332 protein-coding genes, 1 tRNA gene and 1 riboswitch are annotated in these 358,697 nt (G+C 61.4%); of the genes, 161 read left to right on the top strand and 172 right to left on the bottom strand.

The genetic code is table 11. The annotated features are described in order from the left end of the window. Positions 1-332: 332 nt before the first annotated feature. Positions 333-1,532, bottom strand: coding sequence for a tyrosine--tRNA ligase (tyrS, locus tag P3C29_RS04685; protein ID WP_275963987.1), 1,200 nt, complete (start codon positions 1,530-1,532; stop codon positions 333-335). A 211-nt stretch (positions 1,533-1,743) separates the two neighbouring features. Between tyrS and P3C29_RS04680 the strand changes: the two genes are divergently transcribed. After that, positions 1,744-3,156 (top strand): peptidoglycan DD-metalloendopeptidase family protein, encoded by a 1,413-nt coding sequence (locus P3C29_RS04680; RefSeq protein ID WP_010167202.1) that lies wholly within the window; start codon positions 1,744-1,746, stop codon positions 3,154-3,156. Between the two features lie 3 nt (positions 3,157-3,159). After that, on the top strand, positions 3,160-4,251 hold the full coding sequence (locus tag P3C29_RS04675; RefSeq protein WP_275963986.1) for an anhydro-N-acetylmuramic acid kinase: 1,092 nt from the start codon (positions 3,160-3,162) through the stop codon (positions 4,249-4,251). Between the two features lie 66 nt (positions 4,252-4,317). Here the strand turns inward: P3C29_RS04675 and erpA are convergent, their stop codons facing one another. Continuing rightward, the gene (erpA, locus tag P3C29_RS04670; RefSeq protein ID WP_275963985.1) at positions 4,318-4,668 is read right to left on the bottom strand and encodes an iron-sulfur cluster insertion protein ErpA; all 351 of its coding nucleotides are present in this window, start codon (positions 4,666-4,668) and stop codon (positions 4,318-4,320) included. 162 nt (positions 4,669-4,830) lie between these two features. Next, entirely contained in the window at positions 4,831-5,865 is a 1,035-nt protein-coding gene (gene argC / locus P3C29_RS04665) for an N-acetyl-gamma-glutamyl-phosphate reductase (protein ID WP_010167211.1), read from the bottom strand. 136 nt (positions 5,866-6,001) lie between these two features. On the opposite strand from argC, the gene hemJ reads away from it, so the two are divergent. The 6 genes from hemJ to coq7 all read left to right on the top strand — a co-directional run bounded on the left by hemJ (position 6,002) and on the right by coq7 (position 10,516). Beyond that, a complete protein-coding gene (hemJ, locus tag P3C29_RS04660) occupies positions 6,002-6,430 on the top strand; it encodes a protoporphyrinogen oxidase HemJ (protein WP_248749508.1) in 429 nt (142 codons plus the stop codon). 24 nt (positions 6,431-6,454) lie between these two features. Next, on the top strand, positions 6,455-7,423 hold the full coding sequence (locus P3C29_RS04655; RefSeq protein WP_275963984.1) for a nitronate monooxygenase family protein: 969 nt from the start codon (positions 6,455-6,457) through the stop codon (positions 7,421-7,423). A gap of 63 nt (positions 7,424-7,486) precedes the next feature. Further along, positions 7,487-8,452 carry a DUF805 domain-containing protein gene (locus P3C29_RS04650; RefSeq protein WP_201125496.1) on the top strand — a complete coding sequence of 322 codons (966 nt, stop codon included), beginning with the start codon at positions 7,487-7,489 and terminating at the stop codon, positions 8,450-8,452. Between the two features lie 62 nt (positions 8,453-8,514). Then, a complete protein-coding gene (locus tag P3C29_RS04645; protein ID WP_010167219.1) occupies positions 8,515-9,303 on the top strand; it encodes an SDR family oxidoreductase in 789 nt (262 codons plus the stop codon). Positions 9,304-9,349: 46 nt separating this feature from the next. Then, on the top strand, positions 9,350-9,688 hold the full coding sequence (locus tag P3C29_RS04640; protein WP_010167221.1) for a histidine triad nucleotide-binding protein: 339 nt from the start codon (positions 9,350-9,352) through the stop codon (positions 9,686-9,688). Between the two features lie 180 nt (positions 9,689-9,868). After that, on the top strand, positions 9,869-10,516 hold the full coding sequence (coq7, locus tag P3C29_RS04635) for a 2-polyprenyl-3-methyl-6-methoxy-1,4-benzoquinone monooxygenase (protein ID WP_010167223.1): 648 nt from the start codon (positions 9,869-9,871) through the stop codon (positions 10,514-10,516). 69 nt (positions 10,517-10,585) lie between these two features. On the opposite strand, the gene P3C29_RS04630 is transcribed toward coq7, so the two are convergent. Beyond that, complete coding sequence (locus P3C29_RS04630; RefSeq protein WP_003194686.1) at positions 10,586-11,008, bottom strand: OsmC family protein; 423 nt, start codon at positions 11,006-11,008, stop codon at positions 10,586-10,588. A gap of 250 nt (positions 11,009-11,258) precedes the next feature. Between P3C29_RS04630 and crp the strand changes: the two genes are divergently transcribed. Further along, a complete protein-coding gene (gene crp / locus P3C29_RS04625) occupies positions 11,259-11,903 on the top strand; it encodes a cAMP-activated global transcriptional regulator CRP (protein WP_010167230.1) in 645 nt (214 codons plus the stop codon). Here the strand turns inward: crp and P3C29_RS04620 are convergent. The 4 genes from P3C29_RS04620 to P3C29_RS04605 are packed head-to-tail and all read right to left on the bottom strand — an operon-like array spanning position 11,900 to position 15,083. Beyond that, positions 11,900-12,595, bottom strand: a complete 696-nt coding sequence (locus P3C29_RS04620; protein ID WP_275963983.1) for a lipoate--protein ligase family protein — start codon at positions 12,593-12,595, stop codon at positions 11,900-11,902. The two genes, crp and P3C29_RS04620, sit on opposite strands and share 4 nt — an antisense overlap. A gap of 2 nt (positions 12,596-12,597) precedes the next feature. Next, positions 12,598-13,434, bottom strand: a complete 837-nt coding sequence (gene trpC, locus P3C29_RS04615; protein ID WP_010167234.1) for an indole-3-glycerol phosphate synthase TrpC — start codon at positions 13,432-13,434, stop codon at positions 12,598-12,600. After that, positions 13,431-14,480, bottom strand: a complete 1,050-nt coding sequence (gene trpD, locus P3C29_RS04610) for an anthranilate phosphoribosyltransferase (protein WP_201125499.1) — start codon at positions 14,478-14,480, stop codon at positions 13,431-13,433. Before trpD ends, trpC begins: the two co-directional genes overlap by 4 nt. Positions 14,481-14,489: 9 nt before the next feature. Then, complete coding sequence (locus P3C29_RS04605; RefSeq protein WP_010167237.1) at positions 14,490-15,083, bottom strand: aminodeoxychorismate/anthranilate synthase component II; 594 nt, start codon at positions 15,081-15,083, stop codon at positions 14,490-14,492. 411 nt (positions 15,084-15,494) lie between these two features. Here P3C29_RS04605 and estP point away from each other — a divergent pair, with 411 nt between their 5' ends. After that, complete coding sequence (gene estP, locus P3C29_RS04600) at positions 15,495-17,417, top strand: esterase EstP (protein WP_275963982.1); 1,923 nt, start codon at positions 15,495-15,497, stop codon at positions 17,415-17,417. 138 nt (positions 17,418-17,555) lie between these two features. Here estP and trpE read toward each other — a convergent pair whose 3' ends face one another. The 10 genes from trpE to P3C29_RS04550 form a co-directional block, all read right to left on the bottom strand. Further along, entirely contained in the window at positions 17,556-19,037 is a 1,482-nt protein-coding gene (gene trpE, locus P3C29_RS04595; protein WP_275963981.1) for an anthranilate synthase component I, read from the bottom strand. A gap of 68 nt (positions 19,038-19,105) precedes the next feature. Then, entirely contained in the window at positions 19,106-19,924 is an 819-nt protein-coding gene (locus P3C29_RS04590) for a phosphoglycolate phosphatase (protein WP_010167246.1), read from the bottom strand. Further along, on the bottom strand, positions 19,921-20,595 hold the full coding sequence (gene rpe / locus P3C29_RS04585) for a ribulose-phosphate 3-epimerase (RefSeq protein ID WP_201125501.1): 675 nt from the start codon (positions 20,593-20,595) through the stop codon (positions 19,921-19,923). Before rpe ends, P3C29_RS04590 begins: the two co-directional genes overlap by 4 nt. Before the next feature lie 84 nt (positions 20,596-20,679). Continuing rightward, positions 20,680-21,828, bottom strand: a complete 1,149-nt coding sequence (locus tag P3C29_RS04580) for an iron-containing alcohol dehydrogenase (RefSeq protein WP_275963980.1) — start codon at positions 21,826-21,828, stop codon at positions 20,680-20,682. Positions 21,829-21,909: 81 nt separating this feature from the next. After that, on the bottom strand, positions 21,910-22,737 hold the full coding sequence (locus P3C29_RS04575; RefSeq protein WP_275963979.1) for an ABC transporter permease: 828 nt from the start codon (positions 22,735-22,737) through the stop codon (positions 21,910-21,912). A 13-nt stretch (positions 22,738-22,750) separates the two neighbouring features. After that, positions 22,751-23,983, bottom strand: coding sequence for an ABC transporter permease (locus tag P3C29_RS04570; protein ID WP_010167250.1), 1,233 nt, complete (start codon positions 23,981-23,983; stop codon positions 22,751-22,753). 212 nt (positions 23,984-24,195) lie between these two features. Beyond that, positions 24,196-25,236 (bottom strand): ABC transporter substrate-binding protein, encoded by a 1,041-nt coding sequence (locus tag P3C29_RS04565; RefSeq protein WP_010167251.1) that lies wholly within the window; start codon positions 25,234-25,236, stop codon positions 24,196-24,198. Between the two features lie 43 nt (positions 25,237-25,279). After that, positions 25,280-26,392 (bottom strand): ABC transporter ATP-binding protein, encoded by a 1,113-nt coding sequence (locus P3C29_RS04560; protein WP_010167252.1) that lies wholly within the window; start codon positions 26,390-26,392, stop codon positions 25,280-25,282. 213 nt (positions 26,393-26,605) lie between these two features. Next, positions 26,606-27,235 carry a response regulator transcription factor gene (locus tag P3C29_RS04555; protein ID WP_003210977.1) on the bottom strand — a complete coding sequence of 210 codons (630 nt, stop codon included), beginning with the start codon at positions 27,233-27,235 and terminating at the stop codon, positions 26,606-26,608. Between the two features lie 25 nt (positions 27,236-27,260). Next, a complete protein-coding gene (locus P3C29_RS04550; protein ID WP_275963978.1) occupies positions 27,261-29,648 on the bottom strand; it encodes a sensor histidine kinase in 2,388 nt (795 codons plus the stop codon). A gap of 77 nt (positions 29,649-29,725) precedes the next feature. Here P3C29_RS04550 and P3C29_RS04545 point away from each other — a divergent pair, with 77 nt between their 5' ends. Continuing rightward, positions 29,726-30,700: an alpha/beta hydrolase family protein gene (locus P3C29_RS04545; protein WP_275963977.1), complete on the top strand. Its 975-nt coding sequence runs from the start codon at positions 29,726-29,728 to the stop codon at positions 30,698-30,700. 118 nt (positions 30,701-30,818) lie between these two features. Here P3C29_RS04545 and P3C29_RS04540 read toward each other — a convergent pair whose 3' ends face one another. The 3 genes from P3C29_RS04540 to P3C29_RS04530 are packed head-to-tail and all read right to left on the bottom strand — an operon-like array spanning position 30,819 to position 33,278. After that, entirely contained in the window at positions 30,819-31,586 is a 768-nt protein-coding gene (locus tag P3C29_RS04540) for a TerB family tellurite resistance protein (protein ID WP_010167264.1), read from the bottom strand. Between the two features lies 1 nt (position 31,587). After that, positions 31,588-32,262 (bottom strand): N-acetylmuramate alpha-1-phosphate uridylyltransferase MurU, encoded by a 675-nt coding sequence (murU, locus tag P3C29_RS04535; protein ID WP_010167266.1) that lies wholly within the window; start codon positions 32,260-32,262, stop codon positions 31,588-31,590. Further along, complete coding sequence (locus tag P3C29_RS04530; RefSeq protein ID WP_275963976.1) at positions 32,259-33,278, bottom strand: phosphotransferase; 1,020 nt, start codon at positions 33,276-33,278, stop codon at positions 32,259-32,261. Before P3C29_RS04530 ends, murU begins: the two co-directional genes overlap by 4 nt. Positions 33,279-33,408: 130 nt before the next feature. On the opposite strand from P3C29_RS04530, the gene P3C29_RS04525 reads away from it, so the two are divergent. From P3C29_RS04525 to P3C29_RS04475, 11 genes are all read left to right on the top strand, one after another. After that, a complete protein-coding gene (locus P3C29_RS04525; protein WP_275963975.1) occupies positions 33,409-36,222 on the top strand; it encodes an LPS-assembly protein LptD in 2,814 nt (937 codons plus the stop codon). Continuing rightward, complete coding sequence (locus P3C29_RS04520) at positions 36,197-37,540, top strand: peptidylprolyl isomerase (protein ID WP_010167272.1); 1,344 nt, start codon at positions 36,197-36,199, stop codon at positions 37,538-37,540. Before P3C29_RS04525 ends, P3C29_RS04520 begins: the two co-directional genes overlap by 26 nt. Next, positions 37,537-38,526 (top strand): 4-hydroxythreonine-4-phosphate dehydrogenase PdxA, encoded by a 990-nt coding sequence (pdxA, locus tag P3C29_RS04515; RefSeq protein ID WP_275963974.1) that lies wholly within the window; start codon positions 37,537-37,539, stop codon positions 38,524-38,526. The genes P3C29_RS04520 and pdxA overlap by 4 nt, the downstream gene beginning before the upstream one ends. Next, positions 38,523-39,335 (top strand): 16S rRNA (adenine(1518)-N(6)/adenine(1519)-N(6))-dimethyltransferase RsmA, encoded by an 813-nt coding sequence (gene rsmA, locus P3C29_RS04510; RefSeq protein ID WP_275963973.1) that lies wholly within the window; start codon positions 38,523-38,525, stop codon positions 39,333-39,335. The genes pdxA and rsmA overlap by 4 nt, the downstream gene beginning before the upstream one ends. A 107-nt stretch (positions 39,336-39,442) precedes the next feature. Then, positions 39,443-39,823, top strand: coding sequence for a Co2+/Mg2+ efflux protein ApaG (gene apaG, locus P3C29_RS04505; RefSeq protein ID WP_003210996.1), 381 nt, complete (start codon positions 39,443-39,445; stop codon positions 39,821-39,823). Continuing rightward, positions 39,823-40,674 (top strand): symmetrical bis(5'-nucleosyl)-tetraphosphatase, encoded by an 852-nt coding sequence (locus P3C29_RS04500; RefSeq protein WP_201125510.1) that lies wholly within the window; start codon positions 39,823-39,825, stop codon positions 40,672-40,674. Before apaG ends, P3C29_RS04500 begins: the two co-directional genes overlap by 1 nt. 34 nt (positions 40,675-40,708) lie before the next feature. Continuing rightward, positions 40,709-41,038 carry a thiosulfate sulfurtransferase GlpE gene (gene glpE, locus P3C29_RS04495; protein ID WP_010167278.1) on the top strand — a complete coding sequence of 110 codons (330 nt, stop codon included), beginning with the start codon at positions 40,709-40,711 and terminating at the stop codon, positions 41,036-41,038. Between the two features lie 285 nt (positions 41,039-41,323). Next, the gene (locus P3C29_RS04490) at positions 41,324-43,246 is read left to right on the top strand and encodes a PrkA family serine protein kinase (protein WP_003210999.1); all 1,923 of its coding nucleotides are present in this window, start codon (positions 41,324-41,326) and stop codon (positions 43,244-43,246) included. Positions 43,247-43,372: 126 nt separating this feature from the next. Then, a complete protein-coding gene (locus P3C29_RS04485; RefSeq protein WP_003211000.1) occupies positions 43,373-44,644 on the top strand; it encodes a YeaH/YhbH family protein in 1,272 nt (423 codons plus the stop codon). Next, positions 44,641-46,203: a SpoVR family protein gene (locus P3C29_RS04480; RefSeq protein ID WP_010167279.1), complete on the top strand. Its 1,563-nt coding sequence runs from the start codon at positions 44,641-44,643 to the stop codon at positions 46,201-46,203. Before P3C29_RS04485 ends, P3C29_RS04480 begins: the two co-directional genes overlap by 4 nt. 63 nt (positions 46,204-46,266) lie before the next feature. Beyond that, positions 46,267-47,502 (top strand): multifunctional CCA addition/repair protein, encoded by a 1,236-nt coding sequence (locus tag P3C29_RS04475; RefSeq protein WP_275963972.1) that lies wholly within the window; start codon positions 46,267-46,269, stop codon positions 47,500-47,502. On the opposite strand, the gene folK is transcribed toward P3C29_RS04475, so the two are convergent. Continuing rightward, positions 47,472-47,990: a 2-amino-4-hydroxy-6-hydroxymethyldihydropteridine diphosphokinase gene (gene folK, locus P3C29_RS04470; RefSeq protein WP_275963971.1), complete on the bottom strand. Its 519-nt coding sequence runs from the start codon at positions 47,988-47,990 to the stop codon at positions 47,472-47,474. The genes P3C29_RS04475 and folK overlap by 31 nt on opposite strands. Beyond that, positions 47,981-48,334 carry a dihydroneopterin aldolase gene (folB, locus tag P3C29_RS04465; protein ID WP_003211007.1) on the bottom strand — a complete coding sequence of 118 codons (354 nt, stop codon included), beginning with the start codon at positions 48,332-48,334 and terminating at the stop codon, positions 47,981-47,983. Before folB ends, folK begins: the two co-directional genes overlap by 10 nt. Before the next feature lie 74 nt (positions 48,335-48,408). Between folB and plsY the strand changes: the two genes are divergently transcribed. Continuing rightward, a complete protein-coding gene (gene plsY, locus P3C29_RS04460) occupies positions 48,409-48,978 on the top strand; it encodes a glycerol-3-phosphate 1-O-acyltransferase PlsY (RefSeq protein ID WP_010167285.1) in 570 nt (189 codons plus the stop codon). 32 nt (positions 48,979-49,010) lie between these two features. Here plsY and tsaD read toward each other — a convergent pair whose 3' ends face one another. After that, on the bottom strand, positions 49,011-50,036 hold the full coding sequence (tsaD, locus tag P3C29_RS04455) for a tRNA (adenosine(37)-N6)-threonylcarbamoyltransferase complex transferase subunit TsaD (RefSeq protein WP_275963970.1): 1,026 nt from the start codon (positions 50,034-50,036) through the stop codon (positions 49,011-49,013). A 203-nt stretch (positions 50,037-50,239) separates the two neighbouring features. Between tsaD and rpsU the strand changes: the two genes are divergently transcribed. From rpsU to P3C29_RS04425, 6 genes are all read left to right on the top strand, one after another. Continuing rightward, a complete protein-coding gene (rpsU, locus tag P3C29_RS04450) occupies positions 50,240-50,455 on the top strand; it encodes a 30S ribosomal protein S21 (protein WP_002551877.1) in 216 nt (71 codons plus the stop codon). 445 nt (positions 50,456-50,900) lie between these two features. Further along, complete coding sequence (dnaG, locus tag P3C29_RS04445) at positions 50,901-52,862, top strand: DNA primase (protein WP_010167378.1); 1,962 nt, start codon at positions 50,901-50,903, stop codon at positions 52,860-52,862. 67 nt (positions 52,863-52,929) lie between these two features. After that, on the top strand, positions 52,930-54,780 hold the full coding sequence (rpoD, locus tag P3C29_RS04440) for an RNA polymerase sigma factor RpoD (protein WP_010167380.1): 1,851 nt from the start codon (positions 52,930-52,932) through the stop codon (positions 54,778-54,780). A 121-nt stretch (positions 54,781-54,901) separates the two neighbouring features. Further along, on the top strand, positions 54,902-58,645 hold the full coding sequence (locus P3C29_RS04435) for an EAL domain-containing protein (protein ID WP_275963969.1): 3,744 nt from the start codon (positions 54,902-54,904) through the stop codon (positions 58,643-58,645). Positions 58,646-58,660: 15 nt separating this feature from the next. Further along, positions 58,661-58,737, top strand: a tRNA-Ile gene (locus P3C29_RS04430). Positions 58,738-58,882: 145 nt separating this feature from the next. Next, complete coding sequence (locus P3C29_RS04425) at positions 58,883-59,395, top strand: hypothetical protein (RefSeq protein ID WP_275963968.1); 513 nt, start codon at positions 58,883-58,885, stop codon at positions 59,393-59,395. Between the two features lie 9 nt (positions 59,396-59,404). On the opposite strand, the gene P3C29_RS04420 is transcribed toward P3C29_RS04425, so the two are convergent. Both P3C29_RS04420 and P3C29_RS04415 read right to left on the bottom strand, forming a co-directional pair. After that, positions 59,405-60,655 (bottom strand): amidase, encoded by a 1,251-nt coding sequence (locus tag P3C29_RS04420; protein ID WP_275963967.1) that lies wholly within the window; start codon positions 60,653-60,655, stop codon positions 59,405-59,407. A 10-nt stretch (positions 60,656-60,665) separates the two neighbouring features. Continuing rightward, on the bottom strand, positions 60,666-61,091 hold the full coding sequence (locus tag P3C29_RS04415) for a VOC family protein (RefSeq protein ID WP_010167388.1): 426 nt from the start codon (positions 61,089-61,091) through the stop codon (positions 60,666-60,668). A gap of 113 nt (positions 61,092-61,204) precedes the next feature. Between P3C29_RS04415 and P3C29_RS04410 the strand changes: the two genes are divergently transcribed. Beyond that, positions 61,205-62,071, top strand: coding sequence for a LysR family transcriptional regulator (locus P3C29_RS04410; RefSeq protein WP_169386987.1), 867 nt, complete (start codon positions 61,205-61,207; stop codon positions 62,069-62,071). Positions 62,072-62,113: 42 nt separating this feature from the next. Here P3C29_RS04410 and P3C29_RS04405 read toward each other — a convergent pair whose 3' ends face one another. Beyond that, on the bottom strand, positions 62,114-64,474 hold the full coding sequence (locus tag P3C29_RS04405; protein WP_275963966.1) for a glucose/quinate/shikimate family membrane-bound PQQ-dependent dehydrogenase: 2,361 nt from the start codon (positions 64,472-64,474) through the stop codon (positions 62,114-62,116). Between the two features lie 193 nt (positions 64,475-64,667). Here P3C29_RS04405 and P3C29_RS04400 point away from each other — a divergent pair, with 193 nt between their 5' ends. The 10 genes from P3C29_RS04400 (at position 64,668) to pqqE (ending at position 74,587) form a co-directional block, all read left to right on the top strand. Continuing rightward, complete coding sequence (locus P3C29_RS04400; RefSeq protein ID WP_201125521.1) at positions 64,668-65,579, top strand: sugar ABC transporter substrate-binding protein; 912 nt, start codon at positions 64,668-64,670, stop codon at positions 65,577-65,579. A gap of 56 nt (positions 65,580-65,635) precedes the next feature. After that, positions 65,636-66,118: an Lrp/AsnC family transcriptional regulator gene (locus P3C29_RS04395; protein WP_050543199.1), complete on the top strand. Its 483-nt coding sequence runs from the start codon at positions 65,636-65,638 to the stop codon at positions 66,116-66,118. Positions 66,119-66,285: 167 nt separating this feature from the next. Continuing rightward, a complete protein-coding gene (locus P3C29_RS04390; RefSeq protein ID WP_201126243.1) occupies positions 66,286-67,968 on the top strand; it encodes an NAD(P)/FAD-dependent oxidoreductase in 1,683 nt (560 codons plus the stop codon). 10 nt (positions 67,969-67,978) lie between these two features. Continuing rightward, entirely contained in the window at positions 67,979-68,773 is a 795-nt protein-coding gene (locus P3C29_RS04385) for a carbon-nitrogen hydrolase family protein (RefSeq protein WP_275963965.1), read from the top strand. Between the two features lie 50 nt (positions 68,774-68,823). Further along, the gene (pqqF, locus tag P3C29_RS04380; RefSeq protein ID WP_275963964.1) at positions 68,824-71,187 is read left to right on the top strand and encodes a pyrroloquinoline quinone biosynthesis protein PqqF; all 2,364 of its coding nucleotides are present in this window, start codon (positions 68,824-68,826) and stop codon (positions 71,185-71,187) included. 168 nt (positions 71,188-71,355) lie between these two features. Beyond that, positions 71,356-71,430, top strand: coding sequence for a pyrroloquinoline quinone precursor peptide PqqA (gene pqqA, locus P3C29_RS04375; protein WP_003194766.1), 75 nt, complete (start codon positions 71,356-71,358; stop codon positions 71,428-71,430). A gap of 77 nt (positions 71,431-71,507) precedes the next feature. Next, a complete protein-coding gene (gene pqqB / locus P3C29_RS04370) occupies positions 71,508-72,419 on the top strand; it encodes a pyrroloquinoline quinone biosynthesis protein PqqB (protein ID WP_010167410.1) in 912 nt (303 codons plus the stop codon). Positions 72,420-72,430: 11 nt separating this feature from the next. Continuing rightward, on the top strand, positions 72,431-73,183 hold the full coding sequence (pqqC, locus tag P3C29_RS04365; protein WP_003211042.1) for a pyrroloquinoline-quinone synthase PqqC: 753 nt from the start codon (positions 72,431-72,433) through the stop codon (positions 73,181-73,183). Continuing rightward, a complete protein-coding gene (gene pqqD / locus P3C29_RS04360) occupies positions 73,180-73,455 on the top strand; it encodes a pyrroloquinoline quinone biosynthesis peptide chaperone PqqD (RefSeq protein ID WP_177043234.1) in 276 nt (91 codons plus the stop codon). Before pqqC ends, pqqD begins: the two co-directional genes overlap by 4 nt. Continuing rightward, the gene (pqqE, locus tag P3C29_RS04355) at positions 73,448-74,587 is read left to right on the top strand and encodes a pyrroloquinoline quinone biosynthesis protein PqqE (RefSeq protein ID WP_275963994.1); all 1,140 of its coding nucleotides are present in this window, start codon (positions 73,448-73,450) and stop codon (positions 74,585-74,587) included. Before pqqD ends, pqqE begins: the two co-directional genes overlap by 8 nt. A gap of 6 nt (positions 74,588-74,593) precedes the next feature. On the opposite strand, the gene P3C29_RS04350 is transcribed toward pqqE, so the two are convergent. The 4 genes from P3C29_RS04350 to P3C29_RS04335 all read right to left on the bottom strand — a co-directional run bounded on the left by P3C29_RS04350 (position 74,594) and on the right by P3C29_RS04335 (position 77,036). Beyond that, positions 74,594-74,752 (bottom strand): YqaE/Pmp3 family membrane protein, encoded by a 159-nt coding sequence (locus tag P3C29_RS04350; RefSeq protein WP_003211049.1) that lies wholly within the window; start codon positions 74,750-74,752, stop codon positions 74,594-74,596. Between the two features lie 96 nt (positions 74,753-74,848). Continuing rightward, a complete protein-coding gene (locus P3C29_RS04345) occupies positions 74,849-75,169 on the bottom strand; it encodes a DNA-binding transcriptional regulator (protein ID WP_063026725.1) in 321 nt (106 codons plus the stop codon). Then, the gene (locus tag P3C29_RS04340; protein WP_201125525.1) at positions 75,153-75,518 is read right to left on the bottom strand and encodes a type II toxin-antitoxin system RelE/ParE family toxin; all 366 of its coding nucleotides are present in this window, start codon (positions 75,516-75,518) and stop codon (positions 75,153-75,155) included. Before P3C29_RS04340 ends, P3C29_RS04345 begins: the two co-directional genes overlap by 17 nt. A 237-nt stretch (positions 75,519-75,755) precedes the next feature. Then, entirely contained in the window at positions 75,756-77,036 is a 1,281-nt protein-coding gene (locus tag P3C29_RS04335) for an aminotransferase class III-fold pyridoxal phosphate-dependent enzyme (protein ID WP_275963963.1), read from the bottom strand. Between the two features lie 209 nt (positions 77,037-77,245). Between P3C29_RS04335 and P3C29_RS04330 the strand changes: the two genes are divergently transcribed. After that, positions 77,246-78,136: a LysR family transcriptional regulator gene (locus P3C29_RS04330; RefSeq protein ID WP_275963962.1), complete on the top strand. Its 891-nt coding sequence runs from the start codon at positions 77,246-77,248 to the stop codon at positions 78,134-78,136. Positions 78,137-78,362: 226 nt separating this feature from the next. Here the strand turns inward: P3C29_RS04330 and P3C29_RS04325 are convergent, their stop codons facing one another. The 10 genes from P3C29_RS04325 to bioB form a co-directional block, all read right to left on the bottom strand. Further along, positions 78,363-80,141 (bottom strand): acyl-CoA dehydrogenase C-terminal domain-containing protein, encoded by a 1,779-nt coding sequence (locus tag P3C29_RS04325; RefSeq protein WP_169386983.1) that lies wholly within the window; start codon positions 80,139-80,141, stop codon positions 78,363-78,365. Between the two features lie 122 nt (positions 80,142-80,263). Next, complete coding sequence (locus P3C29_RS04320) at positions 80,264-82,048, bottom strand: acyl-CoA dehydrogenase C-terminal domain-containing protein (protein ID WP_275963961.1); 1,785 nt, start codon at positions 82,046-82,048, stop codon at positions 80,264-80,266. A gap of 90 nt (positions 82,049-82,138) precedes the next feature. Further along, positions 82,139-83,428, bottom strand: a complete 1,290-nt coding sequence (locus tag P3C29_RS04315; RefSeq protein ID WP_275963960.1) for a GGDEF domain-containing protein — start codon at positions 83,426-83,428, stop codon at positions 82,139-82,141. A gap of 206 nt (positions 83,429-83,634) precedes the next feature. Next, on the bottom strand, positions 83,635-85,440 hold the full coding sequence (locus tag P3C29_RS04310) for a phenylacyl-CoA dehydrogenase (RefSeq protein ID WP_008434376.1): 1,806 nt from the start codon (positions 85,438-85,440) through the stop codon (positions 83,635-83,637). 337 nt (positions 85,441-85,777) lie between these two features. Next, complete coding sequence (locus tag P3C29_RS04305; RefSeq protein ID WP_010167428.1) at positions 85,778-86,059, bottom strand: hypothetical protein; 282 nt, start codon at positions 86,057-86,059, stop codon at positions 85,778-85,780. A gap of 107 nt (positions 86,060-86,166) precedes the next feature. Further along, positions 86,167-86,847 carry a dethiobiotin synthase gene (gene bioD, locus P3C29_RS04300; protein WP_010167429.1) on the bottom strand — a complete coding sequence of 227 codons (681 nt, stop codon included), beginning with the start codon at positions 86,845-86,847 and terminating at the stop codon, positions 86,167-86,169. Then, complete coding sequence (gene bioC / locus P3C29_RS04295) at positions 86,844-87,656, bottom strand: malonyl-ACP O-methyltransferase BioC (RefSeq protein WP_275963959.1); 813 nt, start codon at positions 87,654-87,656, stop codon at positions 86,844-86,846. Before bioC ends, bioD begins: the two co-directional genes overlap by 4 nt. After that, positions 87,649-88,380, bottom strand: a complete 732-nt coding sequence (locus P3C29_RS04290; RefSeq protein ID WP_003211068.1) for an alpha/beta fold hydrolase — start codon at positions 88,378-88,380, stop codon at positions 87,649-87,651. Before P3C29_RS04290 ends, bioC begins: the two co-directional genes overlap by 8 nt. Further along, positions 88,373-89,551: an 8-amino-7-oxononanoate synthase gene (gene bioF / locus P3C29_RS04285; protein ID WP_275963958.1), complete on the bottom strand. Its 1,179-nt coding sequence runs from the start codon at positions 89,549-89,551 to the stop codon at positions 88,373-88,375. Before bioF ends, P3C29_RS04290 begins: the two co-directional genes overlap by 8 nt. Positions 89,552-89,705: 154 nt before the next feature. Beyond that, a complete protein-coding gene (bioB, locus tag P3C29_RS04280) occupies positions 89,706-90,761 on the bottom strand; it encodes a biotin synthase BioB (protein ID WP_010167432.1) in 1,056 nt (351 codons plus the stop codon). A 90-nt stretch (positions 90,762-90,851) separates the two neighbouring features. Between bioB and P3C29_RS04275 the strand changes: the two genes are divergently transcribed. From P3C29_RS04275 to rarD, 5 genes are all read left to right on the top strand, one after another. After that, the gene (locus P3C29_RS04275) at positions 90,852-91,589 is read left to right on the top strand and encodes a ComF family protein (RefSeq protein WP_275963957.1); all 738 of its coding nucleotides are present in this window, start codon (positions 90,852-90,854) and stop codon (positions 91,587-91,589) included. Between the two features lie 57 nt (positions 91,590-91,646). Further along, a complete protein-coding gene (locus P3C29_RS04270) occupies positions 91,647-92,411 on the top strand; it encodes a TOBE domain-containing protein (protein ID WP_275963956.1) in 765 nt (254 codons plus the stop codon). A gap of 71 nt (positions 92,412-92,482) precedes the next feature. Further along, a complete protein-coding gene (locus tag P3C29_RS04265; RefSeq protein ID WP_275963955.1) occupies positions 92,483-94,381 on the top strand; it encodes a PhoX family phosphatase in 1,899 nt (632 codons plus the stop codon). 162 nt (positions 94,382-94,543) lie between these two features. Further along, positions 94,544-95,518: a serine/threonine protein kinase gene (locus tag P3C29_RS04260; RefSeq protein ID WP_177043214.1), complete on the top strand. Its 975-nt coding sequence runs from the start codon at positions 94,544-94,546 to the stop codon at positions 95,516-95,518. Between the two features lie 107 nt (positions 95,519-95,625). Continuing rightward, the gene (gene rarD / locus P3C29_RS04255; protein ID WP_275963954.1) at positions 95,626-96,510 is read left to right on the top strand and encodes an EamA family transporter RarD; all 885 of its coding nucleotides are present in this window, start codon (positions 95,626-95,628) and stop codon (positions 96,508-96,510) included. 222 nt (positions 96,511-96,732) lie between these two features. Here rarD and P3C29_RS04250 read toward each other — a convergent pair whose 3' ends face one another. Then, the gene (locus tag P3C29_RS04250) at positions 96,733-97,251 is read right to left on the bottom strand and encodes an ACT domain-containing protein (protein WP_010167442.1); all 519 of its coding nucleotides are present in this window, start codon (positions 97,249-97,251) and stop codon (positions 96,733-96,735) included. 420 nt (positions 97,252-97,671) lie between these two features. On the opposite strand from P3C29_RS04250, the gene P3C29_RS04245 reads away from it, so the two are divergent. Beyond that, positions 97,672-99,849 carry a malate synthase G gene (locus P3C29_RS04245; protein WP_010167444.1) on the top strand — a complete coding sequence of 726 codons (2,178 nt, stop codon included), beginning with the start codon at positions 97,672-97,674 and terminating at the stop codon, positions 99,847-99,849. A 63-nt stretch (positions 99,850-99,912) separates the two neighbouring features. On the opposite strand, the gene P3C29_RS04240 is transcribed toward P3C29_RS04245, so the two are convergent. Continuing rightward, entirely contained in the window at positions 99,913-100,359 is a 447-nt protein-coding gene (locus P3C29_RS04240; protein ID WP_169386975.1) for a response regulator, read from the bottom strand. 246 nt (positions 100,360-100,605) lie between these two features. Between P3C29_RS04240 and P3C29_RS04235 the strand changes: the two genes are divergently transcribed. From P3C29_RS04235 to P3C29_RS04200, 8 genes are all read left to right on the top strand, one after another. Then, entirely contained in the window at positions 100,606-102,528 is a 1,923-nt protein-coding gene (locus P3C29_RS04235; RefSeq protein ID WP_275963953.1) for a putative nucleotidyltransferase substrate binding domain-containing protein, read from the top strand. Beyond that, positions 102,525-103,232, top strand: a complete 708-nt coding sequence (locus tag P3C29_RS04230) for a 3'-5' exonuclease (RefSeq protein ID WP_201125537.1) — start codon at positions 102,525-102,527, stop codon at positions 103,230-103,232. Before P3C29_RS04235 ends, P3C29_RS04230 begins: the two co-directional genes overlap by 4 nt. Before the next feature lie 102 nt (positions 103,233-103,334). Next, positions 103,335-103,853: an RNA polymerase sigma factor gene (locus P3C29_RS04225; RefSeq protein WP_010167452.1), complete on the top strand. Its 519-nt coding sequence runs from the start codon at positions 103,335-103,337 to the stop codon at positions 103,851-103,853. Next, complete coding sequence (locus P3C29_RS04220) at positions 103,850-104,827, top strand: FecR family protein (RefSeq protein ID WP_201125538.1); 978 nt, start codon at positions 103,850-103,852, stop codon at positions 104,825-104,827. Before P3C29_RS04225 ends, P3C29_RS04220 begins: the two co-directional genes overlap by 4 nt. Positions 104,828-104,913: 86 nt before the next feature. Continuing rightward, positions 104,914-107,322: a TonB-dependent siderophore receptor gene (locus P3C29_RS04215; protein WP_201125539.1), complete on the top strand. Its 2,409-nt coding sequence runs from the start codon at positions 104,914-104,916 to the stop codon at positions 107,320-107,322. Between the two features lie 62 nt (positions 107,323-107,384). Beyond that, complete coding sequence (locus tag P3C29_RS04210; RefSeq protein ID WP_201125540.1) at positions 107,385-108,488, top strand: PepSY-associated TM helix domain-containing protein; 1,104 nt, start codon at positions 107,385-107,387, stop codon at positions 108,486-108,488. Beyond that, on the top strand, positions 108,485-108,661 hold the full coding sequence (locus P3C29_RS04205; RefSeq protein ID WP_010167463.1) for a hypothetical protein: 177 nt from the start codon (positions 108,485-108,487) through the stop codon (positions 108,659-108,661). Before P3C29_RS04210 ends, P3C29_RS04205 begins: the two co-directional genes overlap by 4 nt. A 35-nt stretch (positions 108,662-108,696) precedes the next feature. Then, entirely contained in the window at positions 108,697-109,326 is a 630-nt protein-coding gene (locus P3C29_RS04200) for a glutathione S-transferase (RefSeq protein ID WP_010167465.1), read from the top strand. A 205-nt stretch (positions 109,327-109,531) separates the two neighbouring features. Here P3C29_RS04200 and creD read toward each other — a convergent pair whose 3' ends face one another. From creD to P3C29_RS04180, 4 genes are read right to left on the bottom strand one after another with little or no spacing between them, the layout of a single operon-like run. Beyond that, complete coding sequence (creD, locus tag P3C29_RS04195; RefSeq protein WP_275963952.1) at positions 109,532-110,863, bottom strand: cell envelope integrity protein CreD; 1,332 nt, start codon at positions 110,861-110,863, stop codon at positions 109,532-109,534. Between the two features lie 52 nt (positions 110,864-110,915). Further along, complete coding sequence (gene creC / locus P3C29_RS04190; RefSeq protein ID WP_010167471.1) at positions 110,916-112,355, bottom strand: two-component system sensor histidine kinase CreC; 1,440 nt, start codon at positions 112,353-112,355, stop codon at positions 110,916-110,918. Then, positions 112,355-113,023, bottom strand: coding sequence for a two-component system response regulator CreB (gene creB, locus P3C29_RS04185; RefSeq protein ID WP_010167473.1), 669 nt, complete (start codon positions 113,021-113,023; stop codon positions 112,355-112,357). The genes creC and creB overlap by 1 nt, the downstream gene beginning before the upstream one ends. A gap of 9 nt (positions 113,024-113,032) precedes the next feature. Beyond that, positions 113,033-113,533 (bottom strand): ATP-dependent zinc protease, encoded by a 501-nt coding sequence (locus tag P3C29_RS04180; RefSeq protein WP_003209205.1) that lies wholly within the window; start codon positions 113,531-113,533, stop codon positions 113,033-113,035. Positions 113,534-113,706: 173 nt separating this feature from the next. Here P3C29_RS04180 and P3C29_RS04175 point away from each other — a divergent pair, with 173 nt between their 5' ends. Then, on the top strand, positions 113,707-114,594 hold the full coding sequence (locus P3C29_RS04175; protein ID WP_275963951.1) for an acyltransferase: 888 nt from the start codon (positions 113,707-113,709) through the stop codon (positions 114,592-114,594). Here the strand turns inward: P3C29_RS04175 and P3C29_RS04170 are convergent. Further along, positions 114,591-115,160: a DUF2780 domain-containing protein gene (locus P3C29_RS04170; RefSeq protein ID WP_010167480.1), complete on the bottom strand. Its 570-nt coding sequence runs from the start codon at positions 115,158-115,160 to the stop codon at positions 114,591-114,593. The genes P3C29_RS04175 and P3C29_RS04170 overlap by 4 nt on opposite strands. Before the next feature lie 144 nt (positions 115,161-115,304). On the opposite strand from P3C29_RS04170, the gene P3C29_RS04165 reads away from it, so the two are divergent. Further along, a complete protein-coding gene (locus tag P3C29_RS04165) occupies positions 115,305-115,949 on the top strand; it encodes a sigma-70 family RNA polymerase sigma factor (RefSeq protein ID WP_201125545.1) in 645 nt (214 codons plus the stop codon). Then, positions 115,946-116,623: an anti-sigma factor gene (locus P3C29_RS04160; protein ID WP_275963950.1), complete on the top strand. Its 678-nt coding sequence runs from the start codon at positions 115,946-115,948 to the stop codon at positions 116,621-116,623. The genes P3C29_RS04165 and P3C29_RS04160 overlap by 4 nt, the downstream gene beginning before the upstream one ends. A 50-nt stretch (positions 116,624-116,673) precedes the next feature. Here the strand turns inward: P3C29_RS04160 and fdhA are convergent, their stop codons facing one another. The 8 genes from fdhA to P3C29_RS04120 form a co-directional block, all read right to left on the bottom strand. Then, positions 116,674-117,873 carry a formaldehyde dehydrogenase, glutathione-independent gene (fdhA, locus tag P3C29_RS04155; RefSeq protein ID WP_010167488.1) on the bottom strand — a complete coding sequence of 400 codons (1,200 nt, stop codon included), beginning with the start codon at positions 117,871-117,873 and terminating at the stop codon, positions 116,674-116,676. Between the two features lie 185 nt (positions 117,874-118,058). After that, positions 118,059-118,916: a formyltetrahydrofolate deformylase gene (gene purU, locus P3C29_RS04150; protein ID WP_003209192.1), complete on the bottom strand. Its 858-nt coding sequence runs from the start codon at positions 118,914-118,916 to the stop codon at positions 118,059-118,061. Positions 118,917-119,038: 122 nt separating this feature from the next. Then, on the bottom strand, positions 119,039-119,671 hold the full coding sequence (gene soxG / locus P3C29_RS04145) for a sarcosine oxidase subunit gamma family protein (RefSeq protein ID WP_275963949.1): 633 nt from the start codon (positions 119,669-119,671) through the stop codon (positions 119,039-119,041). 140 nt (positions 119,672-119,811) lie between these two features. Continuing rightward, positions 119,812-122,829, bottom strand: coding sequence for a sarcosine oxidase subunit alpha (locus P3C29_RS04140; protein ID WP_275963948.1), 3,018 nt, complete (start codon positions 122,827-122,829; stop codon positions 119,812-119,814). Further along, positions 122,826-123,128 carry a sarcosine oxidase subunit delta gene (locus P3C29_RS04135; protein WP_010167494.1) on the bottom strand — a complete coding sequence of 101 codons (303 nt, stop codon included), beginning with the start codon at positions 123,126-123,128 and terminating at the stop codon, positions 122,826-122,828. The genes P3C29_RS04140 and P3C29_RS04135 overlap by 4 nt, the downstream gene beginning before the upstream one ends. 15 nt (positions 123,129-123,143) lie before the next feature. Beyond that, on the bottom strand, positions 123,144-124,394 hold the full coding sequence (locus P3C29_RS04130; RefSeq protein WP_003209185.1) for a sarcosine oxidase subunit beta: 1,251 nt from the start codon (positions 124,392-124,394) through the stop codon (positions 123,144-123,146). Between the two features lie 22 nt (positions 124,395-124,416). After that, positions 124,417-125,670, bottom strand: coding sequence for a serine hydroxymethyltransferase (locus P3C29_RS04125; RefSeq protein WP_010167495.1), 1,254 nt, complete (start codon positions 125,668-125,670; stop codon positions 124,417-124,419). 256 nt (positions 125,671-125,926) lie between these two features. Next, positions 125,927-126,655, bottom strand: coding sequence for a TraX family protein (locus P3C29_RS04120; RefSeq protein WP_275963947.1), 729 nt, complete (start codon positions 126,653-126,655; stop codon positions 125,927-125,929). A gap of 90 nt (positions 126,656-126,745) precedes the next feature. Between P3C29_RS04120 and P3C29_RS04115 the strand changes: the two genes are divergently transcribed. Continuing rightward, a complete protein-coding gene (locus P3C29_RS04115) occupies positions 126,746-127,786 on the top strand; it encodes a low specificity L-threonine aldolase (protein WP_010167499.1) in 1,041 nt (346 codons plus the stop codon). Between the two features lie 194 nt (positions 127,787-127,980). After that, entirely contained in the window at positions 127,981-128,181 is a 201-nt protein-coding gene (locus P3C29_RS04110) for a hypothetical protein (protein ID WP_201125551.1), read from the top strand. 47 nt (positions 128,182-128,228) lie between these two features. Here the strand turns inward: P3C29_RS04110 and gbcB are convergent, their stop codons facing one another. Next, entirely contained in the window at positions 128,229-129,329 is a 1,101-nt protein-coding gene (gbcB, locus tag P3C29_RS04105; protein WP_010167504.1) for a glycine-betaine demethylase subunit GbcB, read from the bottom strand. 283 nt (positions 129,330-129,612) lie between these two features. Here gbcB and gbcA point away from each other — a divergent pair, with 283 nt between their 5' ends. Then, complete coding sequence (gene gbcA, locus P3C29_RS04100; RefSeq protein ID WP_003216945.1) at positions 129,613-130,908, top strand: glycine-betaine demethylase subunit GbcA; 1,296 nt, start codon at positions 129,613-129,615, stop codon at positions 130,906-130,908. 767 nt (positions 130,909-131,675) lie between these two features. Here the strand turns inward: gbcA and P3C29_RS04095 are convergent. The 6 genes from P3C29_RS04095 to P3C29_RS04070 form a co-directional block, all read right to left on the bottom strand. Continuing rightward, positions 131,676-132,446: an electron transfer flavoprotein subunit beta gene (locus P3C29_RS04095; protein WP_275963946.1), complete on the bottom strand. Its 771-nt coding sequence runs from the start codon at positions 132,444-132,446 to the stop codon at positions 131,676-131,678. 10 nt (positions 132,447-132,456) lie between these two features. Continuing rightward, positions 132,457-133,677 (bottom strand): electron transfer flavoprotein subunit alpha/FixB family protein, encoded by a 1,221-nt coding sequence (locus tag P3C29_RS04090; RefSeq protein WP_275963945.1) that lies wholly within the window; start codon positions 133,675-133,677, stop codon positions 132,457-132,459. Beyond that, positions 133,674-135,617 carry a dimethylglycine demethylation protein DgcB gene (dgcB, locus tag P3C29_RS04085; RefSeq protein ID WP_275963944.1) on the bottom strand — a complete coding sequence of 648 codons (1,944 nt, stop codon included), beginning with the start codon at positions 135,615-135,617 and terminating at the stop codon, positions 133,674-133,676. The genes P3C29_RS04090 and dgcB overlap by 4 nt, the downstream gene beginning before the upstream one ends. 158 nt (positions 135,618-135,775) lie before the next feature. Further along, the gene (gene dgcA / locus P3C29_RS04080) at positions 135,776-137,836 is read right to left on the bottom strand and encodes a dimethylglycine demethylation protein DgcA (RefSeq protein WP_275963943.1); all 2,061 of its coding nucleotides are present in this window, start codon (positions 137,834-137,836) and stop codon (positions 135,776-135,778) included. A 15-nt stretch (positions 137,837-137,851) separates the two neighbouring features. Further along, a complete protein-coding gene (locus P3C29_RS04075) occupies positions 137,852-138,382 on the bottom strand; it encodes a DUF5943 domain-containing protein (protein WP_201125557.1) in 531 nt (176 codons plus the stop codon). A gap of 79 nt (positions 138,383-138,461) precedes the next feature. Next, on the bottom strand, positions 138,462-139,439 hold the full coding sequence (locus P3C29_RS04070; RefSeq protein WP_005792153.1) for a dipeptidase: 978 nt from the start codon (positions 139,437-139,439) through the stop codon (positions 138,462-138,464). Positions 139,440-139,658: 219 nt separating this feature from the next. Here P3C29_RS04070 and P3C29_RS04065 point away from each other — a divergent pair, with 219 nt between their 5' ends. Then, positions 139,659-140,060, top strand: coding sequence for a lysozyme inhibitor LprI family protein (locus P3C29_RS04065; RefSeq protein WP_010167522.1), 402 nt, complete (start codon positions 139,659-139,661; stop codon positions 140,058-140,060). A gap of 3 nt (positions 140,061-140,063) precedes the next feature. Here P3C29_RS04065 and P3C29_RS04060 read toward each other — a convergent pair whose 3' ends face one another. Both P3C29_RS04060 and P3C29_RS04055 read right to left on the bottom strand, forming a co-directional pair. Next, a complete protein-coding gene (locus P3C29_RS04060; protein ID WP_275963942.1) occupies positions 140,064-141,302 on the bottom strand; it encodes a type II toxin-antitoxin system HipA family toxin in 1,239 nt (412 codons plus the stop codon). Then, on the bottom strand, positions 141,299-141,595 hold the full coding sequence (locus P3C29_RS04055) for a helix-turn-helix transcriptional regulator (protein WP_201125559.1): 297 nt from the start codon (positions 141,593-141,595) through the stop codon (positions 141,299-141,301). The genes P3C29_RS04060 and P3C29_RS04055 overlap by 4 nt, the downstream gene beginning before the upstream one ends. A gap of 239 nt (positions 141,596-141,834) precedes the next feature. Here P3C29_RS04055 and P3C29_RS04050 point away from each other — a divergent pair, with 239 nt between their 5' ends. Further along, on the top strand, positions 141,835-142,992 hold the full coding sequence (locus P3C29_RS04050) for an MFS transporter (RefSeq protein ID WP_275963941.1): 1,158 nt from the start codon (positions 141,835-141,837) through the stop codon (positions 142,990-142,992). Between the two features lie 38 nt (positions 142,993-143,030). Further along, a complete protein-coding gene (locus tag P3C29_RS04045; protein WP_275963940.1) occupies positions 143,031-143,447 on the top strand; it encodes a DUF3010 family protein in 417 nt (138 codons plus the stop codon). Between the two features lie 137 nt (positions 143,448-143,584). Here the strand turns inward: P3C29_RS04045 and P3C29_RS04040 are convergent, their stop codons facing one another. Further along, positions 143,585-144,529, bottom strand: a complete 945-nt coding sequence (locus tag P3C29_RS04040; protein ID WP_169386959.1) for a GlxA family transcriptional regulator — start codon at positions 144,527-144,529, stop codon at positions 143,585-143,587. Between the two features lie 193 nt (positions 144,530-144,722). On the opposite strand from P3C29_RS04040, the gene P3C29_RS04035 reads away from it, so the two are divergent. The 6 genes from P3C29_RS04035 (at position 144,723) to P3C29_RS04010 (ending at position 150,125) form a co-directional block, all read left to right on the top strand. After that, positions 144,723-145,667 carry a choline ABC transporter substrate-binding protein gene (locus P3C29_RS04035; protein ID WP_010167531.1) on the top strand — a complete coding sequence of 315 codons (945 nt, stop codon included), beginning with the start codon at positions 144,723-144,725 and terminating at the stop codon, positions 145,665-145,667. Positions 145,668-145,741: 74 nt separating this feature from the next. Further along, the gene (locus P3C29_RS04030) at positions 145,742-146,629 is read left to right on the top strand and encodes a 3-keto-5-aminohexanoate cleavage protein (RefSeq protein ID WP_275963939.1); all 888 of its coding nucleotides are present in this window, start codon (positions 145,742-145,744) and stop codon (positions 146,627-146,629) included. A gap of 142 nt (positions 146,630-146,771) precedes the next feature. Further along, entirely contained in the window at positions 146,772-147,737 is a 966-nt protein-coding gene (locus tag P3C29_RS04025; RefSeq protein ID WP_017476440.1) for an L-carnitine dehydrogenase, read from the top strand. Positions 147,738-147,855: 118 nt separating this feature from the next. Continuing rightward, positions 147,856-148,332, top strand: a complete 477-nt coding sequence (locus tag P3C29_RS04020; protein ID WP_201125564.1) for a thioesterase family protein — start codon at positions 147,856-147,858, stop codon at positions 148,330-148,332. Positions 148,333-148,341: 9 nt separating this feature from the next. After that, entirely contained in the window at positions 148,342-149,502 is a 1,161-nt protein-coding gene (locus tag P3C29_RS04015) for a gamma-butyrobetaine dioxygenase (protein ID WP_275963938.1), read from the top strand. Positions 149,503-149,861: 359 nt separating this feature from the next. Then, positions 149,862-150,125 carry a hypothetical protein gene (locus P3C29_RS04010; RefSeq protein ID WP_003216918.1) on the top strand — a complete coding sequence of 88 codons (264 nt, stop codon included), beginning with the start codon at positions 149,862-149,864 and terminating at the stop codon, positions 150,123-150,125. Between the two features lie 105 nt (positions 150,126-150,230). Here the strand turns inward: P3C29_RS04010 and P3C29_RS04005 are convergent, their stop codons facing one another. Beyond that, the gene (locus P3C29_RS04005) at positions 150,231-151,334 is read right to left on the bottom strand and encodes a GlxA family transcriptional regulator (RefSeq protein WP_003216915.1); all 1,104 of its coding nucleotides are present in this window, start codon (positions 151,332-151,334) and stop codon (positions 150,231-150,233) included. Between the two features lie 546 nt (positions 151,335-151,880). Then, a complete protein-coding gene (locus P3C29_RS04000) occupies positions 151,881-153,257 on the bottom strand; it encodes an L-serine ammonia-lyase (RefSeq protein WP_010167542.1) in 1,377 nt (458 codons plus the stop codon). A 437-nt stretch (positions 153,258-153,694) separates the two neighbouring features. Here P3C29_RS04000 and P3C29_RS03995 point away from each other — a divergent pair, with 437 nt between their 5' ends. The 3 genes from P3C29_RS03995 (at position 153,695) to choV (ending at position 156,731) form a co-directional block, all read left to right on the top strand. Beyond that, complete coding sequence (locus P3C29_RS03995; RefSeq protein WP_017476446.1) at positions 153,695-154,642, top strand: choline ABC transporter substrate-binding protein; 948 nt, start codon at positions 153,695-153,697, stop codon at positions 154,640-154,642. Positions 154,643-154,710: 68 nt separating this feature from the next. After that, the gene (gene choW, locus P3C29_RS03990; RefSeq protein WP_010167546.1) at positions 154,711-155,556 is read left to right on the top strand and encodes a choline ABC transporter permease subunit; all 846 of its coding nucleotides are present in this window, start codon (positions 154,711-154,713) and stop codon (positions 155,554-155,556) included. Beyond that, complete coding sequence (gene choV / locus P3C29_RS03985) at positions 155,553-156,731, top strand: choline ABC transporter ATP-binding protein (protein ID WP_010167547.1); 1,179 nt, start codon at positions 155,553-155,555, stop codon at positions 156,729-156,731. Before choW ends, choV begins: the two co-directional genes overlap by 4 nt. A gap of 156 nt (positions 156,732-156,887) precedes the next feature. Here choV and P3C29_RS03980 read toward each other — a convergent pair whose 3' ends face one another. Continuing rightward, positions 156,888-158,822 (bottom strand): BCCT family transporter, encoded by a 1,935-nt coding sequence (locus P3C29_RS03980; protein WP_238535520.1) that lies wholly within the window; start codon positions 158,820-158,822, stop codon positions 156,888-156,890. Between the two features lie 376 nt (positions 158,823-159,198). Between P3C29_RS03980 and betI the strand changes: the two genes are divergently transcribed. The 9 genes from betI to P3C29_RS03935 all read left to right on the top strand — a co-directional run bounded on the left by betI (position 159,199) and on the right by P3C29_RS03935 (position 171,744). Next, positions 159,199-159,792: a transcriptional regulator BetI gene (betI, locus tag P3C29_RS03975; protein ID WP_010167549.1), complete on the top strand. Its 594-nt coding sequence runs from the start codon at positions 159,199-159,201 to the stop codon at positions 159,790-159,792. A gap of 109 nt (positions 159,793-159,901) precedes the next feature. Continuing rightward, on the top strand, positions 159,902-161,374 hold the full coding sequence (betB, locus tag P3C29_RS03970) for a betaine-aldehyde dehydrogenase (protein WP_169386954.1): 1,473 nt from the start codon (positions 159,902-159,904) through the stop codon (positions 161,372-161,374). Positions 161,375-161,570: 196 nt separating this feature from the next. Then, a complete protein-coding gene (betA, locus tag P3C29_RS03965; protein WP_010167551.1) occupies positions 161,571-163,274 on the top strand; it encodes a choline dehydrogenase in 1,704 nt (567 codons plus the stop codon). A 215-nt stretch (positions 163,275-163,489) separates the two neighbouring features. Further along, complete coding sequence (locus tag P3C29_RS03960; RefSeq protein WP_275963937.1) at positions 163,490-164,932, top strand: TldD/PmbA family protein; 1,443 nt, start codon at positions 163,490-163,492, stop codon at positions 164,930-164,932. Then, entirely contained in the window at positions 164,932-166,248 is a 1,317-nt protein-coding gene (locus P3C29_RS03955; protein ID WP_275963936.1) for a TldD/PmbA family protein, read from the top strand. The genes P3C29_RS03960 and P3C29_RS03955 overlap by 1 nt, the downstream gene beginning before the upstream one ends. A 329-nt stretch (positions 166,249-166,577) precedes the next feature. Next, positions 166,578-167,468, top strand: coding sequence for an alpha/beta hydrolase (locus tag P3C29_RS03950; RefSeq protein WP_201125570.1), 891 nt, complete (start codon positions 166,578-166,580; stop codon positions 167,466-167,468). A 38-nt stretch (positions 167,469-167,506) separates the two neighbouring features. Next, positions 167,507-168,934: a multidrug transporter subunit MdtD gene (gene mdtD, locus P3C29_RS03945; protein WP_003216894.1), complete on the top strand. Its 1,428-nt coding sequence runs from the start codon at positions 167,507-167,509 to the stop codon at positions 168,932-168,934. 130 nt (positions 168,935-169,064) lie between these two features. Then, positions 169,065-170,402: an ATP-dependent RNA helicase DbpA gene (dbpA, locus tag P3C29_RS03940; RefSeq protein WP_236260841.1), complete on the top strand. Its 1,338-nt coding sequence runs from the start codon at positions 169,065-169,067 to the stop codon at positions 170,400-170,402. 163 nt (positions 170,403-170,565) lie between these two features. Beyond that, entirely contained in the window at positions 170,566-171,744 is a 1,179-nt protein-coding gene (locus tag P3C29_RS03935; protein ID WP_169386950.1) for an NAD(P)/FAD-dependent oxidoreductase, read from the top strand. A gap of 17 nt (positions 171,745-171,761) precedes the next feature. On the opposite strand, the gene P3C29_RS03930 is transcribed toward P3C29_RS03935, so the two are convergent. Beyond that, positions 171,762-171,902, bottom strand: coding sequence for a hypothetical protein (locus tag P3C29_RS03930; RefSeq protein WP_158000312.1), 141 nt, complete (start codon positions 171,900-171,902; stop codon positions 171,762-171,764). On the opposite strand from P3C29_RS03930, the gene yccS reads away from it, so the two are divergent. Beyond that, positions 171,901-174,084, top strand: coding sequence for a YccS family putative transporter (yccS, locus tag P3C29_RS03925; protein WP_275963935.1), 2,184 nt, complete (start codon positions 171,901-171,903; stop codon positions 174,082-174,084). The two genes, P3C29_RS03930 and yccS, sit on opposite strands and share 2 nt — an antisense overlap. Before the next feature lie 88 nt (positions 174,085-174,172). On the opposite strand, the gene P3C29_RS03920 is transcribed toward yccS, so the two are convergent. Continuing rightward, complete coding sequence (locus tag P3C29_RS03920; RefSeq protein ID WP_010167563.1) at positions 174,173-174,910, bottom strand: transporter substrate-binding domain-containing protein; 738 nt, start codon at positions 174,908-174,910, stop codon at positions 174,173-174,175. Between the two features lie 221 nt (positions 174,911-175,131). Here P3C29_RS03920 and P3C29_RS03915 point away from each other — a divergent pair, with 221 nt between their 5' ends. Further along, positions 175,132-175,584: a GNAT family N-acetyltransferase gene (locus tag P3C29_RS03915; RefSeq protein ID WP_010167565.1), complete on the top strand. Its 453-nt coding sequence runs from the start codon at positions 175,132-175,134 to the stop codon at positions 175,582-175,584. A 131-nt stretch (positions 175,585-175,715) separates the two neighbouring features. Here the strand turns inward: P3C29_RS03915 and P3C29_RS03910 are convergent, their stop codons facing one another. Genes P3C29_RS03910 through P3C29_RS03900 form a run of 3 tightly spaced genes read right to left on the bottom strand, consistent with a single transcriptional unit; the run spans position 175,716 to position 178,687 of the window. Next, on the bottom strand, positions 175,716-176,012 hold the full coding sequence (locus P3C29_RS03910; RefSeq protein ID WP_010167567.1) for a winged helix-turn-helix domain-containing protein: 297 nt from the start codon (positions 176,010-176,012) through the stop codon (positions 175,716-175,718). 19 nt (positions 176,013-176,031) lie between these two features. Next, a complete protein-coding gene (locus P3C29_RS03905; protein ID WP_010167569.1) occupies positions 176,032-176,532 on the bottom strand; it encodes a M48 family metallopeptidase in 501 nt (166 codons plus the stop codon). A gap of 43 nt (positions 176,533-176,575) precedes the next feature. Then, complete coding sequence (locus P3C29_RS03900) at positions 176,576-178,687, bottom strand: EAL domain-containing protein (RefSeq protein ID WP_275963934.1); 2,112 nt, start codon at positions 178,685-178,687, stop codon at positions 176,576-176,578. Between the two features lie 308 nt (positions 178,688-178,995). Here P3C29_RS03900 and P3C29_RS03895 point away from each other — a divergent pair, with 308 nt between their 5' ends. Then, positions 178,996-179,661 (top strand): polysaccharide lyase family 7 protein, encoded by a 666-nt coding sequence (locus tag P3C29_RS03895; protein ID WP_010167573.1) that lies wholly within the window; start codon positions 178,996-178,998, stop codon positions 179,659-179,661. Positions 179,662-179,802: 141 nt separating this feature from the next. After that, a complete protein-coding gene (gene alr / locus P3C29_RS03890; protein WP_275963933.1) occupies positions 179,803-181,032 on the top strand; it encodes an alanine racemase in 1,230 nt (409 codons plus the stop codon). A 56-nt stretch (positions 181,033-181,088) separates the two neighbouring features. Here the strand turns inward: alr and fba are convergent, their stop codons facing one another. From fba to tkt, 6 genes are all read right to left on the bottom strand, one after another. Further along, entirely contained in the window at positions 181,089-182,153 is a 1,065-nt protein-coding gene (gene fba, locus P3C29_RS03885) for a class II fructose-bisphosphate aldolase (protein ID WP_003177554.1), read from the bottom strand. Between the two features lie 197 nt (positions 182,154-182,350). Beyond that, positions 182,351-182,686, bottom strand: a complete 336-nt coding sequence (locus P3C29_RS03880) for an MliC family protein (protein WP_010167585.1) — start codon at positions 182,684-182,686, stop codon at positions 182,351-182,353. Between the two features lie 60 nt (positions 182,687-182,746). After that, positions 182,747-182,974 (bottom strand): hypothetical protein, encoded by a 228-nt coding sequence (locus P3C29_RS03875; RefSeq protein WP_201125575.1) that lies wholly within the window; start codon positions 182,972-182,974, stop codon positions 182,747-182,749. 29 nt (positions 182,975-183,003) lie between these two features. Next, positions 183,004-184,167: a phosphoglycerate kinase gene (locus tag P3C29_RS03870; RefSeq protein ID WP_102605030.1), complete on the bottom strand. Its 1,164-nt coding sequence runs from the start codon at positions 184,165-184,167 to the stop codon at positions 183,004-183,006. Between the two features lie 19 nt (positions 184,168-184,186). After that, positions 184,187-185,236 carry an erythrose-4-phosphate dehydrogenase gene (epd, locus tag P3C29_RS03865; protein WP_201125576.1) on the bottom strand — a complete coding sequence of 350 codons (1,050 nt, stop codon included), beginning with the start codon at positions 185,234-185,236 and terminating at the stop codon, positions 184,187-184,189. Between the two features lie 137 nt (positions 185,237-185,373). Beyond that, positions 185,374-187,371 (bottom strand): transketolase, encoded by a 1,998-nt coding sequence (tkt, locus tag P3C29_RS03860; protein WP_169386946.1) that lies wholly within the window; start codon positions 187,369-187,371, stop codon positions 185,374-185,376. Between the two features lie 248 nt (positions 187,372-187,619). Between tkt and P3C29_RS03855 the strand changes: the two genes are divergently transcribed. The 5 genes from P3C29_RS03855 to P3C29_RS03835 all read left to right on the top strand — a co-directional run bounded on the left by P3C29_RS03855 (position 187,620) and on the right by P3C29_RS03835 (position 192,651). Further along, on the top strand, positions 187,620-188,615 hold the full coding sequence (locus tag P3C29_RS03855) for a metalloregulator ArsR/SmtB family transcription factor (RefSeq protein ID WP_201125577.1): 996 nt from the start codon (positions 187,620-187,622) through the stop codon (positions 188,613-188,615). 19 nt (positions 188,616-188,634) lie between these two features. After that, complete coding sequence (gene metK, locus P3C29_RS03850; protein ID WP_201125578.1) at positions 188,635-189,825, top strand: methionine adenosyltransferase; 1,191 nt, start codon at positions 188,635-188,637, stop codon at positions 189,823-189,825. Between the two features lie 223 nt (positions 189,826-190,048). Beyond that, a complete protein-coding gene (locus tag P3C29_RS03845) occupies positions 190,049-190,390 on the top strand; it encodes a DUF1090 family protein (RefSeq protein WP_201125579.1) in 342 nt (113 codons plus the stop codon). A gap of 110 nt (positions 190,391-190,500) precedes the next feature. Then, a complete protein-coding gene (gene ligB, locus P3C29_RS03840) occupies positions 190,501-192,174 on the top strand; it encodes an NAD-dependent DNA ligase LigB (protein WP_275963993.1) in 1,674 nt (557 codons plus the stop codon). 81 nt (positions 192,175-192,255) lie between these two features. Then, positions 192,256-192,651 (top strand): DUF1090 domain-containing protein, encoded by a 396-nt coding sequence (locus P3C29_RS03835; protein WP_169386944.1) that lies wholly within the window; start codon positions 192,256-192,258, stop codon positions 192,649-192,651. Positions 192,652-192,657: 6 nt separating this feature from the next. Here the strand turns inward: P3C29_RS03835 and P3C29_RS03830 are convergent, their stop codons facing one another. Then, complete coding sequence (locus tag P3C29_RS03830) at positions 192,658-193,107, bottom strand: cytochrome c (RefSeq protein ID WP_010167598.1); 450 nt, start codon at positions 193,105-193,107, stop codon at positions 192,658-192,660. Between the two features lie 128 nt (positions 193,108-193,235). Here P3C29_RS03830 and P3C29_RS03825 point away from each other — a divergent pair, with 128 nt between their 5' ends. Then, positions 193,236-194,408, top strand: coding sequence for a murein transglycosylase A (locus P3C29_RS03825; RefSeq protein ID WP_275963932.1), 1,173 nt, complete (start codon positions 193,236-193,238; stop codon positions 194,406-194,408). Positions 194,409-194,549: 141 nt separating this feature from the next. Here the strand turns inward: P3C29_RS03825 and P3C29_RS03820 are convergent, their stop codons facing one another. Next, entirely contained in the window at positions 194,550-194,936 is a 387-nt protein-coding gene (locus P3C29_RS03820) for an MAPEG family protein (protein ID WP_201125581.1), read from the bottom strand. Between the two features lie 31 nt (positions 194,937-194,967). Next, on the bottom strand, positions 194,968-195,801 hold the full coding sequence (locus P3C29_RS03815) for an EamA family transporter (protein ID WP_010167604.1): 834 nt from the start codon (positions 195,799-195,801) through the stop codon (positions 194,968-194,970). 199 nt (positions 195,802-196,000) lie between these two features. Here P3C29_RS03815 and P3C29_RS03810 point away from each other — a divergent pair, with 199 nt between their 5' ends. Together P3C29_RS03810 and P3C29_RS03805 are read left to right on the top strand one after the other, a co-directional pair. After that, complete coding sequence (locus P3C29_RS03810; protein ID WP_275963931.1) at positions 196,001-197,170, top strand: MFS transporter; 1,170 nt, start codon at positions 196,001-196,003, stop codon at positions 197,168-197,170. Between the two features lie 157 nt (positions 197,171-197,327). Then, the gene (locus P3C29_RS03805) at positions 197,328-198,593 is read left to right on the top strand and encodes a sodium:proton antiporter (protein ID WP_010167608.1); all 1,266 of its coding nucleotides are present in this window, start codon (positions 197,328-197,330) and stop codon (positions 198,591-198,593) included. Here the strand turns inward: P3C29_RS03805 and P3C29_RS03800 are convergent. The 3 genes from P3C29_RS03800 to P3C29_RS03790 all read right to left on the bottom strand — a co-directional run bounded on the left by P3C29_RS03800 (position 198,587) and on the right by P3C29_RS03790 (position 201,979). After that, positions 198,587-199,474, bottom strand: coding sequence for a formate/nitrite transporter family protein (locus P3C29_RS03800; protein WP_201125583.1), 888 nt, complete (start codon positions 199,472-199,474; stop codon positions 198,587-198,589). The genes P3C29_RS03805 and P3C29_RS03800 overlap by 7 nt on opposite strands. Positions 199,475-199,541: 67 nt before the next feature. After that, on the bottom strand, positions 199,542-201,476 hold the full coding sequence (locus P3C29_RS03795) for a patatin-like phospholipase family protein (protein WP_275963930.1): 1,935 nt from the start codon (positions 201,474-201,476) through the stop codon (positions 199,542-199,544). Between the two features lie 98 nt (positions 201,477-201,574). Continuing rightward, on the bottom strand, positions 201,575-201,979 hold the full coding sequence (locus P3C29_RS03790; RefSeq protein WP_201125584.1) for a hotdog domain-containing protein: 405 nt from the start codon (positions 201,977-201,979) through the stop codon (positions 201,575-201,577). Between the two features lie 198 nt (positions 201,980-202,177). Continuing rightward, positions 202,178-202,283, top strand: a riboswitch (S-adenosyl-L-homocysteine riboswitch). A 21-nt stretch (positions 202,284-202,304) separates the two neighbouring features. Between P3C29_RS03790 and ahcY the strand changes: the two genes are divergently transcribed. From ahcY to P3C29_RS03765, 5 genes are all read left to right on the top strand, one after another. Next, complete coding sequence (gene ahcY / locus P3C29_RS03785) at positions 202,305-203,714, top strand: adenosylhomocysteinase (protein ID WP_010167616.1); 1,410 nt, start codon at positions 202,305-202,307, stop codon at positions 203,712-203,714. A gap of 72 nt (positions 203,715-203,786) precedes the next feature. Next, entirely contained in the window at positions 203,787-204,632 is an 846-nt protein-coding gene (gene metF / locus P3C29_RS03780) for a methylenetetrahydrofolate reductase [NAD(P)H] (RefSeq protein WP_201125585.1), read from the top strand. A gap of 75 nt (positions 204,633-204,707) precedes the next feature. Beyond that, positions 204,708-205,790: a hypothetical protein gene (locus P3C29_RS03775; RefSeq protein WP_275963929.1), complete on the top strand. Its 1,083-nt coding sequence runs from the start codon at positions 204,708-204,710 to the stop codon at positions 205,788-205,790. Between the two features lie 70 nt (positions 205,791-205,860). Beyond that, positions 205,861-206,664: a transporter substrate-binding domain-containing protein gene (locus tag P3C29_RS03770; protein ID WP_169386940.1), complete on the top strand. Its 804-nt coding sequence runs from the start codon at positions 205,861-205,863 to the stop codon at positions 206,662-206,664. A gap of 222 nt (positions 206,665-206,886) precedes the next feature. Then, the gene (locus P3C29_RS03765; protein WP_010167623.1) at positions 206,887-208,770 is read left to right on the top strand and encodes a DEAD/DEAH box helicase; all 1,884 of its coding nucleotides are present in this window, start codon (positions 206,887-206,889) and stop codon (positions 208,768-208,770) included. A 68-nt stretch (positions 208,771-208,838) separates the two neighbouring features. Here P3C29_RS03765 and P3C29_RS03760 read toward each other — a convergent pair whose 3' ends face one another. Both P3C29_RS03760 and P3C29_RS03755 read right to left on the bottom strand, forming a co-directional pair. Then, positions 208,839-209,435, bottom strand: a complete 597-nt coding sequence (locus P3C29_RS03760; protein WP_010167625.1) for a YceI family protein — start codon at positions 209,433-209,435, stop codon at positions 208,839-208,841. Positions 209,436-209,467: 32 nt separating this feature from the next. Beyond that, entirely contained in the window at positions 209,468-210,019 is a 552-nt protein-coding gene (locus P3C29_RS03755; protein WP_010167627.1) for a cytochrome b, read from the bottom strand. 280 nt (positions 210,020-210,299) lie between these two features. Between P3C29_RS03755 and P3C29_RS03750 the strand changes: the two genes are divergently transcribed. Both P3C29_RS03750 and P3C29_RS03745 read left to right on the top strand, forming a co-directional pair. Beyond that, complete coding sequence (locus P3C29_RS03750; protein WP_201125589.1) at positions 210,300-211,706, top strand: adenosylmethionine--8-amino-7-oxononanoate transaminase; 1,407 nt, start codon at positions 210,300-210,302, stop codon at positions 211,704-211,706. A 91-nt stretch (positions 211,707-211,797) separates the two neighbouring features. Then, the gene (locus P3C29_RS03745; protein ID WP_169386937.1) at positions 211,798-212,517 is read left to right on the top strand and encodes a 16S rRNA (uracil(1498)-N(3))-methyltransferase; all 720 of its coding nucleotides are present in this window, start codon (positions 211,798-211,800) and stop codon (positions 212,515-212,517) included. 18 nt (positions 212,518-212,535) lie between these two features. On the opposite strand, the gene P3C29_RS03740 is transcribed toward P3C29_RS03745, so the two are convergent. From P3C29_RS03740 to P3C29_RS03730, 3 genes are read right to left on the bottom strand one after another with little or no spacing between them, the layout of a single operon-like run. Next, entirely contained in the window at positions 212,536-213,432 is an 897-nt protein-coding gene (locus P3C29_RS03740) for a transporter substrate-binding domain-containing protein (protein ID WP_201125590.1), read from the bottom strand. A 29-nt stretch (positions 213,433-213,461) separates the two neighbouring features. Then, positions 213,462-213,815 carry a RidA family protein gene (locus P3C29_RS03735; RefSeq protein WP_201125591.1) on the bottom strand — a complete coding sequence of 118 codons (354 nt, stop codon included), beginning with the start codon at positions 213,813-213,815 and terminating at the stop codon, positions 213,462-213,464. A 10-nt stretch (positions 213,816-213,825) separates the two neighbouring features. Further along, positions 213,826-215,067 (bottom strand): D-amino acid dehydrogenase, encoded by a 1,242-nt coding sequence (locus P3C29_RS03730; protein WP_275963928.1) that lies wholly within the window; start codon positions 215,065-215,067, stop codon positions 213,826-213,828. Between the two features lie 108 nt (positions 215,068-215,175). Between P3C29_RS03730 and P3C29_RS03725 the strand changes: the two genes are divergently transcribed. Further along, positions 215,176-216,078 carry a LysR substrate-binding domain-containing protein gene (locus tag P3C29_RS03725; RefSeq protein WP_275963927.1) on the top strand — a complete coding sequence of 301 codons (903 nt, stop codon included), beginning with the start codon at positions 215,176-215,178 and terminating at the stop codon, positions 216,076-216,078. Here the strand turns inward: P3C29_RS03725 and P3C29_RS03720 are convergent. Next, positions 216,073-216,690, bottom strand: coding sequence for a hemolysin III family protein (locus P3C29_RS03720; protein ID WP_275963926.1), 618 nt, complete (start codon positions 216,688-216,690; stop codon positions 216,073-216,075). The two genes, P3C29_RS03725 and P3C29_RS03720, sit on opposite strands and share 6 nt — an antisense overlap. A 163-nt stretch (positions 216,691-216,853) precedes the next feature. Between P3C29_RS03720 and P3C29_RS03715 the strand changes: the two genes are divergently transcribed. From P3C29_RS03715 to P3C29_RS03705, 3 genes are read left to right on the top strand one after another with little or no spacing between them, the layout of a single operon-like run. Beyond that, on the top strand, positions 216,854-217,420 hold the full coding sequence (locus tag P3C29_RS03715) for a chromate transporter (RefSeq protein WP_003216826.1): 567 nt from the start codon (positions 216,854-216,856) through the stop codon (positions 217,418-217,420). Further along, positions 217,420-217,962: a chromate transporter gene (locus tag P3C29_RS03710; protein ID WP_169386932.1), complete on the top strand. Its 543-nt coding sequence runs from the start codon at positions 217,420-217,422 to the stop codon at positions 217,960-217,962. The genes P3C29_RS03715 and P3C29_RS03710 overlap by 1 nt, the downstream gene beginning before the upstream one ends. Positions 217,963-217,999: 37 nt before the next feature. Further along, positions 218,000-218,914, top strand: coding sequence for a LysR substrate-binding domain-containing protein (locus P3C29_RS03705; protein WP_275963925.1), 915 nt, complete (start codon positions 218,000-218,002; stop codon positions 218,912-218,914). Positions 218,915-219,098: 184 nt separating this feature from the next. Here the strand turns inward: P3C29_RS03705 and madM are convergent, their stop codons facing one another. The 10 genes from madM to P3C29_RS03655 all read right to left on the bottom strand — a co-directional run bounded on the left by madM (position 219,099) and on the right by P3C29_RS03655 (position 226,900). Further along, positions 219,099-219,863 carry a malonate transporter subunit MadM gene (gene madM / locus P3C29_RS03700; RefSeq protein ID WP_003216820.1) on the bottom strand — a complete coding sequence of 255 codons (765 nt, stop codon included), beginning with the start codon at positions 219,861-219,863 and terminating at the stop codon, positions 219,099-219,101. A 1-nt stretch (position 219,864) separates the two neighbouring features. Further along, positions 219,865-220,278, bottom strand: a complete 414-nt coding sequence (gene madL / locus P3C29_RS03695) for a malonate transporter subunit MadL (RefSeq protein WP_003216818.1) — start codon at positions 220,276-220,278, stop codon at positions 219,865-219,867. A 67-nt stretch (positions 220,279-220,345) separates the two neighbouring features. Further along, positions 220,346-221,251: a malonate decarboxylase subunit epsilon gene (gene mdcH, locus P3C29_RS03690; protein WP_201125594.1), complete on the bottom strand. Its 906-nt coding sequence runs from the start codon at positions 221,249-221,251 to the stop codon at positions 220,346-220,348. Further along, a complete protein-coding gene (locus tag P3C29_RS03685; protein WP_201125595.1) occupies positions 221,248-221,844 on the bottom strand; it encodes a malonate decarboxylase holo-ACP synthase in 597 nt (198 codons plus the stop codon). The genes mdcH and P3C29_RS03685 overlap by 4 nt, the downstream gene beginning before the upstream one ends. Continuing rightward, positions 221,838-222,614, bottom strand: coding sequence for a biotin-independent malonate decarboxylase subunit gamma (gene mdcE, locus P3C29_RS03680; protein WP_201125596.1), 777 nt, complete (start codon positions 222,612-222,614; stop codon positions 221,838-221,840). Before mdcE ends, P3C29_RS03685 begins: the two co-directional genes overlap by 7 nt. Further along, positions 222,611-223,453 carry a biotin-independent malonate decarboxylase subunit beta gene (locus P3C29_RS03675; protein WP_201125597.1) on the bottom strand — a complete coding sequence of 281 codons (843 nt, stop codon included), beginning with the start codon at positions 223,451-223,453 and terminating at the stop codon, positions 222,611-222,613. Before P3C29_RS03675 ends, mdcE begins: the two co-directional genes overlap by 4 nt. After that, a complete protein-coding gene (locus P3C29_RS03670; protein WP_201125598.1) occupies positions 223,446-223,745 on the bottom strand; it encodes a malonate decarboxylase subunit delta in 300 nt (99 codons plus the stop codon). Before P3C29_RS03670 ends, P3C29_RS03675 begins: the two co-directional genes overlap by 8 nt. Further along, a complete protein-coding gene (locus P3C29_RS03665) occupies positions 223,745-224,593 on the bottom strand; it encodes a triphosphoribosyl-dephospho-CoA synthase (RefSeq protein ID WP_201125599.1) in 849 nt (282 codons plus the stop codon). The genes P3C29_RS03670 and P3C29_RS03665 overlap by 1 nt, the downstream gene beginning before the upstream one ends. Next, positions 224,594-226,264, bottom strand: a complete 1,671-nt coding sequence (mdcA, locus tag P3C29_RS03660) for a malonate decarboxylase subunit alpha (RefSeq protein ID WP_201125600.1) — start codon at positions 226,262-226,264, stop codon at positions 224,594-224,596. It abuts the gene before it with no gap. Between the two features lie 312 nt (positions 226,265-226,576). Then, positions 226,577-226,900, bottom strand: a complete 324-nt coding sequence (locus P3C29_RS03655) for a DUF6124 family protein (protein ID WP_275963924.1) — start codon at positions 226,898-226,900, stop codon at positions 226,577-226,579. A 674-nt stretch (positions 226,901-227,574) separates the two neighbouring features. On the opposite strand from P3C29_RS03655, the gene P3C29_RS03650 reads away from it, so the two are divergent. Together P3C29_RS03650 and P3C29_RS03645 are read left to right on the top strand one after the other, a co-directional pair. Beyond that, positions 227,575-228,039: a mobile mystery protein A gene (locus P3C29_RS03650; RefSeq protein ID WP_177086924.1), complete on the top strand. Its 465-nt coding sequence runs from the start codon at positions 227,575-227,577 to the stop codon at positions 228,037-228,039. Continuing rightward, positions 228,030-228,617 carry a mobile mystery protein B gene (locus P3C29_RS03645; RefSeq protein WP_275963923.1) on the top strand — a complete coding sequence of 196 codons (588 nt, stop codon included), beginning with the start codon at positions 228,030-228,032 and terminating at the stop codon, positions 228,615-228,617. Before P3C29_RS03650 ends, P3C29_RS03645 begins: the two co-directional genes overlap by 10 nt. Before the next feature lie 31 nt (positions 228,618-228,648). On the opposite strand, the gene P3C29_RS03640 is transcribed toward P3C29_RS03645, so the two are convergent. The 6 genes from P3C29_RS03640 to pilG form a co-directional block, all read right to left on the bottom strand. Further along, the gene (locus P3C29_RS03640) at positions 228,649-229,104 is read right to left on the bottom strand and encodes a chemotaxis protein CheW (RefSeq protein ID WP_088425480.1); all 456 of its coding nucleotides are present in this window, start codon (positions 229,102-229,104) and stop codon (positions 228,649-228,651) included. After that, a complete protein-coding gene (locus P3C29_RS03635) occupies positions 229,097-234,937 on the bottom strand; it encodes an Hpt domain-containing protein (RefSeq protein WP_275963922.1) in 5,841 nt (1,946 codons plus the stop codon). Before P3C29_RS03635 ends, P3C29_RS03640 begins: the two co-directional genes overlap by 8 nt. Before the next feature lie 219 nt (positions 234,938-235,156). Continuing rightward, entirely contained in the window at positions 235,157-237,208 is a 2,052-nt protein-coding gene (locus P3C29_RS03630; RefSeq protein ID WP_275963921.1) for a methyl-accepting chemotaxis protein, read from the bottom strand. Continuing rightward, a complete protein-coding gene (locus tag P3C29_RS03625; protein ID WP_010167666.1) occupies positions 237,205-237,729 on the bottom strand; it encodes a chemotaxis protein CheW in 525 nt (174 codons plus the stop codon). The genes P3C29_RS03630 and P3C29_RS03625 overlap by 4 nt, the downstream gene beginning before the upstream one ends. Before the next feature lie 12 nt (positions 237,730-237,741). After that, the gene (gene pilH, locus P3C29_RS03620; RefSeq protein ID WP_010167668.1) at positions 237,742-238,107 is read right to left on the bottom strand and encodes a twitching motility response regulator PilH; all 366 of its coding nucleotides are present in this window, start codon (positions 238,105-238,107) and stop codon (positions 237,742-237,744) included. Positions 238,108-238,154: 47 nt separating this feature from the next. Next, positions 238,155-238,562 (bottom strand): twitching motility response regulator PilG, encoded by a 408-nt coding sequence (pilG, locus tag P3C29_RS03615; RefSeq protein ID WP_003213736.1) that lies wholly within the window; start codon positions 238,560-238,562, stop codon positions 238,155-238,157. 239 nt (positions 238,563-238,801) lie between these two features. On the opposite strand from pilG, the gene gshB reads away from it, so the two are divergent. From gshB to P3C29_RS03580, 7 genes are all read left to right on the top strand, one after another. Further along, entirely contained in the window at positions 238,802-239,755 is a 954-nt protein-coding gene (gene gshB, locus P3C29_RS03610) for a glutathione synthase (RefSeq protein ID WP_010167673.1), read from the top strand. 77 nt (positions 239,756-239,832) lie between these two features. After that, positions 239,833-240,732 carry an energy transducer TonB gene (locus P3C29_RS03605; RefSeq protein WP_010167674.1) on the top strand — a complete coding sequence of 300 codons (900 nt, stop codon included), beginning with the start codon at positions 239,833-239,835 and terminating at the stop codon, positions 240,730-240,732. Between the two features lie 67 nt (positions 240,733-240,799). Further along, positions 240,800-241,369, top strand: coding sequence for a YqgE/AlgH family protein (locus P3C29_RS03600; protein WP_010167675.1), 570 nt, complete (start codon positions 240,800-240,802; stop codon positions 241,367-241,369). Then, complete coding sequence (gene ruvX / locus P3C29_RS03595) at positions 241,369-241,806, top strand: Holliday junction resolvase RuvX (protein WP_003213744.1); 438 nt, start codon at positions 241,369-241,371, stop codon at positions 241,804-241,806. Before P3C29_RS03600 ends, ruvX begins: the two co-directional genes overlap by 1 nt. 72 nt (positions 241,807-241,878) lie before the next feature. Continuing rightward, positions 241,879-242,385, top strand: a complete 507-nt coding sequence (gene pyrR / locus P3C29_RS03590; protein ID WP_275963920.1) for a bifunctional pyr operon transcriptional regulator/uracil phosphoribosyltransferase PyrR — start codon at positions 241,879-241,881, stop codon at positions 242,383-242,385. A gap of 24 nt (positions 242,386-242,409) precedes the next feature. After that, positions 242,410-243,414: an aspartate carbamoyltransferase catalytic subunit gene (locus tag P3C29_RS03585; RefSeq protein WP_010167680.1), complete on the top strand. Its 1,005-nt coding sequence runs from the start codon at positions 242,410-242,412 to the stop codon at positions 243,412-243,414. Continuing rightward, positions 243,411-244,682: a dihydroorotase gene (locus P3C29_RS03580; protein ID WP_201125607.1), complete on the top strand. Its 1,272-nt coding sequence runs from the start codon at positions 243,411-243,413 to the stop codon at positions 244,680-244,682. Before P3C29_RS03585 ends, P3C29_RS03580 begins: the two co-directional genes overlap by 4 nt. Positions 244,683-244,825: 143 nt before the next feature. On the opposite strand, the gene P3C29_RS03575 is transcribed toward P3C29_RS03580, so the two are convergent. Further along, positions 244,826-245,254, bottom strand: coding sequence for a TM2 domain-containing protein (locus tag P3C29_RS03575; protein ID WP_010167684.1), 429 nt, complete (start codon positions 245,252-245,254; stop codon positions 244,826-244,828). 250 nt (positions 245,255-245,504) lie between these two features. Here P3C29_RS03575 and P3C29_RS03570 point away from each other — a divergent pair, with 250 nt between their 5' ends. Next, positions 245,505-246,140, top strand: coding sequence for a C40 family peptidase (locus tag P3C29_RS03570; RefSeq protein ID WP_032881810.1), 636 nt, complete (start codon positions 245,505-245,507; stop codon positions 246,138-246,140). 173 nt (positions 246,141-246,313) lie between these two features. Here P3C29_RS03570 and P3C29_RS03565 read toward each other — a convergent pair whose 3' ends face one another. Next, positions 246,314-247,348, bottom strand: a complete 1,035-nt coding sequence (locus P3C29_RS03565) for a type IV pilus twitching motility protein PilT (RefSeq protein WP_275963919.1) — start codon at positions 247,346-247,348, stop codon at positions 246,314-246,316. Positions 247,349-247,405: 57 nt separating this feature from the next. On the opposite strand from P3C29_RS03565, the gene P3C29_RS03560 reads away from it, so the two are divergent. The 9 genes from P3C29_RS03560 (at position 247,406) to P3C29_RS03520 (ending at position 254,064) form a co-directional block, all read left to right on the top strand. After that, positions 247,406-248,092, top strand: coding sequence for a YggS family pyridoxal phosphate-dependent enzyme (locus P3C29_RS03560; RefSeq protein ID WP_010167690.1), 687 nt, complete (start codon positions 247,406-247,408; stop codon positions 248,090-248,092). A gap of 33 nt (positions 248,093-248,125) precedes the next feature. After that, positions 248,126-248,944 (top strand): pyrroline-5-carboxylate reductase, encoded by an 819-nt coding sequence (gene proC, locus P3C29_RS03555; protein WP_010167692.1) that lies wholly within the window; start codon positions 248,126-248,128, stop codon positions 248,942-248,944. Between the two features lie 24 nt (positions 248,945-248,968). Further along, a complete protein-coding gene (locus tag P3C29_RS03550; protein ID WP_003213764.1) occupies positions 248,969-249,556 on the top strand; it encodes a YggT family protein in 588 nt (195 codons plus the stop codon). A 128-nt stretch (positions 249,557-249,684) separates the two neighbouring features. After that, entirely contained in the window at positions 249,685-250,827 is a 1,143-nt protein-coding gene (locus tag P3C29_RS03545; protein ID WP_201125610.1) for a homoserine O-acetyltransferase, read from the top strand. 25 nt (positions 250,828-250,852) lie between these two features. Next, complete coding sequence (gene metW / locus P3C29_RS03540) at positions 250,853-251,473, top strand: methionine biosynthesis protein MetW (RefSeq protein WP_010167698.1); 621 nt, start codon at positions 250,853-250,855, stop codon at positions 251,471-251,473. Between the two features lie 21 nt (positions 251,474-251,494). Beyond that, positions 251,495-251,929 carry a DUF4426 domain-containing protein gene (locus P3C29_RS03535; RefSeq protein WP_010167700.1) on the top strand — a complete coding sequence of 145 codons (435 nt, stop codon included), beginning with the start codon at positions 251,495-251,497 and terminating at the stop codon, positions 251,927-251,929. Next, positions 251,926-252,522: an RdgB/HAM1 family non-canonical purine NTP pyrophosphatase gene (gene rdgB / locus P3C29_RS03530; protein ID WP_275963918.1), complete on the top strand. Its 597-nt coding sequence runs from the start codon at positions 251,926-251,928 to the stop codon at positions 252,520-252,522. Before P3C29_RS03535 ends, rdgB begins: the two co-directional genes overlap by 4 nt. Then, a complete protein-coding gene (hemW, locus tag P3C29_RS03525; protein WP_275963917.1) occupies positions 252,519-253,721 on the top strand; it encodes a radical SAM family heme chaperone HemW in 1,203 nt (400 codons plus the stop codon). The genes rdgB and hemW overlap by 4 nt, the downstream gene beginning before the upstream one ends. 19 nt (positions 253,722-253,740) lie before the next feature. Continuing rightward, a complete protein-coding gene (locus tag P3C29_RS03520) occupies positions 253,741-254,064 on the top strand; it encodes a DUF3392 domain-containing protein (RefSeq protein ID WP_003213776.1) in 324 nt (107 codons plus the stop codon). A 138-nt stretch (positions 254,065-254,202) separates the two neighbouring features. Here the strand turns inward: P3C29_RS03520 and trmB are convergent, their stop codons facing one another. The 4 genes from trmB to P3C29_RS03500 form a co-directional block, all read right to left on the bottom strand. Beyond that, positions 254,203-254,928, bottom strand: a complete 726-nt coding sequence (gene trmB, locus P3C29_RS03515) for a tRNA (guanosine(46)-N7)-methyltransferase TrmB (protein ID WP_275963916.1) — start codon at positions 254,926-254,928, stop codon at positions 254,203-254,205. Positions 254,929-254,937: 9 nt separating this feature from the next. Continuing rightward, positions 254,938-255,732 carry a thiazole synthase gene (locus P3C29_RS03510; protein WP_010167708.1) on the bottom strand — a complete coding sequence of 265 codons (795 nt, stop codon included), beginning with the start codon at positions 255,730-255,732 and terminating at the stop codon, positions 254,938-254,940. Between the two features lie 65 nt (positions 255,733-255,797). Then, positions 255,798-255,998, bottom strand: coding sequence for a sulfur carrier protein ThiS (gene thiS, locus P3C29_RS03505; RefSeq protein WP_010167710.1), 201 nt, complete (start codon positions 255,996-255,998; stop codon positions 255,798-255,800). Between the two features lie 71 nt (positions 255,999-256,069). Continuing rightward, the gene (locus tag P3C29_RS03500; RefSeq protein ID WP_169386915.1) at positions 256,070-256,447 is read right to left on the bottom strand and encodes a DUF423 domain-containing protein; all 378 of its coding nucleotides are present in this window, start codon (positions 256,445-256,447) and stop codon (positions 256,070-256,072) included. Positions 256,448-256,521: 74 nt separating this feature from the next. On the opposite strand from P3C29_RS03500, the gene mtgA reads away from it, so the two are divergent. Next, entirely contained in the window at positions 256,522-257,244 is a 723-nt protein-coding gene (gene mtgA / locus P3C29_RS03495) for a monofunctional biosynthetic peptidoglycan transglycosylase (RefSeq protein WP_201125612.1), read from the top strand. A 195-nt stretch (positions 257,245-257,439) separates the two neighbouring features. On the opposite strand, the gene rpoH is transcribed toward mtgA, so the two are convergent. The 4 genes from rpoH to ftsY form a co-directional block, all read right to left on the bottom strand. Continuing rightward, the gene (gene rpoH, locus P3C29_RS03490) at positions 257,440-258,294 is read right to left on the bottom strand and encodes an RNA polymerase sigma factor RpoH (protein WP_003176698.1); all 855 of its coding nucleotides are present in this window, start codon (positions 258,292-258,294) and stop codon (positions 257,440-257,442) included. A 129-nt stretch (positions 258,295-258,423) separates the two neighbouring features. After that, positions 258,424-259,446 carry a permease-like cell division protein FtsX gene (gene ftsX, locus P3C29_RS03485; protein WP_275963915.1) on the bottom strand — a complete coding sequence of 341 codons (1,023 nt, stop codon included), beginning with the start codon at positions 259,444-259,446 and terminating at the stop codon, positions 258,424-258,426. Beyond that, positions 259,443-260,114, bottom strand: a complete 672-nt coding sequence (gene ftsE, locus P3C29_RS03480; protein WP_003213784.1) for a cell division ATP-binding protein FtsE — start codon at positions 260,112-260,114, stop codon at positions 259,443-259,445. The genes ftsX and ftsE overlap by 4 nt, the downstream gene beginning before the upstream one ends. Beyond that, the gene (gene ftsY / locus P3C29_RS03475; RefSeq protein WP_275963914.1) at positions 260,111-261,550 is read right to left on the bottom strand and encodes a signal recognition particle-docking protein FtsY; all 1,440 of its coding nucleotides are present in this window, start codon (positions 261,548-261,550) and stop codon (positions 260,111-260,113) included. Before ftsY ends, ftsE begins: the two co-directional genes overlap by 4 nt. 232 nt (positions 261,551-261,782) lie before the next feature. Between ftsY and P3C29_RS03470 the strand changes: the two genes are divergently transcribed. From P3C29_RS03470 to P3C29_RS03455, 4 genes are all read left to right on the top strand, one after another. Then, on the top strand, positions 261,783-263,138 hold the full coding sequence (locus P3C29_RS03470) for a pitrilysin family protein (protein ID WP_010167723.1): 1,356 nt from the start codon (positions 261,783-261,785) through the stop codon (positions 263,136-263,138). Next, the gene (locus P3C29_RS03465) at positions 263,131-264,621 is read left to right on the top strand and encodes a pitrilysin family protein (protein WP_275963913.1); all 1,491 of its coding nucleotides are present in this window, start codon (positions 263,131-263,133) and stop codon (positions 264,619-264,621) included. Before P3C29_RS03470 ends, P3C29_RS03465 begins: the two co-directional genes overlap by 8 nt. Next, complete coding sequence (gene rsmD / locus P3C29_RS03460; protein WP_201125615.1) at positions 264,621-265,238, top strand: 16S rRNA (guanine(966)-N(2))-methyltransferase RsmD; 618 nt, start codon at positions 264,621-264,623, stop codon at positions 265,236-265,238. Before P3C29_RS03465 ends, rsmD begins: the two co-directional genes overlap by 1 nt. A gap of 284 nt (positions 265,239-265,522) precedes the next feature. Next, entirely contained in the window at positions 265,523-266,518 is a 996-nt protein-coding gene (locus P3C29_RS03455) for a hydrolase (RefSeq protein ID WP_010167728.1), read from the top strand. A gap of 121 nt (positions 266,519-266,639) precedes the next feature. Here the strand turns inward: P3C29_RS03455 and P3C29_RS03450 are convergent, their stop codons facing one another. Both P3C29_RS03450 and P3C29_RS03445 read right to left on the bottom strand, forming a co-directional pair. Next, positions 266,640-267,494, bottom strand: a complete 855-nt coding sequence (locus tag P3C29_RS03450) for a sulfurtransferase (RefSeq protein WP_169386907.1) — start codon at positions 267,492-267,494, stop codon at positions 266,640-266,642. A 39-nt stretch (positions 267,495-267,533) separates the two neighbouring features. Then, positions 267,534-268,205 (bottom strand): TetR/AcrR family transcriptional regulator, encoded by a 672-nt coding sequence (locus P3C29_RS03445; protein ID WP_010167733.1) that lies wholly within the window; start codon positions 268,203-268,205, stop codon positions 267,534-267,536. A 147-nt stretch (positions 268,206-268,352) separates the two neighbouring features. Between P3C29_RS03445 and P3C29_RS03440 the strand changes: the two genes are divergently transcribed. The 5 genes from P3C29_RS03440 (at position 268,353) to P3C29_RS03420 (ending at position 273,110) form a co-directional block, all read left to right on the top strand. Then, entirely contained in the window at positions 268,353-269,780 is a 1,428-nt protein-coding gene (locus tag P3C29_RS03440; RefSeq protein ID WP_275963912.1) for a coniferyl aldehyde dehydrogenase, read from the top strand. Positions 269,781-269,808: 28 nt separating this feature from the next. Beyond that, complete coding sequence (locus tag P3C29_RS03435; RefSeq protein WP_010167737.1) at positions 269,809-270,354, top strand: hypothetical protein; 546 nt, start codon at positions 269,809-269,811, stop codon at positions 270,352-270,354. A 33-nt stretch (positions 270,355-270,387) separates the two neighbouring features. Beyond that, positions 270,388-271,983, top strand: coding sequence for a GMC family oxidoreductase (locus P3C29_RS03430; RefSeq protein ID WP_275963911.1), 1,596 nt, complete (start codon positions 270,388-270,390; stop codon positions 271,981-271,983). Between the two features lie 114 nt (positions 271,984-272,097). Beyond that, the gene (gene coaD / locus P3C29_RS03425; protein ID WP_003176711.1) at positions 272,098-272,577 is read left to right on the top strand and encodes a pantetheine-phosphate adenylyltransferase; all 480 of its coding nucleotides are present in this window, start codon (positions 272,098-272,100) and stop codon (positions 272,575-272,577) included. A gap of 281 nt (positions 272,578-272,858) precedes the next feature. After that, positions 272,859-273,110 carry a YfhL family 4Fe-4S dicluster ferredoxin gene (locus tag P3C29_RS03420; protein ID WP_003213796.1) on the top strand — a complete coding sequence of 84 codons (252 nt, stop codon included), beginning with the start codon at positions 272,859-272,861 and terminating at the stop codon, positions 273,108-273,110. Here the strand turns inward: P3C29_RS03420 and mutM are convergent. Together mutM and P3C29_RS03410 are read right to left on the bottom strand one after the other, a co-directional pair. Next, on the bottom strand, positions 273,107-273,919 hold the full coding sequence (gene mutM / locus P3C29_RS03415) for a bifunctional DNA-formamidopyrimidine glycosylase/DNA-(apurinic or apyrimidinic site) lyase (protein WP_010167752.1): 813 nt from the start codon (positions 273,917-273,919) through the stop codon (positions 273,107-273,109). The genes P3C29_RS03420 and mutM overlap by 4 nt on opposite strands. Positions 273,920-273,940: 21 nt before the next feature. Next, complete coding sequence (locus tag P3C29_RS03410; protein ID WP_201126246.1) at positions 273,941-274,753, bottom strand: HDOD domain-containing protein; 813 nt, start codon at positions 274,751-274,753, stop codon at positions 273,941-273,943. 188 nt (positions 274,754-274,941) lie between these two features. Between P3C29_RS03410 and P3C29_RS03405 the strand changes: the two genes are divergently transcribed. From P3C29_RS03405 to ilvD, 3 genes are all read left to right on the top strand, one after another. Beyond that, positions 274,942-276,138, top strand: coding sequence for a class I SAM-dependent rRNA methyltransferase (locus tag P3C29_RS03405; RefSeq protein ID WP_003213799.1), 1,197 nt, complete (start codon positions 274,942-274,944; stop codon positions 276,136-276,138). A gap of 199 nt (positions 276,139-276,337) precedes the next feature. Then, positions 276,338-277,531 (top strand): MFS transporter, encoded by a 1,194-nt coding sequence (locus tag P3C29_RS03400; protein WP_275963910.1) that lies wholly within the window; start codon positions 276,338-276,340, stop codon positions 277,529-277,531. A gap of 260 nt (positions 277,532-277,791) precedes the next feature. Further along, positions 277,792-279,633 carry a dihydroxy-acid dehydratase gene (gene ilvD / locus P3C29_RS03395; RefSeq protein WP_010167756.1) on the top strand — a complete coding sequence of 614 codons (1,842 nt, stop codon included), beginning with the start codon at positions 277,792-277,794 and terminating at the stop codon, positions 279,631-279,633. A 55-nt stretch (positions 279,634-279,688) separates the two neighbouring features. On the opposite strand, the gene P3C29_RS03390 is transcribed toward ilvD, so the two are convergent. From P3C29_RS03390 to P3C29_RS03375, 4 genes are all read right to left on the bottom strand, one after another. After that, positions 279,689-282,136 carry a TonB-dependent receptor gene (locus tag P3C29_RS03390; protein ID WP_275963909.1) on the bottom strand — a complete coding sequence of 816 codons (2,448 nt, stop codon included), beginning with the start codon at positions 282,134-282,136 and terminating at the stop codon, positions 279,689-279,691. 132 nt (positions 282,137-282,268) lie between these two features. Next, positions 282,269-283,216 carry a FecR family protein gene (locus tag P3C29_RS03385; RefSeq protein WP_275963908.1) on the bottom strand — a complete coding sequence of 316 codons (948 nt, stop codon included), beginning with the start codon at positions 283,214-283,216 and terminating at the stop codon, positions 282,269-282,271. Continuing rightward, complete coding sequence (locus tag P3C29_RS03380; RefSeq protein ID WP_010167759.1) at positions 283,213-283,746, bottom strand: RNA polymerase sigma factor; 534 nt, start codon at positions 283,744-283,746, stop codon at positions 283,213-283,215. The genes P3C29_RS03385 and P3C29_RS03380 overlap by 4 nt, the downstream gene beginning before the upstream one ends. Positions 283,747-283,957: 211 nt before the next feature. After that, complete coding sequence (locus P3C29_RS03375) at positions 283,958-285,016, bottom strand: phosphorylcholine phosphatase (RefSeq protein WP_010167760.1); 1,059 nt, start codon at positions 285,014-285,016, stop codon at positions 283,958-283,960. 241 nt (positions 285,017-285,257) lie between these two features. On the opposite strand from P3C29_RS03375, the gene P3C29_RS03370 reads away from it, so the two are divergent. Beyond that, complete coding sequence (locus tag P3C29_RS03370; protein WP_010167761.1) at positions 285,258-286,649, top strand: L-cystine transporter; 1,392 nt, start codon at positions 285,258-285,260, stop codon at positions 286,647-286,649. Positions 286,650-286,744: 95 nt separating this feature from the next. On the opposite strand, the gene P3C29_RS03365 is transcribed toward P3C29_RS03370, so the two are convergent. Beyond that, positions 286,745-287,257, bottom strand: coding sequence for a dihydrofolate reductase (locus P3C29_RS03365; RefSeq protein ID WP_010167763.1), 513 nt, complete (start codon positions 287,255-287,257; stop codon positions 286,745-286,747). A gap of 90 nt (positions 287,258-287,347) precedes the next feature. Between P3C29_RS03365 and P3C29_RS03360 the strand changes: the two genes are divergently transcribed. Further along, complete coding sequence (locus tag P3C29_RS03360; protein WP_275963906.1) at positions 287,348-288,727, top strand: DUF2868 domain-containing protein; 1,380 nt, start codon at positions 287,348-287,350, stop codon at positions 288,725-288,727. Next, the gene (locus P3C29_RS03355; RefSeq protein ID WP_275963905.1) at positions 288,720-290,093 is read left to right on the top strand and encodes a DUF3482 domain-containing protein; all 1,374 of its coding nucleotides are present in this window, start codon (positions 288,720-288,722) and stop codon (positions 290,091-290,093) included. Before P3C29_RS03360 ends, P3C29_RS03355 begins: the two co-directional genes overlap by 8 nt. Here the strand turns inward: P3C29_RS03355 and P3C29_RS03350 are convergent. The 7 genes from P3C29_RS03350 to P3C29_RS03320 all read right to left on the bottom strand — a co-directional run bounded on the left by P3C29_RS03350 (position 290,090) and on the right by P3C29_RS03320 (position 299,122). Then, positions 290,090-290,644, bottom strand: a complete 555-nt coding sequence (locus tag P3C29_RS03350; RefSeq protein WP_275963904.1) for a phosphonate degradation HD-domain oxygenase — start codon at positions 290,642-290,644, stop codon at positions 290,090-290,092. The genes P3C29_RS03355 and P3C29_RS03350 overlap by 4 nt on opposite strands. Then, the gene (locus tag P3C29_RS03345; protein WP_275963903.1) at positions 290,644-291,768 is read right to left on the bottom strand and encodes a TIGR03364 family FAD-dependent oxidoreductase; all 1,125 of its coding nucleotides are present in this window, start codon (positions 291,766-291,768) and stop codon (positions 290,644-290,646) included. The genes P3C29_RS03350 and P3C29_RS03345 overlap by 1 nt, the downstream gene beginning before the upstream one ends. A gap of 128 nt (positions 291,769-291,896) precedes the next feature. Continuing rightward, positions 291,897-292,922 (bottom strand): putative 2-aminoethylphosphonate ABC transporter substrate-binding protein, encoded by a 1,026-nt coding sequence (locus P3C29_RS03340; protein WP_010167772.1) that lies wholly within the window; start codon positions 292,920-292,922, stop codon positions 291,897-291,899. A 23-nt stretch (positions 292,923-292,945) separates the two neighbouring features. Beyond that, complete coding sequence (locus P3C29_RS03335; protein WP_201125626.1) at positions 292,946-294,670, bottom strand: putative 2-aminoethylphosphonate ABC transporter permease subunit; 1,725 nt, start codon at positions 294,668-294,670, stop codon at positions 292,946-292,948. A 1-nt stretch (position 294,671) separates the two neighbouring features. Continuing rightward, positions 294,672-295,736: a putative 2-aminoethylphosphonate ABC transporter ATP-binding protein gene (locus tag P3C29_RS03330; RefSeq protein ID WP_010167776.1), complete on the bottom strand. Its 1,065-nt coding sequence runs from the start codon at positions 295,734-295,736 to the stop codon at positions 294,672-294,674. Between the two features lie 229 nt (positions 295,737-295,965). Continuing rightward, complete coding sequence (locus P3C29_RS03325) at positions 295,966-296,829, bottom strand: LysR family transcriptional regulator (protein WP_010167778.1); 864 nt, start codon at positions 296,827-296,829, stop codon at positions 295,966-295,968. A gap of 16 nt (positions 296,830-296,845) precedes the next feature. Continuing rightward, positions 296,846-299,122: a heavy metal translocating P-type ATPase gene (locus P3C29_RS03320; protein ID WP_201125627.1), complete on the bottom strand. Its 2,277-nt coding sequence runs from the start codon at positions 299,120-299,122 to the stop codon at positions 296,846-296,848. An 85-nt stretch (positions 299,123-299,207) separates the two neighbouring features. On the opposite strand from P3C29_RS03320, the gene cadR reads away from it, so the two are divergent. Continuing rightward, on the top strand, positions 299,208-299,657 hold the full coding sequence (gene cadR / locus P3C29_RS03315; protein WP_201125628.1) for a Cd(II)/Pb(II)-responsive transcriptional regulator: 450 nt from the start codon (positions 299,208-299,210) through the stop codon (positions 299,655-299,657). 110 nt (positions 299,658-299,767) lie between these two features. Here the strand turns inward: cadR and P3C29_RS03310 are convergent, their stop codons facing one another. The 3 genes from P3C29_RS03310 to P3C29_RS03300 form a co-directional block, all read right to left on the bottom strand. Further along, entirely contained in the window at positions 299,768-300,601 is an 834-nt protein-coding gene (locus P3C29_RS03310; RefSeq protein ID WP_010167783.1) for a thymidylate synthase, read from the bottom strand. A 51-nt stretch (positions 300,602-300,652) separates the two neighbouring features. Beyond that, positions 300,653-301,465, bottom strand: a complete 813-nt coding sequence (lgt, locus tag P3C29_RS03305; protein WP_010167785.1) for a prolipoprotein diacylglyceryl transferase — start codon at positions 301,463-301,465, stop codon at positions 300,653-300,655. A 66-nt stretch (positions 301,466-301,531) separates the two neighbouring features. Continuing rightward, positions 301,532-302,314 (bottom strand): sulfite exporter TauE/SafE family protein, encoded by a 783-nt coding sequence (locus tag P3C29_RS03300; protein WP_010167787.1) that lies wholly within the window; start codon positions 302,312-302,314, stop codon positions 301,532-301,534. An 89-nt stretch (positions 302,315-302,403) separates the two neighbouring features. Between P3C29_RS03300 and P3C29_RS03295 the strand changes: the two genes are divergently transcribed. Further along, entirely contained in the window at positions 302,404-303,150 is a 747-nt protein-coding gene (locus tag P3C29_RS03295; protein ID WP_201125629.1) for an NRDE family protein, read from the top strand. Positions 303,151-303,249: 99 nt separating this feature from the next. Here the strand turns inward: P3C29_RS03295 and ptsP are convergent, their stop codons facing one another. Together ptsP and P3C29_RS03285 are read right to left on the bottom strand one after the other, a co-directional pair. Then, positions 303,250-305,529 (bottom strand): phosphoenolpyruvate--protein phosphotransferase, encoded by a 2,280-nt coding sequence (gene ptsP / locus P3C29_RS03290; protein WP_010167790.1) that lies wholly within the window; start codon positions 305,527-305,529, stop codon positions 303,250-303,252. 22 nt (positions 305,530-305,551) lie between these two features. Next, positions 305,552-306,031 carry an RNA pyrophosphohydrolase gene (locus tag P3C29_RS03285; protein ID WP_003176750.1) on the bottom strand — a complete coding sequence of 160 codons (480 nt, stop codon included), beginning with the start codon at positions 306,029-306,031 and terminating at the stop codon, positions 305,552-305,554. 143 nt (positions 306,032-306,174) lie between these two features. On the opposite strand from P3C29_RS03285, the gene P3C29_RS03280 reads away from it, so the two are divergent. Further along, positions 306,175-306,831 (top strand): HAD family hydrolase, encoded by a 657-nt coding sequence (locus P3C29_RS03280; protein WP_169386893.1) that lies wholly within the window; start codon positions 306,175-306,177, stop codon positions 306,829-306,831. 84 nt (positions 306,832-306,915) lie between these two features. On the opposite strand, the gene P3C29_RS03275 is transcribed toward P3C29_RS03280, so the two are convergent. Further along, complete coding sequence (locus P3C29_RS03275) at positions 306,916-307,329, bottom strand: DUF2269 family protein (protein WP_275963902.1); 414 nt, start codon at positions 307,327-307,329, stop codon at positions 306,916-306,918. Between the two features lie 40 nt (positions 307,330-307,369). Continuing rightward, entirely contained in the window at positions 307,370-308,884 is a 1,515-nt protein-coding gene (gene ilvA, locus P3C29_RS03270; RefSeq protein ID WP_201125630.1) for a threonine ammonia-lyase, biosynthetic, read from the bottom strand. A 136-nt stretch (positions 308,885-309,020) separates the two neighbouring features. Between ilvA and rpiA the strand changes: the two genes are divergently transcribed. Further along, positions 309,021-309,692 carry a ribose-5-phosphate isomerase RpiA gene (gene rpiA / locus P3C29_RS03265; protein WP_201125631.1) on the top strand — a complete coding sequence of 224 codons (672 nt, stop codon included), beginning with the start codon at positions 309,021-309,023 and terminating at the stop codon, positions 309,690-309,692. On the opposite strand, the gene P3C29_RS03260 is transcribed toward rpiA, so the two are convergent. The 4 genes from P3C29_RS03260 to P3C29_RS03245 all read right to left on the bottom strand — a co-directional run bounded on the left by P3C29_RS03260 (position 309,682) and on the right by P3C29_RS03245 (position 313,967). After that, on the bottom strand, positions 309,682-310,599 hold the full coding sequence (locus tag P3C29_RS03260; protein WP_201125632.1) for an SdiA-regulated domain-containing protein: 918 nt from the start codon (positions 310,597-310,599) through the stop codon (positions 309,682-309,684). The two genes, rpiA and P3C29_RS03260, sit on opposite strands and share 11 nt — an antisense overlap. Before the next feature lie 118 nt (positions 310,600-310,717). Beyond that, a complete protein-coding gene (locus P3C29_RS03255) occupies positions 310,718-311,647 on the bottom strand; it encodes an SdiA-regulated domain-containing protein (protein ID WP_010167804.1) in 930 nt (309 codons plus the stop codon). A 237-nt stretch (positions 311,648-311,884) separates the two neighbouring features. Then, complete coding sequence (locus tag P3C29_RS03250) at positions 311,885-312,550, bottom strand: fumarylacetoacetate hydrolase family protein (protein ID WP_177086781.1); 666 nt, start codon at positions 312,548-312,550, stop codon at positions 311,885-311,887. A 22-nt stretch (positions 312,551-312,572) separates the two neighbouring features. Next, positions 312,573-313,967, bottom strand: a complete 1,395-nt coding sequence (locus tag P3C29_RS03245; RefSeq protein ID WP_010167808.1) for an FAD-binding oxidoreductase — start codon at positions 313,965-313,967, stop codon at positions 312,573-312,575. A 205-nt stretch (positions 313,968-314,172) separates the two neighbouring features. Between P3C29_RS03245 and serA the strand changes: the two genes are divergently transcribed. Then, positions 314,173-315,402, top strand: coding sequence for a phosphoglycerate dehydrogenase (gene serA / locus P3C29_RS03240; protein WP_010167810.1), 1,230 nt, complete (start codon positions 314,173-314,175; stop codon positions 315,400-315,402). Between the two features lie 61 nt (positions 315,403-315,463). Here serA and P3C29_RS03235 read toward each other — a convergent pair whose 3' ends face one another. Then, on the bottom strand, positions 315,464-315,904 hold the full coding sequence (locus tag P3C29_RS03235) for a DUF4399 domain-containing protein (RefSeq protein WP_017139512.1): 441 nt from the start codon (positions 315,902-315,904) through the stop codon (positions 315,464-315,466). Positions 315,905-316,038: 134 nt separating this feature from the next. Between P3C29_RS03235 and P3C29_RS03230 the strand changes: the two genes are divergently transcribed. Then, on the top strand, positions 316,039-316,818 hold the full coding sequence (locus P3C29_RS03230) for a transporter substrate-binding domain-containing protein (protein ID WP_010167812.1): 780 nt from the start codon (positions 316,039-316,041) through the stop codon (positions 316,816-316,818). Positions 316,819-316,846: 28 nt separating this feature from the next. Here P3C29_RS03230 and P3C29_RS03225 read toward each other — a convergent pair whose 3' ends face one another. Further along, positions 316,847-317,341, bottom strand: a complete 495-nt coding sequence (locus P3C29_RS03225; RefSeq protein WP_275963992.1) for a DUF523 domain-containing protein — start codon at positions 317,339-317,341, stop codon at positions 316,847-316,849. Between the two features lie 2 nt (positions 317,342-317,343). Beyond that, on the bottom strand, positions 317,344-317,976 hold the full coding sequence (locus tag P3C29_RS03220) for a 2OG-Fe(II) oxygenase (RefSeq protein WP_010167814.1): 633 nt from the start codon (positions 317,974-317,976) through the stop codon (positions 317,344-317,346). A gap of 131 nt (positions 317,977-318,107) precedes the next feature. On the opposite strand from P3C29_RS03220, the gene P3C29_RS03215 reads away from it, so the two are divergent. Further along, positions 318,108-318,860: a DUF2059 domain-containing protein gene (locus P3C29_RS03215; RefSeq protein WP_275963901.1), complete on the top strand. Its 753-nt coding sequence runs from the start codon at positions 318,108-318,110 to the stop codon at positions 318,858-318,860. A 42-nt stretch (positions 318,861-318,902) separates the two neighbouring features. Here P3C29_RS03215 and P3C29_RS03210 read toward each other — a convergent pair whose 3' ends face one another. Next, on the bottom strand, positions 318,903-319,844 hold the full coding sequence (locus P3C29_RS03210; protein WP_275963900.1) for an alpha/beta hydrolase: 942 nt from the start codon (positions 319,842-319,844) through the stop codon (positions 318,903-318,905). Between the two features lie 111 nt (positions 319,845-319,955). Between P3C29_RS03210 and P3C29_RS03205 the strand changes: the two genes are divergently transcribed. The 4 genes from P3C29_RS03205 (at position 319,956) to P3C29_RS03190 (ending at position 322,642) form a co-directional block, all read left to right on the top strand. After that, the gene (locus P3C29_RS03205) at positions 319,956-320,540 is read left to right on the top strand and encodes a DUF6436 domain-containing protein (RefSeq protein WP_010167817.1); all 585 of its coding nucleotides are present in this window, start codon (positions 319,956-319,958) and stop codon (positions 320,538-320,540) included. A gap of 109 nt (positions 320,541-320,649) precedes the next feature. Beyond that, positions 320,650-321,006 (top strand): EamA family transporter, encoded by a 357-nt coding sequence (locus P3C29_RS03200; RefSeq protein WP_275963899.1) that lies wholly within the window; start codon positions 320,650-320,652, stop codon positions 321,004-321,006. Next, on the top strand, positions 321,006-321,419 hold the full coding sequence (locus P3C29_RS03195; RefSeq protein ID WP_008438917.1) for an EamA family transporter: 414 nt from the start codon (positions 321,006-321,008) through the stop codon (positions 321,417-321,419). Before P3C29_RS03200 ends, P3C29_RS03195 begins: the two co-directional genes overlap by 1 nt. Further along, entirely contained in the window at positions 321,416-322,642 is a 1,227-nt protein-coding gene (locus P3C29_RS03190) for a DegT/DnrJ/EryC1/StrS family aminotransferase (protein WP_275963898.1), read from the top strand. The genes P3C29_RS03195 and P3C29_RS03190 overlap by 4 nt, the downstream gene beginning before the upstream one ends. Here the strand turns inward: P3C29_RS03190 and P3C29_RS03185 are convergent. Then, on the bottom strand, positions 322,632-323,513 hold the full coding sequence (locus P3C29_RS03185) for an arginase family protein (protein WP_201125638.1): 882 nt from the start codon (positions 323,511-323,513) through the stop codon (positions 322,632-322,634). The genes P3C29_RS03190 and P3C29_RS03185 overlap by 11 nt on opposite strands. After that, positions 323,510-324,595 carry a GNAT family N-acetyltransferase gene (locus tag P3C29_RS03180; protein ID WP_275963897.1) on the bottom strand — a complete coding sequence of 362 codons (1,086 nt, stop codon included), beginning with the start codon at positions 324,593-324,595 and terminating at the stop codon, positions 323,510-323,512. Before P3C29_RS03180 ends, P3C29_RS03185 begins: the two co-directional genes overlap by 4 nt. 226 nt (positions 324,596-324,821) lie before the next feature. Here P3C29_RS03180 and P3C29_RS03175 point away from each other — a divergent pair, with 226 nt between their 5' ends. Beyond that, positions 324,822-327,176, top strand: a complete 2,355-nt coding sequence (locus P3C29_RS03175; protein ID WP_275963896.1) for a penicillin acylase family protein — start codon at positions 324,822-324,824, stop codon at positions 327,174-327,176. Between the two features lie 128 nt (positions 327,177-327,304). On the opposite strand, the gene P3C29_RS03170 is transcribed toward P3C29_RS03175, so the two are convergent. After that, positions 327,305-328,207: an AraC family transcriptional regulator gene (locus P3C29_RS03170; protein ID WP_275963895.1), complete on the bottom strand. Its 903-nt coding sequence runs from the start codon at positions 328,205-328,207 to the stop codon at positions 327,305-327,307. A gap of 99 nt (positions 328,208-328,306) precedes the next feature. On the opposite strand from P3C29_RS03170, the gene P3C29_RS03165 reads away from it, so the two are divergent. Further along, complete coding sequence (locus tag P3C29_RS03165) at positions 328,307-328,660, top strand: carboxymuconolactone decarboxylase family protein (protein WP_010167834.1); 354 nt, start codon at positions 328,307-328,309, stop codon at positions 328,658-328,660. Here P3C29_RS03165 and P3C29_RS03160 read toward each other — a convergent pair. Then, entirely contained in the window at positions 328,638-329,603 is a 966-nt protein-coding gene (locus P3C29_RS03160) for a GlxA family transcriptional regulator (RefSeq protein ID WP_010167836.1), read from the bottom strand. The two genes, P3C29_RS03165 and P3C29_RS03160, sit on opposite strands and share 23 nt — an antisense overlap. 265 nt (positions 329,604-329,868) lie before the next feature. On the opposite strand from P3C29_RS03160, the gene P3C29_RS03155 reads away from it, so the two are divergent. Beyond that, positions 329,869-330,510 carry an HD domain-containing protein gene (locus P3C29_RS03155; RefSeq protein ID WP_010167840.1) on the top strand — a complete coding sequence of 214 codons (642 nt, stop codon included), beginning with the start codon at positions 329,869-329,871 and terminating at the stop codon, positions 330,508-330,510. 142 nt (positions 330,511-330,652) lie between these two features. Here the strand turns inward: P3C29_RS03155 and P3C29_RS03150 are convergent, their stop codons facing one another. From P3C29_RS03150 to P3C29_RS03115, 8 genes are all read right to left on the bottom strand, one after another. Next, the gene (locus P3C29_RS03150) at positions 330,653-331,540 is read right to left on the bottom strand and encodes an ABC transporter permease subunit (protein WP_010167842.1); all 888 of its coding nucleotides are present in this window, start codon (positions 331,538-331,540) and stop codon (positions 330,653-330,655) included. After that, entirely contained in the window at positions 331,537-332,457 is a 921-nt protein-coding gene (locus P3C29_RS03145) for an ABC transporter permease subunit (protein ID WP_003213882.1), read from the bottom strand. The genes P3C29_RS03150 and P3C29_RS03145 overlap by 4 nt, the downstream gene beginning before the upstream one ends. After that, positions 332,454-333,596, bottom strand: a complete 1,143-nt coding sequence (gene potA, locus P3C29_RS03140; protein WP_010167845.1) for a polyamine ABC transporter ATP-binding protein — start codon at positions 333,594-333,596, stop codon at positions 332,454-332,456. Before potA ends, P3C29_RS03145 begins: the two co-directional genes overlap by 4 nt. A gap of 68 nt (positions 333,597-333,664) precedes the next feature. Beyond that, complete coding sequence (locus tag P3C29_RS03135) at positions 333,665-334,759, bottom strand: polyamine ABC transporter substrate-binding protein (protein ID WP_201125641.1); 1,095 nt, start codon at positions 334,757-334,759, stop codon at positions 333,665-333,667. Between the two features lie 163 nt (positions 334,760-334,922). After that, a complete protein-coding gene (locus P3C29_RS03130) occupies positions 334,923-336,017 on the bottom strand; it encodes a polyamine ABC transporter substrate-binding protein (RefSeq protein WP_010167848.1) in 1,095 nt (364 codons plus the stop codon). Between the two features lie 207 nt (positions 336,018-336,224). Further along, positions 336,225-337,589 (bottom strand): aspartate aminotransferase family protein, encoded by a 1,365-nt coding sequence (locus tag P3C29_RS03125; RefSeq protein ID WP_010167849.1) that lies wholly within the window; start codon positions 337,587-337,589, stop codon positions 336,225-336,227. Positions 337,590-337,647: 58 nt separating this feature from the next. Next, positions 337,648-339,006 (bottom strand): glutamine synthetase family protein, encoded by a 1,359-nt coding sequence (locus tag P3C29_RS03120; RefSeq protein ID WP_010167850.1) that lies wholly within the window; start codon positions 339,004-339,006, stop codon positions 337,648-337,650. A gap of 39 nt (positions 339,007-339,045) precedes the next feature. Further along, on the bottom strand, positions 339,046-339,825 hold the full coding sequence (locus P3C29_RS03115) for a gamma-glutamyl-gamma-aminobutyrate hydrolase family protein (protein WP_275963894.1): 780 nt from the start codon (positions 339,823-339,825) through the stop codon (positions 339,046-339,048). Positions 339,826-340,103: 278 nt separating this feature from the next. Here P3C29_RS03115 and P3C29_RS03110 point away from each other — a divergent pair, with 278 nt between their 5' ends. Together P3C29_RS03110 and P3C29_RS03105 are read left to right on the top strand one after the other, a co-directional pair. Next, positions 340,104-341,480 carry a glutamine synthetase family protein gene (locus P3C29_RS03110; protein WP_003213894.1) on the top strand — a complete coding sequence of 459 codons (1,377 nt, stop codon included), beginning with the start codon at positions 340,104-340,106 and terminating at the stop codon, positions 341,478-341,480. Positions 341,481-341,728: 248 nt separating this feature from the next. Further along, positions 341,729-342,367 carry a TetR/AcrR family transcriptional regulator gene (locus tag P3C29_RS03105; protein ID WP_275963893.1) on the top strand — a complete coding sequence of 213 codons (639 nt, stop codon included), beginning with the start codon at positions 341,729-341,731 and terminating at the stop codon, positions 342,365-342,367. Positions 342,368-342,484: 117 nt separating this feature from the next. On the opposite strand, the gene P3C29_RS03100 is transcribed toward P3C29_RS03105, so the two are convergent. The 10 genes from P3C29_RS03100 to argE form a co-directional block, all read right to left on the bottom strand. After that, positions 342,485-342,700 carry a TOBE domain-containing protein gene (locus P3C29_RS03100; protein WP_003213899.1) on the bottom strand — a complete coding sequence of 72 codons (216 nt, stop codon included), beginning with the start codon at positions 342,698-342,700 and terminating at the stop codon, positions 342,485-342,487. Positions 342,701-342,729: 29 nt separating this feature from the next. Next, a complete protein-coding gene (gene ssuB, locus P3C29_RS03095) occupies positions 342,730-343,536 on the bottom strand; it encodes an aliphatic sulfonates ABC transporter ATP-binding protein (RefSeq protein WP_010167853.1) in 807 nt (268 codons plus the stop codon). After that, entirely contained in the window at positions 343,533-344,321 is a 789-nt protein-coding gene (gene ssuC, locus P3C29_RS03090; protein WP_275963892.1) for an aliphatic sulfonate ABC transporter permease SsuC, read from the bottom strand. Before ssuC ends, ssuB begins: the two co-directional genes overlap by 4 nt. Positions 344,322-344,330: 9 nt before the next feature. After that, on the bottom strand, positions 344,331-345,479 hold the full coding sequence (gene ssuD / locus P3C29_RS03085; protein WP_010167857.1) for an FMNH2-dependent alkanesulfonate monooxygenase: 1,149 nt from the start codon (positions 345,477-345,479) through the stop codon (positions 344,331-344,333). Positions 345,480-345,504: 25 nt separating this feature from the next. Next, positions 345,505-346,473 (bottom strand): sulfonate ABC transporter substrate-binding protein, encoded by a 969-nt coding sequence (locus tag P3C29_RS03080; RefSeq protein ID WP_010167860.1) that lies wholly within the window; start codon positions 346,471-346,473, stop codon positions 345,505-345,507. A gap of 107 nt (positions 346,474-346,580) precedes the next feature. Further along, the gene (gene ssuE, locus P3C29_RS03075) at positions 346,581-347,174 is read right to left on the bottom strand and encodes an NADPH-dependent FMN reductase (protein ID WP_003213909.1); all 594 of its coding nucleotides are present in this window, start codon (positions 347,172-347,174) and stop codon (positions 346,581-346,583) included. 317 nt (positions 347,175-347,491) lie between these two features. Then, positions 347,492-348,130 (bottom strand): peroxiredoxin, encoded by a 639-nt coding sequence (locus P3C29_RS03070; protein WP_010167863.1) that lies wholly within the window; start codon positions 348,128-348,130, stop codon positions 347,492-347,494. A gap of 279 nt (positions 348,131-348,409) precedes the next feature. Beyond that, positions 348,410-349,759 (bottom strand): OprD family porin, encoded by a 1,350-nt coding sequence (locus P3C29_RS03065; RefSeq protein WP_201125644.1) that lies wholly within the window; start codon positions 349,757-349,759, stop codon positions 348,410-348,412. Between the two features lie 594 nt (positions 349,760-350,353). Further along, complete coding sequence (gene argA, locus P3C29_RS03060; protein WP_010167865.1) at positions 350,354-351,652, bottom strand: amino-acid N-acetyltransferase; 1,299 nt, start codon at positions 351,650-351,652, stop codon at positions 350,354-350,356. Positions 351,653-351,787: 135 nt separating this feature from the next. Beyond that, positions 351,788-352,936, bottom strand: coding sequence for an acetylornithine deacetylase (gene argE / locus P3C29_RS03055; RefSeq protein WP_275963891.1), 1,149 nt, complete (start codon positions 352,934-352,936; stop codon positions 351,788-351,790). A 158-nt stretch (positions 352,937-353,094) separates the two neighbouring features. Here argE and P3C29_RS03050 point away from each other — a divergent pair, with 158 nt between their 5' ends. Beyond that, positions 353,095-354,462, top strand: a complete 1,368-nt coding sequence (locus P3C29_RS03050; protein WP_201125647.1) for a CYTH domain-containing protein — start codon at positions 353,095-353,097, stop codon at positions 354,460-354,462. Between the two features lie 35 nt (positions 354,463-354,497). Here P3C29_RS03050 and P3C29_RS03045 read toward each other — a convergent pair whose 3' ends face one another. Next, positions 354,498-354,980 carry an Lrp/AsnC family transcriptional regulator gene (locus tag P3C29_RS03045; protein ID WP_275963890.1) on the bottom strand — a complete coding sequence of 161 codons (483 nt, stop codon included), beginning with the start codon at positions 354,978-354,980 and terminating at the stop codon, positions 354,498-354,500. 115 nt (positions 354,981-355,095) lie between these two features. Between P3C29_RS03045 and P3C29_RS03040 the strand changes: the two genes are divergently transcribed. From P3C29_RS03040 to P3C29_RS03025, 4 genes are all read left to right on the top strand, one after another. Beyond that, positions 355,096-355,434, top strand: a complete 339-nt coding sequence (locus P3C29_RS03040) for a hypothetical protein (RefSeq protein WP_201125648.1) — start codon at positions 355,096-355,098, stop codon at positions 355,432-355,434. Between the two features lie 84 nt (positions 355,435-355,518). Further along, a complete protein-coding gene (locus P3C29_RS03035; RefSeq protein ID WP_275963889.1) occupies positions 355,519-357,222 on the top strand; it encodes a GspE/PulE family protein in 1,704 nt (567 codons plus the stop codon). 59 nt (positions 357,223-357,281) lie between these two features. After that, positions 357,282-358,202: an SPFH domain-containing protein gene (locus P3C29_RS03030; RefSeq protein WP_003213925.1), complete on the top strand. Its 921-nt coding sequence runs from the start codon at positions 357,282-357,284 to the stop codon at positions 358,200-358,202. A gap of 10 nt (positions 358,203-358,212) precedes the next feature. After that, positions 358,213-358,659 carry an NfeD family protein gene (locus P3C29_RS03025; RefSeq protein WP_275963888.1) on the top strand — a complete coding sequence of 149 codons (447 nt, stop codon included), beginning with the start codon at positions 358,213-358,215 and terminating at the stop codon, positions 358,657-358,659. Positions 358,660-358,697: the final 38 nt, after the last annotated feature.

The following is a 358,697-nucleotide window of genomic DNA, read 5'->3' as shown; positions in this document are numbered from 1 at the left end:
GTCAAGTGATTATTTTCAGAAGTTTTCAAAGTTTCCTTTGTAACTTCAACCACTTGCGCTTCCGATCTCTCGTTAGCGGGAGGCGAATTCTACAGCGTTACACGCTGCTGTCAACACCTCTTTTTCTCCGCTTTCGACCGAGAAGATCGAACCGTTAATAGAGCCAAACTACACCGCTCTATCAACTCCTTCCAGGCTTCGATGATCTGAAGCAGCTCGCTGCCGAAACCTACATAACTCTTTGTTTACCAAGGAGTTTTCCGTTTCGACTGCGCCGGAAGTGGGGCGAATTATAGACAGATATAAATCGCCGTCAACAGTTAATTTCAGGTTTATTCGGATTTAAGCGTAATACGCGCAAATGCCTTCTTGCCGGCCTGACAAACATGGGTCGCGCCCAGTTCGTATATAAAGGTGCGATCGACAACCTCACCATCTATACGCACACCACCGGAACCCAGAAGGTCGCGCGCCACTGCCGAGTTCTTCACCAGGCCCGCCTTATTAAGGACGGCCGCAATCGGCATTGCCTCGGCAGCAGTCAATTCAACCTCCGGCAGATCATCCGGCAGCTCGCCATCCTTCATGCGGTTACCCGCAGCGCGGTGAGCACTGGCAGCAGCCTCTTCACCATGGAAGCGCGCAACGATCTCTTCTGCCAGCTTGATCTTGACGTCACGCGGGTTCGCACCTGCTTCTACATCGGCACGCAAGGCATCGATCTCGTCCATCGAGCGGAAGCTCAACAGCTCGAAGTAACGCCACATCAACGCATCCGGAATCGAAACCAGCTTGCCGTACATCACACCCGGCGCTTCCTGGATACCTACATAGTTACCCAAGGACTTGGACATCTTCTTGACGCCATCCAACCCCTCCAGCAACGGCATGGTCAGAATGCATTGAGCCTCTTGCCCATACGCACGCTGCAGCTCACGCCCCATCAGCAGGTTGAACTTCTGATCAGTACCGCCCAGTTCGACATCGGCACGCAACGCCACCGAGTCATACCCCTGAACCAGCGGGTAGAGGAACTCATGGATTGCGATAGGCTGATTGGTGGAGTAGCGCTTGTCGAAGTCATCGCGCTCGAGCATGCGGGCAACGGTGTACTGGGACGTCAGACGAATGAAGTCCGCCGGCCCCATCTGGTCCATCCAGGTGGAGTTGAACGCCACCTCGGTCTTGGCCGGATCAAGAATCTTGAAGACCTGGGTCTTGTAGGTCTCGGCATTATCGAGAACCTGCTCACGGGTCAACGGCGGACGCGTAGCGCTCTTGCCGCTCGGATCGCCGATCATTCCGGTGAAGTCCCCTATAAGGAAGATCACCTGGTGCCCCAGTTCCTGGAACTGACGCAGCTTATTAATAAGCACCGTATGCCCAAGGTGCAGATCCGGCGCCGTCGGATCAAAGCCAGCCTTAATACGCAGGGGTTGGCCACGCTTGAGCTTTTCGATCAGCTCGGCTTCGACCAACAGTTCTTCCGCACCACGTTTGATCAGCGCTAGCTGCTCTTCAACCGACTTCATAACAGACCCGCAAGGCTCAGATTCAAAAGGGAACCAACCATACAAGATCAGGGACTAATTACAAGTTTTGCCCTGCGCACGGACACCGTTCAGCAAGCCTAGCGTTCGCAAGCTTGCACCACAGATGATTTGGTTATATTTTATACAGTTATTTCATCTTCATCATGTCATTCATCTTTTCCAATTCATCTTTTCAAAGTCAAAATTACTTATGACCACAGAACCGTCTAAAGCGCCGCCGCTTTACCCGAAGACCCACCTGCTCGCCGCAAGTGGGATCGCCGCCCTTCTGAGCCTGGCACTCCTGGTATTCCCTTCCAGCGATGTAGAAGCCAAACGAACGACACTGAGCCTTGACCTTGAAAGTCCGGTTGAGCAACTGACACAAGATCAAGACGCTTCCGACGCACTACAAGCCACAAATGGCGCAGCAGAATCGCCGTTTGCCCAGATCGAAAACAGCGCCGAAGACACTAAAGAGACTGCACAGGCCGAGCCTGCAGTAGAAGCACCCAAGAACCCGCTACACCGTGAAGTGATTGTTGCCAAAGGCGACACCCTTTCGACCCTGTTCGAAAAGGTCGGCCTTCCTGCCGCGACCGTTAACGATGTGCTGGCCAGCGACAAGCAGGCCAGGCAGTTCACCCAACTCAAGCACGGCCAGAAGCTTGAATTCGAATTCACCCCCGACGGCCAGCTGAACAACCTGCACAGCAACGTCAGCGACCTGGAAAGCATCACGCTGACCAAAGGCGCCAAAGGCTTTGCGTTCAATCGCATCACCACCAAGCCGGTCATGCGCTCTGCCTATGTACACGGCGTGATCAACAGTTCGCTGTCGCAATCCGCCGCCCGCGCCGGCCTGTCCCACAGCATGACCATGGACATGGCCAGCGTGTTTGGCTATGACATCGACTTCGCCCAGGACATTCGCCAGGGTGACGAATTCGACGTGATCTACGAACAGAAGGTCGCCAACGGCAAGGTCGTCGGCACCGGCAACATCCTTTCTGCGCGGTTCACCAACCGCGGCAAGACCTACACCGCCGTGCGCTACACCAACAAACAAGGCAACAGCAGCTACTACACCGCCGACGGCAACAGCATGCGCAAGGCTTTCATCCGTACTCCGGTTGACTTCGCCCGTATTAGCTCGCGTTTCTCGATGGGTCGCAAGCATCCAATTCTGAACAAAATTCGCGCTCACAAAGGCGTCGACTACGCCGCCCCGCGTGGCACGCCGATCAAGGCCGCCGGTGACGGCAAGGTATTGCTGGCCGGTCGCCGTGGCGGCTATGGCAACACGGTGATCATCCAGCACGGCAACACCTACCGTACGCTGTATGGCCACATGCAAGGCTTCGCCAAAGGCGTGCAGACGGGCAGCAACGTCAAGCAAGGCCAGGTGATCGGCTACATCGGCACCACCGGCCTGTCCACCGGCCCGCACTTGCACTATGAGTTCCAGGTCAACGGCGTGCACGTCGACCCGCTGGGTCAGAAGCTGCCGATGGCTGATCCCATCGCCAAGGCCGAGCGCGCTCGCTTCCTGCAGCAGAGCCAGCCACTGATGGCCCGCATGGATCAGGAGCGCTCTACCCTCCTGGCCTCGGCGAAACGCTAAGCCATGTCGCTCTATATAGGTGTGATGTCCGGGACCAGCCTTGATGGCCTGGACATTGCGCTGATCGAGCAGGCCCCGGCGATCAAGCTGATCGCCACCCACTACATCCCTATGCCTGAATCCCTGCGTTCCGAGCTGCTTGGCCTGTGCGCCAGCGGCCCGGACGAGATTGCCCGCTCGGCGATCGCCCAGCACCACTGGGTGACACTCGCCGCCCAGGGCATTCACGCCCTGCTGGACCAGCAGAAGCTCAAGCCCCAGGACATTCGCGCGATTGGCAGCCACGGGCAGACCATTCGCCACGAACCTGCACGGGGTTTTACCGTACAGATAGGCAACCCGGCGCTGCTCACCGAGCTGACGGGAATCACCGTCGTCAGTGACTTCCGCAGCCGCGATGTCGCTGCCGGTGGCCAAGGCGCCCCGCTGGTGCCCGCCTTTCATGAGGCATTGTTTGGCGAGCGTTCCGGCAACCGCGCCGTGCTGAATGTCGGCGGCTTCAGCAACCTCAGTCTGATCGAGACCGCCAAACCGGTCGCCGGCTTCGACTGCGGCCCGGGCAATGTCCTGCTCGATGCCTGGATTCACCAGCAACGCGGCGAGAACTTTGATCGCGACGGCCAGTGGGCTGCCACAGGAAAGGTTGAACCGCAGCTACTCAAGGCGTTGCTCAGCGACCCATTCTTCGTGACCAAAGGGCCAAAAAGCACTGGGCGCGAAGTCTTCAACCTGGGATGGCTGGAACATCACTTGGGCCGGTTACCGTCATTCGCAGCTCAGGACGTGCAAGCCACATTGCTTGAGCTGACCGCCCAGACGATCGTCGAGTCCCTGCAAACCGCACAACCTCAAACCGAGACCCTGCTGGTTTGCGGCGGCGGCGCCCACAACACGACCTTGATGAACCGCCTGAGCACCTTACTGCCCGCCACTCAAGTGAGCAGCACCGCCACCTACGGCGTAGACCCCGATTGGGTCGAAGCCATGGCCTTCGCCTGGCTGGCCCATTGCTGCCTGGAAAGCATCGCCGCCAACCGCCCCAGCGTCACCGGCGCCCGTGGCCTTCGCGTACTCGGCGCCATCTACCCCGCCTGAACTCCACACAGCAAAACGCCGCTTGACCCTATCCAGGCCAAGCGGCGTTTTTACTTCCGCTGTCGATCAGATCGAGAACGAAGACCCGCAACCACAGGTAGTGGCGGCATTCGGGTTCTTGATCACGAAACGCGAACCTTCCAGACCTTCCTGATAGTCCACCTCGGCTCCTGCCAGGTACTGGAAGCTCATCGGATCGACGACCAGGCTTACGCCCTCGCGCTCAACGATGGTGTCGTCATCGGCCACGTCTTCATCGAAGGTGAAGCCGTACTGAAACCCTGAACAACCGCCGCCCGTAACAAATACGCGCAGCTTCAAGCGATCATTACCCTCTTCATCGACCAGGCTCTTCACCTTGTGCGCAGCACCGTGGGTGAATTGCAAAGCCGTGGGGGTGAAGGATTCAACGCTCATGCTGATAATCTCCCGGCGTAGCGCCGCCATATGCGTGATGGCGGGCATTATCCGCTTCTCCTAGAAAAGCGGTCAACTATTGTTACGGTATATCAATCTGCGCAGCGGCCATTAAAAACACGAAAGGCCCGATCAACGGGCCTTTGCGCAACAGCAGAAAAGTTACGGCAGCATGCCCGCGTGGGACAGGCCCAGCTTCTCATCCAGGCCAAACAGGATGTTCATGTTTTGCACAGCCTGGCCAGACGCGCCCTTGACCAGGTTATCGATCACCGACAACACCACCACCAGATCACCATCCTGCGGACGATGCACCGCGATACGGCACACGTTGGCACCGCGCACGCTGCGGGTTTCCGGGTGGCTGCCCGCCGGCATCACATCGACGAACGGTTCGTTGGCATACCGTTTTTCAAACAGCGCCTGCAGATCCACAGAACGATCGACGACAGTCGCATACAGGGTGGAGTGGATCCCGCGAATCATCGGCGTCAGGTGCGGCACAAACGTCAGGCCAACCTCTTTGCCGGCTGCGCGACGCAGCCCCTGGCGAATTTCCGGCAAGTGACGGTGGCCTTTGACCGCATAGGCTTTCATGCTTTCCGACGTCTCGGAGTAAAGCGAACCGACTGCAGCGCCACGACCAGCGCCGCTGACGCCCGACTTGCAGTCAGCAATCAGCCGCGATGCATCCGCCAACCCGGCCTCCAGCAAGGGCAGGAATCCCAACTGCGTGGCGGTCGGATAGCAACCCGGTACGGCGATCAGGCGCGCTTGCCTGATCTGCTCGCGATTGACTTCCGGCAGGCCATACACCGCCTCTTCCAGCAGCTCCGGCGCGCCGTGTGGCTGGCCGTACCATTTGGCCCACTCATCGGCGTCCTGCAGGCGGAAGTCTGCCGACAAGTCGATCACCTTGGTGCCAGCGGCCAGCAACTCGCCCGCCAGGGCATGGGCAACACCGTGAGGGGTGGCAAAGAACACCACATCACACGCACCCAGCGTCGCGATATCCGGAACGCTGAACGCCAGGCCGTCGTAATGGCCTCGCAGGTTCGGATACATGTCGGCCACCGCCAGGCCGGCCTCGGATCGGGAAGTGATCACCACCACCTCAGCTTGCGGATGCTGAGCCAACAGACGCAGCAATTCGACACCGGTGTAACCCGTGCCGCCGACGATACCGACCTTGACCATAAACCTGCCCTCAACGAACCCACTGGAAAGCCGTCGATAATAGGGTCCGTATCGTCCTGCGACAACCGTCAACGTGACGTGTAGACGCTTGAGCCACTACTATCTTCAGCTACCGTGAACCTGGGAATAACTAAAAATGCTTTATCTATGGGTCAAAGCCTTTCATATCGTCAGCATCGTCTGCTGGTTTGCCGGGCTGTTCTACCTTCCGCGCCTGTTCGTCTATCACGCCCAAAGCGAGGACACCGTCAGCAAGGAACGCTTCAGCGTCATGGAGCGCAAGCTGTACCGCGGCATCATGGGGCCGGCGATGATTGCCACCCTGATCTTCGGTGGCTGGCTGATCTACCTCAACCCCGCCATCTTTCAATCCGGCGCATGGATCCACGCCAAGTTGACCCTGGTGGTGTTGCTCATCGGCTACCACCACATGTGCGGCGCGCAGGTAAAACGTTTTGCCCGTGGCGAAAACACCCGCAGCCATGTCTTTTATCGCTGGTTCAATGAAGTGCCGGTTCTGATATTGCTGGCTATCGTAATTTTGGTCGTGGTCAAACCGTTCTAATTCCTATTACTCGGGGTACTTCCAATGTCGCTGCCCGCTTCGCTCGAACAAAACCTGCGCCTGCCCGTGGTGGCTGCGCCGATGTTTCTGATTTCCAACCCGCAACTGGTCCTGGCTTGCTGCCGTAACGGGATCGTCGGCAGCTTCCCGGCGCTCAACCAGCGGGAAAGCAGCGGCTTCAAGGCGTGGCTGGAAGAGATCGAAGCGGGCCTGGCGCTGCTGGACAAACCGGCGCCCTATGCGGTCAACCTGATCGTGCACAACAGCAACCCGCGTGTGGAAGCTGACCTGGCGATCTGCGTCGAGCACAAAGTGCCGATCGTCATCACCAGCCTGGGCGCGGTGAAAGAATTGGTGGACGCCGTACACAGCTACGGCGGCCTGGTATTCCACGACGTCACCACCCGGCGCCATGCCGAGAAAGCCGCTGAAGCCGGCGTGGATGGCTTGATCGCCGTGGCAGCGGGCGCCGGTGGCCATGCCGGCACCTGGAGCCCGTTCTCGCTGATTGCAGAAATCCGTCAGTTCTTCGACAAGACCCTGCTGCTCGCGGGCTGCCTCAACCACGGCCACGAGATCCTGGCCGCGCAACTGCTCGGCGCCGACCTGGCCTATTTCGGCACCCGTTTTATCGGCACCACCGAAAGCCATGCCCCGGATGCGTATAAAGAGATGCTGCTCACATCGCGCGCCGCCGACATCGTGCACACTCCAGCCGTCTCCGGCGTTCCCGCAAGCTTCATGCGCCAGAGCCTGGAAAACGCCGGTTTCGACCTCGCTGCGCTGCAAAGCAAAGGCGAAGTCAATTTCGGCTCCAAGCTCAAGCCACTCAACGACGAAGCCAAAGCCTGGAAGACCGTGTGGTCTGCCGGCCAGGGCGTCGGTGAAATTGATGATTTGCCCAGCGTCGATGAACTCGTGGCCCGCCTGGATGCCGAATACCGCAAGGCGCTCGAGCATGCGGCCCAATTGCCTAAACGCTGGCCACGCTGATCCGCGATGTAAAGCCTGCTGATCGAAGCAGGCCTCTCCCATTCAAGTGACAAGGATGCCCGCATGAGCGACAACCGTTTCAAGATTGTGTTTGATGGCGCATTGCTCCCGGGTGTCGAAAGCACCACCGCCAAGCTTAACCTCGCCGAGCTGTTCAAAAGCGAGGTGGAAGCCATCGAAAAGCTCTTCACCGGCCGCCCGGTCGCCCTGAAACGCGACCTTTCCCGCGCCGATGCCGAGACCTACCTGCAAGCGCTGAAAAACGCCGGGGTCGATGCGCGCATTGAAGAAGAGCAACCCGTCGCCTTCAGCCTTGCCGAAACCCACGAAACGGACTCCGCCAGCGCCACTGATTACACCCGCCCGGCCGCTTCGCCTTACGCCCCTCCCCGGGCCGCCGTCGGCGAGAACCTGCCGGAGTTTTCCACCCTTAAAGTATTCACCGTCAACGGACGTATCGGGCGCCTGCGCTTCCTGGCATGGACGCTGGTGTTAAGCGTGGTGATGCTGCTCGTCTCGGGCGCGTTCTTTACTGTCGGGCTGGGGATCGCGGCGGTGTCCCCGACGATTGCCATGGTCATTGGCTTCCTGGCCGGGATCGCCCTCCTCGTGGCCGCGGTATGGGTCAGCGTGCAGATCACGGTGCAGCGCCTGCATGACCTGGGCTGGTCGGGCTGGCTGTGGTTCCTGCACCTGGTGCCCTTCGTAGGCAGCATCTTCCCGATTCTGCTGATGGTTCTCCCGGGCAATACAGGCGCCAACCAGTACGGCGCACCACCGCCGCGCAACTCTACCGCGGTAAAAATCCTGTCCGCCCTGTGGCTGGCATTCATTCCGCTGGTGTTTGCCGGCGCAGTGTTAGTGGGCATGAGCGGCTACCTGGATCAACTGGAAAGCGACGTAGGCGGCAGCTACGAAAGCAGCTCCATCAATTCCGATGACGACAGCGACCAGGCCACCACCGTCGATGAAGTCGATGTGCAAAGTGCTGACGACACAGCCGAACCTGTAGACTCTACGCAACAGTGAAAAACGCCCGACGCCTGTGACGCCTCTGTCACAGGCCCGGTAGCGTTGCGATGGAGAAACGCATGACCCGTTACGCTCTGATCACCGGTGCCTCCAGCGGTATCGGCCTGGCCTTGGCCGAAGCACTGGCACGTCGCGGCCGCAGCTTGATTCTGGTGGCCCGCCAGCGTGATCAGTTGGAAAGCATTGCAATCGAATTGACTCAGCGCTTTGGCGTCGAGGTGCTGTTCCGCGCCTGCGACCTGGGCGAGCCCTTGCGGCTGTCCGGGTTCCTGCTGGAACTTGAGGAAGGCGAACGGCAGATCGACCTGCTGGTCAACTGCGCCGGCATCGGTACCAGCGGCCCGTTCCTGGCGCAGGACTGGATGACCGAGCAGGACCTGATGGAGGTCAACATCCTGGCCCTGACCCGCATGTGCCACGCCCTCGGCAATGCCATGGCCCTGCACGGCGGCGGGCAGATTCTCAACGTCGCGTCGGTTGCCGCTTTCCAGCCGGGGCCGTGGATGAGTACCTACTACGCCAGCAAGGCCTACGTGCTGCACTTTTCCGAAGGCTTGCGCGAGGAACTGAAGACCTGCGGGATCAAGGTCTCGGTACTCTGCCCCGGCCCGACCCGCACCGCGTTCTTCGGCACCGCACAAATGGACACCGCCAAGCTGGACCGCAGCCAACAGCTGATGAGTCCCGAGGAAGTCGCGCTCTACACCGTGCGCGCCCTGGCCAAGAACAAAGCCATCATCATCCCTGGCCGGCGTAATCGCTGGCTGGCGTTCAGCCCGCGGCTGAGCCCGCGCTGGCTGACGCGCAAGATCGCCGGCGCCATCAACAAGGCCTATTGCCCGCGCTGATCGCCTGCGTACACTCATCCTGCACTTTCACAATGGAGAAACAGCTGTGGATACTCTGTTCACCAAGATCATCAACAGAGAAATACCCGCGCGGATCATCTACGAAGATGACCAGGTCCTGGCCTTCCACGACATCGCACCAATGGCACCCGTGCATTTCCTGGTGATCCCGAAAAAGCCGATCCGCACCCTCAACGACCTCACCGAGGAAGACAAGGCGCTGGCCGGGCATATTCTGTTCACCGCCCAACGCCTGGCCGTTGAACAAGGCTGCGAAAAGGGCTTCCGCGTGGTGATGAACTGCAACGAAGACGGCGGGCAGACCGTTTATCACATCCATATGCATGTACTGGGTCAGCGCCAGATGAACTGGCCGCCGGGCTGAGCACTACCTGTGGCGAGGGAGCTTGCTCCCGCTGGGCCGCATAGCGCCCCCATAAAACCGGGAGCGCTGCGCACTCCAGCGGGAGCAAGCTCCCTCGCCACACAAGCAATTTGACCCAGCGCAAACGCTTCCCCCTCTCTTGCGGTAAACTGGCCGCCGAGATTCTTCCCGGAGGTCAGCATGACTACCCAACGTCACTACTCGCCGATTGATCGCCTGTTGCTGCAAGCCGATACGGCCATGCGCACGCTGCTGCCCTTCAGCGGCCAGCCGCACCGCCCATCGCCCGCCATCGTGCAGCCAGAAGCGCAGATGAGCGAGACCGAGACCCGCCACGTCGCCGGCCTGATGCGTATCAACCATACCGGCGAAGTCTGTGCCCAGGCGCTGTACCAGGGCCAGGCCCTGACCGCCAAGCTGCCGCAAGTGCGCGCCGCGATGGAGCATGCTGCTGAAGAAGAAATCGATCACCTGGCCTGGTGCGAACAACGTATTCGCCAGTTGAACAGCCACCCGAGCGTGCTGAACCCGCTATTCTACGGTTTATCGTTTGGCATTGGCGCAGTGGCCGGGCTGATCAGCGACAAAGTCAGCCTGGGTTTTGTGGCCGCCACCGAGCATCAGGTGTGCAAACACCTCAATGAGCACCTTGAGCAACTGCCGGCCGAGGACGAAAAATCCCGGGCGATTCTTGAGCAGATGCGCATTGATGAAGAACATCACGCCGAAAGCGCGCTGGACGCGGGCGGTTTCCGCTTCCCGGCACCGGTGAAATTTGGCATGAGCCTGCTGGCCAAGGTCATGACAAAGAGCACTTACCGCATCTGAGCCAGGTCCTACAAAAAACAAGAAAGGGCGCTTTTAAGCGCCCTTTCTTTTTGCCTGCCGATTGAAGAATCAGCCCAACTCAATGATCTCGTAGTCATGAGTGATGACAACGCCGGCAGCGCCCAGCATGATCGAGGCCGAGCAGTACTTCTCTGCCGACAGCTCAATGGCGCGCTTGACCTGGGCTTCTTTCAACGCCCGGCCCTTGACCACGAAGTGCATGTGGATCTTGGTAAACACCTTGGGGTCTTCGGTCGCACGCTCGGCTTCCAGGAACGCTTCGCAGCTTTCCACCGCCTGGCGGGACTTCTTCAGGATGCTGACCACGTCGAAATTGCTGCAACCGCCTACACCGAGCAGGAGCATTTCCATCGGGCGTACGCCCAGGTTGCGGCCACCGGCCTCCGGCGGGCCATCCATGACCACCACGTGGCCACTGCCCGACTCACCGAGGAACATGGCTTCGCCCGCCCATTGGATGCGTGCCTTCATCGCCCAGACTCCACTGCTAAAAAAGGGTCGCCAGCTTAGCACAGGGCTTTGGGCCGGCAGCGTTTCCCATGAAAGCGATCAACAGCAGCGTTTGCTGGGTAAATTCCCTAATGGAGTCAGAATGTGTCTGTTAAGCTGGCGCCAAATCAATGGCGCATTGCCATCCACCGGATGATGTAGCTTAACCGTTGATCGCGCTGGACAAAAAAACAAGCTCAACAACACCGTGCAGTCTTTTCGGGATACAACCATGGTTGCTATTACTCCCACACCCAAAATCAAGAACCTCGACAAACTGCTGATGCATTGTCAGCGCCGGCGTCATCCGGCCAAGCACAACATCATCTGCGCGGGCGAGCGCTCGGAATCCCTGTTCTTCATTATCAAAGGCTCGGTCACCATCCTGATCGAGGATGACGATGGTCGCGAAATGATCATCGCCTACCTCAATACCGGTGATTTCTTCGGTGAACTCGGGCTTTTCGAACAAGCCGGCAAGGAACAGCAGCGCAGCGCATGGGTGCGGGCCAAGGTCGAATGCGAAGTCGCCGAGATCAGCTACGCAAAATTTCGCGAACTGGCCCAGCAGGATCCCGACATTCTGTACGCCCTGAGCGGCCAGATCGCCCAGCGCCTGCGAGACACCACGCGTAAAGTCGGCGACCTGGCGTTCTTCGACGTCACCGGCCGAGTTGCCCGCTGCCTGCTGGAACTGTGCAAGCAACCAGACGCCATGACCCATCCCGACGGCATGCAGATCAAGATCACCCGCCAGGAGATTGGCCGTATCGTGGGTTGCTCAAGGGAAATGGTAGGCCGTGTGCTCAAGGACCTGGAGGAACGCAACCTGGTCCATGTCAAAGGCAAGACCATGGTGGTGTACGGCACTCGTTAATCCGGCAGGAAGCTCGCGAGCATCTGGCGGTATAACGTGTCGAGCCGGGCGATCGCGTCTGGCGCAGCAAAGGCCTCGTGCAGGGCGATGTGGCTTTCGGCACGCACCCGTTGTTCCAGGCCGCAGGCTTGATTGAAGCGATTGACCGCCGCGATCAACTCGACGCGATCGTCATCCAGCAGCAATGCACCATGCACCAACCCCACCGGACGCCCGCCACTCTGGCGCCAGCGCTGGGCAGTACCGACCATTTTGCGGCCATCGAGGTTGACGTTGTAGCGACCGTCGCAAAACGCACCGTCGATCTCACCCACCGACGCATTGCCGCCCAGTTCGATAAGCAGGTCGCAAATCGGCTGGCACAAACGCTGGTAGCCGGTTTCGATGCGGCCCTGGTCACCTTCACTGCGCGGCGGCGCGTAGACCAGCGCGATATTGACCGTGGCGGCCGATTGCGGGACGGGCTCACCGCCCGTTTCCCGCAACAGCACTGGCCAACCGGCGTCAGCCGAGACCTGACTGGCGGTTTCGAATGCCGGAAGCCGGCTCAGACGACGAGGCATCACCAGCGCTTGGTCACTCGGCTGCCAGAACAGCAGGCCGAAGGGTTGCTCACCCGCGCAGACGGCGGCGAGCAAATCCTGCTCGGCCTTAAGGCCTGCCTCCACCGTCATCGCCACCGGCTGGGTCATCATCAATCCAGGGTCGAGCCACTGACGGCAACGCCACGCTCCGGGAAGAACAGGCGCTGCAATTCAGCCCCCGGGTTCTCGGCACGCATGAAGGTTTCGCCCACCAGGAACGAGTACACGCCGCTGATCTCCATCAGTTCAACATCGGCGCGATTGACGATGCCGCTTTCGGTAATCACCAGCCGGTCACGCGGAATACGCGGCAACAGGTCGAGGGTGTTTTCCAGGCTGACTTCAAAGGTGTGCAGGTTGCGGTTGTTGACGCCCACCAACGGTGTGTCGAGGGTTTTCAGTGCGCGCTCCAGCTCATCACCGTCGTGCACTTCCACCAGTACATCGAGGCCGACGCTTTTCGCTACGGCAGCCAGTTCGGCCATCTTCACGTCGTCCAGTGCGGAGACGATCAGCAGCACGCAATCGGCGCCCAGCGCACGGGCTTCGACGATCTGGTACGGGTCGACCATGAAGTCCTTGCGGATCACCGGCAGCGAGCACGCGGCACGCGCTTGCTGCAGGTACAGGTCGGAACCCTGGAAGTAGTCGATATCGGTCAACACCGAGAGGCATGTCGCGCCGCCCTTCTCATAGCTCTTGGCAATGTCTTCAGGGACGAAGATCTCGCGAATCACGCCCTTGCTCGGCGAAGCCTTTTTGATTTCAGCGATGACGGCCGGCTGCTTGTCCTTGGCCTGCTTGATCAGCGCATTGGCAAACCCGCGCGGAGCATCGGCGCTTTTAGCTAGGCCTTCCAGCTCGGCCAGGCTGACCCGGGCACGGCGCTCGGCGACTTCTTCTGCCTTGCGGGCCAGGATTTTTTCCAGAACGGTCGGAACACTCATCCTTCATTCTCCACTTTGAACACCGCAGTAAACGCACCCAGTTCTTCGAGCTTTTCGCGCGCCAGCCCGGTGTGCAATGCATCATGAGCGAGGGCAACACCCTCTTTGAGACTGTAGGCGTGATCCGCGGCATACAGTGCCGCACCGGCATTGAGCACGATCATTTCTGCGGCTTTCTGGCCGTTTTCGGTCTTGCGACGCCCCAGGGCATCGCGAATCAATTCAAGGGAGGCCGCCGGGCTTTCCACCGCCAGGCCGTGCAGGCTCTGGCTTCTCATGCCGAGGTCTTCAGGTTCGACCCAATACTCGGTGACTTCATCGTTCTTCAGCTCCGCCACGAAGGTCGGTGCTGCCAGGCTGAACTCGTCCAGGCCGTCTTTGGAATGCACCACCAGCACATGCTTGCTGCCCAGGCGTTGCAACACTTCGGCCAATGGCCGGCACAACGCCTGGCTGAACACGCCCACCACCTGATGTTTCACGCCGGCCGGATTCGTAAGCGGGCCAAGCATGTTGAACAGGGTGCGCAAGCCCAACTCTTTGCGCGGGCCGGCGGCGTGTTTCATCGCGCCATGATGGGACTGGGCAAACATGAAGCCGATGCCGACGTTATCAATGCAGCGCGCCACTTGTACCGGGGTCAGGTTCAGGTAGATACCTGCCGCTTCCAGCAAGTCGGCACTGCCGCTTTTGCCCGAGACCGCACGGTTACCGTGTTTGGCCACGGTGCAGCCGGCAGCCGCCACCACAAAGGAAGAAGCCGTCGACACGTTGAAGATATTCGCGCCGTCGCCGCCGGTGCCGACCACGTCGACCACGCCGTCGAGGGTCTTGAGTTCGACCTTGTCCGCCAACTCACGCATCACCGACACGGCGCCGACGATTTCGTCGATGCTTTCGCTCTTCATGCGCATGGCCATCATGAACGCGCCAATCTGTGCGTCGGTGCATTGACCGGTCATGATCTCGCGCATCACATCGCTCATTTCAGCGGTGCTCAGGTCCAGGTGGCCGACGATACGGCTCAGGGCAGTCTTGATATCCATAAAAAGTCCTTAGCGCGTGCCGCCGCTCTGCTTGAGAAAGTTAGCGAACAGCTCGAAGCCCTGCTCGGTCAGAATCGATTCCGGGTGAAATTGCACCCCTTCAACGTTCAATGTCTTGTGACGCAGGCCCATGATTTCGTCGACGGAGCCGTCTTCCAGCTGGGTCCAGGCCGTCAGCTCAAGGCACTCGGGCAGGGTTTCACGCTTGACCACCAACGAGTGGTAACGGGTCACCGTCACCGGCAGGTTCAAGCCGTGGAATACGCCCTGGTCCTTGTGGAACACCGGGCTGGTCTTGCCGTGCATCACCTGGCGGGCGCGAACCACGTCGCCGCCGAACGCCTGGCCAATGGACTGGTGGCCCAGGCACACGCCCAGGATCGGCAGCTTGCCGGCGAAATACTGGATGGCTTCGAGGGAGATGCCGGCTTCGGTCGGCGTGCACGGGCCCGGGGAAACGACGATGCGTTCCGGGTTCAACGCGGCGATTTGCGCCACGGTCAGTTCGTCGTTGCGCACCACCTTGACCTCGGCGCCGAGCTCGCCCAGGTACTGCACAACGTTGTAGGTAAAGGAGTCGTAGTTATCAATCATCAGCAACATGTGGGCTAAAACCTCTTGAATTCACTGACTTCTAATGACGGCCTTCCAAGGGAGTGACCCGCTGCCAGACGCACGTTCCGGTTGCCGGGGTTGGCCGGCAAGGGGCGTCGAACAGAGGGTGAAGAAGGCAAATCGGTACAGGTCCGGCGTGGCCGGTAGAGAAAAGTTAGGCGCGCCAACGCCAACGGGCGTGTGCCTTGACTACTCGCATCAAGAGTTTGCTGATGATCAACACGGGGAGGGTCTCATTCATACGTCCAAGCACAGTAACGTAGCCTCGCCAGCGGTGCAATATGGAGCCGCAAATACGGGGAAAACTGCCCGACCGATAATTGGCGTCAATTTTTCAGAACCCTTGCGAGGTCGCTACAGTCATAGTACAGACAAAAAAATAAAAGCATGGACGGACTCATGACCAAAAAGCCCTACTTCGCCCCACTCGTCGGCTGCCTGTTAACCTTGGCCTGCTCCCAGGCGTTTGCCGCACCGTCACCCTACTCGACCATGATCGTGTTCGGCGACAGCCTGGCTGATGCCGGGACATTCGCCGACCCTGGCGCCCCCGGATCAACTTATCGCTTCACCAACCGCACCGGCCCGCAATACTTCGACGGCAGCGGCGAAAGCACTTCGCTGATTTCCTCGACGTTATTGGGCGGCAAGCTGGGGATTGCCCCGGGCGACCTGAATGCTTCCACCTCCCCGGAACGCGCTGCGCAGGGTCAGACAGACGGCAATAACTGGGCGGTCGGCGGCTACACTACTCAGCAGATCTACGATGCCATCACCGGTAACTCCACCGTCACCGATAGCGACACCGGGCAAGTGTTGCGTACACGCCCCGGATACCTGGCATCAACGGGTGGCCGAGCCGACCCCAACGCGTTGTACTTTCTCTCCGGCGGCGGTAATGACTTCCTCGACGGCCTGGTCCTCAGCCCCGATCAGGCTTCGGCCGCAGCCGGGCGCCTGGCCAACAGCGCCCAGGCCCTGCAACAGGCAGGCGCCCGCTACGTGATGGTGTGGATGCTGCCGGACCTGGGCCTGACACCTGCGGTCAATGGCACGCCGCTTCAAGGCACCGTCAGCGCCTTGGCCGGGGTCTTCAACCAGACCCTGGTGCAGCGCCTGTCGCAGATCGATGCGCAAATTATCCCGCTGAACATTCCGTTGCTGCTCAAGGAAACCTTTGCCGACCCCGGGCGCTTTGGCTTTGCTACCGACCAGAACCTCAACCAGACCTGCTTCAGCGGCACCACCTGCAGGAATCCGGTGTACGGCGTGGGCGGCACCAACCCGGACCCGACCAAGCTGATTTACAACGACACCGTCCACCCCACCGAAGCCGGCCAGGTATTGATCGCCGACTACGCCTATTCGTTGCTCGCCGCCCCCTGGGAAATCACCCTGCTGCCGGAAATGGCCCAAGGCACCTTGCGCGCCCATCAGGATGAACTGCGCAACCAATGGCAAGCCGACTCCGGCAACTGGCAGGCGGTGGGCCAATGGCGCGCGATTGTCGCCGCCGGCGGCCAGCACCTGGACTTCGATGATCAAAACAGCTCGGCCAGCGGGGACGGCAGCGGCTACAACCTGAACATCGGCGGCAGCTACCGGCTCAATGACGAGTGGCGCGTGGGTGTGGCAGCAGGCTTCTATCGCCAGAGCCTTGAAGCCGGCGCCAGCGATTCGGACTACAAGCTCAACAGTTATATGGGCACCGCGTTCGCCCAGTACCAGGAAGATCATTGGTGGGCCGACGCCGCGTTGACCGGTGGCAAGCTGGACTTCGACAACCTCAAGCGCAAGTTCGCCCTGGGCGTCAGCGAAGGCACCGAGAAAGGCGACACTGACGGCTGGCTATGGGCCTTGAGCGCACGGCTGGGCTACGACATCGCCGAACCGAACAGCGAATGGCACTTCTCGCCGTTCATCAGCGCCGACTATTCGCGGGTCGAGGTGAAGGGTTATTCAGAGAAAGACGTGCGGTCTACGGCGCTGACCTTTGATGACCAACAGCGTGACTCCAAGCGTTTGGGGATCGGCCTGCAAGCCAACTACCGCGTCACTCCGCAAACCCTGGTGTTCGGCGAAGTGGCCCACGAGCACGAGTTTGAAAACGATACGCAGCGGGTAGGCATGTCACTCAACAGCGTGCCGGGGATTGATTTCAAACTGGACGGTTACACGCCACGCAGCAATTCGGATCGCTTGAACCTGGGGATTAGCCACAAGGTGACCAAGGACCTGGCGTTGAATGCGGCCTATAACGTGAGGAAGGATGACAACTTTACCCAGCAAGGGGTGAGTGTCGGGGTGAGCCTGGATTTCTGAGGCGATCTTAAATCCCTCACAAAACAACTGTGGGAGCTGGCTTGCGTGAGATGACGGTAGATCAGTCAACTAATCTGTCGACTGTCACACCGCCATCGCGGGCAAGCCCGGCTCCCACATTTGGATCGAGATCAGCGGTTAGCCCTGCGGCGTTTGCTCGGCCAGCGCCACCGCCCGGAACATCGCCCGGCGCTTGTTCAGCGTTTCTTCCCATTCCAGGGCCGGCACCGAGTCGGCCACAATCCCGCCGCCCGCCTGCACGTGCAGCTCGCCGTCCTTGATCACCGCCGTACGGATCGCGATCGCGGTGTCCATATTGCCGTTCCAGGCGAAATACCCCACCGCCCCGCCATACACGCCACGCTTGACCGGCTCCAGTTCGTCGATGATTTCCATCGCGCGAATCTTCGGTGCGCCCGACAAGGTGCCCGCCGGCAGGATCGCCCGCAGTGCATCCATCGCGGTCAACCCGGCCTTCAGCTCGCCGGTGACGTTGGACACGATGTGCATCACGTTGGAGTAACGCTCGATCACCATCTTCTCGGTGAGCTTCACCGAACCGATTTCCGAGACACGCCCGGTGTCGTTGCGGCCCAGGTCGATCAGCATCAAGTGCTCGGCGATTTCCTTGTCGTCGCTCAACAGGTCCTGTTCCAGCGCCAGGTCAGCCTCTTCGGTCGCACCGCGAGGGCGCGTGCCGGCAATCGGGCGCACGGTGATCAGGTTGTCTTCGACCCGCACCAGCACTTCCGGCGAACTGCCCACTACGTGGAAGTCGCCAAAGTTGAAGAAGTACATGTACGGCGTCGGGTTGAAGCAACGCAGCGCCCGGTACAAATCAATCGGCGCAGCCTTGAAGTCGATGGACATGCGTTGCGACGGCACCACCTGCATGCAGTCACCGGCAAGGATGTATTCCTTGATGGTATCGACCGCACGCTCGTAGTCATCCTGTGTAAAGCTGGAGCGGAACACCGGGTCCGCCGCCGGCGGACGGCTGAGGTCCAGGCCACGGCGCGGGGTGATCGGCTGGCGCAGCTTCTCCAGCAGCGCTTCGAGGCTGGCCTGGCCTTGCTCGAAGGCATCGGCCTGGGACGGATCCGCCAACACAATCGCGTGCATCTTGCCGGCAAGGTTGTCGAACACCACCACCGCGTCGGAGACCATCAACAGAATGTCCGGCACGCCCAACGGATCGGGGTTCGGGCATTTGCCCAGGCGTTTTTCCACGTAGCGCACGCAGTCGTAGCCGAAGTAACCCACCAGGCCGCCGTTGAAACGCGGCAGGCCGGCGATGGTCGGCACGTTGTAGTGCGCCTTGAAATCTTCGACGAAGGCCAGCGGGTCTTCCACGTCGTGGCTTTCGATCTCGACGCCATCCAGGGTGATGCTCACATGGTGATCATGTACACGCAGCACCGTGCGGCACGGCAGGCCGATGATCGAATAACGGCCCCATTTCTCGCCGCCCTGCACCGACTCCAGCAGATAGGAGTTGGGCTCATCGGCCAGCTTCAGGTAGATCGACAGCGGGGTGTCGAAGTCGGCCAGGGTTTCGCAGGCCATGGGGATACGGTTGTAGCCGGCAGCGGCCAAACGCAGGAATTCTTCGCGGATCATGAGGTGCCTCGTGGCGTGAGGGTCTAACGGTCAGGTGTGCAAACGTGCCGCAGCGCGGCCAGGATCAGTCAGGCGCGCCAACGCCAGCGGGCCAGGGCCTTGATGACTTTCATCCAGAGTTTGCGAGTGACCACCACGATGGGATTTCCAGAAGGGGATGGAACAGCGTCGGGCAACGTTATCTCAGCGCCCGCTCCCAAGCAACCGGGGATTAACAGGCGCAGGTCATCAATCACCAGCGCCGGGGATTCTTCGGCGATCGGCCGGCCATGGTTGTAGCCATAACTCAAGGCCACGCACTTGACCCCCGCCGCCTTCGCCGCCAGCACATCGCTGCGCGAATCGCCGACAAACAGCGATTGGGAGGCCGGGATATTGGCCATTTTCATCACGAAGAACAGCGCCGCCGGGTCCGGCTTCTTCTGCGGCAAGGTATCGCCACCGATAATCCAGCGGAAATACCGGCCGATCTTCATCTGGTCCAGCAGCGGTGCAACAAAGCGCTCCGGCTTGTTGGTGATCAGGGCCATTTCCACACCCTGTTTGTGCAGCCACTTCAGGGTGTCGCGCACGCCGGGATAGACCACGGTCAGCTCGTGGCCGTTTTCATACGCCACGTTGAACAGCTCAAGGGCATGCTCGGCCTCCACCTCATCGACACCCTCGGCGTCGATGTTGTTGGCCAGGGCCCGGCGTACCAGCATCTGCACGCCGTTGCCAACCCACTCGCGCACCGACTCGACACCCGCCGGCTTGCGACCGAGCTTGAGCAGCATGGCGTCCACCGCAGCCGCCAGATCCGGCACGGAATCGATCAACGTACCGTCCAGATCGAACATCACCAGCCGTGGCAGTTTGCCGGGGAATAGCTGCTCAAAGCCGCTCATGGACGCGCCAGCGCCAGTTCTGCACGCATCTTGGCGATCACTTCCTGATAGTCCGGCGCGTTGAAGATCGCCGAGCCGGCCACAAAGGTGTCGGCGCCAGCGGCGGCGATTTCGCGGATGTTGTTGACGTTGACGCCACCGTCGATCTCCAGGCGGATATCCCGGCCCGACGCATCGATCAGCGCCCGCGCTTCACGCAGCTTGTTGAGGGTACCGGGGATGAACTTCTGCCCGCCAAAGCCCGGGTTGACGCTCATCAACAGGACCATGTCGACCTTGTCCATCACGTACTCAAGCACGTTCAGCGGGGTGGCCGGGTTGAACACCAGGCCGGCCTTGCAACCGCCCTCGCGGATCAACTGCAGGGTGCGGTCCACGTGCAGCGTGGCTTCCGGGTGGAAGGTGATGTAGGTCGCGCCGGCTTCGATGAAGTCGCCAATGATGCGGTCCACCGGGCTCACCATCAAATGGGCGTCGATAGGCGCAGTCACGCCGTATTTACGCAGGGCGGCGCAGACCATCGGACCAATGGTCAGGTTCGGCACATAGTGGTTGTCCATGACATCGAAGTGAACGAAGTCGGCACCGGCGGCCAACACGTTGTCCACTTCCTCGCCCAGGCGGGCGAAGTCGGCGGAGAGAATCGATGGAGCAATGACGAAGGGCTGCATGACGCACCTTTTTTGAGCTAAATCACGATGGCGCGCATTGTATACCTCATGCTTTGCCGCGCGCACCGTGACCTCGCTCAATGGTTAGAACGCTGCCCGGTAGATTTTCTCGATATCCGCCGCGCTCAGCTTGCGCGGATTGTTGCGCATCAACCGCTCAATCCCCGCCGCTTCTACCGCCATGGCAGGGATCGCGTCCTCGGGCACACCGAAGCTGCGCAGGCCTGACGGGATCTCGACTGCGGCACACAGTCGCGTCATCGCATCGACCGCCCGGTCGGCGGCATCCACCGCACTCAGCCCCGTGACATTCACGCCCATGGCCTGGGCAATCTCCTGCATGCGCTCCACGCACGCCAGCTTGTTCCAGTGCATCACGTAGGGCAGCAGCAAGGCATTGCTCACGCCGTGGGCGATATTGAAGCGTCCGCCCAGCGGATACGCCAACGCATGCACCGCGCCCACGCCAGCATTGCCGAACGCCATGCCGGCCATCAGGCTGGCGGTGGCCATGTCGTCACGGGCCTGCAGGTTGGCGGGGTTGGCGTAGGCCTTGGGCAGCGCCTTGGCGATCAGCTTGATCGCGCCGATGGCCAGTGCGTCGGTAATCGGCGAAGCATTCAGCGACAGGTAGGACTCAACGGCATGCACCAGCGCGTCCACACCACTGGCAGCCGTGACACTGCGGGGGCAGGTCAGGGTCATTTGCGGGCTGATCAGGGCCACGTCCGGCAGCAGGTAATCGCTGACGATGCCTTTTTTCAGCTGCGCGACCTTGTCCGACAGAATCGCCACATTGGTCACCTCCGAACCGGTGCCGGCGGTGGTGGGAATCGCGATCAGCGGCGGACCTTTGCGCGGCACCTGGTCCACGCCGAACAGGTCGGCCAGGGCTCCGTGGTAACCGGCATAGGCCGCGACGCTCTTGGCGATGTCGATAGCACTGCCGCCGCCGACGCCGATCAGCCCGTCATGCCCGCCTTCGCGGTAGACACGCATGCAGTCCTCGACGATGGCGATTTCCGGGTCGGGCAGCACGCGGTCGAAAATTTCATAGGTCCGTTCGCCCAGGTGTTCCAGCGCCAGCCCCACGGTGCCGGACTTGACCAGCGCCGCGTCGGTGACAATCAGCGGGTTGTCGACATCCAGCCGCGTCAGCTCGGCGGCCAGTTGCTCGATGGCACCTGGGCCGGTGAGCAGTTTGTGGGCGATCTTGAATGAGGAAGTACTCATGTGCGCGGCCTCTTATCAGTTATGGGCTGGCACAAGAGTAGCTTCAGATTGCAGGTTGTCAGCCATTCAGCAGCTGAATGGTTAGCCAACCTGGGCGGTGCGCAGTTTCTCGCTGCGCCCGCGCAGCCATTCCAGGGTCAGCAACAGCACCACCGAGAAGGCGATCAGCAAGGTCGCCGCCGCCGCGATGGTCGGGCTGAGGTTTTCGCGGATACCGCTGAACATCTGCCGGGGCAACGTCGCCTGCTCGGGCCCGGCGAGGAACAGCGTCACCACCACCTCATCGAACGAGGTGGCAAAGGCAAACAGCGCACCGGAGATCACCCCCGGTGCAATCAGCGGCAAGGTCACCCGGCGAAACGCCGTCAGCGGGGACGCGCCCAAGCTGGCCGCCGCCCGCACCAGGTTATGGTTGAAGCCCTGCAAGGTTGCCGACACAGTGATGATCACAAACGGCACGCCCAACACCGCGTGCACCACGATCAGCGAGAAGAAGCTGTTGCCCAGGCCCAGCGGCGCGAAGAACAGGTAACTGGCCACGCCGATAATCACCACCGGCACCACCATCGGCGAAATCACCAGGGCCATGACCAGCGCCTTGCCGGGAAAATTCCCGCGCGTCAGGCCAATCGCCGCCAGCGTGCCGAACACCATCGCCAGCACCGTCGCCGCCGGGGCGACGATGATGCTGTTCTTCAGGGCGCGCATCCACTCCGCCGAACCGAAGAAGTCCTGGTACCAGTGCAACGAGAAACCTTGCAGCGGGTACACCAGGAAACTTCCACTGTTGAACGACAGGGGAATGATCACCAGCACCGGCAAGATCAGGAACAACAGGATCAGGCCGCAGAGAATCCGCAAGCTGTAGAACCAGACCCGTTCCACGGGCGACATATAAGGGCTCAGCATCGCAACGGTCTCCTCAGCTCAGGCGCAGGCGGCTGGCGCCTACCAGCCAGTTGTAGATCAGGTACAGCACCACGGTAGCCAGCAGCAGCAAGCCGCCCAGGGCCGTGGCCATGCCCCAGTTGATGCTGGTGTTGGTGTAGAAGGCCACGAAGTAGCTGACCATCTGGTCGTTCGGGCTGCCCAGCAAGGCCGGGGTGATGTAGTAGCCGATCGCCAAGATGAACACCAACAGGCAGCCGGCGCCGACGCCCGCGTAGGTCTGCGGGAAGTACACGCGCCAGAAGCTGGCGAACGGGTGGCAGCCCAGGGAAATCGCCGCGCGCATATAGGTGGGCGAGATGCCTTTCATCACGCTGTAGATCGGCAGAATCATGAACGGCAGCAGGATGTGCACCATGGAGATGTAGACCCCCAGCCGGTTGAACACCAGCTCCACCGGTTTGTCGATCAGCCCCATGCCCATCAGCGCACTGTTGATCAAGCCGCCGGACTGCAGCAACACAATCCAGGCCGCCACCCGCACCAGCACCGACGTCCAGAACGGCAACAGCACCAGGATCATCAGCAGGTTGCTTTGCCGCGCCGGCAGGTTGGCCAGCAGGTAAGCCAGCGGGTAGGCCAGCAGCAGGCAGCACACGGTGATGACCAGGCCCATCCAGAAGGTACGGGCGAAGATGTCGAGGTAGATCGCCTGGTCCGGCGTGGCCGGGGCGATTTCGCCGAGGTCGTCGATGCGATGATCGACGGCGGCCAGCAAGTAATAAGGCGTGAGGCTGCTGGTGTTGCGCCGGATCGCCTGCCAGTACGCCGGGTCGCCCCAGCGTTCGTCGAGGTTTTCCAGCGCTTCTTTATAGGAGGCAGGCGCTTCGGTAAACGGCAGCGCCCGCGCGGTTTTCGTCAGCAGGCTGCGATAGCCCGCCAGTTCCATGTTCAAGCGCTTGGAAAGGTCGCCCAGGGTCGAGTTTTTCCGGGCTTCGCCCAGGTCTTCGCTGATGGCCTGGTACACCGGCTCGCCGGGCAGGCCACGACCGTCCCAGGCCGTCACCGCCACCACCGTGCGCGGCAGGCCGCCCACCACTTCCGGGTTGCCGACGCTTTTGTACAGCAGCGCCACAATCGGCACCAGGAACACCAGCAGCAAAAACACCACCAGCGGCGCGATCAAGGCCTGGGCCTTCCAGCGGTTGAGCCGCTCGGCACGCGCCAGGCGCTGTTTCAGGGTGGGGCTGGGAATGGCGATGGCCATGGCGAACTCCGGATCGTAAAAAAGAATGCAGACCTGTGAGGGCCCACACCTGTGGCGAGGGGGCTTGTCCCCCGTTGGGCTGCGCAGCAGCCCCAGTAAAGCCACCGCGGTTTTTCAGGCTGACCGCGGTGGCTGGTTTCAGGGCCGCTTCGCAGCCCAACGGGGGACAAGCCCCCTCGCCACAAAAAGCCCATTCACCCTGGGTGTGGTGGTTACTTGGCCGCCCACGCGTTAAAGCGCTGCTCCAGTTGCTCACCGTTATCCGCCCAGAAGCTCACGTCGATCTGCACCTGGTTGGCGATGTTTTCCGGGGTGGTCGGCATGTCCTTCAGGATGTCTTTCGCCAACAACGGTACCGCCTGGGTGTTGGCCGGGCCGTAGGCGATGTTTTCCGAGTAGGTCTTCTGCTGCTGCGGCTGCACCGAGAAGGCGATGAATTTTTTCGCCGCGTCGGCACGGTCTTTCGCCAGGCCTTTTGGAATCGCCCAGGCGTCGAAGTCGTAGATCCCGCCGTTCCACACCACTTTCAGGTTGCTTTCCTTCTGCACGGCAGCGATCCGGCCGTTGTAGGCAGAACTCATCACGACGTCGCCAGAAGCGAGGTATTGCGGCGGTTGGGCGCCCGCTTCCCACCACTGGATGTACGGCTTGAGCTCATCGAGTTTCTTGAACGCACGGTCCTGGCCATCTTTGCCGGCCAGCACTTTGTACACATCCTTCGGTGCCACGCCGTCAGCCATCAAGGCGAATTCCAGGGTGTATTTGGCGCCCTTGCGCAGGCCGCGTTTGCCCGGGAATTTCTTGGTGTCCCAGAAATCTGCCCAACCGCCTGGCGGTGCTTTCAGTTTGTCGGCGTTGTAGGCCAGCACGGTGGACCACACAAAGAAGCCCACGCCGCACGGCTGGATCGCGCCCTTCACATAGTCGCCCGGGTTGCCGAACAGTTTCGGGTCCAGGGGTTCGAACATGTCTTCGTCACAGCCACGGGAGAGCTCCGGCGACTCGACTTCCACCAGGTCCCAGGACACGCTCTTGGTGTCGACCATGGCCTTGACCTTGGCCATTTCACCGTTGTACTCGCCGGCGACGATCTTGCCGTTGCCCGCGCTTTCCCACGGGGCGTAGAAGGCCTTGACCTGCGCCGCCTTGTTCGCGCCACCGAAGGACACGACCGTCAAATCAGGGCCTGCCATGGCCTGTGTCGCGCCCATCAAGCTCAACGCCAGGGCCGAATATTTCAGGGATCTCAACATTGTTGTTCTCTCCACGTGCGAGGTTGGTGAAGCAAGGGGGCGATCAATTCGCCTCTAGAAGTGGGTCGAGTGCGCGAACGTGCTCGACTTGCCAGCCAATCGGTACCACGTCGCCGACCGCCAGGGCTGTGTCCAGCTCGGCGATCGGTTGTTTCACAAAAAAATCGGACTTGCCGCAGACTTCCAGGCGCACCCGCACGTGGTCGCCCAGGTAGATAAATTCGGCCACCCGCCCGGAGAAGCGGTTGACGCAGCTCTCGCTGGAGCCATTCAGGCTGACGCGCTCCGGGCGTACCGACAGGGTCACCGGGCCGCCGACCTGGCCGACGTTGACCGCCAGTGCCTCGACCTTCTCGCCGCGCGCCAGCTCGACCACGCAGCGGTCGCCGGTGTGGCTGTGCAGGCGGCCATTGAGGCGGTTGTTCTCACCGATGAAGTTGGCGACGAAGGTGTTTTTCGGTTCTTCGTACAGGGTGCGCGGCGCGGCAATTTGCTGGATCTCGCCCTGGTGAAATACCGCCACCCGGTCGGACATGGTCAGCGCTTCGCCCTGGTCGTGGGTCACGTACACCACCGTCACGCCGAGGCGTTGATGCAGGTGCTTGATCTCCATCTGCATGTGTTCGCGCAGTTGCTTGTCGAGAGCACCGAGGGGTTCGTCCATCAGCACCAGCTGAGGTTCAAATACCAACGCACGGGCCAGGGCCACACGCTGTTGCTGGCCGCCGGAGAGTTGCGCCGGGTAGCGCTGGGCGAAGGCATCGAGCTGCACCATGCTCAGCACGCGCTTGACCCGCTCGCTGATGTCGGTCTTGCTCAGGCCGCGCACCGAGAGCGGAAACGCCAGGTTCTCGGCGACGGTCATGTGCGGGAACAACGCATAGTTCTGGAACACCATGCCGATGTCGCGTTTGTGGGGCGGCACGTTGTTGATGGAGCGGCCGGCCAGCTGGATCTCGCCGGCGGTAGGGGTTTCAAAACCGGCGAGCATCATCAGGCTGGTGGTCTTGCCCGACCCGGACGGCCCGAGCAGGGTCAGGAACTCGCCCTTGCGAATCTCCAGGTTGAGGTCTTTGACGATCAGGTTCTCGCCGTCGTAGCTCTTTTGCACGCCACGAAAGCTGACCAGCACATCATTTGAATCCACCTCGCTCATACCCGCACCTTTTGTTTTGGACTGCCATGGAACAAGCGTAGTCCTACCGCAAGGCCCCGCAAATCGGGGGCCCGGAGAGAATGGCATCAGCAATATGGAAGGTTTGGGGTAGGGATTGCCCTACACGGATGGCGGGGATGGGACAGTGCGACAGCCACAGGTCGCAGGAATGGGTCTGTTGTGCACGCGAGGTGGTCGCAAACAGGTATGCGCCTATAAAAGCTTATGCTCCATGGCGTACTTCACCAGTTCCGCCAGGGAGGTGATGTTGAGCTTTTGCATCAGGCGCGCCTTGTGGGTGCTGATGGTCTTGCTGCTCAACGCCAACTGCTGGGCGATGTCGTTGACGTTGGCGCCCTGGGCCAGGCGCTCGAATACCGAGAACTCGCGCTCCGACAGCAGCGAGTGCAAGGGCCGGGAGTCGGTGAGGCCGACTTCGAAGACCATGCGGTCTGCCAGGTCCGGGTCGATGTACCGCCCACCCGCCGCGACCTTGCGGATTGCCGTCAACAGCAGCGCCGGGTCGCTGTCCTTGGTGGCATAACCGGCAGCGCCGACCTTCAGCGCGCGGGCGGCCATTTGCGCCTCGTCGTGCATCGACAGCACCAGGATCGCCGGTGGATTGTTCAGCGCACGAATCCGCGGGATGGCTTCCAGGCCGTTGACGCCCGGCATCGAGATGTCCAGCAACACCACCTCGCAGGGTACATGGCGCAGGGTTTCCAGCAACTGCTCGCCATTGCTCGCCTCGCCCACCACCAGCAGGTCCTTGGCCAGGCCGATCAGTTGCTTGATGCCTTCGCGAACGATGGTGTGGTCTTCAGCTACCAGTACACGGATCACAGTGGATGTCCTCTTCTTTTGGTTATCAATCCAGCGGCACCGTCACGCTCAGGGTGGTGCCCTCGCCCACTTCGCTGTCCAGGCTCAGGTGCCCGCCCATGATCAGCACCCGCTCGCGCATGCCCACCAGGCCAAACGATACCGGGCGCCCGGGCGCCTGCACAAAACCTGCGCCATCGTCGCTGATGGTCAGCCGCAGGTGTGCGCCCTCCACCACCAGTGTCAGTTCGACAGTATGCGCCTGGGCATGGCGCATCACATTGGTCAGCGCCTCCTGCAGGATGCGGAACAGGCCGATGGCCTTGGCGTCGCTCAGCACCGGCAGGTTGTCCGGCACCTGCACCAGGCAGGGAATCTGGGTGCGGGCCTCGAAACGCCGGGCCTGCCACTCGATCGCCGAGGCGATCCCGGCATCCAGGATCGGCGGGCGCAAAGCAGTCGCCACATCGCGCACCAGCTGGAACAGCTGGGCAATCAGGCGCTTCATGCTGTTCAGGCGCTCGTGCAGGCCGGGGTCCAGTTGCGCGTAGCTCAGCTCACACATCGAGGTTTCCAGCTTGAGCACGGTGAGCATCTGCCCCAGCTCATCGTGCACTTCCCGGGCGATGCGGGCCTTTTCTTCCTCGCGCACGGTTTCCAGGTGGGCAGACAATTCCCGCAGTTGCGCGCGGGAGGCATCCAGCTCCAGTTCGATGCGCTTGCTCTCGCTGATGTCCCAGACAATCCCGTCCCACACCACGGCGCCGTCTTCCAGGCGACGGGTCACGGCCTTGATGTCGGCCCAGCGCTGCTCGCCCAGGCGGGTCAGGATGCGGCCCTGCCAGGCCCAGTTGCTCTCGGTCTCGATGGCCTGGTCCTGGGTGCGGTGATAACTGGCGCGATCGTCGGGATGCACCAGGCTGCGAATGCCCATGGCCGGGTGGCTGAGCACCTCGGGGGCGTAACCCACCAGGCCCTCGCTGCCCTGGCTGATATAGGCGAACTCGATCGCTTCACTGCGCGGCAAGCGCTCCAGGCGAAACACCAGCCCCGGCACGTTGGCGGCGATCCCTTGCAGGCGCGCTTCACTTTCCTGCAAGGCCGCGAGGGCCCGGCGGCGCTCGGTGACGTCGTTGAGGTAGACCACCAAATACTCGCCTTCGGCAAAGCGCAGGAAACTCAGGGACACATCCGCTGGCAGCACACTGCCATCGGCGCGCAGGCAATTGGTCGCAAAACTCTGCGGCCCCTCTTCACTGGCCCGGGCGCGCTTCCACAAGTTGAGCCAGCGGTCCATGGTCAGCGTCGGGTCGAACTCGATCAGCGGCCGCTCGATCAACGCGCCGGGGGCGTAGCCGAGCATGGTTTCTGCCGCCAGGTTGGCGTAGCGCACATGGCTGTCCCAATTGACCCACAGGATGCCGACGGTACTTTGGTCGATGGAGAACTGCGTCAGGCGCAAGGCTTCCGCACCGGCGGCGCGGGCGGCGCTTTCTTCCCGGGCGGCCAGCAAGTTGTGTTCCAGCCCGCGTTGCTGGCGGCGCTGCCAGAACACCACGGCCAGGCTGGCCAGTAACAAGAGCCCCAACAACAGGGTGAGGTTTTGCCAGAAGCCGGGGGACTCGGTCACCCGCGGGTATTTGGGTTGCAGCCAGCGCGTGTGCAGTTGGTCGAGGTCTCTGGCGGGAATCGCACGCAAGGCGCTTTGCATGATGTCGGCCAGTTCCGGCCAGTCGCGTCGCGTTGCCACTCGCAGCAACTGCGGCAGGCCGATGTCGCCCACCACGGCGAGGCCGGCGAACTCGGTTTCGCCAGACAAACGGCTCAATTGCGCCTCGTCCACCACCGCGTACCGTGCTTGCTGGCTCACCAGCAGTTGCAGGGCCTGGCGCTCCATGGGCACGCCTTGCAGGTTGAGGCTCGGGTAGGTGCTGCGCAGGTAATCCGCCACCGCGCTGGGCATGCGCACGGCGACGCGGGATTGGTCGTCGAGTTTCTCCAGGTCAACCGCCGTGCCGCCATCGCGAACCCCGACGATGTGCTGAGGCACACGCATGTACGGGTCGGAGAACAACCACAGGCGCAGACCCGCCGGGGTTTGCAGCAGGCCGGGGGCGAGGTCGACCTCGCCGTCACGCACCGCCGCCTCCAGTTGCTCCTGATTAGGGAAGTTGCGCCAGGTCAGCTCGATATTCAGCGCCTTGGCCAGCCATTGCATCAACTCAACGTTGGCCCCGGACAGCCGCTGCAAACGCCGATCGTATTGGGCATAAGGCGCCTGCAACACCAGGCCGACCCGCAGGTCCGGGTGCTGGCCCAGCCATTCACGCTGACTGGCATCCAGCTGCGCCTGGTGAGTGGCAGGCGCAGGCACCGCGCCCGCAATCAAGGGAAAGCATAAACAGCCGATAACCAGCAGGTAGCGAAAACCCATGATCCACGTCTCATCTCACTGACAAACACTGACCAACCCATTAGGCTGCCGGAATCACTTCTGGCCGGAAATCAACGATGCCACTTCTCCACCGCTCGGCACTGCCAGCATTGTGCCTGTCGCTGCTGTTTACCAGCGCCTTTTGTGTCGAGGCCGCCGACACTCCCGCTCCCGCCCCGGAAAAACCGGTGGCGCGCCAGCCTTTGCCGGAACGCAGCCAGGAAGAAGCCAACGCCCTGGAGCGACAAATCCCGCAACAGGAGCAGCAACAGTTGCAGGCGGGCAGCGACTCCTTCCTCGCCCTGTGGAAGCCGGCCAACAGTGGCGAGCCTGAAGGCGTGGTGATTATCGTCCCGGGCAACGGCGAAAGTGCTGACTGGCCTCAAGCAATCGGGCCATTGCGCCAGAAACTGCCGGACGCCGCCTGGGGCACCCTGAGCTTGTCACTGCCGGACCTGACCCTCGACACGCTGCCGCCACGGGTCATCGAATCGCCCAAAGCGGCGGTGGACACCAGCAGCAAAGACGCGAGCACCGTTGCCAAACCCGTTGAGCAAGCCGCCAGCGCTGAAGCCGAAGGCACCGACCCGGCCGTGGTTCCCGGCAGCGATGAACAAGACAAGACCGACGCCTCGCGAATCTTCGCGCGTATTGATGCCGCCCTCGCCTTCGCCCAGACCCAGAACGCCCGCAGCATTGTGCTGCTCGGCCACGGCACCGGCGCCTGGTGGGCAGCGCGTTACCTGAGCGAAAAACAACCGGCGCAGGTGCAGAAATTCGTCATGGTCGCCGCACAGACGCCAGTGGGCCGTGAACCGGACCTGCAACAACTGGCACCCAAACTGAAGCTGGCGACGGCGGACCTGTTCTATCAGGGCAGCGAGCAGGCGCGCAAAACCGCCCTGGAACGCTCCCAGGCCAGCAAGCGCTTGAAGAATGACAACTACAAGCAGGTGTCCCTGAAGGCCTTCCCCGATAACAGCGCGGCCGGACAAGAACAACTGTACCGGCGGGTACGCGGGTGGTTGAGCCCACAAGCCAGCGGGAGTTGAGCGCAGTTTTTGAAACAGATGAAGACCAACTGTGGGAGCTGGCTTGCCTGCGATGGCATCACCTCGGCGCATCAGTGAGACCGAGTTGCCCGCATCGCAGGCAAGCCAGCTCCCACCTTTAGCGAAAGTCCCGCCGTTCGCGAATCAGCGCATAGGCGTTATGCAACTCCCGGGTACGTTCGGTCGCCTCGCGCACTTGGGCCGGGCTGGCGCCACTGCCGGCAATCTTGTCCGGGTGATGCCGGCTGAGCAGGCGCCGGTACGCGCGCTTGATCACTGACGGCTCGGTGGTGGCGGTCACCCCCAGAATCCGCAGCGCTTCCTGATACGCCCCGCCGCGATTGGCCAGCGGCTTGCGCTCGGGCTCGTAGTCAGCCGCCAGTGCCTGGATCTGCTGGACCGTCCACCCCAACCATTTGCCCCATTGTTCAATCAACTCGCGCTCGGCAGTACTGGCCTTGCCGTCGGCCCAGGCCATGCGCCAGCAGGCGCGCAGCACACCTTCCGCCGCATGGGGCTGAGCCTTGAGCACACCCAAATAGCTGCGCACCCGGTCCGAGCCCGACTTGCCACGATTGAACGCGGCAATGGCGCGGCGCTGGGCCGGCTCGGCCATGTCCAGCGAGCGCATTTCCTGGCGCGCCTGCTGGATATGCCCGTCCACCACCCGGCCATTGCTCTTGGCCAGGCGGCCAAGCAACACGAACAGCAATTCATCGTTACGCAGCGCCGGCCGACCGCCGAGGCGCTCGCGCAATTGCGCCCAGCTTTGCAGCTCCAGGCGCCGGTCCAGCGCCTGGCCCAGCAGTGCGCCCAACATGGCCCCCGGAATGCTGGCGATGGCAAAGCCCGCCCCGGCTCCAATCAGAGTCCCTGGCCACAACATCCTAGTGCCCCGCTGTCAGCAGGGTTTCAACTTGCGCCAGGCGCTCCAGCGTCCCGACATCGATCCAGCGTCCACTCATGTGCTCCCCCGTCACCAACCCTTTGGCCATGGCGTCACGCAGCAGCGGCGCCAGCTTGAAGGCACCCGCACTGCAACCCGCGAACAACTTCGGGTCGAGCACGGAAATGCCACTGAAGGTCAGGTTATCGGCACCGGGGGCGGCATCATGAAGCGCACCGTCCTTTATGTAGAAGTCACCGCCGGACGGGTGATGCGCCGGGTTGTCGACCATCACCAGGTGGGCCAGGCCGTTCAATGGACGGTCAAGGCTGGCGAAGTCATAGTCGGTCCAGATATCGCCATTGACCACCAGGAACGGTTCGTCCCCCAGCAGCGGCAAGGCTTTGAAAATCCCGCCACCGGTTTCCAGGGGTTCGCCTTCGGCCGAGTACTGGATGCGTACGCCGTACTGGGAACCGTCACCCAGGTAGCCTTCAATCTGCTGGCCGAGCCAGGCATGGTTGATGACGATATCGGTAAAGCCCGCTTTCGCCAGCGCCTCAAGGTGATACTCGATCAGGCGCTTGCCGCCGGCCTGGATCAGCGGCTTGGGCGTGTGCAAGGTCAGCGGACGCATCCGCTCACCTTTGCCGGCGGCCAGGATCATGGCCTTCATAAGACCGCCTCGACGCGCAGGCTCGCCAGCAACTCACCCAGTTCGCCCAGTTCTGGCCGGTCCGCCAGCACCGCCTCTATATAAGCAAAGAAGCGCGGCACGTCCGCCAGGTAGCGTGGCTTGCCGTCGCGATGGCAGATGCGCGCGAAGATCCCGATCACCTTCAGGTGACGCTGCACGCCCATCAGGTCGCTGGCCCGCAGGAATTCCTCGAAGTCCGCCTGCACCGGGATGCCCAACGCGCCGGCACGTTGCCAGTACCCGCGCTGCCATTCCCGCACGCGGGCCTGGGGCCAACTGAGGAATGCGTCCTTGAACAGGCAGGTGATGTCGTAGGTCACCGGGCCGTAGACCGCATCCTGGAAATCCAGCACGCCGGGGTTTGGCTCGCTGATCATCAGGTTGCGCGGCATATAGTCGCGATGCACCAGCACCTTGGGTTGGGCCAGGGCGCTGTCGATCAGGTGGTCGCTCACGCGCTGCCACAGCGCAAGTTGCCGGGCGTCAAACTCAATGCCCAGCTCACGGCGAACGTACCACTCCGGAAACAATTCCAGCTCGCGACGTAACAGCGCAACGTCATAGCTGGGCAACGGGGCCTCCATCGGCAATTGCTGGAAAGCCAGCAACGCGTCGATGGCATCGGCGAACAATTGATCGGCATTTTCAGCCTCAATCACGTCTAAATAAGTTTTTTTCCCCAGGTCGTTCAGCAAAAGGAAGCCGCGAAGCAGATCTTGCGCATAAATTTTCGGAACATTTATTCCCGATTGTTCGAGCAAATGAGCGATATCGACGAAAGGTTTGCAGTTTTCCTGGGGGGGTGGAGCGTCCATTACGACGAAACTGCGACCGCCTCCGTCCCATCGGAAGTAACGCCTGAAACTCGCGTCACTGCTGGCCGCAGTCAACGTGGCCGGGGGTACGACACCCCAACCCTGAGCGGTAAAAAGGCGAGGCAATTGCTCATCAAGCCAGACTTGCAGCTGTTGCAAACGTAGATCTTGGTCGGGCATTACAAGGGTCTCCGACGGCGCTAGCCGTCAAGCGGGTCATGCTTTATTATCACGCATCTTTTTCAGACCATCGAGAGGCGTGCGGCCCACACCGCGGGCAGATGGCACGCAGGAAGCCCGGACTAATAAGATGGCATTGAAATCCCCCGCGTTTCGTAGAAAATTTCCGTTGCTGGTAACCGGCAGTCTGCTGGCCATGCAACCTTTCGCCACCTCATTCGTGGTCGCCGCGGAACAGTATGACTGCTCAGTCTCTGCTTCGGGTGCCTGGGATTGCGCGCCGAAGACGGCCGCAGCCCCGCTGCCACCACGCCCGGTGCATGACGGCAGTGCCGTCAGCTCCGCCAGCGGCACGCCGCAAGGCGAGTCTGCCGGTGGTGCCGAGGCCGTGCCGCAGACCGCACTGGTCACCGAAGCCAAGGGCCGGGGCCTGCGTTCGCGCAGCGCCGACTACAGCCACCTGGACTGGGTCCCTCGCGAGAAGCTCACCGCGGCGCAACTGGCCGAAACCGGCCCGTATTGCTCCGGCGCGTACATCGAGCCGATTCGTCCTGGCATGAACGACAAGACGAACAAGAGCGACGCGCCGACCTTCATCGGTGCCAAGGCCTCTCGTTACGAGCAGGAACAGCAGATTGCCTCCCTGGCCGGTGACGTCGTCATGCGCCAGGGCAGCATGCAGGTCGAGGCCGACGAGGCCAACCTGTACCAGGCCGAGAACCGTGGCGAGCTGAACGGCAACGTCCGTCTGCGCGACAACGGCGCCCTGCTGGTGGGCGACCACGCTGAAGTCCAACTGGACACCGGCGCCGCCAAGGTCGACAACGCCGAATACGTGATGCACAAATCGCGCATCCGCGGCAACGCGCTGTACGCCAAGCGTGCCGAGAACGCGATCATCCGTCTCAAGGACGGTACGTACACCACCTGTGAGCCGAACAGCAACGCCTGGCAGCTCAAGGGCAACAACATCACGCTCAACCCGGCCACCGGTTTCGGTACCGCGACCAACGTGACGTTGCGCGTGAAGGACATCCCGATCCTTTACACCCCGTACATCTATTTCCCGATCGACAACCGTCGCCAATCCGGCTTCCTGCCGCCGAGCTTCAGCACCGGCGGCGAGACTGGTTTCACGTTGGTTACGCCGTACTACTTCAACCTGGCGCCGAACTACGACGCCACGTTGTACCCGCAATACATGACCAAGCGCGGCCTGTTGATGGAAGGCGAGTTCCGCTACCTCACCAAGTCCAGCGAAGGCCAGTTCGGCGGTGGGTACCTGAACGACGACAACGACGAGCGTAAAGGCCAGACCGACTACGAAAAAACCCGCTACATGCTCAACTGGCAGCACAAGGGTGGGCTGGATTCCCGCGTACTGACCCAGGTCGACTACACCACAATCAGCGATCCGTACTACTTCCAGGACTTGAAGTCCTATCAGGAAGGGATCAAGACCCAGGACTTCGTGAACCAGCAAGGTTCCGTGACTTATCGTGGTGATGACTTTCAGGCAAGGTTGAACCTGCAAGCCTATCAGTTGGCCACGATCTCCCAGATCACGCCTTATAACCGCTTGCCGCAGATCACCTTCAACGGCACGCTGCCGTACCATCCGGGCGGAGTAAACTTCACTTACGAGACCGAAGCCGTGCGCTTTGATCGGGACTTGGAGAACGGAAACTTCACCGATGAGAACGGGCTGGTATCGCCTCGACTCGACACTTACGTGACTGGCCTGACCCGTGCAAACGGTACTCGCTTGAACGTAGCGCCAGCCGTCGACTACCCGATGAACTGGACCTACGGCTTTGTTACGCCGAAGTTGAAGTACGTCTATACCAAGTACGACCTTGATCTGGACAGCACCGGCAAAAATCAGATTGTCGCGCAACAAGCTGCCGCTATTGCTGCCGGGACTCAATATGCCGGTGGCACCTTCAAAAGCTCGCAAGACCGTGCAATTCCGGTTGCCAGCGTAGACAGCGGCCTGTACTTCGACCGCAATACCAACTGGTTCGGCAAGGACTACCGCCAGACCCTGGAACCTCGTGCCTACTACCTGTATGTACCGAACAAGGACCAGAGCGATATCCCGGTATTCGACACCAGCGAGTACTCGTTCAGCTACGCGTCGCTGTTCCGTGACAACCGCTTCAGCGGCTCCGACCGGATCGGTGACGAGAACAAGCTCTCCCTCGGCGTGACCAGCCGCTGGATTGAAGAAAACGGCTTCGAACGTCAACGCGTCAGCGTTGGCCAAGCTGTGTACTTCAAGAATCGCGAAGTTCAACTGCCTGGCATCCTGGCCGCTGACCGTGCGGACGCACAGTCGGATGTATCGCCAATCGCCCTGGACTACGAGTTCCGCTTCAACCGTGACTGGCGCGCCACTGCCGACTACAACTGGGACACCGAAAACCACAGCCCACGCTCCGGCAGTGCGATGTTCCACTACCAGCCGGAAGACAACCCGAACAAGGTTATCAACGTTGGCTATCGCTATCGCAACGACCAGGTCGTGTACAACCAGCTGACCGGCAAATGGCAGTTCGGTGGCGACTACGGCACCGAAGGTCAACCGAACTTCGTGAAGGATTACTACAAAATCCAGCAACACGATTTCTCGATGATGTGGCCGATCGTTCCCCAGTGGAACCTGATCACCCGCTGGCAGTATGACTATGCCCGCAACCGTACCCTGGAAGCCTTCGGTGGTTTCGAGTACGACAACTGCTGCTGGAAACTGCGCGTCATCAACCGTTACTGGGTTTCCAACGACGAATACAGCCAGATCGCCCCGCTGAACGAAAAGGGTGACCACGGGCTCTTCTTCCAAGTTGTCCTTAAAGGACTCGGCGGCCTGACCGGCGCCAAGGTAGAGAGCTTCCTCGACAAAGGCATTGAAGGTTATCGTGAACGTGAAGACCAAGCTTTCTGATTGTCTGCGCCCGCTGATGCTGGGCGCGCTGTTCCTGGGTACTGCCGCCGCTCACGCGGCGGTTCAACCGCTGGACAAGGTAGTGGCCATCGTCGATAACGACGTGATCATGCAGAGCCAACTGGACCAACGGGTCAAGGAAGTTCAGCAAACCATCGCCAAGCGTGGCGGCGGCGTCCCCCCTACCAGCGTGCTGGACCAACAGGTGCTTGAGCGCCTGATCGTTGAAAACCTGCAACTGCAGATCGGCGATCGTTCCGGTATCCGTATCAGCGACGAAGAATTGAACCAGGCTGTCGGCACCATCGCCCAGCGCAACAACATGAGTGTTGATCAATTCCGCGCCGCCCTGGCTCATGACGGCCTGTCCTATGAGGACGCCCGTGACCAGATTCGTCGCGAAATGATCATCAGCCGTGTGCGTCAGCGCCGTGTGGCCGAGCGGGTTCAGGTGTCCGAGCAGGAAGTGAAGAACTTCCTGGCCTCTGACCTCGGCAAAATGCAGCTTTCCGAAGAACTGCACCTGGCCAATATCCTGATTCCTACGCCAGACAGCGCGAATGCCGAACAGCTCAATGCTGCAGCGGCGAAAACCCAGGCTATCTATGACCGTCTCAAGCAAGGTGCTGACTTTGCCCAGATGGCCATTGCCCAGTCCGGCAGCGATAACGCCCTCGAAGGCGGTGACATGGGCTGGCGTAAAGCCGCGCAACTGCCACCACCGTTCGACCGTGAGCTGAGCGCCATGGAAGTCGGTGGCATCACCCAGCCGGCACGCACGCCGGGCGGCTTCATCATTCTCAAGTTGCTCGGCAAGCGCGGCGGCGAAGAAGCCCAGATGAAGGACGAAGTTCACGTTCGTCACATCCTGGTCAAGCCAAGCGAGATCCGTACCGAAGCACAAACCAAGGAACTGGCGCAGAAGCTATATGACCGCATCGAAGCGGGCGAAGACTTCGGCGAACTGGCCAAGAGCTACTCCGAAGACCCGGGTTCGGCGCTTAACGGCGGCGATTTGAACTGGATCGATCCGAAGGCACTGGTTCCAGAGTTCCAGGACGTCATGGCCAAGACTCCGCAAGGCGTATTGTCCAAGCCGTTCAAGACCCAATACGGCTGGCATGTGCTGGAAGTCCTTGGCCGTCGCGCCACTGACAACACCGCTCAGGCCCGCGAGCAACAAGCCCTGACCGTACTGCGTAACCGCAAGTACGATGAAGAGCTGCAGACCTGGTTGCGTCAGATCCGTGACGAAGCCTACGTAGAGAACAAGCTTCCTGGTGCCGACCAAACAGGCACCGACCAGGCAGCCCAGTGAAACCCAAGCGTTTCGCATTGACACCCGGCGAGCCGGCCGGCATTGGTCCTGACCTGTGCCTGCTGCTCGCCTCGCACCCCCAGCCACACCCCCTGATTGCCATTACCAGCCGCGACCTGCTCCTTGAGCGGGCCGCGCAGCTGGGTGTGGTTGTCGATCTGCTGCCGGTAGGCCCGGGCAACTGGCCTGATCTGCCGGCGCCAGCCAACAGCCTGTACGTGTGGGATACCCCGCTGCCAGCCAAGGTCGTCGCCGGGCAACTGGACAAGGCCAATGCTGCCTTTGTCCTGGAAACCCTGACACGGGCCGGCCAAGGCTGCATCGACGGGGATTTCGCCGGGATGATCACCGCCCCCGTGCACAAGGGCGTGATCAACGAATCGGGCATCGCCTTTTCCGGCCATACCGAATTCCTCGCAGAACTGACCCATACCGCCCAAGTCGTAATGATGTTGGCAACGGGCGACCTGCGGGTGGCCCTGGTGACCACCCACCTGCCCCTGCGCGAGATTGCCGACGCCATTACCCCCGAGCGCCTGGAGCGTGTCACACGCATCCTGCACGCCGACCTGCAGCAGAAATTCGGCATCGCCCAGCCACGCATCCTGGTCTGCGGGCTCAACCCCCACGCCGGTGAAGGTGGCCACCTGGGCCATGAAGAAATCGACATCATCGAACCAACCCTGGAGCGTCTGCGCCTTGAGGGCATGGACCTGCGCGGCCCATTGCCTGCCGACACTCTGTTTACCCCCAAATATCTGGAGCACTGCGACGCAGTGCTGGCGATGTACCATGACCAGGGGCTGCCCGTGCTGAAGTACAAAGGCTTCGGCGCTGCGGTCAACGTGACACTGGGCCTGCCGATCATCCGCACCTCCGTCGACCATGGCACCGCCCTGGACCTCGCGGGCAGCGGCAAGATCGATACCGGCAGCCTGCACGTAGCCCTGGAAACCGCCTATCAGATGGCCGAGACCCGTATATGACCGAGCATTACCAACACCGGGCGCGCAAGCGCTTCGGGCAAAACTTCCTGCACGACGCTGGCGTGATTGATCGCATCCTGCGCTCCATTCATGCCAAGCCCGAAGACCGCCTGCTGGAAATCGGCCCGGGCCAGGGCGCCCTTACCCAGGGCCTGCTGAAGAGCGGCGGCCAGCTGGACGTGGTTGAGCTGGACAAGGACCTGATCCCGATCCTCAACCAGCAGTTCGCCGGCATGCCCAACTTCAACCTGCACCAGGGCGATGCGCTGAAGTTCGACTTCAACAGCCTCAACGCCGAGCCCAACAGCCTGCGTGTGGTCGGCAACCTGCCGTACAACATCTCCACCCCGCTGATTTTTCACCTGCTGAACAACGCCGGCATCATCCGCGACATGCACTTCATGCTGCAAAAGGAAGTGGTCGAGCGTCTGGCTGCGGGCCCTGGCGGTGGTGACTGGGGTCGTCTGTCGATCATGGTTCAGTACCATTGCCGGGTTGAGCATCTATTCAACGTTGGGCCTGGCGCATTCAACCCGCCGCCGAAGGTCGACTCCGCCATCGTGCGCCTGGTGCCTCACGCGGTGTTGCCGCACCCGGCCAAAGATCACAAATTGCTGGAGCGCGTGGTGCGCGAAGCGTTCAACCAACGCCGCAAGACCCTGCGCAATACGCTCAAGGCCTTGCTCAGCAACGCCGAAATCGAAGCCGCCGGCGTCGACGGCAGCCTGCGCCCCGAGCAACTGGACCTGGCCGCCTTCGTGCGCCTGGCTGATCAGCTCGCCATTCAGCCAGCGCCAGCGGCTGAATAAAGCAGAGTCGGGCACGGCCAGACAGCATGTCTGGCCTAGTGCCCATCAGTTGGCCTAGACTGACCGGCATCCGCTGTTCCCCCGCTTTTGCTTTTAAGGCCTCTTGCATGTCCGATCCTCGTTATCAGATCGACGTCAGCGTCGTCACCCGCTTTCTGGCGGAACAATCGCAACCCGAGCAGAACCGTTTTGCGTTCGCCTACACCATTACGGTGCAAAACAACGGTGAACTGCCCGCCAAGCTGCTGTCGCGCCACTGGGTCATCACCGACGGTGACGGCCAGGTCGAGGAAGTACGCGGCGCCGGCGTGGTCGGCCAACAACCGCTGATCGCCCCCGGCAAGAGCCATACCTACAGCAGTGGCACCGTCATGACCTCCCGCGTCGGCAATATGCAAGGCAGCTACCAGATGCTCGCCGACGACGGTAAACACTTCGACGCCATCATCGCCCCGTTCCGCCTGGCAGTGCCGGGAGCCCTGCACTGATGGCGACGTACGCTGTCGGCGACTTGCAAGGCTGTCTGGAACCGCTCAAATGCCTGCTCGACCGTGTGGCCTTCGACCCGGCCAGGGATCGCCTGTGGCTCGTGGGCGACCTGGTCAACCGTGGCCCGCAATCCCTGGAGACCCTGCGCTTCCTTTATGGCATGCGCGATTCCCTGGTGTGCGTGCTGGGCAACCATGACCTGCACCTGCTGGCGGCCGGCAATAACATCGAGCGCCTGAAAAAGGGCGACACCCTGCGGGAAATCCTCGAGGCGCCGGACCGCGCCGAGTTGCTTGACTGGTTACGCCGGCAAAAAATCATGCACTACGACGAAAGCCGCGACATGGCACTGGTGCATGCCGGCATTCCGCCACAGTGGACGCTGAAGAAAGCCCTGAAGTGCGCAGGCGAAGTCGAAGCTGCCCTGGCCGACGACAACCTGTACACGGCTTATCTGGACGGCATGTACGGCAACGATCCCGTGAAGTGGGATAACGAACTCACCGGCGTCGCCCGCCTGCGGGTGATCACCAACTACTTCACCCGCATGCGCTTCTGCACCGCCGAAGGCAAGCTGGACCTCAAGAGCAAGGAAGGCGCCGACACCGCCCTGCCCGGCTACAAGCCCTGGTTCGCTCACAAGGAGCGCAAGACCCGTGACACGAAGATCATCTTCGGCCACTGGGCTGCCCTGGAAGGCAAATGTGATGAACCGGGCGTGTTCGCCCTCGACACCGGTTGCGTGTGGGGCGGCGCCATGACCCTGATGAACATCGACACCGGCGAGCGTTCCAGCTGCCAGTGCGACGCCCCGATCCCCGAACAACTGCAGGCCACGGCAAAGCGCTGAACCGCGCTTTCATACAGGCCAAAAGGAGCCCGCCATGACTGAATTCAAACGTATCCCGCCCGAACAAGCCCAGGCCCTGCGCGAGCAAGGCGCCGTGGTGGTCGACATCCGCGACCAGCCGACCTACATCGCCGGCCACATCACTGGCGCCCAACACCTGGACAACCACAACATCGCCGACTTCATCCGGGCCGCCGACCTCGACGCGCCGGTGATTGTGGCGTGCTACCACGGCAACTCCAGCCAAAGCGCGGCGGCCTATCTGGTCAGCCAGGGCTTCTCCGACGTCTACAGCCTGGACGGTGGCTTTGAGCTATGGCGTGCGACCTATCCTGCAGAAATTGCCGCAGGCGACGCGCAATAATTTTTTTCAAACCCCTCTATCCCGCGTGACGCTTGGCCTAGCGCCGTTTCTGACGAACGGCGCGGCCAAACTAATTTCGTATCGCGCCTTGACCTCCCTGATTCCGAACTATCCTTAAGCGCAGGCCATCCAAAACAGGGGAGAGCCGGTACACCGGCGTGCGGGTCATCGGTAGCGTTTCAGGGTGTTCTGGGGGGAAAACGGCCATTGGTGTCCACCAATGACTGCCAGCATCGACTGATTGATCCGGCGTCGGCTCCACGTATCGAGCGAGGTGACGACGTCATGAGTATTTTTAGCCACTTCCAACAACGCTTCGAGTCCACCCGCCAGGAAGAGCTCTCGCTTCAAGAGTATCTCGAACTGTGCAAAAAGGACCGCAGCGCCTACGCGTCTGCCGCTGAACGCCTGCTACTGGCGATCGGCGAGCCGGAGCTGGTAGACACCGCAGCCAATTCGCGCCTGTCGCGAATTTTCTCGAACAAGGTGATCCGCCGCTACCCGGCCTTTGAAGACTTCCACGGCATGGAAGAATGCATTGACCAGATCGTCTCGTATTTCCGCCATGCCGCCCAAGGCCTGGAAGAGAAGAAACAGATCCTCTACCTGCTCGGTCCCGTCGGCGGCGGCAAGTCGTCGCTGGCAGAGAAACTCAAACAACTGATCGAGAAGGTGCCGTTCTACGCCATCAAGGGCTCGCCGGTGTTCGAGTCGCCCCTGGGGCTGTTCAACGCCACGGAAGATGGTGCGATCCTCGAAGAAGACTTCGGCATTCCGCGACGCTACCTCAACACCATCATGTCGCCCTGGGCGACCAAGCGCCTGGCCGAGTTTGGCGGCGACATCAGCCAATTCCGGGTGGTGAAGCTCTATCCATCGATCCTCAACCAGATTGCCGTGGCCAAGACCGAACCGGGTGACGAAAACAACCAGGACATCTCGGCGCTGGTGGGTAAGGTCGATATCCGCAAACTGGAAGAATTCCCGCAGAACGATGCCGACGCGTACAGCTACTCGGGCGCACTGTGCCGGGCCAACCAGGGCCTGATGGAATTCGTGGAGATGTTCAAGGCCCCTATCAAGGTGCTGCACCCACTGCTCACCGCCACCCAGGAAGGTAACTACAACAGCACCGAGGGCCTGGGGGCGATTCCGTTTACCGGGATCCTGCTGGCCCACTCCAACGAATCGGAATGGCACACCTTCCGCAACAACAAGAACAACGAAGCCTTCATCGACCGGATCTACATCGTCAAGGTGCCGTACTGCCTGCGGGTCAGCGATGAAATCAAGATTTACGACAAACTGCTGTTCAACAGCTCCCTGGCCAAGGCCCATTGCGCGCCTGACACCCTGAAGATGCTTGCCCAGTTCACCGTACTGTCGCGCCTCAAGGAGCCGGAAAACTCCAACATCTACTCGAAGATGCGGGTGTATGACGGTGAAAACCTCAAGGACACCGATCCGAAGGCCAAGTCGATCCAGGAATACCGCGACACCGCAGGTGTGGATGAAGGCATGAACGGCCTGTCGACCCGCTTTGCGTTCAAGATCCTGTCCAAGGTCTTCAACTTCGACCCGCATGAAATCGCCGCCAACCCGGTGCACCTGCTCTACGTGCTGGAACAGCAGATCGAACAGGAACAGTTCCAGGCCGAAACCCGCGAGCGCTACCTGCGCTTCCTCAAGGAATACCTGGCTCCGCGCTACATCGAGTTCATCGGCAAGGAAATCCAGACCGCGTACCTGGAGTCCTACAGCGAATACGGCCAGAACATCTTCGACCGCTACGTGCTGTACGCAGACTTCTGGATCCAGGACCAGGAATACCGCGACCCGGAAACCGGCGAAATCCTCAACCGCGTGGCCCTCAACGAGGAACTGGAAAAGATCGAAAAACCCGCCGGCATCAGCAATCCGAAGGATTTCCGCAACGAAATCGTCAACTTCGTGCTGCGCGCCCGGGCCAACAACAACGGCAAGAACCCTACCTGGCTCAGCTACGAGAAGCTGCGGGTAGTCATCGAGAAGAAAATGTTCTCCAACACCGAGGATCTGCTGCCGGTCATCAGCTTCAACGCCAAGGCCAGCAAGGAGGACCAGCAAAAACACAACGACTTCGTCACTCGAATGGTCGAGCGTGGCTACACCGACAAACAGGTACGACTGCTCTCCGAGTGGTACTTGCGAGTCCGGAAATCGCAGTAAGGCAGCGACAAGCGTGAAAGGCCAGGCTCCCGGTTTGCCGGACAGCCTGGCAATCGACCGCTTGTCTTTAAGCTTCCAGCTTGCCGCTTGAAGCTTGTAACTTGAAGCTGCCCGGAGGGCTCCCACATGAGCTATGTGATCGACCGACGTCTCAATGGCAAGAACAAGAGCACGGTAAACCGCCAGCGTTTCCTGCGGCGTTACCGTGACCACATCAAAAAGGCCGTCGAAGAGGCCGTCAGCCGCCGCTCCATCACCGACATGGAGCATGGCGAACAGATCAGCATTCCCGGACGTGACATCGATGAACCGGTGCTGCACCACGGCCGGGGCGGCAAACAGACTGTCGTGCACCCCGGCAACAAGGAATTCACCAGCGGCGAACATATCCAGCGCCCCCAAGGCGGTGCGGGCGGCAAAGGCCCGGGCAAGGCCGGTAACTCTGGCGAAGGCATGGATGAATTCGTGTTCCAGATCACCCAGGAAGAGTTCCTGGAGTTCATGTTCGAAGACCTGGAACTGCCCAACCTGGTCAAACGTAATCTGACCGGTACCGACACCTTCAAAACCGTACGTGCCGGCATCAGCAACGAAGGCAACCCGTCACGGATCAACATCATCCGCACCCTGCGCTCGGCCCATGCGCGACGTATCGCCCTGTCTGGCAGCAGCCGGGCGAAACTGCGGGATGCCAAAGCCGAACTGGAACGCCTGAAACGAGAAGAACCGGACAACTTCGGCGATATTCAGGAAATCGAGGCCGAAATCGCCAAACTCAGCGCACGGATTCACCGCGTGCCGTTTCTCGACACCTTCGACCTGAAGTACAACCTGCTGGTCAAGCAACCCAACCCAAGCTCCAAGGCCGTGATGTTCTGCCTGATGGACGTGTCCGGCTCCATGACCCAGGCGACCAAAGACATCGCCAAGCGCTTCTTCATCCTGCTGTACCTGTTCCTCAAGCGTAACTACGACAAGATCGACGTGGTGTTCATCCGCCATCACACCAGCGCCCGGGAAGTCGACGAAGAGGAGTTCTTCTACTCGCGGGAAACCGGCGGCACCATCGTTTCCAGCGCCTTGAAGCTGATGCAGGAGATCATGGCCGAGCGTTACCCGGCCAACGAGTGGAACATCTACGCCGCCCAGGCTTCCGACGGGGACAACTGGAACGACGACTCGCCGATCTGCCGCGACATCCTGATCAACCAGATCATGCCATTCGTGCAGTACTACACCTACGTCGAAATCACCCCGCGCGAGCATCAGGCGCTGTGGTTCGAATACGAGCGCATCAGCGAAGCCTTCGCTGACACCTTCGCCCAGCAACAATTGGTCTCGGCCGGCGATATCTATCCGGTCTTCCGTGAACTCTTCCAGCGCAGGTTAGTGACATGACCGCCAAAGAGCATAAGCGCCAACCCATATCCACGGGGTCCGAATGGACCTTCGAACTGATCCAGGCCTATGACCGGGAAATCAGCCGCATCGCGGCGGGTTACGCCCTGGATACTTACCCCAACCAGATCGAAGTGATCACCGCCGAACAGATGATGGACGCCTATGCGTCCGTGGGCATGCCCTTGGGCTATCACCACTGGTCCTACGGCAAACACTTCCTCAGCACTGAAAAGTCCTACACCCGCGGCCAGATGGGCCTGGCCTACGAAATCGTCATCAACTCCGACCCATGCATCGCCTACCTGATGGAAGAAAACACCATCTGCATGCAAGCGCTGGTGGTAGCCCACGCGTGCTATGGGCATAACAGCTTTTTCAAGGGCAACTACCTGTTTCGCACCTGGACCGATGCCAGCTCGATCATCGATTACCTGGTGTTCGCCAAGCAGTACATCATGCAGTGCGAGGAGCGCCACGGCATCGATGCGGTGGAAGACCTGCTGGATTCCTGCCACGCCCTGATGAACTACGGCGTCGACCGCTACAAGCGCCCTTACCCGATCTCCGCCGAAGAAGAACGCTTGCGCCAGAAGGACCGGGAAGAGCACCTGCAAAAGCAGATCAACGACCTGTGGCGCACCATTCCCAAACGCGCCGGCAAGAACAGCGACAAGGACAATGCGCGCTTCCCCGCCGAACCGCAGGAAAACATCCTGTATTTCCTCGAAAAACATGCCCCGTTGCTGGAGCCCTGGCAGCGGGAAATCGTGCGGATCGTGCGCAAGATTGCCCAGTACTTCTATCCACAGCGCCAGACCCAGGTGATGAACGAGGGCTGGGCCACGTTCTGGCACTACACCCTGATGAACGACCTGTACGACGAAGGCCTGGTCACCGACGGCTTCATGATGGAGTTCCTGACCTCCCACACCAGCGTGGTGTTCCAGCCGGGCTTCGACAGCCCTTACTACAGCGGCATCAACCCGTATGCCCTGGGTTTTGCCATGTACCGGGACATCCGGCGCATGTGCGAACACCCCACCGAAGAAGACCGCCGCTGGTTCCCCGACATCGCCGGCAGCGATTGGCTGTCCACCATCAAATTCGCCATGAGCAGCTTCAAGGATGAGAGCTTCATCCTGCAGTACCTGTCTCCCCAGGTGATTCGTGACCTCAAGTTGTTCAGCATCATGGATGACGACCTCAAGGACGATCTGCTGGTACCGGCGATCCATGACGAACCGGGTTACCGCACCATCCGCGAAACCCTGGCGGCGCAGTACAACCTGGGCAACCGCGAACCCAACGTGCAGATCTACAGCATCGACGTACGCGGCGATCGCTCGCTGACCCTGCGCCACCAGCAGCACGACCGCAAACCGCTGGGAGAGTCAACTGAGGAGGTCCTCAAGCACCTGCACCGGTTGTGGGGGTTCGATATCCACCTCGAAACGCTGCAAGGCGATCAGGTGATGAAAACCCACCATGTTCCGCCCCGCAACGACCACAGCGATAACGACTACGGGCGCCTCGACCTGGCCGTTGTGCATCTGTAAAACCGCAAAGCCTCCATTGGCGCGCCACAGGCGTTATCCTGTGCCGCTAATGGAGGCTTTTTCATGCAAATCTACAAAGTCGGTGGTGCGGTACGTGATCGCCTGCTGGGCATCCCCGTTACCGATGTCGACCGCGTCGTAGTCGGTGCTACCACTGAAGAAATGCTCGCCTTGGGCTACAAGCCCGTGGGCGCTGACTTCCCCGTATTCCTTGACCCGAAAAACGGCGACGAGTACGCCCTCGCCCGTACGGAGCGCAAGAGCGGCCGGGGTTATGGCGGGTTTGTGTTTCACGCCAGCCCCGAAGTCACCCTGGAAGAAGACCTGATCCGCCGCGACCTGACCATCAACGCCATGGCCGAGGATGACAACGGCAACCTCACCGATCCGTATCACGGCCAGGAAGATCTGGAAGCACGCATTCTGCGCCACGTTTCTCCCGCATTTGCCGAAGATCCGCTCCGTGTCCTGCGCGTTGCCCGCTTTGCTGCGCGTTACGCCAGCCTCGGCTTTGCCGTCGCACCAGAAACCCTGGAGCTGATGCGCGAACTCAGCGACTCCGGCGAACTGGAAGCCCTCACGCCCGAACGCAGCTGGAAGGAGATTTCCCGCGCACTGATGGAAAATCAGCCGCAGGTGTTTATCCAGGTACTGCGCGATTGCGGCGCCCTGAAAACCCTGCTGCCGGAAATCGACGCCCTGTTTGGCGTACCGCAGCCCGAAGCTCATCACCCCGAGATTGATACCGGCGTGCACACCCTGAGCGTGCTGGAACAGGCTGCCCTCCATGCCCAACCGCTGACCGTGCGCTGGGCCTGCCTGTTGCACGATCTGGGCAAGGGCATCACGCCTGTGGATAAGTTGCCGCAGCACATTGCCCATGAGCATCACGGCTTGAAGCTGATCAAGGCGGTGAACGAGCGCTTCAAGGTGCCAAGGGATTGCCAGGAACTGGCGCTGCTGGTGGGCGAATATCACACCCATGGCCATCGCGCGCTGGAGCTGAGGCCCTCGACGTTGCTGGAGCTGCTGCAAAGCTTTGACGTTTACCGTCGGCCACAGCGTTTTGAAGAGTTTGTGGTGGCGTGCGAGATGGACGCCCGGGGCCGCAAAGGCCTGGAGCAGAGAAGTTATCCACAGGCGGATTATTTACGTGGCGCGGCGCTGGCGGCCAGAGGTGTGGCGGTCGCGCCGCTACTGGAACAAGGCTTCAAAGGCCCCGAGCTGGGTGAAGCGCTGAAACGCGAACGTCTCAAGGCGTTGAAAGCCTATAAGAGCGCATCCGGCGTCAACGACTGATCCCGCCACTCGAACGCGACCGGCGCCAATACCTGATCGATCTGTGCACCCTGCCAAAGCGCGGCAAATGACTTGCCCGCCTCAGGATGCACACGCTCCGGCGCCATCAACGACAGCGGCCACAGCACAAACGCGTTCTTCAGGATTTCGGCCCGGGGCAGAATCAGGCCATCGAAGTTACCCACCAGCTCGCCGTACAGCAACACGTCGATGTCCAGGGGCAAACCCTTGCGGTCCGGGGCGTAGCGGCCATTGTCGGCCTCGATGAACTTCAGTCGACGGTCCAGCTCCATCAACGGCAGGTCGGTAAAGGCCGACACCACCAGATTGAAGAATGGCCCGCTCTTGATGCCCACCGGCTGACTTTCAAACACCGGCGAGCAACGAATATCCGTCAGGAAGCCCGCCAGCGCGTCGAGGCCTGCGCACAAGTGCGCCTCACGCTCGATATTGCTGCCAAGGCCAAGGTAAACCTGAGTTAGCGACATCCGCGCTCGATCTCCACGCCCACGCCCTTGGCAGCCGGAACGGCGCCGGGCTTGGTCAGTTTGAGGTGCAGCCAGGGAATCTGGAATTCACTCATCAATACTTCGGCCAGGCGCTCGGCGAAGGTTTCCACCAGCTGGAATTGTGCCTGCTCGGCAAACGCCTGGATGCGGGCGGACACGCTGGCGTAATCCAGGGCCAGGGTCAGGTCGTCACCGGCAGCCGCCGGGCGGTTATCCCAGGCGAAGCTCAGGTCCAGACGCAGGCATTGCCGGATACCGCGCTCCCAGTCGTAGGCCCCGATCACGGTGTCGACTTCCAGGCCTTCGATAAACACTCTGTCCAAGCACTCTTCTCCGCTGCACGACAAGGGCGCGATGCCCCGTTAGAATCAGGGCGTCCTCGCCCGGAATAGTTAGCATGTTTTGGTTACTGGCGACTCTCGCCTACCTGCTCGGCTCGCTGTCCTTCGCCATTTTGCTCAGCCGCCTTACGGGAAATCCCGACCCGCGAATGAGTGGCTCAGGCAATGCCGGCGCCACCAACATGTTGCGCCTGGCCGGCAAGAAACTCGCCGTACTGACGTTGTTCGGCGACGTCTGCAAGGGCCTGTTGCCGGTGCTGATCGCCGACCTGGCCGGGCTTTCGCTGCAACAGCAAGCCTGGATTGGCGTCTGCGCCGTACTCGGCCACCTGTTCCCACTGTACTTCCGCTTTCGCGGCGGCAAGGGCGTCGCGACAGCGGCCGGCATGCTGCTGGGGATCTACCCACCGGCAGCGCTGCTGGCCATCCTGGCCTGGCTGCTGACGTTCTACCTGACCCGCACCAGCTCGCTGGCCGCACTGATCGCCACGCCCCTCACCCTGCCATTGCTGGCCTGGCAGGCGCCGGCGGCGCTGGTGCCGATGAGCGTGCTTACGCTGCTGATCGTCTGGCGCCACCGGGGCAATTTACGCGACCTGTTTGCCGGGCGCGAACGGCATTTTTAAATACGCCCGCCGAACCTGGCTCACGTTGCCGATTACAACGGCGGCAGTTGCTCCATCGGCCAGCGCGCCTGCACGCTGATAGCCAGGCTCTCATGCTGGCCGGCCTGCAAACGCTGGCAACCGGCATAGGCGATCATCGCGCCGTTATCGGTGCAGAATTCGGGACGGGCATAAAACACATCGCCCTTCATGTCGCCGAGCATTTTCTCCAGTGAGCTGCGCAATGCCTTGTTGGCGCTGACGCCGCCGGCGATCACCAGGCGCTTCATACCCGCCTGCTTCAAGGCCCGCTTGCACTTGATGGTCAAAGTCTCCACCACAGCCTGCTGGAACGCCAGAGAGATGTCGCAACGGGCTTGCTCATTGTCGTCTCCGGCGCTGACGCTCTGCTGCCAGGTGTTCAGGGCAGAGGTTTTCAGGCCGCTGAAGCTGAACATCAGGCCCGGGCGATCACACATCGGACGCGGGAAGGTGTAGCGCCCCGGGATGCCTTTTTCCGCCAGCCGCGCGATTTCCGGGCCGCCTGGATAATTGAGGCCCATCATCTTCGCGGTCTTGTCGAATGCTTCACCGGCGGCATCGTCCAGGCTTTCGCCCAAAAGCGTGTACTGGCCGATTCCGTCCACCTGAACCAGCTGCGTATGGCCACCCGAGACCAACAAAGCGACGAACGGGAACTGCGGCGGGTTTTCTTCGAGCATCGGCGCCAATAAATGGCCTTCCATGTGGTGCACGCCGAGCGCCGGAATACCCCAGGCAAAGGCCAGCGCCTGGGCGCAAGAGGCCCCAACCAGCAGGGCTCCGACCAATCCGGGGCCTGCGGTATAAGCAATGGCGTCGATCTCGGTCGGCACGCAGCCCGCCTCGTCCAACACCTGGCGAATCAAAGGCAGCATGCGTTTGACATGGTCACGGCTGGCCAGCTCCGGCACCACGCCACCATAGGCACGATGCAGGTCGATCTGACTGAACAGTGCGTCGGCCAAAAGCCCGCGTTCACTGTCGTAAAGTGCGACACCGGTTTCGTCGCAAGAGGTTTCTAATCCCAGAACTAGCATGGGTTTGCGCCTTGTAGAGGCTGAATTCGAAGGCGCGCATAATAGTCGTCGCTCCCCCTCCCGACTAGCGGTTTTCGATCAGAGGCTTTGCATTCCGGGCAATGAGGGGTTAACATCCGCAACCCTTAAAAACCGACGACCTCAGCCGCGAATTTTTTGCGACGAGAACGTTGATTCCCGGTAATGAAAGAAGGTAGCTCTGGATGCCAGCCGTCAAAGTAAAAGAGAACGAACCCTTCGACGTAGCTCTGCGTCGTTTCAAGCGCTCCTGCGAAAAAGCCGGTGTTCTGGCTGAAGTTCGTAGCCGCGAATTTTATGAGAAGCCAACTTCTGAGCGTAAGCGTAAAGCAGCAGCCGCTGTTAAGCGTCACGCCAAGAAAGTTCAGCGCGAGCAGCGCCGCGCCGTTCGTCTGTACTAATACACAGACGTTCGTAGCAAGCTTCTGCCAAGCCCGGCCCTCAGCCGGGCTGTTGGCATTTGCGGATATCGCTTGATGCTTCACCGTTGACGCCGCACATGCGACTGAAACGAACTGCTTCACACGTCAGGACTGGCTCTTTTGCCAGCGGTGCACGTCTCTTCTGACGAGCCTAACAAGGCTACTGACGAGCACACTTATTTTTTAACAGGCGATCAACAGGTCGGCTGCGCCCACCGTTGAGCTTCCGAGGCCCCCACATGGCCAAGACCGGACTCCCGGGCAACATTTCTACGCCGGGCACTGATCGGAACTAACGTCAGTGAATGTTCGGCAGATACACTTCCTGACAGACCAAGCAGACGACAGTTGATCGAGCCGCACACCCTGCGTGCCTTGAGCACGTTGCGGGCCCTCTTTTACACGCAGTGATGACGAGAACGCCATGGCCGGGCTAATTCCCCAGAGCTTTATTGACGACCTTCTGAACCGCACCGACATCGTCGATGTTGTCAGCTCGCGCCTGCAAATGAAAAAGGCCGGCAAGAACTACACCGCCTGCTGCCCGTTCCACAAGGAAAAGACGCCGTCGTTCAGCGTCAGCCCCGACAAGCAGTTCTACTACTGCTTCGGCTGCGGCGCCGGCGGCAACGCCCTCGGCTTCATCATGGACCACGACAACCTGGACTTTCCCCAGGCCGTCGAGGAACTGGCGAAAGCCGCCGGCATGGAAATCCCCCGCGAAGAAAGTGGCCGCCCGCACAAACCGCGACAACCCACCGATTCGCCGCTGTACCCGCTGCTCACCGCCGCCGCCGACTTTTACCGCCAGGCGCTGAAAAGCCACCCGCAGCGCAAAGCCGCCGTCGATTACCTCAAGGGCCGCGGCCTGACCGGTGAAATCGCCCGCGACTTCGGCCTCGGCTTCGCCCCGCCCGGCTGGGACAATCTGTACAAGCACCTGAGCAGCGACACCCTGCAGCAAAAGGCCATGATCGACGCCGGCCTGCTGGTGGAAAACGCCGAGACCGGCAAGCGTTATGACCGTTTCCGCGACCGGGTGATGTTCCCGATCCGTGACAGTCGCGGTCGTATCATCGCGTTCGGCGGCCGAGTGCTGGGGGACGACAAGCCCAAATACCTGAACTCACCGGAAACCCCGGTGTTTCACAAAGGCCAGGAACTCTATGGCCTGTTTGAAGCGCGCAAGAACAACCGCAACCTCGACGAAATCATCGTGGTTGAAGGCTATATGGACGTGATTGCCCTGGCCCAGCAAGGCTTGCGCAACGCCGTGGCGACCCTTGGCACCGCGACCAGCGAAGAGCACTTGAAGCGCCTGTTTCGCGTAGTACCCAACGTATTATTCTGCTTCGACGGCGACCAGGCCGGCCGCAACGCAGCATGGCGTGCCCTTGAATCGACGCTGTCGAGCCTGCAGGACGGACGGCGCGCGCGCTTCCTGTTCCTGCCCGAAGGCGAAGACCCGGACACCCTGGTCCGCTCCGAAGGCACCGACGCGTTCCGCGCGCGCATCAACCAACATGCACAACCGCTGGCCGATTACTTTTTCCAGCAACTGACTGAAGAGTCCGACCCGCGCTCCCTCGAAGGCAAGGCCCACATGGTCACCCTCGCGGCACCGCTGATCGACAAGGTTCCGGGGGCCAACCTGCGGACCCTGATGCGTCAGCGCCTACTGGAAATTACCGGTTTGAGTGGCGAGGCCGTCAGCCAGCTGGTGCACAGCGCACCGCAAGAGGCGCCGCCGGCCTACGACCCGGGCATGGATTACGACGCCATGCCGGACTATTCCGACTTCCACCAACCGCAGGAGGCCTACACGCCCCAGCAGGAGTGGACACCGAAGAAACCCGGCGCCGGCGGCAAGAAATGGGACAAGAAACCCTGGGACAAAAACGGTAAACGTGGCGGTGACCGTGACGAACCGCGCGGCCCGCGCGTCCCAGCAGCAGTAGAGCCACCCACCATGGCGGCCCTGCGTACGTTATTGCACCACCCGCAGCTGGCACAAAAAGTCGAAGACGCGGGGCACTTTGCGGCCGAAGACCACACCAATACACAACTGTTGGTGGCCCTGCTCGAAGCCGTACAGAAGAATCCTAAGCTAAACTCATTCCAGCTGATTGCACGCTGGCACGGCACTGAACAGGGCCGCTTGCTGAAGGCATTGGCAGAAAAGGAATGGCTGATTGATGGCGATAACCTTGAACAACAGTTTTTCGACACCATTACTAGCTTGGTAGCTCGTCAACGCGAGCGAAACCTGGAACAACTTCTTCGAAAAGCGCGTCAGAGTGAATTGACCGCCGAAGAGAAAAATCAACTGCGCGACCTTTTAAGTCGCAATGTTTCCGCATCAAACCCGACCTCAGCTGGCGTGTGAGGTCATAGCTCGGGTATAATCCTCGGCTTGTTTTTTGCCCGCCAAGACCTTCAGTGGATAGGGTGTTATGTCCGGAAAAGCGCAACAGCAGTCTCGTATCAAAGAGTTGATCACCCTTGGTCGTGAGCAGAAGTATCTGACTTACGCAGAGGTCAACGACCACCTGCCTGAGGATATTTCAGATCCAGAGCAGGTGGAAGACATCATCCGCATGATTAATGACATGGGGATCCCCGTACACGAGAGTGCTCCGGATGCGGACGCCCTTATGTTGGCCGACGCCGATACCGACGAGGCAGCCGCTGAAGAAGCAGCCGCCGCGTTGGCAGCGGTCGAGACCGACATCGGTCGCACGACTGACCCTGTGCGCATGTATATGCGCGAAATGGGTACGGTAGAGCTGCTGACACGTGAAGGCGAAATCGAAATCGCCAAACGTATCGAAGAGGGCATCCGTGAAGTGATGGGCGCAATCGCGCACTTCCCAGGCACGGTTGACCACATTCTCTCCGAGTACACTCGCGTCACCACCGAAGGTGGCCGCCTGTCCGACGTCCTGAGCGGTTATATCGACCCGGACGACGGCATTGCGCCACCTGCGGCTGAAGTTCCGCCACCGATCGATGCCAAGGCTGCGAAAGCAGACGACGATACCGATGATGACGAAGCTGAAGCCAGCACCGATGACGAAGAAGAAGTCGAAAGCGGTCCGGATCCGATCATCGCAGCCCAGCGTTTCGGCGCGGTCTCCGATCAGATGGAACTGGCTCGCAAGGCCCTGAAGAAGCACGGTCGCGGCAGCAAGCAGGCAACTGCTGAACTGCTGGCCCTGGCGGAACTCTTCATGCCGATCAAACTGGTACCGAAGCAATTCGAAGGCCTGGTTGAGCGGGTTCGTAGCGCCCTTGAGCGTCTGCGTGCACAAGAGCGTGCGATCATGCAGCTCTGTGTCCGTGATGCGCGCATGCCGCGTGCCGATTTCCTGCGCCAGTTCCCGGGCAACGAAGTCGACGAAAGCTGGACCGACGCACTGGCCAAAGGCAAAAGCAAATACGCTGAAGCCATTGGTCGCTTCCAGGCCGACATCGTTCGTTGCCAGCAGAAGCTGACTGCATTGCAGACCGAAACCGGTCTGACGATTGCCGAGATCAAGGACATCAACCGTCGCATGTCGATCGGTGAGGCCAAGGCCCGCCGCGCGAAGAAAGAGATGGTTGAAGCGAACTTGCGTCTGGTGATCTCCATCGCCAAGAAGTACACCAACCGTGGCCTGCAATTCCTCGATCTGATCCAGGAAGGCAACATCGGCTTGATGAAGGCTGTGGACAAGTTCGAATACCGTCGCGGCTACAAGTTCTCGACTTATGCCACCTGGTGGATCCGTCAGGCGATCACTCGCTCGATCGCCGACCAGGCCCGCACCATCCGTATTCCGGTGCACATGATCGAGACGATCAACAAGCTCAACCGTATTTCCCGGCAGATGTTGCAGGAAATGGGTCGCGAACCGACCCCGGAAGAGCTGGGCGAACGCATGGAAATGCCTGAGGATAAAATCCGCAAGGTATTGAAGATCGCTAAAGAGCCGATCTCCATGGAAACCCCGATCGGTGATGACGAAGACTCCCATCTGGGTGACTTCATCGAAGACTCGACCATGCAGTCGCCAATCGATGTGGCTACCGTTGAGAGCCTGAAAGAAGCGACTCGCGACGTACTGTCCGGCCTCACTGCCCGTGAAGCCAAGGTACTGCGCATGCGCTTCGGCATCGACATGAATACCGACCACACCCTTGAGGAGGTTGGTAAGCAGTTCGACGTTACCCGTGAACGGATTCGTCAGATCGAAGCCAAGGCGCTGCGCAAGCTGCGCCACCCGACGAGAAGCGAGCATTTGCGCTCCTTCCTCGACGAGTGATCACAAAAACCCCGGCCCAGGCCGGGGTTTTTGCTTTCTACAGTTTAAATTCTCCCCGCCTCACCTCCCCCGCAATGCCCGTCTACACTCGAAACATTCCCCGTGCCATAACGAGACCGTTATGCCCAGATTGCCGACCGTGTTACTGCTGTCGCTGCTGACCTGGACCGCAACGGCTGGCGCGTTGACTCTCACTGATGAAGAGCGTGTCTGGTTGGCGGACCACCAAGAGTTGCGCCTGGGCGTCGATGCGTCTTGGCCACCCTTTGAATACCGCGATGAAGACGGTCGTTACCAGGGCCTGGCCGCTGATTACGTGCGACTGATGCAGGATCGCCTTGGGGTCCGGCTGAAGCTGATTGAGCCGGTGAACTGGAGCGCGGTGCTGGAGCAGGCCCGCAACAACCAACTCGACCTGCTTCCGGGCATCATGTCCACGCCGGAACGCCAGGGCTTCCTGTCGTTTACCCGGCCTTATCTCGACTTCCCCATTGTCATCCTCGCCCATGAAGGCGGCCCGCAACCGCGCAACCTCAAGGACCTGTATGGGCTGAAGGTGGCCGTGGTGGAGAACTACGCCCCCCACGAACTGCTGCGCACTCACCACCCCGACCTCAACCTGGTCGCCATGCCCAACGTCAGCTCAACGCTGCAGGCCCTCGCCACCGACAAGGTCGATGCGGTAGTCGGCGATTTGGCGTCCAGCGTATGGAGCCTGCGCCAGCTCAAGCTGGAAGGCTTGTACGTCAGTGGCGAAACGCCCTACCGATATCAATTGGCCATGGGCGTACCCAAGGACGACAAGATGCTGGTAGGCATCCTCGATAAAGTCCTGGCCGACATCAGCCCGGCCGAGACCGAGGCTATCCAGCAACGCTGGGTCGGCAATGTCATCGACCACCGCACACTCTGGACCGACGTGCTGCTCTACGGGCTGCCCGCAGTGCTGTTACTGAGCACTGTGCTGGCCGTGGTTATCCGGATCAACCGCCGGCTCAGCTCGGAGATTTCCCGCCGGGTCGCCCTCGAACAGGAATTGCGCAGCAGCGAATACCATTATCGTGGCCTGGTGGAGAGCCTTTCCGCGATCGCCTGGGAAGCCAGCATCAGCGATTTCACCTACAGCTACGTGTCGCCCCACGCCGAGGAACTGCTGGGTTATCCTCGGGCCCATTGGCTGATCCCGGGCTTCTGGCGCAACATCATTCACCCCGCCGACCTGACCCGCACAGAATCCTATTGCTACGCAGAAACCCGAGCCAACCGCGACCACAGTGTCGACTACCGGGTGATCACCGCCGATGGCCGCTGCCTGTGGGTGCGGGATATCGTCAGCCTGATCGAACACGGCCACGAGCCGGTACTGCGCGGCCTGATGATCGACATCAGCGAAGCCAAGCGCACCGAGGAGGCGTTGCAGCTTTCGGAGCAGAAATTTGCCTCGGTATTCCAGCAATGCCCGGACATCCTGGTGATCGCCCGGCTGTCCGACGGCTGCCTGATGGAGGTCAATAAAGCCTTCGAAGACCAGATCGGACTGAGCGCCGAAGAAGTCGTGGGAAAAACCGCCACCGAACTGAATATCTGGGGCATTCAAGGTGTAGGCCCCGGCCTGCTGCAACGGGTACAGACCACCAGCATCCGCAACCTGGAAATGCCGTTCCTGCGCAGCAACGGCCAGGCCTTCACCGGGCTGATTTCCGCCGAACCGTTTCAACTCGACACCATCGAAGCCCTGGTGGTGGTGGTGCGCGACATCACCCAACTGAAAGAAACCCAGCAGCGCCTGCAAACCTCTGAAGAGAAGTTCGCCAAGGCCTTCCACGCCTCGCCCGATGGCCTGCTGCTGTCGCGCCAAAGCGATGGCCTGCTGATTGAGGTCAACGAAGGCTTCAGCCGCATAACCGGCTTCAACAGCGTGATGTCACTGGACCAGTCCACCCTGGACCTCGGCATCTGGGTCGACCTGAACGAACGCAAGGAGATGCTGGAGCGCCTGCAACGGGATGGGTTTGTCCGCGACTTTGTCTGCCACATCCGCCGCAACGACGGCGAGATTCGCCTGTGTGAAGTCTCCAGCCGCCCGCTGCCCATCGGCGACGAGGACTGCATGCTGACCATCGCCCGGGACATCACCGAGCGCCAGCTGATGCAGGAAAAACTGCAACAGGCCGCCACCGTCTTCGAGAGCACGGCCGAAGGCGTACTGATCACCGACACCCGGCAAAACATCAGCGCCGTGAACCGCGCCTTCAGCGAGATCACCGGCTACAGCGAAGCCGAAGCCCTCGGCCAAACCCCGCGCTTGCTTGCCTCCGGCCTGCACGACAGCGCCTTCTACGCGGCCATGTGGCACCAACTGACAGCCAACGGCCACTGGCAGGGCGAGATCTCCAACCGGCGCAAGAACGGCGAGTTATACCCTAGCTGGCTGACCATCAGCGCGGTGCGCAATCGTGAGCAGTCGATCACCCACTTTGTCGCCGTGTTTGCCGACATCTCCAGCCTCAAGCACGCCCAGGCGCGCCTCGATTACCAGGCCCACCACGACCCGCTGACCGGCCTGCCCAACCGCACCCTGTTTGAAAGCCGCCTGCAGGCCGCCCTCAACCATCAACAGGAAACCGGCAGCCAGGGCGCCGTGCTGTTCCTCGACCTCGACCGTTTCAAACACATCAACGACAGCCTAGGCCACCCGATTGGCGACCTGCTGCTCAAGGACATTGCGGTGCGCCTCAAGGACCAACTGCGGGACGTCGACACCGTTGCGCGCCTGGGCGGCGACGAATTCATCATCCTGTTGCCCGGCCTGCAACAAGCCAGCGACGCCGAACACCTGGCCAATAAACTGCTGGCCTGCTTCACCCCGCCGTTCCAGGCGGGCGAGCACGAGTTCTTTATCAGCGCCAGCATCGGCACCAGCCTGTACCCACGGGACGGCGTCGACGTCGCGACCCTGGTGAAAAACGCCGACGCCGCCATGTACCGCTCCAAGGCCAAAGGCCGCAACCGCGTCGAAAGCTACACCGAGGACCTCACCGCCCAGGCCAACGAACGGGTGGCGCTGGAGCACGAACTGCGCCGGGCGATCGAGCGCGACGAACTGTTCCTCTACTACCAGCCAAAACTGAGCCTCGACACCCAACAACTGATCGGCGCCGAAGCGCTGATTCGCTGGCTCCACCCCACCTTTGGCGAAGTGCCGCCCGAGCACTTCATCGCACTGGCCGAAGAGAACGGCATGATCCTGCAGATTGGCGACTGGGTACTGGAACAGGCCTGCCGGCAAATGCACGACTGGAGAGAGGTCTTTGATGACTTCGGCCCACTGTCCGTCAACCTCGCCGGCGCGCAACTGCGCCACCCCAACCTGCTCGCACGCATCGAACAACTGCTGCGGGACAACCACCTCGAGCCCGGCTGCCTGCAACTGGAAATCACCGAAAACTTCATCATGAGCCAGGCCGAGGAAGCACTGGAGGTGCTGCACCAACTCAAGGGCCTGGGCGTGCAACTGGCCATTGATGACTTCGGCACCGGCTACTCGTCCCTCAGCTACCTGAAGCGCCTGCCGCTGGACTTCCTGAAGATCGACCAATCCTTCGTCCGCGGCCTGCCCGATGACCCACACGACGCGGCCATCGTGCGCGCCATCATTGCCCTGGGCCACAGCATGCAATTCACCATTATCGCCGAAGGCGTGGAAACGCCTGCCCAGCAAGCGTTCCTGGCGGCTGAAGGCTGCGAACAGATGCAAGGCTACATCGTCAGCCTGCCGCTGCCGCCGGACGTTTTCGCCGCGACGTTCCTTCGCATGAGTGTTTCGGACTTTTCGGATGGCACAGCGAAGAAACCATCGCTATAATCCGCGGCCTACTGAGGGCCTATAGCTCAGTTGGTTAGAGCAGGGGACTCATAATCCCTTGGTCGTAGGTTCGAGTCCTACTGGGCCCACCATCTTGAAAGCCGCGCATTGCGCGGCTTTGTCGTTTCTGGCGCCTGAGGCGTTCAGCCATGAAACATTAGTTAGTTGTCCCGCACGGCTACGGCTAAGACCATGATTCCCAGTCAACGCCACTCCAGCACGAGGGAAACTTGTTCCATGCATCCGAAGAAACGTTCGCCGCACAACCCAATCCACAGCCTGGGCATGCGTGCCGCGGCCACCGTCGCAATCACCCTCGCCACCTTGAGCGGCGCACAAGCCGCCCCCGCCAACACTGACACCATCAAGGCATTCAAGCTGTGCACGGGCGCCGACAACAACTCCCACGTACTGGAAGGCACCATCGACCAGAGCATGCGCAATGACGTGACTGCTATTCACTTCAAGCAAACTGCGGCGCACTCTTCCTACAGCTGGCATAACGACCCGGAGCCTCAGTACGTGATGACGCTGTCCGGCACGCTGGCGTTCGTGACGCGCGGCGGTGAGAAGTTCACGCTGCACCCGGGTGAAGTGCTGATTGCCGAAGACAATACCGGCACAGGCCATCGCTGGAATCTGGTGGACGATCAACCGTGGCGACGCGGGTACGTGGTGTTGAAGCCTGGCGCGCCGGATTCGTTTATCCCGAACGATCATGCCGCTGCGAAGGTGTGCAAGGGGTCGTAGTCTCGCTGATCACGCCAACGCATCAACTATGACCTGCGCCGTACCTAGCAACGGCGCATCCCCTCTAAACGCCCCAACCACCTGCAACCCCACCGGCAATTCCCCATCCCCACCCGACACCGGCACATTCACCTGCGGCAAGCCAAACGCGCCCCAGAACTTGATGAAGTCCGACGGTCCCGTGGTCTCCAACCCCTCCGGTGCCAACATCCCGCAGGAAACACTCAACATCGCATCAAACGGCTGGCAGATCTGCGCCAGCTGCGGGGCCAGTTGTGCCAACCGCGCCTTGGCTGCCGACTCCTGCTCCCAACTCGTCGCCCTGGCACGCTCGATCATGGCCAAGGTCGAGTCGCTGAGCAATTCAGGATGTGCCTGAAATTCCTTGGCCAATGAGCGGGCACCTTCGCAATCGTTGATCAACTGGTGATCCTCGAATACTCCGTCGAATGCTTCGGGCAGCACGACTTCACTGACTGGAAACCCCAACCGGGCGATCGCTTGTTCAATCGCCTGCGCCACCGACGGCTGCACATCCGGCCAGCGAGAGGTGCGGCAGAAACCAAGCCGCAGCGGCCGACGCGCTGCCTCAACAGCAGGAAACCCCGGAATCAACACCCGCGCCACCCGCTCAAGATCGCGCACCGAACGCCCATACCAACCCACCGTATCGAAGCTGGGCGCGAGGGGTTTCACGCCCTCCAGCGAGACCAGCCCAAACGACGGTTTGAAGGCATACAACCCGCAGTAAGCCGCAGGCTTGAGCAACGATCCAGCCGTCTGGGTACCCAACGCCAACGGGAAAAACCCGGCGGCCATCCCCGCCGCAGAACCCGCACTGGAGCTACCCGGCGTACGGGCCGGATCAAGCGGATTACGCGTTGGCCCCGTGTTCATGTAGGCAAATTCAGTGGTGTGGGTCTTGCCCATGATGATCGCGCCCGCCTGGCGCAGCAGCGTCACCACATGGGCATCCCGCGAAGGACGATTACCCTGGTAAATCGGCGAATAGAATTCCGTTGGATGGTCGGCCGTATCAAAGATGTCCTTGATCCCAACCGGCACGCCCGCCAGCAGGCCGGCACTTCCCTCAAGCTGCCTTGCCTGCTCGCGTACCGCTTCAGGCTCGAAGGATACAAAAGCCTGGATCTGCGGCTCGTCGATACCTGTCCGCGCAAGAAAGTGCTCAGCAACCAAGGCAGGCGTAATACCACCAGCACCCACCGCCTCAGCGATACCCGTCGCGTCGAATTGATTCATCGACGCCCCCTCACTTGGCAAACAACTGCCCAATATCCTTGAACGCCTTGAACTCCAGCGCATTGCCGCACGGATCGAACAGAAACAACGTCGCCTGCTCACCCACCTGGCCCTTGAAGCGAATATGCGGCTCCAACACAAACCGGGTATTGCGCGCCTGGAGACGCTCAGCCAGCGCATGCCAATCATCCCAACTCAGCACCACGCCAAAATGCGGTACCGGCACATCGTGGCCGTCCACGGCATTGGTGTGCGCCGCCTCTTGAGAAGCGGTTTTCGGATGCTCATGAATAACCAGTTGATGGCCGAAGAAGTCGAAGTCGACCCAGTGATCACTGGCCCGCCCCTCCTCCAGGCCAAACACCTCACCGTAAAACTGCCGCGCAGCCGCCAGGTCGAATACCGGAATTGCCAGGTGAAAAGGAGCCAGTGCCATCAGGTCTAACCTCTGTGGGTATTAAGTCCTTCCGAGTCTAGCCTTGCCGTAACCGATGGAAAGACGATAGTTTTCGCATCGAGCTCAAATTATTTCGATCAATCGAGACGCCCATGCTGCGGGAACTGAAAACTTTTATTGCCGTCACCCGCCATGGCACATTCGCCGCAGCGGGCATGCACATCGGGCTGACGCAGTCGGCGGTCAGCGCGCAGATCCGCCAGTTGGAGCAGGTGCTTGGCGTGCAGTTGTTCGATCGCACCGGGCGCCAGGCCACGCTGAATGCGGCGGGCATCCGCGCGCTGCCGCTGGCCAAGGAAATTCTCGAGACGTTTAACCGCATGGCCGTGCCGGTGGACGCCAATGAATACCGTGGCGAGTTGAAAGTCGGCGCCATCACCACCGCCCAGACCGGCCTGCTACCCCAAGCCCTGGTGCGCCTGCGACACGCGGCGCCGACGGTGGAGTGCAAGTTGGTGCCGGGGGTTTCCCTCGAGCTGCTCAGCCAGGTGGACGCGGGCGAACTGGACTCGGCGATCATCATTCGCCCGCCCTTTGATTTGCCCAAGGAGCTGCACGTGCAGGTGCTGCGCAAGGAGCCGTTTGTGCTGATCGTGCCGCAAACGGTCAAGGGTGATGACCCGCTGCAGCTGCTCGCCGCTCAGCCCCATGTGCGCTACGACCGTGCTTCGTTTGGCGGGCGGCTGGTCAGTCGTTTTCTGCGGGAACAGCGGTTGGACGTGCAGGTTGCGCTGGAGCTGGACGAGATAGAAGCCCTCGTCAAGATGGTCGAATGCGGGCTGGGCGTTTCACTGGTTCCCCACGCGGGACTCTGGCTGGACCGATCCCCGCAGGTGCGGGTCATCCCGCTGGGCGAACTGACCTTTCACCGGGAAATCATCCTGCTGAGCCGCTACAGCCAACGTAACCTTCCCGTGCCGCAACTCTTTGCCCGGTGCCTGCTGGCTGACGTGAGCTAAGCCGCAAAAAAAAGCCGCACATCCGTGCGGCTTTTTCAGGCCCTATTTCTTGGGCAACGCATAGGCAATCACATAATCCCCGCGGTCCGGCGACTGTCGCGCGCCGCCGGCGGTGAGCACGATGTACTGCGTGCCCGTCTTGGGCGACACGTAGGTCATCGGCCCGGATTGGCTACCGACAGGCAACCGGGACTTCCAGATTTCGTTGCCGTTGCCGGTATCGAACGCGCGCAGGTAGAAGTCCTGGGTACCGGCGAAGAACAACAGGCCAGACTGGGTCGCCAGCGACGCGCCGAGGGTTGGCATGCCAATCGGAATCGGCATGTGCATGCGGATGCCCAGCGGCCCGGTGTCTTCAACCGTGCCCACCGGCACTTGCCACATCAGCTTGTGGGTTTTCAGGTCTATCGCAGACATCGTGCCGAACGGCGGTTTCTGACACGGAATGCCCGCTGCCGAGAGGAAGCGCTCACGCATGGCGCCAAACGGCGTACCGGCCTGCGGCACCACACCCATCTCGATGCCGCTGGCACCGGCTGCGATCTTGTCGCGCGGGATCATGTAGTTGGCCAAACCCAGGCGCATGTCGTTGACGAACATGTAATTGGTGTTCGGGTCCACCGACACGCTGCCCCAGTTCATACCGCCCAGCGAACCCGGGAATTGCAGCGCCCGGTCCAGGCCAGGCGGCGTATAGACGCCCTCATGCCGCATGCCTTTGAACTGGATGCGGCACATCAACTGGTCAAACGGTGTGGCGCCCCACATATCGGATTCGGTCAGTTGCTGATTGCCAATCGACGGCATGTCCACCGAGAACGGCTGGGTCGGCGAATACCGCTCGCCGGGCACATTGCCCTGAGGCACCGGACGCTCTTCGACCCGGGCGATGGGCACGCCGGTTTCGCGGTTGAGCAGGAAGATTTCACCTTGCTTGGTGACTTGAGCCAGGGCCGGCTGTACGCCGCCGTTTCCATCCGGAATATCGTAGAGCAGCGGTTGCGCCGGCAGGTCGAAATCCCACAGGTCATGGTGCGTGGTCTGGAAGTGCCAGCGCACCTGGCCGGTCTTCACGTCGATGGCGACGATGGAGGAACTCCACTTGTCGTCATAGGCAGTACGCTCACCGGCAAAGAAGTCCGGGGTAGCGTTACCGGTGGGCAGGTAGACCAGGCCGAGCTTCGCGTCGTAGGACATGGCCGACCACACGTTCGGCGTACCCCGGGTGTAGGTCTCGCCCGCAGGTGGCCGTTTGGTGGTGTTCGGGTTGCCCGGGTCCCAGGCCCACACCAGTTCGCCGCTGTGCACGTCAAAGGCGCGCACCACGCCCGGCGGTTCGCCGGTGGAGAAGTTGTCTGCCACGCGGCCGCCGACGATCACCACATTGCCCGCCACCAGTGGCGTCGAGGTTTGCTGGTAATAACCAGCCTTCACTTCGCCCATGTCGGTTTTCAGGTCGATGGTGCCGTGGTCGCCGAAGTCTTCGCAGGGCGCGCCGGTTTCAGCATTGATCGCAATCAACCGGGCATCGCCGGTCGGCAGAAACAGACGTTTCACACAGGCTTTAGCGCTGGCCGGTTGCTCGCTGGCGCTGCTGTCGAAATAACCCAGGCCCCGGCAACGCTGCCAGTTGGGACCGCTGCCCTGTGGGTCGAATTTCCAGCGCTGGGCGCCGGTGTCGGCATCCAGGGAGAAGACTTTGCCGTAGGCGGTGCACACGTAAACGCTGTCACCGATCTGCAGCGGGGTGTTCTGGTCTTCGGCGCCGGCGCCGTTGCTCTCGGGGATGTCGCCGGTGTGAAAGGTCCAGGCCACCTGCAACTTGTCGATGTTGCCTTTGTTGATCTGGTCCAGCGCGGCAAACCGATTGCCGGCGGTGGTATTGCCCCAGTGGGCCCAGTCTTTTTGCTCGGTGCCCGGTGTCACCGCAGTCACCGCAGGCTCACTGCTGGCCTTGACCACGTGAGTCGGCACAAACATGTACGCCAGGGTGGCGACCACGCCAAGGCCCAGCAGCCCGGCGACACCATAGGCACCACGCCCGGGTGTCGACCCCGAGGCGCGGGCGAGTTGTGGATAAATCAGTGCGACCACCAGGCCGATGACGGCAAAGGTCAGGACCCGCGACACCAAAGGCCAGTATTCCAGGCCCGTGTCCCACACTGCCCAGATCGCGGTCAGCACCAAGGCCACGGCGTATAGCCACGCGCCTTGAGGCTTGCGCTTGGCGATCAGCAGGCCGGAGACAAGCATCGCCAGGCCCATCAGCAGGAAATACCAACTGCCACCCAGCGCCACGAGGTAACCGCCACCGCCCGCCAAACCCAGGCCGATCAACGCGATCAGCAGGCCCAGCCCCATCAGCAAAAATCTGCTGCCGGTGGCAGCCCCAAAGTTATTCATTTCGCAAACGTCCTTCCCGTATACCTAACGGGAAATAATGTACCAAATAGTTACTTTTAACAATCTGACCCAAATTAAAGTGTTCGATCAGCGGCGAAAATAAATTCTGGGGCTTACTTGAAGTGGAATTTTATTTCCAATAATGTTTGTTTCAGAATCTTTGTCGCACTAAAACAATAAAAAGGAACCTGTCATGAAGCGCCTGCTTGGCTGTGCCTGTGCCCTGTTGCTGTCCACCGCTGCCCATGCTGAATTGCGCATTGGGGTATCGGTCGGACAGTTTGATAACTACGTTTCCTACCTGGTGCAGGCCATGCAGGACCGAGCGAAGGCCTCGCCCGATGCAGTCAAGCTGCAGGTGGAAGATTCCGCCAGCGACGTGGTCCGCCAGTTGAACCAAGTAGAAAGCTTCATCAGCCAGAAAGTCGACGCGATCATCGTCAACCCGGCCGACACCGCCGCCACCCGTAAAATCACCGAAAAGGCCAACGCCGCCGGGATCCCGCTGGTGTACATGAACAGTCGCCCCGAGGTTGAAACCTTCCCGCCGGGCGTCGTGTTCGTCGGCACCGACGAGCGCGCGATTGGCCGGATGCAGATGGAATACCTGGCCGAGAAGATGGGCGGCAAAGGCAACCTGGCGATCATCCTCGGGCGCCTCGCCCACAGCGACACCGGCAAACGCACCAGTGGCGTCAAGGATGTGCTGGCCAAGTACCCCGAGATCAAAGTCGTTGAAGAACAGTCCGGCGACTGGCAGCGGGAAAAAGGCATGGACCTGATGAATGAATGGCTGACCAAGGGCCAGACCATCAATGCCGTGGCCTCCAACAATGACGAGATGGGCATTGGCGCCGCCATGGCCCTGCGCCAGACCGGGCGCCAGGACATTCTGGTGGGCGGCATCGACGGCACGCCGGACGGTTTGCAGGCGCTGAAGAAAGGCCAACTGGCAGTGACCGTATTCCGCGACCCGGTGGCGATCGGTGCGGGCTCGGTGGACGCGGCGCTGATGCTCATCAAGCACGCCGCCCTGCAAGGCGATGTATGGGTTCCGACCCAGCTGGTCACCCCGGACAACTACCCGCAGTTCCTGCACAACTGAGCCAAACGCCGCCGCGAGCATCAAGGGGAATGAGCCTGTAACATGCTTGCCCATTGATGCCCGCGCCGGAGAACACCTTGCCCGCCTCTCACCCTCCCGTCCTCGATGAAATCGATCGCCAGTTGATCGCCGCGTTGCAGATCAACGCCCGCGAAAGCGTGGCCATGCTCGCCCGGCAACTGGGCATCGCGCGCACCACCGTCACCTCGCGCCTGGCGCGCCTGGAAAAAACCCAAGTGATTACCGGCTATGGCGTACGCCTGAGCCAGCGGGTGGTGGATGGCGGTTTACAGGCCTACGTGGGGATTACCGTGCAACCGCGCTCGGGCAAGGAAGTGCTGCGCCGGATCAGTGCCATGGCGCAGGTTCAGCAACTGTGTGCGGTCAGCGGCGAGTTCGATTACGTGGCCTGGCTGCGCACCGATTCGCCGGAGCAGTTGGATCAACTGCTGGACCAGATCGGCAGTGTCGACGGTGTAGAGAAGACCACCACCTCGATCATCCTCAGTAACAAACTGGATCGCGGGCAACCAATCTGACCAGCACCTTCGTCACTCTGACTAAAAACAATTCAATCCGACGACACATTGCGTCTTATTAACGAACGCTACGCTCCCTAGAATGGCTGCCATCTTTTCCTATACTCAGCGGGTCGCGCCCCGCCGAGTCGCCAGCAAGGTCAGCCATGAGCATTCCTTCCAGCACCATCAGCAAGCCCAATCGCCACCCTGCCAACGGTAAAAAACCGATCACCATCTTTGGCCCGGACTTCCCGTTCGCCTTCGATGACTGGATCGAGCACCCGGCCGGTCTGGGCAGCATTCCAGCGGCCAACCATGGCGCCGAAGTGGCGATCGTCGGCGCCGGGATTGCCGGCTTGGTGGCCGCCTACGAGCTGATGAAGCTGGGCCTGAAACCGGTGGTGTACGAAGCCTCGAAAATGGGTGGCCGCCTGCGTTCCCAGGCGTTTGAAGGCGCCGAAGGCATCATTGCCGAGCTGGGTGGTATGCGCTTCCCGGTGTCGTCCACCGCGTTTTATCACTACGTGGACAAACTCGGGCTGGAGACCAAACCGTTTCCCAACCCGCTGACGCCCGCTTCCGGCAGCACGGTCATCGACCTCGAGGGCCAGACTCACTACGCACAGAAACTCGCCGACCTTCCTGCACTGTTCCAGGAAGTGGCTGACGCCTGGGCCGACGCCCTGGAAGCCGGATCGCAGTTCGCCGATATCCAGCAAGCCATCCGCGACCGTGACGTACCGCGCCTGAAAGAGCTGTGGAATACGCTGGTTCCGTTGTGGGACGACCGCACCTTCTACGACTTCGTCGCCACCTCCAAGGCGTTCGCCAAGTTGTCCTTCCATCACCGCGAAGTGTTCGGCCAGGTCGGCTTCGGCACCGGCGGCTGGGACTCGGACTTCCCCAACTCGATGCTGGAAATCTTCCGCGTGGTGATGACCAACTGCGACGACCACCAGCACCTGGTGGTCGGCGGTGTCGCCCAGGTACCCATGGGCATCTGGCGCCATGTGCCGGAGCGTTGTGCCCACTGGCCCGAAGGCACCAGCCTCAGTTCCTTACACCACGGCGCGCCACGGGCCGGGGTCAAGCGCATTGCCCACGCCCCCGACGGCCGTTTCGCTGTCACCGACAACTACGGCGACACCCGTGAATACGCCGCCGTGCTGACCACCTGCCAGAGCTGGCTGCTGACCACCCAGATCGAGTGCGACGAAACCTTGTTCTCGCAGAAGATGTGGATGGCCCTCGACCGCACCCGCTACATGCAATCGTCGAAGACCTTCGTGATGGTCGACCGGCCATTCTGGAAGGACAAGGATCCGGAAACCGGCCGCGATTTGATGAGCATGACGCTGACCGACCGCCTGACCCGTGGCACCTATCTGTTCGACAATGGTGACGACAAGCCGGGAGTGATTTGCCTGTCTTACTCGTGGATGAGCGACGCCCTGAAAATGCTCCCGCAGCCGATCGAAAAGCGCGTAAAACTGGCCCTCGATGCGCTGAAAAAGATCTACCCGAAAGTCGATATTGCCGCGCGGATCATTGGCGATCCGATCACTGTGTCGTGGGAAGCCGACCCGCATTTCCTCGGTGCTTTCAAGGGCGCGTTGCCTGGCCACTATCGCTACAACCAGCGGATGTACGCGCACTTCATGCAGAAGGACATGCCGGCAGAGCAACGCGGTATTTTCATTGCCGGTGACGACGTGTCGTGGACGCCTGCGTGGGTTGAAGGCGCGGTGCAAACCTCGCTGAACGCGGTGTGGGGCATCATGACTCACTTCGGTGGCAGCACTCACCCACAGAACCCGGGGCCGGGCGATGTGTTCGATGAAATCGGGCCGATCGCACTGCCCGAGTAAGGAGTTGCCCATGCGTGTCGCCCTGTATCAATGCCCGCCTTTGCCGCTGGACGTGGCCGGCAATCTCAAGCGCCTGCATCAACTGGCGCAAGAGGCTACCGACGCCAACCTGCTGGTGCTGCCGGAGATGTTTCTCACCGGCTATAACATCGGCGTAGAAGCGGTCGGCGCCCTGGCGGAAGCTCAGGACGGCCCGTCTGCGCAGTCCATCGCCGCGCTGGCAAAAAACTCGGGTGTGGCGATTCTCTATGGTTATCCGGAACGCGGGGCTGACGGGCAGATCTACAACGCCGTGCAGTTGATCGACGCCAACGGCCAGCGCCTGTGCAACTACCGCAAGACCCACCTGTTTGGCGACCTCGACCACTCGATGTTCAGCCCCGGAGACGATGAGTTGCCGCTGGTGGAATTAAACGGCTGGAAGCTGGGGTTCCTGATCTGCTATGACCTGGAATTCCCGGAAAACACTCGGCGCCTGGCGCTGGCGGGGGCGGAGTTGATCCTGGTGCCGACGGCCAATATGGTGCCCTTCGATTTCGTCGCCGATGTCACCGTGCGGGCGCGGGCCTTTGAAAACCAGTGTTATGTGGCTTACGCCAATTACTGCGGCCAGGAAGGCGAGATCCAGTATTGCGGGCAAAGCAGCATCGCCGCACCGGATGGCCAGCGGATTGCCCAGGCGGGCCTTGATGAAGCGTTGATTGTCGGCACTCTGGATCGCCAACTGATGGTCGACTCCCGCGCGGCCAATCGCTACCTGCTGGACCGTCGCCCGGAGCTCTACGGTGCGTTGCACAAGCACTGATCCGGCAGGTTTGCGCTAGCATAGGCACTTCCTACGTTTCGGAAGTGCCCATGCCTGCGCCGGCCCACCCTCATCACCTTCAATTGACCCTGGCCAACGGCCTGCAGGTTTCCTTGCATCATGCGCCGCGTTTGAAGCGCTGCGCGGCGGCCTTGCGCGTTGCAGCGGGCAGTCATGATGTGCCCTTGGCGTGGCCGGGACTGGCGCATTTCCTTGAGCATCTGTTGTTCCTGGGTACTGAGCGTTTTCCTGCAAATGAAGGGCTGATGGCTTACGTGCAGCGTCAGGGTGGCCAGGTCAACGCCAGCACTCGCGAACGCACTACCGACTTTTTCTTTGAGGTGCCGGTTCCGGCATTTGATGCGGCGCTGGAGCGCCTGGGGGATATGCTCGCCCATCCGCGCCTGGCCCCGGAAGACCAGTTGCGCGAACGCGAAGTGTTGCACGCGGAATTTATCGCCTGGTCGCAAGATGCCACGGCCCAACAGCAACAGGCGTTGCTGCAAGGCGTTGCGGCGGGTCATCCGCTGCGGGCGTTTCATGCGGGCAACCGGGATAGCTTGCCGGTGGAGCGTGAGGATTTTCAGCAGGCGTTGCGGGATTTTTATGAAGGCTTCTATCAGACCGGGCAGATGACCTTGAGCCTGGCGGGCCCTCAGTCACTGGCGGAGCTGGAGGCTTTGGCGAAGCAGTTTGGCGCTGCGTTGAAGACTGCACCGCTGAAGCCACAGGTGCCTGCACCCGCGTTGCTGGCCGGCATTCAACGGACCTATCAACACACCAATGAACACCACTGGCATCAGGTGGTGGTGAGCGAAGCATCCCCTGAAGCTCTGGATTTCCTGTGCCTGTGGCTGAACGCTTCGGCCCCGGGTGGGTTGCTCGCCGAGTTGCAGGCGCGACAGTGGGTCAGCGCCCTCAGCGCGACGGTGCTGTATCAGTTCGCCGGCCAGGCGCTGCTGGATATCAAGTTCACCCTGGACACGCTCGGTGCCCGGCAACCCCCCGTGATCGAAGAACTGTTGCACGACTGGTTGAGCTTTTTCGCACACAGCGATTGGACGCTGCTGCGGGAAGAGTACGCCTTGCTGCTCGCGCGCAAACGACAGGTCAGCGGCGCCCTGGCACTGGCCCGGCGGGACAGCGAGCCGGTCCTGTCCGAGCACAGCGCCACGTCCCTCAAGGCGCTGCTGGACTCGCTGCAACTGCCGCCGTCCCGGCACGCCTGGCAACTGCCACCTGACAATCCGTTCCTGCGTCCGGCAGCCCGGGAGGAACGCCCTGGGCTGATTCGCGGCCAAACCAGCGCCCATCGTGGTTTGCGCACGTTCGCCCAGGATCGCTCCCGTGGACGAAAGGATCTTTCGGCGCTGACCTTCAGCCAGGCGTTGCCAGGTGACACAGACGAGGGGGCGATTTACCTGCGCTGGCAGCTGAATTCGCCGCTACCCACAGACCTTTTCCCACGCCTGCGCGAGAACGCTAGCCAAGCGGGCGTCGAACTTGCCTTCGAGACCATTGGCAATCATTGGCAACTGAAAATGGTCGGGCTTCACGACCCCATGCCGGCGGTATTGGCAGAAGTGGCGCGCAGCCTGATACAACTTGATGAAAAAGCTGGAGCACCCACCCATGCGGCACCGGCAATGGCCATCCGGCAGTTACTCAAGGCATTGCCCTCTTGTTGCGCAGGCATCACGCCCGCGAACCCAACACCTCATCAGGACCGATGGTCAACGGCCCGCTGGCAAGGGCTTGCAGTAGGGTTGCCCGCCAGCGGCGAAGAGGCCATTAAAACTGCTGCCGGGAAACTGCCCGGCCAACCGGCAACAGCCGTCACTGAACGTCCTTCATCCGGCGGCCAGCACCGTTGGCACGAGGTAAGTACCGATTCCACCGACGCCGCGTTGCTGCTGTTCTGCCCGACACCGACCCAATCCCTGGCCGACGAAGCATGCTGGCGTTTGCTTGCCCACCTGATGCAGGCGCCGTTCTACCAGCGCCTACGGGTCGATTTGCAACTGGGCTACGCGGTGTTCAGCGGCATCCGACAGTTCAATGGGCAAACCGGGCTGCTGTTCGGGGTGCAATCTCCCAGCGCCTCCCTTGCGCAAATTCTCGATCATCTGCAAACGTTCCTGAAACAGCTGCCCGCCCTGATCAACAGCAGCGAACTGCCGGGTAATCTGGCCCGGCAATTTGCCCTCGATGCCCTGCCCACCGCCCAAGCCGCTGAACTGCTCTGGCACGCCCATTTGGCGGGCCACCCGTCGGATTACATCAATCAGTTGCAAGATTTCATCCAGACCCGCACCCGCAAGGATTTAATGGACGCCGCACAGCAACTCAATGCGGCTGCAGGCGGCTGGCACTGCGTGGCCAATGGCCCGCGCAGCGCCGGTATCTGGCAATGATCAGGCTGATCATTGCCGCTTCGGTAAAAGGCTTTTTCCCACAGGACAGCGCTATCTTCAAAAGAAGTACGTAACATTCACACGCACACATCTGAACATCTCCGCTTGGAGGTGGACTATATGTATTACTTGGTAGTAAACGTCCCATCCCTTCGTAGGAGTAAGAACATGACTTGGTCCAAACCTGCTTACACTGATCTGCGTATCGGCTTTGAAGTCACCATGTACTTTGCCAGCCGCTGATTGGCTTTGTATCGCAATGCAACGCCTCGGCTCGCCCGGGGCGTTTTTATTTTTGAGTTGTGTGTAATGGAGCGGCCATGTTTGTCCAGATTCTAGGTTCCGCCGCGGGCGGTGGTTTCCCGCAATGGAACTGCAACTGCGTGAACTGCGCAGGTTTTCGCGACGGTAGCCTGCGGGCCGAGGCGCGCACCCAATCGTCCATCGCGATTTCCGATGACGGCGTGAACTGGGTCTTGTGCAACGCCTCGCCGGACATTCGCGCCCAGCTTCAAGGGTTCGCCCCGATGCAACCCGGCCGCGCCCTGCGGGACACCGGCATCAGCGCGATCATCCTGATGGACAGCCAGATCGACCACACCACCGGCCTGCTCAGCCTGCGCGAAGGCTGCCCGCACCAGGTGTGGTGCACCGACATGGTCCATGAAGACCTGAGCACCGGCTTCCCGCTGTTCACCATGCTGACCCACTGGAACGGCGGGCTGGCCTGGAACCGCATCGAGCTGGACGCCAGCTTCACGATTCCCGCCTGCCCCAACCTGCGCTTTACGCCGTTGCCCCTGCGCAGCGCAGCACCGCCCTACTCGCCTCACCGATTCGACCCACACCCGGGCGACAACATCGGCCTGATCGTCGAAGACCTGCGCACCGGCGGCAAGCTGTTCTACGCTCCAGGCCTGGGCAAGGTCGACGGGCCGTTGCTGGAGATCATGGCCGGCAGCGATTGCCTGCTGGTGGACGGGACGATGTGGGATGACGACGAAATGCAGCGCCGTGGCGTCGGCACCCGCACTGGCCGCGAGATGGGCCACCTGGCACAAAACGGCCCCGGCGGCATGCTGGAAGTGCTGGAGCAGTTGCCCAAGCAGCGCAAGGTGCTTATCCACATCAACAACACCAACCCGATCCTGGATGAGGACTCGCCCGAGCGAGCCGAGTTGCTGCGGCGCAATGTGGAAGTGGCGTACGACGGCATGAGCATTGAATTGTAGGAGCGAGCCAAATGACTGACACACCGCTGACCACCGCCGAGTTCGAACAGGCCCTGCGGGCCAAGGGCGCCTTCTACCATATCCATCACCCGTATCACGTGGCGATGTATGAAGGCCGTGCCACCCGCGAACAGATCCAGGGCTGGGTCGCCAACCGCTTTTATTATCAGGTGAACATTCCCCTCAAGGACGCCGCGATCCTGGCCAACTGCCCGGACCGGGAGATCCGTCGTGAGTGGATCCAGCGCCTGCTGGATCACGACGGTGCCCCCGGTGAGGACGGCGGCATCGAAGCCTGGCTGCGCCTGGGCCAGGCAGTCGGCCTGGACCCGGATCAACTGCGCTCCCAGGAATTGGTACTGCCCGGCGTACGATTTGCGGTAGACGCCTACGTCAACTTCGCCCGCCGCGCCAGCTGGCAGGAAGCCGCCAGCAGTTCCCTGACCGAGCTGTTCGCGCCGCAGATCCACCAGTCGCGCCTCGACAGCTGGCCACAGCATTACCCATGGATCGACCCGGCTGGCTATGAGTATTTCCGCACCCGCCTGGGCCAGGCCCGCCGGGATGTGGAGCACGGTCTGGCCATCACCCTGCAGCACTACACCACCCGCGAAGGCCAGGAGCGCATGCTGGAAATTCTCCAGTTCAAACTGGACATTCTTTGGAGCATGCTCGATGCCATGAGCATGGCTTACGAACTGAAACGCCCGCCGTACCACAGCGTGACTGATCAGCGTGTATGGCATAAGGGGATCACCCTATGAGCTTCGATCGCAGCAAAAAACCGACCTGGCGCCAGGGCTATCGCTTCCAGTATGAACCGGCCCAAAAAGGCCATGTGCTGCTGTACCCGGAAGGCATGATCAAGCTCAACGACAGCGCCGCATTGATCGGTGGTTTGATCGATGGCGAGCGCGACGTCAGCGCGATCATCGCCGAGTTGGACCAGCAATTCCCGGGTGTGCCCGAACTCGGTGAAGACATCGAGCAATTCATGGAGGTTGCCCGTGCTCAGCACTGGATCGAACTTGCCTGACCTGCCACCCAAGCCGGAAATCGGCCTGCCGCTCTGGTTGCTGGCCGAGCTGACCTACCGCTGCCCGCTGCAATGCCCGTATTGCTCCAACCCGCTGGATTTCGCCGAGCAGGGCAAGGAGCTGAGCACTGAACAGTGGATCAAGGTATTTCGCGAAGCCCGGGAAATGGGCGCTGCGCAGCTGGGGTTTTCCGGCGGTGAGCCGCTGGTGCGCCAGGACCTCGCCGAACTGATCGCCGAGGCGCGCAAACTCGGTTTTTACACCAACCTGATCACCTCCGGCATCGGCCTGACCGAGCAGAAGATCAGCGACTTCAAGAAGGCTGGGCTGGACCATATCCAGATTAGTTTCCAGGCCAGCGACGAGCAGGTGAACAACTTGCTGGCGGGGTCAAAAAAGGCTTTCGCACAGAAACTGGAAATGGCCCGGGCGGTGAAAGCCCATGGCTACCCGATGGTGCTGAACTTCGTCACCCATCGGCACAATATCGACAAGATCGACCGCATCATCGAGCTGTGCATTGCGTTGGAAGCGGACTTTGTCGAGCTTGCCACCTGCCAGTTCTACGGCTGGGCCCAGCTCAACCGGGTCGGCCTGTTGCCGACCCGGGAACAACTGGTGCGCGCCGAACGCATCACCAACGAGTACCGCGCCAAGCTCGAAGCCGAAGGCCACCCGTGCAAGCTGATTTTTGTCACGCCGGATTACTATGAGGAGCGCCCGAAAGCCTGCATGAATGGCTGGGGCAGTATCTTTCTGACGGTGACCCCGGACGGCACTGCCCTACCGTGCCACGGTGCCCGACAGATGCCGGTGCAATTTCCCAACGTTCGCGACCACAGCATGCAACACATCTGGTACGACTCGTTCGGCTTCAACCGCTTTCGCGGCTATGACTGGATGCCCGAGCCATGCCGCTCATGCGACGAGAAGGAAAAGGACTTCGGTGGCTGCCGCTGCCAGGCGTTCATGCTGACCGGAGATGCCAGCAACGCCGACCCGGTGTGCAGCAAATCGGAGCATCACGGGATGATCCTCCAGGCCCGCGAGGAAGCGGAGCATGCCACCCAGACCATCGAGCAACTGGCCTTTCGCAATGAGCGCAACTCACGGGTGATCGCGAAAGGCTGAGGCCTGTTAACGTTTGGCGATGATATACACGGCATGCACGATGCCCGGAATGTAGCCGCACAAGGTCAGCAGAATATTCAGCCAGAACGCGCCAGCGAAACCCACTTGCAGGAACACACCCAGTGGCGGCAGCAGAATGGCGATGATGATGCGAATGATATCCATGGGTTTAGCTCCTGAAAATCGGCTCGTGTGAGCCGTACAAGCTAATCGACCTTGGGCGTTCGTGAGGGTTCAGTGGGATCTGGCAACGGGCCATCCTCAGGCCAGGATTTCCAAACCGTGCTTCTGCACGATGCTCAACAGCTTGAGCGCCATGCCGCTGGGCCTTTTCTCACCTGACTCCCATTGCTTCACCGTGGAGGCGCTGGTGTTCAAGTAGCGGGCAAAGACAGGTTGGCTGACGTGGCTGCGCTCGCGCAGTTGTTTGATTTGCTCGGCCGGGATTTGTGCCGGGATATCCGCAAGGCATGCCTCGTCGAACTCACGAAGAGTCGTTTTATTAATGGCGCCTATGGCATAAAGCGCTTCGGCGGATTGATGAATGGACTCAAACGCCTCACTTTTATATTTCTTGGTCATGATGTATCTCCACAAACTCCCTGAGATCCAGCATCTGCTGAATCTGCGCTTCGCTGAAACCTTCATAAGTCTTAGCCAGCGACCGAAACCAAACCAGTTCGCTTTGACTGATATTGCTTTGGTTCTGCTTGGCAAATAGCAATTGATAAACCCAGTAATGCCTACCCTTGGCCAAGACAATTGAACGATGTCGGTTCTGATTCAAACGCTTTTTCCAAACACCGCCGCCCAAATTATCGGCTTGGCCGCCAAGCATTTCGGTGAAAGCTTCCCTCAATTCCGAATCACATATCCAGGCCTTGCTGGCTGCGATAGCAAAATTCCGCGTTTTGAACAGCCTGAGCCTCATAAGGCATCCCTTCCCAAAAACATACCACCCAGTGGTATAGATTAGAAATAGAGCATGGTAAAAATCTTCACGCCCAATCGGCAGTCCTTGCCGACGTCCGCTAAAAAGCCACTTTTCCCAATGATGCTCAAGCACCCTTTTCAATCCAAAAATTTCGAGACAAAAAAAACGCCCCCAGCCAAAAGAATCAGGCTGGAGGCGCCGCGTATACCGCGAGACGGTTCAGGAAATAAGGGGTTAAACGGCAATGCCCTTGCGGCATTGCAGCTGCGCGGTGCGCACCCGGGAAAAGGCCCGGGCCAGGCGCAGGAGCATTTCGTCGACGTTGCTTTTGCTCAACGTGAGCGCCGGGGTGAAGCGCAGGCAGTCGGGTTGCGGCGCGCCCAGGATCAGACCTTCACTCAGCGCTGCCTTTACCACTGCATCTGCCGAGTCTTCCGACAGGGTCAGTCCCCATAGGAGGCCCTGGCCGCGCAATTCGCCCTGGCCATAACGATGAGCCAGTCGTGCCAGCCCTTCGCCCAGGTAGGCACCAACGTCGCATAGGTGCTCAAGAAATCCGTGGTTCAGCACCGTATCGAGCACCGCCACGCCAGCAGATGCCATCAGCGCGTTGCCGTGGTGGGTGCCTTCCAGCTCACCGAGTTCAAAACAACACGCCTTGCCCCGCGCCAGCAACGCCGCCAATGGCACACCGCCACCCAGGCCTTTGCCCAGGGTGATGATGTCGGCGCGGACGCCATAGTGCTGTTCGGCGAGTAAGGTGCCGCAACGGCCGGTGCCGGTTTGCACTTCATCGAGGATCAGCAGTATCCCCAGTTCGCGGCACAGGCGCTCGACGCCCTTGAGGTAATACTCGGTCGCGGGAATCACGCCGGCATCGTTCTGGATCGGTTCCAGCATGATTGCCACGGTTTGCGCGTCGACCGCTGCATGTAGCGCCGGCAGGTCGTTGAACGGCACGTGACTGAAGCCCGGCAACTGCGGCTCGAAGCGGTTTTCACTGGCGGCCGCCGAGGCCGACATCGCGGCAAAACTGCGGCCATGGCAACCGTTGCTGGCGGTGATGATGCGATAGGCGCCGCCGCGATGGAGCTGACCCCATTTGCGCGCCAGCTTGATCGCCGCTTCGCAGGCTTCGGCACCGCTGTTGAGCAGGTAGGCCTGGTCGCTGCCGGTACGATGGCACAGGCGGTCGGCGAGGTTCAGTTGAGCGCGGTTGTGCAGGCCGTTACCAGGATTGATCAGCGACTGGGCCTGATCGGCCAACGCCTTGGTCAATGCTTGCGGGCTGTGACCCAGGCTGTTGGCGCCGCCGCCCTGATTGAAGTCGAGGTAGGCACGGTCTTCGCTGTCCCACAGCCAGGAGCCCTGGCCGCGCACGAACACGTGGGGCGGCCGGACTAGGCTGGGCATCAGGCAGTCGCTGGAAAGGTCGTCGCGCAGTGTCGGGGTTTTCGCGTCGAGAATCAGATCATCCAGGCTGGGGACCGGGCGACGCAGGTTGAACAGGTTCATGAATGAACCCCGCTGGCAATCGCACCTTGGTCGGTATTACCGATCAACCCATGGCTGAGGTTTTTTGCCCTGCCTATGCAAACACCGTCAACATAAACACTACTCATCGCGCTTTCCGGCCCTGTAAGCCCTGTGAATAGGCGCTAGACTAGGCGTCTCGGGGGCACTCGGCCATTTCGATTTTCCAGCTTTTTCGATAAGCATTACTTATGGATTTCAAGCAACTGCGTTATTTCGTCGCGGTGTATGAAGAAGGCCACGTGGGGCGGGCTGCAGAGCGCCTGTCGATCTCCCAGCCGGCTTTGTCGCAGCAGATTCGCCAGCTCGAACAGAACCTCGATGTGAGCCTGTTCGAACGCAGCAGCAAACGCTTGCTGCCGACCCTCGCCGCCCACACGTTGTACAACCATGCCCTGCCCCTGCTCGACGGCATGCAGCATGCCGTCGAGGCGCTGCGCAACTTCAAGGGCCAGGCATTGCGCACCCTGGCGATCGGCGTGCTGCAAACCGTGCACACCAGCCTGGTGCCGCAGATGCTCGAACGGGTGCGCAAGGCGCAGCCGCACCTGGTGGTGCAGATCTACGAATTGACCGGTATGGAAATCGAACGCCGGCTGCTCAATGGCTCGCTGGATATCGGCATCAGCTACCTGCCGCCGCACCAGCCGGGGCTGCACGGCGTGCTGTTGTATGAAGATGAACTGAAAGTGGTCATCCCGTCCGACCACCCGTTGCGGGAATTCAAGAAAGTCTCCTTGAAGCAGGCCGCCGAGTTGCCGATGTTACTGCTCGGGGAAGAGTTTCAGGTGCGGCAGATATGGCAAGGCCAACTGGCCAACCTGGGCCGACGCCCGCAAGTGCAGGCAGAGCTGAATACGATGGTGGGGATTCTCGACAGCCTGCCCCACACCAAGCTGGCGACAGTGCTGCCCGGACGCTCCCAGGACGAACACAACAGCAAGGGGTTGCTGTGGAAACCGTTGAGCGAACCACGGGTGCCGTTGAAAGTCGGGTTGGTGTGCCGGGATGTGCAGCGTCAGCAGGCGACGCTGGAGTTGTTGCGCACGCTGCTGGAAGACGTGATGAACGCGCCTGTCTGACTTTTTCGCAGGCAAAAGAAAACCCCGCCGAAGCGGGGCTTTGCAGACTGTTTCCCTGACATCCATTTCACTCCGCCTTCCTGGCAGAATCCTACGTGTCCGTGTTGTTGCTTTGCGCTTCCTGCGCGACGTCCATGTGAAGTAGATTATCCGTGGATCCAATATGGCGATAGAGGACGAATAGCAGCACGTCATGTAAGAGAATGCTTACACGCCCTCCAAGCCCTTAGAACTGGGCTTCATCCAGCAAAAACAGCGATTCGCTACCGGCTTTTACCGAAGCACTGAGGGACGCGATCCGCGGCAGCAAGCGGGCAAAGTAGAAACGCGCGGTGCCCAGTTTGCTGGCGTAGAAGTCTTCCTGAGCTTCTTTGCCCAAGGCCGCCTTGGCCATCAGCGCCCACATGTAGGCGTACGCCATGTAGCCGAAGGCGTGCAGGTACTCCACCGACGCCGCACCGATTTCATTCGGGTTTGACTTGGCGCGATCCAGCAACCAGGCCGTCAGTTCGTCCAGGTCATCCACCGCCGCGTTCAGCGGTTTGGTGAACTCGGCCAGTTCGGCACCGGCCGTGCCGGTGAAATGGCGAATCTCGTCGGCGAACAACTTGTAGAACGCGCCGCCGCTGCCGACGATCTTGCGCCCTACCAGGTCCAGGGCCTGAATGCCGTTGGTGCCTTCGTAGATCTGGGTGATGCGCACATCGCGTACCAGTTGCTCCTGGCCCCATTCGCGAATGTAGCCGTGGCCGCCGAAAATCTGCTGGCCGTGCACGGTGGTTTCCAGGCCCAGGTCGGTCAGGAACGCCTTCGCCACCGGGGTCAGCAAGGCCACCAGGTCGTCCGCACGTTTGCGGGCGGTGGCGTCTTCGCTGAACTTGGCGGTATCCAACTGCATCGCGACGTAGGTGGAGAATGCGCGGCCACCTTCGTTAGAGGCTTTCATGGTCAGCAGCATGCGACGCACGTCCGGGTGGACGATGATCGGGTCGGCGACCTTGTCCTTGGCCTTCGGACCGGTTGGCGAACGGCTTTGCAGGCGGTCGCGGGCATATTCGATAGCGTTCTGATAAGAGCGCTCGCCGGAGGCCAGGCCCTGAATGCCGACGCCCAGACGCTCATAGTTCATCATGGTGAACATCGCCGCCAGGCCACGGTTGGGTTCGCCCACCAGGTAGCCCACGGCTTCGTCGAAGTTCATCACGCAGGTCGCGGACGCCTGGATGCCCATCTTGTGTTCGATGGAGCCACAGGTCACCGGGTTGCGCGCGCCCAGGCTGCCATCGGCATTCACCATGAACTTGGGCACCAGGAACAGCGAGATGCCCTTGGGGCCCGCCGGTGCGTCCGGCAGCTTGGCCAGCACCAGGTGGATGATGTTGTCGGTGAGGTCGTGCTCGCCACCGGTGATGAAGATCTTGGTCCCGCTGACCTTGTAGGAACCGTCCGCCTGAGGCTCGGCCTTGGTCCGGATAATCCCCAGGTCAGTGCCCGCATGCGGCTCGGTCAGGCACATGGAACCGGCCCACACGCCGGAGTACATATTCGGCAGGTAAGTGGCTTTGAGTTCTTCGCTGGCGTGGGTGTTGATCGACACGCAGGCGCCGGAGGTCAGCATCGGGTACAGGCCGAAGGCCAGGCCCGAGGAGTTGATCATCTCTTCAACCTGGGCCGACACCGCCTTGGGCATGCCCATGCCGCCGTAGGTTGGGTCGCCACCTACGCCCACCCAGCCGCCTTCGGCGTAGGTTTTGTAGGCGTCCTTGAAGCCGGCCGGGGTGAAGACCGCGCCATTCTCCCAGCGGCAGCCTTCTTCGTCGCCGCCGCGGCTGAGCGGGGCGACGGTCTTGGAGGTGACTTTGCCGGCTTCTTCGAGGATTGCCTCAACGGTCTCGGCGTCGACGGTCTCCGCCAGCGCGGGCAGTTGGGCCCAGAGTTTGGCGACCTCGAAAACTTCGTTGAGGACGAAGCGCATATCGCGCAGCGGCGCTTTGTAGTCAGCCATGGCAAACCTCGTGAGAACTTAAAAGTGATTCGGGTGGTGTCAGTTTTACAGACCCCGAGTGTAACCGAACAACTTTTGTGACACATAGGGTCTGCTTGTGACCAACAAGTATTTTACGGTCACTAAAGTGCAAAAAGCTCCGCCGGCAGACTCATCAGGCACTCACTGCCCGCCTCCACCGCCGCCCGATGGGCTGCCGTGCGTGGCAACAGGCGCTTGAAGTAGAACTCGCACGTGGCCAGTTTGCCCCGATGGTAATCGGCATCACCGCTGCTGCTGTCCAACTGCTCTTGTGCCACCAGCGCCATGCGCAGCCACAGGTAGGCGAGGATGATATAGCCGCTGTACATCAAGTAATCCAGAGCGGCGGCGCCGACTTCATCGGGGTTTTTCATCGCCGCCATGCCTACCTTGACCGTCAGCTCGCCCCACTGTTGATTCAACTGGTTGAGCTGCGCCACATGGGCCTTGAGTTGCGGATGCTCGGCATTGGCCGCGTAGAACTTGTGGACGATTTTGGTAAAGCCCCGCAGCAGCTTGCCCTGGCTGCCGAGCACCTTGCGCCCGAGCAAATCCAACGCCTGGATACCGTTGGTCCCTTCATAGATCGGCGCAATCCGGCAATCGCGAACCAGCTGCTCCATGCCCCATTCACGAATAAAGCCATGGCCGCCGAACACTTGCATGCCGTGGTTGGTCACCTCCAGCCCGGTTTCGGTCATGAAGGCCTTGCAGATCGGCGTGAGAAACGCCAACAAGTCTTCAGCCTCCTGGCGCTGGCCCTCGTCAGCACTCAGGTGCGCGGTATCGAGCAACTGTGCGGTGAAATAGGTCAACGCCCGGTTGCCTTCGTTGAAGGCTTTCATGGTGAGCAACATGCGCCGCACATCCGGGTGGACGATGATCGGGTCGGCGGCTTTTTCCGGAGCCTTGGCGCCGGTCAGCGAGCGCATCTGCAAGCGATCGTTGGCGTACTTGATCGCGCCCTGGAAGCTGGCCTCACCCAGGCAAAGGCCCTGCATCCCGGTGCCCAGGCGTGCATGGTTCATCATGGTGAACATGCAGTTGAGGCCCTTGTTCGCCTCACCAATCAGGAACCCCCGGGCGCCATCGAAGTTCAGCACGCAGGTGGCCGAAGCCTTGATGCCCATCTTGTGCTCGATGGAGCCACAGCTCACACCGTTGCGCTCACCCGAATCGGCGTGGAACTTGGGCACGATAAACAGCGAGATACCCTTGGTCCCGGCCGGTGCGTCCGGCAGCTTGGCCAACACCAGGTGGATGATGTTTTCACTCATGTCGTGCTCGCCGGCCGAGATGAAAATCTTGCTGCCGGTGACCGCGTAGCTGCCGTCTGCCTGAGGCACGGCGCGGGTCTTGATCAGCCCCAGGTCGGTGCCGCAATGGGCTTCGGTCAGGCACATGGTGCCGGTCCACTGGCCTGCGGTGAGTTTGCTCAGGTACGTGTTTTTCTGTTCGTCAGTGCCGTGGGCGTGAATCGCCGACATCGCACCGTGAGTCAGGCCGGGGTACATGCCCCAGGAGGTGTTGCTGGAGGCGATCATCTCGGCAAGCACCAGCCCGAGGGACATCGGCAAGCCTTGGCCGCCGTAGGCCGGGTCTGCCGCCAAACCGTGCCAGCCGCCTTCCACGTACTGGGCGAAGGCTTCCTTGAAGCCTTTCGGCGTGGTCACCACACCGTTGTCGAAATGGCAGCCTTCTTCATCGCCGGAGCGGTTCAACGGTGACAGCACGTTTTCGCAGAATTTCGCGCCTTCTTCGAGGATCGCGCCCACCATGTCCGGGCTGGCATCGTTCGCCCCGAGCGCCGCATAGTGGCCGTGGAAATCAAAGACGTGATCGATCAGAAAGCGCATGTCGCGCAGGGGAGCTTTATAGTCAGGCATGGCAATGTCTCCGGCAGCAGATACCTTCAACCTACTGCCGCGCGGCCTGCCGGACAATCACTGTAGGGCCGCTGAATACAGCACCATCACTCAACCGGCAGCACCGCCCATGCGCACCGCGCCCCGGCGGCTTTGCCCCGCGGCCACCACGCAATTACGCCCGGCGCCCTTGGCGCTGTACAACGCCTGGTCGGCGGATTTGAGCACTTCTTCGGGCGTGCGCTGCTCAGCCTGACGCTCGGCCACGCCGATGCTGACGGTCACCGACACGCTGGAAGCGCCACTGCCAGCACGACGCTGGCGACCCTGTTGGTCGTCGTGGGGACGGTCCGGGTTACGCAGCTTGATGTCGTAGTTGGCGATGATTTCGCGAATCTCTTCCAGGTGCGGAAGGCATTCATCGAGGGTCTTGCCGGCGAACACCACCGCAAACTCTTCACCGCCATATCGGTAGGCGCGGCCGCCGCCGTTGACCTTCGACAGCTTGCTGGCCACCAGGCGCAATACCTGGTCACCCACGTCGTGGCCATGGGTGTCGTTGAAGCGTTTGAAGTGATCGACGTCGCCCATGGCCAGCACATAGTTGCGCCCCAGGCGCTGCATACGCTCATTGAGCGCGCGGCGCCCCGGCAGCCCGGTCAGCTCGTCACGGAAGGCCATTTGATACGCCTCGTGCGCCACACCGGCGGCAATCATCAGCATCACCTGGCTGCACATGATATTCAGCGTGAACGGCAGGATGAAGGTCTGCGGCAACATCCAGAACAACCCGATCAAGCCCACCAGTTGCGCGGCGTGCAGCGGCCTTGGCTGGTACCAGTACTGCGCGGCCAGGGTGACAAAACCAATCAGGAACATCGGGTAGGACAACTGGATCAGGCTCATCCAGCGGCCATGCAAGGCGGGCCAGCGGATCTCGGCCAGCCAGTTCAACAAGGCGTGGGGGAAACTTTGTTCAAGGGCCAGCGCCACACTGCCAACCGCAAACAACACCGCGCAACGTGCGACGAAGTCGCGAAACAGGTGGGTTTTTTCCTGCCAGACCGCATAGATGCCGAACAGCAGCGGCAGCAACAGGCAGCACAGATGGAAGACCACCGCCGCGTCTTCCCGGACCCGGCCATTGTCACGGTAGTAATCGGTCTGGGTGTCCAGCAGGAAATAGATGACGTACACCGTGATCATCAGGAACAGCTCGCGCTGGCGACGGTAGACCGCGCAGTACGAGCCGCCCAGCAGCAACACCAGGGTCGGCAGCACGTTGAACAGTGAAGTGAAGAACACATTGAGATCCTTCACGTACGCAGCCGAGAGCCCCGCCAGCAGTAATAGCAGTGAAGGTAAAAAATGACTGAAACGTACAGCGGACGCGCGCGACAAGGGTAAAGCTCCGACCCACTAAAAAAGATGGCACAGTGCCTTCACTGATCACAGTTAAGCACATTCGATGTGATGCGTATCACATTGCCATCACTTTAACGGCCGCTCCGCGCAATCCCTGAGTCCTGCGCTGTGGTTTTTTATCGCGCAAAAAAAACCGCCGCTCCCGAAGGAGCGGCGGCTTTTTGAAATGAACCCGCCGAGGCTTAGTAGCCCAGGTCGAAGTTCTCTTCTTTCATGTCCATCAGGTTGTTGGCGCCCGACAGCATGGTTGCTACGTGGGTGCGGGTACGCGGCAGGATGCGCTGGAAGTAGAAGCGCGCGGTCTGCAGTTTGGCGGTGTAGAAGCCTTCTTCGGTGGTGCCGGCAGCCAATTTCTCGGCAGCCAGGCGGGCCATGTCGGCCCAGAAGTAAGCCAGGCACGCGTAGCCGGAGTACATCAGGTAATCCACCGAGGCGGCACCGACTTCTTCGCGGTCTTTCATGGCGGCCATACCGACCTTCATGGTCAACTCGCCCCACTCTTTGTTCAGTGCCGCCAGCGGTGCAACGAATTCCTGTACGGCTTCGTTGCCTTCGTTAGCCTGGCAGAACTTGTGCACGATCTTGGTGAAGCCCTTCAGCGCTTCGCCTTGGGTCATCAGCACTTTACGGCCCAGCAGGTCCAGGGCCTGGATGCCGGTGGTGCCTTCGTACAGCATCGAAATGCGGCTGTCGCGAACGTTCTGCTCCATGCCCCACTCGGCGATGAAGCCGTGGCCGCCATAGATTTGCACGCCATGGTTGGCGGCTTCAAAACCGACTTCGGTCATGAACGCCTTGGCAATCGGGGTCATGAAGGCCAGCAGTGCGTCAGCCTGTTTCTTGGCTTCGTCGTCGGTGCCGTACTTGACCACGTCAACCTGCTTGGCGGTGAAGTACACCATCGCGCGGTTGCCTTCGGCGAAGGCTTTCATGGTCAGCAGCATGCGGCGCACGTCAGGGTGCACGATGATCGGGTCGGCTGCCTTGTCCGGCGCTTTCGGGCCAGTCAGGGAGCGCATTTGCAGGCGGTCGCGGGCATATTTCAGGCCGCCCTGGAAGCCGATTTCAGCGTGGGACAAGCCTTGCAGCGCGGTACCCAAACGAGCGGTGTTCATAAAGGTGAACATGCAGTTCAGGCCTTTGTTCGCCGGGCCGATCAGGAAACCGGTGGCCGCGTCGAAGTTCATCACGCAAGTGGCGTTACCGTGGATGCCCATCTTGTGTTCCAGGGAACCGCAGGACACCGCGTTGCGCTCACCGATCGAACCGTCTGCGTTCGGTACGAACTTGGGAACGATGAACAGCGAAATGCCTTTGGTGCCGGCCGGTGCATCCGGCAGGCGGGCCAGCACGATGTGGACGATGTTGTCGGCCATGTCGTGTTCACCGGCCGAGATGAAGATCTTGGTGCCGGAAACCTTGTAGGAACCGTCAGCCTGAGGTTCGGCCTTGGTGCGCAGCATGCCCAGGTCGGTGCCGCAGTGCGGTTCGGTCAGGCACATGGTGCCGGTCCACTCGCCCGACACCAGTTTGGTCAGGTAAGCCTCTTGCTGCTCGGGGGTGCCGTGCTCGGAAATGGTGTTCATCGCGCCATGGGACAGGCCTGGGTACATGCCCCACGACCAGTTGGCTTCACCGACCATTTCGCTGACCGCCAGGCCCAGGGACTCCGGCAGGCCTTGGCCACCGTGCGCCACGTCGTGGGCCAGGCTCGGCCAGCCGCCTTCAACGAATTGTTTGTAGGCTTCTTTGAAACCGGTAGGGGTTTTAACGCCTGACTCGCTCCAGGTGCAACCTTCGATGTCACCCACGCGGTTCAGCGGTGCCAGTACCTGCTCACAGAACTTGGCGCCTTCTTCCAGAATGGCGTCAACCATGTCCGGGGTAGCGTCCTGGCAAGCCGGCAGGCTCTGATAGTGCGCTTCATAGCCAAGCAGTTCGTCACGAACGAAGCGAATATCACGCAAGGGGGCCTTGTAGTCAGGCATAGCGATAAACCTCTGCTGATGTATCTGGGATGAACAACCGCGTGGATGTGTTATTGCGGTCAAACAGTTGTTTGAAACATACGTTTACGACCAATCCTTGTCAAGCGTCGCGCAAATGCCGTTTGTCATGACGTGGGTCAACGTCAGGCACGGCGAGGCCTGCAGCGAAATGCCGCATGACGATTCAGCGTGAAGAAAGATTATTGAGCGGTGAAGATCAAGGTGGGAGCTCGCTTGCCTGCGATGCGGGCGCCGCGGTGTATCAGGAGGATCGAGGTGACGCTATCGCAGGCAAGCCAGCTCCCACAGAGAAGCCAGCTCGCACGATAAGAGGGGGTTATGCGTAAGTGTCGATCAACGTGCCGAGCATTTCGTCGGAAGCCTTGGCGACTTTGGCGCCCAACTCGACCTGGAACTTGCCTTGGGCCATCTCGACCATATTGCTGGCCGAATTGCTTGCCTGATTGGCGTCTACCGAACGCAGCCGATCATTTTGTGCGTCCGAAGGCTGGGTAGTGGCGGCGCTGGCGATCTTGCCGGCGGCCTGGTCGACACGGTTCTGCCCGGTCTGAATCGCGCTCAGCCCCGAGTAAAACGCACTGCTACCAGAGATTTCCATGGCGTGAACCTGCCTGTAAGAGAATCGTGAACCGTTATTGAAGCAGACCTACTGGCAAAACGCCCGTTAAAAACACTAATGGCATAATGCCTTAGCCATAGGCAAAACTAGTCAAGCAGGTCCAGTTGCAAGTACTCCGCCACCGCTTCAGCGCCGGGATGCTTGAGTTTTGGCACCCTTCCCAGGCATGGCGCAGGCAGCCGCTCGGCCAGGGTCGCGAGGTTTTCTTCCAGACGAGAGGTCTTGGGGTCGATGATATTCGCTACCCAGCCTGCCAGTGGCAGACCGTCCCGGGCGATGGCTTCGGCGGTCAGCAACGCATGGCTGATGCAACCCAGCCGCACGCCCACCACCAGAATCACCGGCAGCTTCAATGCCTGGGCCAGGTCCGAGAGGTTGTCCTGATCCGCCAAGGGCACGCGCCAACCGCCCGCGCCCTCAATCAGGGTGAAGTCGGCCTGCTTGGCGAGAATATGCTGCATGGGCTTCAACAACGATTGAACCGTCAGCGCCACTCCGGCTTCGCGGGCCGCCAGATGCGGTGCGATGGCCGGCTCGAACGCCACCGGGTTGACCTCGGCATAGGTCAAGGGTAACGAACACTCAGCCAGCAACGCCAGGGCATCCGAATTGCGCAGGCCCTTGGGCGTCAGCTGGCAGCCCGAGGCCACCGGCTTGCCCGCCGCGGTGCTCTTGCCGGCTTGCCGCGCGGCATGTAGCAGGCCGGCGGCGACGGTGGTCTTGCCGACGTCGGTGTCGGTCCCCGTGATGAAGTAAGCGGCACTCATAGAGGTTTCTCCAGGACGGCGTACACCACTTGATAGGTCGCCGGCAGGCCTTGGCCCTGGCGGAACTGCTCGTAGGCTTGCACCAGTGCAACAATCCGCGCCCGGCCCGTCAAGCCTCCGGGGCGCCCCGGGTTCAGATTGTGCGCACCCAAGGCTTTCAATTCGTGGGTCAGGCTGCGCACGTCGGGGTAATGCAGCACGTGGGGACGCTGCTCCAGGCTACGCACCCGCAAGCCACTGGCCGCGCACAACTGCTCATAAGCACTGAACGGCCGGAAGCGGTTCACATGAACCATGCCATCCGCCGCGCGCCAGCTTTCGCGCAACTCATCCAGCGTACCCACGCACAGGCTGGCAAACGCCAGCACACCGCCGGGCTGCAACACACGATGTGCTTCGCTGAGCACTGCTGCAAAATCCGAGCACCACTGCACCGCCAAACTGGAGTAGATCAGCCCGCAGCTGGCGTCCTGCAAGGGCAAGCGCTCGGCATCGCCAGCGATAAAGTGCTGCGCGCCGCCCAAGGGCCTGGCGTGGTTGAGCATGCCTTCGGCAATGTCCAGGGCCACGCCTTGGCTGTCCGGAAATGACTGGCCCAGCACACGACTGAAATAACCCGTGCCGCAGCCCAGGTCCAGCCAGCGTTGCGGCGAAATACCTTCCGGCAGACGCCGCAGCAGCTCGCTGCCCACCGCGCGTTGCAATTCGGCAACGCTGTCGTAACTGGCCGCTGCGCGAGAAAAGGAGGCCGCTACCTGGCGCTTGTCTGGCAAGCCGCCGGGCAGCGCAGGATGGGATAAATCAGTCATCACCGCACTCATGCAAAAAAGCCTGGATGGCCCCCGCCACACCGTGGGGGTCCTCCAGTAGAAAAGCGTGACCGGCCTGTTCAATCAGGCCGATTTCAACATCGGGCAACAAGGCGAACAACTCACTGGCCACTTCAGCCGGAACCAGCCCGTCTAGCCCGGCAAACAGATGCAACTGCGGCCCTTGAAAGTCGACCAACGCCTGGCGGGTGTCCAATCGGCCCAACAGCTCCAGACCACTGAGCAAGGTCTGCGCGGAGGTTTTAGGGGCACCCGCCAGCAATAGCCGAGCAAGTGATCGGGGATCGCTGGAACCCCGGGCGCAAAGCAGACTGAAGCGTTTTAACGTCGCAACCGGATCAAGGCGGCAACCGTTAAGAAACGCAATAAAATCCTCTTCGTGCATGCCATGGTCCCAGCGGGACCAGGCCACGAAGCTTGCGTTGCTGGCAAAGGTGAGCAAACCGCAACAATGATCACCGCGCCGGGCGGCCAACTCGGCAGCAAGCATGCCGCCGAGGGACCAACCACCCAGCCAGACGTCTTGGGGCAAGGTCGAATCCAGCTCATCGAGCCACTCTTGAAGGTCGTCCGACTCCACGTCCGGCAACGGTTCGATCTGCACCTGCAAGTGTTCATCCAGCCCCTGCAACGCCGCCGCCAACGGCTCCAGCGGCGAAACGCCGAGGCCCCAGCCGGGCAGCAATATCAGTCGATCACGCATGGTCGGGCTCCTGGCCTAACAAGCGGAAACACTCTTCCAATGCGCTTAACAATAGCTGCACCTGCGCCGCACTGTGGGCCGCTGTCAGGGTCACCCGCAGTCGCGCGCTGCCAGCGGGCACAGTCGGTGGCCGGATCGCAGTCACCATCAGCCCACGCTCGCGCAACATCTGCGACAAGCGCACGGCACGGGCACTGTCGCCAATCATGATCGGCTGGATCGGCGTGAAACTGTCCATCAGCTCCAGGCCGATCTGCTCGGCGCCCAGGCGGAATTGGCGGATCAGCCCGTTAAGATGCTCACGCCGCCAATGCTCGGTGCGCAGCAGTTCCAGGCTTTTCAGCGTGGCGCAGGCCAGCGCCGGCGGTTGGCTGGTGGTGTAGATATACGGGCGGGCAAACTGGATCAGGCTTTCGACCAGTTCCTCACTGCCTGCCACAAATGCCCCGGCAGTACCAAACGCCTTGCCCAGGGTGCCCACCAATACCGCCACGTCCTCCTGGCTCAGGCCAAAATGCTCGACGATCCCGCCACCGTTGGCGCCCAAATGCCCGAAGCCATGGGCGTCATCCACCATCAGCCATGCGCCCTTGGCCCGGGCTTCACGGGCCAGCGCCGGCAGGTCGGCCACATCGCCGTCCATGCTGAACACGCCGTCGGTCACCACCAGCGTATTGCCGGTGGCTTTCTCCAGACGCTTGGCCAGGCTTTCGGCGTCGTTGTGCAGGTATCGATTGAAGCGCGCCCCGGAGAGCAAACCGGCATCCAGCAACGAGGCGTGGTTAAGGCGGTCTTCGAGCACCGTATCGCCCTGCCCCACCAACGCCGTGACGGCGCCGAGGTTGGCCATGTAACCGGTGGTGAACAGCAGTGCTCGCGGGCGACCGGTGAGGTCGGCCAGGGCTTCTTCCAGTTCATGGTGCGGCGTGCTGTGGCCGATCACCAGGTGCGAAGCGCCACCGCCCACACCCCAGCGCGCCGCGCCCGCACGCCAGGCTTCGATCACTTGCGGGTGATTGGCCAGGCCGAGGTAATCGTTGTTGCAGAACGCCAGCAACGGCTGGCCATCGACCACCACTTCAGGGCCTTGCGGGCTCTGCAGCAGTGGACGTTGACGATACAGGTGTTCGGCACGACGGGCCGCAAGACGCGCGGCGAGATCGAAAGACATGAGACCTCGATTAAGCAAACCGAACGCGGTCAACCCTGTGGGAGCTGGCTTGCCTGCGATGACGGCGGCACATTCAGCATCAATGCGTCTGATAGACCGCTATCGCAGGCAAGCCAGCTCCCACACTGGATCGCACGTCGGCAGGAGAAATGGCTTAAACAGCCGCGTTGTAGAACTGCTCGCTGCTCTTTTGCTCCACCAGCGCCTGCTCGATCGCCGCTTGGTGCACTTCATCGGCATGCTCTTCACGGGCTTCCGGCAGGATGCCCAGGCGCGAGAACAGCTGCATGTCCTTGTCCGCCTGCGGGTTGGCGGTGGTCAGGAGTTTATCGCCGTAGAAAATCGAGTTGGCGCCGGCAAAAAACGCCAGGGCCTGCATCTGCTCGTTCATCGCTTCACGCCCGGCCGACAGCCGCACATGGGACTGCGGCATCAGGATGCGCGCCACGGCGAGCATGCGGATGAAGTCGAACGGGTCGATGTCGTCGGCATTTTCCAGCGGGGTACCGGCGACTTTCACCAGCATGTTGATCGGCACCGATTCCGGGTGCTCCGGCAGGTTGGCCAGTTGGATCAGCAGGTTCGCGCGGTCGTCCAGCGACTCGCCCATGCCGAGGATGCCGCCCGAGCAGATCTTCATCCCCGATTCACGCACGTACGCCAGGGTTTGCAGGCGCTCGCTGTAGGTGCGGGTGGTGATGATCGAGCCGTAGAACTCCGGCGAGGTGTCGAGGTTGTGGTTGTAGTAGTCGAGGCCGGCCTGGGCCAGGGCTTCGGTCTGGTCCTGGTCGAGACGGCCGAGGGTCATGCAGGTTTCCAGGCCCATGGCTTTCACGCCTTTGACCATTTCCAGCACGTAGGGCATGTCTTTGGCCGACGGATGCTTCCAGGCGGCGCCCATGCAGAAACGGGTCGAACCGATGGCCTTGGCGCGGGCGGCCTCTTCGAGGACCTTCTGCACTTCCATCAGCTTTTCTTTTTCCAGGCCAGTGTTGTAGTGGCCCGACTGCGGACAATATTTGCAATCTTCCGGGCAGGCACCGGTCTTGATCGACAGCAGCGTGGAAACCTGGACGCGGTTGGCGTCGAAATGCGCGCGGTGCACGGTCTGCGCCTGGAACAACAGGTCATTGAAGGGCTGGACAAACAGCGCTTTGACTTCGGCTAAAGACCAATCGTGACGCAGGTTGGCAGTGATGCTGGCGCTCATGGGCGATTCCTTGATTATGCTTTGGCAAGCCCTGCGGGGAGTAATACCCACAGGCACGACACGGATGCTCGGCATATTTAAGGAAGATTCATGCACTGTCAACTCGACAACAAACACAAGGTTTACATCTGGTTAAAAAGCAACCAACCCTGTTTAGTCTGCGATGAGTACAGCGAAACCGCCCATCCCATCTGCAACGTCTGCGAAACCGAGTTGCCCTGGCTGATGGATCAGTGCGACGTGTGCGCACTGCCGTTACCCATGGCGGGCCTGGTGTGCGGCCAATGCGTGAAGCGACCGCCGGCGTTTAAACAAGTGGTTGCACCCTGGGCCTACAGCTTTCCCGTCGACAGCCTGATCAGCCGCTTCAAGCATCAGGCGCGCTGGCCGCTGGGCCATTTGCTTGCGCACCTGCTGGGGCAATTCCTGCAACATCGGTATGACGATGCCGGCCTCGCGCGCCCCGACTGCCTGCTGCCCGTACCCTTGGCCCGCAAACGCCTGCGCGAACGGGGTTACAACCAGGCGGCGATGCTCGCGCGCTGGCTGAGCAAGGACCTGAACATCCCTTACGATGAGCACCTGCTGTTACGGCCTCATGAAACCGTGGCGCAACAGGCGCTGGACGCCAAGACCCGTCAGCGCAACCTGCTCCAGGCCTTTGCCTTGGCGGACAATGCCCAGGTCAAAGGCCGGCACCTGGCGCTGATCGACGACGTACTCACCACCGGCGCCACTGCCAACAGCCTCGCCCGGCTGTTGATGGACGCCGGCGCGCGGCAGGTTGATGTGTATTGCCTGGCGCGTACACCCAAGCCGGGCACATGACTTGACTCCGAGGCGCCCTACCCGCAACGTCTGTCCATTCCATCAAAGCGTGTACCCATGTCCCTGCCATCCCTCCTGAGCCAACATATCGTCCGCCGCCCCCAGCGTATTGCCCTGCTGCAACACATTGCCGAGCAAGGCTCCATCACCCGCGCGGCGAAGAGCGCGGGCTTGAGCTACAAGGCCGCGTGGGATGCCATCGACGAGTTGAACAACCTGGCGCAAAAGCCCTTGGTGGAGCGCAGCGTCGGCGGCAAGGGCGGCGGCGGCGCCAGGCTGACGGCCGAAGGTGAACGGGTACTACGCCTCTACCAACGCCTGCAGGTGGTGCAAGCCCAGGTGCTGGATTCCGCGGAAGACGCCAGCGACTTCAACCTGCTGGGCCGCCTGATGCTGCGCACCAGCGCGCGCAACCAGTTGCACGGCAAGGTCATTGCGATTCACAGCCACGGTCGCAACGACCTGATTCGCCTGGAACTGGCCGCAGGACTGAGCCTGGATGCGCAAATCACCCACGACAGCACCTTGCACCTGGAACTGGAGACCGGCACCGAAGTCGTCGCCCTGATCAAGGCCGGCTGGCTTGAAGTGCTGGCCGCGGAGCAGTCCGCAACACCTGGACACAATTGCCTGGAAGGAAAAATCGAGGCCATTCTCGACGCCGATGATGGCCCCAGCGAGGTCCGTATCACCCTGCCCAATGGCCAGGTTTTATGCGCCCTGGCCCAGCCCGACGCGCTCGTACAGCTCAAGGCCGCCGAAGGCCTGCAGGTGAAGGTGCAGTTCTCCCCCAGCAATGTGCTGCTGGGCACCCCCGCGTAACGCTTCAAACTGCAACAATTTCGTCACGACCGCTCCCTAAGGTGGCTGCAAAAACCCGCAGGGAGCCTGAAATGAGCCTATTAGAAGAAAACCAAGCCACCGACCTGGAACAGATGGTCGGCCTCACCCGCCGGCGTTTTATCGGCGCCGGCGCCCTCTGCGGTGCGGCGATGTTCCTCGGCGGCAACCTGCTGACCCGCAGCGCCCTGGCGGTCAACGCCGCGTCGAACAGCCCGTTGCTGGGTTTCGCCAGCATCGCCGCGGCCACCAGCGACACCGTCACGTTGCCGCCCGGCTACAGCGCTTCGGTGCTGATCAGTTGGGGCCAGCCACTGCACAAGAATGCGCCAGCCTTCGACCCCAGCGGCAACGGCACCGCCAAGGCCCAGGAACAGCAGTTCGGCGACAACAACGACGGCATGAGCCTGTTCGCCTTCCCCGGGGACAACAACCGCGCGCTGATGGCGATCAACAACGAATACACCAACTACCGCTACCTCTACGCCCACGGCGGCGCGCCACAATCGGCCGAAGACGTGCGCAAGGCGCTGGCCAGCGAAGGTGTGTCAGTGATTGAAGTAAGGCGTAAAGGCGACACCTGGCAGTTCGTCCAGGATTCGCGCTACAACCGGCGCATCCACGGCAACTCGCCGATCCGCTTCGGCGGCCCCGCCGCGGGCCATGCCTGGCTGAAAACCAGCGCCGACAAGACCGGCAAAAAAGTCCTCGGCACTTTCCAGAACTGCGCCAATGGCAAGACCCCATGGGGCACTTATCTCACCTGCGAAGAAAACTTCACCGACTGCTTCGGCAGCAGCAACCCGCAACAAACCTTCGACGCCGGGCAGAAACGCTACGGCGTGGTGGCCGCCAGCAAAGACATCAACTGGCATCAGCACGACTCGCGCTTCGACATGGCCAAGAACCCCAACGAACTCAACCGTCATGGCTGGGTGGTAGAAATCGACCCGTTCGACCCGCAATCCACCCCTGTCAAACGCACCGCCCTGGGCCGCTTCAAGCACGAAAACGCCGCCCTGGCTGAAACCCGCGACGGCCGCGCCGTGGTGTACATGGGCGACGACGAGCGCGGCGAGTTCATCTACAAGTTCATCAGCCGCGACAAGATCAACCACAAGAACCCCAAGGCCAACAAGGACCTGCTGGACCACGGCACCTTGTACGTGGCGATCTTCGATGCAGGCGACGGCAATGCCGACCATCCCAAGGGCCAGGGCCAATGGGTCGAACTGACCTACGGCAAGAACGGCATCGACGCCAACACCGGCTTTGCCAGCCAGGCCGAAGTGCTGATCCACGCACGCCTGGCCGCCAGCGTGGTGAAAGCCACCCGCATGGACCGCCCGGAATGGATCGTGGTCAGCCCTACCGACGGCCAGGTGTACTGCACCCTGACCAACAACGCCAAGCGCGGCGAAGACGGGCAGCCGGTGGGCGGCCCGAACCCGCGGGAGAAAAACGTCTACGGGCAGATCCTGCGCTGGAAGGCCTCTGCCTCCGACCATGGCGCGCCGGATTTCAGCTGGGACTTGTTTGTGGTGGCTGGCAACCCGACCGTGCATGCCGGGACGCCAAAGGGCGGCTCGTCCAACATCAACCCGCAGAACATGTTCAACAGCCCGGACGGCCTGGGCTTCGACAAGGCCGGGCGGTTGTGGATCCTCACCGATGGCGACTACAGCAACGGTGGCGACTTTGACGGGATGGGTAATAACCAGATGCTGTGTGCCGACCCATCGACCGGTGAGATCCGGCGGTTCATGGTGGGGCCGGTGGCCTGTGAAGTGACCGGGATCAGCTTTTCGCCGGACCAGAAAACCCTGTTTGTGGGGATTCAGCATCCAGGGGAAACCGGTGGCTCGACCTGGCCGGAACACCTGCCGAATGGCAAGCCACGGTCCTCGGTGATGGCGATTCGTCGGGATGATGGCGGGATCGTCGGCGCCTGATAAGGCGCCATCGCGGGCAAGCCCGGCTCCCACAGTTGACCGAGTACTCCTGTGGGAGCCTGGCTTGCCCGCGATGGCGGACTAACAGTCACCACCTATCTCGACCCCGGTGCGTTACCATACCCGGCCGGACGCGGCGCCCTGCTGCGCGCAGGAGTTCGCATGGCACACCCGTTTGAAACACTGACCCCTGACCTGGTGCTCGACGCTGTCGAAAGCATCGGTTTCCTCAGCGACGCCCGCATCCTCGCGCTCAACAGCTACGAAAACCGCGTCTATCAGGTCGGCATCGAAGACTCCGAGCCCTTGATCGCCAAGTTCTACCGGCCCCAGCGCTGGACCAACGAAGCCATCCTCGAAGAACACAGCTTCACCTTCGAACTGGCCGAGTGCGAAGTGCCCGTAGTGGCGCCGATGATTCACAACGGCGAAAGCCTGTTCGAACACGCCGGTTTCCGCTTCACCCTGTTCCCGCGCCGTGGTGGCCGCGCGCCGGAGCCGGGCAACCTCGACCAACTGTATCGCCTCGGCCAGCTGCTCGGCCGTCTGCACGCGGTCGGCTCCACCCGCCCTTTCGAACACCGCGAAGCCCTGGGCGTGAAGAATTTTGGTCACGATTCCCTGAACACCCTGCTGGAAGGAAATTTCATTCCCAAAAGCCTGCTGCCCGCCTACGAGTCCGTGGCCCGCGACCTGCTCAAGCGTGTGGAAGAGGTCTACAAGGCCACGCCCCACAAGAACATCCGCATGCACGGCGATTGCCACCCCGGCAACATGATGTGTCGCGACGAGATGTTCCACATCGTCGACCTCGACGATTGCCGCATGGGCCCTGCCGTACAAGACCTGTGGATGATGCTCGCCGGCGACCGCCAGGAATGCCTGGGGCAACTCTCGGAATTGATGGACGGCTACCAGGAATTCCACGACTTCGACCCGCGCGAACTGGCCCTGATCGAACCACTGCGGGCCCTGCGCCTGATGCACTACAGCGCCTGGCTTGCACGCCGCTGGGACGACCCGGCGTTCCCCCACAGTTTCCCGTGGTTTGGCAGCGAGCGTTACTGGGGCGACCAAGTGTTGGCGTTGCGCGAGCAGTTGTCGGCGCTCAATGAAGAACCGCTGAAGCTGTTCTGATTCCTATCGTCTGGGCCCAAGCCTTGGGCCCTACACTTTCAACACACATCCCCTGACAAATATCCTTACAATCGTGGCTTTGTTAGCTGCCTAAGCAAGGATTCTGCATGCAAGCCGCCAACCCCCGTCGCGGGTACATATTGGGCCTGAGCGCCTACGTCATCTGGGGCCTGTTCCCGATCTACTTCAAAGCCATCGCCAGCGTTCCCGCCGCAGAAATCATCGTTAACCGCGTGCTGTGGTCTGCGCTGTTCGGCAGTTTGCTACTGCTGGTCTGGAAACACCCGGGCTGGCTTCGCGAATTGCGGGACAACCCCAAGCGCCTGGCGATCCTGGCCCTGAGCGGCACCTTGATCGCAGGTAACTGGCTGACGTATGTATGGTCGGTGAACAGCGGCCGCATGCTTGAGGCCAGCCTGGGTTATTACATCAACCCGCTGGTGAACGTGCTGTTGGGCATGGTGATCCTGGGCGAGCGCCTGCGCCGCCTGCAATGGGTAGCCGTGGGCCTGGCGGCGGTCGGCGTGGCGCAACAGGTGTGGCAAGTCGGCAGCCTGCCGTGGGTATCGCTGGTGCTGGCCGCGACCTTTGGTTTCTACGGGTTGATCCGCAAGCAGGCGCCGGTCAAGGCATTGCCCGGGCTGGTGGTGGAAACCTGGATGCTGGTGCCGATTGCCATCGCATGGCTGCTGTTCAATCCGTCCGCCCACAGCGCGCAGATGGCGTTCTGGAGCACCTCGCAGGCGTGGTGGCTGGTAGCGGCAGGCCCGGTGACGTTGATCCCGCTGGTGTGTTTCAACGCCGCCGCGCGGCATTTGCCCTACACCGCCTTGGGCTTCCTGCAATACGTGGCGCCCACCCTGGTGCTGCTGGAAGCCGTGCTGCTGTTCAACGAACACCTGGCGCCCGCCACGCTGATCGCTTTCTGCTTTATCTGGGCCGGCCTGGTGGTCTACAGCCTCGACGCCTGGCTGACCGTGCGGAAAAACTGATCAAATAACGTACAAACCCCTGCAAGCCATAGCCGGCGTGGCTTGCAGCCATTCACCCCAAGGTTATCCACAGCCTGGTCCCCGGCGTTTGTGCACAAGCCCTTGAAACTGCTCGTTTTTTGCTCAACAGGCGAAGAGCCACGGCCCGCGCGGGCTGGACGCGGGTCTCTACAGGTTATCCACAGGCCCATGCAAGATTTCCATGCATAACCTTGTGGGCAACTATTCCTCGCTGCGTAGTTCCAGTTCCACCATCAAGTCATCCGCCAGGGTTTCCAGCGCGGCCTGCAACGTCTCCAACGGCAGCGTCAACGGCACCGCCAGCAAGGCTTCGGCGTGAAACAACAGGTCGCTGCTCATCGGCGCCGGACGCACGTCCGTGATCAAGCGCTCCAGGTTGACGCCCTGCTTGCTGAGCAGCGCGGTGATGTCGCGAACAATTCCCGGCCGGTCATTGCCCACCAGCGCCATGGCGATCGGTTGCGACTCACTGGCGGCGACCGAACTGCTTTCCCCCAGCAGCACGCGAATGCCGTGGGTGGACAAGTCTTCCAGCGCCCCGATCAAATCCAGACGGTTTTCCGCCGGCACGCTCACGCGCAAAATCCCGGCAAACTGCCCGGCCATGTGCGCCATGCGGCTTTCCAGCCAGTTGCCGCCGTGGGACGCGATGCATTGGGCGATGCGTTCGACCACGCCGGGTTTGTCCGGGGCGATGACAGTCAGTACGAGATGGTCCATGGTGTCGTCCTCTTCTTATGAAAATCAGGTAGGAACCAGGCGTTCCCCTCGCACCTATCAAGGTGGACTCAGGTAGGCACGAAAACAAATCGTGTACCATTTTTATATTTATCTGGAACAATCCAATAGTTTTTTGAGAACATCCCGTACCCCACTGTGACCGTATAACCAAAGTGGGTCGCTAAACGACGTATTTAGTCTAATTTTCACAACCGCAACTCATCATGTAGTATGCCCAATCGCGCACTACATAACGTTAGGTCGATGTCTGCCAAGGCAACCACGCACCGCGACGCAGCCCGCCCAGCCGCCTTCATCGGCATGTACTGGTGCGGCGTATTCGCGGTTTACATGGCCAGAGGCTTCATTGGTAAATTGAAAAGCTGAAAAGCGCATAAGCTCCGCAGAGTGAGGCAAGCAATGACTGAACACGTTCAAGTCGGTGGCCTGCAGGTCGCCAAAGTCCTGTTCGACTTCGTGAACAACGAAGCCATTCCTGGTACCGGCATTACCGCCGACCAGTTCTGGGCCGGTGCCGACAAGGTCATCCACGACCTGGCGCCGAAGAACAAAGCCCTACTCGCCAAACGCGACGATTTTCAAGTGCGGATCGACACCTGGCACCAGGCGCACGCCGGCCAGGCCCACGACGCGGTGGCCTACAAAGCCTTCCTTCAAGATATCGGATACCTGCTGCCAGAAGCCGCGGATTTCCAGGCATCGACCCAAAACGTCGACGAAGAAATTGCCCACATGGCCGGCCCGCAGCTGGTGGTGCCGGTGATGAACGCCCGTTTCGCCCTCAACGCCTCGAACGCGCGCTGGGGCTCCCTGTATGACGCGCTGTATGGCACCGACGCCATCAGCGAAGCCGACGGCGCCGAAAAGGGCAAAGGCTATAACAAGGTGCGTGGCGACAAGGTTATCGCCTTCGCCCGCGCCTTCCTCGACGAAGCCGCGCCGCTGGCTGCCGGCAGCCACGTGGACTCCACCGGCTACAAGATCGTCGACGGCAAGCTCGTGGTCAGCCTCAAGGGCGGCAGCAACAGCGGCCTGCGCAGTGATGCCCAGTTGATCGGCTACCAGGGCGATGCCGCTAAGCCGACCGCAGTCCTGCTGAAGCACAACGGCCTGCACTTCGAAATCCAGATCGACGCCAGCACCCCGGTCGGCCAGACCGACGCCGCCGGCGTGAAAGACGTGCTGATGGAAGCCGCCCTGACCACCATCATGGACTGCGAAGACTCCGTCGCCGCCGTCGATGCCGATGACAAGGTGGTGATCTACCGCAACTGGCTCGGCCTGATGAAGGGTGACCTGTCGGAAGAAGTCGCCAAGGGTGGCAAGACCTTTACCCGCACCATGAACGCCGACCGCGTGTACACCGGCGCAGACGGTAAAGACGTGACCCTGCACGGTCGTTCGCTGCTGTTCGTGCGTAACGTTGGTCACTTGATGACCATCGACGCGATCCTCGACAAAGACGGCAACGAAGTACCGGAAGGTATTCTCGACGGCCTGCTCACCAGCCTGTCGGCGATCCACAGCCTCAACGGCAACACCAGCCGCAAGAACAGCCGCACCGGTTCGGTCTACATCGTTAAACCGAAAATGCACGGCCCGGAAGAAGCCGCGTTCACCAACGAGCTGTTCGGCCGCATCGAAGACGTGCTGAAGCTGCCACGCAACACCCTTAAAGTCGGGATCATGGACGAGGAGCGCCGCACCACGGTCAACCTCAAGGCCTGCATCAAGGCGGCCAGCGAGCGCGTGGTGTTTATCAACACCGGCTTCCTCGACCGCACCGGCGACGAAATCCACACCTCCATGGAAGCTGGCGCGATGGTGCGCAAGGCTGCCATGAAGGCTGAAAAATGGATCGGCGCCTACGAGAACTGGAACGTCGATATCGGCTTGAGCACCGGCCTGCAAGGTCGCGCACAGATCGGTAAAGGCATGTGGGCCATGCCTGACCTGATGGCCGCCATGCTGGAGCAGAAAATTGCTCACCCGCTGGCCGGCGCCAACACGGCATGGGTCCCGTCGCCAACGGCGGCCGCGCTGCACGCGCTGCATTACCACAAGGTTGACGTATTCGCCCGCCAGGCCGAACTGGCCAAGCGCGAACGCGCTTCGGTGGACGACATCCTGACCATTCCCCTGGCCCAGAATACCGATTGGTCCGACGAAGAAATCCGCAACGAACTGGACAACAACGCCCAGGGCATCCTCGGTTACGTGGTGCGCTGGATCGACCAGGGCGTGGGTTGCTCGAAAGTGCCGGACATCAACGACGTCGGCCTGATGGAAGACCGCGCCACCCTGCGTATCTCCAGCCAGCACATTGCCAACTGGCTGCGCCACGGCATCGTCAATGAAGCCCAGGTGATGGAAAGCCTCAAGCGCATGGCGCCGGTGGTGGACCGTCAGAACGCCGGTGACGCGCTGTACCGCCCGCTGGCTCCCGATTTTGACAGCAACATCGCGTTCCAGGCGGCGGTGGAGTTGGTAGTTGAAGGGACCAAGCAGCCAAACGGCTACACCGAGCCGGTGTTGCACCGTCGGCGCCGGGAGTTCAAGGCCAAGAACGGTCTGTAATCAAGCGTTGGAAATGAAAAAGCCCTGATCTTCCGATCAGGGCTTTTTTTTGGTCGCCGGGTTTTACTGCACCATCCCCAACTCCCGCTTCACCATCTTCGCCAGCTTTGCGCTATCAATGGGCTTGAGCAAGAAGTCCACCACGCTCAAATGCATGGCATCAATCACGTCCGGCGCTTCAGCGTCCCCCGACATGATGATGATCGGCAGCGCCGCCCGGGTAGACCCGCGCACCTGGCGAATCAATTGCAGCCCGTTGCTCGGGGTCATGCGCAGGTCGGTGATCAGCAAGCCAATGGAACTGCTGGAGCTCAACAAGTCCCACGCCGCCTCGCCACTGTCTGCGGTCATGCAGCGAATGCCGTCCAGGCCAAGAATTTCCGCCAACAGTTCGCGAGAGTCCTTGTCGTCATCCACGATCAAAACCCGTTGTGGCGGTAAATCAGGCTCCTGCATAACAGCGCTCAGGGCCTCGCGCTCGGCGTCACTCAAAATATCGTGGTCGGACATACGTTTCTCGGCAGTTCTGATCAATCTCCCAGCACAGAACTCAGACATCGCCGGAAGGGCGAACAATGTGCACTTCGTCGGAAAGTTTTCCTAGTGGGCGTTCTACGGGGTTTGGACGATATTCATGTAAGGTTTTTCCCTAGTCGTTGAGGACAATTCGCTACCTAGACTTACGTCCAATGGGCACCCGCAGCGCAGGAGTCGACCATGAGGCACGATAACGACAAAAAAACTGCGGTCATAGGTATGAGTAAAGCTGATGCTTTCACACAGGCGGGAAAAACTGCTGTGTTGCAGAACATCCACGGCACCCTGCAATTCCTGCAACGTTTCCCGCCGTTCAACCAGATGGAAAACGCCCACCTGGGATTTCTGGTAGAGCAGTGCCAATTGCGCTTCTACGGCCCCGGCGAGAGCATTCTCAAGCCGTCGGGCGGGCCGGTGGAGCACTTTTACATCGTCAAGCAGGGGCGCGTGGTCGGCGAGCGGCCGGATTCCACAGAAACCACCTTTGAAATCACCACGGGTGAATGTTTCCCGCTGGCCGCGTTGCTCGGCGAGCGGGCGACCCGCACCGAGCACAAAGCCGCCGAAGACACCTTCTGCCTGCAACTGAACAAGCCGGCCTTTATCAAGCTGTTCGCGCTTTCCAGTGCCTTTCGCGACTTTGCCTTGCGCGGGGTGAGCAGCCTGCTGGATCAGGTCAATCAGCAAGTCCAGCAAAAAGCCGTGGAAACCCTCGGCACCCAGTATTCGCTGAACACCCGCCTGGGCGAGTTGGCCATGCGCCACCCGGTGACCTGCAGCCCGCTGACGCCCCTGCGCGAAGCGGTCACGCAGATGCACGAGCAGCAAGTGGGCAGCATCGTGATCGTCGATGAGCACAAGGCGCCCCTGGGGATTTTCACCCTGCGGGACCTGCGCCAGGTGGTGGCCGACGGCACCAGCGATTTCAACCAGGGCATCGAGCGCCACATGACCCAGGCGCCGTTCTTTCTCACGCCGGACCACAGTGCCTTCGACGCCGCGATCGCCATGACCGAACGGCATATTGCCCACGTGTGCCTGGTCAAGGATCAGCGCCTGTGTGGCGTGGTGTCCGAACGTGACCTGTTTTCCCTGCAACGGGTCGACCTGGTGCATCTGGCCCGGACTATCCGCAACGCGCCAAGGGTAGAAAACCTGGTGGCGATCCGTGGCGAAATCGGCCAGTTGGTGGAGCGCATGCTGGCCCATGGTGCGTCGTCCACGCAGATCACCCACATCATCACCTTGCTCAACGATCACACGGTGTGCCGCGTCATCGAGCTGACCCTGGCCGACAAGGGCGACCCCGGCGTGCCGTTCAGCTGGCTGTGTTTCGGCAGCGAGGGCCGCCGCGAGCAGACGCTGTATACCGACCAGGACAACGGCATTCTGTTTGAAGCCAAAGACGCCGCTGAAGCCGCCGAGATTCGTGGCCGCCTGCTGCCCCTGGCGCAACAGATCAACCAGAGCCTGGCGCTGTGCGGTTTTACCCTGTGCAAGGGCAACATCATGGCCGGCAACCCGGAGCTGTGCCTGTCCCGGGCGGAATGGGCGCGGCGGTTTGCCGGGTTTATTCGCGAGGCAACGCCGGAGAACCTGCTGGGTTCGAGCATCTATTTTGATTTGCGGGTGGTGTGGGGCGATGAACACGGGTGCGAGCAATTGCGCCAGGGCATTCTCGATCAGGTGGCGGACAACCGTTTGTTCCAGCGCATGCTGGCCGAGAACGCGTTGCGCCAGCGTCCGCCGGTGGGGCGTTTCCGGGATTTCGTGCTGACACGCAAAGGCGCCGACAAGGCGACACTCGACCTCAAGGTGCAAGGCCTCACGCCCTTTGTCGACGGTGCCCGGCTGCTGGCCCTGGCCAATGGCATCAGTGCTATCAACACCCTGGAGCGCTTGCGCCAACTGGTGGCCAAGGAAGTCATCGAACGCCTGGACGGCGCGGCCTATGAAGAGGCCTATCACTTTATCCAGCAAACCCGCATGCAACAGCACCAACTGCAAACCCGCGAGAATTTGCCCTACTCCAACCGCGTCGACCCCGACAGCCTCAACCACCTGGACCGGCGCATCCTGCGTGAGTCCCTGCGCCAGGCCCAACGCCTGCAAAGCAGCCTGACCCTGCGGTACCAGCTGTGAGTGTGTTTGGCTGGTTGCGCAAAGCCAAGCCGGGCCTGGACGCAGCGCAACAGCGGCGGGTCGAGCAACTGCCAAAACCCCAGGCGCTGGGGGACGGTTCGTTGCGAGACCAGCGCTGGGTGGTGGTGGACCTGGAAACCAGCGGCCTGAACCTCAATCGTGACCAGGTGTTGTCGATTGGCGCGGTGGTGATCGAAGACGGCGCGGTGGACTTCTCCCAACTGTTCGAGCGCACCCTGCAACGGGCCGAAACCAAGCTCAACCCCAGCGTGCTGATCCACGGCCTGGGGCCCAGCGCCATTGCAGCGGGCAGTGATCCGGCTGAAGCGCTGATGGACTTTATGGCGTTTGTCGGCGACAGCCCGTTGCTGGCGTTCCATGCGCCCTTTGATCAACACATGCTCTGCCGTGCCCTCAAGGACAGCCTGGGTTATCGCTTGAACCATCCGTTCCTGGACGTGGCCGACATCGCCCCGCTGCTGTGCCCCGACGCGAACATCCGCGAAGCCGGGCTGGATGACTGGATCGGGCATTTCAAGCTGCAGGTGGGCGAGCGTCACCATGCGAGTGCGGATGCGCTGGCCACGGCGGAGTTGATGCTGATCCTGTTCAGCCGGGCCCGGCAGCAGCAGATCGACAGTCCCAAAGCCTTGCAGGAGCGCCTTGGCCAGTGGAAACGTCGCAAACAAGCCCCGTCTTTTTAAACACAGTGCCATCACCCGACCAACGCCAATTGCACCCGTACGACGCCTCTGCCACAATCGCGAATAATTCTCGTTAGTTTAAACTTTCCGATCGGTGTCGCCTTGTCGTCAATCCAAAGTCCCCACAGTGAGCTTGTTGGCGCGTTGTACCGCGACCATCGCAGCTGGCTGTTGGCGTGGCTGCGACGCAACGTGGCCTGCCCCAGCCGTGCCGAAGACCTGAGCCAGGACACCTTCATGCGCCTGCTGGGCCGTGAAGAACTGCGCGAACCCCGCGAGCCCCGAGCGTTTCTGGTGGCCATCGCCAAGGGCCTGTTGTTCGATTACTTCCGTCGCGCAGCGCTGGAACAGGCCTACCTCACCGAACTGATGCTGATCCCGGAAAGCGAACACCCTTCCCCGGAAGAACAGCAACTGATCCTCGAAGACCTCAAGGCCATCGACCGCCTGCTGGGCAAACTCTCGAGCAAAGCCCGCGCGGCCTTTCTCTATAACCGCCTCGATGGCATGGGCCACGCCGAAATCGCCCAGCGCCTGGGGGTTTCCGTGCCCCGTGTGCGGCAATACCTGGCCCAGGGCATTCGCCAGTGCTACATCGCCCTGTATGGCGAGCCGCTGTGAGCCAGGTCGGTTCCAAACCGGTGTCGGCACGGGTGCTCGACGCGGCCATTGCCTGGCAGTTGTCCCTCGACTCGGGCGACGGCAGCGCCGTAGAACAGGAAGAGTTCGCCAAATGGCTGGCCAGCGATGAAGAACACGCCCGCGCCTGGCGCCAGCTGGGCATGCTCGATCAGCGTTTCAGCGTGGCCTCGGGCCCTGCCCGTGCAGCGCTGTTGCAGTCGCGCGAAGGTATTCGCCGCCGCGTGCGCAAGCTCGGCAGCGGCCTGGCCAGTGTGGTGCTGGTATGCGGCCTGGTGGTGTTCGCCGGCCAGCGCTACGTGCCGTTCGACTACTGGCTGGCGGACCAGCGCACCGCCACCGGCGAACAGCGCACCCTCAAGCTGGCCGACGGCACCGTGATCAACCTCAACACCCACAGCGCCATCGACGTGCGCTTCGACGAGAAACGCCGGGTGATCGTGTTGCAGGAAGGCGAGATCCTCGTCGAAACCGGCCACAACGACGCCCGCCCGTTTTTTGTCGAAACCCGCGAAGGCAGCCTGCGCGCCCTGGGCACGCGGTTTATCGTCAAGCGCGAAGAAGACGGCACGCGCCTCAGCGTGTTGCAGTCGGCCGTTGGCGCGCAGCCCGAGGCGCTGCCTCAGGAGCAGATCTTCAAGGAAGGCCAGCAAGTGCTGATGCGCCGCGACGGCCTTGGCCCAATGCTCGCCGTCAGCCCCGGCACAGACGCCTGGACCCGCGGCATGCTGGTGGTGGACAACGCGCGGCTCGGCGATGTGGTTGCTGAGCTGAGCCGCTACCGCACCGGCTACCTGGGTGTGGATAAACAGGTGGCCGACCTGCGGATCACCGGCAGCTTCCCGCTGCACGACACCAACCTGGCGCTGAACGCGTTGCTGCCGACCTTGCCGGTGCAAATCGAGCAGCACACGCCGTGGTGGGTGACGGTTTCCGGCAAGCCTGCAACCAAATAGAAATTATTTTCATTCAGCCCTATCACTTTCTGCATCTCGTTCGGCACATAGGCAATTGAGAAATATTTCCATTCAGGAGCCGCCGTATGTCCCGCACGCTAGACACCTTGTTGCGCCCCAGCCTGTTGGCCGTGGCCATTGCCCTCAGCGCCCCGCTGGCCAGCACCCAGCTGATCGCCGCCGAACAGGCCTCCAGTGTGCGCGCCTACAACCTGCCGGCAGCACCGCTGGCCACTACCCTGAACCAGATCGCCAGCCAGGCGGGCTTGGCGCTGACGCTGAATCCAGGGTTGGCGTCGGGCAAGACGTCTGCACCGGTGAAGGGCCAGTTTGATGCGCAGGGCGCGTTGCGCGAGGCGCTGCGTGGCACAGGCCTGCAACTGGAGCAAAGCAGTGCGGGTACCTTCAGCCTGGTAGCGATTCCCGATGGGGTTGTGGCGTTGCCGGAGACGAGCATTACGGGCCAGGCCAATGCGGAAAGTGCGTGGGGGCCGGTTGATGGTTATGTCGCCACGCGCACCGCTGCGGGCACCAAGACCGACACCGCCATTGTCGAAGCCCCACGTTCGATGTCCGTCATCACCCGCGCCCAAATGGAAGATCGCGGTGTACAGAACCTTGATGACGCCGTGCGTTACATGCCGGGCGTGATCGCCAGCAGCTACGGCAGCGACGCCCGGGCCGACTGGCTGCGCGTACGCGGCTTCGAACCGACCCAATTCCTCGACGGTCTGCCACTGCCAAAAGGCTCCTATGCCAACCCGAAACAAGAGACCTGGAACCTGGACCGCATTACCCTGCTGCGCGGCCCGGCATCCTCGGTCTATGGCCAAACCCCGCCGGGCGGCATGCTCGATATGGTCAGCCGTCGCCCGCAAGCCGAAGACAGCCACGCGGTACGTGCCGAAGTTGGCAGCAACAACCGCAAGCAGATCAGCTTCGACAGCACCGGCAAGATTGACGACGAAGGCCAGTTTCTCTACCGCGTCGACGGCGTGGTACGTGACAGCGGCACGCCCATCGACCACATCGAAGACAAGCGCTACAACATTGCGCCGAGCCTGACCTGGAACATTAACGACGACACCCACCTGACCTTCCTCTCGCAGTTCACCCGCGACGATACCGGCATCAGTGGCCAGTTCCTGCCCTTGCAAGGCACCAAGCTGCCTTCGCCAGCGGGCAAGATTTCCCACCACAAGAACCTCGGCGAGCCTGATCAGGATTACTACGATCGCACCTATTACGCACTCGGCTATGCCTTTGACCATCGCTTCAACGATGTCTGGCAGTTCAAGCAAAACCTGCGCTACACCAAGAGCGAACTGGCCTTCAACACCACCTACTCCAGCTACGGCGACACCGCTGTAGGCCCGGACGGCATGCTGGCGCGCATCTATGACAAGGTCGACGAAGACATCGCGCAACTGGCCGTGGACAACAATTTCCAGGCCGACTTCCAGACCGGCGCTCTAAGCCACACCCTGCTACTTGGCCTGGATCACCAGCGCAGCAATACCGATTACCACTGGATCGAAGGCAGCGCCGCGAGCATCAACCCGAGCCGCCCGATCTACAACCAGCCTCGCCCTGCCGGCACCCCGTTCACCTTCTACGACTACAACCAAAAGACGGTGCAAACCGGCGTGTACGTCCAGGACCAAATGGCCTTGGACAAGTGGCGCCTGACCCTGGGCGGTCGTGAAGACTGGATCCACACCGGCACCACGTTCTTCAACATGAATGACGCCACCAACACCCAGCGCGACAAAGCCTTCAGCGGTAACGCTGGCCTGAGCTATGTGTTTGATTCGGGCATTACCCCGTACATTTCTTATACCGAGTCCTTCCAGCCCACGGCTGGCGCCAGTGCCAGTGCCACCGAGTCATTCAAACCGACCCAAGGCAAGCAGACTGAAGTGGGCGTGAAGTATCAGCCCGTGGGTAGCAAGACCCTGCTGACCGCTGCTGTATTTGACCTGCGCCAGCAGAACGTTTCCGTCACCCAGAACAACGTCACGAGCCAGATCGGCGAAATCAGCGTGCGCGGCCTGGAGCTGGAAGCCACTTCAGAAGTCACCGACAACCTGAAACTCGTCGGCTCCTACACCTACACTGACACTGAAATTCTCAAAGGTGACGACAAGGGCAACCGCATGAAGCTGGTGCCGCGCAACCAGGCTTCGTTGTGGTCTGACTACACGTGGCACTCGGGTGTTCTGGATGGTTTCGGCGTAGGTGCGGGAGTGCGTTACGTCGGCGACACCTACGGCAACACTGCGAATACGGCCAATGGTCACGTCGGCTCGTACACCGTGTATGACGCTGCCGTACATTACGACCTGAGCCGCATCAACCCGGCGCTGGCGGGTGTTTCGGTGGACGTCACCGCCAAAAACATCTTCAACAAGGACTACCTGTCGACGTGTGACGGAGCCTGGTGCTACTACGGTGATGAGCGCAACGTAGTCGCCGCTGTGAACTACAAGTGGTAACTCGCTAAAGTAGTACCCAGGGGTCACGGTCGCACCGTGGCCCCTTTGCATTTGGATGCCCCATGAAAAGCAAAACCATCCGCCGCTGGTCCTTCATCCACACCTGGACCAGCCTCGTCTGTACGGTGTTCCTGCTGCTGCTCGCCCTCACCGGCCTGCCGTTGATCTTCCACCACGAGATCGATCACCTGCTGGGCAACGAGCCCGAGCTGGCGCAAATGCCCGCCGACACCCCGCAGCTGAACCTCGAACAACTGGTGGCCAAAGCCCAGGCCCATCGCCCCGGCGAAGCCATGCAGTACCTGGCCTGGGACGAAGACGACAAGAACGGCGTGATCGCGATCATGGCCGCCACTGCCGGCACCGAACCCAATTCTTCCCATACCTTCATGCTTGACGCCCGCACCGGTGAAGCCGTGGAAACCCCTTCGGCCAACGGCGGGCTGACGATGTTCCTGCTGCGCCTGCACGTCGATATGTTCGCCGGGCTGCCGGGCAAGTTGCTGCTGGCGTTCATGGGCATCCTGTTTGTGTTGGCGATCATTTCCGGCACGGTGCTGTACCTGCCCTTTATGCGCCGGCTGAAGTTCGCCACCGTGCGCCAGGACAAATCCACGCGCCTGCGCTGGCTCGACCTGCACAACCTGATCGGCGTGGTCACCCTGACCTGGGCGTTGGTGGTGGGCGTGACCGGCGTGATCAGCGCCTGCGCCGACTTGATCATCGCGGCCTGGCGCACCGACAGCCTCAGCGCGATGATCGAACCCTACAAGAACGCCCCGCCACTGACCTTGCGCGCGCCCGCCACCGACCTGCTGACAATCGCCGCCAAGGCCGCGCCCGGCATGGAGCCGGACTTTATAGCATTCCCCGGCACGCGCTTTTCCAGCGAGCATCACTACGCGGTGTTCATGAAAGGCAGCACCCACCTGACGTCGCACCTGCTGACGCCAGTGCTGATCGACGCGAGCAACCTGCACGTCACCGCCATCGCCGAACGGCCGTGGTACATGGACGCCATGGGCATGTCGCAGCCGCTGCACTTTGGTGACTACGGCGGCATGCCGATGAAGATCCTCTGGGCAGTGCTGGACGTGCTGACCATCATCGTCCTGGGCAGCGGCGTGTACCTGTGGCAGGTACGGCGCAAGGCGGCCAAGTCATGAAGCCGCGGCAGTCGAGTTTCTGGAAGGTGTTTGGCATTCCGCTGGCCATCGGGCTGCTGAGCGCGGCCGGGTTGTTTGCGGCGTTGCTGGGGGACGGGTTGTGGGATTCGTTGAGCTGGGTCGGGCTAGGTATTCCGGCGGTAATTGGCAGCTGGGCGTTGCTCAAGCGTTGAGATAGATTAGCGCTGCCCTTTTCCGAGGAATGCCCATGTCCATCCCCAGCATGACGTTGTTCCACAACCCCGCCTCGCCGTTTGTGCGCAAGGTACGGGTGCTGTTGCACGAGACCGGCCAACTGGACCGCGTGACCTTGCACGCCTGCATGCCGACACCGATCGCGCCCGACGCCGATGTGATCCTGGACAACGCGGTGGGCAAGATCCCCGCGCTGCGCCTGGCCGACGGCAACGCGCTGCATGACAGCCGGGTGATCCTCGATTACCTCGACCACCAACACACCGGCACCCCGCTGATCCCCCGAGACGGCCCGGCCCGCTGGCGACGCCTGACGCTGGCCTCGACGGCCGACGGGATCATGGATGCCGCCGTGCTGGTGCGTTACGAAACCGCCATGCGCCCGGTGGAAAAACACTGGGACTTGTGGCTGGAAGGCCAGCGCGACAAGATCCGCCGCGCCCTCGACATGCTGGAACAGGACGCCATCACCGAACTGACCGGGCCGTTTGATGTGGCGGCGATCAGCGTGGCCTGTGCGCTGGCGTACCTGGATTTCCGTCACCCGGACATGCAGTGGCGGTCCAGCCATCCGAAGCTGGCGGCGTGGTATGCCGAGGTGAGTCAGCGGCCGTCGATGTTGCAGACCCAGCCGCCGGCCTAACCGACTGCAAGGGCTCTTCTGTGGCGAAGGAGCTTGCTCCCGCCGGGCTGCGCAGCGGCCCCAAAAATCCTGGGAGCGCTTCGCACTCCAGCGGGAGCAAGCTCCCTCGCCACAAACAGCTCTCGGGCAACAGGGAATAGCGCGTTGATCCTCGCCACCAACTGCGCGCCCTCTTGCTGATCCTCCCGCAACCCCAACGACCGACTCATCGCTTGCCCACCCCATACCAATCCAGCTTGCGGGTCAGCACCATCACCGTGCCCAGCAACCCGAACAGCAGCAACGAGCCCATTAACAACGCGTAATCTTCCGCACTCAACAACCCGTACAACAAGCCATACAACGCCGCCAACCCCACCGAAAACCCCAGGCCATGGGCGACGCTGCGCAGCACATGGCAGACGTAAAACCCAATCAACAGCACACAGGCAGCCGCCGATATCAGGTACGCCGGGCCAAACCCGATGTGCTCCGACAACGACAACAGCAGCAGGTAGAAAAACGCCAGGGCAACCCCCACCAACGCGTACTGGATCGGGTGCACCGCCAGGCTCTTGAGCACCTCGAACAGGAAGAAGCCGGCAAACGTCAGGGCGATAAACAGCAGCGCATATTTGATCGCCCGGTCACTCTTGAGGTACTGGTCCACCGGGTCGATAAAACTCACGCCGAAGCTGCGGCTGTTGAAGTCATCACACACCTGATCCCAGGTGCAACCGCCCATGGTTTCTTCCAGGTTGGTGGAGAAGAACGTAGTCTGCCAGTTGGCGGTAAAGCCTTGGGCGGTGACCTCGCGCTGGGTCGGCAGGAAGTTGCCGATAAAGCTCGGGTGCGGCCAGTTCGACGCCAGCTTGACCTGGCTGGTCTTGCCCACCGGCACCACTTGCAGTTGCTCGGTACCTTGCAGGCGCAGGTTGAAGGCGAAATCAAAAGGTGACGGCTTCTTGCTGTCCTGCTCGGGCAGCATCACGTGAACACCCTCCCCCAGCCACGCCACTTGAGTGCCCGGCGAAAACGCCAGTTGCTGGCTGCCCAGCTCAAGCTTCAGCGCGTTTTCGATGCCACGAATGTCGCTGATACCCACCGCCAGATACGCCGGGTCAAACTGGTAATCGCCAAAGTTTTCCTTGATACCCAACTGCTCCGGCAACACAAACCGCCCGCTGATACGGCTGTCAGCGTGGAACAGCCGCGCCTGGTAAATGCCCCGGGCGCGCACTTCGGTTTGCACCTGGCCGTCGAGGGCAAATTGCTCCGGCAGGAAATACAGACGACCGCGCACTTCACGGGTTTCTTCGTAGCGTTCGTTGAGCTTTTCATTGAGCTTCCACTCCCGGACGGTCTTGCGATACGGCACCACCAGCACCGGGCCACTGAGGCGCTGGCTGTAGCTGGAACTGCGGGCGATATCCTGCAAGACGTCGTCGCGCAACTGCTGACGGTCGGTAATCACCCCGTGGATCATCAGTAACGGAATCAACAACAGCACGATCAGCAGCGCGATGGCGCCCAGTTTGAAAAGCAGATTGCGGTTCATGAAGCTCTCCCTGTTTTGATGGGGGAGAGTCTGGCCGGCGCTTAAGGGGGATTTATGAAGGGAATGTGGAGACTGTGTGGAGATGCAGTTTGACCTGCACGCCGCCCGGCACGTTGCCGATCTGCAATGAGCCGCCGTGCAGTTTCATCACTTCCTCGACAAAGTTCAGCCCCAGGCCCGTGCTCTTGCGCCCGCTGGCCGGGCGCGGCAGGGAATAGAAGCGTTCGCTGAGACGCGGCAAGGCGTATTCGGGGATCGGTTCGGCCTGGTTGAACAGGGTGAATTCGATGCCGTCATTCAGGGCCCGGGCGCTGAACCGCAATGCGCCACCGGACGGGGTAAAGTCCAGGGCGTTTTCCAGCAGATTGCCCAGTGCCTGGCGCAGCAGGAACGGCTCGCCGTACACCTGCACATCCACTGCAATCGCCTGTTCGACCTGCAATCCGGCGCCTTCGATGCGCGCGCATTGCGCCTTGAGCACTTCATCCACCAGCGCCGCCAACGACATACTGGCCTGGTCTTCCAGGCCCTGGCGCTGCTCCACCTGGGCCAGGTTCAGCAGGCGCTCGATCAACTGCTGCAAGCGCGCGCTTTCACTGTCGATATTGCCCACGAAACGCTGCTGCTGGTCACGGGACATGTCGCCCTGCAACAGCTCCGCCGCGCCGCGAATCGCCGCCAGCGGGCTTTTCAATTCGTGGGTCAGGGTGTGCACATAACGCTCGACGTACGCCTTGCCTTCCAGCTGGGTGCGCATGTGTTCCACGGCGGTGGACAGTTGCTCCAGCTCACCACCGCGATAGTGCGGCAACTCGGCACGCCGGCCTTCGCTGACGGCCTGGGCATACGCCGTGAGCCGGCGCAGCGCGACACTCAACCACCACGACAACAGCGCGCCGAACAGCAGGCCCAGGCCCACCAGCCCGGCGCCGTACCACAGCAGCCGGTCTTCGGTACGATCCACATAGGGCTGCAACGAGCTGTTGGGCTTGGCCACGGTGACCACGCCGATAATCTGCCCGTTATCGCGGATCGGCGCGCCAACGTGCATCACCGATGAGGCCGGGTCGTCCAGTTCACTGCGGGTGGAACGTGCGCCGTATTCGCCGCGCAGGGTCAGGTACACGTCGTTCCATTTCGAGTAGTCCTCGCCCACGGCCTCGCCGGTGGAGTCCAGCAACACGATGCCCTTGGCGTCGGTGACGTAGATGCGGTGGTTGACCTGGTTTTTCGGCAGGCCCCAGATATTCGCGCCCGGCTGACGTTCGCCGTACGCCTTGAGCAGCTCGGGCCAGTGGCTCTGGCCGAGGGTGCCGTTCTTCACATCGTCACGCAGGATTTCCGCCAGCAGGTTGGCGGTGTCCACCAGGGTTTCTTCGGTGGACTGGCGCACGCCGGGGCGGATTTCCTTCATCACGGTGCTGAGCACAAAGTAACCGGTCAGGCCGATAAACAGCGCGTACACCAGGAAAAACCGGATCCCCAGGCGCATCAGCTGTTGCCCGGGCTGTAGCTGTAGCCCAGGCCGCGATGGGTCTGGATGGGTTCGGCGTCAGGCGCCACCGTGCGCAATTTGCTGCGAACGCTCTTGATGTGGCTGTCGATATTGCGCTCGTAGCCGGCATCCGCAGCCACGCCCACGGCGTCCAGCAGTTGTTCGCGGCTGAAGACCCGCTCGGGTTGCTCCAACAGGCTTTGCAGCAGGCGGAATTCATGGCGCGTGAGGCTCAGGGGCTGGCCGCGGTAACTGATCTGCATGCGCTCCAGGTCCACCTGGAACATCGCCGGTGCGACACCGGGGCCCACACGTTTGAGAATCGCCCGTACCCGCGCCGCCACTTCACGTGGGCTGAAGGGCTTGACCACATAGTCATCGGCGCCGATCTCCAGGCCCACCACGCGGTCGATCTCGCCGTCCCGGGCGCTGAGGAACATCACCGGCACTTCGCTGAAGCGCCGCAGCTGTTTGCAGGTTTCAAAGCCGGTGATATCCGGCAGGCCGATGTCGAGGATGATCAGGTCCGCCGGGGTTTGCCGCTGATGGGCCAGCGCCGCCTGGCCGAGGCTCAGCCAGGTGGTGGTGAAGCCCTCGCCTTGCAGGGCAAAAATCAGCGTGTCGGCGATGGCCGCTTCGTCTTCGACAATCAGGATATGCGGCATGGTGGTCCGTCAGCAGTCCGGTTTGTCCGCAGTGTAACGGCGAGCAGGGTTCACCGCAGCGCCGAATTCACGCAAGGCCTTGGCGCCGATCAGCAGCGGGTAGTTGAAGCTGCTGCGGTCGGTCAGGTTGACCTCGACGGTGCGCTTGACGTTGCCCAGGCACATTTCCAGGTCGATCACCGGGCGCTTGGCCACGGTGGCTTCGTCCTTGTCGTCATCTTCGTCGGCGCGGCTTTTGATTTTGCTGATGCGCGAGACCTTGTGCTCGTACACCTTGTTGGTGGCGTCCTTGCCGCCGAGGCGGAAGCGTACCCAGTCGTCGCCGTCACGGGTGAAGGTCTCGATGTCCCGGGCCGACAGCGAGGCAGTCAGCGCACCGGTGTCCATCTTGGCCTTGAAGGTCTCTCCGATTTCCGGCAGTTGAATGTATTCGTAGCGACCGTAAAGGGTCGGCTCAGCGGCCATGACAGGCAAGGCCACGAGAGTTAGCAGGGCAAGGATGGATTTCACGTAGGAGGTTTCCTTGAAATAAGTGGGCGAATTCTAGACCGCAAAACCGCTGCTTAGTTGGGCGCCTAAGCATACCGGGCCTTAAGTGAAACATTCATCATCACATCTGCGATTTGGCCTCTCGACACAAGCTGCTTATCATGGCAGGCCAAAAATGATACCAAGAGTTACTTATGCGCCGCCTGCTCACCGGCTGTTTCGTCATATTCCTGCTGTTGCTCAACACTCTGGTGCTGTTCGGGCCACTGATGGTGTTTGCGCTGCTCAAGCTGGTGGCCCCCGGTCGCTTTCGCGACTACGCCTCATGGGCGGTCATGTGGATCGCTGAAACCTGGGCCGAGATCGACAAGCTGATCTTCGCCCTGTGCATCCCCACCCAATGGGACATTCGCGGCGGTGGCGACCTGCGGGGCGACACCTCCTATCTGGTGATCAGCAACCACCAATCCTGGGTCGACATCCCGGCGCTGATCCAGACCCTCAACCGACGCACGCCGTTCTTCAAGTTCTTCCTGAAAAAGGAATTGATCTGGGTACCGTTCCTGGGCCTGGCCTGGTGGGCGCTGGATTACCCGTTCATGAAGCGCTACACCAAGGCGTTCCTGGCCAAACACCCCGAGCTGGCAGGCCAGGACCTGAAAATCACCCAGGAAGCCTGCGAGCTGTTCAAGCGCCAGCCGGTCACGGTGGTCAATTACCTGGAAGGCACCCGATTCACCCCAGCCAAGCGTCAACAACAGGACTCACCCTACGAGCGCCTGCTCAAACCCAAGGCGGGCGGTGTAGCGTTCGTGCTGGCGGCGATGGGCGAACAGCTGGACGCGGTGCTCGACGTCACTGTGGTTTATCCACAAGAGAACATTCCGGGTTTCTGGGACTTGATCAGCGGCGCGGTGCCGAAGGTGATCGTTGATATCCGCACCCGTGAGTTGGATCCGGCGTTGTGGCGGGGGGATTACGAGAACGACCCGGCGTTTCGCCAGACCGTCCAGAACTGGGTCAACCAGCTCTGGATGGAGAAAGATGCGCGCATCGAACAACTGCGCGCAGAGCGACCTTAGCCGCCCGTGCCCCAGGCCGAAGCCAGCTTGCCCAGTACCGATTCGCTGGCGCCCTGGCCGCCCAGGTATTTCAGGATAACCGGCGCAAACTGGCCCACCATCCCACTGTCCATGCCCAGCGCGCTGAATGCAGTGTTCAGGTCGCTGGTGTTCTTCACGTTACCCAATACGCCATCCAGGCCCGAGGTCTTGCTGCCGCCGCTCTGGCCAAGCATGCCGCTCAGGGCGCCGAGGCTGCCCAGGGAGTTGCTGCCGGAGAGCTTGTCCAGGCCCGGAACGCTCTGGGTCAACTGCGAGTAATCACCGCCGCCCAATTTATTCTTGGCCAGGCCCAGCATCGCGCCGGTGCCGCCGACGGCCTGCTCAGGGGTCACGTTCAGTTGCGAGGTCAGGGCGCCCAGCAGACCGGCGGTCTGTGAGGTCGGTGCAGCCGCTGCCGCCTTGTCGCCACCCTGTGCGCCCGAAACGGCATTGGCCACGTCGCCGAGGCTGAAACCTGCCGCAAACACCGGGCTGGCCGCCACGGTCAACAGGCAGGACAGGGCAAAACCGCGTGAAATCTTCATCAAGACAACCTCTGAAAGTAAGCGCTAAAAGCAGGGGTTTGACTGGGCAGTGCGAAGGATTGTTCCCACCTCACAGATTAGTTCAGAAAACCACTGCATCCGAACCGCCCTGCGCTGCGTATATCCACCACGAGCCGCACGGAGATGGATGGAATGAACGCCCAAGCTGGACTAACCTCAGCCTGCCCTCTTTACCGTGCGCCGTCCCGTCGCCCTGATGCAAGCGCCTGGAGAAGCCCCATTTCGACCCACGATGCCGATCAGCTACGGCAATTGCTGGCCCAGTGTTCACTGGGTAACCGCCAGGCGTTCGAAACGCTCTATCGCAGCGTTTCCCCGCGCTTGCACGGTGTTGCCCTGCGTTTCATGGGCCGCCAGGACCTGGCCGAAGATGTGCTTCAGGAGAGTTTCGTGCGCATCTGGTTCAACGCCTCGCGGTATGAGGCCCACTTGTCGGCGCCGCTGACCTGGATGATCAACATCACCCGCAACCTGGCCATCGACCAGTTGCGCAAACACCGCGAACAACCCTTGAGCGACGGCCAGCAAGACGCCATGGCCGACGAAAGCCCCAGCGCCCATGAATTGCTCGACAGCGAGCGTGAAGCCCACGCCCTGAACCGCTGCCTCGACAGCCTCGAAGGCATGCAGCGCCAATCAATCACCGTGGCTTACTTCCAGGGCTTGTCGTGCTCGGAGTTGGCCGACCAGTTGGCCGCTCCCCTGGGCTCGGTCAAATCCTGGATTCGCCGCGGCATGGAGCGTTTGCGCAGGTGCCTTGAATCATGAACTACCAAACCACCGCCCTGCGCCGCGCCCTCGCAGCGGATTACGCCATCGGGCTGATGCCCGCCACGGCGCGGCGGCGCTTTGAAGCACTGCTGCTGGACGATGCAGCCCTGCGCGTCGAACTGGGCCACTGGCAGGACGCCCTCGCCAGCCTGACCGGGCCGTTGCCCGAGCGGCCGGTGCCGGATCATGTGTGGGAAGGGATCAAGGCGCGTATTGAACCGCAAGTGCTGCATATGCCGGCGAAGAGGCCGTTCTGGATGAACCTGCGGTTGCTGGCAGCGGCGTGCGGGGTGGTGATCGCGGTGTTGGTGGGTGTGTTGTACCAGCGCGACCTTGGGGTGGAATACAACGCTACGCTGGTGGCGGCGGATCAACAGCCGGCGCTGAAGATCCAGGCGTATGCGGATCATCTGCAGGTGGAACCACTGACCCTGGCGGCTGTGGAGCCGGCCCGCGCGTTGGAGCTGTGGGCAATCCCGGCGGGCGGAAAACCGATCTCGCTGGGGTTGTTGCCGGTGTCGGGTAAAGGCCGGATTCAGTTGAGCAAGGAACACCAGGCGCTGCTGTCGGCACCGTTGACCCTGGCGGTCAGCCTTGAGCCTCGGGGCGGCTCGCCAACCGGACAACCGACGGGGCCGGTGTTGTATCAGGGCCAACTCGCGTCACTGTAACGACCAATAAAAAGGGCGACCCTCGGGTCGCCCTTTTATTTACCCGCGACTTAAGCCGCGCTGAACAACTTGTGCGGATCAATCACAAACTTCTTCGGCACACCCGCATCGAACTCGCCATAACCGCGCGGCGCGTCATCCAGGCTGATGACTTCCACGCCGACGATGTCAGCAATGTTGATGCGGTCCCACATGATCGCCTGCATCAGTTGGCGGTTGTACTTCATCACCGGGGTTTGCCCGGTGTGGAAGCTGTGGGATTTGGCCCAGCCCAGGCCGAAACGAATGCTCAGGCTGCCCATTTTTGCAGCGGCGTCCACGGCACCCGGGTCTTCGGTCACGTACAGGCCCGGGATGCCGATTTTGCCGGCCACCCGCACCACACCCATCAACGAGTTGAGCACGGTGGCTGGCGCCTCGTGCTTGACGCCGTCATGGCCATGGCCGCGCGCTTCGAAGCCTACCGCATCCACAGCGCAGTCAACCTCAGGCTCGCCCAGCAACGCGGCGATTTGCTCGTGCAGCGGGGTGTCCTTGGACAGGTCGGCGATTTCAAAACCCTGGGCCTTGGCGTGGGCCAGGCGGATCGGGTTGACGTCACCGATGATCACCACCGCAGCACCCAGCAGGCGAGCGGAGGCGGCAGCCGCCAGGCCCACCGGGCCGGCACCGGCAATGTAGACCGTGCTGCCCGGGCCAACGCCCGCCGTGACCGCACCGTGGTAGCCGGTAGGCAGAATGTCGGAGAGGCAGGTCAGGTCGCGGATTTTCTCCATGGCCTTGTCGCGGTCCGGCAGTTTCAGCAGGTTGAAGTCGGCGTAAGGCACCAGCACGTATTCGGCCTGGCCGCCGGTCCAGTCGCCCATGTCGACATAGCCGTAGGCGCCACCGGCACGGGCCGGGTTGACGGTCAGGCACACGCCGGTGTGCTGCTCTTTGCAGGAGCGGCAACGGCCGCACGCCACGTTGAACGGCACGGACACCAGGTCGCCGATTTTCAGGTTCTCGACGTCGCTGCCTTTCTCGATCACTTCGCCGGTGATTTCGTGACCCAGGACCAGGCCGGTCTGGGCGGTGGTACGACCGCGCACCATGTGTTGGTCGGAGCCGCAGATGTTGGTGGAGACCACGCGCAGGATGACGCCGTGCTCAATCTTCCTGCCACGGGGGTCCTGCATTTTGGGATAGTCGATTTTCTGTACTTCGACCTTGCCGTTGCCGAGATACACGACACCACGATTACCAGACATGCTTTCACCTCGCTGTTGTTTTTATGGAACCGCGTCGCCCAGGCAGGCAGCGCGTTAAAGTGCTCGGGTACAGATGCTGTTTTTGCGTTGTTGCTGATGGCCTCATCGCGGGCAAGCCCGGCTCCCACATTTTGATTTGTGAACACATTCAAATGTGGGAGCGGGCTTGCTCGCGAAGGCGTCAGTCAGAGCACCACCGTGCGATTGGCGTTCAAGAACACCCGCCGCTCAATGTGATACCCCACGGCCCGGGCCAGGGTCAGACCCTCAATATCCCGCCCCTTGGCGATCAAATCTTCCGGGTAGTGACTGTGGTCCACCACCTCCACGCCCTGGGCGATGATCGGGCCTTCGTCCAGGTCGTTGTTGATGTAATGCGCGGTGGCGCCCACCAGTTTCACGCCCTTGTTGTAGGCCTGGTGATAGGGCTTGGCGCCTTTAAAACCGGGCAACAGGGAGTGATGGATGTTGATGGCTTTGCCGTCGAGCTTGCGGCACAGCTCCGGCGACAGCACTTGCATGTAGCGCGCAAGGATCACCAGTTCGGCGCCCGACTCTTCGATCACCTGCCACACCTGGCGCTCCTGGGACGGTTTGTCGTTGGGGTCCAAGGGGAAGTGGTAATACGGAATCTGGTGCCAGTCGGCCAGGGGCTTGAGATCGGGGTGGTTGGAGACCACGGCGACCACGTCCATCGACAGTTGGCCGATGCGCTGGCGGTAGAGCAAATCGTTGAGGCAGTGATCGGCCTTGGAGACCATGATCACCACTTTTGGCCGGTAATTCGGCGCAGTCAGTTCGAAGATCATGCCGAACGCCTCGCCGCGAGTGGCCAGGCCGTCGCGGAAGGCTTGCTCGTCAAAACCGTCGGGCTGGCGGAATTCCACACGGATGAAGAACCGACCCGAGAGCCGATCATCGAAGGAGTGGTGTTCGGTGACGTAGCAGCCCTGCTCGAACAGATAGCGGGTCACCGCGTCCACCGTGCCGAGCACGCTGGGGCAGTCGGCGGTCAAAATCCATGTGTCGGGTACGCGGCTCATTGCGGGTAACTCCTCAAACAACTTCAGGCAACGCGCCCTCTGTAGGAGCCCGGCTTGCCGGCGATGACGATCTCACCGACGCCATCGCCGGCAAGCCGGGCTCCTACAGGGTAAGCGTCATATCAGGCTTCGACGGCCAGGCCATACTCAGCCGCCGCGTCCTGCAACCACAGCCACCAGTAATCCGAGAAGCTGCGACGGATCACCAGCTCCCAGGTGTCTTCAGCGGTATGGCGAATCACCAGTTGCGACTTGGCGAACACCGTGCCCACTGCCTTGCCCACCGGGAAGCTGTTGGGGTGCACGTCGTAGCTGGTGGATTTCATCAATACGTCGCGCACGTTCGGGCCGCTGAGTTCGAGGATCTGCTGGCCGCCGCTGACGTTGACGACCTGGATATGCAACTCACCCAGCGCCTCGCGCAAACTTTTCTCGGCGGCGAATTCTTCACCGCTCGGCACCACCAGCAACCACTCATCCGGGCCGAGCCATTGCAGGCTGGTTTCACCCTTGACGATGACTTGCAACGCGCCGGGCAACTCGATGCCCAGGGCCTTGTGCACGCCGGCGGCAAAGCCGGCGTCGTGGCCGTCGCCACGAAGGGTCAGGTGGCCCAGCAATTTCTTTTCACGCACGGTCACACCGGCGTTCTTGCGGCCCTTGCCCACCAGGCTGGCGAGGTCGGCATGGTGCAGCGACGACTCGGCCTTGGCGCCGGAGGTAGGGCGTTGTTGGTAAACATTGGCTGCTGTCATAAAGCACCTGTTTGAATTCTGTAGGTCTTGCAGTGACTGTTCCGGCCTCATCGCGGGCAAGCCCGGCTCCCACATTTTTGAATTGCGAACACCTTCAAATGTGGGAGCTGGCTTGCCTGCGATGCAGGCGACTCGGTCTGTCAGATATTTTGACGCTCGCCTTTCGGGTCAAAGAACACCGAAGACACAATCTCCGCCTCGATCACGCTGCCATCCGCCAGCGGTGCAAACACCCGCTCGCCGATGCGCTTCAAGCCGCCCTTCACCACGCCCATGGCAAACGAATAACCCAGGGAGTTGTGGGCATAACTGGAGGTGACGTGGCCGACCATCTTCATCGGGATCGTCTGCTTGGCGTCGAACACCAACTGCGCGCCCTCCGGCAGCCACACGTTCGGGTCAATCGGCTTCAATCCCACCAGTTGCTTGCGGTCTTCACGCACGCAATCTTCGCGATTCATCCCGCGCCAGCCGATCCACGAGAACGGTTTGGTGCGGCCTACACACCAGCCCATGTTCAGGTCGTCCGGGGTCATCGAGCCGTCGGTGTCCTGGCCGACGATGATGAAACCCTTCTCGGCCCGCAGCACGTGCATGGTCTCGGTGCCGTACGGGGTCAGGTTGTATTGCTTGCCGGCCTCGACGATTTTTTCGAGCACGCCCATGGCGTAGTCGGCCTGCACGTTGACTTCGTACGACAGCTCACCGGTAAACGAAATCCGGAACACCCGCGCCGGCACGCCGCCCACCAAACCTTCTTTCCAGGTCATGAACGGGAAGCCGTCCTTGTCCAGGTCGATGTCGGTGACTTCGCTCAGCAGTTTGCGGCTGTTGGGGCCGGACAGGGTCATGGTCGCCCAGTGGTCGGTGACCGAGGTGAAGTACACCTTGAGCTCCGGCCACTCGGTCTGCTGGTAGATTTCCAGCCACTGGAGTACGCGTGCCGCGCCGCCGGTGGTGGTGGTCATCAGGAAGTGGTTGTCGGCGAGGCAGGCGGTGACGCCGTCGTCGAAGACCATGCCGTCTTCCTTGCACATCAGGCCGTAGCGGGCCTTGCCCACATCGAGCTTGGTCCAGGCGTTGCTGTAGATGCGGTTGAGGAATTCGCGGGCATCCGGGCCTTGAATGTCGATCTTGCCGAGGGTGGACGCATCCAGCAGGCCGACGCTGTCGCGCACGGCCAGGCATTCGCGTTTGACCGCGGCGTGCAGGTCTTCACCGTTGCGCGGGAAGTACCACGGGCGTTTCCACTGGCCGACGTCTTCAAACTCGGCGCCGTTTTTCACGTGCCAGGCGTGCAGCGCGGTGTAGCGCACCGGCTCGAAGATGTGCCCACAGTGGCGGCCCGCTACCGCGCCGAAGGTCACCGGCGTGTAGTTGGGACGGAACATGGTGGTGCCCATCTGCGGGATGGTCACGTTCAGCGAGCGGGCCGCGATGGCCAGGCCGTTGACGTTGCCGAGCTTGCCCTGATCGGTGCCGAAGCCCAGCGCGGTGTAGCGTTTGACGTGCTCCACCGACTCGAAACCTTCGCGGGTGGCGAGTTCGATGGCGGCGGCGGTGACGTCGTTTTGCAGGTCGACAAATTGCTTCGGCGCCCGTGCAGTGGCTTTTTCGTGGGGTACCTGGAACAGCGCCAGGGTCGGCTCTTCCAGACGGCTCAAAGCTTTGGGCAGTGTGCCTTCCACCGGTGCAAAACCGGCTTCGCTGGCCGCGCGCACGCCACCTTCAAAACCGTCTGCCAGGGAGTCGCCCAGGCCGTAGACGCCGTTGATACCACCAACGCACACGCGTTTCTGCGGTGCTTCGCCCGGTACGAAACCGAGGATGTCTTCACGCCAGGTCGGCTTGCCGCCCAGGTGCGAGGCCAGGTGAACCACCGGGCTGTAGCCACCGGAGCTGGCCACCAGGTCGCACTCCAGCCATTCGCCGGGGCTGGTGACTTTGTGGGCTTTGACGTCGATGGCAGCCACGCGGGCGCCGGTGACGTGCTTGCTGCCACGGGCTTCGATCACGGCACTGCCGGTGAGGATGCGAATGCCTTTTGCACGGGCTTCTTCAACCAGCGCGCCCCGTGGGTTGTGGCGAGCATCGGCTACGGCAACAACGGTGAGGCCGGCGTCGAACCAGTCCAGCGCAACGCGGTAGGCATGATCGTTGTTGGTCGACAGCACCAGTTTCTTGCCCGGTGCCACGCCGTAGCGACGCACGTAAGTCGAGACCGCACCGGCCAGCATGTTGCCCGGCACGTCGTTGTTGCCGTACACCAGCGGACGCTCGCACGCACCGGTGGCCAACACGACACGCTTGGCGCGCACACGGTGGATACGCTGACGCACCTGGCCGATCGGCGCACGGTCACCGAGGTGATCGGTAAGGCGCTCGTGAATGGTCAGGAAGTTATGGTCGTGGTAGCCGTTGACGGTGGCACGAGGCAGCAGCACCACATCCGGCAGGGCTTTGAGTTCCGCGATCACGCTGGCAACCCATTCGGCGGCCGGCTTGCCGTCTAGGCTTTCACGGGAATCCAGCAAGGAACCGCCGAATTCTTCCTGCTCGTCCGCGATGATCACCCGCGAGCCGCTGCGAGCAGCGGCCAGGGCCGCCGACAGACCGGCAGGGCCGGCGCCCACAATCAGCACGTCGCAGTGACGGTTCATGTAGTCGTAGGTGTCCGGGTCGTTCTCGGTCGGCGAGCGGCCTAAACCTGCAGCCTTGCGGATGTACTTCTCGTACGTCATCCAGAACGATTGCGGGTACATGAAGGTTTTGTAGTAGAAACCCGGCGGCATCAGCTTGCCGCCGACCTTGCCGAGAATGCCCATCATGTCGTTGTTCACGCTCGGCCAGCCGTTGGTGCTGGTGGCGACCAAACCCTGGTACAGCGCCTGTTGCGTGGCGCGCACGTTAGGAATTTGCGTGGCTTCAGTGGCGCCAATCTGCAGCACCGCGTTCGGCTCTTCGGCACCGGCGGCGAAGATGCCGCGCGGGCGGGAATACTTGAAGCTGCGGCCGATGATGTCGACGCCGTTGGCCAGCAGTGCAGCGGCCAGGGTGTCGCCTTCAAAGCCTTTGTAGCTCTGGCCGTTGAAGCTGAAGCTGAGGACTTTGTTGCGGTCGATCCGGCCACCGTTGGACAGGCGATTGATCTGGCTCATACCTTCTCTCCAGAGGCCTTGGCGGTGAATTGTGGCTTCTCACCGATCTTGTAAGTTTCAAGAATTTCGTAGGTCACGGTGTCGCGGGTCGCGTTGAAATACTGGCGGCAACCGGCGGCGTGAATCCACAGCTCGTGGTGCAGGCCGCGCGGGTTGTCGCGGAAGAACATGTAGTCGCCCCACTGCTCGTCGGTGCAGGTATTCGGGTCCAGCGGGCGCGGGATATGCGCTTGGCCGGACGCGTGGAATTCCTCTTCGGAGCGCAGTTCGCCACAGTGAGGACAGAAGATATGCAACATAGGAAATTTCTCCTGTTAGTGGGCGACGGCCGCAGCGCCGTGTTCGTCGATCAGCGCACCGTTGTGGAAACGGTCGATGGAGAAAGGAGCGGCCAACGGGTGCATTTCACCCTTGGCGAGGCTGGCGGCAAATACGTTGCCTGAGCCTGGAGTCGCTTTAAAACCACCGGTGCCCCAACCGCAGTTGAAGAACATGTTCGGGACCGGGGTCTTGGAGATGATCGGGCAGGCATCCGGCGTGGTGTCGACGATTCCGCCCCACTGGCGGTTCATGCGCACGCGGGACAGCACCGGGAACATCTCGACGATGGCCTGGATGGTGTGTTCAATCACCGGGTAGGAGCCGCGCTGGCCGTAGCCGTTGTAGCCGTCAATGCCGGCGCCGATCACCAGGTCGCCCTTGTCGGACTGGCTGATGTAGCCGTGCACGGCGTTGGACATGATCACGCTGTCGATGATCGGCTTGATCGGCTCCGACACCAGCGCTTGCAGCGGGTGGGATTCGATCGGCAGGCGGAAGCCCGCCAGCGACGCCATGTGCCCGGAGTTACCCGCCGTGACCACACCGACGCGCTTGGCGCCGATAAAGCCCTTGTTGGTTTCGACGCCGATGCACACGCCGTTTTCCTTGCGGAAACCGATGACCTCGGTCTGCTGGATCAGGTCCACGCCCAGTGCGTCGGCGGCGCGGGCAAAGCCCCAGGCCACGGCATCGTGACGGGCCACGCCGCCGCGACGTTGCACGGTAGCGCCCATGACCGGGTAGCGAGTGTTCTTCGAGCAGTCGAGGTACGGGATCTCGTCGGCCACTTGCTTGGCATTGAGCAGTTCGCCGTCCACGCCGTTGAGGCGGTTGGCGCTGACGCGACGCTCGGAATCACGGATGTCTTGCAGGGTGTGGCACAGGTTGTAGACGCCACGCTGGGAGAACATCACGTTGTAGTTCAGGTCCTGGGACAAGCCTTCCCAGAGTTTCATCGCATGTTCGTACAGGTGCGCCGACTCGTCCCACAGGTAGTTGGAGCGCACGATGGTGGTGTTGCGCGCGGTGTTACCGCCGCCCAGCCAGCCTTTCTCGACCACGGCCACGTTGGTGATGCCATGCTCTTTGGCCAAATAGTAAGCCGTCGCCAGACCATGCCCGCCGCCGCCGACGATGACCACGTCGTAGACCTTTTTGGGGGTCGGCGTGCGCCACATCTTCTGCCAGTTTTCGTGGTGGCTGAGTGAGTGCTTGAAGAGGCCGAAGCCCGAGTAGCGTTGCATAGTCATTACTCCAAAACCGCGCTCAGCGATAAACCGGGAAATCAGCGCAAAGGGCGGCCACATGCTTGGCGACGTTGGCCTCCACATCGGCGTCGCCGAGGTTGTCGAGGATGTCGCAGATCCAGCCGGCCAACTCCAGGCATTGGGTCACTTTGAAGCCGCGTGTGGTCACCGCCGGGGTGCCGATACGCAGGCCCGAAGTCACGAACGGCGACTGCGGGTCGTTGGGCACGGCGTTCTTGTTGACGGTGATGTGGGCGCGGCCCAGGGCAGCGTCCGCGTCTTTGCCGGTGAGGCCCTGACGGATCAGGCTGACCAGGAACAGGTGGTTATCGGTGCCGCCGGACACTACATCGTAGCCGCGTTTGATAAACACGCCGGCCATGGCCTGGGCGTTGTCGATCACTTGCTGTTGATAGGCCTTGAAACCCGGTTCCTGGGCTTCCTTGAAGCACACCGCCTTGCCGGCGATCACGTGCATCAGCGGGCCGCCCTGGGCACCGGGGAATACCGCGGAGTTGAGTTTCTTTTCAATTTCTTCGTTGGCACGGGCCAGGATCAGGCCGCCACGTGGACCGCGCAGGGTCTTGTGGGTGGTGGTGGTGACCACATCGGCGTAGGGCAGCGGGTTCGGGTACAGGCCGGCGGCAACCAGGCCGGCGACGTGGGCCATGTCGACGAACAACAGCGCACCGACCTTGTCGGCAATCTGGCGGAAGCGCGGGAAATCCAGGGTCTTGGAGTAAGCGGAGAAACCGGCCACGACCATCTTCGGCTTATGCTCCACGGCCAGGCGCTCGACTTCGTCGTAGTCGATCAGGCCGGTAGCGGTGTCGATGCCGTATTGCACCGCGTTGTACAGCTTGCCCGAGGACGACACTTTGGCGCCGTGGGTCAGGTGGCCACCGTGGGCCAGGCTCATGCCGAGGATGGTGTCGCCGGCGTTCAGCAGCGCCAGGTACACCGCGCTGTTGGCGGACGAACCGGAGTGCGGCTGCACGTTGGCGTAGTCGGCGCCGAACAGTTGCTTGGCGCGCTCGATGGCCAGCGCTTCCACCTTATCGACGTGCTCGCAGCCACCGTAGTAGCGCTTGCCCGGATACCCTTCGGCGTATTTGTTGGTGAGGCCGCTGCCCTGGGCTTCCATGACGCGCTTGCTGGTGTAGTTCTCTGACGCGATCAGCTCGATATGATCTTCCTGGCGCTGCTCCTCGGCATTCATGGCCGCCAGCAGTGCATCGTCATAACCCTGGATCTGGTCTTGCTTGCTGAACATCGCGTCTCTCCCAGCATTTCGTCTTGTTGAGGCACGTGCACGCGGCAGCGCCCTTTGATGCGATGGTAGGGCTGGTGCAGATCGACCAAATGCCTACGGACGCCACGCAAAGGTGCGTTTACGACATGGCCGGAACAACACAGAACAAATGTGGGAGCGGGCTTGTGTGGGAGCTGGCTTGCCTGCGATAGCATCCCCTCGGTGCAACGGGTACACCGAGGCGTCTGCATCGCAGGCAAGCCAGCTCCCACAGGGGTTAGGCGATGATCTTGCGCACGAGTAGCAGCAGCAGGAAATGCGCCGGATAGAGCGCATACGCCCAGCGCCGCATGGCCGGTGGAGACACGTGTCTGGCCTGTCGCAACAAGACCAATCCGGCCAGTGGCGCTATCAGGCATGCGGCCAATCCCAGCATGGCCACGAGGGTGCCGCTGTTGAGCAGAATCTGCCATTGATTGGCCGCCAGGCACACCCCACCCGGTAACACGCTGAAATACCACGGACGGCGAAACACCAGCAGCATCGCCAGCGGCAGCAGCACGCCAAAGAAACCGAACATCAGCTGCGTCGAAAACAACCCCGCCACAACCAGCGCGATCAACGCCAATCCTCGATCAATAGCCGCCTTCTGCTGCCATCCCCGGGCAACCAGCAAACCCAGCGCCAGGGTCGGCAGCACGCTCAGCGTGTCGGCGTCGTCAATGAACATCCGGTACGGCACTTCACTGATCACGCTGAACAACAGCAGCCAGCCCAGATAGCGCCACTGGCCGGTAACGCGCGCATCCTTTACCCGGTGCAGATTTGCCGCAATCGCCAGGCAAAACCACGGGAACGCCAGACGCCCCGGCACATACAGTCCGTCCAGGCTCAAACCGACATAGCGCAGGTGGTCCAGCACCATACTCAGCAGTGCCAGCCACTTGAGCAGATCCAGGGCGCCATCGCGGACGCGGCTTACAGGAGGGCTTTCAGAACCGTGCATAATTCCCCACTGACTTTGCATTAACAGTGCGTGCGCCCGCCCGACAATCTTCGGTAAAGTGCGCACCAACATCGACCACAGGACTGGGCCATGACCGACAAGAGCCAACAATTCGCCAGCGACAACTATTCCGGCATCTGCCCGGAAGCCTGGGCCGCCATGGAACTCGCCAACCAGGGCCATCAACGTGCCTATGGCGATGATGAATGGACCCACCGCGCCGCCGACGGTTTCCGCAAACTGTTCGAAACCGACTGCGAAGTGTTCTTCGCCTTCAACGGCACCGCCGCCAACTCCCTGGCCCTGTCTTCACTGTGCCAGAGCTACCATAGCGTGATTTGCTCGGAAACTGCCCACGTCGAAACCGACGAATGCGGCGCGCCGGAGTTTTTCTCCAATGGCTCCAAGCTGCTCACCGCGCGCACCGAAAACGGCAAGCTGACCCCGGAGTCGATCCGCGAGATCGCCCTCAAGCGCCAGGACATCCACTACCCGAAACCGCGCGTGGTCACCCTGACCCAGGCCACCGAAGTCGGCAGCGTGTACACCCCGGAAGAAATCCGCGCCATCAGCGTCACCTGCAAGGAACTGGGGCTGAACCTGCACATGGACGGCGCACGCTTCTCCAACGCCTGCGCATTCCTCGGCTGCTCGCCTGCCGACCTGACCTGGAAAGCCGGGGTCGACGTGCTGTGCTTTGGCGGCACCAAGAACGGCATGGCCGTGGGCGAGGCGATCCTGTTCTTCAACCACAAGCTGGCCGAAGACTTCGACTACCGCTGCAAACAGGCCGGGCAGCTTGCATCAAAGATGCGCTTCCTGTCCGCACCGTGGGTAGGCCTGCTGGAAAACGACGCGTGGCTCAAGCACGCCCGTCACGCCAACCACTGCGCGCAATTGCTCAGCAGTTTGGTGGCGGACATTCCGGGGGTTGAGTTGATGTTCCCGGTGCAGGCCAACGGTGTGTTCCTGCAACTCTCGGAACCGGCCATTGCCGCGCTGACGGCCAAGGGCTGGCGGTTCTACACCTTCATCGGCAAAGGCGGCGCGCGCTTCATGTGTGCGTGGGACACCGAGGAAGAGCGCGTCAGAGAACTGGCCGCTGATATTCGGGAAGTGATGAGCGCCTGAAGTAGGAATAAAGCCAACAGATACTGGCGGAATGCCGAGACTGTTTTTTGATATTTCTGACAGCAACCCACCCCACTTTCATTGACTAGCCTCTTGGAACCCGGAAGGAAACGGCAGATACATCTGCCACCTTTCGGGAACACCCGCCTGCCGAACCATCGGCCGGAAACGGAAATCCAGCAGAGGGCAACACCATGGAAGTGAATCGCTACGACAACAAACTGCAAGGCGACGGCACGGTACAGACCACAGTCATCGACTGGGACGAGTTCAGAAAAACCGTGAAAGTCGGTGACACCATCAGCGAACAGACGCGGACACTGAGGGTCACTGATAAAGTCTATGAATTGACAGCATCAGGCCAGCATTTCGTCATCCATATCTACGCCCAATAACCTCTAACCGATCGTTCCCACGCTCTGCGTGGGAACGATCGCCGGAGTTAAAACTCGATACGCACATCCCCCTTCGGCACGCTGCAGCACGACAGGATGTAACCCTCGGCTTCATCTTCCTCGGTGATCCCGCCGTTGTGGTCCATCTCGACCTCCCCGCCCAGCTTCATCACCTTGCAGGTGCCGCAGATCCCCATGCCGCAGGCTTTCGGAATAAGCAGGCCAAGCTTGGCCGCCGCTGCGTGGACGGTCTCGCCCGGTGCCACGCGGATGCTTTTGCCCGATGCAATGAATTCCACCTGGTGCAGATCCGCCAGGTCAATTTCCGGTGCATCCGCCGCTTGTTCGGCTTGTTCCACCGCATCCGCACGGGCTTCCGGTGGCGTGGCGCCGAAGGATTCCTCGTGATACCGCGCCATGTCGAAACCGGAGGCTTCCAGCAGGCGTTTCACCGCGTTCATGTACGGCGTGGGGCCGCAGCAGAAGACTTCCCGCTCAAGGAAGTCCGGCACCATCAGTTCGAGCATCTTGTGGTTCAGGTAGCCGCGATAACCGGCCCATGGCTCGCCAAGGCCATGCTTCTCGCAAATCAGGTGCAGGCTGAAGTTATCGATCCGCGACGCCATGTGCTCCAGCTCGCGGTGGTAAATGATGTCTTTCGGCGAGCGGGCGCTGTGGATAAACGTCATGTCGACGTTGGCGTTGGTGTCGTAGAACCAGCGCGCCATGGACATCACCGGGGTGATACCGACACCGCCGCTGAGGTACAGCACTTTCGGGCTCGGGAAGTCGATGGCGTTGAACAGGCCCACCGGCCCGTGCACCGCCAGTTCCTGGCCTTCGTGCAGCGTGTCATGCAGCCAGTTGGACACCCTGCCGCCCGGCACGCGCTTGATCGTCACCGAGAAGCTGTAAGGCACCGAGGGCGAGCTGGAAATGGTGTAGGAACGCATGATCGGCTGGCCTTCGATTTCCAGCTCCAGGGTGACGAACTGCCCGGGCTTGAAAAAGAACAGGATCGGCTGGTCGGCCATGAAGCAGAAAGTGCGCACGTCCCAGGTTTCCTGGATGACTTTGACGCAACGGACGATGTGCCGACCATTGGCCCAGGTCTGGGTAGTTACCGGATTCAGGAAGCTGTTGGACATGCTGTTCTCCACTGCCGTAGTTCGGCTTTATGGTGGCGATTCTGCGTAACGCGAGAACCACCCATTTACCTATCTGCGACATTCACATACTTATCGCGACCAGCCCCCATACCACGGGGGTTGCGCGTCGGGAACAGAGTGGGCCATGTCGCTCATGGATAAGGTTCTGGCCTTTGCCGGGCCCACACTCGCTCCCAACAAAGACGCTTTCTTTACACCTTGCTGCAAAACCTGATCAGCCACTATTCGCCGGCCACACAGAATGGCCATGAGGACACACACGATGGACGTCACCGCAACCTTAAGCTTGGGCGATCCGCTGGAACCCGCACGCAAGGCCACCGCGCAAATGCTGCAAGAACGCGAGCGCACCTTTTCGCTGCCGCAGCCGTTTTACTCTGATGAGCGGCTGTTCGATATCGACATGCAGGAAATTTTCCAGAAAGAGTGGTTGATCGCCGGCATGACCTGCGAGATCCCCGCCAAGGGGAACTACATCACCCTGCAAGTGGGCAAGAACCCGATCATCGTGATCCGCGGCGCCGATGGCGTGGTGCATGCGTTCCATAACGTGTGCCGCCATCGCGGTTCGCGCTTGTGCACCAGCGACAAGGGCAAGGTCGCCAAGCTGGTCTGCCATTACCACCAGTGGACGTACGAGCTGGACGGCCGCCTGCTGTTCGCCGGCACCGAGATGGGCGCCGACTTCGACATGAAGCAGTACGGCTTGAAGCCTGTGAACGTGAAGACCGCCGGTGGCTATATCTTCATCAGCCTGTCGGAGAACCCACCGGCCATCGACGACTTCCTGTCGACCCTGAGCCACTACATGGAACCCTACGACATGGAAAACACCAAGGTGGCGATCCAGACCACCTTGTTCGAAAAAGCCAACTGGAAGCTGGTGCTGGAAAACAACCGCGAGTGCTACCACTGCAACGCATCGCACCCGGAACTGTTGAAAACCCTGCTGGAATGGGACGACGTCACCGACCCACGGGCCGACCAGGCCTTCAAGGACCACGTGGCCGCCTCCGCCGCCGCGTGGGACGCCGAGAAGATCCCTTACGCCCACGCCAGTTTCGGCCTGCGTAACCGCATCGTGCGCATGCCGCTGCTCAAGGGCACCGTGTCGATGACTCTTGACGGCAAGCAAGGCTGCAACAAGCTGATGGGCCGCATCAAGAACCCGGACCTGGGCTCGATGCGCATCCTGCACCTGCCACACTCGTGGAACCACTGCATGGGCGACCACATCATCGTGTTCACCGTGTGGCCGATCAGCGCCCAGGAAACCATGGTCACCACCAAGTGGATCGTGCATAAGGACGCCGTGGAAGGCGTGGACTACGACGTCGAGCGCATGCGCAAAGTGTGGGACGCCACCAATGACCAGGACCGGCGCCTGGCCGAAGAAAACCAGCGCGGCATCAACTCCACGGCGTACCAGCCGGGGCCGTATTCCAAGACCTATGAGTTTGGCGTGGTCAACTTTGTGGATTGGTACAGCGAGCGGATGCTGAGCAACCTGGGGGCGGCACCGGCACCATATCTGAAAGGCGTTGCCGTACATGAGTAACCAGATGACACGCTGCTGATCAAAATGTGGGAGCCGGGCTTGCCCGCGATAGCGATTTAACATTCAACCCTTCTGTTGGCTGTTACTCCGTCATCGCGGGCAAGCCCGGCTCCCACAATAATTTATGGCTGTACATAATTCATCCAACACCCTGACAGACCAATGGCGCCCTGGCTTCCAGCCATTGCCCAACAACTTATCCACAAAGCCACCCACAGCAATTGTGGGCAACTGCACTTTCCTGTCGAAATAAAATCAAGAAAATCCGTGACTTATTCAAAGAGACGGGTTTTATCCCGCATTGATCGTTTTTTGATCTAAAGCCTGAAACCCCCGTTCCGTATGGGCTACAGAGGAACGCAAACACCTTATCCACAGAAGCGCCAACAGACTTTGGGGGCAACTTTGGCCTGCCTGTGGAAAACCACCTGTGACTGAGTGAAATCGCGGCCTCGAGACGGAAAACCCGCCGAAAAGCCGATATTGATCATATTTTGATCAGACCACTGAAAGCCACGCTTTACATGGCCTACAGCGGATAGCGAACATCTTATCCACAGAAGCACCAACAGACTTTGGGGGCAAGTGTGCGCCGGGCATTTTCCTTATCCACAGAAAAACCCAAGGAAAAACCGTCAGTTAGGTTGGCTATTTTTCGTACAACGGGCTGGAGGGCTTGATTTGCATGGGGTGTGGACAGCCGCGAACAGGTTATCCACAGGCGGGTTAACAGGGATTGTGGGTAAAGCCACAATCCCTGGATAAGGTCAGCGAACGACGCCTTCTTCTATGAGCAACTTGAGAATGGCCTGGGCACCGTCTTGCGGACTGACACCCTTGAGCACCTGCCCGCCACCGCCGCTGGCCTTGGCCGTGGCCGCTTTCATACGGTCGGCACCACTCTTGGCCTTGATCACCTTGAGGCGCTTGGGCCGTGGTCTGGCCGGCTGCAACACAGCGCCTGTGAATAACTCATCCTCCAACACCTCGACGTCATGGGCTTCCAGCACGCCGCGCTGAGCCGGCCCGTAGGCGCTTTGCCGGGGCTTGGGCGCCGCGTTATCCACCGTGGCCAGGAACGGCAAGCGCACCTTCAAGCGCCGCCGCTGGCCACGTGGCAGCGCCTGGAGTACATGGGCCACGCCGCCGTCGATGGATTCCACCTGGGCCAGGCCGACAATCAGCGGCCAGCCCAACTGTTCGGCCAGCAGGAACGGCAACATCCCCGAGCCCTCGCCGGTTTCCGCCTGGCTGCCGGTGAGTACCACGTGGGCGCCCGCGTCCCGCAGATAGTCACTGAGCGCCGGCAAGGCATCCGTCCCGGCCGGTTGTTCAAGCACATGCAACTGCGGCAAACCCATGCCCAGGTAAGCACGCAGGGTCGGTTCGGCGATGTCGCCGGCGTGCAGCACTTGCAGGTTATCCCCAGCCAGTTGCAGGCCCAGTTCCACCGCACGGGCATCTTGCTCGGCACGGCGAGGCCGGCCGGAAGTCGGGTGGGCGCCGATGGACACCAGGCTGATTACGTTCGTCGTCATGGCCATTTCCTTAAGCCGCATCGCGCTTGGCGCCATTGCGGTAGGCCTCGACCGCAACGATCAAGGCTTGCAGAATCGCGGCGCTTTCGCCGATCACCGACAGGTCGGCACGCTTGATCATGTCGCAGCCCGGGTCGAGGTTGATCGCCACCACCTTGTCGCAGGCACCAATGCCTTGCAGGTGCTGGATCGCCCCGGAAATCCCCACCGCCACATAGACCCGTGCGGTGACCCAGGTGCCGCTGGCACCGACCTGCCGATCACGCGCCATAAAGCCATCGTCCACCGCCACCCGCGAGGCGCCTTCTGTTGCGCCCAACGCGGCGGCAGTCTGGTGGAACAGTGCCCAGTCCTTGACCCCGTTGCCGCCGGAGAAAATAAACTCCGCTTCGGCCATGGGAATCGCCGCCGGGTCCACGGCCACCGCGCCCAAATCTTCGATGCGCGGCAAGCTGCGCGCCAGGCTTGTGGATAACTCCACCGCCAGCGCTTCATGACGGGTTTCACTGACGGGCTCCGCGCACTCCGCCGCGGCCAGGATCATTCGTGGCAGTGGCCGGGCCAAATCCTGCTGGCCAGCACCTGCGCGGCCAATACATTCCTGGCCCTTGATCTGCCAGACCCGCGTGGCCGGGCGTTCCTTGAGGCTGGCGGCAAAGCGCCGACCCAATTCGCCGCCACCGCTGCGGCTGTCCGGCAGCAGCCAGTGGCGCGGGTTGAACTGGTTATCCACAGCCCGCAGGCCATGCACCCGTTGCTCCGGTGAATAACCGTCGAACTCGTGGCCGTCCAGCACCAACAGCCGATCCACACCGGCAGTGGCAAAGGCGTTTTCCTTGTGCTCGCCGAATACCACGGCCAGCACGGCACCGTCGTTGCCGGCCAACTGCCGGGCCAGGCCCAGCAGGTCGCGGTCGTGGCTGCTCAGGCGGCCGCCGACCATGTCCGGCACCACGTTGATGTAGAACGCCGGCGCTGCCACCTGATGCAACGGCAACTGCACTTCCACTGCAGCAGAACGCTTGGCCGCGCCACCCTGCTGGGCGCCGCTGCGGTCGATACGCTTGATGCCGTTGGGGCCGATAAAACCGACACCATGCACATTTTTGCGGATGACACCGTTCGGTCCCATCCAGCTCTGTTGCACCGGCTGCATCGCCGCGTGCAGCGGGTGCAGGCGGTTGCGGGCGATCCATTCGGCCCGTGGGTCGCGGCGGATAATGTCGCTCATATATGCACCTGCGCAGGTTCGCGTTTCGGGGTCTTGGCCGGGGCTGCGTCTTCGAGCAAGGCGTCGGCCACCAACTCGGCGATGTCCTTGATCAGCGGACGCGGCTCGACCACACCTTCAAGCATCGCCGTGCACTGTGGGCAACCCACGGCCACCAGTTCGGCGCCGGTCTCGCGGATGTCTTCCATGCGCATGTCGGGAATCCGTTGCTTGCCGGGAATGTCGGTGATCGGCGCCCCGCCACCGCCGCCGCAGCAGCGCGAGCGGAAGCCGGAACGTTGCATCTCCCTGACCTCGATCCCCAGCGCCCGCAGCACGTGGCGCGGCGCTTCGTATTCGCCGTTGTAGCGGCCCAGGTAGCACGGGTCGTGATAGGTCACACTGCTGCCTTTGTGCTGGCCCAGGTTCAGGGCGCCGGCGTCGATCAGCTCGGCCATGTAGGTGCTGTGGTGCTGCACGAAGTAGTTGCCGTCGAAGGCGCCGTACTCGTTTTTCAGCACGTGGAAACTGTGGGGGTCGCAGGTGACGATGCGCTTGAAGCTGTACTTGGCCAGGGTCTGGATATTGCGGGCGGCCAGCAGCTGGAAGGTGGCTTCGTCACCCAGGCGCCGGGCCACGTCGCCGCTGTCGCGCTCTTCAAGGCCCAGCACCGCAAAGTCGACCTTGGCCGCCTTCAGCACTTTGACGAACGAGCGCAGGGTACGCTGGTTACGCATGTCGAAGGCGCCGTCGCCGACCCAGAACACTACGTCGACGGTTTTCCTGTCGCTGAGCAATGGCAGGTTCAAGTCCGCCGCCCAGTTCATCCGCCCACCCGGCGCAAAACCACCCGGGTTGTCGGTGGCGATCAGGTTTTCCAGGACTTCGGCACCCTTGTTCGGGGTGGCGCCTTTTTCCAGGGTGAGGTAGCGGCGCATGTCGACGATGGCGTCCACATGCTCGATCATCATCGGGCACTCTTCCACGCAAGCGCGGCAAGTGGTGCACGACCACAGGGTTTCGGCGTCCACCAGGCCGTTGACGATCGGCTGGTGCGGGTTACCGGCATGTTCGCCAATGGCTTTGCCCGGATAGGGGCTGCCGGCGAACTTGGCATCGGTGCCACCGGCCAGGCCGACGACCATGTCCTGAATCAGTTTTTTCGGGTTCAGCGGCTGGCCGGCAGCGAACGCCGGGCACGCGGCTTCGCACTTGCCGCACTGCACGCAGGCGTCGAAGCCGAGCAGTTGGTTCCAGGTGAAATCCACCGGCTTTTCCACGCCGAGGGGCGCGGTTTTATCGGCGAGGTTCAGGGGTTTCAAACCGGTGGAACGGCCACCACCGAAGCGTTCGGCGCGGCGGTGCCAGGCCAGGTGCAAGGCACCCGCGAAGGCATGCTTCATCGGGCCGCCCCAGGTCATGCCGAAGAACATTTCGGACACGCCCCACAGCACGCCCAGGCTGAGCAAGGCGGCGAGCAGCCAGCCGCCGAAGTCGGCAGGCAGAATCCCGGCCACCGGCAAGGTCACCAGGAAGAAGCTCACCGAGAACGCCATCAGGCTTTTCGGCAGGCGCATCCACGGGCCTTTCGACAGGCGCGCAGGCGGGTTGCGACGACGCAGGTAGACGAAGGTGGCGCCGACAAACATCAATACCGAGGCCAGCAGCAAGGCGTAGCCGAGGATGCGGTTATGCAGGCCGAAACCGTGCACCAGGATCGCCAGCAGCGCCGAGAGCACAAAGCCCAGGGCGGTGGCGACGTGGGTGTTGGCGATGTACTTGTCGCGGGCCACCACGTGGTGCAAGTCGACCATGTAGCGTTTGGGCATGGCCAAAAGGCCGCCGAGCAAGTCGACCTTGGAGGACCGGCCGCGGCGCCACATGTTCACCCGGCGCAGGGCGCCGAGGACCGCAAGGCCCAAGGCAGCAAAGAGCAGGATGGGAAGAAGGGTGTTCAACATGGTGAAGCTCCCGAAGACCACACAGGTCTACTGTGAAACTGGCCCGAAATGTGGGAGCGGGCTTGCTCGCGAAGGCAGCGTGTCAGTCGATGCATCCAGTGGCTGACACACCGCTTTCGCGAGCAAGCCCGCTCCCACATTTGACCGAGTACACCTCGTCAGAAATCCTTGCACAGGCGCAGGGCGTCGTAGATGGCGGCGTGGGTATTACGCTGGGCCACACAGTCACCAATGCGGAACAGCAAGTACCCCTCGCCCGGCTCGCTCAGGCACGGTTGCGGCTTGATCGCGAACAGGGCTTCGATGTCCATCTGGCCCTTGTTGCGCGAGCCTTCCTTGAGCCCGTAATAGATCTCTTCATCCGGACGCACGCCGTTCTCGACCACCACTTGATCGACCACCCGTTCCTCTTTGGCCCCGGTGTATTCGTTCTCCAGCACCGCCACCAGCTTGTCGCCCTCGCGGTAGACTTTTTCCAGCATCATGTCGCCGGTCATGATCACTTCCTTGGGGTACATGCTGCGGTAGTACGTCGGGAACGACGTACCGCCGATAGCCACGCCCGGCTTGATGTCGTCGGTGACGATCTCGACCTGGCTGCCCTTGTCCGCGAGGAAGTCCGCCACCGACATGCCGGTGAACTCGCAAATGGTGTCGTACACCAGCACGTTCTTGCCAGGTAGCACCTTGCCGTCGAGCACGTCCCAGCTGCTGACCACCAGGCCTTCCGCCGCGCCCCAGTGTTCGTTCTGCTCCAGGAACGGATGACCGCCCACCGCCAGCACCACCACGTCCGGACGCAGGTCCAGAATGGTCGCCGCGTCCGCCGCCACGCCCAGACGCAGGTCGACGTTCAGGCGTGCCAGTTCCAGCTGGAACCAGCGGGTGATCCCGGCAATCTGGTCGCGTTGCGGCGCCTTGGAAGCGGTGGTGATTTGCCCGCCGATAAATTCTTTCTTCTCGAACAGCGTCACGTCGTGGCCCCGTTCGGCGGCCACCCGTGCCGCTTCCATCCCGGCAGGGCCGGCACCCACCACCACGACTTTGCGTTTTGGCCCGGTGGATTTCTCGATGATGTGCGGCACGCCCATGTATTCACGGGAGGTGGCGGCGTTCTGGATGCACAGCACGTCCAGGCCCTGGTACTGCCGGTCGATGCAGTAGTTGGCGCCGACGCACTGTTTGATCTGGTCGATCTGGCCCATCTTGATCTTGGCGATCAGGTGCGGGTCGGCGATGTGGGCGCGGGTCATGCCGACCATGTCCACGTAGCCGCCTTCCAGAATACGGGTCGCCTGGTTCGGGTCCTTGATGTTCTGCGCGTGCAGCACCGGGGCCTTGACCACTTCCTTGATCCCGGCCGCCAAATGCAGGAAGGGCTCCGGTGGATAACTCATGTTCGGGATAACGTTGGCCAGGGTGTTGTGGGTATCACAGCCCGAGCCGACCACGCCGATAAAGTCCAGCATGCCGGTGTCGTCGTAGTACTTGGCGATCTGTTTCATGTCCTCGTGGGACAAGCCGTCCGGGTGGAATTCATCGCCGCACAAACGGATGCCCACGCAGAAATCCGGGCCGACTTCCTTGCGTACCGCCTTCAATACTTCAAGGCCGAAACGCATGCGGTTTTCGAAGCTGCCGCCCCATTCGTCGGTACGCTTGTTGACTCGCGGGCTCCAGAACTGGTCGATCATGTGCTGGTGCACCGCCGACAGTTCCACACCGTCCAGGCCACCGGCCTTGGCGCGCGCCGCCGCAGTGGCGTAGTTGCCGATCACCCGCCAGATTTCTTCCGGCTCGATGGTTTTGCAGGTCGCACGGTGCACCGGCTCGCGGATGCCCGACGGCGACAGCAACGTGGGCCAATGCTCGCCATCCCAGCGCGAACGACGGCCCATGTGGGTAATCTGGATCATGATCTTGGCGCCATGCTTGTGCATGGCATCGGCCAGGTTCTGGAAGTGCGGGATGATCCGGTCATCCGCCAGGTTCACCGATTTCCACCAGCCTTGGGGGCTGTCGATGGCCACACTGGAAGAACCGCCGCAGATCGCCAGGCCGATCCCGCCCTTGGCTTTCTCTTCGTAGTACTTCACATAGCGGTCGGTGGTCATGCCGCCGTCGGTGGCATACACCTCGGCGTGGGCGGTACTGAGCACGCGGTTGCGGATGGTCAGTTTGCCGATCTGGATCGGCGCAAACATTGCTTCGAAAGCCATGGCAGGGTCCTCGACTTACAACGGCTTGACGGTGAACAGGCCGTCGTCGTGGCCCTCTTCGGAGCCGCCGTAGACCTGTTCCGCAACGGTGCGGACCTTGCTGCCGCGGGCTTCGAGGATCTGATCCATCGCGCCGGCAAACCAGCCGGTGAACATATAGTCGACCTTGCGCCCGACCTTGCCGTACACGTAGACGAATGCAGAGTGTTCGAGCTTGACGCTGGCGGTGCCTTTGTCGAGGTCGATGTCCTGGATCTTGAACAGGCCCCAGCCGCGTTGCGACAGGCGCTTCATGTAGTGCTCGAACACCGCGACGCCTTCCAGGCCGTGGCATTCAGCTTCTTTTTCACACCAGTGCCAGGCGGATTTATAGCCGGCCTTGTAGAGGATTTCGGCGTAGGCGTCGGCCCCCAGGACTTCTTCGATACCCATGTGGTTGTTGACGAAGAAATGGCGCGGCACGTACAGCATCGGCAGGGCGTCGGAGGTCCAGACACCGGTTTCGCTGTCGACTTCGATAGGCAATTGAGGGGCGATCTTGGCCATGGAAACTTAACTCCAAACAATTCGGTTTATTGCCCGCTGCGCGGACGGCAGCGGGAAAGGATTCAGAGGATGCGGTGGCTTATTCGCCCCAGACGTCCTTCAGGACGTTGACCCAGTTTTCGCCCATGATCTTGCGCACCACGCGCTCAGGATGGCCGCGCTTGAGCAGGGTCTCGGTGAGGTTGGGGAACTCGCCCACGGTGCGGATGCCCAGCGGGTTGATGATCTTGCCGAAGCTGGTCAGGCGGCGGGCGTAGCCCTTGTCGTGGGTCAGCATTTCAAAGAAATCCTGGCCATGGCCCTGGGTGAAGTCGGTGCCGATGCCGATGGCGTCTTCGCCCACGATGTTCATGGTGTATTCGATGGCTTCGGCGTAGTCGTCGATGGTCGAATCGATGCCCTTGGCCAGGAACGGCGCGAACATGGTCACGCCGACAAAACCACCGTGGTCGGCGATGAACTTCAGTTCTTCATCGGACTTGTTGCGCGGGTGCTCTTTGAGGCCCGACGGCAGGCAGTGGGAGTAGCACACCGGCTTTTTCGATTCGAGGATGACTTCTTCGGAGGTCTTGGAGCCCACGTGGGACAGGTCGCACATGATGCCGACGCGGTTCATCTCGGCGACGATCTCGCGACCGAAGCCCGACAGGCCACCATCGCGCTCGTAGCAGCCGGTGCCCACCAGGTTCTGGGTGTTGTAGCACATCTGCACCACGCCAACCCCGAGCTGCTTGAAGATCTCGACGTAGCCGAGCTGGTCTTCAAACGCATGGGCGTTCTGGAAGCCGAAAATGATGCCGGTCTTGCCCTGCTCCTTGGCGCGACGGATATCGGCGGTGGTTTTCACCGGGATCACCAGGTCGCTGTTCTCGCGGATCAGGGTCTGGCTGGCCACGATGTTGTTAATGGTGGCCTGGAACCCTTCCCATACCGACACGGTGCAGTTGGCAGCGGTAAGGCCACCCTTGCGCATGTCTTCGAACAGGTCGCGGTTCCACTTGGCAATGATCAGCCCGTCGATAACGATGCTGTCGGCGTGCAATTCGGCTGGGCTCATCAGGCGTCCCCTTATTGGCGATTCATGCGCCGAATCGTCTGCCGGCGCTTTGGGGCCAGCATATGCCCCGGGGCAGAAGGAGCCGGGTGCAAAAACGACAAGGGAATTGCCGAAAGCGTCAATCCGCGACAAAGGCCAACATGACATCTCCGACGGGTATCTGTTCTTTGTCTTACGCTTGAGCCAGAATTTGCTCATCAACTGATATGAGACGGCGCAATGAAATCGATTTTCCTGGCTTTGGCACTCATCGCAACCGGCGTGCACGCGGCTGAAGACACCGACAACACGCCTTGCGATGGCATCGAGAACGACAAACAAACCCTGGAATGCGCCACCTACAACAAAACCACCGCCGAGCAACTGCTCAAGGATAACTACCAGGGGCTGCTGGAACGCATGGGTTCGACCTATGGCAGCAACAAGACGCAGCTGGCGGACATTACCGCTCGTCTGAAGGATGCCCAGCAGAAGTGGGAAAAGTTACGTGACGCGGATTGCGCCGTGGATACGTTCCCGGCGGTGGCGGGCAGCAAGGAGTACGCGATCCAACAGAATGACTGCCTGGCGCGGATGAGTGATGAGCGGTCGGAGTTTTTGGAGTCGATCGGGCAGGAATAAGCGTTAGAAGTCTTTCCATACCGAGTTAAGCGTCAGCAGCACTTTTTCCCGCTGGACCTTATCAACCTCGAAGTCGGCACAGTGCTGATTCCATTGCGATAACGCGTCCAGGGTCTGCTCGATGTAAAGCTCAGGCTCCAGAAAGCTGAATGGCTTGCAGACTTCGATGATCACCTTGCGTGTCGGGTGGCCGGCGCCCGCAAACGCCGTGGTGTGCTCGTTGCCGCGACCACTGGTGCTGGAAAATGTCAGGTCGTACGCCGGCGCCATGTGCCAGCCATTGGCTGAGCCAAAGAACGAGAAGTTTTTGGCGTGATCGTCCCGGTTGTGGGCAAGCGCGTTGAACACCATCAGCCGCGCCATTTTCTGCACCTGGCTGGCATCCTGGGTAATCGCGAATGTGAGGCGCAACAGGTCGCCGTAATCCAGGCTGGGCATGCGGAAGTCTGCGTACAGAATCGCAGCGGCTGTCAGCATGTGCCGGCGGATGGCGCCGTCACGGTCAAAACGGCGAGTGACAAAGAAACGCTCAATGCCCGTCGGTGTCGAGACCTCTAACACGTCCGAGGCGGAAATTTCGACGCCGGCACTGCGAGCCGTGATTGCGTAAACCTGCTCGATCGCGCCGCTGTCGCGATGCTCGTCCTGGCTGCGGAATTTGATCAGCCAGTGTTCGTATCCATTCGGCATCTCACCAAATGAAGAAATGGCCCGGGACTTGTCAGGCGACAGCCCGATGACCGCCTTGGGACGGGCACCGCCGGGCGAACCACCGGCGAAACGCAATGATTCAATCACTTCACAGGTCTCACCCGACAGAACGTCCTGGGAGGCCTGGTAGAGAGAGGCCAGATCCAGGGCCGCCTGATCGGGATCCTTTTCGAACATAGGCACGTATTCCAATGCCCCCATGCTCCGGTCGCCCATGTAGGCCAATCGGTCCAAAGGTCCCAACGCATGCCGCTCAATCGCCATTGAGCGGCGAAAGAAACGATCCATCAGCAGTAACCCCCAACCATCGGGCAGGGAGTCGCTGAAAGCACCCTGCAGCCCATTGAACAGCGTGGTATCCGCAGCCAGCTGAGGCCTTGATGAAAACTCCATGTGCAGGGGCGCCAGATTGAACCCCTTCAACAGCCAGCTCGGGTCATAGGCGAAATACAGGCCTTTACGGGGGATATCGACCAACTCACCCACCCGGGAACCTTGCAACATGACGTGGAGCGCAGTGACCGGTTTCATTGACGACCTCGAAGCCTGGTGTGATTTTTCAGTTCTTGAAGGCTGGCCGGTGCTGGCGCGCTGAACAACTGGGCCAGTTGCTCGCCGACGCCCAGGCTCATTGCAATCAATAACAGCGCATCCAGGGAAACCTTACCGGTTGTCTCGAAACGCTTGATCGTGGACTCGGGCACCCCGGATTTGGTCGCCAGTGCCCGTCGAGAAAGGTTTTTACTCAACCGAAGCGCTTTGGCGTTGCCGGCGATCAGCAGGGCGATCTCACCGGGGGCGTAGAGGATATGAGTAAGGGCCATGGTTCGACTTCCGGTGGAGTGTGAGCAAGTGTAGCAACGATAAAAATAATGAAACTGTAATGGATAACAGATTATCTATAATCACAAAATAATCATCATAACGGACAACATTTTATCCCTTATTATTAAATATTTTTGTGCATCTTTAAATTCCGGTCCGGCCTCGAGCAATTTTGTTGACTTGCCAGTCAATCACATTGCCCGCCATGATCAGCGCCCATTTCTACCAATGCCGCCCCATGAACCCACGCATCTACCTCCTCGCCCTCGCCGCCTTCGTCGCTGGTATCGATGAAAACCTGGTGGGCGGGATTCTGCCGCTGTTGTCCCGGGAACTGGACGTCACCCTGAGTGCTGCCGGGCAGCTGACGGCGGTGTTTTCCCTGACCTTTGCCCTGTGCGCCGCGCCCCTGCTGTCGCTGACGTCGCGCATTGAACGGCGCTCCCTGCTGATTGCCGCGTTGCTGACCTTTGCGGTGGGCAACCTGGGCTCCGGGCTGGCGGTGAATTACTGGATGCTACTGGTCTGTCGCATCATCAGCGCGGCCAGTTGTGCGTTGGTAGTGGTGCTGGCGTCGACCCTCTCGGCATCGCTGGTGGACGCCCGCTTGCGTGGGCGGGCGATCGGCATTGTGTTCATGGGCATCAGCGGTTCGCTGGTGCTTGGGATTCCGCTGGGGATTGCCGTAAGCGAGTCGCTCAGTTGGCGTGCGCCGTTCCTGCTGCTGGCACTGCTGGCGGTGGTGATCGCCGCCCTGTTGCGCTTGAGCCTGCCGACGTTTGCCAGCCGCCCGCCCACCTCGTTGCGTGATTACTGCAGGCAACTGGTGATTCCCAAGCTGCTGTTGGCGCAACTGGTGTCGATCTTGCTGTTGACCGGGCATTTTGTGCTGTTCGCCTACCTGGCGCCTTATGTGCAACAGACCATGGGCATCCATGGCGCTTCCTTGAGTTATCTCTATGTGTTCTTCGGCATCGCGGCCATCAGCGGTGGTTATTGCGGCGGCTGGCTGTCGGACCGGCTGGGGTTCAAGCGCGCGCTGGTGTTGATCCCGGCGCTGTTCACCCTGGTCATGGCGTTGCTGCCATGGGCCACCGGTTCGCTGGCGAGTTTCCTGGCGCTGTACGCGTTGTGGATGGCGTTGAGCTGGACCATCTCGCCGGTGGTGCAGAACTATTTGCTGCACACCGCACCCGAATCGGGTGAGGCCAATGTGGGGATCAACACCTCGGCGATGCACCTGGGCGTGGCCTTGGGCGCGGCACTGGGTGGTGTGGTGATCGCCAAGGGCAGCCTGGAAATCACGCCGCTGGTGGGTGCACTGGTGACTGCATTGGCCCTGGGGGCCGCGTGCCTGAGCCTGATGGCCGGAGCGCGCCAACCGGCTCGGGCCTGATACCATTCGGGCCCTCTCCACTTTTCCAAGGCGCCCCCATGACTATCTGCGGCATCGAAATCAAAGGCAGTGAAGCCATCATCGCCGTCGCCTCGCTGGACGGCCAGGCACTGAGCCACGTTGCCCTGGCCACCAAGAAAATAGCCCTTGAAGACGATGATGAGGCGTCCAACGTCAAGGCCTTCGCTGCTCAGGTGAGTGCGTTTGTGCGGGAAAACGCGATCACGCGGATCGCGATCAAGAAGCGCAGCAAGAAAGGCGAATTCGCCGGTGGCCCGACCACGTTCAAGATTGAAGGTGTGTTTCAGTTGCTGGACGGTGTTGAGGTGACGCTGTTGTCCCCACAGACCATCAACGCGCAGAGCAAGAAACACGACTTTGCCCTGCCGGCGACGCTGAACAAGTATCAGCATGAGGCTTACAAGGCTGCATGCTCGGCACTGATGAAGAAATAAGCCACACCACACATCCCCTGTGGGAGCGGGCTTGCTCGCGAATGCGGTGTATCAGTCATACAAGTGTCGACTGACACACCGTATTCGCGAGCAAGCCTGCTCCCACATTTGATCTGCATTGTTCTCGAGAGCGGTGCTCACACCGCTTCCCGTCGCCGATCCTCCCTCGGGCACTTGGCAAACCTCGCCCGGTAACTGCGGGTGAAATACGACGGCGACTCAAACCCGCAGGCGATGCTCACCTCCAGCACACTCATGTCGCTCTGGCGCAACAATTGCCGCGCCTTCTCCAGCCGCAAGCCCAGGTAGAAATTGCTCGGCGTGTCGTTCAGGTGCAGCCGAAACAGCCGCTCCAATTGCCGCCGCGTCACCTTGATCGTCTCCGCCAGCGCCAGTGTGCTCAGCGGCGGTTCGGTGTGCTGCTCCATCTCGCCAATCACCTGCACCAGCTTCTTGTTGTTGATGCCGTAGCGCGTGGCGATCTGCATGCGTTGGTGGTCTTTGCGCGGGCGGATGCGGCCGAGCACAAACTGTTCGGACACCTGGATCGCCAACTCCGGCCCATGGGCCTGGCTGATCAGGTCGAGCATCAGGTCGATGGACGCGGTGCCGCCCGCCGAGGTGATGCGCCGGCGATCGATCTCGAACAGCTCCTGGGTCACCGTCAGCTGTGGATAAGATTCCTTGAAGGCGTCGATGGCTTCCCAGTGCAGGGTCAGGCGGTGGCCGTCGAGCAGGCCCGCTTCGGCGAGCACGCAGGCGCCGGTGTCGATGGCGCCCAGGGTCACCCCATCGTGGTCAAGGCGTCGCAGCCAGTGTTCCAGGGCCGGCGTGGCGAACTTCAGCGGTTCGAAGCCGGCCACCACCAATAGGGTCGCGCCCTTCTTCAATGGCTCCAGGGCGGCGTCGGCGTTGACCGACATGCCGTTGCTCGCCAGCACCGCGCCGCCGTCGGCGCTCAAGACGTGCCAGCGGTACAGTTCGCCACGAAAGCGATTGGCAACCCGCAGCGGTTCGATCGCGGAGATAAAGCCGATGGCGGAGAAACCCGGCATCAGCAGAAAGTAGAAATCCTGGGACATGGAGCGCTCTCGTAGGACGGACAGCGTGGTCACTGTGATACGCCAGTTCAATCGGTCATTCAAGGGGGCAGGTCGCTGCAGTGCAAGAGCTGGTCGCCGCCGTGCGTTTTGTCGCCTCTGAAGCTGCGTAACTTGGCTGCACGGCGCACAAAGACGCCGGAACCCACAATAACAACCTGCCGAGGGAACCACCATGAACCGACTGATCAGCCGCTGCGTGCTCGCACTCAGCGCCAGCGCCATTTTGAGCACCAACGTCATGGCAGCCGATGCGGCTTCTTGCCAGAACGTGCGCATGGGCGTGGTGAACTGGACCGACGTAATCGCCACCAGCGCCATGACCCAAGTGTTGCTCGACGGCCTCGGCTACAAGACCAAACAAACCAGCGCCTCCCAGCAAATCATCTTTGCCGGGATTCGCGACCAGCGCCTGGACCTGTTCCTGGGCTACTGGAACCCGCTGATGACCCAGACCATCACCCCGTTTGTCGACGCCAAGCAGGTCAAGGTGCTCGACAAGCCGTCGCTGGAAGACGCCCGCGCGACCTTGGCGGTGCCAACTTACCTGGCTGACAAGGGCCTGAAAACCTTCGCCGACATCGCCAGGTTTGAAAAGGAACTGGGTGGCAAGATCTACGGCATCGAACCGGGCTCGGGAGCCAACACCCAGATCAAGGCGATGATCGCCAAGAATCAATTTGGCCTCGGCAAATTCCAGCTGGTGGAATCCAGCGAGGCCGGCATGCTCGCCGCCGTCGACCGCGCCGTGCGCCGCAAGGAAGCCGTGGTGTTTTTCGGCTGGGCGCCGCACCCGATGAACGTCAACGTGGCCATGACTTACCTCACCGGCAGCGATGATGCCCTGGGCCCGAACGAAGGCATGGCCACCGTGTGGTCGGTCACTTCGCCGACCTACGCCGAGCAATGCCCCAACGTGCACAAGTTGCTGAGCAACCTGACCTTCACCGCCGCCGACGAGAGCCGAATGATGCAGCCGCTGCTGGATCACAAGGACGCTCTCGAATCGGCCAAGCAATGGCTCAAGGATCACCCGCAAGACCAGCAGCGCTGGCTGGAAGGCGTGACCACCTTTGACGGCAAACCGGCCGCCGCCAACCTGCAATTGACCAGCAAATAACCTTTTCTGAATCACCGTTTCGCAGCCGCTCCCGGCTGCGAACGGCATCACCACGCCTGTAAGGAACCTGCCTCATGAACCACGACGTCATCATCACCTGCGCACTCACCGGTGCTGGCGACACGACCGCCAGAAGCCCTCACGTGCCGGTCACTCCCAAACAAATCGCTGCCGCTGCGGTGGAAGCAGCCAAGGCCGGTGCCACCGTGGTGCATTGCCACGTACGCGACCCCGAAACCGGCAAGTTCAGCCGCGACGTGGCGCTGTACCGCGAAGTGATGGAGCGCATCCGCGAGGCGGACGTCGACATCATCGTCAACCTCACCGCCGGCATGGGTGGCGACCTGGAAATCGGTGGCGGCGAGAACCCCATGGAGTTCGGCCCCAACACCGACCTGGTCGGCCCGTTGACCCGCCTGGCCCATGTGGAAGAACTGTTGCCGGAAATCTGCACCCTCGATTGCGGCACCCTGAACTTCGGTGATGGCGACACCATTTACGTCTCCACCCCGGCGCAACTGCGGGCGGGCGCCAAGCGTATTCAAGAGCTGGGCGTAAAAGCCGAGCTGGAAATTTTCGACACCGGTCACCTGTGGTTCGCCAAGCAGATGATCAAGGAAGGGTTGCTCGACAACCCGCTGTTCCAGCTGTGCCTGGGCATCCCATGGGGCGCGCCGGCCGACACCACTACCATGAAGGCCATGGTCGACAACCTGCCGACTGACGCGGTGTGGGCCGGCTTCGGGATTGGGCGCATGCAGATGCCAATGGCGGCGCAAGCGGTGCTGCTGGGCGGCAACGTGCGGGTCGGCCTGGAAGACAACCTGTGGCTGGACAAGGGCGTACTGGCCACCAACGGCCAACTGGTGGAACGCGCCAGCGAAATCCTCAGCCGCCTGGGTGCACGGGTCATGACCCCTGCCGAAGGCCGGATCAAGATGGGTTTGACCAAGCGCGGCTGACTGTTCCGAACAGCACCGAACCTTGTGGGAGCCGGGCTTGCCCGCGATTGCGGTACACCTGCACCGAATACAGCTGCTGACACACCGCTATCGCAGGCAAGCCAGCTCCCACATTGATCACCGAACTCTTTAGGAATTTGCCATGAGCTTTATCACTGAAATCAAAACCTTCGCAGCGCTGGGCAGCGGTGTTATCGGCAGCGGCTGGGTGTCCCGCGCCCTGGCCCACGGCCTGGATGTGGTGGCCTGGGACCCGGCGCCCGGCGCCGAAGCGGCCCTGCGCAAACGTGTCGCCAATGCCTGGGGCGCCCTGGAAAAACAAGGCCTGGCACCCGGCGCATCGCAAGACCGTCTGCGCTTTGTGGCCACAATTGAAGAGTGCGTGAAAGACGCCGACTTCATCCAGGAAAGCGCTCCGGAACGCCTGGAATTGAAGCTGGAATTGCACAGCAAGATCAGCGCGGCGGCCAAGCCGAATGCGTTGATTGGTTCGAGTACGTCGGGGCTGTTGCCGAGTGAGTTTTATGAAGGCTCCACGCACCCGGAACGCTGCGTGGTGGGTCACCCGTTCAACCCGGTTTACCTGTTGCCGCTGGTGGAAGTGGTAGGCGGTAAAAACACTGCACCCGAAGCCATTCAGGCGGCGATCAAGGTGTACGAATCCCTCGGCATGCGCCCTTTGCACGTGCGCAAAGAGGTGCCCGGTTTTATCGCCGATCGTTTGCTGGAAGCCTTGTGGCGTGAGGCGTTGCACCTGGTTAACGACGGGGTGGCAACCACCGGCGAGATCGACGATGCGATTCGCTTTGGCGCCGGTTTGCGCTGGTCATTCATGGGCACATTCCTGACGTACACCCTGGCAGGCGGCGATGCCGGCATGCGGCACTTCATGGCGCAGTTCGGCCCGGCCTTGCAGTTGCCGTGGACCTATTTGCCGGCCCCGGAATTGACCGACAAGTTGATCGACGACGTGGTGGACGGCACCAGCGATCAGTTGGGCAAACACAGCATTTCGGCGCTGGAGCGCTATCGTGATGATTGCCTGCTGGCGGTGCTGGAGGCGGTGAAGACGACCAAGGAAAAACACGGCATGACCTTCGCCGAATAACGGCTGTTGATTTCCTGTGGGAGCTGGCTTGCCTGCGATGGCGGTGGCGAATCTTGCACCGTCATCGCAGGCAAGCCAGCTCCCACATTTGACCGAGTACATACCCGGAACCCATGACATGCCCGCACTCACCACCTACACCACCAAAGTCCTCCCCGAGTGGGTCGACTACAACGGCCACCTGCGCGATGCGTTCTACCTGCTGATCTTCAGCTACGCCACCGATGCGCTGATGGACACCCTGGGCCTGGACAGCGAAAACCGCGAAGCCAGCGGCCACTCGCTGTTCACCCTGGAACTGCACCTCAACTACCTGCACGAAGTGAAGCTGGGCGCCGACGTCGAGGTGCACACCCAGCTCATCGCCCACGACCGCAAGCGCCTGCACCTCTATCACAGCCTGCATCGGGTGGGCGACGAGAAGGAGTTGGCCGGCAACGAGCAAATGCTGCTCCACGTCGACCTCGCCGGCCCGCACTCGGCGCCATTCAGTGACGCGGTGCTGGGCAAACTTGCAAGCATCAGCGCCGAACAAACCGACCTGCCGAAGCCCGCCCTGCTCGGCCGCGTGATTGGACTGCCACCCCAAAAATAAGGAATCGCCATGCAAACCGCCGCCGCTGTTGCCGACTTCCGTACTTACCCGCTGATCAGTGACCTGGCCGACGTGCAGGTGCACGGCGATCACCTCAGTGTGCGATGGGCCGATGGGCGGGTCAGTCCATTCCATCACCCGTGGCTGCGGGACAACTGCCCGTGCCCTGTTTGCGTCTACAGCGTGACCCGTGAACAGGTGCTGGAAATCGTCGATGTGGACGAAAACCTCACGGCCCTCAGTGCGCGTATCGACCAGGGTTTGCTGACAGTGGAATGGAGCGGTGGGCATCGCAGCCAATACGATCCCGGGTGGCTGCGGGCGCACGCCTACGACGATGAATCCCGCGCCGAACGCCGGGCTGCCAAACCGAAATCCCTGCTGTGGGACCGTACGTTCGAGCTGCCCGTATTCGACTACGCGGCGCTGATGGAAGACCCGAAAGCCCTGCTGCAATGGCTGCTGGCTTTGCGAGACAGCGGCCTGACCCAAGTGCGCGGCGCGCCCACCGAACCCGGCTCACTGGCGCTGATCGCCAAGCGCATTTCGTTCATCCGCGAGAGTAATTTCGGGGTGCTGTTCAACGTGCAATCCAAGGCCGATGCCGACAGCAACGCCTACACCGCATTCAACCTGCCGCTGCACAGTGATTTGCCGACGCGGGAGCTGCAACCCGGGCTGCAATTCCTGCACTGCCTGGTCAACGACGCCGACGGTGGCGAGAGTATTTTTGTCGATGGTTTTGCCATTGCCCGGGCCTTGCGCGATGAAGACCCCGAAGCCTTTCGCGCGCTGTGCGAGATCCCGGTGGAGTTTCGCAACAAGGACCGTCACAGCGACTATCGCCGGCTGGCGCCGATCATCGCGCTGGATGCCTTGGGAGAGGTCGCCGAGATTCGCATGGCCAACTTTCTGCGCGGTCCGTTTGAAGCGCCAGCCGCGCAGATGCCGTTGCTGTATCGCGCCTATCGGCGGTTTATAGCGATGACCCGGGAAGACCGTTTTCGACTGGTCAAACGCCTGAACCCGGGCGAGCTGTGGTGCTTTGATAACCGCCGCACCCTGCATGCGCGCAATGCGTTTGACCCGGCGTCCGGCGCGCGGCATTTCCAGGGCTGCTATATCGATCGGGATGAGTTGTTGTCCCGGATATTGGTGTTGCAAAGGTAGACCGCCATCGCAGGCAAGCCAGCTCCCACATTTTGATTTGTGAATACTTTCAAATGTGGGAGCTGGCTTGCCTGCGATTAGGCCAGTTGCAACCCCACAAATCCCAGCCAAAAAAAGCCCCGATCCAGCCGTGACAGGATCGGGGCAGAGTGCTTTGTGTGAGCGGTGCATCCCGAGGGTGACCAAACCTTCAAGCTGCTTGCTGGGTTCCAGTGTGCACATTCCGCGCGTTCATAAATGGCCCGAAAACGACCTGTTCATAGGTGTCCCGGACATTCGCGCATTCAGGCCTTGCCGACTCGGTGATGGCCTACCAGAATCGAACTCAATCCCCCGCTCCCCTAACCAGGATAAACGTCATGATGCACGCGGATTTGATTGACCAGGATGACCTGCTGGGCCAGCTGCGGTCGTTGGGTTTCGAAGTGTCCAGCGGCGCGACCGCCGAGCAGGCTTGTGAATGCGCGGTACGCGGTTTGAGTGCGGCGCGGGCCAAGGCACTCAAGGGTATGGTTGAGCAGATGTACACCGGCAGCGCGACGATTTTACCGGCGGTGAGGCAAGCGATCGACAAGCAGCTGTTGCCGGCGTTGGTACAATTTCGGCAGAACTCCGGCGCCTGACAGACCGCTATCGCGGGCAAGCCCGGCTCCCACATTGATCGGTGTTTTGAGCAATAACTCGGTCAAATGTAGGAGCTGGCTTGCCTGCGATGCAGGCGACCCGGTCTAGAGCCTTACACTCGCAAACGTCGACTCATTGCGCGCCTGGCTCAACGCCGACAACGGCCCGGACAACGGTGACAACACCAGCGCCTGCGGAATCGGCATCATCGCAACCTGTTGCGTGGTGTTGGAACCCACGCGCTCATCCCGCGGCGGAATGCCGAAGTATTCGCGATAGCACTTGGAGAAGTGCGGCGTGGAGACAAACCCGCACACCGACGCCACTTCGATGATCGACATCGGCGTTTGCTTGAGCAACTGCCGCGCACGAATCAAGCGCAACTTGAGGTAGTAGCGCGACGGCGAACAGTGCAGGTATTTCTGGAACAACCGCTCCAGCTGACGCCGGGAAACCGCGACGTACACCGCCAGCTCATCGAGGTCGATCGGCTCTTCCAGGTTGGCCTCCATCAGCGCGACGATTTCCTGCAGTTTCGGCTGGTTGGTGCCGAGCATGTGCTTGAGCGGCACACGCTGGTGATCCTGTTCGTTGCGGATGCGCTCGTACACAAACATCTCGGAGATCGCCGCCGACAATTCACGGCCGTGGTCGCGGCTGATCAGGTGCAGCATCATGTCCAGCGGCGCGGTGCCGCCCGAACTGGTGAAGCGGTTGCGGTCGAGGGTGAACAGGCGTGTGCTCATCGCCACGCGGGGGAAAGCTTCCTGCATCGACGCCAGGCATTCCCAGTGCACGCTGCAATCAAAACCGTCCAGCAGGCCGGCGCAAGCCAGGGCCCAACTGCCGGTGCACACCGCGCCGAGGCGACGGGACTGGCGCGCCTGGCTTTGCAGCCACGACACATGTTCACGGGTCACGGTGCGCTGGATACCCACGCCGCCGCAGACAATCACAGTGTCCAGGGCCGGGGCTTTGTGCATGGAAGCATCGGGGGTGATTTGCAGACCGTCGCTGGCCCACACCTGGTTTCCGTCGACACTCAACGTCGTCCAGCGATACAGCTCGCGGCCGGAAAGTTGGTTGGCCATGCGCAGCGGTTCGACTGCGGAGGCCAGGGAAATCAGCGTGAAATTGTCCAGCAGCAAAAAGCCGATGGATTGAGGCGCACGGTTCTGGGGTTGAGCCCCTGAGTTGAACGACGTCATCGCGGTATCTCCTCACACAAAGCGGGTGATGGCCTCAGGCGAGGCTCTTGTTATTGCGCTCATCACCTTAAGGAAACTCCTGTGGCGAGAGGCTTTGTATTGATAGAGCAAATGCCATGCCTAAAGTTGAATGCACATTCAATAACTCCTGAAAACGACCTCATGACGTGTCTATATAAGCCCGCGCATGGAGTGGGGGATATGACCCAGAAAAGACGCGAGAGAACGCAGGCTCAAGGTGTGTGAGCAGATCGGTAGCACTTGTGGGAAGGGAGAGAAACGACGTGGGAAAAGTCTGTCACCACAGGCACGGGTGACGGATGGTCATGGAGCGAAATCGTTCGGGAGCTACTTATCTAATTGCGACGCGCTAAAAGGTGGCGCTTTTGGTTCGGGTGTTCACTTTATGAGCAGGCTGTTCTTCTGTGGCGAGGGAGCTTGCTCCCGCTGGAGTGCGAAGCGCTCCCAAGATTTTGGGGCTGCTGCGCAACCCAGCGGGAGCAAGCTCCCTCGCCACAGCAAGCTCCCTCGCCACATAAAGCCGGATCAACACTCGACGGCACTCACCGCCAAACCACCCCGCGACGTTTCCTTGTACTTGTCATGCATATCCGCCCCGGTATCGCGCATGGTGCGGATCACCCGGTCCAGCGAGATAAAGTGTTGGCCATCACCCCGCAGCGCCATCTGCGCCGCGTTGATCGCCTTCACGGCGGCAATTGCATTGCGCTCGATGCACGGCACCTGCACCAGCCCGCCTACCGGGTCGCAGGTCAGGCCAAGGTTGTGCTCCAGGCCAATCTCCGCCGCGTTGCATAACTGCTCCGGCGTCGCCCCGAGGATCTCTGCCAGCCCCGCCGCCGCCATGGCGCACGCCGAGCCGACTTCACCCTGGCAGCCGACTTCGGCACCCGAGATCGACGCGTTCTTTTTACACAGGATGCCCACCGCCGCCGCGCCGAGGAAATAGTCGACCACGTTGGCCTCGGTCACCTCTTCGCTGAATTTCATAAAGTAGTGCAGCACCGCCGGGATGATCCCCGCCGCGCCATTGGTAGGAGCCGTGACCATGCGCCCGCCGGCGGCGTTTTCTTCATTCACCGCCAGGGCAAACAGGTTGACCCACTCCATCGCGCTCAAGGTTGAGCCGATCACATTCGGCTTGCCCAACTCCTGCAAGCTGCGGTGCAACTTGGCGGCACGCCGCCGTACATTGAGCCCGCCGGGAAGAATGCCTTCGTGCTTGAGGCCCTGCTCCACGCAATCCTGCATGGCGCGCCAAAGCTTCATCAGGCCGCTGCGGATCTCGTCTTCCGAGCGCCAGGTTTTTTCATTCGCCAACATCAGTTCAGCGACCCGCAGGTTGTGGGTCTTGCACAGCTGGAGCAACTCCACCGCGCTGGAAAAGTCATAGGGCAGCTCGGTGCGGTCCATGTCTGCCACACCGCTGGCGGCCTGGGCTGCATCCACTACAAATCCACCGCCTACGGAGTAGTAGGTGTCGCGGTGCAACTCACCGTTATCACCAAACACCACCAGGGTCATGGCATTGGGGTGGAAGGGCAGGTTCTCGTCGATCAGACGCATGTCTCGCGCCCATATGAAAGGCACCGGCAAACGTGCGTCCAGCAGCAGCGTGTTGGTCTCGCGCAGGGTTTCGATGCGGATGCCGATTTGCGACGGATCAATCGCGTCCGGCCACTCGCCCATCAGGCCCATGATCACCGCGTTATCGCTGCCATGCCCGATGCCGGTGGCCGACAAGGAGCCATACAGCTGAACTTCGACGCGCCTCACTTGTTCCAATACATCACGTTCACGCAGTCCTTGAACGAACAACGCCGCGGCGCGCATGGGGCCGACGGTGTGAGAACTCGAAGGCCCAATGCCGATCTTGAACAGGTCGAAAACGCTGATAGCCATTGCCGTGAAACTCCTCGATGAGCACAGGCCAGGCGTGAAAAAACGCCTGGTGACGGAGCTGCTACGCTCATGTCGCAATCCGCCGAGATGCGGCCATCATCAAGCTTTTGCTGGTGCTCACGGCGTCTCACACCGACGTACCCATGCTCATCAGCGCCGCTGTTGTGGAAGGCGACGTTTTGGCCGTTTTTTGCGGTGCAGATCGGTAAAAAGTGCAGTTTTGCCGTGGAAAAAATCTGTAAGCGACGTCACCGACACTGGATACGACCATCCCTGTACTGGATACGACGCCCCCTGTAGGCGTCAGATTTTCACTGGTACATGATCAGTCTCGACTCGTTTGCACAGTTGCGTGGCAGAGCTGTGCCGCACGCCCAACCGCAACACCTATAAGCGCGGTGTGATCGCCGCCAGAAAAACACCAGGAGTCCACCCCCATGAAAGGTTCCCCGTCGTTGTTGTTGGCCGCCATGCTGAGTCTGCCAGTCCTGGCTCACGCTGCAGAACCGGCGCAATGCCAGACCGTCAACTTCTCCGATGTCGGCTGGACCGACATCACCGTCACCACCGCCACCACCAGCGAAGTCCTCAAGGGCCTCGGCTACAAACCCCGCACCACGATGATTTCCGTTCCGGTGACCTACAAGTCCCTGGCTGACGGCAAGAACATGGACATCTTCCTCGGCAACTGGATGCCGACCATGGAAAACGACATCAAGCAGTACCGTGATGCCGGCACCGTGGAAACCGTGCGCGCCAACCTGGAAAACGCCAAGTACACCCTGGCCGTACCGGAAGCGCTGTACAACAAGGGCCTGAAAGACTTCGCCGACATCGTCAAATTCAAGGATGAACTGGGCGGCAAGATCTACGGGATCGAGCCGGGCAACGACGGCAACCGCACCATCCAGACCCTCATCGACAAAGACGCCTTCGGCCTGAAAACCGCAGGCTTCAAAGTGGTCGAATCCAGCGAAGCCGGGATGCTCTCGCAGGTGGAACGCGCCACCAAACGCGACCAGGCCATCGTGTTCCTCGGCTGGGAACCGCACCCGATGAACACCCGCTTCAAGATGAAGTACCTGACCGGGGGTGATGATTCATTCGGCCCCAACTACGGCCAGGCCACCATCTACACCAACGTTCGCAAGGGCTACACCCAGGAATGCAGCAACGTGGGTCAGTTGCTGAAAAACCTGTCGTTCACCCTGAACATGGAAAGCACCCTGATGGGTAACGTCCTGGACGACAAGATGAAGCCTGACGCAGCCGCCAAGGCGTGGCTGAAGAAGAACCCGCAAGTGCTCGACACCTGGCTGGCCGGTGTGACCACTGTCGATGGCAAACCAGGACTGGAGGCCGTCAAAGCTTACCTCGCCAAGTAAACCGCTGACCCCGGGCCGGTACGCTGGCCCGGGATGTTTTTCCTCTTCGCATGTGGACATTCACTACCATGCTGACTGAACATAAAATCCCGCTAGGCCAGTACATCGCTGCCTTCGTTGAATGGTTGACCCAACACGGGGCCAGCTACTTCGACGCAATCGCATCGACCCTGGAAACGATGATCCACGGCGTGACGTTCGCGCTGACCTGGTTCAATCCGCTGGCATTGATCGGTCTGATTGCGCTGCTCGCTCATTTCATTCAACGCAAATGGGGCCTGACCGTTTTTGTCATCGCCTCCTTCCTGCTGATCCTGAACCTGGGGTACTGGCAGGAAACCATGGAGACCCTGGCGCAGGTGCTGTTCGCCACCCTGGTCTGCGTGGTGATCGGTGTGCCGCTGGGCATTGTTGCCGCGCACAAACCGATGTTCTACACCCTGATGCGGCCGGTGCTCGATCTGATGCAGACCGTACCGACCTTCGTCTACCTCATCCCTACCCTGACCCTCTTCGGGCTGGGTGTGGTGCCCGGGCTGATTTCCACGGTGGTGTTTGCGATTGCCGCGCCTATCCGTCTGACTTACCTGGGTATCCGTGATGTACCGCAAGAGTTGATGGACGCCGGCAAGGCCTTTGGCTGCTCGCGCCGTCAGTTGCTTTCGCGGATTGAACTGCCCCACGCCATGCCGAGCATCGCCGCCGGCATTACCCAATGCATCATGCTGTCGTTGTCGATGGTGGTGATCGCGGCCCTGGTGGGCGCCGACGGCCTCGGCAAACCGGTGGTCAACGCGCTGAACACCGCCGACATCGCCCTGGGCTTTGAAGCGGGCCTGGCGATCGTATTGCTGGCCATCATGCTCGACCGCATCTGCAAACAACCCGACGCCAAAGTAGGGGGTGATGCATGAGCATTATCCGATTCGAAAATGTCGATGTGATCTTCTCCAAGGACCCTCGCGAGGCGCTCAAGCTGCTGGACCAGGGCATGACGCGCAACGAGATCCTGAAAAAGACCGGGCAGATCGTCGGCGTTGAAAACGCCAGCCTGGATGTAGAGAAAGGCGAGATCTGCGTGCTGATGGGCCTGTCCGGCTCGGGCAAGTCGAGCTTGCTGCGCTGCATCAACGGCTTGAACACCGTCAGCCGCGGCAAGCTGTTTGTGGAGCATGAAGGGCGCCAGATCGACATCGCTTCCTGCACCCCCGCCGAGCTGAAAATGATGCGCACCCAGCGCATCGCCATGGTGTTCCAGAAGTTCGCCCTGATGCCCTGGCTGACAGTGCGCGAAAACATCAGCTTCGGCCTGGAGATGCAGGGTCGTCCGGAAAAAGAACGGCGCAAGCTGGTGGACGACAAGCTGGAACTGGTGGGCCTGTCGCAGTGGCGCAACAAGAAGCCCGACGAGCTTTCCGGCGGCATGCAGCAGCGCGTCGGCCTGGCCCGCGCCTTGGCGATGGACGCCGATATCCTGCTGATGGACGAACCCTTCTCCGCACTCGACCCGCTGATCCGCCAGGGCTTGCAGGATGAGTTGCTGGAACTGCAACGCAAGCTGAGCAAGACCATCGTATTTGTGAGCCACGACCTGGATGAGGCGCTGAAACTCGGCAGCCGTATCGCGATCATGAAAGACGGCCGGATCATCCAGTACAGCGTGCCGGAAGAGATCGTGCTGAACCCGGCGGACGACTATGTGCGGACCTTCGTGGCCCACACCAATCCGCTGAATGTGTTGTGTGGCCGCAGCCTGATGCGCACGGTAGACAACTGCACCCACGTCAACGGTTCCATCAGCCTGGACCCGGGTGGCGACTCGTGGCTGGACCTTGCAGAAGGCAACACCATCAAGGGCGCGCGACAGAACGGCGCAGTGCTGAACTTGCAGAACTGGGCACCAGGGCAATCGGTGGAAGGTTTGGGCCGGATGCCGACGTTGGTGGATTCCAATATCGGGATGCGTGAAGCGTTGCAGATTCGCTATCAGACCGGGAACAAGCTGGTGCTGCAGGACAACAACAAGGTGGTGGGGATCCTGGGTGACAGCGAGCTCTACCACGCTCTCTTGGGCAAAAACCTGGGGTAAATCCTCCTGAAGGAACGGGGTCAATGTGGGAGCTGGCTTGCCTGCGATAGCTGCAGTGAATTCACCACTGCAATCGCAGGCAAGCCAGCTCCCACATTTGACCCCATTCCAACCTTGGAACAGCGGCGCCAGTGAAGGCACCGCTCCTTTCAACACTCAGCTATAGACACGGCCAAGGAGCTGCCGATGGCTTTCAAACTGATCGAGCACGTCCCGGGTGATCTGCTCCTGGGTGAAGCCCATCAGGTCGTATTCCTGAGGCCCGTTGTGCAGGTAAACCTCGGCGCGGTAGTAGCGCGTGCGCTCTTCTTCGGGCAAATCGTTCGGTGCCGACGAATAAGCATCCAGGCTCACCTCGTAGACAAACGGATTCCCCTCTTCCATCTCGATGCGCACACCAATGCAGCGCTTGGATTTGCCCAGCAGGGTTTGCACTTCCAGCCCCTGATCACGCAACGCAGTTGCCGCTTCTTCCAGCGCCGGCGTGACGTGCTTGTCCATAAAGCGCTGCACGGTACCCTGGCTCGGTTGCAGGTCCAGGGCGGTCAGGCGCTCGCTGAAACCACGACGGCCCCGCTCGGCCAGTTGCGCCTGTTCCAGCTCGATGGCCACGTCCTGGCGCATCGCCTTGTGCAGACCGAACATGAAGAAAATCAGCACCACCGAGAACGGCAGGCCCGCCAGCACCACCATGGTTTGCATGGCTTCAAAGTTACCGGCGAACAACAGGCCGATGGTCACCAGGGTAATCACGGCGGACCAAAAAATCCGCAGCCAGTGCGGCGCATCTTCGTCAACGTTGCCGCCCTTGCAGGAAAGGTTCGCCATCATCACCGCACCGGAATCCGCCGGGGTCAGGAACAGCACGAAGCCCACAAAGATCGACACACCGATCACGATCTTCGACGCGGGGTAATGCTCCAGCAGTTGGTAGATCGCCATGGACGGCTGTTCCAGCGCCGTCTTGCCCAACTCCACCGCACCATGGTTGACCACCAGGTCCAGGGCCGAGTTGCCGAAGATCGACAGCCACGCCAGGGTGAAGCCCAGCGGGATCAGCAGCACGCCGGCCACCAGTTCACGCACCGTGCGGCCACGGGAAATACGCGCGATGAACATGCCCACGAATGGCGCCCAGGAAATCCACCAGGCCCAGTAGAACAGAGTCCACAGGCCCATCCAGCGCTCGGTCTTGTCGGCGTCGCCTTCGTACACATACAGGTCGAAGGTTTTCAGCACGATGCCGTTCATGTAGTCGCCGATGTTCTGCACGAAGCCGTTAAGCAAGTGCAAGGTCGGGCCAAACAGCAGCACGAAAATCAGCAGGCCGCTGAACAGCACGATGTTCAGGTTGGACAGGCGGCGAATGCCGTTTTCCACACCCGACACGGCAGCGATGGTCGCCACGGTGCTCATCACGATGATCACAATCAGCAGGTTGGTGTTGCTGTGCTGCATGCCGAACAGGTTTTCCAACCCGGACGACACCTGCATCGAACCAATCCCCAGGTTCGTCACCAGGCCCAGCAGGGTCACGAACATGCCGAAGCCGTCCACTGCGTGACCGGCCGCGCCTTTCACCCAACGTTCGCCCACCAGCGGGTACAGCGCCGAGCGCAAGGCCAGCGGCTGGTTATGACGGTAGGCAAAGTACGCCACGGCCAGGCCGACCAGTGCGTAGATCGCCCAGCCGTGCAGGCCCCAATGCAGGAACGTCAGCTGCAGCGCCTGGCGCGCGGCTTCGCCGGTGGCCGACGCGCCTTCAGGCGGGTTGAAGTAGTGGTCCAGCGGCTCGGACGCGCCGAAGTACAGCAGCGAGATGCCGATGCCCGACGAGAAGAGCATGCCTGCCCACGCGCCGTAGCTGAAGTCCGGGGTGTCGTCCTTGCTGCCCAGTTTCAATTTACCGTAGGACGAAAACGCCAGGCCCACCACAAACACCAGGTAGGCGGCGATCACAACCATGTAGTACCAGCCAAAGCTTTTCGACAACCAGGCTTGGGCCACACCGAGCATCCTGCCGGCTTCCTGCGGGGCGATGATCAGAATCGCGGTCAACAACAGAATCAGCGCGGTGGAGGTGTAGAACACCCAACCGTTGACCCGCACCTTTTCTGGCGGGGTCTTTATAAGAGAGGCAGAACTCATGGCACAGATGCTCCGGGCAGTGCAGAGAAACACAAGGCAACGCATGACCCGAGCCATCGATTTTTCGGCAGTCGACGGACGGGTGTATAAAGACACCCCGAAAAACCATGAACCCACGGCGAACCGCTGTGCCGGGCTGTTTCATGGGTTTTCCCGATGTCAGGTGGCGCCACATACACGTAGGAAATACCTGTAGGCAGCGACCATTTGTCGCAGATCTTATTCTTTGTTGATTGAACGTTCAATCAAAACAAAATAGACTGGCCCACAAGCCGACGGACGTTTATCGCCCGTTGGCAGGCCTAAGGAGAGGTGCACGATGCCCAAGGTCGGTATGCAACCCATACGCCGCCAGCAGTTGATCGAAGCCACATTGACTGCGGTCGATCAGGTCGGAATGGGGGATGCCAGCATTGCGCTGATCGCCCGTCTGGCCGGTGTCTCGAATGGCATCATCAGTCACTATTTTCAGGACAAGAATGGCCTGATCGCCGCCACGATGCGGTACCTGATGAACGTCCTGATCGAGAACGTCACCGAGCGTCGGTTGGCGCTGAAAGATGACAGCCCGCGGGCTCATCTTCAGGTGATCATCGAAGGCAACTTCGACGCCAGCCAGGTCAACGGCCCGGCTATGAAAACCTGGCTGGCCTTCTGGGCCACCAGCATGCACCACCCGTCATTGCACAGGCTGCAGCGGATCAACGATCACCGTCTGTATTCCAACCTGTGCTGCCAGTTCCGCCGAGCGTTGCCGTTGTCCGAGGCACGCAGCGCAGCCCGAGGCCTGGCGGCCCTGATCGACGGTTTGTGGTTGCGCGGCGCCCTGTCGGGAGACGCTTTCGACACGGAGCAGGCGCAACGGATCGCTTACGAATACATGGATTTCCAATTGGCCAAGCAGGTGAGTTAGAGCACACATAAACGCTCAACCCCTGAACGGCTGCCGGCCGGTGTTGCCAGAACCTTATGGCCCACCTTCGGCGGTTAACGCCAACCACTTATGCACTTGCGAGGACTTTATGGCCCGTTTCGAACTGCAAAAACTCTACATTGACGGCGGCTACTCCGACGCTGGCAGCGATGCCACTTTCGAAGCCATCAACCCGGCTAACGGTGAAGTTCTCGCCAACGTGCAACGCGCCACTAAAGAAGACGTTGAGCGCGCTGTGGTCAGCGCCGAAAAGGGCCAGAAAATCTGGGCCGCCATGACCGCCATGGAGCGTTCGCGCATCCTGCGTCGTGCCGTTGAAATCCTGCGTGAGCGCAACGACGAACTGGCCGCCCTGGAAACCCTGGACACCGGCAAGCCGTACTCCGAAACCCAATACGTCGACATCGTCACCGGCGCCGACGTGCTGGAATACTACGCAGGCCTGGTGCCCGCCATCGAAGGCGAGCAGATCCCACTGCGCACGACTTCGTTCGTCTACACCCGTCGCGAGCCGCTGGGCGTCGTCGCCGGTATCGGTGCGTGGAACTATCCGATCCAGATCGCCCTGTGGAAATCCGCACCGGCCCTGGCCGCGGGCAACGCGATGATCTTCAAGCCAAGCGAAGTCACCTCGCTGACCACCCTGAAACTGGCTGAAATCTACACCGCCGCCGGCGTTCCGGATGGCGTGTTCAACGTCCTGACCGGCAGCGGCCGTGAAGTCGGCACCTGGCTGACCGAGCACCCGCGCATCGAGAAAGTCTCCTTCACCGGCGGCACCGACACCGGCAAGAAAGTCATGGCCAGCGCTTCGAGCTCTTCGCTCAAAGAAGTCACCATGGAACTGGGCGGCAAATCCCCGCTGATCATTTTCGACGACGCCGACCTCGATCGCGCCGCCGACATCGCGATGATGGCCAACTTCTACAGCTCGGGCCAGGTCTGCACCAACGGCACGCGCGTGTTCGTTCCGACCGCCCTCAAAGGCGCGTTCGAAGCCAAGATCGCCGAGCGTGTTGCGCGCATCCGCGTCGGCAACCCGGAAGATGAAAACACCAACTTCGGCCCGCTGGTCAGCTTCGCCCACATGGAAAGCGTGCTCGGCTACATCGCCAAGGGCAAGGAAGAAGGCGCCCGCCTGCTGTGCGGCGGCGACCGTCTGACCGACGGCGAATTCGCCAAGGGTGCCTACGTTGCACCGACCGTGTTCACCGACTGCACCGACGACATGACCATCGTTCGTGAAGAAATCTTCGGCCCGGTGATGAGCATCCTCACCTACGACACCGAAGAAGAAGTGATCCGCCGCGCCAACGACACCGACTTCGGCCTGGCCGCTGGCCTGGTAACCAAGGACCTGAACCGCGCTCACCGCGTGATTCATCAGCTGGAAGCCGGTATCTGCTGGATCAACGCCTGGGGCGAGTCCGACGCGAAGATGCCGGTTGGCGGCTACAAGCAGTCGGGCGTGGGCCGTGAAAACGGGATCAGCTCGCTGAACAACTTCACTCGCATCAAATCGGTACAGGTTGAGCTGGGCGACTACGCCTCGGTGTTCTAACCCCCGATTTAGTCTGGTATGGCCCCTGTGGCGAGGGAGCTTGCTCCCGTTGGGCTGCGCGGCAGCCCCATCCCAGGCACTGCAGTTCTTTCAGACAGAACTCGATCGCTGATTTTGCGACTGCTACGCAGTCGAGCGGGAGCAAGCTCCCTCGCCACAAAAGCAGCCTGAACCGAATTTTATGAGGGTGCATTTAATGTCCCAAGAATACGACTACATCATTGTGGGTGCCGGCTCCGCCGGTAACACCCTGGCGACCCGTCTGACCGAAGACGAAGGCGTCACCGTCCTGCTGCTGGAAGCCGGCGGCCCGGACTACCGTTTCGATTTCCGTACCCAGATGCCAGCCGCCCTGGCGTTCCCGCTGCAAGGCCGTCGCTATAACTGGGCCTACGAAACCGACCCAGAGCCACACATGGACGGCCGCCGTATGGAATGCGGTCGCGGCAAGGGCCTCGGCGGCTCCTCGCTGATCAACGGCATGTGCTACATCCGCGGCAACGCGATGGACTACGACAACTGGTCGAAACTGCCAGGCCTGGAAGACTGGACCTACCTGGACTGCCTGCCGTATTTCCGTAAAGCGGAAACCCGCGACATCGGCCCGAACGACTACCACGGTGGCGAAGGCCCGGTCAGCGTGACCACGCCAAAAGCCGGCAACAACCCGCTGTTCCACGCGATGGTTGAAGCAGGCGTACAGGCCGGTTACCCGCGCACCGAAGACTTGAACGGCTACCAGCAGGAAGGCTTCGGCCCGATGGACCGTACCGTGACGCCGAACGGCCGTCGCGCCAGCACCGCTCGCGGTTACCTGGACACGGCCAAGAAGCGCTCGACGCTGACCATCGTCACCCACGCCCTGACCGACAAAGTACTGTTCGAAGGCAAGCGTGCCGTCGGTGTTCGCTACCTGATCGGTGCTGCCGAAGAACGCGTTGAAGCCCGTGCCCGCAAGGAAGTCCTGGTGTGCAGCGGCGCAATCGCTTCGCCGCAACTGCTGCAACGCTCCGGCGTTGGCCCGGCGAAACTGCTGGAAAGCCTCGACATCCCGGTGGTCCACGACCTGCCTGGCGTCGGCGAAAACCTGCAGGACCACCTTGAGCTGTACCTGCAATACGCCTGCACCCAACCGGTGTCGCTGTACCCGTCGCTGCTCTGGTACAACCAGCCGGCTATCGGTGCCGAGTGGCTGTTCAACGGTACCGGGATTGGCGCCAGCAACCAGTTCGAAGCGGGCGGCTTCATCCGTACCCGTGAAGAATTCGATTGGCCGAACATCCAGTACCACTTCCTGCCGGTAGCGATTAACTACAACGGCAGCAACGGTGTGAAAGAGCACGGTTTCCAGGCGCACATGGGCTCCATGCGTTCGCCGAGCCGTGGCCGTATCCAGCTGAAGTCGAAGAACCCGCGGGACTACCCGAGCATCCTCTTCAACTACATGGCCACCGAGCAGGACTGGCAGGAATTCCGCGACGGCATCCGCCTGACCCGTGAAATCATGCAGCAGCCGGCGCTCGACCAGTACCGTGGCCGCGAAATCAGCCCGGGCATCGACGTACAGACCGACGAGCAACTGGATAAATTTATCCGTGAGCACGCCGAGACCGCGTTCCACCCATCCTGCTCGTGCAAGATGGGCACCGACGAGATGGCCGTGGTTGATGCTGAAGGCCGTGTGCATGGCATGCAGGGTCTGCGTGTGGTGGATGCGTCGATCATGCCGATCATCACTACCGGCAACCTGAACGCGCCGACGATCATGATCGCCGAGAAAATCGCCGACAAGATCCGTGGTCGTAAGCCACTGCCGCGCAGCACTGCGGATTACTACGTAGCGGGCGATGCGCCAGTGCGTGGCAAGCCGATGCGTGAAGTGGGTCCGACTGCGCAGTAACTGATACACCGCGGTGCCTGCATCGCAGGCAAGCCAGCTCCCACATTTGACCTCGTTCGCCAGAACAACTCGGTCACATGTGGGAGCCGGGCTTGCCCGCGATGAGGCCCGACCAGACACTGCAAAACCCCTCTCCTACACTTTCCTTGATCAGCTCCCAGCCCAGGCCTACTCTGTTTGCCTGCCCGCGCCGAGCCGCCCACAAGGAAGGCCCCATGTTCGACCACCACGCCACACTCAAAAAGCAGTTCAGTGCCCTGCGCACCACTGCCGAATTCTTCTCCCTGCGCTATGTCCGCGAGTCCGGCCAGTACCTGTCGGTACGCAAGAACGTCGCCGAGCCGCCGCACCTGAGCCAGGACGAAGGCGCGATGCTCACCGTGCGCCTCAACGGCGTCGAAGCCTACGCCGCCACCCACGACATTTCCCTGCCCGGCCTGCAAGCCGCCCTTGAGCGAGCCGAACTGCAAGCCCGGTTGATCAAGCCCCACGCCCTGCTCGACCTGCGCGACCAGCCGGTGTCCAGCGACATCGCCGATTACCTGTCGCCGAACCTCGACCAGCCCTTCCCGTCCCTGAGCGACTGCTACCAATTGCTGGGCGCCGAATCCGCCGCCGTGCCCAAGGACGAGCGCCTGGTGAACTGGGAAGTCAGCCTGGGCACCACCCATGTCGAACAGATCTACCTCAACAGCGCCGGTGCCGAGCTGCGCCAGGCCCAGCGTTTTGTGTTCCCCGGCGTGAACGTCACGGCCTACGACGGCAACGACAGCCAGACCCGTACCCTGGGCGGCACCAACTTTGGCCAGCAAGGCGGGTTTGACGTGATCAGCCGCTTTGGCCTGATAGGCGCCGCACCGCAGATTGCCGATCAGGCGCTGCAACTGTTGCTGGCACCAAATACGCCGCAAGGGCCGCGTGACCTGCTGCTGATGCCTGACCAGATGATCCTGCAGATCCACGAATCCATCGGCCACCCGCTGGAACTGGACCGCATCCTCGGCGACGAGCGCAATTACGCCGGCACCAGCTTCGTCAAGGCCAGCGACTTCGGCCACCTGCAATACGGCTCCAACCTGCTCAACGTGACCTTCGACCCGGACATTCCCGAGCAACTCGCCAGCTACGGGCACGACGACGACGGCACCCGCGCCAGCAAACAATTCCTGATCCGCGAAGGCCTGCTGCTCAAGCCATTGGGCGGTGCGTTGTCGCAATACCGCTCCGGCATGGGCGGCGTCGCCAACAGCCGCGCTTGCAGCTGGAACCGCGCGCCCATCGACCGCATGGCCAACCTGAACATCGAGGCCGGCGACCAGAACATGGCGCAACTGATTGGCGGTATCGAGAACGGCATCCTGATGTCCACCAACCGTTCGTGGTCGATTGACGACGCGCGCAACAAATTCCAGTTCGGCTGCGAGTGGGGCCAGTTGATTGAAAACGGCGAACTCAAAGGCGTGGTGAAGAACCCCAACTACCGGGCGATTTCCGCGCAGTTCTGGCGCAACCTAAGCGCCGTTGGCGACGCCAGTACCTTCAAGGTGCTGGGCACGCCGAACTGCGGCAAGGGCGAACCCAACCAGGTGATCCGCGTCGGCCATGCGTCGCCGGCCTGTGTGTTCAGCAACGTGGATGTATTCGGGGGAGACGCCTGATGAACAATTTCAAAGCCCTGGTGGACTGGCTCAAACAGGCCATCACCGACAGCGAACAATTCCACCTCGGTTACGCCGACGAGTCTTCCGAATTTGTGCGCTTCAACCACGGCAAAGTGCGCCAGGCCGGCCAGGTGCAACAGGCCAGCCTGAACCTGAAGCTGATCGATGACGGGCGCCACGCCGACCTCGGCATCACCCTGGCAGGCGAGCCTGAGCTGGACCGCCAGCGCCTCGCCGACGGCCTGCAACAACTGCGCGAGACCCTGCCGTTGTTGCCGCAGGACCCGTACCTGCTGCTCAACCACAACGCCTGGCAGAACAAGGATCAGCAAGACCGACCACTGCCGGACCTGGCTCAGGTGCTGGAAGCAATCAGCGTGGCGGCTGAAGGCGTGGACATGGTTGGCTTCTACGCCGCCGGCCCTATCAGCCGTGGCTTTGCCAGTTCATCAGGCGCCTTCGGCTGGCACCAGGCCAACAGTTTCAACTTCGACTTCAGCCTGTTCCACGCCAACGGTGAAGCGGTGAAAGCCAGCTACGCCGGTAACGATTGGGACAGCACGGCCTTCGCCCAACGCTTCCAGCAGGCCCGCGAGCAACTGGAGTTCCTCGGTCGCCCGCTGCACCCGCTGGCACCGGGGCAATACCGCGCCTACCTGGCTCCGGCGGCCATGGAAGAAATCATCAGCATGCTGACCTGGGGCGGTTTTTCCGCCCAGGCCATCGCCAGCAAGGGCAGCCCGTTGCAGCGCCTGTATGCCGGCGATCAAGCCTTGAGCCCGCTGGTGACGGTGGACGAACAGGTCAGCGGCTCCCTGAGTTCGGCGTTTTCCCGCGATGGCTATCCACGCAGCGACGTGAAGCTGATCAGCGGCGGCAAGGCCGAAGGCCAACTGGTGAACTCCCGCAGCGCCGCCGAGTACGGCCTGAGCACCAACGGTGCCAGCAGCGATGAGTCCCCCAGCGCGTTGCAGATGGCGGCGGGCAGCCTGGCCCAGGCCGATATCCTCAAGCAATTGGGCACCGGCTTGTACATCAGCAACCTGTGGTACCTGAACTACTCCGACCAGCCCGCCGCGCGCCTGACCGGCATGACCCGCTTCGCCACGTTCTGGGTCGAAGACGGCGAGATCAAGGCGCCGGTCAGCACCATGCGTTTTGATGACAGCGTGTACAGCCTGCTGGGCTCGCAACTCGAAGCGTTGACCGCTGATCGGGAATTGCTGCTGTCGGCGAGTACGTACAGCCAGCGCAACACCTCGTCCAACCTATTACCGGGCGCATTGGTAAAACGGCTGACCCTGACCTTGTAAACAACGCAAAGCCCATGTGGGAGCGGGCTTGCCCGCGATAACGGTGTATCAGTACCAGATGTGCTAAATGACACTGCGCTATCGCAGGCAAGCCAGCTCCCACATTTGATTGCATTCCACATCTAGATTCGCTTCAGCCTCAAAACCCCACTCCAGACACCTGGTCGTCCGGCCAGTTGTCGCTCGCGAGAAACCTCGTTATAAAGGTTGGTGGCACCTAGCCACGTCCGCGCGGTAAAAAAACTCAAACAACACCCCGCCGTCCTCAACCCACTTGTACGCAAGTGATGCACGACCTTGCCCGGGATAGGGCAAGCTGGAGCGTTGACATGAACCATGGAAGTTTTGTCATTGAGAAGCTGTTCAAGCACTACAACGTTCACGTAGAGCAGTTGGGTAACCACCCCGAGAAAAAAACCGTGCTGTTGGTCAATGGCGCGCTGTCCACCACCCGCTCGTTTGCCCGCACCAGCAAGTGCCTGTCCGAGCACTTCAATGTGCTGATGTTCGACTTGCCGTTCTCCGGCTATTCGCGCCCGCACAACACCGACCTCGACCTGGTGACCAAGGACGATGAAGTGCAGATCCTGCGGGCACTGGTGGAGCGCTTTCAGGTCAACCATCTCGTGTCTGCCTCGTGGGGCGGGATTTCCACGCTGCTGACCCTGGCCCATAACCCGCCGTCCATTGAAAGCTCGGTGGTGATGGCGCTGGCGCCCAACCTCAACCAGGCCATGCTTGAATACGTAGAGCGGGTGCGGGTGCTGATCGAGGCCGATGACAAGTCCGCCGTCGGCCATCTACTGAATGAAACCGTCGGCAAGTATTTGTCGCCGCGGCTCAAGCGCAATAACCACCGGCACCTGTCGACCATGGCCACCACGGAGTATCGCCAGGCGCGCTTCCATATCCATCAGGTGCTGGCGCTGGGTGACGGCAACTACCTGCCGCAATTGACCCGGATCGAAACCCCTGTGCACTTCCTCAACGGCGTCCTGGACGAGTACACCCCGGCAGACGAAGCGCAACTGTTCAAAAAATACGTGGGGCGCAGCAGCTTCGCCACCGCCGAACACACCGGCCATTTGCTCGATCTGGAATCCCGCGAAGCGGCACTGGCAGTGCACCGGGCGCTGCTCGATTTCCTGGTGGGCAAGCACGTGGCGTTGTCAGATATAGACGAAGCGCCAGTGGGAAAAGGAGCTGCCGATAGCGCATAATCGCCAACACATAGGCTGCTAACAAAAAAAGGTAACTCATGCCGAATCGCGCCCCTCTCGATGCCAAGACCGCCCGCTGGCTACCCTGGGTGGTAGCGATTGCCTTCTTCATGCAGTCGCTGGATGGGACGATTCTCAACACCGCCTTGCCGGCCATGGCCCGGGACCTGGCGGAGAACCCCTTGCGCATGCAAGGCGTAGTGATCGCCTACATGCTCACGGTGGCCTTGCTGATTCCCGCCTCGGGTTGGGTGGCCGACCGCTTCGGCACCAAGAAGATTTTCTTCGGCGCGATCATGCTGTTCAGCATCGGTTCGTTGCTTTGCGCACTCTCCAGCACGCTGACCATGCTGGTGGGCGCGCGGGTGATCCAGGGCCTCGGCGGTGCCTTGATGCTGCCGGTGGGCAGGCTGGTGGTGCTGCGCGCCTACCCGCGTTCGGAGCTGGTGCGGATCATGGGCTTCATCACCATTCCCGGGCTGCTCGGCCCGTTGCTCGGCCCGACCATGGGCGGCTGGATGGTGCAATACCTGACCTGGCACTGGATCTTCCTGATCAACCTGCCGGTGGGCATCATCGGCTGCTACGCCGTGTGGAAATTCATTCCCGACCTGCGCGGCAGCGAACGTACACGGTTCGACGGCGTGGGCTTCCTGCTGTTCGGCGCGGCGATGGTGCTGATCACCATCGCCATGGAAGGCCTCGGCGAATTGCACCTGCCGCACCTGCGGGTGATGTTGCTGCTGTTCGGCGGCCTCGCGTGCCTGGCGGCCTATTGGCTGCGGGCCGGGCATATCGATAACCCGCTGTTCTCGCCGGTGCTGTTCAAGACCCGGACCTTCGCCGTGGGCATCCTCGGCAACCTGTTCGCCCGCCTCGGCAGCGGTGCGTTGCCGTTCCTGGTGCCGCTGCTGTTGCAGGTGGCGCTGGGTTACTCACCGTCCGAAGCCGGGATGAGCATGCTGCCCCTGGCGGCGGCGGCGATGTTTGCCAAGTCCATCGCCCGGCCGCTGATCGAACGCCTGGGCTACCGCGTGGTGCTGACCGGCAACACCCTGGCGCTGGGCATCATGCTGGCGAGCATGGGCCTGGTCAGCGAACACACGCCCTACCCGCTGCTGCTGAGCATGCTGGCGATCCTCGGGGCGATCAACTCGCTGCAATTCACCGCGATGAACACCGTGACCCTGATCGACCTCGACGACGCCCAGGCCAGCAGCGGCAACAGTTTGCTGTCGGTGGTGGCGCAGTTGTCCCTGAGCCTCGGGGTGGCCTGCGCCGGTGCGCTGCTGGGTGGTTTCACCGCAGAAGTGGGCAACGATGGGGTCGACACCGTGCTCGGCGCGTTCCAGCTGACGTTCGTTACCGTGGGCATCATGGCGATGCTGGCGGCGGCGATCTTCCTGCAACTGTCGCCAAAAGACGGCAAACGCGTGGTCAGCCGCGAGCACGACATCGAGCATTAACAGGCTTCTCGTCTAGAACTTGCAGGGAAAATCCTTCGGGACTGGTACACTGCGCGACATTTTGTTTTGCAGAGCCAGTCCCGTGACTACCATCGCCACCGCTTTTAATACTTTGCCGCTCTCCGCCGCCATGCTGGCTAACCTCGACTCTCTGGGTTATGTCGAGATGACGCAGATCCAGGCGCAAAGCTTGCCGGTGATCCTCAAAGGGCTGGACCTGATCGCCCAGGCCAAGACCGGCAGCGGCAAGACCGCGGCCTTCGGCATCGGCCTGCTGAACCCGATCAACCCGCGCTACTTCGGCTGCCAGGCCCTGGTGATGTGCCCGACCCGCGAGCTGGCTGACCAGGTTGCCAAGGAAATCCGTCGCCTGGCCCGCGCCGAAGACAACATCAAGGTGCTGACCCTGTGCGGCGGCGTGTCCCTCGGCCCACAGATCGCTTCCCTGGAGCACGGCGCCCACGTCATCGTCGGCACTCCGGGCCGCATCCAGCAGCACCTGCGCAAGGGTTCGCTGGTGCTGGACGGCTTGAACACGCTGATCCTCGATGAAGCCGACCGCATGCTCGACATGGGCTTCTACGACGCCATCGAAGACATCATCAGCAAGACCCCGGCCCGCCGCCAGACCCTGCTGTTCTCGGCCACCTACCCGGTGAGCATCAAGCAGTTGGCCTCGAAATTCATGCGCGCGCCGCAGCAGGTCAAGGCCGAAGCGTTCCACTCGGACGACCAGATCGAGCAGCGTTTCTACGAGATTTCCCCGGAAGAGCGCATGGACGCGGTGACCAAGGTCCTGGCGCATTTCCGTCCGGCGTCTTGCGTAGCGTTCTGCTTTACCAAGCAGCAAGTGCAGGAAACCGTCGACCACCTGACCGCCAAAGGCATTTCCGCCGTCGGCCTGCATGGCGACCTGGAACAGCGCGACCGTGACCAGGTGCTGGCGATGTTCGCCAACCGCAGTACTTCGGTACTGGTCGCCACCGACGTTGCTGCCCGTGGCCTGGACATTGATGCACTGGACATGGTGATCAACGTCGAACTGGCCCGCGACTCGGAAATCCACATTCACCGCGTGGGCCGTACCGGCCGTGCCGGTGAGACCGGTATCGCGATCAGCCTGGTTGCACCGTCCGAAGCCCACCGCGCCCAGGCCATCGAGCAGTTGCAGAAGTCGCCGCTGAACTGGGACCAACTGGACAACCTCAAGCCTCAGAGCGGCGGCCCATTGCTGCCGGTGATGAGCACCCTGTGCATTGCCGCCGGCCGTAAAGACAAGGTCCGCCCGGGTGACATCCTTGGCGCATTGACCGGTGAAGCCGGGATTCCGGGGGCCCAGGTCGGCAAGATCGCGATCTTTGATTTCCAGGCGTTCGTGGCCGTGGAACGCGGGATCGCCAAGCAGGCGCTGCAGCGCTTGAATGACGGCAAGATCAAAGGCCGTTCGTTGCGTGTGCGCATCCTGTAAAAACACCGCGTTCCTGTTGAAGGAACCGAATCAATGTGGGAGCTGGCTTGCCTGCGATAGCATCAACTCGATCTGACAGACAGACCGAGTCAGCTGCATCGCAGGCAAGCCAGCTCCCACATTTGATTGCATTTCAGATCAATATTTTTGTGAGGACATGGCTGTGCGCTCGACCGAAGTTGTGATCATTGGCGCCGGCGCCGCAGGCTTGATGTGTGCGCTGACCGCCGCCGGGCGTGGGCGCAAGGTGATGTTGATCGACCACGCGAACAAGGCCGGCAAAAAGATCCTGATGTCCGGCGGTGGCCGCTGCAATTTCACCAATATGTACACCGAGCCGGCCAACTTCCTGTCCCACAACGCGCACTTCTGCAAGTCCGCCCTGGCCCGCTACACCCAGTGGGATTTCATCGGGCTGGTGGCCAAGCACGGCGTGCCGTACCACGAGAAAAAACTCGGCCAACTGTTTTGCGACAACAAGTCCAGCGACATCCTCGGGATGCTGCTGGATGAGTGCATCCAGGTGGGCGTGAGCATGCACCTGGACACCTCGGTGCAGGAAATTGCCAAGGTCGACAGCGGCTATCAGTTGCAAACCACCCTCGGTGAGCTGCGTTGCGAATCGCTGGTGATCGCCACCGGCGGGCTGTCGATTCCGACCCTGGGCGCCACCGGTTTTGGTTACCAGGTGGCCAGGCAGTTCGGCCATGAACTGCTGCCAACCCGCGCCGGGCTGGTACCGTTCACCATCACCGACCAGCTCAAGGAGTTGTGCGGCGAGCTGTCCGGTACTTCCGTGGACTGCCTGGTGAGCTGCAACGACCAGAGCTTTCGCGAGAACATCCTGTTTACCCACCGCGGCCTGAGCGGGCCGGCGATCCTGCAGATTTCCTCGTACTGGGAACCCGGCGACACCGTGGAAATCAACCTGCTGCCCGACCACGACGCCCACGCCTGGCTGCAGGAGCAACAGGTGGAGCGCCCGAACAGCGAGTTGAAAACCCTGCTGGGTGAGATCTTCACCAAGAAGATGGCCAACCTGCTGGCCGAAACCTGGTTCGTTTCCAAGCCGATGAAGCAGTACACCCATGCCGAGATTGCCGACATAGCCGGCAAACTGGGGAGCTGGCAGCTGGTACCGGCGGGCACTGAAGGCTATCGCACCGCCGAGGTCACCCTGGGTGGGGTAGACACGCGGGAAGTCTCGTCCAAGACCATGGAGTCGCTGAAAAGCCCCGGTTTGTACTTCATCGGGGAAGTGTTGGATGTGACCGGTCACCTGGGTGGGTTCAACTTCCAGTGGGCGTGGGCTTCCGGGTATGCAGCCGCTCAATTTGCCTGATTCAGGGATGTACTCGGTCAAACGGTGGGAGCTGGCTTGAGGTGTTCTTGAGAGAATGCCTGTAATAAATTTTGCTGTTGGATGTGATCGCCACGCTTGCCGTGGCGTCCTTGATAGCTCAATTTAGCGGCATCGTCCCGGAAGACCCCAGACTTCATGTCATCGACCTCCTTCAAGCAGTCCATGCGGCGCCTTTGGGCACTGGACAAGTTCAGTTACAGCGTACGGGTATTCATCGCCCTGACCGGCAGCATGGCGCTGTGCTGGTACCAAAATGAAATGGCGCTGCTGATCCCGTTGTTCCTGGGAATTATCGCGAGCGCCCTGGCCGAGACCGATGACAACTGGCAAGGCCGGCTCAACGCCCTGGCCGTGACACTGGTGTGCTTCAGCACCGCCGCACTCTCCGTCGAACTGCTGTTTCCCTATCCCTGGATCTTCGCGATTTTCCTCGCGCTCTCCAGCTTCGGCCTGACCATGCTCGGTGCGCTGGGCGAGCGCTATGGGGCGATTGCGTCGGCCACCCTGATTCTCTCGGTCTACACCATGATCGGGGTGGACCAGCGCGGCGGCGCGGTCACTGACTTCTGGCATGAGCCCTTGCTGCTGGTGGCCGGTGCCGCGTGGTACGGCGTGCTGTCGGTGTTGTGGCAGCTGCTGTTTTCCAACCAGCCGGTGCAGCAGAGCCTGGCTCGGTTGTTTCGCGAGCTGGGGCGCTACCTCAAGCTCAAGTCGTCGCTGTTCGAGCCGATCCGCCAGCTGGATGTGGAAGCGCGGCGCCTGGAACTGGCGCAGCAAAATGGCCGGGTAGTGGCGGCGCTGAACGCCGCCAAGGAAATCATCCTGCACCGGGTCGGCAACGGTCGCCCGGGCTCCAAGGTCAGCCGCTACCTCAAGCTGTACTTCCTGGCCCAGGACATCCACGAACGGGCCAGTTCCTCGCATTACCCTTACAACGCCCTCGCCGAAGCCTTCTTCCACAGCGACGTGCTGTTCCGCTGCCAGCGCCTGCTGCGCCAGCAAGGCAAGGCCTGCCAGACCCTCGCCGAATCGATCCAGATGCGCCAGCCCTTCGTCTATGACGACAGCTTCGCCGAAGCCCTGAGCGACCTGAATGCCTCCCTGGAACACCTGCGCATCCAGAGCAACCCGGCCTGGCGCGGCCTGCTGCGCTCCCTGCGCGCCCTGGCGGCCAACCTGTCGACCCTGGACCGCCTGCTGGGCGACGCCGCCAACCCCGACAGCCTGGCGGATGCCACCGACAGCAGCCTGCTGGACCGTGCACCGCGCAACCTCAAGGAAATGTGGACACGCCTGCGCACGCAACTGACGCCGACGTCCTTGCTGTTCCGCCACGCCCTGCGCCTGCCCCTGGCGCTGAGTATCGGCTACTGGATGGTGCACTTGATTCACCCGTCCCAGGGCTACTGGATCATCCTCACCACCTTGTTCGTGTGCCAGCCGAACTACGGCGCCACCCGTCGCAAGTTGGGCCAGCGGATCATCGGCACCGCCATCGGCCTGACCATCGCCTGGGCGCTGTTCGACCTGTTCCCCAACCCGCTGATCCAGTCGATGTTCGCCATCGCCGCCGGCCTGGTGTTCTTTATCAACCGCACCACCCGCTACACCCTGGCGACCGCGGCGATCACGCTGATGGTGCTGTTCTGCTTCAACCAGGTGGGCGACGGCTACGGGCTGTTCCTGCCACGCTTGTTCGATACGTTGCTCGGCAGCCTGATCGCCGGGCTGGCGGTGTTCCTGTTCCTGCCGGACTGGCAGGGCCGACGCCTGAACAAGGTGCTGGCCAACACCCTGACCTGCAACAGCATCTACCTGCGCCAGATCATGCAGCAATACGCCGCCGGCAAAAGCGACGACCTGGCTTACCGCCTGGCCCGGCGCAACGCCCACAACGCCGACGCGGCGCTGTCCACCACCCTGGCCAACATGCTGATGGAGCCGGGGCATTTCCGTAAGGAAGCGGATGTGGGGTTCAGGTTCCTGGTGCTGTCCCACACCCTGCTCAGCTACCTCTCGGGCCTCGGTGCACACCGTGAAACCCAACTGCCGGCCGAAGTTCGCGAGCACCTGATCGACGGCGCCGGGAAGACGCTGGCGGCGAGCATTGACGAAATCGCCACGGGGCTGGCCAACAAGCAGCCGATCGCGATCCAGAGTGATGCGGAAGAAGCGTTGGCGGTGGACCTGGAGCAGATGCCGGATGAGATCGACGAGGGGCAGCGGCTGGTGCAGACGCAACTGGCGTTGATCTGCCGGCAATTGGGGCCGTTGCGCACACTGGCGGCTCACCTGATCAAAGATACCGGCGCGGATTAAACCGCTATCGCGGGCAAGCCCGGCTCCCACAGTTGACCGAGTACTCCTGTGGGAGCCGGGCTTGCCCGCGATGGGGCCCTCCAAAACACTACATCCCGTGCTGCTTCATCAACCGCGCATAACTGCCATCCGCTTTCATTTTCGCGATCTCCCGATCAAACCCGGCGACGATCTGCTCGTGTTGCGGGTTTTTCAGGCTCACCAGAATGTGCAGGCTGTTTTCGCTCAGCGGCACCGGCAAAAACTCCACCGCGTTGCGTACGGTGGCGGACTCCCGGGCCAGGTAGTAACGGGCGACAAATTCATCCTCCACCGTCAGCCGCACCCGCTGCGCCGCCAGCATGCGCACCGCCATGGCAAAGCTATGCACAGGGACTTTCTGCAACTGCGGATCGGCGTCGAACGCGGCCGAATAGGCATACCCGCGCACCACTGCGATGGGATAGTCGTGAAGTTGTTGCAGGTTCTGGAACTCGATGGGATCGTCACGCCGCTTTAGAAACAACACCCTATTGAGCAGGTATTCACCGGAAAACTGCCCCAACTGGGTCCGCGCGTCGTCGTACCAGGCGTTGACCAGCACATCATAACGCCCGTCACCCACTCCCATCAGCGCCCGGGCCCAGGGTACCTGCTCAAACTGACTGGCGTAGCCCGCGCGGGCCAGGGCGGTGGTCACGATGTCGGTGGCCAACCCGCCATTGATCAGGGTGGCGTCGGTAAACGGCGGCCAGGCATCCGCCACCAGGCGCAAACGCTCTGCTGCCGCCGTCTGGGCCAGCAACAACAAACCGATCAAAGCAACGGCACGAGAAAATCGCGGCATGCTCAAGTCCTTGGCGGGCGTTCTATGGCCTGACCTCAGGGGCAAACCCGAGGGTTTAACAGTAGCTCATCAATGAGCCTGTACTGCAGATTACACAAAGACGGCAGCCACGCCTGCACAGAATGATGGCAAATTGATCTCACTCACAAAAAATCCGCAATTTAGACACTCGCCTCCCGCGCGCTTACTATCCTGACCAGACAATTAGCCGAGAGAACACCATGACAGTCGAATGGGTCTGCAAACACCACAATGACCTGGGCAAGGAACAGCTGTACGCCGTCTTGCGCCTGCGTTCGGAGGTCTTCGTTGTCGAGCAGAAATGCGTATACCAGGACATCGATGGCCAGGACCTGGACGGTGATACCCATCACCTGATGGCCTGGGACGACGGTCAATTGCAGGCCTACCTGCGCCTGCTTGATCCTGAATCACAGGGCGGCGATGTGGTGATTGGCCGGGTGATCGTCGCGCCAGGCGCACGGGGCACCGGGTTGGGCCACCAGATGATGGATGAAGCCCTCAGGCAGGCAGAGAAACACTGGCCTGAGGTGCCGATCTATCTGTCGGCCCAGGCGCATTTGCAGGGGTATTACGGGCGGTACGGGTTCGTGGTGGCGGGTGAGGAATACCTTGAGGATGATATTCCACACATTGGTATGCGTCGGGCCTGAGCACTGGGCTTTTGTGGTGAGGGGGCTTGTCCTGTGGTGAGGGGGCTTGTCCCCCGTTGGAGTGCGCAGCGCTCCCGCTTTTTTGGGGCCGCTTCGCAGCCCAATGGGGGACAAGCCCACTCGCCACAGGGTCAGGGATAATCCAGCACGCGCTTGATCTGGCTTAGGTTCGCCTCGATCCAGCGCCGGTCAATTGCGCCCCAATCACGAATCCGATAGCGCCCGGCATGGTTGCGGGCGCCGTCTTCCTGTTCAAACTCACACACAATGTCCAGGTCCGCCAAGGCCGCGATCGTGTCCTGGGCGGTGCGCCGGGGCATGCCCGTGACCTCGGTCAGCGCCGGGACGCTGCTGGCCCGTTGGCTGTCGATCAGATACGCCACGTAGAGGCGCCGGTAGAAGCTGCTTTTGGTCTTGCTCACATCCATGCTCGATCGCCTTTGAAGGTTAGGGCTTGCCCTGCAGGTCCCGCCAGGTCAGGTACACCCGCAGGTCGAATTCCACCTGATGGTAGCCCGGCAGCATGTACTCACAGAGTTTGTAGAACGCCTTGTTGTGGTCCGATTCCTTGAAGTGCGCGAGTTCGTGTACCACGATCATGCGCAGAAACTCCGGCGCGGCTTCCTTGAACAGCGAAGCGATGCGGATTTCTTTCTTCGACTTGAGGTTGCCCCCCTGCACTCGGGAGATGGTGGTGTGCAGGCCAAGGGCGCGGTGGGTCAGGTCCAGGCGGTTATCGAACAACACTTTGTCGATGGCCGGCGCGTTGCGCAGGTGTTCCTGCTTCAGGGCCTGGGCGTAGCTGTACAGGGCTTTGTCGCTCTGCACGCCGTGGCGCTCGGGATAACGCTGGGTCAGGTAGTCGCCCAGTTGGTCCTTGGCGATCAACTGGCGCACTTGCTCCTGCAATGCTGCGGGGTAGGCCTGGAGGTATTTCAGCGCGGTCATGGGGTCAACAACGGGTATTTGAATGGCCGCCAGTGTAGCGAATTCAGCGTGGCGCTGCGCGCAGGTGCCAGTCGGCAATTTCATCGGCGATCAACGGCGGCGCCACCTGCGGCCCCTGCACGAACTGGCAGCCGTTTGCCTTGAGCCACTCAACTTGCTCCTGAGTTTCGACGCCCTCGGCGATCACCAGCAGGTCGAAATGCCGGCACAGCTCGATAATGCTCCGGGCCATCGCCGCATCCCGGGATGAACCCGGAACGCGGGCGACCAGCTTGGGGTCGAGCTTGAGGGTGTCGAATTCCAGGTCCCGCAGGTGCGCCAGGGAGCAGTTGCCTGCGCCGAAATCATCCAGAGCAATCCGCACACCCGCCCCGCGCAACAGCCTGAGTTGCTTGGTGGACTCTTCCAGGTTGTGCATCAGGCTTTCCTCGCTGATCTCCACCTCCAGCTGCCGGCCTTGCAGCCCATGTCGCTCCAGCACCTGCTGCAACTGGCTGGCCAGGTTCGGCATATTGAACTGGCTGCTGCTCAAGCTCACGCTCAGCACCAACTCATCGCTGAGCACCGCTGTCCAGGCCTGTCGCTGGGCGGCCACCTGTTGATAGATCCAGCTGCTCAACTGGCTGATCAGCCGTGCCTCTTCCAGCAACGGCAAGAACAGCCCCGGCGGCACATCGCCGACGCTCGGATGCTGCCAGCGCAGCAACGCCTCGACACCGCGCAGGTGGCCGTCGTGCAGCGACACCTGCGGCTGGTACACCAGGGTGAAATCCTTACTCTCGATGGCGCTGCGCACGCTGTCTTCGAGCATCAGGCGCGAGCGGGCCCGGCCGTTCATCTCCTGATCGTAATAACGATACTGCTGACGCCCGGCGCGCTTGGCTTCGTACATGGCGACGTCCGCCGCGCGCAGCAGGCCGTTAAGGTCCGAGCCGCAGTCCGGGAAGGTCGCGATGCCGATACTGACGCCGAGCATCACGTCCAGGCCGTCGACCTGCTGACAGATCGACACCCGTTCAATCAGTTTTTCCGCAATCTTGGCCGCCTGTTCCGGAAATTCCAGCTCCAGCAACGCGGTGAATTCGTCACCGCCCATGCGACCAAGAATGTCGTAGGAGCGCAGGCACGCCTTCAACTGCTCCGAGACCCAGCGCAGCACCCGGTCGCCGGCGTCGTGCCCCAGGGAATCATTCACCCGCTTGAAGCCGTCGAGGTCCAGGTACAGCAGCACCAGCGATTGCTCGTTACGCTCACTGCGCAACAGCACATTCTCCACCGACTGGTGAAACCCGCGCCGGTTGAGCAGGCCGGTCAGCGGGTCAGTGACTGCCTGGAACTCCAGTTGCTGATGCAAGTGGCGCACCTCGGACATGTCCAGCACCGTGACCACCATGGCTCTCTGTTCGGCCGGCAGCGGCGCGCACGACATGGCCACCGGCAGTTGCTGGCCCGGCGCGGTGCGCAGGATTGCATCGTGCAGGCGCCAGGTTTCGCCACGCTTGTAGCCTTCATACAAGGCAGAGTCGGACCAGCCAGGCACATGGGGCTTCTGCAAAAAACCGAGGAACTCGGCGCCCTGGATCTCGGCGACCGGCGCATTCAGCAACCGCGAAATCGCCGGGTTGGCGTAGCTGATCACCCCGTCTTCGCCCACCACCAGAATGCCTTCGGCGGCATTGTCCAGCACCGAGGCATTGAAGGCCCGCGCCGATTCCAGGTCATGGCTCAGCCGCTGCAAGGCACGGCGGTTGCGCTGATGCTCCAGCAGGGCATGGACCTTGGGCTTGAGGATATTCGGGTCGAAGGGTTTGAGCAGATAGTCAATGGCGCCACTGGCGTACCCTTCCAGCATTGCCGCCGGCGACTGGGCGTGGGCGCTGAGAAAGATGATCGGGGTCATTTGCGTGCGCTGGCTGCCGCGCATCAGCCGGGCCACCTCGAACCCGTCCATGCCGGGCATCATCACGTCCAGCAGCACCAGGTCGACGTCATGTTCGAGCAGCAATCCCAGGGCTTCAACCCCCGACGCCGCCGTCACCACACACCAGTCGTCACGCTGCAATAGCGCACGCATGCTGATCAGGTTTTCGGGATAGTCATCGACCACCAAAAGCACTGAACAACCATCGCGGGGCTTGATTGGAGCGCATTCCATTGCTGCTTCTCTTCCGTCGGAGTCGTTCCGGTCATTTTTGCGAAAAACCCGGATAAACAATAAGGACTCACTCTAGACCTGGATCCCCCAAAGCAGAAGCCATGACGGTGCCATCATTGAGCCAAAGTCCAGACAACCGACTAACGGTCAGTGTCTACAGCCCCCGGTTTACGGGAAACATGGCTTTTTGACATTTAGCTGACGCCAATAAACCGCCACAAAATCATTAACAATCCATTTCCAGCCACCTATAAAGAAAGCGCCAGCTCTCGAGCCGCAACCTTCTCCCCCTGTTAAAGGCGCTTTCAATGATTGATCTGTCCACCTGGAACCTGAGCATCCCCGTCGGCTCCCCGCCCTCGACCATCGACACCCCGAAACTGCTCAGCGGGTTCAAGGACCAGTACTTCCAGGCCGAAGGCAGCAGCGTGCAATTCTGGACCCCGGTCACCGGCACACGTACCGAGAACGCTGTTTACCCCCGCAGCGAACTGCGGGAAACCTACGCCGATGGTCGCCTGCGCAACTGGCTGTATGGCGACGCCGACAACTTCCTGCGGGCCACGTTGGCGGTCAACCAGGTGCCGTCTTCCGGCAAGGTCGTCATCGGCCAAATCCACGCCTACGACAGCCAGAAGCCGCTGATCAAGGTCGAGTACCAGTACAAGGAAAAAACCCAGACCGGCAACATCGTCGCCAAGGTGCGCATGCGCCCCAATGAAGATGAAGGGCGGGTGATCATCGTTGCCGAAAACGTGCCGCTGGACCGCAACTTCACCTACGTCATCCACCTGAATAAAGCCGGCCTGTTGAGTGTCGACGCGGCCAGCGGGCAGTGGAACGAACGCATTGGCGCGGCGTGGGGCAAACAACCGCTGTACTTCAAGGCCGGCGCCTACGTGCAGGACAACAGTGGCAACAGCAAGGAGGGCGCCCGGGTGACCTTTGCCAAGCTGGACATTGACCACGACTGACGCTGATTCGCTTCAGCGACCGGTCCCACGACGCTTTAGGACAGAACCGCGACCCAGGGTCTCGACTTTCTTGTAGGACAATCCGAGTATGGCGCCGCACACGCGCACTACCCCCTATAAGAAAGTCATGGAGACTGCTCAATGCCCTTTTCCCGCACCCTGCTCGCCCTCTCCCTGGGCATGGCTCTGCTGCAAAACCCGGCCTTCGCCGCCCCGCCCCTCTCGATGGCCGACGGGGTGGCCCAGGTCAATATCCAGGACAGCAACGCCTGGGTCGAAATCAACAAAGTCGCCTTCGAAAACAACATCCGCACCCTGCAAGCCAGCCTCGCCGACAAATCGAAAATCTGCGCCGTGCTCAAGGCAGATGCCTACGGCCACGGCATCGGCTTGCTGATGCCGTCGGTGATCAAACTGGGCGTGCCCTGTGTCGGCATTGCCAGCAACGAAGAAGCCCGCGTGGTCCGTGAAAGCGGCTTCAAGGGCCAACTGATCCGCGTACGTACCGCCGCCCTGAGCGAATTGGAAGCAGCCCTGCCGTACAACGTCGAAGAGCTGGTGGGCAATCTGGACTTCGCCGTGCGCGCCAGCCTGATCGCCGAAAACCACGGCCGCCCGCTGGTCGTGCACCTGGGCCTGAACTCCAGCGGCATGAGCCGCAACGGCGTGGAAATGACCACCGCCCAGGGCCGCCGCGACGCCGTAGCCATTACCAAGGTGCCGAACCTGCAGGTGACGGCGATCATGACCCACTTCGCCGTCGAAGACGCCGCCGACGTACGCACCGGGCTCAAGGCGTTCAATGAACAGGCCAACTGGCTGATCAACGTCGCCCAGCTCGACCGCAGCAAGATCACCCTGCACGCCGCCAACTCCTTCGCCACCCTGGAAGTGCCCGAGTCGCGGCTGGACATGGTTCGTCCGGGCGGCCTGCTGTTTGGCGATACCGTGCCGTCGTTCACCGAATACAAGCGCGTGATGCAGTTCAAATCCCACGTGGCGTCGGTCAACAGCTATCCGAAGGGCAACACCGTGGGCTACGACCGCACCTACACCCTGGCGCGGGATTCGAAACTGGCGAACATCACCGTCGGCTATTCCGACGGCTACCGCCGGGCGTTTACCAACAAAGGCGTGGTCCTGATCAACGGCCATCGCGTGCCGGTGGTGGGCAAGGTGTCGATGAACACCCTGATGGTGGATGTCACCGACGTACCAACCGTGAAGAGCGGCGACGAGGTGGTGCTGTTCGGCAAGCAGGGCGCGGTGGAGACCAGCCAGGCGGAAGTTGAAGACATCAATGGTGCGTTGCTGGCGGATCTGTATACGGTGTGGGGTAACTCGAATCCGAAGGTGCTGGTGGACAGGTAAATCACGGCCACAAAAAAGCCCGCATCGCTGCGGGCTTTTTCATTAACGCGTAGGGCTTAGTTAACCTTGGCGTTCAACTCACCTTTCAGGTAACGCTGGTACATCGCTTCCAGGGAGATCGGCTTGATCTTCGAAGCGTTGCCCGCCGTACCGAAGGCTTCGTAACGCGCGATGCACACGTCACGCATGGCAGTCACGGTAGCGCCGAAGAATTTACGTGGGTCAAATTCACTCGGATTGGTGGCCATCAGGCGACGCATCGCACCGGTGGACGCCAAACGCAGGTCGGTGTCGATGTTGACCTTGCGCACGCCGTACTTGATGCCTTCGACGATTTCTTCAACCGGCACGCCGTAGGTTTCTTTGATGTCGCCGCCGTACTGGTTGATGATCGCCAACCACTCTTGCGGTACCGAGGAAGAACCGTGCATCACCAGGTGGGTGTTCGGGATGCGTTTGTGGATTTCCTTGATGCGGTCGATGGCCAGCACGTCGCCGGTAGGCGGCTTGGTGAACTTGTAGGCGCCGTGGCTGGTGCCGATGGCGATGGCCAGGGCATCAACCTGGGTCTTCTTGACGAAGTCGGCAGCTTCTTCCGGGTCGGTCAGCATTTGGCTGTGATCCAGTACGCCTTCGGCGCCGATACCGTCTTCTTCACCGGCCATGCCGGTTTCCAGGGAACCCAGGCAACCCAGCTCGCCTTCAACCGAAACGCCGCAGGCGTGCGCCATGGCGACGGTTTGTTGGGTAACGCGTACGTTGTATTCGTAGTCGGTCGGGGTCTTGCCGTCTTCACCCAGGGAACCGTCCATCATCACCGAGCTGAAGCCCAGCTGAATGGAGCGCTGGCACACGTCAGGGCTGGTGCCGTGGTCCTGGTGCATGCACACCGGGATGTGCGGGAATTCTTCGATCGCGGCGAGGATCAGGTGACGCAGGAACGGGGCGCCGGCGTATTTACGCGCACCGGCCGAAGCCTGGACGATCACTGGAGAGTCAGTCTTGTCAGCGGCTTCCATGATGGCGCGCATCTGCTCAAGGTTGTTGACGTTGAAGGCTGGAACGCCATAGCCGAATTCGGCTGCGTGGTCCAACATCTGGCGCATGCTGATAAGTGCCATTGTGAGTCTCTCTCCCGGTCGAGGGTCGTTAATCGTGCAAGCCTGCCGTAGCGGCGGCTGCTATTCAAGTTATTGAAGGTCAGGCTTTCAATGCCTGCCCTGCTTAATCGTTAAACCTGTCTGTAGGAGCCGGCTTGCCGGCGATGGCGGCTGACACTATCGCCGGCAAGCCGGCTCCTACAGGTGATCACGGCGTGTTATTGAGCTTTACAGCCGCGCCCGATCAAATCATCGGTGGCAACCCAGTAAACCAGGCCTTCCTCACCTTTTGTGTGAAACGCCAACTGGCCGTCGCTGTACAGCACGCCCGACGCCGCCACGTCCTGCTTGAGGCGGTAAACCTGGTCCGAACCACCCAGGCGTACATCCACCTGGGTGTGGGCCTGGTCGGCGAAGCGCCAGTTGACTTGCGCCTGGCTGTCACACGTCCAGGTGGTCCACTTGTCTACTGGCTCTGCCTTCTTGTCGAACATGTTCAGGTTGGTGCATCCGGCCAATAAAGCCAGTGCTGCCAGGGCGAAAACGCCTTTCATTGCCAATCCTCAAGCGGCGACCTGCGGCCACCGCTGCTGTCGGTTATTGAATCAGACCCGTCAAGGGCAACCCTGTTCCTGACCTTTGGGCGGGGAGTCGTATTTCTCCAACCCGTCAGGCCCGATGCGCTTGTTGATCACCGGCATGGTTTCGGCTTGCCAGTCGGCCTGGTAGCAACTCTTTCGCGGCGCAGCCCCGGACTTTTCAGGCTCGGCCTCCGCGTTCGGGGTGCTCCCGCAGCCGGCCAACAGGCCCGCTGCGATCACCAGTGCCAACGACTTGATCATCGGAATGCTCCTTTTCCTCAGCAAGTGCCTCAGCCCTTCGCCCGGCTTTCCAGCACTTCAACGGCCGGCAGTACCTTGCCTTCGACGAATTCGAGGAATGCACCACCACCGGTAGAAATGTAGGAGATCTGGTCAGCAACGCCATATTTATCGATGGCCGCCAGGGTGTCGCCACCACCGGCAATCGAGAATGCCGAGCTTTCAGCGATGGCGTGGGCCAGCACTTTGGTGCCGTTGCCGAACTGATCGAACTCGAACACACCGACCGGACCGTTCCACAGGATGGTCTGGGACGATTTCAGCAGTTCAGCGAAGTTGGCCGCCGTTTGCGGGCCGATATCCAGGATCATGTCATCGGCGGCAACGTCAGCGATCAGCTTGACGGTGGCTTCGGCGCTTTCAGCGAACTCCTTGGCCACCACCACGTCCACCGGCAGCGGTACGCTGACCTTGGCGGCGATGGCGCGGGCGGTGTCCAGCAGGTCCGGCTCGTACAGCGACTTGCCCACCGGGTGGCCAGCAGCGGCCAGGAAGGTATTGGCAATGCCGCCGCCGACGATCAGTTGATTGCAGATCTGGCTCAGGCTGTTCAACACGTCGAGCTTGGTGGACACCTTGGAGCCGGCAACGATGGCCGCCATCGGTTGGGCCGGAGCGCCCAGTGCCTTGCCCAAGGCGTCCAGTTCAGCGGCCAGCAACGGGCCGGCTGCGGCGACCTTGGCGAACTTGGCCACGCCGTGGGTCGAGCCCTCGGCACGGTGAGCAGTGCCGAAGGCGTCCATCACGAACACATCGCACAGGGCGGCGTATTGCTGGGCCAGTTCGTCGCTGTTCTTTTTCTCGCCCTTGTTGAAGCGCACGTTTTCGAACAACACGATGTCGCCGGCCTTCACGTCCACGCCGTTCAGGTAGTCGGCTACCAGCGGCACGTCGCGGCCCAGGGCCTTGCTCAGGTATTCGGCCACAGGCTTGAGGCTGTTTTCTGCCGAGAACTCACCTTCGGTCGGGCGACCCAGGTGGGAGCAGACCATCACGGCCGCACCTTTTTCCAGGGCCAGCTTGATGGTCGGCAGCGAGGCCAGGATTCGCGCATCGCTGGTGACAACACCGTCCTTGACTGGGACGTTGAGGTCTTCGCGGATCAGTACGCGCTTACCTTGCAGATCGAGGTCGGTCATCTTCAACACGGTCATGGGTGGCAATTCCTGAGAGCTAAAGTTGTGGAGAGGCTGTTTGCAGATAGTGTTCTGCAACGTCCAGCATACGGTTGGCAAAACCCCATTCGTTGTCGAACCACGCCAGGATGTTCACCAGCCGTGGGCCGGAAACGCGGGTCTGGCTGGCATCGACGATGGCCGAATGCGGGTCGTGGTTGAAATCACAGCTGGCGTGCGGCAACTCGGTGTACGCCAACAAGCCTTTGAGCGGGCCACTGGTGGCGGCGTCGCGCAGGATCCGGTTGACTTCACCGGCGTCGGTGTCGCTGACGGTTTGCATGGTGATGTCCAGGCAAGACACATTCACCGTCGGTACCCGTACGGCTTTGGCCTGGATTCGCCCGGCAAGTTCCGGCAACAGTCGCTCGATACCCCGCGCAAGCCCGGTGGACACCGGAATCACTGACTGAAACGCCGAACGCGTACGACGCAGGTCTTCATGGTGGTAGGCATCGATCACCGGCTGATCGTTCATCGCCGAGTGAATGGTGGTGATCGACACGTATTCCAGGCCAATGGCCTGGTCCAGCAGGCGCAACAGCGGCACGCCGCAGTTGGTGGTGCAGGAGGCGTTGGACACCAGCAGTTCGGCGCCGGTCAGGCAATCCTGGTTCACGCCGTAGACGATGGTGGCGTCGACATCCGCCTCGCTGGCCATCGGCTGGGAGAACAATACCCGTGGCGCACCGGCGTCGAGAAAACGCTGGCCATCGGCACGGGTGTGATAGGCACCGGAGCATTCCAGCACCAGGTCGACGTCCAGCGCCGCCCAGTCGATGCCCTCGGGGGTGGCACTGCGCAATACCTTCACGCAGTTGCCATTAATATGCAGACAGTCGTCCTCGACCCGCACTTCGCCGGGGAACCGGCCGTGGGTGGAGTCAAAGCGTGTCAGGTATTCGATGCTGGCCATGTCCGCCAGATCGTTGATCGCAACAATTTCAAACCCGGCCGCCGCCCCTCGCTCGACCAGAGCACGCAAGACGCAACGACCAATCCGGCCGTAGCCGTTGAGTGCAACTTTGTAGGGACGCGGTTGAGGCATGGGGTTCTCGATCAATGTTCGTTCAGTGTTGAATGTTCCATCGCCATCACGGGCAAGCCCGCTCCCACATTAGACCGAGATCAAATGTGGGAGCGGGCTTGCCCGCGATAGCAACAGCACAGACAACGCAGACTTACTTAGTCTTCCAGCAGCTCTTCAGCCTGACCCAGGATATTTTCCAGGGTGAAACCGAACTCTTCGAACAACGCTGGCGCTGGCGCCGACTCACCGTAGGTGGTCATGCCGATCACGCGGCCTTCCAGGCCCACGTATTTGTACCAGTAGTCGGCGTGAGCCGCTTCGATGGCGATACGCGCGCTGACCTGCAACGGCAGCACCGATTGCTTGTAGTCCGCATCCTGAGCCTCGAAGACGCTGGTGCACGGCATGGAAACCACACGCACGTTGCGACCAGCAGCGGTCAGCTTGTCGTACGCCTGAACCGCCAGGCCCACTTCGGAACCGGTGGAGATCAGGATCAGCTCCGGCTCGCCGATGCAGTCTTTCAGCACATAGCCACCACGGCTGATGCCTTCGATCTGCGCCGCGTCGCGGGTTTGGTGCTGCAGGTTCTGACGGGAGAAGATCAGCGCCGAAGGGCCGTCTTTACGCTCGATCGCGTGCTTCCAGGCCACAGCCGATTCGACCGCGTCCGATGGGCGCCAGGTGTCCAGGTTCGGCGTGGTACGCAGGCTGGTCAATTGCTCGACCGGCTGGTGCGTCGGGCCGTCTTCGCCCAGGCCGATGGAGTCGTGGGTGTAGACGAAGATCACACGCTTCTTCATCAGCGACGCCATGCGTACCGCGTTGCGCGCGTATTCCATGAACATCAGGAAGGTCGCGCCGTAAGGCACCAGGCCGCCGTGCAGGGCGACGCCGTTCATGATGGCGCTCATGCCGAATTCGCGCACGCCGTAGTACATGTAGTTGCCGCTGGCGTCTTCAGCCGAAACACCTTTGCAACCTTTCCACAGGGTCAGGTTGGAACCGGCCAGGTCAGCCGAACCGCCGAGGAACTCGGGCAGCAGAGGGCCGAATGCGTTCAGGGTGTTCTGGCTGGCTTTACGGCTGGCGATGGTTTCGCCCTTGGCAGCCACTTCGGCGATGTAGGCCGAGGCTTTTTCCGAGAAGTCGGCAGGCAGGTCACCGGCGAGGCGACGTACCAGCTCGTTGGCCAGTTCCGGGAATTCGGCGGAGTAGGCAGCGAAACGCTGGTCCCACTCGGCTTCGGCAGCCCTGCCTGCTTCCTTGGCGTCCCATTCGGCGTAGATGTCGGCCGGGATTTCGAACGGGCCGTGGTTCCATTTCAGCGCAGCGCGGGTCAGGGCGATTTCCGCGTCACCCAGTGGGGCGCCGTGGCAGTCTTCTTTACCTTGCTTGTTCGGCGAACCGAAGCCGATGGTGGTCTTGCAGCAGATCAGGGTCGGCTGCTCGCTCTTGCGGGCGGTGTCGATGGCAGTCTTGATCTCTTCAGGATCGTGGCCGTCGACGTTGCGGATCACCTGCCAGTTGTAGGCTTCGAAACGCTTTGGCGTGTCGTCGGTGAACCAGCCTTCGACTTCGCCGTCGATGGAGATGCCGTTGTCATCGTAGAAGGCGATCAGCTTGCCCAGGCCCAGGGTACCGGCCAGGGAAGCGACTTCGTGGGAAATGCCTTCCATCATGCAGCCATCACCCAGGAACACGTAGGTGTGGTGGTCGACAACGTTGTGGTTTGGACGGTTGAACTGCGCGCCCAGGACTTTTTCAGCCAGGGCAAAACCCACGGCGTTGGCCAGGCCCTGGCCCAGTGGGCCGGTGGTGGTCTCGACGCCTGGGGTGTAGCCGTATTCCGGGTGGCCCGGAGTGCGGCTGTGGATTTGGCGGAAGTTCTTCAGGTCGTCGATGGTGACGTCGTAACCGGTCAGGTGCAGCAACGAGTAGATCAGCATCGAGCCATGGCCGTTGGACAGCACGAAGCGGTCACGGTCGGCGAACGACGGGTTGCTCGGGTTGTGTTTCAGGTAGTCACGCCAAAGTACCTCGGCGATATCCGCCATGCCCATCGGGGCACCGGGATGGCCGCTGTTGGCTTTTTGCACGGCATCCATGCTGAGGGCACGAATGGCGTTGGCACGCTCACGACGGCTGGGCATCGCTGATCTCCTGGAGTTGAATAAAAGAAACGGAAAAAAGGATCGGCATTTTCCCTCAGCCACGGCCCTCGGGGCAATGACAGATAGTCACTTGAGGGTGTTTTTCCTGCGGATTGGCTGGAGAAACCGTTTACCGGTTCGTCCATAGGTTATAGCGACTGCTTATAACCACCGATTATCGACCAATATCAAAACTTTTTGATATTGCCCTTGCGGGGTTTTCCCACCGTCTCTAGACTGCTGGCCTTATGAACGTAAGCGCACCTTCCATTCGCCCCGACGACAGCGACGAGCTGGCAGCCCTGTGCAAGGCCGGCGGCGACCCGTTGCGTCTGAATGTATTGCGTGCGCTGACCAACGACTCGTTCGGGGTGCTGGAGCTGGCGCAGATCTTCGCCATTGGCCAGTCCGGTATGAGCCATCACTTAAAGGTCCTGGCCCAGGCCGACCTGGTGGCCACCCGCCGTGAAGGCAATGCGATTTTTTACCGTCGCGCCCTGCCGCACACCGAACTATTGGGCGGCAAGCTGCACGCCGCGCTGCTCGAAGAAGTCGACAACCTGAGCCTGCCGGTGGACGTTCAATCGCGCATCAGCCAGGTACACCGGCAACGTGCAGCGGCCAGCCAGGACTTCTTCTCACGGGTAGCCGAGAAGTTTCGCGCCCAGCAAGACTTGATCGCCGGCTTGGCGCAATACCGTGAAAGCGTGCTGGCACTTTTGGACAAGCTGAGCTTCAGTGATGAGGCCACGGCGGTTGAAGTGGGCCCCGGAGACGGTGGCTTCCTGCCGGAACTCGCGCGACGTTTTCATCAGGTCACGGCGCTGGACAACAGCCCTGCGATGCTCGAGCTGGCTCGCCAGTTGTGTGAACGCGAAGCGCTGGGGAATGTCAGCCTGCAGTTGGCCGACGCCCTGAATGACACCCGCCTGCGGGCCGACTGCGTGGTGCTGAACATGGTCCTGCACCATTTCGCCGCCCCGGCAGAAGCCCTCAAGCAGATGGCGAATTTGCTGCAACCCGGCGGCAGTCTGCTGATTACGGATTTATGCAGCCACAACCAGAGTTGGGCCAGGGAGGCCTGCGGTGATCTCTGGCTGGGTTTTGAACAGGACGATTTGGCCCGCTGGGCCACCGCTGCGGGACTCGTTCCCGGGGAAAGCCTCTATGTAGGTTTACGTAATGGTTTCCAGATTCAGGTCCGCCATTTTCAGCGGCCGGCTGGCGACACTCACCATCGGTAAATATCAGGAAAACATCGAGATGAGCGAATACTCCCTTTTCACCTCCGAGTCCGTGTCTGAAGGGCATCCGGACAAAATTGCCGACCAGATTTCTGATGCGGTGCTGGACGCCATCATTGCTGAAGACAAGTTCGCCCGAGTGGCGTGCGAGACTCTGGTGAAAACGGGCGTGGCGATCATCGCCGGCGAAGTCACCACCTCTGCCTGGGTCGACCTGGAGCAGATCGTTCGTGACGTGATCACCGACATTGGCTACACCAGCTCCGACGTCGGCTTCGACGGTGCGACCTGCGGCGTGATGAACATCATCGGCAAGCAGTCCCCTGACATCAACCAGGGTGTCGACCGTGCCAAGCCTGAAGATCAGGGCGCCGGCGACCAGGGCCTGATGTTCGGCTACGCCAGTAACGAAACCGACGTGCTGATGCCAGCACCGATCACCTTCTCCCACCAGTTGGTGAAGCGCCAGGCCGAAGCTCGTAAATCCGGCCTGCTGCCATGGCTGCGCCCGGACGCCAAGTCCCAGGTGACCTGCCGCTACGAAGGCGGCAAAGTGGTCGGCATCGACGCGGTGGTATTGTCGACCCAGCACAATCCGGACGTTTCCTACGCCGATCTGCGCGAAGGCGTCATGGAACTGATCGTCAAGCACGTACTGCCTGCCGAACTGCTGACCAAAGACACCCAGTTCCACATCAACCCGACCGGCCAGTTCATCATCGGTGGCCCGGTAGGCGACTGCGGCCTGACCGGCCGCAAGATCATCGTCGACAGCTACGGCGGCATGGCCCGTCACGGCGGTGGTGCGTTCTCCGGCAAGGATCCATCCAAGGTTGACCGTTCCGCGGCCTACGCCGGTCGTTATGTGGCCAAGAACATCGTGGCGGCCGGCCTGGCCGAGCGTTGCGAGATTCAGGTGTCCTACGCCATCGGTGTGGCCCAGCCTACGTCGATCTCGCTGAACACCTTCGGTACCGGCAAGATCAGCGACGACAAGATCGTCAAACTGGTGCGTGAAATCTTCGACCTGCGTCCGTACGCAATCACCACTATGCTCGACCTGCTGCACCCGATGTACCAGGAAACCGCGGCCTACGGCCACTTCGGTCGTACCCCGGAGCAGAAGACTGTCGGCAACGACACCTTCACCACGTTCACCTGGGAAAAGACCGACCGCGCCAACGACCTGCGTACTGCCGCCGGCCTGTAATCGCTTTACGCTGTACCCAAAACCCTGCCGGGTTCTCCCGGCAGGGTTTTTTATTGCCGGATGATTTACGGGCAATGTTCACGTTTTTTGGATCCAATGCTTGCAGGCCAAATGATGGCCCACTAGAATCCGCGCCCTCCCGGGCCTTCACCTTTTACTGGATATTGCACTGCGCCTGCCCGGGCCCCATAAGCGCGCAGGCAATCGAACATTGAGGTTTTTCATGCGCATTTCCACACTCGCCCCTGCCGCCCTTCTGCTCAGCCTGCTTGCCCTGCCGGCGCACGCCGACCTGAGCGCACTCAGCGGCCTGACGTCCCAACTGGGTGTGTCTTCCGGCGACTGCGAAAAACAGAGCAAAGACCTGCAAGCCAAAGTCGACGCCGCCAAGGCCAATGGCGAGGCCCTGAAAGTGAAAGCCATGCAGGCCGCTCTGGATCAAGTCAACAAAGGTTGCAAAAAAGTCGGCGAGTCCCAGGACAAGCTCGACGCAGGCCAGCAAAAGCAGCAGGCCAAGGCCGACAGCAACGACACCGTGAAAGCCCTGGGCGGTCTGTTCAAGTAAGCAGAAACATCAGGTAAACAGCCTCGCGGTTGCGGGGCTTTTTTATACCTGCAGGGATGGCATAGGCTGAGCGCCCTTTCAGAGCAAGGATGCTCATGATGACGCTGCCTATGCGCCTGCTACTTTTCTTCTTACTCAGTTTCTCGCCGCTCATGGCGTGGGCACGGGAGTGTCCCGACTGGGACACCGATCACGCGCAAGCCCAGATCACCACCCTGGCGCAGCAGGTCCGCCAATGGGATGACAGTTACCACCGGCTGGGCCAGTCACCTATCAGCGATGAGCTCTATGACCAGGCCCGCCAGCGCCTGGCCCAATGGCGCAGTTGTTTTGCCCCCGGCGCTGCAGTCACGGATAACCCGCTGGGCACTGCACGCGGCACAATCTCCCACCCTACGCCTCACACCGGACTGGAAAAACTGCTGGACGATAACGCCGTTCGAAGTTGGCTGAGCACTCGCCAGGACGTATGGATTCAACCGAAGGTCGATGGCGTCGCCGTGACGCTGGTTTACCGCAAGGGCCGACTGAGCCGACTCATCAGTCGCGGCGATGGCCAACTGGGCCAGGACTGGTCAGCGTCCGCCCGCAGGATCCCCGGAATCGTCCAGCAACTGCCCGAGCCTATAGACCTGCTGTTGCAAGGCGAACTCTATTGGCGACTGACGGATCATGTGCAAGCCGTCAAAGGTGGCATCGGTGCCCGTGGCAAAGTGGCCGGGCTGATGAACCGCCGGCAGTTGAGCGAAGCCGACGCCGCCAATATCGGCCTGTTTGTGTGGGCATGGCCCAAAGGACCCGGGGACTTTTCCGAGGCGCTGAGCCAGCTTGCGCAATGGGGCTTCACCGACAGCGGGCGCTACAGCCAACCGATCAAGGACATTGCCGAAGCCGCGCACTGGCGCAGCTACTGGTACAGCCACCCACTGCCCTTCGCCAGCGACGGCGTGGTGCTGCACCAAAGCCAGCGCGCGCCGGCAGAGCGATGGCGGGCCAGCGCGCCCTATTGGGCGGTTGCCTGGAAGTACCCGGTGGTCAAGGCGCTGGCCCATGTACGCAAGGTGCACTTCAAGATTGGCCGTACCGGGCGCATCACCTCCATCCTGGAGTTGGAGCCCGTACTGCTCGACGACCGGAACATCAGCCGGGTCAGTGTTGGCTCGCTGAAACGCTGGCAGGAACTGGATATCCGCCCTGGCGACCAGGTTTCCATCAGCCTCGCAGGCCAGGTTATCCCGCGTCTTGACCGCGTCATCCTGCGCAGTCAGCCCCGGGTCGAGTTGCAGGTCCCGCGGGCCAAGGACTTTCACCCCTTGAGTTGTTGGCAACTGGCCCCCGGCTGTGAAGAACAATTACTCGCTCGGCTGACCTGGCTGAGTGGCGCCCAGGGGCTGGCCCTGCCACACATCGGCCGCGAAACCTGGAACAGCTTGATTCAGGCCGGCCTGATCGTTGACCTGCTCGATTGGTTAACCCTGGATGAGGCAGAGCTTGCTAACATTGATGGATTCGGTGAACGCAGCAGTGCACGTTTACTCGACAGCTTGCGCAGCGCCCGGCAGCGACCGTTCGCACAATGGCTGATGGCCCTGGGAGTACCACCCACCGCCCGCAACAATCTACAAGGCGGCTGGCAAACCCTGGCCGCCAAAGACACTCAAGCCTGGCTGGCCGAAGACGGCATAGGCCCGGGCCGCGCGGCGCAACTGAGCGCTTTTTTTCGCGACCCGCAGGTGCTGGCCTTGAGTGAAACATTACGGGCTGCCGGAATAGATGGTTTTTAACCGTTGCCCGGCGGCATTAACCGGTGCCGGCAGAATTCATCCTGCCCACCTGATTGCGACCTTGTTCCCCTTGGAGCGTTTATGAAATTTCTTGCACCTTTTGCCCTGTTGACCGTCGCGACCCTTATGGCCACGCCGCTGCTGGCAGCCGAAGAAACCGCGCCACTCACCGGCTGCGCCGCCAAGCGCCAGGCCATCAGCACCCAGATCGAACAAGCCAAGGCCCACGGCAACAGCGAGCAGCAAGCCGGCCTGGAAAAAGCCCTGAGTGAAGTCACTGCCAACTGCACCGACGCCTCCTTGAAAAAGGAGCGCGAAAACAAGGTGCTCGACGCCAAGCACGAAGTCAGCCGCCGTCAGGCCGACCTCGACAAGGCAATGAAAAAGGGTGACTCCGACAAGATCAACAAGCGCAAGGACAAGCTGGCCCAGTCACGCAAGGACTTGCAGGACGCCCTGGACGAACTGGACAAGTAAGACGCCTCAGTGATCGCGGAACTGTTTGTGGCACGCGGTGCAGGCATCTTCGACTTTCTGCACGGCAGGCCCGAGATTGCTCGCCTTGTAAGGCTGGACCTGACTGGCGATCACCAATTCACCGGTGGCCGTTTCAAGGTTTCGGGCCATTTCCTGAAAGCGTGCCTGTTGCTGCCACACGTCGTCCTTGGCGCTGGTGTGGTCTTCTTCACGCACGCTCGGGAAATGTTTCCACGGTTCATGGGACAACGTATCGAGCTTGACCGCGCCTTCGGCAAATTTTGCGCCGTCGAACGGAATGCGCCCACGCAACATGCCGCCCAGGTCTTCGCCGGTCTTGAGCATCTGCTTGAAAATGGCCTTGCGCTGGCCCAGGGGCGAATTCGGATCAACCCCGCCGCAGGCGGACAGTGTCAGGCAGGCCAGCAATACAACGGTCAGTCTTTTAAAAGTCATGATGGCTCAAGGTCACGGGAAACGGCGGCCAGTATCCTCGCCCCGCCCGCAAAGACCAATACCCCTATTAATAATAAGGGTTGCTCGAACGCCAACCGGCACGGGCAATCGCTTCAGGAATTATGTGCATGAATACCCGTTTTAAACCCTGGAGCCGCCGCCTGGCGTGGGCTCTGCCAATGATCGCGTTGCTTGCCGGTTGCGACACCGGCAAGGACGATAAAGCCAAGCCCCACGCCATCGCGACCTACGTCGGCGCTACCTGGGAAAACCTGCCAGCCGTGTCGGACAGCGACCTGCAGGCCGGCTTCGAGTCCTGGCGCAGTGCCTGCCAACGGCTCAAGGCCGACCCGGTGTGGGGCGCGACGTGCGCGGCGTCGGCCAACGTGCCGTCCACCGCGGTGGCGATTCGTGATTTCCTCAAGGCCAACCTCGATGTCTACGGCCTGCGTTCGGCAGACAACAGCCCCAACGGCCTGATCACCGGCTACTACGAACCGGTTTACCCCGGCAGCCTCACCGAAACCGCCACCGCCCATGTGCCGGTGTTCGGCGTGCCGGATGACCTGATCATCGTCAACCTGGAAAGCATCTACCCGGAACTCAAGGGCAAGCGCCTGCGCGGTCGCCTGGAAGGTCGGGTGCTCAAACCTTATGACGACGCCAGCGCCATCAACCAGCAAGGCTCCACCGCCAAACCGATTGCCTGGCTGACCAACCCGATGGACCTGCAATTCCTGCAGATCCAGGGTTCGGGCCGTATCCAACTGGCCGACGGCCGCCAATTGCGTGTCGGTTACGGCGATCAGAACGGTTACCCGTACCGTCCCATCGGCCGCTGGCTGGTGGAGCAAGGCGAGCTGAAAAAAGAAGACGTGACCATGGGCGCCATCAGCGCCTGGGCCAAGGCTCATCCCCAGCGAATTCCCGAATTGCTGGCGAGCAACCCCAGCTACGTATTCTTCAGCGCCCGCCCCGACAGCAACGAAGGCCCGCGTGGCTCGCTGAACGTGCCGCTGACTGCAGGTTATAGCGTGGCGGTGGATCGCAAGGTGATTCCGCTGGGCAGCCTGTTGTGGCTGTCGACTACGCGACCGGATGGCGCACCGATTGCCCGCCCGGTGGCCGCGCAGGACACCGGTGGTGCAATTACCGGTGAAGTGCGGGCCGACCTGTTCTGGGGAACGGGTGATGCCGCAGGGGAACTGGCGGGCAACATGAAGCAGCAGGGCCAGATCTGGATGCTGTGGCCCAAAGGTGCGGCGCTGCCGAAAGTGCCGGACGCACCGACAGGAACCTGAATAACACCACTGACCTATGTGGAAGCGGGCTTGTGTGGGAGCGGGCTTGCTCGCGAATGCGGTGTGTCAGTCACCGGATGTATCGACTGATCCACCGCATTCGCGAGCAAGCCCGCTCCCACATTTGATCAGTGCCAGGCTTTAGATCGAGACGAAGAAGAAACTCGCAATCAACGCCATCCCCACCGCCCACACCACCGACCGCAGCATCGCCCAGTCCGCCAGGTAGCAGATGATGTAGAGCAACCGGCTGGTGATAAACAGCACCGCCAGTACGTTGATGGTCACCAGCGAAGCGCCGCCCGCCAAATGGGCAATGATCACTGCCGCCGCAAAGGCCGGGGTCACTTCAAAGCTGTTGAGTTGTGCACTGTGGGCACGCTTGGCGAACCCCTCCAGAGTATCCAGGAAGGCACGCGGGTCGTGGTTCTGCCGGGGCCCGAACTTGCCGCCGCTGAACTTGGCCACGCCCGTGCACAGGTACGGCAGAAAGATTGCGATCAACACACACCAGAAAGCGACTGTCATAACCCATTCCTTTTTTAGTTTTATCCGACGGTTAGAGTTTCATCACGAACATGCCGATCAGCACCAACCCACAGGCTATGAGCCGCGGGCGGCCGAAAGGTTCTTTCAGGTAACGCATGCCGAACAGCACCACCAGAATCACGCTGACTTCCCGCAGCGCGGCAGCCTCGGCAATCGAGCCCAGTTGCATGGCCCAAAGCACCAGAGCGTAGCTCAACAACACGCATAACCCGACGCTCAGCCCCAGCCGCCACTGCGTGCGCCAGAACAACCCGAACGCCGCCCGCTTGCGTACCATCGCCAGTAACGGAAACGGCCAGGCGCTGATCAGCGTCAGCCACACCAGGTAATCCAGCGGGTGCGACCAACGGCGCAACGCCTGGCCGTCGAGGAAGGTGTAGCAACCGATGCACAGGCCAATCAGCGCCACCACCGGCAGCATTGACCAGGGCAACCGGTCACCGCCGCCGCCCTGCCACAACAGGCACAACATGCCGAACGGAATCAGCAGAATGCCGAGGATCTGCTGGGTGCTCAGCACCTCACCGGCAAACACCAGCGTCAGCGCGAGCACCACCAGGGGCGACAGCCCGCGCATCAGCGGGTACACCAATCCCAGGTCACCCACGCGATAGGCCTGGATCAACAGGTAGCGATAGAGCAATTCAAACAGCGCCGAGGCGATGATCCACGGCCAGATGTCCAGCGGCGGCAGCGACACGAACCCCACCGCCAGCAAGACAAACAGCAACGCTACGCTGTCCATGCACGCGATCACCAACAGGCGCTCGCCGCTGAATTTGATCAAGGTGTTCCACGTCGCATGCAACAGCGCCGCTACCAGTACCAGAGCTGTTGCAATCACCGGTGACTCCCCAGTCAGAAAACATAGAATTGATTCGCCATATGTCATCAGCTGTTTATACTAAAGCCGACCACGCCGCACTCAGTTGCGCAAAGACCTATACCAATAAATGTTTGTTGCTGCCCGATCCTTCCCGATCCGGGCGCCGGCATGCGTATGCCTGATCAGAGCGTCACGATTACCGACAGGAGATCCTCGCATGCCGCTCGCCTTGCTTGCACTGGCCGTTGCCGCCTTTGGCATCGGCACCACCGAATTTGTCATCATGGGCTTGCTGCCCGACGTCGCCCGTGACCTGTCCGTCAGCATTCCAAACGCCGGCCTGCTGATCACCGGCTACGCCCTGGGCGTGGTGTTCGGCGCACCGATCCTGGCCATCGGCACCGCCAACATGCCACGCAAGGCCACGCTGCTGGGCATGACCGTGATGTTTATCCTCGGCAATGTGCTGTGCGCCCTGGCGCCGAACTACGCGACGCTGATGGCCGCCCGAGTGGTCACCGCGCTGTGCCATGGTGCGTTCTTCGGCATCGGCTCGGTAGTGGCCGCCGGCCTGGTGGCGCCGAACAAACGGGCGCAGGCGATTGCGATGATGTTCACCGGCCTGACCCTGGCCAACGTACTCGGCGTTCCGTTGGGCACTGCGCTGGGCCAATACGCCGGTTGGCGCTCGACGTTCTGGGCGGTGTCGGTCATCGGCGTGATTGCCGCCGTGGCCCAATGGCTGTGGCTGCCCAGGCACATTGCGATGGACAAGGCCAACCTCGCCAGCGAGTTCAAGGTGCTGACCAAACCCAACGTGCTGCTGGCCTTGGGCATGAGCGTCCTGGCCTCCACCAGCCTGTTCAGCGTCTTCACCTACATCGCGCCGATTTTGCAAGACATCACCGGCGTCAGCCCCCACGGCATTACGCTGATGTTGTTGCTGTTCGGCGTCGGCCTCACCGCGGGCAGCATGCTCGGCGGGCGCCTGGCCGACAGCCGCCTGCTGCCCTCGCTGGTGGGCATGGCCCTGGCGGTGGTGCTGATATTGGCGGTATTCAGCCAAACCAGCCATTCGGTGATTCCGGCGGCGATTACCCTACTGCTGTGGGGCGTGTTCGCCTTCGCGTTGTGCCCGATCCTGCAACTGCTGATCATCGACCAGGCCCACGAAGCGCCGAACCTCGGCTCGACCCTGAACCAGAGCGCCTTCAACCTGGGCAACGCCGCCGGCGCCTGGATCGGCGGGCTGGTAGTGGCCAGCGGTGCCGACCTGTCGGACCTGCCCTGGACCGGTGCACTGCTGGGCTGCCTGACGGTACTGGCGGCACTTTTCTTCATTTACCTGCAACGTCGCAGTACAACTGCGGTCAACGTACCCAACTGATAAATGTGTTCCGTGTGGGAGCTGTCGAGCTTTAGCGAGGCTGCGATTCCGGCGCTGCGGTCTTGCAAGCATACCGAGGTGATGCCATCGCAGCCTCGCCGGGGCTCGACAGCTCCCACATGTGATCTTCACTCCCCCCTCTGTCCAAGGACCCCGGATGCTTGAACTTGTCGCTGCGTTTATTTGCCTGACCACCCTGCTCACGTATGTGAACTACCGCTTCATCGGCCTGCCGCCCACCATCGGTGTGATGGTGACGGCGCTGATGTTTTCCCTGCTGCTGCAAGGCTTGAGCTTTATCGGCTACCCCGGCCTTGAAGAGCGCATCCAGCAGTTGATCGGCCAGATCGACTTCGGCGACTTGCTGATGAACTGGATGCTCTCGTTCCTGCTGTTCGCCGGCGCGTTGCACGTCAACCTGAGCGACTTGCGCAGCTACCGCTGGCCCATCGGCCTGCTCGCCACGTTCGGCGTATTGATCGCCACGGTAGTGATCGGCAGCCTGGCCTTCTACATCTTTGCCCTGTTCGGCTGGCACGTGAGCTTCCTGTACTGCCTGCTGTTCGGTGCGCTGATTTCCCCCACCGACCCGATTGCCGTGCTCGGGGTGCTGCGGACCGCCAACGCATCCAAGCCGCTGAAAACCACGATCGTCGGCGAATCGCTGTTCAACGACGGCACAGCCGTGGTGGTGTTCACCGTGTTGCTGGGCATCGCGCAGTTGGGCGAGACGCCCACCGTCGGTGCTACGGCCATGCTGTTCGCCCATGAAGCGATTGGCGGCGTGGTATTCGGCGGCCTGATCGGCTACATCGTGTACCTGATGATCAAGAGCATCGAGCAGTATCAGATCGAAGTGATGCTGACCCTCGCCCTGGTGATCGGCGGGTCGGCGATGGCCACCGAACTGCACGTCTCGGCACCGATCGCGATGGTGGTCGCGGGCCTGATCATCGGCAACCTGGGCCGCAAGCTGGCGATGAACGACATGACCCGGCGCTACCTCGACGGCTTCTGGGAGCTGCTCGATGACATGCTCAACGCCCTGCTGTTTGCGCTGATCGGCATGGAGCTTCTGCTGTTGCCGTTCAACTGGCTGCACGTGCTGGCCGCCAGTTTGCTGGCCGTGGCGATCCTGCTGTCACGCCTGCTGACGGTGGCCCCGGCGATCCTGCTGCTGCGACGCTGGCGCACAGTACCCCGCGGCACCATCCGCATCCTCACGTGGGGCGGCCTGCGCGGCGGGGTTTCCGTGGCATTGGCCCTGGCCTTGCCGCTGGGCCCGGAGCGTGACTTGCTGCTGAGCATCACCTACATCGTGGTGCTGTCGTCGATCCTGTTGCAGGGCTTGAGCATCGGCAAGCTGGTCAAGCATGTGACCAAGGATGAGCCAGCGCCAGCCGCGACGCCGGACACTCACTGATCCTTGTTGATCTGCTGCGGATGCCTTGGATCCGCAGCGGCTTTCCCCGGCAAACTGCTTTCGCTGCGAATCTGCGCATGGCTGATCAGCGCAAAGATAAAGCTGCCGCCGATGATATTGCCCGCCAGCGTCGGCCCGGCAAAGATCAGCCAGAAGTCTTTCCACGGTAGTTCGCCGGCAAACACCAGGTACGACACTTCCGCCGAGCCCACCACGATGTGGGTGAAATCCCCCAGCGCCATCAAGTAGGTGATCAGGATGATGATCCAGAGCTTGGCGCTTTCCATGGACGGGATCATCCAGACCATGGTGGCGATCATCCAGCCGGACACGATGCCCTTGGCGAACATCTGGGAGGTGTCGTTCTCCATGACCTTGCGCCCGATGTCCAGGAAGGCCAGGTCGGTCTTGGTGTCGAAGATCGGCAGGTGCAGCATCACGTACGCCACCAGCAAGGTGCCGCACAGGTTGCCCACCAGCACCACCGTCCATAAGCGCAACAGCCGGCCGGCATTGCCCAGGGTGGGCTTGCTCATTACCGGCAACACTGCCGTCAGGGTGTTTTCAGTAAACAACTGCTGGCGCGCGAGGATGACCGCAAGAAAGCCTGCGCAGTAGCCAAAACTGGCAATCACCTTGAACTCTTCGCCATCCGGCAGCCGCGAGTTGAGCAAGCCCATGCCCATCAATGAAAGGCCCATGGTCAGGCCGGCGGCCAGCGCCGACCACCACAACGCCGCCACGCTCCGCTCCAGCTCCTGATCGCCCTGGGTGCGGATGATTTCGTGCAGAACCGCCGCACGAGGCGGCTGGTTCTTGTCGACGTCGTGTTGCTCTTCCTGCGACAGGTTGGGGGTCTTGCCGTCTTTTTCAGTGGCCATGGCGTTCCTGAATCCGTTGTGTGCTTTTAGCTACGACACGCGGCGTTCAGGGCTGTTCAGTGGCGAATCACTTAATGGGCAGGCGCCAGGCCTTGGCCATTTCGATCGTCGTTGAACTGAAGGGTTTGCTCCAGGGTTTATTGCGGGCCCCGTAGTTCGCAATGAGGCGGTCCAACACCTGATTGAACTCGGCGGGGGTCGTCACCTGGGCCAGCTCATACTCCGCCTGGCGCAATAACGCGACATTGCTGTCCGGCTGCCCAGGGCGGAACAGGGACGGGTAGATAACCTCCCGGGTGAAGTTCTCGGCGATCACGGCGATATCGCGCTTTTTCATTTCGTTCACCGCGCTCGTCATGACCCTGGACAGCTGCGCCTTCTCTGTAGAGGGCTTCTGACTCAGCCCTTGCAAGAGTTGCTGGAAATTGGGATGACCCGCAGCATTCAGCTGGCGCCCCAACCACTCGACCTGCTCAGGGCGGCTTGCCAACGCATCGAGATTACGCAATGCCGACGACAACTTCGGTGTCAGCGTCAGCGTGTCACTGGCCTGATTGGCGCCGGCAATGGCGGCGTCCAGTGCTTGTAATGCCTGCTTTGCGCTGCCTCGAAACCTCAGCACATCATGAGCGGCCGGGTCCTTCTGCAAGTCCGCCTCCACGCGGGCCAACAGTGTGTCGTCCATGGCCAGCACCGCATCCTCCAACGAAGGAAACTGATGCTGCTCGCGTACCTCTGCACGTTGCCCCATGTGCGTCTCCACGGCGCTACGGGCCAACACCTGCAAATGCTTTTTCTGCTCGTCAGTCATGGTGAAGTTAACGGTGCCGTTGAGCAGCCCGCGAAAATCACCCTTTTCGGTTTTCAGTGGTAACACGACGGTCTGGTCGACCTGATCCTTAAGCTTGGCCGCCTGATACTCCGCAGCCGCCGTCAGTGCAGTGCCCGTAACTTTATCGGCAATGCTGTCCTTTAAACTGCCACGCGTCTTGGCTGGCGAGACCTCGGACTCGAACATGACAATCAGTGCCTCAGGCTTGCTCAAGGGTTCGTGCGCGGCCGTTGGGTCGATCACACCACCGGACGGTGTATTGACCATCAACCCGCCATCCTGGAACCCCGTTTGCTCGCCGCTCTCCTGAAAGGCGTGGCCTTGCTCCGTCGGGCTCTTGAACAACACTGGCAATGAACCGGATATATGGGCTGCCCGGGCAATATCCAGGTCGGGGGTCAAGCTGGCGTTGAATACCACCAGTTGCGGCCGGCCGTCGAACATGCCCGTGCCGGTGATGCCGAGCTGCTTGACCGAAGGTATATGAACGCTCAATACGGCGAGATCGCCAAACGTCGGCCCGCTGCCAGCACTCAGTTTGTCCGCGATTTTCACGACCTCCGCAGGCCGGCTTTCCCGGGGGGGTTCGGCGATCTGCGCCAGCAGCGCCTCGCGTGACTCCTTGCCGATCAGGTCCTCAAGGGGCTGCGCTTCGGTTTGCAGGCGCGGCAGCAGGGTGAACAATATTTGCGAGATACTGCCCGCCGGCCCGGGCAGGCGCCCAGCCAATTTGCCAATGGCGGAACTGGCATTCTGCAACCACGCCGTCACGGGGTCTTTGCTGTTCAGCAGTTCGGGAAGGTTGATGCTGTTCGAAAGCGTCTCGAAGTCCTTGGCGTTCATACCGCTAGCCAACAGCGCAGCGGATATCGCGCCTGCGGACGAACCGGAAATAGTGTTGATTCCCGCCAAGACCTTTTTATCTTCAAGCGCCTGAACCACACCCGGGAACGCGATGCCTTTGGCCCCCCCGCCACTCAGCACCATCTGCGTGACCGGCGGCGGTGAAAGGGCCAGCTGCACGGTCCCGTCACCGTTGCGGGTCAGCGTCAGCTTGCGCTCACCGACCTCCTTCAAGAGCGTCTTCTCCACGCCTTTCGGCGCATCCACAGCGGGTGTGGCGTTCGGGATTACCGGGGTGTTCCGTGAAACGGTAGGGAGCAAATTCATCAACGAAACCTCTCAACAGGATGTAGCCCTGAGTGACGAGAGAGTTCGGAAAAGATCCGCCCCGGAAAGATCAGGTTAACAATTAACCCGGCATTACCTTATTCGCCGGCCTCATCGTCCTTGAACTGATCCTTTACATATTTGATCTCGGTACGCCCATGGGGCGCCGGCAAGCCGTCTTCACCCAAGTTGACGAAGACCATTTTTTCCACGGTCAGGATGCTCTTGCGGGTGATTTTGTTACGCACTTCGCAGGTCAGTGTGATGGAGGTGCGGCCAAACTCGGTGGCGGTGATACCCAGCTCGATGATGTCGCCCTGGCGCGAGGCGCTGACGAAGTTGATTTCAGAGATGTACTTGGTCACCACCCGCTGGTTGCCCAACTGGACAATCGCGTAGATGGCCGCTTCTTCGTCGATCCAGCGCAGCAGGCTGCCACCGAACAGGGTGCCGTTGGGGTTGAGGTCTTCGGGTTTTACCCATTTGCGGGTGTGGAAGTTCATGTTCACTCCAAAGCGTGATGCGAAATGATGGGCAACATCATGGCAGAGGCCGGGCCCAAGCTCTATGAGCCATTGCCTATCAGCCCCATGCGCGATCTTCATGCCGCCGACAGAAAGGCTTTAGAAGTCAGGCGCAGACGGCTATAATCGCCTCCGCTTCAAAACGGTCATCTTCGATTGATACCGTTCTCCCGCCACCTGTCCGAGGGGCGCTGCAGCAGGCTCGACCTGTCAGGCTCGGATGGGGCGTTGTCCGGCCTGGTTAGCCAGCTGGATACTAAACGCACAACGGCGCCCATTCGCACACTACGAATGGAGGCTCTTAATGAGCGCTGTAATCACGCCTGCAGGTTTTACCGACTACAAAGTCGCCGACATGTCCCTCGCTGCCTGGGGCCGTCGCGAAACCTTTATCGCCGAGTCCGAAATGCCAGCCCTGATGGGTCTGCGTCGCAAGTACGCCGCTGAGCAGCCGCTCAAGGGCGCGAAGATTCTCGGCTGCATCCACATGACCATTCAGACTGCCGTGCTGATCGAAACCCTGGTTGCCCTGGGCGCCGAAGTACGTTGGTCGTCCTGCAACATCTTCTCGACTCAAGACCAGGCCGCTGCCGCTATCGCTGCTGCCGGTATCGCCGTGTTCGCCTGGAAAGGCGAGACCGAAGAAGAGTACGAGTGGTGCCTGGAGCAAACCATCCTCAAGGATGGCAAGCCATGGGACGCCAACATGATCCTCGACGACGGCGGTGACCTGACCGAGCTGCTGCACAAGAAGTACCCGCAGATCCTCGACCGCGTCCACGGCGTGACCGAAGAAACCACCACCGGCGTACACCGCCTGCTGGACATGCTGGCCAAGGGCGAGCTGAAAATCCCGGCCATCAACGTCAACGACTCGGTGACCAAGAGCAAGAACGACAACAAGTACGGCTGCCGTCACAGCCTGAACGATGCGATCAAGCGCGGTACTGACCACCTGCTGTCGGGCAAACAAGCCCTGGTGATCGGCTACGGTGACGTGGGCAAGGGTTCGTCCCAGTCCCTGCGTCAGGAAGGCATGATCGTCAAGGTTTCCGAAGTTGACCCGATCTGCGCCATGCAAGCCTGCATGGACGGTTTCGAAGTGGTTTCGCCGTTCATCGATGGCGTCAATGACGGCACCGAAGCAAGCATCGACAAGGCCCTGCTGGGCAAGATCGACCTGATCGTGACCACCACCGGTAACGTGAATGTGTGCGATTCGAATATGCTCAAGGCCCTGAAAAAGCGCGCCGTGGTGTGCAACATCGGTCACTTCGACAACGAAATCGACACCGCTTTCATGCGCAAGAACTGGGCATGGGAAGAAGTGAAGCCACAGGTACACAAGGTTCACCGTACCGGTGCTGGTGATTTCGACCCGCAGAACGACGACTACCTGATCCTGCTGGCCGAAGGCCGTCTGGTAAACCTGGGCAACGCCACTGGCCACCCAAGCCGCATCATGGATGGCTCGTTCGCCAACCAGGTACTGGCCCAGATCTTCCTGTTCGGCCAGAAATACGCCGACCTGTCGCCCGCCCAGAAAGCCGAGCGCCTGACCGTGGAAGTACTGCCGAAGAAACTCGACGAAGAAGTGGCCCTGGAAATGGTCCGCGGCTTCGGCGGCGTAGTGACTCAACTGACCAAGACCCAGGCCGACTACATCGGTGTTGGCGTTGAAGGTCCGTTCAAGCCGCACGCTTACCGCTACTGATCGGCTTGGCTGCCCGCCCCCTCCCGGGGGCGGGCTTGCCTTACAGGCTTTCGAGTTCCCAAGGGTATGACCATGTCCCAAGACCGTCGCTACAGCTTCGAGTTCTTCCCGACCAAGACCGATGCTGGGCATGAAAAACTGATGGCGACAGCCAAGCAGTTGGCCAGCTACAACCCCGACTTTTTCTCCTGCACCTACGGTGCCGGTGGCTCCACCCGCGATCGCACGATCAACACCGTGTTACAGCTGGAAAGCGAAGCCAAAGTGCCTGCTGCCCCGCATTTGTCCTGCGTAGGTGACAGCAAGGCCGACCTGCGCGGCCTGCTGACCCAATACAAGCAAGCCGGCATCAAGCGCATCGTCGCCCTGCGCGGTGACCTGCCATCCGGCATGGGCATGGCCAGCGGCGAGCTGCGCTACGCCAATGACCTGGTGAGCTTCATCCGTGAAGAAACCGGTGATCACTTCCACATCGAAGTGGCCGCTTATCCGGAGATGCACCCCCAGGCCCGCAATTTCGAAGACGATCTGCAGAACTTCGTGCGCAAGGCCAACGCCGGCGCCAACAGTGCGATCACCCAGTACTTCTTCAACGCCGAGAGCTACTTCTACTTCGTTGAACGTGTGCAGGCGATGGGCGTGAACATTCCGGTCGTGCCGGGCATCATGCCGATCACCAACTACAGCAAACTGGCGCGTTTTTCCGACGCCTGCGGCGCTGAAATCCCACGCTGGATTCGCAAACAACTGGAAGCCTACGGCGATGACGTCCAGAGCATCCAGGCGTTCGGCGAACAGGTCATCAGCGAAATGTGTGAACAATTGTTGCAAGGTGGCGCACCAGGGCTGCACTTCTATACCTTGAACCAGGCTGAGCCAAGCCTCGCTATCTGGAACAACCTCAAGCTGCCACGCTAAGGTCTGTTCCGAAATGCAAAGGCCCTCATATTGAGGGCCTTTGTCGTTCTAAACGTACACGGAATTCTGCAGTTCATGAATACAGCCGCCCCGACGTCCCGCCCGCAACTGGTCTACCTCGTGTTCGGCGCAGAGACTTACCATCAGGAAGCGGTATTCAGCATCGCCAGCGCCCTGTCGTTCCTGCGCGATGCGCCGGATACAGGCATCGATATCCAGGTCTTCAGCGACAACCCCGAGCCGTATCGCCTGCTGCCGGTACGGGTGCGCCCGCTGGATGAGGCCACACGCAAACGCTGGAGCGAGCCCCACGGCTACCACTTCCGCACCAAGCACGTGGTGCTGCGGCAAGTATTGCAAGAATCCGACGTGGCGCTGCTGATCGACACCGACACGTTTTTCCATCATTCGCCCCTCGCGCTGTTTGAACGCGTGCAGCCCGGCACCCTGCTGTGCAACGCCTTCTACACCAAGTACGGCGATAACCACGAAAGCATCCTGTACAGCGCCTTGTATCAGCGCCTGCTGGACATGGGCGTGGCCGACGACGACATGATGACCCTCAACTCAGGCGTCATGGGCCTCACGCAGCAGGACGCGCATATCCTCGACCGCTCGATCGAACTGATGGACGAACTGTTCCCCCATGCCCAGGGCGCCTACACCCTGGAAGAGTTCTGCCTGTCCATCGCCGCCTATCGCACCCTCAACGTGCGTGAATGCCCGGACCTGATCCATCACTACTGGAGCCGCAAGCAGCTGTTCCGGGCCAAGGTCAAGGCGTGGATTGCCAAGCATCGGGCGAACCCCACCAGCGTCGCGGCCCTGGACGACACGCGCCAGGTCTCCGCCCACCTGCCCCGCCCGCCGCGCCTGCAACGCTTGATGTACAAGCTGATCACCCTGGCATTGCCCAAGCACCAACAGCAGTTCATCCGGGAAATCCTCTACGGCTGCTATGAACATGAAAACGAGTTCGACCAGGCGTGTGGCCCGGTTTGGTGGGACAAGGCCCGGCAAAATCAGGAAGAGCGCCAGGGCCGGCCGGTTGATGCTCACCTGTTGGAGCACTGGTTTGCCAATCCCGTGGTGCGGCTGATTCTGGGTGAGCGGCGCGAGGCGATCTACGAGCACCTGATCAAATCTCCGGGCAAGTAAACCTTGCGGGCGCCCGCAGATCACTGTGCCAGAGCTTCTCTTTAGTCCGATACAGTCGTAATCTCAGGGCATGCCTGTCACTTTCCGGTTGTTGACTGCTGTTCTTTTCGCTTGCCTGAGCCTCGGCGCCCACGGCGAGAAACTGCGTATTGTCACCGAGCCCTGGGCGCCCTACGTGTATGACGACAACGGCACCATGCGCGGGCTCGACTACGAGACCACGGTGATCGTGTTCCAGCGCCTGGGCATCGATGTGGATTGGCAGTTTCTGCCCTGGAAACGCTGCCTGGCGATGCTCGACCAGGGCCAGGCCGATGGCGCACTGGATATTTTCCACAGCCATGAACGCGACGCGGTGCTGCTGTACCCCAGCGAGCCACTGTCCAGGGTCGAGTTCGTGCTGTTCTACGCCAATGACCGCCCGCATCCGTTCCAGACCTTCGACGACCTGCGCGGCCTGACCATCGGCACCTCGCCGGGCTACCTCTACGGCGCCGAATTCAGCGAATCCACCCTGTTCAAGCAGGAGCCGGCCGCCAGCCATGAGGCCAACTTCGGCAAACTGGCCCTTGGGCGGATCGACCTGGTAATTACCGACCGAAGGGTCGGCCAGCATGTGCTCAAGGCCCTCGGGCTTGAGGACCAGATCACCCAGGCGCCCCAAGTGGTGAGCAGCCAGCCACAATTCCTGGCCGTGCGCCGTGGTGCCGGCATGGATTTACTGGTGCAACGCTTTGCCGCCGAACTCAAACGCTTCAAGCAAGAGCCGGCCTACGCGGCCTTGAGCGCCAAATACGCCGGCACGAGTGCTCAAACCAGCGCGCTGGCCCTGCCCGCGAACACCGTTGAGCAGCAGGAAAGCAGCGCAGAGTGATTGCTCTGTTATACTCCGGCCTTTCCGCCAGGCTTACGCCCGGACGCTTCGGTCTTGCAAAAGGCACCCGACCCCGCTACAGCGCAGCTTTCAAGCCCGCGCGAGCCGTCTGAGTGCCCGCCAGCCCCAGCAGGACCGGACGGGATTGCGTTCATCTAAACGCCATTCACGCCAGGCAAGACTATCCCTCTGGGCCAAGCCCTAACTAAAACAGGATTACTCATGTCCTTTGCTTCCCTCGGTCTCTCCGAGGCTTTAGTCCGCGCCATCGAGGCAGCGGGCTATACCGAGCCTACTCCGGTGCAACAGCGGGCCATTCCCGCCGTGTTGCAAGGTCGCGACCTGATGGTTGCGGCTCAGACAGGTACTGGTAAAACCGGCGGCTTCGCCCTTCCGATCCTGGAGCGGTTGTTCCCCAACGGTCACCCGGACAAATCCCAGCGTCATGGCCCGCGCCAACCGCGCGTACTGGTCCTGACCCCTACCCGCGAACTCGCCGCACAAGTGCATGACAGCTTCAAGCTGTATGCCCGCGACTTGAAGTTCGTCAGCGCCTGCATCTTCGGCGGCGTCGGCATGAACCCACAGGTTCAGGCCATGTCCCGCGGTGTCGACGTACTGGTTGCCTGCCCGGGTCGTTTGCTCGACCTGTGCGGCCAAGGCAGCGTCGATTTGTCCCACGTGGAAATCCTCGTGCTGGACGAAGCCGACCGCATGCTCGACATGGGCTTTGTCCATGACGTGAAAAAGGTCCTCGCGCGCCTGCCGGCCAAACGCCAGAACCTGCTGTTCTCGGCCACGTTCTCCAACGACATCACCGCGTTGGCGGGCAAGTTGTTGCACAACCCCGAGCGCATCGAAGTCACGCCGCCGAACACCACGGTCGAGCGTATCGAGCAGCGCGTGTTCCGCCTGCCCGCCGCTCACAAGCGTTCCCTGCTGGCCCACCTGATCACCGCCGGCGCGTGGGAACAGGTGCTGGTGTTCACCCGCACCAAGCACGGCGCCAACCGTCTGGCCGAGTACCTGGACAAGCACGGCCTCACCGCCGTCGCGATCCACGGCAACAAGAGCCAGAACGCCCGCACCAAAGCCCTGGCCGACTTCAAGGCCGGTGAAGTGCGCATCCTGGTGGCCACCGATATCGCCGCTCGCGGCCTGGACATCGACCAGTTGCCACACGTGGTCAACTTCGAGCTGCCAAACGTCGACGAAGACTACGTGCACCGTATCGGCCGTACTGGCCGGGCCGGTCGTTCGGGCGAGGCCATTTCCCTGGTCGCTCCCGACGAAGAAAAACTGCTGAAAAGCATCGAGCGCATGACCAAGCAGAAAATCGCCGACGGCGACCTGATGGGCTTCGACTCGAGCGCCGTTGAGGCTGAGAAGCCTGAAGTGCGCGAGCGTCCGGACGTGCGTAACCCGCGCAACAACCCACGCGGTCCGAAGGGCGATGGCCCGAACGGCGGCGGCGGTGGTGGCGGTCGTAAAGACAAGGGCAAGGACAAGGGCGGCAAGGACAAGGCTGCGACCAATGGCCGTGGCGAACGCCCGGCCCGTGAGCAAAAGCCCCGTGAAGGTACCCCGGCCCGCGAACAGCGCCAGCCGAGCCAGCCGCCACGTGCCGCTGCCGACCGTGCGCCGGACGAGTTCCTGGACGACGACGTGGACAACTTCGGTAACCGCGTTGACTACGTGCCCCAGGCCAAGCCGGCCCAGGGTCGTGGTCGCCGTCCAGGTGCCCCGGCACAGGGTGCAGGCGCAGGTGCTCCGCGTACCGGCGGCCAGCCACAAGGCCGTCAGAACGGTCCGCGCAGCAGCAACGGCGCCACCACCGGCACCCCGCCGGCCAAGCGCAGCGGCCCGCGTAACGGCGCACCGCGTGACGGCCAGGCCCGTCGCGAAGAGTCGCGCAACCGTCGCCCGGCCCGTGATGATCAACCTCGTTTGTCTGAGCCTGCGGTGCAAAACCCGCGCGGCGGCCCGGCACCGAAGATCATCCACAAAGAGTCGAAAAGCGATCGCACGCTGACCCCCGAGCAGTTGGATCAACTGCCAGGCCGTCCACGTGGTGAAAAGCCGGCGTTGCTGACCCGCAACCGCTGATTTTCAAAGCGCAATAAAAAATGCCCCGGATCGCGAGATCCGGGGCATTTTTGTGTGGCTGGCGAAAATTACTTCGCTTTCACACCTTCAAACGTCACGTACAGCTCAACGGTGTTGGACGCTGGGCCCAGGTCCATCTGCTTGCCGAAGTCCTGGCGGTTGAAGGAAGTAGTACCTTCAAAGCCGGCACGGTAGCCGCCCCATGGATCCTTGCCTTCACCCAGGAAGGTGGCCTTGACCACGATAGGCTTGGTCACGCCATGAAAGGTCAGGTCGCCGGTGACGTCGGCAGTGACTTGGCCAGCAGCGTTTTTACCGGTGGTTTTAACACTGGTGGAAACGAACTTGGCATCGGCAAACTTGCCAACGTCCAGGAAGTCTTTGCTGGCGATGTGCTTGTCACGTTCGGCGTGGTTGGTGAACACGCTGGCAGTACGGACGTTGAACTCAATCTTGCTGTCTTCAGGCTTGGCAGCGTCGAAGCTGAATTTGCCGTCCAGGTCCTTGAAGGTACCGGTGATGAAGCTGTAGCCCAAGTGGCTGATCTTGAAGTCCACGAAGGCGTGCTGGCCTTCCTTGTCGACAACGTAGTCAGCTGCCATCGCCTGACCGGCAGTCAGCAGAGCAGAACCAATGGCCAGAGCGGCGAGAGTCTTTTTCAACATGCTTTCTATTCCTTGTGAGTCGAGGTTGAACATCAGGCTTTGCGCCCCAGCATACGAACCAGGGTCACATCACGATCAATGAAATGGTGTTTCAGCGCAGCCACACCATGGAGGCCGGCGAACACCACCAATACCCAGGCCAGGTACAAATGCACCACGCCTGCAGTGTCTGCCTGGTCCGGTAGCCCGGAAACCAGCGCAGGAATCTCAAACAGGCCAAACACCGGGATCCCGACACCGTCTGCGGTGGAAATCAGGTAACCGGCAATCATCACGGCAAACAACCCGAGATACAGGAATGCGTGGCCAAACGCAGCCCCCAGGCGTGTCATGCGGCTATAGCTGGCAAGCGGTGGCGGCGGCGGGCTGAGCAAACGCCAGACGATCCGCACAAGCATGATGGCGAACAGCGTGATGCCGATGCTCTTGTGCAGGTCCGGGGCGTCTTTGCGCCAGGTGCTGTAGTAGTCGAGACCGACCATCCACAGGCCCAACGCGAACAGACCGAACACCACCAGGGCCACGCCCCAGTGCAAAACAATACTGACCCAGCCGTAACGGGCCGATGAATTACGTAGTTGCATGTCCCAAATCCCGTAAGAGCTGTGCCAAGACTATCGATTTACCTATCGAATTAAAGCGGAAAATTTCGCTTTGAAATATCGAGAAATACGATCAAGAGCGTATGCAGAGTAAGTTAACAAGAGATTAAGGACTATCCAGAAGAAACGTGACGGACTGTCCTGTGTTTACCATCAATTTACGCTTCAAACCCGCAATGGGTTGTGACACAGGCCTGCATTGCATAGGCTTGCGCGATTGTTTCGCCCGCGCCTGCCGCGAGCCGCTTCGAGGAGAATGAACATGGGTTTGAATAATCAGTGGATGCAACGCGACCTTGCGGTGCTCTGGCATCCCTGCACCCAGATGAAAGACCACCAGCAACTGCCGCTGATCCCGATCAAGCGCGGTGAAGGCATCTGGCTGGAAGACTTCGAAGGCAAACGCTACCTCGACGCCGTCAGCTCCTGGTGGGTCAACGTGTTTGGCCACGCCAACCCGCGCATCAACCAGCGCATCAAGGATCAGGTCGATCAGCTGGAGCACGTGATCCTCGCCGGCTTCAGCCACCAGCCAGTGATCGAGCTGTCGGAGCGCCTGGTGAAGATGACCCCCGAGGGCCTCACCCGCTGCTTCTACGCCGACAACGGTTCGTCGTGCATCGAAGTCGCGCTGAAGATGAGCTTTCACTATTGGCTCAACCGCGGCCTGCCGAACAAGAAGCGCTTTGTCACCCTGACCAACAGCTACCACGGCGAAACCATCGCCGCGATGTCGGTGGGCGATGTGCCGCTGTTCACTGAAACCTACAAGGCGCTGCTGCTGGACACCATCAAGGTGCCGAGCCCGGATTGCTATCTGCGCCCCGAAGGCATGAGCTGGGAAGAACATTCACGCAATATGTTCCAGGCCATGGAGCAGACCCTCGCCGAAAACCACGACACCGTCGCTGCCGTGATCGTCGAGCCGCTGATCCAGGGCGCCGGCGGCATGCGCATGTACCACCCGGTGTACCTCAAGCTGCTGCGCGAGGCCTGTGACCGCTATGGCGTGCACCTGATCCACGACGAAATCGCCGTGGGCTTTGGCCGCACCGGCACGATGTTCGCCTGTGAACAGGCCGGCATCCGCCCAGACTTCCTGTGCCTGTCCAAGGCCCTGACCGGTGGCTACCTGCCGCTCGCCGCCGTGGTCACCACCGACGACGTGTACGACGCCTTCTACGACGACTACCCGACCCTACGCGCCTTCCTGCACTCCCACAGCTACACCGGCAACCCGCTGGCGTGTGCGGCGGCCCTGGCGACCCTGGATATCTTCGAAGAAGACAACGTCATCGAAAACAACAAGGCCCTGGCCCAGCGCATGGCATCCGCCACCGCGCACCTGGTGGACCATCCTCACGTGTCTGAGGTGCGCCAGACCGGTATGGTGCTGGCCATCGAGATGGTGCAGGACAAGGCCACCAAGACCGCCTACCCGTGGCAGGAACGCCGTGGCCTGAAGGTGTTTGAACATGCCCTGGAACGCGGCGCGTTGCTGCGGCCGTTGGGCAGCGTGGTGTACTTCCTGCCGCCGTACGTGATTACTCCGGAGCAGATCGACTTCCTGGCTGAAGTGGCCAGCGAAGGGATCGATATCGCCACCAACAGCAAGGTCAGCGTGGCGGTGCCCAAGGATTTCCACCCGGGGTTTCGTGATCCGGGTTGATTGAGTTCACTTGATTAACCGGGTGCCAAGGCTTGCGTCATCGCGAGCAAGCTCGGCTCCCACAGGTTTTGTATTTCTTCCGAGAACAGAAATGAGACTGTCCCGCTTTTTTGTCGACGCCCCCCTGAGCCTTGGCGACCACGAGTTACCGGAAGCCCAGGCGCACTACATCAGCCGCGTATTGCGCATGAGCGAAGGCGACGCCGTACAACTGTTCGACGGCTCCGGCCAGGAGTTTCGCGCCAGCTTGCTGGAAGTCGGTAAAAAACGCGTGGTGGTGCAGGTCACCGAAACCTTCGCCGGGCAGATTGAGTCGCCGTTGCAGATCCACCTCGGCCAGGGCCTGTCCCGTGGCGAGCGGATGGACTGGGCGATCCAGAAAGCCACCGAGCTTGGGGTGAATGAAATCACCCCGATCTTCAGCGACCGCTGCGAAGTGCGCCTCAAGGACGAGCGCGCCGACAAACGCCTGCAGCACTGGCGCCAGGTGGCGATCAGCGCGTGCGAGCAGTGCGGCCGTTCGCGGGTGCCGGTAATTCACCCACCGCTGTTGCTGGCGGATTGGTTGAAGCAAGTCGAGGCAGATTTGAAGCTGGTGCTGCACCCGGTGGCCGAGCCGCTGGTGAGCCATGCCAAGCCTGGGAGCCTGGCCTTCCTGATCGGGCCGGAGGGTGGCTTGACCGATGGCGAAGTCGAGACCGCCCAGGGCGCAGGTTTTCACTCCGCACGCCTGGGCCCACGGGTACTGCGTACCGAAACAGCGCCAGTCGTGGCACTGTCGGTGGCCCAGCAATTGTGGGGCGATTTCTAAACTCGCTTTACCACTCCACTACTCCACCGGGTCGCTCACCGGCTTGGCAATAATCGCCTTCAACTCACTGGTCATCGGGAATTCCAGGTTCAAGCCCTTGGGCGGGATCGGTTGTTCAAACCAGCGCTGGTAAATCCCGTTGATTTCCCCCGAGCTATACAGCCCGGCCAGGGTCTCGTTGACCACCGCGAGAAACTGCGGGTCGTCCTTGCGCACCATGCAGCTGTAGATTTCCCGCGACTGTTCTTCCCCGACGACCACCCACTTGTGCGGGTCCCTGGCCTTGGCGCGCTCGCCGTAGAGCAACGCATCGTCCATGTAGAACGCCGCCGCCCGGCCGGATTGCAGCATCTGGAACGCTTCGCCATGGTCCTTGGCGCTGATCACTGACATGTTCAGTTTGTGATCAACGTTGTAGCTCTTGAGGAAACGCTCGTTGGTGGTGCCAGCGGTGGTCACCACGTTCTTGCCCTTAAGGTCGGCGAAGCTTTTGATGCCGCTGTCGTTGGCGGTCAGCAACTGGCCCTTCACGTAGATAAACCCGTAGGAAAACGCCACCTGCTTCTGCCGCTCGGCGGTCACGCCGGTGGAGCCGCATTCCAAGTCAACGGTGCCGTTCTGCACCAGGGCAATCCGGGTCTGGGAGGTCACCAGGTTGTACTTCACGTTGAGCTTCGGCACCCCGGTTTTCTGCTGGATGCGTTCGACGATCTTGTTCGCCAGCTCCACCGAATAACCCATGGGCTTGCCGCTGTGGTCACCGACGTAGGAGAACGGCACCGAGGCATCGCGGTAGCCGAGCGTGATGGTCTTGGCGTTGGCGATCTTGCTTAGCGTGCCTTCCAGTGGGGCTTCAGAAGCATGGACCTGAATGCCCATCAACAAAGTGAAGCTCATCAACAGGATTTTTTGCATTGTTATTCTCCGTTGGTTTTTCCAGTTGTTTATGGACGGCGTACCGCAATGACACTGATCTCGACCAGCACATCCGGTCGCGCCAACTGCGCCTGCAACGTGGTCCGCGTCGGTGCCTGCCCCGGTGACAACCAGGCGGACCAGACTTCATTCATCGGCGCAAAACCCTGCTCGATATTGTTCAGGTAGATCGTTGCGTTCAGCAGATGATCCTTGTCGCTGCCAGCCTCGGCCAACAACGCGTCAATCTTGGCCAGCACCTCCTGGGTCTGTGTCGTCACATCCCGGCCTTCCCCCGGCACCTGTCCGGACAGGAACACAAGATCCTGAAACACCACGGCGCCAGACAGGCGATTGTTGCTGTTGATTCGGGTGATGGTCATCGGAAAATCCTCAAGCGGCACGGGGCGCGAAGCCCTGCATATCAATGGAAGTCGTGTGCTGGCCGATCAGCTCGGCCAGCACCTGCCCGCTGCCGCAGGCCAGGGTAAACCCGAGGGCTCCGTGGCCAAGGTTAAGCCACAGGTTGCTGCAGGCGCTGGCACCAATCAGCGGCACGCCGGTAGGTGTGGCCGGGCGCATGCCGGCCCATTCGACCGCATGCGGGTAGTCACCGGCCAGCGGGAAAGTCTCAAGGGCCTGGCGTTTAATCAGCGCCAGGCGCTTGGGTTCAAGCCGGGCGTCGAAGCCGACGATATCCACCATCGCCGCCACCCGCAGTTGTTCACCGATGCGCGCGTAGACGATCTTGCGGTCGTAGTCGGTGATGCTGATATTCGGCGCCTGATGCTGCGCGCCAATCGGCACGCTCAGGCTGTAGCCCTTGAGGGGATAGAGCGGCAATGACATGCCGGGCAAGGCCAGCTCGGGGCTGCGGTGCCCGGCGGCCAGTACCAGGTGCTCGACAGACAGCGCCTCGTCGCCCATTTCAATCGAATGCACACGGCCTGCGTGATGATGGATTCGTGTCACCTTGCGTCCCAGCAGAAATGTGCAGCGCCCCGACGCTTCAAGGCGCGCCGCCAGTTGTTGGCAGAAGGCATGACAGTCGCCTACCTCTTCGTTGGGCGTGTAGATGCCGCCAAAGAAACGGCCGCCGTCCAGGGTCGGTTCCAGCCGCTCGCAGTCCGCCGCCGAGAGCACTTGCTGCTGCAAAGGGTCGGTCACTTTATTCAGTGCGCGCTCATAGCTGTCGAGGGTGCGAAAGGTCACCAGCTTGCCGTTGCGCCGCCAGTGGAAGTCGCCCAGTTGGTCTTCTTCACGCCAGCGTTGCAGGGTGTTCTGGCTCAGGGACGCCAGGCGCAGCAGATGGGCCGCATTGCGCTGGTTCACCGAGCCCCGGCAGGCGCCCAGGAATGAAGCCATCCAGCGCCACTGCGCCGGGTCCATGCGCGGGCGCAGCTTCAGCGGCGAGTCACCGCGCAGCATCCAGCCGATAGCTTGCAGCGGCACGCCTTTATCGGCCAGGGGCGCGACATAGCGATAGGACAACTGCCCGCCGTTGGCGAAACTGGTCTCGCTGCCCAGGGTTTCCCGGGCCTCGACCACCGTCACTTGCATACCGGCACGCACCAGCGCATAGGCACTCGCCAGGCCGATAACCCCACCGCCGATGATGCAAACCTGCTGAGCCATGTCCGTTCCTTAACCCTGTGTTGTCCGGGTTGAAGGTTAGGGGCAGGTGACAGCGGCGGGACAATGAATAAAGATGGGTCACCCATAAACAAAGGTTATGGACTGCCCATGCGCTTGCGTCATATCGAAATCTTCCAGGCCATCCGCCAGACCGGCTCCATCAGCGCCGCCGCCCAGTTGCTGCACGTCTCGCAGCCGGCGGTGAGCAAGGTGCTGCAACACGCCGAGTTGCAGCTGGGCTTCCCGCTGTTCCTGCGCATCCGCGGCAAGCTGCAACCGACGCCGGAAGCGTTGGCGCTGGAGCGGGAGGTCGACAAAGTGACCGAGAGCCTGCAAGGCGTGCGGCGCCTGGCACAGAACCTGCGCCGCGAGCCGGGCCAAAGCCTGCGTATCGGCGCGACACCAGCGCTGGCCTTGTCATTGCTGCCGCCGGCCATCCGCGAATGGACCCAACGCTACCCGGACATCGCCTACGAGCTGTCCAGCGCCCACAGCCGCGAGCTGGTGCAAAACCTGCTGATGCGCGAAGTCGACGTGGCATTGACCCTGCAACCGCCCGATCACCCGGGGCTGAGCGCCCAGGCGTTGGCCCACGGCGTCTTGGTGGCGCTGGCGCCACTGGGTTACTGGAAGGAAAACGAATTGGGCAAACCGCTGCCGCTGATGGCGCTGGCGGGCGCGCCGTTGATTGGCTTGTCCAGCGCCGACCCGTTGTCGGCCAAGCTGGACAGCTACCTGGAGGCGGTGGATCCGCCGCCCCGGGTCAGCATCGCGGTGCAGACCTATTCACTGGCCAGAGCCATGGTCGAGTCGGGCGCCGGGCTGGCTGTCATCGACCCGTTCACCGCCCTCGGCGCATCACCGGCGACCACCTGCATTCGCCCGCTGGCACCGCCGCTGCCCATCACGCTGTACGCCTTGACCCGCACCGACGAACCGCCGCCACATATGCTGGCGAGCCTGCTGGAGATCTTCGGCAGCCGCGCCCAGGAGCAACTGGACCGGCTATAACACATACCCCATGATCGCCACAAAATGCAGCAGGCTGCCCCCGATCACGAACAAATGCCAGATACCGTGGGAGTGCCGCAGGCGGTCCTCGAGGGCAAAGAAAATAATACCCACGGTGTACAGCACCCCGCCCGAGGCCAGCCAGGCAAACCCCGTGGGCCCGAGCGCCGCGATCAGCGGCTTGACCGCCACCAGCACGATCCAGCCCATCACGGCATAGATCACAATCGACAGGATCCGCGCCTCGGAGCGCGGCTTGATCTCTTGCAGGATGCCGATCACCGCCAGCCCCCACACAATCCCGAACAGCGTCCAGCCCCACGGCCCGCGCAGCGTCACCAGGCAAAACGGTGTGTAGCTGCCGGCGATCAGCAGGTAGATCGAAAAGTGATCCACCTTCTGCATGATCGCTTTCTTGCGTCCGCGCACGCTGTGGTACACGGTCGACGCGCTGTACAGCACCAACAACGTGAAACCGTAGATCGCCACGCTGACAATCTTCCAGGGGCTGCCGTCCATACCGGCCACCACCAACATCCATACCGCGCCCACAAAAGCCGCAATCGCCCCGAGCAAGTGGCTCCAGGCGTTGAATCGTTCCCCGTGATACATGTGTCACTCACCTCGAATAACCGTTATCACCTAGCCCATTCTGACGTCACCCGGCCAATATCAGGTAACAACCTTTCTTCATTTGCCCAAATGCACACGCCGATAGATGATTCGCTTCATCCCGCATAAAAGCACCCCGCTCCCGAACCCATCGGTAATCCCCATGCCTGACCTCGAACCTGCCCAGCCTCATCCCAGTCTGTGGCAGTTGTTTTACAACTTCGCCATGGTCGGCCTGTTTGGCTTCGGCGGCGTAATGCCCTGGGCGCGGCAGATGATGGTCGACCGCCGGCAGTGGGTCAGTGAGCAAGGTTTCAACGAGCTGCTGACCACCGGCCAATTCTTCCCCGGACCGAACATTGCCAACGTCGGCATCATCTACGGCCGGCGCCTGCACGGCTTGCCGGGTGCGGTTGTGACCGTGGTCGGGTTGTATCTGTTCCCCTCGCTGATCACCGTGCTGGCGGGCTTCGCCTATGCCAAATGGTGGAGCCATGACGTGGTGCAGCAGATCTTCGGCGCAGTGATGCCGATCGCCACCGGGCTGATGCTCGGCACCACCTTGCGCCTGCTCAAGGCCATGCCGCGCACGCTCGCCAACTACAGCGCGTTTGTCCTGACGTTTGTGTTGATGGCGGTGCTGGTGCTGCCGTTGTGGATGGTCTTGCTGATCTGCATTCCCAGTTCGTTGGCCTTGAGCTTCATGGGCAAACAGAAGGTGGCCGGCTGATGCAGAGCGTGCTGTTTCACCTGATGATCCAATGCGCGCTGTGGTCGCTGATGGCGATTGGCGGCAACACCGTGGCCCTGAGCGATATCCATCGCTACACCGTCACCGACATGAACTGGATCACCGACGCCCAGTTCGTCGCGTTCTTCGCCCTGTCCCAGGCCTTGCCGGGGCCCAATGGCATGTTCCTGGTATTTATCGGCCAGCAAGCCGCCGGATTGCCGGGCGCACTGGTGGCGCTGACCGCCAAACTGGTGCCCTGCTCGGTACTGACCTATTTCGGCGCCGGCTGGCTGGAAAAACACACCAACACCCCGTGGGTGCAGCGGGTCAAAGGCAGCCTGTTGCCGATCTCCATCGGGCTGATCCTGGCCGCCAGCTACATCCTGATGAACAGCCTGGAAAACAACGCCACCAGCCTGGTGCTGACCCTGGCCAGCGCCGGCGTGGTGTATTACACGCGGCTCAATGCGATCTGGCTGATCATCCTCGGCGTGGTCCTGGGCCTGTGCAGTGCATGGCTGGGAGTGAACTGGTTTTAGGGGCACAATCGACGGCATTCGAACAAGAGTCACGGCCATGCTGATCGACGAAGAATTCACCCTCAAGAAGCTGGAAATCTTCCTGGCGTTCATGCGCACCGGCAACCTGGCGCGGGCGGCGGCTGAATTGCAGACCAGCAACGTCAGCGTGCACCGGGCGATCCACTCCCTGGAAAACGCCCTGCGCTGCCCGCTGTTCAAGCACGAAGGGCGCAACCTCACGCCGCTGGAAAGTGCCTACGTGCTGGAAGAACGCGCGCAGAAGCTGGTGCAGGATGTGGTCGACAGCGTGCGGGTGACCCGCGAGGCCGCCGGTTTCTCCGCCGAGCGCTTCAAGCTGGGTTCGCTGTATTCGTTGACGGTGAAGACCGTGCCGCAGTTGATCATGGGGCTGAAGATTCGCCGCAGCGAACTCAACATCGACCTGATCCTCGGCTCCAATTTCGACTTGCTGTACAAGCTGAAGAACATGGAAGTCGATGCGATCCTGATCTCCCTCGACGAGCACGCCAACGACCCGGACTGCGAACAGATCGCGCTGTTTTCCGACGACATCTTCCTCGCCACCCCGGCCGACTCCCCCTTCGACCGCGAGCAGGAAATCGACCTGGCGGATGTACGCGACGCTACCTTCATCACCCTCACCCAAGGCTTCGCCACTCACCAGGACGGCAACCGCGTGTTCAAGCAGGCAGGGTTCGAGCCAAAGGTGGCGATGCAGGTCAACGACATCTTCACCCTGCTGAGCATGGTCAGCTCGGGCGTGGGGTATGCGCTGCTGCCGGGGCGGATCGCGGCGGTGTACGAGAACCGGGTAAAGCTGATTCCCCTGCAAGCGCGCTACCGCTTGCAGCAGCACATTGGCGTGGTGTTTCTGAAAGCCAAGGAGCGCGACCCGAACTTGCTCGCGCTGTTGGCAGAGTGCCGGATGTATGCCAATCGGCAGGCTTGAGACCACAACACTCTCTGACTGATGCAAAACCTGTATGAGTGGGTTTCTGTGGTGAGCGGGCAGGTTTTTGGGGCCGCTTCGCAGCCCAGCGCGGGGCAAGCCCGCTCACCACAGAAGCCCCTCACCACAGAAGCCCGATCACCACAGAGGCCCGCTCAACACCGAAAAGCCCCTGGCCATCTCTCTAGCCGACAATCCCGCGCACGATGAAGTAGAGCACCGACGGCCCCAGCAGGCAGCCAAGCCCGGTGTGGAAGGTGGCGGTCAACGCGCCATACGGCACCAGCCGACGATCCGTTGCGGCCAGGCCTGCCGTCACGCCGCTCACGGTACCGGCCAGGCCACCGAACACCATGGCCGAGCGCGGGTTGTCCAGGCCCATCCAGCGGGCCGCCATGGGCGTACCGACCATCACCAGGATCGCCTTGATCAAGCCGGTGGCAATGGACAGCGCCACCACATCCGAGCTTGCACCCAATGCCGCCCCGGTCACCGGCCCGACGATGTAAGTCACCGCGCCCGCACCGATGGTGGTCATGCTGATCGCATCGCGATAACCAAACGCCCAGGCGATGCTCGCGCCCACAATAAACGGCAACACCGTGCCCAGCAGCAAGGCAATCGCACCAATCAACCCGGCCTTGCGCGCCTCGGTGGCCTGCACTTCAAACGCCGTGGCCACGATGGCAAAGTCCCGCAGCATGGCGCCGCCCATCAACCCGATCCCGGAAAACAACGCCACGTCCGCCAGGCCTTTCTGCCCGCCGGTCAGCGTGCCGCCCACCCAGGCCAGCACCAGCCCGATCACAATCGCGATGGCCGAGCCGTGGATGCGTCCGAACGTCAGGCGCTTGGACAGCACCACCGAAATCCACATCACCACGCCGACAAACGCAAAGGCAGTCACCAAGCCGTTATTGGCCAGGCCTTTCTCGATGAGTTCCCACATATCAGCGACCTCCCGCGACAGGTGCAGCCGCGATCAACGGCTCTTCATCGGGCAGCGGTTCGCCTTTGTGCGTACGGCTGATCAAGGCAATCGTGCAACCACACACCACCACCGAACCAATCGCCGCCAGCACCGCCACCGGGCCGCCGTGCAGTGCGGTCACTACGTTTTGTTGCGCCGCCATCGCCACCACCACCGGGATGTACATGGCACCCCAGAAGCCGACGCCCATCTCGCATTCCTTGGTCATGCCGCCGTGCTTGTGCATCCACAACCGCGCGCAGATCAGCAGGATCATCGCGATCCCCACCCCGCCCACGTTGGATTTGACCCCCAGCAGCACGCCGAGCATGTCGCCCAGAATCACGCCGGCCAACATGCAGATCGCCAGCAACGCCACACCGTAAATAATCATGATGGTTGTCCTCAAAGTGCTTCATCGAAATTGTTGTTTTTGTGCTTCGAAAGCCTTGGGTGGTGCTTTATCGGTGGCGGCGGCCCTCCTCTCGCAGCAAGGCCTGCAAGGTGTCCAGGCGGGCGCCTTCGAAGGCGATGACGGTGCCTTGCTCGAACACCCGGCGCGCGAGGCCCGTGAGCACGACGCCGGGAGGCAGCTCGATGTGCAGGCGCACGCCACGCTCATAGGCGCTTTGCACGGTGCCGCGCCAGTCGACGATGCGGCACATGTTGAAGGCCAGGTCGTCGCGCAGGTGTTCGGTGTTGTGGATCGGCCGGGCGCGGGTGCTGCTCAGGTAAGTGATGGCCGGCGGTTTCAATGTCACTTCAGCGAAGGCTTGAGCCAGCGCCTCGGCGGGTTTTTCCAGCAGTGCGCAATGGGACGGCACGCTGACGGCGAGGCGTTTGGCGACGCCGTTGCCGCGAACCAGATGGGCGACTGCGTTCATTGCTTCGTCGCTGCCGGCGATGACCGTCTGGTTATCAGCGTTGATATTGGCCAGGTACACAGGCGTTTGCGGGCTGTGGACCTGGGCGAGCAAGGCTTCGACGGTGGACAGGTCCGGGCCGATGAGGGCGGTCATGCCGTAGCCGTGGGGATACGCCTGCTGCATCAATTCGCCGCGCAGGCTGACGAGTTTCAGCGCATCGGCAAAGTCCAGGGAGCCGGCAATCACGGCGGCCGGATAGGCGCCGATGGACAGGCCGGCGACGTAATCGGGGGTGTGTTCAAGCCAGCGTGCACTGGCCACGCCGGCAATCAGCAAGCACAGCTGCACGGCGCGGGTCGAGGCCAGCGCTTGGGCAGAATCAAGCGTCAGAACGTCCTCGTTCAAGGCTGCACTGGCTTCTTCCAGCACCGCGCGCGGCAGTTGCTGGAGCATGCCGGGACGCTGGGCGCCCTGCCCCGGGAACGCCAGGAGGCTGCTCATGCCACGGCCTGCCAAGGGTCGATCACCAACTGCGCGCCGCTGGCATTTTTCAGCAGTACGCGACGTGAGCTGCCGGCCCACTCACGCAAGGCGACCGCGCCAAAAGGCGTTTGCAGTTGCAGGTCCACGGCGCACACCGCGGTGTCCAGTATCGCCAGCAGGTCCTCTGCATCGCCGCGATCAAGCGGCTCGGGCGTGCGCAAAATCAAATCCAGATCACTCTTGGCGTGCAGCGCTTCGATGCCGCTGGCCAGTTCGAAACCGGCACTGCCGGTGACGCCCCAGTTTTCCTGCGCCAGCACCGGGCGCAACTGAGCGAGGGCCTGCAACGCCGGTAAATCCCGTGGCGAAATCACACCGCGCAGGTCTTCAGGCACAACGCATCTTTGCACGGCTGCCATCGGCATCACGGCGGCGAACCGCTGCTCGCGCAAACGCCCGCGCACCCCCACCGCCACCTGACCCGGCGGCGCAATCGCACGGCGCACCACCACCGGATGCCCGGCGGCCAACGCTTCCAGCACCCAGGCCGGCGCATCGGCGGGCGCATGCGCCGGGGTCATGCCCCAGAGCAAATCGTGAGCGTTCACCATTGCTCCCGCAGCAGTTGGCGCACGTGGCTGGAGGCGGCGCGATTGGTGGCGCCCAGGCGACCGCTCAGGTCACGGCCGCCCGCCTGCACATCCTTGATCGCGTGCACCAGGCAATCGCTGACTCGCGCGACATCTTCAGGAGTGGGCTGCTCAATCTGGCTGACCGACAAGGTCTCCCACAGCAAACCGAGGCTGGCATAGCTGTCGATGTCATAGGCCATCGGCGGCACGCTGGCGGCCAGGGCTTCCAGCTCTTCAACACTGCGCAGGGTCACCCGCGCGGCCGAGGCCTTGCCCATGGCATGCACCATCACGCCGGGGTCGCGCAGGGCAATCAGGCGATTGGCCTGGTAACCATGGGCGAGGAAGGCGCCGGACATCGCCTTGCCGACCAGCAGCGCGATCACCGGGTGACCGGCCAAGCGGGCGCGGGCATAGCTGTCGGCGGCGGCGGCCAGAGCCTGGTGAATGCCAAGGGCTTCTTCGCGACGGCCATAAGCCTGGCTCGGCACATCGACGATCGCAATCAGCGGACGCTTGTCGCCGGTGTTGATCGCTTCGTCCACCGCCTTGGCCAAGCCCCAGCCTTCGAGCAAACCGACTTCACCGTTGCGAGCGCGAGGGAAGCGATTTTGTGGGTCGGTGACCACCGCGATAAAGCGCACCGGCTGATCACCGAGCACACCGTCGGCGACCTTCAGCGAGTTCGGCAAACCGCCCACCGGCGTTGCATCGCCGCTCAATGCGTTGAACCACTGCAAACCTCTCATGAGCGTTCTCCCTGATACAGATCGCGAACCGTCGCCGGGTCGATTTGCGGTTCGGCGTTCAGTGCGGCCAGGCGTTCCAGATAGTGTTCGACCTGACGGCTGCGCTGCTTTTCCGGCAAGCCTTGGTGCAGCAGTTCGGCGACTTGCTGCTGAATCTGCGCCACATCGTCGGCCACATAACGGTCGGCCAAGCCGCTGTTAAAGCGTTGCTCGCCACCGGTCAGGCTCCAGATGAAGGGCCGGTCGCGGGAGTCATATTCCTCAAGCCCGGCTTCCTGTTCGATCACCTGCGGGCCGTTCAGGCCAAGGCGCGCCTCACGGGTCACCAGCAGGTAACTGCACAGGCCGGCCGCGATGGACATGCCGCCAAAACAACCGACGCTGCCCGCCACCACACCGATCACCGGCAGGTACTGGCGCAGGTCGACGATCGCCGCGTGGATATCGGCAATCGCGGCCAGGCCCAGGTTGGCCTCCTGCAAGCGCACGCCGCCGGTTTCCAGCAGCAGGATGGCGCGGGTCGGGATGCCCTTGCGGTTGTCTTCAGCGGCCAACTCCAGCGCGCCGGCCATCTTTGCGCCGCCGACTTCACCGAGGCTGCCGCCCTGGAAATTGCCTTCGATGGCGGCGATGACCACCGGCAAACCGGCGATGCTGCCCTTGGCGATCACCACGCCGTCATCCGCCTGAGGCACCACGCCCTGACGGCTCAGCCACGGCGACATGACGCGCTGGAACGGGTCGATCAATTCGCGATAGCTACCCGCATCGAGCAAGGCCTTGGCCCGCTGCCGGGCGCCGAGCTCGACGAAGCTGTGTGTGTTGAGCAAGTCAGTCATGACCGATCTCCTCGAAGCCTTGCTCCAGGCGCAAACGCACCACGCCGGGGGTGGCGCCGAAGTCGTGGATATCGATGTTCAATGCGGGCGGTGTCTGCTCCTGGAAGATCCGTTCAAACAGGTGCTGCCAACGCAGTTGCGCACCATTGACCGAGGTCTGCACCTGAATCGTCAGGGTGCCGGCAGTGCCCGGTTCCAGCAGCACTTCCAGGTCGCCGGAGCCGACGCAACCCACCAGCGCACGGCTCTTGGCGGGCTGCCCGGCGGGGAATTCAAAGGATAAGGTTTCCATCACAGCGCTCCGTCGAGGCGGTCGATAAACAGGCAGGCGGCCAACAGGTCGGCGGCGCCACCGGGGGACGCATTCAGCGTCAGCAGTTGCTGGTCCAGCTCGTGCAGTTGGCGGCGGCCGGCGAGGCTTGCGCTGCCACCGGCGTCCAGCACCGCTTGGGCACCTTGCTGCATGGCCTGCAAGCCTTCGGGGCCGGCGCGATAAAGCACACAGGTGTCGGCCAGGTCGGTCATGATCGCCAGCAAGGCGTCGAGGCGTGCGTTCTGTTCGCCGTGTTGGTGCAGGCGGCTTTTTTTCAGCTGTGGCAGGCCGCGTTGCAGCACCGAGGGGAAGCCCAGTTGCGCTTCTTCACGGGCACCGCGAGCGCCATAACGTTGTGCGACTTGGGCGCCGTGGCTCAGGGGTTGCGGCGCGTAGCGATCGTTGAGCAGCGCCAGGCGGGCCGCGCGCAAAGCCACTGCGCCGGGGGTGGTGGACTCGGGTTGCAGGGCGGCGGCGGCCACTAATAAGCCAAGTGCCCAGATCGCGCCGCGATGGGTGTTTACGCCGCTGGTGGTGACGAGCATCGCCTCTTCGCCTTCGCGACCGATCCGCCCAAGGGCTTCACGCAAAGGCAAACCGACGTCGCCAAACTCAATAGCCGCTTCGGCCATTTCCTTGAACGCCGGCCACAACGACAGTGCCGAGGCGTGCATCAAGCCGAGGTGCAAATCGGTATGGGCGCCGTTGCCGCGTCGGTCCACCAGCGCCGGTTTTGGCGACAGGTCGGCTTCATCAATCAAGGCGTCGACGGCCATGTCGGCCAGGCGTTCGGCCAGTGTCAGGTCGTGCAGTTTGAGTGCGTGCATTTACCAGCTCCTGAACTTGGCGGGCGGGTTGTACAAACCACCGGACCACGCCACCAGATCGGCCACGCTCTTGGCGGCCAGCAGCTCACGGGTGGCGTCGGTGCGGCGGATGCCGAGGTCTTCGGGCAGTGCGATCAGGCCTTCGCGGCGCATGCGCGCGGTGTCCTTGGGGTTGTGGCGCATGCCGATGGCGGTCACCCCGGCGACGGCGGCGATCATCGCCTGGCGCTCTTCCAGGGAACGGGCCTTGTACAGGTAAGCGATGCCTTCTTCAGTGAGCAGATGAGTGACGTCGTCGCCGTAGATCATGATCGGCGCCAGGGGCATGCCGCTTTTGCGTGCGACTTCTACCGCGTCGAGGGTTTCGACGAAGGTCGGTTTGCCGCCTTCCTGGAAGGTCTCGACCATTTGCACCACCAGCTTCTTGCCGCGTTCGAGCAAGGCTTCCGGGGCATCGTCGTGGCGCATGTCGAGCCACGCGGGGGTGCCATGGCGGCGACCGCGCGGGTCGTGGCCCATGTTGGGCGCCCCGCCAAAACCGGCAAGGCGGCCACGCGTGACCGTGGAGGAATGCCCGTCGCCGTCGACTTGCAGAGTGGCGCCGATAAACAAGTCCACCGCGTATTGGCCAGCCAGTTGGCAGAACATCCGGTTGGAACGCAGCGAGCCATCGCGGCCGGTAAAGAACACATCCGGCCGGGCGGCGATGTAGTTTTCCATGCCCAGTTCGGTGCCGAAGCAATGCACGCTTTCGACCCAGCCGCTTTCGATGGCCGGGATCAGGGTTGGGTGGGGGTTGAGGGTCCAGTTGCGGCAGATCTTGCCCTTCAAACCCAGGGATTCGCCGTAGGTCGGCAGGATCAATTCGATGGCGGCGGTGTTGAAACCGATGCCGTGGTTCAGGGACTGGACGTTGTGTTTTTCATAGATGCCACGGATCGCCATCATCGCCATCAACACATGCACCGGCTTGATATGCCGTGGGTCGCGGGTGAACAGCGGTTCGATGTAGAAAGGCTTGTCGGCGACCACCACGAAGTCGACCCAGCTCGCGGGAATGTCGACGCGCGGGAGGTCGGTGACGTCATCCACCAGTTGGTTGACCTGGACGATAACAATGCCATCGCTGAAGGCCGCCGGCTCAATCAGCGCGGGCGTGTCTTCAGTGCTGGGGCCGGTGTAGATATTACCGGCGCGGTCGGCCATGAAACCGGCGGAGAGCACCACGTTGGGAATCAGGTCCACCACCAGCCGCGCGTAGAGTTCGATGTAGGTGTGAATCGCGCCGATTTCCAGCAGGCCGTCTTCCAGCAACTGGCTGATGCGCAGGGACTGAGTGCCGGCGAAGGAAAAATCCAGCTTGCGGGCGATGCCCTTTTCAAACAGGTCCAGGTGCTCGGAGCGCCCGACGCTGGGCATGATCATATGCAGATCGTGAAGCTTGGCGGGATCGGCCTTGGCCAGGGAGCGGGAGAGGAAATCCGCCTGCTTCTGGTTGTTGCCTTCCAGCACCACACGGTCGCCGGGGAGGATCAGGGCTTCCAGGGCTTCGACGATACGGTCGCTGGGGAGCACGGCGCCGTCGGCGAAAGATCGCACTAACGCCAGCCGACGCTGCTTCTCGTCGCGCCGCCGCGTCCAGCGCGAGTCGGGGGAAGTTGTTGTTGTCATGGTCGCTCCACGGGATGTGCTGTCGTGGGCTGTACCTTAGGAGGGTATTGGGGGGGCATCAATCAAGCTGGGCGGTGGATCGTTACGACTGGAGTAATGGTTCGCCAGCAAACACTGGATTGGGACCAACAGAGATCAAATGTGGGAGCTGGCTTGCCTGCGATGGCATCGCTGCGGTGAGCCTAACTCACTGAGTCGCCCGCATCGCAGGCAAGCCAGCTCCCGCATTTTGATCGGCTGTGTTCTTAAGAATGGACACATGAGTCCCAAAATGGGAACGATCAGTTCCTTTTTGGGACTGATCCCGCTTCGTCACATAGCCGCTGGGCTTACCTGCTCCAACGCCTGATCAACCAGCAACTGCCCCAGTTCACTCATTTGTTGAATGGCCAGCACCACGCCGCGCTGGGAGCCTTCCAATTCGAAGGCCAGGTTGGAGGTCAACGCGTTGAGTGAGGCAAAGGTTTCAGAAGCGTTGGCCAGCAGGGCTTCGGTGGATTGGGAGGGAGTGACGGTGAAGAGTGAAGATGAAGCGGAATTCGGAAAGTAATGATCCATTGCACCCTCGGCAGCGGCCTGGAGTTTGCGGTGTTCGATTTCAGTGTTGTGCGGCGGATTGGGGGTAGGTTTGAACATGATGAAACTCCTAAACAGATGAGTAAGGAGCGCCACCGTTCGCTTGCACGCGAATGAGGGTGGCGACCGTGCGCAGGTGTGCAAGACCGGGCCTGTTTAGGACACCCAGCAGGTCCGAAGACCTCCTGCGCGCAGCCGCCATAAAGCAGCGAGCACAAAAAACGCCCGTTGGATGGCTGGGCGTTTGTACGCCTAAACAGTTTCGTCGGACTTGCACGTCCGTGTCACCGTTTTTTGCGATGACGGACGAAGACTAGGCGCGATCGCAGGGCACAACAAGTTCATGCACAGCGCGAGAGGTTGCAGGAAAAATCCGAAGGCAAACACGCGCCGATTGTTCCTACGAGCTTTTCGGGTTGTTGCTCGGAACCGCCCCATCTAGCCTTCATATCCAAATTAAATAACCGCTGAAAGCGGCCGAATGCAAAGCGCCAACGACCAAGCGGCAAAGCAGTTTTAGTGAGCGGACTTACCTCGCTCACTACAAGGAGCACAGGAAATCATCCATACCGATTGCCTATAACCATACTAGATATCTGTTATTGATCGTATTTGAGCATACATATTAGATAATTGTGTATGCTCAAATACGATCAATAAATATTTAAACGTATGCTTAATGGCATACAATAGGATAGATACGAATACTTCCAGGCTAAAAAAGGTGGCATCTCATGGCCTCATCCGATCTCTCTAAATTGCGCCTGACCCAAGTGGAGCGGGCCCTCGAACCCTTTGAAGCCCTGCGAGGCAAGCCCACGCCGCCGGGAGGCTGGCTACGCTCCATCAGGGAAGCACTGGGCCGATCGTTAAGGGCTCAAGCAGCCTTGGTTGGCGTAGCCTTCGCAACCTTGCAACAGTCGGAACGGGCCGAAGCCGAAGATCGGATCACACTCGCGCAATTACGCAAGCTGGCGGCGGGTTTGGACTGCGAGCTCGTCTACGCCCTGGTGCCGCGAAAACCACTGCACCAGACGGTTGAAGCCCGCGCCGAGTGGCTGGCCAGACAAGAGATTATGGGTGTCACCCACACAATGAGCCTTGAAGATCAGCGGCCTTCAGATACGTTCATCGAAAGCCAGGTGGACGATCGACGCAAAGAACTGCTCTCCGGATCGTGGGCTCGACTATGGCGATAGAGCTTGAACTCAAACCTGGGCAAACACCGTTAGACCTTGATGAAGCCGCAGGCCTGAAGCCAAAGCACATCGGTACTCAAGGTGAACTTGATGAATGGGAAGCGGCAAACATCATCAAGGCCATGCGCTGGCTTGGGCGGCAAAAAAAGTTGGCCGTCCTGGACGAACACTTCTGCCGTCAACTTCACATCAAAATGTTCAGCGATACCTGGATCTGGGCCGGGACGTTTCGCACGTCCGACAAAAATATTGGCTGCGACTGGACGAAAATCTCAGTCAACCTGCGCCAGTTACTCGATAACACGACCTACTGGCTGGAGCACGACGTGTTCCCTGCCGAAGAGGTGGCTGTGCGCTTCCACCACCAACTCGTGTCGTTGCACCCGTTCCCCAATGGAAACGGACGACACTCGCGCCTTATGGCCGACTGCCTCCTGAGGCAGCAAGGGCTCGCTCCGTTCTCCTGGGGAAGCGCGAACCTGATAGCAGCCAGTGAAGTACGCACGTTATATATCCATGCACTGCGTGCCGCCGACATAAATGACTACGGCCCCCTTCAGGCTTTCGTGCGTAGTTGAGCGTATGTTATTGCTTATGGAAATGGGTAGCTCAGGCCAACCCCGCCTCCACCAGCAACGCCTCCAAGCCCATCAAATCCGGCACCTTCGCCACGTGTTCCCCCACCTGCACCGCCGCCAGTTCCAGCGGGCACAACGGCACGTCCACATAACTCAACTGGCTATCGAGCTTGTACGAACGCGGAATCCCCTGGATCACCAACGCAATAAACTTCAACGTCGGCCGTCCTCCAAGGGTGTTCAGCACCACAATCCGTGCCCGTTCGCCCACCACGCCCGACTCGCCACACGCGGCCTCAAAGCTGATCAGCGGCAACTGCCGATCCCGCCAGGTGACTTGCCGCAGGTACCACGGCGGCGCGTCGCTGGCCGGTTCGCCGCGCTGGAAGTCGATCAGTTCGGCCACGGCGACGTTGGGCAATAGCAGGTGACGGTCAGCCAATGGCAGCAGCAAGCCGGTGAGTTGGGTAGCGCGGTGATCAAGCACGGGACTTGCTCCAGTAAGCGATGCTTTCCAGCAGCACCGACTCTTGATAAGGCTTGCCGAGGTAGTCGTTGACGCCTATCGCCATGGCGCGGTCGCGGTGTTTTTGCCCGGTGCGCGAGGTGATCATGATGATGGGCATGCGCATCAGCCGTGGGTCGTCGCGTACCTGGATGGCCACTTCGAAGCCGTCCATGCGCGGCATTTCGATGTCGAGCAGCATCAGGTCCGGGGTGTGTTCTTCCAGCACGGCCATGGCGTCGATGCCGTCCTTGGCGGTGAGTACGTTCATGCCGTTGCGCTCCAGCAGGCGGCTGGTGACTTTGCGCACGGTGACCGAGTCGTCTACCACCAGCACCAGCAGCGGGCGCTTTTTCAGGGGGTCGTTGAGGATCAACGGTGCGTCGGCCACCTGGGCCGGCAAGACCGGTGGCCGTGCGCGGATATGCGCCAGCAGGTCGATGATCAGTACCACGCGGCCATCGCCCAGGATGGTTGCGCCCGACAAGCCCTTCACCCCGGCAAATTGCGGCCCCAGGCCCTTGACCACGATCTCGCGGGTGCCGGCCATGGCATCCACTTGCACCGCCACGCGCCGCTCGTTGCACTGCACCAGCAGCACCGGCAGCGGCTGGTACTGGCCCAGCAGGTTCGGGCGGCCGACGGTGTGCAGCAGGTCGCCGAGGTAGAACAGTTCGTAGCGTTGGCCGGCATATTCGTAACGCGGCGGATCCTGCTGATAGTGCCCTTCCAGCTCGTGGGGCATGACCCGCACCAGGCCTTCGATGGTGTTCAGCGGGATCGCGTATTGATCGTCCGCACATTGCACCATCAACGCCTGGTTGACCGACACGGTGAACGGCAGGCGAATGCGAAAGTGCACGCCCTCCCCCGGCGTCGAATCGATGACCATCGAACCGCCCAGCTGGCGCACTTCTTCATGCACCACGTCCATGCCGACGCCACGCCCGGAAATCTGGGTGATTTTTTCGGCAGTGGAAAACCCCGGTTGCAGGATGAACTGCAACACGTCGCGGTCGCTGATTTCCAGGTTGGGGTCGAGCAAGCCGCGCTTGATCGCCTTGCGCCGTACGGCTTCCAGCGGCACGCCGGCGCCGTCGTCGCGCATGTCGAAAACGATGTCGCCGCCTTCGTGGGTCAGGTCCAGGGTGATACGACCTTTTTCCGGTTTGCCCGCCAGCAGACGCGCATCGCGGGACTCCAGGCCATGGTCGACAGCGTTGCGCAGCATGTGCTCCAGCGGCGCCACCATGCGCTCCAGCACGTTGCGATCCATCTCGCCTTCGGCGTTGCCGACGATAAATTCCACGTCCTTGCCCAGCTCGCCCGCCACTTGCCGCACGATGCGTTTAAGGCGCGGCAGCATGCGTTCGAAGGGCACCATGCGCGTGCGCATCAGGCCTTCCTGCAACTCGGTGTTGATGCGTGCCTGTTGCTGCAGCAGGTTGTGGGCGTCCTGGTTGCGACGGTCGAGGGTTTCCTTGAGGTCGAGCAGGTCGGAGGCCGATTCGAACAAGGCCCGGGACAGTTGTTGCAGCTGGGAATGGCGGTCCATTTCCAGTGGGTCGAATTCCTCGTAGCCCAGGCGTTCGGCCTCAGCCTGCTGGCGGCTGAGGATGCGGCCCTGGGTTTCGGTGTCGAGCCGGCGCAGTTGATCGCGCATGCGCTCGATGGTGGTTTCCACTTCATGCAGGGCGATGCTCGCATCGTTGACCTGTTGCTCGATGCGCCCACGGAAGATCGAGGTTTCACCGGCCAGGTTGACCAGATCGTCCAGCAAGTCGGCGGATATTTTCACCATGTCGGCGGCCGGATCACTGGCCGGCGCCGCTTCGGTTTTGGTCGCCGCCAACGCCACCGGTGCGGCGGTCACTTCAGCCGGATGCACCAGGCTTTTGATCCGCTCGATCAGCAAGTCCACCGAGCCCACCGGCAGCCCGGCCGCCACCGCATCGATCATCTGCGCCAGACGGTCGTGGCAACCTTGCAGCAACGCAAACAGCTCCGCCGAGGGCGCCAGCAAACCTGCCGACAAGCCTTCGTAGAGAAACTCCAGCTCATGGGCCAGGTCGCCAATCGGACCGATCTCGACCATGCGCGCGCCACCCTTGAGGGTGTGCAGGTCGCGAAGCAGGGTCTCGACTTCCTGGCGACTTTTCGGCTCGGCCTGCCAGCGCAACAGCGCGGCACCGGAGCTGTCGAGGATGTCGGCGGCTTCTTCGAGGAAGATATCCAGCAACTCGGGATCAGTGCCCGGCGTCTCGACTTCGGCTGCCGCTACGGGCGCCGCTTGCCCGGTACTTTGGCGCAACTCACGCAAGTGGCTGATCAGGTCGCTGGAGTCGCTCAGCGGTTGCTGGTGTTGCAGCTGTTCAAGCAGCAGCGCCAGTCGCTCATGACTGGCCATCAATACGTTCCCCAGCTCGCCGGAATAGCTGTAGCGACGGTCTACCAGGCCTTCGTAAAGGTTTTCCAACTCGAGTGCCAGGTCGCCCACCGCGCCGATCTCGGCCATGCGTGCGCCACCCTTGAGGGTGTGCAAATCCCGTTGCAAGGATGAGAGCGGCGCGGCGTTATCCGGGTCCAGCAGCCAGCGTTTGAGGGACTGGCCGGCGCTGTCGAGGATGTCCACCGCTTCCTCAAGGAAGATCTCGACGATCTCGTCATCCACCGCAAAGCCCTGGTCCAGCTTCGCCGTGGCGGCGCCGAGTTCGGAGATGCTCAGGGCGCGGCTGCCATCGCTTTTGATCAGGCCGGTGGCGGACGGGTCGAGGCCTTCATCCAGCAACTCGCGCAGGGCTCGCACCCGTGCGGGGGCCGGGCTGATTTCCTGGCCGGCGGCCAGTTGGTCGAGCATGTTGATCAGGGCTTCGTGGGCCTGTTCGGCCTCGTGGAAGAAGCGCTCGCTGACCGCCAGGCTGCTTTCTTCCACCGCGCCGTAGAGGTCGAGCAGGGCTTCGCACAGTTCGTCCATCGGGTGCAGGTCGGCCAGGTGCGCGCCTTCGCCGAGGGTGGTCAATTCGTCCAGCAGCGCACTCAGTTCCTGGCGCTCGCCGGGGTGCTGTTGCCAGCGGCGCAGCAGGCTTTCGGCGTCCAGCAGGATGTCCATGCCCTGGGCCAGGAAGTTATTGATCAACTGCGGGTCGCGCTTGATCCGCAGGCCGGTGTTGGACGCATTCAGCAAGGCTTCAAGCTGGCTGTTCAGCAGGTTCTGCGTGCGTTCGATCAAGCCTGCCGCACCAGTGATGGGCGCATGTGGATCGCTGTCCAGCTGGCGCACACCGCGCTGGAACAGCGCCTCGGCCTCCAGCAGCAATTCGATTTCATCCAGGTCCAGCGGCAGGCGGTGGGCCTTGTATTCGCGGGTCAGGTGGTCGAGCGGGCGCGCCAGCTCGGCAATGGGCAACACGCCGGCCATGTAGGCGCTGCCCTTGAGGGTGTGCAGCGCGCGTTGCAGTTCATCGCTGACTTGCAGCGGCAGGTGCTCGGTGGCCTGTTGCAGGAAATGGTTGAGGCTGTCGAGGTGACTCTGGGCTTCGTTGCGGAAGATTTCCAGCAGTTGCGGGTCCAGGGTGGCCGGGTCTGTGGCCGACGGTTCGACACCGCTGGCCAAGGCATGCGCCCGTGCTGCCAACTCGTCTACGTCATCGCGCTGGCGCTGGGCATCGGCGGCGAAATCGGTGATCAGCTCAGGCAGCAATTCCACCACGTCATCCAGCACTGCTTGCACATCCGGGCCCGGCGCGACGCTGCGTTCCAGCACGCGATTGAGCAGGTTTTCCACCGCCCAGGCCAGCTCCGCCAACACCAAGGCACGGACCATGCGGCCGCTACCCTTCAAAGTGTGGAAGGCGCGGCGCATTTCGGTCAGGGTGGCCTTGTCTTCAAGGCTCGCGGTGCCGGCAGGTACGTAGCGGTGCAGCACGTCGAGGACTTCGGCGGTTTCTTCGAGGAAGACTTCCCGCAATTCATCGTCGATGGCTTCTTCGCCGGCAGGCGGCGGCAGCAGGCTGCCGGGACGCTGGAGAGCCGGCGGGTTGAGGCGCGAGGTGGGGCTGGCCAGCGCATCCGCGAGAAACGGGGTTTGCTCCGAAGGCGAGTCGTCCTGAGCGAGCAGTGCCTGGCGCCAGGGTTTTTCGGCCGGCAAATAGCCGAGCGCTGCGAGGCCTTCGGCGGCGACTTCCAGCACACGTTCGCCCGGGGCGTCATGGTCCTGGAGCATGCGTTCCAGGTAGTACTCGAGGCTGGTGAGCACATCGGCAAAATGCTCAAGCTGCGCCTCGGAAGGCGCGGCATCACTGACCATCAACTGCTCGTTGACGTAATCATTGCAGCCACGCATCAGGCTCGCCGCGCGGGGCAGCGGAATCATCGCCAGCGCGCCGCGTACCTGGGTCAACAACTCGGGCAGCGACTCCAGGCGCTGGCGGTCCCAGTGGGCCTCGATGCAGTCGATCACCAGCTCTTTGGCCTGGGTCAGGCACTGGCAGGATTCGCGGATCACCAGGTGGTGGATCTGCGTCAGGTCGGTGGTGGGCAGGCGACTCTCTTCACGGCGCTCCGGCTCGACAGTGCCGACCATCCCGGCCAGCGTGGCTTCGACGTAGAGCAATGCACCGGCGACGTCCATCAGCACCGCATCGTTGGGCTCGCGCTGCCCCTGGGCCAGGCCGAGCACCACCGCCAGTTGGTCGATGATCACTTTGCGCGGCTGGCCGAAACCCAGTACGGCCAGGGTGTCGGCGATCTGCCGCAAGGGCGCCAGCAAGACCTCAAGGTCCGAGGCGTGTTGACGGTCGCTGCGCACGAACAGGTCCAGGCGTTCCTTGACCCGCACCAGTTCCTCGCACAGCGCGCCGAGCACCGAGCCCATGGCGTCGCGGTCCGGACCGGCCAGGCGGGCGCGTTCGGCATCCACCACGGCGCTGTCGGGCAGGGCTTCATCGAGGCCATAACGTTCTTTCAAACTTTGCATCCGTGGAGTCGGTCGGGTGACTTTGGCGACGTAGAACAACAGGCTCTTGAGCAACTCATCCGGGGCCGGGGTGTTGATCCCGTTGATGCCCTGGATCAGCAGGCGCTTGAGTTCCTTGTCGCAGGCTTTGAGCAAACTGCGCAACGCCGGGCTGTTGGCGACCACGCCAATGAGCATGCCTTCCACCAGCGCCGAGGTCACCTGCCACAACGGTAACAGCGGCGCACCATGGCACAGGGCTTCGAGGCGGGCGAATACCCGCGCCATGTCTTCCAGGTTGCTGGGGCCGTGGTCTTCGCGCAACAAGCCGACCAGCGCCTGTTGCAGCATCTGCCGCCACTGGCGCAGCAACCCGGGGAAATCCTCCGGCGTGCGCTGGGCCAGCGCTTCCTCGGGCAGTGGCGGGATCACCAACAGTTGCGGGCTGAACAGGCTGGTTTCCGAGAGCAGGCTTTCGCCGCGCACGCTGCGCAGGTCGTTGAGCAGCGGCAGTACCACCAAGGGCAAATCGCGCCGGGCGCTGTGCACGCGGTCGAGGTACAGCGGCAATTGGCCGAGGCCCTGTTGCAACAGGCGAATGCCTTCATCGCGCTGGCTGACGCGCGCGCCTTGCAGGGCAAGGGCCAGTTGTTCCATTTCTTCAGCGAACAGCGCCGCGCCGTAGAACTCGACCATCAGCAGGCTGCCATGGACCTGATGGATGCATTCCAGGCACTGGCCGATGGCCTCGCTGCTGCCGTCTTCCACATAGGCGTCCAGCGCCGAACGGGCCTGTTTCAGGGTTTCGGCAATTTCGCCCTTGACCCATTCGAGGGCCACGTAGTCGTGCCGATCAACCATAACCGCTCCCGTCTGAATTCATGAGTTGCTGTGTGACCACCGATTCCAGAATCAATGGAGGTCAAATGTGAGAGCGGGCTTGTTGTGGTGAGCGGGCTTGCCCCGCGTTGGGCTGCGAAGCAGCCCCATCAATCAGTGGTGAACCCGACGGGGGACAAGCCCCCTCACCACAACAAGCCAGCTCCCACAGGGGTTCGGTGGTGCCTGACAGATAGCATTTCACTCATCCACCTGCTTCGCCGCCGGCAACGTGAAGCCCGATACCGACCGCCGCAACTGGCTGGCCATTTTCGCCAGGTTGCCGATGCTCTCGGCAGTGGCCGTGGAGCCCGACGATGTCTGAGTGGTGATCTGCTGAATCACGTTCATCGTCAGCGAAATCTGCCCCGCCGACGACGTCTGCTGCTGCGCCGCGTTGGAAATACTCTGGATCAACGCCGCCAGGGTTTTCGACACGCCTTCGATCTCTTCCAGCGCCACGCCGGCGTCCTGGGCCAGCCGCGCACCGCGCACCACTTCGGTGGTGGTCTGCTCCATGGAAATCACGGCTTCGTTGGTGTCCGTCTGGATCGCCCGCACCAGGGTTTCGATCTGCCGGGTCGCCGCCGAAGAACGCTCCGCCAGCCGCTGCACCTCATCGGCCACCACCGCAAAACCACGCCCGGCATCACCGGCCATGCTCGCCTGGATCGCGGCGTTGAGGGCGAGGATGTTGGTCTGCTCGGCGATGTCGTCGATCAGGCTGACGATGTCGCCAATTTCCTGGGACGATTCCCCCAGGCGCTTGATGCGCTTGGCGGTGTCCTGGATCTGTTCGCGGATGTTGTCCATGCCATGGATGGTGTTGTGCACCACCTCGTTACCCTTGTTGGCGATCTCCACCGAGCGCTCGGCCACGGCCGAAGATTCGGCGGCGTTGGCCGACACCTGGTCGATGGACTGGGCCATCTGGTTGATCGCCGTGGAAGCCTCGGCAATCTGCTGCGCCTGATGCTCCGAAGCCTGGGCCAGGTGCATGGCGGTGGCCTGGGTGTCCTGCACCGCGCCCGCGACCTGGCCGGCGGTGAGGTTGATGGTTGCCACCAGGTCGCGCAATTGGTCCACGGAATAGTTGATAGAGTCGGCGATGGTGCCGGTGAAGTCTTCGGTGACCGAGGCGGTGACAGTCAGGTCGCCGTCGGCCAGGTCTTCGATTTCATCCAGCAGGCGCATGATCGCGTTCTGGTTGCGCTCATTCTTCTCGGCGGTTTCCCGCAGTTGGCGGTTGGTCTCGCGGACCATCACCAAGCCGATCAGGATGATCGAGGCCAAGGCCAGCAAGCCCAGCACGTAGCCACCGATGGTGTCGAAGGTGCGCCCGTCGGCCAGGTTTTCAAAACCGGTGGCCAGGTGTGAGGCCTCGTCCAGCAGGGTTTGCGACAGGTTGAAGATATTGCTCGCCGAGGCGCGCACCTGGAACAGCTGCGGCGAGGTTTCGAGGATTTCGTCCACCGAGCCGGAGACGAATTCGAACAGCTCGGAAATTTCCGCCAATCGGGCACGGGCGTCGTGGTCTTCGACCTGGCTGATGCGCAGGCCGGGGTTGCCCTGGAGCATGCCGTTGAGCACCAGGCCGAAACGGTTGGCATCGCGACCAAAGGCATCGGCGGCCTGCACTGCGGTCTCGTCGCCCGCCAACACGGTGTTCACTGCCCCCAGAATACGTTCGGCCAGCAACGACTGGCGCTGGGCCAACGCCACCTGACTGGCCGGTGCGCCGCGTTGCAGGAGGATGTCGACGACCTTTTCCGACTCCATCTGCAACTGTGGAACGGTTTCCGCCAGGGTCGCGGCCACTTGATGCAACGACAGCACGGTTTGCTCACTGGCCAGAATCGCATCGGCGTTTTTCAGCAGCGCTTCCCAGTCGGTCTGCACGGCGCGCATTTCTGCGCGCACGGCGGTGGGTGCGGCGGGCAGGCCGGTGGCCGGGTCGCCTTTTTTCAGGTAACCCCAGCGCTGGGCAAAGTCGTTGCGCGCATCCCCCAGCAACTTGAACGCAGCGGCCTTGCCGGCGGCGGCCTCGGTGGCGTTCTTGGCGATGCGCTGGGACAGCACCCGCAGTTCACCGGCGTGGCCGATGTACTGTTTATCGTAGGTGGACTGGGTGTTGAGGTACGCGAAGTTGGCGAACAGCAGCATGATGAACACGATCAGCGCGATAAACAGCACGATGATCTGCGAGCGGCTGCGGGACGCTTCCTGAGGTTTGACGGGGGTGACGGTACTCATGCGGCAACATCCATGAAACCTGGAGCCTGGGCCAGGGCGAAGGGGCTGAAGACCTGCCACAGCTGATCGCCGTCAAACTGGCCCTGGATAAACGGCGCGCCGGCCACGGTGCTCGTCGACAATGCGTCTTGTGCAAAATGCTGCATGCCCACCACCTCGTCCACCAACAGGCCGACAAACACGTCCTGATATTCCACCACCAGCACCCGCCGTTGTTTGCGCGCCACCGATCGCTCAAGGCCGAGGAAAGCGCCCAGGTCCATCACCGGCAGAAGGCGCCCGCGCAGGTTAGCCACGCCCTTGACCCACGGCTTGACCCCGGGCATCAAGGTGCAGCGTGGTTCGTGCAGCACTTCGGCGACTTCGCCCATGGGCGCCACGTACCAGTGCTCGCCCAGGCGAAACCCGATTCCGCTCCAGCTGTGCAGCCGGGTTTCCTGGGACGGCAGGTCGGCGGCCAGCAAGCGGCAGCGGCGGTCGATGTCCAGCAGCAGCTCGAAGGCGGTTTGCGACTCGGTCATGGGAACGTGCCGTCAGCCGGCCAGCACCTTGTTCAGGGTGGCGATCAGGGTTTCTTCGTCCACGGGCTTGGTCAGGTAGTCCTTGGCGCCCTGGCGCTCGCCCCAGATCTTGTCGGTTTCCTGGTCCTTGGTGGTGATGATGATCACCGGGATGTGCCCGGTGTCAGGGTCCTTGGTCAACTGGCGGGTGGCCTGGAAACCATTGAGCCCGGGCATGACGATGTCCATCAGGACCGCGTCGGGCTTTTCCTGGCGGGCCAGCGCGACGCCGTCGCCGCCGTTCTGGGCCTTGAGGACAGTGTGACCGTGCTTTTCGAGCATTTCGGTCAGTTTGTACATTTCAGTCGGCGAATCGTCGACGATCAGAACACGTGCCATGGTTTTCCCCACTTCTTTAGTAGACGCAAGCCCTCGTGGGGCCCCCGTCAGTGTGCTTGTTCTACTGCGGCGAAGCCCGGCACATAGGCCTTGATCGCGCTCAGCAGTTCTTCCTTGCTGAAAGGCTTGGTCAAAAACTGATCAGAACCGACGATACGCCCCTTGGCCTTGTCGAACAGACCATCCTTGGAGGACAACATGATTACCGGGATCGACTTGAACGCCGGGTTGTTCTTCACCAGCGCGCAGGTCTGATAGCCATCCAGGCGCGGCATCATGATGTCGACAAAGATAATGTGCGGGTGGTGGTCAACAATCTTGGCCAGGGCATCGAAACCGTCGATGGCCGTGATGACGTCGCACCCTACGTTCTTCAACAGTGTTTCGGCCGTGCGGCGAATCGTTTTCGAATCGTCGATCACCATCACTTTCAAGGCGTTGGAATGCTGTTCCATATCTGCTCTACCATCGCCACAGCGAATAGGTTTTCGGTGTGTACTGCCTGATGTTGCACAGGATGAGCGCCAGAAGCCTTGGAATTCAAGGGCTGATACGCCATGGCAGCCTTTTTAGCACAGTCTCAGAACGCAATCTATCGGCCGACCCGCGCGGTGGTTTTTCCTTGACCCACAACAGCCGCAGCGCCACTCTGACGCCACTTTTATGCGCCCTTATTTGCTAGAGGAAATCCCCCATGAGCGTTCGCGTCGGCATTGTCATGGACCCTATCGCCAGCATCTCCTATAAAAAGGATAGCTCGCTGGCCATGCTGCTGGCCGCCCAGGCCCGCGGCTGGAGCCTGTTCTATATGGAACAGCCGGACCTTTACCAGGGTGACGGTGAAGCGCGGGCACGGATGCGCCCCCTGCAGGTGTTTGCCAACCCCGAGAAGTGGTTCGAACTGCAAGACGAAATCGACAGCCCCCTGAGCGACCTCGACGTGATCCTGATGCGCAAGGATCCGCCATTCGACATGGAGTTCGTCTACTCCACCTACCTGCTGGAGCAGGCCGAGCGCGCGGGCGTGCTGATCGTCAACAAGCCCCAGAGCCTGCGCGACTGCAATGAAAAGCTGTTCGCCACGCTGTTCCCACAGTGCACACCGCCGACCGTGGTCAGCCGCCGCGCCGACGTGCTGCGTGAATTCGCCGCCAAGCACGGTGACGTGATCCTCAAGCCGCTGGACGGCATGGGCGGCACGTCGATCTTCCGCCACCGCGCCGGCGACCCGAACCTGTCGGTGATCCTCGAAACCCTGACCGCGCTGGGCACCCAGCAGATCATGGGCCAGGCCTACATTCCGGCGATCAAGGACGGCGACAAGCGCATCCTGATGATCGATGGCGAGCCGGTGCCTTACTGCCTGGCGCGTATTCCGGCCGCCGGCGAGACCCGCGGCAACCTGGCGGCCGGTGGCCGGGGTGAAGCCCGACCGCTGACAGACAAGGATCGCTGGATTGCAGCCCAAGTCGGCCCAACCCTGCGCGAAAAAGGCCTGCTATTTGTAGGACTTGACGTTATCGGCGAGAACCTCACCGAAATCAACGTCACCAGCCCGACCTGTATTCGCGAGATCGACAATGCATTTGGCACGAACATCGGCGAAATGCTGATGGCGGCGATTGCCTCCAAGCTACAAGCCAAGTGACATAGAACAGCCGGACACAAACCAACATTGCGCTATCATGCCCCACCTGTGAAATGCGCGATGTTGGTTTTCTTGTCATGACGCTCCCGTCCGATCTGCCCCCCGAACTCTCCCACAGCGGCGTGCGCCCGGCTGATCGGCTCGGATTTACCCTGTTTCTGGCGGCGTTGATTCACCTGGCATTGATCCTCGGCCTGGGCTTCACCTTTGCCGAACCCAAGCAGATCACCAAGACCCTGGAAATCACCCTTGCCACCTTCAAAAGCGAAAAGAAGCCCGAAAAGGCTGACTTTCTCGCTCAGGACAACCAGCAAGGCAGCGGCACCCTCGACAAGAAGGCGGTGCCCAAGACCACCGAAGTGGCGCCGTTCCAGGACAACAAGGTCAATAAGGTCACGCCACCACCGACGCCCAAGCCGGAGGTGAAACAGGCTGCACCCAAGGCCGCCGTCACGACCGTGGCGCCCAAACCGCAAAAAGCCCCGACCCAGCGCGAAAAGGCCAAGACCGAACCCGCGCCGACGACGCCGGCCCCGACGTTTGACAGCTCGCAACTCTCCAGCGAAATCTCCAGCCTGGAAGCCGAACTGGCCCACGAACAACAGCTGTACGCCAAGCGCCCGCGCATCTACCGCCTGAATGCCGCCTCCACCATGCGCGACAAAGGCGCCTGGTATAAGGACGAGTGGCGCAAGAAGGTCGAACGCATCGGCAACCTGAACTACCCGGACGAAGCCCGCCGCCAGCAGATCTACGGTAATTTGCGACTGCTGGTATCGATCAACCGCGATGGCACCTTGTACGAAGTGCAGGTGCTGGAGTCTTCCGGCCAGCCGCTGCTGGACCAGGCGGCGCAACGCATCGTGCGCCTGGCGGCGCCCTTTGCACCGTTTACCGGGGACTTGAACGACATCGACCGCCTGGAAATCATTCGCACCTGGCGCTTTGCCAAGGGTGATCGGCTTTCCAGTAATTGAGGATTGCGCCAATGTCGTACGCATCCTCAGCTTGTCAGTTCGCCCCTCCAACGCCACACTAGCGGACATGAAAAATGTCAGCCCGACCTACCTCAAGCACCAATTCCTGATCGCCATGCCCCATATGGCCGACCCGAACTTTGCGCAGACCTTGACCTACATCGTCGAGCACACCGCCAATGGTGCGATGGGGCTGGTGGTCAACCGCCCGCAAGACCTGAACCTGGCCGATATCCTCGAGCAACTGCGCCCGGACATCGACCCGCCCGCCAGCTGCCAGCACGTACCGATCTACATCGGCGGGCCGGTGCAGACGGACCGGGGTTTTGTGCTGCACCCCACCGGGCCGAAATTCCAGGCGACCGTGGACCTTGAAGGGTTGTCCCTGTCCACGTCCCAGGACGTGTTGTTCGCCATTGCGGACGGCATCGGGCCTGATCAAAGTGTGATCACCCTGGGTTACGCCGGCTGGGAAGCCGGGCAACTGGAGGCGGAGCTGGCGAGCAATGCCTGGCTGACCTGCCCGTTTGATGCCGACATCCTGTTCAATACCCCCAGCGAACTACGCCTGGAAGCCGCCGCGGCCAAGCTGCGGATCAACCTCAGCCTGCTGACCAGCCAGGCGGGGCACGCCTGATGGCCTTGCGTCTGATCCTCGGCTTTGACTACGGCACCAAACAGATTGGCGTCGCTGTCGGCCAGGTCATCACCGGCCAGGCCCGCGAGCTTTGCACCCTGAAAGCCCAAAACGGCGTGCCCGACTGGAACCAGGTCGAAGCCCTGATCAAGGAATGGAAGCCCGACGCCGTAGTCGTCGGCCTGCCCTTGAACATGGACGGCACCCCGAGCGAGATGTGCCTGCGGGCCGAAAAATTCGCCCGCCGCCTTAATGGCCGCTACAACCTGCCCTTCTATACCCACGACGAACGCCTGACCACGTTCGAAGCCAAGGGCGAGCGCCGCGACCGTGGCGGGCAGAAAGGCAGCTACCGCGACAACCCGGTGGATGCCATCGCCGCGGCCTTGCTGTTGCAGGGCTGGCTGGATGAAAACACCGCTTTATTTGAATCCTGACTGACGCGGCTTGCCGCGTCTTCTTACGTTTGAGCCCGGACCTTGCCTGCGCGAGGCCTAGAAGGAGCACCCATGAGCCTGCCCAATCCCGCCGATCTGATCAGCCAGATGGCTATCCGCCTCAAGGCGCACCTGGAACAGCGTGCCATCAGCGAACCGCGCTTTATCGGCATTCGCACCGGTGGCGTGTGGGTGGCCCAGGCGCTGCTGGAAGAACTGGGCAGCAACTCGCCCCTCGGCACCCTGGACGTGTCCTTCTACCGCGACGACTTCAGCCAGAACGGCCTGCACCCGCAAGTGCGCCCTTCGGCCCTGCCGTTCGAGATTGAAGGCCAGCACCTGGTGCTGATCGATGACGTACTGATGAGCGGTCGCACCATTCGCGCCGCCATGAACGAACTGTTCGACTACGGCCGCCCGGCCAGCGTGACCCTGGTCTGCCTGCTGGACCTGGACGCCGGCGAGTTGCCGATCAGCCCGGACGTAGTCGGTGCCACACTGTCCCTCGAAGCCCACCAGCGGGTAAAATTGTCCGGTCCCACGCCGCTCGAACTCGAACTGCAAGACCTTGCCCTTTAAACCGCCTTGTAAAGAGTCCCCGCGATGACGCCTCTAGATGCCAAGCGCCCGCTGCAGCTCAATGCTCAGGGCCAGCTGCAACACTTCCTGTCCCTCGACGGCTTGCCCCGCGAACTGCTCACCGAAATCCTCGACACGGCCGACTCGTTTCTCGAAGTCGGCGGCCGGGCGGTGAAAAAAGTCCCGTTGTTGCGCGGCAAGACCATCTGCAACGTGTTCTTCGAGAACTCGACCCGCACCCGCACCACCTTTGAGCTGGCGGCCCAGCGCCTGTCGGCTGACGTGATCACACTGAACGTGTCCACCTCGTCGGCGAGCAAGGGCGAAACCCTGCTCGACACCCTGCGCAACCTGGAAGCCATGGCCGCCGACATGTTCGTGGTGCGCCACGGCGACTCCGGCGCCGCGCACTTCATCGCCGAACACGTGTGCCCGAACGTAGCAATCATCAACGGCGGCGACGGCCGCCACGCCCACCCGACCCAGGGCATGCTCGACATGCTGACGATTCGTCGGCACAAGGGCAGCTTTGAAAACCTCTCGGTGGCCATCGTCGGCGACATCCTGCACTCGCGGGTTGCACGCTCGAACATGCTGGCCCTGAAAGCCCTGGGTTGCCCGGACATCCGCGTGATCGCGCCAAAAACCCTGCTGCCGATCGGCATCGAGCAATACGGCGTGAAGGTCTACACCGACATGGCCGAGGGCCTGAAGGATGTGGACGTGGTGATCATGCTGCGCCTGCAACGCGAGCGCATGGCCGGCGGCCTGCTGCCGAGCGAGGGCGAATTCTATCGCCTGTTCGGCCTGACCACCGCACGCCTGGCCGGCGCCAAGCCGGACGCCATTGTGATGCACCCGGGGCCGATCAACCGTGGCGTGGAGATTGAGTCGGCGGTGGCCGACGGCCCGCAGTCGGTGATTCTCAACCAGGTGACCTACGGCATCGCCATCCGCATGGCCGTGCTGTCCATGGCCATGAGCGGGCAAACCGCGCAACGTCAATTCGAGCAGGAGAACGCCCAGTGAAGCTCAGCATTCTCGGCGCCCGAGTCATCGATCCGGCCAGCGGCCTGGATCAAGTCACCGATCTGCACCTGGAAGCCGGCAAGATCATTGCCATCGGCGCCGCACCCGCAGGCTTCAGCGCCAGCGAAACCATTAACGCCAAAGGCCTGATCGCCGCGCCCGGCCTGGTAGACCTGAACGTCGCCCTGCGCGAGCCGGGTTACAGCCGCAAGGGCAACATCACCAGCGAAACCCGCGCCGCCGCGGCCGGTGGCGTCACCAGCCTGTGCTGCCCGCCCCACACCAAACCGGTGCTGGACACCTCGGCCGTGACCGAGCTGATCCTGGACCGCGCCCGCGAAGCCGGTAACTGCAAAGTGTTCCCCATCGGCGCCCTGAGCAAAGGCCTGGACGGCGAACAGCTGGCCGAGCTGATCGCCTTGCGCGACGCCGGCTGCGTGGCCTTTGGCAACGGCCTGGAGAGCTTTCGCAGCACCCGTACCCTGTGCCGCGCGCTGGAATACGCAGCGACCTTTGACCTGACGGTGATTTTCCACTCACAGGACCGTGACCTGGCCGAAGGCGGCCTGGCCCACGAAGGCGCTACGGCGAGCTTCCTCGGCCTGCCGGGCATCCCGGAAACCGCTGAAACCGTGGCCCTGGCCCGGGACCTGCTGCTGGTGGAGCAAAGCGGCGTACGCGCGCACTTCAGCCAGCTGACCAGCGCTCGTGGCGTGGCACTGATCGCTCAGGCGCAAGCCCGCGGTTTGCCGGTGACGGCGGACGTGGCGCTGTATCAGCTGATTTTGACGGATGAGGCACTGATCGACTTCTCCAGTCTGTATCACGTGCAGCCGCCCCTGCGTACCCGCGCTGACCGTGACGGTTTGCGCGCGGCGGTGAAGTCCGGGGTGGTTTCGGCGATTTCCAGCCATCACCAGCCTCACGAGCGGGATGCCAAGCTGGCGCCGTTCGGTGCGACAGAGCCGGGCATCAGCAGTGTCGAGCTGTTGCTGCCGCTGGCGATGACGCTGGTGGAGGATGGCTTGCTGGACCTGCCGACCCTGCTGGCACGCCTCAGTGCGGGCCCTGCCGAGGCGCTGCGCCTGCCGGCGGGCAAGCTGGCGGTGGGTTCGGCGGCGGACCTGGTGCTGTTTGATCCGGCCAGCTCCACGATTGCCGGGGAACACTGGCTGTCCAAGGGCGAGAACTGCCCGTTCATCGGCCATAGCCTGCCGGCGACTGTGCGGTACACGCTGGTGGATGGGCGGATCAGCTACCAGGCTTAAACCCGATCCAAAGTGGGCACGGTAAATGTGGGAGCTGGCTTGCCTGCGATAGCATCACCTCGGTACATCAGATACACCGAGGTGCCCGCATCGCAGGCAAGCCAGCTCCTACACTTGACCGCGCCCACATTGGTTTAGAGCGCTTAACGACCGCCGTTACGCTCGGCATTACGGATCGAAATCTGCGTATTCAACGTCCAGAAGTCGTACAGCACGCCAATCAGGAACAAACCACCCGTCAGCAGGTAAATGATCCCGCTGATCCATTTGCCCTGATACATGCGGTGCAAGCCGAACACACCCAGGAACGCCAACAGGATCCAGGCCACGTTGTACTCAATGGGCCCGGCGGTGAATCGCAGGTCCGCTTCCCGGTCCATCGCCGGAATCAGGAACAAGTCGATCAGCCAACCAATCCCGAGTAACCCGAAGGTGAAAAACCAGATCGTCCCGGTCACTGGCTTGCCGTAATAAAAGCGGTGAGCGCCGGTAAAACCGAAAATCCAAAGCAGGTAACCGATCACCTTGCTGTGGGTGTCTTGTTGCGAAACATCCTGTCGATAGGTGTTCATGGAGTACCCCTTTTGCCTCGATAGATAAATATTTCTGGTTTCTTTGTGACTTTTTTACGGGCGCCCGACATGCGGCAAATGGTATCTTCGCTTCCCTCAAAGCCTTATACCGCCTGACTTGTGTAGGACAATCGCGGCAATTCGTCACGGTTTTCCTGAATTTGACCCCAGGGTTCAGTCGACAAACGGCCTTAGAACGACACAAAAAGCTGTTATAAAGTTGCGCGCAAACCAAAAAGAGCCACGCCTAATGCGACCATTTTTCAAGACATGGCTAACCATTTGCCTATTAATGCCACTGGCCGCCCACGCCACCAATCGTGAGCAACGTCTTCCAGAAGTTAACGGTTTCACCCCTAAAGTTCACGCTGCCACCAGCTCCGCCAAATCGGTAAAGCTGACCGTGAAGCGCCCGACTCAACTGAGCAAGGCCCACGGTAAAACAGCTCCAGGGCTGATGGCCGTCAACACCAAACAAAGCAGCAACGTCCTCAGCCGCGCCGTTAACGTGCTCGGTACCCCTTATCGTTGGGGCGGCAGCAGCCCAAGTAAAGGGTTCGACTGCAGTGGTTTGGTGAAATATGCATTTAACGACGTAAAAGCCGTGGATTTGCCGCGCACTTCCAATGCCATGGCCGCTGGCCACGGGCTGAAGGTTGAGCGCAAGGATTTGAAACCGGGTGACCTGTTGTTCTTCAAACTGAAGAGCCGCCAGGTGAACCACGTTGCCATCTACCTGGGCAACGACCGTTTCATCCACGCACCGCGTCGTGGCAAGTCCGTGAGCATCGATACGCTGAAGAAGCCGTTCTGGGACAAGAACTACGTAATTGCCAAACGTGTCCTGCCTAAAGAACAGAACAATCTGCGGATTGTGCAGCGCTGATACCCGGCCGACTTGGGAGCGGGCTTGCTGTGGTGACCGGGCTTGTGTGGGAGCTGGCTTGCCTGCGATAGCATCACTGCGGTGTGACTGATACACCGGGGTGCCTGCATCGCGGGCAAGCCCGGCTCCCACATAAGCCAGTCCTGCATTAAATGTTCATCGTCCAAGCGATCTCAAACATCCCCAGGCACCCTCGCCTTCTCCCGGGCATGTTCCCGGCTGATCAGCCCTTGGCTGACCAACGCCTTCAAGCTCATGTCCAGCGTCGTCATCCCCAGCGCCCCGCCGGTCTGTATCGCCGAGTACATCTGCGCCACCTTGTCCTCGCGGATCAGGTTCCGAATCGCCGGAGTACCCAGCATGATTTCGTGAGCCGCCACCCGCCCGCCGCCGACTTTCTTCACCAGCACCTGGGACACCACCGCCTGCAATGACTCCGAGAGCATCGAGCGGACCATGGCCTTTTCACCGGCCGGAAATACGTCCACCACCCGATCCACGGTTTTTGCCGCCGAGGTGGTGTGCAACGTGCCAAACACCAGATGCCCGGTTTCCGCTGCTGTCAGCGCCAGGCGGATAGTTTCGAGGTCCCGCAACTCCCCCACCAGAATCACATCCGGGTCTTCCCGCAATGCCGAACGCAGGGCGGCCGAGAAACTGTGAGTGTCGCGATGCACCTGCCGTTGGTTGATCAGGGCGTTTTTCGGTTGATGGATAAACTCGATCGGGTCTTCAAGGGTGAGGATGTGCTGGCGGCGATGGGTGTTGAGGTAATCAATCATCGCCGCCAGGGTCGTAGACTTGCCGGAACCGGTCGGCCCGGTGACCAAGACCAGCCCGCGGGGCAAATCCGCGATGCGCCGGAACACCTCACCCAACCCCAGGCCCTCCAGGCTCTGCACCGCCGACGGGATGGTACGAAACACCGCGCCCATGCCCCGGTGTTGCTGGAACACATTCACCCGAAACCGCGCCACCTCGGGCAACTCGAAGGCAAAATCCGTTTCAAGAGATGTTTCGAAATCCTTTTGCTGGTGATTGTTGAGTAAAGGGCTGAGTAAATCCGCCACTTGCGCAGACTCGAGCACCGGCCAATCGAGGGGCCAGACTTCGCCATCCACTCGCAACATCGGCGCCAGCCCGGCCGACAGATGCAGGTCCGAGGCCCGCAGGCGCACGCCGGCGGCCAGCAGTTCAGTGATATCCATAGGGCTTTCCATTTCCAGTAGAATGCCGCGGACTCCATATCCACGGGCGCAACTTGAATGTCGACCATAGCAGACAACATCAGCCTGGTTTCCGAGCGGATCCGGGCTGCGGCCGAGGCCTCGCAGCGCGACGCCAGCAGCGTGCACCTGCTGGCCGTGAGCAAGACCAAACCGGCACACGCCGTGCGCGAAGCCCATGCCGCCGGGATGCGGGACTTTGGCGAGAATTATCTGCAGGAAGCCTTGGGCAAACAGGCCGAATTAACCGACCTGCCCTTGAGTTGGCACTTCATCGGCCCCATTCAATCGAACAAGACTCGTGCGATCGCCGAGAACTTCGCCTGGGTGCATTCCGTGGACCGCCTGAAAATCGCACAACGCCTGTCCGAGCAACGCCCGGCTGACCTGCCACCGCTGAATATCTGCATCCAGGTCAATGTCAGTGGCGAAGCCAGCAAGTCCGGCTGTACACCCGCCGACCTGCCCGCCCTGGCCGAAGCCATCAGCGCCCTGCCGCGCCTGAAGCTGCGCGGTTTGATGGCGATCCCCGAGCCGACCGACGACCGTGCCGAGCAGGACGCCGCCTTCGCCACCGTGCGAGACCTGCAGGCGAGCCTGAACCTGCCGCTCGACACACTTTCCATGGGCATGAGCCATGACCTTGAGTCGGCCATCGCCCAAGGGGCCACCTGGGTGCGGATCGGTACCGCCCTGTTTGGTGCCCGTGACTACGGCCAGCCGTGAAATGGCTGACATCCATCTGAGTAAGGACCTGTCATGAGCAACACGCGTATTGCCTTTATCGGCGCCGGTAACATGGCGGCCAGCCTGATCGGCGGCCTGCGGGCCAAGGGCCTGGAAGCACAACAGATTCGCGCCAGCGACCCGGGCGCCGACACCCGTGCCCGCGTCAGCGCCGAGCACGGTATCGAAACCTTCGCCGACAACGCACAAGCGATTGAAGGCGTTGATGTGGTGGTGCTGGCGGTAAAGCCACAAGCCATGAAAGCCGTGTGCGAAAGCCTGCGCCCCAGCCTCAAGCCCCATCAACTGGTGGTGTCCATCGCCGCCGGCATCACCTGCGCCAGCATGAATAACTGGCTCGGTGCCCAGCCGATCGTGCGCTGCATGCCCAACACCCCGGCGCTGCTGCGCAAGGGCGTGAGCGGTCTGTACGCCACCCGCGAAGTGACCGCTGCCCAGCGCGATCAGGCACAAGAGCTGTTGTCCGCCGTGGGTATCGCGCTGTGGCTGGAGCAAGAGCAGCAACTGGATGCGGTCACCGCCGTGTCCGGCAGCGGCCCGGCCTACTTCTTCCTGCTGATCGAAGCCATGACCGCCGCCGGCGTGAAGCTGGGCTTGCCCCACGAGATCGCTGAGCAACTGGCCGAGCAAACCGCCCTGGGCGCCGCGAACATGGCGGTCGGCAGCGATGTGGATGCCGCCGAGTTGCGTCGACGCGTGACCTCGCCGGGCGGCACCACGCAGGCTGCCATCGAATCATTCCAGGCCGGGGGCTTTGAAGCCCTGGTGGAAAAAGCACTGGGTGCCGCAGCACATCGTTCGGCCGAAATGGCCGAGCAGCTGGGCAAATAGTCGTCCCCCACATAGGAATCAAACATGCTCGGAATCAATGACGCTGCCATTTTCATCATCCAGACCCTGGGCAGCCTGTACCTGCTGATCGTGCTGATGCGTTTTATCCTGCAACTGGTGCGGGCGAACTTCTACAACCCGCTGTGCCAATTCGTGGTGAAGGCCACGCAGCCGCTGCTCAAGCCATTGCGCCGGGTGATCCCGAGCCTGTTCGGCCTGGACATGTCGTCGCTGGTATTGGCGCTGCTGCTGCAGATCCTGCTGTTCGCGGTGATCCTGCTGCTCAATGGCTATCAGGCCACCACGCTGCTGTTGCTGCCGTGGGCCTTGATCGGGATTTTCTCGCTGTTCTTGAAGATCATTTTCTGGTCGATGATCATCAGCGTGATCCTGTCCTGGGTTGCACCGGGCAGCCGCAGCCCTGGCGCCGAGCTGGTGGCACAGATCACTGAACCGGTGCTGGCGCCGTTCCGTCGCCTGGTGCCTAACCTGGGTGGCCTGGATATCTCGCCGATCTTCGCGTTTATCGCGATTCAGTTGCTGCAAAGCTGGGTGATTCCACGTTTGGCGTTCTACGCATTCATGCCCAAAGAACTGTTCGGTCTGATCTGATAGCTGGATGGCAAGGGAGCTTGCTCCCTTGCCCCAAAAAACCCTAAAAACACCTGCCGCTGGCCTTTGCTTGCCGCTGGGTGCAGCGGTCTTTAGACTTACGCCTCATTTAAACGAGAGCAGGGTCGATGCCAGCTGCCTTTCCCCCCGATTCTGTTGGACTGGTCGTGCCCCAAGTGGCGCACTTCAGCGAACCGCTGGCCCTGGCCTGCGGCCGTTCGCTGCCCGCCTACGACCTGATCTATGAAACCTACGGCCAACTGAACGCCACAGGCAGCAATGCCGTGCTGATCTGCCACGCCCTGTCCGGTCATCACCACGCTGCGGGTTTCCATAGCGTGGACGAGCGCAAGCCCGGCTGGTGGGACAGCTGCATCGGCCCCGGCAAGCCCATCGACACCAACACGTTCTTCGTGGTCAGCCTGAACAACCTTGGCGGCTGCAACGGCTCCACCGGCCCCAGCAGCCTCAACCCGGAAACCGGCAAGCCGTTTGGTGCCGACTTCCCGGTGCTGACCGTGGAAGACTGGGTGCACAGCCAGGCCCGCCTGGCCGACGTACTCGGCATCGCCCAATGGGCCGCCGTGATCGGCGGCAGCCTGGGAGGCATGCAGGCCCTGCAATGGACCATCACTTACCCGGACCGCGTGCGCCATTGCCTGGCAATCGCCTCGGCCCCAAAATTGTCGGCGCAGAACATCGCCTTCAACGAAGTGGCGCGCCAGGCGATCCTCACCGACCCCGAGTTCCACGGCGGTTCGTTCCAGGAAGCGGGCGTGATCCCCAAGCGCGGGCTGATGCTCGCGCGGATGGTCGGCCACATCACCTACCTGTCGGATGACTCCATGGGCGAGAAATTCGGCCGTGGCCTCAAGAGCGAAAAGCTCAACTACGACTTCCACAGCGTCGAGTTCCAGGTCGAGAGCTACCTGCGTTATCAGGGCGAGGAGTTTTCCGGACGTTTCGACGCCAACACCTACCTGCTGATGACCAAGGCCCTGGATTACTTCGACCCGGCGGCGAACTTTGACGATGACCTGGCGAAGACCTTCGAAAACGCCACATCGAAGTTCTGCGTGATGTCGTTCACCACCGACTGGCGCTTCTCGCCGGCCCGCTCGCGGGAACTGGTGGATGCACTGATGGCCGCCAAGAAAGACGTCTGCTACCTGGAGATCGATGCACCGCAGGGCCATGACGCCTTCCTGATCCCGATCCCACGCTACCTGCAGGCCTTTCGCAACTACATGAACCGAATAGCGCTTATATGAATTGCTTACGCTTTAGGAGAACGCCATGAGAGCCGACCTGGAAATCATCCAAGACTGGATCCCCGCCGGCAGCCGCGTGCTCGACCTGGGCTGCGGCGATGGCGAACTGCTGAGCTGGCTGCGCGACAACAAGCAAGTCACCGGCTATGGCCTGGAAAACGACCCGGACAACATCGCCCAGTGCGTGGCCAAGGGCATCAACGTGATCGAGCAGGACCTGGACAAGGGCCTGGGCAACTTCGCCAGCAACAGTTTCGACATCGTGGTCATGACCCAGGCCCTGCAAGCCGTGCACTACCCGGACCGGATCCTCGACGAAATGTTGCGCGTCGGCCGCCAGTGCATCATCACCTTCCCCAATTTCGGTCACTGGCGCTGCCGCTGGTACCTGGCCACCAAGGGCCGCATGCCGGTGTCGGACTTCCTGCCGTACACCTGGTACAACACGCCAAACATCCACTTCTGCACCTTCGAAGACTTCGAAGCGCTGTGTGGCGAGCGTGATGCCAAAGTCATCAACCGCCTTGCCGTCGATCAACAGCACCGTCACGGCTGGGCGAGTAAGCTATGGCCTAACCTGTTGGGTGAGATCGGGATCTACCGGGTCAGCAGCCCGGGCCTGACGGACCACCAGATTGCCGTCTAACCATATTCAAGGAGGACGATCATGAGTCGCCTGGCTGTTTTTCTACTCACTGCCTGCCTGGGCGTCAGCGCCATGGCGGCGGACGTTATCGACCCCAATCGCCAGAAAGATTTCGGCGACATCACTGTGCACTACAACACCTTCACCTCCAGCTTCCTGCAGCCCGACGTGGCCCAGGCCGTTGAACTGGTGCGCAGCAAGAACAAGGGCGTGATCAATGTGTCGGTGATCAAGGGCGTCACGCCCGTGGTGGCCCAGGTGACAGGTACCGTCAAGGACCTGAGCGGCAAGAGTGAGATGCTGACCTTCAAGCAAATCACCGAGAAAGGTGCGATTTACTACCTCGCCCAGTACTCCGTGCCGCAGCAGGAAGTACGAATTTTCACGATCAACGTTGAAACCGGCGGCAAAGCCCACGGTTTCAGTTTCAACCAGGAACTGTTTCCGGCCGAATGATGAACCTCACACAACTCGTACTGGCCAGCCATAACACTGGCAAGCTCAAAGAACTCCAGGCCATGCTCGGCCAGTCGGTGCAACTGCGCTCGATTGGCGAGTTCAGCCAGGTAGAGCCGGAAGAGACCGGCCTGTCGTTCGTCGAGAACGCCATTCTCAAGGCCCGCAATGCCGCGCGCATTTCCGGCCTGCCGGCACTGGCCGACGATTCGGGGCTGGCGGTAGACTTCCTGGGCGGCGCGCCAGGCATCTACTCGGCGCGTTATGCCGATGGCAAAGGCGACGCGGCCAACAACGCCAAGCTGCTGGACGCCCTCAAGGACGTGTCGGACGCCGAGCGTGGCGCGCAGTTCGTCTGCGTGCTGGCCCTGGTGCGTCACGCCGATGATCCATTGCCGATTCTCTGCGAAGGCCTGTGGCACGGCCGCATCCTGCAGGCCGCCAGCGGTGAACACGGTTTCGGTTATGACCCGTTGTTCTGGGTGCCGGAGCGCAATGTCTCCAGCGCCGAACTGAGCCCGGCCGACAAGAACCAGATCAGCCACCGCGCCCGCGCAATGGATTTGCTGCGCCAGCGTCTGGGCCTGAAATGACCCAGAACACCTCCGCGCAGCCACTGATTCACGGTGGCGCGCAAACCCCTCGGGCGGCCCTGCCTCACCTGCCGCCCCTGGCGCTGTACATCCACATCCCGTGGTGCGTGCGCAAATGCCCTTATTGCGACTTCAACTCCCACACCGCCAGCAAGGTGCTGCCGGAGGAGGAGTACGTCGACGCATTGCTGGCCGACCTCGATCAGGACCTGTACGCGGTGTATGGCCGTGAGCTGAGTTCGATCTTCTTCGGCGGCGGCACCCCGAGCCTGTTCAGCGCCGCTGCGCTGGGCCGGCTGCTCAAGGGCGTGGAAGCGCGTATCCCGTTTGCCAGCGACATCGAAATCACCCTGGAAGCCAACCCGGGAACCTTCGAGCAAGAGAAGTTCGTGGCGTATCGCAAGCTGGGGATCAATCGCCTGTCGATTGGCATCCAGAGTTTCCAGCAGGAAAAACTCGAAGCCCTGGGCCGCATCCACAACGGTGACGAAGCCGTGCGGGCCGCCGGCATGGCGCGTCAGGCCGGGTTCGACAACTTCAACCTGGACCTGATGCACGGCTTGCCCGATCAGTCCCTGGAGGACGCTCTGGGCGACCTGCGCCAGGCCATCGCCCTCAAGCCCACGCATTTATCCTGGTACCAACTGACCCTGGAGCCCAACACGGTGTTCTGGAATCAGCCACCTGTGCTGCCGGAAGACGACACCCTGTGGGACATCCAGGAAGCCGGCCAGGCATTGCTCGCCGAACACGGTTACGCCCAGTACGAAGTCTCGGCCTACGCTCAACCGGGCCGGCCGGCGCGGCATAACCTGAACTACTGGAGCTTTGGCGACTTCATCGGCATCGGTGCCGGCGCCCACGGCAAGCTCAGCCACCCGGACGGGCGCATCGTGCGCACCTGGAAAACCCGGGCGCCGAAGGACTACCTCAACCCGGCGAAAAATTACCAGGCCGGCGCGAAAGAACTGACCAACGAAGAGTTACCGTTCGAGTTCCTGATGAACGCCCTGCGCCTCACCGACGGTGTCGAAGCGAAGCTTTACGCCGAGCGTACCGGCCTGGACCTGGCCAGCCTCGATGAAGCCCGCAAGGATGCCGAACAAAGTGGCTTAATGCAGGTCGAACCGTCACGCCTGGCGGCCACCGACCGCGGGCAACTCTTTCTCAATGACCTGCTGCAGAAGTTTTTGAGCTGATTGCTCTTAAGGAAATCGAATGGATTTGGTACTCGATCTACTCGCCACCGTGTCCCGCTGGAGCCGTAGCAACCTGTCGGAAATCTCCCTGGCGCTCGTCGGCTGCCTGCTGGTGCTGTTTGGCGCCGACATCAAGGGCTGGGTCGAGGCGCGCTTGGGCAGCATCGCGGGTGCGCTGCGCGTACCGCTGATGGCGCTGGTGTGCATGATCGGCAGCGGCGCTGCGTTGATCTACGCCACGCCGTGGATTGTTCGCGGGTTGAGCCAGTTCAACAACTACAGCCTGGCGCCGGTGTTGTTGGTGGTGCTGGTGTTGATCGGGGTTGTGGCGGATCGCCGCTGACTCCAACTCAACACAAAACAAAATGTGGGAGCTGGCTTGCCTGCGATGCAGACACCTCGGTGTATCAGTGATTCCGGGGTGATGCTATCGCAGGCAAGCCAGCTCCCACCGTTGATTGCGTTATGGGCTTTTAGCTAATCAGTCCTGCTTCTCGAACTTCAAATCCCAAACCCCATGCCCGAGTCGCTCGCCGCGACGTTCGAACTTGGTGATCGGCCGCTCGGCCGGACGCGGGACGCATTTGCCGTCTTCGGCCAGATTGCGGTAGCCAGGGGCGACGTTCATCACTTCCAGCATGTATTCGGCATACGGTTCCCAGTCGGTGGCCATGTGCAGGATACCGCCCACTTTCAGCTTGCTGCGTACCAGTTCCGCGAAGGAAGCCTGGACGATGCGGCGCTTGTGGTGGCGGCTCTTGTGCCATGGGTCCGGGAAGAACAGCATCAGGCGGTCGAGGCTGTTGTCGGCGATGCAGCGGTTGAGCACTTCGATCGCGTCGCAATCGTAGACCCGCAGGTTGGTCAGGCCCTGAGTCAGCACGCCATTAAGCAGCGCGCCGACACCCGGACGGTGTACTTCAACCCCGATAAAATCCTGCTCCGGCGAAGCCGCAGCCATTTCCAGCAGGGAATGGCCCATGCCGAAGCCGATCTCCAGGGAGCGTGGCGCCGAGCGGCCGAACACCTGGTCATAATCCACCGGGGCATCCACCAGCGGCAGGACGAACAGCGGCGTGCCCTGCTCCAGGCCTTTTTGCTGGCCTTCGGTCATGCGACCGGCGCGCATCACAAAACTCTTGATGCGGCGGTGCTTGGACTCGTCGCCTTCTTCCAGGGTGTTCGGCGTTTCGTTTGATTCAGTCATCAATGGCTCTTACTTGATCAGACCATCCAGCGGCGAGGAGGCGCTGGCATAAAGTTTTTTCGGCATGCGCCCGGCAAGGTACGCCAGGCGGCCCGCGACAATTGCGTGGTTCATGGCTTCGGCCATCATGATCGGTTGCTGCGCGTGGGCGATGGCCGAGTTCATCAGCACCGCATCACACCCCAGCTCCATGGCGATGGTGGCGTCGGAGGCAGTGCCTACGCCCGCATCCACCAGCACCGGAATCCTGGCTTCTTCGAGGATGATCTGCAGGTTGTACGGATTGCAGATGCCCAGACCGGAACCGATCAGGCCGGCCAGCGGCATCACCGCGATGCAGCCGATTTCGGCCAGTTGGCGGGCGATGATCGGGTCATCACTGGTGTAGACCATCACGTCGAAGCCTTCCTTGACCAGGGTTTCGGCGGCCTTGAGGGTTTCGATCACATTGGGGAACAGGGTTTTCTGGTCGGCCAGTACTTCCAGCTTTACCAGGTTGTGGCCATCGAGCAGCTCACGGGCCAGGCGGCAGGTGCGCACGGCCTCAATCGCGTCATAGCAACCGGCAGTGTTCGGCAAGAAGGTGTAGCGATCCGGCGACAGCACTTCGAGCAGGTTCGGCTCGCCTTCGATCTGGCCGAGGTTGGTGCGGCGCACGGCGAAGGTGACGATCTCGGCACCCGAGGCTTCGATGGCCAGGCGGGTTTCTTCCATGTCGCGGTACTTGCCGGTGCCGACCAGTAGACGGGACTGGAAGGTCCGACCGGCCAGGACGAAAGGCTTGTCGCTACGAACGATGCTCATGGGAAATCCTCGAAATGGGGTGAGGTTCTGCAGAATGCGGGTCGGCGCCCTTGAGCGCCGGACGGCTAGCCGCCGCCGATGGCGTGGACCACTTCGACCTGGTCACCTTCGGTGAGCGCGGTCTCGGCGTGCTGGCTACGCGGGACGATATCCTGGTTGAGCTCCACTGCGACGCGGCGTCCGGTCAGGTCCAGACGGGTCAGCAGGGCCGCAACGGTTTCACCGTCGGGCAGTTCAAAGGATTCGCCGTTCAACTGAATGCGCATGCCGCGGGCCGCCATCGTTTTTAGGGGCCAGCATTCTAGCGTGATTGACGTTGCTGGCCCAAGCCCCTTGGTCAGGCAGCCTGTAGACGCCACGCCGCCAAACCGAGGAAGAACCAGCCCAACAGGAAGGCCAAGCCACCCAACGGCGTGATGATGCCAAGCTTGCTGATGCCGGTCATGGTCAGCACATACAGGCTGCCGGAGAACAGCAGGATGCCGACGGCAAAGGACACGCCCGCCCACGTCACCAGGCGCCCCGGAATGTGCGCCGCCAGCAGGGCCACGCCGAACAGCGCGAGGGTGTGTACCAGTTGGTAAGTCACGCCGGTGTGGAAAATCGCCAAGTACTCGGCACTCAGGCGGTTTTTCAGGCCGTGGGCGGCAAACGCGCCCAGGGCGACACCGGTGAAACCGAAAAAGGCAGCCAGCATCAGAAAGCCACGCAACATGAGGAACTCCAGTCAGACTCAGTGGGCAGGGTCTGTATAATGGCCCGCTCAACGGGTTCGGCCAAGCCATCTCTATGCTGCGTCTCCTCTTCAAGCGTTTTCTCAAAGCCCTCAAGTGGTTTGCCATCGGTAGTGTGTTGCTGGTGCTGCTGTTTCGTTTCGTGCCGCCACCGGGGACTGCGCTGATGGTCGAGCGCAAGGTCGAGTCCTGGGTCGACGGCGAGCCGATTGACGTACAACGCACGTGGGTGCCGTGGGATCAGATCTCCGACGATTTGAAAGTGGCAGTGATGGCCGGCGAAGACCAGCGCTTCCCGCAGCATTGGGGTTTTGATTTCGACGCAATCCAGGCGGCACTCCTGCATAACGAGCGCGGCGGTTCGATTCGCGGCGCCAGCACCTTGAGCCAGCAAGTGTCGAAGAACCTGTTCCTGTGGACCGGCCGCAGCTATTTCCGCAAAGGCCTGGAAGCCTGGTTTACCGGTTTGATCGAGATTTTCTGGTCGAAGCAGCGAATTCTTGAGGTGTACCTCAATAGCGTGGAGTGGGATGAAGGCGTGTTCGGCGCTGAAGCGGCGGCGCGGCATCATTTTGGGGTGAGTGCCAAGGCGCTGACCCGCCAGCAGGCCAGCTACCTGGCGGCGGTGTTGCCTAATCCACGGGTGTGGAGTGCCAGCCATCCAACGTCGTATGTCGCGCGGCGGGCCGCGTGGATTCGGCAGCAGATGAGTCAGTTGGGTGGCGACGGTTACCTGAATGAGCTGAACAACTCGCGCAAAGCTCCCTGGTCCGACTGACACCACACAAAACAACTGTAGGAGCTGGCTTGCCTGCGATAGAGGTGTGTCGGCCTGCAGATGTGTTGGCTGGCAGCCCCTCATTGCAGGCAAGCCAGCTCCCACAGTGGACTGAGTTGAATTCGAGTTGTGCGAACACAAACAAAAATGCCCCGATCTCTCGATCGGGGCATTTTTTTGTCACCTCGCAGCTGTTTAGGCGGCGATCGACAGTTTCAGCTTGTTCATCGCACTCTTCTCAAGCTGACGAATCCGCTCAGCCGACACGTTGTACTTCTGCGCCAGGTCGTGCAGCGTGGCTTTTTCTTCTGCCAACCAGCGTTGGTAGAGGATGTCACGGCTGCGGTCGTCCAGCACTTCCAGCGCTTCGTGCAGGTTGTGATTGGAGTTGTCGCTCCAGTCGGCGTCTTCCAGTTGACGCGCCGGGTCGTACCGGTGGTCTTCCAGGTAGTTGGCCGGCGACTGGAAGGCGCTGTCGTCGTCCGCTTCTGCGGCCGGGTCGAAGGCCATGTCGTGGCCGGTCAGGCGGCTTTCCATCTCGCGCACTTCACGGGGCTCAACGCCAAGGCTTTCGGCCACGCGATGCACTTCTTCGTTGTTCAGCCACGCCAGGCGTTTCTTCTGGCTGCGCAGGTTGAAGAACAGCTTGCGCTGGGCCTTGGTGGTCGCGACTTTCACGATGCGCCAGTTGCGCAGGATGAACTCGTGAATTTCCGCCTTGATCCAGTGCACAGCAAACGACACCAGGCGCACACCCATTTCCGGGTTGAAGCGCTTTACAGCTTTCATCAGGCCAACGTTGCCTTCCTGAATCAGGTCAGCCTGGGCCAGGCCGTAGCCGGAATAGCTACGGGCGATATGTACGACAAAACGCAGGTGGGCGAGCACCATCTGCCGAGCCGCCCCCAAATCCTGCTCATAGTAGAGACTCTCGGCCAGTTCACGCTCCTGCTCGGGCGTCAGCAATGGAATGCTGTTGACCGTGTGCACATAGGCCTCCAGGTTCGCACCCGGGACCAGAGCATAAGCAGGTTGCAAAGAAGTGGTCATACGAAAAAACCTCCGACTCACATAACTCGTGCAGTTCAGCACTGCGAAAATTGACCGGAAACCGTAGGACAAGTTCCCTAAACCACTGATACGGTCAATACAAACGAAACTACATTACCTTGACATTAACTACTTCGGTGCCAGCTCACGTAAATGCCGTGCGACCGCAATCCAAGCACCGATATACCCCAAGAGCACTGCCCCAAGCAACAATGACAGACCGTCGGCTACCGGCACGCCGGCCAGGGCAAAATCACTGCCGTACAAGCCGGCGAGCCCTACCACCGCGTCGTTCAGCCAGTTCAGGCCAAAAGCCAGCACGCCCCAGGACAAAATCCCCGCACCGAAGCCATAAAGCGCGCCCATGTACAGAAAAGGCCGACGCACATAGCTGTCCGTGCCGCCGACGAGTTTAATCACTTCTATCTCGGTGCGGCGGTTTTCAATATGAAGACGAATGGTATTGCCTATCACCAAAAGTAATGCAGACACCAGCAACACCGTCAGGCCGAACACAAAGCGGTCGCCCAGCTTGAGAATCGCCGCCAGCCGCTCTACCCAGACTAGATCAAGTTGTGCCTGCTGGACCTTGGGCAGCTCTGCGAGTTTTTGTCGCAGGGCTTCCAGGGTCGCCTTGTCGACTTCGTTCGGCGTCACCAGCACCACGCCCGGCAGCGGGTTTTGCGGCAACTCCTTGAGTGCCTCGCCCAGGCCGGACTGTTGCTGGAACTCTTCCAGGGCCTGATCGCGACTGATGTACTCAGCCTCTGCCACACCCGGAAGGCCTTTGATCTCGTCCCGCAGGGCTTCGCCGTCTTTGGTGCTGGCATCCAGGTTCAGGTACAGGGAAATCTGCGCCGCCCGCTGCCACGAACCGCCAAGGCGCTCGACGTTATTCAGCAGCAACGACAACCCCATCGGCAGGCTCAAGGCCACGGCCATCACCAAGCAGGTGAAGAAGCTGCCGATCGGCTGCTTGCCCAGGCGGCGCAGGCTGTCTACCAGGCTGGTACGGTGACTTTCGATCCAGGCGTGCACCAGGGTGCCAAAGTCCGGGCCGTCGTCTTCGTCGCGTTTTTTCTTCTGCGGTTGCGGGTCGGCCGGTTTTGGCGCGACGCGCTCGGAAACCTTCGGGCTGCGTGTCGCACTCATACCCCGGCCTCCCCGTCACCGATCAGGCGGCCGCGTTGCAGGGTGAGCATGCGGTGGCGCATGCGGGCGATCAGTGCCAGGTCGTGACTGGCGATCAGCACGCTGGTGCCCAGGCGGTTGATGTCTTCGAACACGCCCATGATTTCTGCGGCCAGGCGCGGGTCGAGGTTACCGGTGGGTTCGTCCGCCAGCAGCAAGGCTGGGCGGTGCACGATGGCGCGGGCGATGCCGACGCGCTGTTGCTGGCCGGTGGACAGGTCGCCGGGGTAGAGGTCGGTCTTGTCCGACAGCGCAACGCGCTCCAGCGCCGAATCCACGCGCTTGACGATTTCGGCCTTGGATAGCCCGAGAATCTGCAACGGCAAGGCGATGTTGTTGAACACCGTGCGGTCGAACAGCAACTGGTGATTCTGGAACACCACGCCGATCTGGCGGCGCAGGAACGGAATCTGCGCGTTGCTGATGGTGGCTAGGTCCTGGCCCGCCAGCAGCAGTTTGCCGGTGGTTGGGCGTTCCATGGCCAGCAGCAGGCGCAACAAGGTACTTTTACCGGCACCCGAATGGCCGGTCACAAACAAGAATTCGCCGCGACGCACCCGGAAACTCAGCTCATGCAAGCCGACATGCCCGTTGGCGTAGCGTTTACCGACCTGTTCGAAACGAATCATGAACGCTCCCGCTCGGCAAACAGTGCCTGTACAAAGGGTTCGGCTTCAAAAGTGCGCAGGTCGTCGATGCCCTCACCGACGCCGATGTAACGAATCGGCAACCCGAACTGCTTGGCCAGGGCGAAAATCACACCGCCCTTGGCCGTGCCGTCGAGCTTAGTCAATGCCAGGCCGGTCAGTTGGACCGTCTGGTGGAATTGTTTGGCCTGGCTGATGGCGTTCTGGCCGGTACCGGCGTCCAGCACCAGCAACACCTCGTGGGGCGCGTCGGCGTCGAGCTTGCCGATCACACGGCGAACTTTCTTCAGCTCTTCCATCAGGTTGTCTTTGGTGTGCAGGCGACCGGCGGTATCGGCGATCAGCACATCAATGTTGCGCGCCTTGGCGGCCTGCACCGCATCGAAGATCACCGAAGCCGAATCGGCGCCGGTGTGCTGGGCGATGACCGGGATCTTGTTGCGCTCGCCCCAGACCTGCAGTTGCTCCACGGCGGCGGCACGGAAGGTGTCACCGGCGGCGAGCATGACTTTCTTGCCTTCCAGTTGCAGCTTCTTGGCCAGCTTGCCGATGGTGGTGGTCTTGCCGGCGCCGTTGACGCCCACCACCAGGATCACAAACGGCTTTTTCTGCGTATCGATGACCAGCGGCGCTTCCACCGGCTTGAGCATGTTGGCCAGTTCGGCCTGCAGAGACTTGTAGAGCGCATCGGCGTCGGTCAGTTGCTTGCGCGCGACCTTCTGGGTCAGGCTCTGGATGATCACGGCGGTGGCTTCGACACCCACGTCGGCGGTCAGCAGACGGGTCTCGATGTCTTCCAGCAACTCGTCATCGATGGTCTTTTTGCCGAGGAACAGGCTGGCCATGCCTTCGCCAATGCTGGCGCTGGTCTTGCTCAGGCCTTGCTTGAGGCGGGCAAAGAAGCCGGTCTTGCCGGTTTCGGCGGGGGCAGCAGGTGCTTCGATAACCGTGGGTGCTGCGACTACGACCGGAACCGGCTCGGCAACTGCCGGTGCAGGCACCTCAACCACTGGCGGCGCTTGCACCACGACGGCCACGGGCTCCACGACAGCCGGAATCGGCGGCGCCACGTGCTCGGCTTGCTCGTCTTCAACCAATGCCACGGGTTCTTCCGCCACCGGCAATACCAGCCACGGTTTGTGCTCAGGCTCGGGCTCGGGCACAGGTTCTGGTTCCAGCTCTGGCTCTGGCTCTGGCTCAACCACCGGCTGCAGCACCGGCTCGGCCATCGGCAACACCACCGGGGCCGGCGTTTCGGCAACCGGTTCGGCTTCTACCAGGGATTCAGGGATCGGTTCTGCTTGAACCTGCGGCTGTTCGACGACGGTTTCCTGCGGCTTTTTGCGCAGCCATCCGAACAGGCCTTTTTTCTCGCCAGCCGCAGCTGGGGTCTTCTTGTCGTCGTTGGAACCAAACATGGAGACGGCTATCTCAAGGTAGCGACGCGCCAAGGGGCGCGTCGGTAAATAAAATTCGATGCGTAACAGACTGTTTTTTAGCCAGCTCGTTCATGCGCAACATTTTGTAAGGCCTAAATGGGGCCTCAACAAGACAGCCGTAGTGGCCGTCCCTAGGTCGGATCAGTATCCTAGCACCTCCTCGCCCGCCGACGCTAAGACCAAGCGGGCAGCTCAACAGGTTTAAAAACGAATGAATGCTCTAGCCCGCCGCGCCGCAGGCCTGCTGCTCAGCACAGTTTGTCTGCCCCTTTCAGCTTTGGCTGCCGACCCACAACCCACCCACGAATTCACCCTGGACAACGGCCTCAAGGTCGTCGTGCGCGAAGACCATCGCGCCCCGGTGGTGGTTTCCCAGGTCTGGTACAAGGTTGGTTCGAGCTACGAAACCCCGGGCCAGACCGGTTTGTCCCACGCCCTGGAGCACATGATGTTCAAGGGCAGCGCCAAAGTCGGCCCCGGCGAAGCCTCGTTGATCCTGCGGGACCTGGGCGCCGAGGAAAACGCCTTCACCAGCGATGACTACACCGCCTATTACCAGGTACTCGCCCGCGACCGCCTGGGCGTTGCCTTCGAGCTGGAAGCCGACCGCATGGCCAGCCTGCGCCTGCCGGCCGACGAGTTCAGCCGCGAGATCGAGGTGATCAAGGAAGAGCGCCGCATGCGCACCGACGACAACCCGATGTCCAAGGCCTACGAGCGCTTCAAGGCCATGGCCTACCCGGCCAGCGGCTACCACACGCCGACCATCGGCTGGATGGCCGACCTGGACCGCATGAAAGTGGAAGAACTGCGCCACTGGTACCAATCTTGGTACGTGCCGAACAACGCCACCCTGGTGGTGGTCGGCGACGTGACCCCGGACGAAGTCAAAGCCCTGGCCCAGCGTTACTTCGGCCCGATCCCCAAGCGCGACGTGCCACCGGCGAAAATCCCCCTGGAGCTGGCCGAGCCCGGCGAACGCCTGCTGACCTTGCATGTCCAGACCAAACTGCCGAGCGTGATCCTCGGTTTCAACGTGCCGAGCCTCGCCACCACTGAAGACAAACGCTCGGTCAACGCCCTGCGCCTGATCTCGGCCCTGTTGGACGGCGGCTACAGCGCGCGCATTTCGACGCAACTGGAGCGCGGTGAAGAACTGGTGTCCGGCGGTTCGTCGAGCTACGACGCCTACACCCGCGGTGACAGCCTGTTCACCCTGACCGCCACACCGAACCTGCAAAAGAAAAAGACCGTTGCCCAGGCTGAAGCCGGCCTGTGGCGCCTGCTGGACGAACTGAAGGCCAAGCCACCGAGCGCTGAAGAACTGGAGCGGATTCGCGCCCAGGTCATCGCCGGCGTGGTTTACCAGCGCGACTCGATCACCAGCCAGGCCACCGCCATTGGCTCCCTGGAGACGGTCGGCCTGTCCTGGAAACTCATGGACACGGAGCTTGCCGAGTTGCAGAGCGTCACCGCCGAAGACATCCAGAAAGCTGCACGCACCTACTTCACCCGCGAACGTCTCAGCGTCGCCCATGTTTTGCCTGAGGAGACCGCTCATGAGTGAACGTAAAAACAACCGCCTGGTGCTGCCCGGCCTGATCGTGGTCACCCTGGCTGCCGCGTGCGCGGTGTATTTCCTGCGCCCCAGCGAATCGGTCGCCAGCCAGGCGCTGGAACAGGCCAAGTCCGCCAACAAACTGCAGTCTTTGGCTGAACTGGACGACAAGGCACCGACCAACCGCAAGCTCGACGTGCAAACCTGGACCACCGCCGAAGGCGCCAAGGTGCTGTTCGTCGAAGCCCATGAGTTGCCGATGTTCGACATGCGCATCCTGTTTGCCGCCGGCAGCAGCCAGGACGGCAACACCCCGGGCCTCGCGTTGTTGACCAACGCCATGCTCAACGAAGGCGTGCCGGGCAAGGACGTCAGCCAGATTGCCGCCGGTTTCGACGGCCTGGGCGCTGATTTCAGCAATGGCGCGTACCGCGACATGGCGCTGGTTTCTTTGCGCAGCCTGAGTGCCAGCGACAAGCGCGATGCGGCCCTTTCCCTATTCGACGACGTGATCGGCAAGCCGACCTTCCCGGCCGACTCCCTGGCGCGGATCAAGAACCAGCTGCTGGCCGGCTTTGAATACCAGAAGCAAAACCCCGGCAAGCTGGCGAGCATCGAGCTGTTCAAGCAGCTCTATGGCGACCACCCTTACGCCCATCCGAGCGAAGGCAACGCCGAGAGCGTACCGAAGGTGACCCTCGCGCAGTTGAAGGACTTCCACGCCAAGGCCTACGCCGCCGGCAACGCCGTGATTTCTGTCGTCGGCGACCTGACCCGCGCCGAAGCCGAAGCCATGACCGCCAAGGTGTCCGCGTCCCTGCCTAAAGGCCCGGCGCTGGCGAAGATCGCCCAACCGGTGGAACCAAAGGCTGGCACGACGCATATCGAGTTCCCGTCCAAGCAGACAACGCTGCTGCTGGCGCAACTGGGCATTGACCGCGCCGACCCGGACTACGCCGCACTGTCCCTGGGCAACCAGATCCTCGGCGGCGGTGGCTTCGGTACCCGCTTGATGAGCGAAGTCCGCGAGAAACGCGGCCTGACCTACGGCGTATACTCCGGTTTTTCGCCGATGCAAGTGCGTGGCCCGTTCATGATCAACCTGCAAACCCGCGCCGAAATGAGCGCCGGTACGCTGCGATTGGTGCAGGACGTGCTGGCCGACTACCTCAAGACCGGCCCGACACAAAAGGAACTCGACGACGCCAAGCGTGAGCTGGCCGGCAGCTTCCCGCTGTCCACCGCGAGCAACGCCGATATCGTCGGGCAGCTGGGCGCCATGGGTTTCTACAACCTGCCGCTGAGCTACCTGGAAGATTTCATGAAACAATCCCAGGCGCTGACCGTAGATCAGGTCAAAGCTGCTTTGAACAAACATTTGAGTGCCGACAAGATGTTCATCGTGACCGCCGGCCCGACGATTGCGCAAAAGCCACTACCGCCCCCCACTGATAAACCCGCCGAGCAGCCGCTCGGGGTTCCGGAGCATTAATGGCCCGTCCATCCCGTCCCAAAAAACCTGTCCACAACGTTCATAACGGTGTGGGCCAACTGCGCATCATTGGTGGTGAATGGGGCAGCCGCAAACTGAGCTTCCCCGACGTCGTGGGCCTGCGCCCGACACCGGACCGCGTGCGTGAAACCCTGTTCAACTGGCTCGCGCCATACATCGCCGGGGCCAAGGTGCTGGACCCGTTCGCGGGCAGCGGCGCGCTGTTCCTGGAGTCGCTATCCCGGGGCGCCGCGCTGGGCCAGGCGCTGGATGCCAGCAATGTGGCGGTGGCCAGCCTCAAGGAGCACCTGGGCACCCTGCGTTGCACCACCGGGCAAGTGCAGACGGCCGACGCCCTGCGCTACCTGGAAACCCAGGAAGCCCGTGAGTTTGACGTGGTATTCCTCGATCCGCCGTTTAACCAGAACCTGCTGCCGACGGTATGTGCGCTGCTGGAAGAGCGTCAGTGGCTGGCGCCGGATGCCTGGATCTACACTGAAAGCGAAACGGCGCCTTCAACGCTGGGCCTGCCGGGCACGTGGCGCCTGCACCGGGAGCAGAAATCCGGGCGGGTGTATTACGCGTTGTGGCAACGTACGACGGCAGGCGCCGCATAAGCGCCTGAAGGCTTACTCTGTGGTGAAGCACTTGTCTGGTGGTGAAGGCTTGTCCGTGGCGAGGGGGCTTGTCCCCCGTTGGGCTGCGCAGCAGCCCTACACCTGACAGCAGCGCCCTGTCTGAGAGAACTCTGTGTGCTTATTGGGGCCGCTTCGCAGCCCAACGGGGGACAAGCCCCCTCGCCACAGACAAGCCCCCTCTCCACAGACAGGGCGCCTCGCCACAAGGCCTATGCTCCTCAAAGAAGTATCCGCCCAAAGAAGTACCCGCCGCGAGAACCATCGTGTCAAAAACGCCCGACCGCTTCACCCCCGCCTTCGGCCTCGGCAACCCGCACCTGCAAACGTTGTGGGGGCCGCTGTGGCGCAAAACCACGCACATCGAACGCCAGCGCGAACGGCTGTGGCTGGCCGACGGCGACTTTCTCGACCTCGACTGGCATGGCCCGCATGACGCGACCACCCCGTTGGTGCTGGTCCTGCATGGCCTGACCGGCTCTTCCAACTCGCCTTACGTGGCCGGCCTGCAAAAAGCCCTGGCGGCTCAGGGCTGGGCCAGCGTGGCGCTGAACTGGCGTGGCTGTTCCGGCGAGCCCAACCTGCTCGCCCGCAGCTACCATTCCGGCGCCAGTGAAGACCTGGCCGAAACCATCGCTCACTTGCGGGCCAGGCGCCCGCTGGCGCCGCTGTATGCGGTGGGTTATTCACTGGGCGGCAATGTGCTGCTCAAGCACTTGGGGGAAACCGGCGAAGCCTCCGGGCTGCAAGGCGCGGCAGCGGTATCGGTGCCGTTTCGTCTGGACCAGTGCGCCGATCGCATTGGTCTCGGCTTTTCACGGGTTTACCAGAAGCATTTCATGCGCGAAATGCTGGCCTATATCCGCGTCAAACAGAGCCGGTTTCTAAAGGATGGCCACGAAGCCGGCCTGAAAGCCCTGGCCGACCTGGGCTCGCTGGAGAAGATGCGTACATTCTGGGACTTTGACGGCCGGGTCACCGCGCCGCTGAACGGTTTCCTGAATGCCGAGGACTACTACCGCCGCGCCTCCAGCCGCTATTACCTGGGAACAATTCGCACGCCAACCCTGATCATCCAGGCCGCGGACGATCCGTTCGTGTTCGCCCACAGCCTGCCCGAGGCGAGCGAACTGTCGGATTGCACCGAGTTCGAATTGCTGGCCAAGGGCGGGCATGTCGGGTTTGTGGATGGCACGTTGAAGCAGCCAACTTACTACCTGGAGCGGCGAATCCCAGAGTGGCTACTGACACAACGCCGATAAAACTGTGGGAGCGGGCTTGCTCGCGAAGGCAGCGGATCAGTCAGCTTATCCAGTGCCTGACACACCGCCTTCGCGAGCAAGCCCGCTCCCACAGTTTTGATTGGGTTGGGCCAGGTAGACCTCAGTCGCCGGTTGCAACTTCCCGCGTTGGATCAGTAATCCACTCGCTCCACGACCCCGCGTACAACTTGCCCAACGGGTAACCCGCCAGGCACAGGGCGAACAGGTTATGGCAGGCCGTCACGCCCGAACCGCAGTACGCCACCAGGTCATCCGGCGAGCGGTCCTGCAGCTTGGCGGCGAAGCGTTGCTTGAGTTGCTCGGCCGGCAGGAAACGACCGTCGCTGCCGAGGTTTTCATTGAACGCCGCACATTGGGCGCCCGGGATATGCCCGGCAACCGGGTCAATCGGCTCCACTTCACCGCGAAAACGCGGCTGGGCGCGGGCGTCGATCAGGGTCAGGCCGGGCTGGCCGAGGCGTTTTTGCAGGTGTTCGGCGTCCAGTAGCAAGTGGTTGTCCGGCGTGCCGCTGAAGGTCCCGGGCTCGATCACCGGCGCGTCCAGGCTCAGGGGGAAGCCCGCCGCGTGCCAGGCTTTCAGGCCACCATCGAGGATGAACACCCCGTCGCGCTTGCCCAGCCAGGCCAGCAGCCACCAGGCGCGGGCGGCGTAGGCACCGGGGCCGTCGTCATATAAAACGATATCGCTGTCGGCGTTAACGCCCCATGCCCGCAGTTGCTGGATAAACGCATCCGGCGCCGGCAGCGGATGGCGGCCGGTCACTCCCTTGGTCACCGGCCCGCTGAGGTGGCGCTCCAAATCCGCATACTGCGCCCCTTCGATATGCCCTTCGGCGTAGCTGCACAGGCCGTAATCCGGGTCTTCCAGGGCAAAGCGGCAATCAAGGATCACCAGCCCGCCGGCCTTCTGGCGCTCGGCCAGTTGCTGGGGGCTGATCAGTTGGGCAAGCGGCATGACTGACTCCTGTGGCGAGGTTAGCGTTCGGGAAACATCCTACTTCACTTCTTCCAGCGCCTGATTCAACGGCACGTAAAACTCTTTGAACAGCGCATCCACCGCGTCCCTGGCCTTGGGCGTGATAAACCCGGCCTCCAGCACCAGCACCTGGTACACACCGCGCTTAATGGCCTCGGCGCTCAGGTGGGTGGACTTTTCATTGGTGGTGCACAGGAAACGCACCCACGAGGTGAGGATGATCCAGGCGTTGAGGGTCAGGGCTTCGGTTTGCACCGGGTCCATGTTCAGGATGCCCGCATCGACAAATCCTTGATAGATGGCGGCGCCCTGGATCAGGCAGCGCTGGGAAAACCGCCGGTAGCCGGTGGCCAGTTCCGGGTCGCTTTCCAGCAGGTGTTCGAGGTCGCGGTGCAGAAAACGGTAGCGCCACATGCCGGCAAGCACCGCCTGCAGGTAGAAGCGCTTGTCTTCCACCGTCACCGCGCGGCCCTGGGGCGGGCGCAGGAAGCTGTCCACCAACGCTTCGTACTCGCGAAACAGCACCGCGATAATCGCCTGCTTGTTGGGGAAGTGGTAGTACAGGTTGCCCGGGGAAATCTCCATATGGGCAGCGATATGGTTGGTGCTGACACTGCGCTCGCCCTGCTGGTTAAACAGCTCCAGGCTGGTTTGCACAATGCGCTCGCTGGTCTTGACTCGTGGTGCCATGGGAAATCAACTTCTAGACCCGTGATGGCGGCATCTTACGGACTATCCTTGTCCGGATAAATCGGCACGTTCGTGCAATGTTATTTGACAATTTAGAGCAATGACTCTAAAAACTGAAGCATTCCAATAAAAATCGGGAACTTCGCCATGTCTGCCAACGTTGCCTACCTGCAAGATTCCCAGGCGCTGAATCAGCTCCAGGACCTGTTCGACGCTCAACGCCGGGCCTACGCGGCCAACCCGATGCCGCCGGCGGCCCAGCGCCAGCAATGGCTCAAGGCCTTGCGCGACCTGCTGAGCGATGAGCGCCAGGCGCTGATCAACGCCATCAGCAGTGACTTCAGCCACCGCAGCGCCGACGAAACCCTGTTCGCCGAGCTGATGCCCAGCCTGCATGGCATTCACTACGCCAGCAAACACCTCAAGGGCTGGATGAAACCTTCCCGTCGCGCTGTAGGCATTGCCTTCCAGCCCGCGTCCGCCAAGGTCATCTATCAACCGCTGGGGGTGGTCGGGGTGATCGTGCCCTGGAACTACCCGTTGTACCTGGCCATCGGCCCACTGGTGGGCGCCTTGGCGGCCGGCAATCGGGTGATGCTCAAGCTCAGCGAATCCACCCCCGCCACCGGTCAATTACTCAAGGCGCTGCTGGCGAAAATCTTCCCGGAAGACCTGGTGTGCGTGGTGCTCGGTGAGGCGGAAGTGGGCATGGCGTTCTCCAAACTGCGCTTCGACCACCTGCTGTTCACCGGCGCCACCAGCATCGGCAAGCACGTGATGCGCGCGGCGGCTGAACACCTGACGCCAGTGACCCTGGAACTGGGCGGCAAATCACCGGCGATTGTTTCCGCCGACGTGCCGCTCAAGGACGCCGCCGAACGCATCGCTTTCGGCAAGGCGCTGAATGCCGGACAGACCTGCGTGGCGCCGGACTACGTGCTGGTGCCGGAAGACCGGGTCGACGGTTTCGTCGAGGCCTACAGCAAGGCGGTTCGCGGGTTTTATCCGACTCTGGCCGACAACCCTGACTACACCGCGATCATCAACGAACGACAACTGGCCCGGCTCAACGGCTACGTGAAAGACGCCACCGACAAGGGCGCCACCCTGATCCCGCTGTACGACCAGGGCCAGGACCGGCGCATGGCCCACAGCCTGCTGCTGAATGTCAGCGACGACATGACCGTGATGCAGGACGAAATCTTTGGCCCGGTGTTGCCGATCGTTCCGTATCGCGGCCTCGACCAAGCCTTTGCCTACATCAATGAGCGTCCTCGCCCACTGGCGCTGTATTACTTCGGCTACAACAAGGGCGAACAGAATCGCGTACTGCACGAGACCCATTCCGGCGGTGTTTGCCTGAACGACACCCTGCTGCACGTGGCCCAGGACGACATGCCGTTCGGTGGCATCGGCCCGTCGGGCATGGGCCACTACCACGGCCATGAAGGCTTCCTGACCTTCAGCAAGGCCAAGGGTGTGCTGATCAAGCAGCGCCTGAACGCGGCCAAGCTGATTTACCCGCCTTACGGCAAATCCATCCAGAAGCTGATCCAGAAGCTGTTCGTCCGCTAACAAACCCATCACCGGGATAACAATAAGAATGAACCCTAGCCTGACTGAATCACCCGCGCTGTCACGGCGCGGCGTACTGAAAATCGGCCTGTGCGCCAGCGCCTTCCTGGCCACCGCCGGGCTGGGCGCCAGCCTCAGCGGCTGCTCCAGCAGCACCCCGGCCAGCGGCTTTGCGATGTTGCGCAGCAGCGACCTGCCGTTTTTGCGGGCGGTGATCCCGGTGCTGCTGGAAGGCGTGGCCAGCGCCGACGTGGTGGTGGCCGGCATCGACGACACCCTGAAAAAACTCGATTTCAGCCTGCAACACCTGTCGCCGGAGATGTTCAAGCTCACCCAGCAACTGTTCGACGTGTTGGGCATGGCCATCACCCGCGGGCCGCTGACCGGCGTGTGGGGAAGTTGGGAAAACGCCAGCAGTGAGCAGATCCGCACCTTCCTGCACCGCTGGGAAAACAGCTACCTGAACCTGCTGCGCATGGGCCAGGGCTCGTTGCTCAAGCTGGTGATCATGGCCTGGTATTTCCGCCCCGAGTCCTGGGCGCATTGCGGTTACCCCGGCCCACCGAAAATCTGATTCGCATCCCGATAAAAACAAGAGAAGACCCTGATGCCTGTACCTGACGTATTCCGCGATGGCATGGCCCGCGGCTGGAAGACCCACAATGGCGCCGCCCTCGACCAGGACCTGACGCTGGAAGCCGACGTCGCGATCATCGGCAGCGGCGCCGGCGGCGGCACCACCGCCGAGATCCTCAGCGCCGCCGGCTACAAGGTGCTGTTGATCGAAGAAGGCCCGCTGAAAACCAGCAACGACTTCAAGCTGCTGGAGGACGAGGCCTACGCCAGCCTCTACCAGGAAGGCATCGGCCGCATGAGCAAGGACGGCGCAATCACCATCCTGCAGGGCCGCGCCGTCGGCGGTACCACGCTGATCAACTGGACCTCCAGCTTCCGCACCCCGGACCCGACCCTCGCCCACTGGGCCAGCGAGTACGCAGTGAAGGGCCACAGCAGCGCCGAGATGGCGCCCTGGTTCGAAAAAATGGAACAGCGCCTGGGCATCGCGCCCTGGGCCATGCCACCGAATGCCAACAACGACGTGATCCGCAAAGGCTGCGAAAAGCTCGGCTACAGCTGGCACGTGATCCCGCGCAACGTGCGCGGCTGTTTCAACCTGGGGTATTGCGGCATGGGCTGCCCGGTCAATGCCAAGCAATCGATGTTGGTGACGACCATTCCGTCCACCCTGGAGAAAGGCGGCGAGTTGCTGTACCTGGCCCGCGCCGAACGCCTGAAATTCAGCGGTGACACCATTACCAGCCTCGAATGCGTGGCCATGGATCAGTACTGCGTGGCCCCCACCGGCCGCAAGATCACGGTCAAAGCCAAACACTACGTACTGGCCGGCGGCGGTATCAACAGCCCGGCGCTGCTGATGCGCTCGGATGCGCCCGATCCCCATTCACGCCTGGGCAAACGCACCTTTTTGCACCTGGTGAATTTTTCCGCCGGGCTGTTCGACGAGGTGATCAACCCGTTCTACGGGGCGCCGCAGTCGATCTACTCCGATCACTTCCAATGGCAGGACGGCACCACCGGCAAAATGTCCTACAAGCTCGAAGTGCCGCCGTTGCACCCGGGCCTGGCCAGCACCTTGCTCGGCGGCTACGGCACGCAGAACGCGCTGGACATGGGCCAGTTGCCCAAGACCCACGCCATGCTTGCCCTGTTGCGGGACGGCTTCCACCCCGACAGCCCGGGCGGCAGTGTTGAACTACGCGGCGATGGCACGCCGGTGCTCGACTATCAAGTCTCGCCCTACGCCTGGGACGGCCTGCGCCGGGCGTTTCACAGCATGGCGGAGATTCAGTTTGCCGGTGGCGCCAAGTCGGTGATGCCGCTGCACGGCGATGCGCGCTACGTGAACACCCTGGCCGAAGCCCGCAGCATGATTGACGATTTGAACCTGGAATTGCACCGCACGCGGCTCGGCAGTGCCCATGTGATGGGCGGTTGTGCCATGGGTGAAGAACCGAAAAACGCCGTGGCGGACAGCCTGGGTCGTCATCACCAACTGCGCAATCTGTCGATTCACGATGGCTCGCTGTTCCCCACCAGCATTGGGGCAAACCCGCAGTTGTCGGTGTACGGATTGACGGCGCAACTGGCGACAGCGTTGGCCGAACGTCTGAAAACAGCGTGAAAAAATAGGGTATTCGTCATGTCTATAGTGCTTTCTTCTGAATAAGTCGACTTGGCCCACCGGTAATGCTGCGATACCATCCGGTTCCCCAACGGACTCCGCCAGGACGACGCGATGAACCGAGTGTTGTACCCAGGTACCTTCGACCCAATCACCAAGGGCCATGGAGATCTGGTCGAACGCGCCTCGCGCTTGTTCGACCATGTGATTATCGCGGTCGCTGCCAGCCCCAAGAAAAACCCGCTGTTTCCCCTGGAACAGCGTGTGGAGCTGGCCCGTGAGGTCACCAAGCATCTGCCCAACGTTGAAGTGGTCGGCTTCTCGACGCTGCTGGCGCATTTCGCCAAGGAACAGAACGCCAATGTGTTCCTGCGTGGCCTGCGGGCGGTGTCGGACTTCGAATACGAATTCCAGCTGGCCAACATGAACCGCCAACTGGCGCCGGACGTAGAAAGCCTGTTTCTTACACCGTCGGAGCGTTATTCGTTCATTTCTTCGACGCTGGTGCGGGAAATTGCCGCGCTGGGCGGGGATATCACCAAGTTTGTGCACCCGGCTGTGGCGGATGCTCTAACCCTGCGATTCAAGAAATAATTCTGGTCTTTGGGCTTATTGTGGCTAGAGGGCTTGTCTGTGGTGAGCGGGCTTGCCCCGCGCTGGGGCGCGAAGCGGCCCCAATAAAGACGCCGCGTAGCTTCAGGTAAAATCCCGTCGCCTGGGTTGGGGCCGCTGCGCGCCCCAGCGCGGGGCAAGCCCGCTCACCACAACAAGCCCGCTCACCACAACAAGCCCCCTCGCCACAGGGGCGCCAATGCGGCACAATTGCGCGCATTAGTTTTCAGATGCCTTGGCTGACAGCCCTGGCAGGAGTTTCCATGTCCCTGATCATCACCGACGATTGCATCAACTGCGACGTCTGCGAACCCGAGTGCCCGAACGCTGCCATTTCCCAGGGTGAGGAGATCTACGTGATCGACCCCAACCTGTGCACCCAGTGTGTCGGCCACTACGACGAACCCCAGTGCCAGCAGGTCTGCCCGGTGGATTGCATCCCGCTGGACGAGGCTCATCCGGAGACGGAAGAGCAACTGATGGAGAAGTACCGGTTGATTACCGGGAAGGCCTAAGTCTGGCACCGCGGGCAAAACACACTTGCCCGCTGCCCCAGCGTCACACTGCGCAATTCGGTCCCACAGACCTTGCACGCCTCGCCACCGCGGCCATAAACGAACAACTCCTGCTGGAAATATCCAGGCTGCCCGTCGCCGCCGATAAAGTCCCGCAGCGTGGTGCCGCCGCGTTCGATCGCCGCGGCCAGGATGCGTTTGATCTCGATCGCCAGCTTCAGGTAACGCCCACGGGAGATGCCCTTGGCTTCCCGACGCGGGTCAATCCCGGCGGCAAACAGCGCTTCCGTCGCGTAGATATTGCCCACGCCCACCACCACCGCGTTGTCCATGATGAACGGCTTCACCGCCATCGACCGCCCGCGAGACAGCTGGAACAGCCGCTCGCCGTCAAACAGGTCGGTCAACGGCTCCGGCCCCAGGCGAATCAGCAGCTCATGGTTCAGCGGGTCGAGGCTCCAGAGCATCGCGCCAAAGCGCCGCGGGTCGGTGTAGCGCAGGGCCAGGCCCGACTCCAGCTCGATGTCCACGTGTTCATGCTTGGCCGCCGGGCTGCCGGCTTCCACCAGGCGCAGGTTGCCCGACATGCCCAAGTGGCTGATCAAGGTGCCGACTTCGGCATTGATCAACAGGTACTTGGCCCGCCGCTCCACCAGCACGATACGCTGCCCGGACAGCCGCACATCCAGGTCTTCCGGGATCGGCCAGCGCAGACGCCGCTCACGCACCACCACGCGGCTGACCCGCTGGCCTTCGAGGTGCGGCGCAATACCGCGCCGGGTGGTTTCGACTTCCGGTAACTCGGGCATGTGTACCTCTTGGGGAAAGGGTCAGTGCGCGCCCAGCTCGCGGATCGACAACTTCAAACTTTCGAAGTCGTAGTCCGACAGGCCGATATGGTCCAGCACCAGCGGGCCGATGGCGTTCCACTCATGGTCATCCACCTGATTACCCAGCACGCGGTAGGACGCACAAATGTGCTCGGCCATTTTCAGGATCGCCAGCAGGTTTTTCAGCTGCGGCTTCTGGTTGGACTCGTCGCTGAAAATCGCCAGCGCATTGTGGTGATTGGCAATGGCGTCGGTCACATGCTCCGGCAGGCGCCAGGATTTGGCGGTGTAGTAACCCACCACGGCATGGTTGGTGTTGAACACCCGGTTCTCGGTATCAACCACGCGGCATTCAGGGCCGGCGCTGGCATAGGCCTCTTCCAGCACGCTCATGTAATTGGGGAAACGCTTGAGCATCAACGGCACGCCGCAATCGTGGAACAGCCCCAATGCGTAGGCTTCATCGACGGCCTGGCTGCCGGTGCGCTTGGCCAGGGCCAGGCACGTCATGGCCACGTCCTGGGCGGTGTCCCAGAAACGGTTGAGGGTGACGATGGTGTCGTCGCTCATCTCGCCCTTGATCGACTGGGCGTTGATCAGGTTGACGATCGAACGGCTGCCCAGCAGGTTCACTGCGCGCTGGATCGAGACAATCTTGTTGCTCAGCCCGTAATACGGCGAGTTGACGATTTTCAGCAGCGAGCCGGAGAGGCCCGGGTCCTGGCCGATCAACCGGGCAATCACTTCCAGGTCCGGGTCGGGCATGTACTGCTCCATCTGCAAATCCACCATGATTTGCGGTTGAGGCGGCACACTGATGCCTTGAAGGCTCTGTTGGATCTGTTCGGCGGATAGCTCTTGGGACATAGGGGGCACACTCTGGACTAGGCGGCGATTCTAACCTTTATAAAGCATTGGCCGACACCTCCCCGCACATCCGGCGGCGCGGTCATTTCCTACGCAACACGGTATACTCCCGCTCTTTTTTCCGGAGCGACGTCATGTCCCTGCCAAGCCTGCGTCTCAAAGCCAACGCCGATCGTCGTTTGCGCAACGGCCACCTGTGGGTCTACAGCAACGAAATCGACGTGGCCGCCACACCTCTTCACGGCTTCCAGGCAGGCGACCAGGCGATCCTGGAAGCCGCCGGCGGCAAGACCCTCGGCATCGTGGCCATGAGCCCGAACAACCTGATCTGCGCCCGTCTGCTGTCGCGCGACATCAAGCTGCCGCTGGACAAATCGCTGCTGGTGCACCGCATCAACGTGGCCCTGTCCCTGCGTGACCGCCTGTTCGACAAGCCGTTCTACCGTCTGGTGTACGGCGATTCCGACCTGTTGCCGGGCCTGGTAGTCGACCGTTTCGGCGACATTCTGGTGGTGCAGATCGCTTCGGCGACCATGGAAGCCCATAAAGAAGACGTGATCGCCGCACTGACCCAAGTGCTCAAGCCAAGCGGTATTCTGTTCAAGAACGACTCTGCCGCCCGTGATGCCGAAGGCCTCAACCGCTACGTCGAAACCGTATTCGGCCTGGTGCCGGAGTGGGTTGCCCTCGAAGAAAACGGCGTGAAGTTCGAAGCCCCGGTCATCCAGGGCCAGAAAACCGGCTGGTTCTACGACCACCGCATGAACCGCGCCCGCCTGGCCCCATATGCCAAAGGCAAGCGCGTACTCGACCTGTACAGCTACATCGGCGGCTGGGGCGTGCAAGCCGCGGCCTTCGGCGCCAGTGAAGTGTTCTGCGTCGACGCATCGGCCTTCGCCCTCGACGGTGTTGAGCGCAACGCGGCACTGAACGGTGTTGCCGAGAAGATGACCTGCATCGAAGGCGACGTGTTCGAAGCCCTCAAAGAGCTGAAAGCCAGCGAAGAGCGTTTCGACGTGATCGTGGCCGACCCACCGGCCTTCATCAAGCGCAAGAAAGACATGAAGAACGGCGAAGGCGCCTACCGCCGCCTGAACGAGCAAGCCATGCGCCTGCTCAGCAAGGACGGCATCCTGGTCAGCGCTTCGTGCTCCATGCACTTGCCGGAAGATGACCTGCAAAACATCCTGCTGACCAGCGCCCGTCACCTGGACCGCAATATCCAGATGCTGGAACGCGGCGGCCAGGGCCCGGATCACCCGGTGCACCCGGCGATTGCCGAGACCCGGTATATCAAGAGCATTACTTGCCGGTTGTTGCCGAATAGCTAAGTAACATCGCGGACCAAATGTGGGAGCTGGCTTGCCTGCGATAGCATCACCGCAGGGTATCTGACATACCGAGGTGCTTGCATCGCGGGCAAGCCCGGCTCCCACACAAGTCCATATAGCTTCCCGCAACGGTTTTGATTGAATTCCATTTTTCGCAGACTAGTATCGGTTTCTGGTTTCACTCCGGAAAACAACAACAATGTCTGAGTCCTACGCCCAGCCCAATGGCGACGTAAAACGCCAACAATTCTCGCGCTTCGTCCTCATCACCTGCATCTCCCTGATCAGCTTTTTCCCGATCAATATCCTGCTGCCCTCCTTTCCTGCCCTGGCCGTGAAGTTCGACACTTCAACCGCCGAGGTCGCCTTATCCATCAGTTTGTTCACCCTGGTATTTGCGATTTCCCAACTGATCGCCGGCCCGCTTTCAGACAAATTCGGACGCAAGGAAGTCCTGCTGGGATGCATCGTTGTTTCCACCCTCGGCTCGATCGGCTGCGCACTCGCAACCAGCTACCCGAGCTTCCTGCTGTTTCGCGCCGTCCAGGCCATTGGTTGTGGCTTTTTTGTACTCGGCCATGCACTGGTGGAAGACCTGTTCGAAGAACAGGACCGCGCCCGCATCCGTATCTATTACATGACCTTGAGCGGATCGTTTGTTGCGCTGTCGCCGCTCTTGGGTTCGTGGCTGCAAACCACATTCGATTGGCAGGGCAGCTTCTACGGGTTTGCGGTAATGGCGCTGGGCATGTTTATCCACGCCTGGCTGATATTGCCGTCCAAGGCCGCCAGCCCTGAAAGAGCGCGCGTCTCGATCATCGCCACGCTGAAATCCATCGCCGGGAATCGGGACTTCATCCGCTATTGGTGGATCGCCGCGTTGGTGTTCGCCTGTTACTTCGCCTTGATCAGCGTGACGCCGCTGATATTCATGGATGAGTTGAAGCTGTCCGAATACCAGTACGCGGTGGTACTGATGGTGTACGGCATCGCCTATCTGCTGGGTGGCGTTGCGGCGAGCGCCTTGCAAAAACATATCTCCCTCACGCGGCAAATCAACATTGGCCTGGTCCTGCTCGGCGTCGCCGGCGTGCTGCTGGCGCTGATCATCCGCTATGAGGCCATGACCACCATCAGCCTGCTCATCCCGATGCTGATCAGCGCCCTGGCCGTGACTCTGGTCCGCCCAGCCGCGATTTCCGCGGCCATGCTGCTGTTCTCCAGCAGCGCCGGCACCGCAGCCTCGGCCGGCAACAGCATCATGTTCATCACCGCCGCCGTCAGCAGCGCCGCGCTCGCCCAAGCGGGAAGCAACCTGCTGATGACCATCGCCATCAGCTTCATCGTGTTCAGCGTCTGGGGTGTGGTGACGAACGCCCGAGTCGGTCGCTGACCGTGAAACTTGCACACCCACACGTCTCGTAAGCGCTATCTACACGCTCGCGGCCATTCCCTCCGGCCGCCAGCGGTGTAGAATCGGACCTATTCATCGCCAGTCATCCCCCGGCGGGTTTATGAGCTCAAGGCCAATGCGCACGGCGATCCCGCAGCGTTTGAGGCAACTTCCGGACACACGGCCATTTTCTGAGTGTTCCAGACGTCAATAGAAGCTCACTTCCCCTTTAGCACCTGATTAGCCGCCCGGAGTGTTCCATGCCAGATTACCGCTCGAAAACATCCACCCACGGCCGCAACATGGCCGGCGCCCGCGCTCTGTGGCGCGCCACGGGGATGAAAGATGACGACTTCAAGAAGCCGATCATCGCGATTGCCAACTCGTTCACCCAGTTCGTACCCGGCCACGTCCACCTCAAGGACCTGGGCCAACTGGTCGCCCGCGAGATCGAACGCGCCGGCGGTGTAGCCAAGGAATTCAACACCATCGCCGTGGACGACGGCATCGCCATGGGCCATGACGGCATGCTGTATTCCCTGCCGAGCCGCGAGATCATCGCCGACTCCGTGGAATACATGGTCAACGCCCACTGCGCCGACGCCATTGTGTGCATTTCCAACTGCGACAAGATCACCCCCGGCATGCTGATGGCCGCCCTGCGCCTGAACATCCCGGTGATCTTCGTCTCCGGTGGCCCGATGGAAGCCGGCAAGACCAAGCTCGCCTCCCACGGCCTCGACCTGGTGGACGCCATGGTTATCGCCGCCGATTCCAGCGCTTCTGACGAGAAGGTCGCGGAATACGAGCGCAGCGCCTGCCCGACCTGCGGTTCGTGCTCCGGCATGTTCACCGCCAACTCGATGAACTGCCTGGTAGAAGCCTTAGGGCTGGCCTTGCCGGGCAACGGCTCGACACTGGCCACCCACAGCGACCGCGAGCAACTGTTCCTGCAGGCCGGCCGGACCATCGTCGAGCTGTGCAAGCGTTACTACACCGAGAACGATGAGTCGGTGTTGCCGCGCAACATCGCCAACTTCAAGGCGTTCGAGAACGCCATGACCCTGGACATCGCCATGGGCGGTTCCACCAACACCATCCTGCACTTGCTGGCCGCCGCACAGGAAGCCGAGATCGACTTCGACCTGCGGGACATCGACCGTCTGTCCCGTCACGTGCCGCAACTGTGCAAAGTCGCGCCGAACATCCAGAAGTACCACATGGAAGACGTGCACCGCGCCGGCGGGATCTTCTCGATCCTTGGCTCTCTGGCCCGCGGCGGCCTGTTGCACACCGACCTGCCGACCGTGCACAGCAAATCCATCGCCGAAGGCATCGCCAAGTGGGACATCACCCAGACTGACGACGAAGCCGTGCATACCTTCTTCAAGGCAGGCCCTGCCGGCATCCCGACGCAGACCGCGTTCAGCCAGTCGACCCGTTGGGACACCCTCGACGACGACCGTGAAAACGGCTGCATCCGCAGCGTCGAGCACGCCTACTCCCAGGAAGGCGGCCTGGCCGTGCTGTACGGCAACATCGCCCTCGATGGCTGCGTGGTGAAAACCGCCGGCGTGGACGAGTCGATCCACGTGTTCGAAGGCCGCGCCAAGATCTACGAAAGCCAGGACAGCTCGGTACGCGGCATCCTCGCGGACGAAGTGAAAGAAGGCGACATCGTCATCATCCGCTACGAAGGCCCGAAAGGCGGCCCGGGCATGCAAGAGATGCTCTACCCGACGTCGTACCTGAAATCCAAAGGCCTGGGCAAAGCCTGCGCCTTGCTCACCGACGGCCGTTTCTCGGGCGGTACTTCGGGCCTGTCCATCGGCCACGCTTCGCCGGAAGCCGCTGCGGGCGGTGCCATCGGCCTGGTGCAGGATGGCGACAAAGTGCTGATCGACATTCCGAACCGTTCGATCAACCTGTTGATCAGCGATGAAGAACTGGCGGCCCGCCGGGTTGAGCAGGACAAGAAAGGCTGGAAGCCGGTGGAAAAGCGTCCGCGCAAAGTCACCACCGCGCTGAAGGCTTACGCCCTGCTGGCCACCAGCGCCGACAAGGGTGCTGTGCGTAACAAGGCGATGCTGGACGGCCTGTAAGCCTCGCCCATAAAAATGCCCCGCCAGGTGCGGGGCATTTTTTTGCCTGCTCGAATCAGAATTGCGGCGTGTAGGTCATGGTGAACATGACGTTGCGCGGATCGCCATAGTAGTTGCTGCCCCAGTTCGCGTTGTACGCAGGGATGTAGTACTTCTTGTCGAACATATTGTTCAGGTTCGCCGCCACGGTGAATTCCTGGTTGATCTTGTAGGCCACCCGCGAATCCCACAGCGCGTTGCCCGGCACACTGAACGTGCGGTCATAGGCGACGGTGCTGCTTTGCGCGGTGACGCCGGCGCCGACGCTGACTTTCTCCCAATCGCCCGGCAACTGGTAATCGCCCCACACCTTGAGCAGGTGTTTAGGGGTCCAGGTGCTGAAGATCTTGCCTTCGTAGGTGTCGTCCTTGAGGAATTTGGTGGTGTTGTAGGTGTAGCTGGAGACCAGTTGCAGGCCAGGCAACACTTCACCGCTCAAGGTCGCTTCAAAGCCCTGGCTGCGGACCTTGCCGGACGCGAGCGAGCAGTACCAGCCGCCACAGGCTTTGCCGCCTTGCAGGTCTTGAGCCGCACGATTTTCCTGGTCATAGCGGAAGATAGCGAACGACGTATTAAGCCGGCCGTCAGCCAGTTCGCCCTTCAGGCCCAGTTCGTAGTTCTGGCCCTCAATGGGCTTGAGCACAGTCAATGAAGTGGTCAGGTTGGTTTGGGGCTCAAAGGCGTCGGTATAGCTGGCGTAGGCCGACCATTGGTCGTTGAGCGCATAGACCAGGCCGGCGTAGGGCGTGACGTGGCCATTGCTTTGCGTGGTGCTGCTGGTCGGATCACCGTACACACCTTTGGCACCGCTCTCGTCCTTGTAGGAATAGTCATACCAACTGGTGCGCGCACCGAGGATCAACGTCAGCGGGTCCAGTACTTGGACGCGCCAGGTGCCATAGATTCCCTTCTGGCGAATGTCATACCAGCTCTTTGTCGCGTTCCCGGCCTGGAACAACTGGTTCCTGTCGCGCTGCGGCCGGTTGTGGTCGATGTTGAAGATGTCCGCACCCGGGGTTGCCGCGCGCGCCCAGAAATCATCCGTGGTGAGTTTGGAATAGTTGGCGCCCAGTACCATCTCCTGGCGCAAACCCAGGCCTTCGAACTTGCCGTCGACATACACGTCCACACCGCGACTCTTGGTGTTGAAGTCAGTGACCCAGTCCACGTAACGCACGGTGCCGATGTCACCGGGGTTGGGGATGGTGTCCCACGTCGCCTGGTAGGTCGCGTCGTTGTGTTCATCCATGGCCACGAGGGCGGCCTTCACTTTCCAGTCATCGTTGAAGCGATGCTCGATATCGGCAAACACCTGGGTCTGGTTATTGACGTTGCGGTTCCAGCTGGCCCCCACAAACGTCGAGCGTGGCAAGCCGATATCGCTGCCATTGGCATAGCGTGGCAGCGACATGAAATTCGGGCGGGCGTGGCCTTTCTGGTTGCTGATGCCCACGCCGACGGTGGTGTCAGGGGTGAAGTCATAGTCGACGGCGGCATAGACCGTCTGGTTCCAGCTGCCCGCGTAGTCGACGAAGGAATTGGTGGTGTCGTAATCCGCCACAAACCGGCCGCGCAAGGTGCCCTCGGCATTCAGCGGGCCACCGGCGTCAACCTGTGTGCCGTAGTGATCCCAGGAGCCTGCCTTGGCGGTGATGGTAACCGTCGGCGCCGCCTGCCCGCGCTTGCGCACCAGGTTCATGGTGCCGCCGGGGCTGTTGGCGCCCTGTAGCAAGGCAGCCGGGCCGCGCAGGGTCTCTACCCGGTCGTAGATCGCCATGTTTTCAGTGAGGTAGCTGCCCAGCGCGTAGGTGTTACGCGGGATGCCCACACCGTCGTATTGCAGGGTGCCTACCTCGAACCCTCGGGAGAAGATGAACATGCCGGGGCCGGGAGATTTGGTCGCTGTCAGGCCCGGGGTGCGCTTGACCACTTCGGAGAGCTTGGTGGTGTTCTGGTCATCCATCTGCTTGCGGGTCATGACGCTGACCGATTGCGGGATGTCCTTGAGTTTCTGTTCGCCCTTGCCGAGGGTCACCGCGCCGGTGGTGTAGGAGCCGGTGCCTTCGGTTGTAGCGCCAAGGTGCTCGGCGCTGATGGTGGTGGCACCCACTTCAAGGGCTGTGCCTGATGACACACGCTTTTCCAGGGTCACGGTATCGGCGTTGATAAATGCCGCACTCAACCCCGTCCCCGCAAGCAACCTCCCCAGGGCATCCCGTTGCCCCAGATTGCCACTCACCCCGGGCGACAGCAGCCCCTGCGTCAACTCGCTGGGCACCAACACCTGAAGCCGCGTCACCGCCGAAAACGCCGCCAACGCGCCGTCCAGGCTTTGCTCCTGGATATCGAAGCGGTAGGTCTGGGCCTGCGTGCTCTCGGCGGCCTGCAGGTACAACGGCGCGGTGCCGCAAGCCAAGGAAATGGCCAGCGTCAGCAAGGGCCGTGCGGCAAATCGGTGTGCCATGGATGGTGCTCCCCGGTGCAAAAAGTCAGTGAACGGGCGCCGCACTATTTGAGAGTGCTTATTATTTACGCCTCAGTGATCAAGGACGACGGCTTGGGGAGAAACCCTGAAAGTTTTTTGAAAAAGATTCGGCTAGGACGCCTTGCCTTCACGCAACACCAATAAATACGGGGTGTAATGCTCGGCGCGCAGGTTGAGCGTGTATTCCAGCGCCTTGATGACGGCGTCCGGCTTGTCGATCTCGAACACGCCGGACACCACGCGGTCACGCAACGCGTCGCCGAGCACCAGCGTCTTGCCGGGCCAGTAGCGATTCAATTCGGCAACCACGTCAGACAGTGGCTGCTGGCGAAACACCAGTTGCCGCTGGCGCCAGGCAAAACCGCTGGCGGGGTCGAATGGGTGGACCGCGGTCAGGCGTTGATCCTGATATTCCACCGCACGACCCGGCTCCAGGTACACCGGCTCACCCACGCCGGAACTGACCTGAACCTTGCCTTGGGCGACCTGCACCTGAGTCTGCGCCTCACGGCGGGCAACACTGAATTGCATACCCACCACCTTCACCCAGCCATCGCCGGATTGCACCACGAAGGGCCGTGAGGGATCCTTGGTCACGCTGAAAAAACCTTCGCCTCGCAGCAGACGAATCTGACGTTCACCGGCACTCATGCGGACCTGCACAGCGCTGTCAGTGTTGAGTTGCAGTTGCGAGCCGTCCGCCAGTTCGACCGTGCGCGATTCACCAGTGCCGGTGGCATAGTCGGCCCGCAGGCGATCCAGCCATGGCGTGTTTTGCAACGTCAGGCCGACCGCCAAAAGCATCGCGGCAGCATATGCCCAACGCCGTACCGGCTTGCGCCAGGCGGCTTGCTCGGCCCGGCGAATCAGCCGCGCCGGTTCGCGCAGGCCGCCCAGCATCGCCTGGACTTCCTGCCACGCATCATCCTGGGCGGCGCCCTGTCCCAGCCAGGCGGAAAACGCCTCGATTTCGGCCGCCGTAACGTCGTCGGCCTGGAGCCGGAAATACCAGCCGGACGCTTCGGCAAACAACTCGTCGGCAGTGGGTGCGGCGATCATGACCGGCGTCCTTGTTCATCACAGGCCAGTCGCGCCTTGATAAAGGCACGGCATTCGATCAAGGCCCGACGCAATTGGTATTCCACACTGCGCGGGGTGATCGACAGACGTTCGCCAATCTCGCGGTAGGAAAGTTCGTCGACATGATAGAGCAGGAAGATCTGCCGAGTCGCTTCGGGCAGCGCCAGGATCGCATCCTGCATCAGTTGCTCCTGTTGATAGGCGGCCAATTGCTCGTCGGCACCTGGGCTGCTGCAGGGCAGTTCTTCACTGGGCTCGCCGGCATCCAGGCGCTCACGGCGGATGGCCTGGCGCTGATGGTCGCGCACCAGATTGCTGGCGATGGTGAAGAGGAACGCCGGGAGGTTGTCGATCTTCTCGCCGGAGTCCAGCCGGGCCAGGCGCAGGAACGATTCCTGGGTCAGGTCGGCGGCCACCTGGGCGCTGCCGGTGCGGCGAGTGACAAAGGCTTCGAGGGCCTTCTTCTGCTCCGCAAACAGGCGCGCGATCTGAGAATTCCAGGAGAGCACAGCACTACCTTGAGAAGAACGGGATGTTCAGGAAGTGCGCACGCTAGCAGAGGATGAGATTGGTTCGCAATTGATATCTATTTTTGCTGGGGTTTTGCTGTGCTGCTGATGGCCTCATCGCGGGCAAGCCCGGCTTCCACATCGACCGAGTTGCCTGAGCGAACTCGGTCGATGTGGGAGCTGACTTGCCTGCGATGGCCACGCCTCGGTATTACTGAATTTCGTCCGGCTTGACGATCACCCAGTTTTTATCCGCGGTCACCGGCAACCCTTCCTTGGCCTGGGCCGCAGCGTGCTTGGCCATCATGCCGTTAAGCTGGGTCATGTATTTGTCCTTGCGGTTGACCCACAGGTGAATGCCGCCCTTGGCCACATCCACGTCATGGAACAGCATGTAGCCGTCACTGCTTGGCGTGTCGCCACCGACGATCACCGGTTTTTTCCACTCGTCGATATAGGTCAGGATGGCCGCGTGCTTGCCGGCCATCCAGGTGGCCGGGGTCCACAGGTACGGGGTCAGTTCCAGGCCGAGGTTGGCCTTCTCGTCATACTTGCCGGCGGCAATCTGTTTGCGTGCGGTGGTCAGCTCGCCGGTCTTGCGGTCTTTCAGCAGGGTGGTCACACCAATGACGTTCTCGGGTTTGACGTTGTAGCCGTACTTCGGATCGGCCGCGACCATGCGTACCAGTTCCTCGGACGCGGCGGTCATCACGTAGACCTCAATGCCGTTTTCCATCAGCTTGTTGAACAGTTCAGCCTGGCCGGTAAAGACTTTCGGCGGCTGCACTTCCATGTTCTTGACCACATCACCTTCGTAGTAGGTGACCGGCACCGGCTTGCCCGACGCCATCATCTCGTCGACGTAGCCCTTGAGTTCCTTGAGGGTGAAGCCGGAGAAAATCTGCGCGACCCATGGGTAGCACACCATGTCGTCGACTTCGCACAGGCGGTAGTAGTAGCTGAACAGGCTTTCCTTATGGTCGGCGGTGTCTTTGAACGGGATCAGCTTCAGGGAAGGGTCCATGGTGTCGCGGGTGATCAGGCCCTTGTTTTCCAGGTACGGCAGCAACGATTCTTCAAGGTCGTAGCGGTAACTGGTGTTGTCCATGTCGAACACCGCGAAGTTGCCCTTGTTGGCATTGGCGGCAATCATCGTGTCCAGTTGCTTGGCGGCAGCCGCCGGCCAATGTTTCAACTCGGTGGCGGCAAAGGCCTGGCTCGCAAGGCCCAGGCACAGCGCGGCGGCAAACAGTTTCGGCGCTAGCTTCATGTGCGTTTTCTCCCTGAGTGAAAGACATCGACGCTAACAAATCTGTGTGACAGTTATCGCCCGAGCGCGACCGCTTTCGTCGTGATCGCGCCAACGCCATACGCCTGGGCGTCACTCGCTTATTCCAAAAACGACAGTCGACATGCGATAACGTTATTAAATCAATATATTTCAAGCTGTTAGGCTTGCCGGTTCGCAATCGCAGGCTCACGCGATTGGCTGTCTTCTCAACGGAGCTTCAATGAATCTGCCCCTGATTCTCAACTTACTGGTGTTCGTGGCCCTGTTGCTGGGCCTGGCACAAACCCGCCGAACCCACTGGAGCCTCGCCAAGAAGGTGTTGTTTGCGTTGGTACTCGGCGTGATCTTCGGTGTGGTGCTGCACGCGATTTACGGTGCCGGCAACCCGGTACTCAAGGCCTCGATCGGCTGGTTCGACCTGGTCGGCAACGGTTACGTGCAGTTGCTGCAAATGATCGTGATCCCGCTGGTGTTCGCCTCGATCCTCAGCGCCGTGGCTCGCCTGCATAACGCCTCGTCCCTGGGCAAGATCAGCTTCCTGACCATCGGCACGCTGCTGTTCACCACAGCGATCGCCGCGCTGATCGGTATCGGCCTGACCAACCTGTTCGGCCTCACCGCCGAAGGCCTGGTGGCCGGCACTCAGGAAATGGCGCGCCTGCAAGTGATCCAGAGTGATTACGCGGGCAAGGTTGCCGACCTGAATATCCCGCAACTGCTGCTGTCGTTCATCCCGCAGAACCCGTTCGCCGACCTGGCCCGGGCCAAGCCGACGTCGATTATCAGTGTGGTGATCTTTGCTGCATTCCTCGGGGTTGCCGCGCTGCAACTGCTCAAGGATGACGTGGAAAAAGGCCAGAAGGTCCTCAACGCCATCGACACCCTGCAAGCCTGGGTAATGCGCCTGGTGCGCCTGGTGATGAAGCTGACCCCGTACGGCGTATTGGCGCTGATGACCAAGGTGGTCGCCAGCTCCAACCTGCAAGACATCATCAAGCTCGGCAGTTTTGTCGTGGTCTCGTACCTGGCCCTGGGCCTGATGTTTGTGGTGCATGGCCTGCTGCTGTCCCTGGCCGGGATCAACCCGCTGCGGTTTTTCCGCAAGGTCTGGCCGGTGCTGACCTTTGCCTTCACCAGCCGTTCCAGCGCCGCGAGCATCCCGCTGAGCATTGAAGCGCAGACCCGTCGTTTGGGGATTCCGCAATCCATCGCCGGTTTTGCCGCCTCGTTTGGCGCAACGATTGGCCAGAACGGTTGCGCAGGGCTTTACCCGGCGATGCTGGCGGTGATGGTTGCGCCGACGGTGGGCATCAACCCGCTGGATCCGCTGTGGATCGCGACGCTGGTGGCGATTGTGACCTTGAGTTCTGCCGGCGTGGCGGGTGTGGGCGGCGGTGCGACGTTTGCCGCGCTGATCGTGCTGCCGGCGATGGGCTTGCCGGTGTCACTGGTGGCGTTGCTGATTTCCGTTGAGCCGCTGATCGACATGGGCCGTACGGCACTGAACGTGAACGGTTCGATGACGGCGGGGGCGATTACCAGCCAGATCATGCAGCAGACGGATAAAGAGCTGTTGAATGCGGATGAGCATGCGGAGTTGGCGCAGGCCTGACAGACCGCTATCGCCGGCAAGCCGGCTCCTACATTTGGACCGTGTTCTTTAAAACAACCCGGTTAACTGTAGGAGCCGGCTTGCCGGCGATGCTTTTAGGCTTTTTCCCAAACCTCAAAGTTGTACGCCGGCTTGTCACCCTCAGCCGCATTCTCGACATTCGACACCAGCTTCCACTGGTTCAAATCAAACTCGGGAAACCACGCATCGCCTTCCGGGCTCAACGCCACGCGCGTCAAATACAGGCGATCCGCCTGCGCAAGCCCCTGCGCATACAACTGCGCGCCGCCGATCAGCATCAGCTCATCCACGCCCTGCGCCTTGGCCCATTCCTCAGCCCGCTCTACTGCCGCATCAAGGGACGGAAAAACTTCCGCACCTTCCAGCGCCAGATCGGTCTGACGGCTGACCACAATGTTCAACCGGCCCGGTAACGGTCGACCCAGGGAATCCCAGGTCTTGCGCCCCATGATGATCGGCTTGCCCAAGGTGGTGGCCTTGAAATATTTGAAATCCCCCGGCAAATGCCAGGGCATGCTGTTGTCGACGCCGATCACACGGTTTTCACCGAGGGCTGCGATCAGGCTTAAAGGGAGAGTTTTTTTCATGGCGACGAGAATACCAGAGCCGCGCGCGGCATACCCCAACCGGCGTTTGAGCGGTTATGCTCCAGGCTCACTGGCTCAACAGGACGACGCGTGACAGCTCTGAACCCCCTGCAAAGACTCTGGCTGACCGAAACCGTGCGCCTGCGCGAGGAACACGCGGGCGCGCTGGAAGACCAGGAAGCCAATCGCCTGGCCCGCAGCACCGGCGGTGACTTGCCCACGCGCATCCAAAACCGTGCGCTGTGGCTGGCCGAGCGCGATGGCCTCACCGCTGCGCTGCTCCGTTGGCTGCAAGGCGCGCGCCTGGCGCTGATCCTGCTGGCAGTGTTCGCCATTCTCAGCGGCGCCGGGCTGGCCTTTGCCGCGCTGGGCAACGGCCTGGTGCCGGTGAATGTGTTCTGGGCCCTGGGTAGCCTGCTGGGTTTGAACCTGATCCTGCTGTTGAGCTGGGCCCTGGGCCTGCTGTTTGCCGGTGAACACAGCGCCAGCCTTGGCCGCCTGTGGTTATGGCTCAGCGAAAAACTTGCCCGCGACGCCAAGGCCGCGCAACTGGCGCCGGCCCTGCTGCTGATGCTGCAACGGCGCAAGCTTAATCGCTGGGCGGTGGGTGTGCTGGTCAACAGCCTGTGGTTGCTGGCCCTGCTCAGCGCCATGGTGATCCTGCTGACGCTGCTGGCCACCCGGCGCTACGGCTTCGTCTGGGAAACCACCATTCTGCAGGCCGACACCTTTGTCGCCGTGACCCAAACCCTCGGCGCCCTGCCCGCCTTGCTGGGCTTCAACGTGCCCACTGTCGAGATGATCCGCGCCAGCGGCGATGCCGCCCTGAATATCGAAAGCGCCCGCCAGGCCTGGGCCGCCTGGCTGGTGGGCGTGCTGCTGGTGTACGGCATCCTGCCGCGGCTGGTCCTCGCGCTGCTGTGCCTGTGGCGCTGGAAACGCGGGCGCGCAGGCTTGAGCCTCGACCTTAACCTGCCCGGTTACAGCCAACTGCGTGAACGGCTGATGCCCAGCAGCGAGCGGCTTGGGGTCAACGATGCGGCGCCCGAACAGCTGCACCACGTGACCGGCGGCGTCAGTGAACTGGAAAGCGATGGCGCCCTGTTGGTAGCCATCGAACTCGATGACCAACGCCCGTGGCCGCCGAAGCTCCCGACCAGCGTCAAGGACGCGGGCATCCTCGACAGCCGCGAATCCCGCAACAAGCTGCTGGAACAGCTYACTCGCTTCCCGCCCGCACGCCTGGCCATCGCCTGCGACCCACGCCGCTCGCCGGATCGCGGCAGCCTCGCGCTGATCGCCGAACTGGCCCGCAGCGCCACGGCTACCCGGGTCTGGCTGCTGCAAGCGCCGGCCGGCCAAGCCCTGGACGCAGAACGCCTGGGTGATTGGCACACAGCACTGCAACAGCTGGAGATTCCATTCGCCGATTGCGCGCCGCTCACGTGGCTGGAGACCGGTCATGACTAAGCCCCTGAAACTTGCGGTGGTCGGCCACACCAACGTCGGCAAGACCTCGTTGCTGCGCACCCTGACACGCGACGTGGGTTTCGGTGAGGTCTCCCATCGGCCCAGCACCACCCGGCATGTCGAGGGCGCACGCCTGTCGGTGGACGGCGAAGCGTTGCTGGAGCTGTACGACACGCCCGGCCTGGAAGACGCCATCGCCCTGCTCGACTACCTGGAACGCCTGGATCGCCCCGGCGAACGCCTCGACGGCCCGGCACGACTCGCGCGCTTCCTGGAGGGCAGTGAAGCCCGGCAACGTTTCGAACAGGAAGCCAAGGTGCTGCGCCAACTGCTGGCGTCCGACGCCGGGCTGTATGTGATTGATGCAAGAGAACCGGTGCTGGCCAAGTACCGCGATGAGCTGCAAGTGCTGGCCAGTTGCGGGAAACCGCTGCTGCCGGTGCTCAATTTTGTCAGCAGCGCCGACCACCGCGAGCCGGACTGGCGCGAAGCCTTGGCCCGCCTCGGCCTGCACGCACTGGTGCGTTTCGACAGCGTCGCGCCACCGGAAGACGGCGAGCGCCGCCTGTATGAAAGCCTCGCCCTGCTGCTGGAAAACGCCCGTGGGCAACTGGAGCGGCTGATCCTCGACCAGGAAGCCCAGCGCCAGGCTCGCCAGCAAAGCGCTGCACGCCTGATCGCCGAACTGCTGATCGACTGCGCCGCCTGCCGCCGCAGCGTGGTCAGCGAAGCCGACGTGGAACAACACGCCATCAGTGAACTGCGCAAAGCCGTGCGCCAGCGCGAACAGCGTTGCGTGGAAGCCTTGCTCAAGCTGTTCGGCTTCCGCCCGCAAGATGCCGCCGCCAGCGACTTGCCGCTGCTGGACGGCCGTTGGGGCGATGACCTGTTCAACCCCGAAACCCTCAAGCAACTGGGCGTGCGGGTCGGCGGCGGCATCGCGGCCGGCGCCGCAGCCGGTGCAGGCGTGGACTTACTCGTGGGCGGCCTGACCCTCGGCGCCGCCGCCCTCGCCGGAGCCATCGCCGGTGGCGCCCTGCAAACCGCCCGCAGTTACGGCAACCGCCTGCTGGGCAAGATCAAGGGCCAACGCGAGCTGACCGTTGACGACAGAGTGCTACGCCTGTTGGCCCTGCGCCAGCGGCAACTGCTCAAGGCCCTGAGCCTGCGGGGCCATGCGGCAATCCACAGCATCAAGGTCGACACGCCTCAAGACAAGACCTGGCGCGAAGGCAAGCTACCGGAAGCCCTGAACAAGGCCCGTGCCCATCCGCAATGGTCGTCCCTCAACCCGCACCCCAAGTTGAGCCAGGCCGAGCGCCAGGAACAGATCGAAGCCCTGGCCCAGCGCCTCGACGAGACCTAAGCGGCCAACAGCTGCCGGGCCTTGGACTTCAACACTTCAAGGTCCAGCAGCGGCACGTGCATTTCCTTGGCCTGTTCATCCCAGTGGCGCATGCGCAGACTGACCTCGCATAGCGGGTCCTGCTCAAACGCCCGGGCTTCTTCGGCCGTCATCACACCGCCCTGGTAACCCAGGGTGCGACGGCTGGCTTCGCTCAAGCGCGCGTAGTAATCCGGCTGGCTGAAGGTCAGGTAACGCTTGGCCTGCACGTGGTACTCCACGAGTTTGGCCATGCGTTCGCTGAAGCCTGCCCGGCGCAGGAAGTCGGCGCCCAGCCGTTCATGGCTGACCACGCCATAACCGCCCATGTTCTCGCCACCTTGACCGCAGATGTGCCCGATATCGTGGAAGAACGCCGCCAACACCACTTCATCATCGAAGCCTTCAGCCATGGCCAACTGCGCGGCCTGGGACATGTGCTCGATCTGCGACACCGGTTCACCGATGTAGTCGGCGGTGCCATGTTGTTCGTATAAGCCAAAGACTTCGGTGATTGCCTGTTCAGCGTTCATCACGCATTCCCCCACAGCTCTGTGATATTGCGCTCGGCCATCGCCGGCCCGACGCTCATGCCCACACCGGTGTGCATCAACGCCGCACTCACCCCCGGCGCCGCCCGCAGGAACGAAAACGGCCCCGGCCCACGGGTACCATAGACGCCCTGCCAGCGCTCCACGACCTGGATCTTGCAGCCCAGGGTGTGTTCGGCCAGTTCGATCATCCAGTTGTCCACCTGTTCGGCGTTGAATGGCGATGGATCGCTGCCGTAATGGTGCGAATCACCGATGATCAGCTCGCCATAAGGCGTTGGGCTGATCAACAGGTGGATGCCGTTTTCATGCAGGTGCGGGACGTCCCGCAGGATTTCGGCCTGCACCGGCGCGGCTTCCGGCAAGTCGGCGAAGGCACCGTAGTGCACGCAACTGAGCCCGGTCAGCAGGGCGTGTTGCAGGTTCAACTCCACCTGTGGCCGGGCGCGCAGCATTTGCAGGCGGCAGATTTGCGGGTTGAGTTCGGCGATCTGCTCGGCCAGTAACGTCTGGTAGTCGTGGCCGGAGCAGACAATGATCTGCTCACCGCGAAAGGAACCGGCAGTGGTGTGCACCTGGCCGGGCTCGATGTCGCGCACCAGGGTGGAGAAGTGAAACTCCACGCTGAGTTCGCGGCTCAGGTAGTTGATCAGCGCCGGGAGGGCTTCGCGGGAATACAGTTGTTGATCGTCCAGGCCATGGAGGGCGGCGCGGTGATGCTTGAACTGGCCACCGTACAGGTCGCCCAGGGCGGCGCCTTGCAGCAACTCGACGCGATAACCGTGCTCCTGGGCACGCCCGGCGCAGAAGGCTTCAAGCAGGTGCTCTTCGGCTTCGGTGCGGGCGAACAGGTAGGAGCCGTTGCGCTTGAGCTGAATACCCGCCAGTTGTGCCCATTGGCCCCAGATATCGTGGCTTTCCCGCGCCAGGTCGAGCATCGGCCCGGGCGGCTGGCCGGTGACCAGGGCTTGGCCGAAGTTGCGCACCGAAGCGCCCAGTGGCGTGGCGCTACGCTCGAAGACCTTGACCTTGAGGCCGCGTTTGGCGGCCGCGTAGGCGTGGGACAGGCCGAGGATGCCGGCGCCGATGATCAGCAGTTGTGTCATGAAGTGATGTCCTGAATTTGAGACCGCCTTCGCGAGCAAGCCCGCTCCCACATTTTTGAATGTGTTCACAAATCAAAATGTGGGAGCCGGGCTTGCCCGCGATGAGGCCGTCAGCCCCAATGAAATGCTTACTGGCCGGCAACCTTTTCCGACTTGCCGTCATAGCGCTTGCGCCATTCGGTCAGGATGCTGTCGCGGTTTTTCGAGGCCCAGGCGAAGTCGTTCTTGATCAACCGCTGCTCGTAATCCGCCGGCAATTCGGTCTGCGGCTTGGCAATACCCGGCTGGGCCAGTACCGCGAAGTTTTCCTTGTACAACTCCATCGCCGCCGGGCTTGCGGAGAAGTCGGCGAGTTTCTGTGCCGCGTCCGCGTGGGCGGTGCCTTTGATCACGGCGGTGGCTTCGATGTCCCAGCCCAGGCCTTCTTTCGGCAGGATGATGTCCAGCGGTGCGCCCTGGCGTTTCAACTGAACGGCCGGGTACTCGAAGGAAATGCCGATCGGGAATTCACCCGATGCCGCCAGCTTGCACGGCTTGGAACCGGAGTGAACGTACTGGCCGATGTTCTGGTGCAGGTCGTCCATGTACTGCCAGCCCTGCTTCTCGCCGAAGGTCTGCAACCAGGCGCTGACGTCAAGGAAACCGGTGCCGGACGAGGCCGGGTTGGGCATCACGATCTTGCCTTTGTACTCGGGCTTGGTCAGGTCTTGCCAGCTCACCGGCTTGCTCAGGCCCTGCTTTTCGGCTTCGACGGTGTTGAAGCAGATGGTCGCCGCCCACACGTCCATACCCACCCAGGCCGGTGGATTGGCGGCGTCACGGTAGTTCGCGCCGATCTTGCCCAAGTCCTTCGGCGCGTAGTTTTGCAGCATGCCCTGCTGGTCGAGAATCGCCAGGCTGGAAGCCGCCAGGCCCCACACCACGTCAGCCTGCGGGCGGGCTTTTTCGGCCAGCAGCTTGGCGGTGATGATGCCGGTGGAATCGCGCACCCATTTGATATCGATGTCCGGGTTAGCCTTTTCGAAGGCCTGTTTGTAGGTCTTCAGTTGCTCGGCTTCGAGGGCCGTGTACACGGTCAACTCGGTCTTGGCGGCAAAGGCATTCAGGCTGAACGCAGTGAGCACAGCAGCGGCTAACGCCAGGGGCTTGAACATGGTGCAGTTCCTTTATGGGTGAGTTATTGGCCGGGCGCGGTTTGGCGCCAGGCCTGGGAGCGGCGCAACAAGCCGCGTGAGGCCCACGCCAGCAGCAAGGACACGCCCGCCGAGGTGAACAGAATCAGGGTCGACATGGCCGCCGCACCGCCCACGTTGCCGGCGTCGTCCATGTTCAACACGGCGACGGCGGCGAGGATGGTGTCGGGGCTGTAGAGGAAGATCGCGGCGGAAACGGTGGTCATCGCCGACACGAACAGGTAGCGCACGATGTCCAGCAGCGCCGGCAGGCAGATCGGCACGGTGACGCGCAGGTAATGGCGGTACAGCGGCGCCTTCAGCGACAGCGCGGCGGCTTCGAACTCGGCGTCCAGCTGGCGCAGGGCCGTGGTGGCGGTCATTTGTGCGGTGGTCAAATAGTGAGCAATGGTGCACACCACCAACAGGGTCATGGTGCCGTAGAACACATGCAGCGGGTTGCCGTTGAGGTTGAAAAAGAACACGTAGCCCAGGCCCAGCACCAACCCCGGCACCGCCATCGGCACGAAGCTGAGCATGCGCAGCGCCAGGTTCAGGCCCTTCTGGCCCTTGGTTTTTTCCATCAGGTAGGCACCGGTGAAGATCAGCACGCTGCCGATCAATGCAGTGCACAGGGCCATGGTGATGCTGTTGCGATAGGCCAGCCAACCGCCGCCGGCCGTGTCCTCGAACTGGTAGTGGGCCAGCGACAGCGACAGGTTGTAGGGCCAGAACTTCACCAGCGATGAGTAGACCGCCATGCCGAACACCAGCAGCAGGCTCGCGCAGATCAGCAGGACGATGGCCAGGTAGCAGCCATCCCGCAGCTTCGACGGCGCCGGCTGGAACACCTGGGCGCGGCCGCTCATGGAGTCGCCATGACGACGGCGCAGCCAGGCGTCCACACCGAAGCTGAACAGCGCCGGCAGCAGCAGGACCATACCAATCAAGGCTCCGCGGCCAAATTGCTGCTGGCCGACCACCGCCTTGTAGGCTTCCAGCGCCAGCACTTGGTAGTCGCCGCCCACTACCACAGGCACGCCAAAGTCGGTGATGGTCAGGGTAAACACCAGGCAAAACGCGGCGAAGACTGCCTGGCGCGTTGCGGGCCAGGTGATGCTGCGAAACGCCCGGGACGGGCTGGCGCCCATGCTCGATGCCGCATCGAACAATCGCGCATCCGCCAGGGAAAGCGCCGACAACAAAATCATCAAGGCATGGGGAAAGGTGTAGATCACTTCACCGAGCACGATGCCCCAGAAGCCGTAGATGTTGTCCGACAGCAGGCCGCGCAGCATGCCCTGGTTACCGAACAGGTAGACCAGTGCAATCCCCGGCAGCATCGACGGCGCCATCAACGGCAGCAACGACATCCCGCGCCAGATCGCCTTGCCGGGAATCAACGTGCGTTGCAGGGCGTAGGCAAACAGGTAAGCCAGCGGTACGACGATGGCCGCCACGCTGACGGAAACCTTCAGGCTGTTACCGAGCAGCCAGTGGAAGTTATCGCTGGTGACCAACTCCCGCGCCGCCACCAGGCCGCCGCCCTGCCCGGCTTCACTGCTGAAACCGCGCCAGAAGATCGCCAGCAGCGGCATCAGTACCGCCACGCCCAACAGGCACAGCCAGAGCAGTTTGCCGCCGACGACGAAAATACGGTCGCCAAACTCGGCACGGGAAACCTGACGAGCCACGTTATCGGGTATCGGCAGAGTCATATCGCGGGCCATCTCAGGCAAACACCTGCAGGCTGCGCGGGGGCAGCGCGACCCAGATGTCCTGGGCGCCAAGGCGCGGCATGGCTTCCGGCGCGAGTTCGGCCAGCAGCGGATGGCCGGGCAGCTGGTCCAGTTCGAAGCTCATGCGGCAGCGGTTGCCGAGGAAGGTGATCTCGCGGACCTTGGCCGGGAACAGGTTTTCTTCATGCACCGGCGGGTTGACGCTGATGGCTTCCGGGCGGCAGAACAGACGACCCGATTTGGCAACGCCTGCGTTGTCCGCCAGGCGCATATTCATCCCGCCGACCTGAGCGTGGCTGGCGCTGTTGCGGCTGAACGGCAGCCAGTTGCCCTGGCCGACGAACTCGGCCACAAACGGTGTGGCCGGGCGGTCGTAGATTTCCTGGGGCGTGGCGTACTGCTCGACCTTGCCGTTGTTCATCACGGCGATGCGATCGGCCATCAGCATGGCCTCGTCCTGGTTGTGGGTGACCATCAACGTGGTGATGCCCAGGCGGCGTTGCAGTTGGCGCAGCTCGGTGCACAGATGCTCGCGCACCCGGGCGTCGAGGGCTGACATCGGTTCGTCCAGCAGCAGCAAGGACGGCGCCGGTGCCAGGGCGCGGGCCAGGGCTACACGTTGTTGCTGGCCGCCGGAGAGTTGGCCGGGGTATTTCTTTTCGCTGCCCACCAGGCCGACCAGTTCCAGCATCTGCCCGACGCGCTTGCGCACTTCATCGCGACCACTGCCGGTGAGGCCGTAACCGATGTTCGCTTCGACAGTGAGATTGGGAAACAGCGCGTAGGACTGGAACAGAATGCCGTAGTCCCGTGCCTGGGGTGCCAGTAGGGAAACGTCGCGTTCGCCGAGGTACAACTCGCCGCTGTCCTGGCGTTCCAGGCCCGCAATGCAGCGCAGCAAGGTGGTCTTGCCGCAGCCCGACGGGCCCAGCAGGCACACCAGTTCGCCGGCGGCGACATCCAAAGACACGTTATCCAGCGCGGTAAAGGCGCCGAAGCGTTTCTGCACACCGCGCACCTTCATTGGCGCGCCGGGGTTGGTCATGGCTGTGTTCATGGAGGCACCTCATCAAACTGATGAAGGTCATCCTAGGCAGGCAATGCGTCCCTCATGTGGCAGAAAGGCAAAACGTGGCGATAGTGGTATTGGTGGATTTGGGTAGGGCTTGAGGAAGGTTTTGCCTGGACTGGCACCATCGCGGGCAAGCCCGGCTCCCACAGTTGATCGAGTTGGGCCAGAGAAATGCATTCCAACTGTGGGAGCTGGCTTGCCTGCGATGGCGCCTTCAGATCGGGGACATTTCCTGCGCCAATCCCAGAAACGCCGCTGGCAACCGCGCGCCCTTTCGCTCTTTCAGGCAGTAGAGGTACTCGGGAATCTGCGGGGCATTCTCGATGGTCAGCACCCGCAATTGCGGGTCGTGGGGCACTTCCTGGCGGGCGATGATGCTGATGCCGATATTGCGCAGCACCGCCTCACGGATCGATTCCCGGCTGCCGATCTCCAGCAGCGGCCCGTAACTCACGCCGGCGCCCTGCAACATCTCTTCGGTCAATCGGCGGGTGGTGGAGCCCGGTTCGCGCATCAGCAGGGTGTGCCCGGCCAGCGCGGTCAGCGGTACATGGTCGAGCACCGCCAGCGGATGGTTGCGGTGCACCGCCAGCACCAGCGGGTCCATGCCCAGCACCCGGCGAATCAGGCGCGGGTCTTCAAGCAGCTGGGATGAGGCGGCAACGTCAACGCGGTAATCATCCAGCGCTTCCAGCACTTGCTGGGAGTTGCCGATCTCCACCGAGACCTCAACCTGTGGCAGCCGCTCGCGGAAGGTTTTGACCAGGTCGAGGATGTAATACGGCGCCGTCGCGGCAATCCTCAACGCGCCCTGCACCTGGCCACTGTTGCGCAGGAAAAACTCGATATCCGCTTCCTGCTGCAACAGCGCCTTGACCATCGGCAACAGCCGCGCGCCTTCGTCGCTGACCGTCAGGCGTCGCCCGCCGCGGTAGAACAACTCCACCGAGTACTGGCTTTCCAGGTGACGAATCTGGGTGGTCACCGTGGGCTGGCTCAGCCCGAGCTTTTTCGCCGCCTGGGTAATGCTGCCCAGGCGGGCGACCATGTAAAACGCCTTCAGCTCGGCACTCAGCACACCACCCTCTCATCGACTATTTGCGCAACAGGCGCAGACCATTGAACACCACCAGCAGGCTCACGCCCATGTCGGCGAACACCGCCATCCACATGGTGGCCATTCCGAGGAAGGTCACCGCCAGGAAGATCGCCTTGATCACCAGGGCCAGGGCGATGTTCTGCTTGAGGATACTCGACGTTTGCCGCGACAGCCGAATGAATGCCGGAATCTTGCGCAGGTCATCGTCCATCAGCGCGACGTCGGCGGTCTCGATGGCGGTGTCGGTACCGGCGGCGGCCATGGCAAAACCGATCTCGGAACGGGCCAGCGCCGGGGCGTCGTTGATGCCGTCGCCGACCATGCCGACCCGGTGGCCCTTGGCGTAGAGCGCTTCGATGGCTTGCAGCTTGTCGGTGGGCAACAGGTCGCCCTGGGCCTGGTCGATGCCGACCTGATCGGCAATCGCCTTGGCGGTGTGGGTGTTGTCGCCGGTGAGCATCAGGGTCTTGATGCCCAGGTCATGCAGTTGCTGGATGGCTTCGCGGCTGGTGTCCTTCACGGTGTCGGCCACGGCGAACAGCGCCAGCGGGCCGGACTTGTCCAGCAACAGGACCACGGACTTGCCTTGTTTTTCCAGGGCGAAGAGCTTCTTCTCCAGGGCCGGCGAACACAGGTTCAGCTCTTCCACCAGGCGGTGGTTGCCCAGATAGTAGACCTCACCATTGATCTCGCCCTTCACGCCGCGACCGGTCAGGGCCTCGAAGTTATCCACAGTGTGCACGCTGAGATTTTTATCCACAGCCGCATTGGCGATCGCCAGGGACACCGGGTGATCGGAACGCCCGGCCAGGCTCGCGGCCAAAGCCGGCGCGCTGTCTTCCATGTTCGGGAACAGCGCCAGGTAATCGGTTTGCACCGGTTTGCCGTGGGTGATGGTGCCGGTCTTGTCGAGGGCCAGGTAGTCGAGCTTGTAACCGCCCTCCAGGTACACGCCGCCCTTGATCAGGATGCCTTTGCGCGCCGCGGCAGCCAGGCCGCTGACGATGGTCACCGGGGTGGAAATCACCAGTGCACACGGGCATGCGACCACCAGCAATACCAGTGCGCGGTAGACCCATTCAAACCACACGCCGCCCATGAACAGTGGCGGAATCAGGGCCACGCCCAAGGCAAAGATGAACACCGCCGGGGTGTAGACCTTGGCGAAGGTGTCGACAAAACGCTGGGTCGGCGCGCGGGCGCCCTGGGCCTGTTCCACGGCGTGGATAATCCGCGCCAGGGTGGAGTTGTTGGCGGCGGCGGTGACGGTGTATTCCAGGGAACCGGCCTGATTGATGGTGCCCGCGAAGACTTTGTCGCCCACGGTCTTTTCAATCGGCAGGCTTTCACCGGTAATCGGCGCCTGGTCGATGGTGGACTGGCCGGAGGTGACTTCACCGTCCAGGCCAATGCGCTCGCCGGGGCGAACCCGCACGATCGCGCCCAACTCGATGACTTTGACGTCCTGTTCAACCCAACTGCCGTCAGCCTGACGCACCGTGGCCTGCTGCGGCGTCATCTGCATCAAGCCGCTGATGGCGTTGCGGGCGCGGTCGAGGGACTTGGCTTCGATCAGTTCGGCCACGGTGAACAGGAACATCACCATCGCGGCTTCTGGCCACTGGCCGATCAGGATGGCGCCGGTCACGGCGATGCTCATCAGGGCGTTGATGTTCAGGTTGAGGTTTTTCAGGGCGATCCAGCCCTTTTTATAGGTGGTGAGGCCGCCGCTGAAGATCGAGATCAATGCGACCAGGGCAATCACCCACGTCGGGGCGGCGTTGGTGAAGTGCAGCACTTCGGCGCCCAAGGCACCGACGCCGGACAGCGCCAGCGGCCACCAGTGTTTCTTCGCAGGCGGCTCGGCCGGGGCTACGCCTTCTTCGATGGGATCGGCCTGCATGCCCAGGGATTTGATGGCGTCGATGATCGGCGCGGTCGTCGGCAGGTCGTGGGTCACGCCGAGGATGCGGTTGATCAGGTTGAATTCCAGCTGCTGCACGCCGGCGAGCTTGCCCAGTTTGTTCTGGATCAGCGTCTGCTCGGTGGGGCAGTCCATGGCTTCGATGCGGAAGGTGCTCAGCCGCGAGCCCGCTGTCGGGGCTTCGGTCAACTTCACCAGCGCAGGCGCGGCCTTGCTGGAACAGCAGGAATCGCCATGGCTGCCATGGTCGTGCTTCTGCACAGGCTTGAGCTTCGGGCCGTGATCGTGCGCGTGGTCATGATCATGGTCGTGGTCGTGCTTGTGTGGGGTGTGGATGGAATCGCTCATTCTGTCGCGTCCGTAAAGGTGCCTGTTGCCAAGTAAAGACCCTGTAGCCACTATAGGGTCAAGCACCCTTTTGGAGATTGCTGCGATGAAGATCGGCGAATTGGCAAAATTGACGGATTGCCAGGTGGAAACCATCCGTTATTACGAGAAGGAAGGCCTGCTGCCGCCGCCTGCGCGCAGTGACGGTAATTACCGCCTGTACACCCAGGCGCACACCGAGCGGCTGGTGTTTATCCGTAACTGCCGCAGCCTGGACATGACCCTTGAGGAAATTCGCAGCCTGCTGGGCTTGCGGGACAGCCCCCGGGACCAGTGCGAAAGCGTGAATGCGTTGATCGACGAGCACATCCACCACGTCAAGGCACGGATCGACGGGCTGCTGGCGTTGCAGGAACAGTTGCTCGACCTGCGCCAACGCTGTGGCGGCGGGCCGGACCTGGATCAGTGCGGGATTTTGCAGCGGCTGGAAGTCAGCGGGAGTGTCGCGGCCAGCGAGGCTGAGCCCTCGCATGTGGGCAGAAGCCACGGCCATTGAATGTGTACACAAAACAAATGTGGGAGCGGGCTTGCTCGCGAAGGCGGTAGATCAGTCATATTTCCGGCGACTGACACACCGCTTTGGGAGCAAGCCCCCTCCCACATTGATCAGATGGCTACGTCGGCCTTGATGCTTGGGTCGGCGTCATAGCCCACGATTTCAAAGTCTTCGAATTTGTAATCGTAGATCGACTCGGGTTTACGCTTGATCACCAGCTCCGGCAGTTTCTTCGGCGTGCGCGCCAGCTGGGTCTGGATCTGTTCCATATGGTTGCTGTAGGCGTGGGTATCGCCCGTGGTGACGATGATCTCGTGAGGGATCAGGTCGCATTGCTGGGCCAGCATATGGGTCAGCAGCGCCAGGGCAGCGGTGTTGTACGGCAGGCCGAGGAATACGTCGGAGCTGCGGATGTACAGCTGCATCGACAGATGACCGTCATGCACGAAGGCCTGGTACAGCAAATGGCAAGGCGGCAGGGCCTGCTTGCCGTCGCGGGCGTTTTGCTGCGGGCTTTTGGTCTCGTCCGGCAGGTATTCGACGTTCCAGCCGTGGAACAGGATGCGGCGGCTGTTGGGGTTGGTCTTCAACGTCTCGACCATGTAGTCGATCTGGTTGATCTTGCCGCCATCCTTGGTCGGCCAGGCAGTCCACTGCTCGCCGTACACCGGGCCCAGGTCGCCGTCTTCGGTGGCCCATTCGTCCCAGATCCGCACGCCGTTTTCGTTCAGCCACTTGATGTTGGTGTTGCCGCTCAACATCCAGATCAATTCGTTGGCGATGCTTTTGAAGTGAAGCTTCTTGGTGGTCAGCAGCGGGAAGCCGTCGGCCAAGCTATGCCGAAACTGACGGGCAAACACGGCCTTGGTGCCGGTACCGGTGCGATCGCCCTTGGTCAGGCCATTGGTCACGACATCGTTCAGTAGTTCGAGATATTGCTTCATGTGTATACCTGTATCGTTGAAGCCGGGACCCTCGGGCCCCGGCGTTCGAATTTAAAGCGCGGTGTTCTTGATGCCTTGCGGGCGATTGTAAGCCCACCACAGCAGGCCCAGGCCGGCGATGATCATCGGCAGGCTGAGAATCTGACCCATGGTCACCCAGCCCCACGCCAGGTAGCCCAGCTGCGCATCCGGCACGCGCACGAACTCGACGATAAAGCGGAAGATCCCGTAGAACAACGCGAACATGCCCGACACGGCCATGGTTGGGCGTGGCTTGCGCGAGAAGATATAAAGGATCAGGAACAGCGCCACACCTTCCAGGGCGAACTGGTACAGCTGCGACGGGTGGCGCGGCAATTGCGCCGGGTCGCTGAACGGCGGGAACACCATGGCCCACGGCACATCGCTCGGCTTGCCCCACAATTCGGCGTTGATGAAGTTACCAATGCGCCCGGCACCCAGGCCAATCGGCACAAACGGGGCGACGAAGTCCATCAGCTGGAAGAACGACTTGCCGTTACGCCGGCCAAACCACCACGCCGCGATCATCACGCCCACAAACCCGCCGTGGAACGCCATGCCGCCCTTCCACACCTCGAAGATCAAAGTCGGATTGGCGATGTAGGCTGGCAGGTCGTAGAACAGCACATACCCCAGGCGTCCGCCGACGATCACCCCCATCGACATCCAGAACACCATGTCGGAGAGTTTCTCCTTGGTCCAGGTCGGGTCGAAACGGTTCAGGCGCCGGGAAGCCAGCAACCAGGCACCGCCAATGCCGATCAGGTACATCAACCCGTACCAGTGGATTTGCAGCGGACCGATGGCCACGGCCACCGGGTTGATCTGCGGGTAAGGCAGCATTGCGACTCCTCGTTAAATCAATAGTGTTGGCGCATCGGACCATGCCGGTGCGCGATTAAGTCTGCGTTACAGCAAAAAATTCAGCCCCACACAAAACAGCAGCCCGGCGAACAGCCGCTTGAGCAAGCGCGGCGACAACCGGTGTGCCAGGCGCGCGCCGAAACGGGCGGCCACCATGCTGGTAAGCGCAATGCCCAGCAGCGCCGGCAAGTACACAAAGCCGAGACTATGATCGGGCAGCAGCGGATCATGCCAGCCCAAAATCATGAAACTTAACGCACTGGCCAGAGCAATCGGCAAGCCGCAGGCCGATGAAGTGGCCACCGCCTGCTGCATCGGCACACTGCGCCAGGTCAGGAACGGCACGGTCAACGAACCGCCGCCGGTGCCGAAAATCGCCGAAGACCAGCCAATCACGCCGCCCGCCAGGGTCAGGCCAAGCTTGCCCGGTACCTGGCGGCTGGCCTTGGGCTTGAGCTCCAGGGTCATCTGCACGGCGATCACCAAGGCGAATACACCGATGATCTTCTGCAAGTGCGGCCCGGAAATCGCCTCGGCGGTCAGCGCACCAAGGCCCGCGCCCAGCAGGATGCCCACGGCCATCCACACAAAGATCGGCCAGCGCACGGCACCCCGCCGGTGATGCTCGCGCACCGCATTGACCGACGTGAAGATAATAGACGCCAGGGACGTGCCCACAGCGAGATGGGTCAGCACCGAGGGATCGAAGCCCTGCAAGGTGAAACTGAACACCAGCACCGGGACAATAATGATCCCGCCGCCCACGCCAAACAGCCCGGCGAGCATGCCCGCACAGGAACCCAGCAGCAAATACAGGAGAAATTCCATGGGAGCCCCCGAAAACAGACCGGCATGTTAACGGATGCAAAGCACAGGGTTCTATGGGTAGAGTGGGCAAAACACAAAGGGATCGCCTTATGTGCCTGATTGTTTTCGCCTGGCGGCCGGGCCACGCCCAACCGCTGATCGTCGCGGCCAACCGTGACGAGTTTTATGCCCGGCCCAGCCTGCCGTTGGCCCAGTGGCTGGATGCACCCCATGTTTACGCAGGCAGGGACCAGGAAGCGGGCGGGACCTGGCTGGGGGTTGGGGCCGATGGGCGCTTTGCGGCGCTGACCAATATTCGGGATCCGCACCAGCCACCGGCGCGCAAGTCGAGGGGTGAGCTGGTGGCGCGTTTTCTCAGCGGTTCGCTGCCGATTGACGACTATTTGGCCGACGTTAACGGTCGATCGATTGAATATGCCGGGTTTAACCTGTTGGTCGGGACGCCGGATGCGTTGTGGCATTACAACGCCAATGAATCTGCGCCGACGCGGCTGGAAGCTGGGGTTTATGGGTTATCCAATGCTGGGCTGGATACGCCGTGGCCGAAGTTGTTGAAGGCCAAGGCGGCGCTGGCAGAAGTGCTGGACGATCCTCAGCCTGAGGCCTTGCTGGGGATTTTGAGCGACCCGCAGACGGCGCCGTTTGCCGACCTGCCGGACACCGGCGTGGGCTTGGCGACGGAGAGCTTGCTGTCGAGTGTGTTTATTGCCAGCCCCAGTTACGGGACGCGGGCGAGTACGGCGCTGATTGTGAGTGCCGACGGGACACGGCATATCGTGGAGCGCAGTTTTGGGCCCCATGGTGGCAGGCTGGGCGAGGTGGAACTGAAGCTTTAGCAGTGACTGGACTGGCCTCATCGCGGGCAAGCCCGGCTCCCACAGGGAAATGCATTCCAAATGTGGGAGCTGGCTTGCCTGCGATGAAGGCGCCTCGGTTTAGAGGGTTTTTGCAGACGCCGGATTGATCATCCGCGCCAACCCAAGGTTCTTCAGCGCCAATTGCAGCGAGCTGTGAATAACTTGCGGGTTGTCGATGGTCATCAACTCCGCCAGCAGTTCCTTGGCCCGGCTCAGATTGATCTGGCGCAGCATCCATTTCACCTTCGGCAAGTTGGTGGCGTTCATCGACAGGCTGTCAAAGCCCATCGCCATCAACAGCACCGCCGCCGCCGGGTCACCGGCCATCTCGCCGCAGATGCTCACTTGCTTGCCTTCGGCATGGGCGTCACGCACCACGTTCTGCAGGGCTTGCAGCACCGCCGGGTGCAGGTAGTCGTACAGGTCGGCCACCCTTGGGTTGTTGCGGTCCACGGCCAGCAGGTACTGGGTCAGGTCGTTGGAGCCCACCGACAGGAAGTCCACCTGCCGCGCCAGCTCCTTGGCCTGGTACACCGCCGCCGGAATCTCGATCATCACGCCAATCGGCGGCATCGGCACGTCGGCGCCTTCGTCGCGCACTTCGCCCCAGGCCCGGTGGATCAGGTGCAGGGCTTCTTCCAGCTCGTGGGTGCCGGAGATCATCGGCAGCAAAATGCGCAGGTTGTTCAGGCCTTCGCTGGCCTTGAGCATGGCGCGGGTCTGGACGAGGAAGATTTCAGGGTGGTCGAGGGTAACGCGAATACCGCGCCAGCCAAGGAAGGGGTTGTCTTCCTTGATCGGGAAATACGACAGTGACTTGTCGCCGCCAATGTCCAGGCTGCGCATGGTCACCGGTAACGGATGGAAGGCGGACAGTTGCTCGCGATAAATCGCCAGCTGCTCCTTCTCACTCGGAAAACGCTGATTGATCATGAACGGCACTTCGGTGCGGTACAGTCCCACCCCTTCGGCGCCACGCTGTTGCGCACGGGCCACGTCCGCCAGCAGGCCGGTGTTGACCAGCAGCGGTACACGGTGGCCGTCGAGGGTCACGCACGGCAATTCCCGCAGGGCGTCGAGGCCCTGGGACAGCTGGCGTTCTTCTTCCACCACTTCGGCGTATTGCTTGCGCAGCACTTCGCTGGGGTTGGTATAGACCTCGCCGTGGTAGCCGTCGACGATCATTTCGATGCCGTCGACCTTGGAATACGGCAGGTCCACCAGGCCCATCACCGTCGGAATGCCCATGGCCCGGGCCAGGATCGCGACGTGGGAGTTGCCCGAACCCAGTACCGAGACCAGGCCCACCAGTTTGCCTTCCGGCACTTCGCCGAGCATGGTGGCGGTCAGCTCTTCACTGATCAGGATGGTGTTGTCGGGGTACACCAGGGTGGTCGAGCGCTCTTCCTGCAGGTAGGCCAGCAGACGGCGACCGAGGTCTTTCACGTCGGAGGCGCGTTCGCGCAGATAGGCGTCGTCCATCAATTCGAAACGGTTGACGTGATCGGTGACCACCTGGCGCAGCGCGCCCTGGGCCCACTGGCCGGTCTTGATCACGTCCTTGACTTCGCTGCCCAAGGACGCGTCGTCGAGCATCATCAGGTACACGTCGAACAGCGCCCGCTCTTCAGGCCGCAACTGGGTGGCCAGCTTGGTCGACAGGGTGCGCATGTCATTGCGCACGCCTTCGAGGGCGGTCTTGAACAGGATGATTTCAGCGTCGATGTCGGTGACGGTCTTGTCCGGCACCACGTCCAGGTCTGCCGGCGGCAGCATGACCACGGCAGTACCGACGGCAGCACCCGGCGAACCCGGCACGCCGACGAACTTGGCTTCCTGGATGCCTTTGCCCTGGCGCCCCAGGCCGCGAATCGAACCGGTGGCCTCGGCGTGGGCGATAACCCCGGCGAGCTGCGCGCTCATGGTCACGAGGAAGGCTTCTTCACCTTCGTCGAACTGGCGGCGTTCTTTTTGCTGGATGACCAACACGCCGACAACGCGGCGGTGGTGAATGATCGGCGCACCGAGGAACGAGGCGTAACGCTCTTCGCCGGTTTCGGCAAAGTAGCGATAACGCGGGTGATCGGCCGCATTTTCGAGGTTCAGGGGTTCTTCACGCGTCCCCACCAGGCCCACCAGACCTTCATTGGGCGCCATGCTGACCTTGCCGATGGAGCGCTTGTTCAAGCCCTCGGTGGCCATCAGGACAAAACGGTTGGTCTCGGGGTCCAGCAGGTAAACCGAGCAGACCTGGCTGCCCATGGCTTCCTTGACGCGCAACACAATAATCCCCAACGCCGCCTTGAGATCCTTGGCGGAGTTAACTTCCTGGACGATCTTGCGCAGCGTATTGAGCATGGCTCGGGGTCGAACTCCGTCGTCAGTCGCGCGCTAAAAGGCGCGGGGCAAGCTCTTTAAGAGCGCGACGATAAACCTCGCGCTTGAATGTCACCACCTGGCCCAACGGATACCAATAACTGACCCAGCGCCAGCCATCGAACTCCGGTTTACCGGTCAAATCCATCCGCACCCGCTGCTCGTTGGAGATCAGGCGCAGGAGAAACCATTTCTGTTTCTGGCCGATGCACAGCGGTTGGCTGTGGGTGCGGACCAGACGTTGCGGCAAACGATAGCGCAACCAGCCTCGGGTGCAGGCCAGAATTTGCACATCTTCGCGTTCCAGGCCTACTTCTTCGTTCAACTCACGGTACAAGGCGTCTTCAGGGGTTTCGTCGGGGTTGATTCCGCCTTGAGGAAACTGCCAGGCATCTTGGTTGATACGGCGAGCCCATAGCACCTGTCCGGCATCATTCGTAAGAATAATCCCGACATTAGGACGGAAACCATCGGGGTCGATCACGGCAACAACCTCGCAAACGCATGTCACCGCATTGTTCCACAAAGATTGATACAGCGGCAACGAGGCTGCTTACCTTATGTGCACTCTTGTGAAAAGACCGTATTCTGGACGCCTTTTTACAGACTTTTCAGCGAGTAACTGCAATGCGCCTGGCTTTATTCGACTTGGACAACACGCTTTTGGGGGGTGACAGCGATCACGCCTGGGGCGATTACCTCTGTGAACGCGGGATTCTCGACGCGGTGGCCTACAAGGCCCGCAACGATGAGTTCTACCAGGATTACCTGGCCGGCAAGCTGGATAACGCCGAGTACCTGAACTTCTGCCTGGAAATCCTCGGCCGCACCGAAATGGCTCAGCTGGATGAATGGCACCGCGACTACATGCGCGACTGCATCGAGCCGATCCTGCTGCCCCAGGCGGTTGAATTGCTGGCCAAGCACCGGGCGGCGGGCGACAAGCTGGTAATCATCACCGCGACCAACCGCTTTGTGACCGCACCGATTGCCGAGCGGTTGGGGGTTGAAACCCTGATTGCCACGGAATGCGAGATGCAGGATGGCCGTTACACCGGGCGCAGTACGGATATCCCGTGCTTTCGCGAGGGCAAGGTGACGCGCTTGAATCGTTGGCTGGAAGAGACCGGGTACAACCTGGAGGACAGCTACTTCTATAGCGACTCGATGAATGACCTGCCGCTGCTGGAGCAGGTGACGCATGCGGTGGCGGTGGATCCGGATCCGAATCTGCGCGCTGAAGCCGAAAAGCGTGGCTGGCCGGTGATCACCCTGCGCGGCTGATAACCTGCATTGATCGGTTTTTTGTGGTGAGCGGGCTTGCCCCGCGCGAGGCACGCCCGCTCACCACAAGTGTTTTACCAGCCCTTAAACCGGCTTGGCGCCCATCAACCCGGCAATCGCCACAAACCCCACCAGGCTCACCACCGCCAGCGCCACGGTGAAGTTCACACTCCCCGCCCCGCCCAACCGCAGTCGATTAAGCCGCGCCACCAGCCAGAACCAGCTCAGCGCCGCCACGGTGTAGATCACGCTGGAGCCCAGAATCCACGTTTGCCCCAGCGGCCAGCCGATCAAGTGCACCAGCCACCAGCCGGTGAACGGCATGCTCACCACGCAAATGCCCATCAACAGCCACACAAACACCCACGGCCGCTGCACGGTATAGGCAGGCCCTGCGCTGCGTTTGCGCCAGGCCAGCACCGCCAGCGCAATGCCGCTGAGCAGCAGCAACACCGTGGCCGCGATGTGGATAACTCTAAGGGTGGTCAGCGTTTCCATGTTCTCGATTCCTTGAAGGCCGCCCAGTCAGCGTAGTCGCTCAACCGAGGAACAGCTGGTAGGCCGGGTTATCACTTTCATCCCAGTATGGGTAGCCAATGGCCTCCAGCGCCGCTGGCACCAGGTGACGCTCGTCCGCCGGCACTTGCAGGCCCGCCACTACACGCCCGTCGGCGGCGCCGTGGTTGCGATAGTGGAACATCGAGATGTTCCAGCGCCCGCCCAATTTGTTAAGAAAGTTGAACAGCGCCCCCGGACGCTCCGGGAATTCGAAGCGGAACACCACTTCATCGCTGACGTGCGCCGCATGGCCGCCGACCATATGACGGATGTGCAGCTTGGCCAGTTCGTTTTCCGTCAGGTCCAGCACCGGGAAACCCTGGCTGGTGAGGCTGGCGATCAGCGCGCTGCGTGGGTCGTTTTCCGGGTGGGTCTGCACGCCGACAAAAATGTGCGCCTCACGGCCGGAGTGGTAGCGGTAGTTGAATTCGGTGATCTGGCGCTTGCCCACGGCTTCGCAGAAGGCCTTGAAGCTGCCCGGCTTCTCGGGGATGGTCACGGCGATGATGGCTTCGCGGCCTTCACCCAGCTCGGCGCGCTCGGCCACGTGGCGCAGGCGGTCGAAGTTGACGTTGGCCCCGGAATCGATGGCCACCAGGGTTTGCCCGGTGATGCCACGGGTCTCGACGTATTTCTTGATACCCGCCACGCCCAGGGCGCCGGCAGGTTCTGTGATCGAGCGGGTGTCGTCGTAGATGTCCTTGATCGCCGCGCAGATTTCATCAGTGCTGACGGTGATCACTTCATCCACGTAATCCTTGCAGATGTCGAAGGTGTGCTGGCCGATCTGCGCCACCGCCACGCCGTCGGCGAAGATGCCCACGGTCGGCAATACCACGCGTTCGCCCGCGGCCATGGCGGCTTGCAGGCAGTTGGAGTCGTCCGGCTCGACGCCGATGATCTTGATTTCGGGCCGCAGGTACTTCACGTACGCCGCAATACCGGCGATCAGGCCGCCGCCGCCCACCGGGACGAAAATCGCGTCCAGTGGCCCCGGGTGCTGGCGCAGGATCTCCATCGCCACGGTGCCCTGCCCGGCAATGGTGTGCGGATCATCGTAGGGGTGAATGTAGACGTAGCCTTTTTCGTCGACCAGCTTCAGCGAATACGCCAGGGCTTCCGGGAAAGAATCCCCGTGCAGCACCACTTTGCCGCCACGGGAGCGCACGCCTTCGACCTTGATCTCGGGGGTGGTCTTGGGCATCACGATGGTGGCCTTGACCCCCAGCACCTTGGCCGCCAGGGCCAGGCCCTGGGCGTGGTTGCCCGCCGAGGCGGTGACCACGCCGCGTGCACGCTCTTCGGCGCTCAGTTGGGTCAACTTGTTGTAGGCGCCGCGAATCTTGAACGAGAACACCGGCTGCAAGTCTTCGCGCTTGAGCCAGACCGTGTTGCCCAGCCGCTCGGAGAGCTGGCGGGCGGTCTGCAGCGGGGTTTCTACGGCAACGTCGTAAACGCGCGAGGTGAGGATCTTTTTGACGTACTGTTCAAGCATCGGAAAGCATCACTGGGCGGGTTGGGCAGGGCCAAGGAGTCTAACCCAGCGTTTGGCCGGGCGACCACACGAAAACCGAGGTTTTGTTGGGTTATACTCGCGCCCCTCTTTACTCCCCGCCCGTTCCGGAGCCCGCATGACCCAGGATCAACTCAAACAGGCAGTGGCCCAGGCCGCCGTCGATTTAATCCTTCCTAAACTCGACGATAAAAGCATCGTCGGTGTCGGCACCGGTTCCACCGCCAATTGCTTTATCGATGCGCTGGCCCTGCACAAGGGCGCGTTCGACGGCGCGGTCGCCAGCTCCGAAGCCACGGCTGCACGGCTCAAGGGCCACGGTATTCCGGTGTATGAGCTGAACACCGTCAGCGACCTGGAGTTCTACGTCGACGGCGCCGATGAAAGCGACGCCCACCTGAACCTGATCAAGGGCGGCGGCGCAGCCCTGACCCGCGAGAAGATCGTCGCGGCCGTGGCCAAGACCTTCATCTGCATCGCCGACGCCAGCAAACTGGTGCCGGTACTCGGCGCGTTCCCGCTGCCCGTGGAAGTGATCCCTATGGCCCGCAGCCACGTGGCCCGCGAGCTGGTGAAGCTGGGCGGCGACCCGGTGTACCGCGAAGGCGTGCTGACCGACAACGGCAACATCATCATCGACGTGTTCAACATGCAGATCACTGATCCGGTGACGCTGGAGCGCTCGATCAATGCCATCGTCGGCGTGGTCACCAACGGTTTGTTCGCAGCCCGCCCGGCTGACGTATTGCTGCTGGGCACCCCGGAAGGCGTGAAAACCCTCAAGGCGTAAGCGGCTTCTTGAACACATAGAACAAGTTGGGCTCACTGACCATGTACAACGTGCCGTCGTTGTCCATGGCAATCCCTTCGGCCTGAGGCACGCGCTGCTTCAGGCCATGGCGCCCCTTGAGCAGCGACAGACTGCTCAGGGGACGACCGTCGATATCCAGTTCCAGCACCAGGAATGACTCATCCGACAGCGCCAGCAGATGGCCGCTGCGCTCATCGTATTGCAGGCTCGACAGGTCGCGCACAAACAACCCGGCATCGCGCTTGGGGTTGTTGATCACGTGCACCGAGTAGGTTTTTTCCGGTTTGAAATGGGGAAAGCCGTGGACCTCGTATATCAGCATCGGGTCGCGTTCCTTGGCCACAAACAGGCGCTTGCCCACCGAGTCATAGGCCAGGCCTTCGAAACCCTTGTTGCCGCCCAGGTGCACGCCGAGGGTCATTTGCTCGGCGTCGGCGGCGTCGAGGAACCGGGTGTCGTCATCCACGTGGACCTTGATCAGCCGCTGTTGGCGCTCGTCGCTGATGACGTAGGTGTTGTCGCTGATGTACTCCACAGCCTCGGCATCGCCAAAGCCCACCAGCGCAATACGCCGCAGGATTTTGCCGTCCAGGGACAGCTCGACCAGCTCGGCGTTTTTGTTGGTGACGGTAAACAGGCTGTTGCGCACCGGATCAAAGGTCAGGGCCGAGACATCATCGTTGAGGCCGTCGATCACCTGTGCTTCCAGGCTCACCTGATAATCCCCCAGGCCAATGGAATGCTCACCGGCGGGATGGCGCCACGACTGCCAGTTAAACCAGGCACGCTCGAACAGGCGCAGTTGCTGAGCGACCACGCCGACAGCCACCAGGGCGATCAGGATCAGAATGAAAAAAGCAGGTTTGGGACGGGCAAGTCGACGCATCAGGGCGGGGCTCAAAGTGAAAACTGGCGAATGAATATCACGGTCGCCTGAATTTAAACTTAAACGCCCCGGGTGTCTGGCGTATGCCGCAGATAGAGAAAAATCTGACGTAATCGAACTACTGTGCCTGCTTCTCGAATCGATAGAACAGATTCGGCTCGCTGACGATGTACAGCGTGCCGTTCTCGTCCATCGTCACGCCTTCGGCACGGGGAATGGTGTTCTTCAAGCCATTGAAGCCGCCGAGCAAGGTCATGAAGCTGACTTGCTCGCCCTTCTCGTCCAGCTCCAGCAGCAGGTGGGAATCGGCCGACAGCGCCAGCAGATGGCCGGTGCGCGGGTCGACCGTCAGCGCCGAGAGGTTGCGCATGTCCAACTCACTGTTGGCGAGCTTTTGCTTGTCGCCGGTGAGCGTCTGGCTGCCGTCGCTTTTCCAGGTGAACAGCGCCGGTGGCCGCTCTTCGCCGAGAATCAGCTGTTGGTTGCGCTTGTCCCAGGTGATCGCCTCGAAGGCTTTGTTCTGGTCTTTCGAAGGGCCGAGGTCATAGGACGGGAAGTCGGCTTTGTTCAACTGCTGGGTCTGGGGGTCGACCTTGATGATGGTCAGGCTGTGCTGGCGCTCATCGACCACGGCCATCAGGCCGTTTTCCATCATGGTCACGCCTTCCGGGTTGTTCCAGCCGTTGAGTGGCATCTTGCGCAGCACGTCGCCTTGCAGGGTCAACTCAACCAGGAATGGGTTCTTGCCCATCACCGAAAACAGGGTTTTGGTCTGCGGGTTATAGGCCAGGTCCGAGGCTTCGTCTTTCTCCATGCCGGGTAACAGCTTGGCGTCAATCACCGCGTGATAGTCCGGGAGCCAGACGCTTTCCAGACGCTCGGTCGGGGTTTCGAAGCGCTCCGCCACCCACAACAAGCCGCGATCGTCCCAGTGCATCGCCCAGGCCACGCCATAGATGATCGCGCCAGCCAGGAACAACCAGGAATACCAGCGCATGGCGAGGCGGGAACGCAGCGTAGGTTTTACAGATGGGAGAGGCACGGCCATTACGCTTTCCAGAAAGTCAGCTTTAGGGGATAGCACAGGATCAGAGGGTCCGCGCGCAGGAGGCTAAGGATTATCCGGATGGGGTGTGAAAAAAATGCAAAAACCGATATTTCCAGACAAACACAAAACAATGTGGGAGCCGGGCTTGCCCGCGATGGCGGCGGGTCAGTCAACATTTAAGGCGACTGACACACCGTCATCGCGGGCAAGCCCGGCTCCCACATTTTTGCCAGTGTCTTAGCGCACGCTGCTTTCGAAGCGGCTCACACCCGGCAATTCCAGCACCAGCTCATCCCCCACATTCAGCGGGCCCACGCCTGCCGGTGTACCCGTGAGGATCACATCCCCGGCCTGCAGCGAGAAGCAGCCGGCCATGTACTGGATCATCGGAATGATCGGGTTGAGCATGATCGCGCTGTTGCCGTCCTGGCGCACTTCGCCATTGATGGTCAGGCGAATGCCGATGTCGGTCACGTCCGGGAAGGTGCTGCCGACGACGAACGGGGCAATCACCGCCGCGCCATCAAACGACTTGGCGATTTCCCACGGCAGGCCCTTGGCTTTCAGCTCGGCCTGTTTGTCCCGCAGGGTCAGGTCCAGGGCCGGGGCAAAACCGGAGATGGCGTCCAGCACTTCCTCACGGCTGGGCTTGGTCGACAACGGCTTGCCGATCAACACCGCGATTTCCGCTTCGTAGTGCACCGAACCGCGCTCGGCAGGGATGGCGAAACCGCCTTCCAGCGCCACCACGCAGCTGCCTGGCTTGATAAACAGCAGCGGCTCGGTCGGTACCGGGTTATCCAGTTCCTTGGCGTGTTCGGCGTAGTTACGCCCGATGCACACCACTTTCCCCAGGGGAAAGTGAATATTGGTGCCGTCGACATACTTGTGCTGGTAGCTCATGGACCGACTCCTTCAGGGACTGTTAAACAGCGAAAATCTTGCCCGGGTTCATGATCCCGTTAGGGTCGAACACCGCTTTCACTGCCTTCATGTATTCAATTTCAACCGGCGAACGGCTGTAGGTCAGGTAATCGCGCTTGGTCATGCCCACGCCGTGTTCGGCGGAGATCGAGCCGTTGTACTTCTGCACGGTCTCGAACACCCACTTGTTGACGGTGGCGCACTTGGCGAAGAACTCGTCCTTGCTCAGGTTTTCCGGCTTGAGGATGTTCAAGTGCAGGTTGCCGTCGCCGATGTGGCCGAACCAGACAATTTCGAAGTCCGGGTAGTGTTCGCCGACGATCGCGTCGATTTCCTTCAGGAATGCCGGCACTTTCGACACAGTCACCGAAATGTCGTTCTTGTACGGGGTCCAGTGGGAAATGGTCTCGGAGATGTACTCGCGCAGCTTCCACAGGTTGTGCAGTTGGGTTTCGCTCTGGCTCATCACGCCGTCCAGCACCCAGCCCTGCTCGACGCAGTGCTCGAAGGTTTCCAGGGCCTGGTTGGCAACCTCTTCCGTGGTCGCTTCAAATTCCAGCAGCGCGTAGAACGGGCAGTCGGACTCGAACGGCGCCGGCACGTCGCCACGGCCGAGGACTTTGGCCAGGGCCTTGTCGGAGAAGAACTCGAAGGCAGTCAGGTCCAGCTTGCTCTGGAAGGCGTGCAGCACCGGCATGATCGAGTCGAAATCGGTGGTGCCCAGCACCATGGCGGTGAGGTTTTTCGGCGCACGGTCCAGGCGCATGGTGGCTTCCACCACAAAGCCCAGGGTGCCTTCAGCGCCGATGAACAGCTGGCGCATGTCGTAGCCGGTGGCGTTCTTGATCAGGTCTTTGTTCAGTTCCAGCAGGTCGCCCTTGCCGGTGACGACCTTCATGCCGGCTACCCAGTTACGGGTCATTCCGTAGCGAATGACCTTGATCCCGCCGGCATTGGTGCCGATATTGCCGCCAATCTGGCTGGAACCGGACGAGGCGAAGTCCACCGGGTAATACAGGCCTTTTTCTTCGGCGACGTTCTGCAATTGCTTGGTGACCACGCCCGGCTGACACACGGCGGTGCGGTCGGTAAGGTTCACGTCGAGGATCTGGTTCATATAGTCGAAGGACACAACCACTTCGCCATTCGCTGCAACGGCAGCGGCCGACAGGCCGGTGCGGCCACCGGACGGCACCAGCGCCACCTTGTGTTCATTGGCCCAACGGACGATGGCCTGCACCTGTTCGGTGGTCTTCGGGAAGACGATGGCGACCGGGGCCGGCGCGAAATGCTTGGTCCAGTCCTTGCCGTAAGCCTCAAGGGAGTCAGCATCGGTCAGGACCTTGCCAGGCTCAACCAGGGTCTTCAGCTCATCAATCAGGGCAGGATGGGTCATCGACAGAACTCTCGAACAATTCATGGTCATCCTGAGAACGCTTCACGTCGCAGGAATGGGTGTTTAGCGGGGCACGTATGCTAGCATACCGCCCCCGCAGGATAGTGCCCAAGGGCGTTCTGCGGTGACGGCTTTCCTGCCGTCCGGGTCAGCTCCCCGCTGTCCGATTCCCTGCCATTTTTCTCCGGGATACAGGTTTACGCAGATGAGCAAGACTTCTCTCGATAAGAGCAAGATCAAGTTCCTTCTTCTGGAAGGCGTCCACCCATCGGCTGTCGACGTTCTGAAAGCCGCTGGGTACTCCAGCATTGAGTACATCACCAGTTCTCTGCCGGAAGCCCAGTTAAAGGAAAAGATCGCCGACGCGCACTTTATCGGCATTCGCTCCCGTACTCAGCTGACCGAAGAGATCTTCGATCACGCCAAGAAGTTGGTGGCTGTCGGCTGTTTCTGCATCGGCACCAACCAGGTCGACCTCAACGCAGCGCGCGAGCGCGGCATCGCGGTGTTCAACGCACCGTACTCCAACACCCGTTCCGTAGCCGAACTGGTGTTGGCCGAGGCGATCCTGCTGTTGCGCGGCATTCCCGAGAAGAACGCTTCCTGCCATCGTGGCGGCTGGATCAAGAGCGCAGCCAACTCCTTCGAAATCCGCGGCAAGAAGCTGGGTATCGTCGGTTACGGCTCGATCGGCACTCAACTGTCGGTATTGGCCGAAGGCCTGGGCATGCAGGTGTTCTTCTACGACACCCTGACCAAGCTGCCGCTGGGCAACGCCACTCAGGTGTCGAGCCTGACCGAGCTGCTGGGTATGTCCGACATCGTGACCCTGCACGTACCGGAAACCGCTGAGACCCAGTGGATGATCGGCGAGAAGGAAATCCGCGCCATCAAGAAGGGCGGGATCCTGATCAACGCCGCACGCGGCACCGTGGTCGAGCTGGACGCCCTGGCCGACGCGATCAAGGACAAGCACCTGATCGGCGCCGCCATCGACGTGTTCCCGGTAGAGCCACGCTCTAACGACGACATCTTCGAAAGCCCGCTGCGTGGCCTGGACAACGTGATCCTGACCCCGCACATCGGCGGCTCCACCGCTGAAGCCCAAGCCAACATCGGCCTGGAAGTGTCGGAGAAACTGGTCAAGTACAGCGACAACGGTACGTCGGTGTCCTCGGTCAACTTCCCGGAAGTAGCGCTGCCGGCTCACCCTGGCAAGCACCGTCTGCTGCACATCCACCAGAACATCCCTGGCGTGATGATGGAGATCAACAAGGTCTTCGCGGAAAACGGCATCAACATTTCCGGTCAGTTCCTGCAGACCAACGAGAAAGTCGGCTACGTGGTTATCGACGTAGACGCCGAGTACTCGGACCTGGCGCAAGAGAAGCTGCAACACATCAACGGCACTATCCGTAGCCGCGTGTTGTTCTAATCGTTAAACGCGCACAAAAAAGGGAGACCCTCGGGTCTCCCTTTTTTTGTCTGAACAAATCTTACTTGACGTTAACCGTGATGACTTTCGAGGCTACAGTCGGGTTGAACTGCATGTGCAGTTTGTCGCCGGCGACCAGTTGCAGCGTGTGCTTGCCCGGGGTGAGGGTCAGCTCGGTTTCGGTCTGGGCCTTACCGTAGTGGATCACGGTGTCGGTGGCCGGGATCGGCACGCTGGCGTCAGGCAATTCTTTCTGGTCGATCAGCAGATGGTGGTGGCCGGTGCCCGGGTCCTGGCTGGTGGCCGGGGCCAGTTTCAGGCCTTCCATGCCGAATTTCACGGTGAAGGTCTTGTCGACAGTGGCGCCATCTTTCGGCGACACGATAAACACCTTGGCACCTTCTGGCGGCGCGCTACGCGGGATGCCATCGGCGGCGGTTGCCAGCATCGAAGCGCCCAATAGCAGGCTGGCGAGGGTTGCACGAGACAAAAGAGCTTTCATTCACTTCTCCAGTTTTTCCGGGAAATCTGTAGGGTTATGACAACTTCGCGACAAATTGCTGTCCAAGGCACTCAACACCATAGCAAAGCGAGCTTGAACAACGCCTCGCTCATTCGAATTCTTTAGGAGAGACCATGCGTTTCCTGCCTGGCCTGTTACTTTTACTGCCCCTTATGAGCCCCTTGGCCCATGCCGAACTGATCGACGATGTGTTTGACCGTGGGGAACTGCGCATCGCCCTGGAAGCCAATACCCCGCCATTCAACTTCAAGGAAGGCGACAAACTCACCGGCTTTGAAGTGGAGTTGGGTGAATTACTGGCCAAGGAAATGGACGTACGCCCCTCCTTTATCACCGTCGATGCCGCCGACTTGCTGCCCGGCGTAGAAAGCGCCAAGTACGACGTGGCAATCAACCATATCGCTATGACTCCTGAACTGGCGGATCGTTTCGACTTCAGCGAACCCTACAGCTACTCCAGCGCACAGCTCATCGTGCGCAAGCAGGAACAACGCCCGCTGGGCAGCTTTGCGGCGCTCAAGGGCAAGGCATTGGGCGTGGCCCAGGGCAGTCAGTTTGTCGAGCAGGCGCGCACCGCCGAAGGCGTTGATTTGCGCAGTTATGCCGATGCCAAACAGCCGATCAAGGACGTCGCCGACCAACAGATCGACGCGGCCATCAGTGACCGGTTGCTGATTCCCTACGCGATTCGCGACAGCGAGTTACCGGTGAAGGGAGGCGCAGATGTGGGCCCGACGTTGAGCCTGGCGATTCCGTTCCAGAAAGGTAACCCGGCGTTCAAGGCCAGCCTGGACAAGGCCCTGCAACGGGTGAAGGCCGATGGCCGGCTGACGGCGCTGTCGGAGAAATGGTTCGGGATGGATGCGAGCAAGCCGGTGGCCAAGGCCGAATAAACGACTCGGCCAGCTCCCACATTTTGATCTATGTCGGGCTTGAGAGTTTTGCCAGGGCCGCGGCCGCCTCGGGCAACTCCAGTTCACTGAACACCAGCACCCCATGGCGCTTGAGCAGCGCCGCCGTCACGCCTTCGCCGGTCACCTTCACGCCGGTAAACGTGCCGTCATAGGTCAGCAGGTTGCCGCAAGACGGGCTGTTGGCCTTGAGCACGGCGATACGGATGCCGTGGCGCTGCACCAACGCCAGCGCCTGGCGGGCCCCCTCGAGGAAGGCTTCGCTGAAGTCTTCGCCCTGGGCCGTCAGCACCTGGGCGCGGCCCTCCCAGACATCAACCCCCTGCCCGCCCGGAATCTCGGCAGACGGGCGCGGCGTCGGCAAGCCACCCGCCACTTCCGGGCACACGGCAACCACTCGCCCTTCGGCCTGCCACGCGGCCAATTGGTCGAAAGGCCCGCTGGCTCCTCCGTCGTAGCGTACCCGGTGCCCCAGCAGGCAGCGGCTGACCAGAATCTTTTGCATCATCAGAACGGCTCGTTACCCCGCCGGCGAAACCAGCCGGTGAGGGACAGGCGTTCGCGGGTGGCGGGCAGGACTTCATGGGGGATTTCCCCCGACAGGAACACCACCAGGCAACCGCCGGTGGGCACCACATCGTATTCGACGTCGCCCTTGAGGTACATGCGCAACTGGCCACCGTGCTCCGGCAGCCAGGCGTTGTTCAAGTAGATCACCGCCGACACCATGCGCCGGTCGTCATCGCGAAAGCGGTCCACATGCCTGAGGTAAAACGCCCCAGGCGGGTACATCGCGAAGTGGCTTTCGAAGTCTTCCAGGCCCAGGAACAGACCCCGGTTCATCGCCACCCGCAGGCTGTCCATCAACTCCAGATAGTTGTCGCAGGCCACTACTTCGCCCGGCTCCAGCCACTGGATATGGTCACCCCGAATGCCCTCGCGAATCTCCTGGGACGGCCCGCGTCCGACGGCTGCCGGTGCCAATTCACCTTCAGCGGCGCGTTTATGGCACTCAGCCGCGAGTTCGAGGGTCAGAGCCTCGGGCAGGAAGATATTCTGCTGCGACCAGCCTTGTGCGGCCAGGTCATCGACAATGCGTAACAGCAGCGGGTGATCGGAGGGTATGGGCATGGCGCGCATAGTATCCATACGCCTGTGAATCCGACAGAGCCGCCGAGCGTCTGAATACACTTTAGTCAGGTGACCGATAGGATTTCTCGACAAATCCTACGCCCGACACGGACAATAGTGGCCGACTGACAGGAGTCCCTATGCGTTGTTTGTTTTTTTCCCTGCTGATGTTCTGCGTTTTGCCCGCTTGGGCAGACGGCCATGACCAGTTGTACAAGGTCGCCGGCTGGGCAGACCAGCGCGCGCATTTTAATGACGCCCTCAGTGCCGCCCAGCAACGCTACCGCAACAGCTTGCCGCCCGCCGTGTATCAGGCGCTGGTGGACAACAGCAATAAACGCTTTGCGCCCCAGTCGGTAGACCAGCGGGCCGAGGCACAGCTGCGCAAGAACCTGGCAGACCCGAAGCCGGCCCTGGCCTTTTTCCAGTCGCCCCTTGGCCGCAAGATTGTCGCCGCCGAGCTGCTGGCGACCCGTCGCGATCAACTGGCAAAGAATGCCCAGGGCTTGCCGCATATGGAAGCCGACGCCACCCGCAGCCTGATCATCGGCCACCTGGCCCAGGCCCTGCCCGCGCGGGAAGCCGGGGCTGAAGTCAGCCTGGCGATCGCCGGTGTGGCCGCTGACAGTTTGAGCCAGATGATTCCCGGCCTGTTGGGCGGCGGTCAGGCCCAAGGCATGTTGAACGGTCAGCGCGAGCGGCTGATGCAGCAGATTGGCAATGACCTGAACAACACGCTGCTGTACGTCTACCGGGATTTGTCCGACCCGGAGCTGGAAGAGTTCGCGACGTTCGCGGAGTCGCCGGAGGGCAAGGCTTACTACAAGGCGGCTCTGGCGGCGATTCGGGCCGGGCTGGCGGTAGGGCAAAGCACCTCAAGCCTGGCACCGTAAACGATGTGGGAGCTGGCTTGCCTGCTCCCACAGGGAACAGCGTTATTTCAGGTGGTCGGTGAGAAACCTGAAGTATTGCTGCCGAATCTCTGGAATCTCATTCGCCAAATGATGCCTGCCGCGCGGCAGCATCAACACTTCCGGCTGGTCGAATTTGCTACGCAACACCTTCAGGTTGTGCTGCCAGTCCACCGTCATGTCTTCCTCGCCCTGCACGATCAACGGCCGTCGCGTACTGCGTGGCGCCGCTTCGATGCGCTTGATCCAGCGCGCCAGGGCGCCCACCCAGGCGGTCGGCAGCTGCCGAGGCTGCAACGGGTCGGCCTCCAGGAACGGCTTGAACAGCGGGTCGTTGGTGTTATCGCTGAAGCGCCGGGCGATGCCTTTGACGAATGGCCGGAGCAGGTAATAACTGAGCTGCGACCAGCCCCAGGCGCGAGGCCGCACCAAGGGTGACAGCAGGAAGGTCTTGCCCTGGGCCGGGCTTTCTGCGCCGTGATTCAGCAGGTGATCCACCACGATAGCGCCGCCGGTGCTTTGCCCGAACAAATGCCACGGCTGCGGCAATTGCAGGGCACTGGCCTGTTCAAACAGCGCCTGCACCACGTCCTGGTACACCGCAAAATCATCGATGCTGGCCCGCTCGCCGCTGGACAGGCCATGGCCCGGCAAGTCGCAGGCGATGACCACAAAGCCCTGGTCCAGCGCCCAATCCACGGCGTTGCGGTACAGGCCCATATGGTCGTAGAAGCCATGGAACAGGAACATCGTCGCCACCGGAACGGGCGGCCACCAGACCTGGCAGACCACCTCGAACCCGTCCACCGCAAAGCGCCCCAGGCGGCTTGTTGCCGGCACCTTGCGGGCCGCCAGGTCGAGGCCGTAGAAGCGCTGGTAGACCCGGGCCTCGGCAGAAAGCGGCTGCGCGTCCACCAGGGGCTGCAAGCTTTCGCGTAGATGATCAGGGTCAAACGTAACGGGCATAAGAACTTCCAGACTGTGGCTTCAACGCGTTGAACAGATGAATATCGAGCCGCGATATTCATCTGTCAGGGCAAGCATGGCAAGCTACGCGTCCTCCGAGGATTGATCCAGATGCGACAGCCCTACCGCACCACCCTCTTCGCCAGCCTGATCGTGATTATTTGCGCCGGCGTGTTATGGGCGGCGTATGACTGGTTCCAGGGGCGCTACCTGCGGGCGTTCAGTGAGCATACGGCGGTGTTTTCCGGTGACAGCCTGAGCCTGCCCGCCGAGCTTGCCGGCCCCGGCCCCATCCGCCTGGTGCACTTCTGGGACCCGGCCTGCCCGTGCAACGTCGGCAACCAGCAGCACCTCGGCGAGCTGATCGAGCAGTACGCGCCCCAGGGCGTGGAGTTCTATTCCCTGCAAAAAGCCGGCAGCCACGGCCAACTGCCCGCCACCCTCGGCGCAATGAAGCCCCTCAAGGCCGTGCCCGGCGCTCAACACCTGCCTGCCAGCCCCGCCGTGGGCATCTGGGACCGCAGTGGCAAACTGGCGTATTTCGGGCCCTACAGCGAAGGGCTGACGTGTAATTCGAGCAACAGCTTTATCGAACCCATCCTGCAAGCCCTCGAAGGCGGGCGCGAGGTCAATGCGACCCACACCCTGGCGGTAGGCTGCTATTGCGAGTGGAACGGGGAAACCTCTCCGCCCTGACCGGGCGCAAGCTGAACAGACGCTGTTCGTTCGGCAAACTCGAGCAACTGTATCGGCATGCTCCTGTATCGTAAGCGACTAGCCGTACCAGCAGACGACACGGGAACACATGAGCCAATTAACCATCATCCTCTGGATCCTCAACGTTATCGTTGATACGTCCGGCCAGTTGGCGTTCAAAGCCGCAGCCTCCGCCAGCGCCGAGCATAACGGCATGGCCCACTGGCGCCATATGCTCAAGCGCCCGTGGATCTGGCTTGGCATCATCTGCTATGTATTCGAATTCGTGCTGTGGCTGGCCTTCCTGACGCTGGTACCGCTGTCGGTGGGCGTAATGCTGGGTTCCATCAATATTGTGGTGATCATGATTGCGGGCCGTTTCCTGTTCAAGGAAAGCCTGAGCAAGTGGCGGTTGATCGGCATCCTGCTGATCGCCTGTGGCGTGACCGTCGTGGGGTTTGAGTAATGAAACGGTTTTATATCCTGGGTTTTCTGTCGCTGATCATTTTCGATACCTTGGCGCAGGTCAGTTTCAAATTCGCCTCGATTCATGCCGAGCCACTGACGATGGACGCCGCCTGGCTGATACGCGTGTTCGGCGCGCCATGGATCTACGGTGCATTCGTTGGCTACATCGGCGCGTTCTTTACCTGGATGACCCTGCTCAAATACGCGCCAGTCGGCCCGGCGTTTGCGGCCTCACACCTTGAGCTGATCAGCGTGACGCTGATCTCTGTCTGGCTGTTCAACGACACGTTGACCCTGCCGAAAATCGTCGGTGGCGCGCTGATCATTGCGGGCATCCTGTGCCTGGCCCGCAGCGAAGACAAAGAGAGCAAGACCGTCGAGGCCGAGCCCTCGCAGACGCTGGCGTCATGACCCGCGTGGCCGGCCAACGGGAGATCCCGCCGACGGCGGGGCTTCCCCTGCGCTGGCAGGATTTGTTCAACCGCTCGGGCGACCTGGCCCGCGACCTGGCCCGCCAACTCGATATTCCGCTGCCGGCCCTGCCCTGCTCCGGCACCGCCGCCCTGATCATGGCGCTGCGCGTGCTGCAGCAGCGCATGCCCGGGCGCACCGAACTGATCGTGCCTGCCTATACCTGCCCGCTGGTGGCCCTGGCGGCCCATCACTGCCCGCCTTTGCGCGTGGTGCCGTGCGATTTAAAGCCGGGCAGCATCGACCTCGACGAACAACAGTTGGCGCAGTTGTGCAACGAAAACACCCTGGCGATCGTCGTCACTCACCTGGCCGGGCGCGTGGCGGATGTGGATACCGCCAATCGCATTGCCGCGCCGTTCGGCGTGGCGGTGATCGAAGACGCGGCCCAAGCCATGGGTGCGCTGGATGACGGTAAAAGCGTCGGGCTAAAAGGTGACATCGGCTTTTTCAGCATGGCACTGGGCAAAGGCCTGACCACGGCGGAAGGCGGTGTGCTGTTCAGCCGCAATCCGGAATTGCACCAGGCGTTGCACCGGCAATGCCGCCAGGACTTGCCCTTCAGCCTGCGCTGGGAGCTGCAGCGCAGCGCCGAACTGTGGGGCTACGCCGTGGCGTATCAGCCGCGCGGCCTGAAGTACGTGTATGGCAAGCCACTGCGGGCGGCGTTGGCGCGGGGCGATGAAGTGGCGGCGGTGGGCGACGATTTTTCCGTCAACGATATTCCGTTGCACCGGCTGGGCGGCTATCGCCAGAAGGTCGGCGCCGCCGCGCTGGCACGTTTGCCCGAGCATTTGCAGCAAGGCCGCCTGCGCGCCTTGCGCCGCGTGGCGCAGCTCAACAGCCTGCCCGGCGTGTCGGTGTTGACCGATGCCCCGGGCCAGCAAGGCACCTGGCCGTTCCTGATGGTGGTGATGCCCAGCGCACAAACCCGCGATACCGCCATGGCGCAGCTGTGGACCGCGGGCCTGGGCGTCACCCGCCTGTTTATCCACGTGCTGCCGGGCTACCCGGCACTCACTTCACTGTTACAGCCAGGCGCCGCTATCCCCTGCGCGCAAAGCTTCGCCGCCCAGACGCTCTCGATCAGCAACAGCCACTGGCTGACCGATGAGCTGTTTGAGCAGGTGCTGGACCATCTACGGCGGATTCTTAAGCGCTGACCCAGCTCTGATCGATACGGGTCAACAAGCGTGCGTTCAACTCATTCTGCTGCTGTTGCCAGATGACCACCTGGTTCTCCGGCAACTCCTCCTGGCCATCCGACGCACTCAGCCAGCGCTTGAACTTGCTCTGGTAGTGGTAGGCCGACACATCGCCGGTAATGTCGGCGCCAATAATGCTGCCCTGGCATGCGTCGATCAGCGCATTCAAATGCTTCTCCAGAAACTCGCCCTGGTCCCAGTTGGTATTCACCACCTCCGGGCTCAACACGTCTTTATCAATGGAGAGATACACCGGCAGCGAACGGTCGAGCTGGGCCAGGAACGCGCTCATCAACTCGTCGGCATTGCTGAAGGCCCGATTGCTGCGGCCTGCGCCGATCCAGTTCAACCAACGCGTATCGACGTTGGTGTTCCAGTAGGTCAGCTTGCGTTTCACCAGCGGTGACCAGTGATTCTCCCAGGCGTGCTTGAGGGAAATATCCGGCGAGCCAATGCCCAGCACGTGAACATGCTCGACCTGCGGCAAGCGGCTGGCCCAGTAAACCCAGGACCCACAATGGATACCAAACGGATAGCGCATGTTGTCCGGGTGGTTGTCGCAAATGATCAGCTGGATCTTTTGCTGGGTGGGCAGGCGGTTCAACAGCAACTGGCTGAGGTGGTGATAGTCACCGCTGCCGGTAAACACACAGCCGTAGTCGCTGGGCATCTGCGCGTGCAGGGCGCGCTCCAGCTCCTTGAACTGCGCCCAGCGGCAGCCGAAACGGATCTTCTCCTGCCAGGCTTGCAGCGGCAGGGTAAGGGCGCCGGGAATGTTATTCACGGCGCCATCAAAATCGAGGATCAATGCGGGTCGGGCCTGACTCATGCGGTTTGCTCCTGCTGCCACTGCATGTCGCTTTCAAAATGGTGTCGGAAACGGTTCAACACCTTGCGCAACAGCGGGTTGCGCACCCAGACCAAATGGCGGGTGAAGGTGAACCTGGCGCCGAGGCTGGACTTGACCTGTGGGTCGGTCCAGCCCGCCACATAAAACTCCAGGCCCTTTTCCAGCGCGTACTCCAGGTTCACAAACCAGCTGACGAAGTACAGGTTGTGCTCCAGCGCCAGCGGGTAATTCAGGCCGATGTACTTGTCGAGCAACTTGCCGTCTTGCTGGTAGCACAGGTTATAGCCCACCAGCTCATCCCCATCCCAATAGCAGAACACATGCCCGCCGCTGTCGGCATCGGTCAGCAACTGGATGAAGAATTCGGGCGTGAGCAAATCGAAATGGATTTCGCTCTGTTCGTACACTGCCTTGTAGAGCCGATACAGTTCCTGCTGCCATTGCTCATCGCTGAACCGGGCGTCGCCAGTGTCCAGGATCTCGATGCGCAACGCCTCGCGGCTGCGCAACTTGCGGCGGATATTGCGCCGGCGGCTGTGGGACAACCGCGACAGATACTCGTCAACCGAGGTGAAGTCGATGGGCACATAGGCCAGCGCCTGGCCCTCGACACTGATGAACCCGCGCTGGGTGCAGGCCTCGATCAACGCGTGTGCGTAGCGATTGTCCTCGACGCTGAGCAGCGGAGAATCCAGCGGCACATCTTTGACGATGGTGAGTGCGCGTTGTGGCGCCAACGCCTGTTGCAGCCATTGCGCCATGTCCTGGGGCGGGACGTCCTGCGGGAACGGCGAGTATTCGCTGACCGTGGTGCCGACAAAGCAGCTGTCGACCTGCAGCCAAGACTGCCACAAACGGTACCCCGGCCAACCGCGCAGGCGGGCACGCAGCTCATCGTCGGCGGTGGTTTGCAGGTCAAACCGGGTGAAAAAGTACGGCAGTCCCTGTGCTGACAGCTGGGCGTTGAAGCCAACCGGCGGGTATCGCAAAAAGCTGCTGATCAGCGATGGCGTTTCCATGCAGCAGGCATAAGGCACCTGTGCACGGCTGGGATCTGTCATAAATTGCATTCCGAAAGTGATAGCAAAGGCGCGCCCGGATGGCCTGGTTGATCACGGCGCCGCTGGTTTCATGTAACAGAGTAAACATAATAACCCGCCCATCCGCGTCGAACTTCAGAACCCCCACTTCATGCAGGTGAGGTTCAGGGAACACGAAGCCAACAGCTTCTTCCTCACCGCTCGCCAAACCCACTAAACTGCCCGGATCACTCATAAGGGACACCCCATGAAACGCATCCTGACCGCGCTGGCCATCCTGCTCGTCGCCCTTATGGTAGGTGCCGGCTGGTACGTGTACAGCAAGCAGCCGACCCGCCAGGGCACGGTGGAGCTGGCCCACCTGCAAGGCTCGGTCACCGTGCGTTACGACGACCGTGGCGTGCCGCATATCCGCGCCGAGAACGAGACCGACCTGTACCGCGCCCTCGGCTATGTGCACGCCCAGGACCGGCTGTTCCAGATGGAGATCATGCGGCGCCTGTCCCGTGGCGAACTGGCCGAAGTGCTGGGCCCCAAGCTGCTGGAGACCGACAAACTGTTCCGCAGCCTGCGCATTCGCGAACGCGCCCTGAGCTACGTGGAGCACATGGACCATGAGTCGGCCTCCTGGAAGGCTCTGCAAGCCTACCTGGACGGCGTCAACCAGTATCAGGACAGCCACGCCAGGCCGATGGAGTTCGACGTACTGGGCATCCCCAAGCGCCCGTTTACCGCCGAAGACACCATCAGCGTCGCCGGCTACCTGGCCTACAGCTTTGCCGCCGCCTTTCGCACCGAACCCTTGCTGACGTACGTACGCGATCAACTGGGCAACGATTACCTGAAGGTCTTCGACCTCGACTGGCAGCCCAAGGGCGCGCTGAACCTGGCCGCCGGTGACTGGAAAGACCTCGGCGCCATCGCCCAATTGAGCGAGCAGGCCCTGGCCGACAACGGCCTGCCGCAGTTCGAAGGCAGCAACGCCTGGGCTATCAGCGGCAGCCGCACCAAGAGTGGCAAGCCGTTGCTGGCGGGCGACCCGCACATCCGCTTCTCGGTACCGTCGGTGTGGTACGAGGCGCAGCTGTCGGCACCGGGCTTCGAGCTTTACGGGTATCACAACGCGCTGGTGCCGGTGGCGTTCCTGGGCCACAACAAGGATTTCGGCTGGAGCCTGACCATGTTCCAGAACGATGACCTCGACCTGATCGCCGAGAAGGTCAACCCGGACAATCCCAACCAGGTCTGGTACCACGACAAATGGGTGGACATGACCAGCAGCGAGCAGCAGATCGCGGTCAAGGGCCAGGACCCGGTGACCTTGACCCTGCGCAGCTCGCCCCACGGCCCGATCATCAATGACGTACTCGGCGAGAATGCCGGCAAGACGCCGATCGCCATGTGGTGGGCGTTCCTGAATACCGAGAACCCGATCCTCGAAGGTTTCTACCAGCTCAACCGTGCCGACACGCTGGCCAAGGCCCGGGCCGCAGCCGCCAAGGTCCAGGCCCCCGGCTTGAACATCGTGTGGGCCAATGCCAAGGGTGATATCGGTTGGTGGGCGGCGGCGCAATTGCCGATCCGCCCGGCCGGGGTCAACCCGGGCTTTATCCTCGACGGCAGCACCGCCCAGGCGGACAAGCTCGGGTTCTACCCGTTCAGCGCCAACCCCCAGGAAGAAAACCCGACACGGGGTTATGTGGTGTCCGCCAACGCCCAGCCGGCGTCGCCTACCGGCATGCCGATCCCCGGGTATTACAACCTCGCCGACCGTGGCCAGCAGTTGAACGCCCAACTGAGCGACAACAGCGTGAAATGGGACGTGAACAACAGCCAGGCCTTGCAGCTCGGCACCACCACCGCCTACGGCCCACGGCTGCTGGCGCCGCTGCTGCCGGTGCTGCGTGAAGTGGTCAAGGACCCGGCGCAGTTGAAACTGGTGGAGCAATTGGCAACCTGGAAAGGCGATTACCCGCTGGACTCCACCAGTGCCACGCTGTTCAACCAGTTCCTGTTCAACCTCACCGATGCGGCGTTCCGCCCGAAACTGGGCGACGCGATGTTCAAGACATTGCTCACCACCCGCGTGGTGGACGCCGCCTTGCCGCGCCTGGCCGCGTCGCCGGACTCGCCATGGTGGGACGGCCACCGCGCCGACACCGTCAAGCTCGCCTGGGACAACAGCCTGCAACACCTCAAGGCGACCTTCGGCGATGACCCCGCGCAATGGCAGTGGGGCAAGGCCCACACCCTGACCCACGGCCATCCGCTGGGCTCGCAGAAGCCGTTGGACAAGATCGTCAACGTCGGCCCGTTTGCCGCTCCCGGCACCCATGAAGTGCCCAACAACCAATCCGCCCAGATCGGCCCGGCGCCGTGGCCAGTGACCTACGGCCCATCGACCCGGCGCCTGGTCGACTTCGCCGATGCTGCGCATGCGCTGACCATCAACCCGGTCGGGCAGAGTGGCGTGCCCTTCGACAAGCACTACGCCGACCAGGCGGAAACGTACATCGAAGGCGGGTATGAGCAGGCGCATTTCAATGATGAGGAAGTGACGGCGAATACTCGCAGTACGCTGAAGCTGTTGCCGGCCAGGTAGGTGGTTGAAATACGGACTGTGTGGGAGCTGGCTTGCCTGCGATACAGACGCCTCTGTGCCTCAGTTAAACCGAGGTGATGCCATCGCGGGCAAGCCCGGCTCCCACATTTCGACCTGTGTTATTGCGTCTACCGTGCGCGCATGCGCCCCGGCGCCTCACCGTAGGTTTCCTTGAATTTCTTGCTGAACGCCGCCTGGGATTGATACCCCGCCTGGGCGGCAATATCCGTCAGGCTCAACCGCGATTGATGCAGCAGGTTGAACGCCAACTCCATGCGCAACTGCGTCAACAACACCCACGGCGACACACCCGCCACTTTGACAAACGCCCGCATGAACGTCGCCCGGGACATCGACGCGGCGCTGGCCAGGCTGTCGATGGTCCACTCATGGCCAGGCTCGGCCAGCATCGCCTGCCAGGCCTTGCCCAGGCGCTTGTCGGCCAGCAAGGCAAAGGTGCCCGCCGCCGGCGCTTGCTGCGTGAGCCAGGCCCGCAAAATCAGGGTGAACAACGCCGATGACAGCGCATCGATAAAAAACCGCGCGCCCAACTGCTGACCGTCCGCCTCGCTGCGCAGCAAGGCGATCAGTGCCGCCAACTGCCCATCGGCCTGCCACTGCCGGCTGGACACCACCAGGTAGTCCGGCAACGCACTGAACAACAACGACTGGCGGTTGTAGCGAAAGCTGCCGCAGAGCATGTCCACGTCCGGCTGATCGCTCCCCAGGCGATGGATCGGCAGCAGGCCGCCCTCGATCACGGTCTGCGCCACCGGCTTCACCCGCACGCCCTGGCTGCGCACCAGGTGCGTCGCGCCGCCGGGCATCAACAGGATGTCGCCCTCCTCCAGCGTCACCTGCTGGCCGCCGGACAATTCGGCGCGGCAGGTGCCCGCCAGCACAATGTGATACGGCGCCACGCCCAGCGGCTCGGGCTCGTGGTCCATGGCCCAGGCGCCCTGGAACTGGCAGCGCAGGTCCAGGCTGCCCCGCAGGTTGGCCAAGGCGATCAGGGTGTCGATGGAGTTCATTTGCGAGCATCGGTCAAAAAGGTGAGTGGATCGAACAAAAGCGCCAAACCTGAACCGCGCAGACTGGCTTCACACCCAACCCGCTGAGGAGTTAACGCAATGTTCAATAACTGGTCCGACTTGCTGCCTACCGTGAAGAAAGCCTTTGGCGCACTGGGCAAGAGCAACCCGAAGATGGTCAAAGCCTACATGGCGCTGGGGGAAGCTGCCGAGGAAAACAACGTCCTCGATGCCAAGACCCGTGAGCTGATTTCCATCGCCGTGGCCATCACCACACGCTGCGACGGTTGCATCGGCGTGCATGCCGACGCGGCGATCAAGGCCGGCGCCACCCGCGAAGAAGTGGCCGCGACCCTGGCCACGGCAATCTCGCTGAATGCCGGCGCGGCGTACATCTACTCGCTGCGCGCCCTGGAAGCCTACGACACGCTCACACCGGCGCCGCAAAGTTAAGCCGGAATTGTTGCGGCGTCACGCCCAGCCGGCGATTGAACACACTGCGCATGTGCTGGGCATCGCGAAAGCCGCATTGATACGCCACGGTCTTGAGCGGCGCGTGGGTGCTTTCCAGCATCACCCGCGCCGCGTCCACCCGCGCCCGCTCGACGAACTCCGCCGGGGTGATCTGCGCTTCCCGGGCAAATACCCGGGAGAAGTTGCGCGCGCTCATGTTCGCCGCCTTGGCCAGATCGGCGATGGTCAGGTCCCCCGTCAGGTTCGCCAATACATACAGCTGCACCAATGCCACCGCCGAGGTGGCTTCGGCGTGGGGCGTAAGAAACGGGCTGAACTGCGACTGCCCACCCGAACGCTGGGTGAATACCACCAGACGCTTGGCCACGCTGAGGGCCACTTCCGGGCCGTGATCCTGGGCCAGCAGGTACAGCGACAGGTCGATGCCCGCCGTCACCCCGGCGGAGGTGTAGAGGTTGCCGTCCTGCACGTAGAGACGGTCGGCTTCCACCTGGGCCGACGGGCACAAACCGGCCAGACCGGCGGCGTCGCCCCAGTGAGTGGTGACGGTGCGCCCGTCCAGCAAACCGGCGCGGGCGAGCAGGAAGGCACCGTTGCAGATGGAGCCGAAGCGTTTGGCTCGGGCGCTGGCGTCACGCAGCCATTGATTGAAGGCCGGGCCGAAATCCTCGAAGGGCAACTGCGGCCCGCCGGCCATCAACAGCAAATCGTAGGGCTCGAGGGCCTCGCTGAAATGCCGGTGCGCCTGCAACGACAAGCCGTTGGAGCACGCCATGTTGCCGTGGCCCAGGCCAATCACGTCAAGCTGGTAATGCTCCCCAGGCGGCAGAAAACGGTTGGCTTCGCAGAACACATCCAGGGGCCCGGTCACGTCCAGTGACTGGACGCCGGGGAAGATCAGGATGGCGACGGTTTTGCCCATGAGCAGGAACACCTTTTTCTAACTGAATAAACACAACCCTTGTAGGAGCTGGCTTGCCGGCGATGCAGACACCTCGGTGTAGCAGGTATACCGAGGTGATGCTATCGCAGGCAAGCCAGCTCCTACAGTTGATCGCGTATGGCCTTGGCACGATGTGACGGCACATTGGCCGGGATCGCACCCTCGCCGCGGTAGCCCCCTCGCGGACGCGCGACCAGACTGGACTCATCGGCGCCAACCCGGCGCTTTCTTGAGGAGAACGACCATGAGCACCACCATCGCCGGCATCAAGATCCCGGACAGCGCCCTGGCCAAGGCCACCACCGAATACATCCGCGACATCGAATCCGACCTGCTGTACCACCACTCCCGCCGGGTGTTTCTGTTCGGCGCCCTGAGCGGTGAGCGCCAGCAGTTGGCCTACAACCCGGAGCTGCTGTACGTCGGCGCCATGTTCCACGACCTGGGCCTGGTGGAAGGCCACCGCAGTGACGACGAACGTTTTGAAGTGGACGGCGCCAACGCAGCGGCGGACTTCCTCAAGCCTTACGGGCTGAGCGATGACGACATCGAGCAGGTATGGCTGTCGATTGCCCTGCACACTACGCCGGGGGTGCCCAAGCATCTGCGTCCGACCGTGGCGCTGGTGACTGCGGGCGTGGAAATGGACGTGCTGGGGATGGAATACGCGGCGTTCAGCAGCGTGCAGCGCGAAGCCGTGGTGCATGCGCACCCACGGGGTGAAGGGTTCAAGGAATGCATCATCTGCGCGTTTGCCGATGGTTTGCGCCATCGTCCGCAGACCACGTTTGGCAACGTGAAGACTGATGTACTGGTGGATCAGGAGCCTGGGTTCAAGCCGATGAACTTTGTCGAGGTGATTCGCAAGTCGCCTTGGGTGGCCTGAAACACAATCTTATAAACACCACAAAACTACTGTGGGAGCTGGCTTGCCTGCGATGGCGGTGTGACAGTCGACTAATTTGTTGACTGATACACCGCCATCGCAGGCAAGCCAGCTCCCACATTTTTTAAGCCGGTTCCGTCAGTTAGACCGGTGCCGGGGCGCGACGCGAGTCCGCCGGTTTCTCCCAACCATCCGCAGCCGCTTCTTCAATCGCCTGCTGGATGGCTTTCTTGCGGTGCTCTTCGGCACGGCGGCTGAAGAACCACACCAGGAAGGTCACGATCGACACCGCCAACAGGATCAAGCTGGCCACGGCGTTGATCTCGGGTTTAACCCCCAGGCGCACCGCCGAGAACACTTCCATCGGCAACGTGGTCGAACCCGGCCCCGACACGAAGCTCGCCAACACCAGGTCATCCAGGGACAGCGCGAACGACATCATGCCGCCCGCCGCCAAAGACGGCGCGATCATCGGGATGGTGATCAGGAAGAACACCTTCCACGGCCGCGCCCCCAGATCCATGGCGGCCTCTTCAATCGACAGGTCCAGCTCACGCAAGCGCGCCGACACCACCACTGCCACATACGCCGAACAGAACGTGGTGTGGGCGATCCAGATGGTCACCAGGCCACGCTCCTGGGGCCAGCCGATCATCTGCGCCATGGCCACGAACAGCAGCAACAGCGACAGACCGGTGATCACTTCCGGCATGACCAGCGGTGCCGTTACCAGGCCGCCGAACAGCGTGCGGCCCTTGAACTGGCTGATACGCGTCAGCACGAAGGCCGCGAGCGTACCGAGTGCCACTGCCGCAATCGCCGTGTAGCAGGCAATTTCCAGCGAGCGCCCTACCGAGCCCATCAACTGGGTGTTGTCCAACAGGCCGACGTACCACTTCACCGACCAACCGCCCCACACCGTCACCAGTTTGGATTCGTTGAACGAGTAGATCACCAGGATCAGCATCGGCAGGTAGATGAACAGCAACCCCGCCACCAGCATGAAGCTTGAGAAACTGACGCGCTTCATATCTTGCCCTCCATCTCTTTGGCTTGGCTGCGGTTGAACAGGATGATCGGCACGATCAGGATCGCCAGCATCACCACCGCCAGGGCAGACGCCACCGGCCAGTCACGGTTGTTGAAGAATTCTTGCCACAACACTTTACCGATCATCAGGGTTTCCGGGCCGCCCAGCAGTTCCGGGATCACGAACTCGCCCACCACCGGGATAAACACCAGCATGCAGCCGGCGATGATGCCGTTCTTGGACAGCGGCACGGTGATTTTCCAGAAGCTGTTGAAGGTGCTCGAGCCCAGGTCCGAGGCGGCTTCCAGCAGGCTCTGGTCGTGCTTCACCAGGTTGGCGTACAGCGGCAGGATCATGAACGGCAGGTACGAATAGACCACGCCGATATACACCGCGATGTTGGTGTTGAGGATCTGCAGCGGTTCGTTGATCAGCCCGATGGACATCAAAAAGCCGTTGAGCAAACCGTTGTTGCTGAGGATGCCCATCCACGCATACACCCGGATCAGGATCGCGGTCCAGGTCGGCATCATGATCAGCAGCACCAGCACGGTCTGGATTTCCTTGCGCGCGCTGGCAATGGCGTAGGCCATCGGGTAGCCGATCAACAGGCAGAGGATGGTGCTGAAAAACGCCATCTTCAGCGAGCCCAGGTATGCCGCGATGTACAACTCGTCATCGCCGAGCATCCCGTAGTTGGCCAGGTTCAGAACCAACTGCAGTTTCTGTTCAACGAAGGTGTAGATCTCGGTGTACGGCGGGATCGCCACGTCGGCTTCGGCAAAGCTGATCTTCAAGACGATGAAGAACGGCAGCATGAAGAACAGGAACAACCAGAGGAAAGGGATCCCGATGACCACGTGCCGGCCACCGGGCGTTATTCGTTGCAGCTGGCGTTTGAACTTCTTCATGTTCATGAGCGAAGTACCACGCCGCTGTCGTCTTCCCACCACACGTACACCTGGTCACCCCAGGTAGGACGCTGGCCACGGCGCTCGGCGTTGGCCACGAACGATTGCACCAGCTTGCCGCTCGGCAATTCGACGTAGAACACCGAGTGGCCGCCGAGGTAGGCGATGTCATGCACCTTGCCGCTGGACCAGTTGTGTTCGCAGGTCGGCATTTCGGTGGTCACCAGCAGCTTTTCAGGGCGGATGGCGTAGGTCACCGACTTGTCTTCCACCGAAGTGGCGATGCCGTAGCCGACGTAGATGTCGCGGTCCAGGTCCGGGCACTTGAGTACTGCGTGGCCTTCGGCGTCGTCCACCACCTGGGTGTCGAAGATGTTGACGTTGCCGATGAACTCGCACACCAGGCGGCTGGTAGGCGTTTCATAGATATCGATCGGGCTGCCGATCTGGGCGATCCAGCCCAGGTGCATGATCGCGATGCGCTCGGCCATGGTCATGGCCTCTTCCTGGTCGTGGGTCACCATCACGCAGGTCACGCCCACGCGCTCGATGATCTCCACCAGCTCCAGTTGCATCTGCGAACGCAGCTTCTTGTCCAGTGCGCCCATCGGCTCATCGAGCAGCAGCAGTTTCGGACGCTTGGCCAGGGAACGCGCCAGGGCCACCCGCTGACGCTGGCCGCCAGACAGCTGGTGCGGCTTGCGCTTGGCGTACTGGCTCATCTGCACCAGCTTGAGCATCTCGGCCACGCGGGCGTCGACCTCGGCCTTGGGGATCTTGTCCTGTTGCAGGCCAAACGCGATGTTCTGGGCCACGGTCATGTGGGGGAACAAGGCGTAGGACTGGAACATCATGTTGATCGGCCGCTCGTACGGCGGCATGTCGGTGATGTCCACACCGTCGAGGTAAATGCGTCCTTCCGTTGGGCGCTCGAAGCCTGCGAGCATGCGCAGCAAAGTGGATTTGCCCGAACCCGATCCGCCGAGCAAGGCGAAGATCTCGCCTTTCTTGATTTCCAGGGACACATCGTCCACGGCAATCGTCTCGTCGAACTTCTTCGTGACCCGGTCGATTTTGACCAGCACCTTTTTAGGTGACTGGTCGCCCTCGAGGGCTTTCTTATAGGCGCCGGAGGCAACTGCCATTTACGAAACTCCCAGAAAAAAAAGAGTGCAGCGTGCCCAAAATGGGCCAGCCTTGGATAGTTTGAGCCTTACTTGCCCGTCTTGACCTTGGTCCAGCTACGGGTCATCAAACGTTGCACTTTCGGGGGTAGCTCGAAGTTGACAAAAGTCCGGTCGAGAACCGCCTGCGGTGGGTAAACCGCTTCGTCAGTGCGTATCGATTGCTCCATCAGTTTGTCCGCCCCTGGGTTAGGGTTGGCGTAACCGACGTAATCACTGACCTGAGCGATCACCTCAGGTTTCAGCAAATAGTTGATGAAGGCGAGGGCCTCTTTGACGTTGGTGGCATCCTTGGGGATGGCCAGCACGTCGAACCACAGGTTGCCGCCTTCTTTGGGAATCACGTAGGCGATGTTCACGCCTTTGCCCGCCTCGGCCGCGCGGGCCTTGGCCTGGAACACATCACCGGAGAAGCCTGCCGCCACGCAGATGTTGCCGTTGGCCAGGTCGGAGATGTATTTGGAAGAATGGAAGTAGGTCACGTACGGACGCACTTTCAGGAGTTTCTCTTCGGCCTTCTTGTAGTCTTCAGGGTTGGTGCTGTTGGGGTTCAGGCCCATGTAGTTGAGCACCGCCGGCAGCATTTCATCCGCCGAGTCCATGAACGACACGCCGCAGCTCGCCAGCTTCTTCATGTTTTCCGGCTCGAACAGCACGGCCCAGGAGTCAATCTTGTCGACGCCCAGCACTTCTTTGACTTTATCTACGTTGTAACCAATACCGTTGGTGCCCCACAGGTACGGCACGGCGTACTGGTTGCCCGGGTCGTTCTTTTCCAGACGCTTGAGCAGCGCCGGGTCGAGGTTGGCGTAGTGGGTCAGTTGCGACTTATCAAGTTTCTGAAACGCCCCGGCCTTGATCTGCTTGCCAAGGAAGTGGTTGGACGGCACGACCACGTCATACCCGGTCCGCCCGGCGAGCAACTTGCCTTCCAGGGTTTCGTTGGAGTCGAACACGTCGTAGACCGGCTTGATACCGGTGGCTTTTTCAAAGTTGGCCAGGGTGTCCGGGCCAATGTAGTCCGACCAGTTATAAATATGCACCGTCGGCGCGGCCTGCACGCTGGCAGCCAGCGTGATACCTGCACCCACCAGCATGGCTTTGCGAAATAAAGAAATTGGCAAGTGGAGGTCCTCTTAATAGTTGGGCCCGAAGTTGTTGCCCGGCAACAAAACCGGCGCGCAACTTACCCTCGATAAACCGATCCGGCAAAACTTTCTGTCATTTAATTGTTTCGCTAACCACCGCGCGCATCGCGGCAGTTAGCAAAACAGCTATCAAAGCGGCTTACTTGCCCGATTTGATCTTGGTCCAGCTGCGGGTCATTTCCCGCTGAGTAGCAGCCGGCAAGTCAGCAATGGCATACAGCTTGGCTTGCACGTCCGCTGGCGGATAAATGCCTGGGTCGCTGGTGATGTCTTTGTCGACCAATGCGGTGGCTTTCTCGTTACCGTTCGGGAAGCGCACGCTGTTGGTAATGCCCGCCATGACTTCCGGCTTGAGCAGGTAGTTCATGAACTTGTAGGCAGCGTCGACGTTTTCGGCATCTTTAGGGATGGCGACCATGTCGTAGAAACTGCCGGCACCTTCTTTCGGAATGTCGTAGGCAACCTTGACCTTGCCACCGGCTTCAGCCGCGCGGGACTTGGCCTGTTGCACGTCACCCGAGTAACCCACGGCGACGCAGATGTTGCCGTTGGCCAGGTCGGAGATGTACTTGGACGAGTGGAAGTAGCCGATCGAAGGACGCAGCTTGAGGAACAGGGCCTCGGCTTGCTTGAGGTCTTCTTTCTTCTGGGTGTCGGTCGGCAGGCCCAGGTAATGCAGCGCTACCGGCAGCATTTCGGTTGGCGAATCGAGGAAGCTCACACCGCAGCCTTTGAGCTTGGCGAGGTTTTCCGGCTTGAGGATAACGTCCCACGAGTCGATCTTGTCGATGCCCAGTGCGGCCTTGACCTTCTCGGGGTTGTAGCCGATGCCGATCGAGCCCCACATGTACGGGAAGGCGTGCTTGTTGTCCGGGTCACTGACGGACACGGCCTTAAGCAGCGACTTGTTCAGGTTGTCGTAGTTCGACAACTTGGACTTGTCCAGCTCCTGGTAAACACCGGCCTTGATCTGCTTGGCGAGGAAGTTGTTCGACGGCACGACAATGTCGTAACCGGACTTGCCTGCCAGCAACTTGGCTTCCAGGGTTTCGTTGGAGTCGAACACGTCATAGACCACCTTGATCCCGGACTCTTTTTCAAAGTTCGCGATGGTGTCCGGTGCGATGTAGTCGGACCAGTTATAAACGTGCAGCACTTTATCGTCGGCGTGCGCCGCGCCTGCCATGGCCCCCATCAGGGACAAGGCCAGGAGGGTCTTGCCAGCGTTCTTCAAACCTAATGCCTTCATTCGGTCATGCTCCAATTTTTTCTTTTTTGGGCCACGTTCGTTCTTTAAGTACAACGTGTTTCGCAGCCCGTCTAAGGGCAACAAAACAGGGCGACAGTCTGGCAAGTTCAAGGGCCGGCTTTCAACCAATGCCCCGCTTTTCTAACATCCCGGAAGCAGCGCCCAGCAGGCGCTGCGTTCTGAGCCTAGCATTTAGCCCTGCAATGCCGCCAAAGTCAGGTCCAGGCAGTGCCGCGCCTTGGTCACCAACTCGTCTATCTCGGCCTTGCTGATCACCAACGGCGGCGAAATGATCATGGTGTCGCCCACGGCGCGCATGATCAGGCCATTCTCGAAGCAGAACGTGCGGCAGATCATGCCAACGCCCTTGCCTTCGTAACGCTTGCGCGTTGCCTTGTCCTGAACCAGCTCAATCGCACCGAGCATGCCCACACCGCGAACCTCACCCACCAACGGGTGATCAGCCAGTTCCCTCAGACGCTTTTGCAAATAGGGTGCCGTTTCGTCATGAACGCGCTTAACAATTTGTTCATCGCGCATGATGCGGATGTTTTCCAGGGCAACCGCTGCCGCCACCGGGTGACCGGAATAGGTGAAGCCGTGGTTGAAATCACCGCCTTCGTTCAGCACCGCGACCACTTCGTCGCGCACGATCAGGCCGCCCATCGGGATGTAGCCCGAGGTCAGGCCCTTGGCGATGGTCATCATGTCGGGCTTGAGGCCGAAGAAGTCGCTACCGAACCACTCACCGGTGCGGCCAAAGCCACAGATCACTTCGTCGGCCACGAACAGGATGTCGTACTTGGCGAGGATTTCCTTGATGCGCGGCCAGTAGCTGTCTGGCGGCACGATCACGCCACCGGCACCCTGGATCGGCTCGGCAATAAAGGCACCGACGTTGTCCACGCCCAGCTCCAGAATCTTCTCTTCCAGCTGGTTGGCGGCCCACACGCCGAACTCTTCCGGGCTCATGTCGCCGCCTTCGCCGAACCAGTAAGGCTGGGCGATGTGGACGATGCCCGGGATCGGCAAGTCGCCCTGCTCATGCATATAGGTCATGCCGCCCAGGCTGGCGCCGGCCACGGTGGAGCCGTGGTAGCCATTCTTGCGGCTGATGATGGTTTTCTTGTTCGGCTGGCCTTTGATCGCCCAGTAGTGGCGGACCATACGCAGCATGGTGTCGTTGCCTTCGGAGCCGGAACCGGTGAAGAACACGTGGTTCATGCCTTGCGGGGCGATATCGGAGATGGCTTTGGCCAGTTCCAGCACCGGCGGGTGGGCGGTCTGGAAAAACAGGTTGTAGTAAGGCAACTCTTTCATCTGCTTGGCGGCCGCATCAGCCAGTTCATCACGACCGTAACCGATCGCCACGCACCACAGGCCGGCCATGCCGTCGAGAATCTTGTTGCCTTCGCTGTCCCACAGGTAAACGCCGTGGGCTTTGGTGATGATCCGTGGGCCTTTCTCTTTCAATTGCTTGAAGTCGCTGAACGGCGCCAGGTGGTGATCGCTGCTCAAGGCTTGCCATTCACGGGTTTGCGGGTTGTTGCTGGACATACCAATCTCCTAGATGTTTCAGGTGAGGACGCGCCGTTTAAAGGGCGCGCCCGGCGCATCAGACGGCGAAGAGCAGGAATTCCCGCTCCCACGAACTGATCACGCGCTTGAAGTTTTCATGCTCGGCCCGCTTGACCGCGACGTAGCCTGTGATGAATTTGTGACCCAGGTATTTCTCGATGGTCTTGCTGTTTTCCATGCGTTCGAGGGCGTCTTCGATGGTCAACGGCAGGCGCAGGTTGCGGCGCTCGTAACCCCGGCCAACCACCGGCGCGCTTGGGCTGATGCCTTCGACCATACCGATGTAGCCACACAGCAAGCTGGCGGCAATCGCCAGATACGGGTTGGCATCGGCGCCCGGCAGGCGGTTTTCCACCCGGCGGTTTTGTGGACCGGCGTCCGGTACCCGCAGGCCAACGGTGCGGTTTTCTTCGCCCCATTCCACGTTGACCGGCGCCGAGGTGTCGGGCAGGAAGCGGCGGAACGAGTTGACGTTAGGCGCGAACAGCGGCAACAGCTCGGGTATGAATTTCTGCAGGCCACCGATGTGGTGCAGGAACAGCTCACTTTTAGTCCCGTCTTCATTGGAGAACACGTTCTTGCCGGTGGCGATATCAATGATGCTCTGGTGCAGGTGCATCGCGCTGCCGGGCTCGCCGGTCATGGGCTTGGCCATAAAGGTGGCCGCCACGTTGTGCTTGAGCGCCGCTTCGCGCATGGTGCGCTTGAACACCAGGATCTGGTCGGCCAGGGACAGTGCGTCGCCGTGACGGAAGTTGATCTCCATCTGCGCCGTGCCGTCTTCGTGGATCAGCGTGTCGAGGTCCAGTTCCTGCAGCTCGCACCAGTCGTAGACGTCTTCGAACAACGGGTCGAATTCGTTGGCCGCTTCTATAGAGAAGGACTGGCGACCGGTTTCCGGGCGACCGGAACGGCCAATCGGCGGTTGCAGCGGGAAGTCCGGGTCTTCGCAGCGCTTGGTCAGGTAGAACTCCATCTCCGGCGCCACGATGGGCTGCCAGCCTTTGTCGGCGTAGAGCTTGAGGACTTTCTTGAGTACGTTGCGCGGCGACAGCTCGATCGGGTTGCCTTGCTTGTCGTAGGTGTCGTGGATCACCTGGGCGGTAGGCTCGATGGCCCAGGGCACCAGGTACACCGCGTTCTCGTCCGGGCGGCAGATCATGTCGATGTCGGCCGGGTCGAGCAATTCGTAATAGATGTCGTCTTCGACATAGTCGCCGGTCACGGTCTGCAACAGAACGCTCTCGGGCAGGCGCATGCCTTTTTCGGCGATGAACTTGTTGGTCGGCGAGATCTTGCCCCGGGTGATGCCGGTGAGGTCGCCAATCATGCATTCGACTTCTGTGATCTTGTGGTCTTTCAACCAATCGGTGAGCTGGTCGAGGTTGTTACTCATAAATGCCTCTGGGCTGTGTTTCCTGACATCCATTAAAGGTCAGGCGTAAGTTGACGCAGCATCCGCGTCGCGTTGCATCACCCGCTTTCGACAGGCATTGCCAAATGCCTGGAAGATTGCGAGGTAGTGCGGGTTAGAGCTTACCTGCCATTCGGGGTGCCATTGCACTCCTAAAGCAAAAGCCTTGCCCGCGGGGATCGAAAAGCCTTCGATCAAGCCATCCGGGGCGGTGGCCTCGACCTGAAAACCCGGCGCCAGGCGATCGATGCCCTGGGAATGAATCGAGTTGACCTGGATCGTCGGCGGCAAGCCCAGGCTTGCCAATACCCCATTCGGGGAGATCGTCACCGGGTGCGCCGGGCCATACTGGATGTCCAGCGGCTGGGTATCGTCTTCGCGGTGATCCATCATGCCCGGCACTTCGTGAACCTTCTGATGCAGGCTGCCGCCAAACGCTACGTTCATTTCCTGGAAGCCACGGCAAATCCCCAGCACCGGAACGCCTGCCGCGATGGCGGCACGCAGCAGCGGCAGGGTGGTTTGGTCCCGTGCAGAATCATGAGCAGTCCCGGGCGCGCTGGCCGGACCGTCGTAGTGAACGGGTTCGATATTGGAAGGTGATCCGGTAAAAAGAATGCCGTCCAGGCCGTCAAGAATATTGGCCGGGTCGAGCAGGTCCGCCAGGGACGGAATGATCAATGGCAAGCCCTTGGCAGCGGTGGCCACTGCACGGACGTATTTGTCGCCACTGATGTGATAAGCATGCAGACCGACCTGTTTGGAGCAGGCGGTGACGCCGATTAACGGCAGGCGAGACATGAAGCACCCCGGTATTATTGCTGTTATGGGTTTGAATCGAGCTTAGCCTTGTTCATTTTTTTACACAACACCCCCGTAAAAAATACAACACGGCCCGCTCAAACGTGCTGGTTCCAAGAGCACCAAACCCAAAAAACCGCCCCAAAAAGCCCCAAAAAAGCCCTCAAGGCGCTTTTTTAGGGCAAAAAAGGCCTCGCTTGACTTCGGCATGCCGTTCGGGTTGACTGAAACCCGAAGAGATCAATGATTGATATTTTTAACAACAAAGGTGTTGCATCATGTCGGTACCCCCGCGTGCCGTTCAGCTTAACGAAGCGAACGCGTTCCTTAAGGATCATCCTGAGGTTCTGTACGTAGACCTTCTAATTGCGGATATGAATGGTGTGGTGCGCGGCAAGCGCATCGAACGCACCAGCCTCCACAAGGTTTACGAGAAGGGCATTAACCTGCCTGCCTCTCTATTTGCCCTGGATATCAACGGCTCAACGGTGGAAAGCACCGGCCTGGGTCTGGACATCGGTGATGCTGACCGAATCTGTTATCCAATCCCCGACACCCTGTGCAATGAACCCTGGCAAAAGCGCCCAACCGCGCAACTGCTGATGACCATGCACGAACTCGAAGGTGAACCTTTCTTCGCCGATCCTCGCGAAGTCCTCCGCCAAGTTGTAAGCAAATTTGACGACCTCGGTCTGACCATCTGCGCCGCATTCGAGCTGGAGTTCTACCTGATTGACCAGGAGAACGTGAATGGCCGGCCACAACCGCCCCGCTCGCCGATCTCCGGCAAACGCCCGCACTCGACACAGGTCTACCTGATCGACGACCTCGACGAATACGTCGACTGCCTCCAGGACATTCTGGAAGGTGCAAAAGAGCAAGGCATCCCTGCCGACGCCATCGTCAAGGAAAGTGCCCCGGCGCAGTTCGAAGTGAACCTGCACCACGTTGCCGACCCCATCAAGGCCTGCGACTACGCGGTACTGCTCAAGCGTCTGATCAAGAACATCGCCTACGACCATGAGATGGACACCACCTTCATGGCCAAGCCTTACCCGGGCCAGGCAGGCAACGGCTTACACGTGCACATTTCGATCCTGGACAAGGACGGCAAGAACATCTTTGCCAGCGAGGATCCCGAGCAGAACGCCGCATTGCGTCACGCGATCGGCGGTGTGCTGGAGACCCTACCCGCCCAAATGGCGTTCCTGTGCCCTAACGTCAACTCCTACCGTCGTTTCGGCGCACAGTTCTACGTGCCGAACTCGCCGTGCTGGGGCCTGGATAACCGCACCGTGGCGATTCGCGTACCGACCGGCTCGTCCGACGCCGTACGTATCGAACACCGTGTGGCCGGCGCCGACGCCAACCCTTACCTGCTGATGGCTTCGGTATTGGCGGGCGTGCATCACGGCCTGACCAACAAGATCGAGCCGGGCGCACCGGTGGAAGGCAACAGCTACGAGCAGAACGAACAGAGCCTGCCGAACAACCTGCGCGATGCCCTGCGCGAGTTGGACGACAGCGAGGTGATGGCCAAGTACATCGATCCTAAATACATCGATATCTTCGTCGCCTGTAAGGAAAGTGAGCTGGAAGAGTTCGAACACTCCATCTCCGACCTTGAGTACAACTGGTACCTGCATACCGTGTAAGCGGTTGTCGGGTTAAAAAGAGCGCCGCAGGCTTTTGGCTTGCGGCGTTTTTTTATGCCTGTGGTGGCGAGGGAGCTTGCTCCCGCTGGGCTGCGAAGCGGCCCCAATAAGAACACCGGGTTCTTTCAGGCGGAACCGGCAGGTCTTGGGCCTGCTGCGCAGTCCAGCGGGAGCAAGCTCCCTCGCCACAGGGTATGGATCATCCAGTGGCTCTGCGTACAATGCCCGCTGCCCTGTAGGAGACTTCAATGAATCGCCCCGCCGCCCCTCGCAAACCCCGCGCCCGCAGCCAGGCCCGGATCGACGCGATCCTCGACGCCGCCCGCACCTTGCTGGCCGCCGAAGGCGTGGCGAGCCTGTCGATCTACAGCGTGGCCGAACGGGCGCAGATTCCGCCTTCGTCGGTGTACCACTTCTTCGCCAGCGTGCCGGCGTTGCTGGAGGCGCTGACCGCCGACGTCCATGCAGCCTTCCGCGCAGCCATTCAGGCGCCCATCGATCATGATTCACTCAAGCACTGGCGCGACCTGTCCTGCGTGGTGGAGCAGCGCATGCTCAGCATCTACAGCAACGACGCCGCCGCACGGCAATTGATCCTGGCCCAGCACGGGCTGACCGAAGTGACACAGGCCGACCGCCAGCACGATCTGGAGTTGGGAAACCTGATGTATGAAGTGTTCAACCGGCACTTCGAAGTGCCGAGCCTGCCCGCCGATGTCGACGTGTTTGCCTTGGCCCTGGAGCTGAGCGACCGGGTCTATGCGCGCTCGGTGCACCAGCACGGGCAAATCACCCCGCGCATGGCCGAGGAAGGCATGCGGGTGTTTGATGCGTATGTGGGGCTTTATCTGCCGGCGTTCCTGCCCAAGCGGGTGGTCACTGCCTGACTGATGTGTTGCCCACAAAGGCCTTATCGCAGGCAAGCCAGCTCCCACATTTGACTGCGTTCACAGATCAAAATGTGGGAGCTGGCTTGCCTGCGATGGCGGTTTCAAGAACGCCAATCACAACTTGGCGATCGACACCTCGGTGGACTTAACGAAGGCAATCACTTCGCTGCCAATCACCAGTTCCAGCTCTTTCACCGAGCGCGTGGTGATCACGGAAGTGACGATGCCGGACGCGGTCTGTACGTCGATTTCCGACAGCACGTCGCCTTCGACGATTTCCTTGATGGTGCCTTTGAACTGGTTACGTACGTTGATGGCTTTAATAGTCATGGTCGTTCTTCCTGTGTAAGACAAGTGAGTTATTGAGCCCAACGCAATTGCGTAGGCAGCGGTGAAACAGGTTCGGGTTCCGGCGGGGTGCCGGGCAGCGACAACACACGGTTAAGCACTTCGGTTTCCAGCGCCGCCAGGCGGTGGGAGCCACGTACCCGCGGACGTGGGAGCTCCACGTGCAGGTCGAGGCCGATTTCGCCGTCTTCGATCAAAATCACCCGGTCGGCAATGGCCACGGCTTCGCTGACGTCGTGGGTCACCAGCAGCACGGTGAAGCCGTGCTTCTGCCAGAGGTTCTCGATCAGTTGCTGCATCTCGATCCGGGTCAGGGCATCCAGGGCCCCCAGCGGTTCGTCCAGCAGCAACAGACGTGGTTGGTGGATCAAGGCGCGGGCCAGGGCCACGCGCTGCTTCTGGCCACCGGACAACGCCGCCGGCCACTCATTGGCGCGCTCGGCCAGGCCGACCGCTTCCAGCGCTTCCAACGCCTGCGGGCGCCAGTTGCCCTTGAGGCCCAGTCCCACGTTGTCGATGATCTTTTTCCACGGCAGCAGGCGCGCTTCCTGGAACATCAACCGCGTGTCTTCAATCGCATCGCTCAGCGGCGCAGAACCGGCGAGCAATTCGCCGCCACTGGCTTTGTCCAGGCCCGCCAGCAGGCGCAGCAAGGTACTTTTGCCGCAGCCGCTACGGCCCACGACCGCGACGAATTGACCGGCCGGGATGTGCAGGTCGATTTCCTTCAGCACTTCCCGCGCGCCGAAGGCCTTGCGCAACTTGCGCACTGCCAGGGGAATGCCCCGCAGCAGGCGTGGAGGTTGTTGAGCGGTCATGCCGCACCTCCTTTATTCACTTGATAGGCCGGGTGCCAGCGCAACCAGACGCGCTCCAGGCCACGCGCCGCCAGGTCTGCCAGCTTGCCGAGTACGGCGTACAGCACGATGGCCAGTACCACCACGTCGGTTTGCAGGAACTCCCGGGCGTTCATCGCCAGGTAGCCAATGCCGGAACTGGCGGAGATGGTTTCCGCAACGATCAGCGTCAGCCACATAAAGCCCAGCGCGAAGCGCACGCCCACCAGAATCGAAGGCAAGGCGCCCGGCAAAATCACTTGGCGAAACAGGCTGAAACCGGACAGGCCATAACTGCGGGCCATTTCCACCAGCGCCGGGTCGACGTTGCGGATGCCGTGGTAGGTATTGAGGTAAATCGGGAACAACGTGCCGAGGGCGACCAGAAATATCTTCGCCGTCTCGTCGATGCCGAACCACAGGATCACCAACGGGATCAGCGCCAAGTGCGGCACGTTGCGGATCATCTGCACCGAGCTGTCCAGCAGGCGCTCACCCCAGGTCGACAGGCCGGTGATAAAGCCCAGGGCCAGGCCGATGCTGCCGCCAATCAAAAAGCCCAGGCCCGCACGCCAGCCACTGATAGCCAGGTGCGTCCAGATTTCGCCGCTGCGGACCAGGCTGATACCGGCTTCGATCACCGCGCTGGGTGCCGGCAGAATACGTGTCGACAACCAACCGGCCGACACCGACAACTGCCATACCGCCAGCAACAGGATCGGCAGCGCCCAGGGCGCCAATCGATGACTTAATTTTTCAAGGTTCATGGCGGCGCCTCAGCTCTGGGACGCAGCTTTGGGAAGGATGTCGTTGGCGACCATTTCGCCGAACGGGCTGACGTAACCGGCGCCTTTGGGCAACTCGGGACGTTCGATGTCCAGGTGCGGGAACAGCAACTCCGCAACGCGATACGACTCTTCCAGGTGTGGATAACCGGAGAAGATAAAGGTGTCGATGCCCAGGTCAGCGTATTCCTTCACCCGTGCAGCCACGGTCGGGCCATCGCCCACCAGGGCTGTGCCGGCACCGCCGCGCACCAGACCGACGCCGGCCCACAGGTTGGGGCTGACTTCCAGGTTGTCGCGGCTGCCGCCGTGCAAGGCGGCCATGCGTTGCTGGCCCACGGAGTCAAAGCGCGACAGCGAGGCCTGGGCGCGGGCGATGGTCTCATCGTCCACGTGGGAGATCAGTTTGTCGGCGGCCTGCCAGGCTTCGGCGTTGGTTTCACGCACGATCACATGCAGGCGAATGCCGAAGCGCACGGTACGCCCGAGCTTGGCGGCCTTGGCGCGAACCTGCGCGATCTTTTCCGCCACCGCAGCCGGCGGCTCGCCCCAGGTCAACACCATTTCCACTTGTTCGGCCGCCAGGTCCTGGGCCGCTTCGGAGGAGCCACCGAAATACAGCGGCGGACGCGGTTGCTGGATCGGCGGGTAGAGCAATTTGGCGCCTTTGACACTGATGTGCTGGCCGTCGTAATCGACGGTTTCGCCTTCCAGCACGCGACGCCAGATGCGGGTGAATTCCACCGACGCCTGGTAACGCTCTTCATGGCTCAGGAACAACCCGTCGCCGGCCAATTCATCCGGGTCTCCACCGGTCACCAGGTTGAACAACGCCCGGCCGCCGGACAACCGGTCCAGGGTCGCGGCCTGACGCGCAGCCACCGTCGGGGAGATGATCCCGGGGCGCAGCGCGACAAGGAATTTCAAGCGTTGGGTCACCGGAATCAACGACGCCGCCACCAGCCACGAGTCTTCGCAGGAGCGGCCGGTAGGGATCAGCACCCCGCCGAAGCCAAGGCGGTCGGCCGCCTGGGCCACTTGCTGCAGATAACCGTGGTCTACGGCGCGAGCGCCTTCGGCGGTGCCAAGGTAATGGCCGTCGCCGTGAGTAGGCAGAAACCAGAAAATATTGAGGCTCATGGAGTTGTCTCCTGAAGAAGTCGGATTACGGCGCTTTGGCAACGGCGGCGGGTGGCGTCCAGATCACGTCCTTGATGTTCAAGGGTTTGGGGATCAATTTGAGTTGGTAGAAGCTGTCGGCGATTTTCTGCTGCGCGGCAACCACTTCCGGGGTCAGGAACAGCGCGCCGTAGCCCTGGCGTTTCACCGAGGTCAGGGTGATGTCAGCCGGCAGGCCCAGCAGCGGTGCAACTTGTTCGGTGACTTGCTCCGGGTTGGCCTTGGACCACTCGCCCACCGCGCGCACTTCTTCCACCAGCGCCTTGATCACCTCAGGGTGTTTTTCGGCGTAAGGCTTGGTGGCCAGGTAGAACTGATGGTTGTCGGCGATGCCGGTGCCGTCACGCAGGGTGCGGGCTTGCAGCTGTTTCTCGGCAGCCGCCTGATACGGGTCCCAGATCACCCAGGCATCGACACTGCCACGCTCGAACGCGGCGCGGGCATCGGCGGGCGGCAGGAAGACGGTCTGCACGTCGGTGTATTTCAGGCCGGCATCTTCCAGGGCACGCACCAGCAGGTAGTGCACGTTGGAGCCTTTGTTGAGGACGACTTTCTTGCCCTTGAGGTCTTGCACCGATTTGATCGGCGAATCTTTCGGCACCAGGATCGCTTCACTGGTCGGCGCCGGTGGCTCGTAGGCGACGTAAAGCAGATCGGCACCGGCGGCCTGGGCGAACACCGGCGGGGTTTCGCCCGTCACGCCGAAGTCGATGGAGCCGACGTTCAGTCCTTCCAGCAGCTGTGGGCCACCAGGGAACTCAGTCCATTGCACCTGGACGCCCTGCTCGGCCAGGCGCTTCTCCAGCGAGCCCTTGGCCTTGAGCAGCACCAGGGTGCCGTACTTCTGATAGCCGATTCGCAGGGTCTCGGCCGCTTGAGCTTGAACAATGGCGCCGAAGGACACGGCCGCAGCAAACAGTGCGACCAGACCACGACGCAAGATGACAGTGCGCATGGCGCTCTCTCCACAATACGATTAGGGGGTTGGCTGCACCTGCTTGGCCGTTGGCGGCTGAGTAAGGTGAGTAGTACTTGTTGAATCCAGGTAAAGCTGGGTAAGGCTTAAATGCTCCAGCGAGCACTCAACAAACGTTCATTCAACACATTGGGGTCAAGGGGTTTCGGGCGGCGGGCCATGGCGCTGTAGAACGTCTCCAGGGCCTCGCTCAAACGTTGTTCCAGCACCGGCACCAGTTGCGCCTGGGCGCTGCCTTCGCCGTAGGCGATCTGGCTGTCTTCGGCAAAAATCCCGTGGAGCAATTCCTGGGCTTTCAATGCCGACAGCACCGGCTTCAGCGCGTAGTCCACCGCCAGCATGTGGGCGATGCTGCCGCCGGTGGCCATCGGCAATACGATTTTGTGGGCCAGGGCGCGTTCAGGCAGCAGGTCGAGGATGGTTTTCAGGGCGCCGGAAAACGAGGCCTTGTACACCGGCGTGGCGATCACCAGGCCATCGGCGTTCGCCACTTGCTGCAGCAGGTCGATGATCTTCGGGCTGTCGAACCGCGCGTGCAGCAAGTCTTCGGCCGGGAAGTCCCGTATCTGATAACTCACCACTTCCACGCCTTGTTGCTGCAACCAGTTGCGGGTGTGATCCAGCAAGACCCCGGACCGGGAACGTTGGCTGGGGCTACCACCAAGTGTTACAACCAGCATGTAGGAAATTCCTTTGGAAAGTGTCGGCGGTTCGCTATGTGGCGATGGCGCCAAGATGGAACAGACCATATCAGCCAATTTATATATCTATAAATCTTATTTTTTCATTTGTTTATTCTTTAAATGCATATGCCGCTCACTAAACTCCAGGCATAAAAAAAGGCCGTCGAAACGGCCTTAAAACCCCTGCTTTGTGAGACGGTTTGCAGCATGAACTCTTTGTTGCCTGTCAGGCCGCCATCGCGGGCAAGCCCGCTCCCACAGGGGAATGCGATCAACTGTGGGAGCCGGGCTTGCCCGCGATGGCGGTATCAGTGTTAGCGGTTTGGTTGAGGCGTCAGCCGCAGATACGGCTTAACGGCCCGGTAGCCCTTCGGAAAGCGCTTCTTGATCTCTTCCTCGTCCTTGAGCGACGGCACGATCACCACTTCATCACCGTCCTGCCAGTTGGCCGGGGTGGCGACTTTATGGCTGTCGGTCAGCTGCAGCGAGTCGATCACCCGCAGGATTTCGTGGAAGTTGCGGCCGGTGCTGGCCGGATAGGTAATGGTCAGGCGAATCTTTTTGTTCGGATCAATCACGAACAGCGAGCGCACAGTGAGGGTGTCACTGGCGTTCGGGTGGATCAGGTCATACAGGTCGGAGACCTTGCGGTCTGCGTCGGCCAGGATCGGGAAGTTAACGATGGTGTTCTGGGTTTCGTTGATGTCTTCGATCCACTTGTGGTGCGAGTCCACCGGGTCTACCGACAGGGCAATGGCCTTGACGCCACGCTTGGCGAATTCATCCTTGAGCTTGGCGGTGAAGCCCAACTCGGTGGTGCACACCGGGGTGAAGTCCGCCGGGTGGGAAAACAGTACACCCCAGCTATCGCCCAGCCACTCGTGGAAGCGAATCTTGCCGGCGCTGGAATCCTGTTCAAAGTCGGGGGCGATGTCGCCCAGTCTGAGGCTCATGGTGTGGCTCCTGATGAGTGCTTATGGAACCCACTGTGCCTGCGTTGCGGATTATTTAAAAAGAATAAATATCGATTTATCTAGACGATAAAGGAATATTAAAAATCTATTCATTGGAAAGTCGAACGGGCGAAGCGCACCATCTCTTCAAGGTTCGAGAAGGCCTTGAGACGCTGTACAAAGAGGGGATTCAGGAAGGGCTTGCGGGGGTTGAGCCCGACTTGAACAGTAAAGCACCCTGCCCGGCATTGCGCCGGGCAAGGTTTTACGCTCTGACTGTTACAACAGCGGGATCGAGTAGCTGACGATCAGACGGTTTTCGTCCTGGTCGCGAACTGCAGGAATGCCGGTACGCCACATAGCGTTTTTCCAGGCAACACCCAGGTTTTTCAATGGGCCTTGTGGGACAACGTAGGCCAGAGTGATATCGCGCTCCCACTCGGTTTGACCGGACACTGCGACTCTGCTGGCAACGGTGTCGATGTTGCTACCGCGCAGGTAAACGATACCGGCGGTCAGGCCAGGCACGCCGACCTTGGCGAAATCGTAAGCGTAACGAGCTTGCCAGGTACGTTCGCCGGCACGGGCGAACTTCTGGATCTGCATGTCGGTAGTGGTGCTGTTCGACGAACCGTCACCCTGGTTCAGCCAAGGGAAGTCACTGTCGCCCTTGGTGTACTGGTAGCCGCCACCGAAGGTGTGACCGTTAACCGAGTACAGAGCCAGGTAGCTGTAGAGGTCGTTGTCAACTTTGCCTTTAACGGTAGTGCCGCCGTAGTAACCGCTGGTGTAGTAAGCGGAAGTATCACCGTTAGCGCCGTTGTCGCGGCTGCGGTAGTAACGCAGGTCACTTTTCAGGACACCAGGACCGATAGCCCAGTTGTGGACCAGACCCAGGAAGTTCTGAGCGTAAAAGTCCTTCAGCTCGCCGTAATAGTACGAAGCAGTCAGGTCCTTGGTGATTTTGTAATCAGCACCAGCGTAGTAGAACTTATTTACGAAGCCATTCGCGTAGGAGCTGTTGGCACCGGCGAGGGACAGGCCTTCGTTGTTGCTGGAGTTACGGCCCTTGGCGTGCTCGATCTGACCAGCAGTCAGGGTCAGGTCCTTGATATCGTTCGAAACGATTTCGCCGCCCTGGAAGGTTTGTGGCAGCAGACGACCATCGTTGTACTTGATGACCGGGTTGTTCGGCTGCAAGGTGCCGATTTTCAGCACGGTCTGGGAGATCTTGACCTTACCGGTCACGCCCAGGCTGGCGAAGTCATTGACGGCTTCATTGCCATCGCTTGGGAATACGGTGCCGCCGGAAGCAGTACCGTTGTAGTTACCGTGCTCTGCGCGACTGGAGTCCAGACGTACCCCGTACAGGCCAATGGCGTCAACGCCGAACTGGACAGTACCCTGGGTGAAGCCCGAGATGAAACGCAGATCGAAGCCTTGGCCCCACTCAGCGTTCTTGTTACGGGTGTTGGACGCCGAGGATGGCTGGCCATCACGGTTGTCAGTGTTGATGTAAAAGTTACGCAGACCCAGTGTTGCCTTGCTGTCTTCGATGAAACCTGCGGCGCCTGCTTGTTGAGCGATTGCCCCCAAAGCTACGGCCAACGCCAATGTTGACTTCTTCATGTACCGCTCCTCTCATTTCTAATTTTTGTATTTCTTAGGTCTCGGGTCTGACGCCCTTGATCCACAGATGCGCGATTAGCACCGGATAGTGACCGACAAGTCAATCGTAACCTTGTGTGTCTACTACTTTCGTCTAACCGCAGTTAATTTGGTCCCTGCAGGGTAATGAGTTTTTCATACACCCAAAAAGAATTGTTTCATCCTTTTTCATACGATTCAGGAATAACGCTTTCCATGGGACGGTCGGGCCATCAAGGCGGAACCGCTCCATAAGGGTGTTCCTGAAGCGCATGTCTCTTCGCCTTTTTAGATCGTTTCGCGCTGACCCAAAGGTCAATACGTCACCCACGATCAAAAATGCGACGCCATCATGGCCAAACGCACATCATTCCGTCAATTTGTTACAGTTTCTGTATCGATGAAACTTTTTTGCCGTCCCAACAATCCACCTCACCGTACCCGGCGATAATGTCAGTTTGATGTCAGTTTTGTGGATAAATCGGCAAACCCTGTATTCAGGGCCGATGCACCCACCCCGGATGCAGGACTCGCCAAATTGACAGGCGAGAGGATTGCCCCCTCGCCCCTTCAGGCTTACAACGCCTTTTCGAAAATCTTCGAATTCCGCTGATAGTTGTACAGCGACGCCCGCGCCGAGGGCAGGCGATCCACCGTACTCGGCACAAAACCACGCTCGCGGAACCAGTGGGCGGTACGCGTGGTGAGGACGAACAACGTCTTCAAACCCTGGGCCCGGGCACGGGTCTCTATGCGCTCCAGCAGTTCATCGCCACGACCGCCATGACGGTATTCCGGGTTCACCGCCAGGCACGCCAGCTCGCCCGCGTCCGAGTCGGCAATCTGGTACAGCGCCGCACAGGCGATGATCATGCCTTCACGTTCCACCACGCTGAACTGCTCGATTTCCCGCTCCAGCACTTCCCGGGAACGACGCACCAGAATCCCCTGTTCTTCCAGCGGACTGATCAGATCCAGCAAACCGCCGACGTCTTCAATCGCCGCTTCGCGCACCAGCTCGAACTGTTCCTGGGCCACCAGCGTACCGCCGCCGTCCCGGGTGAACAGCTCGGTCAACAAGGCGCCGTCTTCGGCATAACTGACAATATGGCTGCGCCCTACTCCGCCACGGCACGCCTCGGCGGCCGCGTCCAGCAGTTCGGCCTGGTAGTTGCTGCCCAGGCGCTGCAGATGCGCGGGCACCTGTTGTGGCCGCAGCTCACGCACCAGGCGACCGTGTTCGTCGATCAGGCCAAGGTCGGCGCCGAACAGCAGCAGCTTGTCCGCGCCCAGGTCGATGGCGGCGCGGGTGGCGACGTCTTCGCAGGCGAGGTTGAAGATTTCACCAGTGGGCGAGTAACCCAGCGGCGACAGCAGCACGATGGAGCGCTCGTCCAGCAGGCGGTTGATGCCCTTGCGGTCGACCCGGCGCACTTCGCCGGTGTGGTGATAGTCGACACCCTCAAGCACGCCGATCGGGCGCGCCGTCACCAGGTTGCCGCTGGCCACCCGCAGGCGCGAGCCCTGCATCGGCGACGAGGCCATGTCCATCGACAACCGCGCTTCGATGGCGATGCGCAGATGGCCGACCGCATCAATTACACACTCCAGGGTCGCGGCATCGGTGATGCGCAAGCCTTCGTGGTAAGCCGGGGTCAGGCCGCGGGCAGCGAGGCGGGTTTCGATTTGCGGGCGTGAGCCGTGGACCAGCACCAGCCGCACGCCCAGGCTGTGGAGCAGCACCAGGTCATGGACGATGTTGCCGAAGTTCGGATGTTCCACACCATCGCCCGGCAGCATGACCACAAAGGTGCAGTCGCGGTGGGCATTGATGTAAGGCGAAGCGTGACGAAGCCAATTGACGTATTCGGGCATAGAACCTGGGCCTGTAATAAAAAGCAGCCAAAAAAGGATGAATCATGGAAACGCACAGCGGGCTGTTGGTTATCGTCGGAACAGGCTTGGCGACACGCTCGCTCTCCTTCTATGTACGGATGGGCAGGGGTTAATTTATGCAGGTGTCAGGCAGTAATGTTGAATCAGTTCCCGCAATAGACGCACTGTAGGCGTCAAGCGTGACATTTCAAGGTACTCGCCGGGCTGGTGGGCACAGGCGATATCGCCAGGGCCGAGCACCAGGGTCTCGCAACCAAGGCGCTGAAGATAAGGCGCTTCGGTGCCGAACGCTACTGCTTCGGCGCGATGACCGGTAAGTCGTTCAGCAACCCGCACCAACTCGGCATCCTCAGGCTGCTCGAAGGGTGGCACTTCCGGGAACAGTGGCGCGTAGTCGATCTTCACCTGATGGCGCTCGGCCAGGGGCTCGAGCTTTTGCCGAATGGCGGCGCGCAATACCTGGGGATCCATGCCGGGCAAGGGCCGCAGGTCGAACTCCAGGGAGCATTGGCCGCAGATGCGGTTGGGGTTGTCACCCCCGTGGATGCAGCCGAAGTTCAGGGTGGGTTGCGGCACGCTGAATTGCGGGTTGCGGTATTCGCGCTGCCAGGCCAGGCGCAGGCCGCGCAGTTCGCCGATGGCATCGTGCATGGCTTCGAGGGCGCTGTGGCCCAGGCTTGGATCCGACGAATGGCCGCTGCGCCCGAGGATATCGATGCGCTCCATCATCACGCCTTTATGCAGGCGGATAGGCTTGAGGCCGGTGGGCTCACCGATCACCGCCGCGCGACCTAAAGGACGACCCGCCTCGGCCAGCGCACGGGCGCCGGCCATGGAGCTCTCTTCGTCGCACGTGGCGAGGATCAGCAGCGGTTGCTTGAAGGATTGGTCCAGCAGCGGCTGCACCGCCTCGATCACCAGGGCGAAAAAGCCCTTCATGTCGCAACTGCCCAGTCCTACCCAGCGGCCGTCGACTTCCGTCAGCTTCAGCGGATCGGTCTGCCACAGCGCGCCGTCGTACGGCACGGTATCACTGTGCCCCGCCAACACCAGGCCGCCAGGGCCGGTGCCGAAGCTCGCCAACAGATTGAATTTGCCGGGGCTGACCTGCTGGATGTCGCAGGCAAAACCCAGATCCCCCAGCCAGGTGGCGAGCAAATCGATGACCAGGCGGTTGGATTGGTCGAGAGAGGCCTGGGTACAACTGACCGAAGGCGCGGCAATCAGCGCGGCGAACTGTTCTTTCATGGACGGTAAAGGCATGCGCTGTCTCTCAACTTCCCGGACGAACCCCATCATAGAGCTATCTGCGTTGCACAATAAACCGTTGCGGCACGTTGCCGGGCTCAGTCCTGTACACTGCACGACCTTGGCAGCCACACATTTCCCCGGCTGCGCTCCCGATCCTGGATTTTCCGGCCATGCAGAAAGAAACCGAAATCAAGCTACGCGTCAGCCGCGAAACCCTCGCTGCGCTGCGTGAGCACCCGTTACTGAAAAAACGCAACAAAAGTGGCTGGGAACGCCGTGAGTTGATGAACCAGTACTTCGACACCCCGGAGCGCGACCTGGCCCAGGCCAAGGTTGCCCTGCGCCTGCGCAAAGACGGCGACGAAGTGATCCAGACCCTCAAGACCCGTGGCCAGAGCGTCGCCGGTCTGTCGGAACGCAATGAGTACAACTGGGACCTGGCCAAAGCCAAGCTCGACGTGAAGAAACTCGACGGCGAATGCTGGCCCGAGCAACTGGCCGAGCTGGACAAAAAGACCCTCAAGCCGATCTTCACCACCGATTTCGTGCGCGAGCGCGCCGAAATCGCCTGGGGCCGTGGCAAGGCCAAAGTCGTGATCGAAGCCGCCCTGGACCTCGGTCACGTGGTCGCCGGCAAGCAGAAAGAAGAAATCTGCGAGCTGGAACTGGAGCTGCGCGAAGGCGACCCGGCCGCCCTGCTGGAACTGGCCGCAGAGCTGGCCGCAACCCTGGCACTGATGCCGTGCGATATCAGCAAGGCCGAGCGTGGCTATCGCCTGTTCGACGCCAACAGCTATTCCCTGAGCCTGCCGGCACCGGTACTGCACGCCGAGATGCCGCTGGACGACGCGTTCGCCGCCGTCATGTGGCACCTGTTGGGCAGCAGCCAGCGTCTGGCCGAGCAATACCGTTTCAATGGCCACTGGCGTCTGCTGCAAGACTGGGTGGAAAACCTCGGCGAATTGCGTGCCCTGCTCGGCAGCCTCGGCCAGGCCGCGCCACGCCAGTCCACCAGCGAACTGCGGGCCGCACTGGACGCCTTGCTGGAAGACTGGCGTCCGCTGGTCCAGGCCGGTGACGACGATGAAGACATCCGCAAAGCCGCGCCGGAACAGTTCGCCGAAGAACTGGAAGACGTGCGCTGGGGCCTGTTCTCCCTGACCACCTCCCGCTGGCTGCTCGCCCGCACCTGGGCGGCCGATCGCAACGTGCGTGGCAACCGCCAGGGCGCAGCACAACTCGCCAACTGGCTGCCGCGCCTGCTGGCTGACGACGCCGTTGCCCTGCAACTGCCGCGTTACCAGCAACAGCCGGAAGACCTGGCTGAGCAACTGCCGCGCATCGAACGCATCCTGGCCTGGCTGCACCATGCACGCCAGGTGCTGGAGATCGCCGAGCTGGACCGTTTGTATGGCGAGCTGAACAAGCTGGCCCACCTGGCCAACCAGCCGATTACCGATGAGTCGCTGGATGCGCGGATGCATCAGGCGATCGCGGTTTATCAGAATCGCGCCTGGAAAACCCTGCTGCGCCTGTAACCCCCTTGGTGGCGAGGGAGCTTGCTCCCTCGCGCTTAGCGCAACACCGGCAAACTCGTGGTGGACTTGATCTCCGACAAGGCCACTATCGAGTTGACCTCCTGGATCCCCGGCACCATCGACAGTTTTTCGAAGAAAAACCGCTCATACGCCTCGATGTCCGACGTGACGATCCGCAGTAGAAAATCCACCGCCCCCATCAGCACATAACATTCCAGCACTTCTGGAAAGCCGCGAATCGCCTCGGTGAATTCGGTGAAGTTGGAACGGCCGTGGGCGTTGAGTTTCACCTCGGCAAAAATCTGCGTGTTCAGGCCGATTTTCTTGCGATCCAGCAGGGTGACCTGGCCGCGAATCACCCCCTCCTCTTTCAGCCGCTGAATCCGCCGCCAGCACGGCGACTGCGACAGGCCGACCTGTTCGGCGATCTGTGCGCTGGAAAGCGAAGCGTCTTCCTGCAACAGCGCCAGAATGCGCCGGTCGTACACGTCCAACTCACTGTGCTTAGAAATACCCATTAATCATCACTTCAGGAATTACATGATTCTCTTATAAGCCAATATCGGCTTTTTTAGATAAGAAATCTCCCGCGCCGAATGCAAAAATTTCTGCAGTCGAATCCGGAGAATCATCATGCACGTCGTCGAAGCCGCCAGCCCCGCCCCACGCGTCGATGCCTGGGCCGTCAGCAGTGCCCACTGCCAGGCGCACTATCAAATCCTCGCCGAGGCAGAGCCTGATGTGTTGTGCCGGGTGCTCAACTATTTTGCCCTGCAGTTCCTGGTGCCTCGCCACGTGAACGTGCAGCGCGAAGACGACCTGCTGGCGATCGAGATCGTGATGGATGGCCTGAGCTGGCACCGCGCCCAGGTGATCGGTGAAAAACTTCGTAACCTGATCAGCGTGTGCTCACTGGAGCTGCATCCGGCTGATGCCGCGCGGCCTCTGGCGGCACAGGCGGCGGGTCAGTAAAAGCCTGCAATAAACCCTGGAGGCCGACGCGAAAAGGGTGACTAGCCTGAGGACTACGCCTAACCGTTAGCCAGGAACGTCACCATGTCCGTTGCGCCAAATGCCCAGGATCGCTGGCTGGAAATCCATCAGCTGTTGCCTGCCCTGATCGACCAGGGCCTGGTGCCCGCCGACCTGACCGTACCGGCGAACAGTGGGCTGCATCCCCTTGAATGCATTGCCAGCCAGGGCCCGTCCCTGGAAACCCTGACCGAATGGCTCGCCCGCCACTGCGGCCAGCCCTACCTGCGTATCGACCCGTTGAAAATCGACGTTGCAGCGGTAGTGCCGCTGATGTCCTACGCCTTTGCACAGCGGCACAGGATCCTCGCCGTGGCGGTGGATACCCACAGCGTCACGGTCGCCAGCGCCCAGCCGTATGTAAACAGTTGGGAAGCCGGCCTGGCGCAGGTATTGAAGCGTTCCATCCGGCGGGTGGTCGCCAACCCCCAGGATATTCAGCGCTGCACCGTGGAGTTTTACCGGCTGGCTAAATCGGTGAGCGGCGCGGTTGATCAAAAGACATCCGGCACCCCCAACATCGAGCAACTGCTTACCCTCGGCGCCAGCGACCAGGAGCCCGACGCCAATGACGCGCACATCGTCAATATCGTCGACTGGCTGCTGCAGTACGCCTTTGCCCAGCGGGCCAGTGATATCCATATCGAACCCGGGCGCGACCAGGGCCGCGTGCGGTTTCGCATTGACGGGCTGCTGCACGACGTCTATCAATTTCCATCCCAGGTGACGACGGCGGTGGTCAGCCGCCTGAAAAGCCTTGGCCGGATGAACGTGGCGGAAAAACGCAAACCCCAGGACGGCCGGGTAAAGACCAAAAGCCCCGCGGGCGGCGAAGTGGAACTGCGTCTGTCGACCCTGCCTACGGCCTTCGGCGAAAAGCTGGTGATGCGGATTTTCGACCCGCAGGTACTGCACAAGGATTTCCAGCAACTGGGGCTCTCCAGCGACGACCTGCAACGCTGGCAATCCATGACCGGCCAGGCCAATGGCATCATCCTGGTCACCGGCCCCACCGGGTCGGGCAAGACCAGCACCCTCTACACCACGCTCAAGCAACTGGCGACCCGTGAGGTCAACCTGTGCACCGTCGAAGACCCGATCGAAATGGTCGTGCCGGCTTTCAACCAGATGCAGGTCCAGCACAACATCGACCTGACCTTCGCCAGCGGCATCCGCGCCCTGATGCGCCAGGACCCGGACATCATCATGATCGGCGAGATTCGCGACCTGGAAACCGCAGAAATGGCGATCCAGGCCGCGCTCACCGGGCACCTGGTGCTGTCGACGCTGCACACCAACGACGCACCCGGCGCCATCAGCCGCTTGCTGGAACTGGGCATTCCCCATTACCTGATCAACGCCACGCTGCTGGGGGTGATGGCCCAGCGTCTGGTGCGTGTGTTATGCCCGCACTGCAAGCGGCCCGCCGGGCAGGTCTATCAGGCCGTCGGTTGCGGGGAATGTCGGGAAAGTGGTTATCGAGGGCGGGCCGGGATCTACGAGGTCATGCTGCTGAACGACCGCCTCAAGGCCCTGATCACCCCGGGCGCCGACATCCAGGCCCTGCGCCACGCGGCCCTTGGCGAGGGAATGTGCAGCTTGCGGTCTGCCGGTACACGCAAGGTCATGGCAGGGCTGACGACGCTGGAAGAGGTACTGCGAGTGACGCCTGGGGATTCAGAAACAAATCCTTTGATTGATGGGCCGGTAAACCGTCCTTATCCCTGACAACCCCGTTACAATCGGTCAAACCTCGCGTTACCGCCAACACCAGACAAGGAATCGTTATGCAGATCGGAACCGTACTGCTGCTATTTGTAGGCTTGGCCGTCGCCATCCTCTTCATGGGTTTCAAGGTCGTCCCACAGGGCTACCAGTGGACGGTCGAGCGCTTCGGCCGCTACACCAACACCCTCAAGCCGGGCCTGAATATCATCATCCCGGTCATGGACCGCATCGGTCGCAAGATCAACGTGATGGAAAGCGTGCTGGATATTCCGCCCCAGGAAGTCATCACCGCCGACAACGCCACGGTGCAGATCGACGCCGTGTGCTTCTTCCAGGTGGTCAATACGGCCCAGGCCGCCTACGAGGTGAACAACCTCGAACACGCCATCCGCAACCTGCTGCAAACCAACATCCGTACCGTGCTCGGCTCCATGGAGCTGGATGCGATGCTCAGCCAGCGTGACGGCATCAACGAGAAACTGCTGCGCACCGTCGACGAAGCCACCGCACCGTGGGGCATCAAGATCACCCGGATCGAGATCAAGGACATCAGCCCGCCAGCCGACCTGATGGCCGCGATGTCCGGCCAGATGAAGGCCGAGCGGATCAAGCGTGCGCAGATTCTCGAAGCCGAAGGCCTGCGAGCCTCCGCGATCCTGACCGCCGAAGGCAAGAAGCAGGCGCAGATTCTTGAAGCTGAAGGCGGTCGTCAGGCCGCGTTCCTTGAGTCCGAAGCCCGCGAACGTCAGGCCGAGGCCGAAGCCCGCGCCACCCAGGTGGTCTCGGAAGCAATCGCCACCGGCAACGTGCAGGCGATCAACTACTTTGTCGCCCAGAAATACATCGACGCACTGGGCAAGCTGGCCTCGGCCAACAACAGCAAGGTGATTTTGATGCCGCTGGAAGCCAGCCAGGTGATTGGTGCCGTCGGCGGCATCGGCGAGATCGTCAAGGCAACCTTCGACAACAAGAAAGCCTGAGGCACGCGCCATGTGGGAATTCCTGCAGCACCTGTCGTTTTGGGACTGGCTGGCACTGGGCACCGTGCTGTTGATCCTTGAAGTGTTCGGTGCCGGTGGTTATCTGTTGTGGATGGGCATCGCCGCCGCCGCCGTGGGCGTGATCAAGTTCCTGATCCCCAGCCTGGGCCTTGAGTGGCAACTGCTGCTGTTCGCCGTGCTCTCGATCCTCACGGCGGTGTACTGGTGGCGACGCCAGCGCAGCAGCGCCAAGGTCAGCGACCAGCCGGGGCTGAACATGCGTGGTTCGGAGTTGATGGGGCGCACCTTTGTGGTGCGTCAGGCAATTATCGAGGGCCGTGGCAAGATCAAGATCGGCGATGGTGTATGGATCGCAGCCGGCCCGGACGCGCCCGTGGGAGCACACGTGCGTGTCATCGGTCAGGACGGCGTGATTCTAAAGGTTGAAACTGTTTAGTCAGCCATGGAACTCGGCTGGGCTATCTACAATCAAAC

This window comes from Pseudomonas sp. 1912-s, from assembly GCF_029269205.1.
Taxonomy (GTDB): domain Bacteria; phylum Pseudomonadota; class Gammaproteobacteria; order Pseudomonadales; family Pseudomonadaceae; genus Aquipseudomonas.
The sequence above is the reverse complement of the archived record's forward strand: the minus strand, read 5'-3'. Positions and strand labels throughout refer to the sequence as shown.

Bases quoted from the DNA above. Each gene is read 5' to 3' on its own strand.
- P3C29_RS04560 (WP_010167252.1), bottom strand. From the start codon at position 26,392: ATGAGCGAGGTGGATTCAAATGATGTGCTGGTCAGCTTTCGTGGCGTG.
- P3C29_RS04425 (WP_275963968.1), top strand. From the start codon at position 58,883: ATGCATCCGAAGAAACGTTCGCCGCACAACCCAATCCACAGCCTGGGC.
- metK (WP_201125578.1), top strand. From the start codon at position 188,635: ATGAGCGAATACTCCCTTTTCACCTCCGAGTCCGTGTCTGAAGGGCAT.
- P3C29_RS03770 (WP_169386940.1), top strand. From the start codon at position 205,861: ATGCCTGTCACTTTCCGGTTGTTGACTGCTGTTCTTTTCGCTTGCCTG.
- P3C29_RS03775 (WP_275963929.1), top strand. From the start codon at position 204,708: ATGAATACAGCCGCCCCGACGTCCCGCCCGCAACTGGTCTACCTCGTG.
- P3C29_RS03565 (WP_275963919.1), bottom strand. From the start codon at position 247,348: ATGGATATCACTGAACTGCTGGCCGCCGGCGTGCGCCTGCGGGCCTCG.
- P3C29_RS04655 (WP_275963984.1), top strand. From the start codon at position 6,455: ATGTCGCTGCCCGCTTCGCTCGAACAAAACCTGCGCCTGCCCGTGGTG.
- P3C29_RS04025 (WP_017476440.1), top strand. From the start codon at position 146,772: ATGAGCTTTATCACTGAAATCAAAACCTTCGCAGCGCTGGGCAGCGGT.
- P3C29_RS03750 (WP_201125589.1), top strand. From the start codon at position 210,300: ATGGGTTTGAATAATCAGTGGATGCAACGCGACCTTGCGGTGCTCTGG.
- P3C29_RS03160 (WP_010167836.1), bottom strand. From the start codon at position 329,603: ATGGGCAAAACCGTCGCCATCCTGATCTTCCCCGGCGTCCAGTCACTG.
- creB (WP_010167473.1), bottom strand. From the start codon at position 113,023: ATGCCGCATATCCTGATTGTCGAAGACGAAGCGGCCATCGCCGACACG.
- rpiA (WP_201125631.1), top strand. From the start codon at position 309,021: ATGACCCAGGATCAACTCAAACAGGCAGTGGCCCAGGCCGCCGTCGAT.
- P3C29_RS03295 (WP_201125629.1), top strand. From the start codon at position 302,404: ATGTGCCTGATTGTTTTCGCCTGGCGGCCGGGCCACGCCCAACCGCTG.
- creD (WP_275963952.1), bottom strand. From the start codon at position 110,863: ATGAACCGCAATCTGCTTTTCAAACTGGGCGCCATCGCGCTGCTGATC.
- P3C29_RS03105 (WP_275963893.1), top strand. From the start codon at position 341,729: ATGAATCGCCCCGCCGCCCCTCGCAAACCCCGCGCCCGCAGCCAGGCC.
- P3C29_RS04245 (WP_010167444.1), top strand. From the start codon at position 97,672: ATGACTGAACACGTTCAAGTCGGTGGCCTGCAGGTCGCCAAAGTCCTG.
- P3C29_RS03910 (WP_010167567.1), bottom strand. From the start codon at position 176,012: ATGGATGTGAGCAAGACCAAAAGCAGCTTCTACCGGCGCCTCTACGTG.
- P3C29_RS03585 (WP_010167680.1), top strand. From the start codon at position 242,410: ATGACGCCTCTAGATGCCAAGCGCCCGCTGCAGCTCAATGCTCAGGGC.
- P3C29_RS03880 (WP_010167585.1), bottom strand. From the start codon at position 182,686: ATGAAAGGCGTTTTCGCCCTGGCAGCACTGGCTTTATTGGCCGGATGC.
- dbpA (WP_236260841.1), top strand. From the start codon at position 169,065: ATGCTGGCTAACCTCGACTCTCTGGGTTATGTCGAGATGACGCAGATC.
- purU (WP_003209192.1), bottom strand. From the start codon at position 118,916: ATGAGCCGCGTACCCGACACATGGATTTTGACCGCCGACTGCCCCAGC.
- choV (WP_010167547.1), top strand. From the start codon at position 155,553: ATGAGCATTATCCGATTCGAAAATGTCGATGTGATCTTCTCCAAGGAC.
- P3C29_RS03300 (WP_010167787.1), bottom strand. From the start codon at position 302,314: ATGGAATTTCTCCTGTATTTGCTGCTGGGTTCCTGTGCGGGCATGCTC.
- P3C29_RS03115 (WP_275963894.1), bottom strand. From the start codon at position 339,825: ATGTCTCGCCTGCCGTTAATCGGCGTCACCGCCTGCTCCAAACAGGTC.
- P3C29_RS03035 (WP_275963889.1), top strand. From the start codon at position 355,519: ATGTCCGTTGCGCCAAATGCCCAGGATCGCTGGCTGGAAATCCATCAG.
- P3C29_RS04480 (WP_010167279.1), top strand. From the start codon at position 44,641: ATGACCGCCAAAGAGCATAAGCGCCAACCCATATCCACGGGGTCCGAA.
- erpA (WP_275963985.1), bottom strand. From the start codon at position 4,668: ATGAGCGTTGAATCCTTCACCCCCACGGCTTTGCAATTCACCCACGGT.
- P3C29_RS04020 (WP_201125564.1), top strand. From the start codon at position 147,856: ATGCCCGCACTCACCACCTACACCACCAAAGTCCTCCCCGAGTGGGTC.
- P3C29_RS04240 (WP_169386975.1), bottom strand. From the start codon at position 100,359: ATGTCCGACCACGATATTTTGAGTGACGCCGAGCGCGAGGCCCTGAGC.
- P3C29_RS03835 (WP_169386944.1), top strand. From the start codon at position 192,256: ATGAAATTTCTTGCACCTTTTGCCCTGTTGACCGTCGCGACCCTTATG.
- P3C29_RS03630 (WP_275963921.1), bottom strand. From the start codon at position 237,208: ATGAGTACCGTCACCCCCGTCAAACCTCAGGAAGCGTCCCGCAGCCGC.
- P3C29_RS04060 (WP_275963942.1), bottom strand. From the start codon at position 141,302: ATGAAACCGGTCACTGCGCTCCACGTCATGTTGCAAGGTTCCCGGGTG.
- P3C29_RS03405 (WP_003213799.1), top strand. From the start codon at position 274,942: ATGTCCCTGCCAAGCCTGCGTCTCAAAGCCAACGCCGATCGTCGTTTG.
- P3C29_RS03080 (WP_010167860.1), bottom strand. From the start codon at position 346,473: ATGCGCACTGTCATCTTGCGTCGTGGTCTGGTCGCACTGTTTGCTGCG.
- P3C29_RS04250 (WP_010167442.1), bottom strand. From the start codon at position 97,251: ATGGACCATCTCGTACTGACTGTCATCGCCCCGGACAAACCCGGCGTG.
- P3C29_RS03535 (WP_010167700.1), top strand. From the start codon at position 251,495: ATGAGTCGCCTGGCTGTTTTTCTACTCACTGCCTGCCTGGGCGTCAGC.
- P3C29_RS04050 (WP_275963941.1), top strand. From the start codon at position 141,835: ATGAACCCACGCATCTACCTCCTCGCCCTCGCCGCCTTCGTCGCTGGT.
- P3C29_RS03210 (WP_275963900.1), bottom strand. From the start codon at position 319,844: ATGCCCGTTACGTTTGACCCTGATCATCTACGCGAAAGCTTGCAGCCC.
- mdcA (WP_201125600.1), bottom strand. From the start codon at position 226,264: ATGACAACAACAACTTCCCCCGACTCGCGCTGGACGCGGCGGCGCGAC.
- pqqF (WP_275963964.1), top strand. From the start codon at position 68,824: ATGCCTGCGCCGGCCCACCCTCATCACCTTCAATTGACCCTGGCCAAC.
- P3C29_RS04275 (WP_275963957.1), top strand. From the start codon at position 90,852: ATGCACTGTCAACTCGACAACAAACACAAGGTTTACATCTGGTTAAAA.
- P3C29_RS03715 (WP_003216826.1), top strand. From the start codon at position 216,854: ATGCCTGACCTCGAACCTGCCCAGCCTCATCCCAGTCTGTGGCAGTTG.
- P3C29_RS03220 (WP_010167814.1), bottom strand. From the start codon at position 317,976: ATGCGCGCCATGCCCATACCCTCCGATCACCCGCTGCTGTTACGCATT.
- P3C29_RS03465 (WP_275963913.1), top strand. From the start codon at position 263,131: ATGAGTGAACGTAAAAACAACCGCCTGGTGCTGCCCGGCCTGATCGTG.
- ssuE (WP_003213909.1), bottom strand. From the start codon at position 347,174: ATGCTGGTTGTAACACTTGGTGGTAGCCCCAGCCAACGTTCCCGGTCC.
- P3C29_RS04005 (WP_003216915.1), bottom strand. From the start codon at position 151,334: ATGACGTCGTTCAACTCAGGGGCTCAACCCCAGAACCGTGCGCCTCAA.
- P3C29_RS03450 (WP_169386907.1), bottom strand. From the start codon at position 267,494: ATGCCGCTTGCCCAACTGATCAGCCCCCAGCAACTGGCCGAGCGCCAG.
- P3C29_RS03675 (WP_201125597.1), bottom strand. From the start codon at position 223,453: ATGACTGACTTGCTCAACACACACAGCTTCGTCGAGCTCGGCGCCCGG.
- P3C29_RS03340 (WP_010167772.1), bottom strand. From the start codon at position 292,922: ATGTTCAAGCCCCTGGCGTTAGCCGCTGCTGTGCTCACTGCGTTCAGC.
- ilvA (WP_201125630.1), bottom strand. From the start codon at position 308,884: ATGCTTGAACAGTACGTCAAAAAGATCCTCACCTCGCGCGTTTACGAC.
- P3C29_RS04210 (WP_201125540.1), top strand. From the start codon at position 107,385: ATGAAAAGCAAAACCATCCGCCGCTGGTCCTTCATCCACACCTGGACC.
- P3C29_RS03040 (WP_201125648.1), top strand. From the start codon at position 355,096: ATGCACGTCGTCGAAGCCGCCAGCCCCGCCCCACGCGTCGATGCCTGG.
- P3C29_RS04335 (WP_275963963.1), bottom strand. From the start codon at position 77,036: ATGAACCTGTTCAACCTGCGTCGCCCGGTCCCCAGCCTGGATGATCTG.
- pqqC (WP_003211042.1), top strand. From the start codon at position 72,431: ATGACTGACACACCGCTGACCACCGCCGAGTTCGAACAGGCCCTGCGG.
- P3C29_RS03870 (WP_102605030.1), bottom strand. From the start codon at position 184,167: ATGACCGTGTTGAAGATGACCGACCTCGATCTGCAAGGTAAGCGCGTA.
- P3C29_RS03915 (WP_010167565.1), top strand. From the start codon at position 175,132: ATGACAGTCGAATGGGTCTGCAAACACCACAATGACCTGGGCAAGGAA.
- tsaD (WP_275963970.1), bottom strand. From the start codon at position 50,036: ATGCTAGTTCTGGGATTAGAAACCTCTTGCGACGAAACCGGTGTCGCA.
- P3C29_RS04035 (WP_010167531.1), top strand. From the start codon at position 144,723: ATGAACCGACTGATCAGCCGCTGCGTGCTCGCACTCAGCGCCAGCGCC.
- P3C29_RS04605 (WP_010167237.1), bottom strand. From the start codon at position 15,083: ATGTTGCTGATGATTGATAACTACGACTCCTTTACCTACAACGTTGTG.
- P3C29_RS04475 (WP_275963972.1), top strand. From the start codon at position 46,267: ATGCAAATCTACAAAGTCGGTGGTGCGGTACGTGATCGCCTGCTGGGC.
- P3C29_RS04345 (WP_063026725.1), bottom strand. From the start codon at position 75,169: ATGACCAAGAAATATAAAAGTGAGGCGTTTGAGTCCATTCATCAATCC.
- alr (WP_275963933.1), top strand. From the start codon at position 179,803: ATGCCCTTTTCCCGCACCCTGCTCGCCCTCTCCCTGGGCATGGCTCTG.
- P3C29_RS03745 (WP_169386937.1), top strand. From the start codon at position 211,798: ATGAGACTGTCCCGCTTTTTTGTCGACGCCCCCCTGAGCCTTGGCGAC.
- P3C29_RS03900 (WP_275963934.1), bottom strand. From the start codon at position 178,687: ATGGAATGCGCTCCAATCAAGCCCCGCGATGGTTGTTCAGTGCTTTTG.
- glpE (WP_010167278.1), top strand. From the start codon at position 40,709: ATGACTGAATTCAAACGTATCCCGCCCGAACAAGCCCAGGCCCTGCGC.
- P3C29_RS03375 (WP_010167760.1), bottom strand. From the start codon at position 285,016: ATGAAGCTAGCGCCGAAACTGTTTGCCGCCGCGCTGTGCCTGGGCCTT.
- P3C29_RS04045 (WP_275963940.1), top strand. From the start codon at position 143,031: ATGACTATCTGCGGCATCGAAATCAAAGGCAGTGAAGCCATCATCGCC.
- P3C29_RS03390 (WP_275963909.1), bottom strand. From the start codon at position 282,136: ATGGCACACCGATTTGCCGCACGGCCCTTGCTGACGCTGGCCATTTCC.
- P3C29_RS04350 (WP_003211049.1), bottom strand. From the start codon at position 74,752: ATGGATATCATTCGCATCATCATCGCCATTCTGCTGCCGCCACTGGGT.
- P3C29_RS04570 (WP_010167250.1), bottom strand. From the start codon at position 23,983: ATGGCCATCGCCATTCCCAGCCCCACCCTGAAACAGCGCCTGGCGCGT.
- P3C29_RS03100 (WP_003213899.1), bottom strand. From the start codon at position 342,700: ATGACTATTAAAGCCATCAACGTACGTAACCAGTTCAAAGGCACCATC.
- P3C29_RS04140 (WP_275963948.1), bottom strand. From the start codon at position 122,829: ATGAGCCAGATCAATCGCCTGTCCAACGGTGGCCGGATCGACCGCAAC.
- P3C29_RS04235 (WP_275963953.1), top strand. From the start codon at position 100,606: ATGAGTAAAGCTGATGCTTTCACACAGGCGGGAAAAACTGCTGTGTTG.
- P3C29_RS04485 (WP_003211000.1), top strand. From the start codon at position 43,373: ATGAGCTATGTGATCGACCGACGTCTCAATGGCAAGAACAAGAGCACG.
- P3C29_RS03145 (WP_003213882.1), bottom strand. From the start codon at position 332,457: ATGAACATGAAGAAGTTCAAACGCCAGCTGCAACGAATAACGCCCGGT.
- P3C29_RS04090 (WP_275963945.1), bottom strand. From the start codon at position 133,677: ATGAGCGACATTATCCGCCGCGACCCACGGGCCGAATGGATCGCCCGC.
- P3C29_RS03650 (WP_177086924.1), top strand. From the start codon at position 227,575: ATGGCCTCATCCGATCTCTCTAAATTGCGCCTGACCCAAGTGGAGCGG.
- P3C29_RS04125 (WP_010167495.1), bottom strand. From the start codon at position 125,670: ATGTTCAGCAAGCAAGACCAGATCCAGGGTTATGACGATGCACTGCTG.
- P3C29_RS04680 (WP_010167202.1), top strand. From the start codon at position 1,744: ATGACCACAGAACCGTCTAAAGCGCCGCCGCTTTACCCGAAGACCCAC.
- gbcA (WP_003216945.1), top strand. From the start codon at position 129,613: ATGGACGTCACCGCAACCTTAAGCTTGGGCGATCCGCTGGAACCCGCA.
- fba (WP_003177554.1), bottom strand. From the start codon at position 182,153: ATGGCACTTATCAGCATGCGCCAGATGTTGGACCACGCAGCCGAATTC.
- P3C29_RS04135 (WP_010167494.1), bottom strand. From the start codon at position 123,128: ATGTTGCATATCTTCTGTCCTCACTGTGGCGAACTGCGCTCCGAAGAG.
- P3C29_RS03225 (WP_275963992.1), bottom strand. From the start codon at position 317,341: ATGCAAAAGATTCTGGTCAGCCGCTGCCTGCTGGGGCACCGGGTACGC.
- P3C29_RS03655 (WP_275963924.1), bottom strand. From the start codon at position 226,900: ATGTTCAAACCTACCCCCAATCCGCCGCACAACACTGAAATCGAACAC.
- P3C29_RS04540 (WP_010167264.1), bottom strand. From the start codon at position 31,586: ATGTTGTGGCCAGGGACTCTGATTGGAGCCGGGGCGGGCTTTGCCATC.
- rpe (WP_201125501.1), bottom strand. From the start codon at position 20,595: ATGCAGCCCTTCGTCATTGCTCCATCGATTCTCTCCGCCGACTTCGCC.
- P3C29_RS03560 (WP_010167690.1), top strand. From the start codon at position 247,406: ATGTCGACCATAGCAGACAACATCAGCCTGGTTTCCGAGCGGATCCGG.
- P3C29_RS04075 (WP_201125557.1), bottom strand. From the start codon at position 138,382: ATGGCCAAGATCGCCCCTCAATTGCCTATCGAAGTCGACAGCGAAACC.
- bioD (WP_010167429.1), bottom strand. From the start codon at position 86,847: ATGAGTGCCGCTTACTTCATCACGGGGACCGACACCGACGTCGGCAAG.
- P3C29_RS03920 (WP_010167563.1), bottom strand. From the start codon at position 174,910: ATGCCGCGATTTTCTCGTGCCGTTGCTTTGATCGGTTTGTTGTTGCTG.
- P3C29_RS03205 (WP_010167817.1), top strand. From the start codon at position 319,956: ATGCGACAGCCCTACCGCACCACCCTCTTCGCCAGCCTGATCGTGATT.
- P3C29_RS03355 (WP_275963905.1), top strand. From the start codon at position 288,720: ATGACTAAGCCCCTGAAACTTGCGGTGGTCGGCCACACCAACGTCGGC.
- P3C29_RS04200 (WP_010167465.1), top strand. From the start codon at position 108,697: ATGTCCATCCCCAGCATGACGTTGTTCCACAACCCCGCCTCGCCGTTT.
- P3C29_RS03800 (WP_201125583.1), bottom strand. From the start codon at position 199,474: ATGGCCACTGAAAAAGACGGCAAGACCCCCAACCTGTCGCAGGAAGAG.
- P3C29_RS03500 (WP_169386915.1), bottom strand. From the start codon at position 256,447: ATGTTGCGTGGCTTTCTGATGCTGGCTGCCTTTTTCGGTTTCACCGGT.
- ssuC (WP_275963892.1), bottom strand. From the start codon at position 344,321: ATGAACCTTGAAAAATTAAGTCATCGATTGGCGCCCTGGGCGCTGCCG.
- P3C29_RS03995 (WP_017476446.1), top strand. From the start codon at position 153,695: ATGAAAGGTTCCCCGTCGTTGTTGTTGGCCGCCATGCTGAGTCTGCCA.
- P3C29_RS03120 (WP_010167850.1), bottom strand. From the start codon at position 339,006: ATGAGTAACAACCTCGACCAGCTCACCGATTGGTTGAAAGACCACAAG.
- P3C29_RS03740 (WP_201125590.1), bottom strand. From the start codon at position 213,432: ATGCAAAAAATCCTGTTGATGAGCTTCACTTTGTTGATGGGCATTCAG.
- folK (WP_275963971.1), bottom strand. From the start codon at position 47,990: ATGTCGCTAACTCAGGTTTACCTTGGCCTTGGCAGCAATATCGAGCGT.
- P3C29_RS04545 (WP_275963977.1), top strand. From the start codon at position 29,726: ATGCCACTTCTCCACCGCTCGGCACTGCCAGCATTGTGCCTGTCGCTG.
- dgcB (WP_275963944.1), bottom strand. From the start codon at position 135,617: ATGTTGAACACCCTTCTTCCCATCCTGCTCTTTGCTGCCTTGGGCCTT.
- ahcY (WP_010167616.1), top strand. From the start codon at position 202,305: ATGAGCGCTGTAATCACGCCTGCAGGTTTTACCGACTACAAAGTCGCC.
- P3C29_RS04260 (WP_177043214.1), top strand. From the start codon at position 94,544: ATGGCACACCCGTTTGAAACACTGACCCCTGACCTGGTGCTCGACGCT.
- mdcH (WP_201125594.1), bottom strand. From the start codon at position 221,251: ATGAGCAGCCTCCTGGCGTTCCCGGGGCAGGGCGCCCAGCGTCCCGGC.
- ftsY (WP_275963914.1), bottom strand. From the start codon at position 261,550: ATGTTTGGTTCCAACGACGACAAGAAGACCCCAGCTGCGGCTGGCGAG.
- dgcA (WP_275963943.1), bottom strand. From the start codon at position 137,836: ATGGCTTTCGAAGCAATGTTTGCGCCGATCCAGATCGGCAAACTGACC.
- P3C29_RS04435 (WP_275963969.1), top strand. From the start codon at position 54,902: ATGCCCAGATTGCCGACCGTGTTACTGCTGTCGCTGCTGACCTGGACC.
- P3C29_RS04030 (WP_275963939.1), top strand. From the start codon at position 145,742: ATGAACCACGACGTCATCATCACCTGCGCACTCACCGGTGCTGGCGAC.
- P3C29_RS03950 (WP_201125570.1), top strand. From the start codon at position 166,578: ATGAACCATGGAAGTTTTGTCATTGAGAAGCTGTTCAAGCACTACAAC.
- P3C29_RS04410 (WP_169386987.1), top strand. From the start codon at position 61,205: ATGCTGCGGGAACTGAAAACTTTTATTGCCGTCACCCGCCATGGCACA.
- P3C29_RS03790 (WP_201125584.1), bottom strand. From the start codon at position 201,979: ATGAACTTCCACACCCGCAAATGGGTAAAACCCGAAGACCTCAACCCC.
- P3C29_RS03735 (WP_201125591.1), bottom strand. From the start codon at position 213,815: ATGACCATCACCCGAATCAACAGCAACAATCGCCTGTCTGGCGCCGTG.
- P3C29_RS03755 (WP_010167627.1), bottom strand. From the start codon at position 210,019: ATGCAACTACGTAATTCATCGGCCCGTTACGGCTGGGTCAGTATTGTT.
- epd (WP_201125576.1), bottom strand. From the start codon at position 185,236: ATGCCTCAACCGCGTCCCTACAAAGTTGCACTCAACGGCTACGGCCGG.
- proC (WP_010167692.1), top strand. From the start codon at position 248,126: ATGAGCAACACGCGTATTGCCTTTATCGGCGCCGGTAACATGGCGGCC.
- P3C29_RS04630 (WP_003194686.1), bottom strand. From the start codon at position 11,008: ATGAAGGCACGCATCCAATGGGCGGGCGAAGCCATGTTCCTCGGTGAG.
- P3C29_RS04130 (WP_003209185.1), bottom strand. From the start codon at position 124,394: ATGCAACGCTACTCGGGCTTCGGCCTCTTCAAGCACTCACTCAGCCAC.
- P3C29_RS03875 (WP_201125575.1), bottom strand. From the start codon at position 182,974: ATGATCAAGTCGTTGGCACTGGTGATCGCAGCGGGCCTGTTGGCCGGC.
- ftsE (WP_003213784.1), bottom strand. From the start codon at position 260,114: ATGATTCGTTTCGAACAGGTCGGTAAACGCTACGCCAACGGGCATGTC.
- P3C29_RS04385 (WP_275963965.1), top strand. From the start codon at position 67,979: ATGCGTGTCGCCCTGTATCAATGCCCGCCTTTGCCGCTGGACGTGGCC.
- P3C29_RS04170 (WP_010167480.1), bottom strand. From the start codon at position 115,160: ATGAAGATTTCACGCGGTTTTGCCCTGTCCTGCCTGTTGACCGTGGCG.
- P3C29_RS03050 (WP_201125647.1), top strand. From the start codon at position 353,095: ATGCAGAAAGAAACCGAAATCAAGCTACGCGTCAGCCGCGAAACCCTC.
- P3C29_RS04395 (WP_050543199.1), top strand. From the start codon at position 65,636: ATGCCCGCGCCGGAGAACACCTTGCCCGCCTCTCACCCTCCCGTCCTC.
- mutM (WP_010167752.1), bottom strand. From the start codon at position 273,919: ATGCCCGAGTTACCGGAAGTCGAAACCACCCGGCGCGGTATTGCGCCG.
- trpD (WP_201125499.1), bottom strand. From the start codon at position 14,480: ATGGATATCAAGACTGCCCTGAGCCGTATCGTCGGCCACCTGGACCTG.
- P3C29_RS03110 (WP_003213894.1), top strand. From the start codon at position 340,104: ATGTCGGTACCCCCGCGTGCCGTTCAGCTTAACGAAGCGAACGCGTTC.
- P3C29_RS03235 (WP_017139512.1), bottom strand. From the start codon at position 315,904: ATGAAAGCTCTTTTGTCTCGTGCAACCCTCGCCAGCCTGCTATTGGGC.
- P3C29_RS03710 (WP_169386932.1), top strand. From the start codon at position 217,420: ATGCAGAGCGTGCTGTTTCACCTGATGATCCAATGCGCGCTGTGGTCG.
- P3C29_RS04320 (WP_275963961.1), bottom strand. From the start codon at position 82,048: ATGCCTGACTATAAAGCTCCCCTGCGCGACATGCGCTTTCTGATCGAT.
- gshB (WP_010167673.1), top strand. From the start codon at position 238,802: ATGAGCGTTCGCGTCGGCATTGTCATGGACCCTATCGCCAGCATCTCC.
- P3C29_RS03645 (WP_275963923.1), top strand. From the start codon at position 228,030: ATGGCGATAGAGCTTGAACTCAAACCTGGGCAAACACCGTTAGACCTT.
- P3C29_RS03275 (WP_275963902.1), bottom strand. From the start codon at position 307,329: ATGGAAACGCTGACCACCCTTAGAGTTATCCACATCGCGGCCACGGTG.
- P3C29_RS03150 (WP_010167842.1), bottom strand. From the start codon at position 331,540: ATGAAGCGCGTCAGTTTCTCAAGCTTCATGCTGGTGGCGGGGTTGCTG.
- P3C29_RS03250 (WP_177086781.1), bottom strand. From the start codon at position 312,550: ATGAGCTACCAGCACAAGTATGTCGACGGCACCAATATTCACTTTCCC.
- P3C29_RS03765 (WP_010167623.1), top strand. From the start codon at position 206,887: ATGTCCTTTGCTTCCCTCGGTCTCTCCGAGGCTTTAGTCCGCGCCATC.
- P3C29_RS03435 (WP_010167737.1), top strand. From the start codon at position 269,809: ATGAACCCTAGCCTGACTGAATCACCCGCGCTGTCACGGCGCGGCGTA.
- P3C29_RS03070 (WP_010167863.1), bottom strand. From the start codon at position 348,130: ATGAGCCTCAGACTGGGCGACATCGCCCCCGACTTTGAACAGGATTCC.
- betA (WP_010167551.1), top strand. From the start codon at position 161,571: ATGTCCCAAGAATACGACTACATCATTGTGGGTGCCGGCTCCGCCGGT.
- metW (WP_010167698.1), top strand. From the start codon at position 250,853: ATGAGAGCCGACCTGGAAATCATCCAAGACTGGATCCCCGCCGGCAGC.
- P3C29_RS03720 (WP_275963926.1), bottom strand. From the start codon at position 216,690: ATGTATCACGGGGAACGATTCAACGCCTGGAGCCACTTGCTCGGGGCG.
- P3C29_RS04340 (WP_201125525.1), bottom strand. From the start codon at position 75,518: ATGAGGCTCAGGCTGTTCAAAACGCGGAATTTTGCTATCGCAGCCAGC.
- P3C29_RS04065 (WP_010167522.1), top strand. From the start codon at position 139,659: ATGAAATCGATTTTCCTGGCTTTGGCACTCATCGCAACCGGCGTGCAC.
- P3C29_RS03855 (WP_201125577.1), top strand. From the start codon at position 187,620: ATGAACGTAAGCGCACCTTCCATTCGCCCCGACGACAGCGACGAGCTG.
- yccS (WP_275963935.1), top strand. From the start codon at position 171,901: ATGTCATCGACCTCCTTCAAGCAGTCCATGCGGCGCCTTTGGGCACTG.
- P3C29_RS04160 (WP_275963950.1), top strand. From the start codon at position 115,946: ATGAACTACCAAACCACCGCCCTGCGCCGCGCCCTCGCAGCGGATTAC.
- rpoH (WP_003176698.1), bottom strand. From the start codon at position 258,294: ATGACCACTTCTTTGCAACCTGCTTATGCTCTGGTCCCGGGTGCGAAC.
- crp (WP_010167230.1), top strand. From the start codon at position 11,259: ATGGTTGCTATTACTCCCACACCCAAAATCAAGAACCTCGACAAACTG.
- P3C29_RS03605 (WP_010167674.1), top strand. From the start codon at position 239,833: ATGACGCTCCCGTCCGATCTGCCCCCCGAACTCTCCCACAGCGGCGTG.
- potA (WP_010167845.1), bottom strand. From the start codon at position 333,596: ATGGCAGTTGCCTCCGGCGCCTATAAGAAAGCCCTCGAGGGCGACCAG.
- P3C29_RS03065 (WP_201125644.1), bottom strand. From the start codon at position 349,759: ATGAAGAAGTCAACATTGGCGTTGGCCGTAGCTTTGGGGGCAATCGCT.
- P3C29_RS04070 (WP_005792153.1), bottom strand. From the start codon at position 139,439: ATGAGCCCAGCCGAATTGCACGCCGACAGCATCGTTATCGACGGGCTG.
- P3C29_RS04620 (WP_275963983.1), bottom strand. From the start codon at position 12,595: ATGACCCAGCCGGTGGCGATGACGGTGGAGGCAGGCCTTAAGGCCGAG.
- P3C29_RS04040 (WP_169386959.1), bottom strand. From the start codon at position 144,529: ATGTCCCAGGATTTCTACTTTCTGCTGATGCCGGGTTTCTCCGCCATC.
- P3C29_RS04565 (WP_010167251.1), bottom strand. From the start codon at position 25,236: ATGTTGAGATCCCTGAAATATTCGGCCCTGGCGTTGAGCTTGATGGGC.
- ilvD (WP_010167756.1), top strand. From the start codon at position 277,792: ATGCCAGATTACCGCTCGAAAACATCCACCCACGGCCGCAACATGGCC.
- P3C29_RS03365 (WP_010167763.1), bottom strand. From the start codon at position 287,257: ATGAAAAAAACTCTCCCTTTAAGCCTGATCGCAGCCCTCGGTGAAAAC.
- P3C29_RS04325 (WP_169386983.1), bottom strand. From the start codon at position 80,141: ATGGCTGACTACAAAGCGCCGCTGCGCGATATGCGCTTCGTCCTCAAC.
- hemJ (WP_248749508.1), top strand. From the start codon at position 6,002: ATGCTTTATCTATGGGTCAAAGCCTTTCATATCGTCAGCATCGTCTGC.
- argA (WP_010167865.1), bottom strand. From the start codon at position 351,652: ATGCCCGAATACGTCAATTGGCTTCGTCACGCTTCGCCTTACATCAAT.
- P3C29_RS03810 (WP_275963931.1), top strand. From the start codon at position 196,001: ATGCCGCTCGCCTTGCTTGCACTGGCCGTTGCCGCCTTTGGCATCGGC.
- P3C29_RS04675 (WP_275963986.1), top strand. From the start codon at position 3,160: ATGTCGCTCTATATAGGTGTGATGTCCGGGACCAGCCTTGATGGCCTG.
- P3C29_RS04120 (WP_275963947.1), bottom strand. From the start codon at position 126,655: ATGCACGGTTCTGAAAGCCCTCCTGTAAGCCGCGTCCGCGATGGCGCC.
- P3C29_RS03960 (WP_275963937.1), top strand. From the start codon at position 163,490: ATGTTCGACCACCACGCCACACTCAAAAAGCAGTTCAGTGCCCTGCGC.
- ssuD (WP_010167857.1), bottom strand. From the start codon at position 345,479: ATGAGCCTCAATATTTTCTGGTTTCTGCCTACTCACGGCGACGGCCAT.
- P3C29_RS04490 (WP_003210999.1), top strand. From the start codon at position 41,324: ATGAGTATTTTTAGCCACTTCCAACAACGCTTCGAGTCCACCCGCCAG.
- P3C29_RS04400 (WP_201125521.1), top strand. From the start codon at position 64,668: ATGAAGCGCCTGCTTGGCTGTGCCTGTGCCCTGTTGCTGTCCACCGCT.
- P3C29_RS03045 (WP_275963890.1), bottom strand. From the start codon at position 354,980: ATGGGTATTTCTAAGCACAGTGAGTTGGACGTGTACGACCGGCGCATT.
- bioB (WP_010167432.1), bottom strand. From the start codon at position 90,761: ATGAGCGCCAGCATCACTGCCAACCTGCGTCACGATTGGTCTTTAGCC.
- P3C29_RS03125 (WP_010167849.1), bottom strand. From the start codon at position 337,589: ATGTCCAGCAACAACCCGCAAACCCGTGAATGGCAAGCCTTGAGCAGC.
- P3C29_RS03155 (WP_010167840.1), top strand. From the start codon at position 329,869: ATGAGCACCACCATCGCCGGCATCAAGATCCCGGACAGCGCCCTGGCC.
- P3C29_RS04205 (WP_010167463.1), top strand. From the start codon at position 108,485: ATGAAGCCGCGGCAGTCGAGTTTCTGGAAGGTGTTTGGCATTCCGCTG.
- P3C29_RS04550 (WP_275963978.1), bottom strand. From the start codon at position 29,648: ATGGGTTTTCGCTACCTGCTGGTTATCGGCTGTTTATGCTTTCCCTTG.
- P3C29_RS03430 (WP_275963911.1), top strand. From the start codon at position 270,388: ATGCCTGTACCTGACGTATTCCGCGATGGCATGGCCCGCGGCTGGAAG.
- P3C29_RS03665 (WP_201125599.1), bottom strand. From the start codon at position 224,593: ATGCACGCACTCAAACTGCACGACCTGACACTGGCCGAACGCCTGGCC.
- P3C29_RS03625 (WP_010167666.1), bottom strand. From the start codon at position 237,729: ATGACCGAGTCGCAAACCGCCTTCGAGCTGCTGCTGGACATCGACCGC.
- P3C29_RS03445 (WP_010167733.1), bottom strand. From the start codon at position 268,205: ATGGCACCACGAGTCAAGACCAGCGAGCGCATTGTGCAAACCAGCCTG.
- P3C29_RS03705 (WP_275963925.1), top strand. From the start codon at position 218,000: ATGCTGATCGACGAAGAATTCACCCTCAAGAAGCTGGAAATCTTCCTG.
- P3C29_RS03725 (WP_275963927.1), top strand. From the start codon at position 215,176: ATGCGCTTGCGTCATATCGAAATCTTCCAGGCCATCCGCCAGACCGGC.
- pyrR (WP_275963920.1), top strand. From the start codon at position 241,879: ATGAGCCTGCCCAATCCCGCCGATCTGATCAGCCAGATGGCTATCCGC.
- P3C29_RS03030 (WP_003213925.1), top strand. From the start codon at position 357,282: ATGCAGATCGGAACCGTACTGCTGCTATTTGTAGGCTTGGCCGTCGCC.
- P3C29_RS04590 (WP_010167246.1), bottom strand. From the start codon at position 19,924: ATGAGCGGCTTTGAGCAGCTATTCCCCGGCAAACTGCCACGGCTGGTG.
- P3C29_RS03245 (WP_010167808.1), bottom strand. From the start codon at position 313,967: ATGACCCATCCTGCCCTGATTGATGAGCTGAAGACCCTGGTTGAGCCT.
- madL (WP_003216818.1), bottom strand. From the start codon at position 220,278: ATGATTATTTACGGTGTGGCGTTGCTGGCGATCTGCATGTTGGCCGGC.
- P3C29_RS03830 (WP_010167598.1), bottom strand. From the start codon at position 193,107: ATGACTTTTAAAAGACTGACCGTTGTATTGCTGGCCTGCCTGACACTG.
- P3C29_RS03330 (WP_010167776.1), bottom strand. From the start codon at position 295,736: ATGAACACAGCCATGACCAACCCCGGCGCGCCAATGAAGGTGCGCGGT.
- rpoD (WP_010167380.1), top strand. From the start codon at position 52,930: ATGTCCGGAAAAGCGCAACAGCAGTCTCGTATCAAAGAGTTGATCACC.
- P3C29_RS03200 (WP_275963899.1), top strand. From the start codon at position 320,650: ATGAGCCAATTAACCATCATCCTCTGGATCCTCAACGTTATCGTTGAT.
- P3C29_RS04525 (WP_275963975.1), top strand. From the start codon at position 33,409: ATGGCATTGAAATCCCCCGCGTTTCGTAGAAAATTTCCGTTGCTGGTA.
- trpC (WP_010167234.1), bottom strand. From the start codon at position 13,434: ATGAGTGTTCCGACCGTTCTGGAAAAAATCCTGGCCCGCAAGGCAGAA.
- fdhA (WP_010167488.1), bottom strand. From the start codon at position 117,873: ATGTCTGGTAATCGTGGTGTCGTGTATCTCGGCAACGGCAAGGTCGAA.
- creC (WP_010167471.1), bottom strand. From the start codon at position 112,355: ATGCGCCTGGGGATCCGGTTTTTCCTGGTGTACGCGCTGTTTATCGGC.
- P3C29_RS03600 (WP_010167675.1), top strand. From the start codon at position 240,800: ATGAAAAATGTCAGCCCGACCTACCTCAAGCACCAATTCCTGATCGCC.
- P3C29_RS03470 (WP_010167723.1), top strand. From the start codon at position 261,783: ATGAATGCTCTAGCCCGCCGCGCCGCAGGCCTGCTGCTCAGCACAGTT.
- P3C29_RS04575 (WP_275963979.1), bottom strand. From the start codon at position 22,737: ATGCTGAGCCCTTATATGTCGCCCGTGGAACGGGTCTGGTTCTACAGC.
- P3C29_RS04110 (WP_201125551.1), top strand. From the start codon at position 127,981: ATGGAAGTGAATCGCTACGACAACAAACTGCAAGGCGACGGCACGGTA.
- P3C29_RS04415 (WP_010167388.1), bottom strand. From the start codon at position 61,091: ATGGCACTGGCTCCTTTTCACCTGGCAATTCCGGTATTCGACCTGGCG.
- ptsP (WP_010167790.1), bottom strand. From the start codon at position 305,529: ATGCTCAATACGCTGCGCAAGATCGTCCAGGAAGTTAACTCCGCCAAG.
- P3C29_RS03260 (WP_201125632.1), bottom strand. From the start codon at position 310,599: ATGCGTCGACTTGCCCGTCCCAAACCTGCTTTTTTCATTCTGATCCTG.
- P3C29_RS03905 (WP_010167569.1), bottom strand. From the start codon at position 176,532: ATGACCGCGCTGAAATACCTCCAGGCCTACCCCGCAGCATTGCAGGAG.
- P3C29_RS04175 (WP_275963951.1), top strand. From the start codon at position 113,707: ATGCGCCGCCTGCTCACCGGCTGTTTCGTCATATTCCTGCTGTTGCTC.
- P3C29_RS04115 (WP_010167499.1), top strand. From the start codon at position 126,746: ATGACCGACAAGAGCCAACAATTCGCCAGCGACAACTATTCCGGCATC.
- gbcB (WP_010167504.1), bottom strand. From the start codon at position 129,329: ATGTCCAACAGCTTCCTGAATCCGGTAACTACCCAGACCTGGGCCAAT.
- P3C29_RS03400 (WP_275963910.1), top strand. From the start codon at position 276,338: ATGTCTGAGTCCTACGCCCAGCCCAATGGCGACGTAAAACGCCAACAA.
- P3C29_RS03420 (WP_003213796.1), top strand. From the start codon at position 272,859: ATGTCCCTGATCATCACCGACGATTGCATCAACTGCGACGTCTGCGAA.
- coq7 (WP_010167223.1), top strand. From the start codon at position 9,869: ATGACTACCCAACGTCACTACTCGCCGATTGATCGCCTGTTGCTGCAA.
- pqqD (WP_177043234.1), top strand. From the start codon at position 73,180: ATGAGCTTCGATCGCAGCAAAAAACCGACCTGGCGCCAGGGCTATCGC.
- P3C29_RS04265 (WP_275963955.1), top strand. From the start codon at position 92,483: ATGAGCCTATTAGAAGAAAACCAAGCCACCGACCTGGAACAGATGGTC.
- cadR (WP_201125628.1), top strand. From the start codon at position 299,208: ATGAAGATCGGCGAATTGGCAAAATTGACGGATTGCCAGGTGGAAACC.
- P3C29_RS03175 (WP_275963896.1), top strand. From the start codon at position 324,822: ATGAAACGCATCCTGACCGCGCTGGCCATCCTGCTCGTCGCCCTTATG.
- trpE (WP_275963981.1), bottom strand. From the start codon at position 19,037: ATGATCCGCGAAGAATTCCTGCGTTTGGCCGCTGCCGGCTACAACCGT.
- P3C29_RS03825 (WP_275963932.1), top strand. From the start codon at position 193,236: ATGAATACCCGTTTTAAACCCTGGAGCCGCCGCCTGGCGTGGGCTCTG.
- P3C29_RS03895 (WP_010167573.1), top strand. From the start codon at position 178,996: ATGATTGATCTGTCCACCTGGAACCTGAGCATCCCCGTCGGCTCCCCG.
- choW (WP_010167546.1), top strand. From the start codon at position 154,711: ATGCTGACTGAACATAAAATCCCGCTAGGCCAGTACATCGCTGCCTTC.
- tyrS (WP_275963987.1), bottom strand. From the start codon at position 1,532: ATGAAGTCGGTTGAAGAGCAGCTAGCGCTGATCAAACGTGGTGCGGAA.
- P3C29_RS03545 (WP_201125610.1), top strand. From the start codon at position 249,685: ATGCCAGCTGCCTTTCCCCCCGATTCTGTTGGACTGGTCGTGCCCCAA.
- P3C29_RS04330 (WP_275963962.1), top strand. From the start codon at position 77,246: ATGGATTTCAAGCAACTGCGTTATTTCGTCGCGGTGTATGAAGAAGGC.
- P3C29_RS04055 (WP_201125559.1), bottom strand. From the start codon at position 141,595: ATGGCCCTTACTCATATCCTCTACGCCCCCGGTGAGATCGCCCTGCTG.
- P3C29_RS04290 (WP_003211068.1), bottom strand. From the start codon at position 88,380: ATGCGTGATCGACTGATATTGCTGCCCGGCTGGGGCCTCGGCGTTTCG.
- P3C29_RS03760 (WP_010167625.1), bottom strand. From the start codon at position 209,435: ATGTTGAAAAAGACTCTCGCCGCTCTGGCCATTGGTTCTGCTCTGCTG.
- pilH (WP_010167668.1), bottom strand. From the start codon at position 238,107: ATGGCACGTGTTCTGATCGTCGACGATTCGCCGACTGAAATGTACAAA.
- P3C29_RS03230 (WP_010167812.1), top strand. From the start codon at position 316,039: ATGCGTTTCCTGCCTGGCCTGTTACTTTTACTGCCCCTTATGAGCCCC.
- P3C29_RS04000 (WP_010167542.1), bottom strand. From the start codon at position 153,257: ATGGCTATCAGCGTTTTCGACCTGTTCAAGATCGGCATTGGGCCTTCG.
- P3C29_RS03685 (WP_201125595.1), bottom strand. From the start codon at position 221,844: ATGGTGAACGCTCACGATTTGCTCTGGGGCATGACCCCGGCGCATGCG.
- soxG (WP_275963949.1), bottom strand. From the start codon at position 119,671: ATGACAGCAGCCAATGTTTACCAACAACGCCCTACCTCCGGCGCCAAG.
- P3C29_RS03805 (WP_010167608.1), top strand. From the start codon at position 197,328: ATGCTTGAACTTGTCGCTGCGTTTATTTGCCTGACCACCCTGCTCACG.
- P3C29_RS04500 (WP_201125510.1), top strand. From the start codon at position 39,823: ATGGCGACGTACGCTGTCGGCGACTTGCAAGGCTGTCTGGAACCGCTC.
- P3C29_RS03185 (WP_201125638.1), bottom strand. From the start codon at position 323,513: ATGAGTCAGGCCCGACCCGCATTGATCCTCGATTTTGATGGCGCCGTG.
- rsmA (WP_275963973.1), top strand. From the start codon at position 38,523: ATGACCGAGCATTACCAACACCGGGCGCGCAAGCGCTTCGGGCAAAAC.
- P3C29_RS03025 (WP_275963888.1), top strand. From the start codon at position 358,213: ATGTGGGAATTCCTGCAGCACCTGTCGTTTTGGGACTGGCTGGCACTG.
- P3C29_RS04305 (WP_010167428.1), bottom strand. From the start codon at position 86,059: ATGGAAATCTCTGGTAGCAGTGCGTTTTACTCGGGGCTGAGCGCGATT.
- dnaG (WP_010167378.1), top strand. From the start codon at position 50,901: ATGGCCGGGCTAATTCCCCAGAGCTTTATTGACGACCTTCTGAACCGC.
- rpsU (WP_002551877.1), top strand. From the start codon at position 50,240: ATGCCAGCCGTCAAAGTAAAAGAGAACGAACCCTTCGACGTAGCTCTG.
- rarD (WP_275963954.1), top strand. From the start codon at position 95,626: ATGCAAGCCGCCAACCCCCGTCGCGGGTACATATTGGGCCTGAGCGCC.
- P3C29_RS03550 (WP_003213764.1), top strand. From the start codon at position 248,969: ATGCTCGGAATCAATGACGCTGCCATTTTCATCATCCAGACCCTGGGC.
- P3C29_RS04165 (WP_201125545.1), top strand. From the start codon at position 115,305: ATGGATGGAATGAACGCCCAAGCTGGACTAACCTCAGCCTGCCCTCTT.
- mdcE (WP_201125596.1), bottom strand. From the start codon at position 222,614: ATGAGAGGTTTGCAGTGGTTCAACGCATTGAGCGGCGATGCAACGCCG.
- P3C29_RS03520 (WP_003213776.1), top strand. From the start codon at position 253,741: ATGGATTTGGTACTCGATCTACTCGCCACCGTGTCCCGCTGGAGCCGT.
- serA (WP_010167810.1), top strand. From the start codon at position 314,173: ATGAGCAAGACTTCTCTCGATAAGAGCAAGATCAAGTTCCTTCTTCTG.
- P3C29_RS03510 (WP_010167708.1), bottom strand. From the start codon at position 255,732: ATGAGCATCGTTCGTAGCGACAAGCCTTTCGTCCTGGCCGGTCGGACC.
- P3C29_RS03215 (WP_275963901.1), top strand. From the start codon at position 318,108: ATGCGTTGTTTGTTTTTTTCCCTGCTGATGTTCTGCGTTTTGCCCGCT.
- P3C29_RS03730 (WP_275963928.1), bottom strand. From the start codon at position 215,067: ATGGCTCAGCAGGTTTGCATCATCGGCGGTGGGGTTATCGGCCTGGCG.
- P3C29_RS03670 (WP_201125598.1), bottom strand. From the start codon at position 223,745: ATGGAAACCTTATCCTTTGAATTCCCCGCCGGGCAGCCCGCCAAGAGC.
- madM (WP_003216820.1), bottom strand. From the start codon at position 219,863: ATGTGGGAACTCATCGAGAAAGGCCTGGCCAATAACGGCTTGGTGACT.
- P3C29_RS03165 (WP_010167834.1), top strand. From the start codon at position 328,307: ATGTTCAATAACTGGTCCGACTTGCTGCCTACCGTGAAGAAAGCCTTT.
- coaD (WP_003176711.1), top strand. From the start codon at position 272,098: ATGAACCGAGTGTTGTACCCAGGTACCTTCGACCCAATCACCAAGGGC.
- ftsX (WP_275963915.1), bottom strand. From the start codon at position 259,446: ATGAGTGCGACACGCAGCCCGAAGGTTTCCGAGCGCGTCGCGCCAAAA.
- mdtD (WP_003216894.1), top strand. From the start codon at position 167,507: ATGCCGAATCGCGCCCCTCTCGATGCCAAGACCGCCCGCTGGCTACCC.
- trmB (WP_275963916.1), bottom strand. From the start codon at position 254,928: ATGACTGAATCAAACGAAACGCCGAACACCCTGGAAGAAGGCGACGAG.
- P3C29_RS03310 (WP_010167783.1), bottom strand. From the start codon at position 300,601: ATGAAGCAATATCTCGAACTACTGAACGATGTCGTGACCAATGGCCTG.
- P3C29_RS03385 (WP_275963908.1), bottom strand. From the start codon at position 283,216: ATGATCGCCGCACCCACTGCCGACGAGTTGTTTGCCGAAGCGTCCGGC.
- lgt (WP_010167785.1), bottom strand. From the start codon at position 301,465: ATGCTGCCTTACCCGCAGATCAACCCGGTGGCCGTGGCCATCGGTCCG.
- P3C29_RS04095 (WP_275963946.1), bottom strand. From the start codon at position 132,446: ATGACGACGAACGTAATCAGCCTGGTGTCCATCGGCGCCCACCCGACT.
- P3C29_RS03170 (WP_275963895.1), bottom strand. From the start codon at position 328,207: ATGAACTCCATCGACACCCTGATCGCCTTGGCCAACCTGCGGGGCAGC.
- metF (WP_201125585.1), top strand. From the start codon at position 203,787: ATGTCCCAAGACCGTCGCTACAGCTTCGAGTTCTTCCCGACCAAGACC.
- ligB (WP_275963993.1), top strand. From the start codon at position 190,501: ATGCGCCTGCTACTTTTCTTCTTACTCAGTTTCTCGCCGCTCATGGCG.
- P3C29_RS04420 (WP_275963967.1), bottom strand. From the start codon at position 60,655: ATGAATCAATTCGACGCGACGGGTATCGCTGAGGCGGTGGGTGCTGGT.
- pqqB (WP_010167410.1), top strand. From the start codon at position 71,508: ATGTTTGTCCAGATTCTAGGTTCCGCCGCGGGCGGTGGTTTCCCGCAA.
- P3C29_RS03570 (WP_032881810.1), top strand. From the start codon at position 245,505: ATGCGACCATTTTTCAAGACATGGCTAACCATTTGCCTATTAATGCCA.
- thiS (WP_010167710.1), bottom strand. From the start codon at position 255,998: ATGCGCATTCAGTTGAACGGCGAATCCTTTGAACTGCCCGACGGTGAA.
- pilG (WP_003213736.1), bottom strand. From the start codon at position 238,562: ATGGAACAGCATTCCAACGCCTTGAAAGTGATGGTGATCGACGATTCG.
- argC (WP_010167211.1), bottom strand. From the start codon at position 5,865: ATGGTCAAGGTCGGTATCGTCGGCGGCACGGGTTACACCGGTGTCGAA.
- murU (WP_010167266.1), bottom strand. From the start codon at position 32,262: ATGAAGGCCATGATCCTGGCCGCCGGCAAAGGTGAGCGGATGCGTCCG.
- ssuB (WP_010167853.1), bottom strand. From the start codon at position 343,536: ATGACCGCTCAACAACCTCCACGCCTGCTGCGGGGCATTCCCCTGGCA.
- P3C29_RS03320 (WP_201125627.1), bottom strand. From the start codon at position 299,122: ATGAGCGATTCCATCCACACCCCACACAAGCACGACCACGACCATGAT.
- P3C29_RS03335 (WP_201125626.1), bottom strand. From the start codon at position 294,670: ATGGCCCGCGATATGACTCTGCCGATACCCGATAACGTGGCTCGTCAG.
- P3C29_RS03440 (WP_275963912.1), top strand. From the start codon at position 268,353: ATGTCTGCCAACGTTGCCTACCTGCAAGATTCCCAGGCGCTGAATCAG.
- P3C29_RS04215 (WP_201125539.1), top strand. From the start codon at position 104,914: ATGTCCCGCACGCTAGACACCTTGTTGCGCCCCAGCCTGTTGGCCGTG.
- P3C29_RS04645 (WP_010167219.1), top strand. From the start codon at position 8,515: ATGACCCGTTACGCTCTGATCACCGGTGCCTCCAGCGGTATCGGCCTG.
- P3C29_RS04405 (WP_275963966.1), bottom strand. From the start codon at position 64,474: ATGAATAACTTTGGGGCTGCCACCGGCAGCAGATTTTTGCTGATGGGG.
- P3C29_RS03635 (WP_275963922.1), bottom strand. From the start codon at position 234,937: ATGGTTGATCGGCACGACTACGTGGCCCTCGAATGGGTCAAGGGCGAA.
- P3C29_RS03370 (WP_010167761.1), top strand. From the start codon at position 285,258: ATGAATCTGCCCCTGATTCTCAACTTACTGGTGTTCGTGGCCCTGTTG.
- P3C29_RS04010 (WP_003216918.1), top strand. From the start codon at position 149,862: ATGATGCACGCGGATTTGATTGACCAGGATGACCTGCTGGGCCAGCTG.
- estP (WP_275963982.1), top strand. From the start codon at position 15,495: ATGACCAAAAAGCCCTACTTCGCCCCACTCGTCGGCTGCCTGTTAACC.
- P3C29_RS03255 (WP_010167804.1), bottom strand. From the start codon at position 311,647: ATGGCCGTGCCTCTCCCATCTGTAAAACCTACGCTGCGTTCCCGCCTC.
- P3C29_RS04310 (WP_008434376.1), bottom strand. From the start codon at position 85,440: ATGCCTGACTACAAGGCCCCCTTGCGTGATATTCGCTTCGTTCGTGAC.
- betB (WP_169386954.1), top strand. From the start codon at position 159,902: ATGGCCCGTTTCGAACTGCAAAAACTCTACATTGACGGCGGCTACTCC.
- P3C29_RS04530 (WP_275963976.1), bottom strand. From the start codon at position 33,278: ATGCCCGACCAAGATCTACGTTTGCAACAGCTGCAAGTCTGGCTTGAT.
- P3C29_RS03575 (WP_010167684.1), bottom strand. From the start codon at position 245,254: ATGAACACCTATCGACAGGATGTTTCGCAACAAGACACCCACAGCAAG.
- P3C29_RS04580 (WP_275963980.1), bottom strand. From the start codon at position 21,828: ATGAGTACTTCCTCATTCAAGATCGCCCACAAACTGCTCACCGGCCCA.
- betI (WP_010167549.1), top strand. From the start codon at position 159,199: ATGCCCAAGGTCGGTATGCAACCCATACGCCGCCAGCAGTTGATCGAA.
- rdgB (WP_275963918.1), top strand. From the start codon at position 251,926: ATGATGAACCTCACACAACTCGTACTGGCCAGCCATAACACTGGCAAG.
- apaG (WP_003210996.1), top strand. From the start codon at position 39,443: ATGTCCGATCCTCGTTATCAGATCGACGTCAGCGTCGTCACCCGCTTT.
- P3C29_RS04270 (WP_275963956.1), top strand. From the start codon at position 91,647: ATGTCCCTGCCATCCCTCCTGAGCCAACATATCGTCCGCCGCCCCCAG.
- P3C29_RS03190 (WP_275963898.1), top strand. From the start codon at position 321,416: ATGACCCGCGTGGCCGGCCAACGGGAGATCCCGCCGACGGCGGGGCTT.
- rsmD (WP_201125615.1), top strand. From the start codon at position 264,621: ATGGCCCGTCCATCCCGTCCCAAAAAACCTGTCCACAACGTTCATAAC.
- argE (WP_275963891.1), bottom strand. From the start codon at position 352,936: ATGCCTTTACCGTCCATGAAAGAACAGTTCGCCGCGCTGATTGCCGCG.
- tkt (WP_169386946.1), bottom strand. From the start codon at position 187,371: ATGCCCAGCCGTCGTGAGCGTGCCAACGCCATTCGTGCCCTCAGCATG.
- P3C29_RS03795 (WP_275963930.1), bottom strand. From the start codon at position 201,476: ATGAATTTGCTCCCTACCGTTTCACGGAACACCCCGGTAATCCCGAAC.
- P3C29_RS03180 (WP_275963897.1), bottom strand. From the start codon at position 324,595: ATGACAGATCCCAGCCGTGCACAGGTGCCTTATGCCTGCTGCATGGAA.
- P3C29_RS03195 (WP_008438917.1), top strand. From the start codon at position 321,006: ATGAAACGGTTTTATATCCTGGGTTTTCTGTCGCTGATCATTTTCGAT.
- P3C29_RS04015 (WP_275963938.1), top strand. From the start codon at position 148,342: ATGCAAACCGCCGCCGCTGTTGCCGACTTCCGTACTTACCCGCTGATC.
- P3C29_RS03350 (WP_275963904.1), bottom strand. From the start codon at position 290,644: ATGAACGCTGAACAGGCAATCACCGAAGTCTTTGGCTTATACGAACAA.
- P3C29_RS03930 (WP_158000312.1), bottom strand. From the start codon at position 171,902: ATGAAGTCTGGGGTCTTCCGGGACGATGCCGCTAAATTGAGCTATCAA.
- P3C29_RS04650 (WP_201125496.1), top strand. From the start codon at position 7,487: ATGAGCGACAACCGTTTCAAGATTGTGTTTGATGGCGCATTGCTCCCG.
- bioC (WP_275963959.1), bottom strand. From the start codon at position 87,656: ATGACTGATTTATCCCATCCTGCGCTGCCCGGCGGCTTGCCAGACAAG.
- P3C29_RS03845 (WP_201125579.1), top strand. From the start codon at position 190,049: ATGCGCATTTCCACACTCGCCCCTGCCGCCCTTCTGCTCAGCCTGCTT.
- plsY (WP_010167285.1), top strand. From the start codon at position 48,409: ATGTTTTGGTTACTGGCGACTCTCGCCTACCTGCTCGGCTCGCTGTCC.
- hemW (WP_275963917.1), top strand. From the start codon at position 252,519: ATGACCCAGAACACCTCCGCGCAGCCACTGATTCACGGTGGCGCGCAA.
- P3C29_RS03280 (WP_169386893.1), top strand. From the start codon at position 306,175: ATGCGCCTGGCTTTATTCGACTTGGACAACACGCTTTTGGGGGGTGAC.
- bioF (WP_275963958.1), bottom strand. From the start codon at position 89,551: ATGTCTTTCGATCTCGCCGCGCGTCTTGCGGCCCGTCGTGCCGAACAC.
- mtgA (WP_201125612.1), top strand. From the start codon at position 256,522: ATGCTGCGTCTCCTCTTCAAGCGTTTTCTCAAAGCCCTCAAGTGGTTT.
- ruvX (WP_003213744.1), top strand. From the start codon at position 241,369: ATGGCCTTGCGTCTGATCCTCGGCTTTGACTACGGCACCAAACAGATT.
- P3C29_RS03345 (WP_275963903.1), bottom strand. From the start codon at position 291,768: ATGACACAACTGCTGATCATCGGCGCCGGCATCCTCGGCCTGTCCCAC.
- P3C29_RS03820 (WP_201125581.1), bottom strand. From the start codon at position 194,936: ATGACAGTCGCTTTCTGGTGTGTGTTGATCGCAATCTTTCTGCCGTAC.
- P3C29_RS03955 (WP_275963936.1), top strand. From the start codon at position 164,932: ATGAACAATTTCAAAGCCCTGGTGGACTGGCTCAAACAGGCCATCACC.